The sequence below is a fragment of the Winogradskyella sp. PG-2 genome, assembly GCF_000828715.1.
Lineage (GTDB): Bacteria > Bacteroidota > Bacteroidia > Flavobacteriales > Flavobacteriaceae > Winogradskyella.
On sequence record NZ_AP014583.1, the window covers coordinates 3,448,230 to 3,811,479 of the forward strand.

Genomic DNA, 363,250 nt, shown 5'->3' on the forward strand with positions numbered 1-363,250 from the left:
ATTGTGCTTTACAGTAAAATCATATAAGCCAGAATCTATTCCACTTAAATCTACTGTATAATTACCATTGTTTAACAATAAAGGAACTTCTCTTAGATTATTATCGTCTTTACGTTTAAGAATAACACTTAATGATGCAGAATTATCAAATTCGAAATTCTTATTGAAATATTGGGCGGAAATAATAACATCATCGTTACCATTATAAAATGATTTATAATCAATATTAATACGGTTACGTTTTCTATTAGAACTCAAATATTGAACTAACTTATTAATAAAATTGTCGAAATCTACAAAGCTTTCAGAATCTAGATATGCTTGTGCTCTCCATCTCCATATACCTTCACCATTTAATAAGGCATGTTTTGTATTGTCAATTTCATATGTAGCAAGCATTGGTTGTTTTGCATCAATTCCGTTTACAGTTTTGAAAAAAATAATATCATTTGGTACAAGAAAATCCATATTACCAAACTCAGATTTAAGAGGTGGATAATTATCAAAATCTAAATTATCTATAATAAAGGTATTATAGTTTCTATTAAGAGCTGGTTGAAAATCTTCGGTTTGATTAGTGATTGTATACTTAAATACTTCTTGGATACTATTTAGATATGCATAATCTGTTGTTTCCCCAGTAATTATAAATGCATTAAATTTTTGTGAGTCAATTTCAAAAAGAACATTCCTAAAGTTACTATTCGGCTGGTATAATATAACCAGTTGAAAATCATTAATTCTAGAAATATATTCCTCAGGTTTCAATAACGCAACACTGCGTTGCTCATTACTTTCTATAGATTTCTTTAACGTACCTAAATCCGGATGCAAACGTTCATATACTATGGCGATGTTTGTCTTTTGACCAATAACTTCTACTCCAAAATTCTTCGAGTTATTAACTTTATTTTTTTCGTTTGTTAGTGGAGTTAATTCTACACGATACGTTTTAACACCTACACTATTGGCAACTAAAGCAGTAGAAATAATCTCTGAAGACCTAGTCTCATCAAATTGTAGTGTTTTTCTAAATACTAATGAATTACCAGACCAAATTTTTAGTTCGGTTGATATTGATTCGTTTCCACTATAGTTTGCAATAATTTCAATAGGGAATTTATTTTTTAAATACACATAGCGATTGACATTAAGTTGTTTAATACTTAAATCTGAATACACTGTAGAATCACCAAGTATAACAGGATAAATCGGTTGTTTTACACCTTTCGCTGTATAACTATAATCTGAACCATAGGTTTGGTTCCCATCACTCAGAATTACAATTGGTGCTGTTTGGTTAGTATAAACTTCTCCAAACTGTTTTAAGGCTAATGATAGGTCAGAATGTCGTTCATTATAATTTAAACTATCTATACTCTTTACTGATTTTCCAAAACTATAATTTTGAAGATTGAACCGTTCATTCAATTCCGAATTACCTTTTAGATCATTTATAATTTTAGTTGCGCTTTCTTCTTGTTTTAAATAAGATATAGATTCAGAGTTATCCACAGCTATGACTAAGGTTGGTTTTTCATCATAGTAGCTTTTGGACTCAAACTTTGGGTTAATAATTAATAATAGGATTCCGAATACAGAAATTGCTCTAATTACCGTTAGTATATATCTTAAATTGGACTTTATTTTAGATTTGTACACATACTGAAACAGCGCTAGTAAAAGCGCTGTAATTGCAGCAATTGTAATATATATTATTGTTTCTGTTTGCATTAATATTTTAAGTCAACATGCCACCATCTACATTTAAGGTCTGACCTGTAACATAAGCACTTAAATCACTTGCTAAGAATACACATGCATTTGCAATATCCTCTGGAGAACCACCTCTTTTCAGTGGAATTGCAGCTCTCCATCCTTTAACAGTATCTTCATCTAATTTTGCTGTCATCTCAGTTTCTATAAAACCAGGCGCAATGACATTACTTCTAATATTACGAGATCCTAATTCTAAAGCGACAGATTTAGAAAAACCAATAATTCCAGCCTTTGATGCTGCATAATTTGTTTGACCCGCATTACCCTTTACACCAACAACAGAACTCATATTAACAATAGACCCTTTGCGTTGTTTTAGCATAGTACGCTGTACAGCTTTTGTCATGTTAAAGACAGATTTTAAGTTCACTTCGATCACTTTGTCAAAATCTTCTTCTGCCATTCGCATTAAAAGGTTGTCTTTTGTAATTCCAGCATTATTAATAAGAACATCTATAGAACCAAATTCGGCTAATACGTCTTCAGCTAATTTTTGCGCTTCGTCATAACTAGCAGCATTACTTTGGTAGCCAACTGCTTTTACTCCTAGAGAATTCAAATCCTCTTCTAATGCTTTTGCGGCATCTACAGAAGAGCTATAAGTAAACGCTACATTAGCTCCGTGTTGAGCAAAAACTTCTGCGATTCCCTTTCCAATACCACGACTTGCGCCAGTAATGATTGCTGTTTTTCCTTCTAATAATTTCATATTATATAATCGGTTGGTTAGTTTTAATTTTAAAGCTTTAATTACCTATTCAAATATACTATTTACAAGTTGCATCAAATAAAAAAACCTCACAAGATTTTGTAAGGTTTTTAACAGTTATGCTGAAGTTATATCAGCGTTTTATTTATGAATTTAGCCTAAAACTTCGGCTACTTTCTTTCCTATTTCCGCAGGAGAATCAACAACATGGATTCCACATGCTCTCATAATTTTCTTTTTAGCTTGTGCAGTATCATCACTACCACCAACTATAGCACCAGCATGCCCCATTGTACGTCCTGCAGGAGCAGTTTCACCAGCGATAAAACCAACAACAGGCTTTTTACTTCCACTTGCTTTGTACCAATTTGCAGCATCAGCTTCTAACTGACCGCCAATTTCACCTATCATAACTACTGCTTCAGTTTCTGGGTCGTTAATTAATAATTCAACAGCTTCTTTAGTTGTTGTACCAATAATTGGATCACCCCCAATACCAATTGCAGTAGTAATTCCTAAACCTCGTTTTACAACTTGATCAGCAGCTTCGTAAGTTAAAGTTCCTGATTTTGAAACGATACCTACTTTACCAGATTTAAAAACAAAGCCTGGCATAATACCAACTTTAGCTTCACCTGGAGTAATTACACCTGGACAGTTAGGTCCAACTAATCTACAATCTCTATCTTTAATATAATTCGCAGCTTTAATCATATCACCTACAGGAATTCCTTCTGTAATAGTAATAATCACTTTAATACCTGCATCTGCAGCTTCCATGATTGCATCTGCAGCGAAAGCGGGTGGCACAAAAATGATAGTAGTATCAGCTCCTACTTTTTCAACAGCTTCAGAAACTGTATTAAAAACTGGTCTATCTAGATGTGTCTGACCACCTTTACCAGGAGTTACACCACCTACAACATTTGTTCCATATTCAATCATTTGACCAGCATGGAAAGTTCCTTCACTACCTGTAAAACCTTGCACAATGATATTAGAATTCTTATTAACTAAAACGCTCATTTGATATTATTGTTTTTAAGTTGTCTTTAATTTTATGAATGCAAAAATAAGAGTTTTGAAACGTATTTAAGACACCTTTTTATAATTTTCTTTCAGCATAAGAATCCTTAGCTTTAGTATGCGTCTCATCAGCAAATTGACTAATTTCATAACCTCGAAAAAGCTTATTGTCTTTTACTTCCCAAATGGTAGAAAAACGAGCTAACACTATTTCAGAATCAGGGTTTTCAATTGTATTTACAAATAATGTATGTCGCGTAATAACGGAGTCATCAACTTCTATAAGATGCGTAAACTCAAATCGAAGATTGTCATAAGATTTTCGAGTCCCTTCGAAAAAACTTACGATATCATCATATTTTAATAGAGAAAATCCATTACTACTACTCCAATGTAATTCACAATCTTGGTGAAAAAAAGTTGGAACTACAAAAGAGTCATTCGCTAAATCTGAATCGTAGAAAGCTTTGACTAATTCTTTTGCTGACATTATAGTTTTTTTAATTTTTGAAGTATTTCAGGAATCTTTTTAACATAAGCACGTTCTTTAAAGAATGTTCTTGCTTCAATAGCAGGTGAACCAAAATAAGTTTTCCCCTCTTCAGTAGTATGACCTAGTCCAGATTGCGCATAAAGTACTGTTCCTTCTGATATCGTAATTCCACTTTTAACACCAACTTGTCCCCAAATGGTAACATTGTCTTCAACAACGACACAACCAGCTATTCCTGTTTGAGATGCTATTAAGCATTTTTTTCCTATTACTGTATCGTGACCAATTTGTATTTGATTATCTAATTTAGAACCTTCACCAATAGTCGTATCACCTGTAACTCCTCTATCAATTGTACAGAGCGCTCCAATATCTACATTATTTTCAATAATTACACGACCCCCAGACTTTAATTGATCATAACCTTCAGGTCTATTTTTATAATAAAATGCACTGGCGCCTAAAATGGTTCCTGCATGAATAGTCACATTATCACCTATAATAGCGTCATCGTAAATGCCAACATTAGAATGTATAATGCAGTTTATACCTATAGTAACATTGTTACCAATAAAGCAATTAGGCTGAATAATTGTTCCTTCACCAATTATTGCATCTGCTGCAATCGAAGAACTTGAAGCATTAAATGGTTTAAAATGTTCTGTAAGCTTATTGAAATCTCTAAATGGATCGTCTGAAATCAATAAAGCTTTACCCTCAGGACAATCTACTTCCTTATTTATTAAAACAATAGTTGCAGCAGATCCTAAAGCTTTGTCATAATATTTTGGATGATCTACAAATACGATATCACCTGGTTCAACAACGTGAATTTCGTTCATTCCCAATATTTCAAAATCATCTGAACCTACAAATTTACAATCTATGAGACCTGCAATTTGCTTTAGAGTATGTGGCTTTGGAAATTTCAAAAATGATTATTCTTTGATACGTTCTTTATATGTACCCTTTTCAGTTTCAACTTTAATTTTATCGCCTTCATTAATAAACAAAGGTACATTAACTGTTGCACCAGTTTCAACGGTCGCTGGTTTAGTTGCATTAGTAGCTGTATTACCTTTAACACCTGGCTCTGTAGCTGTTACTTCTAAAATTACAGTTGCTGGCATGTCTACAGAAAGCGGCATATCGTCTTCTGTATTTATTAAAATAGTTACAACTTGCCCTTCCTTCATTAAACCAGGATTATCTAAAGCTGCTTCTAATAAACGAATTTGAGAGTAGTCTTCAGTATTCATAAAGTGGTAAAACTCACCATCATGATATAAAAACTGGAACTTGTGAGTCTCTACACGTACATCCTCAATTTTATGACCGGCAGAAAACGTATTATCAATTACTTTTCCTGTAGTTACACTTTTTAATTTTGTTCTAACAAATGCAGGTCCTTTACCAGGCTTAACATGAAGAAATTCTATTATTTTATATATATCATGATTAAACTTAATGCATAATCCGTTTCTTATATCTGATGTACTTGCCATATTTTATTATTAGTTTTATCGTCCTTTCAACTGTAAGGACAAAGATTAATTTGATTTAAAGTAGCCTTTCATTATTCCTCGATGAGAATTCTTAATAAACTGTAGAATTTCATCACGTTCTGGAGTAGCTTCCATTTCTGCTTCAATTAAATCTGAAGCTTGAGTGTTATTATAATTCTTTTGATACAGTATTCTATAAATTCCTTGAATCTCTCTAATTTTTTCAGAAGTATATCCTCTTCTTCTTAAGCCAACTGAATTAATTCCTACATAAGATAAAGGTTCACGTGCTGCTTTTACAAAAGGTGGTACATCTTTACGAACCAAAGAACCACCAGTTACAAAAGCATGGTTCCCAATAGAACAAAACTGATGAACTGCAGTCATACCTGCTAAAACCACATAATCACCAACTGTGATATGACCAGCTAATGTACTATTATTTGAAAAAATACAATTATTACCAACTATACAATCGTGTGCGATATGACAATAAGCCATAATTAAGCAATTATCACCAATTACAGTTTTCATTTTATCTGTAGTTCCACGATTTATAGTTACACATTCCCTTATCGTTACATTGTTACCAATCACTACAGTTGTATCTTCATCATTATATTTTAAATCTTGTGGAACAGCGGAAATTACTGCGCCTGGAAAAATATTACAATTCTTCCCAATGCGCGCACCTTCCATAATAGTAACATTACTTCCAATCCAAGTCCCTTCTCCAATCTTCACATTATTATGAATCGTTGTAAAAGGTTCAATAACTACATTCTTAGCAATTTTTGCTCCAGGATGTACGTAAGCTAAAGGTTGATTCATTTTTCTAATATTTATTTTAAGCTCTAAAAATGTGTTCGCTTATTAAACCATAATACTTCATCTAATATTTTGAAGTTCGCTCGGTTCATTTCTTAATTATTTTACTTTTGAAATTTGTGCCATTAATTCAGCTTCTGCACATAACTTTCCATTTGCATAGGCATAACCTTGCATATGACATATACCACGTCTAATAGGAGTTATTAAAGAACACTTAAAAATTAGAGTATCCCCAGGAACTACCTTTTGCTTAAACTTCACATTATCCATTTTCATGAAAAATGTTAAATAGTTTTCAGGATCTGGAACTGTACTCAATACAAGTATTCCACCAGTTTGAGCCATGGCTTCAACTATTAGCACACCAGGCATTACAGGTTGACCAGGAAAATGACCTCTAAAGAACTCTTCATTCATAGTCACATTTTTCATGCCTATAACATGATTTTCAGTCAATTCATAAACCTTATCTAACAATAAGAACGGTTGTCTATGAGGTAACATGTCCATGATTTGATTAACATCCATAAGAGGAGTTGAATTTAAATCAATTTGTGGGACATTATTTCGTCTCTCGTTCTTTATAAGTTTCGACATTTTTTTTGCAAACTGTGTATTTACAAAATGGCCTGGCTTATTAGCAATAACTTTACCTCTTATACGAGTTCTTATCAAAGCTAAATCACCAACAACATCTAATAGCTTATGTCTTGCAGCTTCATTTGGGTAGTGTAAAGTTAGATTATCTAAAATACCATTTGGCTTAACCTTAATTTTCTCCTTATTAAAAGCTATTCTAAGCTTTTCCATAGTTTCAGGTGATAATTCCTTATCAACATAAACAATTGCATTATTTAAATCTCCACCTTTAATAAGTCCATTATTAAGAAGCATTTCTATTTCGTGCAGAAAACTAAATGTTCTTGCATTTGCAATGTCAGTTTTAAATTCTGACACTGAATTCATCGTAGCATTTTGAGTTCCTAAAACTTTAGTACCAAAATCTACCATTGTAGTCACTTGATAAGATTTTGAAGGCATTAGGATAATTTCACTACCAGTTTCTTCATCTGAATAGGATACAACTTCAGTAACAACATACTCTTCTCTATATGCATCCTGTTCTGCAACACCAGCTTTCTCTATAGCTTCAACAAAGAACTTTGAAGATCCATCCATGATAGGCGGTTCTGATGCATCTAACTCAATAATTGCATTGTCAACATCTAATCCAACCAGAGCTGCTAGTACATGCTCACATGTTTGAATTGTTACTCCATTTCGCTCTAAGCAAGTTCCACGTTGTGTGCTAGTTACATAATTCGCATCTGCTTCTATTTTTGGGCTTCCTTCTAAATCTACACGTTCAAATAAAAACCCTGAATTTTCTGCTCCAGGTTTAAATTTTAATTTTACGTTTGCACCAGTATGTAGACCTACACCTTCTAATGTAACTTCTTTAGCAATGGTTTTTTGTTTGGTTTCTGTCTTAATTATTGCCATCTACCTTTTTTTCTAATTCGTTTATAGTTTTTGCAAGCTTTGGTAAATTTTTAAAATAGACATACGATTTGTTCCAGTCTGTATAACCAAAAGAAGGTGATCCTTGTAAAATTTCACCATCTTTAACATTTCTTCCTATACCAGATTGCGCTTGCACTCTAACATTATTTCCTATAACCAAATGACCAGCTATACCAACTTGTCCTCCGATTAAACAACTTTCTCCAATTTTTGTTGAACCAGCAACACCAGTTTGCGCAGCAATTACTGTGTTTTTTCCTATTTCAACATTATGAGCTATTTGTATCTGATTATCTAATTTCACACCAGATCTAATTATTGTAGAGCCCATAGTAGCTCTATCTATTGTTGTACCAGCACCAACATCTACATTGTCTTCTAATATAACATTCCCGATTTGTGGAATTTTAGAATAGTCACCATTTTTACTTGGCGCAAATCCAAATCCATCAGCACCAATTATTGCTCCAGAATTTATAACACAATTTTTACCAAGAATACAATCCGCATAGACTTTTCCACCAGCAAAGATTATAGTATTATCACCAAGCTTAACATTATCACCAACATATGCATTTGGAAAAATCTTTACACTTTCACCAATTTGAACATTATTACCTATATATGCAAAAGCACCAACATATATAGTATCTGGTACTTTAGTTGTCTCTGAAATAAAGCTAGGTTGTTCTATTCCGGATTTATTCAACTTTATTTGATTATAGTATTCTAATAGTTTAGAAAAACCTTCATATGCATCTTCTACCTTTATTAGCGTAGTAGAGATTGGTTTTTCGGGTTCAAAATCTGAATTAACAATAGTTATAGAAGCTTCTGTAGTATATATATAAGGTGTGTATTTATCATTCGACAAAAAAGATAGTGATCCTTTAGAACCTTCTTCAATTTTAGATAGTTTAAAAACTTCAGTATTTGAATCTCCTACTACTATTCCTTCTAAAATACCTGCGATTTGTTCTGCTGTAAATTTCAAGTGCTTATTTATATTGTTTTTTCAAAGGTCACATGGAACATTCTTAATAATCCAACTTTAATTATCTAAGCTTTTAGCCATGAATGTTTCAATTATTTAATTTGTTCTTTACCAGTTTGAGCAAAAATAGAAAAAAAGGATTACATTTTGTTTTTAGGACAGCACTTATAATATTTAGTTACGGGTTTACTAAGTGCTTTTAAGTTTAATTGGTCAGATGCCTTAACAATATCCTTTATTTTGCCTGATTTTAAGAGGATATTTATATGTTGCTTTTTGTTCTCATAGGCTTGATTAGTTATTTCACCTTGAAACACAAAATAATCTGCTTCAGTTTTAGAAATATTATACTTGTCCATAAGCAAATTTGAATACGCAATTAGCTCTGATGACTTAATCGGTTTATTCTTCAACTTTATTTTTAGTAAATCTCTATTAATAATCATTTCACAAAGATTACTAAGTACAAAATCCTCGTGATATTGCCAATCTTTCATTGCTGCAACTATATCATAATCATCTAGCTTTGCAAAAATTTCCAAATTACCAGTGTTAAAGCTCTTTTCATTTATTTCAGAATTAAGAAAATGCAATAAAGGAGCACTACAATTTAGCTTTGTATCTTGGTGTACTAACTCTTTTGCGCGTTTTAATATTCGGGTTAGAAGCTGTTCTGCTACAAGGCTAGTTTTATGTAAATAGACTTGCCAATACATAAAGCGACGCGCTACTAAAAATTTTTCTACACTATATATACCTTTTTCTTCAACTACCAATTGATCGTCAACAACATTAAGCATAGTTATTAAACGCTCACTATTAATATTACCTTCTGCAACTCCTGTGTAAAAACTATCTCGCTTTAAATAGTCGGCTCTGTCCATATCTAATTGACTAGATATGAGCTCACACATAAATTTTCTTGGATATTCACCTTTAAAAATAGAAATGGCTAACGTTAAACTTCCGTTAAACTCTTCATTCAATTCTTCCATAAAACGCAATGAGATTTCTTCGTGAGAAATATCATTTACAATGCTATGCTCCATGGCGTGTGAGAATGGCCCATGCCCAATATCATGTAACAAAATAGCAATGAGTAATCCATTTTCTTCATCATCAGCGATTACAACTCCCTTAAAACGAAGTACATTGATTGCTTTTTGCATTAAATGCATACAACCTAAAGCGTGATGAAAACGTGTATGATGAGCTCCAGGATACACTAAATAAGACAATCCCATTTGACTTATTCGACGTAGTCTTTGAAAATATTTATGCTGAATAATGTCGAAAATTAAAGAATTGGGAATAGTAATAAATCCGTAAATTGGATCGTTAAATATTTTAAGCTTATTATTTGTAGGCAAAACGTTAAATTTCACAATTAGAAAACAAATATACACCAACATGATAAATATTCTCTGGGTTGACGATGAAATCGATTTATTAAAACCACATATTATCTTTTTAGAGCAAAAGCAATATACTGTTACGACTTGCCAAAGTGGTACTGAGGCTTTAGAGATAATTAATGACACTAATTTTGATATTGTCTTCTTAGATGAGAATATGCCAGGACTTACTGGCCTGGAAACTTTAAATGAAATTAAAGAACGTAGAGCCAATCTTCCGATAGTTATGATTACCAAAAGTGAAGAGGAATATATTATGGAAGAAGCTATTGGTAACAAAATCGCTGATTACTTGATTAAGCCTGTGAATCCGAATCAGATTTTATTGAGTTTAAAGAAAAATTTAGATCATTCACGCTTGGTGTCTGAGAAAACCACATCAAACTATCAACAAGAATTCAGAAAGATTTCAATGGATTTATCCATGGTAAACTCTTATGGAGAATGGGTTGAACTCTACCAAAAATTAGTCTATTGGGAATTACAATTAGAAGGCATCGAAGATGCTGGTATGACTGATATTCTTGAATCTCAAAAAACTGAAGCTAATATGCAATTTGGTAAGTTTATTGAAAAAAATTATGAGGATTGGTTTGAACCGAATACAGACGCTCCTGTGATGTCTCACACTTTATTTAAAGATAAAGTTGTTCCTGAGCTTAGTGATAAACAATCTACTTTATTAATTGTTATTGATAATCTAAGGTATGATCAGTGGAAAGCTTTTGAGCCTATAGTTAACAATCATTACAAAAAGGCTTCAGAATTATCTTTTTATAGCATTTTGCCAACAGCAACACAATATGCTCGTAATGCAATATTTTCTGGCTTAATGCCAGCAGATATGGAAAAATTATTTCCTCAATATTGGAAAAACGATACTGACGAAGGTGGTAAAAACATGCATGAAGGTGATTTTTTAAAAGCACAATTAAAGCGATTAGGATTATCTCATGTAAAACATGAGTACCATAAGATTACGAATCTAAAAGCTGGCAAAAAGCTGGTTGAAAATTTTCGATCTTTAAAGGATAATGATTTAAATGTTGTGGTCTACAACTTTGTAGATATGCTTTCTCACTCAAAAACGGAGATGGAAGTTGTAAAAGAATTGGCATCTAACGATAAAGCTTATAGATCGTTAACATTAAGTTGGTTTAAGAATTCTCCTTTACTAGAAATGATTCAATTATCTCAACAATTAGGTTTTAAATTAATTTTAACGACAGACCATGGTACTATTAATGTAAATGCTCCTTCTAAGGTTATTGGAGATAGAGATACAAGTCTTAATCTTCGTTATAAAACTGGTCGAAGCCTTACTTACCAAGACAAAGATGTATTTGCTGTTAAAAACCCAAAGTCAGTGCATTTACCATCGCTTTCCATGAGTAGTTCATTTATATTCGCTAAAGGCGATATGTTTTTAGCTTATCCAAATAATTTTAATCATTATGTAAGTTACTATAGAAACACCTATCAACATGGTGGAGTTTCCTTAGAGGAGATGATCATTCCTTTTGTAGTTCTTGATCCTAAATAGTCAATAATTCTCAATTATCTGGATTAAAAAAATCCATAAAAAGCATAAAAACCCGTTGAAATACACTTTTTTCTAGGATATCCCAGTTTTTATTATTAACTTTGTATTCTAATTTACAGATGATTATAGTGAAAGCTATTGAGTTTACATATAATTTGGAAAACATTGATTATATCGCAAGTAGTGTTTTAGAACATTTAAACTCTAAAATCATTTTGTTTTATGGAGAGATGGGAGCTGGCAAAACAACTTTTATTAATGCGTTATTAAAGGAAATGCATAGTGAAGATACAGCGACTAGCCCAACATTTTCTATTGTAAATGAATATAAGCTCTTAAATGATAAAGTTTATCATTTTGATTTCTATCGAATAGAATCTATAGATGAAGCTTATAACCTTGGTATAGAAGATTATTTTAATACTAATAATTGGATGTTTATAGAATGGCCTGAGCGAGTTAAAGAATTATTACCAGAAAATGCTCAAACTATTACTATAGAAGACTTAAACGTAAATAAAAGATCCCTCAAATTAACCATAGAAACAGAAAATTTAACCAAAACTATTGCTATGACAGAACCGAAATTTTAAACAAAATTTCATTAACATTCTCTTTAGGTAGTAAGCTAGTTACGGGAAAACCGTAATAGAAACCTCAAAAATTCTTGGATTTTAACACAAGTTGATTTTTACACACGCTTTATGCGCTATACATTTGTAATAATTAATTAATTAAATCCCTTGAATTATGAAAGCAAAAAAAATAATCCTAGCTGTAGCGATCTTCGGAGGAATGTTATTTACTGTACAAGCAACTAACATTATTGACTTAAATGGAGAAGTTACAACACAAGTTGACAAAAGAAAACTTAAAGTTCCACCAGCAGGATAAAAAATCTTATAATAAAAAGATATTTTTAGGGAGTATAGTTGCAACATTTGTTGCAGCTACTCCCTTTTTATTTTACCTATACGAATTCGCTCCAGACACTCAAGAATGGGACACTATCTTTGGTCAATATAGAAGTCTTCAATATGGCAGCGCTAATGTAGCAATGTGGGTTTTTGCTATGAAAGTCATTCCACTTTTATTATCTTTCGTATGGTTTTTTACATGTAAACATTGGTGGTATCACGCTCTTTTAGTTCCAATCACTATGTTTTCATACCAATGCATTGTGTCTTTAAATTTTGATGCTAGATATTTAGATGTAGCTGATATAGTATGGTTTGTACCAATCATGGCAATTGTATTCCCTTCAATTTATTTAATAAGAGCAAAAATGTTTAATAAAATAAATGATGCTGATAAAACTATGGAAGAGCTCGAAGAGGAGTTTATGATTAAACCTAAAACTATTTGGGGAAAGGTTAGTCAGTATTTTTAGAACGTCTTTTTACTTATTTAGAATATTATTCGTAATTTGAAGTTAGATTAATTTTGGTTTTAATTTATAACGTTTTGTTATATTGCAATTACTTACTAATTAACTAACATACATGAGTAAATCTTTATCACCATTTACCAAAGCTCAATTATTACCTCAAGAAGAAACTTTAGAAATTCTTAAGCAAAAAGGTGAACTTTTTATAGGTATACCAAAAGAAACTCATTTTCAAGAAAAACGTGTTTGTCTAACACCAGATGCAGTTTCGGCATTAACAGCCAATGGTCATCGTGTTTTATTAGAGTCTAGTGCAGGTGAAGGTGCAAACTTTAAAGATAAAGATTATAGCGAGGCTGGTGCAGAAGTTACCAAGGATACAGCAAAAGTATACTCCTGCCCTATTATACTTAAAGTAGAACCACCTTCAATTGATGAAATTTCTCTCATCAATCCGCAAACTATATTAATATCTGCTTTACAGATTAAAACACAAAGTAAAGCCTATTTTGAAGCTTTAGCTAAAAAAAGAATTACTGCTTTAGCCTTTGAATATATTAAAGATGAAGATGGTGCTTATCCTGCTGTACGCTCACTAAGCGAAATTGCAGGTACAGCCTCTATATTAATTGCATCTGAATTACTCTCTAATGTCAATGGTGGCAACGGTTTAATGATGGGCAATATTAATGGAGTTCCACCAACAGAAGTCTTAATTCTTGGTGCAGGTACAGTTGGTGAATTTGCTGCACGTTCTGCTATTGGATTAGGAGCAAATGTAAAAGTATTTGATAGTTCTATTACCAAGTTGCGCTGTATTCAGAATAATTTAGGACGCACCATCTATACATCTACTATGCAACCAAAGAATCTTTTAAAAGCCTTGAAACGTTGCGACATTGCTATTGGTGCAGTGAGAGGAACTAACCGATCACCAGTTATAGTCACTGAAGCTATGGTTGATAATATGAAAAGAGGTTCCGTAATTATAGATGTAAGTATTGATATGGGAGGCTGTTTTGAAACTAGTGAAGTTACCACACACGACCATCCAACTTTTGAGCACAATGGAGTGATTCATTATTGTGTTCCCAATATACCTGCACGCTATTCTAGAACTGCCTCAGTTTCAATTAGTAATATATTCACCCCTTACTTATTAGAAATCGGTGAATATGGTGGTCTAGAAAATGCACTTCGTTTTGATCGGGGATTGAAAAATGGGTTGTATTTTTACCACGGCATTTTAACCAATAAATCTGTAGCCGAATGGTTTGGTCTAGATTATAATGATGCTAATCTATTAATTTTCTAATTATTTTAAATGAAATTTACCCAGCGTTTAGGTTATTATCTTGGAGGTTTTGCTATTGGTCTAATTATTTTAATGTTTTTTCTTAATGGAAAGGATGCATCTTGCGATTATAGTCCTAATGCAAGAACAGTAAAAAACATTAGCTCTAAGCCCATTGCTTATTCTAAGGAGGCTTCAAATTTTATAAACAATCATGATCTCGACTCTATAACAATTATAAATTTAGTCAAATTTGGAAATGTTGATTTTTCTGAAAGCATTACAAATTTAGATTCCTGTAACGTATATATTATTGAAAATAGTTACAAAGAACAAGAGATGGAACTTACAGTAAAAAATTGTGATTCTCTAGCTACACTATTAAAAATCAATTATTCTAAGAATTAATTTTAATTAATTGATGCAAAAATTTAGACATTTCAATCTAAATCTTCATCTTTGAGGTCAATATTAAAATTGTAAATACTATAGTATGAAAGTATTAGTAACAGGTGCTGCAGGTTTTATTGGATTTTATGTGTCTCAAGTACTATCATCAAAGGGACATACGGTTGTTGGACTAGATAATATTAATGATTATTATGATGTTAACTTAAAGTTTTCTAGATTAAAAGAACTCGGAGTCAACAGAAATGACGCTGAAGTATTTAATACAATTTGTAAAAGCGAGAATGATCAATTTTCGTTTATAAGAATGAATCTAGAAAACAGAGAGGAACTTCCCAAATTATTTAAAAGTGAAAACTTTGATATTGTATGTAATCTAGCTGCTCAAGCTGGTGTTCGCTATAGCTTAGAAAACCCTGAAACTTATGTAGATTCAAACTTGGTAGGTTTCCTTAATATTTTAGAATGCTGTAGACATAATAATATTGAGCATTTAGTTTATGCAAGTAGCTCAAGTGTTTATGGTCTTAATGAAAAAATACCATTTTCTACAGATGATAATGTAGATCACCCTATAAGTTTATACGCTGCCACGAAAAAGAGTAACGAGTTAATGGCACACACCTATAGTCATTTGTTTAAAAATCCTACAACAGGTTTAAGATTTTTTACCGTTTATGGGCCTTGGGGAAGACCAGATATGGCCATGTTCTTGTTTACAGATGCTATTATAAATGATAGACCAATAAAAGTGTTTAATCATGGTAAAATGGAGCGTGATTTTACATATATAGATGATATCGTTGAAGGTGTTGTTAGAATTATTGAAAAGTCTACAAAAACTAGAATCGATAATAATGACTATTATAAAGTTTATAATATAGGCAACAATAATTCTGTAAAACTATTAGATTTTATTAAGGAAATAGAATTTAATTTAGACAAAGAAGCAACTAAAAAAATGCTACCAATACAACCAGGAGATGTAGAACGTACTTGGGCAGATGTAGATGAATTGATTAAGGATTATGATTATCGCCCTAATACTTCTATAAAAGATGGTGTTAAATCTTTTATAGATTGGTTTAAAGCATATTACAATTAATATTACAGTATTTTACCGATAGTTTATGTTTCTTTTTGATAGTGCATGAAGTTTATCGTAAAAACATGTCGTTAGTATAATAATTTATGATAAATTAGATTTTTTCGCACAAATTTGCGTCGTTTAAAATAATAAACCCAAATCAAATAAACTTAAAACTATGACTATTACAAAGATTTGTTGTATTGGAGCGGGATATGTTGGAGGACCAACTATGGCCGTGATTGCAAAAAAGAATCCAAATATAAAAGTTACTATTGTAGACATTAACCAAGAACGTATAGATGCTTGGAATGATGCTGATGTCTCTAAATTACCTATCTACGAACCTGGTTTAGCAGAAATAGTTGAAGAAACTAGAGGTAAAAACCTATTTTTCTCAACAGAAATAGATAAAGCTATTGATGAATCTGAAATGATTTTTATTTCAGTAAATACCCCAACCAAAACTTATGGAAAGGGTAAAGGAATGGCTGCAGATTTAAAATATGTTGAGCTTTGTGCACGTAACATCGCAGAAGTAGCTACCACAGATAAGATTGTAGTAGAAAAATCAACATTACCTGTAAGAACGGCTCAAGCTATAAAGAGTATATTACATAATACTGGTAGTAATGTTAATTTTGAAATCTTATCCAACCCAGAATTTTTAGCAGAAGGTACAGCAATACAAGATTTATTAAATCCCGATCGTGTTTTAATTGGTGGTGAATCTGAATCTGCTATAGAGAGTTTAGCTAATATTTACGGAAGTTGGGTTTCACAAGATCGCATTTTACGAACTAATGTTTGGTCTTCTGAATTATCAAAGCTTACAGCTAATGCGTTTTTAGCACAGAGAATTTCTTCTATTAATGCAATTTCAGAGCTATGTGAACATACAGAAGCAGATGTTAGTGAAGTAGCTAGAGCAATTGGAATGGACTCAAGAATTGGTTCTAAATTTTTAAATGCTTCAATTGGTTTTGGTGGTTCTTGTTTTCAAAAAGATATTTTAAACCTTGTGTATATAGCGAGAAGCTATGGACTAAATGCCGTTGCAGATTATTGGGAACAGGTAATTATTTTAAATGATCATCAAAAAAGACGTTTCTCAGACAATTTAATAAGCACTTTATATAATACTGTTTCGGGTAAAAAAATTGCTATGTTAGGTTGGGCATTTAAGAAAGATACTAATGACACTAGAGAGTCAGCAGCTATATATGTTGCAGATCATTTATTAAGTGAACAAGCACAAATAGCAGTATACGACCCCAAAGTTTCTGAAAAGAAAACTCAAGCAGATCTTAATTATCTAAACACAAGATCGGAAGAAGAAAACAAATCACTTATGACCTCATTTGAAGATCCATATGAAGCTACAAAAGATGCTCATGCTATTGCTATTATGACAGAATGGGATGAATTTAAATCTTACGATTGGAAGAAGATTTATAGCCAAATGAAAAAGCCTGCATTTATTTTTGATGGTAGAAATATACTTAATAAAGATGCAATGGAATCTATTGGATTTGAATATTCATCTATAGGTAAGTAAAATAACATTCATAAAATAGGACCTTAAGGTCTTTATACAGCACTAGCATATTTCAATCCATTTTTAATTGGTAATTTTAATCCTAAGTCATTTGGATTGAAATATACTCGTGTTTTATTCTCTCAAATAAAATACTTCTAAACACTAACAAAATAGAGAACAATTAGTATGTCAAATAAAAATTTAAATCATATGAATTTGCTTAGAGCTGTTGGTATCTCTTTAGTGGTTCTTAGACATTCTTTTTCTCCTTTTAGAAATAGTTGGGATGTCAGTAAATATTATGAATATAATGTTATTGCTGACTGTTTAGGAAGATATATTTCTACTATTTCAATGCCTCTTTTTGTTTTTATCTCTGGCTATATTTATTATTTTTTACGAAATAATTATGGTAAGTATGGAGATTATAAAACAATGTTTAAGAAAAAATCTCGACGTCTTATTATACCCTATTTAATATTAGCACCAATATATATTTATTTTTTATTAGACTATGATTCCATACTTTCTTTTTTGTCATATTTATGGAAAGGAACAGGGCATTTATGGTTTCTCTTAATGATGTTTGTAATGTTTCTCTTATACTATAACTTTGAGAAATTTTTACAAAAGCATTATATCTTTAGCCTTCTTTTAGGAGTGGCTTTATACTTTATAGTCTTACCAGTAAATTATATTAATCTACAGCCACTAGGACTTGTTTGTAAATATTTTATTTTCTTCCAAATGGGTAACCTATTTAATAAATATTCTAGCGAAATATTAAATTATTTAAAAGGTAAAGTACTCATTATATTCCTTACACATCTTGTGATTTTTAGTGTATATTTTTATGCCTTAAAATCGTTTGAAAACAAATATGTTTTATTCGGAATTAATCAAGTTTTAGTAGTTCTAAGTGTATTATCCTTATGCTTTATTTATGGTTTTTTAAATGTTATAACTACAAAGTATAAAGGGTTTGTGAATAAAATTAATCCTACCGTTTCATTTATTAATCACAATAGTTATTATTTGTATTTAATACATGAGCCTTTATTGAAAGTGTTTTTCACATTTGTTCTTGTACAGCAATTACCAATAATTTGGGCAATTTCTTTAGCCTTTATTTTATCAATGGGGATTTCACTCTTTTTAGGACATCTTTTAATGAAGTTAAAGATTGGTAGAGCACTTATTGGTTCTTAATTATTTATTGTATAATTAACTTCTCTGATATCTCTTTATAGATATCTACCATTTTAATGTAATATATACCAGGAAGTAGTTTACTTACATCAATTTCTGTTGTTGAAGACATGCCTAGATTTTCATTAGAAACTCTAGACTTATAGATTAGCTTTCCTGTGATATCGTATAGATAAATTTTAGTTAAGTTAATTGATCCAGAAAGCTTAACGTTTACTATATCTGAAGCTGGATTCGGGAATATTTTAAAATCAAAATCCAATGGATCATCAGTATTTGGAACTTCCTCCTCATCATCTTCTTCGTCATCTTCATCATCTTCACAATCAGTATCTACTTCTACAATTATGCTATCTTCATCAAAATCCAAGGCATTAAATACTGTAACCGTATATTGTGTTGTAACGGTTGGAGATACTTGTATAGTTTGAGTTGTCTCACCAGTACTCCATTCGTATTCATCACCACCAGTTGCTGTTAAAGTCGCTACTTCATCTAAGCAAATTACTACATCTTCTCCAGCATCCGCTTCTACACTTGGAATGACATTTACAGTTACTTGTTTTTCATCATAACAATCACCTACATAACCTTTCACTTCATATGTAGTAGTAGTTGATGGGCTAACTGCAATATTTGGTTGTGTAGCTCCATTATTCCATTCGTATGTATTTGCACCAATTGCAGATAATGTAATAAAATCACCATTCATTATATCTACACTATCACCATTAATAATAACTACTTCAGGATTAGGATCTACATACACAGTGACATCATCAGTGTCTTCTTGAGCACCTTGTGTTACTGTAACAATATAAGTTGTTGTAGATAGAGGACTGACAACTATAGTTTGAGTTGTTTCTCCTGTACTCCACAAATAACTATCACCTTGAGTTGCTGTTAAAGTAACTTCATAAATATCATCACTACAAACTCGTTCATCTTGACCAGCTGAAGCAAAGAATGGTTCTTCTACTGTTACTGTAACTTGAGCTTCTGCTGTACATGAATTTGCAGAAGTACCAATTACCATATATGTTGTGGTTTGTGTTGGACTAACAACAATGGTGCTAAACGTAGACCCATTATTCCATATATATGTTTCTGCTCCATTAGCAACTAAACTTGTACTTTCACCCTCTGTAATTGTAATATTCTGACTTACTGTAACGTTAGGAGTTTCATTTACTGTAATAGTTACATCATCAGTATCTGTATATCCTAATGCATTCTCTACAGTAATTGTATATGTCGTTGTTATTATTGGACTTACTTCTATTTGAGATGTTGTTTCACCAGTATTCCAAAGATAAGTTTCACCTCCAGTTGCGTTCAAAATAACGCTATCACCCCTACATATTGTCACATCATCACCTGCATTAGCAATTAATTCTGGTATAACTGTTACTGTAACTTGATCTGTATCTTCACAACCACCTACTCCAATTGTACTTACAGTATATATTGTTGTTGCACTTGGGCTAACTGTTATTGAGGCGCTTGTTTCACCTGTATCCCATTGATAATTGTTACCACCAATAGCACTAATTGTTGTGGATTCTCCATCCATAATAATAATATCATCACTTGCTGTAACGTTTGGCACTTCATTTACAGTGATTTTAACACTATCAGTATCTGAATTTCCAAAACCATCCTCAGCGACAACTATATAAGTTGTAGTTACAGTTGGACTTACTAATATTTGTTGACTGGTTTCGCCAGTATTCCAAGTATATATAATTCCTCCTGAAGCACTTAAAGTAATACTTTCACCATTACAGATTTCTTGATCAGCACCTGCATTAGCAATCAATTCTGGAACCACAGTTACAGTTACTTCTTCTAAATCATTACAACCACCTTCACCAAGAGATAATACAGTATAAGTTGTAGTATCTGTTGGACTAACAACTATAGTTTCGGTTGTTTCTCCTGTACTCCACTCGTAATTATCACTTCCGCTGACATTAAGTGTAGCAGATTGGCCATTCATTATAGTAACATCATCATTAACAGTTATACTTGGAGTTTGGTTAACTGTAATTGTTACACTATCAGTGTCCGTATTTCCATAATCATCTTCAACGGTTATTATATATGTTGTTGTAGTTAATGGTGTAACTTCAATTTGCGATGTTGTATCTCCTGAATTCCAGAGATAAGTTCCTCCACCTGTCGCATTTAAAGTCACTATTTCACCACTACAAATAGTGATGTCCTCACCTGCATAAGCAATAACTTCTGGTATTACAGTTACTGTGATCTGTTCTGTGTCATTACAGCCACTTGCACCTAGAGATGTTACTGAATATGTTGTTGTTATTGTTGGACTTACAATTATTGACGCTGTTGTCTCACTTGTACTCCATTGATAATTATCACCTCCAGAAGCTACAAGAGTTGTAGATTCTCCATCTATTATCATAATATCATTACTAACTGTAATATCTAGGGTTTGATTTACCGTAATGGTAATACTATCAGTATCTGTATATCCATAGTCATCTTCAACAGTTACATCATAAGTAGTTGTAATTAACGGAACAACATCAAACTGAGATACAGTTTCACCAGTATTCCAAAGGTAAGTTCCTCCACCAGTAGCAGTTAAAGTCACTATTTCACCGCTACATATTGTAATATCCTCACCTGCATATGCTATAACTTCTGGTATTACTGTTACTGTGACCTGTTCTATATCTGCACATCCACCATCTGCAACTGAGATAACTGAATATGTAGTTGTTACCATTGGACTTACTATCAAACTTGCAGTTGAATCACCTGTGTTCCATAAGTAATTATCGCCTCCAGAAGCTATAAGAGTTGTAGATTCCCCCTCTACAATAACAACATCGTTACTTACTGTAATATCTGGAGTTTCATTTACTGTAATCGTTACACTATCTGTATCCGCATATCCATAATCATCTTCAACAGTTACAGTATAAGTCGTAGTTACTAAAGGACTAACCACTAATTCTGCAGTTGTTTCACCTGTGTTCCATAAATATGTACCACCACCACTTGCAGCTAGAGTCACGATTTCATCTCTACATATTGTAGTATCTGAACCAGCATCTGCAATGACTTCTGGGATTACAATTACCGTAACTTCTAATATGGTTGTACACCCTGTTGCTCCTAGAGAACTAACTGTATATGTAGTAGTATCTGTGGGATTTACATTTATAAAAGCTGTAGTCTCACCTGTGCTCCATAGGTAATTATCACTCCCATTTACAGCAAGTGTTGTTGAATCACCAATAACGATTACAATATCATCACTGACAGTAATATTAGGAGCTTCGTTTACAAAAACAGTAATACTATCTGTACTTGAGCAACCATTTGAAATTACTTCTACATCATAAGTTGTCTCAACAATTGGACTAACTTCTATAGAATCTGTAATTTCTCCAGTACTCCATAAATAGGAGGTTCCACCATCAGCAGTTAATGTTATGGTTTCACCTTGGCAAATTGTTTGATCAATACCAAGATCAGCTATAGGATTAGGATTTACTATTACTGTAACACTATCTTCATCAAAATTTCCTAAATCATCATATACAGAAACTGTATACATTGTTGTGACTAATGGTGTAACTTCTATAGTAGCAGTAGTTTCTCCATTATTCCATAAATAGTTAGGGCCATCAGTAGCAGTTAAAGTTGCAGATTCATTTTCGCATATAACTTGATCTGCACCTGCATCAGCTGTAGGTAATATGTTAAAAAAAAACCTAAAGAGAATCTATCTATGGCAACAACATCACCAGAAGCTCCATTATCACTATAATAAGTAATTGTAAATGTATAAGTTCCTTCTACAACAGTATAAGGTTCAAAATCTAAATCAACATGTCCACCTGGAAGACCAGCATACAAAGGGAAGCTTTCAATCCATGTTCCATTTTCAGGACCAGTCCATGTAATTTTAACGCTTTCCACATCTGGGTTATCATCACCACCTTCTGGAATACTTCTAAAATTAATTTGATCTCCTTCATCAGTTAAATTGATTGATGCATCACCTTCTATATTTTGAATTAAAATATCTGTATCTGCATTGTAAAGAAAATATGTACCGTAGAAATTATCAATCACATTAACTGTAACACTTTGAGTAATACCTCCATCATTTACTATAAAAGAAATATCTGCTTGTCCCTCATTAACTGAACTTATTAAACCACTTTCACTAACTGTAACAATAAACTCATCACTACTCGTCCATGTCCCAGACACATCAGATGTATTAGCAGGAAAAAACTCTGTAGTTAATTGTAAATGCTCACCTAAATCTAAAATAGGTGCACTAGGTGTAATAGTTACTGATTCTAATGGGATTATAATATTTGTAACTGTGATAATAGCTTCATCTGTAAAACCTCCATCATTTGTAGTAAATGTAATAGTCGCTTCACCTTCAGAAATTGAACTAACTGTTCCATCAGAACTTACAGTTGCAACAGCCTCATTATTTGATGACCATACTCCATTAGTATTTGTTGCATCTTCCGGGAAAAATGTTCTATTAAGAGTTTGTATCTCAGGAACATTTAAAGTTGCTGTTTCTGGTGAAATTTCCACAGATTCTACAGCTATACTAACTATACTATTTGAATCAACCTGATTAAGATATTCTTCTAACCATGTGTAACCGCTAGGCGCAATACTATTATGATCCTCACCATTGGGAACATTTGCATTATACCATGCCTCAGGAATATGTAAGTTGTTTATATAAAAATTTGAAGGTCTTGATCGGGATACTATTGCAGGAACTACATATTGAGATATAGGTAGTTTGGTTAAAAAATTCCCTGCATTAACCTGGCTAATCCAATTTGCATCTAATATATCTCTGTTATCACTTACATTACCATCCTCATTCAATCTGGCATTACATCCTGCATTATCAGGTATCAAAATTCGAGATTCATCTCCTGTAAGTAATGGCACTGACCTACCTAATAATTGGTGTTGATCGTCTGTAAAGTAATTATATGGTAATTGGTCTCCATAGTTGTATCCTCCACCGTCTAAAAAGAATTTCCAAGTTAATTTATTATTGGCATTGATATTAGAAACAGTATTGGATAAGTTATTGTTACTAATATTTGCAGCTACTATGAGATTATCTGATGTGAAAATTTGAGGTATTGTTCCAAATCTAAATACATTCAAACTCTTATCTTGTAACAGTGTATTTCCGTAATTATAATAATTGCCGATATGATTTAAATCGAAACTACCATTACCTCTAATTAATCTTCCATCTGAATTCCATACAACATTATTAATTATATCAATTCTAGCATTATCACCAGATATATTAGGAAATCTATATCCAGAATTGTAAAATAAATTAGAAATAAAAGATATTGTAGGTGGTGTTCCTGATGTACCAGATTGCTTACCAATTATAGAGCCTTTAATACTTTCCGCAAAAAAACAATTCTGTATTGTAACATTATTTACTTCATCCCCATTTCCAGTACTATACCAACTCGCACATTCATCAGCACCAAATGCAAAACTACAATGATCAAATATCTGGTTTGTAATACTTGAAACAGCTGAGAAAGAATCGTTACCCAAATTATCATTAGCATTTGGATTGGTATCTGCTGTTACGCCACCCTTAAATCTAATATGCCTTACAATAATGTTGCTAGCATTATGCAAGTAAAATCTATCACCTGCAATCGTTATACCTCCTTCTGGGGCCGTTTGACCAGCAATGGTTAGATCATTATTTGTATTATTAATATAAAGTAGCGATGATAAATTGATAACACCACTTACATCAAATACAATGGTTCTAGGTACTGTCATAGTAACAGCCTCTCTAAAACTACCTGGTCCGCTATTATTTAAATTAGTTACATGAACAACTACACCACCTCTACCACCTGAAGCATAAGCGCCAGCTCCATAAGCACTAGGAAATGCTAACTGTTGAGCTAAAATAACCTGGCAGGAGAAAATTATAATAAAAATGCATAATACTTTTTTCAAAGCATTAGTAGGTTTGCTGTAGGTTGTCATAAGGGCTAAAAAAGTTATGAGTGACTTGGGTTACTCATTTTTTATTTCAGGTGTCTAAACTAGAGAATAATTTCATAAATAAAAGACTAAAACCATAATTATTCGATTAAAAGATTTAATTTGTAAGAAATTTACCATTTATACAAACTAGATGTCTCTATTTCTATTTATATACGATAATAAGGCATATGTTGGATGCTGAGTCTTGAAATTATTTAGTTAAATTCTCAATTAAATATAACCATGACTTTTGGATTATTTAAAAATCAATGTATTAACTAAATAATAATTATAAAGAAATATTAGGAAAACAACGGTAATTTTATCTTATTAACTTAAAAATATACTTTTATTGAGTTCTTTTGTACATATTTGCTCTCAAATTATTTAACCCAAATCATTATTTTGTCAGTTTAATTATATCTGACAAAATATAAATATGTACTAAACCTTTATTGGTTTATTAAAAACGTCAATAATCTACAATGCCATTCTTTGATATAAAAGCTATCATAAGTAAGATTAAAGTTGCCTTAAGTAATCCATTAATAAAAAGTATGGTTACGGTTGCAGCCATTACCTTTTTTGTTAAGGCACTTGCTTTTTATAAAGAAACAATTATTGCAAGTACTTTTGGATTATCTGAAGTATTGGATACATTTTTGGTAGCTATACTGGTACCTACATTTGTTCAAAGTGTATTTTTAAATTCTTTAAAGCATTTATTTATTCCCAACTATATTACTGAACTCAAGAATAATGGTAATAGGTCAAGTTTCCAATCTGTAATTTTTTTAATGACATTGGGAGTTTCAATTCTTTCAATTATTCTTGCTTTTTTGTTTATCGATCTTTTCTTAGACAGTGTATATCCAGGTCATTCAGAAAGCTATTATCAACTTGTAAAAAAACAATTATACATTATTCTACCTTGTCTTGTTTTTTGGGGATTTTCTTCTGTTATAGCAGGTCTAATGGAAATTGAAGACCGATTTTTTATAGCCAACATATCACAACTATTCCCTTTAGTAACAATGCTACTCTTTTTATTCTTTTTAAAAGAAGAATTAGGAAATTTAGTCTTAGCATATGGAACCTTAGCCGGCAGTATTATTGGATTCACTTTCCTAGTAGTAATTTCTATAAATAATAGAGATTTATCTTTAAGCAGACCATCTATGAATACAAATTCTAAGATGATGTTAAAACAACTCCCGCCAAAAATTACATCTAGCTTTTTATCTAGCATGAATAGTTTTATAGATCAATTTTTTGCTGGACAATTAATCGTTGGTTCTATTGCTGCATTAAATTATGGCAATAGAATTCCTGCATTTGGAGTAACCATAGTTATTATGGCAATAGGTAGTGTTTTGTTACCGCACTTTTCTAGACTTGTTAATGAGGATTTAAAATCTGCTTATCATTATCTTTTTAAAGTCTTAAAATTAGTTGTGACTATTGGTATAATTGTTATAATCATTGGAATTTTCTTTTCGGATTGGATTGTTCAAATGTGGTTAGAACGAAATGAGTTTACTCATCAAGATACTATTAAAGTTTCTACAATACAGAAAATTTTACTTGCTAATGTGCCTTTTTATTTATGCACATTAATTATTGTAAAGTTCTTAACTAGTATTAATAAAAATAGATTTATGGCAAAAATTTCTTTTGTAAACCTTGTCGTAAATATTATATTGAATATTATTCTTATTAAAGAATATGGAGTTTTTGGTTTAGCCTTAAGTACAACTTTAGTCTTAATAATTAGTAGTTGTTTTTACTTTGGTTTCACTTATAGACAGTATAAAAAATTGAGTACATGAAGGTAGATTTTATAATTTCAACTTTAGGAGGTGGTGGAGCTGAACGTGTTCTTACACTTATGGTAAATAGCTTAGCTAAAAATCCTAATAATCAGATATCTGTTATTACACTTTTTGAAGGTAAAGAAAAGTATGAGCTAAATCCTGCCATAAATAAAGTAAAACTAAAGCGTGTTCAACATTTGCCAAGCCATACACTAAGGAGTGTTATTAATTTATCAAGATATTATAAAACTAAGTCTAACAGACCAGATGTAATTGTATCCTTTATAACCTTAACAAACCTTATCACTATTATAGTAGCTAAGCTTTTTTCTATAAAAATTATTGCGCAAGAACATAATTCTCACTTAAGATTTATGAAAGGTCGCAAACGCATTACTAATTTCACTAAAAAATATATCTATAAAAAGGCAGATGTCATTACTGTCTTAACATCATTTGACATAGATTATTATGAAAATTATGGTGCTAATGTATATGTAATGCCAAATCCTTGCAGTTTTACACCAATTGCGGATAACTCTCACTATAGAAAAAAGACCATATTGGCCGTAGGCAATTTAGATCGATATAATCATAAAGGACTTGATAATTTAATTGAGCTAATGGTACCCATATTTAATGAGCATCCTAATTGGGAATTGAAAATTGCTGGTGCTGGTGAAAAAGGTTTAAAACACTTAACTAAGTTAGCTGAAGAGAATAATATTTTGGATAAAATTGTATTTACGGGTTTTATTACGAATGTTTCTGAAGTTATGAATCAATCCTCTATTTTTATACTTTCATCTAGATTTGAAGGTTTGCCTATGGTATTATTAGAAGCTATGTCCCAAGGTATGGCATGTATTGCTTATGATTGTAAAACTGGTCCTTCTGATATTATTGAAAACAATAAAAATGGCTTACTCATTGAAGATCAAAATATGTTAAAAATGCAAAATGGTTTGAGAGAACTTTTAAGCAGTAAGGGGTTACGAAAAGAATTATCTGAAGAAGGTATAAAATCACTTGACAAATATAATATTGACAACGTAACTAAACGTTATGAAGCTCTATTTAATAAAATAGCGAATATCTAATGAACAAGCTAATTGTTTCAATATGCTTTTATTTCCCAGTTGTAAGTAGTTGCTTAAACTTACAAGGTACTGTATCTAAATTTGTCTCACCTGTGTATGCACAAATAATAGCTTATTTTAACCTTTTATTGATTTTCTTAGGTATATTTTTATTTCGAAACCAAGTAAAACACTTATCTAGAACTAACAAATTATGGTTTATATTCTACATGTTATACTATGGTTTTGGATTACTTGGAATAGGAGTTTCTGGGTTTAGCACATCAATAATAGCAACCTTAGTTCCTGTTGTTTATTTTGTTGGGTTTTATTTCTTTTTTAGTGATAGAAATCAGTTCAGAACCTACTTTAAGATCATTACAATCTGTTTTGTTATATCCTCTTTCCTAACCATCATTTTGATTAAGCTAAACATTAATGTATATACAGGTGAAGAACATGGTTGGGCGATGGATCGTGCTGGTGGAATTACTGGAGATGCAAATGCCGCTGCACATACCAGTATTTTTGCATTTATATTTTTAAATCAACTATTTAAACCATCAAAATTCATATTTAAATTACTCAAAATTGCAATGTTACTTACTATTTTTTATAGTCTAATTTTAACATTTTCTACAACTGGTTTATTTGTTTTTACAATTGTATTCACTTTAATGAATTACAAATTATTTACAGGTATTAAGCTATTTATTTTTGCAAGTATTATCCCATTATTCTATATAGGAATTTTTGCAATCAAATCAAAAATTCATGAATTAGGTTTATCTGTGGCACAAACTGATAAGGTTTCAAATATTATTAATTTACTGACTTTAAATTTTGATGAAGTTGACAGTTCTGGTAGAGGAAATTTAATAGAAAAATCTCTTCACTACATTTTTGAGAAGCCTTTTATAGGAAATGGTGTAGATTTTTCAGTGTCTAAGTTGGTGCACAACACTTACGTAGGAATATGGGTCGACGCAGGCATTTTTACATTTTTGTTCTTTATTTTTATGCTATTCTGCTATATGTTCAGATCATTTACTTTACATCCTAACATACGCTTTTTTACAATTTCAATATTGTTTGTTCTTTTTATTTTTATGATTAGCCTTCAGAGTGTTATAAATCAACCATACTTGATTGTTTTATTTGTTTTTGCTGGCTATTTAATAGATCATAATAGAGTTGATAAAGGTTATTCCAATATTTTTCAAGAATCAGAAGATTAGCTAATCTCCATTAGAGTCTGATATTTGTTTACTAATTTTAAATAATTACTTGAGTTAAATATAATTTCACATATTTGCATTAATAGATTGTATCAAAAAAAAATGAATATCAATGATTAATACACTTTCAGAATACAAACATTATTTAGAAAGAGATAAAATAGCTCTTGGAATCGGTGAAGTGTCTTTTTTAGGAAATATTATTGGATTCTTATCACCAAACTTAATTTGGAAATTTCAAAAGACATTAAGGAAACTTGAGTATTATACTAATTGTAAAAATAAAGGCTTTTACAAAATCTATATTATGTATTTAAAGCTTAAGTTTAAGAAAATATCTTTAAAGCTGGGGTTTTCAATACCAATTAATGTATTTGGTCCAGGTTTAGCAATTGTTCATTATGGTACTATAGTAGTTAATAGTGCAACTCGTGTAGGCGAAAATTGTAGAATGCATGCATGTGTAAATATTGGAGCTTCAGGTGGAGAAAAAGAAGCTCCTCAATTAGGTGATAATATTTATATTGCTCCAGGCGCAAAAATTTATGGTAATATCAGTGTAGCAAATAATACCGCTATTGGTGCAAATGCTGTTGTTCACAAAACATCTGAAGAAAAAGGCGTTCTTTTAGCTGGAAACCCTGCAATAAAGATAAAAGAAATAGATATAAAGAGAATTATCAAGCATCTGTGATAGTTTATAGAAAAACTGAAGATTGTATCTACATGATAATCAGTTTAATCTTACTGTTTTAAATCATTTTAGATGTTATTTATACTTATTATTATACATTTTATAGAAAAATTTTGATTTTTCGGATAAGTTAACACATATTTACGCTCGAAATCATACCAAATCATGATTTCAACCCAAATTAAATTGAATTATGCTCATCAACCTACTAATCCTATTTGGACTAATTACGTCTATTTTTTATTTATATTGGTATTCATTTAAAGCCATTAAAAATGAGTATTTGATAAACTCTATGTTTATCTGTAATTCTTCTAATTGGCAGAAGATTAATTGCATTTAAGTTAATTCAAATGAATTATTATTCATCATGTTATTAAGCAATAATGTAAACTTTAACTGAAGTCCCAATGAAAACTCATAGTAAAATAAAGATTATCTTTCTACTTCCTTCACTTGTTGCTGGTGGTGCTGAGCGTGTCATTTCTTTTGTAGCTCAAAGCATAGATAAGGACAAGTTTGATACTATTTTATTAGTTGCAGGTTTCGAAAAAGACTCAGCTTATGACGTGAGTAATGTTAATGTAGTTTACTTAAACAAACCAAGAATATTAACAGCTTTACCTTCAATAATTAAATATATCATAAAGCAAAAACCTGAAGTTGTTGTAAGCTCTATTTCTCACGTAAATACTGCGATGTCAATGATTTCACCTCTTTTTAAAAATACAAAATTTATAGGTCGAGAAGCTACAGTTTTAAGCAAACGTAAAAACGAAGAGAAATCAAGAAAATGGTCTCCTGCTTATTTTTTACCGAATGGGTTTAAAAATTTAGACATGCTTATTTGTCAATCTCAAGACATGGCTGAAGATATGGTTTCAAATTTTGAAGTCCCAAAAGACAAGGTGTGTGTAATAAACAATCCTATTTCTAAATTACCCCCAGTTAAACAGAAAACTGATTTTGGTGAAATTAAAAAGTATATAACTGTAGGAAGACTTACAGAAGTAAAAGGCCATATTAGAATTCTAGAAATGCTTTCCATGCTAAAAACGCCATTTGAATATACTATTATTGGTGATGGCAGTTTAAAAGATAAAATCTTTGAAAAGGCAAAGGAATTAAAGCTAGATAGCAGTATAACACACATCCCTTTTACGAATAAAGTAAATGATTATATTGCCAAAAATGATATGTTCTTGCAAGGTTCTTATGTAGAGGGTTTTCCAAATGCACTTCTTGAAAGTTGTGTGGTTGGCACACCAGTAATAGCCTTTAACGCACCTGGTGGAACTAAAGAAATTGTAGAAAATGGTATTAATGGTTTTTTAGTAGATAATAAGGATGAATTTTTGAAAAGACTCAACGAGAATAGAACATGGAACCCTAAAAAGGTTAGTGACTCAGTATATCAAAAATTTAATAAAGAAAGGATTTTACAACAGTATGAGACTTTATTCTTTAATGTTTTAAATAAAAGTGCTTAAGTGAATAATACTAAACAAAATATTACCATACTTTGTATTTCCCTTGGAAGCGGCGGAGCTGAAAAGGTTGTAAGCCTCTTATTAAAGTCACTCAAAAGCGATTATAATGTTAATTTAGTACTGTTCTACAACGCTATACATTTTCCAATACCAAAAGAAGTTAATATCGTTTTTCTATCAGATAAGGGTCCTGATAGACCATTTTATTTAAAAGCCATCGATACTATAAGGTTTATCTTTAAATATAAACGCTTTGTAAAACGAGAAAAGATTAGTATTTCTATCTCTTTCTTAGCTTTTCCTAACCTAATAAACGGAATTATTGCAACATTTAATAGATCTATCAAGACTATAATTAGTGAGCGTGGTTTTCCGTCAGATAACGTTTCAAGTAAATTGTCACTTTATATATCAAAACTATTTTATCCTATTTTTTATAATAGATGTGATAAATTGTTTTCTAACTCAGTACATATAAATAGAGATTTAAAGGACAATTTCGGGATTAAAATTCCGATGGAAGTTATTTACAATCCTATTGAACTACCAGAAAATATAATAGTTTCAAAAGATTTAAATACAAGAGTAAAATCCCTCAATATAATTACAGCTGGAACATTAAACGTTCGAAAAAATCAGATTATGATTATTAGAGCTTTAAATGAAGCCAAAACTGATGATAAGCTTACGATTTTAGGTGGTGGAAATTTGCATGACTATTTATTTGAAGAAACCAAAAAATTTAAGCTTGAAGAGAACGTAAACCTGGCAGGAAAAGTTAAAAACGTAAATGAGTATTTACTTAATAACAATTGTTTTGTTTTATCATCTTTTACTGAAGGGTTTCCAAATGCTTTATTAGAAGCTATGGCAATTGGCTTACCTTGTGTATCAACAAATTGTTTATCCGGACCATTAGAGTTACTAAACGAAAATGAAACTGTAAATATTAAAAATGGTGAATTCTATATTGGTAAATATGGGCTCCTAGTAAATAATGATGATCATATAGGATTAAGCAAAGCTTTTGAGTTTTATAGAAATAATCCAGAAAATAGAGAAAAATATAGTGCATTGAGTTTAGCTAGAGCTAAGGAATATCATTTAGATAGTATATATTCTAATTTCAATACATTTATACAGAATTAATAAGATAAGCAGACATGTGTGGAATTAATGGCATTATAGCCAAGACCAACCGAGATAAGACTGAAGTAAGCTCCATTCTTAATACAATGAATGATCTTATCATTCACAGAGGACCAGATGAAGATGGATTATTTTCTGAAGAAAATGATGCCTTTTCTGTCGGTATGGGAATGAGAAGATTATCAATTATTGATTTATCTTCTGGTAAGCAACCTATATTCTCTGATGATAAGCAGATTGTTATTGTCTTTAATGGTGAAATTTACAACTATAGAATTCTTAAAGCGAAATTAGAAGCCGAAGGTGTAAATTTCAACACTTCTAGTGATACTGAAGTAATTCTTAAAGCCTACGAAAAATATGGTGTTGAATCTTTTCAGTGGTTAGATGGTATGTATGGTTTTAGCATATATGATAAAAACATAAATAAACTCTTTATTGCAAGAGACTTTTTTGGTGAAAAACCATTGTATTATTCGCATACTGACAAGGAATTTATTTGGGCATCAGAATTAAAATCAATTATAAATACTATTGATTTTACTCCCAACATTTCAAAAAAAGGTTTAAATCTTTATTTCAGATTAACTTACATTCCTGCTCCACATACCATATATGACAACATTTTTAAACTAGAAGCTAATCATTACATAGAATATGATTTAGCATCGCATAATACTAAAATTCATAAAATTAATGCTGAGCCAAAGCCAAAGGCTATTAATATATCATTTGAAGATGCTAAAGCAAAAACAAAAGATTTAGTCTATAATAGTGTTGATAGTAGATCTATCGCAGATGTTGGTTTAGGTACTTTTTTATCTGGAGGTGTAGACTCGTCAATTATTTCATTGTGTTTAGCTCAATCTACAGACAAAAAGATTGATACATTCTCTATAGGTTTTAAAAAAGCGTCCTATGATGAGACAGATAAATCTAGAGTTGTTGCGGAAATGGTAAATAGTAATCATCACGAATTTATTATAGATGAAGATGATTTAAAAAATAATATTCACGAGATTTTAGTCAATTTTGATGAGCCGTTTTCAGATACTGCAGCTCTTCCTACTCACCTATTATCAGAAAAAACTAGAGAGCACGTTACCGTTGCACTTACTGGAGATGGTGGAGATGAGGTTTTTGGTGGTTACAACAAGTATTATATTGGTAAAATGAATAAAAGGTACACAAGTATAGTACCTAAAGGACTTCATAAAGCTATTGCTAATTTAAGTAACAAGTATTTGATTGATAAAGATGATAAGCGTGGTAGAAAATTTCAAATTAATAAGTTATTAAATGCCATTAATTATAATGGAGATTTCTATTGGGATATTATATCACTAGCCAATACTAGTAATCAGATATCAGAAATTATATCACCAGACTATTATGAAGCTAATTTGTTTAAGGATTATAAAGATGTTCTAGGCAATAATAAAATTGAAAGCTTAACAGATTTTAGGCTTGTAGATAAAATTTTAAGTTTAGAAGGAGGAATGCTTGCAAAAGTTGATAGAACCAGTATGATGACATCTTTAGAATGTAGAGCTCCATTTCTTAATAGAGACTTATGGGAGTTTACCAATACATTGCCAGAGAAATACTTAATGAAAGGTTGGAACAAAAAACATATTTTAAAAGAAGCCTTTAGAGATCAGTTTCCTGATGAGTTTTTAGAAAAAGGCAAAAGTGGATTTGGTTCACCAACAGGAGATTGGTTAAGACAAAGTTTGCGAAAAGAATTAGAAAGCTATATAGAACCAGATATGCTTAAATCACAGGGCATATTTAATGTAGATTTTGTCACCAAATTGGTTAAAGATCATTTGGATAGTAAAAAAGATAGCACATTTAGAGTGTGGTCTTACTATTGTTTCCAAAAGTGGTATAAATATAATTTCTTAAAGCAAAACTAAAAGCGAGATGGATAATAAAAGAGTATTATTAATAGCATCTTTTGCTGGATCTCTAATTAGATTTAGAGGGGATTTCATAAAAAGTTTAATCGCAGACGGATTTGATGTATTTACAGCTGCTCCCACCTATACAGATTCATATCGTCAACAAATTAGTGATATGGGAGCGACACCTATTGAATTTAATTTGCAACGTACCGGTCTAAATCCTATAAAGGATCTTAAATCAATTCTAGAGTTAAAATCTATTATAAAAGAAAATAAAATTGACTTAGTTTTTCCATATACTGTAAAGCCAGTTATTTATGGCTCTATAGCAGCAAATATGACAAAAACACCTGTTATTTCCTTAATCACAGGGTTAGGATATACTTTTACTGGATTAACCGCGAAGGCAAGAAACTTACAACGTTTTAACGAGACACTTTATAAACTAGCAATTAGAAAAAATAAGGTTATCGTATTTCAAAATAGAGATGATTATCAATTATTCTTAGATAGAAAAGTTATCTCTGAAAATCAACGCGTAGATTTTGTAAGTGGATCTGGTATTAATCTTAATCAATTTAAATTTAAAGAGAAGAATGCCACAGAGAAAGTTAGCTTTCTTCTTGTTGCTAGATTGATTAAAGAAAAAGGAATTGCTTTATATATGGAAGCTGCAAAAATACTGAAAGCTAAATATCCAAAAGCAGAATTTCACTTAATAGGAGCGCCAGAAACATCACCTTCTGCTATTAGTGAAGATGAGCTCAAAGAATTACATAGTGAGGGAGTTATTGTATTTCATGGTAAACAAAGAAATATTGAAGAGCACCTTCATAATAGAGATATTTTTGTTTTACCAAGCTACTATAGAGAAGGTTTACCGAGAACTACTCTTGAAGCTTGCGCATGCGGAAACCCAATAATAACAACAGATTCTGTTGGTTGTAGAGAATCTGTAAAAGATGGCATCAATGGCTTCTTAATAGAACCTCAAAATCTTGAAGCTTTAGTAAAGCCTATGAAGTACTTTATTACTAACCCAAATAAAATTAAAGAAATGGGAATAAACAGTAGAAAGTATGCCGAAGAACGATTTGATGTCGATATTATAAATAAAGACTTGATTAATTTAATCAATAGTGTCCTAAATTAATTTTAAAAAAACCTATAACAATTAATATTATGAAATTTTATTCAACATTTATAAAACGTCTATTTGACTTTTTAGCAGCTTTAGTGGGGTTGATAATTGTTTCACCTCTATTGTTAACTTTAATTATCATTTTAACCATATCTAATAACGGTAAGCCTTTCTTTTATCAAACAAGAACAGGTAAAAACAGAAAACTGTTTACTATTATTAAGTTTAAAACTATGAATGATAAAACTGATGAAAACGGTGAACTTTTACCAGTTAAATATCGTATTACTAAAACTGGAGATTTTTGTAGAAAATATTCACTAGATGAAATTCCTCAACTAATAAATATCTTAAAAGGTGATATGAGTTTAGTAGGTCCTCGCCCACTCTTACCAAAATACTTAGACCTTTACAGCGAAAGACAAAATAGAAGACATGAAGTAACACCTGGTATTTCAGGTTGGGCTCAGGTTAATGGTAGAAATGCCATAAGTTGGGAGCAAAAATTTGAATACGATGTCTATTATGTAGATAATCAATCATTTATGCTAGACTTAAAAATCATTTTCATGACTATAGATAAAGTTATAAGCAGAAAAGATGTTTATTATTCTGATACTGACGATATGCCAGTATTTACAGGCTCTAATGACTAAATCAAGTTAATTAAATTAGAGAAAAATTATATTATAAGATGTGCATCTCTTTGTAGGATTCTATAAAGAACTGAGGCATGTGTTCTCTATTTGGATATAAATAGGCATTACTATGAATATTTAAGCCATTGTCAATTAATCCTACAGTCTTCCAACCTAATGCATTAGGTGAGATAAAATCTTTCTTAATATTATCTGCAATATAATAATAGACTTTACCAGATAAAGTGCTTTCAATAGTCTTATAATTGACTTCGTTTGGTTTTTCAGAGCCTAAAGCTTCAGAAATTACGATGTGATCAAAAAGATGCTCTATTCCTAAAGATTTGAGTTTAGCAGATTGGGTTTTTACTCGTCCATCTGTAATAATTCCTAGTTTACCTTGCTTAGCTTTTATGGAATTCATAATATCTAACACACCATCAAATAACTGAATATCAGGATTATGATTCCTATACATTTCTACAAGTGAAGTAACTTCAGTATTATATTTTGTTGCTAAATATTTGAAAACATTTTCATTAGATCTGTACAATGAAAACATAATCGAGTACAAAGTTTTCCAGTTATTTTGTTCTAAATTTTTTGCGATAAAACGGTAAGCAGATTTAAGATAATCTAATTCATTGTAAAGAGTATCATCTAAATCAAAAACTATAACTGTGTGGCGATTAATCTTTATATCCATGTACTAAAACTTCATCGTCATATCTAATCATTAATAAATCACTCTCCCAAATATCAAATTTATAATCAATAGTTTTATTAAGCATATATTCTTCGATGATCCATTTAGGAAAATTACCTTTTGCTAAATAAGTTAAAGGGAAGCCACCACCAAATCTTGGATTTATTTCTATACCAATAATTTTAGTAATGTCTTCTTTGTGCATAAAAAACTGAACTGTAAGGCAACCTGCAGCTCCATCAATATTATTTAAATGCTTTCTTATATATTTTACTAGAGCATTATTTTTTGTAACGGCCTTATATACCTCACCATCTCTAACTTCTATACGTTTTCGAGGAACAGCACACAATAATTCATTAGATTTTGAAAAATACAAATCACAGGTAAATTCATCAAATTCATTTTGATTGATGTACTCTAAAAACATTAATTTTTCATTACTTCTGTGATAATTAGAAATCTCATTTTCATTAGTAATTATATAAGTGTCTATACTTCTACTACCATCAATAGGCTTAATGAAAATTGGGAGTTGATAATTATCTTTAGAATATTCCATTGCTACATTAACACCTTTAGATTCAAAAAATTTATGAATTTCTCTCTTATCTCTGCACTTTTTAATAAACTCTAATGAAGATACTAAAATAGTTATACCACTTTCTTCAAAGCGAGATTTATGACTAGCAAGTTGGTAAAGTTCTGTATCTATTGTAGGAATAATTAAAGATATATCATTTTGTTTACATATTTCTATAAGAGAATTCATGTATACAGACTCGTCTAATCTAGGTACTTCAAAAAAATTGTCAGCTATTTGGCAAGCAGCGGAAAGCATAGGATTAGAATCCGAAGCAAACACTTTTGCATTTGGATATACTTTTTTCAACTCTCTTTGGAAAGATCTAATCAGAGAGACTCTCCTACCAGCTGAAGTAATTAGTATGTTCATTTTTTAGTTAAGGGCTTAACGTTGTTAGCAATAATTTGACAAATATAACACCTCAAGATAACAAGATAGGATTATGCCTTTAAACGGTAAATTAATCAGGTCAAGATATATAATGGACATTGCAAATAACTAGCTTTTATTTTTAGAAAACAAATTACTTGATTTATCAATACAATTTCATACATTATTTTCTTTAGCTTTAATATAATGAAATATGACATAATTAACAAAATGACCTAGGAATAACAAAAGCCCACTAAAACAATTACTACAATTTTTTTATCAATATTTAATTGTTTAAATCTCTATATAACTATGAGTTAACAACGTAAATATATGCTTTTTATCGTCTTTCTTTGGGCAGTTTCATTTTATTGGTGCATATTTAACCGATTTTTAAATCGTGTCCCAAATCCCTCTACGACATGAAATTGAAAAAGTAATGTAATATTACTTAACAATTTATGCCTATGAATCCTAAAATATGGTTGTCATCACCTCATATGAGTGGGGTTGAACAAACTTACATTAAAGAAGCCTTCGATACTAATTGGATTGCCCCATTAGGACCTAATGTTAATGGTTTCGAATCTGATTTACAATCTTATCTAAACGAAGATAGACATGTTGGTGCATTAGCATCTGGTACTTCGGCATTACACTTAAGCCTTATTATTCTTGGTGTTAGTAATGGTGATGAAGTCATTTGTCAAAGTAAAACATTTTCTGCATCTGCAAATCCAATAATGTATCAAGGAGCTACACCTGTTTTTGTAGATAGTGAAAAAGATACTTGGAATATGTGTCCAATACAATTAGAAATTGCGATTAAAGATAGGATTTCGAAAGGTAAAACACCAAAAGCCATTATTCCAGTTCATTTATACGGAATGCCATACAAGGTTGATGAAATTCATAAAATTGCTAAATCTTATAATATTCCTATTGTTGAAGACAGTGCTGAATCATTAGGAAGTGTTTACAAAGGCCAAAATTGTGGAACATTCGGTGATTTATCAATACTATCTTTTAATGGTAATAAAATAATAACAACATCAGGTGGTGGCGCAATAGTCACTAAAACTAAAGAACATAAAGAGCAAGCTATTTTCTTAGCGACTCAAGCTAGAGATAATGCACCGCATTACCAGCATTCTAGTATTGGGTACAATTATAGAATGTCCAACATCGTAGCAGGAATTGGTCGTGGACAGATGACAATTCTTGATAGTCATGTTGCAAAGCGTCGATCTAACCATGAATTATACAGAAAGACATTTCGCAACATAGATAAGATTTCTTTTTTACTAGAACCAGAAGGTAGTTTTTCTAATCGTTGGTTATCTTGCATACTGCTAGATTCAAAAGAAACAAGAGAGGGCTTAAGGTTAGCATTAGAAAAAGAGAATATTGAATCTAGACCTTTATGGAAACCAATGCATCAACAACCAATATTTAAGTCCGCACCAAGTTATCTTAATGGCGTTTCTGATGATTTATTTAATAGAGGTCTTTGTTTACCTAGTGGATCTAATTTATCTGATATGGAATTAAGTAGAGTAACTTATGCTATAAATACGTATTTTGCATTATGATAGTAAAATTTCTAAATAGAATATCTCAGAAATATGCCTCAAAATGGCTTGTATTACTATTTGATGTCGCCATAATAGTAGCTACATTTTTTTTAGCATACATCATTAGGTTTAATTTCAAAATAGACTTTGAATTTTCAGTTCTATTCAGACAAATCCCTTATGTAATGGTAGCAGCTGCCATTAGTTTAATAGCAGTAGGCTCTTATAAAGGTGTTGTTCGATTTACAGGATTTAAAGATATTATGAATATAGTTATTGGTGCTAATATATTAGCCACCTTACTAATTTGCTGTACTTTTATTAGTAGAAAGATAATAAATGAAGATACTATTTTTGATATCTCCGGATCTATTATATATATACATCTATTACTAAATATTCTATTTTTAATTGGTGCAAAGTTATTTATCAAGTCGGTTTACAATTACATAACTCAAGATTTTAATAGCATTTCTAATGTTTTAATCTTTGGAGCTGGTAATTCTGGAATGTTAACTTATGATGCTATTAAAAACGATACAAAAAATGGATTTGAAGTTGTAGGTTTTGTAGATGATGACGAAAGAAAGATTGGTAAAAAAATAAATCTCTTAAAAGTTTATAATATCACCTCTATTGATGAGAATTTTATAAAAAAGAATGATGTTGAAGATGTTATCATATCAATTCAAAATATTGACCCAACCCGATTATTACAAATCACAGGAAATCTTTTTTCGCTTGGTCTAAAAGTAAAAATTGTCCCTCCAGTTCAAAGTTGGATTGATGGAGATTTAAGTGTTGGTCAAATAAAAGAGGTAAAGATTGAAGACCTTTTAGGTAGAGACCCTATAAACATTAAGAATCCTGACTTAGAAGATCAATATGATAATAAAGTAATTTTAATTACTGGAGCTGCTGGTTCTATTGGTAGTGAAATTTGTAGAAAAGTTAGTCTTTACAACTACAAAAAATTAATTCTAGTTGATAATGCGGAATCTGCGCTTTATGACATCCAACAAGAGTTTAGACAACTAGGTTTAGACAATGTCGATGCTATAGTTGCAGATGTACGTAACAAAACTAGAATCGATCAAATATTTAACCAATATAAACCGAAAATAGTTTTTCATGCCGCAGCATATAAGCATGTACCTTTAATGGAGAACAATCCATACGAAGCAGTTAGTGTAAACATTGGTGGCACGAAGAATGTAGCAGATATATCTGTAAAGCATAGCGTAGACAAGTTTGTATTAATTTCTACAGACAAAGCAGTAAACCCAACTAATGTAATGGGCGCTACCAAACGAATAGCTGAACTTTATGTAACCTGTCTTAAAGGAAAAGGACATACCAAATTCATTACAACTAGATTTGGTAATGTATTAGGTTCTAATGGATCTGTAATTCCATTATTTAAAAAGCAAATTGAAAAAGGCGGTCCATTAACCGTAACACATAAAGAAATTACGCGTTATTTTATGACTATTCCTGAAGCTTGTCAGCTCGTTGTAGAAGCTGCAGCTATGGGTAATGGCGGTGAGATATTTGTATTCGATATGGGTGAGCCGATTAAGATTTTTAACCTTGCAACGAACATGATTATACTTTCAGGTTTAAGATATCCTGAAGATATAGATATAAAAATTTCTGGTTTAAGGCCAGGTGAAAAAATATATGAGGAGCTTTTAGCAGATGGTGAAAACACAAAGAAAACTTATCACGAAAAGATTATGATTGCAAAATCTAGACGCGTAGATATTGAAAGTGTAGAAAGACAGATCAATAAGTTAACTGCTATTAATTCCTTAACTCAACCATTAGAGATTGTATCCTCAATTAAATCATTAATACCGGAGTATATTTCTAATAACTCAACTTACGAAGTTTTAGATAATAAAAAATAACCCAAATTGTATATAAACTTATTAAAATCAACTAAAATGAAAACTGGAATTCTTTTAATTTCAATATTAGCGATTGTAATGTCTACATCATGTGCATCTAGAAAAAACATAGTATATTTTCAAGATGAACCTTTAGAAGAAGGTGTTTTAATGTCTGAGCCCAAACAACTTTTATATAAGCCAGATGATATTTTAACTATTAATGTATCTGCATTAGACCCAGATACTGTAAAACCTTTTAATTTACCTGTTATAACAAATAATACAACTAGTCTAACTAGTGCTCAAGGGCAACTGCAAATTCAAACTTATTTAGTTGATTACGATGGCAATATAGAGTTTCCCGTTTTAGGTACAATTAAAGTAGAAGGATTAACAAGAACAGAGCTTACATCTTTTCTGGTAGAAAAAATCAGTACTATGGTAAATGACCCTATCGTAAATGTGCGTTTAGCAAACTTTACAATAACTATAATTGGTGAAGTTTCTAACCCAGGAACATTTACTATACAAGATGAAAGAATTACATTGTTAGAAGCTTTAGGACTTGCCAATGATTTAACCATTTATGGTCAACGCAAAAATGTAAAGTTAATTAGAGAGGTTAATGGTGAAAAGAAATTTGCTTATGTCGATTTAACATCAGTAAACGTTGTAAATTCACCAGTTTATTATTTACAGCAGAATGATGTAATTTATGTAGAGCCAAACAATGCAAAAGTGCGTTCATCTACTTACAATCAAAACAACGGTGTCTTAATTTCAGCCGTAGGTACTTTAACTACAATTTTAGCTGTGTTTTTAATCAAATAAAAAGTTATATCAATAATTATCTTTTATGGAACCTAAGTCCAAATCAACTTCTAATGAAATACGACAACATGTAGAGTTAATACTTTCACATTGGAAATCATTATTATTATGCCTCTTAGTTGCTGTTCTTCTCGGATTTACCTATTTACGCTATGCAACAAATATTTATAGTGCTAGCACAACAATAAAAATTCAAGATGAAAAACAATCGCAGAAATTGCCTAGTATTCAAGAAATTTCTAGTGATGGACTTTTCTCTGATGGTACTAATAAAATAAAAGATGAAATTGAAATTATAAAGTCGAGAACTTTAATTGAAAATGTTGTAAAAAACTTAAAATTAAATATCAGATGTTTTGCGGTAGGAAGCATCAAAGAAAATGAAATTTATCGAAACCCGCCTATAAAAGTAAGTTTTTTTAATAGTGATTCCGTTATTAATAAAATAGACACCACATTACATATTAAAGTAAAATCTACAACCGAATTCTTAGCTTTTAAAGACGAAGGTAAATCTCTAATTGATCGAAATGATTCTGAAGGTAAATCTTATGATTTTGGGGCTAAAATTGAAACTAGCTTTGGAGGTATTACTTTAACTCCAGGTACAGGTAAACATGCACCAGTTGTTGGTAGCAATTTGAAAATAGTGATCTCTTCAGTAAGTAGTATGGTTAATTCTTATCAAAGAAGTATTGCTTTATCTACCGAAACAGGCTCTAGTATAGTTAAATTAGAATTAAAAGAGACAAACTCTCATAAAGCAGTAGATATTTTAAATGAGTTAGTTAATGAATATAACAAAGATGTTTTGTTTGACAAGGAAGCTGTTATTAAAGTAACATCAGATTTTATAACAAAAAGATTAGAAGCTGTTTCGCAAGAATTAGAAAAAGTTGAAGGTACTGCTGAGCAATTACAAAAAAGTAGAAATATCACATCATTAGGAACCCAAACAGACCTTAATCTTCAAAGTGAAAAGAATTTACAAAATGAAATTTTAAAGACTTCTAACAACATACAGTTAATTTCTTACCTCCAAGAAGAGTTAGACGCAGATGAAAGGATGAGTGATATGTTACCTTCAGATCTTGGTATAGGAGATTCTAACACTGCTCAGGTGATAACTAGTCATAACGAACTTGTTGCTCAGCGCGATAGAATCTTAAGAAATTCTAGTGAATCAAATCCTGTTGTAATACAACTTAACAATCAAATAAATTCTTTAAAATCTAATCTTAGAGCATCATTAATTAACATAAAGCAAACGTCTAATTTAACGCTAAACAGTCTAAATAAAGAAAATGCCCGTGTGAGAGGACGTCTTTATACAGCACCCACAAAAGCAAGAGAAATTAGAGGTATAGAAAGACAACAAGGAATTAAAGAATCACTTTTTCTATACTTATTAGAAAAAAGAGAAGAGTCTGCCATTAGTTTAGGAATGTATTCCCCAAGCGCAAAAATAATTGATCGTGCCTATTCATCTCATAAACCTATTGCGCCTACTGGGATGATTATTTATCTAGCATCAATATTGTTTGGTTTGGGTTTACCAATTGGCCTAATATATGTTTCAGACATGTTAGACACTAAACTCTATAGAAAAGAGGATTTAGTAAATATTTTAGATATACCTTATCTTGGTGATATTCCTAAAACATCAAAAAAACAAAAATTAGTTAAAAAGGTAGATTACTCGCCAATGGCAGAGGCCTATAGAATCATAAGGTCTAATATAGATTTTATGATGAAAGGTGTAAAGGGTAAACCTAAAAAATTATTTATTACCTCTACAAAAGCACAAGAAGGCAAATCTCATACGAGTACTAATTTAGCCTCTTCTATTTCTTTCTCAGAGAAATCTGTTTTATTGATAGAAATGGATATTAGGGTTCCGAAAATAATGAAATATCTTGGACTTAAGGATAAAACTGAAAAAGGTTTAACTGATTATATTATAGATGATTCTATAAAACCGGAAGATGTAGTTGTTAAACATCCAGACAATGAGTTTCTAGACATTATACCTTCGGGTACAATTCCTCCTAATCCTTCTGAATTATTGATGAGTGATCGTGTTGAGCAACTCTTTAATTATTTTAACAATAAGTACGACTACATTATAGCAGATACATCTGCAGTAGGTTTAGTTAGTGATACGCTTCTGATATCAAAATATGCAGATATGTTTATTTATGTTGTAAGTGCAGATGGTGTAGATGGAAGGCAATTAGGACATGTAGCGCAGACTTTATTTGATGAAAAACGCTTACCAAACATGACTATGTTACTCAACGGTGTAAAAGTAGGAAAGAAAGGTTATGGTTATGGTTATGGTTATGGTTATGGTGAAAACCCAGGAAAGAAAAAGAAATGGTATAATTTCTTTTCTTAAAAAACACTAACAGAAATAATAGATTTATAAATGCCTTATCAATTGATCAGGCATTTATAATTTACGACGTTTTTTTTCAGTCTTTAATAACGATAACTCTCTGTTTGTTTGTCCAGCTACAGAGGTGTTTTCTTCCGCTCGCCTTATTAAATATGGCATCACGTCTTTTACAGGACCAAAAGGAATATACTTTGCTACATTATAACCTTCTTCGGCTAAATTAAAGCTTATATGATCACTCATACCATATAGTTGACCAAACCATACATTATTATCTTGTTTGGCAATTTTATATTCTTCCATAAGCTCCATTGCTAAATAACAACTTGCTTCATTATGTGTACCAATAAAAATAGATATGTCATTTAAATTTTTTAGAATATAACTTAGAGCAGCATCAAAATTTTCATCTGTTGCCTTTTTATTTTCGCAAATAGGGGATTTGTATCTCTTCTCCTCTGCTCTATTTCGTTCTTTCTCCATATAGGCTCCTCTCACGATCTTCATCCCAATCTTAAAACCATCTTCTTTTGCACGTTTATGCAATTCTTTTAAATAAGTAAGGCGATCCCATCTGTAAGTTTGCAACGTATTATATACAATTGTTTTATCTGTATTGTAAACTCGCATCATATCTTCTACCAATTCATCAGCTGCTGTCTGCATCCAGCTTTCTTCACCATCAATCAAGACTTCAACATCTTTTTCTTTAGCAAGTTTACAAACAGCATCAAATCTTCCTACTATTCTGTCCCACTCTTGCTGCTCATCTTCGGTAAAATCCACTCCTTCTGTCTTTTTTTGATATAAATAAAAGCGTCCGAAGCCAGTTGGTTTAAATACAACTATTGGCATAGCTTCCTTCTCATCACAAAAACGGATAATTTTTAATATTTTCTCTAAAGCACTATCAAACTGATCTTTTGTCTCCTTCCCTTCTACAGAATAATCTAAAACCGAACTCACTTTTTCTGTGTACAAATTATCAATAACAGATAGGCAATCATCTTCACTAACTCCACCACAGAAATGATCAAAAACTGTTGAGCGAATTAGCCCCTCTACTGGTAAATTAGCTTTGAGTGCAAAATTAGTTGCAGCAGTCCCTATGCGCACTAAAGGCTGAGATGATATCATTTTAAACAAAAAATAGGCACGTTCTAATTCAGAATCTGATTTTAAAGTAAATGCAGTGGCTGTATTTTCAAAAAGTGAGTGATCTATCATGAAATAAAGATTTGATTGCAAATATATTTATTATGTAGGTTATTTTTTTCTAAAAAAAGGAAGTATTTTCACACCATTAAATTAGATACTTCTGAGATGAACTCTATTTCTACTAAAAATTCGGTGGTTTACTTTAATTCTGATGTCTACACCGAACTCAATAATTATATAAAAACGGCTAACCCGTCTAAGATTTTTGTTTTAGTTGATACCAATACTCATGATGATTGTTTACCACAATTTTTAGAACGCCTAGAATCTAATGAAATCATTGTTGAAGTTATGGAAATGCCAAATGGCGAAGACCATAAGACTATTGATATTTGTATGGGAGTTTGGGAAGCTTTATCAGAATATCATGCTGATCGGAAAAGTTTATTGATAAACTTAGGTGGTGGAGTTGTTACAGATTTGGGCGGATTTGTAGCTAGTACTTACATGAGAGGCATTGCTTATATCAATATGCCAACCACCTTATTAGCAATGGTTGATGCTTCTGTAGGAGGAAAAACCGGTGTAGATTTAGGAGCATTAAAAAATCAAGTTGGGGTTATTAATGAAGGTGTTATGGTAGGTGTTGATACATCTTTTCTAGGAACATTACCACAGAACGAAATGGTATCTGGCTTTGCAGAAATGCTAAAACATGGGCTAATATATGATAAAAACTATTGGCACACACTTACACATCTTGAAAACTTAGATGTTTCAGATTTAGATCGTTTAATTTATGATTCGGTAGTAATTAAGAACAAAGTAGTAACTGAAGATCCAAGAGAACAAGGTTTAAGAAAGATTCTAAATTTCGGACATACATTAGGACATGCAATTGAAAGTTATTTCTTAGAGCATGCGGGAAAAACAACATTATTGCATGGTGAAGCTATTGCTATCGGAATGATCTTAGAGGCCTATTTGTCTACAAAAATTTGTGGATTGAATTCTGGAGAATTAGAAGAAATAACCGAAGGTATTTTAAAAACCTTTTCTAAAATACCAATAGAAAAATCAGATCAAGACATCATTATTAAATTATTAATACATGATAAAAAGAACAGTCATGGAGTAGTTAAGTTTGTACTTCTTGAAGCAATTGGTACTCCAAAAATAGACTGTGTTGTTAGTAATGAGTTTATTTTAGAAGCCTTTGAATATTATTCTAAAGATATCGCTCTTTAATTAATTGATTATGATGATTTTCATGACCTGTTATAATATAACCTAAAGCTCTAACAGAAATTGGAAAGCCGCTTGCCTCACCCAAATACTCTAAAGTTTCTGAATTAAAACTCTTATAGAGTGAAATTGTTGCCTGTCTTACTGTTATATACTCCTCTAATAGACTATCTAAAGTTCTATATTTAGTATTTCCATTAATGACATAATCATCTTGTTCAAATCCAGTTAAAGGTGTTTTATCGTATCTTCCTATCCGCAATGCTCTATAAGCGAAAATACGTTCAGTATCTATAACATGAAGCAAAACATCTTTTACCGTCCACTTTCCCTCAGCATACGCATAATCGTGCTTATCACTACGTATGCTAGAGTAAAATTCTACTACGGTTTCTAAATTTTTCTCTAATCCCTCAACAATATCATCATTGGTAGCATTATCTATATAAGCCTTATAATAAGAATTGTATTCGGTGTGGTTTAAGTTATGTGAAATCATATAATCGAAATTAAACAAAAAACCCTTAGAACAAACTAAGGGTTTAAATATGATATAAATTATTGAATTTATAATTCATTAAAAATTGTATGCATTAAACGTTTTTTATCGTTAATACTTTCTTCCAAAGAAATCATTGTCTCTGTTCTATATACACCTTCAATATCATCTAGCATAAAAATTATTTCTTTTGCATGCATTGTGTCTTGGGCTCTAATCTTACAGAAGATATTAAACTTACCTGTTGTGATATGTGCTACTGTAACATAAGGTATATCATTAATACGCTCTAAAACAAATTTAGTTTGAGATGTATTTTGAAGAAAAACACCTACATAAGCAATAAATGAATAACCAAGTTTTTTATAATCTAAAGTTAAAGACGAACCTCTAATGATACCTGCTTCTTCCATTTTCTTTACTCGTACATGAACTGTACCTGCAGAAATCAATAATTTTTTTGCAATATCTGTAAAAGGAATACGCGTATTATCGATAAGCATATCTAGAATTTGATGATCTACTTCGTCTAATTTGAATTTTGCCATAATTGAATAATCTTTATTATATACGCAAAAATAGAAGATTTTTATTGACAATTACGCATTTTGATTGAATTATTTTAAGGAAATAGCAACATTTTCTTATTATTCACTAATACGAAATCGATTTCGTTACCGACCTCTAACTCAAAATTACCCTCAGATTCAACTAAAAACCCTTTTGCATCAATTTCATTATGTCCATAAAATTTATCTAATTTTGAAATTGACTCAATAACAGGTAGAAACTGCAATCTATTATCTTTTAGAATTTCTTTATATTGAATTGCAATGGCTTTAAGGTTTGAATCGTTTTCAGAAATTTTTGAATTTCTTATTATAATGTCATAAAAAGATTTAGTGTTTTCAGGAATTTTGAAATAATCTTCATAATTAGACATATTTAATCCTTTAGAAATGGTATCTAATCCTTTAATGAGTGCCAAAAAGATAAAGCGCCTCACATCTTCTCTATTATAATCATTAGGATAATGGCCAGCTTCAAACAATATAGTTGGGACACCAAAATTTTGAAATGTATCACCAACACAATTCAAATTAAACCCGTCATCATAACGGCCAATTCCTTTAGGTAACTCTGATTGTAACAACTCATTAATCTCAGTAATAACAGTCATTGCTTCTTTTCTATTTGGTGTTACAGTTCGTTTTTCGTCCTGAGCAGGCGATAAAAACGACAAGGTTGCAGAAATACCAGAATTACCAGCACCAAAAATAGTACGCTGACCATGTAGATTAAAACAATAATCAGGCAAAAAATTGTTATAAACTTCTCGTAGTACTTTGCTTTCTGGCTGAGATAAGTCTTGTGCATCTCTGTTTAAATCAATAGTATTTGAATTAACACGTGTATATCGCTCAGCTCCGTCTGGGTTTAAAATTGGAATTATATATAATGTACACGCTTCTAAAATTGAATTTGGAATGGTATTATTAGTCAGAAATAAATTAAAACAATCAAAAAGTGCTTTTGTTGTTGTCGATTCATTACCATGCATTTGTGACCATAATAATATTTTAATTGGACCATGCCCAAATTCAAAACTATAAATTGGTCGGTTCTCTACAGAATAACCTATAGTAGAAATCAATGATTTCGGAATTTTTTTTAAGCACTTTTCAATGTGTGAATTGGTAATATAACGACCAAATAATTGTGGTGTTTTAACTAAAGAATAAATACTATTTAAATGCTCTAAATTCATTTTAACTTTTATAGTGCTACAAATGTAATCATTTGATAATTTACATTTGTAAACATAATTTAAACACTGTTTCGTTACAATGTTATACAAACAACCACATATCTATCATACTTAAAATTCTAATAACTGAAAAATATGTAATGCAACTAAATTAATGAATTTAAATAATTATATTTCAGATATTTAACTACACTAATCTAACTATAACTTTATATATTTTTTATTTATTACCAACCAAATAGCTATAATGTTTATACGATTGTTTACTTTTGTAACGTTATTTAATCAAAATAGCAGTTTACAATGATAAACTCGAGTGAATTTACTATACGTCTGCAAAAAGTCATAGATTTTTACAGTGAAACGGCTTCAAGTTTTGCTGAAAAAATTGGTGTGCAGCGTTCTAGTATTTCTCATATTTTAAGCGGTAGAAATAAACCGAGTTTAGACTTTGTAATGAAGGTACTTCACTCCTATCCAGAAGTTGAGTTGTATTGGCTAATGAATGGCAAAGGGACTTTTCCAAGTGAAGTAAAACTATCTAAATCTCCAAATTCCAATTTCACAAAGCCAACTATAGATGAAAAAATCAATTTATCTGAATCAAATTCAGGAATTGAAAAGATTGTTATCTTTTATAAAGATGGAACTTTTAAGGATTATAAACCTTAAATATTATCTCGCTATTCTTATTTTTGTACAAAGAATTACAATGAAGGTCTATTTTTCTGTTTTTGTTTTGTTGTTACTAACAAGTTGCTATGAAGTTGAACGGGATTGTTCAGATTATAAAACTGGTACGTTTCAATTTAATTATACCATTGATGGTGTTGATAAAACAGGCAAATTTGTTAGAACAGAATCATTAAACATTGATTATTACGAAGGAAAAGTAGATTCGTCTTCAGTACGCTGGATTAATGATTGTGAGTTTATCCTAAAAAAACTCAATCCAAAACGTATGGCAGAGAAAGATGCTATACATATGAAAATCTTATCCACCGCAAGTAATTCTTACACCTTTGAGTACAAACTCGCAGTTAAAAAAGACAATAAGCCTATACACATAGAAAAAGGCATTGCGACAAAGATTGATTAATTTTTATGTTAGATTTTTTATTGACATCAGATGCTATTATGGCATTGATTACATTGACTTTCTTAGAGATTATTCTCGGTATAGATAATATTGTGTTTATATCTATTGCGGCTAATAAACTTCCCGAACATCAACGTAGTAAGGCTACAAACATAGGATTATTACTTGCCATGATACAACGGATTGTTTTACTCTTTTTTGTGTCGTTTTTAGTTAGCCTTAGTGAGCCTTTTTATTCATTTGAATCTAGCTGGTTAAATTTAGCTATAAGTTGGCAAGCCATTATTTTATTTGCAGGTGGTTTATTCTTGATTTATAAAAGCACATCCGAAATAAGAGAAAAGGTAGAAAGCCCTTCTCATGATGAAGAAGGAGTTAAATCAAAGGTCATAAAATCTTTATCGCAGGCTATTACTCAAATCTTAATCATTGACTTTATTTTCTCAGTAGATTCAATCCTTACTGCTGTTGGTATGACTAATGGTTTGCATCCAAATAATAATTACACACTTATACTTATGATAATTGCTGTTATTATTTCTATCGCTGTAATGATAGGGTTTGCAAATAAAATCAGAAAGTTTATAGACCAAAATCCAAGTATGCAAATTCTAGGATTGGCTTTTTTAATATTAATTGGTTTTATGCTAATTACTGAAGCTGCTCATCTTGCAGAAACAGAACTATTCAATAAAACCATAGGAGCTATTCCTAAAGGTTATCTCTATTTCGCTATCGCGTTTTCATTATTTGTTGAGTTTTTAAATTCTTCAACTAGAAAGAAGAAAAAATAATTCTTCTAGTTATAATATTTCACGAATCAAAGCCCAACTAATAAAGGTTTAAATTTCTTAATATTCTATTGTGAGTTTATGATTTAGAGATTAGCTGTATAACGTTGTTTTTTACCCACTTAACTAAAAACATAAGACTTTTTAGGAATTGCGAAATTGGTTTTGCTATCTTTCGCCAGATTGAAATGTTTTAATTAGAACCCAAATCTTTAAAATATAAGTAATGCTATTTAATTCAATAGACTTTGCAGTTTTCCTACCTGTAGTTTTTATATTCTATTGGTTTTGCTGCCAAAAGAATTTAAAACTTCAGAATTTACTAATCGTTGCCGCTAGTTATTTATTCTATGGCTGGTGGGATTGGCGTTTTTTATCCCTAATTATATTTAGTACCATTGTAGATTATTCAATTGGTGTTGCGCTCTCTAAAGAAGACAGTCAAAAGAAAAGAAAACTCTTTCTGTGGCTAAGTATCCTGGTAAACTTAGGATTTCTAGGCTTTTTTAAATATTATAACTTCTTTTTAGATAACCTAATTACTGCATTTACATTCTTTGGTACCGAATTACAGGCAAGTTCTTTAAAAGTTATATTACCCGTTGGTATTAGCTTCTACACGTTTCAAACCTTAAGCTACACAATTGATGTGTACAGAAAAAAACTAACTCCAACAAAGGATTTTATAGCATTTTCTGCTTTCGTTAGTTTCTTTCCACAATTAGTTGCTGGGCCTATTGAACGTGCTACAAATTTATTGCCTCAGTTTTATACGAAGCGTAAATTTGAGTACAATAAGGCTGTCGATGGACTTCGTCAAATACTTTGGGGACTGTTTAAGAAAGTTGTGATTGCAGACAACTGTGCAGAATTTGCAAATGAATTTTTTAATAACCATACCGAATATGGTGGTAGTGGTTTGCTACTTGGTGCTTTGTTTTTTACATTTCAAATTTATGGTGATTTCTCTGGCTATTCTGATATTGCAATTGGTACATCTCGTCTATTTGGTTTTAATCTAAAACAAAATTTCGCTTTCCCATATTTCTCAAGAGATATTGCGGAATTTTGGAGACGATGGCACATGTCATTATCTACATGGTTTAGAGATTACTTATATATCCCATTAGGAGGAAGTAAAGGTGGAACATCAATGAAGATTAGAAATACCTTTATAATCTTTATTGTCAGTGGTTTTTGGCACGGCTCTAATTGGACATTTATTGTTTGGGGAGCACTAAACGCCATTTATTTTTTACCATTATTATTAGCAAATAGAAATAGATCTAACATAGGTGTTGTTGCTGAAGGCCGATTACTACCCTCTATTAAAGACTTTTTAAATATTATTTCAACCTTTCTACTTACTGTATTAGCTTGGGTGTTTTTTAGAGCAGATTCCGTAGGCCATGCAATAGATTATTTAATTGGTATTTTTTCTAAAAGCTTATTCTCTATTCCAGAATTTAATAATAGAACACACGCTGTTGAAGTTTTACTACTGATAGGTTTTTTAATGTTTATTGAATGGCTCGGAAGAGATTCGCAATACGGTATTGAAAAATTAGGCCTTAAATGGAATAGAAATTTAAGAATGGTTTTTTATATAGGTATTATCTGTTTAATCTTCTTATTCATTGGCAAAGAACAAGAATTCATTTATTTCCAGTTTTAATATGAAGGGGTTTATTAAAAAAATTATCGCATTTCTAGCCTTAGCTATAATCGCTTTAGTGGCTATAGTATTGAGTTCTAATTATATTGTAAAGTCTAAGTCAACTTTTAATATTGATAAAGACATAACTAATTTATTTATTGGTCATTCACATTCTGTATGCTCAGTGAATGACTCTATTTTTAAAAATAGCATCAATCTATCTGCTTCTGGAGAAGCTTATTTCTACAATTATCAAAAACTAAAGTTAGTGTTAGACGCTAATAAACAAATCGAAACTTTGTTTATAGAATTTGCAAATAATCAAGTAGATAGTGTAATGGACGACTGGACTTGGGGTTATGAAAAAATGTCATATTACTTACCATTTTACAGCCCTTTTATGGAGTCTGATGACTTTAATTTATTACTAGATCACAATTCTACAGATTTATTTGCTAGCTACTCTATTGCAACCAGAAAACACTTATATCGCATACTTAGTGGCGACTATGATTTGGTAAATGATGTTGGTAGCTTTGAACCTTCTATGCTCAGTAAAGTAGATGAATTAATCGCAAAAAAGGATTTTAATCCTACACTATCTAAGAACCTATCACTTTCAAAAACTAATCTTAGTTATCTGAGAAAAATGATAGATCTCTGTAAAGCAAATAATATAAAAGTTTTTCTTATTAGAAGTCCACAACATCCACTCTATGCAGATTTAAAAAATGAAAGTGTTTATAAAGATGTATTAAAAACACAATTCAATGATGTTGAATTATTTGATTTTGATGCTATGGAATTTCCCAATAGTCATTATTTAGATTTACATCATCTTAATTATAATGGTGCTAATGAATTTAGCACACTTTTCAATAACTTATTAGAAAACAATCTACTAAACTCACCTAGAAAACAACGAATTATTGATTCAAGTATTAAGGCATTTAACGAAAATTAAACTTAGCCTTTAGTTAATATTATTGTCAATAAAATGTTTGAGATTTAATGCGAAAATTAGAAAAGACTAGCTTGGCCTTTATCGTCTACACCTGAATCATCATCTTCATTAGATTTTGAATCAGCTGAAGTCTTAGTATCGTCTTTACTTGAGGTGTTTTCAGTAGTAATATCTGCTTCAACAGTTTGTTCATCAACAACTTCTAAATCATCAGCATGTACTTCCTCAGGTGCTTCATAAGGCAATGAATCCAATAAACTAACTTGATTAATTTTATCTTTAGTTAATTGATTTCCAAGAGCATTAATCCCTTTAACTGCAATAAACTCTTCAAGATTAACTTCCATGTTTGGCTTACGATCTTTGCCTCGTTCTTTTTTAAATTCAACATCAGCCATAGGCCTCCAATCTGTAGAAACAATTTCTAATTGTGAATTAGAGTGACCAGAAATAAAAGATTCTTCTTTGCCTTCTTGTTCAATTAAAAAACGTTTTACATAGTAGCGTTCCTTTTCACCATCATAATAAATTGCAGAAATTGGCTTTTTAGGAATCCACTTTTCTAGCACAATCATATCACTATCAAAATGAGTAGTCATTTCTGGTATTATAGTTTTTACTATACCAGACTGTGTTATTATTAATAATCGATCTTCACCTCTGAACTCACCTATCAATTCACCGCGATCATCAACATTAAGACGTTGCACAGTATCATCAAACCATATTTTGCGTGGTTTTAATGTCGATACTCCTTTTTCTTTTAATTCTATACGCTTTATCGAATGCTTAGTAACTAGGTTACCTTTTGAAGCTCTTCCTTTGATAAGGATATCCGCAAAGTCTAAATCCCATTTTAATTTTTTAACACTACCAACCTGTCGCAACATTATAGATACCACCTCAGCTTCACCATTTGGATTTGCAGAAAAATACCATAACACTGAACTCTTACTTCCGTTAGTTAAATCGTATTCACGATCTCTAGTCATACTAGTAACCGCAAAACGTTTCACATAAGAAGGTCCTCCTCTACCATCACGGTAAATCATATTGTAAACTGTACGCTTATCCTTTTTCTTAAATACAGCCACGTGAATAATATTTTTGCCAATAAAGGTTTTAGAACCCACTTTGGTGACCATCATTTTACCTTCTTTGGTAAAGACAATAATATCATCAATATCACTACAGTCACAAACATACTCATCTCTACGTAATGATGTTCCTATAAAGCCTTCTTCTCTATTAACATAGAGTTTGGTGTTTCTAATCACCACTTTTGTAGCATCCACATCCTCGAAAACTCTAATTTCTGTTTTACGCTCTTTACCTTCACCATAATCCTTTTTCAATCTTTCAAAATATGCAATCGCATAATCAATAAGATTTGCTAAGTGATGTTTCACCTCAGCGATTTGATCTTCTAAAGCATCAATTTTTTGTTGAGCTTTATCAATATCGAATTTAGAAATACGCTTAATTCTAATTTCTGTTAAACGTGTAATATCTTCAACTGTAATAGCACGTTTTAAATGCTTCACATGTGGCTTAAGTCCTTTATCTATAGCATTAATAACGCCTTCCCATGTTTCTTCTTCTTCAATATCACGATAGATTCTATTTTCAATAAAGATACGTTCAAGTGAAGCAAAATGCCACTGCTCTTCGTACTCTCCAAGTTTTATTTCTAGCTCACTTTTTAAGAGTTGAACTGTATTGTCAGTAGAACGACGTAACATCTCAGTAACACCAACAAAGAAAGGTTTGTTATCTTCAATAACACAACCTAATGGAGAAATAGATGTTTCGCAATTTGTAAATGCATAAAGTGCATCAATAGTTTTATCTGGTGATAAGCCAGAAGGCAAATGAATCAATATCTCCACCTTAGCAGCTGTATTGTCTTCAATCTTCTTAATCTTAATTTTACCTTTATCATTAGCCTTTAAGATAGAATCTATTAAAGACGAGGTTGTAGTTGCGAATGGTATTTCTGTAATAACTAAACTGTTTTTATCGCGTTGGGATATTTTAGCCCTAACACGCACTTTTCCACCTCGTAAACCGTCATTGTAATTGGTGAAATCTGCAATACCTGCTGTTGGAAAATCTGGTAATATAGTAAAACGTTTTCCTTTTAAATGCTTAACAGAAGCATCTATTAGTTCTATAAAGTTATGTGGTAAAATCTTTGTAGACAATCCTACTGCAATACCCTCCCCACCTTGGGCTAACAATAACGGAAACATCACAGGAAGATTTATTGGTTCTTTACGTCGACCATCATAAGACGCTTGCCATTCTGTAATCTTTGGATTGTAAACCACATCCAAAGCAAACTTAGATAATCGTGCTTCAATATATCTCGATGCTGCTGCTCTATCACCTGTTAAAATATTTCCCCAATTCCCTTGGGTATCAATCAGTAAATCTTTCTGACCAATTTGCACCATAGCGTCAGCAATACTTGCGTCACCATGCGGATGGTATTGCATAGTATGACCGACGATATTCGCTACTTTATTGTAACGTCCATCATCTAAATCTTTCATAGAATGCATAATACGACGCTGAACAGGTTTAAAGCCATCTTCTATCGCAGGTACAGCACGTTCTAAGATAACGTAAGAAGCGTAATCTAAAAACCAATCTTTATACATTCCGGTAACCTTAGTAATTGTTTCTTGGTTACCTGAATCTTCATTTAACAACTCTTCATGTTCTTCTGACATCTACTTTGCTTGTTTACGCTTTCTATTTTCTTTAATTGTCTTACTCAACGATTGTTTTACATATTTCAACTTCTTTGGTTTTAGAAGTGTAACATTAAAACGTTCTTTATGTTTTTTTCCATCATAACTCTTAACTAATACAACCAAGGATTTATAAAGTATATAGTTATTGATTTTAAACCCAGTGAGTTGATGACGAGAGAATTCTATTTTATTCTCTCTGTAATTGATATATTCCGTGAGTATCAATCCCTTATTAAGAATAATTATTTTAGCTCCATCACTATCATACTCAAAATAACCAGCGATTGAGTGTACAATTACAAGTAATATAAAAAGCCCTAAAAACACAAAGAAAGTACTATCAACAAACATTTCTAGTGATTTAAAAACTGTTGCTAATAAAATAGCAAAGACTATCAATATAAAATAGATAGAAACAACCGTGTTCTTTACTTTTCTATTATCTGTTCTCATACAGCATCCTCAACAATATCAAGTTCAACTTTAAGATTTTCGATAATGAATTCTTGACGGGTTGGAGTGTTTTTCCCCATGTAAAAAGATAACAACTCTTCAATAGACATATCCTTATCTAGCATTACTGGATCTAAACGAATATCATCTCCTATAAAATGCACAAATTCATCTGGTGAAATTTCACCTAATCCTTTAAATCTTGTAATTTCTGGTTTTGGCTTTAAAGTTTCAATTGCGTTTCGTCGTTCTTCTTCAGAATAACAGTAAATCGTTTCCTTTTTGTTTCTTACTCTAAATAAAGGAGTTTGTAAAATATATAAATGACCTTCTTTTATAACTTCAGGGAAGAATTGTAAAAAGAAAGTGATTAATAATAGTCTAATATGCATACCATCCACATCAGCATCAGTAGCAATAACAACATTGTTATATCGTAAATCTTCTAATGATTCTTCTATATTCAAAGCCGCTTGTAATAAGTTAAACTCTTCATTCTCGTATACAATCTTTTTACTTAAACCATAACAGTTTAAAGGCTTTCCTTTTAAGCTAAAAACCGCTTGAGTATTCACATTACGAGATTTTGTAATACTACCAGATGCTGAATCCCCTTCAGTAATAAATAAAGTCGTATCTAAATAACCATCCTTTTTAGTATCACCAAAGTGTACACGACAATCTCTTAATTTCTTATTATGAAGACTTGCTTTTTTAGCTCTGTCTTTAGCTAACTTTCTAATACCAGATAATTCTTTACGCTCACGTTCGGCTTGAAGAATTTTGCGCTGAATTTTTTCAGCAGAGTCTGGATTTTTATGTAAAAAATTATCTAGATAAGTTTTAATAAAATCATTAATATAGGTTCTTACCGTTGGTAAATCACCTCCCATATCTGTAGAACCCAATTTTGTCTTTGTCTGACTCTCAAAAACAGGTTCCATAACCTTTATAGCTATTGCTGACACTACAGATTTCCTAATATCTGAAGCATCATAAGTCTTTCCGAAAAATTCTCTAACCGTTCTCACTAAAGACTCCCTAAATGCCGCTAAATGCGTTCCACCTTGTGTAGTGTTTTGCCCATTAACAAATGAATGGTATTCTTCACTATACTGAGTTTTACTGTGTGTTATTGCAATTTCTATGTCATTCCCTTTTAGATGAATAATAGGATAAAGCATATCTGACTCTTTTATGTTTTCAGATAGTAGATCCTTTAAACCATTTTCACTAAAATATTTTTCACCATTAAAAACTATTGTTAAACCAGGATTTAGATACACATAGTTTTTGAGCATCTTAACGATATACTCATTTCTATATTTATATTTTTTGAAGATAATTTCATCTGGAATAAAACTAACCTTGGTTCCTTTTCTTCTAGAAGTATCATCCAATAATTCTTGGTTAGTAAGATTTCCTTGTTCAAATTCTGCAGAAGCCGATCGTCCATCTCTTGTAGACTCTACTCTAAAATAAGATGATAATGCATTTACTGCTTTTGTGCCAACACCATTTAAACCTACTGACTTCTTAAAAGCTTTAGAATCGTACTTACCACCAGTATTCATCTTAGACACAACATCTACAACCTTTCCTAACGGAATACCACGACCATAATCTCTAACAATAATACGTTCACCTTGTACTGAGATTTCAATGGTTTTACCAGCTCCCATAACGTACTCATCAATTGAGTTATCTAAAACTTCTTTGAGTAAGATATAAATACCATCATCTGGAGACGAACCATCTCCTAACTTTCCGATATACATACCAGGGCGCATTCGGATGTGTTCTTTCCAATCGAGTGAGCGTATATTATCTTCAGTATAGTTAGACTGTGCTGCCATGCGTTTTTAGGACAAAATTTTTGATAGAACGCTAATATAAGACTATACCTTAAAAAATGAAATATTGAATTAGTAAAGTAATTAACAATAATAGACCGAAAATGTTGAGAACATTGACTGTCAATATATTTAGCATTCAAAAAGATATATATGCTTACGTTTTCTTACTTTTTGAAACCAATAATATTCCTAAAATCACCACAATGGTTCCAATCATTTGTAACAGCGTTAAACTTTCATTCAAAAATACAACAGCAAGGATAATTGTTGAAATCGGTCCAATACCAGCAACAACAGCAAAGTTAGATGAACTAATTATCTTAATAGATATTGATACTAAAAATGAAGGAATAACAGTTGCAAAAACAGCGATACCAAGACCAAGTGCATAGACTTGCCAAGGAAAATTAAAAATATCTACTCTAGAAAAAATCCCGTAATGTATAAATACACAGATACAAGAGACCAGCATAGCATAAGCTGTAAATCGCATCACTCCAAACTTAGGAATTAACCAACCGCTACCTACTAAATAAGACGCGTAAGTAATAGCACTTAACAATACAAAAAATCCACCTAAATAGGCGTTACTCCCAGAAACAGAAACTTCACTTCCAAAGGTTATTACAGTACCTATATATGTAATGAAAATAGCCAGTTTTTGCATATTAGTAATTGCCTTTTTCAGAAACAACTTATTAAATAGCAATACAATAGTTGGATAAATAAAAAGAATAATACGCTCTAAACTTGCTTTGATATAAGTTAAACCTACAAAGTCAAAATAACTCGCTAAATAATAACCAACAAAACCAAAAAAGAACAACCAAAGGTAATCTTGTTGCTTTGTAACTTCTTTCTTTTCGTTTCTATAGAAATAGGCAATTACAATATAAAACGGAAAAGCAAATAACATTCTTAACAGCAACATACTCAACGCATCTATGTTATAGCAATATGCTAGCTTTACCATTACGGCTTTAGAGGAAAATAGAACGATGCCTAAAATACCGATTAAAACCCCATAAATGAAAGTGTGCTTAGATTTCATATCACGAAATTAAAACGGATTGTTTTTATCTGAAAATTGTGAGTTCAAGAATTACGATGTTCAAGCTTGGTTATTTGTTCTGCTTTAATTCTTAGATACTCATTTCTAGTCTCTAATAAGTTAGTCATGTATCTTTTTAGAAAAAGAACATTTGCTAATTTCCCTAAGACACCAAAAGGAGATTGAAAATGAAATTTATCAATCATTAAAGTTGAATCATTTTTAACTTGAAAAATATGCTCGTGCTTAAAGAATTTAAAAGCACCTGAAACTATTCGTCCACAAAATAATTTGGACTTTCAAATACAGCAATCTTTGAAGTTAATTTTTGAGTAATCCCAAAGTGTTTAGCTTCCCACGTGACCCACTCATCTAATTCTATTAAGCCCGAAGTCTTGCCTGCAATAGCTTTTTCGTTTAAATGTACTAAAGACTCTTGGTGGAAATCAATATTACGAGATAAATCGAAACAGGTTTTTAAATCTGCTTTAATTAGGGTTTTGATTTCAATGGTTGGCATATCCCATTTTTTTAGGATTAAAAACTTTTAAGTGTAAAACCAAAAGTCAAAAACTGATCTTGCTCTTTTTGATTTTCAATGACAATACTTTCGTACATACGAAGATAATTAATCTTAAAGCTGAGAAATTTCCATAACGGAAATTCTGCACTTAAGTCTGTTCGCCAGCGATAATTACTACTCTGCGACAATGAAGGTTGAAAATAACTTTCGTGCTTTAAAATCACTTTTTTACCGAATAGCTCATATTTACCGTTAATCCAAAGCGTCCCTCGGAGCGTATTAATAGTTTTACTACCATTAAAATCGGTATTATTAAATACACTACGTTTAAAATCGGTTTCCTCATATTCAAAAGTTAATGAAACTTTAAGCCAATGTTCTTTTTGCTTAATGATTTGATAAGTTGCACCAGCACCCAATAAATAGCGAAAATCAATTTCTCTACGAAAATTTGTGCTTATAAAACCTAATATTTGCGTATAAAATCTACGTTCTGGATTGAAGTATAAAAAATTAAGACTTAAAAAATCTGAATCCGCCTTTTCTTTACCAAATTCTTGATAGACATAAGAATTCGTGTTTTTAAACACCCATTTTTCCCAAGGTTTAACACTAAAATCAGTTCGTCCTCTTAGTATTAAAGTTTCAACATTGCCATCTTGCCACAAACCAGTTAAGGATAAATTGGCTTTAATCGCTAAAGAATCACTTTCATTGATTTGTGCTGAAACAAAAATCGGAAAAATTAAAAAGTAATAGATTGCTTTTTTCATTCTACCCCATTTTACAGTTAAAAAGTATTACTGTAAGAATCAATTACACATTAAACAAAAAATGCATCACATCGCCATCTTTAACCACGTAATTCTTCCCTTCTACGCGCATTTTACCAGCTTCTTTCACTTTAGCTTCACTTCCGTATTCAACATAATCATCGTAAGCTATAACCTCAGCTCTAATAAACCCTTTTTCGAAATCGGTATGGATGACTCCTGCAGCTTGTGGTCCTGTGGCACCAACATTAACTGTCCAAGCTCTTACTTCTTTCACACCAGCAGTGAAATAGGTTTGTTGATTAAGTAATTTATATGCAGAACGAATTAATTTCGCTGAACCTGGTTCTTCTAAACCTATATCTTGCAAGAACATTTGTCGTTCTTCGTAATCGTCTAGCTCATTAATATCTGCCTCTGTACCAACCGCTAAAACTAAAACTTCAGCGTTTTCGTCTTTTACTGTCTCACGTACTTTTTCTACGTAGTCATTACCAGTTGTAGCCGCACCTTCATCTACATTACACACATACATCACTGGCTTATCAGTAATAAACTGAGAAGGTTTTATATAATCTGCATAATCTTCATCAGAGAATTCTATTGCTCTTACTGAAACTCCAGCTTCTAGACTTTCCTTTATTTTATTAAGAACTGCTGCTTCTTTCTGTGCTTCTTTATTTCCTGTTTTTGCAGCACGCTTTACTTTGTCTAACTTCTTCTCTGCTGTTTCTAAATCTTTAAGTTGCAGCTCCATATCAATAGTTTCCTTATCTCTAATAGGATCTACAGAACCATCTACATGGACTATATTCTCATTATCAAAACAACGTAACACATGTAATATTGCATCAGTTTCTCTAATATTAGCTAAGAACTGGTTTCCTAATCCTTCACCTTTAGAGGCACCTTTTACTAAACCAGCAATATCCACGATTTCTACCGTTGCTGGTAATACTTTTTCTGGGTTGACTAATGCTTCTAACTTCTGTAATCTTGGATCTGGTACGTTTACCACACCAATATTAGGTTCTATGGTACAAAACGGAAAGTTAGCACTTTGCGCTTTGGCATTAGATAAACAGTTAAATAAGGTTGATTTTCCTACGTTTGGTAATCCTACAATTCCGGCTTTCATGTAAAGTTATTTTTGCGAGTGCAAATGTAATTAATTAGTAGAAATGTTTAGTTTAAAGTTTTTAAAAAAATGAAACGTGATTTATAATTGCGCTTAACACTTTAGATTATGTCAGTTAGTATTCACTATATCATTTGTTAAGGGAAGTTAGTTCTTATAAGATAAAAAGTCAAAATCGAGATCTGCATAATTTAGTCGTCCTTAAGATACTTCCTCAAATAATCATCAGAATAATCAGTTTCTAGTTCTACCCAAATTGGCAAATGGTCAGACATTTCATGAGTAGTCCAACCTCTGTAGGATTTAGAAAAGTTTTTATAAGGATCTTTATCATATTTTGCTCTAACTTCTGTGACTATGTCCTCGTAATGGTCCAGTTGGGCTTGTAAATCTAATCTAGTCATACCCAGTTTTTTTTCACTATCTGTAAAAGGTACAGCTTCATCTATAGGGTGTGGCCCAAAAACAGAATACCGCCAATCAAATTTATTATGACGCAGTAATCTTGTCTTTCTGGTAGCCTTACCTTTTACTGTAAATGCAATTTGATCAAACCACATATCACCTTTCATATTAGTAGGTCCAAACTCAGGTACTGTTAGGCCCGAATCTTTTAATGCTTTCATTATAATACCGTCTTTGCTTTCAATATTCATATCACCTTGAAAGATATGAACCTGATCTTCTTTTTTAGAACGTCCTACCAGAGCTTTTGAAATTGCTTTTATCTCTTTAGCTCTCAAATTAAGGTCATTTCCAAAAATGATATGAGCGGAGCATAAGGAGAACTTAAACCAACCTGCTTGAAATGATGCAAAAAACGGTGATCTAGCTACCTGTTTACCAGCTACAAGATCTTCTTTTGATAGTACAATTTCGCCAATTAAGTTTCTAAAAAAACTTTGTTTTTATTGTATAAAAAAGCCATTCGCTCTGTATTTCCACCCTCGTGTGTTGATACATCTGAGACAAAATAATCCCAATTTGGCCCTAAAAGTTTTACTAAACGCCTTAATGGCCAAAGATCAGATTTTATTTCTTGTATATCACAAATATCAAAATGATCAATAATTTCTGCTATTTAATGGTAACTCTCATCTAATCTCGGCATTCCACCATCAAAAGCTCTAATATTCCATGATCCAATAATTAGTGAATTAGATTTGCGTCCATCACCAATTTTTTCTTTTAGATCGTGTCTTAATGTTAATAATCTTGAAGATATCCAATTTTGCTTATTTACATAAATTGGATCGTTCACATAGTCCTTTAAATCTCTATAAAATGCCTTAATAATTTTTTGATTAGTTATTTAAAATATTCAGTAACTAGTATCTAAGTAATTGTCTTCCACAAGGTATATTATTAGAGTACATGATACAATACGTAGAACTACGTATATTTCTAAAATACAGCATATTAATTATTTCAAATAAGCGTTATTTGTATCACAAATTTTTTTAAGATAATTTTAAGATTAATGCATTTATCATAAAAATCTAGAATAATAAAGTTCACATTATCAATTTTTTTTGCATTTAAACAATTTTTTAGACTGTTATTAATGGTTTAATCTTAAATTTGCTTTAGAAATACAAAAGTATGTTATGGACAAAAGTTTTAGTTAAACTACTCTTTTTAAATTGCATACTTCTTTTTTCTAAAAACCCCAAAGACGATATAATTTATATCACAAAAAAACTTAACAGTTATGCATAAGACATCTTCTTTAAAAGCTACAAGTGCCTTGCCTACAGATATAGCAAAAGACCTTTACAAAGTAGCAATAGCAAATAGAAACGAAACAGAGAATTTACGAAGACTAGCACCAGTAGTAGTTGAAGAACTCAAAAAATCTCAATTGTTTCGACAAGGATTACCTAAATTTCTAGGTGGATGGGAAGACAATCCAGTAGAAGTATTGAAAACCTACGAAATACTAGCAAGTGCAGAAGCTTCTGTAGCTTGGAGTGTATGGAATAATCATTTAGCTTGTACGTTCGGTCGCTTTTTAGACGAAGAAAGCATGAGAGAAATCTTTAAAGATCCTTCTCACATATATGCCAACTCAGCAAGACCAGAGGGTTTTGCAGAAATTGTTCCCGGTGGATACAATATAAATGGACGTTGGACTTTAGTATCTGGATGCGAATTATCTGATTGGTTTGCTTTAAGATGTCTTGTTACAGGTGGTGACCTTCCTAAAACTTTAGGTCCAGGTGCTAAACTAAAATTATTCTTCATTCCTAAATCAGAGATCAATATCATTGATACTTGGAGTGTTGGAGGTTTAAGGGGTACAGGAAGTCATGACATAGAAATAAAAGATACGTTTGTAAATGAAAAATACGCTATAGATTTTCAAAGCCCAGTAGCTATTGATAATGCATACAGTCGTTTACCAATAGGATGCTTAAATTCTGCCGGAAATGCCGCCATTGCATTAGGTATACTAAAATCTGCAACTGATGATTTAGTGAAAATATGTTTTGAACGTATTACACCAGGTAAAAGTCCAGATTTAAGAGATAGGTTGACTGTACAAACCGCTGTAGCAAAAAGCAAATCATTATTAAATGCTTCACGAAAAGAACTACATGGGGCAGTTGATACTATCTGGAATGCATCAGTTAATGGAGAAACATACACTGATGAGCAATTAGCTGATGTTTGGGCAGCTTCAGTGCAATCTGCTGCTTCTGCTAGAGCAATGTTAACTGAAATATATGCAGCAGCAGGTACAGTATCATTGTACACAAAATCTCATATTGAAAGAGCACATAGAGATATTCATGCAGTATTACAACATGGGATTATTCAACCACATTGGTTAAATCAAGCTGGAATGGCTTATTTAGGAATTAAGCCTACTGGTGCAATGTTTAGAATATAATTGATTCATTTTTAGCAAAGTAAGTCGTAAAACAAAAAGTAATTGTTACGCTGAGGTTTGCAATACAATAAAAACAATAAAATAGGTATAAAACTATTTTGTTAAATAATAAAATCTTTTATTTAGATTTATATAATAATTAGCTATTAAAGTTACAATAAATGATTGAGGTTATTAAAGATAAAAAAGATTGGAATGAGCAATTAGCATTAGTTGAGCATTTTGATTTTTATCATACTTATGATTACCATCATCTTTCAAAAACAGATGACGAAAGTCCTGTTCTTGTAAAATATACTGACAACGGCACAAGTTTAATGATTCCATTATTAATACGTTCTATTGAAAATTCAGATTACAAGGATGCGACATCAGTTTATGGATATGCCGGTGTTTTAGCTTTAAATATAGATGAAGCTTTTGAAAAAGAGAATTTTCATAAAGAGCTGAATACTTTTTTTAAAACAGAAAAAATTATTTCGGTCTTCTCTAGACTTCATCCTTATTTTGAAGAAGAAGAAGGATTTCTTGAAGGACTAGGATCAATTACAACATTAGGAAAGGTAGTCTACGTAGATTTAAGTGAACCTATTGACATTCAAAGACAAAAGTATAGTCGAAGACTTAAGACTTATGTCAATAAAGCTAATAAGTCTTGTACTGTAATAAAAGGGAATATAGAAGATCATCTTGAAACTTTTATAGAGCTTTATCATGAAAACATGAAGCGTGTAAATGCAGATGAAAATTACTTTTTCAGTAATGATTATTATAAACGGATTCTTTCGAGTAGTGATTTAAATTCAGAATTATTACTTTGTAAGCATAATGAAACTGAAGAGATCATTGCTGCAGCTATCTTTATAAAAACTGGTAATATTGTGCAATATCATTTATCTGGTCTTAGTGAAAATTATATGGATTTAAATCCTATTAAGCTTATTATCGACAAAGAACGTATTAAATCTACTGAAGAAGGTTATGAATTTTTTAATCTAGGAGGTGGAAGAGGTAGTGAAGAAGATTCACTTTTTAAATTCAAAAGCAGTTTCTCAAAAAGTGTGAAAGAGTTTAAAATTTGGAAGCACATAGTAAGCGAAGATATATACAAAACCCTTTCAGAGAAGCACTTAAAAGCTGGTATAGAAACTAATTTTTTCCCTGCATATCGAGCAAAACAAACCGTATAAGTACACATAATAATGAAATATGTATAAACTAAAAGATCCTGAGCTTTCACTCAGGATCTTTTAGTTTATCTGTTTCTAATATCTAATCTAGCCTTCAGGATGCATAAAACGTTGTTTCCCTAATAACTGTTCCTCTGTTTCAACAATATCTTCATCTGGTATACAGCAATCTACAGGACACACAGCAGCACATTGTGGTTCTTCATGAAAGCCCATACATTCTGTACATTTATCTGGAGCTATATAATAAACTTCGTCATCTATAGGTTCTTGTGTTTCGTCAGCATCAACTTCTTTACCATTAGGTAATACTATTTTCCCAGAAAGGCTTGTACCATCGGAATATCTCCAATCGTCAGCACCTTCGTAAATAGCAGTATTAGGGCATTCTGGCTCACAAGCACCACAATTAATACATTCGTCTGTGATTATAATTGCCATAGTAATTTATTCTTTTTCTTTTTTACTTAATTTTGCAAATGCAAAAATAGAGCCAAAACATCGCATAACCAAACCTTATATGGATTTACAACAAAGAATTAACGCATTTGCAAAATTAGGTGCCTTTTTATGTCAATTTAAAACCAATGGCATTGAAAAAGATGATTCTGTTGTTGCCAATGATTTATTCTTTGATGGTTTTAAACATCAACTAAAACTAGCAAAAGAACATAATGGTTGGTTTACTGAAAAAAATATATTATTTAGTATTAAATATTGGTGTAATGCATTGACTGAAAGCAATATTAAGTATTGGATTAATAAGTATAACTTTAACAATATAAATTCAAAAAATATTGCCATAATTATGGCAGGAAACATTCCTTTAGTTGGATTTCATGACTTTTTATCTGTGCTTATTTCTGGCCATAATGTATTAGTTAAACAATCCTCAAATGATAAGCACCTTCTCCCCTTTATTGCTAAGTATTTAGAGATTGTTGAACCAGAATTTAAAGGCAAAATAAAATTCACAGAGCAAAAGCTTCAAGATTTTGATGCTGTGGTCGCAACCGGAAGTGATAATACTGCTCGATACTTTGAATATTATTTTAAGAACAAACCTTCTATAATCAGAAAAAATAGAAATTCTGTCGCAGTTTTAACTGGTAAAGAGACTATAGCACAGTTAGATAGTCTTTCAAATGATATATTTAGGTATTATGGTTTAGGCTGCAGAAACGTATCTAAGCTTTTTGTACCAGAAGATTATAATTTCGATGCTTTTTTTAACGCAGTATACAAATGGCATCCTATTATTAATGAAGCCAAATATGCTAATAACTACGATTATAATAAGGCTGTTTATCTAATGAGTGAATTCGATATGTTAGAAAACGGGTTCTTAATGATTAAAGAAGATAAAAGCTATTCATCACCTATTGCAACACTTTTTTATGAGCATTATGATTCTTTAGAAGGATTAAGTAATAAACTAACTCAAGAAAAAGATAAAATTCAATGCGTTGTTGCTAATGAATTTTGGAACAATGAAGTGCCCTTTGGTGAAACTCAAAATCCTCAACTTTGGGATTATGCTGATAATGTAGATACTGTTGAATTCTTGTTAACAATATAGCCTAAAAATTATCATTTTCGTAACAATTAATACCCAAATAAGTAGCACCTTTGTATCTGTTTAAATTTTAAAGATAATCATGAAAAAACATAATTTTAGTGCAGGTCCATGTGTATTACCAAAATCAGTAATGCAAGCAGCTTCAGAAGCTGTTTTAAACTTTGATGATGGTTTATCTCTTTTAGAGATTTCTCACCGAAGCAAACCGTTTGTAGATGTTATGGAAAACGCTAGATCTCTAGCCTTAGAATTATTAGGTTTAGAAGGTAAAGGCTACAAAGCGTTGTTTTTACAAGGTGGTGCAAGCTCACAATTTTTAATGGTGGCTTTAAATCTTTTAGAAAAAAGAGCTGGTTATTTAAATACAGGTACTTGGTCTGATAAAGCCATAAATGAAGCTAAGATTTATGATGACATCTACGAAGTAGGTTCGTCTAAAGCAGCTAACTTTAACTATGTACCAAAAGGGTATGATATTCCTGAAGATTATGATTATTTTCACTGTACATCTAATAACACCATTTTTGGAACTCAAATGAAAAGTTTTCCAAACTCACCTATTCCAATGGTATGTGATATGAGTAGTGATATTTTTTCACGTCAATTAGATTTCACACAATTTGATTTAATTTATGCTGGTGCCCAAAAGAATATGGGACCTGCAGGAACAACTTTAGTTATTGTAAAAGAAGATATTTTAGGAAAAGTGTCTCGTAAGATTCCTTCAATGATGGATTACAAAGTGCATATTGGTAAAGGAAGTATGTTTAACACACCACCTGTGTTTCCGGTATATGTATCTATGCTAACATTACAATGGTTAAAAGACTTAGGTGGTATTAAAGCCATAGAAGAAGAAAACGATAAGAAAGCACGATTAATTTATTCTGAAATTGACTTAAACCCACTTTTTAAAGGGTACTCAGTAAAAGAAGATCGCTCTAATATGAATGCAACTTTCACTTTAGAAAATGAAAATTTAAAGGAAACATTTGATGCTATGGTTAAAGAAGTTGGCATTAATGGTTTAAATGGACATAGAAGTGTTGGTGGTTACAGAGCGTCAATGTACAATGCTTTAACTCTAGACAGTGTAAAAGCTCTTGTAGAGGTTATGAGTGAATTAGAAAGTAAAGCATAATATTTCTTACAATAAAGAAAAGCTTTTTAAACAAAAAAACTATAAACAAAGAATTTTCGCTTATGCGAAAACGAAAACTAAAATTATAAATGAAGGTATTAGCAAACGATGGAGTTTCACAAAGCGGAATTAATGCTTTAGAAGCTGCTGGATACGAAGTTATAACAACAACAGTTGCACAAGAACAATTACAAAACTATATAAACGATAACGAAGTTTCTGTATTACTTGTGCGTAGTGCAACTACAGTACGAAAAGATTTAATAGATAACTGTCCTAGCCTTAAAATTATAGGTCGTGGTGGTGTAGGTATGGATAATATTGACGTAGAGTATGCACGCAGTAAAGGTTTAAACGTAATCAATACACCTGCTGCATCTTCTCACTCTGTGGCAGAATTAGTATTCGGTCATTTTTACGGACTAGCACGTTTTTTACATAACTCAAATAGAGATATGCCATTAGAAGGTGATGCAAAGTTTAAAGTACTTAAAAAGGCATATGCGAAAGGCACAGAATTAAAAGGTAAAACGCTTGGTGTTTTAGGCTTTGGACGTATAGGACAGGCTACCGCTAAGGTTGCTATTGGAGCAGGAATGAAAGTTGTTGCCTTCGATCCATTTATGGAAAAGGCGAATTTAGAATTAGATTTCTTTGATGGTCAAAAAGTTAATTTTGAAATTAAAACAATTTCTAAGGAAGATGTTTTAAAACAAGCAGATTTCTTAACGCTTCATGTACCTGCACAAAAAGATTATGTTATTGATGAGAAGGAATTCAACCAAATGAAAGATGGCGTAATTTTAGCTAATGCGGCACGTGGTGGTGTTGTTAATGAAGTGGCTTTAGTTAAGGCTATTCAAAGCGGTAAGGTGTCTAGAGCTGCTTTAGATGTATTTGAAAAAGAACCAAAACCAGAAATTCAATTATTAATGAATCCTGCATTATCATTAACACCTCATACAGGTGCGGCAACTAATGAAGCACAAGATAGAATTGGCACTGAACTAGCTGAACAAATTATTAATATTCTTGGTTAATAAAAAAATTGTGACCAAAGCTTAAAATATGAGTCCTACTATTGTGGGACTTTTTTTTGTACCTTCAAATGCTTAATTTTATTAACCTTAAGTATATATAACAAAAATAGCAGGAATTTTAGATTTATTAAACAGTGACTTAGGAAAAACTATTGTCAGTGGTGTTTCTGGCTCTACAGGAACAGATCAAAATAAAACAAGTAGCGTATTAACTATGGCGTTACCAGTACTGATGAAAGCAATGGAACGTAATGCTTCTACTCCAGAAGGAGCAGAAGGTCTTATGGGAGCTTTAAAAGGTAAACATGATGGAAGCATTCTAGATAACCTTGGTGGTTTATTTGGTGGTGGTGTTAATGAAGAAGTTAAAACAGATGGTTCTAAAATTCTTGGACACATACTTGGAAATAGACAACAAGGAGTTGAGAAAGTTATTGGTGAAAAATCTGGTTTAGATATGGGATCTGTAGCTAACATCCTTAAAGTAGCAGCACCAATCTTAATGGGTGTTTTAGGAAAACAGTCACGCCAAAACAACGTAAGTTCTGCAGGAGTTTTATCTGGTCTTTTAGGAGGTTTATTAGGTGGTGCAAGCAATAGTGGTGCTGTAACAAAAGAACAAACTTTCCTTGAAAAAATATTAGATTCAGATGGTGATGGCAGTGTAATTGATGATGTTGCTGGTATGGTATTAGGAGGAAACAAGAGCAAAGGTGGTCTTGGTGGTCTATTAGGAGGTTTATTTGGAAAATAAGTGCCAAACTCTAATTATATTTAAAAGCAGTTCTTTCGAACTGCTTTTTTTTATTTTCATATTCTCTATAGACTAGCCAAAGAATAATGTTTACTCATTCACAAGGGTATTTTGCCTATTAGTGATATGAATTCGTTTAATTATTGTATTGATTTGTAGTGTTAAATCAAATGAATAAAATAAAACACTCATAAATTTTTAATATATTTAATACTTATGAAACATTCAAAACTAACTTTAAATCATATATCTAATAAGTTTAGATATATTAAAATGATTATGCCCTTTGTTATAGCACTCGTACTTATTGCAAGTTGTAAGTCTTACAATAACAATCAAACTATTAATAATGAAGATGAAAATAGCTTAGTGAAAAGCGACACTGTTCATATCAGCAGTGATGAGTCAGATTACGAAATTATAATCATAGAACCAGGTTTTAATGCTTGGTTAATAGGTAGAGCACGCCCTGAAGGTTTCCACTCGCAACAATGGTTAGAAAGTAGAAATGCAATTTTAGTACAAGCCTGGAACCAGAGAGCTTTGCAACCAATGGTTTATGATCCTAATCTATATGAATTGCGCATAGATTACGATATTAGAACAGATTATGGTTATGAAGTGAACTATAAATTATATAATTACTTTTTATTTTTTCAGTTAAAATATAAACAACAATTAAGTTCATTCTATCCAAGAATTTAAATTAAATTTGCAGCACTTTTTTAGCGCTATGGAAAAATTCAAAAAAAAATGGGAAATTCAACATAATTGGCAGTTGTTGTTTCCTTTTTTTGGTCTAATTATTTTAATCTATTCTGCTTTTAAAATTTCTTATGCTTTTTTGAAGGATAGTCATATTCTATTTATCATTATCGCTTCAATCATTACCTGCATATTATTACTCAAATTTACCTTATGGATTTTTAAAAGGTTAGAAAATAAATGGGTACTTGATTATAAGTGGGAAATGATAAGAGTGTTTATGGTTTTTGCCGTTACTGGCTCGTCATCACTGTACATTGGACGGCCTATCATTAAACTACTTGGCATTACTAAAGAAAACTTAGATCCCACCATTTACTGGATATTATTTATTACCGTTGGATTAGTTTTTTATCAAATTCTTTTAGTTACCTTTGGCTGGTTATTTGGACAGTTTAAATTTTTCTGGGAATTCGAAAAGAAAATGCTTAATCGATTTGGATTATTTAAAGAGAAAAATTAAGATTTCATTAACATCTTTAGTTTCGGAATATCAATAGGTTTGTTGTGGATTGCATGAAAAACGGATTTTTAAAGATAATAGCCTTTTTTTTCTTAATAATATTACTGACTAGTAATGTTCTTAACATGCACAGCTACCTCCATCATAAAGAGGTACAAAATCACTTAACAGACTCTTGTGGTGACGACAATGATGAAGATCAAGAACTACCTTGCAACCTTTGTCTTTTAGCTATAAATCTCAATAGCTTAGATTACAATAATAGTATAGAGTTTTCTTATGAAAACGATTTACAAATATTTAAATTAATTAAAACTTATAATGTTTCTGGTAATGACTATTTAACAGATCAACAGTTTTATAACCGCAATAGAAATAAAGCACCACCTGCCTTAATTTAATAAGTGAACAATTAGTAAAAAGATCAGTTAATAAGATATTATAAATAAATAATGAAGAATATCTTTCTAATCTTATTTATACTAATAACTAGTTTTAGCTTCTCTCAAGAATGTAATAGCGTCTTAACAGGTAAAATCTCTGATTTTCATGACAATACTACATTAGAAAATACTACGATTAAAATTATTGGTACAAATAAGATCACAATTTCAGATGAAAAAGGAAATTTTGAGTTCAACAATCTATGTAAACAAACATATAATATTGAAGTGTCTCACATTGCCTGTAAGACAAAAATCATTAGCATTGAAGTTGATGGAAACACACATAAATTAATCAGTCTAGAACATCATTTCGAAGAACTGAGTGAAGTAACGGTTAAGGCTAATGAGCAAACCACAACAAAAACTGCTCAAGAAACAGTTATAAAAGTAGACATACTCGAAAAATACAGTAGTTCTAGTTTAGGAGATGCCCTAAGAGAAGTCCCAGGCGTTTCATCTATAAATACTGGTAACAACATAGTCAAGCCCATGATACATGGTTTACATAGTAGCAGAATATTAATTATGAATAATGGTGTGCGTTTGCAAGATCAAGAATGGGGTATAGAACATGCTCCAAATATTGATATTAATAGTGCCAACCAGATTTCTGTAATTAAAGGCTCTGGAGCGTTAGCCTATGGTGGAGATGCTGTGGGTGGCGTAGTTGTCCTCAAACCCACTAGAACATATCGTATTGATACGCTTTACGGAAGAGCAATTATTGGCGGGCAATCTAATGGCAAAGGGTACAATGCTACAACTACTCTAAACAAAAATTATAGTTCTGGTTGGTTTGCCCAAGTTCAAGGTTCACTAAGACAAGTCGGTGATTTAAAAGCGCCAGATTATTATTTAACCAACTCAGGCTTTAAGTCTACAGCATTTTCATTAAGTGGTGGTAAAAAAATGTTTGAATCTGGTTTTGAGGTATATTATAGCTTCATAGATAGTGAAGTAGGAATTCTAAGATCTGCTCATATTGGAAACATTAAAAACTTAGCTACGGCAATTAATGCACCAGAACCACTTTTTACAGATGATTCTGGCTATGACATCACACAACCTAAGCAAGAAGTTACACATCATTTGTTTAAGGCATCTTACTACAAACGTTTTAGGAATTTTGGTAAAGTAGATGTACAATACGATTATCAAAACAATCAACGATTTGAATTTGATATCCGCAGAGGTGGCAGAAGTGATATACCAGCTGTAGATTTAGTGCTTCAAACACATACCATCTCAGCCAATGCAAAAGTGGACAATAATGCAGAACTAAAATATAACTTTGGCTTACTTGGTAGATATCAAAATAATGTAGCAAGCCCAGATACTGGCGTAAGACGTTTAATACCAGATTATGACAGAAATGATTTTGGTATTTATACCACAGGAGAATGGAAAGTTAGTGATGATATTATTGTTGACGCAGGTTTGCGATATGATTTCAGCAGAATGGATGCAACTAAATTTTATAGAAGGTCAGATTGGGAAGATCGAGGATATGACGAAGACTTTAGAGATATCATAGAGGGTTCTGTAGTCAGTGGTGGCGAAATTGTTGATGGAGTTGATCCTAATGCTTCTCAGTACAAGACAAACCCCCTATTTGACTATCATAATGTTTCAGGAGCTCTAGGATTCAAATACCAATTCAATGATAATCACCAATTAAGTTTTGGTTATAATTTAGCAAGTCGAGCACCAAATGCATCCGAATTATTTAGTGATGGATTACATCATTCTGCAGCAAGAATAGAAATTGGCGATATTAGGATTGAGAGCGAACAATCGCATCGCTTATCAGCTACTTATGGCTATAGAAACTCTGGTGTAGATTTAAAAGTCGAACCTTATTTTAATCGAATCAACGATTTTATTTATCTAATTCCTGGACCTGAAGGTATTATTCCGCTAATTAGAGGACCTTTTCCTGTTTGGGAGTATATACAAACAGATGCCACCATGTTTGGTGCAGATATAACAGTAAATTATGAGTTTAGCACTCAGTGGAATTTTAATCACAAATCATCTTTTATAAAAGGATACGATACAAAAGCAGATTTGCCATTGCTTGATATTCCGGCATTTACCACAACAAATAGTATTACGTATACCAATGCAAAATGGAAAAATTTTAGTACAAGCCTAATTTCAGAATGGGCTTTTGAACAAAATGAGTTTCCTACCGAGTACAATTATACAATACCTATTGCAGACGAGGACGATATTGACGTGGACCTTAGTCCACCTCCTGGCTATCATTTAATGCATTTACAAAGTGAAATAACATTACCTGTATTTAAGCAATCTAGCATGAATATTAGGCTAAGTATAGATAATATATTTAATACTAACTATAGAAATTATTTAAACCGTCTTCGATTTTTTGCCGATGAAATGGGAAGAAACGTTAGACTACAATTACAATTGAATTTTTAATTATTTACTTAAAATACAATAACTATGAAAATTAATTTTTAAATTTTAAAACAATGAAAACTACTAAATTTTTTATGAGTGCTTTTTTAGGCTTAGCACTTTTAGCCTCATGTTCAAGTGACGATGACGGAGGCGCAGTTGATGAAGAAGAAGCAATTACTCAGTTAATTTTAACTTTCGTAAATCAAACCAATGCTACTGATACTGTTGTATTACGTTGGATTGATACTAACTTAGACGAAGTTGTAGATGACACTGAGAAAACAGTTACTGGTGAGTTCGACGCTAACGAAGTGTATGACGCTACACTCGAATTATTTAACATGGACGAAGACTTCCTAGAAGAAGATATTACGTCATCACAGGCAGGTATCGACGCACACTTCTTTGTTTATGGAACTAACTTAAATTTCACTATGGCAAGGGCTGCAAACGATTTTGTAAGATCAGACAACAACAGACTTGGTGCAAATACAACGTGGACAGCTGGTGCAGCTAGTGATGGAACTATTTCTGTTGCACTTTACCATGAGTCACCTAGTGTAGATGATAGTACAGGATTTGGTTCTGCAACAGGGATTGATACAGATATTGATATTACATTCGATACTGAAATAGATTAATTACTTCTATGTATTAAATAAAAAAGGCTACTGAAAACAGTAGCCTTTTTTATTTAGTGGTTATAGTCTCACTCTTTTCTGATTTAAAAACAAAAGTATATAACCACATCAAAGTAAATGTAGGCACAACATCTGTAAAAGGCAATGCTTCTTCAATAAATGTTACTACTGCTGCTATTTTCCCTGTTTTTCCTTTATATAATTTTGTCATTAACCACGCAGAAACAGGTGCCCATATAATGTCAGAGAACTCTCCTACTCCAGGTATAATAAAAGACAAATAGCCTAGTACATCAAAAAGAAGGCTAAGTAAAAGTATTTGGTATTTTTTCATTTATAAATTTAATATTAATCCATAACAAATAAAGCAATAAGTATTCCAAAACTCCCAACTGACAAAGCATTGACAGGTTCTGTTAACATACCAAAATACTTTTTAACGTTTAATTAAGAGCAATGCAAGTTGTGAGAATGTAGATTTGTAAGATAATTGTAACAATCTCTAAAAAATTATATCTCTAGTAAAAACTAAACTATCATCAATCAATCAATCTATTATGAACTTACGTTCAATTTTACTTCTACTATCCATTTTTTTTATCAACCTTGTTATAGCCCAGGAAAACACCGTTTTAACAAAAGATAAAAAAACGCTTAATATTACTAGAGCTACTATAGCACCAAAAATTGACGGTATTTTAGATGATTCTGTTTGGGATACTGCAGATATTGCTACTGACTTTATTCAATTTAGACCAGATATTGGGAATACACTTCCTTCTGAGCAACGTACAGAAGTGAAAATGACTTATGATGATAAAGCCATTTATGTAGCAGCATATCTTTACGATGATTTATCAAAAATAATGAAGCAGTTGACGAGTAGAGATAATTTTGGTCAGAATGATTTCTTTGCTGTAGTATTAAACCCAAATAATGATGCTCAAAACGATACACAATTCTTTGTATTTAGTTCAGGACAACAAGCAGATGCTATCGCTAACCCAAGTATTGGTGAAGATTTTGGTTGGAATGCTGTTTGGCAAAGCGCCGTAAAAATTATGGATGATGGTTGGATTGTAGAGATTGAAATTCCATACAGAACCTTACGTTTTCCTGATCAAGAAGAACCAACTTGGGGTTTACAGTTTCATAGACATTTTAGAAGAGATCGTTCACAATTTACTTGGAATGAATTCGATCCTACCCAAGGTAATATTGGCTTATATCATGGTGAACTAAAAGGATTAAAAAACTTAAAACCACCTGTTAGGCTTAACCTCTATCCTTTCTCAACCGGAATTGTAAATAGTTTTGATGGAGATACAGATATTGATATAACTTTTGGCATGGATGTTAAATATGGTTTAACAGATAACTTTACGCTCGATGCTACTTTAGTTCCAGATTTTAGCCAAGCAGGATTTGACAATGTTGTATTAAATCTTGGACCTTTTGAACAAACCTTTTCTGAACAACGCCAGTTTTTTACGGAAGGAGTAGACTTATTCTCTAAAGGTGACCTCTTTTTTTCAAGACGTGTTGGCAGTGCACCAACTGGTGAGTTAACACTTAATGATAACGAAGAAGCTAATGTACCTAATGAGGTTAAAGTTTTAAATGCTATTAAAGTGTCTGGTAGGACAATAAAAGGTTTAGGTATTGGTGTTTTTAATGCAATTACAGAAAAAACTGAAGCGACAATTACAAATACTGATACAGGTGAAAAACGTCGCGAAGTCGTAGAACCTTTTACCAATTACAATATTTTAGTCGTTGATCAGCAATTTAATGGCAACTCGTCCATTAGTTTAATTAACACTAATGTAATGCGAGAAGGTGAGTTTAGAGATGGTAATGCAACGGCATTAGTTACAAATTTACAGAACAAAAGAAACACCTATCGCATTAATGCCGAAGCAAAAATGAGTAATGTAAACTACCAGAACACAGATAGTGAAACGGGCTTTAGTTCATTTTTCATTATTAGAAAAACTCATGGTAATTTACGTTATAGTGTAGATCATAGATTTGCTGATACTAAATACGAAATAAATGATTTAGGGCTTAACTTTAGAAATAACTTCAATAATTTTGGTGCAGACGTTTGGTATCAAACTTTTGAACCAAAAGGAAACTTAAATAACTACAGATTTAACGCTTGGTTGAATTACAGAAACCTTGCTAATCCAAACACATTTACGGGTTTAAACTTTGGAGGACGCTACTCTGCACAAACGAAAAACTTAAATGGTTTTGGCTTTAGATTTAATGTAGAACCTGGCAAACAATACGATTTTTTTGAATCTAGAGATGGGAAACCATTTATATTTGAAGATATAGTTAGTACAGGTGGTTTTTACTCTTCAAATTACAATAAGAAATTTGCTTTTGACACCGATGTAAACTTCTTTAAAATCTTTGAAGATGGTAGAGATTTATTTGGGTATAATTTTAGTTTTAGCCCAAGAGTTAGGCCTAACGATAAATTATTAATGGTCTATAGATTTAATTTAAGAATGGCAAATGGTCAAAGAGGTTATGCAACATACCAAGACGACCAACCTATATTTGGCGAGCGTAATCGCAAAACAATTACAAATACTATTTCTGCTAACTACACCTTTAACCCATTTAATACTGTGGCTTTAAGTTTTAGGCATTATTGGGATACTGTAAATTATGATGATGAGTTATTTACGTTATTAGATAATGGTCGTTTAACAACAGATTCTGGCTATACTGTAGATAATATTGATAGCAGTCCAAATATAAATTTCAGTACCTGGAATATAGATTTAAGCTACTCTTGGCAATTTGCTCCAGGCAGTTTTTTAACAGCATTATATAGAAATCAGTTATTTAATTTCGATACCATGGCAGAAGATAGTTACTCAGAAAGCCTTGATACTTTATTTGAGCAACCAATACAACACACCTTCTCAGTAAGACTGCAGTATTTCTTAGATTTCAACGGTATTAAATCTATCTTTAAGAAAAAAGATAATACAGCTCCTATTCAGCAAGCAAATAACTTTAGTTATCCTTCTTCTTTTAATACGTTACCATAATTAATTATGCTATAATCTTATAAAGTAGTATTTTCGCTTTTGTATGATTAAAGCTAGTAACATCCATAAATCGTATAGTGATTTACACGTTTTAAAAGGTGTAGATATAACTATTTCTGAAAGTGAAATTATATCAATAGTCGGAGCTTCTGGAGCTGGTAAAACCACTTTATTGCAGATATTAGGCACTTTAGACAAACCCGATTACAAAACGGATTCTGAGCTTATCATTAATGGAGAATCTATTAAGTCTCTAAATGATAAAGCGCTGGCTAAATTTAGAAACAAGCATATTGGTTTTATTTTTCAGTTTCATCAGTTATTACCAGAGTTTACAGCTTTAGAAAACGTCTGTATACCTGCATTTATTAATAATACTCCGAAAGTAGAAGCAGAAAAACGCGCCATAGAATTATTAGATTATTTAGGGCTTAAAGACCGCATACACCATAAGCCTAACAGCATGTCTGGTGGCGAACAACAACGTGTTGCAGTAGCAAGAGCTTTAATAAATCAGCCCAATATCATTTTTGCAGATGAACCCTCAGGAAACCTAGATAGTGAATCTGCAGAGCAATTGCACAACCTCTTCTTTAAATTAAGAGATGAGTTTAAACAAACTTTTGTGATTGTAACTCACAACCAAGACCTAGCAGATATGGCAGACCGAAAACTGACTATGGTTGATGGAAAAATTGTAAACTAAATTTTTATTACGCTTAACGGTTCCGTATAACAGTCAGAGACGGGTTAATATGTGTTAATTTTCGGTTTAGCACAACCTTTAGCAATTCCGAGTGGATTCGGACGCAGTCGAATCCGCCGTACTTATGGTTATACATTGTTGGCAACCGTTATTTTATTTTAATCAAGCTTTTGGTCGTCACAATACTCATTATATAACTTGACTAGCTTAATGATTTGTAATCGTGATATTTTTTTATGAGGATTCATAAATTCTTTTGCTTTCATACAATCGTCAAAATACTCTATTTTTTTAGTTTTAATGAATTCTCTCGGTTCACCTTTAAATAGTGTACTTTTTTGTTCTCCTTTACGTTGAACATAGTAATAATAACGTGGTGTATCAGGGTTGCTATAGTTTCCAAATTTTAAATCAATAGTTAGATTACATACTCCTTCGACTAAAAGTGGTAAAAGTTTTAATTTTCCATCAGGTAGTATTACCGTTTTTCTTTGCGAACGGGAATGAACCCACACCTTTTTCTTATCGTTATTTTTTTTCGACTCCCAAATAACATCATTTTCATTTAAAAATTTACGTTTTTTTTGATATATGCCATTACTAATAACTTTGTCTATTTCCTTAAGAGGTATGGCAATCTTTTTTAAGTCCTCCTCATTAATACTCTCTATTCTTTCTATACTTATCTCATATGCACTAGTAATTAAATAATCCTTATGGACAGTTATAGTTTTAAAATTCTCAATAATTTTAGTTCCGTCTTTTTTGACGATAGTGTCGTTGGGTATATTTTGAGAAAAAGAATTTAGGTACGTTAATAATAAAATTGTAAATATTACATTTTTTTTTGACATTATTTGTTCATTTAATGGTTGCATAACACTTAGATATGGTCAGTTGCTATTGACTATATCGTTTGTTAAGCTAAGTTAGCTTTTCTAAGTTAAAAAGTCAATACGTAGAACTACGTAATTTTTGTTTTTATAGTCTTAAACTTATCAACGTTTTAGCTTTAAAACTCTTCAAATAAAAGCATAAATTCAATTCCTAAAGACTTACAAAATGAGTAATTTTGCAATGCTTTTAAAACTATAGAATTATGAGTTACAGAATAGAAAAAGATACCATGGGTGAAGTTAAAGTCCCAGCAGATAAACTTTGGGGCGCACAAACAGAACGCTCTCGTAATAATTTTAAAATTGGTGCTGCTGCATCAATGCCTTTGGAGGTTGTTTATGGCTTTGCCTATCTAAAAAAAGCTGCTGCTTATACCAACTGCGATCTTGGTGTTTTAGCTAAAGAAAAACGAGATTTAATAGCACAGGTTTGTAATGAAATATTAGAAAGCAAACACGATGATCAGTTTCCATTAGTGATTTGGCAAACTGGTTCTGGTACTCAGAGTAATATGAACGTTAATGAAGTGGTAGCCAATAGAGCACATCAAATTGCTGGTAAGGTGATTGGTAAAGGTGAGAAAACGATTCAACCAAATGATGACGTTAACAAATCGCAATCATCTAACGACACCTTCCCTACTGGTATGCATATTGCTGCGTATAAGAAAGTGGTTGAGACGACGATTCCTGGAGTTATAAAATTAAGAAACACGCTACATAATAAATCTATAGCATTTAAGGATTGTGTAAAGATTGGTCGTACGCACTTAATGGATGCAACTCCCCTAACTTTAGGGCAAGAATTTTCGGGTTATGTATCACAGTTAGATCATGGTTTAAAAGCATTAGAAGCTACATTAGCGCACTTAAGTCAATTAGCTTTAGGTGGAACAGCAGTAGGAACAGGTCTTAATACACCAGAAGGCTACGACGTACTAGTTGCAAAATATATTGCCGAGTTTACAGATTTACCATTTGTAACTGCAGAAAACAAATTCGAAGCATTAGCAGCTCATGATGCTATTGTAGAAACACATGGTGCTTTAAAGCAATTGGCTGTATCACTTAATAAAATTGCAAATGATATAAGAATGATGGCTTCTGGTCCACGTTCTGGTATTGGTGAGATTATTATTCCTGCAAATGAACCAGGAAGTTCTATTATGCCAGGAAAAGTAAACCCTACGCAATGTGAAGCCTTAACGATGGTTTGTGCACAAGTTATGGGTAATGATGTTGCCGTTACAGTTGGTGGCACACAAGGTCATTACGAGCTTAATGTCTTTAAACCAATGATGGCTGCTAATATTTTGCAATCAGCTCAATTGATTGGTGATGCCTGTACGAGTTTTGAGGAAAATTGCGCTAGTGGTATTGAGCCTAACCATGAAGTGATAAAAGAGTTACTAAATAATTCTTTAATGCTTGTTACAGCTCTAAACACTAAAATTGGATACTACAAAGCTGCAGAAATTGCCAATACAGCACACAAAAATGGTACGACTTTAAAGGAAGAGGCTATTAATTTAGGTTATGTTTCTGCAGAAGATTATGACGAATGGGTAAAACCAGAACATATGGTTGGTAGTTTAAAATAACGTTTAAATGTGTTTTATTGTCGATAAAATGCATAAAATAGCAATTAATTGATATATTCGTGGAAACAAACAAAATATTATGAAAAGAACTTTACTTACTTTATTATCAATCTTTTGCATTGCTACAACTGTATATTCTCAAACTGTTTGGGAAGATAAAGTAGCTATTGATACAGATACAGGAAATAATCCTTACACCATAGCCAATGGCTTAATTGATGGAGATAGTAATCTAGATATTTTAGTTGGTACTGATGAAGATAATGTTATTGTATGGTATAAAGGTAATGGTGATGGTACATTTGTAGAACAAGCGGCAATTACAAATACACTTATAAATATTGGAGGAATCAAGCTAGTTGATTTAAATAGTGATGGTGATGTTGATATTTTAGCTGGTGGTTTTGGTAGTTATGCAGGAGGCACATATGGTGTAGGCTCTAAATTAGTTTGGTTTGCTGGTGATGGTACTGGTGGTTTTGGAACTGAGCAACTCATAACAGATGCTTATGATGGCCTAAGTGGATTATTTGTTGGTACAATTGATACAGGTGCTACTCCAGATATTTCTATCACTTCAAGTGTAGATAATGAAGTTTTATGGTTTTCAAATGATGGTACAGGAAGTTTCACACTAGAGACTTCAATAGATAATACCTTATCATCTCCAGGTGTTATAAATATGAAAGATATTGATGGTGATGGTGATTTAGATGCTTTAGTTGCTACTGCTGTATATGCTGGTGATGTTATAGAAATATTTAGAAATGACCTAATACCTGGCGGAAGTGTCGCTTTTGCAAAAGATGCAACATCAGTTGCTACTGGCAAATTAGGAATTTTTAATGCAAATTTCGAAGACTTAGATGGTGATACGAATTTAGATATTCTAGCGACTGAAATCTCTTATGGTGGCGCACCTTCTTCAGGTAACCTTTTATGGTACGAAGAAGATGGTGTAGGTGGATATACAGAAACTGTATTTACAACTGCAACAGACAATCCGGCTGTAGCACAGGCAAAAGATTTAGACAATGATGGTTTACTAGATATCATATTAAGTAGTGGTGCTTTAGCAGACGTTACAGATTTATCTTGGTTTAAAAATAATGGTGATGGTACTTTTGGTGCTGAACAGGTTATTAATGATACACAATCTCAGGTTTATGTATATAATGTCGCAGATTTTGATGGTGATTTAGATATGGATATTGCTAGTGCTGCTTATGGTGCAGATAATTTAAATTATATTGAAAACTTATTTGAAACCTTAAGTAGTGAAGACTTTGAGATTTCTTCTGTGAAGATTTATCCTAATCCTACAAAAGCTATATTAAATTTCGAAGGACTAAATACTTCTACAATTGATATTTCAGTTTTTAATATATTAGGTAAAAAAGTCCTTTCTACAACATTAGGTCTCAATAAAAGTTTAGATGTATCACAGCTTAAAAGTGGTGTTTATTTGATTACAATCAATAATCAGGTTAACAAGAAGTTTATCAAAGAATAAATAATTTAAGACTTAAAAAATTAAAAGAAAAACGTTAGTTTAAAAGCTAGCGTTTTTTTTTATTCAAAAAAATAACAATCTTTACAAAGAACTAATGCCAACCACATGTCAATACTGATTACCAACATAAAGCAATTACTTCAAGTTCACGAATCTAACATCACAATTGTTAAAGGTGATGATATGAAGAAACTTCCTGTACTAGAGAATGCCTATGTTTATATAGAGCACGATACTATTATTGAATATGGCGATATGAAAGATTGTGAAGGTATTGATGCAGAAACTACTATTGATGCTAGTGGTAAACTCGTATTACCGTCTTGGTGCGACTCCCATACTCATGTGGTATATGCTGGTGATAGAACTTCAGAGTTTGTAGATCGTATAAATGGCTTGAGTTATGCCGAAATTGCCAATAATGGTGGAGGTATTTTAAACTCGGCTAAATTACTACAAAACACTTCTGAAGAGGATTTATATAATCAATCCATAAAACGTTTAGATGAGCTGATTAAAATGGGTACTGGTGCTGTAGAAATTAAAACAGGTTATGGATTAACTGTTGAAGCTGAATTAAAAATGCTTCGTGTTATTAAACGTATTAAGCAAGATAGCTTGGCTAAGATCATCCCAACCTTATTAGCAGCACATGCAATTCCGGAAGAGTTTAGATTAAAAAAACAAGATTATATCAAACTCATTACTGAAGAACTCATACCCAAAGCTGTAGAATTGAATATAGCGCATTATATAGATGTATTTTGTGAAGAAGGTTACTTTGACATTAAGGATACTGAATCTATACTTAAAGCTGGTGCTCAATATAATTTAAGACCGAAAATTCATGTCAATCAATTTAATATTCTTGGTGGAGTTGCTTTAGGTGCAAAGCATAATGCATTATCCGTTGATCATTTAGAAGAATTAAATGAAGATGATGTAGAAGCTTTAAAGCATAGTGAAACCATTCCTGTAGCTTTACCAGGTTGTTCTTACTTTTTAAACATTCCTTATACACCTGCAAGACAGCTTATAGATGCTGGATTGCCCTTAGCAATTGCAACAGATTATAATCCTGGTTCTGCTCCTAGTGGAAATATGAATTTTGTAGTTAGTGCTGCTTGTGTAAAGTTGAAGATGACTCCAGAAGAAGCTATTAATGCGGCAACTATAAATGGTGCTTATGCCATGGGTATTAGTAATATGTACGGAAGTATTACTAGAGGAAAAAAGGCGAATTTAATTATTACAAAACCACTCAATCATTATAGTGAAATCCCTTATGCGTTTGCGCATAACCCAGTAGAGCAAGTCATTATAAATGGTCAATTATTATAACTAAAAAATCCGGAAGACAACTCCGGATTTTTATTATCAATCAAATAATTAATTCTTATTTAAGACTAAACTCTGATGAAGAGATTAATTCCTTGGCGCTAAATACATTTATTTTATAACGCCCTTTTTCAAATTTCGCATCTTCTGGTGGCGAAACATATTCACAGATATTTAAGTTTCTATTCTCATAGTTAAATCTACTGATTAAACTATAGTTTAAAACCTGATCATCAAACTGCACTTGGTCATTAGCACCTAACACATTGTTTTTAGGATCTATAACTTGTACATATAACTCTTTATCACCTGCCTCAGTTAATGTATTCTTAGCAACTGTAAAGCAAACCTTTATCTTATCACTTCGTCTTGCACGTTCCATAGGTACTTGCTTACCACTGCTTCTTTCTAAAACACCCATTCCTATTAATCCAACAGTCTGTAAAGCAGCTGCATCATTCACAACTGTTGCTAATTCTGTGTTTTGCACTAATAGAGAATCTGTAAACATAGTACGCTCAGCTAACTGTACTTGTGTACTATCTAATGATGTCGCAAGTAATTCATTCTCAACTTTTAAACGATCATTTTCAGTTAATAAAACATCCATTTCGTCTTGAAGCGCTAAAAACTTCTTTTTATATCTCCATAAGCTGTTTACACTGTTTTGCGATACTTTTAATGAATCCATTAAGCCTGTAATACGATCTCTAGCAGCAATTAAATCTTGGTTTTTAATTTCGCTCTCTGCAATAGCAGCATCGTATTCTTGTGCCATATTGTTAAGATCATTCATTACTTGTTGCTTTTCACTAACTAAAGTCTTTTCAGTCTCTTGTTTGTCACTGTATAGTTTAGAAGCATAAAATGCAGTTCCTAAAAATAAAACCAATAGTATGCCTAATCCAACTTTTAGTCCTGTACTTGTTTTCTGCGAACCTTCCATAAAATATTTGTTTTTAAGTTATTGTTAATTCTTATTTTTTAATTTATTCTAGAGATTAAAGTAATTAAATAAAGCTGTATTTTTATTTTATCTTTAATTAAACGTCCAAATGCAAAATCTCGTATTATTTACTTCAAAAGATCGCGATACCATTTTAAAAGCGCGTAAAGGAGAATCAAAATTTGGAGAACATATTCAGTTAATACCTAACCTCACTAACATATACGACGACATTGCTAATTTAGACGTTGACTTTGTTTTATTTGGCATTTCTGAAGATATTGGTGTTTTCGCAAATTACGGAAAAACAGGGACTTACAAAGCATGGGAAGCCACAATAAAAATTTTGTTAAATATTCAAAGTAATAGTAAAACCAAAGCAAAACGCGTTTTAGTACTTGGCCATTTGGATTATTCTGAAAAACGAACATTAACTGAGTTAAAATCAACTAAAAAAAATGTTTCTAAAGCAAGAACTATAGTAGAATCTATTGATAAAGATGTTACTCATATAATCTCATCAATTATCAAAGCAGGTAAAACACCAATTATAATTGGAGGAGGTCATAACAATGCTTACGGAAATATAAAAGGTACTTCATTAGCTTATAAAGAAAAGATCAATGTTGTAAATTTTGATGCGCATACAGATTTTAGAGCAGAAGAAGGACGACATAGCGGCAATGGATTTAGTTATGCTTATGCCGAAGGTTTTCTTAAAAATTATTTCATTTTTGGGCTTCATGAAAATTATACCTCAGAAAGAATTTATAAAACACTAAAAAAGATTAAGTCTATAAATTATAATACATACGAAGCTATTGAAGTTAGAAATGAGTTAAACTTCAATACCGAATTAGAAAACACACTTAATTTTATTTCAGAAAAAAACTTTGGAATAGAAATAGACTGTGATGCTATTGAAAATATACCAAGTAGTGCAATGTCGCCAAGTGGGTTTAGCGTAAAGCAAGCTAGACAGTTCATTAATTACTTTGGTCAACATAAGAATGTAAGCTACTTGCATATCTGTGAAGCAGCACCTACAAAGAAGACAGCAACTAAAGTTGGTAAACTCATCACCTATCTAATTACAGATTTTATTAGAGCTTATGGCAATTAAGATTATAGATTTTGACAATAAATATTCAAAACACTTCTACGATTTAAATATTGAATGGCTAAAAACCTTTTTTTATGTCGAACCTTTCGATGAAGAAGTTTTAAGTAAACCTGAAAACTATATTATTGATAAAGGTGGTTTTATTTTCTTCGCCATTAAAGATGATAAGATAGTTGGTACTGTTGCATTAATGCCAACAGATACAAATGGTATTTTAGAACTCACTAAAATGGCTGTATTACCAGAAGAACGCGGACAAAAGATTGGGCAACTCTTATTACAACATTGTATTGATTTTGGAAAAACACAACATTTAAAAGCACTACTTCTCTACTCTAATACTAAACTAGAAAATGCCATTTATCTCTATCGCAAATATGGGTTTATAGAATTAGAACTTGAGAAAAATAGTCCTTATGTACGCTCAGATATTAAGATGTTGTTAGAGTATTAGATTTTCTAACTCGTTACAATAATTTTCATTCTCTTCGCAGAGCATACTTATTGTTTCAAGTAATAACTGATTTACTTCTTCATTAACAGGCTTGATAGCTACTGCTAATTTGAATTCTGAATAAGCGTCATAGATATTTCCACTTCTCAACCGTTTCTTTCCAGAATTCATTAAGAAATCAAATGCCTGATTATCTTTTGATATCTTTAAGGCAATTACTTCTATATTATGTATTCTTGCTTGAGTTAACCAATTTGGTATTGCAAAGCTTGTTACAATTATGATTACTAAAAGCAATAGAATTCCAAAATTGTAGTTTCCTTTATTTTTAGAGGGTTGAAGTTTAAATTTCCTGGTAAGTAAGGATTTTTGTAAATGAGCCTTTTCCTTGCATAGAAAATGGCTTACGAGCTCGCATCGTATAGATCCATTTCTGCATACCAAATCCCATGAAACCCATAATACATTATTTATATTATAAGTCTATATAATTAGCTAAAAGTTACAGGCCAAATATCTAATTCCCAACAGCTTTCAAAGAATCAATCTGACGCTGAAGTCTATCAATCTCTACAGATTTGTCTTCAACTTTTGGAATACGCATTAAAGAATCCATTTGTTGTTCGATGATATCTTCGTCTTTTGGCTCTTCTTTGTAGTAGTAGCCAATTCCTTCGCTAGATCTCCAAGCTTCATTTAACTGATTATAAACTTCTTCATCCCAAGTACTTGGATGCTTTACGTCTATCCAAATAACATCACGATATTCACTATCAATTAAAACCAAATCTGGTGTAGCAGAACCATCAAATTGTTGCGCATCGGTATCACTAATAGAAGATATGGTACCTAAGAAGAACATACGCTTTCTACCAGCTATGTCTTTGACATATGGTCTAAACTCAACAGGTGTACTAGCATTCCAATCATATTCTTTACGAGATTCCTTTACTTTTAAAGGCATTGCTGAAACGCCTGCATAACCTTGTTTCTTTGTTGCATGATCATAATAATACATATTATCTCTGCCATCTGCAGGTATAAAAACACTATAACTTAAGCTTGTACGCTCATCACCTACAGGTTCTAATCCAAACCAATGGTACAGTCCGCTGTATGCATCAGAATTACTACCAGCAAAATCAAAATCGGTAACATAAGGTTGTTGGTTTTGATCCTTTGGCATTAATGGGATTTTAACTGCAGTTTCCATATTCCAAGGTAATGGATCACTAAAGCCACCCAAGAATTTAAGAGATTCAGCTTGTAGTTGAGACACTTCTTCCGCCAAAGTATTTTGCTTATTTAAAAATGGATAGTCTTTAATATTATCTGGATGTACAAAAGTGCCTTTACCAATAGTTATGCGCTCTATATAATCATTAAAATCATGTTCACCATTATCAATAATCATAACACCACCAAATGTTGGATAAGGAAAAAAGAAGCCTTTCCATTTAATTAAACTAACGACTTGTACCCATACACCACCATCGTTTTTCATATAAAATGTATCACTAGGCTCATAATTAAACAACATCCAAGGATTAAAACGTTGTACTACAGCATTATATGTATTTCTACTAAATTTTAAAGATTCACCAATAGAAAAGGTCACATCGATACGATTCTCATTAGAAAACCTAGGAAATGGTGTTGTACTACTCACAGCAAAAACCTCTTCTGTATTATCAGTAACTTGTTGCATTACATATTTTTCACTTGGCTGAATTGCCATTGTCCACTTATTCTCAGTTCCGATTCTTACTAAATGTGGTAGTGACACATCTTTTGTTTCTCCTACGCTTTCGTTAGCCATAGAAAAAATGTTTCGTAAAGGTTGAATACGCTCATTCTGCGTTAGTGGCAATTCATTTATTTCAACTTTATTAAGACTATTAAAAACATTATACGTTTTCATATAATCGTAGAGTTGAAAATGCCAGCCAGCTGAATACAATAGACCGAAAAACAAAATTAATAACCCAAGAATTCCTAGTCGTCCACCAGTACTTGCTGTTTTTCTGAATTTTCTTAGTCCGAAAATCAAAACCAATAAACTTACTATAATAACAAAAATGTACTTTCTTAAAAATAATAGCACTGGTTGATAATCGTCCCTAAAAAAGAATAATAGAATGAGTAACAGTATTGCTACAAAAATTGTGATTCGTTTTTGTTTTGCTCCTTTATTCCAGTATGATTTTATCATTGTTTCTATTTTGTCATTCTGAATTTAGTTCAGAATTTTAAACTATATTAATTATTGATGACATCCTGAAATAGGTTTCAGGCTAACACTTTATATTACATAAGACCCTTATCTTTTAATCGGTCACGTGCAGATTGTTTTTCAACATCAGCTTCTGACTTTATCTCTTCTTTAACTTCTTCTACAATCTTATTTTCCTTTGGTTTTAAATCTTCAATAAAATCCTTTCCCTTTTCAACAGCATCATCTACCATATCACCAATAGAATCACTCTTCTCTTCTACTACTTCTGTTGTTTTAATAACAAAATTTGCTAAATAGGTTCCTATTAATGTTCCAATGGTGAAAGAAGAAAAAGCTGAAACACCATAATAGCTCGCGAATATAGAAATTGGTGTTAAAAACTCAACGATTAAAGCCGCTACTAACAATATAGAAACAACAAATATAAGTCGAGGTAAAAATGGCTGCTTATAAACAAATCCCTTAGGATTATTAGCACTCATTTGTAGTTCTTTACTGTTTAAAACCTTATTAAAAAAACGATATATCCCATTACTTTTAGATTCTGCCCAATACAGAAAAATTCCAAATAAAATGGCTGCGATAAATATTACGAGTTCTATTCCCATGGTATTACGTTTACGGTTCTTATAAAATTAGTCTAAAATCATTATATATTGTTACTAATACGTTCAATTACCCAATCTCTAAACGAGTCATCCCAAGTATCATAGCTATTATAAAACTGCTCTTTATCATACCAATACAAAAACAAAACATCCTTAGGAGCTATATTAATAAGTAGTTTATGGATTAAATCGCGGTGCTCAGCCGATAACGATGAATGTGGTTGATGTAAAGCAAAATATAGTGATTGCTCTACCATATCTTCGACTTTATGGGCATTACTACGTTCAAGCTTTTCGAGATACAATTCCACTCCCATAACTTGCTTACGCTCTTTTATATTGATTTTATTTAAATAGCTTTTAAACAAAACCTTATCATTTAAAATATCTTTTACTGGGTGTTGCGTCTTTTTTAAGAACTGATTGAGTTCAAATTTTTTAATTCTATCATAATTTGGTGTTCTTACAATAGATTCTAAATTACACTCTATAATAATATGATCTTTGAGTTTGTCTACTAATTCAGGCTGTGAAATATGATATAATAACACATCGTGAATTGTATCTTTTATAGCTTCTTTATAAACGTCTTTACTTTCAAAAACAACAATTGGCTTAATAAAATCTCTCAAAACATATACACCATCAAAAGCTCGTGAGAAAAACGAACCTGTAGTAAAATGCAATGGATGTAAACTTAAATCTCTATCTCGTAAGTCACCACAAGTATTAGCAGATTCTAATAATTCTTGATGTATACTTTCATCTATAAAATTATTACCTGTTTTAAACTTATCAATCAGTTTTAATTGCTTTTTTTGAATATCCTCTAAATTATCAATCAAACGAAATGTAATACTTACATCATCATATTTAAGAATATCTAAAGGCTCATAAAACACATCTATATCTTGATCAAAATCTATACATATTGCTGAATCCCTGGTAATATCATTAATCTTTTGACCATGAGTTCTAAAGACATGTTGCATCATTTCTCTATCAAAAGAATGAAACGGTAAATATACAGGCTTTCCTTTCTGCAATGGCGATATTATGATACCATGCGGATTTGCATCTCCATGATTAAGGTATTGCATATCTTTTTTCTCTTCAGCAACTTCAGGACTCCAACCCACTCCATCTATATAAAACGACTTAAGTTTTGTCTGGGTGAATCCTAGAGTTTTAAGACATTTATTATAACGCTCTACTAGCTTTCCACTGACTGGAATGAGTTCACTTCTATATAAGTTGGCGTCTTTTAATTTTTGCATTCTAATAAGCTATTAATTTGAGCGTATTGTAATAAACAAATCGTCTTCATGTCTTTTATTTGTCCATCATTGACCATATTCAATGCATCTTCAAATGAAATTTCTAAAACTTCAATATCCTCAGTTTCACTTGCTAAACCTCCGCCTTCACTTACCTTCATCTCATCTGAATATTCAGCTGTAAAAGAATAGAGAATTTCGGTAACAGATCCAGGAGACGAATAGGCTTCCATAACTTTAGTAACATTTTCTATTCTAAAACCAGTTTCTTCCTCTGTTTCTTTTTTAATGCAATCTTCTGCGTTATCATTATCTAATAAACCAGCACAAGCTTCAATCATAAAACCATCTTCATTCCCATTTATGTATGTTGGCATACGAAACTGTTTTGTTAAAACTACTGTGCCTTTTTCTTTGTTGTACAATAAAATCACAGCACCATTACCTCTATCATAACACTCGCGTTGCTGCTCTATCCATTTTCCATTTTTTGATTTAAATTCAAAAGTGAACTTATTAAGCGTATACCAATTATCTGATAACAGTTTTTTTTCTATATTTTTAATTTTATCACTCGTCATAGCTTAAAGATTTGAAATCATTAATCTTATTTACCAAACTGTTCTCTTGCCTCAGTTTCAATATTTAATTGATTTACTCTCACATCCACTTTACGTTTAAAGTCTGTATCCGCAATAGTCGCCACATTATCTAAATAACGAACTACTTCTTGTCGTCTAATATCACTAAAATCAAGCCCTTTCATATTCGCTCTCATTAGTTCTTGTAGCATTCCAAACTTGGTGTCATAATCTTTTTTAAAGTAATTTTCAGGGTTTTCGAACCAATCTTTTTCTAAATCGAAATCTGTTAGTCGTAAAGAGACTGCTTTTTGAATATTCCTAACATCTCTAGAAGAGAAGAATGGAAATATCTTCTGAATCTCAGTATATAAATGCGCATAGAACATGTGCTCATTATCTTTATATGCCTTTTCAACTCTATCGAACGTATCTAAAACACGTTCTTCTGTTGGCTTGTCTACTTTATCTAAAATTTCTCCCAAATTCTTTGCCAATTGCTGTGCGTCTAAATACTTATAATCTTTGGGATTACTCATATTTATAAAATTTGGCATAGTATCTTCCAGCTTTCTCCACCAAAGGTAATCTTGGTCTACAAAATCCTTTTCATTACGAGCACCATCTATTTTAAAACGTCCTTGTACACGAGAGATTACTGCTTTATCTAGCATTTCTGGTAAATTGGTAAATAATCCAATTGAACTATTACCATAGTTAACAGCATAAGCTCCTTCTGTATATCTTAAGAAGACTCCAATCACCTCTTTTACACCAGCAGAAACTCCTTGTGCAGTTCTTTCTTGTAAGTTATTCTCTGCATCGTCAATTGGTGCAAAAATTAGTTTTGTAGGATCTTGTAAAGGTTTCATCCATTCTACCATCTTTTCAGCAGAACCACCTTGAAACGTACTAATCAAGGTATCTGGCATTGGATGAAACAAAAACGGAATGTCTAAATTTTCACTATGTTCTTTTAATCGGGTAGCAATCGCCGCAATCAACATACTCTTCCCTGTTCCTGGTATTCCATAACCCATAAACACAGGCATAAAACCTCCTAGCTCTTGAAAAGGGTTTTTCTTAGCATCAAAATCATAACTTAATATGCGCTCAGTTAAACGCCTAGCAAAGTGTTTAGCGTCTTTATTACCAACAATTTGCTCAAATTGAATCTTATTAAACTCAACACTTACTGCAGTACCAGCAAAGACATTATCCCATCCAGAAACTGCAAAATCTGATTTTTCGAGTTTATAAGTTCGGTCTGTAATCGTTTCTGTGTATTCTAAAGCACTCTTTCTAAGCTGAATTTCATCAATCAATGCTTCAAAATAAACAACAGTAAAGTCAATGACATCCTTGTCTGTTTTTATAATATCTGGATGCCCTAAATACTTATCATAATAAAACAGTTGGCAAGAAATCCCTTTTAAAGGAGATAAAAAGGATACTTCTGGAATCCCTGCAAATTTCTGCCTCATAACAGATAAATCGTCTGAAGCATTTGGTTTTAAATCATGTAGAATTTTATATGCAGTTGCAAACAACATAAAAGCTGTAGATGTGTGCATCTTACTTTCGTACTCGCGTTTACCAGAACTATCTAATGCTGATTTATTTTCACTTAGCGTCGATAAACCAGAAGCATCATAAAAACTATCCTTAATCCAAATACCTAGCGTTAATGCTTCTTGTACAGCATATAAGGTTTGGTTTAAATAAACAGGAAGTGCTACAGACTCTGGCAATAATCGTTTCTTTAGTGCTAAAATTGTTTTAGATACTGAAGTTACAGCTACATTACTTCCATTATTTGCTCTGGACAAATACAAAAGAATAGATTCATCTTTACCATCATTATCTTTATTCTTAGCACGTTGACTTTGCTCCCATTGAATAGATTTTAAATAAGACGTAGCCTCATCTCGAAGCATATCGAGCTCATTTTGTTTTATAGGGAATGTTGAGTTGTGTTCCATATTATTAGTTTATAGCCTAAGTGTAAAGTCAAAATACTAAGACTGTTAATGACTACTATTTATTTTGTTTTCAATTCAGAAACCTGAATTGGAGCTTGCGCTAACTTATTCATTATTTCTGGTGTTTTGTTATATAGTAATTGTATGATGCGATGCGGAGCAAAGACATAACGTTGTCTATACATTGCGTCCCAACGCTGAAAGGTTTGCTTACTAAAAAAACTGCCTTCTTTAAATTCACTACTAGATTTTAATTCATCTATTTTAAACGAGATCGCATAAGACTCTAAAGGAATTTCTTTCTGAGTAATCCCTTGCAAAATAGCATGCGTCACTTTATTCTCGTCTTTTGCGAATACATTATGTATAGGACCTAAATCAATACGCTTAATAAGTTTTGGTAATACCTTTGGTAAACGTTTATCAATTGCATAGGCCATTGTATCTAATGGCATTTCACGGTCAGATGTGTTTTTTAAAACCGTATAGATTTCGTCTTTATAATCATTGACGTTTCTACCTTCATAATCAAAATACATATAACAAACAAAAGGTCTGTTATGGGTAACATCGTAGAAACTCCAACTTACTAAATATTCAGTTTCAGATTCTTCTGGTGTATTAATGATTTTGCCTTGTACGAAACGATTAAAAATATATTCCTTTTTTGCAGACGTATAATATACTATTGATGATGCTTGAAATAGCTTACGCTTAGCAATCGGTTCTTTTTTACGCATCAAAGTATCTAAAAACTCATCCTTCAGTGTATCTATATCTGTTAATTTACCAAGATATTCTTCGCGTAACTCTAAATCATTGAATAAATATCGGAATTCAAGATAATTTGGAAAACCAGAATCGGTTAAATCTACTTTCATGTTTTCCTCGTCATCATACATGTATTTAACACGCATGGCTTCAATAGAATACAATAACAAATCACTGTATTGTTTAAAGAGTTTAACCTCTTGCTTATTTAGAATTTGTTTGTTTTGTACCGCGACAATAAGCTCTTTTAGTGTGAAATCTATCATCTTGTGATAAAATACATACTGCTCTTTAGAGTCTAATTCAGCTGAATCTAATGGAGTTACAATCATTTGGTTGAATCTTCTTTAGCTTCTCGAAAAAAAGAATGAATTGTAAATAATGAAATACCAAGAATAAAACCAAATAATATTGAACCTGTAAAGTCATTATTACAATGAACAAAAAAAATTACAACACTAAAAATCAAGGAATAGCCTAAAAATAATTTTAAACTGTTAATTGTAAAGTACTTTTTCAAAACTTATCCAAGTAAATCATCATCATTAGCCTCAGGTTTTAGTTCGCCTTCTGGCTCACCTCCATCAGATGGTGCGTTAGGATCAGCCTTATAATATTCATCAAAAATCTCTTTCATATCAATACCATAACGGTCTGCGAAGTTTTTCTGAATTTCTTCATCCTTAGTTCTGATTTCTTTTAAAGCTTCGGCATAACTTCCATAAACACCTTGCATAACCTTTTCGTGAACTGGAATATTATCCATCATTTCCTGACGTGCTTTAGCACTAGCTGTATGCATCGCTGCTAAAGTTTCACCAATATGCTCATCAGTTTTAACACCTAAGTGTTCTAAGATTGCAGCAAATTCTTGGTCAGTTCTAGCCTTTAATGCCACGACATATCCATCGTAATACTTAAGACGTTCATCAGTATCTGATTTTAATTTAGCTCTATGTGTTTGTAAATTACTTCTTAAAGATGTTAGTACTTTAATTGTTAAGTTATGTTTGTGTACAAAACTATCTTTTGAAGCAGCAAGCGTTGTGTAGGCATTTTTAAGACCTTCAAGCTCTTCTACTTTTTGCTCAAGCTGAGTTACTTTTTCTAAAGCTTCAGAATATTCTGTCGATTGTTTGTCAGCAACTTCTTCTAAGGCTTGACGTGCTTGTTTCAATAATGCATATTGCTCTTCGAGTTTAGCCTCTACTTCTTTTTTCTTTTGTAATGCCTTAGTATGATTATTACTTGCCTCTACAATTGCAGTTTTAAGGCTTTCCTCTACTTCTTTAATCTCTAGCTCTCTATCTTTTAAACGTTTAATTGCTGCTTGGCTCTTAAATGATAGCTCATTTAGTAGCGTTTGAACATCTGCCGTTTCAATACGTTGCTGAAACATTGCTTTTGCTTTATTATCTGAAGCATCACGCTCCTTTTGGGCTGCTTGTAATTCTTGTTCAGCATCTCTAATCTTTCCTTTTCTTCCCCAAAGATTATTCCACCATGTATCTGGCTTGTTTTTAGCATCTTCAAGTTCAACTTTAGCGCGTTCTAGACGTTTTATCGCATCATCGATGATTTTCTGCTCAGCTGCATTTAATGCAGAAAAACCTTCGAACATAATACCTACTTCATCTTGATAGTCTGTTAAATCTTTAATCGCATCAAGCAAAGTAGTTCTATCTTTCTCTGCCATATCAACCACATTGTCTAATGTGGCATTCAATATTTTCTGACGACTTTCAGGATCATCCTCTTGCGCCAATTTTGACTTCATTTGGTCTATGGCTTTTCCCCAGTTGACATCTACTTTTTCAGTTCTTTCTTGAGAGTTAGTCTCTAATAAATCAAAATCATCAGACATATTATAAAATGTGTTTTAGTTGAACAATTTTTGGATAAGCAATTTCGGGAATTTTTTATGACTATAAAAACTTTACTTGCTAAATATATGTAGCATTTGTAATAAAAATGTTACAAAATTTCAATAATGAATCAGTCTTGAATATCTTTAAAGAAAAATCTGAAAAATGAAAGCTTTAAAATCCACATTAGTATTAATACTTATTATAGCGTTATTTAATTGTAAAAGTGAAAAAGAGAATTCAGAAATTGCAATAAATAATGATAGTATAACCAAAGAAGAGAATGTTAAGGTAATTCCCATAACGCATGGCACTTTAGTTTTAGAAACAGAGTCCGAAGTTATTTATATTGACCCAACTGGTGGTGCTGAAGCTTTTAAAGGACAAAAAAATTCAACTTTAGTCTTAATTACTGATATACATGGTGACCATCTAAGAAAAAGTACACTTGAAGCATTAAAGCTTAATGATGTTACTATTATTGGTCCAAAAGCTGTTACAGACAAAATTCCAAGTACCACAAGTAAAACTATAGTTACTATTAATAATGGTGACAGCTATAATCATAATACTATAAATATTGAGGCTATACCAATGTATAATTTACGGGAAGAAGCCTTAAAATATCATAGTAAAGGAAGAGGAAATGGTTATGTTTTAACAGTAAATAATGAACGCATCTATATTTCAGGTGATACTGAGGATATCCCAGAAATGCGAAATTTGGAAAACATAGATAAAGCATTTATATGCATGAATCTTCCATGGACAATGACTGTAAAAAATGCTGCAAATGCCGTTTTAGAGTTTAAGCCAAAATCTGTGTATCCTTATCATTACAGAGGTTCAGAAAGCATGAATGATGTGGAATTATTTAAGAAATTGGTAAATGAAGGGAACTCTGCTATCGAAGTTTTACTTTTAGACTGGTATTAGATAAATAATTATGTTAAAATTTTGAGTTGTTAACAACTTCAAAGATTGTGCTCTTTAGCCTAAAATAGTGCGTTTTGTCGTGTTTTTAGATCCTTTAAACGATAAAATTGTTAACATTAAAACGGTAAATTATTAAATATTAAGTATTTACATTCAGTTTTTTTTATATATTAGTACCACAGAACCCAAATCTAAATATTATAAACATGCTTAACAAACTACTTTCTAAGCCTTTAGTCGTGACTACTACTCAACTTACGATGATTCTAATTGCAGTAGCTTCCATATTTCTCATTTTTATAATTATTGCCATCATTAAGATGTATAAATTAAAAGCTGAGAATAAAAAATTAATGGAAACTAATGCTTTTAAAGAAGTTGATGAATCCTATAAAGATTTCACAAGTGGTCACCTTTATGGTGACAATTAATTATTATATTTTATGAAATCAATGTCCCTAATCTTTATGGATCTATTGCGTGACGATTCTTCTGAAAGAATAATTATCATTTTATCAATTGCAATAGTTACAATAATAAGTTTATTGATTTTATCACTATTTAAAGCTCGTAAATTAAAAGCGAGAATTAAAGATTTAGAAGAAAGTAAAAAATAACTACTAATAAATAACGTTTGCAAATTCTAATCTTAATAATTCTTTTTAACACTATTGTTCTTTTTATCGCTTTTAAAACTAAGCGATTTTTATATACTATTCCTCCTGAGGAACAATGGAAAGATGAACTAGATAAATTTGATTCCAACTATAAAAAACTAGAAGAGTTAAATATTATAGATACTTATAAATTAAGTTCTGAACATATATACTAAAATATAAAAGCCAGCAAATGCTGGCTTTTATATTTTAGTATAATTCTCGTTGTTACTACCTAACTAATTTTCTATACTTAATACGTTTTGGCATTAAATCTCCGCCCAAACGTTTCTTCTTATTTTCTTCGTAATCACTAAATCCACCTTCAAAGAAATAGACTTGAGAATCTCCTTCAAAAGCTAAGATGTGTGTGCATATTCTATCTAAGAACCATCTATCATGACTAATCACAACTGCACAACCAGCAAAATTTTCCAAGCCTTCTTCAAGCGCTCTTAATGTATTGACATCTAAGTCATTAGTTGGCTCGTCTAAAAGCAATACATTACCTTCTTCTTTTAGTGTCATTGCTAAATGTAAGCGGTTACGTTCACCACCAGAAAGCAATTTAACTTTCTTATTCTGTTCACTTCCAGAGAAATTAAATCGACTCAAGTATGCTCTAGAATTTACCTGTTTCCCACCCATCATAACCAACTCTTGCTCATCACTGAAGTTTTGCCATATTGATTTTTCAGGATCTATATTAGAATGCTTCTGATCTACATACGCGATTTGAGCCGTTTCACCAACTTTAAATTCGCCTTTATCTGGTGTTTCCTCACCCATTATCATTCTAAAAATAGTTGTTTTACCAGCACCATTAGGTCCAATAACACCAACAATGCCTGCTTGAGGAAGGTTAAAATTTAAATCGTCATATAATAATTTATCATCGTAACCTTTAGCAACACCTGATGCTTCGATGACGTTAGTTCCTAAACGTTTACCATTTGGTATGTATATTTCAAGTTTTTCATCAAGTTGTTTTTGATCTTGACTCATTAACTTATCATAATTCTTTAAACGCGCTTTTTGCTTAGTTTGGCGTCCTTTCGCACCTTGTCTTACCCATTCTAGCTCTCGCTCTAAAGTTTTTTGACGTTTAGAGGCTGTTTTACTTTCTTGAGCCATACGCTTAGACTTTTGATCTAGCCAAGATGAGTAATTCCCTTTCCAAGGAATGCCTTCTCCTCTATCGAGTTCTAAAATCCAACCAGCAACATTATCTAAAAAGTATCTATCGTGCGTCACTGCGATTACAGTACCTTTATATTGTGCTAAATGATGTTCTAACCAATGAACTGATTCCGCATCTAAATGGTTAGTTGGCTCATCTAATAATAAAACATCTGGTTCTTTTAATAATAAACGACATAAAGCAACGCGACGACGTTCACCACCTGAAAGTACACCAATCTTCTTATCACCATCTGGAGTACGTAATGCATCCATAGCAATTTCAAGCTTTGTATCTAGTTCCCAAGCACCTGCTGCATCAATCTGGTCTTGTAGTTCGGCCTGTCTGTTCATTAGCTTTTCCATTTTATCTGCATCGCTATAAACCTCCTCTAAACCAAACTGTTCATTAATACTATTGTATTCGTCTAATATTGCAACAGTTTCTGCAGCACCTTCACGAACTACTTCCATTACTGTTTTCTCATCATCTAATTGTGGCTCTTGTTCCAAATAACCAACTGTATAGCCAGGTTGAAAAATAACGTCTCCTTGATAGTTTTTATCAACACCTGCGATAATCTTTAATAACGTGGACTTACCAGAACCATTAAGACCTAAGATTCCTATTTTAGCTCCATAGAAAAAGCTTAAATAAATATTTTTTAAAACTGGCGTATTAGCACCTTGAAAGGTCTTTGTAAGACCAGACATTGCAAATATTACTTTTTTATCATCACTCATTATACGCGTCCTTTTAAAGCATTAAACACCCATGCAATAGCAAAAAAGCCAATTCCTACTGCTGCAAATCCCCAACCCGCAACGTCATCATACCTAAATGCTCCTAAAGCAATCAGTCCTAATCCAACAATAACCATAATTGTAGTAGCCCAAGCCAACACTGTATTTTTATTCATTGCCATAATTTAGTTCTATTTAATTTTGATAGTTAGTCGAAACACAAATATCGTAAATAAATGTGTAACTCATTACCAACATAAAAGGCTATATTTAAATAATATAAATTTTGTTAAGTAATGATTTTTAGAAGCATAAAAAATATTTACTCAATAGTTGTATTTGTATTAGCATTTACGGCTTGCGCACAAGAAAAGTATAGAAACACTAGCTTAAAGCCTATAAACCATTCTGAATATAATTTAGATAGTCTAAAATCTGTACTTAATAGTTATGTGGATCGTAAACAATTAGCAGGTTTACAAACTGCTATACATCACAAAGGAGAACTCATACATTACGATTCTTATGGTTATGCTAATATTGAAAGAAAGAAACCTTTGAATGAACAAAGTATCTTTCGCATTTTCTCTATGACCAAACCTATTACGTCAGTTGGATTAATGCAATTATACGAACAAGGTGAATTTAAACTTGATGATCCTTTACACCTTTATATACCAGAGTTTGAAAACATGACCGTATTTAATGAAGATAATGAAATTGTACCTACTAAGAATGCTATAAAAGTTATTGATTTACTTAGACATAGTTCTGCATTAGTTATGGCAGAAGTCCAAACTCAGACTTAAATAATTTGTATGCAACAGCTAACTTAGGAAACTCACAAGGTTTAAAAATTTTATTGATAAAATAAGTAAGCTCCCTCTTCTCTTTGAACCAGGAACTGCTTATGAATATGGGCACTCAACTGAAATTTGTGGTTATTTGATTGAGGTCTTAAGTGGACAGCCTGTAGAAAATTATCTTCAAGAGCACATTTTAAATCCCTTAAACATGAAAGACATACGCTTTCAACTTCCTAAAGAGAAAATAAAACATTTTACAACAGGTTATCGGGCCGGTAACAATGGAAGTCTGGAAATTGCAGAATTACCAGAAGAAAGTATGTTTATAAACCAACCTAACTTTATTAGAGCTGGTGGCGGCTTGGTTTCTACAACTAATGACTATATTAATTTTTGTAAAATGCTTCTTAACAAAGGCTCTCTATATGGTCATCAATTTTTGAAACCTGAGACCATTGATTTAATGACTAAAAATCATTTAGCTTCAGTTAGAGAGCATACACCAAGATTACGAATTTTACCAAATGAGACTGGTTTTGGTTTGGGGTTTTCTATTGCAGAGCAAGATAATGGATCTGTTGTTTATGGTTGGGGAGGTGCCGTTGGAACTTATTTTAGAGTAGATCCAGAGAAAGACTTAGCTTATATTATGATGATTCAGATATCACCTTATAGACAATTGTTTTTACGAGAAACGTTTCAAACTTTGGTGAACGATGTTATTAAAAATAAAAAAAACATCCATAATTAGGATGCTTTTCCGCTATTAACCGATTATAGATTTAGTCCATAGGAACTTCAACAATAACTAGTTCTGAATTTCCATTAGATTTTATTTGAATATTTTCTGTGTCAGAAATACCAATAGCGTCTCTTTTATTCAGTAAGTTTCCATCTACTTCAATATTACCATCAACAACAAAAATGTATAAGCCATTATTACTAGATTTTATATTTAAATCTATGGATTTACCCGAATCTAAATTCGACCTATAAATATACGCTTGCTGACTAATTGGTAGAGCATCTCCTTCTAATTTGTCTTTTGGTGCAATAACCGTTTGAAGTTTATTTATTCTATCTTCAACAGGAAATTCCCGTTGCTCATAATTGGGTTTTACACTCATTTCTTCTGGAATAATCCATAATTGAAGAAAGTTAACTTCGTCCATTTTACTATCATTAAATTCAGAATGTGTTAAACCGGTCCCTGCACTCATTACTTGTACTTCGCCAACTTCAATAGCACGTTTGTTTCCCATACTGTCTTTATGTGAGAGTGCTCCTTTTAACGGGATTGAAATAATCTCCATATTCTGATGTGGATGTGTTCCAAATCCCATTTTTGGTTGAACTAAATCGTCATTTAATACGCGTAGCATTCCAAAATTATTACGCTCTGGATTTTGATAGCTTGAGAAACTAAATGTGTGATGTGACTTTAACCAGCCATGATCTGCATAACCTCGAGTGTCTGCTTTGTGAATTATTGTTTGCATAGTTTTATTTTTTAAGGTTAGATTTCTGCCTTTGCAGAAAAAACTAGTTTGTTGGAAGAAATCCCATTTTACCCATTTGGTAATCTCTCATGGCTTCCATAATTTCAGTTTGATTATTCATTACATATGGCCCATAAGTAGCTACTGGTTCATTAAAAGGTTCACCAGATAAAAATAGCAACAGACTATTGTCCTCTGCTTCAATTGAAAATCCATCACCATCTTGATTAAACTGAATAATTTGATTTTTATTCAATTCTAAAGTAGTTGCACTATTGACTTTAGTCTGTCCTTTTAATAAGTACAACATACCTTGTTGTGAATTATCGAAATTGATAGTCTGTTTTCCTCCAGCCTTTGCTTCAATCATAAAAGCATTAATTGCAGTTTGTGTCCCAATTCTTCCAAAAGTCTGGTTGAGTTTTCCAGCAATGATTCTAGTTTCAATTTTTCCATCATCTGATGTTACGATTCTAAAATCCTCGTGTTTTACATGCTGGTAATTTGCTTCCATCATCTTTTTCTCAGCTGGAAGATTTAACCATAATTGAATGCCTTCAATAGTTCCTCCTTTTTTAACAAAAGCTTTTGATGGTCCTTCTGCATGGATAATACCTCTACCAGCAGTTGTCCATTGTACATCCCCAGCTTTTACAACACTTTCGTTTCCTAAAGAATCACGATGTAATTGTTCGCCTTGAATTAAAAAGGTTACAGGTTCAAAACCTCTATGTGGATGAGGACCTAAATCAAAGGGATTACTTTTTTCATGAATTTCATAAGGTCCATAATGATGTAATAGAATAAATGGGTCAACCATTTCTATTTGTTGTGTAGGTAACGGTTGACGTAATCGTATTGGCCCCATATTAACGAAATCGCTTCGTCCTACTCTATGTATTGTATTTAGTTTCATGTGTTATTACTTATTTTTTATTATTGTCATATGGAATATCCCTTTAAACTATATTGAATGTTTTAATATGTTCAATAGGATATTTCATATTAACTTTGTTATTATATTTTCCATGGAAAATATTTAGCTAAAAAAAATACGCTAGTCTGTATTCTTTTTAGATTCTTACTACGCAGGAAATTTATTAGCGCATTTTATCTAGCAGATTACTCAATTGCCCTGCCTCTTCTTCATTTAAGTTTTTCAATAAATCATAATTCAAATTTCTTGGAATAGATTTTAATAAGTCTCTTCCCTCATTGGTAATAATAATCTTAACTACACGTCTATCATGTTCTGATGGTAAACGTTCTATATAAGATTTAGCACAAAGTTTATCCATTAATCGTGTGGCATTAGGAGAACGTTCTAACATTCTATCCTTTATAGTTTGAACCTTTAAAGGTTCAGCTGCTCCATTCAATATTCTTAATATATTATACTGCTGTGGAGAAATACCATAGTCTTTAAAGAATTCGTTCTGACAACTTGTTATCCAATTGGCTGTATATATAATATTGAGTAATGCTTTTACTCTATTATTTGGAAATTTTGAATTGATATCTTTTGCTAAATCACCCATTTAAAGACTTTCTGAAAATTGCTCTACTTCTTCTAGTAATTGACTATTTAATTCTTGATTCGTAATCTTTCCATCAGAAAAATTATCTCCAAAAGATGGTAAACTAAAACTGCCAACTATATTTCCTCCCATATATCCAAATCGTCCTTGAGCAATTTCTAAAGCCGTGGCTCCACCTCTTCCACCTGGTGATGTTGCCATAAGTAGCATTGGTTTATCGCTCCACAATTTTCCATCAATTCTAGACATCCAATCAAATAAGTTTTTAAATACTGTTGCATAAGCACCATTGTGTTCTGCCAATGAAAGAACTATGCCATCAGTAGATTTTATTATATCCAAAAAATTCTTAGCGTTATCTGGAATACCATTTGCTAATTCATGATCCATTCCATATAACGGTAATTCAAAGTCATTTAAATCTAACACCTTTACTTCTACTCCATCAACTAATGATGCAGCATAAGTCGCTAATTGTTTGTTTATTGATGTACTACTGTTACTACCCGCAAATGCTATTATATGTTTCATATCTTATGTTTTAATTATTAATAGTACAAATGTAAGATAAAAATATTTATACTCCAAGGAATATACTTCCATGTAATATATTTTTAACATTTCATTTTGAAATTAGTCATTACATCTATGGTTATTCTTTTGTAAATTCGTGCAAAAGAATTGTACTTAATGGATATAAAATTCAATAAAAACGAAGATCATAATAAACTCCTACTCTCAGATTTAAAAAAGCGATTTGCTAAAATAAAACTTGGTGGTGGTCAAAAAAGTATTGATAAGCACCATAGCAAAGGTAAAATGACTGCTCGTGAGCGTATAGATTATTTACTAGACTCAAAAGCTAAATGTATTGAGATTGGTGCTTTTGCTGGTGAAGGCATGTACGAAGACTATGGTGGCTGTCCTTCTGGTGGTGTTGTTATTAAAATTGGTTATATAAAAGGGAAACAATGTATAGTTGTAGCCAATGACGCTACTGTAAAAGCTGGTGCATGGTTTCCAATTACTGGAAAAAAGAACCTTAGAGCTCAAGAAATTGCTATTGAAAACAGATTACCTATTATATATCTTGTAGATAGTGCTGGTGTATTTTTGCCTATGCAAGATGAAATATTTCCTGATAAAGAGCACTTCGGGCGCATCTTTAGAAATAATGCTGTGATGAGTAGTATGGGAATTACCCAAATTGCTGCTGTTATGGGAAGTTGTGTTGCTGGTGGAGCTTATTTACCAATAATGAGTGATGAAGCTTTAATAGTTGATAAAACTGGCAGTATCTTCTTAGCAGGAAGCTATTTAGTAAAAGCTGCTATTGGCGAATCTATTGACAATGAAACCTTAGGTGGAGCTACAACGCATTGTGAAATCTCTGGAGTTACCGATTATAAAGCCAAAGATGATAAAGATGCTTTAGATCGCATTAAAAACATAGTAGATAAAATCGGTGATTTTGATAAAGCCGGTTATAACAGAACTAAAGCTGCAAAACCAAAAGAGAATCCTGAAGATATTTATGGTATTCTACCAAAAAGTAGAGCTGACCAATATGATATGAAGGAAATTATTAAACGTTTGGTTGATAATTCTGAATTTGATGAATATAAAGAAGGTTATGGCCAAACTATAATTACTGCTTACGCTCGTATTGATGGTTGGGCAGTTGGTATTATAGCTAATCAACGCCAATTAGTAAAAACTAAGAAAGGTGAAATGCAATTTGGTGGTGTAATTTATAATGACTCAGCTGATAAGGCTACACGTTTTATAGCCAATTGTAATCAGAAAAAAATTCCTTTGGTGTTTTTACAAGATGTGACAGGGTTTATGGTTGGTAGTAAATCCGAACATTCTGGTATTATAAAAGATGGTGCCAAAATGGTAAATGCAGTAAGTAACTCCGTCGTTCCAAAATTCACAATAGTTTTAGGAAATAGCTATGGAGCTGGAAATTATGCCATGTGCGGAAAAGCTTATGACCCAAGGTTAATTGCTGCATGGCCAAGTGCTGAACTCGCAGTTATGAGCGGAAATTCCGCTGCAAAAGTATTACTCCAAATTGAAAAAGCTTCGCTTAAAAAGAAAGGTGAAACAATAACAAAAGAGAAAGAAGATGAATTATTCAATGAGATAAAATCGAGATACGACAACCAAGTATCTCCTTATTATGCTGCTGCAAGAATATGGACAGATGGTGTTATAAACCCATTAGATACACGAACATGGATTAGTATGGGAATAGAAGCTGCAAATCATGCACCTATTGAAAAACCTTTTAATATGGGAGTATTACAAGTATAAATTTGAATAAAGAAGCAACTCAAAAACAGCCGCTCTATTTAATATTACTACTAATATTAGCAGCAGAGGCTGTTTTTATTTTGCCTTTTGTATTACCTCGTATTTTTAGAACCACGTATTTAGAATCCTTTTCTATTACCCAAATGGAAATAGGAAGTTGCGGCTCAGTTTATGGCATTGTTGCTTTAATATCCTATTTATTTGGTGGTCCACTTGCCGATAGATTTAGACCAAATATTTTAATGTCAGTCGCTCTCATAATTACAGGTTTGGGTGGCATATATTTAGCCACATATCCAAGTTTATATAATCTTCACGTTCTATATGGTTTTTGGGGGTTTACTACTATTTTCTTGTTTTGGGCAGCAATGATAAAAGCTACTCGTATTTGGGGAGGAACAAATAAACAAGGCATCGCTTTTGGTTTTTTAGATGGAGGTCGTGGATTAGTTGCTGCATTATTTGGTTCCGCAGGAGTTCTTATTTTTTCGTTCTTCATAACTAAAGACATTGAATTGACTTCTATTGCAGAACGACGTATTGCTTTCAAAGAAGTTATCACATACACCTCATATGCTGTAATTGCGGTTGGGATTATTGTATTTTTCTTTTTAAAATTAAATATCGAAAAGACTGAATCATCAGAAAAAGCCGCTAAACTCATCACTATTGAAAATTTCAAACTAGTTATGAAGTTTAAAGCAGTTTGGCTTCTAATGATTATTATTCTTTGTGCATATTATGGCTATAAAATGACTAACCTATTTAGTCAATATGCAGAACAGGTCGTACTTTACAACAAAATTGAAGCTGCAAAAGTCGGAACTTACCTATTATATATGAGACCAGTTATAGGTGTAATTATAGGTCTATTAGCCGATAGAACTAAAGCTAGTCTTTGGATTATTATTGGATTCCTTTTAATGGCTCTAACGAGTTTAATTTTTGCACTTGGCATTATAAGTGATTCCACTCCGCTATTGTTTATTATGTCCATAGGCACTATGGCTATTGGAGTTTATTCAGCAAGAGTCTTATATTTTGCTACTTTAGAAGAGGCTAAAATTCCATTGGCTGTTACTGGTACAGCAGTTGGATTTATTTCTGTTGTAGGTTATACACCAGATATATTCACAGGTCTAGTCAATGGTTATTTTTTAGATAAATACAATGAAGTTACTGGACATCAAATTACCTTCGGAATTATGTTTGTTTTTGCTTTAATTGGATTTATAGCGTCATACAAATTATACAAACATTCTAAATCTAGTAGTATTTAATTCCCTTGATGATCTTTAATTCTAGGTATTGTCAATAATTTAGTTTGGCGACCGTTTACATATCTAAATCCATTTTCTCCCCAAAAACCTGCTTCCTCTAACATAATTCTTATGTCTCTTTTCCATTCAGGAATAGTAACGGTTGTATTTAACTCTATAGCATAAACTGTATTTTCGTGCAAAGGATAATCGCCTGTAACTGGAACACCACCTTGAGAATCCCACATACCTAATGTTGTACCAGATGAGTGGCCATAATTTCCTAAAGGGTGTGTGTAAATTGCTGGTCTGAAACCTTCAGCTTTACCTTCTTCTAAAGATTCGCTTAGAACTTGATTACCCGTTTTATCTGTTTTGAAATTAGAAGTGAATATATCTTGAACACGATTCCCATCCTTTAAAGCATCCACTAAATATTTTGGTGGCTCTGTTTCATCTGGTTTTAATACATAAGCTAATTCTTGGCAGTCTGTATTTAGTCTTAAGTATGTAATGCCAAAATCACAATGCACTAAATCACCAGGAAGAATTACCATATCCTCAGGTCGATTTGAAAAAGCATATAAGTGATTTCCTAATTCTTCAGCTGTTCGCTGTACATCTACAGTTGGATGAAACCAAGTTTCTAAACCCAACGAAGTTACTTTATCTCGCATCCACCATTCAACATCAGTAGTAGTTGTAATTCCTGGAGTAATTACTTTTTCAGAAAATGCTTCAGAAATTATATCATGAGTTATATCAATTAATTGATTATAAATCACAATCTCCGTTCCAGTGCGCGTTTCTATCCAGCTTATTGCCAATTGTTCGGCAGATTTTACTTTTGATTTATAAGACTTAGAAAGGTTATTCATAAATGCTTCATAATCAGTTTTGACAATACCATCACATATATTAAAACTATCAGAATAGTTTAAACCTATGGTTTTGGGTTTGCGCTCATCAATTATTTGCATTAAGCGCTTCCATTGATTTGGTTCTTTTTCTTTATCCCATGCCGAAATAATATTTTTACCAAAATTATAACGTGCTACAGCAAGTTTTTCTATTGTATTTTCTTCTTTATTTCTATAAAACACAATGATTGTTCTGCGTCTGGCATTAAGCCAAGTTGCTGGCAACATTGTTTTTAAAACTGGATCTTCATTGTATTCGCGAGAAATTAAAATCCACATATCAAAACCTGTATCGTCCATAAGCTTGGGTAATAGATTATCAAATCTATCTTTTAAAATAGTATCTACTACTTCAGCACGTTGCCGCTCAGGTAGTATTTGTTGACTGTATATTGATATAGAAGCTAAGCAAAATAAAACTCTAAGAAAATTCATTTATTTAAGAATTATAATTGAATAAAGTTATGAAAAATAGGTGTCATTATAAACATTTAGACATACGGTTAAAACACCATTTACAACAATAAAATACACTAATTTGTAGGAATACACCTAAACAAATTGTGTGATTCATCGAAAAGTGGCAAATATTTCATATTATTTTTAGTAACCTTTATATGTTGACATCTACTTAACCTACAAATGATTATGAAAAAAGCTTCATTAACCCAAGCAGGACTTTTTGTATTATTTACATTTTGTTTTTTATTTATGAGTTTTGGCTCTAATAATAATAACATTTTGTATACTATAACTAATACAATTAAAAAGCCAAATCATAAGACTATAGTTTATGATGCATCAAAGGGTATAAATACAAAAAGTCTTTCAAAAGATTTGAAGCAATTAGATATTTTCGACAGAAATGGACGAAAAGTATTGTCAACAAATAAATTTGATGACACTATTTACTTAAATATATTAAGAACTGGTGCTTACTCAATTAAAATTGAAACAAATACTGGTTACAAACAATATAGAAAAGTATAAATAAAAGAAAAGGGGCACATCAGTGCCCCTTCTCTTTTATTTATATATAGCTAAATCTATCTTATGCTCGTTTAGCTTTCTTTTCTTCTCTAATTTCTTTAAAACGCTCTATAGCCGAACCAAATACCCAATAAGGGATTACAAATGTTAGAAGGAAAATCATTAACCAAAATCCAATAGTTAATATGGTTAAAAAAGCTAAAAATCCTAAATATTGATCAAATTCAAACATAATTGAGTTTCGTTTTTATTTCTATTGCAAAGATATAACCAAATTATAAGTTTTACAATAGTCTAATTGACATTTATTAACAGCTTATTAAAAACTAAATCATTTATACTTTTTATCGTCGTATGCAATAATTACAATTTCTAAATTACTAGGTTCTTAACATGATAACCTACTAAACCTTCAATCGGTCGTCTCACAAAATTACCTACTTTAAATCCAAACTCTTGAGCAACTTCTTTAATCTCATTCTGAGCAAAATAAGCTATAGATCCTGCAAAATGCACAGGGACTCCTTTATCTAATTCGTCTTTAAATTGTAGAATCATATTTTCCGCAAATAGACTAATACCTTTACGCATTACCCCTTTTACATAATCAGAATCTTTATTAATAAACATAAATTCTGCATGATCTGCTAAATATGCACTAGGATTAGGTTGCTTATATACGTTATACTTAATAAAATCAGCATCTAAATTATGCTTATGAGCAAATGCTACCTTTATAGTATCTGGCATTTTATTAAAATAATAGTCTCTTATTAATTGCTTACCGAAATAGTTTCCACTTGCATCATCCATTAATATAAAACCTAAACTATCTACACGTTGATGCAAATCTTTACCGTCAAAATAACTACAATTAGATCCTGTACCTAAAATACAAACCACAGCAGCTTCGTCATTTTTATTAATTGATGCTCTTACAGCTGCATAGGTATCTTCTCTAACTTCAACTTTGGCATTTGGGAAGTATTCTTCAATAATAGATTTTAACGACAATCTTGGCTTCTCAGTTCCACAACCAGCACCATAAAAGAAAACATGAGTAACCTCATTGGAAAGAGCCATTAATTCTTCACTTTTTCTAATAATTTTCTTTAGCTTTTTTTCCGCAATGATAGCAGGATTTAAACCTTTGGTTCTTATTTTGTCTACAGCTTGATTACCTTGATTATCAATAGCAATCCAGTCACACTTTGTCGAACCTCCATCTGTAATTAAAATCATAAAACAATAAATTGAAAATTCCGTAGGTATGAAAATTCACAACACTACGGAATTTGGAATTACTTTTATTTCTTATAAATCGTTCACTTTTTGTGCTAAATCAACTAATTTGTTAGAATATCCGAATTCATTATCGTACCAAGATACTAATTTAAAGAATTTTGAGTTTAATTCTATTGCAGAATCTGCATCAAAGACACTTGTTTTAACTTCACTTACAAAATCTTGAGATACTACAGCATCTTCAGTATAGCCCATTACACCTTTCATAGATCCAGCAGCAGCTTTCTTAACAGCAGTTTTAATTGCTTCTAAAGATGTAGCATCTTTTGTCTTTACAGTTAAATCTACAACAGAAACGTCTACAGTTGGTACTCTGAATGCCATACCTGTTAATTTCCCATCTAATTTAGGAATTACTTTTCCTACTGCCTTAGCAGCTCCAGTAGACGTTGGTATAATATTATTAATTGCACTACGTCCTAATCTATAATTTTTACGAGATGGTGCATCTACAGTAAATTGCGTAGATGTTGCTGCATGAATTGTAGTCATCAAAGCTTCTTCGATACCAAAATTATCTTCAATAACTTTAGCTAAAGGTGCTAAACAGTTCGTTGTACATGATGCATTAGAAACAATTGTATTACTCGCCGTTAAATTGTCATCATTTACACCCATTACAAACATTGGAGCGTCTTTACTTGGTGCAGAAATCACTACTTTCTTAGCTCCACCATCTATATGATATTGTGCAGTCTCTAAAGTTGTGAAAATACCTGTACACTCTGCAACTACATCAGCTCCAGCTTCATCCCATTTTAAGTTCTTTGGATCTCTTTCTGCAGTAACTCTGATTGTTTTTCCATCAACTACTAAGTTTCCGTCTTTAACATCAACTGTACCATCAAATCTTCCGTGAACAGAATCGTACTTTAATAAGTAAGCTAAATGGTTCACATCTAATAAATCATTAATCGCTACAACATCTACGTCACTGCGCTTTACTGTTGCTCTAAAAACAATTCTTCCAATTCTACCGAATCCATTGATTCCTAATTTTAAATCTGACATATTTACTATTAATTAATTTTCGTTATTATTAAATTGACATTATATCCGAAACTCTTAAGAGTTCCATATTAATTTTTGATTTTCCTTTTACAGCTTGATCAAATGGTGTTAAATCAATAACATCATTTTTAAGACCAACCATATAATTACTTTTCCCTTCTTTTAACCCCTCAACAGCCTTCACACCCATTCTACTCGCTAATACACGATCAAAACAAGATGGTGAGCCTCCACGCTGTAAATGCCCAAGTACCGAAACTCTTACATCATATCCTTCCATATTCTGGTCAACATAATCTTTCAGCTCAAACACGCTTTTTCCTATTTTATCACCTTCTGCAACTACAACTATACTCGATGATTTTCCAGACTTTTTACTTCGTCGTAAAGATTCAACTAACCTATCTAGACCTAAATCTTCTTCAGGAATTAAAATTTCTTCTGCACCACCAGCAATACCAACATTAAGAGCTATATGTCCTACATCACGTCCCATTACTTCAACAAAAAACAAACGATTGTGTGAACTTGCAGTATCTCTAATTTTATCGATAACCTCTACAACAGTATTTAAAGCTGTATCGTAGCCTAAAGTATGTGTAGTACCAAAAATATCGTTATCTATAGTTCCAGGAATTCCCATAACTGGGAAGCCATATTCTTGATTAAAAATCATTGCACCTGTAAAACTTCCATCACCACCAATAACAACTAAAGCGTCAATACCTTCTTTTATTAATTGTTGATGTGCTTTCTTTCTTCCTTCTTTTGTTCTAAACTCTTTAGAACGTGCAGATTTTAGAATTGTACCACCTTTATTAATAATACCTTTTACACTACGAGCATTCATAGTAATAAAGTCGCCATCAATCATCCCTTCATAGCCTCTATAAATACCAACACATTCTATATTGTGAAAAGCACATGCTCTAACTACAGATCTAACAGCAGCATTCATACCCGGAGAATCTCCTCCAGAAGTAAAAACGCCTATTTTTTTGATTGTATCTGCCATTTAAATAAACAATTTTGAGTAAAATTACTAAACAATACATTTAAAAAAGTCACTATTTTAATAAAATAATGACCTAAAAAACAATTCAAACGTTTTCGTTAATAAGTATTTTGATAAAAAAGAAAAAACGGTACTTCTAAGACTTGGTTTTTATCTTCTTTTTCTTCATTGACATATAATCTGGCATCATTTCATCATCTTCATTTCTTTTCTTTTCTGGTGTGTTTTTTACCTTTTTATCTTTCCTGTTTTTGCCTGAAAAGATAATTTGAAGTAACTCTTTAAACGTATCAAATTCCACACTGTATGACAAACCAATTCCTTGGGTGTAACCTATTTCTTCACCAAAGTTTCTAATTGTATTTTCTCTATTAAATACTTTTGCACGAAATGTCCCATCTTCATTAAGAAGCCAATCTACTTGAACATTACCTGTTATTGTGGTTTGTTGGGCACTTCCAAATGGTACACCAAACTTTCCGTTAACTAAAATCTTTTCACTAATCTTTGTTTGAAGAGTTAATCCAACTCTATTATCCGTTTGGACATCTGGTGTATCTTGTCCTAGTTCTAAATCTACCCCAACTTGTAAACCTCCATTATCTCCGCCCAATAAATTATTTACTATGCCTGTTAAACGCTCAGAAATGGTACCTGTGAAATTAACTCCTCTAATACCATTAGAAAAACTTCCTGTACCTAATAATGTTAAGGCCTGATTATTACGTTCATCTTTTGATGACAAACGATAATCGAGCTCTGATTTTAAGGTAGATGTTACATTTGGAAACCTTAAATTAAAATCTGGCTCTGGTTGCTCTAATTGACCTGTCAATGCTATATCTACTTCTACTGGTATTCTTTGGCTAATTGGATTATCTAACAATACTGAAGGGTTAGCTGTAGTTTTATAAACTGCATTAAGATTAATTAGTGCTGTCATAGGGTCACCTTCCCAAACTATGCTTCCACCCTTTTCAACTTCGAATTTCTTTTCTACAAAACCTCCGTATTTAAAATTATAAGTACCTTCACTTACAATAAAATCTCCCCACATATTGAATGTACCATTAGTGTTAATTAAAAAATTTAATCCGCCATTACCTTTTCCTTTTATTGTACTACCGGCTTCCTTATCAATTACTATTTCAATAACTGCATTTTCATTAACATCTAAATCGAAATCTAAAACCAAACCTTTAACTTCAATTTGTTCTGTTACTTCCCCATTTATTCTAGCCAATTTCTCTGTTGGACTTAAAAAATGTATAAACGAGTTGTCGCCAAAACTTTCAGAATCGTTTAGAGGAATATAAAACTCTGTCCCAGACTCTGTTCTACCATTATTTACTTCTATAATTAACTGATCTGTAGGCCCTCTGATTTCCGCAGTCCCCGAAATAAAACCTGTACCGTAATACAATTCGTTCTCAGACTCTTCGGTATTTAACACCAATAATCTATCTGTATCTAGCTTTAGTCCAAGCTTCCAGTCCGAAAAATTATCATGTTCAATATAGCCATTTAAACTTCCATTAGAGAAGTATTTAGAATCTGTCATAGCTACATTATTAAATATAAATTGTTGTTCTCTTAGAGACACTTTAGAATCAAAATCAAAACCATAATCTACATTTAAATATGGTATAGATAAACCTGCCCTATCTAACAACAATTCACCATCAATACTTGGTTTCTTTAAGCTTCCCGTAACTTTAGCATTTCCAGAAACTAAACCTCTAATATTGTTAATTACTCCTTCACCCAAAGGATTCAAAGGGTCTAGCAAAAATTCTTCAAAATCAACATTTAAATTTATTGTTGGGTTTCGTTGGGCAACATCAATAGTTCCATTTGCAGCAAATGATGTAAGATTATCATTGGTTAGAGAGACATCAACTGTATAGTTTGTAATAGAATTATTTCCTTCAATTTTAGCTGTTAGGTTTCCTAAATCATAATCATTAACAAAAAGATTACTAACCTCTACATCAGATTTTGGCAAGTACACTCCATTGTTTTGTACCATATCTACTTTACCGTTTACGATACCTTTTAATGCTAAACTATCTATACGAGGAGTAATCTTAACTAATTGTACATCCTTAAAATCAACATTTAAATTTTTGTTTTCGTCATTTTTAATATTGCCAGAGAGTAAAATCTCTTCATTACCTTGATTTATTTTAATTGGGAAAATATCAAAGACTTTAAACTTTCTATCAAAACGGATTTTGTTTAAAGTATCTTTTTCTGAATTAACTAACCAATCGTAACCTTTAAACTCAATATCAGATTTTCTGAAACCAATAACAGACTTATTAGTATCATCTATAGTATAGAATAGATTTAAGTTAAAATTATCCTTATTATTTTTGCCTCCTTTAAATTCAGATTTAATTAAAAGTGTATCACGTTTTGTTACATTAATTAAGCTAAACTGAGATGCATTATACACGCCAGTATTAAGGCTATCTATTTCTATAAATGTGTTAAAAAGCGGATTACTATTATCTACACTTATATTAATATTCTTAGCAAAGTACTCCTGGAATTTAATCTCAGGTGAGTTAAAAGTAAAATCAAACCCCTTTTCATCGGTTTCCTTTCTACCTTCAATAAAGGTGTTTTTTCCCAGCGTTAAATCTTTATAAAGTACAGCAGCAATTTTTGAGTAAATATTAAACTTAAAATCTATGTATTGACCTTCTTCAACCTCATTAGGAATATAATTGGTATAAATACTACCGACTGAATTCTCTACTAATTTTAATAAGTCCTTAGTCTTAAATTGACCCGTTATTTTACCATTTATAATATCTGGCGAATTAATAGCAATAGTACGTTCAGTATCTTTAAATGATGACACAATATCAAAATCTTGGAACTTATATCTACTATCTTGGTTTTTATATGTTGTATTCTTTATCTTAATCGCACCACTTGCATTGTCATAAGTTGAACCCGTAGCTGTCATATTAACCATGCCTCTAAACTCTGAGATACTATCTCGCGTCACAAAGTTTAATACTTTTAGATTAGCATAACCAACATTAGCTTTAAAATCAAACTTCTTTTCTTCTTGAGAAAAATCAGCTAAGCCATTAAAATTTAACTGTAAATTAGGATCATCTGCTTTTAATAAACCGTTAAAAATCTTATTACCTAAATCTCCTGAGACATTTATATTTTCATAAACATACCCATTGTAATCTAATGAAAAGACATCCCCTTTTACATCAGTTCGAAGATTATCAATTGTAAATCCTTTTCCATCCAAATCGAGATTTAATGAAGTGTTTTTAACCAAAGAATCATTGATTAATTCACCTATATTAAATTCATCTAAAACAACATTCCCAATATAATTTGCATTATCAATATCATCAATATTTGTTAATTCTAAATCAGATTTTATAAAACCTAATTCAGTATTGATTTCAATATCTGCATCAACACGTTTTGCAGTAATATATGATGTTCCATTAATTCTGAAATTTCCAACTTTAGATAAAATTGTTGGTATAGACTTACCCAATATTTTAGGTAATAAAGCTGTTAAATCATTATAATTTGAAGCCAAATTATTAAAGCGTCCATCTAATGCAAAACTGTCATCTTCTCTGCTGAATAAGTTTTTGAAAGTGATACCACCAATAATTCTAGTATTTCTAGTTGTACTTACATTAAGGTTAGTTGCTACTAAATCATTAAGTGTTCCTGATAAGTCTGCATTTAATTTAGCACGTTGGTTAATACCGAACTCATCAAAAAACACATTAAGCTCAGTTAAAGAAATCTCAGAGTCCTTAAAACTGGCATCTACATTAACCTTATCTGTAAAATACTTTAAATCTTCTCGCTTGTAATTAAATCTTAAATCCCCTTTTAGTTCAGATTGTTCCGTTTTAATATTCAAATCACCAAAGGTCATATGATCTAGAGCATAATCGAAATTTGCCATTAAGTTCTTAACCTTAATACCTCTACTATCTCTAAAACTAAAGGTATTAATTCGAGAACTTACATTAGGTCCATTAATTAAAAAGTTTGTGGTATTGGCATTTAATTCTGAAAATTCAAAAACTTTTGGTGTTTCTAGATTCTCATCTACTAATCTAAATATACCATCCTCTATAGAAACATCACTCGAGGAAAACAAAAATTCACTTGGACCAACTCTTGGATTATCATCATCAAATTTATCAACAAAAACATCTAAATTAGTGTCTACTTCTCCTTTATACGTTTTGAGGTTGAACACCAAATCTTGTATATCTATATCTCCAAAATTTAGTTTGCTATTATAGAGGTTTTTAAAACTAATAATTGAGCTATTAAGCTCCCCAATACTAATAAGTGTGTCCTTTTTATAATCTCTAATTAAAATCTCTTTAAATTCAATATCTCCATTAAGTTGAAGACCAACTTTACCAATATTAATATCTGTTTTGAAATCTTTATTTAATCTTTCGGTAGCATATTTACCTAGTTTAGTTTGTACAGCCTGAATACCAAGTATTAGAAAGACAATAAGAAATAGCAGCAAAATGATGCCTACTAATTTACCTATTATTTTGAGTACTCTTTTGATAGAATTTACACTTATGAATTGATGAAATCTTCATTACCTTTGCCTAGTATAATACGTGGGAAAACCTCATATTAGACTATATCTGGTAAAATTAACAATTATAGTGCCATCATCAACTATGGGAAAAGAAAATATTTATATACTCGGTATTGAATCCTCATGTGATGATACATCGGCAGCTATACTCTGTAACGACTGTATTTTGAGTAATGTTGTTGCGGATCAAAAAATACATGCAGAATATGGTGGTGTTGTGCCCGAATTAGCATCGAGAGCACATCAACAAAATATAGTTCCTGTGGTACACCAAGCGATTGAAAAGGCTGGTATTACTAAAGACCAATTACATGCTGTAGCTTTTACACGTGGACCAGGTTTAATGGGTTCTTTATTAGTAGGTACGTCGTTTGCAAAATCTTTAGCTTATGGTTTAGATATTCCGTTAATTGATGTTAACCACATGCAAGCTCATATTTTAGCTCATTTTATTACTGAGGAAGGACACTCAAAACCTCCATTTCCATTTTTGGCGATGACCATTTCTGGTGGACACACACAGGTTGTAAAAGTAACCAGTCATTTTGAAATGGAAATTCTTGGTGAAACCATTGATGATGCTGTAGGTGAAGCTTATGATAAAAGTGGAAAAGTATTAGGTTTAGGTTATCCTGCTGGACCAGAAATTGATAGACGCGCACAACTTGGTAATCCTAAAACCTATCAGTTCACTAAACCAAGAGTGGATGGGCTTAACTTTAGTTTTTCAGGTTTAAAGACTAACATTCTCTATTTTGTTCAGCGCGAAGTTAAAGCCAATCCAAATTTTGTTGAAGAGAACTTAAATGACATTTGTGCATCCATTCAATATACAATTATTGGCATTTTAATGAATAAATTAAAGCTTGCTGTAAAGCAAACTGGTATCAATCATATTGCAATTGGTGGTGGTGTTTCGGCCAACTCCGGCGTTAGAAAAGCACTCAAAGACGCTAAACAAAAACACGGTTGGACAAGCTACATTCCAAAATTTGAATACACTACAGATAATGCCGCAATGATTGCTATTGTTGGCTATTTAAAATATTTAGAAAAGGATTTTTCTGATTTTGATGTGATGGCAAGCGCTCGGTTGAAGATTTAATATGAATAAACTTAAAATATATTTTTATTATTGGATCGTTGCAATATTTTTTATGCTACTAGGAATTTATTGGTTAAATAGTGAAGATGCTATTATCGATATAAATGTTCATGACACTTATTATGTAATTCACAACTCTCATGTTTGTATTTTAATAGCAATCATTTATATCATGTTTGGAATTATTTATTTTTTCACAAAAAGACATCTCATAAATAGCCTTACTAAAATTCATTCGATTATAACTTTGGCAATTATACCAGTATTTTTTATTGGGTATTTTAATATAGGAATAAAAAAGCATTCAAAATTTCCTTTGTTTGATGATACATCAAGTTTAACTGGCTTCTCAATAATTATATGTTTTGTTTTTATATTCGCACAACTAATTTTGTTTTTTAACTTAACTATTAGTTTAGTGAAATTTCTAATTAAAAGAGAATAATGTAGGCTTTAAAATTGTTAAAACATCTGTTGATAAGCTAAAGCACTTTGTTTCTATTGCGCTTTAAAATTTAGTTGTTTTGTAATAACCCAAATCAAACTAAATTAAATTATCATGAAAACATTTTTAACACTTTTACTATTAGTTCCTTTTCTATGTTTTTCTCAAGAATCTTTGGAGCAAGAATTGGACTTAATTTCATCATCAGAAGATGCTAAATTATTTGCCAAGTCTCACAAAAAAGTAAATAAGAGTAAAGTATTCACTTTTAATAAAGAAAAACATAAAACGCGATTAGCTGATGACCTTTTTAAACTCTCAAAAGGCGGAAAAAAGGTTGTTAAAACAGATTTTAAGACCACATATTATAAGATCATAAATAAAGAAGAAGTTGACTATTACAGATTCAATATCATTGTTTTCAATGAAGCTAATAAAGCTAAGGGTAATGAAGTTTTAGCTAAGTACAATGAAGGCTATAAATTTAAAGACTTAGCAAAATATTATTCCTCTGGTCCCACTGCAAAAATGGGAGGTGATACAGGTTGGATAAAACCAGGTGACCTAACTACTGCTTTTGACCAATCTGCTTTTAGCAGCTCAGTGAATACTTTGGTCACCATTGACGACGTAGAACTAAAAAAGTATTACATTGTCATTAAAACCCAGAATAGTACTCCTATTGAAGAAATAACGGTTTTAAAATTTACAGAAGCCACCAAATAATGCAATTATTTTACAACCCAAATATTTCTGAAAACGACTCTAACTTTAATTTCGATAAAGATGAAAGTCGTCATATTGAAAAAGTCCTCCGTAAAAAATCAGGAGATACATTATATATTACCAATGGAAATGGTTGGTTGTTTGAAGCAGAATTAACTTTAGCAGAACCAAAGCATTGTTCTGTAAATATTATCTCAAAACTGTTACAGACTAAACGTTCATATAATTTACATTTAGCAGTTGCACCAACAAAAATAAATGATCGTTACGAATGGTTTTTAGAAAAAGCTACTGAAATAGGGATTGAAACCATTACACCAATTATCTGTGATCATAGTGAGCGTAAGGTAGTAAAGACGGAACGTTTTGAAAAAATTATTCAGTCAGCTATGAAACAATCCTTGCAATGTTATTTGCCCAAACTTAATGCTCCAATTGCATATAAAGATTTTATTAATCAGGATTTTTCTGGCCAAAAATTTATTGCACATTGCGAAGATACTGATAGAAAATCTTTAAAATTATTACTTAAAACTGATGAAGACTGTATTATTTTAATTGGACCTGAAGGTGATTTTAGCGTTAAAGAAATCGAAATAGCTTTGCAACATAATTTTATTCCTATAACTTTGGGTGAAACACGTTTACGAACTGAAACTGCTGCCATTGCTGCTTGTCATTCTATCGCATTCTCAAATGAATAATGTTTTATGAAGCTAATTTATTCTCTATTCTTTTCTCTTTTCTCTATGCTTTTATTTTCTCAAGACGTAGGGATTCTAAAATATAAAGGTGGCGGGGATTGGTATAGTAATCCAACAGCATTACCAAATTTGGTTAAATACTGTAACGACAATATAGATACTAATATCAATGAGAATATTCAAACCGTTGAAGCTGGTAGCACAGATATTTTTCAGTTTCCGTTGTTACACATGACAGGTCATGGCAATGTATTCTTTAGTGATGATGATGCAGAGAACTTGAGAAACTATTTAATTTCGGGAGGCTTTCTTCATATTGATGATAACTACGGAATGGAACCATATGTCACCAAAGAATTAAAGAAAGTATTCCCTAATAATGAATTGATTGAAATCCCAAAAGATCACGGAATTTTTAGCTCGGCATATACTTTTGCAAATGGCTTACCAAAAATCCATGAGCATGACGGCAAAGCACCAAAAGCTCTTGGGATTTTTCATGAAAGTAGATTAGTTTTACTTTTTACGTTTGAAAGTGATTTAGGTGATGGTTGGGAAGATCAGGAAGTGCATAATGATCCTGAGGATGTTCGAGAGAAAGCCCTACAAATGGGAGCAAATATTGTTAAGCATGCTTTTGAGAATTAATTTATATTTAGAAAATATGGATATTGAATCATTTGATCTTTTTAACTTTAAAATTCCAGAAAAAAAGCCAAATTCTATTTGGACTAAAATACTATTGGTTTCTCTAATCGGAATCTTTGTCTCAATTCCCCTTGCAAAAATTGATAGTAGCAATTTTAATTATAATGAAGTTTATATTTTTTATGGACATCAAGATTGTTCACATTTAAAATATAATTTAATTTCTTGTCAATAATTTTTAAGCTTGCAACTCACTCACCACAATTCTAACTTCAAAAAACAAAAACATCCAATCACATTAGTTTGTGATAATATTACTAATACTCCAAATATTGGAAGTTTATTTCGTATAGCTGACGCCTTTGGAGTAGAAGAAATCATCTTTTGTGGTGAAAATGTTTCATTTGGTAAACGGATAACTAAAACATCGCGTTCTACTGAAAAATATGTTAATCATAAAATTGAAATAGAAATTGCTAATGTTATAGAGAATTTAAAAAATGACAACTATTATTTAATTGCATTAGAGATTACTGAGTCTAGCACAGAACTTAATGATTTTAAACTCAAAAGAACGAATCAACCTACTGCTTTGATTCTTGGTCATGAAAGTTTTGGTGTTTCAGAATCTATTTTAAATCAAGTGGATGCTGTCGTTCACATAAACATGTTTGGCAATAATAGTAGTATGAATGTAGTACAAGCGACTAGTATTACGCTTTACGAACTTACAAAACAACTTAATTCCTAAATTTGTCATGCTGAGTTTATTTCAGCATCTTTGAATAAATACAACCAATGAATTCTAAAACAATAGCAAACGGTATTTTAAGAGCAATAGCCATTTTACTTGCAGTTGCGCTAGTATTGTTCTTTTTATATAAGATTCAGTCTGTTATAGTTTATATAGCAGTCGCGGCAGTAATATCATTAATTGGCAGACCTATTGTTTTGTTTCTAAGACGAAAACTAAAGTTTAGTAATACAATTGCTGTTGTATCAACTATGGCATTGCTAATTGGATTATTGGTCGGTTTGGTTGGTATGTTTATCCCATTAGTAGCTGAACAAGGACACAACCTGGCTTTATTAAATATAGACCAGTTACAAACCAATGTTGAGGATTTATACAATCAAATTGTTACGTATTTTGAATTTCAGAATATTGATGTAGAACAATCGATTAAAGAATCTAACTTACTTTCCAAACTAGATTTTGCTGTGATTCCAAACTTCCTCAATAGTTTTATAAGTGGATTAGGTAGTTTTAGTATTGGATTGTTTTCTGTATTATTTATTTCATTCTTCTTTTTAAAAGACAGCAAATTGTTTGAAGATGGGATAATGACTTTAGTCCCTAAAGGAAACGAAATGCGTTCTAAGCGTTCATTTACAAAGATAAAAGACTTGCTGTCTCGTTATTTTGTTGGTCTTATTTTTCAGATATTAATTCTATTTATTATCTATACTATAGTTTTACTGATTTTTGGTATTGATAATGCGGTTGTTATAGCTTTTTTATGTGCATTATTAAATCTTGTACCTTATGTTGGTCCACTTGTGAGCGGCTTCTTAATGCTACTTTTAAGCATGTCGAGCAATTTAGGTGAAAGCTTTAGTGAGATCATTTTACCAAAAACAACTTATGTAATGATAGGTTTTGTTATTGCTCAATTAGTTGATAATTTTTTTAGTCAACCCTATATCTTTTCTAAAAGTGTAAAATCACATCCACTAGAAATTTTCTTAATTATAATAATTGCTGGAATTTTATTCGGTATCGTTGGTATGATAGTCGCTGTACCAGCATACACAGCAATAAAAGTAATCCTGAAAGAGTTTTTATCTGAATATAAATTGGTAAGTAAACTCACAAAAGGTTTATAATTTTAGTTTGAACACTAATCTTCTCAATATTGAAATTCAAAGGTTCATCAATTCAAACTTAGAATCTGATATTACTAGATTGTTATTAAAAGGCATTGATTTTGAAAGTATTGAAACCAAAGCATTAATTGAACAGATTGAGTCCAAAAGAAGATCTAAAAAGAAATTACCAACCTGGTATAATTCTGAAAACATATATTATCCCAATAAACTTAATATAGAACAAACCTCTTCTGAAGTAACAGCAAATTACAAAGCAAGTTTAGTTGAAGGGAATTCTCTTATTGATCTAACAGGTGGTTTTGGTATAGATTCTTATTCCTTTTCTAAAAATATAGAACAAATTACCCATTGCGAAATCAGCTCTAACCTCTCTAACATTGTAAAACATAACTACAAAGTACTCAATACTTCTAATATTGAATGTATTTCTGAAAATGGAATAGACGTTCTTAAACGCCTAGACAAAAAGTTTGATTGGATTTATATCGATCCTTCTCGACGTGATAGTACAAAGGAGAAAGTATTTTTACTTTCAGATTGCACTCCAAATATCAAGATTTTTCAAAATTTATTTTTAAAATATTCAGAACATGTGATGATAAAAACATCACCAATTTTAGATTTATCTGCCACACTTTCAGATTTAAAGTCTGTTAAAGAGATTCATATTGTGGCTGTAAACAATGAAGTCAAAGAATTACTTTGGATTTTAGAACGTAATTATGAAGATAATGTCATTATAAAAACTGTGAATTTACAAAAAGACAGTAATCAACATTTTGAATTTAATTTTTTTAAAGAGTCTAATTCAAAAGCCGAATATAGTCAACCACTCACCTATTTGTATGAACCAAATTCAGCTATATTAAAATCTGGAGCATTTAATTCAGTTAGTAATATTCTTAATATACCTAAGCTTCAAAAGCATTCACATCTTTACACGTCTAAAGATTTAATTGTGTTTCCTGGAAGGTGCTTTAAGATTGAAAATCAATTGCCTTTTAACAAAAAAGTCTTTGCAAAAGAGAAAATTTCTAAAGCCAATGTAACCACTCGAAATTTTCCGCTTTCAGTTTCAGAAATTCGTAAAAAATTAAAAATTAAAGATGGTGGTAATCATTATCTGTTCTTTACTACAAACTTAAATGAAGAAAAAATTGTTTTAGTTTGCTCAAAAATCAATATTTAATTAAAGAAATCCTTTTTGAGTAATCACCATATCATTTCCCCACAATTGCACCAAATAAGAAATATCAATAGGAAAAAATGATGAAGAACCATCACTATTGTATTTTATAGGGCACTCAATGCGACTTCCATCAATTATTCTGCATTTGTTTTTACCATTATCTGAAATTATAATTGACTTATCATCTAATTTTTCATATACCATATTTAGGTCAATTATGGCATACTTAATAAAATCTTTTGCAATAGCTCTATCTTGTTTTGAGCTATCTATGATTCCATAAGTAAAGTAATGCGCCTTAATTTTAAAATATTCAGATTTATGCCGTTCTTTTACTTTATTATCATCGCGTCTATATCTAATCGTAAAGTCTGAAAAGTCTTTATATTGAACTTCTCTGAACCGTTCTTGCACGCTCATAATTGCATCACCATTTCTAAATACATAGTCAATACCATCCATCATATCTATATATTCTGCGTAGTCTTTTCGCAATTGTACTTCTTTCCAATCTAAAAGATTATAGATTAAAGGAATTGCTAAATGCTTGTGAATATAATCAGAAAATGCTCTATCCTTTTGATATTTTGACATTTACTTAAATTTCTTAACAGTATTGATTTGCATCTTTTAAAAGTAATTAAAAAGAAGTTATTCCAAAAAATGAGTGCTAAAATTTGAAAAAGCAATTATGTATTTGTCTTAGATTAAATTAGTAGCATTTTAATTATAAAAAACTCAAAAAAAATGTTGCGTTCTTTAATATGAAAAGTTACATTTGCATCCGCATTTTTATTGAAATACGTTCATTTTTTACTGGAGAGGTGCCTGAGTGGCCGAAAGGAGCGGTTTGCTAAATCGTCGTACCTAGAAATAGGTACCCAGGGTTCGAATCCCTGTCTCTCCGCAAAATTTTACTGTAATTTATTTGTTAGTGATATTTAGATAATCATTTTCGGGGTGTAGCGTAGCCCGGTTATCGCGCCACGTTTGGGACGTGGAGGCCGCAGGTTCGAATCCTGCCACCCCGACTTTATTGAATTATGGAGTTACGGGCTCGTAGCTCAGCTGGATAGAGCACCTCCCTTCTAAGGAGGCGGTCATAGGTTCGAATCCTATCGGGCTCACAAAAAGTCTTACTATTTTTAGTAAGGCTTTTTTGTTTTATTCAGGATACTCAATTCTTAAATGATATATATTTGCAAGCTTATGCTTCAACACTTTCTTTATAGATTGAATTTCCTTGAACGTGATATCTGCATTAAGAAATTGACCATTTTCCATTTGCTTATTAATAATATTCTCTACAAATTCATTAATCTTAGTAGTTGTAGGCTCTTTTAAACTCTTTGATGCTGCCTCTACACTATCACACATCATTAAAATTGCTGTTTCTTTACTAAATGGTTTTGGACCAGGATAAGAAAAATCATTAATATCAACGTTTTCGTTTGCTGCTTTTTCTTTAATGTAGAAGTAATACACAATACTTGTACCATGATGCGTCCTGATAAAATCAATAACTCTGTCTGGTAAATTGTTCTTTTTTGCAATTTCTATTCCATTAATTGCATGATCTATAATAATCCTAGCACTTTCTCTACTGGATAATTCATCATGAGGATTAATCCCGGTACTTTGGTTTTCTGTAAAATAAGTAGGGTTTTTCATTTTACCAATATCGTGATACAACGCTCCTACTCTAATTAACATGGCATTAGCACCAATTTCATTTGCAGAAGCCTCGGCTAAATTGGCTACATTTAGAGAATGGTGAAAAGTTCCAGGAGCCTTATTAGATAATTCTTTTAGAAGTTTTGTGTTTGTATCCGAAAGCTCTAATAATGACACATCAGATACTAAACCAAAGATTTTTTCATAAATGTAAATCAAGGGCTGTACAAATAATGTTGCCAAACCACATAAAATGAATAGCCCAAAAGTTTCCCATTTCAATCCAGTTAATTGACCTTCATGGATTACAAAAAAAGCAAAATAAGCGATAATGTATATAAAGGTAATTTGTCCGACCGATATAAAAAGATTGGCTCTTTTATATAATTCCGAAACTGTTAGTATGGTTACAATACCAGCAATAATTTGAAGAAACATATACTCATAGCTATTTGGCACTATAAACCCTAATAATAAAACAGTAAGTACATGAGCAAATAAACCAAGTCTAGCATCAAAGAAAGCTTTTAAAACTAGTGGAAGAATACACAATGGAACAACATAAATGTATTGCGAATTATAATTTATTATTAAAGTCGTTAACAAAACCATTAACGCTATATTGAAAAAGATAAAAGTTACCTTGGTATTATTAAGAAACACATCCATTCTATATTTTCTTAAAAACAACAATAACATTAAGAGCGCTAACGCAACCAATAATGCATATGCAACTACAACCCAATTATAATTTGCAGTATTCCATACTTGAGACTCATACTCTGACTTCAACGAATTAAGAATTGTATACTGTTCGTCTTCAACCACTTGTCCTTTAGAAATTATAAGTTGATCTTGCTCTACACTTCCTCTTGTTGAGGATATCTTAGATAATTCTTCTTCTAATGCCTTTTGTGTTAAACTTTCATTAAGCTGAATGTTAGATTTTATGACATCAAAGAATATTGATATCATTTCATTACGCTGTTCTGAAGAAATATTACTACCCAAATGAGTTTCTATAAGTTGTCGCAATTCACTTAACTCGTAGAGACTTCCATATAGCAATTCCTTTTCAATAGTATTTGCTGTAGCTATAACTACTGGTCTATTATCAGAATAGTTATAATCCTGATCTAAAACACCTTTAGTATATAGTTTATCTATAAAAGACTTCCCTTTATTATATAAACTAGAATTTTGAAGATTTAAGTAGCTAGAATCTTTAAATGATTGATTAAATAGCTCTATATAATTAGATAATACTTTAGATTCAATTGTTTTATCTGCTCCGAAATAAACAGAACTATTAGTTTCAATTTCAAGTTTTTCTGCATTTAATTCACTTTGAGACTTTTTTATTGCAAAATTGAATGGGGCATATAAATTTTCGGATTGCCACGGCTTCTCTTTTTCAAAAGAATATCTAAATTTTCCTGTTTTAGGAAATAGATATACTATAAAGAGTGTAGTTACTACGAATAGTAAAATCTTATAGACTAAAGCATGGTTTTTATACCATTTATTGAGAAATGCATTCATGTGGTTACGTTCATCATTTTTTAACTGTCACATGGAACATCCATAAAATTATATCCGTTATCAAGTGAAATATTAGTAACTGATGTTTCATATACAATCAAATGTAATAAATATTAGAATTTTAGACGGCTAATATCATTAATACATTCTCAAATCTCTCAAAAATTGATTAATTTCGCAGCTATAAATTTAAAGACAATTATAATGAACAAGGACGTCGTCATCGTATCTGCGGTTAGAACTCCAATAGGAAGTTTTTTAGGAAGTCTCTCTTCTGTACCAGCCCCTAGACTTGGAGCTGCTGCTATAAAAGGTGCTTTGGATAAAATTAATTTAAACCCAGAAATGGTTGAAGAGGTTTTAATGGGTAACGTCGTTCAAGCTGGTACTGGACAAGCACCAGCTAGACAAGCTGCAATTTACGCTGGTATTCCAGACACTGTTCCTTGTACTACAATTAATAAAGTTTGTGCATCAGGTATGAAAGCTATCATGCAAGCCGCTCAAGCTATTCAACTAGGTGATGCAAATATTATTGTTGCTGGAGGTATGGAGAATATGAGTTCAATTCCTCATTATTACCATGCCAGAAGTGCAAAGAAATTTGGACCAGCAACGTTAGAAGACGGTATGCAAAAAGATGGTTTAGTAGATGCTTACGATAAAAATGCGATGGGTGTTTGTGCTGATGCTTGTGCCACTGAGTATGAATTTAGTCGAGAAGATCAAGATGCTTTTGCAATTCAATCCTATGAACGCTCAAAGGCAGCATGGGAAGCCGGAAAATTTAAAGAAGAAGTAATTGCTGTTGAAGTCCCTCAACGACGAGGTGAACCTGTTATTGTAGATAAAGATGAAGAATACTCAAACGTGAAAATGGAAAAAATTCCAGCTTTACGCCCAGCATTTACAAAAGAAGGAACAGTAACTGCTGCAAATGCATCTACAATAAATGATGGAGCAGCTGCAATGATTTTAATGAGTAGAGAAAAGGCGAATGAATTAGGTTTATCGCCAATAGCTACTATTAAAAGTTATGCTGATGCAGCACAAGAACCTAAATGGTTTACCACTGCTCCTGCTAAAGCTTTACCTAAAGCACTAGCAAAAGCAAATATTGATATAAATGATGTAGATTATTTTGAGTTTAACGAAGCATTTTCAGTTGTTGGTTTAGCTAATATGAAAATTTTAGGATTAAACGATAGTAATGTGAATATAAATGGTGGTGCGGTTTCTTTAGGACATCCACTTGGTTGTTCTGGAGCAAGAATTTTAATTACTCTAATAAACGTACTTCATCAAAACAACGCTAAAATCGGTGCTGCTGCAATTTGTAATGGTGGTGGTGGTGCTTCTGCAATGGTATTAGAGCGCGCTTAAAATTTATATATGCAATACGGCATTTGTAATCTTGGAATTGTACCAATACGATTAGAACCTACCGATACCAGTGAAATGGTAACGCAGGCCCTGTATGGTGATTTTTTTAAGGTTTTAGAATGTCGAAAAAAATGGAGTCGTATCCGTTTTGCTTTTGATAAATACGAAGGTTGGATAGATAATAAACAGTATACAGAAATTGAAGAATTGGATTATAAAAATTTATATAATTCTGATTTTAAACTTTCTAAAGATTTAATTGAATATGTTTCTGATACTAAAAATAACTTATACCCTATTCCAATTGGCTCAGATTTAAATGGATTAGAATTACTTAATCATAATTTTGATGGATCAATTATTTCTTCAAAGAGTGATAAATCTGAAATAATAAAAACTACATTCTTATATTTAAATTCTCCTTATTTATGGGGAGGTAAAACACCTTTTGGAATTGACTGTTCTGGTTTTACACAAATGGTATATAAACTCAATGGTTACAAATTGTTTAGAGATGCATCAGAACAAGCAGCACAGGGGGAAGCACTAAGTTTTATAGAAGAAAGTGAGCCTGGTGATTTGGCTTTTTTTGATAATGCTGAAGGTAACATTATACATGTAGGAATTATAATGAAAGATAATTACATTATACATGCACATGGTAAAGTAAGAATAGACCGTTTAGATCATAGTGGTATATATAATATTGAGAAAAATACTCATACTCACAAACTGAGAGTTATTAAAAAAATTATATAAAAAAAGTGACTTTTAAAAAGTCACTTTTTTTTATATAATTTATCAAATATAATTCTAATTACCTCCAGCTGCAGCTTCCATTTCTTCAATTTTAGCTCGCATAGCTTTAAACTTATCTGTTTCTCCTAAAGCACTGTATATATTCATGAGGGTTCTTGCTGCATCAACATTAGTTCCTCTAAGCTCTATAGCTTTTTTTAGATAAGGAATTGCTTGGCCATATAACTCAGAACGCTTTGCTTTTAACTCATCGTATTTTCTGTTATCAGCAGAACTAGTTCCTAAACTGTTCATTTCTTCTACAATTTCAGCTTCACCTTCTAATATAACAACAGCTAAATTGTTATAAGCATCTACATAAGCAGGATCTATTGCTATAGCTCTTTCATAAAAACTAACAGACTCTTCTCTATTTCCTCCTTCAGCAGCTAAAACACCTAAATTATATAGTAATTCAGCATTATTTGGATCCTTTTTGGTTGCATCCTCCATTAATTCCTTAAACTTTACTCTATTACCCATTTTAAGGTAAACGTTAGCTTCTGATAATAACAAACCTAAATCGTCTGGATTTTGAGATCTAGCGTCAGCCATTGCACCTAAAGCTTTTTCATTTTTTCCTTGAGACACATATATTAAAGCAATATTCTTAACAATTTCAGCAGTCTTTGATTCGCTCTTTACATCTCTTGGCTTATTATGAAGTTTAGCTTTTACAGAGAAATCTCTATTAGCCTTGTTAGGAAAAGCTTCTTCTACACCAGTCTCTTTATTTGTTGCAAAATAATTCATTTGAATACCAGAATATCCCATATTTTTTAATTGCACGTAATAATCTAAAGCAGTATCATAATCTTGAGAGGTAACTGCAGATGATGCTGCATAGTATAAATATAAAGTATCTTTAGGTGACATTTTATATACTTTCTCAAAACGCTTAGCTGCGGATGCGTAATCTTTGTTATTAAATGCATTATTCGCTTTAGTTAAAAACGAATTTACCATTCCAGATTTCATCTCATTAGCCTCGTTAGTGTATTTAAGTTTACCCATTTTAGTCTCAAGGTCCGTTAATAAACCTAAAGTCTCAATAGCGGTATCAACATTTGCATCTGAACCTTTTCCGTCAGCAAAAAGTGCTTTGGCTTTTAGAAAATAAAACTTTGCTTTAGTCTTATCATCCATATTACCTACAAGGGCATCTGCAGCAGTAACAGCGGAAGCTGCATCTGCAAAATTTGAATTCTTAAGTGCTTTTTCTAAAGCCTTTATCTCGCTTTTTTGCGCAAAAGACATAGACGTTATAGCTAAAAGCAGCACTAATGTCATTAATTTTTTCATCTCTTAATAAATAATTTTTGTTATTAATTTTTAATTTTCAGTTTCATTATCATTATTATCAATAGCCATGCCATCTTCACTAGAATCCTGACTATCAGCTGCTTCTGATTCAATATCCTCAGTTTCCCCTTCTTCATCTTTCATCACTTTAGCAACTGCTGCAATAGAATCACTGCCTTTCAAGTTAATTAGTTTTACTCCTTGCGTAGCTCTTCCCATAACTCTTAAATCAGCTACTGCCATTCGAATAGCAATACCAGATTTATTAATAATCATTAAATCATCTTCATCGGTTACATTCTTAATCGATACTAAATTACCTGTTTTTTCTGTTATGGAAATAGTTTTCACCCCTTTTCCTCCACGATTAGTAATCCTATAGTCTTCTAGACTTGAACGCTTACCATATCCATTTTCAGATACAACTAGGATATTGCTTTCCATATCATCGACAGCAATCATTCCTATAACTTCATCCGTTTTTTCATCTTGAAGTCTAATTCCACGAACACCAGATGCGTTTCTACCCATAGGTCTTGTCTTGGCTTCTTCAAATCTAATTGCTTTACCAGATTTTAATGCTAGCATCACTTGGCTTTCACCTGTAGTTAACTTTGCCTCTAGTAAAACATCATCTTCTTTAATAGTTATGGCATTAATACCGTTGGATCTAGGTCTAGAATACTGCTCTAAAGAAGTTTTCTTTACCTGTCCTTTCTTAGTTGCCATTATTACATAGTGACTATTGATATAATCTTCATCTTTTAAATCTTGCGTGCAGATAAAAGCCATAACCTTATCATCTTGTTCAATATTTATAAGATTCTGAATTGCTCTACCTTTTGAAGTCTTTGCGCCTTCAGGAATTTCATACACACGCATCCAGAAACATTTCCCTTTCTGTGTAAAGAACAACATGTATTGGTGGTTAGTACCAACAAATAAGTGTTCTAAGAAATCTTCGTTACGTGTTGTTGTTGCTTTTTGACCAACACCTCCTCTATTCTGTGTTTTATATTCGGTAAGAGATGTACGTTTAATATAACCTGCATGAGAAATTGTAATTACAACTTTTTCATTCGGAATCATATCCTCAATACTTAAATCACCGCCTGCATATTCTATTACAGAACGTCTGTCATCTCCATACTTATCTCTAACAACTTCCAACTCTTCTTTAATGATATTCATTCGACGCTCTTTTTTGTCTAAGATATCTTTTAAGTCCTCAATTGTTTTCATTATTTCCTCATACTCATTACGCAGCTTATCTTGCTCTAAACCAGTAAGCTGACGCAAACGCATTTCAACAATCGCTTTAGCTTGTATTTCCGAAAGCTTAAAACGTTCAATTAAGTTACTTCGAGCTTCATCTGCATTAGATGATGCACGAATTATTTTAATGACTTCATCAATGTTATCTGAAGCTATAATTAAACCTTCCAAGATGTGAGCACGTTCTTCTGCTTTACGTAATTCATAGGTTGTACGTCTTACAACAACTTCATGTCTATGCTCAACAAAATAATGAATCAGTTCTTTTAAATTTAATAATTGCGGGCGACCATTCACCAATGCAATATTATTAACACTAAAAGACGATTGTAATGCTGTGTATTTGTATAATTTATTTAGAACGATATTTGGTATTGCATCTCGTTTTAAAACATAAACAATTCGCATCCCGTTTCTATCAGATTCATCTCTTATAGTAGAAATACCTTCAAGCTTTTTATCATTAATCAAATCAGCAGTCTTTTTAATCATGTCTGCCTTATTAACTTGATATGGAATTTCAGTGACTATCACACATTCTCTACCTTGAACTTCTTCTATAATAGCATTACCACGCATCACTATTCGTCCACGACCCGTATGAAATGCTTCCTTTACACCATCGTAACCATAAATAGTACCACCTGTAGGAAAATCTGGAGCTTTGATGTGTTGCATCAACTCATCAATCTCTATATCATTATTATCTATGTAAGCTATAGTTCCATTCACAACTTCAGTTAAGTTATGTGGTGGCATATTAGTTGCCATTCCTACTGCAATACCAGAAGCACCATTAACTAACAATCCAGGAATACGTGTTGGTAATACTGTTGGCTCCTCTAAAGTATCATCAAAATTCAGTTTATGATCTACAGTCTCTTTATCAATATCTGCCAACATGTCTTCAGATATCTTACGCATACGTGCTTCCGTATAACGCATTGCTGCAGGACTGTCACCATCTACAGAACCAAAGTTACCTTGACCATCCACTAGCATGTAACGCAAACTCCATTCTTGAGCCATACGTACCATTGCATCATAAACCGAAGTATCACCATGTGGATGATATTTACCTAAAACTTCACCGACTATTCTTGCTGATTTCTTGTGTGCGCTATTTGCTCTAACACCTAATTCATGCATACCATAAAGTACACGTCTGTGAACTGGCTTTAAACCATCCCTTACATCTGGTAAAGCACGTGACACAATGACCGACATTGAGTAGTCAATGTAAGCCGATTTCATTTCATCTTCAATGTTAATTGGAATGAGTTTTTCTCCTTCTGCCATATATAAAATTAATTAGTTTTTTTTGTAGGTTTTCATAACGTGCTAATATAGCTAATTTAGGAGTGTTTAAAGAGAAATATAAAGTCGTTTTTAAGAGTTTTTATTAACAATTTTTGATATCTTTTTAGTTAATAAGTATATCTAAATTTGCTTTGATATAAAATGCTTTTTTAGTCTCTTCGTTTAAGACATTTAATTAAGGTATGATTTTTGACTTATACTAATATGTTTTTATTATTTTTAATGTAGAAAGCAATTTATTATGGATGATAATTTTTCCCCAAGAGTTAAAGATGTTATAGCTTACAGTAAAGAGGAGGCCTTACGTTTAGGTCATGACTTTATTGGTACTGAACATCTTATGCTAGGTCTTTTAAGAGACGGTAATGGCAAAGCAATTGACATACTAAGTTCCTTGGACGTTGATCTCAATCACTTAAGACGGAAAGTAGAGATACTAAGTCCTGCAAATCCTAATATAGTAACGACATCTAACGAAAAGAAGAACCTGCATTTAACAAGGCAGGCCGAACGTGCTCTAAAGACTACATTTTTAGAAGCAAAACTATTTCAAAGCACGTCCATAAATACTGCACATTTATTATTGTGTATTTTAAGAAATGAAAATGATCCTACGACCAAGCTCTTAAATAAGCTTAAAGTAGATTATGATAACGTAAAAGAAGAATTTAAATCTATGATTACTAGCGAAGATGATTTTTTAGACACTCCAAAAGCTGAGTCGTTTTCTGATGATGATATAAATGAACAAGATGATGATGCAAAACAAAACCCTTTTGGTGGTCAGTCTAGCAAAACAAATAAGAAGTCTAAGACACCTGTTTTAGATAATTTCGGAAGAGACTTAACTGTACTTGCCGAAGAAGGAAAATTAGATCCTGTAGTAGGAAGAGAAAAAGAAATACAACGTGTTTCTCAAATTTTAAGTAGAAGAAAGAAAAACAACCCTTTGTTAATAGGAGAACCTGGTGTTGGTAAATCTGCAATAGCTGAAGGCCTTGCCTTACGTATTGTAAAACGAAAAGTTTCTCGTACACTTTTTAATAAACGTGTGGTAACCTTAGATTTAGCAAGCTTAGTTGCAGGAACTAAATATAGAGGTCAGTTTGAAGAACGCATGAAAGCTGTAATGAATGAGCTTGAAAAGAATGACGATATTATTCTTTTTATAGATGAGATTCATACCATTGTTGGTGCTGGTGGAGCAACCGGAAGTTTAGACGCTTCAAACATGTTTAAACCAGCTCTAGCAAGAGGCGAAATACAATGTATAGGTGCTACAACTTTAGATGAATACAGACAGTATATAGAAAAAGATGGTGCCTTAGAACGTCGTTTTCAAAAAGTAATTGTTGAACCAACTTCTGTTGAAGAGACTATTGAAATCCTTAACAACATTAAAAGTAAATACGAAGAGCATCATAATGTTGATTATACAGACGAAGCTATTGAAGCTTGTGTGAAATTAACTAATCGTTATATGACAGAGCGATTCCTTCCAGATAAAGCTATTGATGCTTTAGACGAAGCTGGATCACGTGTCCATATTACTAATATTGATGTACCAAAGCAAATTCTTGAATTAGAAAAGAACCTTGAAGAGGTTAAAGAAACTAAAAATAGTGTCGTTAAAAAACAAAAATATGAAGAGGCTGCAAAGCTTAGAGATGATGAAAAACGACTTGAAAAAGAATTAGCTAGTGCTCAAGAGAAATGGGAAGAAGAAACCAAACAACATCGTGAGGTCGTTTCAGAAGATAATGTAGCAGATGTTGTTTCTATGATGACTGGTATTCCTGTGAACAAAATTGCCCAGACCGAAATTAATAAGTTATCTCAGTTACCAGATTTAATAAAAGGCAAAGTAATAGGTCAAGATCAAGCTGTTGCAAAGGTTGTCAAAGCTATTCAGAGAAACAGAGCTGGACTTAAAGACCCTAACAAGCCAATTGGCTCATTTATATTTTTAGGACAAACTGGTGTTGGTAAAACGCAGTTAGCTAAAGTTTTAGCTCGTGAGTTATTTGACAGCGATGATGCCTTAGTAAGAATTGACATGAGTGAATACATGGAAAAATTTGCTATATCTCGTTTAATTGGTGCACCTCCTGGATATGTGGGTTACGAAGAAGGTGGTCAACTTACAGAAAAGATAAGACGAAAGCCTTATGCTGTTGTGCTTTTAGATGAAATTGAAAAAGCGCATCCAGATGTATTTAACATGTTACTGCAAGTTCTAGATGACGGATATCTAACAGATAGTCTAGGTCGTAAAATTGATTTTAGAAATACAATCATAATTATGACATCAAATATCGGAGCCCGTAAACTAAAAGATTTTGGAACTGGTGTTGGTTTTGGGACTTCTGCAAAAGAAGCACAAGAAACAGATTATGCAAAAGCTGTGATTGAAAACGCTCTTAAAAAAGCATTTGCACCAGAATTCTTAAACAGAATTGATGACGTTATTGTATTCAATGCTTTAGAGAAGGAGGATATTAATAAAATTATAGATATTGAATTAGTTAAGCTTATTGACAGAATAAAAGATTTAGGATATACACTTAAACTTACGGATAAAGCTAAAGACTATATCGCTGAAAAAGGTTTCGATAAACAATATGGAGCAAGACCTTTAAATAGGGCTATTCAAAAATATGTTGAAGATGCCTTAGCTGAAGAAATCATTAATTCAAAAATTCATGAAGGTGATAACATAACTATGGATTTAGATTCGAAAACTGATGAATTAAAAATTAAGATTAAATCATCTAGTAAAACAACAGAATCTTAAGTCACTTCAACTATTAAAACTAAAACTCCTTCAAAATGAAGGAGTTTTTTTTATCTTCATAAGGATTATGATTAGCTAAATGATGAAAACCTTACTCAAATTCGACTTTTGCGAAATGTCAGTTCATAACAATTACCTTGTAGTTGTTATGAAAGAAGGTGTAAATATCACACCAGAACATAATAAGTTTTTACTTGAAGTAACTAATAATCATTTTTCTAATAAACCTTTCGTATATATAACGCACAGAGTAAACTCATATTCTGTAGATCCTAAAATCTATTTTGAAACTTCAAAAATTGAAAACTTAAGAGGTTTTGCTGTAGTCTCTAGTAATTATAAAGCAAAGATAAATGCTCAAATAGAACAAATGTTCTTTAACAAACCTTTTGAAATATTCGCAACCTTAGATGAAGCATTTATTTGGGCTAATGAATTAGTAAAGTAAAATTACTTTAGACCATAGTCATTCAAAAACAATTCCTCAATTTCAATATCTACATCTTTCAAAAATTGAATTGAAGCTTCAATATCATCATGCAAAACTTCATCAACTTTTATAAAAGGAACGACCTTTCTATATTGCTCTAAAAACGATTCTAAAAACGGAGAAGTCTTTAAAGGTTTTCTAAATTCTATCGCTTGCGAAGCATTCATTAATTCTATTGCGATAATACGTTCTACATTTCTAATTAAATCAAAAGCTTGTGTTGCAGCATTAGCTCCCATGCTCACATGATCTTCTTGACCATTACTTGAAACAATGCTATCAATACTTGCAGGAGTTGCCATTTGCTTATTGGCACTAACAATGCTAGCTGCAGTATATTGCGGAATCATAAACCCAGAATTCAGTCCTGGATTATCTACTAAAAAAGCTGGAAGACCTCTCAATCCTGACACTAACTGAAACACACGTCTTTCAGAAATATTACCAATCTCTGCCATTGCTATTTTTAAATAATCCAAAGCTAACGCTAAAGGTTGTCCATGAAAATTTCCGCCAGAAATAATCATATCTTCTTCAGGAAAAATATTAGGATTATCAGTAACTGAATTAATTTCTGTTAAAATCACTTTTTCAACAAAATCGAGCGTATCCTTTGTTGCTCCATGTACTTGAGGAATACAACGAAAAGAATAAGGGTCTTGCACATGTTCTTTAGCACGCCCAATCAATTCACTACCATTGAGAAATTCATTAAAACGTCTCGCTACTTTTCTTTGTCCAGGATGTGGTCTCACAGCATGGACTAAATCATGAAAAGGATCTATACGACCATCGAAAGCATCTAAGGAAACACAAGCTATAATGTCAGCTAAATAGGACGTTTTATGAGACATTAATAATAAATAGACACCATAAGCACTCATAAATTGTGTACCATTTAAAAGTGCTAGCCCTTCTTTAGCTTCTAACTGAATAGGCTTCCAATTAAACTCTTTTAAAATATCAGATGCTTCATACTCTTTGTCTTTATGTACAACTTTTCCTTTTCCTAATAAAGGTAAAGCCAAATGTGCTAATGGAGCTAAGTCGCCAGAAGCTCCAAGGGAACCTTGTGTGTATACAAATGGAAAAATATCATTATTAAAAAAGTCAATAAGTCTATTTATAGTACTCAATTGTACACCACTATGTCCAAAACTTAGGGATTGGATTTTTAAAAGTAGCATCACCTTAACAACAGATTCCGGAACACGATCCCCAGTACCACAAGCATGTGACATTACTAAATTCTCTTGAAGTTGAGTTAAATCCTTATCTGATATCTTCACATTATATAATGAACCAAAACCAGTATTAATTCCATACATAGGCTTCTTGTTATTAGCCAACTTAGTATCTAAATATGTCTTACAAGTGATTACTTTAGCTTTTAACTCATCTGAGAGTTTTAACTTCTTATTGTCATTAAAAACATTGTAAATCGTTACAATATCTAAAGGCTCTGAGGATATAATATGATACTTACTCATTTTTGATTATTTATAGGCTTTCAAATTTGAGAATAATTTTGCACTCTACAAGGCATTGTTAATAATTCATTTCATTTAAATTCTTAATTATAGAATGGTTATTTTTGACAGCATCAAAAATTCTATTCATGAAAAGATTATTAGCACTATGTATTCTACTTTCAGTATTTCACTGCAAAAAAGAAGAGCCAAAAGATTATGCCACTATTTCTGGTAAAATTGAAAACCCTCACGAAAGTAAAACCCTAAAGATTTTTAAAGGTAGAGCATATGAAAAAGTTATCACATTAGCAGATCATGGTACTTTTAAAGACACTCTAAAAATTACTGAAGGAGATTACAGCATGCAGCATGGAGACCAATATGGTGTGTTATTTTTGAAAAATGATAATGAATCAACTATCAATACTGATTTTAAAGACTTTACAAAATCTATGGTGTTTGGTGGTGATGCTTCAGATATAAACAACTTTTCACTACAATCTTACTTAATTTCTAGTGAGTATTTTACGCAAGAGCTTATTTCTAATGGAAACCAAGAAAATTTAGATACAGCTATTAAAAATTATAATTTAGCATATGAAAATTTAAAGAAAAAGTATGTAGATGTAGATTCAACACATACAGCACAAATGGACAATAATATTGAAATGCAAGCTAAGCAATTGAAAAAGTTTATGGCGTCAAAAATTGCTATGCGTGCTCAATTTCCGAAAGGTCAAGCTTCACCTTCATTTGTTAATTACGAAAACTTTGCTGGTGGTAATACATCCTTATCAGATCTAAAGGGTAAATACGTTTATATGGATATTTGGGCAACTTGGTGTGGTCCATGTATAAGAGAAATTCCATCTCTTAAAAAAATTGAAGACCAGTTTAAAGATAGAAATATAGAGTTTGTTAGTATCTCTGTTGACGAAGGTCGTGGTTATAAAGGAGATGCAGCTGCAGCCTACCAAGGTTGGAAAAAAATGGTAGCAGAAAAAGAATTAGGTGGTATGCAACTCTTAGCAGATAATGGCTTTAGATCGGAATTTATACAAAAATATAAAATCAATGGAATTCCAAGATTCATTTTGATTGATCCAGAAGGAAACATTGTGAACGCAGATGCACCAAGACCTTCAAACCCTCAACTGGTTGAGTTATTTAATGAGCTAAAACTCTAAAAAGAAATTTTCTGATAAAAAAAAGCCTTCAATAGTGAAGGCTTTTTTTATTATTTATTTTGTGCTTCTTCTTGTTGGGCTGGTTGCTCTGGCTTTTTAAATAAATCTATATAAGCTTCACCAATAGTAACAATAATATGACTAGCTACAAGGCCTTGATAGCCATAATCTTCTACTGATATATCTGCAGATTTCCCATGTAAATAAACTCCAAAAATTGTAGCACTCAAAGGCTCATATTTTTGAGCTATTAAACCAGATATTATTCCTGTTAAAACATCACCGCTACCTGCAGTTGCCAAACCTGGGTTTCCAGTAGTATTTATATATAATTTATCTTGATAAACCGTAATAGAGTTTGCACCTTTGATAAGTACAATAACATTATACTTTTTTGAGAACGCTTTTACTTTTTTTAGCTTTTCAAAATCATCAGACCACTTACCTACTAATCGCTCTAACTCTTTAGGATGTGGAGTTAAAACAGTAAGTTCTGGTAATGACTTTAATAAAGCTTTCTTTTTAGATAATAGGTTTATGCCATCAGCATCAATAACTAAAGGTGTTTTATATTCCTTTAAAAATGACTCGAATGCTTTAGCAGTTTCAATTGATGTTCCTAGTCCTACTCCAACACCAATCACGGAAGGTTCTATATCGTAATTAATATGAGATACTGTTTTTTCATTTTCATCAGTAATCACCATAACTTCAGGCAATGCAGCTTGCATACTATGATAACCACATTTAGGAATATACGCTGTTACTAATCCGGCACCAGAACTTAATGCAGCGCTACTCGCTAAATTTACAGCACCAATCTTCCCATAACTTCCACCTAAAATCATTACATGTCCAAAATCACCTTTATGAGAAAACTTTTCTCTTGGTTTATAAAATGGTAAAACTTCGAACTTAGAAATCAATTCAACTTCAGTATCTGTTTGCATTAAGTAATCACGATCAATTCCTATGTCCAATACTTCCCATTGTACTGTATATTTTGCAGTTTCAGGTAAAAAGAAAATCAGCTTAGGAGATTGAAAACTCAATGTGTAGTTCGCATGTACAACTGCATTCTCGTCTTCTACAGCTTTGTCAGTATACACACCAGATGGAATATCAATAGCTAAAGTAAATGCTTTTGACGCTCTAAACCTTTGAAACAATTCTGTAACCCAATCATTTGGTGGTCGATTTAATCCTATTCCAAATACTGCATCTACAATAATATCATCAGGATGAAACTCTGGGAAATCAGCCTGACATGTTAACATTTTTGGCCAATCTTTGGTTACATTCTTTATACGATCGTAATTAATCAGAAAATCCTTAGAGCGCTTATCACTACAGTTTACAATATATGTAATAACGTTATATCCGTGAGTAATTAAATGCCTTGCTAATACTAATCCATCACCACCATTATTACCAATACCACAAAAGACATGAATTGGCACTTGTACACCTTGCATGCGCATGTGTATCCAATTAAAAATTTGGGTTCCAGCACGTTCCATTAAGTCGGTGGAAGATATGTTTTGGCGCTCTGTTGTTAGTTTGTCTCCTTCGTAAATTTGTTCTTTAGAAAATAGCTTCATGTGAATAATTTAAAACCTGATGCAAATCTCTAGTTATATTTCATTTTTAATACAAAGACTTGCCCTTTATTACCAATTCCCTAAAAGTGAGATATTAGTTTTTTTATTGTCGTAAAAATAATACTTTTGACGAGGAATGTCTAAAAAAACAAACATAACAGCAAATACAATCTTACATACAATTCGTATGACTATTTCTATGTTTTTCATTTCAACTATTATTACCCTTTGGGGTAATTTCTAATATGCTATCCGTCCCTATTTGTCTATACAGACATTTTTTTCTATTAAATAATATAAACACATGAAAGTTCTCAAATTTGGTGGAACATCAGTAGGTTCAGCCGAAAATATAAATAAAGTCATTTCAATTTTAGATCAACAATCTAATAATTCTAAAATAACAGTTGTAGTTTCTGCTGTTGGTGGCATTACAGATAAATTACTAGAAGCCGCTAATTTGGCTTGCAATAAAAATAAAGACTATAAATATGTATACAATGATATTTGGTCTAGACACAACAAAGTAATTGAAGGGCTATTTGAAAATTCTGAAAACGATAAAAGTCTTCAAAAAGATCATGAAGAATTACATGATTTAATTTCAGAAAAACTTAAAGATCTCAGAAGTCTATTAGATGGCATTTATTTGATTAATGAATTATCACCAAAAACTAAAGACAAACTTTTAAGTTATGGTGAAGCGTTATCTTCAACAATCATTTACCATACACTCGAATCTCGTAAATTAAACTCAGTTTTAAAAAACTCGCAAGAGCTTATTATAACTGACTCTAATTTCAATAACGCGGTTGTGAATTTTGAGGTAACTAATGCTAATATTCAGTCATTTTTTAAATCAAATTCTAAATCAATAGTATTGTTGCCAGGTTTTGTTTCAAAATCTGCAAATGGAGAAATCACCACTTTAGGTCGTGGTGGCTCTGATTATACAGCTGCTATTATTGCTGCCGCTTTAGATGCTAACGAATTACAAATTTGGACGGATGTCAGTGGTATGTTTACTACTAACCCTAAATTAGTAAAGCAAGCTGCACCTATTGTGGAGTTATCTTATCAAGAAGCAGTAGAATTATCGCACTTTGGAGCTAAGGTATTATATCCACCTACGGTTATGCCAGTACTAAAAAAACAGATTCCAATTGTGATAAAAAATACAATGGATCATGATGCTATTGGTACAACAATTACTCACGATGTTGCACCTAATGGTTCTCCAGTTAAAGGGCTAAGTAATATAGATAACATTGCACTATTAACCTTGCAAGGTAATGGTATGGTTGGTGTTCCTGGTTTTAGTAAGCGTTTGTTCGAAACCTTAGCGCAAGAGAAAATCAATATCATTTTAATTACACAATCTTCTTCAGAACATTCTATTTGTTTCGGAATTTCTGCTAATGATGCCCAACGCGCTAAAGAAACTATAGATGATGTTTTTGAATATGAGATTGCACTCCAGAAAATAGACCCAATAGTCATTGAAAATGATTTATCAATTATTGCAGTTGTTGGTGACAAAATGAAAAGTCATCAAGGTATAAGTGGGAAAATGTTTAGCACACTTGGTAAGAATAATGTTAATATAAGAGCGATTGCTCAAGGTGCTTCAGAACGTAATATCTCCGCTGTGATTCATAAAAACGATGTTAAAAAAGCACTGAATAGTTTACACGAGCAATTTTTTGAAATTAAAACCAAACAGATTAATCTTTTTATCACTGGAGTCGGAAATGTTGGTGAGCGTCTTATTGAGCAAATTAAACAACAAAAGGCCTACATTAAAGAAAACTTTAAAATTAGCTTACGAGTTGCAGGTTTATCTAATTCTCGTACAATGGTTGTAAACGATGAAGGCATTAACTTAAAAAACTGGAAACAAGAATTAGAAGCTGGTGAAAAAGCAAGCTTAGAGGGTTTCTTTGAGAATGCAAAAAACTTAAACCTAAGAAACTCTGTCTTTGTAGATATCACAGCTAATGAAGCAGTATCTAATAAATATGGTGATTATTTAAAACAAAGTATATCAGTTGTTGCATGTAATAAGATTGCTTGTTCTGGCAACATTGAATATTACAATGAATTAAAGCAACTTTCAAGAAAGTATAATGCATCATTCTTGTTTGAGACCAATGTAGGGGCTGGTTTACCTGTAATTGACACATTAAGTCATTTAATTGCATCTGGTGACAAAGTGAACACAATACAAGCCGTTTTATCTGGCAGTCTAAACTTTATATTCAACAACTTTAATGCTAATAAAACATTTTATGACGTTGTAAAACAAGCACAAGATGAAGGATATACAGAACCTGACCCTCGCATTGATTTAAGCGGAATTGATGTCGCTCGTAAAGTATTAATCTTGGCAAGAGAAAGTGGTCATCAGATTGAATTGTCTGATTTAGAAAGTGATAATTTCTTAACAGAAAAAGCTATGAATTCTGATACTGTTGATGATTTTTACAAAACACTATCTGAAGATGAAGCCTATTATCAAAGTTTATTTAAATCAGCAGAGGAAAAAAATTCTCAATTAAAATTTGTTGCAGAGTTTAAAAATGGAAAAGCAAAAGTTGGACTTCAAGAAATTCCTGAAGGTCATCCGTTTTACAATTTAAAAGGAAAAGATAATATCGTAATGTTTTATACGCAACGTTATCCTGAGCAACCAATGATTATTAAAGGTGCTGGTGCTGGTGCAGAAGTTACAGCTTCAGGTTTATTCGCTGATATTATAAGAATCGCTAATAATTAAAAAATGAGCAAGGAAATTAAAATATTTTCACCTGCTACAGTAGCCAATGTGGCTTGCGGATTTGACGTTCTTGGTTTTTGCTTAGATACCATTGGAGATAACATGGTAATTAGAAAAACTGAAGAAAAAGGCATACGCATAACTAAAATTGTAGGTCACGATTTGCCTTACGAAGTAGAGAAAAATGTAGCTGGTGTTTCTGCTTTAGCGATGTCTGAAGACTTAAAACCAGATTGTGGTTTTGAGATTGAAATCTATAAGAATATAAAACCTGGAAGCGGAATTGGAAGTAGCTCTGCAAGTGCAGCTGGCAGTGTCTATGGCATGAACGAGTTACTAGGAAAACCTTTAGATAAAATAAAGCTCACTTATTACGCCATGAAAGGTGAGGCTGTAGCAAGTCAATGTGAACATGCGGATAATTTGGCTCCAGCTATTTTTGGTGGCTTTACACTCGTAAAAAGCGCATGTCCATTACATGTTTTAGAGCTTCCTACTCCATCAAATTTATATGCAACTTTAATTCACCCTCAAATTGAAATCAAAACCTCCGAGTCTCGAGCAATTTTGCCAAAAGATATTCCATTGCAAAATGCAATAACACAATGGGCAAATGTTGGAAGTTTGGTGCATGCATTACATACATCAGATTATGATTTGATAAAGAATGCGCTAAATGATGTTGTTATTGAACCTTTCCGTAAACAATTGATACCAAATTTTGACAACATAAAAAGCGCAGCTATAGATACTGGTGCATTAGGTTGTGCAATTTCTGGTTCTGGTCCATCAATTTTTGCTTTGAGTCATGGAGAAGTTACCGCTAAGAAGGTAGAAGAAGCCATGCAGAATGTATATTCTAAAACAAATATAGAATTCGAAACTTATGTTTCTAAAATTAATACCGAAGGTATAAAGACATTATAATGAACTATTACTCACTAAATAGAAAAGCGCCAAACACCACCTTCGCAGATGCTGTAGTCAGAGGGCTTGCACCAGACAAAGGATTATATTTTCCAGAATCTATAACACCTTTAGATACATATTTCTTTGAGACGATTGAAAACAAAACGAACGCAGAAATTGCCTTTGAAGCAATTAAACAATTCATTGTTCCCGAGATTCCTGAGATTATTTTAAAAACTATAGTTGAAGACACTTTAAATTTTGATTTCCCTGTTGTAAATATTAATAAAAATATTTCTACTTTAGAATTGTTTCATGGACCAACAATGGCTTTTAAGGATGTTGGAGCTCGATTTATGGCGAGATGTTTAGGGTATTTCAATAAATCTAATACTCATGAAGTTACTGTTTTAGTAGCAACATCTGGAGATACAGGTGGTGCTGTAGCTAATGGGTTTTTAGGTGTTAAAGGTGTAAATGTTGTAATACTTTATCCAAGCGGAAAAGTAAGTGATATTCAAGAAAAGCAACTCACTACTTTAGGTCAAAATATTACAGCATTAGAAGTTGATGGTGTTTTTGATGATTGTCAAGACATGGTAAAGCGTGCCTTTATGGACGAGGAGTTAACAAGCCAAATGCAACTTACTTCTGCAAACTCTATAAATATTGCTCGTTGGTTACCACAACTCTTCTACTACTTATTTGCATACAAACAATTAAAATCTAAATACAAAGACATAGCTTTCTCTATTCCTAGTGGAAACTTTGGCAACATTTGTGCTGGTATGGTAGCTCAAAAATTAGGATTACCTGTAAAGCATTTTATTGCTGCTAATAATGCCAATGATACGGTTGTTAACTATATGACTACCCAATCTTATGAACCAAAACCATCTGTGCAAACCATCAGTAATGCCATGGATGTTGGCAATCCAAGTAATTTTATACGTATTCAAGAGTTACATGATAATGATTTTGAAACTTTAAAAGCAAATCTTTCCTCATATAGCTACACAGACGAAGAAACTAAAACTGCACTTTTAGAATTATACGCATCACATAATTATGTCGCAGATCCTCATGGAGCAGTTGGTTATTTAGGAGCTAAAGCTTATTTAGAAAATAATGAAGCTCATGTGATATTTTTAGAAACAGCGCATCCCACTAAATTCTTAGATGTGGTTGAAGACGTTATTAAAAAAACCGTTCCTTTACCTTCTCAAATTGAAGCGGTTATGGATAAAGAAAAAGTTGCTGTTGCTGTTAGTTCTTATGAAGAATTAAAGCAATTTCTTTTAAAATAATCTTCCTTAAATTCAATTTTTGCGTAATTTATGTCAAATGGAAGGAGATAATACTTTACAAACCAAAAGACTAAACATCAGGCCAGTTGATGTTGAAGATGCTCCATTCATTTTAGAATTAATGAATACTCCAAAATGGATTAAAAATATTGGAGATAGAAATGTGAGAACAGTTGAAGCTGCTGCAGATTATATTAAAGAAAAAGCATTTCCGCAATTAAAGACTCATGGTTATGGTAACAATGTCATCATCAGAAAAGATGATAACATAAAACCCGGTACTTGCGGACTATATCACAGAGAAGATAGAGACGATGCAGATATTGGTTTTGCTTTTTTACCAGAATACATAGGGAAGGGTTATGCATTTGAGGCTTCAAATGAAATCATGATTGCTGCAAAAAAAGACTATGATTTAAAAGAATTAAGTGGTTATACACTTAAGGAAAATTTAGCATCTAGAAAACTATTAGAACGTTTAGGATTCAAATTAAAAGGAATTGGAAAACTGCCAAGCAGTGATGAAGAATTATTGCATTATTATCGCTTATTAGACTTTTAGACAAGTCTTTTACAATTAAACTTAAATAAGCGTAGATTTAAATACTTTTTAGTATTCAAATAAATAGAATAACTACATTTATACTTGTTTAAGACCTGTTAACTATGAAGTCTATTTATTATACTTTTATTTTATTGTTTTCATTTATAAGTAGTTCTGCTCAGCAATTGAATTTAGAAACAGCTCTAGATGCTAGTATCAATGAAACTTCTGGTCTACTCTATCTCAACAATACACTGATTACTCATAATGATTCATCTAATGCCAATGAATTATATGATGTAGATACATCGACAGGAGCAGTTACAAGAACTGTTATCGTAAATAATGCTGCAAATGGTGATTGGGAAGATCTTACACATGATGGTACTTATATATACATAGGTGATTTTGGAAATTACGATGCCTCAAGGACAAACCTAAGGGTCTATCGCATATTAATTACTGATTATTTTGCAAATACGAGTGTAACTGCAGATGTTATAAATTTTAGCTATAGTAACCAGACTGATTTTACACCAAGTCCAACAGCTACAAATTTTGATGCTGAAGGACTCATACACTTTAATAACAAACTATATGTCTTTTCTAAAAATTGGCTAAATGGAAATACTGACATTTATGAACTTTCTAAAACGCCAGGAACTTATAGTATTACTAGTATAGATACGATTGCTGCTCAAGGTTTAATATCTGGAGCAACTTATAATGCCTTAGATAACAGTGTTATACTAAGTGGTTATGATTTTAATGGAGCATTTCTTATCCAGTTGAGTGATTTTAGTTCAGGTTTATTTTCAAATGGTTCTGTAATTAAAACAACTGTCTCTGTACCTACAAATTATTCGCCTCAGATTGAAGGCATAACTCCTATTAGTGCAAATGAATATTATGTATCAGCAGAGGAAAATACTCCTGATGCTTCAGGACTTTATAGTTTCAATGTTTCCACATTAAGTCTTAGGTCATCTGATATAAAATCTTTTTCTTTTTATCCTAATCCAGCTAAAGACTATATTACATTAAGTCATAAGGGTTGCATTACAAAAATTTATAGTATTACAGGACGTTTGGTTAAGACCACAAATAAGAAAAGAGTTAATATTTCTGAGTTAACAACTGGAATTTACTTGATAAACATTGAAGTAAATGATAGTGGATTTTCTGTAACAAAACGCTTAATCATCAACTAAATTGAATTACAACAGAAAAATATTTAAACTGATACAAACAACTAGTAATAGTGAAACTTCTGGTGATACGTTTTTTTAATATAAGCAAAATGGTAATATACTTACTTCTCATTATTCAAGAGGAAACATAAAATATGGACACCTTATTGGTATTGTAGATAAAGATGGAACTATAAATATGCGTTACCATCAAGTAAGTTTAGATGGAATTTTAATGACAGGAGTTTGTATTTCAAAACCTGAAATACTTGCTAATGGAAAAATTAGATTGCACGAAAAATGGAAATGGACTTCTGGAGATTATTCTGAAGGTGAATCCATAATTGAAGAGCAATAATACATTAGCCTAAAATCCTTACTAACAATTCTTTAAGCAAGTCACCTTGAGCCACAGCGTTAGATCCTACTCCTTTACTTTTTACATCAAATTCGCGTAATAAACTAATCACTGAACTTACTTTCTTCATAGGATAATTTCGCGCAGCAGTTAGGTATTCATTCACAAAATAAGGGTTAACCCTTAGTGCTGAAGCTACACTTCGTGGATTCTTGTCAGACATCCCATGAAGATGCAATAATTGAGAAAAGAAATTGAACAATAATGACACCGTGACCACCATTGGATTATCCTTTGGATTATCAGCAAAATACTTCGCAATTTTATGTGCTTTTATGACATTCCGTTCACCAACAGCTTTACGTAACTCAAAATTATTATAGTCTTTACTAATACCTATATTTTCTTCAATATGTTCTGGTGTAATCTGAGTGCCTTTTGGTAAAACGATTTTTAATTTATTGAGTTCATTATCTATTTTCCCTAAATCAGTTCCTAAAAATTCAACCAACATTTGAGATGCTTTAGGTGAAATATTATAACTCTGACCAGAAAGTACACGTCTTATCCAATCAGCAACTTGGTTTTCATAAAGCTTCTTACTTTCATATACAACACCAACTTTATTAATTGCTTTATACAAAGCTTTACGCTTATCTATTTTTTTGTATTTGTAATTAACCACCAGAACAGTCGATGGTTGTGGATTTTCAGCATATTTAGCTAACTTTTCAATTGTTCTGCTTAAATCTTGTGCTTCTTTTACTATAACAACTTGGCGTTCTGCCATCATTGGATAACGCTTAGCATTGCTTACAATATCATCAATTGATACATCGCGGCCGTATAATACCATTTGGTTAAATCCCTTTTCAGCTTCTTCTAAAACATTGTCCTCAATAAAATCCGAAATCTTATCAATATAATAAGCCTCCTCACCCATTAAAAAATAGATAGGTTTAATATCGCCTTTCTTTATTGCAGAAACTAATTGTTTTACGTCGTCCAATCTCTTAAATTGTTTGTCTGAGTGACTTTATAGCATTAATTTTGTGTAGTGCAAGAACTCAACTTTCCTAAGTTTGAATACCGATTCAAAAGTACAGAAAATAAAGTTTCTATTTTTGATGTCATTCGGAAAAAATTCATCATTCTTCAACCTGAAGAATGGGTGCGTCAACACTGTATAAACTATTTAATTAATGACAAGAAATTTCCTAAGTCTTTAATCAACGTTGAAAAAGAATTAACTATTAATGGTCTGAAGAAACGTTATGATATTGTTGTTTTTAATCCTGATGGCAGTATTCAGCTCATCGTAGAGTGTAAATCACATAAAGTTAAAATCAACCAAACGACTTTCGATCAAATAGCACGTTACAATTTAGTCTTAAATGCTTCATATTTAATGGTTACTAATGGTTTAAATCATTATTATTGTGAAATGGATATGCTAGCAAAACGTTATACGTTTTTAAAAGACATTCCTAATTACACTTTAGAATAGATGCATAAAACAAAGGATATAGCAGTTGTGATTTTAAACTGGAATGGGCAAAAATTGCTTCAACAGTTTTTACCTTCTGTAATTAAATATTCTGATGATGCAAATATCTATGTTGCAGATAACGCATCAACTGATGACTCTGTTACTTTTATTTCCGAGCATTTTCCGACAGTAAAAATTATTCAAAATACTGAAAACGGTGGTTATGCAAAAGGATATAATGATGCACTTAAAACTGTTGAAGAACCTCTGCTCTGCTTATTGAATAGCGATATTGAAGTAACCGCACATTGGTTACGACCAGTTTTAGACACATTCAATTCTGATGTTGACACTGCTATTATTCAGCCTAAAATTCTCGATTACAAAAACAAATCTCTTTTTGAATATGCTGGCGCAGCTGGTGGATATATAGACAAGTATGGCTATCCATATTGTCGTGGACGCATTTTTAATACCATTGAGGAAGATAAAGCACAATACAATGATACTGAAGTAATTTTTTGGGTTTCTGGTGCTTGTTTTTTTATTAGAAACTCAGTTTTTAAGAATCTCAATGGTTTTGATGAATCTTACTTTGCACACATGGAAGAAATTGATTTGTGTTGGCGTGCGTTTAATACTAATCTCAAAGCAAAATATGTTGGTTTATCTACCGTGTTTCATGTTGGTGGTGCAACATTAAGTAATACCAATCCAAAGAAAACGTATTTAAATTTTAGGAATAGTCTTTTTACATTAGTAAAAAACACAGACTCAAATGTCTTTATTAGAACTATAACCCGAATGTCATTAGATGGTATTGCTGGAATTAGATTTTTATTACAATTAAAACCACAATATTTTTTCGCTATTATAAAAGCACATGGCTCATTTTACATAAATTTAGGTAGAATTTTAAAACAGCGTAGACTATTACCAAAACAATCCAACTACTTTGAATCTAAATCTATTGTTTGGTCCTACTTCATTAAAAAACGAACAAAATTTTAATTGTTTATAAAACTGTTAAAAGATTTGTTAATCGTTGTTGAGTCATGTTTTCTTTTCTATAATTTTGAGTTATTATAATGAAAAATTAAAACTAAGATTCAATTATGAAGAAACTAATGTTATTGAGTGTATGTGGAATGTTCTTGTTATCATCTTGTGTAGCAAAGAAAGAACATGTTGCACTTCAAGAAAAATATGAAAAATCTCAGGATTTACTAAACACAGCAACAGTAAAATTAAATGCATGTCTTTCTGATGCAGCAGCAGCAAATGCAAGAGTCGAAACGATGAAAGATCAATTAGCTGATTTACGTAAATCTAATCAAGACTTAATTGATACTAAAGGTAACTTAACGACATTGACTAAAAAGGGTGCAGAAAATCTTGAAAAATCGTTAGAAAGCTTAAAAGAGAAAGATTTAAAAATATCACGTCTACAAGATGCCCTGACTAAAAAAGATAGTGTGACTCTAGCTGTTGTGACTAGTCTTAAAAAAGCAGTTGGTATAAGCGATCCAGACATAGAGGTTAATGTAGAGAAAGGTGTTGTATTTATTTCTATTGCTGACAAATTACTATTTAAAAGCGGTAGTTATGACGTAACTGATAGAGCAAATGAAATTCTTGGCAAAGTTGCACAAGTTATTAATAGCAAACCTGATTTTGAAGCTATGGTAGAATCACATACAGATAACAAATCATATAGCAAACCACCTTTATTAGATAATTGGGATTTAAGCGTAAAACGTGCAACTTCTGTTGTAAGAGTTTTAGAAAGTTTAGATGTAAATCCACAACAATTAATTGCTGCAGGAAGAAGTTCTTATGTACCATTAGTTGAAAATGATACAGCAGAAAATAGAGCTAAAAATAGACGTACACGTATTGTTGTATTACCAAAGATTGATCAGTTCTACGAAATGATTGAAGAAGAAATGAAAAATTTATCTGCTGAAAATTAATTATAGCGGATTTAGATATAAAAAAAGCCAATGCAAATGCATTGGCTTTTTTGTTTGGTGATAATAAATCCTAATTTAAATTATCATAAGACTTCACAAGTCTAATAAACTCGGCTCTATAACCTTCCTTATCTTCGCTTCTACCATGTTCTGCTAATTCAATGACTTTAGATACAGAAGCTTTATTAAAATATTTAGATTGTCTAAGTTGCATACTGAATAATGCTACTGCTGATACAAAATTCATACTCTTTGATGCTTCAGAAATGTCAGTGCTTTGAATATGAACCATTTCTATACTTTTAGTTCCGTCTGGTTTCTTATATCTAAATTTCACAGTAAATAATTCATCATCATAATTTAAGTTAACTTCAGATTTAGTGTATTTTAAATTGGGGATTTTCTTTAGGTAATCACTTTCTAAACCAGTCGGAATAACTTCATATAAAGCCGTAACTGTATGTCCGCTTCCTAATTCGCCTGCATCCTTTGTGTCATCTACAAAATCTTCGTCAGCTAATAATCTGTTTTCATAACCAATTAAACGAAAGGCTTGTACTTTCTTTGGATTAAACTCTACCTGAATCTTAACATCTTTAGCAATAGTAAAAAGTGTGCCGCCAAATTCTTTTCCAAAGACTTTCTGAGCTTCTTGCATGTTATCAATGTAAGCATGATTACCATTTCCTTTATCTGCTAAGGTTTCTAATTTTGAATCTTTATAGTTTCCATACCCGAAGCCTAAAACGGATAAGAATACTCCAGACTTGCGCTTCTCTTCAATTAAAGTTTGCATTTCACTATCACTAGATGCACCAACATTAAAATCTCCATCAGTAGCTAATATTACTCTGTTATTTCCATTTTTCTTAAAATGCTTTTCTGCAAGTTTATATGCTAATTCAATTCCTGCACCACCTGCTGTAGAACCTCCAGCTTGTAGATTATTTAACGCATCCAAAATCTTTTCTTTATGATCACCAGAGGTTGGTTCTAAAACCACTCCAGCAGCTCCTGCATATACAACAATAGATACTTTATCTTTTGCTCTTAGTTGCTTAACGAGTAATTTAAAAGCTGGCTTTAATAAGTCTAGTTTATTATAAGAACTCATAGAACCTGAAACATCTATTAGAAAAGTTAAGTTAGATGCTGGTAATTCTTCATTTTTATACGTTTTACCTTGAAGTCCAATTCTAACTAACTGCGTTTTATCATGCCAAGGAGTTGTAACCACTTCTGAATTAATAGAAAAAGGATGTTCATCTTTTGGTTGTGGATAATTATAATTAAAATAGTTAACCATTTCTTCAACCTTAACTGCATCTGGTCTTACACGCTCACCATTATTAATCATTCGTCTAACATTACTATAAGATGCTTTATCTACATCAATTGAAAAGGTTGATAATGGTGTTTGACTAGCACGTTTAAATGGATTCTCTACAATTTTTGCATACTCATCATTATTATCAATTTTATGATTACCATTATGAGTTTTAATTAAAATAACACCATTTACTCCACGAGAACCATAAATTGACGTTGCAGCACTATCTTTTAAAACCGTTGTGCTCTTAATTTCATTTGGATTAATCTTACTTAGGTCACCATTGTATGGAACTCCATCGATAACATATAACGGTTGTCTATTACCATTTACTGAACCATAACCTCTAATTCTTACTGTAGACTTAGTTCCTGGCTGACCAGAAGTATTAATAACTGTAACTCCTGCAGCTTTACCCGCTAGAGATTGAGATACATTGGTAAAGCGTTTACTTTTAATTTGCTCTGATCTTACTACACTTGCTGTGCCTGCATAAGCCTTTTTAGTCGTAGTGCCATAACCAACAACTACAACTTCTTCTAAAGTATTATCATCTACTAATAATGCGACATTTATTTCTAGAGCGTTTTTAACTTTTTTGCTTACAGATTTATAACCTATATAGCTAAATACAAGTACATCTTCTGGTTTTGCTTTAATAATATATTTACCATCCATATTAGTTTGAGTACCTCTAGTTGTACCTTTAACAATAACATTTACACCTTGTATAGGTATGGCGTCAAAGTCTGCTGTTACAGTTCCTGAAATGGTTTTTTCTTGTGCACTAATCTTTAGAGCTGTCAGCACAAATAATAAAATGAGTCCTAAATTTTTCATAATGTTTGAGTTATAAGTTTATGTAAACCTAAAAACAAACATCATTTTTTTAAACTTATAATGAGTGAAGTAAGTCTCTGAGTGAGTTAACTATCCAAGAACTGCTTTTATGGTTTTATTACGCTGAATTTTACCGCTTGCAGTTTCAATTAGCTTATCTGCTTTATAAATCTTCTTAGGGATTTCATATTTTGTTAAGCCTTTTAACTGCTTAATTCTGTCTTCTATAACTTCAATAGAGCCTGTTGGATTTTCAACTATTAAGATGAGTTTTTCGCCAAGATCGACATCAGATTCTCCTGCTACTATATAACGTTCATCTATTACAGATTGTAATTTGTCTTCTATTTGCTCAGGAAATAATTTTATTCCACCAGAATTAATAACATTGTCAAAACGTCCTAATAAATTAAAACTAGTTTCAGATTTTAAATCGACAATATCGTTAGTAACTAAAGCTCCTTCTACTAATTTAGGAGCATTAATAATTAAACATTGTCTTTCATCTTGTTCAAAATTTACATTAGCTAACGCGCTAAAATAAGTTTCTCCATTAGTCGTTTTAGATTGTAATGAACGCACAGCAACATGAGTCACAGTTTCCGTCATACCATAAGTTTCATAAAACTTTGACCTACTTACTTTAATCTTTTCTAATAATGGTTTGGTTATTTTTGATCCACCAATGATTATGGTTTTGATATTCTTTGTAGAATCAATTGTGTGCTTTAATTGTAAAGGAATCATAGCACAAAAATCATAGCGCTTATTATAGTCGAAAATCGGATCTGCACTTGGCTCTACAAAATCAATTTCTAGTCCAAGTACTAAGGCACGCACAAACATCATTTTACCAGCTATATAATGACTTGGCAGGCAATGTAACGCTTTATATCCAGGCTTTAATCCAAAAAAATCACCTGTTGCAATAGCAGAATTCACCATAGCCTGTTTAGATAATTTAATTCGTTTTGGTTGGCCTGTAGAACCTGAAGAATTCATATGCAAATAATTCTTCTCGTTTAACCAATCAATTAAAAAATTACCTGTAACTTTTTCATATTGTTCACCTTCTTTAATAAGGCTATAAGCAACCTCTTTTAACTCTTCATGATTAAAATGAAGTCCATTAAACTTAAAGCGATTATGAACTTTATTGAACTTAGGTGTCATTATTCTATTATTTTGTAATCTTCTTTTGGTGGTGCTGTAACTTTTCCGAATAAACGATCTTGCCAATTTTTCCAGTCATATTTTTTTGACAATATTAGTAGCATAATTGGATAAATAATTAGCACAGGGAATATAATTTCAGAAATCATACTCATCGAAGGATCTGCTGTACTTTTAAAAACTGCATCTGTCTGCAAAGCTGTCCAATCTGCTGTGACTAATAAAGATGCTAATAAATTATTACCTAAATGCCATCCCAAAGCAAGTTCTAATCCATCATCCATCAAAGTCATTATACCCAATAACAAGCCTGTACCTATATAGAAAATCATCATTTTCCAGAATCCGATAGCTCCAATTTCTGGATTAGCTGAGTGTGCGATTCCAAATAATACAGAAGTTAATATTAAAGGAAACCATTTATTCTTAACCAAAACACCAACATGTTGCATTAAATACCCTCTAAAAAGGTATTCTTCTAAACCAATTTGCAATGGAAAAAGTAGAATGCTTATCAAAAATAGTATGGCAAATTTACCTGCATTAAATTGAAAAACAATCTCAGAAGAATCCATATAATAACCTATTCCAAAAGCGACTAATGTAAATGTACAAACCATTAAAAATGAGAATAGAATCCTCTTAAAATCTACTTTTGACCGTGCTGTAGTCAACGATAAAATACTACGTTGGTGTATAAATTTCACCAATACAAATAAGAGTCCAAGCAAAAATGCAAACGGTAATAAATTAATGATTAAAAATATACTGGATGGCCAATCCTTAAATAGTTCCATTGCAGCATCTAATTCACCTGGATCAGAAGTTAAATAAACTACAAAATTAGCAAGAAAAATACCAGCAACTAAAATTGTTGTTAGTATAAACATCCATAATTCACGTTGCCCTTTATATGCTTGTTGTATATAATTCATAATTATAAATTAAATTTCCAATTCTTTTTTAAATCGTAGTGCAAAGTACCATTTTTTATAGTTAATGGCGAATCAAAGTTGTTTGTAAATAAACTCCCTGTACCTAATCCTTGGGGCATACTGTTCTTTAGTGTATACGTCCATTGTGCTATGGCATTTAGACCAATATTACTCTCTAATGCACTTGTAATCCACCATTTAATATTTAAATTCTCAGCAAAATCAATCCACTGTTGACTTCCCTTAAAACCACCAACTAAACTAGGTTTTAAAATAATATATTGAGGACTTATGGTTTTGAGTATCTTTTGCTTTTCATTTTCTGAAAAAACACCTATCAATTCTTCATCTAAGGCTATTGGTAATGGTGTGACTTCGCAAAGCTTAGCCATACTTTCAAATTGCTTGGGCATAATTGGCTGTTCTATGGAATGTAATTGATATTCAGAAAGTCGCTTTAGTTTCTCTAAAGCGTTATTTTCTGAAAATGCTCCATTAGCATCAACACGCAATTGTATATCAGAAACTGAGAATTCTTTTCTAATAGATTTTAAAATATCTAATTCTGTTTGAAAATCTATAGCACCAATTTTTAGTTTTATACAATCAAAACCAGCATTAATCTTATCCTTAATCTGTTCTCGCATAAAATCCTCGCTTCCCATCCAAACTAAACCGTTTATAGGAATACTATCAAATCCTTTTGTAAATGCAGAAGGAAACAATTGAAATTTATCAACACTATCTAAGGATTTAAATGCAGCTTCTAGTCCAAACTGAATACTTGGGAACTCCGTAAGTTCATTTAATAGCGTTTCTAAACCTAAATTGATGTTACTACAAGTCCATATCAATTTATCCTCATAATCTGATCTATCATCTATTGATAAACCTCTTAAGATTCCGCATTCTCCAACTCCAGCAATACCATCTCTTTGTAACGTAATAAACCAAGTTTCTTTAATTTTTATGACACCTCGCGATGTGCCACTTGGTCTTTTAAAATTTAAAATGTATCTATGATAGCTTGCTTTTATCATCTTAAATTTTGTGATGCATACTAAACTGTAGCTGTCCTTTTCCCCAACTCACCGTTTTTTGATTCATCCAACCAAACTGAAAGCGGATTTTTGGGTTCAGCACATAACCAAATCCTAAATAGGTTCTATTTCTATCAAATATTTGAACAGTTCTACCATCACCAATATCAGTACCTCCATTTATAAATACCTCATTATATAAAGCGGCATATATTGCTTTTGGTGCTATTTCTTTTTTGTTTAGCGGTACGTTTAAAAATAAGTTGTAACGATAGCGTGTTCTAAATTCTTGATCTTCAACAAAGCGTTGCTCGTAACGGAATCTGTGTGTTACATAAAAACGACTCCCTAATTTTTGTGGAATTAATGCTTCTTGATAAATTCTACTTTCAGCAGATGTGTCATCACTGTCACCAAATTGTCCGGTAGTAACATTTCCATAACCTAATGTAAACTTTACACCAGCATTTTTTGGTGAAAATGTAATTCCCGAACGTAATAATAATTGCTCTTTATCTCCTAAACCTTGCCAATCTCTATATTGAAAATCACCTTGAATTCCCCATTGGCTTTCTTTAAATTGATGATTAAAAAAATACATATACCATGCACCAGTTTGAGATTGATCTATTTGTGAAAAGGCATTATTTAATCCAAAAAATAATAGAAGTCCGAAAAGCTTCAATTTCATAATTATAGTTTTCAATTTTAAAATATAAAAATACGCATCTGCAGATTTTTAACCGAGTATTTATCTAAAAAAAGTATATTTTTAAAGAAAAATAAATGCCAGATTTTCCTAATATAATTTTATATGCCATTCCTTTCTTTGTTTTGGCAATGTTATTAGAGTTATATGTTACTGCAAAGCAGCATATAAAGACTTATGAAACCAAAGATGCTTTTTCATCTATTGCTATGGGATTAGGAAATGTAATACTAGGATTTGCGAGCAAGGCATTGGTCTTGTTTGTATTCTTTTGGGTTTATGACAATTTTAGACTATTCACAATTCCTGTAATTTGGTGGTCTTTTGTATTACTTTTTTTCGCAGACGATTTTGCTTACTATTGGTTTCATCGCATATCGCACGAGTGTCGTTTATTTTGGGCATCTCATGTAGTTCATCATTCATCGCAACACTATAACTTAAGCACAGCGTTAAGACAAACTTGGTCTGGTGGCTTTTACACCTTTATTTTTTTGGTTATGGTTGCCATTATTAGGCTTTCATCCTGCTATGATTTTGTTGCAGATGTCTATTAGTTTATTGTATCAATTTTGGATTCATACTGAAGCCATTAATAAAATGCCAAAATGGTTTGAGGCTATTTTTAATACACCATCTCACCATAGAGTTCATCATGGGAGCAATCCTATATACTTAGATCGAAATCATGCAGGTATTTTAATTATTTGGGATCGATTTTTTGGGACATTTCAACCAGAACTGGGAGATGAAAAAGTGACTTATGGCTTAGTAAAGAATATCGAGACATACAATCCTGTTAAAATTGCATTTATTGAGTGGTGGAGAATGTTTAAAGATACTTTTACTGGTGAAAAATCATTAAAAAATAGAATTCTATATCTAATAAAACCACCCGGTTGGAAACACGATGGTACAGGAAAAATTTCTGATGATTTAAGGAAAGAGTGGCTCAATTCAAAAACAATAAAATGACATTTAATAATAAAGTAGTATGGATTACTGGAGCGTCTAGTGGTATTGGTAAAGCTTTAGCAATAGAGCTTTCTAAACAAAACTGTAAACTCATTTTATCTTCGCGAAGAAAAACTGAGCTATTGGAGGTAAAAAATCAATGCTCGTCTCCAGAACAAGTAAAGGTTCTAACTTTAGACTTAGCAGACTATCTCAATATGAAACCTATTGCAGAAAGTGCTATTGCTTTATTTGGCAAAGTTGATATTCTTATTAATAATGGTGGAATCAGTCAACGCTCTCCTATTATTGAAACATCTATTGAAGTTGATAAAAAATTAATGGAAATTGACTACTTAGGAACGATTGCTTTATCTAAAGCTATCTTACCACATTTTGTTGCTCATTCATCCGGACATTACGTCGTTGTATCAAGTCTTATGGGTAAATTCAGTTCGCATTATAGATCAGCGTATTGCGGAGCAAAGCATGCTTTACATGGCTTTTTTGATGCACTACGTTTAGAGCATGATAAAGACAATATTAAGGTTACTATGATATGTCCAGGTTTTGTAAATACTAATGTAGCTCGTAATGCCTTAACGGCAGATGGTAGTAAACAAGTGCATCAAGATGAAATGACCGAAAATGGATTAGAAGTCAATGCCTTTGTAAAGAAAATGATTAAAGCCATTCGCAAAGAAAAGTTTGAGGCCTATATTGGTAAGTTTGAAAAGTTTGGTGTTTTTGTTAAACGTTTATCACCAAGACTTATTCATAATTTAGTTATGCGAAGTAAAGTACGGTAATATATTGTGTCGCTTAACGTCTCGGCTATGGTTAGTACGGGAATTGAAAGTAGTGAACTTTCGATTAAGCACTTAGCCAAAACTTTTTATTTTGTTTTATCTTTTTTATTCTAAAGCCAAATCAAAAGATTTGGCGGTCTTGGTTAAAAGCTCTTAACATTGGGTTAAGCTCCAAAACCCGTATTAATTATAGCCATTGTTATAAACAGTTGATTCCAGTTTTTTTAATAATTCAGGATTAGATGGTCTTATTTCTTCAGGACTAATAACTCTACCTTCTTTATCTAAAAATATGAATCTAGGTAGAGCACCAATATCATAAAACTTTACAAAATCTGATTTTGCTCCAGAATAAAGTTGTATTCCTTCAATTGAACTTTTAGTAATATACTTCTCCCATTTATCAAATTCTCTATCCGTGCTAATGGAGATAATTTGAAGTTCATCATTATTATTAGAAAAGTGTTCCTCTAGTTGTTTTAGAAAAACATATTCTACTTTACAGGGTTTACACCAAGTAGCCCAAACATCGATGTAAAGGTATTTGCCTTGAAAGTCTTTTAAAGATATATTATTGTTATCAATATCTATGAAAGAAAAGTTGTTCCCTATTGTACTTACTAAAGATTCTTTATACAAGTATTTTGTATTCTTCTGTTTAAGAATATCAGAGAATTCCCTAAATTTCAATTTCACATAAGTCCTTAAGCTATCAACTATGTTTAGTGAAATCCCTTTTTCATTAATTAAGACACCTTTTTCATCAATGAGTATTTCAAGCTCCTCTTGTTCTATTCCATTGCGAACCGTTTCAGATAATTGGTGTTGATGTTTTTTAGAATAGGCTAAGAAATTATTAGCCAAGTTAAAGTTGCCAGAATATTCTTTAGACTCGAAAAGTTTCTTCTCATCTAAAGTTAGAGCTATTTTGCTATTTTTGGAAATTACTAATTCACCCAATTCACCCTGTTTCCCGTCTATAAATGAATAAATTTGATAAAGTTTATTTTCTAGAATATTCATTGTATCTATAACTATATTTGATTCTTTAAATCGAAGAACAGACTTTATCTCCCATGACATATCTTTGTCATAAATAATTAAGCTGTCCAGTAATTGATGATTAGTGACATTAACTTCGATTACAGAAAAAGGATCTTTTCTTTCTTCTTTGCAACCCAAAATTAAAGTAGATACCAGAAATATAATTATAGATGGCTTTATCATTTTATTTAACATTGTTTATAACGTGTTTGTGTATGGCTGGCAACGATTTTCGGTTCGAGTGAGTTACACAAAATTTAAATAATTTAAAGATAAATAAATTTTAGTGTATTCAGAGGTATGTGCTATACAAGTTTTTGTAAAACGTTTTTTTAATTCAATTTTCTTTTAAGATATAGCGTGTAATAAAAGTACCATTTCCGTCATTTTTACCTGCATCACTTTCTACAGCACTTGTTACGAATACCAAATCCCAACCTTCAGAAATCATTGTAGTTAATTTTAATTTTCTCATTTAATTTATTTTTATGTTATTGTAGATATCCGTATCAAATGTTTTATAACGCTGCGCTATGTGCAGTTGTCTATTTTTTTGTGAAGATAATTAAAAAATCGTGTTGATGCTTGGCAATATTCATCTTAAGTTATGAATTTTAATTGGCAATTATCAACTTTAAGCTAGCTTGCGCAGCAAGGGTTTGCTTTGATTTTTGATTTATTGGGAACAAAAAAAGAGCAACCAATTGCATTTAGCGATCTGATATGTTGAGTAAATGCGCCGAAGCGGGTAATCTAGCTGATAGTTATATCATGTATATTATAATGCAATTGGTATAGCGCAGCGATGATGTCGAACTGCTTTTGGATATCGAGTCTGCGCAGCAGCATAGACAAAAGTGCGCCGCAGGCGTATTCGACATCATCGTTCCGGCTATGAAGCGCAGGAACGGTTTGGTTGGTTAGGCCTATGCTTTATAGCCATTGTTGTAACCAGTTATTTTATTCATGAGCATAAATATTAATTGATTCACTATCTTCCTTTTGAAACAATAAATAGGTGCAATAAATACTAACGATAAGCTTTGTTAATATACTAAAATAACTAAAGTATTGTATTAGAGATTCTGTAATAGGTACATTGGGTGTACTTAACCTCACATAAAGACGTATAAAGAAAAAAGCCCACCCAATGATTACCAAAAAAACAATTAAGAACTTTCGCATAAGTCGTCCTTTATTCCTTTAATTTAAATTTAGCCAGTGTCGCCATACAGTTTTTATTGATATTGAGCATACCATCCAGTAGAGAATAATTATTTCCGGATTCTATAACTCCAATAAACTTTGTAGAGCGTTCCATATACTTACAGGCCATAAGTGTATTTGCAAAAGGGCCTGATTTGTAACTATTACCATTCATCAAGTCATATCCTCCTGAAAATAGATTGCAACCATTATGTCCAGGAAGTGTTCCTTTGTCACTATTAAAAGTTAACTGAATCGTTTATCACTATCTGCTTGCTCTATGGCTTCACCCATTAATTCTATCAATACCCATGTTTTATTTTCTAAATTAGAATTGGCTGTGTTTTTCATAAGTTTATAATTTTCGGCTAATTCACCTGTTATTCTATGACCTTCTTTGTCTAAATAGAACAATACATTTTAACCAACCTGATAGGACTGTGTATATCCATCAGCAGAAGAGAGTTTGATTTTACCACCTTCGGGATTCCAAGTATACGTTCCAGAATCAGTCATTGGTACTTCCGACTTACCTAAATACTCTAGTGAGCGTGAAAATTCACCGCTCTTAAATAATGAGATTTTTGTTTTTATACCTTCGCAATCGGCATAGGGTACAACACCTTGGTAAATACCATACCAATCTAAAGAGTTCTTATTATTATCCGCTGTAGCTGGGCTAATTGCAGTTTTAGATTCTGTTTTTTCTTCGGTACTGTTTTCTATTTTGGGAGCATTCCTTTGTCTTTTCGCCACATGGTACTATTAATAATGCGCTCAACATTAAATATTCAATAAAAATTTGTTTGTTTTCATCGTAATTAAGATATCATTAGTTTATGTTTATTCAATTTTTTTTAAACTTAAGTAAAGGTATTTCATCTTTGTATAGTGTAAGTTGAAGTTGTTCATAGGTATAGCGATTAACTTGTCCGAGATTTTCAATATAAGCTTTAGTAAGTTCAGGATTTGGACACATCATATCTGTGCTGGTCACTGGTCCAAAAGTTATTTTTCCCAACGCTATTATCAATACTTCTCCTATTATGTTATTACAACCCTCGTGACCCAAAAAGGACATATTCCTGATGTTTATTTCTAGAACGGGATTGCCTTTTTCAAAGGTGTATTGTGCAATTTCAACTTCTTCTCCATTAATCCAAACGGACTCCAATAACCAAATGTCGTTAAGTCTAATAGGATCATTTGGTGTGATGTTATTAATGTGCTCTTCCATAGCGGTTATTTCTTTTAATGTCATCCCTTCTCGTATAGAATCCTTTAGCATATTTAAGCGAAAGAGGTCCTCGTCTGTATAATCGGGATCTTCAGCATCCACAGCTTTAAGGTCTTTTGTTTTCTTGCCGAGTTTGATTTTAAAATCATCACTAGGCCCTTTTACCGTTACTGGAATACCAATAATACCAAAAGGAGGTAACCCTATGCGCATCTTAAGACTAAGCTCGCCATCTAGTGCAATTTGACCTTCTGTTCTTAAGCGGAAAGGCCGCACTTTAAATTTGAATCGTTCTAACTCCAATACATTACTCTCGATAGTAGATTTAATTTTAATTTCTGAGACTTTAGGATCATTAAGCGCATTAAATCCTGATTTTTTAGATAATCGTCCCATCAACTTATAATCCTCAAACTGAATATTACTTCCTGTAAGTTCACCTCCTCCCTTTAATGACCGTAATTCGGGGATCATTTCTTTATTTAAAGTTCCTGATAATTCATAATTTGTAGATATACTTCCGGAAGCCTTCTCCGCAGCAGGCAAAAGTTCCTCAAATAAAACCATGGAATTATAAGCCTTTTTTATATTAAGGTTTTGCGCTTTAATTTTCATAGAAAACAAGGCCTTTTCAGGTGATAATGCATTATAAGCACCTTCTAGCTTAGCTGAGCCATCTACCATATTCAACTGTCCTTTTTTAAGGATTAGAGCTCTATTATTTATACCCAGATTTCCTGTGAGTTTAGAAATTTCTAGTGAATTGTATTGTAAGCTATCGATGTTTAATCCAAGAGAAATATCTAAATTAGATGGCACTTGTAAAACACCGTTGGTCACTCCGGCTTTAGTGTAGGCGGTTGTTAAACTATCCGAGTTTGTTTGTATTACCTCTACTTTTGGAAAGAACTCAGTGATATCAATTTTTTTAGAGTATAAGTCTAAATCGCCTCGCAGAACATCTTTTTTGTAAAGGAAATATTTTAAATAATCTTTAAAGTGACCATTTAAAGTTGCATTAGACCTACCGTAATGTACTTTTAAGTCTGTAAAGCCTACTCTGTCATTTAAAAATATAAAGTTACCTTCATCAATATACAATGGTTGTTGAAGCGCATCTGATTCTAAATTAATATTCTGCAACTTTAATGTTCCGCTATGTTTTTTTTCTTGGGATGTATCATTGAGCTGTCCTACCATACTTATATTCGAATCCATCTTTCCTTCAGAAAATAAGAAAGGTAGAGCTATAGCTTTATTAAGTGTGGTAAAGTCAATTTTACCTTTGGCTTGTATATTATATTTTAGATTGTCAAAATCCTGAAACTTTCCCTTGGCTTTAAATGGATTATTTAGGAAGCTAAAACTCAAAGTATCAATATCTAAAGTAGACGATGCATAACTATCACCATCATTTTTAATCTTTGCACTAATATTAATATTTTTTAAAGGTTCTGGATGACGTGCTGTTAATAGCGTTCCATCCTTCAACGTAAAATACCCTTTAGATTTTGGAAACTTTGACGTTTTGGGTTGATACACACCTTCGGTCATCCAATCGGATTCTAAAACACCTGAAAACTTCACATTAGGTAGTGTAAGGGCTTTGTTAAGCTTATCTAAATTTACTTTTGAGGTTATACTATATTTAATGAATAGCGAATCTGAGCTTCCGTCAAGGTAAAGGTTACCATAGGATTTTTCGTCGTCGATTGTAAAACTCAAAGTATCAACCTTAACATTAAAACAATTAGGTTTAAACCTTCCTTGTATTTTTATGAGAAGATTTTCTAAGTTATACTCGGAAGTGTTATGAGTAATGGCACCTTCTGTAATTTCTAGGTCTAGGATGGCTTCTTCTTTTCTATATTCGGAAGGCACATTTCCAACAGAACTAATTAGATGCAAATCAGCATTTAAATTTCCTTTTAAAACTTTTAAATCTTTAGACCATTCTACATATTTTGGGGGTAATGCGCTCGCCAACTTTTTGAAGTCACCATTGTTGGTTTTAAAATTTAAATCATAGGCAATACCGTCTTCAAATATATTTAACAATCCTTCAAAATCAAGGTCTAAGCCATTAATCCATATCGAATTCTTATCCAGTTCTACCGATAAATTTTTGGTATCGTATACGGTGAATGATTTTGCCCTTAATTTCTTCCCTTTAAGATACTCTATTTTATCAAAGACTAAATCAATATTGTCTATAGTTAGTTTAGACCCAAGCTCTAACTTTCTCTCAAGAAGCTTAAGGTCACCATCATAATTAACCCCTTTGGAATATACAGTTACGCCGTTTTCTAGGTTTCTGTAAATGATACTGGTATTTGTCAGCACCAGACCTTCAAAACTTAAGTCTATGTTAGAATTAGCCTCTATTTCTTCTTCAATGTTATCTGCAGTTTTAGCAATATTATAATTAACACGACTAAACTGATCCTTAATTATTTCTATTTCAGAGTCAGTGACATAAGTTTTATTGACCTCGATTGCCCGTGAGAAAATGAGTCTAAAAATATTAACACCAAAACTCAATTCTTTAGCTTTAATTAGTGATGTTTCTGAAAATGGTGCATTACCTTGAATAGTTACATTTTCAAAGGAAAGTGTGAGGTCCGGAAAATGGGTGAAGAAAGAAATATTAGAGTCATCAAAACTAAATTGAGAATTGATATTGTCGTTCACAGCAGTTTTTATCTTTGTTGAAATATTATCTTCAAAAATTGAAGGAATGATTAACATTCCCATAAAAACTAATGCTATAAATATTATAACTGATGTTATAAGTTTTCGTAAGATGTTGTTTTTATTAATTACCATTATCTTAAAAAAATAGTTTGAGTAAAAATAAGAATATTGTGTATACAATACTTTAATTCAAGGACTATTCAAATGTGTCTATTCTGTTATTTTAAGGTAAGCTTTAGACGCACAATTATTTGGAATATTTATTTGTTACTAGTTTCAATTTTGATTTATATTTTACTTTCGGCCGTTGATCAATTAATGAAGCACAACGCAGGGCTATGTGAAGCCTCGTTTTGGATTTTAAATATAGCGAATTTATTGCTAATATTTAGAAATACAGATTAAACGTGTACAAATCAATATTATTGAGATTCATTAGCACTTAAACGTTTTAGTTAAGCTGCGTTTTAATGCAGTTTAGGTGTTGTTGTGGTGTCGTTTTTTATTTTTCTTCAAGCCAAACATTTCCCTTTTTGAATGAATATGATTCTGTGGCTTTTACAATAGGGTCTTTAAATTTCGTTGTCCTGTGTGGTTTTTTAGCATTTTTTCATACCGCCTTTTTATCTTCTTCATAGTCTGCTGATTTTGCGTATACTTCTGGGGCGCCTGGTTCACTATTGTCAAAGTTGTCTTGGTCAAGTCTATACTCTCAATTAAAATTTTCAATTTCACTTTTAGCTGGCCATAATTTACGGGGTTCAATTTCTTAAACTTATCAGGTTTGTAAAATGTGTTTTCATAAAAGTCCAAATAGTTTCCAAGAGCACAAACAACTTGAGAACTCGCAAACCTTGGTTCAAACAGCCATATTTTCAAATAATAGTTTTCTCCAAGTTTGTTTAATTCATTTTTCCAAGAATCATTAATTGCAATTAGTCCACTTAAAATTTTGGACTTTGTTTGTCTTGTTGGTTCAGGTTTTTGGCTGCTGGTTAAAGAAATTCCGCTCCAAGGGTGGACTCGAATCTTTGCATAATCTATTTGGTATTCTTTTAAATTGTCCAAGTTGAAATTCTTATGCGTTTCAACCCAATGGTCAATGTCATTATATCTTCTTTTATGTCCGCGAATCTTCTTTGTTTTCAATGTTTCTTTTTAATGCACCATAACGGTTTTGTATAACGTTTGTGACGGTCTGGCGGCTGTGATTCGGCAGAACCAAATTTGCGGTAGCAAATGTTGGGAAGCTGGCGTGAGCCAGCGTGCGATTCAGCAGCACGACAAAGCCGCATCTACGTGTATTCCCGAAATATTAATCTACAAATAATACGGGGATGTTCATCAGGATCGATACTCTTTTGTCTGCTTGATCCATAAAATTGCTTAGTAAAACAATAAAGATTATCTAAGAATAAAACTTCTTTTAATGACCTGTAAAATTGGGTGTAGGCACTCAATCACCGAATCGAAAATTATTGAATAATTTTTCCTGATATTCCTTCTTTCCTTGCAGAACTAATGATACGCTTTTATTCGATGTCTTAGACTTTTGCATCAAGCAAAATGGCTACAATACATTGTAGCAGAGAGCTAAAAAGTTTAATCTATAAATCAAACTGATGGTTTATTCCTAAAATTGCTGGAAGTTTTATTATCTCCTTTTTGGACAAGAAAAGCAAGCTTAAAAATATCCCCCAAGATATAGAAGGTTGATTTTTAAAGTATATGAATGGTATTAGAAATGTTTTTATTGCTACTGAAATCTACAAACGAACAGCTATTTCTATACACAATGAAATTTCAAAAATTCTGAATATTGACGATGATATAACGAACTTCCCTAGTTTCGAATCTTATCTAGACTTAGCAGACAAAAAAAATATTCTTGGAATTTACAAATTAAAGGAATCAACTAGTCCTAAAGCTCCAGAAATCATAGAACTTCGTGTGAATGGCAACATATTGACTGCTTTTTCAGAAAAATATCCTGAATTTAAATATTATTGGCATAATAAAAATACTTTTTTAGGTATGTTAGGTGCTAACATAGTAATGTCTAATATCAAGTTTACTAAATCAAAAAATATAGAGTTTTACTTCTCAGGAGGTAAGAGTGATTTTGCTTATTATACCAAAGTAAAGGACTAATAAAATTATCGAAAATCAATAGTGACCTAAACGTTTAATAAAGAGGAATAAATATTTGTGTGGATATGCAATAAAATTTTAGACTTTAAGTTGAATGACTATGCTGCTTGATTGTTGTTATACATATTTACTTCAAATTCATTTATACCTTATGTAAGAGTGTCTTTTTCTCTTGTTATATTAAGTTTCTATCGAAATAAAAGTAGACAGCTCTGCTTGATTCTTTTGGTCATAATTATGTTTATATGTCCATTCTATCTTCAGGCTTTTAAAGAAGCTTTTAGCTATTGCATTATCCCAACAATTACCCTTTCTACTCATACTTTGTTTTACCAATCCATTATAGTTTTTTAGAATGTTGGTGAATTTACAGCTAGCATATTGAGTTACTCTGTCTGAATGAAAAATCAGTTCTTTAGTAATTTACATAAAAGTTTTAGGCAAGTGATTCTGTCGAGACTTTGATGTGTTGTGATAGGATTTGCAAAGGACTATTTGAGCTATAATTAATTAGGTCAACCATTTATAATTTATTAGATAATAAAATCTTATCTTTTGGATTATCTAGCTTATAATTTCAACAAAATTATTTTTTTGTGATTGGTGTCTTTTTGCTTGAAGTTCCGTTATACCAATTCACAAAAATTATTATTGTAACATAAAATTGTAAAAAAGTCTTAACGTTATTTGTTACAAAATCTAAATTTAGTATTATCATTTTTAACGCTAAATACTAAAGAAACTAGATATCTCAAATTTGAGAGATTTTGTATTAAAATTATTAGGAGTGTTTGTTCAGTTTTTTGCATACTTTTTTAAAAATAATAGCGCTAATATTTTTCTTTTTCGTTAAGAATTAATTAAATTGCAGAATGATTAGTTAATTTATTTTAGCTAACTTTCCCTAGTCTTTTAAAAAATTCTTAATTAGATTACAATTAAAACCAGTTATATTAATGAAGAATATTAAATTAATACAAGACGCAGTAGATACATGGTATATACCCTTAATTTTTGGCCTTATTTTTGTTTTTTTAGGAGTATATTGCACTTTTTTTTCAGAGGACACGTTTTTAACTCTTTCGAAGATCATTGGATACGCTGTTTTGGTTTCAAGTCTTATAGAATTGTACGTAATTCTAGCTCATAAAAAAAAGAAAGTTACTTCTCAAGGAAGCTTAATGTTTGCATTTATTGATTTAGCTATTGCTCTAATTCTAATTTCGAGACCTCAGATTAGCTTTATTGTGCTTTCCATTCTAATAGCTATGGTTGTGTTTGTGCGCTCTATATACACCATATTTCGTTCCTTCGACCTAAAAGCTGTTGGCGTAAATGACTGGTGGCTTGCACTTCTTATGGGGCTTATCGGTATTGCGCTTTCTTACATTTTAATTAATAACCCTAAACTTGCTGGTAAAACAGTTGCATTTTGGATTGGGATCGCTTTTGTAGCGACAGGAGTGTTAAGTGTTTTTATATCTTTTAAATTGAGGAAATTAAGAGCTGTTTCTGATAAAATTGGTTCAGAACTTAGGATTAAATGGGATGCAATTAATGAAGAAATAAATGAGAAATTGAATAATTAATTTGATCTTAAAATTAAATATGATGTATAGTAAATTAGCCAAAAAAAATAAGCTATATACCACAAGGTTTATATTAAGCCTTGTTTTATTGTTTTTTTATAGTATGAGTTTTTCCCAAACATTTACTATGGGAAAAAAGTGTAGAGCCTCCCTAGAGACGGCTCATTCAGCCTTAAAGTCAGAAATGTATAATGAAGCACTGGAATTATTTGGTGCATTTTCCTCAAAATGTAAAACAAAAGATGCTAAAGAAGCTGCTGCCATAGGTAAAGCAGAGGCTTTTAATGGTTTAGAACAATACTCGGATGCAATTGTAGAAGCAGATAAAGCCCTAAAGATTACAAAAGATAAAAGTTTAAATGGTCATTTTCAAAAAGCATTAGCACAGAATAAATCAGGAGATATCGAGGGGTCTAAAACTTCCTTAGAGCGTGTTATGGCACTGACAGAAAATAATCAAAATATATCAGAAAGAGCATCAAACTATGCGCTCATAGCAGCATTATACGAACGTCAGTTAAATGATATTGGTACTGCCCAAGAATATTTGAATAAAGCGAAGCAGCTAGATCCAAAGAATATTAATGTATTAATACAAGAAGGCACAATGTATTCTACTATTAAAGATTTTAATCGGGCTTTTCAAATCTATGATTCAGCTCAGGTCCTAGATCCGAATAATTTAGAATTGGCTACTGCTCGTGTAAATTCTCGACTCCGCATGTTAGAATTTAAGTATGGAACGACAAAAGCACAAGAATTACGTAATAAAATGACAGTAGACGAGAAATCTCTTATTTGTGCAGATTTAAACACTTCTAAAGCACTCGGACTTAATGATATGAACAAGGATTTATTTTTAGCCTTAATATGTAATCAATAAAAATCATATATTATGAAAAAATTAATAGTTTTAAGTTTATCCATGTCTTTGTTTTTTGGATGTGGAGCAATACAAAATATGAAGAAGCAACAAAAAGGGACCCTTGCGGGAACAGCTGGAGGTGCCTTACTAGGAGCTGCGGTTTCTAAAGGTAGTGTTTGGGGTATTTTAGCAGGTGCAGCCGTAGGCGGAGTTGCGGGTAATTTAATAGGGAAGAAGATGGATACGCAAGCGAGAGAATTAACACAAGCAGTTCCAACTGCAGAGGTTAATAGAGTTGGTGAGGGCATCAACATGACATTTGATTCGAGTTTAGCATTTAAAATAAACTCGGCCGAGCTTAGTAGTAGCTATTTACAGGACTTATCAGCGGCAGCACAAGTTTTTAAGAGTTATCCTGACACGAATATACTTATCGAAGGTCATACTGATGATTCAGGGGCTGCAGAGTACAACTACGCCTTATCAGAAAGGCGAGCGAAATCAGTGTCAAACTATTTTATTTCACAGGGCATAAGTGCCTCAAGGTTGACAACAAAATGGTTTGGAGAGACACAGCCAAAGTATCCAAATGATGATGCTAGTAGAGAAAAGAATAGACGTGTTGAACTCGCTATTTATGCAAATGACGCCATGGTTGGCGAAGCAAAAAGCGGTAAACTAGACTAGTTTATGAAAAGTATAAGGGTATTGATCCTATTATCTTTACTTTTTTTTTTCAAAAAATAATGTTTGGAGTCAACATAATTATGAAGAAATAGAATATCATAATGGATTAAAAGGGACGAGTAGGTTGACCATCGGTATTGGCCATACGCACGTATCTGAGGGGAAGATTGATGGGAAAACTGAATGGTTAACACTACCATCATGGGTATTAAATTATGATTATTGGCTCTCCAATAATTGGGCGATAGGTTTACAAAACGATATCGTTCTAGAATCCTTTTTTATCGAAACTGGAGAGGATGAAATTTTAGAACGTTCTTATCCTGTGACTTCGGTTCCAGTTTTATTATACAAGCCAGCTAAACGGCTTATGATTATAGCAGGTGTTGGTGCAGAATTTACACATGAGAAAACCTTGACATTAACTCGATTAGGTCTTGAATATGGTTTTCATTTACCAAATAAATGGGAGGTTGGAGCCGCCCTTGTTTGGGATAATAAGTGGAATTATTACAATTCTTGGGGACTTGCCATTACTATCAGTAGACTATGGCTTAAAGACAAACATTAATTTAACAAATACTTTTATAATGAAATTACTATTATTACTCTTTTTTAGCGCAAATTTGTTCGCGAGTCCTGTATCAAAAGACATCGCAAAAGCCTCAAAACAGGAGACTGCTAAAATTACAACTGAATCGAAGTCAGCAGGAATCTGGCATGACTTAATTACGCCAGATCTCGAAGCATCAAAAGCCTTTTATGGTGATCTTTTAGGATGGACCTTTTCAGACACTAACTTTAAAGGATTGCGTTATACTATTATTTATAACGGAGGAAATGTCATTGGAGGTATGATTGAAATTAAATCCGCTAAAAATGCGACGTGGATCAGTGCTCTACCGCTTGATAATACTACTCTAAGTACAAGAATAAAAGCAGTTATCGCCTCTGGCGCTAAAGCCATACTCCCTCCTATAAAACTTCCTGGGCGAGGTAAGCAAGTAGTTTTCGAAGGACCTTCGGGTGAAGAATTTTCTTTAATTTCTGAGAACGAGTTTACAGTACAATTAGACGATTCTTCTAAAAATGGAAATTGGATTGGGATGGAATTATGGGCAGATAATCCTGCACAAGCCTCTACATTTTATGACAATGCCTTTGGTGTTTCAACAACAAAGAGTACTTACGACAACAAACCGTACTGGACGTTTAATGCAGATGATAAAATTGTCGCAGGAATGTTACAGAACCCTATAACCAATCAAGGGTCACAGTGGGTACCGTATATTCAGCAAAACGACATTAGCGCTATGCTGCCTGCATTAAAGAAGTCAGGAGCTAATATCCTAATGAACCCTAATAAAAACATCAGAGATGGAAAAATTGGTATCTTTCAAGATCCTCAAGGTGCCATATTCGCTGTACAAACACTTTAATACTTATTCAAATCACTCAATTAAAAATAGTTAATACATCATGAAAATAGTAAAAAAATGCCTTCTCGTATGTCTTATAATCTTAGGGTCTGAAATGTTATCTAGCTGTGGTAACGCAAGATGGGGAACCAATGCTGGTGTCAGTATGACTTGGGGTCCTAATGGTCCTCGTGTACGACCACACGTGGATGTTGATCTCTTTAACGGTGGTAGAATACGATAAGTAGAACTCGCGAAAAGTTAATAATTTATTAAATCAAATATTATGAATTTTAAAAAGTAAAAAAAGTAGTAGCTATAGCCTTTGCACTACAAATGATTTTTATGCCAACGTCTTTTGGCTGTACAGGAATTGTTGTTAAAACACAAAACGGAGTCACAATCCCAGCAAGAACAATGGAGTTTGGATTTGACGTTCGCTCTAAATTATTAGTCATTTCAAAAGGAACGACGATAAAATTTCTGAGTTCGATTGATGGTAAAGATGGGTATACTATGAAAACCAAATATGGTTTTGCGGGTATGAATGCTGTAGAAAAGAATATTGTAGTTGATGGTGTAAATGAAGCAGGACTTTACTTAGGCTGTTTTTATTTTGCTGGATTTGCGAACTATGAAAAACTAACTCCGAAAAACCAGTCTACAGCAGTGTCTATCGAAGAATTAGGAAATTATGTGCTTGGAAGTTTCGCAACTGTAGATGAAGTTATAGAAGGACTTCAAGATATAACGCTTGTAGGGTCATTCATCGAAGATATTCAAGGTGAAGCGCCATTTCATTATGCAGTTACTGATAAAACGGGTCGTTCTGTGGTTATTGAATATACGAAAGATGGACTACAAGTATACGAAAACACGGTAAATGTAGTCTGCAACAACCCAACTTATGATTGGCATTTAACCAATTTAAGAAACTACGTGAATTTAGCGCCAAATAACGCTAAAGGATTTACTTTGAATGGAGAAAACTATACCCCGCTTGGTGAAGGCACAGGTATGCTTGGCTTACCAGGAGACTACACCTCTCCTTCTCGATTTGTAAGAGCAACTGCTTTTATTAATACAACACTTCCAAGCAAGAATATAGAAGAAGGCATATTTCGTGCTTTCCATACATTAAACGCTTTCGATATTCCAAAAGGCGCAGTAAGGCAACCTACCCCAACTGGCGTCCATACAGATTACACCGTTTGGACATCGGCTGTGGATACCAAAAATTCAGTGTACTATTATAAAACGTATAAAAACCAAAATGTAAAGAAATTGGTGTTAAAAGATATCTTAGATCAAGCTAATGGCCAAATGTTAGTGATAGAGTCAGAGACACCAAGAATCTACGAAAACGTTGTTAAAGGCTAATAAATAATGAATAAGTTTTTAGTTATAATCATTCTAATTTTGTCTATAGTCTTGGGATGTAAGGAAAACACAAAGAGTTCTGAACCTGATGAATCCCAAACTAAAACAAAATTGTCAACACAACAAACGATTTATTTTGGTGGGGATATCATAACCATGGATGGTAAAGTATTGGAACTTGCAGAAGCTGTAGTGGCGCAAAATGATGAAATTGTATATGTGGGATCCCTCGCTGAGGCTAAAACAGAATTTCCAAAGGCAACAGAACACAATCTCAAGGGCAACACCCTAATGCCTGGTTTGGTAGAGCCTCACGTACATCCTTCATTAGCAGCTACGATGCTACCTAATGAGATTATAGCGCCATATGACTGGGTACTGCCAAACGGAACCAAAAAAGGGGTCACAGGACATGATGCCTACATGGAACGTATTACAAACTCCATTAATGAGAATGCAAAAGAAGGTGAAATGTATTTTATTTGGGGATATCATCAGTTATGGCATGGCGAATTATCACGAGATATGATCAATACCATAACTAAAGACAAGCCGGTTGGGATTATCCACCGCTCGTTTCATGAAATTTATCTTAATGATGCCGCAATTGCCTTGTTAGGTATTACAGAAGCCGACTTTAAGGGGAATCCTCAAGTAGAATGGGAAAAAGGTCATTTTTACGAAGGTGGCTGGTTAGCATTGGTTCCCAAAATGGCCACAATCATGCTTGAGCCTACACGTTACATGAAAGGTCTAGGCATGATGACCCAATTAATCCAACAAAATGGAATTACTACTGTCGCTGAACCTGGTTTCCCAAGTTCTGATTTCGATGGTGAGTTAACGCTTCTCAAAAAGGAAATGTCAAAAGAACCACCATATGACGTGTATCTCATTCCAAGTGGTACGCAATTATTTGGAATGAAAGGCGGTAATAAAGAGGCTATGGCTTTTATGGAAACTTTAGAAAGTGCCTACAGCACAGACAATATCCATTTTTTACCCAAACAAGTGAAATTGTTTTCTGATGGAGCAATTTATAGCCAAGCCATGCAAATGAAAGAGAATTATGACGATGGACATAATGGTGAATGGATGACCCCATTAGATTTGTTCCAAGAACAAATAAGCATGTACTGGAACAATGGTTATAAAATTCACGTACATTCTAACGGTGATAAAGGCATTCAACAGGTCTTAGACTATTTAGTTGAAGATCAAAAAAGAAAACCGAGAAAGAATCATCGGTTTACCCTACACCACATGGGTTACTTTACAGACGATATGGCCGCACAAATTGCAGAAATGGGCATTGAAGGTTCTGTAAACCCCTATTACTTATGGGCTTTAGCCGATAAGTACAGTGAAGTGGGCTTAGGAAAAGACCGAGGAGAGAACTTAGTACGCATAAATAGTTTAGTGAAGCGTGATGTGCCAGTATCATTTCACTCTGACTTTTCTATGGCGCCTATGGAGCCATTAACACTTGCTTGGACCGCTGTAAACCGAGTAACCTCTCAAAACAATGCGTTTTCTCAAGACCAACGTATTTCAGTCTATGATGCAATGCGTGCCATAACTATAGATGCGGCACGTACGCTTAATTTAGAAAAGCAAATCGGTTCTATAGCTGAAGGGAAACGCGCTAATTTTGTGATTTTAGATAAAAGTCCTTTTACAATAGACCCTATGGAAATTAAAGATATAAAAGTGTTAGCAACAATTTTTGAAGGTCGCTTTAATATCATTAAATCGAATAACCTTAGAGCGAGATAAATAATTTAACAAGTGCAAATAATAAAACTTATTTGTTGATGTAAAAACCATTAAAAATTCAACCTAACAATATTAAATTTTATATAAATACAGATAAAAATGAAAAAAATGAAAGACTTATCCACATTAGTACTGCTGTTGGCTGTGCTATTTATAGGCTGTAAGGACAACTCAAAAACATCTTCAGAAGATGGAACATCTGCCGTTGCCGAACCCTACAAATTACAACAAACTGTCTACTATGGTGGTGATATTGTCACTATGGCTGGAGAGACGCCAAACTATGTAGAAGCAGTTGTACAACGCGAAGGCCAAATTATTTTTACGGGGTCTAAAGCCGATGCTATGGCGCGTTTCGAGGGTAAAGCAGACTTAGTCGATTTAGAAGGCAAAACGATGCTTCCTGGATTTATAGATGGCCATGGTCACGTTTTTAATGTAGGCTTACAGGCTGTTTCTGCCAACCTTTTACCGGCGCCAGATGGTGACGCAAACAGTGTTGAAGCCTTACAAAAAATTCTCAAAAAATGGATTTCTGAAAATGAAAACTTTATTAAGACTACCGGTTGGGTTATTGGATTTGGATATGACGATTCACAACTGGACCGCTACCCTACCAAAGAAGATTTAGATGCTATTTCTACGGAAGTCCCAATCATTATTATACACCAATCGGGTCACCTTTCCGTTGTAAATTCAAAAGGACTTGAAATGGTAAAATATAATGCTGAGACTAAAGATCCCAAAGGCGGTAAAATAAGACGTGTTGATGGAAGTAATGAGCCTAATGGTGTCTTAGAAGAAGTTGCTCACTTTATGGTATTACTTACTGGTGTGCTACCTAATATGACCCCAGAATTGCAAGACGATATGCTTGTTAAAGGTCAAAATCTCTATGCTTCATTTGGATATACTACTGCTCAAGAAGGTCGTAGTACACCAGATGGTTCCGCTACTATGGAACGTGCGGCAGAAAAAGACGCCTTAATACTAGATGTTGTCTCGTACGTAGATATACTAAGTAATAGAAAGGGTGCAGATTCTAAATACAAAGGAAAAACGTATACCAATAAATACAGAGTGGGTGGTGTTAAATTGAACCTTGATGGCTCACCACAAGGAAAAACCGCCTGGTTATCTCACCCTTACCACATTGTACCTAGTGGAGAACCAAAAGATTACCACGGGTATGAAAGTATGACCGATGAGGAAGCCTACAAACATGTTGCTGACGCTTATGAGAACAACTTGCAAATTATGTCACATTGCAACGGGGACTCCGCTATTGACCAATACATTAAAGCCGTTAAAAAAGCAAATGCCGAATTTGGTAATGATGATCGTAGAACTATAATCATACACGCACAAACCGCTAGAGAAGACCAATTAGATAGTTTTGTAGAAGAAAAAATATGGCCTTCATTTTTCCCGATGCATACCTTTTACTGGGGTGATTATCACGTAAATTCAGTATTAGGAAAAGAACGTGCTTACAAAATATCGCCTACAAATACGGCATTGAAAAAAGGACTTAAATTTACAAGTCATCACGATGCACCTGTTGCTTTACCAAGTTCTATTCGCGTACTATCTGCAACAGTAACAAGAATGTCTCGTAGTGGCGCCGTTATAGGTCCAGAAGAGCGCGTTACCACATATCAAGGGCTTAAGGCACTTACAGATTGGGCAGCTTACCAACATTTTGAAGAAGCTACCAAAGGCACCATAGAGAAAGGGAAAGTTGCTGATTTTGTGATTTTAGACAAAAATCCGCTAAAAATTGATCCTTTAGAATTAGAAAACCTTAACGTTGTTGCTACCTATAAAGGGGGTAAAGCCATTTACAATAAATAATAAAACGAGGCTTACTTTTTAAATAAAAAAGTAAGCCTCTACAATACCATGTCAGAGAACATTCAACAATTAAGTAAACAAAAAGTATCCTATCCCAGTGCTCAAGCGGACATTATGGTTGATGACGTCTTTATTGACGATTTATCTCTACAACACACGTTAAAAACAAATTATACCGACTTGTTTGCTCAAGGGCGTTTTAAAGAATTTTTCATGCTCTACTTAGGGAGAACACTTAAAGATCTCTATCATAGTAAAAACGAATACTTAAATTCAGCATTGCCCAACGACGGCGAAACACATATTGCCCCATTATATGGTTGTTCAGACTCCTGCTGCGTTTACCTCTATGTTAAGGTCGCAAGACAACAATCACTAATTCACTGGGAGCAGATTGGACGTAATGCGGCATTTTTAAGCCCATCAAAAGCAACAAATATTGAATGGATTCCAGATTTCCAACCCATCACATTTGATTTCGATAACTATCAACAAATCTCAAACATTTTAAATCATGATTAAAAATATTATTAAAGTATCACTTCTAGCAACTGCCGTATTAGTGTTTGTTAAATGTAAAGAGGATCAAAAAGTAACACCAACAGAGAATACAGAAAAAATAGTGGAACAAAAACAACATCGCGTGGGTGGATGGCAGTCAATAGACGTCAACGACACCGTAAAAGACTTAGCAAATTTTGTAATAGCTGACAAACAAATCACAAGTCCATTAAAAAAATTGTCAAATGCCTCAACTCAAATAGTTAGCGGTAAAAACTATAAATTCGATATGTTACTCGAAAACGGAGAACTTTGGACTGCTCAAGTCTATGTGAATATACAGAAAGAAAAAAGCGTCACTAAGCTAGAAAAAAAATAGAGGACTAACTAAAAAAGATATTGTCAAATGAAAACTAAACTAACTCTCTTATTTACCCTATGTTTGTCGCTTCAAATGATTGCTCAAAATAGTGATTGGAAAGTATTAGGAAAAAAAGATGTTACCTACAAACATGAAGAAGATGTTGTCAACCTTCGCGGTTCAGAGAAAGATATCAAAAAATTCAAAATTCGATGCACCCAAGGTACCTTGAAATTAAAAAAAGTCGTTGTAATTTATAAAGATAAGTCAAGAGACGAAAAAAAACCAAAAGGAACAGGTATTATTAATAAAAATATGAGTTCCTTTACCTTTTCAATTGATAAAAATAAAACACCAGATAAAATTGAGTTATCCTATGAAGCCATTGGCAATATGGTACTCACAAAACGAGCGAAAATTGAACTTTTAGGACGTTAATGTCCTACACAAAATCTTAAACTATGTTAAATAAAACAATTTTATCAAACACTCTATTATTAGTGTGTTTTTTTATGAGCATGACTATGTCTGCTCAAGATACTGATGCGAGTACGGTAGATGCCTCGAAACCAACCAATTTATATACGCAAGTCAACGCTGCTTTTGAATATCAAGCCCACAAAAATGCATCAGATTTGTACGGTACACGTATAAATGTGCAATACGCCTTTGACCCTGATAATCTATTATTAGTTGAGGTCCCATTTCTGTACAATGAGGCTACCAAAAATTTTGGAATTTCTGATACGCGAGTACGTTATTTTCATGCGCTAAAAAGAAATATTACTGAGCGTTTAATAGCTATTGCTCCATATGCTGATATAACTATACCAACAGGATCATTTTCTAACGGTCTTGGAGCTGATGTTTGGTCACTCTCGGCAGGTGTTGTTGCTGGTTATGTAGTATCGCCTAAAATTGCCATGTTTCCAGGAATAGGATACGTACATGTCACTAAACCAAATGATTACCCTGGGAATTCTCAAAATGGTATTAATTTACAAACGAATATGAGTGTTAGTTTTACCCAGAGAGCTTTTCTTTTTATTAATCCTATTGTTACTTTTTTATCAGATACAATATGGAGTGGTGAGTTCAATTTCAATTACATGATTACTCCTAATAAATTTAAAGTAAACGCGGGGTATTTTCCTAATTTCACCAACGATATCAATACATTTAGAGTTGGTGCAACACTATTTTTATGAAAGAAAAAACAATTAAAAGTCGGTTAATAACTATTTTATTTCGTTTTCTAATAATTAGCGGTATTGTATTTTGTGTCGTACTTTGGATCTGCTCATGGACTTATTCTGAAGGTACTCGTTCTGGAAATCTGATTAAAGTCTCTAAAAAAGGCGTTGTATTTAAAACTATTGAAGGAGAGTTAAACCTTGGTGGAGTTAGTATCGCCGAAGGCTTAGAAGGAAATATTTGGTCTTTTACAGTTTTAGATGACGAATTGACTAATGTCTTTAAGCCCTATGAAGGCAAAAAAGTTAAAGTGCACTATAAGGAGCGATATAAGACAATGCCATGGTTAGGAGATACCAATTATATCGTTACTGAAATTGAAGAACTCAAGCCATAAATGAATACTTAAAGGATTCCATTATACTATGAAAACTAATATTTATCTTATTTTAACTCTTGTAAGTCTTATGTCATGCAAATCAGCAGTAAATAAAAAAACGCTCTGGATAAACAGTTCAAAAGTAGACTGCGTAGGCGTTGGGCCCATGAAATGTTTACAAGTTAAATTTAATGCTAGTGAAAACTGGAGCAACTTTTATGATGCTATTGAAGGTTTTGAATATCAACCAGGTTTCGTATATGAATTAGAAGTTCAAGTTGACACCTTAGACAAAGCCAATTTACCGGCAGACAAATCAATATATGTTTACAAATTACTTAATGTTGTTTCAAAAAAACAAGATGCTAAATTACGCCTGAATGATATTTGGGTCGCTACACATATTGAAAACAAAGAACTATCACGCGTAGAACCAATGCCTCAAATAGAATTATCATTAAAAACAATGCAATTAATGGGTACAGATGGCTGTAATAATATTCGTGGATCTATAAAAACACTTACAGATGATGCGATCTCTTTTGGCCCTTTATTAGGTACAAAAAAGTTATGTCCTAATATGACGACGCCTAATGCATTTAATACAGCTTTTGAAGGTGTTACATCCTATAAACTAGACCAATTAGAACTTATGTTTTTTGATAACGCTAACAAAGAGGTGATACGATTTAAAAAAGTAGACTAAAAGGACACTTTTAGTAAGTTGCGTATATTTTATAAAACCATTATTTTTGAATAAACTACATCATTATGAAAAGAATATTTATTATTGTATTAGTATTTATGTCTTACGGAATGCACTCCCAAGGTATAGATTTTGGAATAAAAGCAGGGGTGAATTTTTCTACATTGAGCGATGCTGCTGCTTTTGATAATAAAGCTGGTTTTGTGGGAGGAATTTTTGCTGGTATAAATTTTAATGATAAATGGGGTATTAGAGCAGACGCCTTATATTCAAAACAAGGTGCCAAAATAACTGATGGAGACTTTGATTTAAGTTACCTCAATATCCCCGTTGTTATAAAACGTAGATTGTTTAGTAAACTACATCTTCAAGTGGGACCTCAATTTGGCTTTCAACTTGATAAAAAAACCGTAATACCTGATGTCGATAGCATCGATACTAAAAAGTTTGATTTATCAGGAGTTGTTGGATTAGGCCTTGATGTGCCCCTGGGTTTACGATTAGAAGCGCGCTACGTATTTGGACTTTCTGATGTTTCAGATATTGTAGATTTTGACAATGGTAAAAACAGAGTATTTACAATACTTCTAGGGTATTCGTTCTTATAGTTAAATATATTACATACTGTACGCACTAACCTTTAAATAAACACCTAATCTTAGTTTCTAAACTAAGATTAGGTGTTTTTTTAAATTACAAATGATAGCACTAGTAAATATGTATTCCATATTTTTTTACTTTAAGCTATTCTCGGCTTTTACCAAGCCTCCAAACTTATTCCACAATTGTATTACATTACAGATTCTAAAATGTCATAGACATGACTTTAAAGATTCAAGACAAACGCATCGGTTTTCTAAAGTTATCAATAGTCTAATCGAAGGTTATAATTTGCTAATGTTTCAAAAAAACGGCCTCGTATAACCGTCAGTTACGGTTTTAAAGTTACTGTTTTTCGATTAACCACTGACGCTCGTAATTCCGCGTGGATTTGGACGTAGTCGTATCCGCTGTAATTGCGGTTATACATTGTTGTAAGTAGTGTTTTCTAGTTAAAAGAAAAACCAAATAATCCATGATTAAGTAGGAACACTTGACACCGTATTATTATTATTATTATTGAATTATAAATATGGATGAATGGATCAAATTATAGTTAATACTTAATCATTATTTAGAGGGGTTACTAACTCTATTTCTTGTTGTTTCCCTTTTAGAGTAATATTACCAGCAGACTTAAATTCTGTATCTAGAAATTTTTGATCAATTTGTTTCATTAAATTATTAGATATTAATATATCAGTGTTCATTTCGTTACAAAGTGATTGTATCCTAGAAGCCGTGTTTAAAACATCCCCAGAATACACAATTTCTCTTTTTACAATTCCCATTTCACCAGTAATAACATAACCAAAATGCAAGCCAGCTTTAAACTGAGGTTGTGCGTTATATTTTTCATCGAAATAATTAGATTTATCTTTTAGTAGCGCTGTCATTTTATAAAAACAACTAATACAATGTGCTCTATTAATACCGTTCTGTGTCAACCAAGTAATCACAATTTCATCACCAACGTATTGATAAATTTCTCCCTGAGCAGCTAATATTCCTGGAGTCGCTATACTAAAGGTGTCATTCAGAAAATTGAAGTAGCGCTCCTCACCAAGTTGTTCAGCAATAGTAGTAGACGACTTCAAATCCATAAACATGAAAATACGTTCTTCGCGTTTTGGTCTTAAGTATTTTCCTTTTAGAAAATTGACGAAGGTAATAGGGCCAAACTTATCTCTGATAAATAAGAATAAAATGGTCATAAAAGTAATAACAAGCCAATAGATATAGTTAGTCAAAAAAACCAGATTAAATCCTTCTTTAAATTTAAGCGCAAGGACCTCTACATCCATGGTTTGATTTGTGTTACTCAGCTTAATCATTCCTTGTTCTAAAGTGAATAAAATAAAAAACATCAAGGAGTAAAATACCATAATTAAAAACATGGCTTTGAAGTAAGCCATTCTTCTCAGCCAACGCTCCCAAAGAAATACTAAACTGACTCCAACAAATAAACCTGCAACAATTATAATAAGAATACTCGATACTATCCCTTCATTAAATTCTATAGAATCCTTATTGCTGGCATAGGTTTCAAAAAATCTAAATAATCGTATTAAAGTCCAGATTAAGGTTATCCATAAAACGGTTATTATTTTTCCTTTAATGCTATAATGAGAAATTTTTTGTCTTAGGCTTGCGAATATATTCATGGATGATTTTTATTGATTTGTTATGTCCATTTATTACATTAATGAAAGTCAATGTTATTTTAATTACTAGTTTTCTGCGAAAACAAATACCTAAAACAAATAATAAGATGATTAAATACCTGTAAATTAATTCACATTACTTACAACACTTAGATATGGTCAGTTGATATTGACTATATTGTTTGTTAAGCGAAGTTAGCTTTTCAAAAATTAATATTCAACTAACAATTTGAAATTAAATAAGTTATTTATTAAAAATAGTTGACAAGCTATAATTCTATACTTTCGCCAATTTCTAATAACATCAAATCCTTGTCCTTTTCAAAGAATTTGTGCTTGGCTTCTTTATGGTCAATTTCTATATAACCAAACGTATCAAAATGATAACCTAAGATCTTATCACACACTACAAAATCACTAGCCAAGATGGCATCATTGATTCCCATTGTAAAGTTATCTCCTATTGGTAAAATTGCTAAATCAAGTTTGGTTTGTAATGGGATGAGTTTCATATCCATTGTTAATGCTGTATCCCCAGCTATGTAGATATTTTTATGTTCACCTTCAATAATAAAACCACCTGGTTGTCCACCATACTTGCCATCCGGGAAGGACGAAGTATGTATAGCATTAACGTATTTGAGTTTACCAAAATCAAAATCCCAAGAGCCACCATGATTCATAGGATGACCTTCTAATCCTAAAGTTTGATAATGCACAACGATTTCGTAATTTGATACAATTACAGCTCCTGTGCGTTTCGCAATAGTTTCCACATCTAATGTATGATCTTGATGTGCATGAGTTACGAGAATATAATCTGCTTTTATATTTTCTATATTTATAGCTGATGCTTTTTCGTTTCCAGAAATAAAAGGATCAACAAGGATATGAATGTCTTTTATTTGAATACCTAAACAGGCATGACCGTAGAATGTAATTTTCATCTATTATATTAAAATTAAGGAATGAAATTCTCCTTAAATTTAATGTAAAATATATCCAACTCCTAAAAGCAAAGCGAATAAGAAAGTTGATAACGCTAAAACTTTTAGCTGATTATCAAAATCACTAGGCTCTTTTGCTGCCTTTATTTTCTTAACATGTATTATAAGAGGTATAAAAGCGATTGCATATAAGAAATTATAAGGCTCCACATAGTATAGAAGAGAGAATAAGACGATCATTGTCATGGCACCAATAATTAAAAAATAATGATACTTTTTAGCACGATCTAATCCTAATTTTACGACTAAAGTTATTTTTCCTGCATTAGAATCTGAATTAATATCTCTCATATTATTGAGGTTTAATACTCCTACACTTAAAAAGCCTAAGGCTATTGCAGGTAATACAACTATATGATCTATTCTGTGCATGTAAAGTAAGTAACTACCAATAGTACTTACTAATCCAAAAAATATAAAAACAAAAACGTCACCTAAAGCTCTATAGCCATAAGGCGAGTCACCCATTGTATAATTTAGAGCAGCATAAACCGACAAGCCACCAAGAAAAACAAAGAGTAATAGAAATAGAAAATTAGTTGGTCCAAAGGCAGCCCATATAAGAGCTAAGGTTAATAAAATAACCACGATTATATTAAACTTTATAGCGTCAAGCATTTCTGTTGGTGAAATCTCACCGCTTTGAATAGCTCGCTCTGGTCCCACACGTTCTTCATTATCAGTTCCTCTAACACCATCTCCATAGTCATTAGCAAGGTTAGAAAGTACTTGCAAACTCATCGTAGTTAATATAGCAAGTATTAAAACCCACCAACTAAATTGACCATTAAAATAAGAGAAACAAGTTCCTAGAATAATTCCAGAAACTGAAAGTGGCAATGTTCTTAAGCGCATGGCTGAAAGCCATGGTTTAATTTTTTTCATTCAAAAGTAGTTTAGATTAAGGTATCCATTTCTTCGGAAAGTTAGGTTTCCTCTTTTCTAAAAAGGCATCTCTACCTTCTTTTGCTTCATCTGTCATATATGCTAATCGTGTAGCTTCACCAGCAAAAACTTGCTGACCAACCATACCATCATCGGTAAGATTCATGGCAAATTTCAACATTTTTATTGATGTTGGTGATTTTGCTAATATTTCTTGAGCCCATTCATAAGCTTTATCTTCCAATTCAGCATGAGGAATTACGGCATTAACCATTCCCATATCATAAGCTTCTTGAGCAGAATAGTTTCTCCCTAAAAAGAAGATCTCTCTAGCTTTCTTTTGACCGACCATTTTTGCTAAGTAAGCAGAACCATAACCTCCATCAAAACTTGTGACATCTGCATCAGTTTGCTTAAAAATAGCATGTTCTTTACTGGCCAAGGTTAAATCACAAACCACATGCAAACTATGACCACCTCCAACTGCCCATCCTGGAACTACAGCAATAACAGCTTTAGGCATAAAACGAATTAAACGTTGAACTTCTAATATATTTAAGCGATGGTAACCATCTTCACCAACGTAACCTTGATGTCCTCTTGCTTTTTGGTCTCCACCTGAACAAAAACTCCAAATACCATCTTTAGAAGATGGACCTTCAGCGCTTAATAGTACAACTCCAATGTTTACATCCTCATTTGCATCATAAAATGCATCATAAAGCTCCGAAGTGGTTTTTGGGCGAAAGGCGTTTCGTACATCTGGTCGATTAAAGGCTATTCTTGCAACGCCATTGCATTTAGAATATGTTATATCTTCATAAGATTTGGCAACAATCCAATCTATATGGTTCATTTTTTTCAATATTTAGAAGGCAAAAATAAGGAATTAATAATAATGTACTATGATCATTTTTTTATTAGTTTTTATTATGCATACATAATATATTTGCATCCGTTTTTATAATTAAAATGATTAATAGCTCTTATCTTAATAGCAGAGACTATACACTCCTTAATGTAAAATTAGGGAGTGTATATCTTTTTGAAAATTACATTGTTACTGAATTTAAAGAAGGGGTAGATATAAATTTTGAAAACTTTAAAGAAGTCGCTGAAATTATAAATAGACAATTCTCAAATAGACCATTTGGCTTTATTGCAAACCGGCTAAACTCATATTCTATTGATCTTACAGATGCAAAAAAATTTAATACACATTTCCCAAATTTAAAAGCGTATGCAATTGTTGTTTATAATGCTTTAACACAGCGTGTTTTTGAAATAGAAAACCACTTTTTCGAATTTAATAGAGCAGCTTTTAAAGATATAGAAAATGCAACAGAATGGGTTGAAGAAACTCTTCTAACTAGTTCTTAGAAGATATAACAATACACACTTAAATTTTACTCAATATTTAAAAAAGTAAAAGTAAACAATACAACATCATTGAACTAAACTAATACCCTTATTAGCTTCAATTGTAATTTGTCGCTCTTTATAAAGTGAACCAATAGCTTTTTTGAAACTCTTCTTACTCATTTGAAGCATATCTTTTATCTCTTCTGGATTAGATTTGTCATGTAATGGTAAAAAGCCCCCATTATCATGTAGCTCATTTAATATATGCTCTGCATTAGGTTCTATGTTTCTATAACCAATTTGATTTAAAGAAATATCTAGTTTGTTATCGTGACGGACTTTTTTAACAAGGCCTTTTAGTCGGTCACCTACACTAATATCTTTGTATATATCATCTTTAAAAACTAGGCCTAAATGTGTTTTGTTAACAATAACATTCATTCCTAATTCTGATGGATGTGACACAATTAAATCAACCTCATCAAATTGCGCAACAGTCAATTCTTTATTATCTAAAAAACGATTCGTTTTACTAGAAGCCACTAAACGTTCAGATTCGTCATCTAAGTAACAATGTACTAAATACCAACCTCCAGATTTCATCTTAAAAGCTTGTTCCTTAAAAGGGCAAAACAATTCCTTTACCAAACCCCAATCTAAAAAAGCACCAAAGTTGGTAACTTGATTACAGCGTAATAAAGCAAACTCCCCATTTTTAATATAAGGTTTATCTGTAGTTGCGACTGGTCGTTCTTCATTATCTAAATAGACAAATACTTCAATCTTTTCACCTATCTCAAATACTTCAGGTACATAACGATTGGGTAATAAAACTTCATTATCATTTCCATCACCTAAAAATAGACCTGGTTCTGTATCTCTTAAAATTTCGAGTATATTGTATTCACCTATATGTATCATGCTGCAAAGGTATTCATATTAGTACAAAGAAAAAGCGCTATAATTATTTAATTATAACGCCTTAATATTTTTAAAAGAGTCTATTTACTAGTAAACAGATGCTTTGTTAAAATGTGTACATAATAAGTAATATACAACAGCTCTATACTTATTTCTGTTAGATTGTCCATAAGTATCCATTACTGAAGCAATAGCACTATCTAATTCAGGACCATCTTTTAATCCTAATTTTTTGATTAAGTAATTGTTCTTTACCGTAGCTAATTCTTTATCATCAGAACCAGAAACTGTAGATGAATCTGCATTATAAATTGAAGGACCTAAGCCAACTGTTACTTTAGTTAATAAATCCATATCAGCATTTACGCCGCACTTGTCTTTTAAATCAGCCGCATACTTTGCGATTAAGTCATCTCTTTTACTCATTTTGTTATTTGTTTTAGGTTAAATAAAATTAGTCTTACTAAAGGTAAGTATTTTTTAGACACACAAAAAGTGGAGAAGTCACTTCTAATAATTTTTAACGCTAATTTTACTTCACATATTTAAAATAGTCTAATAATATCTCGTCGTTACTTTGTGATGGAGTAAATATTTCTAACAATTTTGGTTGCTCAGAAGTATTATAAAATGATGTTAGATGAGTTTCTAAAGTATTAGAATCATCTGCCTTTCCATATTCAAAGCCATACATTTCACATAATTGCTTTGCTGTTAAATGATGCTTCGTTTCAAAATAGGTGTTAAAGTTATCCGTATTCTTATGTCCTGGCAAAATTCTAAAAATACCACCACCTTGATTATTTATAACTATAATTCTAAAGTTATTAGGAATATAATTGTTCCATAGCGCATTGCTATCATAGAAGAAACTTAAATCACCAGTAATGAATGTAGTTCGTTTCTGACGAACTACAGAGGCTCCAATAGCTGTGCTTGTACTTCCATCAATTCCACTTGTACCTCTATTACAGAACACTTCAATATCTTTTCTAATTTGAAATAACTGCATGTATCTAATTGCAGAACTATTGCCAACTTGCAATATACTTTGCTTCGGAATTTCCATTAGAACCGTATTGAAAACCGAAAAGTCTGAAAACGGTATTGTTTTTAAATAAGCTTCATGAAGTTTTCGTCGTTTCTCTCTAATGGCTAGCCAATTTCCTTTATAATCACTTTTAGTGTAGTGTTTTACTTGTGGTAAAAACTCACTAAGCAATGTATTTGGTGAAACTACTATATGCTTACTTAAACAGAAAAACGTATCATTAGCTCTAAAAGGACTCACATGCCAATGATGCTTTGGTTTATATGTTCTTAAAAATGCTTTTATCTTTTTAGAGACTACCAAACCTCCAAAAGTTAATATTATTTCTGGCTGAAGCATTTTAAAGTCTTCATGCTCTAATGGTGCTATTATTTTATCTATACCTGGAAAAAAATCTGGGTGATGTAAATTTGAAGTCGTTTCTGTAAACACCAAAATACTATCATCATCTGCTAGTTCTTCCAACCATCGTTCTTCAATAGAATTCGGTTGTAATACACCAACTAAAATCATTTTCCGGTTAGCATTTTGCCAAATATCTAGCAAGCTTTGAATTTCAAAATTATCAATCTTTTCTGTTCTATTTTCAAGCTTAGAAGGCTTAGGGTTTATAGAAAGTGTATCAACAGTTTCATATAAAGGCTCATCAAACGGAATATTAATATGAATTGGGCCAGATTTTAGCATTGCTATTGAAAATGCATCATGAATTTCTGATTCATTATATTCTTGAATACTTTTTTGCAATCCCAAAAATTGTTCAAGCTTATTTTCTATGCTTTTAAAAATCGGAAGTTCATCTTCTTCATTTTCATTCTCTTTATTTTTTAAATCTAATTTTAGATTGGCATTGTATAATACATGTTCTCCGTAAACATTCTTTTGTTTTATGGTTTGCCCATCACCAATATCTACTAAATGTTTTGGTCTATCTGCGGATAAAACTACTAAAGGTATGTTACTGTAATAAGCTTCTGAAATTGCAGGATAGTAATTTAACAAAGCACTTCCTGAAGTACACACAACTGCAACTGGTTCTTGCAACTGCTGTGCAATTCCCAAAGCAAAAAAGGCAGCACAACGTTCGTCTACAATACTGTAGCAGTTAAAGTAATCATCATAAGTAAAACCAATGGTTAAAGGAGCATTTCTACTACCTGGAGATATAACAATGTGTTTAATATTATGCGTTTTGCATAAAGTAACTACCGTTTGAGATAAGGGAATTTTAGAATGCTTCATGTACCTACAAATATATGGAAATCTATAGGTTCTTAATAAAGTACATTGCCAATTGTTTTGGTTTTATTAACCGTCTCTTCCCATTCTTTTTCAGGTTTAGAATCTTTGGTTATTCCACCACCAACATAAATAAAAGCTGTACTATCTTTTAATTGCATACAACGTAAATTTACATAGAAATTAGACTGTGTTTTTACAGCAGCATAAGCGTTGTTCTCTACATTACGTCTATTGGTATTTCTTGTTTTGTATTGGGTTAAATTAAGCTCGCCTAAAAATCCTGTGTAGTATTCGCGATTATAATTTTCATTGCTAAGAATAAATTTTTTTGCTTTCTGCTTAGGAAAGCCACAAACAGCTGGTGTTGGGTGTAAAGCTTCAATAACAGATTTTAAATTCACGGAATCTTTAATCTGGCTTCTTATATATGTTTTTAGATGCAATAGATTTCCTGCTTTTGCTGTTCCAACTTCAGAAATATTAATCTGATTGGAATATGGTTCCACTTGAGTTACGATATAATCAGTAACTATTTTCTGTTCTTCGTACTCTTTATTGGTCCAAGAAACATCTTTATTCTCAGCATAAGGCTGAGTTCCTGCTAATGAAATTGTAGTGAGCTGCTTCCCTTCTACTTTGAATAGTAACTCTGGAGTAGCACCTAACCATAAGCCAACTTTTGGATGATACCAGCAATATACCATCGCATTTTTATAAGTATTAAACAATCTTTTAAAAACCTTTAGTGGGTTTTCAGAGTCTGAAGGTTTTAAAACTTGTCTTGACAATACAACTTTTTCTAAATCACCATTTTTTATAGTCTCTATACCTTTAGAAACAAGAGCTAAATGATCTTCTTTGCCTATATTATTGATTGATAAGCAACTCTTATCATCTTCTAAATTGAGCTCAGAAACTTCCAAAGTATTATGTTGACAATGGTTTTTTGGCAACAAAATACTTTCCTCTTTTAAGTCAAAAGGTGCAAATACAAATCCGCTTTCAGAAAATGATTCTGTTGTATACAAAGAGTCATCTTCTTGCAACCAACATTTAATTATTGAATTAATTGGTCTGCTATATACCACAAAAGGTAATTGACTGGCATACTGAGTTTCTAAAGCCTCAAAAAATGAATCTAGATTCATTCTATTTCGTTTTGGGAAGTGAAATTGTAGATAGACGACAAATAGAAATTAAATTATCTGCATCGTCAGTGACTCTGATATCTAAAAGTTGAGTTGTACGTCCTTTATGTAAAAAAGTGGCTTTTGCATAGACATGACCATCTTTTACACTTTTAAGATGATTAGCAGTAATTTCTAATCCTCTAACGAAATACTTCTCAATATCTGTAAAAATATGAGATGCAAAACTACCAACACTTTCAGCTAAAGCTGCAGTAGCTCCACCATGCAAAACGCCATCTGGTTGATGAACTTTTGGTGTCACTGGCATTCTTGCAACCAAGAAATTATCACCATAATCTACCATCTCAATTTCTAAGGTTTCCATTAATGTGCCTTTACTCACAGCATTAACTTTAGCCAAGAATTCTTCTTTAGATTGTTGCATAGAAAATCAGTAGTTTTATTGTCGATTACAAAAATACTGAAACTACTAAGAATAATGAATTCAGAAGAAAAAGAAATCACATATAAAACGAGTAACTCCTACTCTACTTTAAACACACATACATCTCAAACCAAAACGGTTTGGTTTGTTTGTCATGGTATGGGTTATTTAAGTCGTTATTTTCTTAGATATTTTAAAGACTTAAATCCTGAAGAGAACTATATCATCGCTCCCCAAGCTCCTAGTAAATATTATATTCAGCCAAAAATGCATGTTGGTGCTAATTGGTTAACACGAGATGAAACTAAATCTGGAATGGAAAATATTATGAGTTATTTTGATAGTGTCTTTGAAGCAGAACAAATTCAAAATGATGTTAACCTAATCATTTTAGGTTATTCTCAAGGTGTTAGTGTAGCAATGCGCTATATGGCTAAACGTCAATTACAATGTAATCAGTTAGTCTTACATTCAGGTGGTATTCCTAAAGAGTTAAAGGCCAATGATTTTGACTATTTATCTAAAGAAACTAAAGTAAAATTGATATATGGCACTGCAGATGAATATTTAGATGAAGCCAGAATTAAATTAGAATCTAAAAGAGCAAAAGAATTATTTGGCAACAGAGTTACTATACTTCCCTTTGAAGGAAAACATGTGGTTAATGTAGATTATATTAATAGACTAGTAAAATAAAACCGTCATGAAAAGACAATGACGATTTTTTATGCATACACTTAACTTGTTTGTTGAAGCGTTTTATTCTTTTCTTTAAGAATAGCTAATTGCTTTTCTAAAAAAGTAATTGCTTGTTCTGTTTTATAGCTTGTCTTAGAAGCAAAGTTTTTTAAATCTTCTTTGAATTTATCTTTACCAGACTCAGCGGCTTTAGACAAATCGTCTTTAACTTCTGTAAAATCATCAACTAATTGATCCTTTATGTCTTTGCCTTCTTTTTTAAGTTTGTCTCTTGTAACACTTCCTTTTTCTGGTGCTAATAATACACCTGCTGCTGCTCCTATTAATGCGCCTAAAACGAGTGCTCCTTTATACTGAATCATCTTTTTCTTTTTTAATTAAACTAGTTTTACTTATATGTAGTAAAACTTACTGTTTTGTTACAAACAAGTTTAATGCCAGATAATTATAGTTAAAACAACAATGCTTTATCTATTGAAACTTGAATAGGCTTTCCGTTATTCTTAATAGTAAATTTTATTGGTACATCTTCATTTCTAGATAAATTTACATAATCAAAAATTCACTAAGAGACATAATTAAAGTATTAACATTAATAGAAGTACAACAACGTTTAATACGAAAAGGCTAATTCTTGATTATCTTAAAAGTCTTTTTATTACCAGAAATAACTTCACTAATGGATAAAAAGTATACTCCGCTATCGTAAGAGCTAAAATCCATATTATTTTCTGAAATAACTTTTTCGAAAATTAATTTACCATCTTGAGAGTACAATTGCAAACTATAAGTTTCATTTCCTCTTTTGGTCCATTTAACAGAATTCACAAAAGGATTAGGATATAGACGCATCTGACTTAAGCTATTATTGTCTATTTCTTCAACACCTAAAGATTCAGAAGTATTTTCATACACTGATATTAAAGCTTGAAAACTTGAATAATTATTAATAAACAAATCATCCTTACCATCATTATTATAATCATACATGAATAAATCTCCTCTGGTATAATCATCCAAATTATCGTATGATGCAGAATAAGAATCGATCGGAATTTTTGTGAAATTTATATAATCAGTCGTATCGTAATAAAAAATATGATTGGCAAATGATTCATAATTCCAAGCGTAAATCTCATTATATCCATCTCCGTCTCCATCATAAAACTCAATATCCTCAATATCAATATTATCTATAGTTGTAGATATAAAATTATTTGACCCATCATTTTTAAAAAATAGAAGTGGTTGATCCAGTCTAGTACTATGAACAAAAAAATCTAGATCATTATCTTGATCAAAATCGTCTATTTTTAAATGACTTCTACCATAATTTCCATTAAAATCTGCGATAATATTACCAGTAAATTCGCCATTATCGTTCTCCAATAGATTGACTTCAGTGTGAAATTGACCAGACTCATAAAAATATCTTAATACGAGTATATCTATTTCATCATCATCATTAAAGTCCTCATACATTATTGATAATGGATCATCATTATCAACATTATTTACAACCAATTGCTGAAGACTTTGAAAGCTAAGACCATTATTGTTTTTTGCCCAATAAAAATTAGGTTGGTCGAATATAACTAAGTCCTTAAAGTCATCTCCATCAATATCTGCAAAAGATAAATGAGTACCATTAAAAATACCTGTCATAGATACAGATTGAACAAATTCAAAGTTATCATCTCCTAAATTCTTAAATATCTTTGCTTCATTATCAAATCCTGTGTAATCAATAACATCACCTAAGCCATCATTATTTATGTCCGTAATATTAATGTGCGTATATGCAGATGCGTTAGGATTTGTACTTACACCAATTAAACTTCTAAGACCGCTTAATTCGTTACTAGCAGTTTTTTCAAAATACCCTAAACCATTTTGAGTGCCCACACAAATATCATTTTCTCCATCACCATTCATATCAATAACATAAAAATCGTTTGGCTTAACGGCTTGTTGAATGCAAATTGTCTTATCTGGTGTATCATTTATATTATTATTAATGAAAATAAATTTGTTTTGGTTAAAGTTTGACACAAATGAAAAATCTAAATTATCATCATTATTTAAATCAAGGAAACTAAATTCATCAACACCAAATACATTAACCTGAAAATCTGATAAAACAATTTGTGCATTACTAAAAACATTATTTTGAATGTTGAATTTGTGCATATCAAGTTGATTTTCTATTGTAGCCAATGTAACATATACATCATGACTTCCATTATCTTGATCTTCAATATGAATTGAACGTGCATTTACATAGTTAGAAAACTTTGGAATATTATTTACCACCATTACATCATTAATAACTATAAATCTTGTGGTAGTAGCATTGTAACCATAATATTTTGCCCAAATCGCATCATTCTTCCAATATAATACGTCTTTATAGCCATTGCCATCTATATCTAATATTTCAAATGATCTAAGGGAAGATTGTGTTTGTTGTGACCCAGGTTGGTCAAAAACACCGCTACCATTAATATTAATAATTAATTTATCACCATCCCTTATATAAAAATCAAAATCACCATCATTATCAAAATCATCAAGGTCATACAAAAAATCAAAAGTGCCAACTGATACCAAAAACTGAGGAGGTTCTAAACCTCCCATTTGATTATTAATTAACACATAAGCATCTTCGGAATCATCTATAGCAATTAAATCCATAAAACCATCATTATTATAATCAAATTTCATTGGATGTATATCATAAGAACCATTAAAGGTTTGTACCGTTACTTCTTCACTAAAGGTATTATCTTGTTGATTATATAAAACACCTATTGTAGTGAACGAATGATATGTTAATAAATCCAAAAAACCATCATTATCTAAATCTAAAGACACTATTGGTCTTACTCCAGAGCTCACTAATATTGGCTGATTTAAATTAAAGTCACCATTGTTATTTTTTTGCAGTAAAACATTAAATGAGTCCGTTCCACTAAACTTCATAATATCTAAATCCCCATCGTTATCAAAATCGTCATAAATAATATTTACACTTAATGAATCAAAGTCATAAATATTGACCCTGTCATCTAAACTTATCTGTCCAAAAACATTATTGATAACAAAACAAAGTACATTAAAAAGTAAAATTTTTCTCATTTATTAATTCTAAAATTTATTACATTAAAAGATGCATAACTTATAAGCTCCTAAACATCAGCAGCATTTGTTTTAACAACTTTGGACCTATAGGGCTTATAACATGTAGAAAATAAAAGTAGTATTAAAATCATTAAAAGGATATACGTATATATACGTATTTTTAAAAAAATTAAGTTTAATATTTATTGAAGTTGTGAGCTAAAGATATTGTAGCCTTTTATTATAAATTTCAGATAAAATGATAAGACTCACACTATTCTAATAAATTGAGCATCTCACAAGTACATCGCTAACTTCATTTTTGGATCGTCATAGTTTTGTAAATAATCAGTAAAACTTTGTTGTTTGTTACAAACAAATTCAGTGCCAGATAATTATAGTTAAAACAACAATGCTTTGTCTATTGAAAATTGAATAGGTTTTCCATTTCGCACAACAATTAGCACAATGGTTTTATCTTCTTGTAGAAGAGTGTTTATATTGTCATAAAACTCACAGTATGTCGTTTCATTAAATGTTTTTCCATTAATAGTCTTAACAACATCGTTTAGTTTTATAGCATTGTCTAAATGATTAAGCTTAGAAATATTATCAGTTAAAATCATTCTTTGGTCTTGTGAATTAACCTGCCATTTGTATAACAAGTAATTTGAGGTGATTGGTCAAAGTCAAAATTAATTGCTCATATATCTTTAAAATCAATACTAACAATAGTTAATGAAGGTATTTTTGTTAGTGCTATAGTAGATTTATTGGTTAGAACTACCTACATTAACCTCCATTAAACTTGAAAGTTTATTTTTTTTCATAATCTCAGAAATCAAGGTGTTATAGCCACCAGTATCAAAAATATAGTCATAGGTCTTATCACCTATTTTTACTGGTATAATGAAGTGCCCAAATTTATTCTGAAAAGGAATTTCTTCATAGAAATCAGTAGCCTTAAGTGTTACCGAATTTATAATACTTAATTGTTCTATGGCTAATTGACAGTAAGACTCAAAAAATAAAAGGAAGGCAATACTGAGCATGGTAATTTTACGCTTTAGTTCTATCGTTTTATTATAAAGACGAAAGTTTATGCATTTGGTTGCCTAAACCTATTAAATAGTTTTAATTATAACCATCTAGCTTTTCTTGAATCCATTCCGATACGTTTTTGTAGTAGTTATCACTAACTTCAGATTTTTGGCTCTCTAAAAGTTTTTGAGTCTGGGTAAATAGTTCTTTAGCTTTTATCTTATCACCCATTTTATCGTAAAGATCACAGATGTTTACATAAACTCTAACATTATTAGGCTTTTTATCTAAAGCCAAATTGTATACCTCTATTGCTCCTTTATAATTTTCTAAATCTCTTATGTCATTGGCTACGAAATTAAGGTAGCCAGCACTAGCCTCATGTGCATAACCAAATATGGCTTTCTTTTCAGCATAAAAATCTGAAATACGTTGCTTTAGATTGCCATTAGATGTTTTTATCATATCCTCAATAACCTTTTGGTCTGCAAAATAGTTACGACTCATACTTATTAAACCATCACAAATCGAAGGGCCTACAATTTGCCAATGTCCTACACGCTCTATTCGTCTTGGTTGCCAAGCTATGGTCTTGTTTGGATATTTTTTTAATAACGAATCTATAGTGTTTACATAACCTTTAAATTCTACTTCGCGCCTACCAACATCTCCATGAGATAAATATAAATATTTGCCGAAATTGGTATTTAACTTTAATAGGGAATCTGCATGTTTTACAATCACATTGTCTGTATCACCAAACGATGGACTAATACCAATATAGGCATCAAACATATCGCGTTTGTCACTAAATAAAGTATTACCAACAAAAGCTCCTCCCCAAGAATGTCCTATTACAGACCTAAAACCATCGGTTCTGTAATTGGCTTGTATTAATGGAAATACTTCTTTTTGTAAATGCTCTTGTAATTCTTTGTTTTCTGGGTTAAACTCAGAACCTCTGTTGTCTGAGACAACACCAACTACAATCATTGGCATAATAGAATAGTTATAGGACAAATAACCAATATTACCTTTTACACTATCCCAAAACACCTTGTGCTGTCCATCTAAGACATAAGTAACAGGATAAGTAGCTGTAGAATCAGTCGCATACGAATTTGGCAAAAACACTTTAACTATACGCTCTTTCCAAAAGATTTTAGAATCTATAGTGTGCTCTATTTCTGATTGCTCTTGGGCAAATACTAATGAAATACTTGATATTAATACAAAAAGGCTAATGGTTTTTAAAACTCTCATGATGGCTAGGTTTTTAATAAAAACGTAAAAGCTTGGTTTTTAATTGTTTTACAGGTTAAACTTAACCTAGAAACAACTTTTAATGAGAATTGTTACAGTTACACTTATTGTGTTTGTTTGTAGAGTAGTTACTTAAGTGCAGATTAAAGAAAAACTGCTTATCTGGGGTTTTTATATTTTTATACTACTTGTCTAATTAAACAATCTCATTTAATAACGTAGACAATTCTTTACCATAATCTATAAATGCTATGGTTTCATCTGTCCTTGCTAATTTTATTTTATCATAAATGACCAACGCCTCACCATTACTTTCTAAATGATAAATCTGATGGTTTTCAAAAAAGCGAATAATTTCATCCGTAAAGAATGATCTAATTTCGGCTTCCTTATTTCCTAAAATGAGAAATTTTTTAGAAAAATCTGGATACATTTCAAAATCAATATCTTTATAACCAGAATATGCTCTCACACGGTCAATTATTTTATCAACCACACCTTCTTTTTCCATAGTAAAAACGGGTATTTTTTTAGGCAATTTCAAGATCATAAGTGTCGTATTAAAAGTCTCAGCAGTAAAAGCTGCACCTTCACTAAAAGTAACATCCGCAATTTCCCAAGACACATCTAAACCTTTAAATGTTCCTTTAAGACAATTTGATTTCCGCTCAATAGGTCTAATTTCAAAAAAGTGAAATTTCTTTAAATATGTCGTATTCCAATCTACTTGATTTGCATATTGATAATCATTTTCATTAGCTAAATTTTGTAATCTCGTTTGTCTTGATGATAATTTTACAACTTGATTATTCAATGCGATTTTTAAAGCTCTATTATAAGTTGAGGATGACACATGAGATTCTAGTCCTTTAATTATCACTTTACCTCCTGTGGTCTTCTGTATCTTAAGATAATCTACTATGTAATCCATATAGGTAATACCGACTAATCTTGTTTCAGATAAATCAATATTAACATCTGCTCCAGAGGGAATTTGGGTCACCATTTTATCGATTTTTAAAATGCCTAAAAAGTTTGCAATTCCTTTTACTTTTATATCATAACTTCCGTCAGGTTTCTTAACTAAATTTGAACCTGAACGATAAATCATTTTAAAAAATTGAGGTATGGACACTTTTGCCAATAGCATATGACTAACCATTGCTAATAATAATCCACCAATTAATCCAATTAATAAATTAGTATAAAGCGTCAAAACCATAGTGCCAACAAAAAATATTAATTGCTCTATTCCTTGATTATAAATTTGTTTAAAAACGGCAGGTGAAGCTAATTTAAAACCTGTATAAACCAGTAAAATTGCAAAAGCACATAATGGCACTTGCCTCATTATTGGACTTAATACCACAATAAAAAGTAATAATAAAAGTCCTTGATACATATTTGACCATTTTGTTTTCGCACCATTATGAATATTGACTGTACTTCTAATAATGACTGCAATAATTGGCAAACCACCAATCATACCAGCGACCATGGTACTTAATCCAATACCTGTCAAATCCTTATTCAAATCTGTCTTTCGCTTATAAGGATCAATTTTGTCTACGGCTTTGGCAATAGCTAATGATTCAATACTTGTTATGATTAAAATAGATACAACAGTTGTCCAGAATTCAATAGTACCAATTTTACCAAAATTAGGATGCATTATTGAATCCATAACATTATCTGGAATATCCAATAGTAGATGAGGACCTACTTCGTAAGACTTTCCAAAGAATGAAAGCGTATGTTGGTCAAAGAAATTGAAAAAATAAACAAACGGAATGGAAAGCGCAATAACCCACATTGGTGTAGGTAAAATATGAAAAAACTTATAGCTAATTTTGGAATGAAATAATAATAAAAGTAAGCCTACTAAAGCAATAATAACAACAAAAGGATTCGCTTGAGGCAGGTATTTAAATGCATCTACAAGGTTTTGTATAATACTGGGACTATCTGAATGCGTACCTAAGGCAACATGGATTTGTTTTGCAAAGATGATAATTCCAATGGCTGCCAAAATACCATGAATTACAGAAGAATGGAATATATCTGCTAATCGACCCAATTTCAATAATCCTAATAGAACTTGAATTGCACCAGAAACAACCACAGCTGCCAAAACATAGTTAAATGCTTGACCCGAACCATCATCCATCAATACAATACCCAAGAGTATGACTGCAATAACGCCTTTAGCAGGTCCATTAACCGATATATGACCACCTCTGTACAGTGTTGTTACAACACCACCTACAATTGCTGAAATGATACCTGCCATTGCAGGTGCACCAGCAGCCAAAGCAATACCTAATGAAAGTGGCAAAGCAATAAGTGAGACACTAACTGCTGCAATTAAATCACTTTTCCAATTTTCAATTAAACCCCTAAAGCCTTTTTTTGGTATAATTTCCATGTATTTAACTATCTGTATTTATAAAATATATAGACTTTATTTGTTAGTGACACCTAACATTTTTGTGTATAAATTAGTTGCTTGGTTGAGCACGTAATTTAGCAAATAAAAACCGAATAGAAAATATGCGAGGTTTTTTGTATGAAGGCTAGAATTAACAATGTAATATACTTTATTAATTTCTGTTGAAAATTTTTCGACTTTAATACACCTAATAAAATAAGGGGACAATTTTCAAAAATTATTTTTCTTATGCTTAAATACATGAACTTTTAGCTTTAGGAATAAGATTAAAAATACTTTTAATCTTACACCTTATCGTATAAATATAAATCCAAACGATAAATAGACGTAGGTTAACTTTAAATACTATACTTTTCGGATAATCAACTTAACCTATTATGAAATATTTACTTCTAGTATTCTCATTACTCATTTTTAATTTTAGCTTTTCTCAAAAAACATCTAGTGACGATGGTCTACATTTTGGTGCTGGAGCTCTTATCTCTGGAACTACTTACGCCTTAGTATATGGTAAAACAAAAAATAAAAAGAAAGCATTTTGGTATAGCTTAGGTGTATCTACTATTGCTGGTTTAGCAAAAGAAGTCTATGATGGTTATATTATTAATGGCAGATTTGACACTAGTGAGTTTCTTGCTACTGGAGCCGGTGGACTTACTGCTAGTTATGCATTTAACATATTTACAGGTAAACGTAAGAAGAAAAAAGAAGAAGCAAAACTTGCTTCGCTTAATTTGTAAGTTTAGTTATAATGTCTTTTACTGGTAGAATTTCTTTAGTGTGCTCTATACTAGGGCCAGCAACCCAAACCGTCTTATAAGTTGCTTTTTTAGCAGCCTTTTCAGTTGCTTTCATACCAATAGAAAAGCGTACCATTTTTACCCATTTTTTTAATTTACGGTTTTTGTTTAGTAAGTTTTCAATCCAAGTAGATTTTGTTCCAATTTTTTGAACATATGGAGTATTTATAACTGTACATGGTGTGCCAGAAATACGTTCTGTCATTATAATATCTTCAGCGCCGTAATCTACACAAGCTTGTTTGTATTCTTCTGTAACTCCGGCTTCTAAAGACGCAATAAAAGGACTTCCAACACTAACACCAGACGCACCATAACTTATCATATCATCTATATCAGCTTTGCAACCTACTCCACCTGCAGAAATCACAGGAATAGATAACTCTTTGCTTAATATGCCTGTTAAATCTTCTGGTGATAATTTTCCTCTGTGACCACCAGCTTCATTATTAACAGCAATGGCGGCATCTGCTCCTAAGTTTTCAACTTTTTTAGCAAATTTTAAATCAGTAACATCACAAAATACTTTGATACCAACTGCATGTGCTTGTCTAATTGTTTCTTCAGGACTTCCAAGGGAAGTAATTATAAAATCACAGCCTTCTTCACAAATAACTTCTAATTGTCCTTTGTATTTTATGTTAGACTTATTTACGATGAGATTAAATCCAAATGAACCACCATCAACTTTATTAGCTTTCAATTCTTTAAGAGCTACTCTAAGTTCGTCAAATGTTCTATAATTTAATGCTGGAATACAACCAGCTATACCAGCGTTCATGGCTTCAGTTACCATAGCAACATTCGACACTAAAAACATTGGTGCCTGTATAATTGGATATTTAATATTTAGAAGTTGAGTGAGCTTGGTTGTCATTTGTAATAGTTTAGAATTACAAATATACTAAAATATATTATGCACGCATAATAGTTTTATTCTAGCAAACGATAATAACCACATTTTAGATATGCGCCTTCTGGAAATGATATGGGATGATCCGAATCATGATTTGTTTTTAATAGTGTTTCATAAAGTTTTGGCTGAGAATTAAGTACTCTTGTATTTAAATCAAAAAAAGACTGAGACATGACTCTCGATGAACATGATGCCAAAACTAATAAACCATTTTTTGCGGTAAGTTGCACTCCTAAATCAGCCAGTTGAGCATACTTCTTTTTTGCTAATTCAATGTCCGCTTGCTGCTTAGCAAAACTTGGAGGGTCAATAACTACAACATCAAAACGTTTTCCTTTTTTTATAAGATTTTTAAGTTCAACAAAAGCATCACCCGATATAGTTTTATGAATTCCTGAATAGGAATTTAGTTTTCCATTTTCTCTAGCTAAATCTAATGCCTGCTTACTAATATCTAAACTAGTAACTTCTTTAGCTCCATTAGCTAATGCATGTACCGAAAATCCACCAGCATAAGAAAACACATCTAAAACTGACTTACCTTTACTTAACTCACCTACTCTTCGTCTATTATCTCTGTGATCTAAAAAATAACCTGTTTTATGTCCTTTAATAACATTAGCAGTAAATCTTACACCATGTTCTATAAATTCTACAACTTCATTATTTAGTGTTCCGTAAATGACTTCACCATCTTTTAAAGTATGATTTTTACTATTTTGTAAGTTTCTACTTAAACGCATTATAGCAGTGTCTACTTTAGAAATTTGTTGTAAACTAAGAAGTATAGATTCTAGATAAGGCAACCAAATTTCGGAATACAACTTAACTACCAAGACTGAATTGTATACATCTGCTATTAAACCTGGAAAACCATCATTTTCACCAAATATTAAGCGATAACTATTTGTATTAGTATCTAACAATTCTGAACGCTTCTCAAAAGCTAATTCTATTTTATAGTGAAAGAATTCTGAATTAATTTTTGCTTTAGTCTCGGCATTATGAATAATTTTAATACGAATTGGTGAGTTAGCATCATATAAACCAATACCTATTACCCTATTTTTATTCTTACTAAAAATAATAGCTAAATCACCTGTACTTGGATTATCGTTAATCTTCTCAATACTATTTGAAAATACCCAAGGATGTCCTTTAACCACAAATTGTTCTCCTTTTGCATTTAGTTTAACCGCTAAATTTTTTGGGTTTGGAGATGAATTAAATTCAATGTGAAATGACATAGTTACTTTTAAACTTCTAAACTTTCATTTATATTAAATGAGCTGCAAATTTATCTTAAAAAAGCAATGATATGTCATTTTATAGCTTAAAATTGCTGTTTTATCTACTTAAATGGTTAATGATGATAAATAATATTACATTTGATTATTAGATCCCAATTCTATCATTGATATGTATTTATTACATAAAGTATTAAATCCTTGTCATAACCTATTTTAAAAAGAAATGAAAAATATTTTAATTTATGGTGCTTCTGGTCATGCCAAGATGATTGTAGATATTATTCATAAGAATAATAGATACAAAATAATAGGGTTTTTAGATTCTTTTAAACCCAATAACGAAGATATTTACGGTTATAAGATTATAGGAAATCTAGATGATCTCACAGCCCTTATAAAATTACATAATATTGAAGGAATTATTATAGCTATAGGTGATAACTTCACAAGGCAAAATGCCTTCAATAAAATTTCTAAAATTGCTCCTCAGATAGAATTTGTAGCAGTAATACATCCTACTGCTGTATTAGCTAATGATATTATTATACCAAAAGGTACTGTAATTATGCCTAATGCTGTGGTAAATGCTAATGCAAAAATTGGAGAATTCTGTATTTTAAATACTAAGTCGTCTTTAGGGCATGATTCTAAAATGGCAAATTTTTCTAGTTTAGCCTCTGGCGCTATCATAAGTGGCAATGTAAAAATTGGTGTATGTTCTGCAATTTGTATTAGTGCTTCTATCATACAAAATATAACCATAGGAGATCATACAGTTATAGGTGCTGCTTCGCTAGTACTAAAATCTATTGGTGATTATAAACTTGCTTTTGGTGTTCCTATTAATATTATAAAAGAAAGAAATGCTGATTCTAAATATTTAGGCTAAATAATTATATATGCTTCTTAACAAAATTAGAAATAAATCATTTTGGACCATAGATGGTATAAAAGGTGGAAACGTAAAAACTCATTTTGAGGAAATCAAATTCAGTATTAATAATGCAAATTCTAGCAAGGCGAAGCAAATTAAAGATTTACATATAAAGCGCTTATTAGAACACTCTGTTAAAACCACGCCATTCTACAGTAAATTGAATGATGCTAATAAAATTTCTGACTTTCCCGTTATAAGAAAGACAACAATTCAAAATGACTTTGAAGCTTTTCAATCATATGAATTTAAAGATAAGAACAATTTTAAAGTATCAACTAGCGGATCCACAGGAGTCCCTTTTTTCTTGTTTCAAAATAAGGCTAAACGTTATAGAAATCATGCCGATAATATTTTCTTTTTTAATCAATCTGGTTTTCATATAGGAAATAGATTATACGAACTAGAAGTATGGAGAGGCCATAATGAAAAAGGGAAATTAAAATCTTGGCTACAAAACGCCGTTCAATTTGATATCTCGAGATTAACTGATAAGAGAATTGAAGCTTTTTTAGATTTATTAAAAGCTGATAAACAACTAAATAAAAATATGCTTGGTTTTGCTTCTTCTTACGAGATGATTGCTCAGTATTTAGAGAAAACCAATAAAATTCTTAAGAATTTGAATATAAATTCTGCCATTGCAAATTCAGAATACCTTAATCCTTACACTAAAGCTACATTAGGAAAATATTTAGATACTACTATACTTTCTAGATATTCTAGTGAAGAAATTGGAATTATAGCTCAACAAACTTTAAAATCACCAAATAGCTTTGTTATTAACCATGCTAGTTATTATGTAGAAATTTTAGGGCTTGATAATAATACTCCCGTGAAACCTGGTGAGTTTGGAAGAATCGTTGTAACTGATTTATTTAATTATGCCATGCCAATAATTAGATATGATACGGGCGATATTGCAAAGCTAGGATTAAGTAAAGATGGTGCAATGGAATTAGAACAGATTGAGGGTCGAAAGATGGATGTCATCTACGATTCCCAAGGTAACCTAGTCTCTTCTTTTGTTGTATATACAAAATTCTACAAGTATTATAGCCTATTAAAACAATATCAGTTTATTCAACAAGGAGAAAAAGAATACGAAATAAAATTAAATCTTCAGGGTGAAAGTTTTGAGTTTGAGAAAGATTTAATAGATGACATTAAATCTGATTTTGGAAAAGACTCAAAAGTAATAATTACTTATGTTGATGAAATTCCCCCCTTATCTTCAGGAAAAAGAAGGAAAGTAATGAATAATTATAAAAAGTCTTAATATGGCTTTAAGCCAAGAGCCAAAATTTCATCGGCAAATTCACCAAAAAATGGACCATTAGGAATTTGGATTTCTATTCCTTGATAACGCGTGTTATACTAAATAAGCATTGGCATATCACTTTTATCAATACCAATATCCCAAGATACTATTTTAAAATACGGGATTTTAATATGCATATCACAAACCATCTTAAGGACTTTATCATAATTTGGTATTTCACAACCCTTTAACAGAGTGCCTGCAAGTGTTTTTTCTTTGATTTCCCCACTTTTGGTGTGCCCTATGCTTTTAAGATTCCCTAAATCATTAATACCGCAAAACATGCCACCTCCACTAAAATTATCAGTTCTATTTCCTGGCTCACCTATTCTAACTGCAGATGACAATATATGGACTCCATCATTATTCAAATAAGAGATTATTCTTAATGTATTTAATGATGATGGATTAAGAATCTTTAATGAATTACTTTGTTCAACTAGCTCTTGGATAATAAAGTCTTTATGATACAAATCAAATAGTTCGAAAATATTTAGGTTTTTTATGGTTGTTATATTATTAACTACAGTAAAAACTTCAACCATTTTACCTTTTCCAGATTCTAAAGTAGGCTTAATAATGTATTGTTTATTTTTATCATTACAAGCTTCAGCTGCAATCTTAATATCTACTATTTTTTCATTAACATAATAAAACCCATTTATATTCTGAACAATTCTAGTCGGTTGCTTAAATTCTTTAAACAGTTTGTAAGTTAAATTCTTATCTAGTAATGATGGCCATTGTCTTTTTTGATTTAATCTAAAAGAAATGATTGAACGAAAAATATCTAATGGTATATAATCTTCATGAAAAACTCCAGTTATACCAGTATAATATCGATGCCAATATGTGTTTTGCAACTTCTATCCTCTGGCTTTATAATAATCTTTAGCAGCCCTAACTTGATTGCGCGTTAATTTAGGAATCTCAACTTTACTAAGCGATTTTTTTACATATTTTCGTGAGTTCATCCTTGAATTGAACTCTATTAAACGTTCTTGGAAACTCAAAACACGCTTAGTAATTAATTTCTTAATAAAATGATAAACTAACATCTAATAAGCCTTTAGAATTAAATTCATTGTCCATCTTATAAAAAATATAATACGATTTTTATTTTTTTCCACTTTAGCAACAAAACGATTAATAGATTTCTAAAACTAATAGAACTCTTTAATAAGTCAACCTTATTTAAGACTTAAAGCTAAGATTTCTTCAGTAAAGTCACCTAAAAAAGGACCATCAGCTATTTGCAAATCAATACCTTGCCTATGTGTATTATATTCAATTAAGACAGGTAATTCATCCTTATCTATTCCTATATCCCAAGAAATAATTTTAAAATAAGGTACAAGATAATGCATTGACTTTACCATATCTAATACTTTTATATAATGAGGTATTTTGCAATCTTTTAAAACTACACCTGTAGAAGTTTCTGTTAGTACATCACCATTAGGATTATAGCCTTTACCCTTTAAATTTCCATTTTTAGAAACACCACAAAACAATCCACCCGTTGAGAAGTTATCTGTATCGCTTCCTAGCTTTCCAATTCTCAAAACAGAAGAAACGATATGGACTCCATCTTCATTTAAATATGATACTATACGCAGTGTATTTAAGCTTGATGGATTAAGGGATTTCATTATTTTGCTTTGTTCAATAAACTCTTGAATTATAAAATCTTTATTGTATATTTTGAATAATTTTTCTAAACTATAATTCTTATATGTTGTTTTATTATTAACTATTATAAAAGCATTAACCATTTTTCCTGCACCAGAGCCAACAGTTGGTTTAATAATCATCTTATCCTTCAATATCTTACAAGCATCAATTGCTTTCTGTAAATCAACAATTTTATTATCTATATAATAAAACCCATTTATATTTTGAACAACACGCTTTGGTTGGCTAAAGTCTTTGAATAAATTATAAGTTAAATTCTTATCTAATAATGCCGGCCAATGTCTTTTTTGATTTAATCTAGGGTTTATAATAGAACTAAATAAATCGTAAGGCATATAGTTCTTATGAAATTCACCATTAATACCTTTATAGTATCTGTGCCAATATGTATTTCTTAATTTATAGCCGTTAGATTTATAGAATGATTTTAACTCTTTTATCTCTTCTGAGCTTAATTTGGGAAGATTCATTTTATACATAAGAGATTTCATATATCTCCTTGTTTTTATAGTAATACGGAGCTCATCAAAACGTCTTTGAAAATAAATTATACGTTTGGTAAATACTGATTTTAAAAAATAATAAAACTTCATTTAATTTTTTTAAAATGTGAAATAATCGGTTCCTTATTTCCCCACTTTACCCAAAGCAAAAATTTCATCTGTAAATTTACCAAAAAACGGACCTGTAAACATTTGCATGTCAATGTTTTGATAAAATGTGTTATACTCTATTAAAACAGGCATGTCATTTTTATCTATACCAATATCCCATGAAATAAACTTAAACATAGGAATTACAGGATGCATCTGTTTAACCATTTCAGTTACACCAGCATAATTTGGAATTTGGTAATCTTTTAATAAAATTCCAGATGGGGCTTTATGTAAATTAGATTTTCCTCCCTCATTTCTATGAATAAATCCTTTACTATGTAATGATCCATCTTCTTTAACAGCGCATGCCATACCACCAATAGAAATATTATCTGTATCACTACCAGGCTTTCCTATTCTTAAGTATGAAGTCAAAACATTAGCTACACCATTTTTATCTAAATAAGACACAACTCTAAGTGTGTTTAGTGTTGTTGAATTTAAAGTGGCTAGTTTTGCGCTCTGTTCAACTACTTTTTGAATTATAAAATCTTTATGATATAATTTTAATAAATCAATAATATCTAAATTATTTATAGACGTTTTTCCATTATCTACTGTAAATTTTTTAACCATTTTTCCTTGGCCAGATTCTACAGTTGGCTTTATTATAAATTCAGTTTTAATTTTATCAAATACCTCAATAGCTATAATCTCAGGGACTATAGTATGATTGACATAATAAAACCCATTAATATTACTTAGAACAGTTTCGGGTTGATTAAACCCTACAAATAAATTAGACGTTAAATTTTTATCTACTAAAGCTGGCCAATATAATTTTCTATTTAAGTTAGGCTCCATTATTGGCCTAAAGATATCTAAGGGAAGATAGTCTTTATAAAATTTACCATTAGCAAATTTATAGAATCTGTGCCAATATGTGTTATTAAGTTTATATCCTTTCGACTTATAAAAAGATTTAGCTTCCTTTATTTCGTGTGGCTCTAATTTTGGTATGTTACTATTTCGTAGGACTTCTTTTATCATCTTACGGGAATTCATCTTAGCATTAAATTCTACCAAACGCTTTTGATAGTTTAAAACCTGACCCGTAAATAAACCCTTAATTGAATGGTATATAGCCATTAGTACTTTTTTATCGTGAAGTTCATTGTCCATCTTTTAAAAAGTACTAGACTAAGATAGAGTTTCACTGGTTTAGAATTAAGCTTCTTTTTAAACTTAATAGTAGATTTATTAAAATATTCACTTACACTTAAATAGGTTGTTACTCCTTTTTCTTCTAAAAGTTTGTAACTATGATAACGTAAATATGGAGCCAAATTTTTACCTCTAAAAGCTTCAAAAGTATACATGCTATGCAAATAACTTTCTGTTGGCTGTAAATCAAAATAACGTTTTTTAAATGTAAAAGGCTTACATTTAATAAACATATAAGCTGCTATTTCACCTTTATTTTTCAGACCAATACATATTTCACCATTGTTTAAATCTGCTAATAAATCTTTTTGCTCAATTCCTATTATTGTGCTCTTGATGTGATTGATTTCTGACTCTCCGAATAAAGAAATTTCAAAATCCTCATCCTCACCCCTAATTACTGGAGGTATAATTGCAGATGTAGCTTCCTTCACCCAATAGTATGGCATAAAATCTAATCCAATCTTAGCAAGATTATTTCGTACTCCATGCAAAAACAAACCATGTTTAATAATATTTGATATCCATTTTATACGATAGGATATACCTCTTTTATCTCCTTCCATAACTGATATTATTTATAAACACGACCATAACTGCCATTACCTGGTTCCATTTTCATCTGCTTTCTAAATTCAGCTGGAGTCATTACTTCTCTATTATTGGCTTTTGCAATAGTATGGACTCTTTCTATAAGTGAAGTATTTGTAGCTAATCGAGTTCTTTCGGCATCAAACCAAATATTATCTTCTAAGCCTACGCGTACACCTTTTCCAATTGCAATAGCCAAAGAATTCATCATCAATTGTTTGTTACCAATACCAGCAATACTAACTAAAGCATCTTCAGGAATATCGTTTAACATTACACCTGTATGCAACAAATTAGTCTGTGCGCAGGCTATGTTTCCAAATAAAAGATTGTAATATAGAGGTGGTTTTATGTAACCTTTTTTGACTAGGTATTTTCCGAAATTTATCATACCAACATCAAAGACTTCCAATTCTGGGACAATACCCTTTGCTTTCATGGTATTTGCTAAATCTTCAATCATGCTTGGTGCATTCATACTAGCTACTTTATTAAAATTTAAAGAACTCAGCGTTAAACTTCCCATATCTGGCTTGAGATCACCTTCTAGCGACAATACATCTGCTCTTTTATCTAGTGTATTAAAATTTCTACCGCTTAATGAGGTGCAAATAACAAGATCTGGAGCGTATTTACGAATACCAGCAATCATTTCTGCATAAACCTCTTTCTTGTAAGTAGGAACACCTGTTTTTTCATCTCTGGCATGTATATGAGCCATCGTAATACCTAATTCATAAGCAAGATGCACATCTTCAACAATTTCATTAATAGTTACAGGTACATGAGGTGTCATGTCCTTAGTAGGTATCATTCCTGTAGGAGTGAAGTTAATTATTAACTTGTTCATTAGATTTGGGTTTTAATGAGCCGAAACATAGTTTAAATATTAGTAAATCCATAAATATTTCGACGAAAAGAGTTTCTATTAGTATAAATTGAACATTATCAAACTTTTAAGAATAAAATACCAAACAAATTAATTAATGGTTTTCATATTATAAATTACTAAATTACTGCAAATTTGACCATTTGTACAAATCGAAATAATTGGATGAATACAGCAGTAAACTTTCTGCAGGCACTTTTGGTTCTACAAAGGGACTATATGGTCCAGGATACAATCTAATCTTTCCTTTTTTCTGGCGTAGAATTAAAATATTGTCGTATTTATCCATTGTAGCCTTATCGATAAGTATCTGTGGTTGAGACATTTTTACATGTAATTGCCATATCATCCACCAATCTAAACCATGCCTTACTATAATTAATGTTTTATCAGAATTTTCTATTTTACTAGAAATATTTGCCAAATCATTGTATGCGGCTTCATTAATTACTGAATTTTTAGGTCGCACAATATTATAAAGCAAAGCTATAAAAGATATCGAAATTATAACTAATGGGATTTTACGCTTAATGATATCTTTTAGATAAGGAAAAACTAAGACTAATACTACAGCTTGAGGTACAAATAACATAAAACTAAATCGTCTCCATAATTCAAATCTTAAAATTGGTAAGGCTAATAAAACAGTAAAAACCAATAGAATTATTAATATCTGCCTTTGAGGTTTTTTAATTGTGTTATTCTTTAAACTAAAAAATAAAAGAATAACTATCAATAGATTCACAATAGAATTAACAATACCAGCAGGGTAATAAACAATCCTCCATGGTAGTCCAAACCATTTTTCAAAAATATTAATTGCATTATAGGCTCGAAATGAATCAAATATACAAACCATCAAAAACCCAATTGCCACAACAGATACCACAGGCAAAAAGGCATGTTTTTTATAAATACATATCAAAGAAATTATTAGAAAAATAATAGATATCGAAAAAACACCAAAATGAGTGACTGCAATCAATACAAGCGTTAAGCCCATCATTAGGGTATATTTCTTTGAATTTTGTTTAACAAATTGAAAAAAGAAATAAATAAAAAACATAAAACCTACCAATCCATAGGCATTTTTCATCATTTCTGCTCCTAAGTACAGTGATGAAAATGAAAATAAACAAAAGATTAATATAGAGTACTCATAAATCTTAGGAAGCTTAAAATCTATTAGCTTATGATTCATTTTATATAGTGGAAATAAAATTAGAGGTATACTAATCGCTCCTGTAATTTTAACCACAATTAATACTATGAATTCAATAGAATGGTTAGGGAATAGAAAAACTCCTGTTTTCACTAATAACGCATTAATATAAAAGACTAATGGCATATCATTGACAGCTAAATGTCCATGCTCATATATTTTCATGATTTGAACAGATATATAACCACCATTAATACCAGTAATAATATTAGATTGCGATTCAAAAAAGAATCTTATACAGAATGAAAGCACTCCAAAAATAAAATAGACTAATCTTGTACTCATATAATTACTAATTATAAGCTCTATATGTCTTCATAATGCTAAATGATTATACATAGTACTCATTAACAACCTCACGTCTTTTTCCAGAGTCTAATAAAGGAATATCATCAATATAATTAATTTTAATATTAGCATCATTCCCAAAATAACTCTTGTACTCTTTTAGCACTTCAACTTCATTAACCTTTTTATCTGTATTGAGGTTTATTTCATAATCTCTCATACTTTTTTGAACTAATTGAAACTGTTTATAGTCTCCATATTTACATAGTTTTGCAGATAAATGGGAAGGCACTAAATTCCCTTGCGTATCATAAAGTAAATCTAATCGTCTTCCAGATATTTCAGAAAAAAATGGTCTTTCATTTATATCTAATTCTATAATTCCTACATCACCTGTATCATATCTTATCAAAGGTGTAGCTAGATTGTATAAATCTGTAACAACTATTCTACCGCGTTTACCATAATCTAATTTTTTATCAGATTTGAGATCGAAAATTTCAACAATATAACTTGAGTCATTTATCTTAAAACGCAAATCATCATTACCAATTTGTTGAGCTATAATTCCATTTTCATTGTTTGAATATCTCGAAAGTGGAGTTATATCAAAATATCTTTTAACAGCATTTCGAGTATAGTCATTTAAAGCTTCAGAAATTGTTATAATAGATTTAGTCTTAAATTTAATTGGGTTTTCGTCAAGCTTATCAAGGTACTTACATATTTTTTCGAAAGAAGAGGCATATCCAATAAAACTAACGTTTGAAGATTGAACATTTAATTTAGTTATAAATGCATCTATTTCGTAGTCTGTTAAATGAAAAACACTCAAAGGAAGCATGTTTTTCATTTTAAAACTCATTTTATTCTGCAAACTAAACTTGTCTGACCATATTTTTATGTAGACTAAAAAATCGCCAATATTATAATTTGATTGAGATGAAAAGTAAATATTATCTGCAACATTCTTTAAAACTTTGCTTTTATTTTGGTAGGTACTAAAAGGTGAACCAGTAGAACCACTTGTTGATACTTTTCTGCATTTTTTAACATCAAACTTTGAAGACACAAATGCATTTAGATTATCTCTAATGATATTTTTATTAATAATAGGAAAATTGTCTAATCCATTATTATTTGATGCTTCCTTATAAAATTCAGTAGTAGATATAGCATGTTGTATTAAGTGATCTAATGAAGCATTCAATGATTTTTTTTGACTTTCCGAACTATCTAATAACCTCTGAGTATTATTGAGTTGGTTTTTAATACGATTTTTATTTACCGCATCATTAATCCAAAAAATCTTTCGTCTAAGATTTAATCCTCTTTTCATTTAAAATAATTAATAGCCTACTAAACCTCAAATAGTTAAGGTTTTAGCCAAAATTATAACAAAAAGTTTAACATTTCATAATTTTACCTGTTAAACGGAACAAAAAACGCAATCAAATTAATGATTGCGCTTTTTTGCTTTAAAAAAGTAATTAGAGTACTTTATTATTAACTAATAACATTTTGCTTTTTTACAGCTAAAGCATAAATCACTAATCCAAAGCCAATTTTATTAATGGCATCTGCTATATTATATACCACATCAATTCCACTCTGTGGCAAAATTGAATTATACCAACCTTCAGTGCCCATCATATATCCTAATGGATAGATTGCCCATCCCACTAAAACAAACCAGCACAATATTTTGTGAGCTTGAAGTACGTCACCTCCTGCTTCAACTGCTAACTTTTTGGCACTTCCAAACCAAATTTCGTACACAATATAGAAATAAGCCGCGCCTGAAATTGCTCCCCAAACTGCAGGTCCACTGCCAGTATTAAATACAGCTTCACCAAAATATCCTGTAATTAACATCACTACTGAAAAGAATATCATTTTCCACATTAATGATTGTTTTGCTCCTGCTACTTTGAGTATTAGGTAAAATTCTACGCACATTAAAGGAACCGTTAATATCCAATCTACATATCTAAAAAATGTGGGTGATTCCATGTTTGCAGCCCAATAATCCCTCATATAGAAGTAATGCACTGCGGCAATAAAGGTGATTAGTCCAGAGACTAATACGGAGGTTCTCCATTTTTTATCAAATTGATTTAGTGATAAAAAGAAAAATGCTGATGCAGCCATCATAGCCATACAACCAACAAAAAAAGTAAATCCAACATAATCAGTTGGGTCCATTTTAGACGTAATGTCCGAAAATAATAAAATAGATTTCATAAAACTTATATTTAGTTAATTAGTTATGTTTAAACAAATTTACAATTTGGTAAACAAAAAAATTATTTTTTTAACAATATTTTTAGTTTTTATTTAATAATCTTATATTTTTTTATGAGAAATATCTACAATATATTAATTCCACTAAGTTTTGTGGGGCTATGGATTACTTCTATGGTTTCAAAAGAAGTAGAGGTACTTTTTGGATTTATTTTAATATTTACGTTTGGGATACTACATGGATCTAACGATATATTACTAATAGATACTGTATCAAATGAAAAGAAAACCCACCCCTTTATACGTGTTTTAATTACGTATTTACTAACTGTTTTTATAGCTGTAGCTGTATTTTACTTTTTTCCCCTGATAGCCCTTGTATTATTTGTTGTTTTTAGTGCATTTCACTTTGGACAACAGCATTGGGAATACAAAGAATTAGAAATCTCCATGACTGTTAAAAACATCTATTATTTTCTTTATGGCATGGTAGTCCTTGAGCTATTATTTGTATATAATACAACAGAAGTTATTGAAGTGGTATCTTCTATTACAAACTATGAATTAGGTAGTAAAACGATTAATTGGTCTTTGATTGTATTTGGAATTATGCTTTTTTTAATTGCTTTATTTATTGCTAACAAATCAAAAACATTTAAATCTTATATACTTATTGAGTTATTTTATTTAATAGTTTTTGCTATCATATTTAACGTTTCTAGTCTTATTTGGGGCTTTACAATATATTTTATTTTGTGGCATAGTATACCTTCTCTATATGAGCAAGTATCATTTATTTATGGTAATTTCAACAAAAGAAATCTTCTTAGATATTGCAAGACCGCCTTTCCTTATTGGTTAATATCTATCATAGGTATGTTAATAGTATATTTTATTTTTAAAGATGAGAAGTTATTTTACGCTATATTTTTCTCATTTATAGCAGCAGTAACTTTTCCACATACGCTTGTAATTAACAAATTGTTTTCGAATAAAAAAACGCAATCAAATTAATGATTGCGTTTTCAATATTCTGGGTTCTGAAACAGGTTCAGAATAATAATTTATTATTTATTTAACTTCTTCGAAATCTACATCTTCTACATTATCCCCTTCTTCTTCTGTTTGGCCTTGAGCTCCTGCATCAGGACCTGCGGCTCCACCTTGAGCTTCCGCTTGTGCTTTGTACATCTCTTCACTAACTACTTTCCATGCCTCATTGATTTTCTCTAAAGCAGGATCGATAACTGCGATATCCTTAGTTTCATAAGCTTTCTTTAACTCTTCTAGTGCTTCTTCAATTGGTTGCTTCTTATCATCTGATAATTTATCACCAAATTCTTTCAATTGACTTTCTGTTTGGAAAATCATAGCGTCTGCACTATTCAATTTATCAGCAGTTTCTTTTGCTTTAGCATCTGCATCTGCATTTGCTTCTGCTTCCGCTTTCATCTTTTGAATCTCTTCTTCTGTTAATCCAGATGATGCTTCAATTCTGATATCTTGCTTTTTACCAGTTGCTTTATCTTCTGCAGAAACCTTAATGATACCATTTGCATCGATATCAAAAGTTACTTCAATCTGAGGTGTTCCTCGTCTTGCTGGTGGGATACCATCTAAATGAAAACGACCAATTGTTTTATTATCTGCTGCCATAGGACGTTCACCCTGTAACACATGAATTTCTACTGATGGTTGGTTATCTGCTGCAGTTGAGAATACTTGAGATTTCTTAGTCGGAATCGTAGTATTTGCTTCAATTAACTTAGTCATTACATTACCCATAGTTTCAATACCAAGAGATAACGGTGTAACGTCTAATAAAAGAACATCTTTCACATCACCTGTTAATACTCCACCTTGAATTCCTGCCCCTAAAGACACAACTTCATCAGGGTTTACACCTTTACTTGGTGCCTTACCGAAAAACTTCTCTACAGCTTCTTGCACTGCTGGAATTCTTGTAGAACCACCTACTAAGATAACTTCATCAATATCAGATTTAGATAAACCTGCAGCTTTTAAAGCTGTTTGACAAGGCTCAATTGTACGCTTAATTAAATCGTCAATTAATTGTTCAAATTTAGAACGTGTTAAAGTACGTACTAAGTGTTTTGGTCCACTAGCAGTAGCCGTCACATAAGGTAAATTGATTTCTGTTTGTGCAGAAGATGATAATTCAATCTTAGCTTTTTCAGAAGCCTCTTTAAGACGTTGTAAAGCCATTGGGTCTTTACGTAAGTCCATATCTTCATCAGCAATAAACTCTTCTGCTAACCAATCAATAATTCTTTCATCAACATCGTCACCACCTAAGTGCGTATCACCATCTGTAGATAATACTTCGAATACACCATCTCCTAATTCTAGAATTGATACATCATGTGTACCACCACCAAAATCGAATACCACAATTTTTTGGTCAGTACCTTTTTTATCCATTCCATAAGCCAATGCTGCTGCAGTTGGTTCGTTGATAATTCTACGAACTTTTAAACCAGCAATCTCACCAGCTTCTTTTGTAGCTTGTCTTTGAGCATCGTTAAAATATGCTGGTACTGTAATTACAGCTTCAGCTACATCTTGTCCTAAATAATCTTCAGCGGTTTTCTTCATTTTTTGAAGAATCATAGCCGATAATTCTTGTGGTGTGTATAAGCGACCATCGATATCTACTCTTGGTGTATCATTGTCACCTTTTACTACTGTATATGGTACGCGCTCTGCCTCTTTTTTAGATTCAGAATATTTATTACCCATAAAACGTTTAATAGAATAAACCGTTTTTGTTGGGTTAGTTACTGCTTGTCTTTTTGCTGGATCTCCAACTTTAATTTCACCACCTTCTACAAAAGCGATAACCGAAGGTGTTGTTCTCTTACCTTCAGCGTTTGGGATTACAACTGGCTCATTACCTTCCATCACGGAAACACAAGAGTTTGTTGTACCTAAATCAATTCCAATAATCTTACTCATAATTTATATGTATGTTTTGTTGCGTTTTAATTTTAACTCACAATTTACAAGTCAATGATTATGCCATGACAATAAATGTGACATGATGTCAGATGAAATAATTTTAAATTTATTTACTATACCTAATACTTTGGTACATGCTTTGATGTATTAACAGAAACAATTAGTTATTATGAAAAAAATAGTATCCTTTCTTACAGTATTCGCCTTATTATTAACCGCTTGTGAAGGACCACAAGGGCCACCAGGATTTGATGGTTTTGATGGTTTAGATGGTGAAATCATCGCCTCATCTGCTTTTGAAATTGAACTCGACTTTATCGAAGCAGACAATTATGAATTTATTGAAGCTTATGGCTTTGACGTATTACCTACTGATGTTACTTTAGTTTACATTTTGTGGGAAACTTTAAATGGACAAGATGTATGGAGACTTGTGCCACAAACCGTTCAGTTTAATGATGGCAACTTAGTTTACAATTATGATTTTACTCAGACAGATGTCCGTTTCTTTTTAGATGGCACAACAGATTTCACAACTTTAGATGATGCTTTTACGCTTGCTCAAGTTTTTAGAGTAGTTGTAGTACCAGCAGACAATGTTGGGCGTACTGACATAACAGATATCAATAATGTGATTTCTAAATATAATATTGAAAGCTTTCCTAAGCGATAACATAGCTTAACTAAAGAAATAAATAGAGCAGTTTTGAATAGATATCAAAGCTGCTTTTTTTGTATTCAATCTGAAACAAAATGTATATTTGATGTCTCTAACTAAATCAAATATTGAATGGAGTGTATTTCTATATTCGACATGCTTAAAATTGGTGTTGGTCCTTCTAGTTCTCACACTTTAGGGCCATGGAGAGCAGCCGAACGTTGGATAAAGGAACTTAAAAACAAAAATCGATTTAATAAGGTTGAAAAAATTACGATCGATTTATATGGGTCACTATCTCTAACCGGAAAAGGTCATGCTACAGATTATGCAGTTTTATTAGGACTCAGTGGAGAAGACCCTGAATATGTGCCAGTGGATAGTATCAATGAAACTATTGCAAAAATAAAAGAGACTAATACACTTTATTTAAATAAAGAAAGGGAGCTTCCTTTTAACATTAAAGAACAGATAGTTTTCAACCGTAAATTCTTACCTTTTCATTCAAATGGAATGTCATTTAGCGCTTTAATTAATGGCAGAAACTACAAATCTACCTACTACTCTATTGGAGGAGGGTTTGTAGTGCAAGAAGAGCGTAAAATTTCTAAGGCAAATAAGATCATCTTTTACTGTACATTTCCTTATCCCATATCCTATGGTGATGAGCTTTTAAAGTTTTGTAATCAGTTAGATCTTCCTATTTCTGGTGTCGTTTTAGAAAATGAAAAATCGATTAGAGAAGAAGCATCAATAGATTTTGAATTAAATCGAATTTGGAATACAATGCTAGAATGTATGTATACAGGCTGTCATGCAGAAGGTAATTTACCTGGTGGACTTAATGTAAGGCGTCGTGCTTTTGACATGCATAAGAATTTGATTGGTGAACACCAATATAATAGTCCTCAAAATTGGCTAGAAACAATTAGAAAAACTGAAGTAAAATTTCGTCAGATTTTAAAATGGGTCAGTTGTTTTGCTTTGGCTGTAAATGAGGTTAACGCTTCTCTAGGACGTGTTGTTACTGCACCAACAAATGGAAGTGCTGGTGTTATCCCTTCTGTTTTGATGTATTATTTAGTGATTGAAAATCACGATGCAGGTTTTAATCATATCAAGAAATTCTTATTAGTTGCTGGTGAAATTGGCAGTATCTTTAAGAAAGGAGCTACTATTAGTGCTGCGATGGGTGGATGTCAAGCAGAGATCGGAGTGTCTTCAGCTATGGCAGCAGGAGCTTTATGTGAATTACTTGGAGGAACGCCAGAACAGGTTTTAGTTGCTGCTGAAATAGCTATGGAGCATCACTTAGGGTTAACATGCGATCCCATAGGAGGCCTTGTACAGATTCCATGTATTGAGCGCAATTCTATGGGAGCGGTAAAAGCAATTAATGCTGCAGAGTTAGCTTTAGATACAGATCCAAATAATGTAAAAGTCCCTTTAGATAAAGTGGTTAATACCATGTGGGAAACTGCAAAAGATATGAACACTAAATATAAAGAAACTTCGGAAGGAGGCTTAGCAATTGGAGTTAATATGGCAGACTGTTAATCTTGACAGCCTTTTCTTCGTCTTGTATCTACTAAATAAATAATCTTCCATTCTCCATCGGTTTTAATAAGCTGAAAAGAATTGACACCACAATGACTAAATTGACCTTGATACCAAAATTCATAGGGTGTCCAAGCATTAGCCATATTACCATCGACCTGAAGACTAAAATCTAAGAGTTTTTCTTCAAATTTTCTGTCTTTTGGAATACTAGCAATAGATTTTATAAATTTATTAAAATCGTCTTCCTTTAATACTGTCTTACCGTCTTTATTAGTTGATATTGATGTAATATAATATTATCCATAACCATAGATTCTAAAGCCGTAGAATCTTGTTTATGGAATGCATCGAAGAACTCAATAATCTTTGCTTTTACATTTTCTGATTCAGACTTTTGATCGTTAACATTTATACCTAAGCATAAGATGAACATAAGTAATAGGTATTTCATGATTATTATAATTTTATTTCAAAATAGGAATTCAACAGTATTTATCTGTTAAATAAACAAAAGTTTAACAAAACTCATTATTTTTACGAATACTAAAATAAAGATAATGTCTGTAGCAAAAAATGAATACAAAAGAATTACAGTAAAATCATTAGTAGACATGAAGTCTAGAGGTGAAAAGATATCTATGCTTACTGCTTATGATTATACCATGGCAAAAATCGTTGATGGTGCTGGTATAGATGTAATTTTAGTTGGTGATTCTGCAAGTAACGTAATGGCTGGTCATGAAACCACATTACCAATTACATTAGATCAAATGATATATCATGCTTCTTCTGTCGTTAGAGCCATAGATCGCTGTTTAGTTGTTGTAGACTTACCTTTTGGTAGTTATCAAAGTGATCCTAAAGAAGCCTTACGATCTGCTATTAGAATTATGAAAGAATCTGGTGGACATGCAGTTAAAATGGAAGGAGGAAAAGAAGTCAAAGAATCTATTAAACGTATTCTAAATGCTGGAATTCCTGTAATGGGACATTTAGGATTAACACCGCAATCCATTTATAAATTTGGTACCTACACTGTAAGAGCCAAAGAAGAACAAGAAGCCAAACAATTAAAAGAAGACGCACTAATGTTAGAAAAAGCCGGCTGTTTTGGTATTGTATTAGAAAAAATTCCAGCCACTTTAGCAAAAGAGGTTGCAGAAAGTGTTTCTATACCTGTGATTGGTATTGGTGCAGGTAATGGAGTTGATGGACAAGTTTTAGTAACACATGATATGGTTGGTATGACTCATGAATTTAATCCACGTTTTTTGCGTCGTTACATGAATTTATATGAAGAAATGACGAATGCTTTTTCTCAATATGGTGAAGATGTTAAGCGTGGTGATTTTCCTAATGATAAGGAACAATACTAGAATAATAAATACATTAAAGCATATTCAAAAATAAATTGTGATTTATAAAAATTGGTCCTACAGACTATTCATCTATTCTCTAATTTTAATAATTTTATCCTTTATTATTGATAACAGCCTGATAACATTTTTATATCATTTCACAATTTTATTGGGTGTAATTTTTGGAATAGTCTCCTTTATCAAGAAAGAGCAAAATGATTATAAAAAGTCTATCGGTTTAGTGGGGAATCTCATCATTTTTGCAATTTTTGCTTTCCTAAATTTATTTGTATTAAAATTTTTCGGGTATGTCTAAAATTTTATCCAACAAATATAATCTTCAAGTCATACATGAAGACAATCATATCATTGTTGTAAATAAACGTGCTGGTGATATTGTACAAGGAGACAAAACTGGTGATAAGCCTTTAAGTGAAGTTGTAAAAGAATATATTGCTGAAAAATATAACAAACCTGGTAATGTATATTTAGGTGTTGTACATCGTTTAGATCGCCCTACAACTGGTATTGTACTTTTTTCAAAGACTAGCAAGGCTTTACCTCGACTAAACAAACTTTTTGCCGAAAAGAAAGCTAAAAAAACCTATTGGGCTTTGGTAAAGAAGACACCACCTAAAACAAAAGATACACTCATTCATTGGTTAAAAAAGAATTCAAAAAACAACAAATCAAAAGCGTACGATAAAGAAGTGGAAGGAAGTAAAAAGGCTATACTCCATTATCAAATCATTAAAAAACTTGAAAATTTCTATTTGTTAGAGATTGACTTAGAAACAGGAAGGCATCATCAAATACGTGCGCAATTAAGTTCTATTGGATGTCCTATTAAAGGAGATTTGAAATATGGTTTTGATCGCAGTAATAAAGACGCAAGTATTAGTTTACATGCCAGAACCTTACGATTTATTCACCCAGTAAAAAAAGAGGATATTAATATAGTGGCACCTCTACCCAGAGATCCACTTTGGAATGCTTGTAATAATTAAAGTGTTCTGTATGGATAAACTAAGTGCAGGATTGTGCCCTTATTTAGTTGAGACTCTAATTGAAAATTAGTATTAATAAGCTCAGCTCTTTTTTCCATATTAATTAAACCTGAACCTTTTTCTACAGTATTCAAGTCAAATCCAGAACCATCATCTTCAATACTAATTTCAAGTTTGTCCTCAAAATAATTTATGCTAATGTTTAAATGCTCTGCTTCAGCGTATTTGAGTGTATTAGACGAAAATTCTTGAAGAATACGGAATAAAATGGTTTCATCCTTTTCGTTCTCAAAATTTACCTTATTCCCAGTAATAGCTATACTAGATTGTATTAAACCTGTTTTATTTAAACGTTCTATTTCATTTTTAACTACAGCTTCAAAACCTAAATTAAATATCACATCACTATTTAGAGACTTAGATAAAGTCCTTACTTCAGTTAAGGTCTCTTTTAAAGCTTCAGATGCATTATCAACCTTAGTCTTAACCTCATCATCAACAATCCTTGAAACTGCTTTCATTTGCATTGAAGCCAAAGCGAGCATTTGCCCTACATTATCATGTAACTCTCTACCTACGTGTTTTAAGGTTTCTTCTTGTATTTCTTGCTGAGTTCTAACTAGTTCTTCCTCGAACTTTTTTTCTTGCTCGATTCGATCTATAATTAGTTGGTTTTTTCGTTTTTGGAAAATTGTAAAAAAAAGTACAAATACGACTATTAAAACTAAAACAAAAAACGCCACGTAAGCTATTAGGGCTATTAGCTCTTGGCTAATTTCATCTTGAACCGCAGCGAATATAAAAATGCAAATGTGTACCATGAATACAAAATTATATTAGATATATCTAAGAACAAACTTCTAAAAAAAATAAATTCTTTATTAACCTTTAAATAAAAAGCATTAAAAATAAATAATGGTGTTAAACAAATATACCATAACAATAATGCTATACTAACGTAAAAAACTGGAGATTTATAAAAATTCAATATGTCATTACTTTGCATTAATTCTCTTAAATAGAGCATAACCATAGTAAAAATAATAAAGGTATAGATAACGCTATCGTATGGAAGTCCCATTTTAAAAAAATTGTCTCCAACTAAGAAAAAGCCAACGCAAAATAGAGTATAACAAAAGACTAAATATTTAATAATTTTATGAGAAAAAGCTGTATTTGTATTTTTAATCATAAACTTTCCAATAAGAAATATAGTTACAGGATTGTATAAATTATAGAGCCAAGAATTTCGATAAAATTTAGAATTTTTGACACTTGCAATAAATGAATTGTCAGTAATATCATATAAATATGGATACATAGCTAAAGTCTCAACAAAAACAATAAACCATAAATACCAAACAAAAGGCCTTATAGTATCATCTTTTGTTTTCAACCAATAAAGAGATGAAGTTAAAGCAGCAACCAATTCCAATAAATGAAAAAGGAAATCGAAATTCGTCATTCTAAATTAGTTGATACAATTAAGTTAGTTAGGATAGTTAGCTCCAGGAGGGTTTCCATTTTCACCTTTATTCAGTCCATATCCTCCTGGGATATCAGTTGCGCCTCCCTGAAAAAACGGTACTATACTTCCTTTTGATATATTCTTTTTACCAGTAGGTATAAAAACAACGTAGTTAATCCTGTTTCTCCTTTTGAATTTGGATAGGACCCCAAATAAATCCTAAGACCATCCATCGTATAACCAAGTTCACCTGCTTGATTCTCTGCATAATTAATATAATTCTGTATATCCTCAATCGACCACCAAGATGATCTATTATCACCACGAGTGGTGGACTTACGAAATAATGAATCATTAATTATTTTATGTTTCAAATTATAGGCCTGATCTAAAGTCTTGGCTTCTTTTGGTGTTATAATACCTTAAGGAATAGATACTTCTTCCATAATCATTTCTTCATTTTCTTGAGAACAATAGAAATACATGACTAATGCACCAAAAATAACACCAACAATTAGCAGTACTGAATTTTTTATAATTAAATTAATTTACTTTAATTAGGCTATAATATTTTCATATCATAGCCATTAAAAAAACAAGTTATACCTACTGTGGATAATTAGCTCCTGGTGGTCTCCCTTCAGATCCAATATTTAAGCCATTTGCACCTTGTATGTCATGACTATTATCCCCTTCAGCATCCCCGATCTTATTACTTGAAGTAGGGACTAAAAAAGAAGTAGAATAACCAGCTTGACCATTTTGTGTTGGATAAGCACCACAATATATTCTAACACCATCCATTTCGTAACCTAGATCTTTAGCCTGTGCTTCGGCTAAATCCAGAAAAGTTCTTAAATCATCCAAAGAATACCATGACGACCTATTATCTGGTCTATTAGTAATCTTACTGCTGATAAGTTCACATCTTTCAGTAAATGCATTGTTTAGTTCTTTCGCCTGATCTGGCGAAATTAAGCCTTTAGGATTGCTCATTTTTAGTTAATTTAATAATTAGTATTTAGTTTACTAATTAAGGGTTATAAGAATAATATTTAAAATTAGAAAATTTTATTGCCGATTACAAATTTTATTACAAATTTTCTTACGAAACTAAACTTTTAGTCTGATTTTTAAGTTACTTCCTGTCGTTTTCTGACTTAAGATATTTATTGATTTCTCAGTTAATTGCAATACTCTAGGATAACCACCTGTAGTTTGACAATCTCTCATTAATACAATTAATTGCCCTGAAGGAGTTAACTGTAAAGTTCCTGGTAAAACTGGAGCCGTTAAAATTTGTTCCAAGTTATTTTCAATAATCGGTTCTAATTGATAAGCCATTCTACTATTAAGTTTAGAGACCTTAAAAGTTATTTCTAAAAGTTGTTTTTGTTTATCATCTGCCAATTTATTGAATTCAGGGCCTTTATATACTTCTAATGTAGAAAGCTCAATTATTTCGTTAATACATTTAATGGTAGCATTGGCACTTTGATTATTAACATCATAACTCTCATATTCTATGATATCACCGCCTTGAATTCTATTATCAATAGTAATCGCTTTATACATACTTCTACTTCCTAAAACTAATGGACTTTGAAAACCATCTTTAACGGCTAAATAGGCTCTAAAACCTGTCTTTAATCTTCCAAAGCTTAATATGTCATTAGCTTTTATTGAAATGCATAAATTCATTTCTACATCAACGTTGTTAAGTTGCGGTTGAATGTTCGCGCCAGAGATCGCAATTATTGTTGGTTTCAAAAATTGCAAGCTAGGACCAGTCATTGTAATCTCTATAACAGCTGCCTCTTTAGAGTTACCAATGATCGCATTAGCAAACTGACTAGAATATGAATCCATTACACCAGAAACCGGAACACCATAATTACGCTGTCCAAAACGGCCTTTATCTTGAATACTTGTATAAAATCCAGATTTTAAAACCTTAAGCATCTATTTTTATTGACTTTAATTGATATTCTGATTGCATGATATCTAATTGGATATGCTTATACCCCGTGTTTGAAATGGGTACAAACTTAACTTTATCGCCTGCTTTAATATTGCAAGGTGGATTTTGATTTGAATTAAATAATTTTATTGGGGAATTTCCAATAATATGCCAGCCACCAGGACTATCTTGTGGATAGATCCCAGTTTGCTGTCCACCTATAGCAACTGAACCTTCCTTCACATTAAGTTTTGGTGCAGTTTTACGGTCTAAAAATAGATTAGAATTTAATCCACCTAAGTATAAAAAGCCAGGTAAAAAACCAATAAAATAAACAGTATAAATTGCTTCTGAATGCAATTGTATAATTTCTGAAATAGACAGTTTTTTAAGATTAGAAAAATGCTCTAAATCTACTCCGAATTCATCGTCATAACAAACAGGTACTTCCCAAATATGAGGTTTTGATTCAGAGTAGTTAGTTTTATCTAAAAATAGGCTTTTTAACATTTCAAACTCACTAGTGGCATCATTAATATTGAAATCATAAATAATTAATATTGAATTATATGTGTTAATTACTTCAACTTTTTGTTTAGAGTATTTTTTATGAATAGCATTTTTAAAATTTAAAATGTTTTTTAGCATTTTTTCATCAATAATCACTGGCCATTCTATTAAAATAGAGTACTCATTTAATTGCGAATATTGAAGTTTAAACTCCATAATTTATTATTGAATTTTAATTCTATTTTTCGGTAATTCTAGGTTCAAATACTTTAAAATATCTACTGCGCTTTTTGCGTCTCCATGCACACATAAAGTTTCTATTTTTAGAGGCACTTCTACTCCACTTATAGCTTTGACTTTTTGATATCTTATTATTCTTAAAACATGATTCAAAATCACTTCATTATCATTTAGTACTGCATTGCGATTTTTTCGAGACACTAAGGATAAGTCTTCATTATAATTTCTATCAGCAAAACCTTCATAAACAACCTCTATATTTTCAGCAATTGCCAATTTGGTGATTACAGAATTAAATGGCGCATAAAGTTTAATAGGAAAAGACAAACTTTTTATAAGCTCAATCACAACTTTTGCAATTCTTTCGTCTTTACTAGCAAGGTTATAGAGTGCACCATGTGGTTTAATATGGTGCAATTGCACAGTTTCGTTATGCAATACTCTTTGCAAGCTGCTAACTTGTTGTTTTAGACTGCTATATAAATCTTCTGCAGAGATATCGATTTCCAATCTTCCGAAATTAGCTTTATCAGGAAATGAAGGATGTGCACCAACTTTCACATTGTGTTTCTTAGCAAGTTTAACCACTTCCATAATTGTTAATTCATCACCAGCATGACCACCACAAGCTATGTTACATGAAGACAAATAAGGCATAAGCTTAGATTCGTTACCAATACCCTCACCAACATCTGCATTAATATCTATTTGTAATGTATCAGTCATTTATATTAATTTAAAGACACTAAGAATGCCTTTTACTCCCAAGAATATATTGATTACTTGTATCACTACACCTAATATATTTTGAAGCTTTGAGTTTTTATAAGATCCTAACACTGAAGATTTATTCATTACCCAAAGTAAAAAACCAGCTATTATTGGTAATAACAAGCCATTAGCAACTTGAGCAAACTTTATAATTTCAATAGATTTAAAACCAATTGTAGAGAATACAACTCCTAAACCTAATATAAACATCCAAACCGCTCTAAACTTTCTTGACTTTAAATTAGCAGACCACCCCAAACAACCACAAGCGACAAAAGCCGCAGCTAAAGGTGCAGTTATGGCACTTGTAATACCAGCAGCAAATAATCCAATAGAAAGAAAATATTTAGCATTAACACCAAACAAAGGTTCTAAACCTTTAGCCAAGTCTGATGCATTAGAAATCTCTTGATTTGTAATTGACGAAGCTGATATCATAATACACATAGACACAATTCCACCTAAAACAACAGCCATAATCGTGTCTTTTCTTGCAAAACTTAAATCACTCTTATTTTTCCATTTTGTTTTTGCAAGCGAAGCATGCAAGAATAAATTATATGGCACTACAGTAGTACCTATCAAACCAATTATTGTTAAAATACTTCCCTCTGGAAATTTTGGAACAATTATACTTTTAGCAATTTCTAATAAATTCGGTTTTGTAATAATGGCTGTTGTTAAAAATGCTAGGCTCATCAATAAAACAAGAAAAACTAATACCTTTTCCAATACTTTATAATTACCTATAAAAAGCAATACAAAAGCAAAAAAGCCAATAGTTAAGCTCATTATATTAAGTTTTAAACTTCCTAATTCCAAAATAGGATTACCAAATAATGTTTGCATTCCTAATGCTCCACCACTTATGTTTCCCGCTTCGTATGCAGCATTACCAATAACGATAGCACTCAATATTAAAATAATAGCGAAACCACGTATTGCAGGATTCTTAATTTCAGCTCTTATAATTTCTGACAACCCTTTTTGAGACACAATACCTAAGCGTGCAGCCATCTCTTGAAGCACAACAGTAGCAAATATTGACAACACCATTGCCCACAACAATGCATAACCAAAATTAACACCTGCAAGTGTACAAACTGTAACAGTTCCTGGCCCAATAAAAGCTGCAGCAACTAAAGGCCCAGGGCCAATATTCTTAAAAAACTTTTTCATTAGTCATTTATAGAATTGAGCGCATAAATAGCAAAACTACCTAACCAATGACCACCTTCATAGCTATCACCAACTATACTTGGTAAGGAATAATTGATATGTTGGTTAGCCACATTACCAAGATGTTTATATTCTGGTAAATCTTTAGCAATATAATTTAAACTCCAAGCTCTGGAGAAATTGACACCATCGAGATGAACTAGCTTTCCATCGGTTCTATCTGATACTTCACCTACACCTAATTGAAATGATTCATCTTTTAGTTGAGGCATAAAATCGTTAACCCAAACTTTAAAATCGTTTAACTCTAAGACACGTTTCATTAAAGCTGCTTCTTCTAAACAAGGTGATAGAAAATCAAAACCACTAGGTTCCCAACTTATTGGACAATCACTATCATTACTATAAAACTCTTTTGCTCGATTTTCAATTAAAGTCGCCAATTCTTCGTTATCTAATGTAGCTGCATAGTCATAAGCAAAGCTTAATCCAAAAGCTGTATTTGGATGTTCTCCCACCCTAATCGGGTAATTAAGCTTTGGCAAAAACTCAATATATTTGTGGACTATTAAATCTGTCAATGGTTGAAGGTTAGCCTCTAATTCTCTAGCTACTTCGCTATCCCACGTGTGTAATTCTTCAGCAAGTTTTAGTAACCATGCCCAACCATAAGTGCGTTCAAAAGATTTATTATACTGTCCTTCAAAATACAAAAGCTCGTGTTTTATATTCCCTTTAGATATATTTTGAAGTAGTTTTTGCTCAATGATGGCTCTATTATCTAATTTAGGAAAATTCTTTAGCAAACTCACCAAACTCCAATGACCATGAACGGCCGAGTGCCAATCAAAACAACCATAAAAAGTTGGATGTAACTCTTTAGGTGTTTTTAAGTCAGAATCTCCTCCTATAGTTTGATTAAGTTTATTCGGATATTCAGTATTCATACAATGCAGTGGTAGTTGAGTAAGTCTATCTGCCTCCTCTAAATTGAGGATAGGTATCTTAACAATATCAACTTCAACATTAGACTCTGTTATCTCTTTCTTTACTTCATTACAACTAAGAATTAAAATTCCAAAAAATAATAGGTAATAGTTTTTCATCTGGTTAATCATTTTCGTATATCTCAAAAATACGATATTTACATTTCATTTTTTTCGACTCTACACTTCTAATTCCTCAATATTATTTATCTTTCAGAATAAATTCAATCGTTATTATCTCAAATAGAAGATGACAGAAAAAAAAGCAGCAAAAAAAATGGTTAAATACACTTAAGTTTTTAGCAGCATATTTAGTAGCTGCCTGGACATTTCTTCAATTTGTAGATTGGATTCTTAACCGTTATAATATTTCACCTCATTGGGTGGACATTTTATTATGGTTATTCTTAGGAATTACTCCATCGCTTCTAATTTACTTTTATCATCAAGAGCGTTTGAGTAAACGCATATTAAAACTTAGAGAAAAGATTATTATCCCTCTTAATATCATCATTCTCATTATTGCATTATACTTTGGGTTTGGGAATAGTGACCTTGGCGCTACTACAAAAGAAATTCAATATACAGATGAGCAAGGTCTAGCAAAAAGTGAAACAATTACTAAAGAAGAATTTAGGATTGGTGTACCTATTTATGGTTTTAAAAATTTAGATAAAGACAAGTCTTTAGATTGGTTAAGATATGGAATAGGACGGTTATTAGAAGAAGATTTACATCAGAATAAGAGCTTAAGTCCTGATTTTGGTTTTTATACAAATACATCAACTAAAATTGAGGAGTCTTCTCTATTTAATGACTTTTACATCGATGGTAGTTATAAAAAAGATGGAGATAATTATCATATTACTGCTTATAAACGAAAATCTACAAATGGAAAAATACTCAAAGAACAATTGTTTTCAGGCTCAGATTTATTACCGTTAATTGATGAAATAACCGTTTTTATTACCGAAAACTCAGGCTTTACTGAAACGAAACAATTACGTTACTTAGATTACCCAATTAATGAGTTTATGAGTGACTCTATAGACGCTATTAAAGAATATCTCAATGGAAATTATAGCAAGGCAGTTACTATTGATAAAAATTTTGCTTTAGCCTACCTAGAATATGCAAAACGATCTCTCAGAGTTAGCCGTGGCAAATTAGAGGTTCAAGACTTAGCAGATAAAGCATTTGATAACAGAAGCAGATTGCCACTTCAAAAACAGTTAGAAGTACATATACAACATAATTTAGCTTATGAAAATTTTGATGATGCAGCAGAGCAAGTAAAACTTCAATTAGAAGTCGACCCGCACAATTCATTCTATAATCAAGTTTTATTCAGCATTTACGGTGAAACCAAACAAACAGATAAATTCTTTGAGTCTTCTGGGAAATTATTTGACATGGATCAGAATCCTGATACAGGAACAAATCTTGCCATAGCAGCAATGGTGAGTGGTAATGATGATATGTTAATCAATGAAATTAAAAAATATGAAATAATCAGTCCTAACTTAAAGATTTTTAGGCTTCAGCCACTATTATTTAAAGGAGAATTCAAAAAAGCTGAAACACTCTTAGAAGATATAAATTCTCCTTACCCAAATTATAAAAACAGAACTAAAGTCTATGATTCTGCTACTCAATATTTAAAAAAGAATGGTTATGATATTTCGAAATTTAAAAAGTTTGAAGGTTCCTATCGCGCTAGTTTTAATGAACAAGTAAACACCTATTGGATTGAAAATAATAGACTCATACAATATATAAAAAATCAAAGAATGCATGCGCTTCTGCCTGCTGGTGAAAATTGTCTTGTTTCTGGATTTATAAATAATGAAACATATAAACATAATTTGGTGTTAAATGAATCTGGAAAACCAATAGGGATTAATTTTCAAGAAATCAATAATCGTGATAATATTAACTCTTATTGGTATTGGAAAGAAGATGATACTATATTAAAAGCTCATAAGGCCTTTGACAATGGAAATTCCGAAGAAGCCTTAAGGTTATATGAAATTGCTCTTAATAAAAACCCAAAGCATGCCTATTTATCTAATGCTCTTGGATATTTGAGCTATATAAAAAGTAAAGATTCTATACAAATGCAAAATATAACATTTTCGGGTGATTATGGTCCAAGAAAATTTTGGGTAGAAGACGAAAAGTTTTACTATCAACGTAAAGACAATAATACTGAATTGGCAAAGGTTGAATTATTACCAATCTCAGAAAATCGCTATATGGATTTAACCAGATTAGGTACGATTATGGCTTTTGAAAAAGATCCATCTGGTAAAATAGCCTCAAAAAGTTATAGCTATATTATTGGAAAAGAATTAGCTTTTGAATGGAGACATAACATTGGTAACGAAAACGTTTCTAATTACTTTTTAAAAGACGATTAACCCAACCAACCCTCACGATCTAAACTACGATACTGAATCGCTTCACTAATATGAGCTCCCAACACATCATGAGACCCTCCTAAATCTGCAATAGTTCTAGATACTTTTAATATTCTGTCATAAGCTCTAGCAGATAAATTTAAGCGTTCCATGGCCGATTTTAATAGTTGTAATGATGCTTCATCTAATTTGCAATATTCACGGATCTGTTTAGTATTCATTTGTGCGTTGTAGTGAATATTCTCTAAATCCTTAAAGCGCTCAGTTTGATTTTCTCTTGCTTTAGTCACACGCCTTCTAATATCTACTGAAGATTCCCCCTTTCTATCATCTGAAAGCTTCTCAAAAGGTACAGGAGTCACTTCAATGTGTATATCTATTCGGTCTAAAAGTGGTCCAGAAATCTTTCCCATATAACGCTGCATTTCTGCTGGTGAAGATGTAATTGGAGAATCTGGATCGTTAAAATAACCACTAGGACTCGGATTCATACTTGCCACCAACATAAATGAAGACGGATAAGTCACAGTAAACTTTGCTCTAGAGATCGTAACTTCTCTATCTTCAAGCGGCTGACGCATTACTTCTAAAACTTCGCGCTTGAATTCTGGTAATTCATCTAAAAACAAAACTCCATTATGAGATAATGAGATTTCGCCTGGCTGAGGGTAGCTTCCTCCGCCTACTAATGCTACATTGCTAATTGTATGATGTGGACTTCTAAACGGTCTCTGAGCCATTAATCCTGCATGTGCTTTTACTCTGCCAACTACTGAATGTATTTTTGTAGTTTCCAAAGCCTCATGAAGTGTCATTGGCGGAAGAATAGAAGGTAATCGTTTTGCTAACATGGTTTTACCTGAACCTGGTGGCCCAATAAGAATGATGTTATGGCCTCCTGCTGCTGCAATTTCCATACAGCGTTTAATACTTTCTTGTCCTTTTACATCCGCAAAATCAAATTCTGGGAAGTCGAGATTCTTATAAAATTCTTCTCGTGTATTTATTATAGTTTGCTCTAGAGTTTCCCCTTTATCAAAATGGTTTATGACTTGTGTTATATTATCAATACCATAGACTTTTAAATCATCCACTATTGCAGCTTCTTTTGCATTTTGCATTGGCAATATAAACCCTTTAAAACCTTCTTCTCTAGCCTTAATAGCAATTGGTAAAGCACCCTTTATAGGTTGTAAGCTTCCATCTAAGGACAACTCACCCATAATTAGGTAATCATCGAGGTCTTCAGCTTTTATTTGTCCAGAAGCCGCTAGAATACCAATAGCTAAAGTTAAATCATAGGCAGAACCTTCTTTTCGTAAATCAGCTGGCGCCATATTGATTGTAATCTTTTTACCCGGAATTCTATAATCGTTATTCTGAAGTGCAGCTGCGATACGATAATTACTTTCTTTTATAGCATTATCAGGTAATCCTACTAAGTGATACCCAACACCTTTATCTATGTTAACCTCCACTGTTATTGTTGAAGCTTCTACACCAAAAACGGCACTAGCAAAAACTTTTTTGAGCATAAAAAGATTGATTTTCTTTAAATGTATGGAAAAGGATTGTAATAAAAAACTGACTTAAAATCAATTCGTTTGGCATAAACAAAGAATGCATTTCATCGAATAATTGATACGCTTTGTGGATTATATTAAAATTAATTCTATGTTTACCATCCCAAATTTACTCAATATGAAAAAACAACTACCCCTAATGTTAGTGTTGGCACTTATCTTTAGTGTAACCTTTTTCGGTTGTTCGCCAGAATCTGAAGCCCTAGAAGAAAGTGCTTGTGATTGCGACAAAGTCACTTATGTTGAATCTAAATACCAAGAAGAGACAACTAATGAGTGGCTACTTGAACATTTAGAAACTAATCGTGAAGATGTTCAATGTCAACCTGAAACGGATTATTCAATTCCTCCTGTTGGAAGTTTGACTAGAGAAGTCCATAGAATTGAGTGTAACTAACGCTTGTATTACAAAACACATAATAGCTTTGGATTAATTGATTCAAGGCTATTGATTGTTTTTAATTTACAAACTCCAAAGCTCTTAGTTCGTTATAATAAATATTCTTCTTAGATATAAATCCAACGTGCCCACCATATTTTGGCATTTCTAAGAATAGGTTTGGATTCTCTTTTGCTTCCTTTATAGGAAAACAATCAGGAGATAAAAAAGAATCGTTTAGTGCATTGATGATTAAAGATGGTACTTTAATATTTGGCAGAAATTGCAATGAACTTGCCTTGTCATAATAATCATAAGCATCTGTAAATCCATGTGCTTTTGATGTGTATATATGATCAAAATCTATTAAAGTTTTAATTGTGTTTAAATCTGCAGCAGATATGTTGTTAGGAAATTGTAATATTTTAGGTTTTAATTTATCTTTTAAATGTTGTAAAAACCTAATTGCGTAATGTTTATTTTTAAAACTTAGCAATTCATCACAAGAACCTTTTAAATCACAAGGTACAGAAACTGCAATTACAGCTTTAACTTCCTTAGGCAGCTCATTGCCTTCGCCTACATATTTTAAAACCATATTTGCTCCAAGACTTATACCTTTTATATAAATTTCATTGTACTGATTTTTAGTCAATACATGTTTTACAACAGAGTCTAAATCTTCTGTAGCACCAGAGTGATAACTACGATATAATACATTAGGTTCACCACTACAGCCTCTAAAATTAACACCAATAGCATCAATACCATTATCATTAAACAGCTTTGCAGTACCAGTAATATATGGGCGTTGTGCATGTCCCTCTAGTCCGTGTAAAAGAATAATGATTTTATTAGATTTCTTCTCTGCATAACTCCAATCTAAATCTAAAAAATCATTATCGGGTAAGGTGATACGTTCCCTTGTTTGTTCCACTCCACTAACCTTCCTTACCAAACCAGAAAATACTGTAGACACAAAGCTTTTTTTAGCCCAAAATGGTGGTTTATAAGTTGGTTCTAGAATTGGCATGTGTTAATTAATTTCTAATGATGTGAATTTAAAACCACTTCCATTAAATAACCCTTTGTCACTCAACTTTATAGCCGGAATAACAAGTAATGCCATAAAAGATAGACTCATATATGGTGCATGTAGTTGACTGCCTAATACTTTTGCCATTTTATCTAATTCAGAATATTGTTTTCCAATCGTTTCTGCATTTTGGTCACTCATAATACCTGCTACGGGAAGTGCAATCACTTTCTCTTCAGAATTACTTAAAGCACAAATACCACCTTCATTTTCAATTAAGAGATTTACAGCTTTACAAATTGCTTCATCAGACACTCCAATAGCAATAATATTGTGAGAATCGTGCCCAACAGAAGATGCAATCGCGCCTTCTTTAAGTCCGAAGTTTTTGATAAATGCAATAGCTGGTTTATCATTTTGATAGCGATTAACTACCACCATTTTTAAAATATCAGTTTTTGTGTTAGAAACCAGATTACCTTCTTCAATAGTACTATTCGCTATAATTTCATTTGTCACTAACTGACCATCTAAACATTCAATAACTCGAATTTGTCTTGTACTAGATTCAAATCTAAAATCAGAAACTTGCTTCTTATATGTATTGAAGTTGTTTAGATTTTCAAATTCTACAGGTACAATTTTTGAAATACCATTATTAAAAACTAATTCACCATTAATATAGGTTTGTAATGTCTTAAAGTCTTTTAAATCCTTTACTATAATAAAATCAGCAACATCTCCTTTATTTAATAAACCAATATCTAGATTATAATGCTTTACAGGATTTATACAAGCTGCTTTAAGAACTTTGAATACATCTATACCTTTTGCAACTGATCTAGCACAAAGTTGATTAATATGACCTAGCAATAAATCATCAGGATGCTTATCATCACTGCAGAACATCATATTTTCATAATGTACATTTAATAAATCTATTAAAGCTTCAAAATTTTTAGCTGCACTACCCTCTCGAATAATCACTTTCATCCCTTTTTGAAGTTTCTCTAAAGCTTCATCATAAGTAAAACATTCATGATCCGTTGAAATACCTGCAGAAATATATTTTGTTAAATCATCACCTCCTAGTCCTGGTGCGTGACCATCAATAGGCTTATTATAATATTTTGCCCATTCTATTTTTTTCAAAACTTCTGCATCATCATAAATAACTCCAGGATAATTCATCATTTCAGCTAAGTATTTAATTTCTGTATTAGCCATTAATGATTTAATATCATCAGAATCTATTACTGCTCCGGCAGATTCAAAATTTGTAGCTGGCACACATGAAGGTGCACCAAAATTGAATTTAAATGGTGTCTGCTTACCGTTTTCAATCATAAACTCTACACCTTTTACACCAAGTACGTTGGCAATTTCGTGAGGATCTGAAACTGTAGCTACAGTACCATGCTTAACAGCTATTTTCGCAAACTCGGAAGGTACAAGCATTGAGCTTTCTATATGAATATGTGCATCAATAAAACCTGGCAAAATAAAGTGGTTTTCTTCGCAGTCTTTTTTTTCAACACTTTTAATAATACCGCTTGCAATGGTAATTTCTCCCTTGAATATTTTGCGATTAGTTATGTCTACTATATTTCCTTTTAAGATCAACTTAATTCAATTTTTAAAATATCAATGGTTTTATCTTTAACTCTAAACCTATTATCTGCACGCTTTCCTATGACCCAAACAATATTACCTTCTGATGTTAAAACCCAAACACTCTCTTTTTCAACTAAGGATAATTTTTCGTCTTTTAGGTATTTACTAATTTTCTTTTTCCCTTTCATTCCAAGCGGATGAAAGTAATCTCCTTTTTTCCAAAGTCTCAACTCTAAAGGAAACTTAAGTTTGTCTTTATCTATGTAAATTTCGTATTTAGATGCAGTAGTAATGGTTTTAACTAGTTCGAATTTTAATCGGCCAATCGGAATATTTATTGATTCATTTATTTCTTTCACCAAAAGAGATTCTTCACTATGTACCGAAGAAGATAATTCAGTTAAAATTAAATGTTCACGATGTTTCACTAATCGATGCGTATTAGATAACACATGCTTACCCGATTGTGCATTCAACAAGCCTACTAGATCATTCCACTCGGTAAAACCAAAACCCTTGAATATCTCAAACATATATGCCTTAGGATTATTCATCTTTTTGAATTTTGATATCTTATAAGTTATAGCATTTTTATCATGACTTATAGTTGCCTTTTTCTCTAACAATTTGATGCTATCCTCAACAATAGAAAATGTATCACCTAAGTTATCAACCGTTTTTCTAAAGTTATTTAATAGGTTTGGATTTACTTCTTTTAGAATCGGAATTACCTCGTGTCTTAATTTATTTCTTAAATATTTTCTTGAAGAATTACTACTATCTTCTCTCCAATTAATTTCTTCATGTATAGCATAAAGCATTAATTCATCTCTAGAAAATGGCAGCAATGGTCTAACAATATTTTGATTAATTATTGGAATGCCAGTTAATCCATTAAGGCCTGTGCCTCGCATAAAATTGATTAAAAACGTTTCAATATTATCATCTGCTTGATGTGCAGTGAGTATATAATCGAATTGTAATTGTATTGCCAACTCTGCAAACCAGTTATACCGTAATTCTCGTGCAGCCATTTGGATTGACAACTTGTTCTCGTCTGCATAAGTCTGCGTATCAAAACTCTGTATAAATACTTCTACTTCTAATTGTTCTGCTAAATCAATAACAAATTCTTCGTCTCCATTACTTTCCTCACCTCTTAAGTTAAAGTTGCAATGTGCTAAAGCAAAATTAATATTAGAAGTTTTACATAAATATGTCAAAACTACACTGTCAATTCCACCAGAAATAGCAATAACAAGCCTATTTTCTTTTAGAAAAGGTAATTTATTTTTAATATGATGATTAAACGCTTCTCGCACAAACCAAAGTTATTGAAATTAAGGTTTATGCTACAATTAAAGTCTAATTAAATACGAGAATTATTGAACTCTAAAAAAATAGTGACCTTCTGTGCCTGTTCTGGTATAAACATCACCACAACGATTAAACTTTATTTCATTATCTAAAGTATTGTAAGTATTGTAGACTTGTGCATTATTTTCAACCTCAATATTAAAATTAAAATTATTTGTATTGACTATGCAGTAATCACCAGGATTACTAACCGAAAGCCCAAGCCTATAATTATAAGTTAAATTGTCATCTGACAATACTGGCAACGACCTTATAGATTTTAAACAATTGCCAACTAAAAATGGCTCACCTAAACTATACTCAACTGAATAATCTTCTACTAACTGAGCATTTAGACCTGAAAGCTCATTATTTAACTTTAGTAAAAAGAAGCCTCCATTAAACTCTGTAGCATCATCTATAACCATCAATTCTTCCGTCTCATCACATTCATCAAAAAGCATTGATGATGTTTGTGCGTTTAAAAATATAGTTTCATTCTCAGTATAAATTTCTGAAGTATTTTCTATATCAATCGTATAAATTTCTGGATCAGAATAACCACAAGCAATTTCATCATCAAATGGGTCGCATATAACTGACAAAAGACAGGGAGCAAGTAACAGGAATTTGAGGTATTTTTTCATTTCTTTTATTTTAGAGTAGATGCCAAAAATGTAAAATGGTTGCGTTAAATAATTATAAATTTTAATTTTCTAAAACTTCACGCATCGCCTTGGCTTTAATTAAGCATTCTTCATACTCTTTCAAAGGATCACTCTTTGCTGTAATAGCACTACCTACAGAATAAGAGATGTATTTAAGGGTTTGATTATAGAGAATACTGCGAATAATAACGTTAAAATCGAAATCACCACTCGGATTAAAATAACCAACACTGCCAGAATATAAGCCTCTTTTCGTTTCCTCCAAATCTTCAATAATTTTCATGGCAGAAATTTTTGGAGCACCAGTCATACTTCCCATTGGAAAGGTCGTTTTTAAAATATCAACTGGTTTAGTGCCTTCAGATATTTTTGAAGAAACTGTAGAAATCATTTGATGAACTTGTAAAAACGAATATACCTTGCATAATTCTTCAACTTTTACACTTCCTTTTGTTGCAGTATGTGATAAATCATTTCGTACCAAATCTACAATCATAATGTTCTCGCTACGTTCTTTTTTGTCTTTAGATAAAGCTTCAGCTAGTTTAATGTCTTCTTCTTTATTTGATGATCGCTTCGCAGTTCCTTTTATGGGTTGTGAAATGACCATATTCCTTTCTTTTTTAATATAGCGTTCTGGGCTAGCTGACATCAAAAATTTATCTTCTACCTTAAAAAAAGTTGCAAAAGGTGGCTTAGAAATTTTATTTAACTTATTAAACGTCTCTAATGGGTTAATTTCACTATCCTCAGCATAAAACTCTTGACAAAAATTAGCTTCATAAATATCGCCTCTTTGTATATGAGCTAACATAGCATTAGCTTTTTCGAAATATTTATCCTTATGAATCCTAAGTTTTATTTTAATTTCATTTTTTTCTTTTTCGACTGGCTCAAACTGGCAATTTTCTATAACTTTTAAGTCATCTTCAATTTCATCATCTACCATTTTCAAATATTGCACCTCAACTTTATTACCTTTTATTAAAAAGAGCTTTTTTGGCTGAAAAAAATATAGATCTGGAAACTCTATTCCATCAAAATTTTTGGACTCTAATCGTTCTGTAGTATTCTTTAAATCATAAGTAAGGTAGCCGAAAATCCAATCTTTTGTAGATGACTGGTATTCCTCTAAACGGTTAAAAGCATCAAAATAATCTGTTCTTAATATTGTAAAAGCATCTACAGCCAATATTGCATCATAACTACTATAATTGTCTTTGTGATCATTAGAATCTAACCAAACTACATCATAATATTGTTGGCTCCAACATAAGAGTTGTTGTTTAAATTTGTCTAAACTTTTAAATTGGTGATGAATAGTTGTTCTCAATAGCAAAATATAATAGTTGTAAAAATAAAGAGAATACTTTTTAATAATATCAAATTTGTATATTTCATGTGGTTATATTTATTTTTAATGTCACATGCTATTCGCAAAATATTTATTATTTAGTGATTAAGCAAAATTACATTCTCGTTTCTAAAAACAAATTTTAATATGCACATTTTAAAGAATGATTCACTAGAAATTAAGATAAAGCCACGTGGTGCGGAATTATCTGCTATAAATTCAATTAAAAATAACAAGGGTTTTATGTGGCATGCAGACCCAGATGTATGGGGAGGCCATGCACCTAACCTATTCCCTGTAATAGGCTGCATGAAAGATGATAGTTATACCTATGATGGTAAAACTTACCCAATGACTAAACATGGATTTGTTAGAAGGAATGATGATTTTAAAGTGATCTCAAAAAGTGAAACTGAAATTATATTTCGTATTTCTTCTAACGATGATCTATACAAAATGTTTCCGTTTCAATTTGAACTTGATATCTATTACAAACTCAACGATAATATACTAACCATAAATCATATGGTCAGAAATATAGACACTAAAACTATTTATTTTTCCTTAGGAGGACATCCTGCGTTCACTTGTCCTTTATATGAAAATGAAAGTTATGAAGATTATATACTTGAATTCGAAAAAGCTGAAAACAGCCAGTCCTATTTGTTAAATATGGAAAACGGCTTAGTAACCGATAAAACAAAACCTGCTTTTACGACCGATAATACTATACAACTTCGTGGTGATTTATTTAATGAAGATGCTCTTATTTTTAAAGATTTAAAATCTAGAACTGTTACTTTAAAACACAAAACTAAAGGCAATATATTAACTGTAAAATTCAAGGACTTCCCATATCTAGGTATTTGGGCAAAGCCAAATGCTCCATATGTTTGTATTGAACCTTGGATAGGCATTGCAGATTCTGAAACAACAAACCAAAAAATTGAAGATAAAGAAGGTATTATTGCTCTTGATGCAGCTTCAGTTTTTAATGCTAGCTATAGTATAGAAATTGACAAAAGGCATTTAGTGTAAGTAGATTATAAATGGTAGCTTTGCAGCTAAATTAAACATCTTGACTTTTAACGACTTAAATTTAAATACGCCATTATATAACGCTTTAGACGATTTGGGCTTCACAACTCCAACTCCAATACAAGAAGAATCGTTTAATGTAGTTGCATCTGGTAAAGATGTCGTTGGTATTGCACAAACAGGGACAGGCAAAACACTTGCTTACATGTTACCCATACTAAGAAATCTTAAATATTCTAGGCAAGATAATCCTAGGGTTTTGGTTTTGGTGCCAACAAGAGAGCTTGTAGTGCAAGTAGTTAGTGAAATTGAAAAATTCTCAAAGTACATAAACAATCGTGTTTTAGGAGTTTATGGTGGCACTAATATTAATACACAAAAGCAAGCCGTTGCTCAAGGTCAAGATATTATTGTAGCGACTCCTGGTCGGTTATATGATTTAGCAGTAAGTAGAGTTTTACAGCTAAAATCTATTCAAAAATTAGTGATTGATGAAGTTGATGTGATGTTAGATTTAGGTTTTAGACATCAATTGATGAATATCTTTGATATCTTACCAGAACGTCGTCAAAACATTATGTTTTCAGCTACCATGACAAAGGATGTTGATGAGTTGATTACAGATTTCTTTATTAATCCTAAAAAGATTTCAATTGCAGTTTCTGGCACTCCATTAGAGAATATAAAACAAGAACGTTACAACGTTCCAAATTTTTACACTAAAGTAAATTTATTAGAATACTTGCTTCATGATAAAAATGAATTTTCAAGGGTATTGATTTTTGTAGCCTATAAGAGAATGGCAGATCGGCTTTTTGAAAAGCTTGAAGAGTTATACCCAAATCAAACATGTGTGATTCATTCTAATAAAACGCAGAATTACAGATTAAGAAGTATCGAACAATTTAGAGCTGGTGAACATCGTCTTTTAGTAGCAACTGATGTTATGGCTAGAGGCTTGGATATTAATGATGTATCTCACGTTATTAATTTTGACACACCTGATTATCCCGAAAATTATATGCATAGAATCGGTAGAACAGGTCGTGCAGAAAAAGAAGGTCGTACCATACTGTTGTCTACAGAAAAAGAGCAAGAAGGCAGAGAACGTCTTGAAGAATTAATGCAAATCAAAATAGATACTTTGGATATTCCTTCTAATGTTAAAATTTCTACTGAACTTATAGAAGAAGAACGTCCTCAAATTAGAGAACGACATAATCCTACAAAACGAAGAGATGTAGATGCTCCTGGACCAGCATTCCATGAAAAAAAAGAAAAAACCAGAAAGAAAATTTGGGCGGTTCTTACAGGCGTGAGATTGCTAAGAAATATAAGAAGCCTAAAACTAGAGGCGATAAAAATTATAATAGACGTAATAAAAAACGTAAATAAAAAAACCTCTTCTATGAAGAGGTTTTTTAAGGTCAAGTACTCGCAGGATCACATTTTATTATAACAAATAAAATCTATAACCCTAACCTTATAGTTGATCCTGCACTTGTACTTGATTTTCTGTTAAATCTTCTATTGGAACTATTAATCTTCCTTTTGAGTTTTTTAATATTACTGATATACTCTTCACTTCGTCTATGACATAATCCTGATCATTAAAAGTTATATTTTGTCCAGCTTCATATGTTTTACGAGCATAAAATGTCTTTAGCAATTTACTCACTACTTCTCTAGCACCAAATCCAAAAGCAATAGCAAATGCTAAAAGAAAAGCTGCAATAATCATATTAATATTATTAGTAATTATCTCAGTATTAATACCTGCTTGGTTTAAAGCCGTTACAGATATAAAAGTTAGCATTAAGAAAAACACCACTTGACTAATCATTTTACCACCAGATAAATCCATAGATTCAAAAAGAGACTTAAGTCCTTTCTTAACAAAATTGGTAAATAATAACCCAACTATAAATATGACTAAAGCTGCAAATAATTGAGGCAAATAAGATATTAAATCACTAATCTGATCAGTGATTATATCTAAACCCATTATATCAGAAGCTGTGACTAATAGTACAATATACATTAGGTATTTTACAAATTTTGAAACTACTTTTATCGTATCAAAATTGAGTTGTTTACCTTCTATAATCTCAATTTCATTAAGCTTATCGTCAAGTTTATTTGCATGTGCTAATTTTAAGACCTTCTTTATAATTCTTACTACCAATTTTGTAATTAACCATCCTATAATAAGTACTACTAATGCACCTATTATATTTGGAAATATTTTTGTTATTTCTAACCAAATATTAGTTAAAGATTTCATGGCAACATCTGAGAATTCGCTCACTTTTTCCATACTTATTTATTTTATTGTTAGGGTTTTAAGTATTATTATTTCTTTTACTAGTTACACTATCAATGATATGACCTATGTTATACGAAAACAACTCTGCTAATTCCATAAATAACTTGGCCATAGCAATATCGTGCATGACTTTCCCTTTAAGTTCCGGCGGAACCTCCTTTAAAGGCTGATTTATTTGCTTAAATGGATTTTCCATCTTTAGTATAATTTTCGTACTTACGTACTAGTTTTTCTTTTGCTCTTTTTAAGCGCATTTTTACTGCACTTTCTCCTATATCTAAAGCCTCTGATAATTCCTTAATTGATAAATTATCTTGATACTTTAATAATAATATCATTTTCTCGTCTGGCGAAATCAACTCTATTACTTTCTTCAGCTTTTCTACACGCATGTTATCAAACTCGCGAGTAGAATCTATATTTTTACCAATATTCTCTATACTATCTGAACTTACCGACTTTTTTTCAACCTTTTTTGCCGTATTTCGGGTAACATAATTTACACAATGATTATAAGTAAATGCATATAACCATGTAGAAAATTTAGACTTCCCTTTAAAACTGGCTAGTTTAACAAAGACTCTTAAAAATACATCTTGCGTTAAATCTTTGGCTTCATCAACACCACTAGCAAACCCATAACATTTGTTATATACCATAGTCGCATATCTATCGTACAGCACCTCAAACAACATTGTGTCGTTGGTTTTTACGATTGCTTCGACTAGCATTTCATCGGTTAGGTTATGAACAGCCTCTAGTGTCAATTTATTTATTAGTTCGTTTTAACTTTGTTAGTTATTAGTATTAAGACACCAAACATTTTATGAAGTCACAATTAATTTGAAAAAAATTCTTACTTTTTTAAATCACCTTCAATATCAACTAAATGATGCTGTAAAGCCTTAGCTGATATTTGAATTTCCCAAATCAGAAACAATAATGAAAGAATCAACAATAACAGTCCAATGCCAAATGCCCAAATTGCAATGATATTTTCACCTATATAGATTAAAAACATAGTGAGCACACACAACAGTAAACTACTAATACCTGAGATTTGCATATATCTTGTGAGTTTAACTCGTAATCTCAGGTTACTTATTTGACGTAAAATAGTCTGATCTTGGCTCTCTAAATACTTGTCTTTTAGATTTCTTATAATAGCAGCATAAGCTAAAAAACGATTCGTATAAGCTAGCATAATTAAAGAAATAGCTGAAAATAAAAGTGCTGGAGTGGTTAGTGTCAGTGCTTCCATAAAACAGTTTTAACAAAATTACTGAATTAAAGCTCCGAATAAAAAAAGCGAACTTGAAAAGTTCGCTTTTAATTGATCTACTATTATTTATAATTAAAATCTATATTCTTACTTTATTAAAACTATTCTTTAGAGAAAAATAACTATTCCTTTAATTTACTTAACTTAGCTTGGGCTGCTAGATTACCATCAATCTCAATTGCTTTTTTGTAATATTCAATGGCTATAGCTTTCTCTTTTTGTAAGGCATAATAATTCCCTAATGTCACATAGCTTTTTGATTGCTCAGGATAGAAATCTAAATTCATTTCAAAAAAAGCTAATGCTTTTTCATGTAGCTTATGTCCTTCTAATAAATACGATCCAACATCATTTATCAGTTGCCAGTCTGGTTTTACCTTACGTTTTAAACGTTTACTCAATTTTCCGTAATGCTTGTAATAAGGCTCAGTCAGTTGTTTAGCTGAATACTTCTTAGGTATATTAAATCTCCACATTTCATGAAATGGAAACCATGAAAAAACTGATCTTAGCCCATTATACTGCGCTGGTACAACAATGCTACCATGATCTTCATTTTCATAATACTCCCAGATGAAATTGAGTTTTTCATCATAGTCTACCAGTATATCATGAAATTTTAGATTAGCTCTAATCTGCTCTGTAGACACACTTCTATCCTTTCTCACTTTTACTGTATCCATAGCTTTACCTAAACTATTGGCTACAGCTATATACAATGACTTCTCTTTTCGATTTCCCTTTCGAATTTGATCTGAAGCCATTTTAACCAATTGTTCTTTATCCCACCAAAGGCTTGGATCTATTGCTAAATAGTTATCAAAAACATTTTCGTGATTTAAAAAAGCATAAAGCACCAATAGACCACCTGAAGAATGACCAATGATTGTGTTATTATTTTCTGTTGGATATTTACTATTAATAAAAGGTTTTAATTCGTTATCTAAAAACTTTACAAAATTATTAGCACCTCCTGAGGTTTCAGAATTACGACCACGTTGAAATTTCACATTGGTAGGTGTAAAATCTCTTGTTCTATCAGTGTTTGTTATACCGACTATAATTGATTCTGGAATGTTAAATGGTGCTAAATGTTTCATCATCCCAACTATAGTTGAGAAGTTTTTAGAACCATCTAAGACATATATTACAGGATATTTTTTAGTAGCATCGAAGTTATTGGGTTTGAGCATCCAAACATGCCTATACTCTTTTAGTATATCTGAGTATAAACTATCTATCTCACCAATAATTATTTTTTTACCAATACCTTCTTTAGACTGAGCTATTCCTTTAAAGCAAAGACTTAATACAAGCATTGTCATAATGAATTTATATGCCTTCATTTAATCATAAATTTTTAATCAACTTTCTTAAACATTAAAGGTTTATCTTTCCCTTTTGTAAATTTCACAGCTTCAATTCCAGGATAAAAATCTAACACGACACCCAATGTATCAAATGTAAATTGATGTTGTTTAGTTGGTGCTAATTCTTTTAAAGTACTTTGTTCTGGTGCGCCCATTAAAATAGTTCCATTAGCTTTAAATATTAACTTATAAGGCACTTCCTCACAAGTATACTCACCTTCATATAATTTTACTTGTTCTTCTGTTAATTCAAGTTTTGAGAAAACTGGCATTGTAATCGGTTGACCACTTAATAATCCAAAAGCAGATAGCATAATCTGCATTTTACTATAATCTAATGCGTTAGCTGTTAAGGCTATTGTTGTTTTAAACTGAGGCACATGCACTAACATAGACTGAAATCCATCTATACCTCCTTCACTTGCATAAATATCCAAACCATTTATGTTTGCATAAAAAATACCATGACAGGTTTCACCATCATTGGTTTTTTTCATGGTTTCAAAACTATTTAGAGATATTAGTTTTCCTGAAAAAAGTGCATTCATAAACTTAGTTAAATCTGCTGATGTTGATACTATAGCGCCTGCTCCACCTGGGTTAGACATATCTGTCTCTAATTGTTTACTCCATTTAGTATTAGCAATAGCATAAGAATGGCTTTCATTATCATTTGAATTAATCTTATTACCCACATAAGTATCTTTTAAATCTATTTTATCTGCAATTCGTTTTTTTAATGATTGAGAATATAGATTTTTATCTAAAGCTTCAATAATATATCCTAAGAGTATATAATTAGTATTACTATAAGCAGTTTTTTCGCCAGGATTAAAGTCTAAATCATAAGCTTTTATTCTTTTTAACATACCACCTCTAGATGATGGTTTTAGCATCCACTCACCAAACTTTAGATCATTTGTAATATTATATAACCCAGAACTATGATTTAAAAGATGAGCTATGGTAATTTTTGATGCATTAGGAATTTCATTGAAAAATAAAGTTAGTGGTGTCTCTAAAGTTATTCTACCTTCATCAATTAATTGAAAAATCATTACAGCTGTAAACGCCTTGGTAATAGAGCCAATCCTATACTTTGTTTCAGCAGTATTATTAATTTTGTCTTCTACATTGGCATATCCAACCGCTTTATTATAAACTTCTACTCCATCTTTAGTAATGGTCATGGTAGCCATAAGTTTATCATTTGCTTCTAGAATAGTTAAGAATTCATCTAGTTGGTTTAAATTTTGAGCGGTTAAATTTAGAGCGTTGACGAGTAATACGACAACAAAAATTATTTGTTTCATAATAGAATTAAGTTTATATGTTATTGAAATTATTTTGTATTATTTAACACCTTATGAGGTATATCTATATGTGCATATGATAAACACTAGCTTTTATTTTGAGAATCAGACTACTTAAAATAATTCAACTTTTAATTGTTAGGCCTTTCAGGAATATAAACAACATCAACTTCGATTTTATTTCCATATTTTATTAGTACAGAACATAATACAGAAACGTCCTCTCCATTGTGGCGAGCAGGTTTCATCACTGGCATTTTTCGAAGCACTCTTAATATTTCTGCCTGAATGGTTACTTCTGAATCTCTAACCTTCATACCAGTTCTATTTCCAGTTTGATCAATTATAAAAAAAGCATCGACCTGCTTTGGTTCAGAAAGGTTTAAATCTTTAGATAAACTGACGTTAAACTCTCTTTTAATAAATGCTCTTATTTTATTCTTAAAACATTCTTTTGTTTCTTCTTTAGAAAGTCCCTCACAACCTTCATAGATGGGCACTATTTCCACATCTTTTAATATCATTCTATTTTCAGGACTAAAATTTGCTAAACCATCATCATGTGATATAATTGCGCATAAGCTCAACATGGCTTGCTCCTCTTCTTTAGTTATATTTCCTTGTACCATAATCTGTTCTTGAACAGCATTGACTTTTATTATTAATTCACTATCAGAATTTTGCTGTGAAGAATTTTCGTTGCATGAGGCACAAAACATTAATATACCTAAGCAAATAATTAATTTAAAGTGTTTCATAATGGAGAATCATTTGATTATAATTTTTTATTATTAATTTATTTAAGCTTTTAAACTCCATTTATAAACTAAAATCCCTAATCGCCCAATTATAAATGAAAACACACCAAAAGTTATAGTTAACAAAGAGACTTTTAATCCTGCCGAAAAAAGGTCTGGCCTTGTTTCACCTAGTGCTTCGACCATATCAAATAGCTCAATAATTCCTAATAAGGACCCTAAACAACCAATGACAAGTGATAATAAACTTGAATCTACTGCAAGGCTAATCATTTTCTTAGAATGTGTTTCGTCTTTAGTTTTACTTATAAAAGCTTTGATAATAAAAAATAATGATAGTATAAATAGCACTAAAATAATGTACATAACTGGTCCGCCATCGTTTAATAATCTCATAATTAAATATCTTAAAATTGTTAGAATTGATCAAATTTAAGATGAAACTAAACTTCAAAAAATTGTTTTGCGACCAACAACCAATTTTAAGTCGGATTTAACTACAAAAGTTAAAACGCTTACAAAACCTGTCATTCGTCTACAAAACCATATATGACTATAAAAAATAAGCTATCATTGTAATATTATTTTATAGAAGTGAAGGAAAATCCGAAAATAACAACACATCTAAAACGTGCTCTTCTGCATATTCTATTTTGGATTTTTATTTTACTATTCTTCACTTCTATCTTCGGTGTCGGTAACACCATTGACATGAATGTTCTTTACTTTTCGCTCTTTTTAATGCCCGTAACTATTGGTGCCACATATGTTTCTATATACAAACTACTCCCTGATTATTTAATTACAAAACGTTACTTTTTATTTGGACTATATAGTATTTACACATTAATCATTTTAATATTTGGTGCTGTCTTTTCAATATTTTTTGCTTTAGCATTTCTTACTGATTTTAAGTTTGAAAAAATGACTGTTTTAGGCAAAAGCAGTGTTTTTATCATTACCAGTATTTGTTTGGTTACTTTGGTAGTTAGTGCATTTAAATTGTTGAAATTAAATTTAAAACAGTCTAAAAATAACGCTGAATTAGAAGCTAAAATATTAGAAGCACAACTCAAATTAAAAGAGCAAGAGTTAAAATACTTAAAAATGCAGATTCATCCGCATTTTTTGTTCAACACTCTAAACACAATCTATGGTTTTGCATTAAAAAAGTCTGAGCAAACTCCAGATATGATATTGAAACTATCTAATCTGCTCGATTATTTACTTTATCAAGTTGATAAGCCTTCAGTAGCTTTAATAGATGAAATCAATCATATTAAAGACTATATTAGTCTAGAAGAAATACGGTTTAATGACACCTTGAGCATCAGTTTTAAGGATTCTAATTGTGCTGAAACACTTTCTGTTGCACCTATGTTATTTTTACCATTTATTGAAAATAGCTTTAAACACGGTAAAATTATTGAAGGAAAATTATCAATATCAGTTACGTTTGAATGTACGGAAGAGCGTATTGACTTTACAATTAATAACTCGCACGAAAAACAACTATCCAAACCGCATGGAATTGGTTTGGAAAATATAAAAAAACGATTAGAATTACTCTATAGAAATAAGTATAATTTAAATATCGTTGAAAACGATACTTTTTTTGAAGTACATCTAAAACTTTTATTACCTAATGTCTAAATCTATTTCTTGTATTATCGTTGATGATGAAGCTATCGCAAGAGATATTGTAGCTACACATTTATCAAAGATTGATACTATTAAAGTAGCTGCCCAATGCAAAAATGCTATAGAAGCATTTAACTTTATAAGTAATAATAAAGTCGATTTGGTATTCTTAGATATTAATATGCCTGAAATTTCAGGAATCGCTTTCGCAAAATCTATAAACAAAAACATTAAGATTATATTCACTACAGCTTATAGAGACTACGCTGTTGAAGGGTTTGATTTACAGGCAGTAGATTACATACTAAAACCTATATCTTTTGAGCGTTTATTAAAAGCTGTCAACCGTTATTTTGAAGTCAACCCAAATTCAAAAGCACAAGAGATAAAAAGCACAGATAATAATAATTTTATTTTTGTACGCTCTAATCGCAGAATGCTAAAAGTAGATTTTGATGCAATTCTCTATATTGAAAGTTTTAGTGATTATATTAAAATCCATACTCATAAAGAGACAATTGTAACAAGAGAAACCATTAGTGCAATTGAAGCCAAACTTCCGATAAATCAATTTATAAGAATTCATCGTTCATATATTGTCTGTTTAATGAAAATTCAATCCTTTACTAATGAGGATATTACAGTTAATCGAATAGCTTTACCCATTAGTCGAAGTTATAAGAAAGAAGTTTTGAAACGTCTAGAAAAATTTTAACTTTATATAATTAAAAGCCTAAATCTAACGTTATAATAGCCCTTACTATTATTATAAAACTGCTTAATGACTGATTACCTACGTAATACTATTCCTAATCTTAAACCTTTTGATTTTGAGCGTCATCACGACACTTTATTCATTAATCAACAATGGGTTTTAGTAAATGGAATTTCTAAGAAAAAGTCCATTTATACTTTTAAAGAAGATAATATTCTAGAAATTACTAGAAAAGATAATGTCATTAAAACATCATGGAATCTAAGTATACAGAATATTTTTTCCATTGAGACTGAAGATGGTTTAATAACAGTTAAAGCCTATTTTAAAGATGATGATATCTTGGTACTTAATCACCAAGATAAGCAAGAGTTTGCACTATATATAAACACTACTAATTACGATGACGAGTTAAACTCTGTTGAAGATATTCAGTCCTTTTTAAAAGACAAGTACAAAAAGAAAGTAAGTAATATTATCTACGAGCATGAGTTTTATTATATCTCAGAATCAGAAGAGTATGGACCTTTTACTGTTGAAGAACTTTCAGAAAAGGTCAAAAACGAAGAGATTAGTCCTTACTGTTTTGTAAGAGATATTAATGAATATGATTATAGTAAACGAATGCGCATTGAGGATTTAATGCAAGAGTTATAAATTATAGGTATAAAAAAGCGAACCAAATAGTTCGCTTTTTTGTTTTATATTCTGAATAAATACACCTATTCTTTCAACTTATGACCAACCGTATCTCTTCCATTTTGATGTAATGTCATACTTTCTATAACACCATTAGCGTCTCTATTAAAAGTGACTTTTGCTTTAACTTCTTCTACAAAGAACCTATCTTCAGACATCGGAATAATGGTAACAGGTGTTTGTCCTGTTGGCTGAGCAATTAATTTATTCTCTTTTAGCAAAATGGTAACTATAAACTCTGGAGCAAGTTGGTACTTACCTAGGTAGTCATTCAATTTTTCGGCGTCAATTTCAAATGTTTTTGGCAAGCCATCTACATCAACATTTAAAGATTTTAAAATATTAATAGCATTGGTATTAGCAGGATTAAGTACTACTGATTTTTTATAGTTTATAATAGCTTGTTCTTTTTTTGAGTTTTCTAGTAGTGCCTCGGCATAACTATCATATACATTAGATGATTTAGGGAATTGATCTACATTTAACTTAAAAACGGCCTCTGCCTTAGCAATCTCTTTTCTTCTCATATAATAATATCCAAAATTATTTAATATACTTTCAGAAAAACTATAGTCTTCTGGCTTATTTACTTTCAACTCCTCATAAGCTGAAACTATATTAATTATCCCTTCAGAATCAATAATAGTTTTAAGTTTTACAGCTACAGAAGGTTTAACCTCACATCTGTTTCCCATAGACTCACCAGTTTTCCATTGAATCCAATCACAAAATACTTGAGTGTAAATGTTTTGGCCAGCACCACCATTGGTAATCATAATAAATCCATCATTAGTATCTGGGTTTACCCTAAAAAATGCGTGCCAACCGGAATTTGCACCACCATGACCTTTTAAGCTATATGATGTATTATGAATAGTATGCATTTGATAACCTAAACCATAACTATCATTTGAAGCTGCAGCCGGTTTCATCATTTTTTTAACAGTACTTTCTTTTAAAACCTTGTTATATGTTTTGTTATCCTTGTGAGCAAAAAGACTTGCATAAGCAAATCTTGTAAAATCTTCAATTGTGGTATGCAATCCTGCAGCTGCTTGTGCAGTAAACAATTCAAAATCTATTTGTTCTCCAAAACCATCATGTTCTAAAGATGAATTTTTAAGAATAGTTTCGTCAATTTTATAACTGCTATTCTTCATACCAATAGGATTTAAAACTGCTGTTTGTATATAATCTTCAAATTTTTGTCCTGTTACTTCCTCTATTATTAATTGTAAGATTGTATAACCTCCACCAGAATATTTCCATTTTGTTCCTGGCTCCATTATCATTTCTACTCTACCAGGTCCATTATTACGACCATTTAACGACTCTTCGATTGTAGATAAGCGATCTTTAGGAGTCCAACCAGGATAGCCGTGAAGCGATAGTCCTGCTGTGTGACTTAGCAATCTTCTTATAGTCACTTTTTTAGAATCAAAATCCGATTCTGGCAATTCCCATCTTGTCAAATAATTTTCAGCTGGTGCGTCTAAGTCTATTTTGTCTTCTTCAACCAGTTTCATAATTCCCCATGCAGCAATGGTCTTAGAAATAGAACCAATATTAAATCCTGTTTTAGTTGTTACTTTCTCACCTTTAACAAGATCTGAATAACCATAAGCCTTTTGTAATACCAACTCACCATTTTCAATAATTGCAATTGCTGTACCTGGCACCATAAAATCTTGCAGTAATTTTGGAATTTTTTGATCCAATTCTTTAGTAAAACTATCAACATCTTGGGATTTAGTTTGTCCATAAAATACAAAAGACATTAAAAGGAAGACAAGTGTGATTTTTTTGAACATAACAAATGGATTTAATGAATAGTAAAATGAGTTGTATGCTTTTATGACGACTACCTCATACTTTCGTTACAGTAAGTACCTACTATTTTAATTTATTAAAATTGTGTGTCGAGCAATTAAATTTAGCTTAAAAATATCTTCCAAACTTATTTATTAAAGACAATAAGCTAAAAAAAGCGAACCAAACGGTTCGCTTTTAATATATTAAATATGATATAATTTAAGCCTGTAATCCAGGAATATCAATCATTTCATTGGCATCTTTATCATAATCTACTCCAGCAACTTCAAAACCAAAAAGATTAAAAAAATCCGTTTTATAACCATCTAAGTCACCTATCTGTGGCAAAGTTTCTGTTTTTGCCTCTTTCCAAAGCTCTAATACTTTGGCTTGTACATCGTCTCTCATTTCCCAATCGTCAATACGGATTCTTCCTGCATCATCTAGAGGTATGTTTGCAGCATTCAAGCGTTCGCTAAACAAACGTTCTATTTGCTCTATACAACCTTCATGTATACCTTCTTCTTTCATTACTTTATACAGTAATGAAATATACAGTGGTATCACAGGAATTGCAGAACTCGCCTGAGTTACTAATGCTTTGTTTACAGAGACATATGCCTTGCCACCTATATTTTTTAAGGTATCTGTAATTTTGAAAGCTGTTGCTTCTAAATCATCTTTAGCTGCTCCTATAGTTCCTTTTCTATAAACTGCTTCGGTTAATGATGGACCAATATATGAATAGGCAACGGTTTTAAAATCTTTAGACAAAACGCCAGCCGCATTTAGTTGATCAATCCACATTTTCCAATCTTCTCCTCCCATTACAGCAACAGTGTTTTTTATATCATCTCCAGAACTTGGTTCTATAGAAATTTCTTTCACCTCACCTGTATGAAAATCGACAGTGTTATCTGTAAATGTGCCACCAATAGGCTTTAAAACCGACTTAAAACGCTCACCAGAATCTGGGTGCGTTCTGACTGGAGATGCTAAACTATAAATCAATACATCTATTTGACCTAAATCATCTTTAATCAGTTGTAGTGTTTGTGCTTTAACTTCATTAGAAAATGCATCGCCATTTATACTCTTAGCATATAAACCGTCTTTATGCGCTTGCTTTTCAAATGCCGCACTATTATACCAACCCGGTGAAGCTGTTCTCCCCTCTTTAGGTGGTTTCTCAAAAAACAAACCTATAGTAGCAGCATAAGATTTATATGCACTTGCAATTCTAGATGCTAATCCAAAGCCTGTTGAAGCGCCAATGACTAAGACCTTTTTTGGCCCATCGGTTTTTGACTTTGATTTAATATAATCTATCTGATTAAGAACATTTTGCTCACAACCAACTGGATGCGCTGTTAAACAAATGAATCCTCTGGTTCTTGGTTCAATTATCATAGTTTAAGTTTTCTAAACGTGTAATGGTCTATTATCTGTTGCCGCTAGAGCTGCTTCTTTTACTGCTTCAGCAAATGTTGGATGTGCATGTGAGTATCGTGAGATATCCTCAGCTGAAGCTCTAAATTCCATTGCTGTAACTGCTTCTGCAATTAAATCTGCACAACGCGCACCAATCATGTGTACTCCTAAAACTTCATCAGTTGTTTTATCAGCTAAAATTTTTACGAAGCCATCTATATCACCACTAGCTCTAGCTCTTCCTAAAGCTCTAAATGGAAACTGACCAACTTTATATTCTACTTTATCTACTTTTAATTCTTCTTCTGTTTTACCTACTGCAGCTACTTCTGGCCATGTATAAACCACTCCAGGAATTAGGTTGTAATCTATATGTGGCTTTTGCCCAGCTAATGTTTCAGCAACAAATACACCTTCTTCCTCAGCTTTATGTGCTAACATAGCTCCTTTAATCACATCTCCAATAGCATAAATATTAGAAGTAGATGTTTGCAAATGATCATTGACTTCTACTTGTCCTCTATCATTAATCTTTACGCCTACTGCTTCAACGTTTAAACCATCAGTATAAGGGCGACGACCAACAGAAACTAAACAATAGTCACCTTTAAATTCTACAATCTCTCCTTTTTTGTTTTCTGCTTTTACAATAACTTCATCACCTTTACGCTCTACAGATTGAACTTTGTGAGACATCATCATTTTGCATTTAGCTTTCTTAAAGACTTTGTTCAACTCTTTTGATAAGCCTGCATCCATAGTTGGTAAGATTCTGTCCATATATTCAATAACTGTAACTTCAGCACCTAGACGACGATATACTTGCCCTAACTCTAATCCAATTACTCCACCTCCTATGATAATCATATGCTTTGGAATTTCCTTCAATTTTAAAGCCTCAGTAGATGTAATAACTCGCTCTTTATCTAAAGAAATAAAAGGTAAATTCGATGGTTTAGAACCTGTTGCAATAATGATGTTTTTCGCTTCAATTTCACCAGCATCTTTTCCTTCAATCTTTATATGAGTAGAATCTATAAAAGATCCTAAACCTTCATATACATCGATTTTGTTTTTCTTCATTAAAAAATCAATTCCACCTGTAGTCTGATCTACAACAGCCTGCTTACGTGCAATCATTTTTTCGAGATTAACTTTGATATCACCAGGAATCTCAATGCCATGCTCTTCAAAATGTTTTGTAGCTTCTTCATAATGGTGAGAAGAACTCAACAAAGCTTTACTTGGTATACATCCTACATTTAAACATGTTCCTCCAAGGGTTGAATATTTTTCAATAATCGCAGTTTTCATGCCTAATTGCGCACAACGAATTGCTGCTACATATCCTCCAGGACCTGATCCGATTACTGCTACGTCGTATGAATTCATATTTTTAATTTATTTTATATTGAAATGCTAATTGAAATGCTCTATTAAAATTTTTATTTTTTATTATCGTTACATCAGTTAAACCAACATAGTATCTAAATGATGCCATTATTTTCTCTGAAATACCATAACTCATACCCAAATTAACACCAAAATCTCTATTATAAAAATCTGATTTTAAATTTGAAATATAACCCTCTTTATCTTTAGCTGAAACTAGTAGAGATACTTGTGGGCCAGCATCTAAACTAAACTTTTCAAACAAGAATATTTTAGAAGAAACCGATAAGGCAATATAATTTAATATAATATCTGATGTTTCACCAGTATTTTCTATTTTAAAACCATATCCTGTATATAAAAGTTCTGCTAAAAATATAGCCTTTTCACTGGCAGGTAGTTCCATATAAAAACCTGCTTGAAGATTAACAGTTAAATCTATATTTTGAGTTCCATCTCCTACTAAATTAGACACATTACTACCAATTTTAATACCAACAGGGCGATCCTGAGCATTAAGATTTAAGCTTGCTAAAAAAAGAAGAATAAAGAGTATTCTCATATAAGCTAAATGAAAAGCAAAAATACAAATGTTTTATGGGAAGACCATAAAAAAATGAAGCTTAGTAAAGCGGAATAATATCTTCTTTTAAACCTTTAGAATCAAGATAATCTTTAACATTTAACGCATCATCTCCTCCCTTTTTTGCATGATGTAATAAAGTGTAAACATGAGGTCCTTTTGCATTTAAAAGTTTAGGGTTGAAATCTAACATAGACTTTAAAATATCTAACTGTCCAAACAATGCCATCGTAAAAATATTTGCCTGCGCACCATGATTTAAAAAATAAGTCACTAATTCCTTATGACCTACAAGACTAGCCGCTCCTATACCTGTTTCAAAATCACCTGCGCGCCAATCGTGTGCGGCATTTATTAGTGTTGGATGTTCTTTATGTAATTCCTTTACAATATCCATTTTACCATGAGCTGCACCAACAAACTTTTTAACCAATGCTTTATCTAATTGTGGTGGCTCTTTTTGCTCTTTGTCTTGAGCAAAAATTAATGAAGTCCCGGAAATTGCAATGAGTCCTATGCTAGCCGATTTTATAAACTGATCTCTTTTCATTATTCATGATTTCCGAAAAGGTATTTATAAATTAATCATATAACATCATCTTTAACATCAATTTATAAAGGAAAGCCTAGCATTTCTCCCATACCAACGGTAAATAACCAACAACCATAAAACGCATGCTCAATAGAAACTAAAAGTGTAGATTTCGTCTTCATAAAAGTTAATGCAAAAAGGAGTCCTCCAACAAAAGTTAGAATCATAACAAGTGTATTTTTAAAAAATAGATGTGCTAATGAAAACAACGCTGCATTCACTAAAATAAAAAGGTTATCGTTTTTAAATAAGTTTTGATAACGCTGAAAGAAAAACGTTCTATAAATTAACTCCTGAGGATAAACTGACAAAAAAGTATAAACACAACAGAATATTAACCAAACACGATAATCTTTAACTATTGGATTAAATAAAATCTCACGCTGAAAAGCAAACATATATAGTGCAGTTATAATTGCAATACCTGTAAACTTTATAAATGTGAGTTTCCAAAAGCGTTTCCAGTCAATATGCTGTGCTATATGTATTTTTACCCGTTCTACACCAACTATTACAAAAAGCACATACAAAAAACCAATTACAGCTATTGTCATTTTTAATCTTACTGAAATGTTTAACACCATACTTATTGGTGCTAAAACGAATACTAGAAACATCTCAATACCTCTATACCTAATACTCTTCATAATTATAACGTAATTGCAGTAGTATGTTTAACTTCATTAATCATAAACATACTATGCGTGCTCCCTATATGATCTATTTTAGTCAGCTTTTTAACCATAAACTCTCTGAAAGCCTTCATGTCTTTGACTAAAACTTTGAGTAAATAATCGTAATCACCACTAATATGGTAACATTCTAGAACCTCTTCTAGTTGATTAACCTCCTTTTCAAACTTCATAACATAATCTTGAGAATGCTGTACTAACTTAATATGGCAAAAAGTTACGAAATTCTTCTCTACTTCTTCCTTGTCTAATAGTGCAACATAATTACTAATCACACCATTATTTTCAAGTTTTTTTATGCGTTCGTAAATGGCAGTAACTGATAAATTGAGCTTAAGAGATAAAGCTTTATTTGTTTGCTTACTATCTTCTTGGAGTAGCTGCAGTAGTTTTCTGTCAATTTCGTCGAAAATCATAATTATCATTTTTCAGTTAAAAGTCAATAATAATTAAAAATAAAGAAAATATATCTATTTATTTACCATAAAATAGATTTAAAATCTAAAATACCACAATTATATTGACTATTAATCATATATTATTAATCTTTGAGGTAACAAATTATATCAATAGTTATGAAATTTAAACCTGCAAACAATATTCAAGATTTACAATACTTCGGAGAATTCGGAGGTGTTAATCCATCAATTTCAGATTCTTCAACCTATACATTCCTTTCAGCTAAAACGATGTTTGATACGTTTGAGGGTAATGCAGATGGCTGTTATTTATACTCACGTCATTCATCTCCATCGAATTTATATTTAGGTGAAGCACTAGCTGCCATGGAAGGTACAGAAACCGCAACAGTAACCGCTTCTGGAATGGGAGCCATTACACCAGTTCTACTTCAACTTTGTGATGCTGAAGATCATATAGTAAGTAGTAGAACTATTTATGGTGGCACATATGCATTCTTAAAAAATTTTACTCCGCGTTTAGGTATTGATACTACTTTTGTAGACATTACAAAACTAGATGTTGTAGAAGCTGCCATTACATCAAAAACTAAAGTGTTGTATTGTGAATCGGTTAGTAATCCCTTGCTCGAGGTTGCAGACTTAAGAGGCTTAGCCCAATTAGCAAAAAAGCACAATTTAAAATTAGTTGTAGACAACACCTTTTCGCCATTATCTATTTCACCGATTAAACTGGGTGCTGATATTGTGATTCATAGCTTAACAAAGTTTATCAATGGGTCTTCGGATACTGTCGGTGGCGTAGTTTGCGGTACTCAAGAATTCATCGACCAATTGCGCAATGTCAACGATGGTGCTGCCATGTTATTGGGCTCTACAATGGACAGCTTACGTTCTGCTTCCGTTTTAAAAAACTTAAGAACGCTACATATCAGAATGCAGCAACATAGTTATAATGCTAGTTATTTGGCTGAAAAGTTTGAAAAAGATGGCTTAAAAACTGTATATCCTGGTTTAGCGTCTCACCCATCGCATGAGTTATTCAAATCTATGATGAATGAAAAATATGGTTATGGAGGCATGCTAACAATAGATGTTGGCTCTTTAGAAAAAGCCAATGCTTTAATGGAGCTAATGCAAGAACGTAACCTTGGATACTTAGCTGTAAGTTTAGGGTTCTATAAAACTTTATTTAGTGCTCCAGGAAGTTCTACCTCATCAGAAATACCCGAAGATGAACAAATTGAAATGGGTTTAAGTGATGGGCTAATCAGATTTTCAATTGGTCTGGATGCAGATATTGAACGTACCTACGACATGATGAAAGCATGTATGATCGAATTAAATATTCTTGAAGCAGAAATGGTTTTATAAAACTTTTTAGATTAATCAATTACCTTTTAAGCGAATCCAAAGCGCATTCATAGCAAAACCAAAATCGTCCATCTCTGGAGTGAATGGCTTCATGTTTAATCGGTTTCCATCTTGAAACAACTCAAGATTGAAAATAGCTTTATAACCACTCTTGGTTTTTACCAAAGGATAACGTAAATCTTTATATAAATAATCTCCATCTTCTAGAGCTTCTACATTAAAATAATCATTGCTAAACCAAGCTAAGTATTTAATATCGCTATAATCGTTTTTAGTTAGATCTCTAATCTTTGGAATAGTTTGCCAATCGGAAAATTGACTAGAACTATCAAGCAGAGAATAAAATCCAATATAATAGTTCTCATTAGTTTCTGCAATACCATACCAAAGGATATTATTTAAAATTGCAGGTTGTGTACTAAAACGTTCTTCTGTAATTCCTTTACTTTCAATTGATGATTTAAAAACAGTATCGATATAAAATTTATTAAAAACAGTGAATAATAGATATACAGAACTGATGCCTATTCCTAACTTCAACCAAAATGTACGCCTATTTGTATTCCGCTTGTAAAACATCAAAATAATCACACAAAGTAAAAATGGCACTGTGTATAGTGGGTCTGCAACTGCAATATTATTAAAGGCTACACGATAATTAGAAAATGGTGCAAAAAGTTGTGTACCATAAGGTGTAAAACAATCTAATAATGGATGTGTAAATAAAGACCAAAAAAATAATTTAGTCCAATCATTTTTAGAAGTCGTATGTAAACGTTTACCAGTATTATATAATTTGTGAGCTAGCCAACCAAATAAGAAAGCACCTAAAACTGAAAATAAAATAGAATGCATAAAGCCACGATGAAAGAGCATAGCATCAATTTCATTTCCATGTAACCAGCTACCAACAAAGACATCTAAATCTGGTATTGTACCGCCAATAGCGCCAAACAATAACGCTTTGTTTCCTGTTTTTTTACCAAGGATAGCTTCACCACAAGCAGCACCTAAAACGATTTGAGTTAATGAATCCATAATTACAAGCGCAAAAGTACACATTTAATCCATTTGCAAATGGTTTCACAAAATTGTAACATTACAGAACTAAACTATACAAAATGCAAGACGACGACTTATCAGAAATCAAAATTGAAGATCAGAAAATCATAGATAACAAGGAGCTCAATATCTTTGAGGCAATGGTTCCTGTAGTTATTTTAATGGGACTCCTTGCATATAATATCTTTTTTGCAAATGGAGAGATGTTTGGTGGTTATTCTAATCAATATATATTATTAATAGGTGGTTTTGTAGGATTTATTGGTGGTTTACTCAATAAAGTAACACCAATAATTATGATTAAAGAAGTTTGGGAAAATCTTAAAAGTGTATTTATACCAATTATGATTTTGTTCTTAGTTGGTGCACTTGCAGGAACTTGGCTAATAAGTGGTGTGATTCCAGCAATGGTTTATTATGGATTACAAGTATTGAGTCCTGAAATATTTTTACCAGCTTCAGTTATAATTGCTGCAGTTATTTCTATTGCTACTGGAAGTTCTTGGACAACATCAGCAACCGTTGGTATCGCATTAGTTGGCATAGGCACAGCTCTAGGAATTAATCCAGGAATGATTGCTGGTGCTGTAATTTCGGGTGCGTATTTTGGTGATAAGATGTCTCCTTTAAGTGATACTACAAACCTTGCTCCTGCAATGGCTGGAACAGATTTATTCACACATATAAAATATATGGCATATACTACTGTGCCAACGATTATAGTAACACTAATTGTATTCGGAATTATAAGTGCCTCTATTGAGCCTACAGGAAGTTCTGATACAGATTTTATACTAAGTAGAATTGACACTTATTTCAATATTACACCTTGGTTATTCTTAGTTCCTGTTGCTGTTGTAGCTCTGATATTACTTAAAACAAAACCTCTAGTTGCTTTAGCATCTGGTGTAGTTTTAGCTATAATTTTTGCTTTTATGTTTCAACCTAACCTAATTGGTACTATCTCAGATTCTTCATCTAGGACAGTAGTTAATTCTATTTTAATTGATACCAACATTGAAATTGCAGACGAAGAATACTTAGCCGTTCTATCGGAATCAGACATAGAAAAAATTAATAATGATAAGGATGGTCTAGAAAAGCTGTTTTCTGATGATGATTTAAAAGGTGTCTATACATTAGAAAGCTTAAAAACATTCTTTTCTTCAGATTATAATGACGCAACTATATTACGAAATAAAGCTAAAAATCTAGAAAAGCTCATAACTATTAAAAGATTAAAAAAGTTATTTAGTTCTGGTGGAATGAAAGGCATGCTTTGGACCATATTCCTAATTTGTTGTGCGATGGTTTTTGGTGGTATCATGGATGGTATTGGTGCTTTAGCTAGAATTACAAAAGCATTATTGTCAATAGCATCAACTGTATTTGGTTTATTTGGAGCTACTGTTGCAAGTTGTTTAGGTCTTAATATCATAGCATCGGATCAATACCTTGCACTAGTTATTCCTGGTAAAATGTTTAAACAAGCCTATGAAGATAAAGGCTTAGCACCTGAGAATTTAAGTCGTACACTAGAAGATTCTGGTACAGTAACTTCAGTTTTAATTCCTTGGAACACATGTGGAGCTTATCAAAGTGGTGTTTTAGGAGTAGGTGTTGGAGAGTATTTCTTCTATGCGATTTTTAATTGGTTGAGCCCTTTTACAACATTACTATTTGCTGCATTTAGAATAAAAATCAGGCAATTATCGAGTAAAATGTCTTAAGCAATATTATATCTCATAAATTAAACATAAGTATTCTAGACTTTTGAGTTTAATCTTATAACTAAATTTCATTTCCAATGACCATATTTTGTGTTTGAAATCTTCAATAATTTTGGTTCAATTCATAATTTTTCTCTTAAATTTCTTTATAATTTACTCGTATATTCATTTTTTTTGGTTAAAAAATTGATTTTATAATTTATATTATCATATTAATTGAAGCCTTAACTATTTTCAACCTAATATCCTAACTTATTGACCTCAAAAACAGTTAGTTAAATAATTCAAAAAGCAAATAACATTTGTTAAAAAACACGCAATAGATGTTTGATTAATAAGCATTATTAAATCGTTTAAATGCAAATAAATACGATTATGTGTGTTTTTTGAAAGAATTTTTATATATTAGCATAAAATTTAACCCTTAATCGATAACTATGAAATCCCAAACAAATATTCAGCACTATTTCTAAGGTATATTAATTCTATATACCCAAGATTTCCTTTTATAAGTTTATAAAAACAGCAAAATTGATTTTTTTGACTGATCATATTCATGTGATATATGCATTTATATACAATAGCACATAAGTATTATGATTAGTGTAAAAGAAATAGTATTGGATATTACATAATTAAAAAATTATGAAGCCAGACACTTAAATAATAAGAACTAACCAGACCATACATTAATTCATGTGACTATTTTTTAATGAATGTGTCTTAATAGTAATTAACCCTTAATTAATAACTATGAAGTCCCCTAAAATATGCGATACGAATTCTATTGTATATTAATTCTAACATTAGCCAGAATTCCTTTTCAAAGTTATTAAACAACAGTAAAATTATTTTTTTACTGAACCGCATTCTTATGGTATTCTATGAATACTATAGATAGGTTCATACAAGAAATTAATGGAGTTGTTGTAAAAATATTTTAGCAAACTGATTGTTGAATTAAAATAATTTTAATAACAATGAAAAAGACATTCTTATTTTTACTCTTAGGAATTATATCTCTATATAGTTTTGGGCAAACTGTCATTTATTCAGAAAGTTTCGATGGGCAAACAGGACAAGGTGCTACGGGCTCAACTCCAACAATCGATTTATCAGCTGTAGATTGGGATATTGATGTGTCGGGAGCAAGCTCGAATTCTAATTATAGATTCCATGTAAGAACCGTTGGAGGAAATCCAATATTCGAATCTAGAAGGGTTGGTACTTCTATTTGGTTATCCCCATCTATAGATATTTCCGCACATACAGATATTTCATTTACAATAGATGCTACACAAGGCCGTAATAATTTAGATGATACAGATACATTAACGACGCAATATAGAATTGACAGTGGCTCTTGGACTAATGCAAGTATTAATGGTGCTTTAAGCAATGATTATGGCAGCGTAGTAATAAGTGAAAGTGCTCTTAACGGAAGTACATCTTTAGAAATTAGAATAATTTCAGTAAATAATGCTAACAATGAACGTCATCGCATAGATAATATCGAAGTTACTGGGACTATTGAGTGCTATATTCCTGTAAATCCAATTACTTTTAATGCTACAAATTCTTCAACAACAAGCATCGATTTAGACTGGGATTTAAATGATTGCAATGATGAATATTTAATTATTGCCAAAGAAGCTAGTGCAGTTACAGCTCTACCTACAGGAAACGGAGGTTTATATACTGCCGACTCCAATTTTGGCAATGGTACCGAAATTGTTACAAATGAATTCGTGGTTTACAAAGGTGACTTAACAATCGAAACTATTTCAAATTTAATATTTGGTAACACCTATCATTTTACAATTTTTTCCAGAAAAGGAACAACTTGGAGCTCAGGTACACAAATTAACTTCACTATAAGTTACTGTACTTCAGTAGGTACAAGAACTGATTATGATACAAATACGACATTAGTTAGTTTTGGAGAAATTAATAATAATACCGTTGGAGATGATGGAGCACCTTACCACGACTATACGGCATTTTCAAATAATATTGAATTAGGTGCTACAGAAGATTTAACTGTAAACATAGATACTGATGGTAATTTCTCTGTTTACTGTTATGTATGGATTGATTGGAATAGAGATGGAGATTTTGAAGACGCTGGTGAAATATACGATTTAGGTAGCGCAGCAAACACAGAGAATGGACCTACATCAAATAGTGCATTGAGTATTACAGCACCTACAGATGCAGAACTAGGTGATACACGCATGCGTGTAGTTTCAGAATATTATTATGAAACCATACCAACAAACGGTCCATGTGATGGTGCCGCAGATGGTGAAGTAGAAGATTATACGGTAACCATATTACCTGCGATAGAATATACTTATGATAATGGTTGGTTGCCTTCAGACCCGAACGGTGTAGCAACGTTCGTAAATGATATTACTATTATGGAAGGTACAGCCAATTTTAATACAACTACAAATTGTCATAATATAACTGTAAATCCTGAAGGAAGTCTTATGGTAGCTAGTGGTGTAACACTTTCAATTGATGGTGAAATGACATTGAAATCAAGTTCAACACGCTATTCAAGCCTTATTTCTGACGGAACAATTACAGGTGATGTCGTTTACAAAAGACATGTTAATAATGCTGCTGGTAATGGTACAACAACTACAGCAAACGATTTATTGAGTGCACCTTTAACAGATCAGACATTTGGTGCATTTAGAGCTGCTAATCCTAATATATTATCAGGAACCATTGGTGGAGGAAGTACTTTATTTTTATTTGGCCCTTTTAATCCAGCTACTGAATCTTATGTCAATTATTCATCTTCAGATGATACAAGTACACTATCTCCAGGGAGCGGTTACAGAACAGGTTCTACAGATGGTGCTACATATACATTTACTGGAACCATAGAAACTGGTAATGTGGATACACCTGTAGTTTCTGGAGGATCTAGTAACTGGAATTTAATTGGCAACCCATATCCTAGCTATTTAAAGGTTCAAGACTTTTTAAATAATTCTTCTAATGCAGCATTATTAGATGAAAATGCCGTTGGAATGTATGGCTATGACGGAACAGCAACAGATGGTTGGGTCGTATACAATTTAGCTACAACAACGGCTTCTACAGTTATCACTCCTGGACAAGGCTTCTTTGTTGATGCAGAATCTTCAGGAAATATTCAATTTACACCAGGTATGCGATCAACTGGTACTGATGATGACTTTATCGCAGGAAGAAACTCAAATCCATTAGTGTTTGTAAAACTTAATGTTTCTAATGCTACAAAAAATTATAACACAGATTTTTATTTTAACGATAATGCAACGCTATCATTAGATGTTGGTTATGATGCCAAAATTTGGAATAATACACCTCCGAGTTTTTCAGTGTATTCACATTTAGTTGAGAATAACACAGGTGACGCTATGGCTATACAAGCACTTCATAGTGATGATCTATTGAATGTAACCATTCCTTTAGGTGTAAATGCAAATAATGATTCAGACATTGTATTCACAATTTCAGAATCAACGCTTCCTGAATCTATTAATGTATATATAGAAGATACAGTTGAAGATACATTAACTTTACTCACAGAAGAGGATTATATAATGACTCCTAATGCTTCAATAAGTGGAACAGGAAGGTTCTACTTAAGGTTAGTTGCAAATCAATTAAATGTAAAAGAGCAAGAACTTGAAATGCTTAATATTTTCACTGATAATAATCGGAAGTCAGTTGAAATAGCTGGTTTAATACAAGAGCATACAAGTTTTCAACTTTTTGATGTGCAAGGACGTGAAGTTGTGAGTAAAGGCTTGCAACTGCAAACTAATAGACAATCTATTGGTATATCTCATTTAGCGTCTGGAATATATGTAGTTAAGTTACATAGTGAAGCGAGCACAAAAACCCAAAAAATTATCCTTAGATAACTTTGTCTAATGTTTATAAATTAAAAAAGGAATGTTCAGTAGTTAGAACATTCCTTTTTTTATTGATTTGCTATTAATCAACTATTACTTTAAATCAAAACGATCTAAATTCATAACCTTAGTCCAAGCTGCTACAAAATCATTCATAAAACGCGATTCACCATCATTAGCTCCATATACCTCAGCTACTGCTCTAAGTTCTGTATTAGATCCAAATATTAAATCCGCTCTAGTTCCAGAAAACTTCATCGCATTTGTTCTTCTATCACGACCAATAAACTCTTTATCTTCTGCTGTAGCTGCTTTCCATGTTAACGAAAAGTCTAAAACATTCGTAAAGAAATCATTAGTTAAGTGTCCAACATTATCTGTAAATACACCATGTTTAGAACCATCATAATTCGTTCCTAAAACTCTTAATCCACCGACTAAGGCAGTCATCTCTGGAATAGAAAGTGTTAATAAATTAGCACGATCTACTAACAAGTCTTCATCAGCTACATTTAACTTTGAATTCATGTAATTTCTAAATCCGTCTGCAATTGGTTCTAAATATCCAAACGATTCTAAATCCGTTTGTTCTTGTGTTGCATCACCTCTACCTTGTGTAAAAGGAACATTCACATTATGTCCTGCATTACTGGCAGCTTCTTCAACACCAGCCGAACCAGCCAAGACAATTAAATCTGCCATAGAAACTGTTCCGCTAAATTCGCTTTGTATACCTTCTAATACATTTAATACTTTATTTAACTGTTCAGGATTATTGACTTCCCAACTACGTTGTGGCTCTAGTCTAATACGACCTCCATTTGCTCCACCACGCATATCAGAACCTCTATATGTTGAAGCAGAAGCCCAAGCCGTAGATACCAATTCTGACACTGATAAACCAGAAGCTAAAACCATTTTCTTTAAAGATTCTATATCAGAATCACTTAAAGTATAATCTACTGCAGGAATTGGATCTTGCCAGATTAATTCTTCTTTTGGTACTTCAGGACCTAGGTAACGGTGAATTGGTCCCATATCTCTATGCGTTAACTTATACCAAGCACGAGCAAAAGCATCTTCGAATGCTTTATGATCTTTATGGAAACGCTCAGAGATTTCTCTATATGCTGGGTCCATTTTTAGAGCCATATCTGCAGTAGTCATCATAATAGCGCGTGTTCCGTTTCCTCCTGCCGCAGGAGCTTGACGTGCATTTGAAGCTGCTGTAGGTGTCCATTGATGTGCACCTGCAGGACTCTTAGTCAATTCCCAATCATAGTTCAATAGAACATCAAAATAATCTGCATCCCATTGTGTTGGGTTTGGTGTCCAAGATCCTTCTATTCCACTTGTAATTGTATCATCTAAAACTCCAGACTGAAATGTATTCCTCCAACCTGTACTCATTTCTTCCATTGAAGCTCCATGAGGTTCTGCTCCAACATACTTATCTGGGTCAGCAGCACCATGTGCTTTACCGAAAGTATGACCTCCAGCAACTAAAGCTACGGTTTCTTCATCATTCATTGCCATACGACCAAAAGTTATTCTGATATCATGACCCGATTTTAATGGATCAGGTTCTCCATTAGGCCCTTCAGGATTCACATAAATTAATCCCATATGCACAGCACCTAAATGACCTTCTAAATCGCCATCACTTGTTTCGTAACGATCATCATTATCTAGCCAACCCGTTTCACTTCCCCAATATATATCTTGTTCTGGCTCCCATATATCTTCACGACCTCCTGCAAAACCAAACGTAGGAAAGCCCATTGATTCTAATGCACAGTTACCTGCAAGTATCATTAAGTCTGCCCAAGAAATTTTATTCCCATATTTCTTTTTTACTGGCCATAATAATAAACGTGCTTTATCTAAGTTACCATTATCTGGCCAACTGTTTAATGGTGCAAAACGCTGCGTACCAGAACCTGCACCACCACGACCATCACCTACTCTATACGTACCTGCACTATGCCAAGCCATACGAATCATAAATCCTCCGTAGTGTCCATAATCTGCTGGCCACCAATCTTGAGAATCTGTCATTAAATCAATCACATCTTGCTTTAAAGCTGCAAAATCAACACTGCTAAATGCTTCGGCATAATCAAAATCTTCACCCATTGGGTTATTCTTTGTTGCATTTTGCCTCAAAATATTGAGTTTTAATTCATTTGGCCACCAATCTCTATTACTGGTACCACGACCTGCTGTTTGTTTTTGATCTCCACTTAAAAATGGGCATTTACTAGCATCGCCTCCATTGTTATGATTCATTATATTTTAGTTTTTTTGATTTACTAATTTGACATGGATAAAATTATGAAATAATGAGCGTTAAATAAAGCCTCTATATTTTTTTAAATTATCTTTTTATAGCTAAAACTTATAGTATAGATTATTTGAATAGTATTATTTGATATTACTGTAATCTCAGTCTAGGAAATCTTGCCAAAATTTCGTAACTTTTAGTTATAATCTAATACCTATAGATATGAGCAGTACAGAATATACAAAAGTTTATTTCGGCAATTTTATTTTAGTAACTCGTGTTAAAAATGAGTTAGAACGCATTGGAATTATACCAATAATTAAAGATGAAGGTGAATCACAACGTTTGGCAGGTTACGCATCAATGAATCAAGGTTTTCAAGAGGTTTTTGTTCATAATGATGAATTGGATAAAGCGGTTTCAATTGTTGAACAGGTTAAGGCTGAGATGGAAGCGCAATGACAAAAAAAGTCAAAATTCAAAGACTATTTAAAATAACTATGCCGTCACAGCATACATCTTCTCGCGCTGGTCTTTAATCTTTTTATCACTCATATACTCATCAAAAGTCATGTAACGATCTATAACTCCATTTGGAGTTAACTCAATGATTCTGTTACCAACCGTTTGAGCAAACTCATGATCGTGCGTAGTTAACAGTATTGTCCCTTTAAAGTTCTTTAATGAATTGTTAAAGGCTGTAATACTTTCTAAATCTAAGTGATTTGTTGGTTCATCTAATTGTAAAACGTTAGCTCTTATCATCATCATACGACTTAGCATACAACGTACCTTTTCACCTCCAGATAAAACATTAGATGTTTTTAAAGCCTCTTCACCACTAAAAATCATCTTTCCAAGGAAACCTCTAATATGTACTTCTTCACGTTCTTCTTCTGTTGTTGCCCATTGACGTAACCAATCCACTAATGATAATTTATTATTAAAGAATTCACTATTATCTAATGGTAAATACGATTGTGTTGTAGTTACTCCCCAAGCAAATTTACCAGAATCTGCTTTTTCATTTCCATTCACAATCTGATAAAAAGCAGTAGTTGCTCTAGAATCTTTAGAATACACAACTACCTTATCTCCTTTTGCTAAATTGATATCAATACCTTTAAACAAAACTTCTCCATCTAAACTTGCAGAAAGCCCTTCAATATTTAAAATCTGATCGCCAGCTTCACGATCGCGTTCAAAAATAATCGCAGGATAACGACGACTAGAACGCTTAATATCTGCTATATTTAATTTTTCTATCATCTTCTTTCTACTAGTTGCTTGTTTAGATTTTGCAACGTTAGCTGAGAAACGACGAATAAATTCTTCTAATTCTTTTTTCTTCTCTTCGGCCTTTTTGTTTTGCTGTGCATGTTGCTTAGCTGCTAGCTGAGAAGACTCGTACCAAAAGGTATAGTTTCCAGAGAAGTGATTGATTTTACCGAAATCAATATCAGAAATATGTGTGCAAACTGCATCTAAAAAGTGTCTGTCGTGAGAAACAACAATCACACAGTTATCATAATTTGCTAAGAAATTTTCTAACCAAGAAATAGTTTCGTAATCTAAATCATTGGTAGGCTCATCCATTATTAATAAATCTGGCTTTCCAAATAAAGCTTGTGCTAATAACACACGGACTTTTTGTTTACCATCTAAATCTTTCATTAACATATAATGCAAATCTTCCTTAATCCCTAGGTTAGATAACATTGCAGCCGCATCACTATCTGCATTCCAGCCATTCATTTCTTCAAACTGAACTTGTAGCTCTCCAATTTTCTCAGCATTTTCATCAGTATAGTCTGCATATAAAGCATCAATTTCAGATTTTAACTTATATAACGGCTTGTTACCTTTTAAAATAGTTTCTAAAACCGTGTCTTCATCGTGCTTATTATGATTCTGTTCTAGAACAGACATACGTTTTCCAGATTCTAAATGGATATGTCCAGAAGTTGGATCCATTTTTCCTGCGATAATCTTTAAAAATGTAGATTTCCCAGAACCATTTGCACCAATAATTCCGTAGCAATTACCATTATTAAATGTGGTATTTACCTCGTCAAAAAGTACGCGTTTTCCGAATTGAACTGAAAGATTAGAAACTGATAACATTGTTTTATATTTTTGAGATTGCAAAAGTAGAAAATTAAACACAAAATCCATTACTGAATAGCGTTATGAATTTAAAAAGTAAATAATAATGTGTATCTGTTCTAACAAATATGCATTATACATGGTTTTTCTGTGATTTAACGGGATTTATAACCTACACAACAAGTTTTAACGAGGTGTTAACAATACATGAAGTTTCCAAAACATATTTTTGTTTTGTTGATTATGATGAAAATTTCCCTAATATCTAAGCATATAGCTTTAATATGTCTTTTAACAAGCCTTACTATAGGTTGCAAGCCAAATAGTAACGACAAGGGAGACTACGCCTATATTGGAGGTGAAATTATAAATCCTAAAAACCAAAATATCATTCTTTACGATACTAAAGGTAAAGTTGTAGACTCCTTAACTTTAGATTTCAACAATAGATTTGTACATAAAATAGAAGATTTACAGTCAGGTCTATATATGATTACTCACGGTGGTGAATATCAAAAGATTTTACTAGAGCCTAATGACAGTATTATGTTTAGATTAAACACTTATGATTTTGATGAGTCTTTAGTATTTACAGGTGATGGTGCGAAGAAGAACAATTATCTAATTAAGACCTATTTGTTCAATGAAAAACAAGAAAAGAAATTAGTTAAGTATTCGAAAATGGAACCCGAAGCATTTCATGATTTCACTGAAGAAAGACGGAATAATCAATTAAAAGAATTAAGTTCTTTTTTAGAATACAATAAAGAGTCTGAATTATTTAAAACTATTATAGAGGCAAACATCAATTACAATTCCTATGCAGATAAAGAGATTTATCCTTTCGCCTATTTTGGAAACAATAAGTTGATACACATTAAAGATTTACCTGAAGAGTTTTTTGCACATAGAAAGGATATAAATTACAACTCTAAAATTTTAACTCGTATCTATGCTTACAATCGATTTTTATCTTCTCACATAGAAAATTTAGCGACACACAAATATTACGACGATAATGCTTACCATAGTAAATTTAATAGACATGACATGAGCTATAATAAGTCTAAGCTTGATTTGGTGGACAGTATTATCTCTGATGAAACTATAAAAAATAATCTTTTAAAATATAAAACTAGAGATTATGTAAGTCACAATCATACTGTTGTTGAAGCAAATGAAATGTTAGAGTATTATTTATCTAAGAGTAGTAATGAAGAAGATAAAAAAGCTATGAAAGAGCTTGTATCATCATTGAAATTATTACGTCAAGGAAATCAAATACCAAACTTAGCTGTAATAAATTATGATAATAGTGAATATAATCTAAATTCCATAATAAATAAACCAACAATCATATATTTTTGGTCGTCTAATTCTAAGATGCAATACAGGAATAGCCATTACAAAGTAAAAGGGTTGAAATCTAAATTTCCTGAGGTAAATTTTATTTCTATTAATTTAAATAGTAATGATGATAAGACTTGGAAAGAAATTATTAATAATTATGATTTCCCGACAACAAATGAATATCGTTTTAAATACCCAAAAAAGTCAAGGAAAATATTAGCTGTTAATTATTTAAATAAAGCTATCATAGTTAATGAAAATGCTATGATATTGCACCCAAATATTAATATTTTCAAATCAGATTTCTCTAAATCACTTGGCAAATTATTACAAAAAAAGCACCTTATTGTTGCTAAATAAGATGCTTGTTTTATAATTATTGTATTAGCTTAATTTCCTTTTTTATAATCTGCTAAAAATTTCTCTAAACCAATATCTGTTAAAGGATGTTTTAATAATCCTACAATTGATTTCAACGGACCTGTCATAACATCTGCACCTAACTTAGCACAATCTATAACGTGCATAGTATGGCGAACAGAAGCTGCTAATATTTCTGTTTCAAAAGCATAATTATCATATATATGACGAATCTCCGCAATAAGGTTTAAACCATCAGTAGAAATATCATCTAAACGTCCTATGAATGGAGATACATACGTTGCGCCAGCTTTTGCTGCAAGTAAAGCTTGACCTGCCGAGAATACTAAAGTGACATTAGTTTTAATTCCCTTATCAGAAAAATATTTACAAGCTTTAATACCATCTTTAATCATCGGTAATTTTATTACAATTTGATCATGTAAATCAGCTAAAGCTTCACCTTCTCTAACCATACCCTCAAAATCAGTAGAAATAACTTCAGCAGACACATCGCCATCTACAATATTGCAGATATCTACATAATGCTTTAAAATATTATTTGTACCAGTTATGCCCTCTTTAGCCATTAATGATGGATTTGTAGTTACGCCATCTAAAATACCCATGTCTTGAGCTTCTTTAATCTGATCTAGGTTTGCTGTATCGATAAAAAATTTCATCTAATTAAAATTTGAATTGTTGTGTTTTTTGTTGTCGCGAATTTACAACTATTCGTTAGGTAGATATATATTAAACTATTAAAATATATTAACAAGTTTCTAATTAGAGCAAATAAAGACCTATTCTATAATTAATTTATAACTTCTAGACGTACTGTATTCACATAATAAATCAGGATCATCATCAAAATTATTTCTAAAAGGACCTTCAACATCTAAGAATACTTTAATACGGAATGTACCTGTCTCTTCTGGTTTTCCTTCAAAGCTTATAGTTCTATGGCTTACATAATAATCCATACCCAAAGGCAAACCTTCAGCATAAAAAAAGTAATCATAGTCATTATCTCTAGGTTCATTATTAATTTCAGCGTCAAATTCTGTATAATAGAAACTTTCTGTTGAGCCAATTGGAAATTCCTTATTAGGTAATTCTGGCTCTCGTGGAATAATGCAACTCAATACATCTTCACAACTAAAGGCTAAAAAAAGGCAAATAAAAAGGGGAATAATTTTGTAAGTTTTCATAATAGCTAAATTTGAAAAAGATACTTCAAATAGCATACCAAATTAACTATAACTTATAATGATTCATTAATAATTTCTCATAAACCTTATCTGGAAGAATTCGCTTTAAGACAATTGAAAATTTTTGCATGAATACACCAACCTTATAATGCACTTTCGGCTTTCTAGTTTCAATAATTTTTAGAATGGCATCTGCCATTTGTTGAGGATCACTACCATCATCTACATGAGCATCCATTAATTTTAAACTCTTACCATAATTTACTTTATAAGGAGAACCTTCCAAAACTGGTGCATGATAACGACCAGCTGCAATATTAGTAGCAAAATCACCTGGAGCAACATTAGTCATTTGTATACCAAATTCCTTTAACTCCATTCTAAAGGCTTCTGTAATTAACTCTAAAGCTCCCTTACTTGCACTATAAATACCTCTATAAGGCAAACCCATATAACCAGCAATTGAGGTCACATTAATAATCAAACCCGATTTTTGAGAACGCATAGTCGGAAGCACAGCTTTTATAACATTGATAGGACCAAAAAGATTTGTTTCAAAATTGCGTTTAATTTCAGCATCTGGAATTTCTTCAATTGGCCCAGTAATTCCGGCACCAGCATTATTTACTAATACATCAATTTTAGATTCTAACTTTAATACCTGATTAATACATGTAGCAATCGTCTCTGATTTTGTAACGTCTAGAGCAACTATTGGGAATACACTCTGAGGATAGTTCTGTGGATTACGACTAGTACCATATACTTTAAAGCCCTTAGCTTGGAGGTACTCACCTACCGACTTTCCTATTCCTGAAGAACCACCTGTTATTAAAACAACTTTAGACATCTACTTTGAAATTTAAGTAAGCAAAATACAAATTTATAGGAGAATTTAGGGCACAAAAAAAGGCAAGCTACCTACATCACACCGCTACGACCATCTACCTTTGCTGCGTTCCCGCCCTGGAGGATTCAACAGGAGCTGGTTGTGTAGGACTTGCCAGCCGCAAAGATACAACCTTTTAATACTTTTACAATCATTATTTAATGATTTTTAAACTGAATTTTATTTAATAACTTGCTAAAAAATAAGAGACACTTTATGCACTTATCTAAATATATCATAGTCATTTGTTTAAGCTTAATATTTATTAATTGCGGCAAAACAAATAGTTCCAAACAAACCGGATTAACAATTAATACGGCCGTTAAATCGTTAATGCTTGGCGATACTTTAAAATTATCAATAAACAATCCTAAAAATTTAGATATCACCAATGTGAGTTATCAACTTAATGGGAAATCAGTTGATAATACTACTATTTTAAATACGACAACTTTAGGTAAAAAAGTAATTACAGCGGTAGTAAAATACGATGACCAAACTGAGACTATAACCAAATCTATTAAAATCTTTAATAATGTTATTCCTTCATACTACAAATATGAAGTCGTCAATACTTATCCTCACGATATTACATCCTATACTCAAGGCTTAGAATTTTATAATGGTGAATTGTACGAAAGTACAGGACAGCGTGGAGAATCGAAATTGAGAAAAGTGAATTTTGAAACAGGAGAGGTTTTAAAAAACATCAATTTAGAAAACCAATATTTTGGTGAAGGTCTTACCATTATGAATGATAAAATCTATCAATTAACATGGCAAAAAGAAAGAGGCTTTGTTTATGATGTCAATACTTTTGAAAAAATAAGCTCTTTTAATTATGGATCAAGTAAAGAAGGTTGGGGAATTTGTAATGATGATAAAACACTCTATAAGTCTGATGGAACTGAGAAAATATGGTTATTAAACCCTGATAACCTTACAGAACAAAGTCATATACAAGTGTATACGGAAAAAGGTAAAATTCCCAGCTTAAATGAGCTCGAATGGATTGATGGTAAAATCTTTGCAAATATTTATCAGAAAAATGGTGTCGTAATCATTAATCCAAATAATGGTGGTGTTGAAGGCGTTATCAACTTTAAACCACTTAGAGAATTAGTAACTCAACATGATGAATTAGATGTTCTCAATGGCATTGCTTACCATCCTGAGCGTAAAACAATTTTCGTTACAGGAAAAAATTGGGACAAACTTTTTGAAGTTAAAATAAAGAAACAATAAACTTCACTCACCGAAAAGGTCACTTTACTCATTCTGCATTTTATTTACCGATTTACTTATGATTCTTTGATATATAAATCAAACGATCATGAGAAAATCTATAACTATTAATATTCCTGAACCTTGCCATGAGGATTGGAATAAAATGACACCAAAAGAAAAAGGTCTACATTGCCATTCATGTCATAAAACAGTTTTCGACTTTACGACCAAAACTGATGAACAAATTATCAAAACCTTTGAAACAGAAGGAAAAGTTTGCGGACGATTTAAGACCCAACAACTCAACAGAGAGATTGTTTTAACCAGAAAAGACAAAAATAATTATTTGTCTTGGGCAGCTTCTGGTCTATTTGCATTCTTAGCTTTAGGAAATCAAGAAGTGAATGCACAAGGCAAACCAAAAATTGTACAAACAGATTCTGTCAAAGTTCCTCAGATAAAAGGTAAAGTAGCAACATCTATATTAAATAAGAAAGTATACTCTGGTACATTGACCACAACTAGTGATGGATTACCGCTTCCTGGTGCATCAGTAATTATTAAAGGTACCAGTGTAGGAACTCAAACTGATTTTGATGGTAAATATAAAATACAAGCAAACATTGGCAACATATTAGTATTTAGTTATATGGGAATGGATCCAATAGAGATTGTATTAAGCAATAGTTATACAATTGATGTTGCCCTTGTAGAAAATATCATGGGAGAAATTGTTACCGTAGGTTTGATTACTTATTCATCAAATTATACGCATGATTGCAACCTAAGTGAAGATAATGATCCTGAGCTTTACGCTACAGAAGCAGAACAACAAAAATCTAGAGAAATTAGAGCACATAATCAGAAATGGAGAGAAAGAAACAAGGCAAGACGAACAAAATGGAGAAATGAGCGTTTATTGAAACGAGAAGCCATAAAAAGTGGTAACCAAGAACGAACCGTTTTAGGCAAATTATTCCATAGAATTAAAAGTGCTTTCGCAAAGAAATAATACCTTTGAGCATCAAAATATAATTGATGCAAATATTCGAAAAAACCATTACAGTTTCAAAAGACGATCTAGATGACCTTAACCATGTAAACAATGTACGTTATGTACAATGGGTTCAAGATATTGCTAAAGAACATTGGTTAGCCTATGTTTCAGATAAGGTTTTAAGCAAATATTCATGGTTCTTAGTTAATCATTTTATAGAATATAAAAGTCAGGCATTACTTGGCGATCAACTATTACTCAAAACTTTTGTTCCAAAAACTGAAGGCGTAAGTACTACAAGACACGTAGAAATAACTAATAAAAAAACAAATCAACTTATTGTCAGTTCTAAAGCAAAATGGTGTTTGATTGACTCAAAAACACAGCGTCCTACAAGAATAACAAATGAGATAGCTAGTCTCTTTAATTAACAATACTTTAGGTTAAAGTTTTTTTAATGCATAAATGGTTTTATTCTTAAAGTCTTTTCTTTATTGCACCAATCAACTTTTATGCGTCAATTAATAGTAATACTCTCTTTAATCTGTTTGCCTTTTACTTTTAACGCTCAAACATTACAAGGAAAAGTATATGATGCTTCAGGTACCGTTAAAAACATAAAAGTTCTTAATGATACTCAAAACCGATTTACTGTAACTAATAAAGATGGTGATTTTAGTATCATTGCTAAAGTCAATGACACACTTCTATTTGAGTCCTTATTTTATCACCCAAAAGCGGTAGTTCTTAAAGCTTTTCATTTTAATGATATTGCTGTTTTTGAGCTCAAAAAAATAATTAGTGAGCTTGATGAGGTAGAAATAATTGCAGAACCAGAACAACCTGTATTTGAAGAGCAAACCTATAACATCGAACTCCAAAATTTAATAAAAGAGGATATTAAAAATAATCCTGAGCTTTATCAACCAAGCGGAGCAAGTTATGGTGTAGACTTTGTCTACCTCATAGGTCAGTTAGCTAAACTCTTTAAAAAAAACAAATATCAACCACCTGTTTACGAACCTATTTCCTACAAGCAAATGGATTCTTTGTTTTCCAAAAGCGCCTTCTTTAACAAGCAACTCATCACAGAGAATTTAAAAATACCCGAAGATAAAATATATCTATTTTATGATTTTTGTGAAGCAAAATACATGAGTTCTAAATTACTTAAAGAGGAAAAAAAGATGCAATTTCTTGAGCAATTGGTACTGAATAGCCAGCTCTTTTTAATTCTTATAGAGCAATATGGCGAGAAAAAAGAAGTTAAAGATTAAATTCTTACCCATAATTCCTCAACTTCATAATAATTCATAACTTCAAAAGTTATATTTTTAAGCATTAAATATATTTATCTCTTATGAAGCGATTGCTGTCATTCTTTATTTGTTTCGGAATCTTATTATTCTGGAGTTCTTGTCGTAACGATTTTGAATTCTCACCAAGTACAGGAAATTTAGAATTTGTAAAGGATACGGTTTATTTAGATACGGTTTTCACCAATATTGGTTCTAGCACATATAACTTAAAGGTCTATAATCGTAGTGATGATGATATTGTGATCCCAACCATTCAATTAGAAAACGGAATTAGCTCATTTTATAGAATGAATGTAGATGGTGGTACTGGTCTTGAAGGCGCACAAGAAGGAAAATTCTTTGAAGATGTTGAGCTATTAGCAAATGATAGCTTATTCATTTTTATTGAAACTACAATAGATATTGAAACACTATCAAACTCTGACACCCAGTTTCTATATACAGATCGTATTCTATTTGATATTGGTAGTAACCAACAAGATGTGGATTTAGTAACACTTGTTAAAGACGCTATTTTTATTTATCCAAATAGAAATGAAACCACTGGCATTGTAGAGACCTTAACCTTTGATGTTGATGGTGATGGCAATTCGGATGAAACCACATTACAAGGTAGATTCTTAGAGGATACAGAACTAACTTTTACTAACGAAAAACCCTATGTGATTTATGGTTATGCTGGCGTCGACTCAGGTAAGACCTTGACTATGGATGCTGGTGCTCGTGTTCATTTTCATGCTAACTCTGGTATTATTGTAACCGATAATGGTACATTAAATATTAATGGAGCGTTAAGCACTGATCAAGAAATTTTGGAAAACGAAGTTATTTTAGAAGGTGATCGTTTAGAACCGCTTTATACAGACATACCAGGACAATGGGGAACTATTTGGCTGTTTAATGGTAGTGCCAATAATACTATTGAGTATGCAACTATAAAAAATGCGACTATTGGTATTTTATCAGAAGGTAATCAAGCAGCAACAAACGATAAATTAACGATTACTAATTCCCAAATTTATAATACAAGTAGTTTTGGAATTTTAGGCAGAGCTACATCAATAACTGCAGAAAATACTGTAATTAATAATTGTGGTCAATCCTCATTTGCTGGCACTGTAGGAGGTAAATATAATTTTACGCATTGTACAATTGCAAACTATTGGAATAATAGTTTTAGACAATTCCCTGCAGTACTCCTTAATGATTATGTAGAAGATGCAGAAGGAATTACAACACTTAATGATTTAACTGAAGCTAGCTTTAACAATTGTATTATATATGGAAACGATAATCCTGAAATATTTCTAGATGATAGAGGACCTGTTTTTAGTTATAAATTCACCAATTGTTTAATACGATTTGATGATGAAAATCTTGAAGGCACAGGAAACTACGTTTTTGATAATACGATGTTTTACGATGGAAATTCTTTCAATGTAGATCCAGATTTTGAAGATGGCTTCGAAAATCTCATGCGTATTGGAGAAGACTCTGGTGCTAATAGACTCGCATTCTCATTGATACCTTCTGGTAGTGATATTCTTGGCGTAAATAGAGATTCTGCTGAACCTGATTGTGGTGCTTATGAAAGCATAACATTTGAAGATTAAGTTTTGAAAAAGCGATTCAATTATTCAAAATTTATTGTTGAGATAATACATTACTTGTGGTTGTTTTTTAATATTTCATTAGTCCTAATGTTTGTCATAGCACTATTCAACAAAATATTTAGACCAAATTTCAAAAATTTATCTACAACAAACTTCATTATAATTGGAATCATTTTATTGATTTCAATAGTTCTTAATATAATATGGTTTACTAACCAAAGAAAAAAAAGTGTTACAAAATAAGTTGAAATGCTTTATAATTTAAAGCGAATTATTGAATTTCAAAATATATTAAGTCTTAGTCATAAATAAGTGTACCCTCTACTTCTACTTTTGGGATTACAATTAAATCATAGCGCTCTACCAATTTAGCCAACTGCTCATTGAGGTTAAATCGTATTGGGTAATAATGATAGCCTTTAATCAAAGGTCTTAAATCTATAACGACCCACTGGTTTTCTTTACCCATTTCTATTATTGGTTTGTGATTTTTATAATATATATTCTCTGAAATACTGTTATCCTGTAATTGACCATCTTCCATATGAAATCGAGTCTTAAAACCAATATTTAAAGTTGTATTTCCATAAAATTCTGCAAGCTCATTGAGTGTATTACCCACTTCATAGACACCTAAAGGAGAAAATCCTTTAGACAAATGATAACCACCCATTTTTATAAGAAGTTTATCCTTTTCAATATTAAAATCTAAATTATCTAAGCCTTTCTTAAGTTGACTTTTCATGTATTTAATGCGTGTTGCATTATTCTCATACCATTGTCTTTTATTATATAACATATAGATAGCACTACTTTTTTTTAAAGCATCAATAACTTCAATATTGTTAGCTTCAGAACCCATTTCCTTTAAAAATTCTTTAAAAAGCTTTGATTTAGATAGAGCTCTATGTAAATTCTCTTTATCCGATTGATCATTTTTATAGAATTGTTTTAGTTCTGATCGCATCCTACTATACAGATCTTTATGTTGCTTTTTTAGATCTTCTGATAAATTGTTAAACATAATATCGACAAGCATTATGTAACTGTCATAATATTCTTGATCAATCCCAAAAATATTCCAAGAATTGTCTTTTGCATTCTTTAAAAATCGTACATCTTCTTTACTATCAAAGAATGGAAAAGGTATATTGATATAACCATCTGAATCCCTTGTAAGATATTTTTCATGTATATGCTTAATCTCATTTTCAATATCACCTTCTAATCTGTTAAGTACTTTTCCAATAGTGGGTCCAACCTCCAAAGCCATTGCCTTATAATTTAGACTATCTAGTATTGGAATGATAGCATTTGTAAATTCTGAAATACGTTTAGAGCCATGATATTCGCCTAACATAGTATATTGAGCTTTTGCCATTTGCTGCTTTAAAAAGGCTTCACCTTCACCACTTAACTTTCCATCTATAACATTAAATGTGTAAGTAAAAGGCTTCAAGTGTTTCGTAGATAAACTATCTTGAGCATAACTTATGTAAAACAATAAACAAGCTACTGTAGTAATTATAATCTGTCTCATTTTGGATATGTTTTAAGGTTGTGATACATAATGACTTTTACATTAGAATCTAATCGTTTTAATTCTTCACTTACGGCTTTAGCATGACCAGCACCAACAATTAAGACACTGCGTTTAACTTTGGGATTATTCTCAAGAACTTCTAAAATATTTTTAGCCATATTGACATTTCTATCGTCCCATTTTTTTATCTGCATATCATAATCTTCGCCACTAAAACCTTTAAATCGTAAAGAGTTAATTCTATAATAGGCATCTAACGTTTCTGGCTTATTAATATATCTTCCTAGTGACCAAGATGCACCTGCAAAGATGTTTCCCCAAGTATCTTTTCGCATCACTTTTTTAAAAGTTTTTCTTCCCTCTTTAGTACCTGCCTTAAGAGCGCGTTGCCACGCAGGCCAATACCCTTTATAACCAGCATGACTATCAACACCATACACTTCTTTCAGTTCTAGTTTGCGCATTAACTGAAAGGTTAAATCTGTGTTTTGATTACCATAAGGTTTAAACTTCTTGGTCGCTCCAAACCTAGAAAAATAGCCATATATTCTATGATTTCCTTGATCACCAATACTCAAATAATAGGATTGTAATTTTCTAAATTCCACACTATCTATCTCTTTATTAGACATCTTTTTTAAACGCTCAATATCACCATAATTAACTGTATCGTTAGCTTTTTTCTTGAGGTACGCTTCTTTAAACTTAGAATTCCATTCACCCATAGCTGCTGTATCACCAGTTTTAGAATACTCTGCCATTATTAATTCTGGCTGATATTTGAGTATCTTCTTAACCATTGGTATATAGGCACGTTTCACAATTCCTGGTATTTGGTGCATATCACCAACAATTAGAATTTCTTGCTGTTCTTGAGCAGACAAACTACTATGAAGCAATAAAAGAATTCCGAAAAAAAGTTGAGATAAATATTTCATGAGGTTTTGCTTTTTAGTTATGATTCAAAATTCAGATACTTTTTACTCATATAAAAGTAGAATCGGTAAACTAAGAGTATATCTCTGCAAAAATAGAAGACAAATACTTGAATGAAAATTATGCTAAGTTCACAGATAAATTTTTCAAGTTTACCGATCCTATTTAAACATAACCGCACATTTTATTAGTTTAGCATTTATGAAATATGATATTAAAAAATTAAGTTTCTGGTTTCTGGTTTATTACTTAGTTACCGATGTAATTGGTGAAATTATAGAAGCAGATTCTATTTCAAAAGCTATTGACTATCATTTACAAACACATATAGTTATTTTGACAATTTCTGTTGGATTCATCTTTTTTTTATATGCCTTATCATCTTACTCTATCTTCTACAAATGGCATCATAAAAAGCCATTTTGGAATAATTTAGTACTCATCCTAGTAAGCACAATATTCATTATTGGTTTACGCTATCTTATTGAAGAAATCATCTTTAGAACTTTTCTTGGGTTTGGGAATTACAAAAAAGGAGTCTCTCTATTCTATTATTTACTAGACAATTTCTATTATGTGTTTCAATACTGTGCATTAGGTATTATTTTCTATTTTTGGCAATACTCAAAATATAAGGACGAGCGTAATAATCAATTATTGTTAGAGAATCAGCAAATGGAGCTTGATCTATTACGATCTCAAACCAATCCACATTTTTTATTTAACACACTCAACAACATTTATGCTTTAGTAAACACGAATTCAGAAAAAGCTTTAGGTGCCATCGAAAAACTATCTCTATTATTGCGTTACTCGCTCTATAAAACAAAGACAGTTGTGCCTTTAGAAGATGAAATTTCGCAGATTAGAAACTTTATAGACTTAGAAAGTATAAGACATAAAGAACCACCACATATAGAGTTTAATATTGAAGGGATTACCAAAAATATTAAAGTTCCTCAATTTTTATTATTGCCTTTTGTTGAAAACGCGTTTAAACATGGTAGCTTACACAGTATATCGCAGCCTATTATAATTGATATTACTGTGGATGGAACTTGTTTAAATTATAAAGTCATCAATGAAATTGAAAAAAAGAAAAAGGACAAAGTTGGTGGTTTAGGGTTAGACAATCTTAAAAAACGCTTAGAACTTCTATTTCTAAAACAATATTCCTTTTCTTGTAAAACAGAAAATTCAACGTTTACAGCACAACTTAAAATACCTATACAATGACCTGTATTATAATTGATGATGAACCTTTGGCTGTTGACTTATTAGAATCCCATGCATCTAAGATTGAAGACTTAAAAGTTATTGGTGCTTTCAATAATCCATTAGAAGCTTTAAAAATTTTACGCGAAAAGTCTGTAGATCTATTGTTTTTGGATATACAGATGCCAGAAATTACAGGTGTTGAGTTTAAAAAAATTATTAATCCAGATATAAAAGTGATTTTTACGACGGCCTATTCGGATTATGCCCTAGAGAGTTACGACTTAGATGTCGTCGATTATTTATTAAAGCCTATCTCTTTTCAACGCTTTTTACAAGCCGTAGAAAAAGTACAAAATAGGAACCCAAAACCTATTACAGAAGAAGAAAGTGATTATTGCTTTGTAAAAACTGAATATCGTCATCAAAAGCTATTCTTTTCGGATATTTTATATTTAAAAGGTTTGAGCGATTATGTTTCTATTCAAACTAAAGAAGGCAAGGTACTTACATTACAGAAAATGAAAGAATTTGAACAAAGTCTTCCTAAGAGTAAGTTCATTCGCGTCCATAAATCTTATATTATTGCTCTAGAGCATATTGAATTTATTGAACGTAATCGCATTATCATAGAAGGAGAATACATTTCTATTGGTGCGACCTATAAAGATACTTTTTGGAAAAAAGTGGAAAACAAATAAAAAGCCTTTCAATTATTTTGATAGGCTTTTTATTTGTAAATGAAGTTTCTATGCAGTAAATAAAGGTCGTCCACCCATAAGTTCATTTACTTTTTTAGCAACACCTTCTAAAACGGTTTCATTATCATGATTAGTTAATACTTCATCAATTAAATCAACAACGTAAGACATATCATTTTCTTTTAAACCTCTTGTTGTAATTGCTGGAGTACCTACCCTAATACCAGAAGTTACAAATGGAGATTCAGTATCAAATGGTACCATATTTTTATTTACAGTGATATCAGCTTTCACTAAAGCGTTTTCAGCATCCTTACCTGTAATGTTCTTACTTCTTAAATCAATCAGCATCATATGGTTGTCAGTTCCACCAGAAATTAAGTTATAATCTTTTGCAACAAAAGCTTTCGCCATAGCATCTGCATTATGTTTTACACGCAACATATAATGCATAAACTCATCCGTTAATGCTTCACCGAATGCAATTGCCTTAGCCGCAATCACATGCTCTAAAGGTCCACCTTGATTTCCTGGGAATACACCAGAATCTAGTAATCCAGACATCTTACGAAGTTTACCACTCTTAAACGTCAGACCAAATGGGTTATCAATATTTTCACCCATCATAATCATACCACCTCTTGGACCTCTTAATGTTTTATGCGTCGTTGTAGTAACCACATGGCAATGTGGCATTGGATCATTTAAAATACCTTTAGCAATCAATCCAGCAGGATGTGATATATCTGCTAACAAAATAGCACCAACACTATCGGCAACCTCTCTAAATTTCGCAAAATCAATATCACGAGAATATGCAGAAGCACCCGCTATAATTAATTTAGGTTGTTCTTTTTGAGCTTGGTCAGCTAACATATCATAATCTATAAGACCTGTATCTTTTTTTACACCATAAAAAGTTGGACGATATAGTCTTCCTGAAAAATTCACAGGTGAACCATGTGTTAAATGACCTCCATGTGATAAGTCGAACCCAAGAATAGTATCGCCTGGCTTTATACATGCATGGAAAACAGCTGTATTGGCCTGACTACCAGAGTGAGGTTGTACATTTACATAAGCAGCACCGAATAGCGTTTTAGCACGATCAATAGCAATATTCTCAACTTCATCTACAACTTCACAACCACCATAATAGCGCTTACCTGGATAACCTTCAGCATATTTATTAGTTAATACAGAACCTGCAGCTTCCATCACTTGGTCACTTACAAAATTCTCTGAAGCAATTAATTCTACACCATCTACCTGGCGTTCTTTTTCAGCTTGTATAAGTTCAAAAATTTGTTCGTCGCGTTCCATAAATAAAGTCTTATGTTAAATGAGCATCAAAAATACGAATTACATTAGTTTTAATATCAAAAATTTATTAGGTTTGATTAGAAATTAATGAACATTTAATCAACAATTAAAATATGCCATTATCAGCCAATAATCCAGATCGTTCATCTTGGTTACATGTTAACAAAGATTCAGATTTCCCTATACAAAATATTCCTTTTGGTGTTTTCTTAACAAGAGATGATATCATTACCATTGGAACTAGAATTGGTGATACTGCAATTGACCTTGGAGCACTGCACCAATTAGGTTATTTTGAAGGTATTCCTCTAACTGACGACATCTTCTTACAAGATACTCTAAATGATTTCATTGCAGATGGAAGAAAAACATGGCGATTGGTTAGAAATAGAATTGCCGAAATTTTTGATGCTGAAAATGATACATTAAAAAATAACAATCCACATAAAGAAACCATTCTATTTCGCTTAGATGAAATTGAGATGCAGTTACCAATTCAAGTTGGTGATTATACAGACTTCTATGCAAGTAAGGAACACGCTACGAATGTAGGTACTATGTTTAGAGATCCTGATAATGCACTATTACCAAATTGGGTGCATATGCCAGTTGGATATCATGGGCGCAGTTCTTCAATAATTCCATCAGGTATTCCTGTGCATCGTCCACAAGGACAAACTATGCCTATTGATTCTAAAAGCCCAGTTTTTGGACCTTCAAAATTAGTGGACTTTGAATTAGAAATGGCATTTATTACTACAGATGCAAATGACTTAGGCGAACCTATTCCAATTGTTGAAGCTGAAGAATATATCTTTGGTTTAGTCCTGTTTAATGACTGGTCTGCGAGAGATATTCAGAAATGGGAATATGTTCCATTAGGACCTTTCTTAGGTAAAAACTTTGCATCATCTATGTCTCCTTGGATTGTAACTTTAGATGCTTTAGAACCTTTTAGAACTGAAAGCCCAAAGCAAGACCCTAAACCTTTAGGTTACTTACAATATAAAGGAAAAAAGAGTTTTGATATTAATTTAGAAGTTGGTATTCAACCAAAGGGTGCTAAAGAAACCACAGTTTGTAAATCTAACTTTAAATATATGTACTGGAACATGGCACAGCAATTAGCACATCATACTGTTAATGGTTGTCCTATTAATTCTGGAGATATGATGGGAAGTGGAACCATTTCTGGTCCAACAGAAGATTCCTATGGTTCTATGTTAGAATTATCATGGAAAGGCACAAAACCAGTAAAGATGAAGGATGGCAGTGAGCGTAAATTTATAAACGATCATGATACTGTTATTATGAGAGGTTATTGCGAAAATGATGGCACTCGTATTGGATTTGGTTCTGTGAAAACAAAATTATTGCCTGTGTTTGATTCTAAGAAAAAGAAATAGATTTTATCTTAAATAAATTTAAGGCTCGTAATTAATAATTACGAGCCTTTTGTTTAAAAAGGAGCTTCACAATAAAAACTAACCCACTCACGTTTTACAGGATGCTCAAAACTTAAAGATTCTGCGTGGAGATGTAAGCGGTTAGAAACGGCTCCATACAAATCATCACCAATAATAGGAGTATTTAATCCTAAATGATGAGCAGAATGAACACGCAACTGATGTGTTCTACCAGTTATTGGATAAAAATGTACCCTTGTTTTATTATTCTTAACCTCAACGATTTCAAAATTAGTAGTTGCAGATTTCCCATGCTCATAACATACCAATTGCCTTGGTCTATTATTTAAATCTACTCGAAGTGGTAAATCTATAGTACCTTCTTTAGAATCTATGACACCATTTAACAAAGCAACATATTGCTTTTTAATAGTACGATTTACAAATTGTTTTTGAAGATTTTTATGAGTCTTCTCATTCTTTGCAACCAACATTAATCCTGAAGTTGACATGTCTAAACGATGTAATAATAAAGGGCCTGTAGCATTGGGTAAATATTTTTGCATTCTTGCTAGGACAGAATCAGTTATGGTTTTCCCTGGTACAGATAAAAACTCGTTTGGTTTATTTAGTATTAATAAATAATCATCTTCATAGATTATTTCTAATTCACCTGAAAACTTACCAGCTGTTTCAATAGGGTTTGGTTCTACATCTAAACCTTGCATCATATGTCCAAGAATAGGTTCGCACCTGCCACGACAAGACGGATAGAACTGACCATGTTTTCTAACTTCAGCTGTAGGAGAAATTCCCCAATAGAACTCTGCCATTGCAATTGGCTTCAATTTATTTTTATAAGCATATTGAAACAGCTTTGGAGCTGCACATTCACCTGCAGCAACTGGAGGTTGACTCGATTTTGTACTTGTAAAAATATCTATTAGATATTTAGTTTCACCATTACCATTCAAAAAACAATACTGTTCATGTATTTGTTTTTGCAAACTTGTAGAAAGTGTTTTACGTTCTTGTTTTAATACTTCAATAGGTCTAATCATATCTATAAAAGCTTTTTTAGCTTTTTCAATAGACTTTTCAAGATTTAGTTTTAAGTATTTTAAATCAATATTACTCTGAATACTTTGCTGTTCAAGTTCTTTAAACAGTACTTCATTGACTGTAGCCGAAAATCTTAGCTTTAACTCTGCTCTAATCTGTTTACGTTTTTGTTTTTCTTCTTTTGCATTTTTTTTAAAATCACTAAGCTTTCGAATAGCTTCAAGTTTTGTTTGCTTTAGATTAATTTCAGCTTTTTTAAGTTCTGGGGTTTGCTCTAAAGTTTCAATTTTACTATTTAAGTTGTTTAAATAGGCTTCATTTTGCTTATAAAACCCATCTTCATTTAATGTATCGAAAATTGGTGGTACAAAACCTTCTATATGATTACTTTCTGCTAGTTTTCCAGAAAATCCCGCAATATATCCTAATTGATCGTCAGTGGTTTCAACAATCATTACACCAAACATTTTCCCAATTTTAAGACCAACCTTAGCTTCATCTAAGCCAAAGTTATGTTCAAAATCTGTTTGTGCTTTTAAATACGCTTTTACTTCTTCTGAAGCCTTAACACAAAGCGAATGAGGTTCGTAATAAAATGGGTATGTAAATTGTTTTGGTAATTCTACCGGAATATCTAATTCTAAAGGATGAAAAAGGAAATTATCAGTTTTAAACATTACATTTTATTGTATTGCAAATAAACAAAATTATAAATCATAATTACACTTTTAAAGTTTGGCATCAAAATTGAAATTACATAATATATAACCCATAAAACACAAGATTATGAAACGATTATTACTTTTATCAGTCCTAGTTTCGGTACTCGTATCTTGTAGTGCCAAAAAACAAATGGAAAACGCAATTAGCAATGGTAATTACGACCAGGCTATTTCTGAAGCGTTACGAAAACTTGAAAACAACAAAGACAAAAAACGTAAGCAAGATTACATTGTAATGTTAGAGGATGCTTACTACAAAGTTTTGGAAAAAGATTTGCAAAAAATCACACATTTAAAGAAAGATGGCAATCCTGAGCAATACAAAACAATTTATAGTATTTATATAGATTTAGAAGAAAGACAAAATGCTATAAAGCGTGTATTACCTTTAAAAATGAATGGGAAAACATTACATCTAAAATTTAACGATTATACTTCTGAAATTGTCGATTATAGATATAAAACGTCAGAATATATGATAGACGAGGGAATTACTCTATTAGATTCTGATGATAAATACAATGCAAGAAAAGCGCATGATATCTTCAGTTATATAGAACATATTAATCCTAATTTCGAGGAAAATAGAAGCCTAATTACTGAAGCACATAAAAAAGGAACTGACTTTGTACATGTTTCTATTGCTAATAATACGCAGCAATTTATACCTCAACGTTTAGAAACAGAATTATTAGATTTTAATACTTATGGATTAAATCAATTCTGGACTGAATATCACGCAGTTGTAAACGAAACTATTGAATATGATTATGCAATGGAGCTTCAATTAAAGCGTATTAATATTTCACCAGAACGTGTTAATGAACGTCAGATACTACGAGAGAAACGTATTGTTGATGGTTGGAAATATTTATTAGATAATAACGGTAATGTTGTTAAAGATAGCTTAGGTAATGATATTAAAGTTGACAAGATTATAAATGTAAGAGCTCGGTTTTTTGAAGTTATACAAACTAAATCTGCACAAGTTATTGCGGATGTTGTTTACACAGACTTAAAGCAAAAACAAATTGTTGATAATTTTACAATAGATAGTGGATTCGTTTTTGAAAATGTATTCGGAAGATTTAGAGGAGACCGAAGAGCTTTAAACAGAAATGATCACGATTTAATGAATATACGACAAGTTCGTTTTCCCTCTGATGAACAAATGGTATACGACAGAGGCGAAGATTTAAAATTTAAGCTAAAAGAGATAATTCAATCTTACAGCATTACAAAAGGTTGAGAACTCAAAATATTATAACCTCTTGATTAATTAACATCAAGAGGTTATCTATTTACTCAATTATTATTCTTAGAAACTCTCAAATATCACCTTAGCAAGATTATAATGTATCTGAATTTTAAGTATTAACAAGTATGTGAAATTAATCTTACAAAACTATTTACAAAGCCAATAATAACCTACAATAGAGATTAAAAGTTTTTATATGCAGTTCAACGATTTTATTTCTTTTGATGCGCATTTAACATCTAAATTCGTTTTCCCTCAGAGTTAAAATTATTTCAATAACCCCAAATTCTTACCTGGAAAACACTAGGATTGAAAAAATATTTTAAACCTAATGAAACATTTCTCGACTAAACTTGTAATAAAAATTGTTACACTATTATTTGTTACAAATTTTTATGGACAATCAGATATTGTTGAAAGTTATGCAATTCTAAATATTAATAGTTTAGGAAACACATATTATGACCTAAATTTTGAAACTGCGAATCCAAATTTTAATGGGGCAGATTTGGGAACATTCAGTCCAGGTGAAAGTCTTATCCTAAATGGTGCAGAAAACCAAACCTATAAATGTGGTACTCATAATATTATGAATGGCTTCATAGATTATAGAATCTATTTAACAACAGATACACCTGGTTCATTTATTCCTTCTCAAATATTATTTAATGTGGATGATGGTACTAACAATTTTTGTGGAGGTACTAGTATTGATCAAACTTGGGAATCTTCTGGAGCTAACATTGACGTACTAAATGGATTGACTTCTGGTGATTACTTTTTAGAAGTTTATACAAGAGCTGATGCGGATCATAATAATGACAATATAGCTGACAACATTCTTTACAATAGCAACAGTGGTTTAAATTTTCGCGCAAGTTTTAGAGTAGATAATCCACCTGTAGCAAACTGTCAAGCCATAACTGTACAACTTAATGCTTCTGGTAATACAACTATTACCGCATCTGATATAAATAATAATTCAACTGATGATTTTGATACATCTACTTTAGTTTTAAGTATAGATAACGATTCTTTTGATTGTTCAAATATAGGAACACCAGTAAGTGTGACTTTAACAGTAGAAGATTCAATTGGGCAAACAGATACATGTACAGCTTTAGTAACTGTTGTAGATAATATAAGTCCTATTGCTATTTGTCAAAATGTATCTATTCAACTTGATGATAGTGGAAATGCATCCATTGTCGCTGCCGTTATTGATAATGGATCTTCGGACAATTGTGGTTCAATAACACTTAATGCTTCTCAAACAGCATTTACATGTGCAGATTTGGGTACAAATAGTGTAACACTTACAGTTGATGATGGTAATGGACAGACAGCTACATGTAATGCAACTGTTACTGTTTTAGATCCCGGAGCAAGCTCTAGTTTAACAATTGTATCAAATGATATTGATAACGAAATATGTTTAGGTGAAAACTTAACGTTTACGGCAACTCCAGTAAATGGTGGTACCACTCAAAGTTATGAATGGTTTATCAATGGGCTAAGTCAAGGTAGTACCAATGTGCCATCATTTACACCTAGTACTATTCCTTCTTCAAATTATTCCGTTTTTGCAAGAATGACTACAGATATTTCAGCTTGTGATCCTAAACAAAGTAATACCTTAAATATTATTGTAAACGCGCTACCAAATATCAAAGTGAGTTCTAATATAATTTGTATTGATGACACTTCGCAATTTGCAAGTCCATCTTCTGGTGGTTCTTGGGTAAGTAATAATACTAGTGTTGCTTCAATATCAACAACAGGTGTTATAACACCTAACAATACAGGTAATGTTACATTCACATTTACTGACGCAACAACAGGATGTAGCAATACAACTAATACAGTTTCGATTAATGGATTACCAACAATTGGAAGCTTTCCATTCGATTATAAGTTATGCGCTGGAGATATTGAAGTATTAACACCAACTTCTGGTGGAACATGGATTAGTAATAATCCTTCGGCAGCAAGTATTACAAATTCTGGTGTCATAACAGGTTTATCTGGAGGTAATGCAACGTTTACATTTACCAATAGTACTACTGGTTGTAGTGCAACTTCTAATGTAATCGAAATTATAGATCTACCTAATATAACGTCATTAACAGCATCAGATAATCCAATCTGTTCGGGTAATGCAATTATTCTTACATCAAATGTTCAAACCTCTGCTATAAATACTAAAAGTACTTTAGTTAACTACAATTTTAATTCTGGTTCAGATTATAGTCAGTTAGTAGATATCAGTACAACTCCAAATATTAACTCAACTTTTTACTCAGCAAGCGGATCTGATAATATTCCTTTTAATACAGGTCAAGGTTCATTAGGTGGAGGTTTTACCTATAACACACCACGAGGAAATGCCCTTGTCCAGGTTGACGATTGGAGTGATGGTGGAACATATCCTGGTTCTGATGATTCTGGTATGTGGCAACTAGATGTTGATGGTGCTGATTTAGTAAACTATTCAAATCTAAAGTTTTCGTTTCAATATCGTAGATCTAATAAATTTGGTGATGTAAAAACTATAACTGTAGATTATCGCGTTGGTAATTCTGGTGCTTGGACGACAACTTATATCACAGTACCAAGAAATAATGCTTTTTATACAACTTGGAGAGATGCAATTATTGTATTGCCTGTATCATTTGATAATGCTGCATTAGTACAATTTAGATTAGGTGTTGACGATGGTTCTAGATTTAATGTGTGTTCGGCTTCAGACTATGTTAATGGGACTTGTGATGATAATGTAAACGGAGTAAAAGATATTGCCAGTGCAGATATATATATAGATAATGTACAAATGGAAGGAGATACATCCTCTACTACTCTTGAGTATGTATGGTCTGCAGATTCTGGAACTGATGCAGGATTACCTGCTAGTGCAACAGTACCTTCAGTCACTAATAGTCAAATAACAGTTAATCCAGAGGTTTCTACTGAATACACTGTAACTGTTACTAATTCAGCTAATTGTGTATCTACAGAAACCATTAATGTCATAGTATACCCTACTCCAGTCGTTAGTCTTTTTGCAGACTATTGTCCAACTGATATACCCTCTACACCTCAAGATGAAAGTAATATGATACAACTTGTTGCATCAGCAGATATTCCTATTTCAACATGGGAATGGAATACTGGTGAAACAGGAAATACTATTTACTTGGATACTGCTGGCTCTTATGAAGTTATAGGCACAAATTCAGATGGTTGTAGTGATGGAAGAAGTATTGATGTTGCACAGGAGTTAGCTGTTAACGGTGATTTTTCTTTAGGTAACACAGGTTTTGGTACAGATTACACTTACTATGCTGATGTAGCGGGTAATAATGAGTTAGTTAATGATGATATTGGTCCTGGAAGTCCACCAGCTTATGTTAATGGATATTCTATTACCACCGATGGAAATAATGTAAATCCAAACTTTTCTGGTCAAGATCATACTAGTGGTAGCGGAAATTTCATGGCGATCAATGGGCATGGAAGTCAATATGTATTATGGTCACAAACAATGGATGTAGAAAGTGGTGCTGAATATAATTTTGCTGCATGGGCAAGAAGTTTAAATGCCACAGGTCCTTTTGGTCAACTACAATTTAGAATTAATGGATCTTTAGAAGGATCGCAATTAAGTTTATCAGGTTATCCTGCGACAGACTGGGGCAGATTTTTTGGAACTTGGACATCTACTATAGATGGCCCAGTTTTAGTAGAAATAGTAAATAACCAAAATTCGTCTAGTGGTAATGATTTTGGAATTGATGACATCACATTTACTACATTATCAACATTTATTAATCTTACATCTAATATTGGTACTGATAACCAAACAGCATGTCAATATAGCCCTATAGTTGATATAACGTATGATGTAGGTGGAGGACTTTCTGGTCCAACAATTACAGGTTTACCTGCTGGTTTAACGACATCATTTGATGGTCTTGAGTTTGCTATAACCGGAACTCCAACAGCAACAGGTACATTTAATTATACAATAGATTCTAATGCAAGTTGTGGAAGTAAAACAGCTACTGGTACAATAATTGTTAATACCGCACCAATAGCCACCATTACAACATCATCAGGTACAGTTTGTCAGTCTGACGGTACTATAACTTTAAATGCTACATTAAGTGGAAGTGCTACTAATGGTGCGTGGAGCATTTCTGGAACACCTATTCCAACAACTTTATTAGGTAATGTTGCATCTGGAAACTATAATATTTCTACTACTGGTTCAGTTACTTTTACATTTACATCAAATGACCCAACAGGTCCTTGCGAAAGTGCTTTAGAGACCGTAGATTTCAATATTATTCCATTCGTACAAGCCAATGCTAATCCTAATAATATCAATTACACTTTAGCAGATTGTTCGTCAACTATAGTGTCTTTAAATGCAAATAATAATACTGGCCAATGGACAGCGCTACCTAATACTGGATACTTTTCTGACGCTAGTGCGTATAATTCAGATTTTACAGGAGAAAGTGGTACAGATTATACACTAACTTGGACTACAACTAATAGTTCACCATGTGCTTCTTCATATGACACTTTACTGATTTCTATTCCAGATTGTGGATCTAATATAGTCTTTGATGGTACAGAAGATTATATAAGCTTTAATGATAATTACAATTTTAACTCAGCTTTTACTATAGAATCATGGATAAAATATAATAATGATTCAAGCTTAAAAACAGTAATTTCAAAGAGAGATGGATTAACATTAAATACTGGGTACGACCTAACAGTTATTGGTAATAGGTTGTTTTTTAGATACAATACTAGTCAGGTATTGGCAACTGTAGATATGAGTACTAACAAATGGTATCATATTGCAATTTCATTTGATGGATCTAACTATAACATGTACATTAATGGATTTAGTGTTTTGACATCAACGAATGGATCATTACCAACTACAAATTCCAATAAAGCATTAATTGGAGCGATGGATAGAACTAATGCCTCTCCAATAAATTATTTTGACGGTGCAATAGACGAAGTTCGTATTTGGAATACAGCATTAACGCAAAGCCAAATTAGAGTTATGATGAATCAAGAGATTGAGGCAAATGGATCTAATGTATTGGGCTCTGTACTGCAACAAAATATACATAGTGGCTTGCAATGGAATAGTCTTATTGGATACTATCAAATGATTGATGGGAATCAATCTGTGGTTGCTAATGGTAATATTCAAGATATTTCAACAGCGTCACCAGTTGATGGTGTACTAAATAAAATGAGTACAACACAGTCTGAAACTGCACCACTTCCATATGTTTCATTAAATAATGGCACTTGGGATTCTGCAAGTACGTGGTTAAATAGTGCAACACAACAAATGCCAAACTCAACTGTTAATAGTATTACTGGTTTAGCACAAACATGGAATATTATAGTTGCTCAGCATAATATCTCAATAGACAGATCAACTCAAGTGTTAGGTTTATTGTTAGAAAACAATAAATTATCTGTTACCAATGATCAACCATTGATAGTAGACAATTATCTAAAGATTAATGGGGTTTTAGATCTAGTTGACCAATCTCAACTCATACAACCTACTGGAAGTGTTGTTGATTATACAGGAACTGGAAATTTAGAACGCGACCAGCAAGGAACTGCCAATTTATTTAATTATAATTATTGGTCATCACCTGTAAGCGATAATGGCTCAACTTATACATTAGCAAGTACTCTGAATGATGGTACAACATCTTCAAACCCTCAACCACTTAATTGGACGAGTTCTTATGATGCTAATCCTTTAACAAATCCAATAACAATAAGTCGTAGATGGTTAAACCTTTATGAAAACTATCCTGAGAATGCTTATGCTGACTGGAATGCAATTGATGAAAATGATCCTATTCAAATAGGGCTTGGATACTCAATGAAAGGTAGTGGCACTTCAAATAGCAGTCAAAATTATACATTTATTGGTCAGCCAAATAATGGAACAATCACAACGCCTATTTCAGGTGATTATCAAGCTTTAGTCGGTAATCCATATCCTTCAGCAATAGACGCTAATACATTTATAAATGATAATAGTAGTGTTTTAGAAGATGGTACACTTTATTTCTGGGAACATTCCACTACTAATGGCTCACATTTTCTATCTGATTATCAAGGCGGTTATGCCGCACGTAATTTAACTACTGGTATCGCTGCTGTATCACCACCAGAAGTCAATGGTGAAGGTAGTGCCAATAAAGTACCAGGTCGTTATGTGCCAGTTGCTCAAGGCTTCTTTGTCACAGGAAACTCTACAGGCGGACAAATTACATTCAACAATAGTCAACGTATATTTATAACAGAGCAAGGGAGTAATTCACTTTTCTTAAGAGGTAATGCAAGTGATAATTCAACTCCAAACGATAACCAAGGTGATGACGAAACAACTCGACTTATTAGATTAGATTTTATAACACCAGAAAATGCAATACGACATGTAGTCATTGGATTTGTAGACAATGAAAATGCTACTGATGGTATTGATTATGGCTATGATGCCATTAACCAAGACAACTTCCCTAATGATATGTCTTTTAATATTGAAGGTGAAAAATTTGTTATACAAGGCGTTGGTGAATTTGATGAGACTAAATCTTATCCTTTAGACATCAACTTAACAAATGGTGGATCTATTGAAATAGCACTTAATGATTTGGAAAATTTTGATGATGCTATCGATGTTTTCATTTTCGATGCGTTAAATGATATCTACAAAAGAATCAATGATACAAGTTATCAACTTAACTTAGATTCTGGAGATTATAGTAATAGATTCTATCTTGTGTTCCAAGAAAACACTTCATTATCAACGACAGAGCAGCAAACTGAAAGTATACTTGTAAATTTCTTGCAGAATACAGACGAAATTTTTGTTAAGACACCTTCTAGTATAAATGTAAATCAATTATACCTAATAAACATTGCTGGTCAAACTGTAGCATCATGGAACGCAACTAATTTACCAATGTCTGATACAATTAAGATCCCAGTAAAAAATGTTTCTGAAGATAGCTATATCTTAAAGGTTGAAACTAATATTAGCACAGTTAATAAGAAGCTTTTGATTAAGTATTAATAGTTGCTAAACATTATTAGTTTTTAATAAGTTTGGTCATTTTAATACCGACCGCAGAATTTATTTTAACAAAATACATTGCTGAATCTAATTGACTGATATTGATTTCTGAAAAGTTAGAATTTATTACGTTAACGCGTTGACCATTTACAGCAAAAATTTCAATGGAATATATTAAAACATTACCTTCATTTTTGACTTTAATAATCCTTGCACTTGGATTAGGGTAAATTAATAGACCACCTAATTGCTCATCATTAGAAATGCTATTTACTTCGGTAACTTCTATAATTGCGGAGGCTTCACCACAATCACCATTGTTGTGTGTATAAGTATAAATTCCACCACCAAGTAATTCAGGTGACCAAACTCCACCTAAATCAGGAGTTCCTTCTAAAGCGTTAAATAACTGTTCTTCTATAACTATCGTACCTTCCTCTATTTGTAATTCACCATCTTCACCTGGAGATAATGCTTCATTAACTTCAACAGTTACAGTTGCTGACTCTAAAGGGTAACAAGACGATGGTTCATGACTGTAAACATAAACACCAATTGCTGTTTCTTCCCAAGTCCCTCCAGTATCTACTACACCTCCTAGAGCTGCAAATAATTCATCTTCTGTTGGTGTCTCATCAGAACATAATAAGATACTTCCGTCTTCTCCTGCTGATTTTTGTTCTTCTGGTATTAAAGTAACAAATGCAGACACAAAAGCATTACAGGATGTAGCGATGTGCCTATACTCATAAACTCCCGGAGATGCTAATATCCATATACCTCCATAATCTGGGTTACCACCAAGTGCATTGAATAATTCTGTGAATGAAGGGTTTGTATTAGGACAAATTTCTAATTCACCATCTTCACCTGCTGATTTTGGCAATTCCTCAGTTATTGTAACTGTAGCCGATACAAATGGACTACATGGTGTTGCTGCATGACTGTATTCATAAACTCCTGTGGATACTTCTAACCATGTTCCTCCTGTATCTGCATCTCCGGATAAAGCCGTAAACAATTCTGCTTCTGTTGGTGTCTCCCCTTCACATATCTCTAACTCAGCATTATTCCCTGCTGATTTTGCCGTTTCTTCTATTAATGTAACTGTAGCTGATACAAATGGACTGCATAATGTTGCTGCATGACTGTATTCATAAACTCCTGTGGATACTTCTAACCATGTACCTCCTGTGTCTGCATCTCCGGATAAAGCCGTAAACAACTCTGCTTCTGTTGGTGTCTCCCCTTCACATATCTCTAACTCAGCATTATTCCCTGCTGATTTTGCCGTTTCTTCTATTAATGTAACTGTAGCTGATACAAATGGACTACATGGTGTTGCTGCATGACTGTATTCATAAACTCCTGTGGATACTTCTAACCATGTTCCTCCTGTATCTGCATCTCCGGATAAAGCCGTAAACAATTCTGCTTCTGTTGGTGTCTCCCCTTCACATATCTCTAACTCAGCATTATTCCCTGCTGATTTTGCCGTTTCTTCTATTAATGTAACTGTAGCTGATACAAATGGACTGCATAATGTTGCTGCATGACTGTATTCATAAACTCCTGTGGATACTTCTAACCATGTACCTCCTGTATCTGCATCTCCGGATAAAGCCGTAAACAATTCTGCTTCTGTTGGTGTCTCCCCTTCACATATCTCTAACTCAGCATTATTCCCTGCTGATTTTGCCGTTTCTTCTATTAATGTAATTGTAGCCGATACAAATGGACTGCATAATGTTGCTGCATGACTGTATTCATAAACTCCTGTGGATACTTCTAACCATGTACCTCCTGTGTCTGCATCTCCAGATAAAGCCGTAAACAACTCTGCTTCTGTTGGTGTCTCCCCTTCACATATCTCTAACTCAGCATTATTCCCTGCTGATTTTGCCGTTTCTTCTATTAATGTAACTGTAGCCGATACAAATGGACTACATGGTGTTGCTGCATGACTGTATTCATAAACTCCTGTGGATACTTCTAACCATGTTCCTCCTGTATCTGCATCTCCGGATAAAGCCGTAAACAATTCTGCTTCTGTTGGTGTCTCCCCTTCACATATCTCTAACTCAGCATTATTCCCTGCTGATTTTGCCGTTTCTTCTATTAATGTAATTGTAGCCGATACAAATGGACTGCATAATGTTGCTGCATGACTGTATTCATAAACTCCTGTGGATACTTCTAACCATGTACCTCCTGTATCTGCATCTCCGGATAAAGCCGTAAACAATTCTGCTTCTGTTGGTGTCTCCCCTTCACATATCTCTAACTCTGCATTATTCCCAGCTGATAATTCCGCTTCTTCAACTAAAGTAACATAGACAGGCACACCTGCACAATCTTGTAAAAACTTCTTTGCGTTAAATTGATATACTCCAGGCTCTGTTATTTCAGTTAATGGCTCTAAATCTGGATTTGCTTCTAAGTCATCCGTTTCATTGTACCATGAATTTTCTGGTTCGAAGACATTACCGAATAGTTCAGCTTCGTTGTATACAGTATTATCAACGTCTACTTGTATTTCTAATTCACTATACAATGCTGATAAATCTACATTATTGAAATCACAAACTTCAACAGTAATATTTGGCCCAGGGTCAAAAGGTATGGTAACCTCATTTACAGTAAAAGATGCTATAGATTCTATTTCCAAATTGACTGAACCCCCTATATTTAAGATTGTTGTTACTTCAACATCAAAATTATAAGTAAACTGACCTGCACCCGATTCTGGAAAACGTACTTCAGTACCTATTGAAGTTGCTCCAGGATATCCATCAGTTTGATTTATAACTATGGTCGATGATTCAAACTTACCACTATTATAATCATCACTTGATAATAAATTGAGATCATATGATGTCGTTTCACACAACACCCCTCCATTACCTATACTTAGACCTGCTGATGGAAATCCAAAAAATGTGAGTAAAGCTGTACTTTGTAATTCATCATCAGTTGAATCAGACGCTGTGAATTGTATTGTACACACTAAATTTGTGTCATCAGGATTAATATCTGTGGTTAAAACAGAATCTAATACTTCCCACTCCCATGTTATATCTCCACAACTAGAAGCAGTAGCTCCACCATTATTAAGAATCCAAGTGTTCACCTGAGTTTCATAAGTTAACGGATCATATATAATTGTTAAATCTTCACTCGGGTTTATTAAAGATAAATCCAATGTTTCTGACACAATTATACTAGCTTCAATAGCACCACATTGAGGTAAAAACTGACCAGCGTTAAAGATATATTCACCTGGTCCATTATAAGTAGTAATTGGATTCCCATTAGAATCAAACCAATAATCATCTGTGTTAAATTCTGAATCGTTAGTACCATCAATAATATCAAATTGGGCGTATAAATCACCAAGGGTAATATCATCATTAGAACATACTGTCATTTCTTTATCTTCTCCAGGATTAAATGGAACTGTATACCAATGCCAAACATCTGCTTCATCCGTTAAGGTTATCGGATTAGGCATACCAAAATATTGAACTTGTTTAGAAACATTTATAGTATAATGATATGTAAATTGGCCAGCACCAGATTCAGGAAAACGTACTTCTGTATCTTCAATTGAAGTAACAGCATCTCCTGTACCCTCTGCCAAGTCTTGCTGATAAATAATTAATGCATTTTCATAAACATTACTACCAAAATCAATTTGTTCATCAAATTCGTTCCTATTAAAAATACTAAGATCAAAAGTGCCTGATTCATCAGCACACAATGCTCCGTCTGCTTCTATTCCACCAGCTACATCCTCATTAACAGGAACAAAGTCTACTCCTGCAGTAAAATCAGAGGTATATAAAATAAATTGTCCTGAGGTGGATTGATTACCTAAAACTGAAGATGCAGTAAATGTTGTTTCATAAATTATATTATTGAACGCATTTACTGAGATACTAAAATTATAATTCCATGTAATATTTTCTTGATAAAAATAAACTTGAGCATTTCCGTTGTTATCTAACCAACTTTCAACTTCCATATTCACATTGGCGTCAAAAGCATCTATACCGCTATTTATAGGTGGTGCTATACATAGAACATCCGTGTAAACTGAATTTGTAATTTGCCATGAGGCATTGTTTTCAGCATACTCCACATCATCAACAAGCAAACAGGCATTATTAAATCCTGGATTTATATTAAGATTTGTGATTTCAGTATTAAAACCATTCTGCAAGTTTACTGCTCGAATGTTTGATGCACTTATATTAACATCTGTTAGCTGAGATTGGTTTGAAAAATCGAGGTTTGTAAGTCCGTCTAAATTTGAAATATTTACACCTTCTAGTTCACTTAAGTTTAAAAAATTAAGGCTTGTAATATTATTTAAAAATGATAAGTTTAAAATTCTAAGCTCATTTAAATTAGAAATATCAAGAACTGAAAATTGATTAAACTCTATAAGCTCTAATTCTTCCAATTGGCTTAAATTAGAAAGGTCAAGGTTTGATACTCCATACAACTGTCTAAAATACAGGCTTTTAAGCTGGTTAAGATTAGACAAATCAATCATTTGCAAGCCATACAATGTATTTAAGGATAACGTATGAAGATTGATATTTTGACTCAAATCCAGGCTTGATAAATTACTAGTAGCTGTATCTATTATTAACTCTTCAAGTAGTGTATTGTTACTTAATATTAATTCATTAAAACCAGATGAAGCTGGTGCACCGACATAAGCATCAATTTCGATTACACGTAAATTAAAGTTATTATTAAAATCAACAGATAAGTTGAGTGCGTAACCATTAGTATATCTAAATACTTCTAAATTCACAAAGCTTTGAATACCTTCAAAATTAGATATTGAATACCCATTAATATTAAGAGTTTCAACACTTGATATTCCACAAACCTCAATTTGACCATTTAGATTCTGATCCAAATCAATATTTAAATCTATTAAAGCTTGTTCAAACTGTTGGTCAGGAATAAGGATTGTTTCAGCTGTACTAGAAACAAGAGTTACATAAATAGGCTCGCCTGCGCAGTCTTCCAAAAAGTTCTTAGCATTAAATTGATAAACTCCTGGTTCAGTAATTTCGTTCAGTGACGATGGATTGGAGCCATCTTCTAAATTATCATTTTGGTTATACCAGAAACTTGCTGGATTAAAACCACTTAAATCTGCATTATTAAAACTTGTATTATTAATAGCTTCTGAGTCAATTTCTAATTGATCATACAACCACAAAAGATCTAAATTATTAAAATCGCAAACCTGCACTGTAGTAACAGGATCAATAGGGTCAAAGGCTACTGTAACATCATTAGCGGTATAAAAAGTTGATGTTTCATAAGTTTTTTCTTCGCTTCCTATATTAAAAGAAGTACTAACCTTAAACTCAAAAAAGTAAGTAAACTGACCAGCACCAGATTCAGGAAACCTGATATCAGTACCTTCTAATTCAAGTCCAGACAAACCACTTATTTCATCAATACTAAAAGTAGAAGAACTAAATTTACTATCATTATACTCAGCACCTCCATTTGGTTCTGTATACAGAGAGTCATCAAATTTACTAACATCATAAAAATTATCACATATAACACCTCCATTACCATTACTCTCACCTGCAGTAGCAAAATTATTAAATATTATATCAGCGACTATAGTTATGGATTCTCCTATTTCATCTGTTGCTGTAAACTCAACAGAAACGGCAAGACGATCTAAAACACCATCAAAATCTGAATCACCTAAAAAATCATCAATTACATTATAAGTCCATATTACTTCACCAATGCAACTATTAACCTCTGCTCCTCCATTAATGTCTAGCCATTCATTTACTTCAGTTTGATTTCCATTACCATCATAATCAACAATTAAATCATTAGGATTTTCAGTTATTCTTGGATTCAAATTAGCAACATAAACACCAGAAGGTTCAAACCAATTAGATTGGGACTGTGCTGCAGACGTATTCCAAACAGCTACACAATTTAAATTAGAGTTATTCCTGACATCAAGAAAGCTTATTGGTGAGAATAGGCCCTCTTGATTTCTTAGATCTATAAATTGTAAAAATGGATTGTTTGTTACGGTAACATTCTCAAGATTAATATTATTTGTTAAATCCAAAGATTGAATTGCCGTAAACCTAAGTGTTAAATCATCGAGGTATACATTTTGATCAAATGAAATTTGGTTAAGGTTTTCAGCAGCAAGGATATTGACAGTTTCCAAATACATATTTCCATAAAAATCCAATGGCTGTATGATAGCTGCATTGTTATTAATTAATTCAAAGTTTTGAAGGCATTTAAAGAATTGTAACCCTTCAAAATTCATAATATTGTAATCCAATATATCTAACTGAGAATTAAAATAAATATCATTAAGATTAACCAATGAATTCAATATCCCATCAGAATCTATGTTACTATCTATTAAAGCCTGTTCAAACTGTTCATCTGGTATAGAAACAGCCTCATTACCTATATCTATTATACTAAAGTCATCAAATGCAATTCCTGGGTTTTCACCGCTTAAATTTGATGAAAAAGCAATTCTAAAAAAGACACTACTTTCCCCTGATAAATTTTGAATTGACTGAATAGTTGTAAACCAATAGGATCCAAAACCAGATTCATATGGATTCCCAGACCAACCAACTTCTTGCCCACCTGGAAGACTTGAAACTGAATCATCATTATAACCATTAAGACCTGTCTCTAAAGCACCAATATTTTGCCAGGTGAGACCATTATCAATAGAAGATTGAAGAACTGCACCATCACATACACCATTAAAACAATAAGTTTGCCAAATTAAACTGAAATTTACAACTGGATTTATAAGTGACGATAAATCGAATTCAGGACTTACCAAAGCTGAATTTTCATCAGAATTATAAAAACCCGTTAAATTGGTCACCCAAGCGTTTAAACCTGAAGCTGCTGAGTTAAAAGATCCAAATGAAGGTGTTCCAAGTTGCCATGAACTATTGACACCTTCTGAAGTCCATCCCCCAGCACCTGTTTCAAAATCTTCAATATAAGGATATGAGGTTATCTGCGCATTTAAGCCATAAGAAATAGTTAAAGCTATTAATAGAAATTTTATGTTTAATACTTTTTTCATATTAAAATTTACTCTAATAGTACAAACGCGGCCCATTTAAAGGGGTCATCTTTATACTTTCTAGACAAGTTGCGTTGTGTCTCTATAAATGCTGCTCTAATAGTGTTATTTTTAGTCCAGTTTTTATAAAGTGTTTCCATAAAAATGGCCGTTTCTTTGTCTGGTACCTGCCACAAACTCATAATAAGTGTATCTACCCCAGCCATTTTAAACGCACGTTGCAAACCATATACTCCTTCACTCCCATTAATATCACCTAAACCAGTTTCACAAGCACTTAGAACAACAATACTGGTATTTGATAAATCTAAATTGGCTATTTCCATAGCTGTTAAAATACCATCTTCATTATCACTATAAAAATTATTGTTTCCCCATGCCTGATTCGCTCCAGAGAGAATTAAACCAGATCTTAATAATGGGTCTTTTGAGGACCTATAAATATTTGAAACCTCATCATCAATACTAGTTTTTGACTTTTCAGAATTCTCAAAAAAGAAACCATGAGTAGCAATATGAATAAGATTCGGGCTTTGACCGCTTAAATTCTTGAATTGTTTTTCTGATGCATTATCAGACTCCCATACAGAAACTACTTTACCCTTTTTTTGATAAAATGTTTTCAATAGACATAACTTCCTTTAAGGTTCCAGGAAGTTCATTCCACTTTGAAGCCCTCGACTCAGCTTCGTTAGACTTAATATCATAATTTACACCACCTATAAGAAGAATATTACCATTATCCTTTTTATTTATTTCGTTAATTAAATTATGAGTGCTACCCATTTGATACAAATCGTATTGATAAGAAAGTATTGGTTTATCTTTAGTCCCAAGAGCAGACATTGGTATTTGATTTAGTATACCACTTAGCGCAAAATACACTTTCTTTTTTGGGCTTAGGTTTTTTAAATAGGCCTCAATAGGAAGCCATATCAGATTGTATAAACCCTTTGTTGATTTCATAGATTTTCCCTTGGATCCTCTAACGGCATATAATGAATTTGGAGAGCCTTTATCTAATAATGCTATAAGTTCTTTCTCTCTAAATAATGGAATAACTGCTGGTTGAAGTTCATCTTTAGTATATAAATAAGCGATATAGTTCGTTTCGCCAGTTGACTTGTTGTTTTTGTAGGTGCCAAAATGAGCAAACTCAATGGCTACTTCATCTTGTTTTAACTGCTTCCTTACATCTTCCCAATTTCGTGTAAGAGAAATTCCTCCTTCAAAATTTGTAGAATAATATTTTACTAGTTCGGCTTCCCTCTGATTAACTACACTTTTTAAACTATCAATTTCTTTTTCGTTTGTAGTTCTATACTGTGTTAACAATTTTGACAATCTTTTTTTATCATTTTTATAGAGTTCAATTTTGAATGTTAAACTATCATTCTCAATCTTACTAAGCTTTGTTAAAATATCCTTAGAATTATTCAATAGCAAGCCTTTTAACATTAATTGATTATTCAAATTTGCAATATCTAAGCTCGAATCTTTAAATGTATCACTTTGCGATAAAGATTGCATTTGATTGAACGTATTAGTTATCATCTTCATAAAAGCCGCCTTTTCTTGCTCACTGCTAAACTGAAAAATCTTGTTGATTTGATTTACAAATACACTATTAGATTCTAATAATGATGAAATACCTTCATCTTTCATACCCAAGCCAAAGTAAGTGTTACTAAGTGTTTTTAGAAAATCACCATAATCCACATGGTCTGTCCCTAATATGTCACCAAGATTAGAAGTAGATTCTTTAATTAAAGGTAAAGCGCTTTTAAAATCCCCTGTTAAATTATATGCATTTGCTAAGCTATATTTTCTATTATAGAATTCTTCATTTTTAGGCTTACCCTTATTAATAAAGTAATTCAAATTCTTTTCCATAAGTCTAATCGCCTGCTCGTTATCACCTAATTCAAGCAAAGTTTTGGCATAATCGTTAAGCATATAGCTGTAATCGTTGTGCCATTCTTCTCCTTCTGGTTTTTCATTTATCTCTAAAGCATTTTTAAAATACTCTAAAGCTTCATCAAACCTATTTTCTTCAAAATAAAGTTTACCTCTATTATTTAAGAGCTTCGCATACTTTTCGCTATCCACTCCATGAGAGATTTTCATGGATTCAATTGACTCATTATAGAATTGATTCGCTAAATTATATTGTCCCATATTTTGATAACAATACCCTTTATCCATAAGCCTTAAACTTATGGTTCTCTTGGATATTTCAGTAACCTCTAACGCTTGGTTACAATAATAAATCGCTTTTTCATAGTTGCCAATACGGTCATAGATTAGTCCAATCACTCCAAGTAACTGGGCATAAGAATCAGTATTGTTGTCATTTTGACTAATCATAGTTTTTTGCACCTTCTTAAAAGCGTCTATTGCCTTTAAATAGTTATTATTATCTCTTTCTATTAGTCCTAAAACATAACTAGCGTATATATAACCACTACTATTTGAATCTTCAAGATTTTCAAATATTTGCAATGCCCTATTTTCATATGCTGCTGCCTTTTCTAAAAATCCTGCTCTCCAAAAAACGACTCCAAATTCATTAAGTGAATTTGTGTAAGATTCACTTGTACTTCCTTCTTTTTTTTCTACGATATTTAGAGCCTCTTCTGCGACTATTTGCGCATTTAATGTATCCCCTAGGTTTATATAAACGAGCAATAGACTCTTTAAAATACCTTCTTCTTTTAATGTATTCATAGGAATTGAATGCACTAGATTTAGAGCTTGTTCAAGATGTTGCTTTGCTTTTAAGTTATTTTGCTTTGTGCCTTTATAAATCTTGCCTAATCCATACAGGGTTTTAGCATAATCACCTGTATTGGAAAGATCATTTTTACTTAAAACAGATTTACGCTCCTCATAGAGCTTTATAGCATCTTTGTATTGTCTATACTTAGACAAAGAATCCGCAAATTGCTCTAGTCTAGAAGAATAGTCTAAAAGTTTAGCCTTATTAAGACCATCCGAGCTTTTTAATAACATATCTGTTAACTCTAAAGAATCAATAAGGGCAAACTTCTTAAGAGCAATGTTTGCACTATAATACTCTAGTAATGCTTGCCGAAGTTTTTTCTTAGAATTTATACTATCTCTTGCGATAGTATATGCTGTATTTAAGTATGGTAAGGCTTCTTTGTAGGAACTATCTTTTACCAGAACCATTCCTTTAGAATAATTATCCTTCAACTGCAAGTAGTTCTTAGAACCATTACAGGAAGAAAAACAGACACCTATTAACAAAAAGGCGAAACAAAATCGAAAAAAAGCAGTCAACATTTATTAAGATTGAGTAATAACAATTACACAATAACAAAATGTAAACTTAAGATAGTAGTATTAGGGTCATGTTATTTAAAGCCAATGGCTATAATTATATGAATATATAGGATAGATGAATTTTTGTCAAAAAAAGCGTACAAAAAACTAATTATATCGATTAAGAACTCATTCTTGGTTATATATATACGTTTTAAGACTTAATTTAAACTATTCCTAGTTTCTTTATCTGCTAATTTTAATTGCTTGTTGTAGGCATCAATTCTGTTATGTGCTGTACCATCTATCAACAAAATAACGACCATCATAGCAATTGTAGTGATTGCAGATGCTCGCCAAGTTGGCTTATTAACAAAAATAATTAACAACGCCGCTACTATAATAATATCTGGTATGGCTTTAAAAACTATAGTTCTATATTAGTTTAAAGCTTTTTCGATACCTACAAATTCTGAAGCCACAAAAGCTGATGAATCCTCATTATAAGCTGTTTCAAATTGTTTGATTCAAGATTTATTGGTGTAAAATAATCCAAGTCCTATGGTCATAAGTAATAGACCAGCTATTAAGGTAGGAATGATGTAAGCTCTTGCCGTTTCTGTTTTTCCCAGCTGCCAAAAGCCTATGCTTGCAATTAAAAATAAAATCGCAAATAAGATGAAGAATCTGGTAGAAAAAACTTCAGCTTTGGTCCATTCAGTAGCTAATTTTAATATATCCATGGTTTGTTTTATCTCTAATTACACTAACGTATTGGTGTTTGTTTAGTTGCATTGGCTAGACTAAGTTAGTAAAAGAAAGCGTATCTGAAGGAAATCTGTAGGATTTTCCGAATACACAAAAAACAAGTTATTTTACTGCAGAATTTGTTAAACAATATTACTGTTTTATGTTAGGCAATTTCAGAACCATTCCATTACCCAAAGTTAGGTCATCTAAATGTCCTGCTAATTTATTGTCCGTTGTTTTTACATATAAGTGCATATTAGTGGAATGATGCGTAAAAATTGCATGATGAGAATCAGAGTAGAATCCCAAAATTTCAACTTTCTTATTCTTTAATCTTCCATTTAGTCCAGAACTTATATGTTTGTGATGAGAGTGATCCATATCTCCCTCATTCCAGTTAATTACGTGCCAATCAACTGATTTGCATATACCTTCTAGTAAAAATAGAAATGGTTCATCAATTTTAATTTGATTTTCTTTAGCGGTTTGTGCTATGTAATTCTCTAAGTCTTTATATGATAAAATATCATTAGGAATATGTATTGAGTTCCATTTTTCAACTTGCGCATAAACAAGTAGTGTTGCCTTTTTATTAAATGAATTATCGAACTTCAAAGTACTATCAATAACCATAGTATTAAAAGGCTTACCATCAAATATTTGAATTTCACCTTTTAGATTTTCAATCGCACCAAGTGCATAGAAATGTTTACTGTTTTCAAACGTTTTTAAATCAACTTTAGTAGAAATATCGCTTTTGTGCATCATATTTTTTAATGCGCCATTATACTCTACTTTAAATTTATTTGACTCTTCCTTTTCTGTTTTAAATGATACGATTAAGAATAAAACTAAAAGAATTAAAAAGTACTTCGTCATTTTTTAATGTTGCCCAACGTTAGTATATATAAAATTAGTCTTTTTTATAACTACATGCAGCTCAATAGCATAAAGTCAATACATAGAACTACGTAATTTTAAATAAACTTATCTAAATCCATCTCATTAATACCACCATGAGAGGCGTGCGCCACCACTACTCCATTCCGCAATACCAGTAATTGCGGAGATTGGTGCATTACTTGGAATTTATAACCGGTTTCATTTGAAACTTCTCTATAACTTAATAAATCTAAATAATATAAATCTGCGTTTGCATCTAGGTTGTAAGACGATACAAATTGGTTCATTACCATTCGGCTAATACCACAGCGTGTAGAATGCTTAAAAATAAGCTGTGTTTTAGTTTTAGATTTATCTTCAATAGCATGTAATTGTTCTATACTATTTAAAGCAATCCAAGGCAATACTTTTTCTTCTTTAGGTTCTGATGAACCACCAAACATTTTATTAAAAATCCCCATAACTTGTATACGATTATAACTAGTAAGTCGTTAACACTTTTTAATCTTACAAACTGACGAAACGTCACGCTACTACTAGAAGAATACGTCATTTTGTCTTCTTAGTTGTATTGGTAAGATTATTGACTAAAGGTAAACAAAACATAATACTAATTGTAGATTTCTACCTGTGTAGAAAATACAAAAAAAATAAAAGATGAATTTTAATAATTATACCATTAAATCACAAGAAGCCTTACAGCAAGCACAGCAGCTTGCGCAAGGTTTTGGTCATCAGCATATAGAAAATGACCATATTTTTAAAGCCCTTTTTGAGGTTGATGAAAACGTTTTACCATTCCTGCTAAAGAAGATGAATGTTAATGTATCAATATTTCAACAAATATTAGATAAGGAACTAGAAAGTTTTCCAAAAGTTTCTGGTGGAGATATTATGATTTCTCGCAATGCTAGTAAAGCTTTAAACGAGGCTTCTATCATTGCCAAAAAGATGAATGACGACTTTGTATCTATAGAGCATTTGGTATTAGCCATTTTTAAATCTAAAAGCAAGATTGCACAGATTCTAAAAGATCAAGGTGTTACAGAAAAGGTACTAAGCGCGAGTATAGATGAGTTACGCAAAGGAGATCGTGTCACCTCACAAAGTCAAGAGGAAACCTATAACGCACTTAGTAAGTATGCTAAAAACTTAAATCAGTTAGCTAGCGATGGCAAATTAGATCCTGTTATTGGAAGAGATGAAGAGATTCGTAGAATACTTCAAATTTTATCACGTCGTACTAAAAACAATCCAATTTTAGTTGGTGAACCAGGAACTGGTAAAACGGCTATTGCAGAGGGTTTAGCACACAGAATTATAGATGGTGATATTCCAGAAAATCTAAAAGACAAACAAATATTTGCTTTAGATATGGGTTCACTTATTGCTGGTGCAAAATTTAAAGGCGAGTTTGAAGAGCGCTTAAAAGCCGTTATAAAGGAAGTAACAACTAGTGATGGAGATATAGTTCTCTTTATTGATGAGATTCACACTTTAGTTGGTGCAGGTGGTGGACAAGGTGCCATGGATGCTGCTAATATTTTAAAGCCAGCTTTAGCACGTGGTGAATTAAGAGCCATTGGTGCAACTACATTAGATGAATATCAAAAATATTTTGAGCAAGATAAAGCCTTAGAACGGCGTTTTCAGAAAGTTATAGTGAACGAACCAGATACTGAGAGCGCTATTTCTATTCTTAGAGGTATTAAGGAGAAATACGAAACGCATCACAAGGTTAGAATTAAAGACGAAGCCATTATTGGTGCTGTAGAATTATCTGAGCGCTACATTACAAACCGATTCCTACCAGATAAAGCTATTGACTTAATGGATGAGGCTGCGTCTAAATTACGTATGGAAATTAACTCTAAGCCAGAAGAATTAGATGTTCTCGATCGTAAAATAATGCAATTAGAAATTGAACATGAAGCCATTAAGCGCGAAAAAGATGAAACCAAATTAAAAAGTTTAAAAGTTGATTTAGCAAATCTTAAAGAAGAACGCAATGAGATTAATGCCAAATGGAAATCTGAAAAAGAGGTTGTAGAAAACGTACAAACTATTAAACAAGATATTGAAAACTATAAACTAGAAGCGGAACGTGCAGAGCGTGAAGGCGATTATGGTAAAGTAGCAGAAATACGATACGGTAAAATTAAAGAGGCCACAGAATCATTGGAAGCCTTTCAAAAACAATTAACAGAACAACAAGAAACGGCCTTAATTAAAGAGGAAGTGACTTACGAGGATATTGCAGATGTTGTTGCCAAATGGACCGGAATTCCAGTAACCAAAATGATTCAAAGCGAACGTGAAAAGCTTCTTAAATTAGAAGATGAGTTGCATAAACGTGTTGTAGGGCAAGAAGAAGCCATAGAAGCTGTTAGTGATGCTGTAAGACGCTCTAGAGCAGGCTTACAAAATCCGCAAAAGCCAATAGGAACCTTTTTGTTCTTGGGTACAACTGGTGTTGGTAAAACAGAATTAGCTAAGGCCTTAGCCGAATATCTGTTTGATGATGAAAATGCGATGACACGTATTGATATGAGTGAATATCAAGAACGACATGCTGTAAGCCGATTAGTTGGAGCACCTCCTGGTTACGTGGGCTATGATGAAGGTGGTCAATTAACAGAAGCTGTAAGACGTAAACCATATTCAGTGGTGTTATTAGATGAAATTGAAAAAGCGCATCCAGATACTTTCAATATTTTATTACAAGTGTTAGATGAAGGGCGATTAACAGATAACAAAGGTCGTATTGCTGACTTTAAGAACACTATTATCATTATGACCTCAAATATGGGAAGTCATATTATACAAGAACGTTTTGAAGCTACAAAAGATATTGCTTCAGCCATTGAATCGGCTAAAGTGGATGTTTTAGGCTTATTGAAACAAAGTGTAAGACCAGAGTTCTTAAATCGAATTGATGATACCATACTCCTTACACCTTTATCTAAAGAAAACATTGTAGATATTGTTGGCTTACAACTAAATAGTGTTACTAAGATGATTGCTAAGCAAGGAATTACTTTTGACGCGACACCAGAAGCCATTAGTTATTTGGCAGAGAAAGGTTATAATCCAGAATACGGAGCTAGACCTGTAAAACGTGTTATACAAAAAGAGGTATTAAATCAATTAAGTAAAGAGATTCTAGCAGGATCTGTAACTACTGATAGCGTTATTCTTTTAGATGAGTTTGATGATAAACTCGTTTTTAGAAATCAGGGAGATTTAGTTGTTGAAGAATTCTAATACCACTGTAACATAATAGCTTAAAAATAGTCTATATAATGATTGGTTGGTTAAAGCAACACGGAATTTAAACGAAAAGCTATCGGTTAAAAGATGTGTTGCTTTCCTTTTGTAACAAAAAGTATTAATTTGCTACTTATACTTCAAAATTAAAACTTCATATGAAACATAAATTATCCCTTTTATTATTAGCGTTATTCTCAATTATTGGATTGCAGGCACAAAAATTAGAAAATTCTACACTTTGGAAAATCGAAGGCAATGGCCTAGATAAAGCATCTTATTTATTCGGAACCATACATCTTACATGCGACGCAACCATAGAAAATGATGTTAAAAAAGCATTAGATGACACCTCACAAGTTGTTTTAGAAATAGATATGGATGATCCTGAGTTACAAACTAAGATGATTAAGGGTATGTATATGAAAGATGGTAAAACGCTTAAAGATTTTGTTTCTGAAGAGGATTACCAAGCTATTGACTCTTTATTTATAAAAAATATTGGTGTTTCGGTGAAAACATCTGAAAACGTAAAACCTTTCTTCTTAGCAGCATCATTATATCCTCATATCTTAGATTGTCCACTGCAATCTTTTGAAGTTGAATTAATAAAAATTGCTCAAATACAAGGTGAAGATGTTCATGGTCTAGAAACAATAGAAGATCAGATACAAGTTTTTGAAGACATTCCGTACCAAGATCAAATCGACGATTTATTAGAAATGGCAAAGGATAATTTGGCTTCAGACAAAAAAGATTTTGCTAAAATGTTGTCTGTTTATAATGACGAAAACATTACAGACTTATTAGATATGATGGATGATGACGAAAACTCTTCAGTAGCTAAACATCAAGATAAATTATTAGTTACAAGAAATAAAAATTGGATTTCGAAAATTAAAACCTATGCTAATGAACAAGCTACCTTCTTTGGTGTTGGTGCTGGTCATTTAGCAGGTGAAAATGGTGTAATTAATTTATTACGAGCAGAAGGTTATACTGTGACTGCTGTTCGCTCAGAATAGTAATTAGCCGTAAAAAATAAAATAAGTCGTTAAAAATATACCAAACGGTATATTTTTAACGACTTTTGTTTTATATGCTTACTAAATCAGAACATACTACTCAATATATATTAGAAACTGTGGCGCCAATATTTAATAAAAATGGTTATGCAGCAACGAGTTTAAGTGATTTAACTTCTGCAACGGGTTTAACCAAAGGCGCTATTTACGGTAACTTTAAAAATAAAGAAGACTTGGCTATAGCAGCATTTAAGTATACAGTAAAAAAACTAATGTCATTAATTTCTGAATATATTTCTAAAAGCGACTATCCTATTGAAAAGCTGTACTTAATCTCTGATTTTTATCGCGACTATTATAAGTTGAGTAAAACTTATGGTGGTTGCCCAGTTTTAAATATTGGTGTAGATGCTAATAATCAAAACTCTGAATTATTAGATAATGTAAGAGTTGTTATAGAACGTATCCAAGATAAAGTCGCTACTATAATAGAGGATGGTATTGAAATTGGTGAAATTTCATCAGAAATAAATGCTATGCAGTATGCGAAACGATTAGACTCCATGATCCAAGGCGCTATTTTTATGACTTATACTATGGATGACGAATTTTATATGAAAGATAGCATGAATCAAATTGATGATATGATTACAAATGAACTAAGAGCATAATATTTTTTTAACCAATAATATACCGATTGGTATATTTTAAAATCAAATAAAGAGATGAATTTACCAAAGATTGTAGAAAGCCAAACGAAAATTAGATTTTAGGATTGCGATCCATTTAATCACTTAAATAACGGAAAGTACTCAGATTACTTTATGAATCATCGTGAAGATTAACTCGTAAGAAATTATGACATAGATATTTACAAAATGGCAAGAAAGACAGGGAGAAATTGGGTGTCTAGTAGTAATCAGATTGTATATTTAAAACCTGCTTTATTAATGGAAACTGTAACCATACAATCTCAGCTTATCTATTTTGACAAAAGCAATTTAAAAGCAGAAATGCGAATGTACAATCATGATAAGAGTGAATTAAAATCATTCATTTGGTGCAGTTTTGTTCACTATGATTTATTGAATCTAAAACGTGCTAACCATGCAGATGACATGATGCAATTGTTTAATGATATTTTAAATCCAATAAACGCAATAACTTTTGAAGAGCGATTAAAACAATTTAAACCTCAAAAAGAGGTAAAATAAATTCAACTTTAAGGTCGACTTTTCATATTAATAATCAAGCCATTAGCAAAAGTGAAATAAACTTTTCGATAAACGGCACAATAAAATTTAGGTTTTTACATACGTTTTAACCGATAAAACATTAACTTTATCGAGCTATTTAATTCCAACATAACTTAAGACATTATTAAACTTGTCCTGTAATCCCTCTACTTGTAGAGAATTACTATAGCTAACATTTTGTCTAAATCCTACTTAAAAAAATAAATGGAATTAAATAGATACATCGACCATACCCTACTAAGTGCATCCGCTACTGAAGCAGATATACTAAATCTTTGTGAAGAGGCCTTAAAATACAATTTCTATTCAGTTTGTGTTAATAGTAGCTATGTACCAATTGCTAAACAAATCCTTGGTAGGTCTGTCATTAAGATATGTACAGTCGTTGGCTTTCCTTTAGGTGCCATGTCAACAGAGTCTAAAATTTTTGAAGCAAAAAAGGCTATTGAACAAGGTGCTACAGAGATAGATATGGTAATGAATATTGGCAGATTAAAAAGCAAAAATTATGTCGCTGTATTAAAAGATATAAGCAATGTAAAACGTGCTATTGGTTTAGTGCCTTTGAAAGTCATTTTAGAGATTAGTGAGCTTTCAAAAAACGAAATCGTAAAAGCCTGTGAAATTTGCATAGATGCAAGAGCTGATTATATAAAAACATCAACAGGCTTTTCTAAGAGTGGTGCGACTCTAACTGCTGTTAAAATCATGAAAAAATCTGTAAAAAACCAGTTAAAAATTAAAGCTTCAGGTGGCATAAGAGATGTAGAAACTGCTCGAAAGTATATTGAAGTTGGTGTGGATAGAATAGGTGCCTCTTTAGGTGTTTTAATGATGAATGAACCTGAACAAGTTATATCTACTGATCCAACGATTTAACAACTTTTTAAAGGAATTACTCAGTTTCTAGATTATATTTGATGGTATTAATTAATCAATCTCGTCATGAAATCCTTTCTAGTTACACTCCTCTTCTTATGCTCATTTTCTATTTTTTCCCAAGAAACTTCGGATAAAGCTCAAATTGAAATAACGCTAAATAATTATATAGACGGTTTCTATAAAGGAGATACACTTAAATTGAAAGCTGCTCTAAAACCAAGACTATATAAATTTGGCTATTGGAAAAATAAAGATACTGGGAAGTACGAATATTATGATCAATTGACGTACAAGAACGCCCTGAAAATGGCGCAAAACACTAAAGAGAAAGGTAGAATACGCACTGAAACTAAAATGCGAAGTGTCAAAGTTCTTGAGATAAGTAATCACATAGCCTCTGCAAAAGTCACTGGATATTGGGGATTAGACTATATGTTACTTTCTAAAGACGATGGCAAATGGATGATAGAACAGGTGATTTGGGAAGGGCCTTTTGAAGAAGACTTTAAAAAAGAAGAAAAAACAACTACATTTTACTTAATTAGACATGCAGAAAAAGATCGCTCAGATAAAACGAATAGAAACCCGCATTTAACAGAAGCAGGTTTAAAACGCGCAAATAACTGGGCTAATGTTCTAAAAGAGGTAAAGTTTGATATGGTTTACTCTACTGATTACAATAGAACAAAAGAAACTGCAGCTCCTACTGCAAAAGCAAATAATGTTGAAGTATCATTCTACGATCCTAGAAAAATGAATTCAAAAGAATTTATGGAAACCACTAAGGGCAAAACCATATTAGTTGTTGGTCATAGTAACACTACTCCAATGTTTACAAATGGACTCTTAGGTGAGAAAAAATATGATATGATAGATGATAATAACAATGCAAATCTTTACATTGTTACAGTAACTAAAGACTCTAAAACCTCAACAGTTTTAAAGGTCGATTAAATCAACAGTTACATTTTCGAGTTCTATTTTAGACAGTAATTTTAACTGATTATTTTCAAATGCTTTTCCTAATTTGAAGAGTTGTATTGAATCATTTTCAGGTTTAAAATTGTTATAATCTACAAAGCGTAAACCATTAACATAGCGCTCATTATCAGCTTCTCTAAAGCGCATACCTTTACCATCGTCTTCATTATATGAATACGCAAGATAGTCTACTTTAAATATCTCTTTGTCAATCCAATACATAAAAACATCTTCATAATCTTCTCCTCCACCTTCTTGGTTAAAATTTACTTTTATTTTGTAGTAACCCTTATCCTTAATTTGTTCTTCACCAAGTAAAATTTTATTAACTGCGTTATCATTTAAACCCAATGGTAAAGTCGAAAAATAATGCACTGAGTTTACCGAAGCGCTATATTTTACAGCCATTGAGTCTTCAAGTTTAATCGGTTTTTTATTGATGTAACGTTGAAAGGTATTGCCATTTAAAAAATCTATAATTATATCATCCTTAATCATACGTCGCGACAAGACTTTCGTTTCTGATGTGTAAGACGATTTATAATGAATATCTCTAAAATCAAATTTTATTATAACAGCATTCCGATCAAAAATTTTACCGCCAAAATCTTCTATAGATTTGTTTACAATTTCATTAGCGGAAAGTACTTCTTCTTTTGTTTCATTCTTGCAGCCAAAGAGGCTAAATGTTATTAAAACAAGAGATAAATATTTCATATAATAATTTAAAAATTGATAGTCGTAAAACTATGAATAAGATTACGCAGTTTACTTTAGTCTAATAAACTTTTAACTATTAATTTTTAAGATTACCTTTGCTATCCATGCAAAAAACGGTTAACATACTTAACAAAAAGGCCAAATTTCAGTACGAGATATTAGATAAATTTACGGCAGGAATTGTGCTTACCGGAACTGAAATTAAATCCATCAGATCAGGTAAGGCCTCTATTGCGGAAAGTTTTTGCGAGTTTAATGACAAAGAAGAACTTTTTGTTATTAATATGACTGTCGAGGAATATGCATTTGGTAATTATTACAACCATAAACCTAAAGCAGTACGTAAGCTATTACTGAATAGAAAAGAGCTTAAAAAGCTAAAAAAAGAAATGGATGTAAAAGGTAATGCCATTATACCTCTTAAGTTATTTATTAATGAAAAAGGTTTTGCAAAACTTATCATTGGATTAGGTAAAGGTAAAAAGCTTTACGACAAGCGCGAGACCATTAAAGATCGTGATAACAAGCGCGACTTAGCTCGTATTAAGAAAAATTTCCGATAAATTTAAGAGCGCTATAACTTTTAACTGATTTATTTTAGTATATGTTTGAGTTCGTGTAGGCAACCATTTCAATTTTATTGACGTCTTTATAAATAAAGTCACAAAATTTGTAACACATCCTAAAATAATTAGCTAAAACATTAATCATCAATCTTACCCTCATGACAAAAAAATTACTCAATCTATTCTTTATTCTTTTTAGTACTCTTATAACAGCTCAAGTTGTTGGTAAAGTCACAAATACAAAAAACGAACCTCTACCCTTTGTAAACATACTTATAGATAATACTTATAAAGGTACCACTAGCAATGACGACGGTTATTACGAGCTCAATATCACTAAACCTAGAGTATATACAATAGTTTACACTTATTTAGGCTATAAAACGGTAAAGAAGAAAGTAGAAATTGATAAATTTCCATATACCATAAATGTAACATTAGAGGACGAATCTGTTTCACTTGGTGAAGTTGTAGTCAACTCAGAAGATAATCCAGCAAATGCTATCATACGACAAGCCATTGCTAAACGAAAAGAAAATTTAGATAAAATAAACACATTTAAAGCCGACTTTTATTCCAGAGGATTAATTAGAATTAAAGATGCACCTGAGAAATTTATGGGTCAAGAGATAGAAATTGACGGCTTAGATTCTACACGTACAGGAATTATTTATTTATCAGAAACCATATCTAAGCTTCAGTTTTTAAATCCAGACAAGCTCAAAGAAAAAATTACGGCCTCAAAAGTAAGTGGAGATAGTAATGGCTTTAGCTTTAATAATGCGAGTGATGTAGATTATAATTTCTATAACAATACCATTGAGTTTGGAAATGAAATCGTTTCACCTATTGCTAATAATGCGTTTAGTTATTATCGTTATAAACTAGAAGGTGTATTTTACGATGATAGAGGAAATCTAATTAACAAAGTTAGCGTAACTCCAAAACGCGAAAATGACCCTGTTTTCTCAGGTATCATTTATATTGTTGAGGATCAATGGACTATTTATGCTGTAGAACTAGATATTACAGGTGTTCAGGCTCGTATTCCTGCCGCAGATATTTTATCAATAAAACAAACATTTTCTTATTCAGAAGATAATAGTATTTGGGCTTTAATATCTCAAAGCCTCGATTTTAAATACAAATTCTTGGGCTTTAAAGGAGACGGTCGTTTTACTGCTGTATATAGTAACTACGAATTTAATTTACCTTTGACGAGAAAAGATTTTGGTAGAGAAATTGTTGCGTTTGAAAACGAAGCAAATAAGAAAGACTCCATCTTCTGGAATACTATTAGACCAGTACCTTTAACAAGCGAAGAGCAAATTGATTATATAAAAAAGGATAGTATTCAATTGGTAAAAGAATCAAAACCTTATCTAGATTCTATAGATCGTAAAAACAATAAATTTAAATTAGGAAGTATTTTAGGTTACACCTATCAAAACTCTCATAAAGATATTCGGTTAGGTTATGATATACCTTTAACTGGCATACAATTTAATACAGTACAAGGTTATACTGCAAAAGCAAATTTATTTTTTACTAAAGATTATGCTGACTTTAAAAGATTCTTTAGTGCTAATGCAAGTTTGCAATATGGGTTTTCAGATCAACGTTTAAGAGGTGTAGGTTCATTAACTTATAAGTTTAATAATACGTCGCGTTCATTTTTAACTCTCTCAGGAGGAGTAAGAACGGAACAATTTAATCCGTCAGTACCAATAACACCATTTATTAATACTGTAAGTACGTTATTCTTTGAGGATAACTACATGAAGATATATGACCGAAGTTTTATTCAGCTAAATCATTCTGAAGAACTGTTTAATGGTTTTAGATTGTATTCTGGTTTAAGTTACGAAAGACGAAAAGCATTATTTAATACGACTGACCAAGTTTTTAGAAATGAAGATAATGATGTTTATACCAGTAATAATCCATTAGACGAAACGGCTTATGGTGTTGCACCTTTTGAAACACACAATATTTTTAAAGCAAACATTACTGCTCAAATTAATTTTGGACAAGAATACTTAAGTTATCCAGATAGCAAATTTAATGTCAGAAATTATAAATATCCTACACTATTGCTGAGTTATGAAAAAGGTTTTGGTGCAACTAACAATGATTATAATTTTGACCAAGTGAAAGCAAGACTGTACCAAACTTTCAATATTGCAGATAAAGGGCGTTTTAGATACAACTTAAGAGCTGGTAAATTTTTTAATGCAGATGATATTGCTTTTATGGACTACCAACATTTTAATGGTAACCAAACTCATGTAAGCACAGAAGGCAATTATACTAATGTATTTAATAATTTACCATATTATGCAGGTAGTACTAATGATGCCTATTTAGAAGCACATGCAGAACACGATTTTAATGGTTTTATTTTAGGAAAAGTACCTTTATTAAATAAACTGAATTTTAATTTGGTTGTTGGAGCACATCTTTTAACTACACCAGATTTTAAACCTTACCAAGAGTATAGTATTGGTATAGATAACATTGGTTGGGGAAAATGGCGATTTTTACGTTTAGACTATGTAAGATCTTACCAAAGCGGATTTCAAAGTGATGCGATTTTGTTTGGCTTGAAATTCTTTTAACTTTATAGAATGAAAAAACTATACTTTATTCTGTTTCTAATAACTTTGGGCCTTAATGCGCAAGAAACAAAAGACTACTCAAAACAAGTAGTTACGATAGACAGCATTATTGAAACACTCTATTCTGTAATTTCAGGCGATGCTGGTGTAGAACGCGATTGGGATTTATTTAAACATCTGTTTCATAAAGATGCAAAATTGATTCCTAGTGGTAAATCTAAAGACGGAAAACATGTAGCACGATATATCACACCAGAAGAATATATTAAGTCTTCAGGAAAATGGTTATTAGAAAATGGGTTTCATGAAGTTGAATTAAATAGACAAACTCAAACCTTTGGTAATATAACACAAGTCTTCAGCACCTATGAATCTTTTAAAAGCAAAAGTGATGCAGAACCATTTATGAGAGGGATTAATAGCATCCAACTTATGTATGATGGAGAACGTTGGTGGATTATTAATATCTATTGGATGCAAGAGTCTGAGAAAAACCCTATCCCAAAAGTGTATTTGCCAAACTAATCTTAAATAGTATTTGACTTGTTAGTTTAACTCCTTATTTTTATCAGACTATTTTATGAAACAATTCTGATATGATATCCTCATTAAAATCAAATTCAATACTCACACTAGCATTAGTATTTTCTATTTTAAGCTGTGCCCAAAACACCACAGAAAAAGCCACTCCAATTTTTAAAGATGGAGAAGCACAAATTGTCGAAGCCTTTAAAGATTCTAGTAAATGGCTTCGTCACGATTTATGGGTAGAAACTGAGTTTGATACTGATGGTGATGGAGAACCAGATCGTATGCACGTGTCTGTAACACGACCAGAGCAAACAGAAACTGAGGGTTTAAAACTTCCTGTTATTTATGTATCTAGTCCATATTTTGCTGGTGTCGCTGGAGATGCTCCAGGAACCATGTGGAATGTAAAACACGAGCTTGGAGGCATAGGAGAAGAACGTTTTCATCCTGAAGTAACACGTCGTGGACAACGACCAATTATTTCAAACTCACATATAAGAAAATGGGTGCCTAGAGGTTACATTGTGGTACATTCATCATCTCCTGGAACAGGCTTATCAGATGGAGCTCCTACTATTGGTGGACCAAATGAATCCTTAGCTCCAAAAACAGTTATAGATTGGTTATGTGGAAGAGCAACAGGTTACACAGAACGTGCTGGAAAAGAAAAAGTAAAAGCAAGCTGGTCAACAGGAAAAGTAGGTATGACTGGTACGTCTTACAATGGAACTATCCCATTGGCAGCAGCAACAACAGGAGTTCAGGGTTTAGAGGCTATTATTCCAATAGCACCAAATACGTCTTATTATCATTATTACCGTTCTAACGGTTTAGTACGTTCTCCAGGTGGTTATTTAGGAGAAGATATCGATGTACTTTACGATTTTGTACATAGTGGTGCTGAAGATAAAAGAGCATACAACAACAAAACCGTTAGAGATACTGAAATGATGAATGGTATGGATAGACAAACTGGAGATTATAATGACTTTTGGGCTGGACGCGATTACCTCAATCAAATGGATAATATGAAAGCAGCTCTACTTATGTCCCATGGATTTAACGACTGGAATGTAATGCCAGAGCACAGTTACAGAATCTACAAAGCAGCTAAAGAAAAAGGATTGCCAACTCAGATTTACTACCATCAAGTAGGCCATGGAGGTCCACCTCCTACATCTATGATGAATCGTTGGTTTACAAAATACCTTCATGGAATTGATAATGGTGTAGAAAAAGAAGAAAACAAAGCTTATATCGTAAGAGAGTATGACGATAGACAACTGCCAACAGCTTATAAAGATTACCCTAATCCTGATGCTGAAGATGTAACATTACATCCTATTAAATCTGGTGCATTAGAACTTATTCAACCAAAAAGTTTAGCATTACAATCACTTACTGATAACGTAGAATTTAGCGGATCTGATTTAGCAAAATCAGAAGATTCAAATCATCGCCTATTATATAAAACCATAACCTTAAAAGAAGATTTACATATTTCTGGAGTTGCTAAAGCTAGAATCACCTTGGCAAGCAATAAACCAGCTGCCAATCTTTCAGTATGGTTGGTATCTTTACCTTGGCAAGATGGAAAAGAATTTAAAATTACTGATAACATTATAACTCGTGGTTGGGCTGACCCAAAAAATTACAAGTCTTTAACAAATGAAGAAGATTTAGTACCAGGTAATTTTTATACTGTGAATTTTGATTTACAACCAGATGATCAAATTATAAAAGCTGGGCAACAAATTGGTTTTATGATATTTTCTAGTGATAAAGAATTTACACTACATCCAAAATCGGGAACGGAATTAACTATACAATTACATAAAACGAGTTTAATACTTCCTATAGTTGGTGGTTCAAAAGCCTTTAAAAAGGCAACGAACTAGTTTTTATCCTCAAGTAAAGGGACAAAACGGAATTTACCAAACTCTTGTTTTTCGAATTCCTTTGGTCCTTTTCTAATAAATAAAGTCATTGTTTGTACATCATCACCAACAGGAATCACTAATCTGCCTCCAACTTTTAATTGACTTAATAATGGATTAGGTACAAAAGGTGCACCAGCAGTAACAATAATACTATCAAAAGGAGCTTCTTCTGGTAAACCTTTATACCCATCACCAAAAATTAACTTCTTGGCTCTATAACCAATCTTGGGTAAAAACTTTGAGGTTTTTTTAAAAAGCTCTTGTTGTCGCTCAATACTATAAACTTTAGCACCAAGCTCAATTAAAACAGCACATTGGTAGCCGCTGCCTGTACCAATTTCAAGAACTTTGTCACCTGCTTTTATTTGTAATAATTCAGATTGAAAAGCAACAGTATAGGGCTGAGAAATAGTTTGATCTGCACCAATTGGAAATGCTTTGTCTTGATAAGCATGGTCCAAAAAGCCAGAATCCATAAACAAATGCCTAGGTATTTTGCCAATAGCCTTTATAACATCTTCAGCTTTTATTCCTTTACCAATTAGTACTTCAACTAATTTTTGGCGCATACCTTGGTGCTTAAATGTATCTTTCAAAAAGTGTAGTTTAGTTTATGCTAAATTAATTTAAAGTCTTTCAAGTTCAAAGTAAGAAGTTAAACTTTATTTAGTTATTGATTTCTCAGGAATTTATATTTTCTTTTTCAAATTTCTGATTCAAAACGACTATTTTTGTTAAAAACTGAAAATATGCTAAAAGCTGGTGTTCTTGGTGCTGGTCACCTTGGTAAAATTCATCTTAGACTCTTAAATCAATCAGAAAAATATGAGCTCGTAGGATTCTATGATGCTGATGCTGAAAATGCAAAACTCGTAGTCGCAGAATTTGGTTATACCTATTTTGATTCTATTGAAGCTTTGATAGATGCAGTTGATGTTGTTGATATTGTAACTCCAACGCTTTCGCATTACGATTGTGCAAAACAAGCTATCAAAAAAGGGAAGCATATCTTCATAGAAAAACCAATTACAAATACAGTAGAAGAAGCAGAAACCATTAGAACTTTAGTTGCTGAACATGGTGTTAAAGGGCAAGTTGGGCATGTAGAACGTTTTAATCCTGCTTTCATTGGAGTGAAAGAACAAATCGAAAATCCAATGTTTATTGAATGTCATAGGCTCGCAGAATTTAATCCTCGTGGTACAGATGTTCCTGTGGTATTAGATTTAATGATTCATGATATAGATATTATCCTCAGCGTTGTAAATTCACCTGTAAAGCATATATCAGCTAGTGGTGTTTCTGTTGTTAGTGAAACACCAGATATTGCAAATGCACGTATAGAATTTAAAAATGGTTGTGTAGCTAATCTTACTGCAAGTCGTATTTCTCTTAAAAACATGCGTAAAACACGTTTCTTTCAAAAAGATGCCTATATCTCTGTTGATTTTTTAGAAAAGAAATGTGAAGTTGTAAAAATGAAAGACGCACCAGAAAATCCAGGTGATTTTGATATGATTCTTCAAAATGCTGAAGGTGTTAAAAAACAGATCTATTTTGATAACCCTCAAATAGAGAATAACAATGCCATTTTAGACGAATTAGAAACTTTTGCTGATGCTATAAACAATAACACCAAGCCTATTGTAACTCTGCATGATGGTACTGAGGCATTACGAGTAGCAACTATGATTATTAACCAGTTCTAGTTGTCTCTAAATTGAGCATCTCTTAATAAGAGTAAAACAAAATATTCCTGCTTTCGCAGGAACTGAAAATATAATTTTTTAATGAAAAATATAGCAGTTATAGGAGCAGGAACCATGGGAAATGGTATCGCCCACACATTTGCGCAATCTGGATTTAAAGTTCAGCTTATAGATATTAGTGAAGTATCTCTAGAACGCGGATTGGCAACAATCTCTAAGAACTTAGACCGCATGGTTGCTAAAGAAAGAATTACTGAAGCTGATAAGTCAGAAACTCTAGGAAATATCAAAACATTTACTAATACTGCAGATGGTGTTAAAAATGTTGATTTAGTAGTTGAAGCAGCCACTGAGAATATAGATTTAAAACTAAAAATCTTTAAACAACTAGATGAGGTCTGTGATAAAAATACTATACTGGCTACGAACACATCATCAATATCTATTACACACATAGCAGCCACAACGTCTCGACCAGAAAAAGTAATTGGAATGCATTTTATGAATCCCGTGCCAATTATGAAATTGGTAGAGATTATTCGTGGTTATAACACGAGTGATGAAGTGACTAGCACTATTATGGAATTATCTAAAACTTTAGGTAAAGTTCCAACAGAAGTAAATGATTATCCAGGTTTTGTGGCAAACAGAATCTTAATGCCAATGATAAACGAATCTATTGAAACACTTTATAATAATGTTGCTGGTGTAGAAGAAATCGACACGGTAATGAAGTTAGGAATGGCACATCCAATGGGACCATTGCAACTTGCTGATTTTATTGGTTTAGATGTATGCTTATCTATTCTTAATGTGATGTACGATGGATTTAAAAATCCAAAATATGCACCTTGTCCATTATTAGTAAACATGGTAAGAGCTGGTAAACTTGGATTGAAATCTGGTGAAGGTTTTTATGATTATTCTGAGAGTAGAAAAGCAGAAAAGGTTTCTAGTCAATTTTCTAAATAAAAACAGTCGCTGTTTTCAGTTGTGTGTTCTATTTATATGAAATATCTTGTTATTTATAGTTTTATCTTATTTGGATTAATATCTTGTGAACAACAAGTAAGTAAAACTCACAACGTAACTGAGGAACTAACTGATAATTCAGTGATTGAAAAAGAAGAACAAAAAGACTACAAAACACTAATTAAGGAAGACTCTATACACATATCTAAAGCTTTTGACTTTCCTGTAGGAAAACCAAATGCTAATGGTTACTACAACGCACAAAAATTCCAAGAAAATAATCATTTAGGTGAAGATTGGAATGGTGTTGGGGGTGGAAATTCTGATTTGGGAGATCCAATTTATGCGATTGCAAATGGTTATATTAGTGAAACCAAAGATTATGAAGGTGGTTGGGGAAATGTAATTAGAATCGTTCATTTATATAATAACAAACTTTATGAATCCCTTTATGCCCATTGCGATTCTATTTTGGTTGAGTCTAACCGATTTATAAAGAAAGGAGAACAAATAGCAACAATTGGAAATTGTAATGGTGCTTATTATGCTCATTTACATCTCGAAATAAGAGATGATATTGATTTAGATATTGGTGGTGGTTATTCTAATGAGACAACAGGATATTTAAATCCAATAGAATTTATAACTAAAAACAGAAATTGAATTGGCTAAGATAATTCCATTTAAAGCAGTTAAGCCAACAAGAGCTATTGTAGGTCTTGTTGCGGCACGTCCTTATCAAAGTTATACAGTAGATGAGCGCGAATCGAGAATGGACTACAATCCATTTAGCTTTCTTCATATTGTAAATCCTGGTTATAAATATGACAAGGTAATTACTGGTAAAGAGCGTTATAAATTGGTTAAAAATCGCTATTCTGAATTTAAGGAAGATGGTGTGTTTGTAACTGATAAAACACCATCATTATATGTTTATAAAATTGTAAATAGACATGGTCAGGAATTTAGCGGAATTATAGCTGCAACAAGTGCCGAGGATTATGAAAATGATGTTATTAAAAAGCATGAAGACACAATTGCAAAGCGCGAGCAAACGTTTAAAACCTATATACAAACTGTAGGTTTTAATGCAGAGCCTGTGCTTCTTACCTATCCAGATAACGATACCATATCTAATATTATAAAAGAGACTCAAAAGGAACATGCTGAATTTGAGTTTACCATGACCTACAGAGACACTCACTATTTGTGGAAAATAGATAATGAAGCGATTATTGAAACAATTCAATATGAGTTTAAACAAATGGAGACCATTTATATCGCAGATGGTCATCACCGAAGTTCTTCATCTTATCTGTTATATAAGGATGAGAAAGAGAAAAATCTAAATCATAATGGTGATGAATCTTATAATTTCTTTATGTCGTATTTAATTCCAGAATCTGATTTGGTAATTCATGAATTTAATAGGTTGATTAAAGATTTAAACGGTTTAACTAAAGAAGAATTTTTAATAAAACTAGATACGGCTTTCAGAATAGAAAATAGAGGATCGTTACCTTACAACCCATCAAAGCCACATCATTTTAGTATGTATTTAGATGGTGAATTCTATTCGTTGTATTTGAGAAAAGCAAATTATGAGTTTAAAACAGCTCTTGATGAATTAGATGCACAGTTATTATACAAAACTATCCTCCAGCCTATTCTAGGAATTAATGATTTACGACAGGATTCTCGAATTGAATATGTTAACGGAAGACACGAAATGATTACAATTAAAACTAGTGTAGATAGTGGAGACTTTGTTGTTGGTTTTGGTATGTGCCCTTCTAATGTAGAGCAAATGAAACAAATTGCTAACGAAGGTTTAAAAATGCCACCTAAGAGTACGTATATATTACCAAAACTAAGAAGCGGAATCACAATTTATGAGTATTAGTATAAACCTACAAGAGATAAAGTCTTCAATACCAGAGAGCATCACATTGGTTGCCGTTTCTAAAACTAAACCTGTTAGTGATTTAATGGAAGCATATGATGCTGGTCAGCGAATTTTTGGCGAAAACAAGATTCAAGAAATGGCTGAGAAGTATGAAGAAACGCCAAAAGATATTCAATGGCATATGATTGGCCATGTTCAGCGAAACAAGGTGAAATATATGGCCAAATTTGTTAGCCTAATACATGGAGTAGATAGTCTTAAACTATTGAAAGAGATAAATAAGCAAGCAAAAAAACATAATCGTGTGATTGATTGTTTACTTCAAATTAAAATAGCTAAAGAAGATAGTAAGTTTGGAATGTCTTTTAATGATGCCTCCGCTCTACTGCAATCTAATGAGTTTTCAGAATTAAAACATGTTAGCATTGTTGGCTTAATGGGAATGGCAACATTTACTGATAATTTATCTCAAGTTGAGACGGAATTTAAATTGCTAAAATCTACGTTTAAAATACTTAAAATACTAAACCCCAAACTCTTAACTATTTCTATGGGTATGAGCGGTGATTACAAATTAGCAATTGACTGCGGAAGTACAATGATTAGAGTTGGTAGCAGTATTTTTGGATCAAGAAATTATCAATAGATTTCTTAAATTATACCTTATACTTTTTTTAATTTAGTACTTTTAAATTAAACATTTAATTCAGAGTTATATACGCAATACTAGACATAGAAACCACAGGTGGTAAGTATAATGAAGAAGGCATAACAGAGATTGCTATTTATCAGTTTGATGGGCATAAAGTCACAGATCAGTTTATATCTTTAGTTAATCCAGAGCGTGAGATTCAACCTTTTGTTGTCAACCTTACAGGCATTAACTCTAATATGCTTAAAAATGCGCCAAAGTTTTATGAAGTTGCGAAACGTATTGTAGAAATTACCGAGGATTGCATTATCGTTGCTCACAATTCATCTTTTGATTATAGAATTCTTAAAACTGAGTTTAAACGCTTAGGATTTCCTTTTAAACGTAAAACATTATGTACTGTTGAGCTTTCAAAACAGTTAATACCAGACATGGAATCTTATAGTTTAGGAAAATTAGCTCGTGCACTTGGTATTCCTGTTAGTGATAGACATCGCGCTAATGGTGATGCTATGGCAACTGTGAAATTATTTAAGATGCTATTGCATAAAGATTTAGAGAAAGTCATTATCAAAGATGCTGTTAAAGTTGAACAGAAGTCTAACATTGCGCCTAACCTTAAACAAATCATTGAAGAACTACCTTCGGATACTGGCGTTTATTACATTCATAATGAAAAAGGAGAAATAATATATATAGGAAAAAGCAAAAATATAAAGAAAAGAATAACGCAACATTTTACAAATAAGAGTTCAAAATCTAAAAAGATTCAAACTTTAGTAAGTGCAGTTACTTATGAAAAAACAGGTAGTGAACTTGCCGCACTATTAAAAGAAAGTGAAGAAATTAAAAAGAATAAACCCATTTTTAATCGTGCATTAAGACGAACCATATTTACACATGCTTTATATAGCTATGTAGATGAAAATGGTTACATCAATCTAAAAATTGATAAAGCGAATGGTAAAGAAATACCAATAACGACTTTTAGCACCAGATCTAGCGGAAAACATTTTATGTTTAAAGTTGTTGAGAATTATAACCTATGTCAAAAATTGACTGGATTATACACTACAAAAACTAGTTGCTTTAATTATGATGTTAAAGAATGTCTTGGTGCTTGCATTACTGAAGAGTCTTCGGAAGAATATAATAAGCGTATAAATTCCCTTATACATAAATATAGTTACGATAATAAGAATATACTCATTATAGATCGTGGTCGTGATATAGAAGAAAAATCTGTTTATTTAATAGAGAATGGGATTTTTAAAGGCATGGGGTTTTTCGATTTAAATCATCAGATTAATAACAGAGATGTATTGCAGTCTTTAATTACTCCAATGGAAAACAACAGGGATAATCAACATATTATTCAGAGTTATATGCGACGTAATAAAAGACTTAAAATTATTGAATTACAAGACCAATGAAACTAAGAATATTACTATTTATCTTCTTATTATCTTCCTTTGTATTTGCACAAAATTTTAACTCTGCTATGCCAGTTTCAAAAAGTGATGTAGAGACTAATTATTATGCAAAAGATTCTACAGCTAATGCTCTAGTAATTTATGACTACGGAAACAGTTTTGTAGATAAAGAAACATTTTGGCTTAGAGTACAAATAAAACATAAGACAAAAATTCTAACTGCAGAAGGAAGAGATCGCGGTGAAATCGAAGTAAGACTCTATAAAGGTAAGTCCTCTGAAGAGAAGATTAAAGATATTAGAGGTGCTACTTATAATCTGGTTAATGGAGAGATAGTTAAAACAGAATTATCATCTAATGCAATTTTTAGAGAAGAAAACGAAAAATATACGCTTGTTAAATTTGTTCTACCTAATGTTAAAGTCGGCAGTGTTATAACTTATAGTTACGAAACACAGTCTCGTTATATGAGTAAGTACCAACCTTGGTATTTCCAAGGTCAGGACCCTGTTTTGTATAGTGAATACAATACAAGCATTCCTGGTAATTATGAATATAATATAAAGTTAGTTGGTGGGATAAAACTAGATTTACAAGACACAGGTCTTAAAAAAAATTGTATAAAAATTAATGGCAGTGTTGGTGCTGATTGCGCTACTGCAAAATATATAATGAAAAACATACCAGCATATAAACCTGAAGGTTATACTACAACCTCATTAAATTATATAGCAAGAATTGAATATGAACTAAAAGTAGTAAAGCATTTTGATAGCCGTGTTGACAAACTCACTAAGACATGGGCAAACGTAGATAAAGAACTAAAAATAGATAAGGATTTTGGAAAGCAAATAAGTAAAAAAAATATAATAAAGAAAGTTTTACCATCAGGAATATCTTCAATTAATAATGAATTAGATAAAGCTATTGCTATATATAAATTTGTCTTAGATAGTTATAAATGGAATGGTAAATCAGAGCGATATGATGTTTCCATAAAAAACTTAATTAAGGAAAAAGTTGGTAGCTCTTTTGAAATTAATCTACTATTAGAAAACCTTTTAACAAGTCAAGGTTTTAAGGTATACCCTATCCTAATTTCTACTCGTGGTAATGGGCTGGCAACAAAAGTTTACCCAGTTCTTACAGATTTTAACGATGTGATTTTAAAGACAATAATTGATGGTAAAGATTATTTTTTAAATGCAACAGATCCATATTTATCTTTTGGAGAATTGCCATTTAAATGTTTAAATCAATACGGAAGATTAATAGGCTTTGAAGATGGTAGCTATTGGGAAAATATAGAAGTAAATGAGTTTTCATCTAGACAACATAGAGTAAACTTACATTCTTTTAAAGATGATATTTTTCAAGGTACAATTGAAAGCAAATTTACAGGTTACCATGCTCATAATGTAAAAAAGAAATTTGATGAAGGTCAAAAAGATTATAAAGCAAAAAAGGCTGATAATTATTCTGATATTATTGTAGAAGAGCATAATGTCATAGATTTTGATAAAACCAAAGTTGATTTTAATGAAAAGATTAACTTCACTTTAGAGCCAGAACTGATAGGTAACAAAATCTATTTAAACCCCTTTTTAATTAAATTTTTTGAAGAGAACCCATTTAAATTACAAGAACGTACCTACCCTATTGACTTCGGTTACAAAGACGTCTACAATTATATCATGAAAATAGATTTAGGTGAGCATTTAAAAGCGTTAGAAATACCTGGTAACATAACATATGCCTTACCAAATAAATCTGGTTCCTTTATTTTTAATGTGGAATCTAAAGATAATGAGCTTATTATATATTTTAAAGTGAAATTTAACTTCGCTATTTATGCTTCAGAATTTTATAGCTACTTGAAGAATTTTATGAATAAAATTGTTGTAACGCAAAAGAACACAATCATAGTGTTAGAAAAACAGTAGTTTTACTTTTTGTACTTTTAAGTCATGGAATCTCAGAACAAACATACTTGGAAAACCAAACTTCATGAAATTATTTATGAAGCTGACACTCCTGCTGGAAAGTTATTCGACGTCATTCTATTAATAGTAATTATAGCTAGTATTGTTTTAGTAATGCTTGAGAGTGTTGATAGTATAGATAAGAATTACCATAACATTTTAATAAGTTCAGAATGGATTATTACTATCCTCTTTTCTCTAGAATATATTGCACGTGTAATTACCGTTAAAAAGCCTATAAAGTACATTACAAGCTTTTATGGTATTATTGATTTACTATCTACAATACCTATGTATCTATCATTCTTTTTTGTCAGTTCAGGTTCGTTTGTAGCATTTAGAGCATTACGCCTATTACGTGTATTTAGAATTTTAAAACTTACAAGATATATTGGTGCTTCAACACAATTTGTAAGAGCGCTAAAAACAAGTCGAGCAAAAATAGCAGTGTTTTTATCTTTTGTAATTATTCTGTGTATTATTCTTGGTACTGTAATGTATTTGGTAGAAAGTGAAAAAGGAAGTGGATTTACAAGCATTCCAAGGAGTGTATATTGGGCCATAGTTACACTAACAACTGTTGGATATGGTGATATAGCGCCTGCAACACCTCTTGGTCAGTTTATTGCTTCTATAATTATGATTATGGGTTATGGTATAATAGCTGTGCCAACTGGGATTGTTTCTTCTGAAATGACAAAAGCAAATAGGGATAATGTTCCTACTAATACACAGTCTTGCTTAAATTGTCTTGCGAGTAACCATCGTGATGATTCACAATTTTGTCATAAATGTGGACACGAATTACACCATGACTAATACACTCATTTCTATAGTTGGACCAACTGCTATCGGTAAAACTGCCTTGAGTATTAAACTGGCTCAGCGTTTCAATGCTGAAATTATTTCTGCAGATTCACGTCAGTTCTATAAAGAAATGAATATTGGTACAGCTGTGCCATCATTGGAAGAGCTTAATTATGTAAAGCATCATTTTATTCAACATAAATCTATAGAAAGTAACTATAACGTTGGGGATTTTGAACGCGATGCAATTATAAAGATTGAGGAGTTACATCAAAAAAATCCTTTTGCAATAATGGTTGGTGGATCGGGATTATACGTAAAAGCTGTAACAAAAGGTTTAGATTATTTCCCAGAAGTAGATGATAAAGTTAGAACTAAACTTAATTTAAAATTTGAAACAGAAGGTATAGAATCACTACAAGAACAACTAAAGTTACTCGATCTTAAAGCATACAATACAATAGCTATTGATAATCCTCAGCGTCTTATAAGAGCTTTAGAAATTTGTATTGGCACAAATAAACCTTATTCATCTTATTTAACCAATTCAAGTAAGAATCGTGCATTTAAATCTATTAGTATAGGGTTAAATGCTGAACGCTCTGTTATCTACGAAAGAATTAACCAACGTGTAGATCTAATGATTGAAAATGGTTTGCTGAAAGAAGTTGAAGCACTCTTACCTTATAAACATTTAAATGCCTTAAATACCGTTGGATATAAAGAACTCTTTCAGTATTTTGAAGGACACTGTACATTAGAATTTGCCATTTCAGAAATAAAAAAGAATACAAGGCATTTTGCCAAACGTCAGTTAACTTGGTTTAGAAAAGATGATGCTATTATATGGTTTGATTATAAAACTGAGTTAGAAGATATTCTAAAACGATTAGATTTTTATTCTAAGAAATAGAAAAACCTTATTCTAGTTTTATAAACTCAGTGATTTATTTTCAATTAAGAAATAACCTATAAAGGTAAAAATTAAAATTCCTAATCCATCAGCAATAAGATCTGCAATATCTAGAGTACCATTAGGAAAAAATGCCTGACTTAGTTCTTCTAGTAAAACAAAAACCGAAACTAAAACAGTACCTAGAGGTAATTTTTGTCAGAATCTGATAACTCTAAACTTTAATACAAAGTTTAGTAATAAAGTTAAAGTTCCGAATAGAAAAAAATGGCCTAATTTGTCTCCATTAGGCAATATACTTACAAATTCAAAGAATATATTCTGTTTTCCTGTATTGGCTGAAAATACAATTCACAATATAAAAACGAAGAATACAATAGTTATAGTTTGTAAAGATTTATGCATTAACTTCAGGATTAATTAAACAAAAACCCAGACAACGTCTGGGTTTTTAATACTATATAAATTTATGAAGTTATGCTTTAACATTAACCACTAACCTAAAGCCTTCACCATGAATATTTAATATTTCTACATTTGGGTCTGGTTTTAAATATTTACGCAACTTCGCAATATAAACATCCATACTACGAGATGTAAAGTAATTATCATCTCTCCAAATTTTTGTTAATGCTAATTCTCTCGGCATTAAATCATTTTCGTGCAACGCCAATAAACGAAGTAATTCATTTTCTTTCGGCGATAATTTAGAAGGTTCACCTCCATCAAACTTTAAGAAACGTAATTTTGAGTTTAAATCGAAACGTCCTATTTTAAATTCAAATTGTTTGCTATCAGCAACCGTATCAGTAGCTTTACGCTGAATAATAGCTTTAATTTTCATTAATAAAACTTCACTATCAAAAGGCTTATTTAGATAATCGTCTGCTCCAACTTTGTAGCCTTTAAGAACATCTTCTTTCATAGCTTTAGCTGTTAAGAAAATAATTGGCACATCCGTATTTTTTTCGCGAATCTCTTTTGCTAAAGTAAATCCGTCTTTATAAGGCATCATTACATCCAAGATGCAAAGATCGTAATCGTCCTTTTTGAATTTCTCGAAACCTTCCATCCCATTTTTAGCATGGACGACATCGTAATCATTCATCATTAAATAATCTTTTAAAACAGTTCCAAAATTTGGATCGTCTTCTACCAAAAGTATTTTTTTGTTTTGCTCTTCCATAGTTCGTTTTTATGATATTAACGGCAACTTTATAATAAAAGTGCTGCCTTTGCCTTTTTCACTTTCTACTGATATATGACCATGATGGTCATCTATTATACGTTTTACATAAGCTAAACCTAACCCATGCCCTTTAACATTGTGTACATTACCTGAGTGTTCTCTATAAAATTTATCGAACACTTTTTTCGCAACTTGCTTTGACATTCCGTTGCCTTGATCTGTTATTTTCAATATTATATTAGTTCCTATATTTTCAGTATACACGTCTATTTTTGGTGCATTGTGTGAATATTTAATAGCATTATCTAATATATTAACGATCACATTTGTAAAATGTGTTTCGTTTGCTAAAACTGATGACTTAACAGCACCTAAATGTGTGTTTATGTAACCTTGCCTATCTTCTACAATTAACTCAACGTGAGTCATTGCATCTTCAATTATGTCGTGTAACTTTAAACGTTCCTTACTAATATTAAGCTCGTTTTTTTCGAGCTTAGAAATACGTAATACATTTTCTACTTGAGCATGCATACGTTTATTTTCATCTTTTATCATTCCTAAATACCGCTTAACCTTCTCTTGGTCATTTATTATTTTAGGGTTTTTTATTGAGTCTAACGCCAAATTTATGGTTGCTATTGGTGTTTTGAACTCATGCGTCATGTTATTAATAAAATCTGTCTTTATCTGAGATATTTGACGTTGTTTAATTAATTGGTAAATCGCACTAGAATAGGCTACAATTATTACACTTGTAAAAACTACTGATAATATTATCATCTTAATAATTGAGGATAATAAATACTTCTTTCTATCCGGAAAATCTAACCAAAGTGTATAACTACTTTCATTGTTATTATCTAAAAAAATAGGAATACCATGAAAAGCATTTTTTTTGTCAAAATTTTGAGTTTGCACCTTGGTAGCTAAATCGTCATCATACACTGAGAATTCGAAATCTAGATCTATACCTTCCCCAGATAATTCCCTCTCTAATAAAATTCTAACTTCAATTGGTGTTATTCGTTTATATATTGGAATATCTTTTAGTAATGTTTTAAATGAATTTTCAAACATCTGTTTACGCAACTCTGGCATATTACTGTACTCAGTCAAAGTCTGTTGTGGTGCAATTCTACGACTACCATCTAAATTAGCATTGTCGTAAATCTTAGTGACACGATCATTAGACAACGTACTAATAGTAATACTGTCTGCATCAATTTCAAAGAACATGGATGGTACTTTAAAGCGTTCTTCTAAAACAGTATTACGATGAATTATCGTTCTATCGTTTATATCATCATCACTCTCTATGTAAAGTTGCTGTAATAAAGTAGAATCTGGTGTCTTATTTTGAGCAATAAGAGGTTGAATTTTCAAAAAATAGTCTCTCAACTCAAACTCTTCTATATCTCTCGACACAAAACTCAAAGCTCTTTTTACACTTAGTGTGAAATTTTTATTCTCATTTTCTAAACTATTGTTAATAAAAAATGATTGAACGAAAATTATACCAATGAGTGATAGACTCATTAATACCACTAATAAGATGAATAGCTTTTTGCCCATCGATCAAATTTAACATTTTAACATTTAGTACAAATTAGCTTTAACCTTACATTAACAAAAGAAATCGATAATATTATTGATCAGAAATTTTTAAAAGCTGATGATGAATTTTTTCTACCTGACGTTTGGCAATATCCAAATCGTTATTTACAATCACAAAGTTCGATTTTTTAATCTTTTCCTCATCAGAGAGTTGATTACTAATAATAGACTCTACTTTTTCTTTAGAAGTATCGTCTCTTTTCATTACTCGTTCTATGCGCAAATTTTCATCTGCCACAACTGTTATTATATAATTATATTGATTCTCAAGATGATTCTCAAAAATTACTGCAGCTTCTTTAATTACATAAGGAGCTTTCTGTTTTTTGAGCCATCTTTTAAAATGTGATGCTACTTTTGGGTGTACAATAGCATTCATTTTTTCAAGCAGCGCTTTATCATCAAATATTTTTGAAGCTAAATATGGTCTATTTAATGCTTCATCCTTATAAGCAGATTTGCCAAATAGTTTTATAAGTTTTCTTTTAATGACTTTAGAGCGATTCATTAAAGCTTTAGCTTCTTTATCCGCAATATATACAGGAATACCAAAAGATTCTAAGTGTTTTGATATTGTGGTTTTTCCACTACCTATTCCACCAGTGAGTCCAACTATTATCATCTTATAATTTTATAAAATCTACTCTTTTTTGTTTTATACCTATACGCTTTATAAACTCTGGCTTTTTAGAGATTTTAGGAACAAAAAATGTTTGATTGTCTTCTATACCCAAATAGTCACACACTACACTAAAATCTGTTGACCTAATACTATTGTAATTATCTAAATCTACATAATAGGAAAGTGAGACTGTTTTAGGGAAATAATTAATATCTAGGCCATTTGGTTTATTAATTAGAGTTACAGGAACCTCCACAGTACCTTCTGTAAAACGCGCAATTTCGCCCTTAATACTCACAAATTTGGGGAATATTTCTATAGCATCATATTCTGACGTATTCAGTTTAATAGTTTCACTAATATCTGTATTAACCTCTTTTAGTTCTAACAATTCAGTATCTATTGAACTAATTTCGTCTATCTGATCTTTTGCTCCAACAATCTTTACACTATCACAGTTAAATTCAAAATTGCCTTTTAAATCATAACCTATTGCGTAACTAATTTCACTGTTTAAAGTTATGGGCACTAATTTGGATTCGCTTTTAGAGTACGATAATAAAAGTGTATCTGGTTTTACTGAGAGTAACTTATACGATTCACCTAACTGCCCTTCAATGAGAAATTGATGCTTTTGTACGTCGAAAACAAACTGATTAGGTATTGAAGTAACGTCAGTTTTTACATCTAATATAATGTCTTTATAATCTTTAAACATTAAAGGAAGTAATGAAAACCCTTTAGTTTCTATATAAGCACTAATAGTATTAAGTGAATCATTTTGTAATATTATTTCATCTTCTAGGTTCACCAATTTTACCTTTAATTTTATGGTTTGCTTATACTCAGTAGATAGTTTTGAAAAAATTAGAAATACAGTTGCAATAACAAAAAAGATACTAAAACGTTTTACATTTTTCCTTTTTAAATAATCTGATATGTTAAATTTTTTCTTAGTATTCATTATTACATTAAAAAAATAATTCTGGAAATGCTTCCTTAGGATTTTTACCTAAAATAACTAAATTATATGTTGATTTTATAAAACCATAACCGTACCCAAAGAATTGTACAACTATTGCAAAAATTGCTTGAAAAGCCACCAATACATTTATACTTGAAAATAAAGCTAAAATAAATGCCAATAAAAAATATAATCCATAAAAATATAGTGGTAATAAGACATTGAATAGTGACAAAAAAATAGAAGTAACCAAACCTATACTAAATACTGTAGGAAACCAGTACACTAAACTTTTAGATTTCGGATGCCATTGATTTAAAATTGGTCTTACTAATCCAAATTTATGAACTTGCTTATAAAACCTAGACCAAGATATTCTTCGTTTATGATATACATAAGCTTTTTGAATCAAAGTTGTTTTAAATCCTAATTGGTTAAGACGTAGAGATAGATCTGGATCTTCACCAGGATGAATTTTACCAAAACCACCTGAGGCCAAAAATGCTTTTTTGGATAAACCCATATTAAAGCTTCTTGGCTGAAAACCCTCTAATTGTTGATTACCGCCTCTTATTCCTCCAGTTGTAATGAATGACGTCATCGCAAAATTAATTGCTTTTTGAAGGTTTGTAAAAGATGGATGTGCTGCATCAGGGCCACCAAAACAATCATAATAAGAATAATCTAAAAAGGATTTTACGGCAGTTAAATAATTATTTGGAAGAATGACATCTGAATCTAGAATGATGAAATAATTCCCTTTTGCTTTTTGCATTCCATAGTTTCTTGAATCACCTGGACCAGAATTAGATTTATAGTAATACGCTATATCTAATTGATTCTTAAATTCATTAACAATACTCTTAGAAGTTTCGGAAGAACCATCTTCAATTATCACAATTTCAAAAACATGCTTTTCATCAAAATTTAAAAAACTTTCTAAAAGCTCTTTAACCTCATCTGGTCTGTTATATACAGGAATAATAAAAGATAACATTATATTGTTCATACCTCACAAAGGTAAATACATAATTTGACACCAACTTGAGAATTACAATAGAAATTCTATCGTTTAATAAGCTCTATTATTTCTGTAGATATATCTGTTTGTGTCTCTAAAAAATACACCCCTTTTTCTAGCATTTTTAAATTAATACTAGCTTCTTGTAGATTTACTTTATACTCTAATATTATTTGACCCAACATGTTATACAAAATAATCTTTTTGATAAGATTTATGCTTTTTACATAGAGCATATCACTAACAGGATTAGGATATACTTTTAAACTATTTAATTCATTATCGGATAAAGATAAAGTTGACGAACCTTCAGTAATATTCAATAATTGATTTGCATTTACATTATAAAGTATATCTTCAACACCACTTAACCATTTTACTTTTATATAATCTATTTGTGTTCTTGTTCCTATACCAAAAAATTCTGTTGCTGAATTTTGAGATAAATAACCTTCACCACACAATGTATAACGGTATTGTTTTTCACCGTTTATAGAAATTTCGATTAAAGAACCTATTCCATTTCTATTACTTTGAGTACCTTCTAGTTTTACTTTTAACCAATTATTTGATGTAGCGGTCGTATTCTTCCAAAGAAAAATATTGTTATGATTTATATTATTGACTGCTATTTCTGGATAACCATCATTATCTATATCGCCAATAGCATTAGAATAACTTATGGCTAAATCATCTGGTACAGCAGCATTATTAAGGTTAAAAGTCTCGTCATTATTATTTTCATAGAAAGCAGATGATAAATAACCTGGAATTGTACCATCATGCTCTGCACTAACATACAAATCCAAATCACTATCATTATCAGCATCTAAAAAGACGGCTCCCCAAGATACTGTATTAGCTGTAGTTTGAGAGGACTCTGCAATATCAGTAAAAGTCCCATCACCATTATTCTTTAATAAAGCATTACCAGGTACATCATTACTAACATAGATATCCATCCATCCATCTGCATTAAAGTCGCTAATAGTCACAGACATAGCATCTATTGCAATATCTGTTCCTGAGATTTCACTTACATCTGTGAAGGTACCATTACCATTGTTTTTGTACAATGTGTTGGTATATTCGACCTTATCATTGGCAACATATATATCTTGATAACCATCATTATTATAATCGAAAAAGGCAGAGCAGAAAGATAGCATTCCTGTGTTAATTATTCCGGCTTCACTATTTACCAAAGTAAAAGTGTTATTTCCATTATTCTTATACAACACATTAGGTATTGTTGTATCTCTATTACTTAAAAAAACGTCTATAAACCCATCATTGTTATAATCTCCCCAAGACGCACCATAAGTGACTAAAACTTCTGTTAACATACCAGAAGTTCCCGTAATCTCTTCTAGTATCATATTTCCTAAATTTTTAAATAACCTATTTATACTTGTATCACTTGTAATAAACAAATCGTTATCCCCATCATTATCTATATCTACCCAGTTGATTTGTTTGTTTTTCCAATTATTATCATTAATGTTTAAATTCTGATTAACAAAATTGCCATTAATATTTTTTAGAAAACGAATAGGATCTCCCTCTGCAGAAGCAATAGTTATATCATCCCAACCATCATTGTCATAATCATAAAATGTAATTCCATTACCAAAAAGTGTATTACCACAAACTACGTTAATACCAGAATCTGAAGCCAGATTTTCAAAGCTAATTTGTGAAAACGAATCAGTGATAATAAAAAGCATTAAGCATGCAGTTAATATGCGAGACATTATTTAAGGATTGGTGTTTTATAAATTATCAATATAATAAAAAGCCGCTAAAATTTAGCGGCTTTAAAGTATTAATAATAAGGGTTATGGTTATTGTTTAATAACTCTAACAGTTTTAGTACTATTAGCTATAGTAACTTGTACAAAATAAGTACCGGCTTCTAAATTAGACATATCTACTTCACTACTAATAGCATTCGGTATAGCTCTTAATACTACTTGACCTAGCATGTTATACATCGTCACATTCTCAATAGTATTTTGAGCGTTTAATGTTAATGTATTTTTAACTGGGTTAGGAAAATATGTAAATGCAATTTGATTTTCAAACTCATTAGTAGATAAAACTGCAGCACTAACTTCAAAAGCACCTAAATGAAAATCATAATCTTCACTATCGTCTACAGCACCATCAGACGCAAATATTGCAAACTGCACAGTCCCTGTCATTCCCGTCATATCAAGAATAAAGTTGGTACCTGTAACAGCTGGTTGATTACCAACATTCCAAGTCGTTACATTTGTCCAGCTCGCACCACCATCTGCAGTCATTAATAACTGTACTTCATCATCAGAGCCCATAGTATCAATATCAGTTGCATCACTAGTTCCTGAAAAAGAATAATCAGTAACAGCTACATTAACCAATAAGCCTACATTACCTAATACATCTAAATCAAAAGATGGAGACACCATCCATTCTCTATCTACACTTTGCCATAAATTAATGACATTACTACTTATTACATTACTGTCTAAGTCAGTATAAGCTCTACCTGCTTTCCAGTCAGATGAACCAATACCCATAGGGCCATCAACTACCTCGCCACTTCCAGCTTCATACCAACAAGAATCTGGCACATTTACGGACATGTCTGCTATATAATCAGTAGATATAGGAGCACAAGGTGTTGTAAAGCTAATAGGCCCTGTCCAAGAACTCGTACTGCCCCCACAATTAGCTCTAACATATACTTCATAATCATTTTGCTCTGTTAAACCTAATATAGAAAATGGATTATCTGTAGTTCCCAAAGTTGTTGGAGTTCCAGTAGCAGTACCCATTGCTGTTATGTCTACTAACTCTATATCCCAAGTTGTTGCAGTTCCGTTTTCTGTCCAAGCTAAATCCGCTACAGAATCCGTAACGTTGCTAACCATTAAGGCAGATGGTTCTGAACATGAAGGAATTGCACGTACCTCAAATCTACCTACGTGAAAATCGTAGTCTTCAGAATCATCAACTGCACCATCTGTTGCGTATATAGCAAATTGGACATTACCAGTTATAGCAGTTAAATCTTCTGTGTATGCAATACCTTCAACTGGAGGTTCATTTCCAGCATTCCAAGTCGTTAAATTAGACCAAGTTGTGCCACCATCCGTACTCATTAATAATTGTACCTCATCATCACTTCCCATAGTATCATCAACAGTACCAGCATTCCAATTGGTAACCGCTACATTCATATCTAATTGGTAAGGACCACCAGTAGATAAATCAAAAGTAGGTGATAACAACCATTCTTGATCATTATTAAAAAACAAGTTTATTGCATTACTAGAGCCATAGGCATACGATGTACCTTGTCTCCAGTCTGAACTACCTACATCCATTGGACCTGTTGTTGTATCCCCTGAACCTGCTTCTTTCCAACACGAGTCTGGAACATTTATAGACATGTCAGCGTTATAATCTGGAGTAATTGACGAACACTCTGTGGTAAAAGAAAATGGTCCAGCCCATTCACTAGTATCACCACCACCACAATCTGCACGTACATAAAACTCATAGTCATTATCTGCTGTTAAACTCATTTGAGTATATGGATTTGTAACACCAGATGTTGTAGGCGTACCAGTTACAGTACCCATAGCCGTAACATCTACTAATTCAATATCCCATAAGGTTTCAGAGTCACCAGCTGTCCAAGATAAATCTGCTGATGAAGTCGTAACATTCATTACGCTCAATGCGCTAGGTACAACACATGTAGCAGGTGTAGAAAAAGCAATAGGTCCAGCCCATGTACTTAAGTCTCCACCACCACAATCAGCTTGAACATAATATTCATAATCATTTGACGGAGTTAGTCCCATTAAAGTATAAGGATTTGTTACTCCCGAATTAGTCGCTGTCCCAGTTACTACACCCATCGCAGTAACATCAACCAATTCAATATTCCATAACGTTTCAGAATCACCTGCGGTCCAAGATAAATCTGCTTCAGTTGCACTTGTCACTAAAGCTGCAGCCGCAGTTGGCTGTACACAGCTTGGTGGACTAGGTACTATAATTTCGAATGATGCTTCTAACTCTAAAGCGGGATCTTCCCAAGCTGAAGTTGCATCTGTATCTGTTCCGTCACTAGGAGAAGTACCTCCATTGTCACCAATAACACTACCATAAGCCGTAACTGATATAAGTGTACCATCCCATCCGTCAGCATATCTATCATAGCAATTAACATAATACGTGCCTGGCGCAAGTGTTATGTCTTCGCTAATAAGTCCTTGAGCATTACCATAAGAACCATCACCCTGACCCCAAACCTGAGTCCCAGCTCCATCAACTTCTGTAGTAACACTTACCCATTTTTCAGTTGTCCAACTTCCACCTGAAGTTGTAATATTAATTGTACTCTGGGCAAACATGCATAGAGAAAACATCAATGTAAACATTGATAAAGTAATTTTTTTCATAAAAATGAAGATTTAAGTTAGTAATTCCTTAAAAATATGTTAATTATCTAAATGATTAAAAGGTATAAGTAGCAAATCGTTGAAAGGTAAAAAATAGCGTTAAAGAACAATGAATACCATATTTTTATTTATAACTACAGCCCTAAACATAACCACTTGTAGTATCTAATTATGAAAAACAAAAAAAACCGCTACAAAATAATGCAGCGGTTTTTTATATAAGTTAGAAACTTTATTGATTATCCACAAATGTATCCATGACAGCATCACTTACTCCCATATTACTAAAACCACCATCATTATACAAATTTTGTAAAGTAACACGCTTAGTTAAATCACTAAATAATGATACCGTATAATTTGCACAATCCATTGCTGTGGCATTACCTAATGGTGACATTTTCTCAGCATAGGCAATAAATCCATCAAAACCTTTTACACCACTACCTGCAGTGGTTGGTGTTGGTGATTGAGAAATAGTATTAACTCGGACTTTCTTATCTCTACCAAAGAAATAACCAAAGCTACGTGCTATACTTTCTAAATAGGCTTTATTATCTGCCATATCATTATAATCTGGGAAGACGCGTTGCGCTGCCATATAAGTTAAAGCAACTATACTTCCCCATTCATTCATGGCATCTGCTTTATAAAGTGTTTGCATTGTTTTATGAAAAGACATAGCAGAGACATCAGTCCCTTTTTGAGTCCAGGCGTAATTTTGATCTGTATAGTGCTTTCCTTTTCTAACATTAATTGACATGCCAATAGAATGTAAAACGAAGTCTAATTTCCCCCCTAAAATTTCCATAGATTGACTTACTAAATTTTGCAAGTCTTCTATCGAAGTTGCATCTGCAGGAATAATCTGTGAACCTGTTTTTTCTGCTAACTCACTAATTTGCCCCATACGCATAGCAACTGGTGCGTTAGTTAATACAAATGTTCCTCCTTCCTCATGAACCCTCATAGCAGTTTTCCATGCAATTGAGTTTTCGTCTAATGCTCCAAATATGATTCCTCTTTTGCCTTTCAATAAGTTATACATCTTAATTATAATTTAAATTAATTAGTTATTATTCGTTCTATAAATATAAAGTCAATTTAGTAATTGCTTGGCGTGTGCCATAGCAGACTCTGTAATATTAAAGCCACCTAACATTTGTGCTATTTCTACGATCCGCTCTTCTTCATTTAATCTTTTTAGTTGAGTTTGTGTAATATTGTCGATATCTGTCTTAAATACCTTAAAATGCGAGTCTCCTTTAGCTGCTATTTGCGGTAAATGTGTAATGGAAAACACCTGCATTCTATGACTCATCTGCCTCATAATTTCTCCCATTTTGTTAGAAATTTCTCCCGAAACACCAGTATCTATCTCATCAAACATTATTGTTGGTAGTTGGACATACTCAGCTAAAACAGACTTAATAGCTAACATAATACGTGATAATTCACCACCTGAAGCTGCTTTTTTAAGTAAATTAAAACTAGATCCTTTATTAGCCATAAATAAAAACTGCAAGCTATCTTTACCATTAGCTGTAAAATAATCTAATTGGTTGAGTTCAACTTTAAATTTAGCATTAGGCATACCTAAATCTATGAGTATGTTTTCTAATTGTAGTACAAAATTTGGTATTACTTTTGTTCTGTTTTGATATATCTTTTTTGAAATTTGATTTAATTTTTCTTCTATTTTAGGAATCTCTCGCTCATTTTTAGCAATAGTATCGTCTAAACTCTCTGTGTTGTTTATTTTCGATTTGAGCTCGTTTTTTATTCTAACTAAACCACCTATTTCTATAACGGAATGCTTTTGAAATAAGTTATTTAAACTTTTTAGCTTACCATTAACTTGTTCCAATTCTTGAGGATCTGATGATAAACTTTCTTCAAGATCAACTAACTCAACTAAAATATCATTTAACTCTATACCAACACTAGTGATGCGCTCATTAATAGCCTCATAAGCTTTTCCATAACTAGATATTTTAGATAACTCTTGCTTTACGATATTTAATTGATCTATCGTTCCTAAGTCTTCAGCATTTAGTATTGCTTTAGCTTTACTCAACTTCTCACCTATAACTTCTATATTATTTAACTCTTCATATTGAGACTCCAGGTCTTCTAAATTAATAGACTCTAATTCTATCTCATTCAACTCTTTCATAAGAAATAGATTGTAATCGTATTCCTTAATCATTTCTGCTTTTGAATTTTTTAATTCATCTAAAGATTTCTGAAGAAATTTATAAGATATTAAAAGCTCAGAAAATACTTTTAAATGATCTTTGTTTTGCGCTAATGCATCTATAACCTGAAACTGGTAATCATCTTTAGTAAGTCGCTGCGTTTGGTATTGCGAATGTATATCAATAAGATGTTGACTTAGTTTTACCAAGCTTTCTAAGGTTACTGGTGTGTCATTTATAAAAGCCCTAGATTTACCTGATGGCAGAATTTCTCTTCTAATAATAGTTTGCACATCATAATCTAAATCTAATGATTTAAATAATGGCTTCAAATTATAATTTGCAACATCAAACACACCTTCTATAATACATTTTTCTTCAGTACGCTTTACCTGACTTAAATCTGCGCGTTTTCCGAGAATCAATGTTAGTCCACCAAGTAAAATAGATTTACCAGCACCTGTTTCACCTGTAATAATAGAAAGGCCATTGTTAAACTCTACTGTGAGTTCATCAATAAGCGCATAATTTTTTATGTAAAGTGATATTAACAATTTCTGTGTAATTGATTAAACAAAAATAAAGATTCTCAATGAAGTTAAAATAACAAAAACTAAAAATTATAGCTTAATTAGTTTTTCAGTATAAAGCGTATTACTATTGTATAGATTTATAATATAAAACCCTTTCTGAAGGTTTGTAATATCAATGTCAAATTCTAATTGCTCTATCTTTTGCGATAAAATTTTCTTACCACTTAAATCAAAAATAGTAATTGTCTCAAATTCCTTCTGGGTTTTAATTTTTAATAAGTCCTTTGCTGGATTTGGCCATATTGAATTATTGAAATCGACATTTGCTTCAGATAGCGTGTTACCTTCAACAATTGTTATTGATTGATTTACTGAAACGTCATAAAGAATATCTTCAATTCCACTAAGCCATTTAACCTTCACATAGTCTATTACAGTTTCTTGTCCTAGTCCAAAAAACTCTTTGAATGAATTTTGCGATAAATAACTTTCACCATTCATTACATATCTATATTGCTTTTCACCATTGGCTTCAATTTCAATAACAGCTCCCACTCCATCTCTATTACTAACAGTACCTTCTAAGGATACAACTAAATAGTTATTACTAATATTTGTTTTATTTTTCCAAATGCTTGGATTATTATCAAAATTATTAATAGCTATTATATCTACTTTACCGTCATTGTTTATATCTCCAATCGCATTGCCATAACTTCGGTATTCATTATTAAAAAAACCTGCATTTGTAACATTGAGATATGAATTCATTCCTTGATTTTCAAAAAATCCATATGAAGGAAATCCGTCAGAACTATTATATGAACAGCTCACATAAATATCTAAATCACCATCATTTTCCGCATCCATAAAATTAGCTCCCCAACACCAACTGTTTAATTCGCAACCACCAGAAACAGCTATATTAGTAAACGTCTCATCCCCATTATTTTTTAGTAAAACACTTCCATCAGTGGTAGTAGTCGCTGTATTTGATGGTGTGTTTGTAATGTATATATCAAAAAAACCATCAGCATTATAATCCTCAATAGTAACCGACATCGCATCAATAATTATATCAGCTCCTGAAGAAGCACTTACATCAGAAAATGTTCCATCTCCGTTGTTTTTGTATAAATAATTTGGAAATGCTTTATCATTAGATACAAATAAATCTTGCCAGCCATCATTATTAAAATCTAAGAAACCTGAACAATATGTCAATGCTGCTGTACTTAATACACCACAAGTAGCAGTTACATTTGTGAAAGTACCATCGCAATTATTTTTAAATAAGAAATTTGTTATTGGTGAGCTCTCTATCCGATTAGACATATATAAGTCTAAGCAACCGTCATTATCAATATCTCCCCAAGCTACGCTATGTGTAAACAAGTTATCAGTAGGTATACCAGAAGCTACTGTAACATTAGCAAAGTTATTTCCAACTCTATTATATAATTTATTACCATTAGAAGTATCACTAACAACAAACAAGTCTTTATCACCATCATTATCATAATCTACCCAAGATACACTTCTTACCTGATAAGTTATATCCTCAATAACAAAGGTTTCTTCCACAAAGAAGCCACCAAAATTTTTATAAAATCTAAGTGGTACTCCTAAACCTGATGTTAAAGTTATATCATCCCATCCGTCACCATCAAAATCTGCGAAACTTAATCCATTTCCATCACCTATTGTACCTGTATGGTCAATCAAACCTAGTATTGAAGCATCATCTTCAAATAATGTCTGACTCCATAAGAGAGTTGAGCAAAAAAAGAACATTATATACAGAATGTAAAGGTGCTTCATCACAATTAAATCTTTTACCGAAATTATACTAAGGCCTTCAATATGGTAAAATAGCAAAAAAAAATAAAATCAAATGGCAAATCAATTATTAACTAGAACATAAGCAGCATATTACTCAAATTTAGAGTTCAAAAACATGCCAAAGTTGAAAAGAAGATAATTTTCTATAGGTATGTATGGATAAAAGAGACTAAAACTTAATATTTCTCCACTTTTGAGAATGCATTGGAGCTATTTTATTCAAAATATCAAGAGCCTGTGTAATATTTACACTTGGACCACCAGATAGTACATCCATAATCTCATCCGACTTTGCGTCAAAAAATACACGCATTAAATAAGAGTTTGGTCGCCTTCTATGTACCTTATCCAATTCAGATAATGCAGAAATCACTTTAGATTTTCCTTTTTTAGAATTACCGCTCATAACATCCAAACCACCAATATGATAATTGTACATCGCTGACCTCATCTCTTTAAATGTTGGTGACATTAAATTATCGATAAGCGCAAAACGCGATTGTAACCCATCTTCTAATTTCCAACCTTGACCATTAAGCTGTTGAGAATAATTAGCAATTGTTTGGGCTTGCTTAAAATATTGACCACCTCCATTAAGTAAAAAGGAATCACCATCCATACCTAATATCATGTAAATATGAAAAGAAAGAACAGATATTAAGTTAGATTCAAATTGAATTGGATTATATACCAAATTCTGAAATTCTAAATATTGAAAATTAAAGTCTTTATCGTTATAATTATATACAGGAGAACTATATGTGGAATTAAAAATAGGACGGGATGAAGATATTTGGAGAGATGCAGAAAATAAATCATCATTATACTCCCTTACATTAATCACCATACTACAATTAATACGCTCTTCAAGTCTAAATGATTTATCTGTCCACTGTGTATTATTTATAAATTCTGTCAACTGTTTTTCTAAAGTTTTAAATACAACATTATTGTCATTACCAGTTTGTTGAGCAATAACATTAACTGTACAATTTAATTCTTGCGAAAAAATAACTGTAGTAAATAAAAAGGTCAATAAAACTAATATGTTACGCATCTAATTGTTTTAGTATTTGTTGCATTAAATCTTTAGCTACCTCAGCCTTAGATTTGAGTTCATTTTCTATAACATCTCCTGCTGATGTTATAAATGTCACTTTATTTGTGGACACTCCAAAACCAGCTCCTTTATCTTGTAATGAATTTAGAACAATTAAATCTAAATTCTTAGATTTCAATTTTCCTTTAGCATGTTTCAATTCATTGTTAGTTTCAAGGGCAAAACCAACTAAAAATTGATTGCTTTTAATCTCGCCAAGTGATTTTAATATATCCTTAGTTTTTTCTAACTCTATACTAAACGTTGAATCTTTCTTTTTTATTTTCTGATTAGCAACTGTTTTTGGTCTGTAATCTGCTACTGCAGCAGAAAGTATTGCTATATCTGAAGATTTAAAATGCTTATGCACTTCAATATACATATCCTCTGCACTTGTAACTGGTTTTACATCAATATGGCTATGTGTTGTCTTTTGGTGTGTAGGACCAGTAACTAGAATAACTTGAGCTCCAAGATTTGCTGCAGCATTGGCAATTTCAAATCCCATTTTACCACTAGAATGATTTCCTATAAAACGCACAGGATCTAAAGCTTCATAAGTTGGACCAGCAGTAATTAAAATTGGTTTATCCTTTAATGGCAATTGGTTGAGAATATCTTTTTCAATAAAGCTTACAATATCCTCTGGCTCTGCCAGACGACCTTCACCAACTAGTCCGCTTGCTAATTCACCTGTCCCAGCTGGAATTAACTTATTCCCATAAGATGTTAGCTTATCGAATGATGCTTTGGTAGATGCATGTTTATACATATCTAAATCCATTGCAGGTGCAAAATATACAGGGCATTTTGCAGATAGATATGTTGCTAAAAGGATGTTGTCACAAACACCATTAGCCATCTTTGCCATTGTATTAGCTGTAGCAGGAGCGATAATAAATATATCTGCCCAAAGCCCTAAATCAACATGGTTATTCCAAACTTCATTATCATCTTCTTCATCTACAAAAGACGAATACACTGGGTTTTTAGATAATGTTGAAAGTGTAAGTGGAGTAATAAAATCTTTAGACGCAGGCGTCATAACAACTTTTACGTTAGCGCCTGATTTAATAAATAATCGGACAAGACTGGCCGACTTATATGCAGCAATACCAGCAGTAATGCCTAATAAAATATTTTTGTCCTTTAGAATAGACATCTAAGGGTTTAATTTTTATACCTGAGGATCCTCAGTGTTTCTGTGATATATCTTATCATCTAACCACTCTTTAACTGCTAAAGCATGTGGTTTTGGTAATTTTTCGTAAAACTTAGAAACTTCAATTTGCTCTTTGTTTTCGAATATCTCTTCAAGACTATCATTATAAGTAGCAAACTCTTCAAGTTTGTCAATTAACTCACGTCTTATATCTGTATTAATTTGTTCTGCACGTTTAGCAATAACAGAGATTGCTTCATAAATATTATCAGTTGGAGCATCAATCTCATTTCTGTTGTAAGTAACTGAACTTACTGGTGCATCAGTCTTTTTTAAATCCATCTTTATAATGATTAACTTTTAGTACTAAAGGTATTTAACTCTTGTTGTAATTCTTCTTTCATTTTATTCCCATCTTCTAAAAACTCAGAATTTGGAAATGCTTTTTTTAACGACTCATAAAAGCCTAAAGCATCTTTTAAACGCTTCTCTTTCAAATAATCTACACTTAAAATCGCCAAATTATAAGCTGAATCGAATCTGTAAAATAAAGCTTCATTTCTTAATGATGTTCCTGGAAACTCAAGTAAAAAATTATTAAAAGTATTTATAGATGCTTTGTAGTCTCTAATCAAATTATATTGTTTAGCTACTTCATAAGCTTTCTTCTCTAATTTAAAATCTAAATCTTTAACCAACTTGTTTGCTGCTTCAAGATATTCAGAATTAGGATATGCATTAACAAACAACTGCAACTTCTCAATAGCTTCAACCGTTTCTTTTTGCTCTTTCGAATACACTGGCGAATTGTGATAGTAACCCTTTGCTGCTAAAAATGCAGCTTCTTCTACTTTTTCACTGTTAGGATATATATCTACAAATTTTTCAAAATGATAACTAGAAATATAATAGTCTCTCATTTCGTAGGAGCACATTGCATGCATGTAAGTCAGTTTTTCAGCCTGTGGCTTACCTCTGTAATTCTGCAATACTTGATCAAATAATCGTTTAGCTTTATTGTACTTCTCTGCCTCAAACAACTCAGTCCCCATATTAAACTTTGCAGCTATGTCTTCAGACCTTAACGTCTTTTGAAAGTCATTGCAAGAAACAAATATTAAACCAATTAGTAGTATGTAGACTAATTTCTTCATAAATTTTAAACAGGATGCAAAAGTATGCATTATTAACGGATTTTAAAAACAAAAATTATATGCTAAAATAGCAGTTGTTTTAAGGGTTAACTCTAATTTAGTTTAAGTTTAACTTTTACCTAGAGTCTTTAACTCGCTTTTTATGATATTCTTCAGTTTATCAGTCGCCTCTACAAGTGGTAAACGAACGTGAGGTTTAGAAATATTTAAGCTTTCTAAAACAGCTTTAATACCTGAAGGATTATTTTCAGAAAATATCATTCCAGTTATAGGCATTAATTTAAAGTGAATATCATAAGCTTCCTTTGCTTTACCTGCAATACCTAAGCGAATCATTTCTGAAAACTCTTTAGGCAATGCTTGGCCAATTACAGATACAACTCCTGAGCCACCAGCTAATGTGACACCCAAAACTAAATCATCATCACCAGATAATACTAAGAAATCATCTGGTTTTGTTCTCAATAATTCTAAATATTGATGCACATTGTTTCCTGCTTCTTTAACCGCAATAATATTAGCAAAATCATTTGCTAACCGTAATGTTGTCTCTGGAGACATATTAGAAGAAGTTCTTCCAGGAACGTTGTATAAAATTATTGGTTTAGGAGCGACTTCAGCAACCGCTTTAAAATGCTGATAAATACCTTCTTGCGTAGGTTTACTATAATATGGTGATACAGACAATATACCATCTATATCAGAAAAATCTGTTACTCTAATTTCATTAACAACATTCGCTGTATTATTACCTCCAATACCTAGAACTAATGGTAATCTACCATTATTAACTTTCGAAATAAATTTGATTAACTGTTTCTTTTCATCAGCAGTTACTGTAACACTTTCTCCAGTAGTACCACTTATCACCAAGTAATCCGTACCATTTTCAATGTTATATTCAACCAATCGCTCTAATGCATCAAAATCGATGCTTAAATCTGCATTAAAAGGTGTAATTAAAGCTACACCTGTACCTATAAATTTGGTCATTATAATTTATTTAGAATGTTTAAATATTTCTTAAATTCTCTTTTAAATGTTTCTATCTCTTTAGGTAGGACATCTATTATCAAATCGTATAAACGCTCATCATTTCGTGATATACCCACTTTTAAATTAGCCATAGATGTAGCAGTTATTAATTTTAACGGTAAAACTTCATCTTTGTAATAACTAATTAAAACATCATAAGTTTCTTCTGTAAATAAAAGTAAATCTTTATGCTTTATAATTCCGTTCCAACCAAAATCTTTTGGAGAAACATAAGACTCCCATTGGCTACTGACAAACTTATCATCGTTTGTAAACGCAATAATTTTATGTTTTGGAGATGTTAAATTAAGGTCCTTAAAATATTGTCTAAATGCCTCAAAATCATTAAATTCATTTGCATTTAATAGTACCGCAATTGTCTTTACTTTATTACTATTAACAACCGCTTTGCGTGTAGTCAACAATTTGTTGACATATTTTTGATTTGATTTTTCTTTAAATGCCTTTAAAATCATTTACCTTTAGACTTTGTGCAAATTTAATAAAAGCACTCACATTTTATAGAAAACTATATATAAGTTATTCAATGATTACTAAACATATTTTAAAACTTCTTTTTTTATTTGTAATTTTTTCTTGTAGTACAACAAAAATTGTAAAAATTGAAGGTAAGCGATTAAATATTGATGAAGAGCTAACGACAAATCAGGATATTGAAAATTTTATAAAACCATACAGAGAAAAGGTGAATAGAGATTTAGATAGTGTCATTTCCTACGCACCAGAAACCTATTCAAAATCCGATGGAGAACTTAATACTGCAATAGGAAATTTAATGGCCGATGCTGTTTATAGTGAAGGCAATCCTTTATTTAAAAAACAAACAGATAATACCATTGATTTTGTATTATTAAACCATGGTGGAATTCGAGCTATAATTTCAAAAGGAGATGTTACATCAAGAACTGCATATGAGGTCATGCCATTTGAAAATTCAGTGGTGGTTGTAGCATTAAAGGGTATTCAAATTAATAAATTGTTCAAATATTTATCAAAAGCCAAGCGAGCTCACCCTTTGTCGAGCCAAGTTCAGTTATCATTAGATAGTGAATTTAAGATTATATCCGCTACTGTTAATGGACAACCCATAAATGAAGAGAAAATATATTATATAGCTACAAATGATTATCTATATAATGGTGGTGATCGAATGACCTTTTTTCATCCTAATGAAGGTATGCACGTTTTAAATTATAAAATAAGAAACGTACTCATTGATTATTTTAAAAAGACAGACACATTAAATCCAAAAATTGATAACCGTTTCACTAAACTTAATGATTAAGACTATGAAGAGAAGACAGTTTTTACAACAATCAACTTCAGCTGCAGCAATGGTAGGCTTAGGTGGCCTAAGTTTGCAGTCGTTTACCTCACCACAGACTAAAAAAATAACCATTCTACATACTAATGATGTACATAGTCATATAGATCCATTTGGACCAGATGATGGTAGAAATGCAAATAAAGGAGGTGTTGCAAGACGTGCAAGTTTAGTTGAATCTATTAGAAAGGAAAATCCAAATACCTTATTGTTAGATGCAGGTGATATTTTTCAAGGAACACCTTATTTTAATTATTATGGGGGTGAGATTGAGTTTAAGCTTATGAGCATGTTAAAATATGATTTGGCCACAATTGGTAATCACGATTTCGATAATGGTATAGATGGGCTTTATGCTCAGATACCTCATGCCAAATTCGATTTTGTTTCGGCCAATTACGATTTCTCTAAAACAGTAATGGATACGCATGTTGAGCCGTATAAAATATTTATAAAAGATGGTATTAAAATAGGCATATTCGGACTTGGTGTGCAGTTAGAAGGGCTAGTAGACAAAAACATGTACAAAGAAACCGTTTATAATAATCCTATCGAGATTGCTCAAGACATGTCGCGCGTATTAAAGGAAGAGAAGTCATGTGATTTAGTCATATGTTTATCACATATTGGATACTATTACAGGAAAAGTCCCGATCGTGTAAGTGATATAAATCTTGCTAAGGCTACAAAAGATATAGACCTTATTATTGGAGGTCATACACATACTTTTTTACCTAAACCCACAATAGAAAAAAATAGTGCTGGTAAAAATGTACTTATCAATCAGGTTGGTGCTTATGGGCTCTACCTCGGAAAGATTGACTTTTATTTTGAACCAGGAAAAAGTGTAAAAGCAGAAGGTGCATCTATCATTGTTTAGCTAATTATTGTTAGTAACTAAAATTGATACGTCTAAGATTTAAACTCAACTATAATTATTATAAAATCTAATAAAATTATTTTAGTCTTGCGTATTGCAGTTGCAATTATATTGATTCAGACACTTCGTTTTAAATTTACGGCTCATCCAGATAGTGTTTTTATTTTTGAAACCGTTGGTTTAGAACCATTTGGTAGAATTGGAATTGGCATCTTAGAACTTATAGCAGGTGTTTTACTTTTGATACCTAGAACTGTTTGGGCTGGCGCTTTGCTGACATTAGGGTTAATTGGTGGAGCAATAATGATGCATTTAACCCAGTTAGGAATTGAAGTAAAAGAAGATGGAGGTGTATTATTTTATACGGCAGTTGTAACTTTTATGTTAAGTGTCATAATTTTATATTCAAAAAGAAAAGATATTCCTATTATTGGCAATAAGCTAAACTTCTAATTGCTCATCTAAATAAGCGGGTTCTGGTCCAGAAAACTCTAATTGAGATTGTAAATAGAAGAATAAAAATGCAATAACCAAAAAGAAAGAGTAGATAAATCCTAAGTCATTGCTCTTTAATATGTAATAATATGCCAATTGAATTATTTCAGAAAATACTATACAAATAGAACCAACCAAAAATAACATTGATTTGTTATCATTTCTATACATGTAGTTTATTAATGCAAATGATAATAATGCCATTATAACAGCATTATATGCAAACTCTAATGCATATTCATAAATTGAAAGAACATTCTCAGCCGTAGCAGTTACTATAGTAACGCAGAATATATCTAGCAGTATTAATATTAATATTGGAATTGAAAGTTCAGAAAATACAGCTTTAATATTTAGAGGTTTGATTATTTTTAGTATAAGTAATATGTATGCACTTATATACAACAAATTAGCTCCATAATAGTAATAATCTATTTCCCCTTTTTGTATTTCAGGTCCATTGTAAGCAACATAACTTAATAAATGAGCAATTGTAAAAGTAACCAAAAACCAAAAGAAATATTTTGATTTGACTGTGGTCCATCTACAATATAAAACTGTGAGTAGAACAAGCATTAACGCACTTACAGCGGCCCCTTCAACTTCAAAGGCTAAACCTTGAAGTATAATGAAGACACCACCTAAAAGTAATAATACTACTTTTAAGATTTTATTTACTAACATTAATTAATCCCTTATTATTGAAACAAACATAAAATAATTTTACAATTAAACGATAAAAAAACATATTTAATCGATGAAATGTAATTTTTTGTAAGTTTTTTACATCAATAATTGTAAAAACGCTTGTTCAGTTAGGATAGATATTTCCAGATTTTCAGCTTTTGTTCGCTTACTGGGCCCCATTTTATCACCTGCAACTACATAACTAGTTTTAGATGAGATAGATGAAGAAACTTTCCCTCCATTATCTTCTATCATTTTTTTTAAATCATTACGAGATAAAGTTTCAAACACTCCTGAGACTACAAAAATTTGCCCTTTTAGCTTTTCGGTTTGATTTGCTAATTTGTCTGCAGAAATTTCTAATTGCACACCAAACCTCTTCAAGCGTTCAACTATATTTCGATTCTCTTCGGATGAGAAAAACTCAACAACGCTCTCAGCTATACGTTCACCTATTTCGTCAACAGTAACTAAATCTAAAATTGAAGCAAACATTAAAGCATCAATAGATTTATAATGCTTTGCAAGTTTCTTTGCAACAGTTTCCCCAACATAACGAATACCTAAAGCAAATAATACGCGTTCTAACGGAATCTCTTTAGAGGCCTCTACCCCATTAATTAAGTTTTCAGCGCTCTTCTCTGCCATACGCTCTAATGGAGTGACTTGATCAACAGTTAATTCATACAAATCAGAATAATCGTTTATTAAATCCTCTTTAACCAATAGCGCAACTGTTTCACCACCCAAACCTTCAATATCCATTGCTTTTCTAGATATATAATGCTGAATTCTTCCAATAACTTGAGGAGGGCATCCATTATAATTAGGACAATAATGTTTGGCTTCACCTTCAATACGTTTTAACTGTGTATTGCATTCTGGGCAATTATTAATATAAAGAGTTGGTTTAGAATATTCTGGTCGTTTTGTTAAATCAACTGCAATAATCTTTGGGATAATTTCACCTCCTTTTTCTACAAACACCTCATCACCTTCTCTAATATCTAATTTCTCTATCTGATCTGCATTATGCAAAGATGCTCGCTTCACAATAGTACCAGCCAATTGTACAGGCTCTAAATTAGCCACAGGCGTTATAGCTCCAGTACGACCTACTTGGTAAGTAATCTCATTAAGTTGAGTAGAAACTTGTTCTGCTTTAAATTTATAAGCCATAGCCCAACGTGGTGCTTTAGCAGTAAACCCTAATTCATCTTGTTGATATAGACTATTTACCTTCACTACGACACCATCAATTTCATAAGGCAAATTATGACGTTCTTTATCCCAATACTCTACAAACTTTAAAACTTCATCAATAGAACTTACCAATTTTGCCTCTTTTGGTACTTTAAATCCCCAAGCTCTAGCTTTTTCTAAACCTTCAAATTGAGTTGATATATTTAAATTATTACCTTTAATACTATATAGTAAACATTCTAAAGGTCGTTTAGCTACTTCAGCACTATCTTGCAATTTTAAACTTCCAGAAGCTGTGTTTCTTGGGTTTCTATAAGGCTCTTCATCATTTGCTATACGTTCTTCGTTCATTTTCAAGAAACCTTCAATTGGTAAAATGATTTCGCCTCTAATATCAAAACGCTCGGGATAATACCCTTTTAATTGTAATGGAACTGTATTAATAGTCTTTACATTCGCCGTAACCTGATCACCCTGAACTCCATCTCCTCTCGTGACAGCTCTTAACAATTTCCCGTTTTCATACGTAAGATTCATTGAGGCACCATCATACTTTAATTCGCAAGTATATTGAATCTCACCATCCACCATTTTTTTGATTCTAGTTTCCCAATCCAACAAGTCTTCTTTAGAATAAGAATTATCTAAAGAATACATTCTAAAGTCGTGAACAGTTGTTTTAAAATTCTTTGTTATTGCTCCTCCAACACGCTGTGTTGGTGAATTGACATCTAGAAACTCTGGATTTGCATCTTCTAAAGCTTGAAGTTCTTTTAATTTAATATCGAACTCATAATCACTAATTGTTGCATTATCTAAAATATAATAATTGTGATTATGTTGACGGAGTTCGTCTCTAAGAGAATTTATTTTTTCTTCAATACTCATATTTATAATCCTTCTTTATTCAACCATTTTGGTGCTGGCAATGGTTTATAGTTACTCATCTGCTCTAAAAGTCCTTCAATAGTTTGATCTATAACAACAGCATCTAAATTCTCTTGTTTCAAAAAACCGCGCTCAACCATCAATTTACATTGTGCGATTAAGGCATCATAATATCCATTAATATTTAAAATTCCGATTGGCTTAGTATGTAATCCCAATTGTCCCCAAGTTGTGATTTCGAAAAACTCATCCATAGTACCAAAACCTCCAGGAATGATTATAAAACCATTACTTTTTTCATACATTAAAATCTTACGATCATGCATGTTTTGTGTAATAATTAATTCTGTAAGTTCTTTATGTACAATCTCTTTTGTTTTTAAGAATACCGGAATAACACCAATAACATCTCCACCATCATCAATTGCACCTTCAGCAACCTTGCCCATAATTCCGATTTTAGCTGCTCCATATACTAATGTAATATTTCGTTTTGCAAATGTTTGTCCTAATTTATAAGCTTCGGAAATAATTTTCGCATCATTACCTTCACTACTTCCACAAAAAACAGATATACTTTTCATTTATTCTTTTTTCCTTTTAGCATTCTATCGTTGCCATTTAAATCTTTAAACAATTCTATATCAGCAAAATCTGCATCAACTAATAGTTGCTTGGTTTCTTCACCAAGATACTGGTTAATTTCAAAATATAACTCACCATTTTGTTTCAAATTGTTAACAGAAAAATTGGTTATAGTTTTATAAAATAATAATGGGTTTTTATTATCTACAAACAATGCTAAATGTGGCTCATTATCTAAGACATTAGGTTGTATTTCTACTTTTTCTAGATGCCTAACATATGGTGGATTGGACACTATAATGTCAAAATTCATATCCCAAGTAAATTCAACTAATATATCTGCTTCAATGAAAGTTAGTTCTACGTTATTTAGTTCTGCATTCATTTTAGCTACTTCTAATGCTTCTTTGCTTACATCTAAAGCATAAACTTCAGCATTAATTAGATTTTTGGCTAAACTAATGGCTATACAACCAGAACCTGTCCCTATATCTATAACTTTAATCTTTTTAGAATTTAGTTTTTGGTTTTTGATATTTTGAAGAACAAGAGCAACAAGTTCTTCTGTTTCTGGTCTTGGAATAAGTACGTTTTCATTCACCTTAAATGATAATCCGTAAAATTCTGTTTCGCCTAAAATATATTGTATAGGTATTTGTTTATTTAAATCTTCTAATGCATTAAAAAACGCGTCAGTTTCTGAGTTTGATAATGTGAATTCAGGCTCTAGAGTTAGTTGAAATCTTGGAACGTCTAAATAATGTTGTATACACAAGTAGAAGAAACTATCAACTTCATCTTTACCATAAATTGCATCTAATTCTTTGTGAAAAATATGTTTTAGGTCTAGCGCTTTCAATATTATAAATCTTTAAGCATCCATACGGTACAAGAGTAATGACCTGTATTTCCCATAGGTTTATCTATAAAATCAAAACCCACTTTCTTGTATATTTTCCTTGCATCATCCATATATGGCATTGTTTCTAAATAACACTTATCAAAACCAACTTGCTTTGCAAAGTCTAAACATTTAGTCATCATTTCGGTACCTAGGCCTATTCCTCTTGCTACTGGTAAAAAATACATTTTCTGTAATTCGCAAATATTACCTTCGTAATTATCTAATGGAGAAATTCCTGCTCCTCCAAGAATCTCATTTTCTGCTTCAACAACAAAATAAGACATATTAGAAGGTTTGTAAGTTTCAGTCATACAATCTAAAGCCTCATCTTCATAGGCTGTCCCAACTTTTGGTACTCCCATTTCTATTAAAACTGAGCGAATTACTTTCGCAATTTTAGGATTATCCTTAAGTTCAATTTCTCGAATAACAATAGTATCTTTACGCACTTTAATTATAATTTATTTATCGAATTTATTCGGTATGAAGATAACTATAATTCCTTTTTTATGCTTAAAAGAATAGTACTCATTTCGTTATTTTTTACACCAGTTTTCAACTGTACATTTACAGAGGAACCAAAATTCGTTGGACTTGAAAACATTAAAGTAGTTAATTCAACACTTCAATCGATAACACTTAGCGCTGATGCATTATTTATTAATCCAAATGATGTTGGTGGCACTCTTAAAACAGACGATTTAAAGGTATATATTAATGAGACTGAATTTGCTACTGTCGTTTCTGATATGTTTGATGTTCCTTCCAAAAAGAATTTTAAAATCCCACTTATTGTAGCTGTTCCAACTGACAGTATTATTGACAAAAAAAGTCTTGGCGGATTATTAGGTAGTTTAATCTCGCAAAAATTGAAAGTTCAATACAAAGGAGAAATTAAGTATAAAGTTATGAGTTATTCTTCTACTTATTCAGTTGACGAAACTCAAGAACTAAAAATTAAACTTTAATTGAGAAGCCATAAAACCTATATAAGACGGTGTATCCAAATTGCAAAAAAAGGCTTAGGAACCACCAGACCAAATCCTATGGTTGGTGCAGTTATAGTTTGCGATGATAAAATTATTGGAGAGGGTTTTACCAGTGCTTATGGAGGAAACCATGCAGAAGTTAACGCTATTAAATCTGTTGAAGACAAAACATTGCTATCTAAAAGCACTTTGTATGTGACGTTGGAACCTTGCAGTCATTTCGGGAAGACTCCACCATGCAGTGACCTCATTATTAAACACGAAATTCCTGAGGTAATCATTGGTTGTATAGATGATAATCCTGAAGTTGCTGGTAAAGGAGTTGCTAAGCTAAAAAGTTCAGGTTGTAAAGTGATTGTTGGAGTTCTTGAAGACGAATGTAAAGCACTCCACAAACGCTTTTTTACATTTCACAATAAAAAACGCCCCTATATTATTTTAAAATGGGCCGAAACTAACGATTCATTTATTGCACCCAAACATAAAGACGAGCAAAAACCTTTTTGGATTACAAATAAGCATTCTCGTCAATTAGCACACAAATGGCGTGCAGAAGAGCAAGCTATTTTAGTTGGTACTAATACAGTATTGGAGGATAACCCAAGCTTAACAGTTAGAGATTGGACAGGCAGTAATCCTATTAGAATTGTTTTAGATAAAGATTCAAAATTAAATTTAGGGTTTGATGTCTTTAATGATGCTGCTGAAACCATAAAAATTACAAAAAATGATATTGACTTTCAACAACCAATAGCACATCAGATTTGCACACTACTTTTTAATAGAAATATTAACTCAATAATCATAGAAGGTGGTTCTATAACACTTCAAACATTTATAGATGAAAATCTTTGGGATGAAGCTAGAATCTTTATTGGAAATACAAAATTTAAAGATGGCGTAAAGGCCCCAGACTTAAAAGGCGTACTAATTTTAGAAACTAAAATTGAAACTGATATTCTAAAAATTTACAAGCGTGATTAAAACATTAATATTCGATTTTGGAGATGTATTTATCAATTTAGATAAACAAGGCGCGATGAAAAATGCCTTAAATCTATTTGATATAGACACTTTTGAAGATGATATGATTTCTACTAATATTCAATATGAAATAGGTAGAATTTCGACTTCAGAATTTATCAACTTTTATAAGTCAAAATTTCCAAGCTTAAGTAAAACCGATATTATTGAAGCTTGGAATTTTATCATCAAAAATTTCCCTAAATATAGATTTGAGTTTATCAAAGACCTAGTAATTAAAGGAGACTATAAACTAATACTTCTCAGCAATACTAATGATATGCACATTGAATTTATAAAACAAAATGTGCCATTCTACGAGCAATTTAAAGATTGTTTTGATGTATTCTATCTATCTCAAGAAATTCATTTAAGAAAACCAAATAAAGATATTTTTGAATTTGTGTTAAAAGAAAACAATCTAACTGCTCAAGAATGCCTTTTTATTGATGATACAAAAGACAACACTGATACAGCATCAGAACTAGGCTTTAAGGTTTGGAATATAGATGAAACTAAAGATGATGTTGTTAACCTATTTAAAATTAAAAAAGAACTCTTTTGATTTATTTGTTACTTAGCGTACTTTCTTCAACTTGCATTTTTATACTTTTTAAATTTTTCGATAAATATAAGATTGACACTTTACAGGCTATTGTCATCAATTACTTTACAGCATTTACTTGTGGATTAATATTATATGATGGAAAAATTAGAGTTGAAATTATTTATGCAAATTGGTTTATTGCTGCCATAGGTTTAGGGTTTTTATTTATAACAATATTTAATATCATGGCACTTACAGCTCAAAAGAATGGACTTTCTGTGGTTTCTGTTGCTAGTAAGATGAGTGTTATTATTCCTATTCTATTTGGAATTTATATTTATAATGAAAGTGCTGGTTTTCAAAAAATCATAGGAATTGTATTAGCATTAGTCGCTGTATATCTTACCTCTGTAAAGCAAAAAGATGGTAGCTCATTATCAAAATCAATTTATTTACCTATTATTTTATTTATTGGTTCTGGTATAATCGATACTTCTGTAAACCATTTTGCTCCACAAAACCATATGCAATTATTTCTTGCCGTTATTTTTGGTATGGCCGGTTTTATTGGTATTGTCATTTTAAGTTATAAATCTATAATACTAAAGCATCACTTAAAATTAAAGAGTATTCCTTTTGGCCTTGCACTAGGTGTTGTTAATTACTGCTCAATGTATTTTCTATTAAAAGCATTACGTATAGAAGGGTTTGAAAGCTCTTCAATATTTACTCTCAATAATGTGTCTATAGTAGCAGTATCGTCGCTAATAGGACTATTCTTATTTAAAGAACAGATTTCTAAAAAAAATTGGGCAGGAATATTAATGGCCATTATTTCTATCATATTAGTAACACTTACATGACAGAAATAATGACTATTTATGCTTTAGTTTTTTACGATTTTTATCATTTCAGAATTCCCCTCAGTAGAAATTCTTATAAGATATAATCCGTTTTCTAAGTTTTCTAAATTAATAGATTGAGCATCTATTTTACTCAATACAATCTTTCCTGCAAGATCATAAACCTGTATGTGATCAATTTGATTATTGAAATTAAAGTTCACAATACCATCTGTTGGATTTGGGTAAACTTTTAAGTCATTAAAAAAAGCATCATCAACTGACAGTAAATTTGCACAATTTTGTGAAATAGAATTTACGTTTTCAATAATACCTGTGTTATTAAAAGTCACACCATTAAAGCCAACATAATCTTCAGGATATCTATGAGCTCTAAAAGATCCTGTACCTGTAGGTGTTTCGAATTGATTAAAAGTTGAATTAGCAGCTGTAGGTGCTATATAAACCCAAACCACATTACCAGATTCATCGACCTCAGTATATCTACCTCTACCTGTTTCGTTAATTAAAGCATTTCCATTAGCCATGATTTGAAGTCCGCATCTAGAGCTTCCCTCCATTACCTCACCTAGAATAGTGCCGTCATAAGACCAAAAATAATTTTCCGGTAAAAATTTACCCGAGCTTAAGCTATAAACTCCATTAGTATCATTTTGATCTATAATATGAATTGAGGATGCTGTTAAATCAGTACCATACCCATCGTTATTAAATACAGACATTTTACCTTGATTTGGACCATCTGTAATCCATTTTATATCGTGTTGTCTGCCCAGTTTTCTATCAGCTATAGTTCCTTGATCGTACACTTCAGGATTTCCCCATCTCCAAAGAAAATCACCTCCTTTTCCATAAATTCCACCAGAATGTGAAGCTGCTTGTGCAGTAGTAGTGCTATGATCTAAAACAAATACCTCTTTTAAATGTCTAGCTGATATAGCAATTTGATCTAAGTCTTCGTTATAGTCTATTGCGTTTGCGTGTATAGGATTAGTACCATGACCATCTTCATAATTCATATTTAATAATTGAGGATTGTCTGCAACAGTTCCGAAATTAGGTTTAGAACTATCGAAATCTTGTACTAAATGGTCAAATAATTTCCACTCCCATACTATATTAGCTGAGTTTGTACCAACTGGTTCAATTTCAACAAGTCGTTCTAGGACTAAATTATCTTCAGGATAAGAAGTATCCATACCTTCAGCAAACATTTCTACATCAGTATAAGGGTCTCTAACCAAAACTAAAAAATTGCCATTAGGTAAAGGCTCTATATCGTGGTGTATTCTAAAACCAAAGAATGCCATATAATCAAGACTCCACAATACATTATTGTCCCAATCTCTTATATCTACATTTAATCCACTACTTTGTAACAAGTTCCCATTTTCTAAGATATAAACTTGCCTGCCTATAAGACCTGAGAAATCCCATTGATTTATAACCTCACCACAGTTATTCATTAGAAAAACCCTATCATCATTTAAAGACGTAAATAGTGTATAACCTTCGGATTTGCTTGCATTAACATCATCGAAAACCAAACCAACTGTCTCTTGAGCCTTGGTAAGGTTAAACAATAATAGTAATACTAAAATTGTAATTTTTTTCATCGCTTTTTTTAACAAATATAATTAATAATGTTCTTTTTTTATGCCTTTAATAAATTTATTCAATGCATTGATTTATTAAATAAATGATTTTCAGGTTATGCCAAATTTATATTTTTGTCGAGATTTTTCCAATTACCTTTCCTTTTCGATTATGACTGAAAACGATTTATACAAAACTATTTTAAAACCAGCTCACGGAGACTTATTTAAAGACAAGAATAGTAAGTTTTATGGCTTTGCATTCCCTGTCATAAATGAAAGTGAAATTAAATCTCATTTAGAAGCCATAAAAAAAGAACATTATTCTGCCAGACATTGGTGTTATGCCTACCAAATTGGCACAGAAAAAATAAAGTATAGAGTGAATGATGATGGCGAGCCCAACAATTCTGCAGGCATGCCTATTTATGGTCAGATTCAATCTTATGATGTCACAAATATTCTTTTAGTTGTTATTCGATATTATGGAGGAGTAAAACTTGGTGTAGGTGGCTTAATTAATGCATACAGAACTGGAGCACAATTAGCCTTAGAATCAGCAGAAATAATAGAAAAAACAATAAACAAAGAATTCCAACTCAAATTTGAATATAAAAATATGAGCAAAGTGATGCGAATATTGAAAGAAAATCAGATAGAAATCATAAATCAGACGTTAGAACTTAATTGTTTGTTGGAAATATCTGTCAGAAAAGGTATCAGTTCTCATATCTCGAAGCTCTTCAATCAATTTTTCGGAGTTGAAATTCGTGAATTATAACGAATAATTTTGCAGTTTATCTAAAAGATATTTTGGACAACGTGTTGGGCGATTTCGTTTCATGTCTATAAATGCAAGAATAGTATTACCAGTTGCTAATAAAATATCAGATTCATTACGTAATTCATAACTAAATTCTATAGATGCTGTTGGCATCTTTTTTAGTGTAGTTTTTACTTTAAGCACATCGTCATAACGTGCTGAATTTTTGTAATTTATAGATAGTGAAATTACAGGTAACATAATCCCTTCTGCTTCCATACCGCTATAACTTAGCCCAAACTCCCGTAACCACTCAGTTCTACCAACTTCAAAATACACAGCGTAGTTGGCATGGTACACAACGCCCATCTGATCTGTCTCACCATAGCGCACTCTTATTTTTGTTTCATTAAAATTCATTTAATTGGGATTGTTTAGGAAAAAATTCGTAATTTTCACATGTTTTAAACATGAGGAAAAAATTCTAAATATTCAATATTAATAGATTTTTTTTAAAAAAATTTGTTCACAT

Annotated in this window: 319 protein-coding genes, 3 tRNA genes, 1 other RNA gene and 3 pseudogenes (1 of these 326 running past the window's edge); 156 read left to right on the forward strand and 170 right to left on the reverse strand. The window is 31.8% G+C overall.

Annotation, left to right across the window (positions count from 1 at the left end; all coding sequences use genetic code 11):
• The 10 genes from WPG_RS15490 to WPG_RS15535 all read right to left on the reverse strand — a co-directional run.
• Positions 1–1,734, reverse strand: the 5' portion of a protein-coding gene (locus WPG_RS15490; protein WP_045474321.1) for a hypothetical protein. 300 nt of this gene lie to the left of the window's left edge; the window shows 1,734 of its 2,034 coding nt (coding positions 1–1,734); it begins with the start codon at positions 1,732–1,734; the stop codon falls past the left edge of the window.
• Positions 1,735–1,741: 7 nt separating this feature from the next.
• On the reverse strand, positions 1,742–2,488 hold the full coding sequence (gene fabG / locus WPG_RS15495; RefSeq protein ID WP_045474323.1) for a 3-oxoacyl-[acyl-carrier-protein] reductase: 747 nt from the start codon (positions 2,486–2,488) through the stop codon (positions 1,742–1,744).
• A gap of 153 nt (positions 2,489–2,641) precedes the next feature.
• Positions 2,642–3,514 (reverse strand): succinate--CoA ligase subunit alpha, encoded by an 873-nt coding sequence (sucD, locus tag WPG_RS15500; protein WP_045474325.1) that lies wholly within the window; start codon positions 3,512–3,514, stop codon positions 2,642–2,644.
• A 79-nt stretch (positions 3,515–3,593) separates the two neighbouring features.
• Positions 3,594–4,004, reverse strand: a complete 411-nt coding sequence (locus WPG_RS15505; protein ID WP_045474328.1) for a nuclear transport factor 2 family protein — start codon at positions 4,002–4,004, stop codon at positions 3,594–3,596.
• Positions 4,004–4,939: a UDP-3-O-(3-hydroxymyristoyl)glucosamine N-acyltransferase gene (locus WPG_RS15510; protein ID WP_045474330.1), complete on the reverse strand. Its 936-nt coding sequence runs from the start codon at positions 4,937–4,939 to the stop codon at positions 4,004–4,006. The genes WPG_RS15505 and WPG_RS15510 overlap by 1 nt, the downstream gene beginning before the upstream one ends.
• A gap of 6 nt (positions 4,940–4,945) precedes the next feature.
• Positions 4,946–5,512, reverse strand: coding sequence for an elongation factor P (gene efp / locus WPG_RS15515; protein ID WP_045474332.1), 567 nt, complete (start codon positions 5,510–5,512; stop codon positions 4,946–4,948).
• Positions 5,513–5,557: 45 nt separating this feature from the next.
• Positions 5,558–6,343, reverse strand: a complete 786-nt coding sequence (gene lpxA, locus WPG_RS15520; RefSeq protein WP_045474334.1) for an acyl-ACP--UDP-N-acetylglucosamine O-acyltransferase — start codon at positions 6,341–6,343, stop codon at positions 5,558–5,560.
• 96 nt (positions 6,344–6,439) lie between these two features.
• Positions 6,440–7,846: a bifunctional UDP-3-O-[3-hydroxymyristoyl] N-acetylglucosamine deacetylase/3-hydroxyacyl-ACP dehydratase gene (locus WPG_RS15525; protein WP_045474336.1), complete on the reverse strand. Its 1,407-nt coding sequence runs from the start codon at positions 7,844–7,846 to the stop codon at positions 6,440–6,442.
• Positions 7,833–8,861 carry a UDP-3-O-(3-hydroxymyristoyl)glucosamine N-acyltransferase gene (lpxD, locus tag WPG_RS15530; RefSeq protein ID WP_045474337.1) on the reverse strand — a complete coding sequence of 343 codons (1,029 nt, stop codon included), beginning with the start codon at positions 8,859–8,861 and terminating at the stop codon, positions 7,833–7,835. The genes WPG_RS15525 and lpxD overlap by 14 nt, the downstream gene beginning before the upstream one ends.
• A gap of 140 nt (positions 8,862–9,001) precedes the next feature.
• Positions 9,002–10,231: an HD domain-containing protein gene (locus WPG_RS15535; protein ID WP_045474339.1), complete on the reverse strand. Its 1,230-nt coding sequence runs from the start codon at positions 10,229–10,231 to the stop codon at positions 9,002–9,004.
• A 40-nt stretch (positions 10,232–10,271) separates the two neighbouring features.
• On the opposite strand from WPG_RS15535, the gene WPG_RS15540 reads away from it, so the two are divergent.
• The 9 genes from WPG_RS15540 to WPG_RS15575 all read left to right on the forward strand — a co-directional run bounded on the left by WPG_RS15540 (position 10,272) and on the right by WPG_RS15575 (position 18,744).
• Complete coding sequence (locus WPG_RS15540; protein WP_045474341.1) at positions 10,272–11,819, forward strand: bifunctional response regulator/alkaline phosphatase family protein; 1,548 nt, start codon at positions 10,272–10,274, stop codon at positions 11,817–11,819.
• Positions 11,820–11,938: 119 nt separating this feature from the next.
• Positions 11,939–12,412 (forward strand): tRNA (adenosine(37)-N6)-threonylcarbamoyltransferase complex ATPase subunit type 1 TsaE, encoded by a 474-nt coding sequence (tsaE, locus tag WPG_RS15545; protein WP_231850210.1) that lies wholly within the window; start codon positions 11,939–11,941, stop codon positions 12,410–12,412.
• A 157-nt stretch (positions 12,413–12,569) separates the two neighbouring features.
• Positions 12,570–12,713 (forward strand): hypothetical protein, encoded by a 144-nt coding sequence (locus tag WPG_RS18275; protein ID WP_171817197.1) that lies wholly within the window; start codon positions 12,570–12,572, stop codon positions 12,711–12,713.
• Positions 12,676–13,209, forward strand: a complete 534-nt coding sequence (locus WPG_RS15550) for a hypothetical protein (protein ID WP_231850211.1) — start codon at positions 12,676–12,678, stop codon at positions 13,207–13,209. Before WPG_RS18275 ends, WPG_RS15550 begins: the two co-directional genes overlap by 38 nt.
• Before the next feature lie 112 nt (positions 13,210–13,321).
• Positions 13,322–14,521, forward strand: a complete 1,200-nt coding sequence (locus WPG_RS15555; RefSeq protein WP_045474346.1) for an alanine dehydrogenase — start codon at positions 13,322–13,324, stop codon at positions 14,519–14,521.
• A 9-nt stretch (positions 14,522–14,530) separates the two neighbouring features.
• Positions 14,531–14,908, forward strand: coding sequence for a hypothetical protein (locus WPG_RS15560; protein ID WP_045474349.1), 378 nt, complete (start codon positions 14,531–14,533; stop codon positions 14,906–14,908).
• An 85-nt stretch (positions 14,909–14,993) separates the two neighbouring features.
• Positions 14,994–16,013 carry an NAD-dependent epimerase gene (locus WPG_RS15565; protein ID WP_045474351.1) on the forward strand — a complete coding sequence of 340 codons (1,020 nt, stop codon included), beginning with the start codon at positions 14,994–14,996 and terminating at the stop codon, positions 16,011–16,013.
• Positions 16,014–16,173: 160 nt separating this feature from the next.
• Complete coding sequence (locus WPG_RS15570; RefSeq protein WP_045474353.1) at positions 16,174–17,553, forward strand: nucleotide sugar dehydrogenase; 1,380 nt, start codon at positions 16,174–16,176, stop codon at positions 17,551–17,553.
• Between the two features lie 168 nt (positions 17,554–17,721).
• A complete protein-coding gene (locus WPG_RS15575; RefSeq protein ID WP_045474356.1) occupies positions 17,722–18,744 on the forward strand; it encodes an acyltransferase family protein in 1,023 nt (340 codons plus the stop codon).
• A gap of 4 nt (positions 18,745–18,748) precedes the next feature.
• Here WPG_RS15575 and WPG_RS15580 read toward each other — a convergent pair whose 3' ends face one another.
• Complete coding sequence (locus WPG_RS15580; protein ID WP_045474358.1) at positions 18,749–22,339, reverse strand: T9SS type A sorting domain-containing protein; 3,591 nt, start codon at positions 22,337–22,339, stop codon at positions 18,749–18,751.
• An 80-nt stretch (positions 22,340–22,419) separates the two neighbouring features.
• Positions 22,420–24,777, reverse strand: a complete 2,358-nt coding sequence (locus WPG_RS17630; protein ID WP_171817198.1) for an Ig-like domain-containing protein — start codon at positions 24,775–24,777, stop codon at positions 22,420–22,422.
• Between the two features lie 515 nt (positions 24,778–25,292).
• On the opposite strand from WPG_RS17630, the gene murJ reads away from it, so the two are divergent.
• The 9 genes from murJ (at position 25,293) to WPG_RS15635 (ending at position 35,975) form a co-directional block, all read left to right on the forward strand.
• Positions 25,293–26,636 carry a murein biosynthesis integral membrane protein MurJ gene (gene murJ / locus WPG_RS15595; protein WP_045474360.1) on the forward strand — a complete coding sequence of 448 codons (1,344 nt, stop codon included), beginning with the start codon at positions 25,293–25,295 and terminating at the stop codon, positions 26,634–26,636.
• On the forward strand, positions 26,633–27,721 hold the full coding sequence (locus WPG_RS15600) for a glycosyltransferase family 4 protein (protein WP_045474362.1): 1,089 nt from the start codon (positions 26,633–26,635) through the stop codon (positions 27,719–27,721). The genes murJ and WPG_RS15600 overlap by 4 nt, the downstream gene beginning before the upstream one ends.
• Positions 27,721–28,938, forward strand: a complete 1,218-nt coding sequence (locus WPG_RS15605; RefSeq protein WP_045474366.1) for an O-antigen ligase family protein — start codon at positions 27,721–27,723, stop codon at positions 28,936–28,938. Before WPG_RS15600 ends, WPG_RS15605 begins: the two co-directional genes overlap by 1 nt.
• A 112-nt stretch (positions 28,939–29,050) precedes the next feature.
• Positions 29,051–29,632 (forward strand): serine O-acetyltransferase, encoded by a 582-nt coding sequence (locus WPG_RS15610; RefSeq protein WP_045474368.1) that lies wholly within the window; start codon positions 29,051–29,053, stop codon positions 29,630–29,632.
• A 410-nt stretch (positions 29,633–30,042) separates the two neighbouring features.
• A complete protein-coding gene (locus WPG_RS15615) occupies positions 30,043–31,122 on the forward strand; it encodes a glycosyltransferase (protein WP_045474370.1) in 1,080 nt (359 codons plus the stop codon).
• Entirely contained in the window at positions 31,123–32,271 is a 1,149-nt protein-coding gene (locus tag WPG_RS15620; protein ID WP_045474372.1) for a glycosyltransferase, read from the forward strand.
• A gap of 14 nt (positions 32,272–32,285) precedes the next feature.
• Positions 32,286–34,190: an asparagine synthase (glutamine-hydrolyzing) gene (asnB, locus tag WPG_RS15625; protein WP_045474374.1), complete on the forward strand. Its 1,905-nt coding sequence runs from the start codon at positions 32,286–32,288 to the stop codon at positions 34,188–34,190.
• A gap of 7 nt (positions 34,191–34,197) precedes the next feature.
• On the forward strand, positions 34,198–35,331 hold the full coding sequence (locus tag WPG_RS15630; protein WP_045474376.1) for a glycosyltransferase family 4 protein: 1,134 nt from the start codon (positions 34,198–34,200) through the stop codon (positions 35,329–35,331).
• 29 nt (positions 35,332–35,360) lie between these two features.
• On the forward strand, positions 35,361–35,975 hold the full coding sequence (locus WPG_RS15635) for a sugar transferase (RefSeq protein ID WP_045474378.1): 615 nt from the start codon (positions 35,361–35,363) through the stop codon (positions 35,973–35,975).
• Positions 35,976–36,006: 31 nt separating this feature from the next.
• Here the strand turns inward: WPG_RS15635 and WPG_RS15640 are convergent, their stop codons facing one another.
• On the reverse strand, positions 36,007–36,663 hold the full coding sequence (locus WPG_RS15640) for an HAD family hydrolase (RefSeq protein WP_045474381.1): 657 nt from the start codon (positions 36,661–36,663) through the stop codon (positions 36,007–36,009).
• Positions 36,647–37,618, reverse strand: coding sequence for an ATP-grasp domain-containing protein (locus WPG_RS15645; RefSeq protein WP_045474384.1), 972 nt, complete (start codon positions 37,616–37,618; stop codon positions 36,647–36,649). The genes WPG_RS15640 and WPG_RS15645 overlap by 17 nt, the downstream gene beginning before the upstream one ends.
• A 470-nt stretch (positions 37,619–38,088) precedes the next feature.
• On the opposite strand from WPG_RS15645, the gene WPG_RS15650 reads away from it, so the two are divergent.
• Genes WPG_RS15650 through WPG_RS15665 form a run of 4 tightly spaced genes read left to right on the forward strand, consistent with a single transcriptional unit; the run spans position 38,089 to position 44,316 of the window.
• Positions 38,089–39,213: a DegT/DnrJ/EryC1/StrS family aminotransferase gene (locus tag WPG_RS15650; RefSeq protein WP_045475703.1), complete on the forward strand. Its 1,125-nt coding sequence runs from the start codon at positions 38,089–38,091 to the stop codon at positions 39,211–39,213.
• Positions 39,210–41,105, forward strand: a complete 1,896-nt coding sequence (locus WPG_RS15655) for a polysaccharide biosynthesis protein (RefSeq protein WP_045474386.1) — start codon at positions 39,210–39,212, stop codon at positions 41,103–41,105. Before WPG_RS15650 ends, WPG_RS15655 begins: the two co-directional genes overlap by 4 nt.
• Positions 41,106–41,141: 36 nt before the next feature.
• Positions 41,142–41,918 (forward strand): polysaccharide biosynthesis/export family protein, encoded by a 777-nt coding sequence (locus tag WPG_RS15660; protein ID WP_045474388.1) that lies wholly within the window; start codon positions 41,142–41,144, stop codon positions 41,916–41,918.
• Positions 41,919–41,943: 25 nt separating this feature from the next.
• Positions 41,944–44,316 carry a GumC family protein gene (locus tag WPG_RS15665; protein WP_045474391.1) on the forward strand — a complete coding sequence of 791 codons (2,373 nt, stop codon included), beginning with the start codon at positions 41,944–41,946 and terminating at the stop codon, positions 44,314–44,316.
• Positions 44,317–44,370: 54 nt separating this feature from the next.
• On the opposite strand, the gene WPG_RS15670 is transcribed toward WPG_RS15665, so the two are convergent.
• Positions 44,371–45,543 (reverse strand): proline dehydrogenase family protein, encoded by a 1,173-nt coding sequence (locus tag WPG_RS15670; protein WP_045474394.1) that lies wholly within the window; start codon positions 45,541–45,543, stop codon positions 44,371–44,373.
• A gap of 96 nt (positions 45,544–45,639) precedes the next feature.
• Between WPG_RS15670 and aroB the strand changes: the two genes are divergently transcribed.
• The gene (gene aroB / locus WPG_RS15675) at positions 45,640–46,722 is read left to right on the forward strand and encodes a 3-dehydroquinate synthase (RefSeq protein WP_045474396.1); all 1,083 of its coding nucleotides are present in this window, start codon (positions 45,640–45,642) and stop codon (positions 46,720–46,722) included.
• Here aroB and WPG_RS15680 read toward each other — a convergent pair.
• From WPG_RS15680 to WPG_RS15690, 3 genes are all read right to left on the reverse strand, one after another.
• Positions 46,703–47,218 carry a DinB family protein gene (locus WPG_RS15680; protein WP_045474398.1) on the reverse strand — a complete coding sequence of 172 codons (516 nt, stop codon included), beginning with the start codon at positions 47,216–47,218 and terminating at the stop codon, positions 46,703–46,705. The genes aroB and WPG_RS15680 overlap by 20 nt on opposite strands.
• A 68-nt stretch (positions 47,219–47,286) precedes the next feature.
• A complete protein-coding gene (locus WPG_RS15685) occupies positions 47,287–47,766 on the reverse strand; it encodes an Lrp/AsnC family transcriptional regulator (protein ID WP_045474400.1) in 480 nt (159 codons plus the stop codon).
• A 74-nt stretch (positions 47,767–47,840) separates the two neighbouring features.
• Positions 47,841–48,986 carry a M14 metallopeptidase family protein gene (locus tag WPG_RS15690; RefSeq protein ID WP_045474402.1) on the reverse strand — a complete coding sequence of 382 codons (1,146 nt, stop codon included), beginning with the start codon at positions 48,984–48,986 and terminating at the stop codon, positions 47,841–47,843.
• A 303-nt stretch (positions 48,987–49,289) separates the two neighbouring features.
• Between WPG_RS15690 and WPG_RS15695 the strand changes: the two genes are divergently transcribed.
• The 5 genes from WPG_RS15695 (at position 49,290) to WPG_RS15715 (ending at position 53,497) form a co-directional block, all read left to right on the forward strand.
• Positions 49,290–49,658, forward strand: a complete 369-nt coding sequence (locus WPG_RS15695) for a helix-turn-helix domain-containing protein (protein WP_045474404.1) — start codon at positions 49,290–49,292, stop codon at positions 49,656–49,658.
• Positions 49,659–49,698: 40 nt separating this feature from the next.
• The gene (locus WPG_RS15700; protein WP_045475705.1) at positions 49,699–50,085 is read left to right on the forward strand and encodes a hypothetical protein; all 387 of its coding nucleotides are present in this window, start codon (positions 49,699–49,701) and stop codon (positions 50,083–50,085) included.
• A gap of 5 nt (positions 50,086–50,090) precedes the next feature.
• A complete protein-coding gene (locus tag WPG_RS15705; protein WP_045474406.1) occupies positions 50,091–50,879 on the forward strand; it encodes a TerC family protein in 789 nt (262 codons plus the stop codon).
• 223 nt (positions 50,880–51,102) lie between these two features.
• Positions 51,103–52,551 (forward strand): MBOAT family O-acyltransferase, encoded by a 1,449-nt coding sequence (locus WPG_RS15710; protein ID WP_045474408.1) that lies wholly within the window; start codon positions 51,103–51,105, stop codon positions 52,549–52,551.
• A gap of 1 nt (position 52,552) precedes the next feature.
• A complete protein-coding gene (locus WPG_RS15715; RefSeq protein WP_045474410.1) occupies positions 52,553–53,497 on the forward strand; it encodes a hypothetical protein in 945 nt (314 codons plus the stop codon).
• Between the two features lie 56 nt (positions 53,498–53,553).
• Here the strand turns inward: WPG_RS15715 and WPG_RS15720 are convergent, their stop codons facing one another.
• From WPG_RS15720 to WPG_RS15760, 9 genes are all read right to left on the reverse strand, one after another.
• Positions 53,554–56,232 (reverse strand): DNA gyrase/topoisomerase IV subunit A, encoded by a 2,679-nt coding sequence (locus WPG_RS15720; protein WP_045474412.1) that lies wholly within the window; start codon positions 56,230–56,232, stop codon positions 53,554–53,556.
• Positions 56,233–56,709, reverse strand: a complete 477-nt coding sequence (locus WPG_RS15725) for a hypothetical protein (protein WP_045474414.1) — start codon at positions 56,707–56,709, stop codon at positions 56,233–56,235.
• The gene (locus tag WPG_RS15730; RefSeq protein ID WP_045474416.1) at positions 56,706–58,565 is read right to left on the reverse strand and encodes a DNA topoisomerase IV subunit B; all 1,860 of its coding nucleotides are present in this window, start codon (positions 58,563–58,565) and stop codon (positions 56,706–56,708) included. Before WPG_RS15730 ends, WPG_RS15725 begins: the two co-directional genes overlap by 4 nt.
• Positions 58,566–58,719: 154 nt before the next feature.
• Entirely contained in the window at positions 58,720–59,616 is an 897-nt protein-coding gene (locus tag WPG_RS15735; RefSeq protein ID WP_045474417.1) for a DMT family transporter, read from the reverse strand.
• Between the two features lie 271 nt (positions 59,617–59,887).
• Positions 59,888–60,136, reverse strand: coding sequence for an SRPBCC family protein (locus tag WPG_RS18905; RefSeq protein ID WP_316929955.1), 249 nt, complete (start codon positions 60,134–60,136; stop codon positions 59,888–59,890).
• A gap of 17 nt (positions 60,137–60,153) precedes the next feature.
• Positions 60,154–60,912, reverse strand: a complete 759-nt coding sequence (locus WPG_RS15745; protein ID WP_045474419.1) for a DUF481 domain-containing protein — start codon at positions 60,910–60,912, stop codon at positions 60,154–60,156.
• Between the two features lie 43 nt (positions 60,913–60,955).
• Complete coding sequence (gene ychF, locus WPG_RS15750; protein ID WP_045474422.1) at positions 60,956–62,050, reverse strand: redox-regulated ATPase YchF; 1,095 nt, start codon at positions 62,048–62,050, stop codon at positions 60,956–60,958.
• Between the two features lie 191 nt (positions 62,051–62,241).
• Complete coding sequence (locus WPG_RS15755; RefSeq protein WP_045474425.1) at positions 62,242–62,793, reverse strand: hypothetical protein; 552 nt, start codon at positions 62,791–62,793, stop codon at positions 62,242–62,244.
• A gap of 338 nt (positions 62,794–63,131) precedes the next feature.
• Positions 63,132–63,311 carry a hypothetical protein gene (locus WPG_RS15760; RefSeq protein ID WP_045474427.1) on the reverse strand — a complete coding sequence of 60 codons (180 nt, stop codon included), beginning with the start codon at positions 63,309–63,311 and terminating at the stop codon, positions 63,132–63,134.
• A 450-nt stretch (positions 63,312–63,761) separates the two neighbouring features.
• Here WPG_RS15760 and WPG_RS15765 point away from each other — a divergent pair, with 450 nt between their 5' ends.
• Both WPG_RS15765 and WPG_RS15770 read left to right on the forward strand, forming a co-directional pair.
• On the forward strand, positions 63,762–64,943 hold the full coding sequence (locus WPG_RS15765; RefSeq protein WP_045474429.1) for a hypothetical protein: 1,182 nt from the start codon (positions 63,762–63,764) through the stop codon (positions 64,941–64,943).
• A 161-nt stretch (positions 64,944–65,104) separates the two neighbouring features.
• Positions 65,105–66,133, forward strand: a complete 1,029-nt coding sequence (locus WPG_RS15770; RefSeq protein WP_045474431.1) for a peptidoglycan bridge formation glycyltransferase FemA/FemB family protein — start codon at positions 65,105–65,107, stop codon at positions 66,131–66,133.
• Positions 66,134–66,220: 87 nt separating this feature from the next.
• Here WPG_RS15770 and WPG_RS15775 read toward each other — a convergent pair whose 3' ends face one another.
• Complete coding sequence (locus WPG_RS15775; RefSeq protein ID WP_045474433.1) at positions 66,221–66,574, reverse strand: 4Fe-4S dicluster domain-containing protein; 354 nt, start codon at positions 66,572–66,574, stop codon at positions 66,221–66,223.
• 79 nt (positions 66,575–66,653) lie between these two features.
• Between WPG_RS15775 and WPG_RS15780 the strand changes: the two genes are divergently transcribed.
• The 9 genes from WPG_RS15780 to WPG_RS15820 all read left to right on the forward strand — a co-directional run bounded on the left by WPG_RS15780 (position 66,654) and on the right by WPG_RS15820 (position 75,389).
• On the forward strand, positions 66,654–67,712 hold the full coding sequence (locus WPG_RS15780; protein WP_045475707.1) for an acyl-CoA reductase: 1,059 nt from the start codon (positions 66,654–66,656) through the stop codon (positions 67,710–67,712).
• A gap of 79 nt (positions 67,713–67,791) precedes the next feature.
• Complete coding sequence (serC, locus tag WPG_RS15785; RefSeq protein WP_045474435.1) at positions 67,792–68,853, forward strand: 3-phosphoserine/phosphohydroxythreonine transaminase; 1,062 nt, start codon at positions 67,792–67,794, stop codon at positions 68,851–68,853.
• 89 nt (positions 68,854–68,942) lie between these two features.
• Positions 68,943–69,893, forward strand: coding sequence for a D-2-hydroxyacid dehydrogenase (locus WPG_RS15790; RefSeq protein WP_045474438.1), 951 nt, complete (start codon positions 68,943–68,945; stop codon positions 69,891–69,893).
• A 106-nt stretch (positions 69,894–69,999) separates the two neighbouring features.
• Entirely contained in the window at positions 70,000–70,647 is a 648-nt protein-coding gene (locus tag WPG_RS15795) for a DUF937 domain-containing protein (protein WP_045474440.1), read from the forward strand.
• A gap of 216 nt (positions 70,648–70,863) precedes the next feature.
• Complete coding sequence (locus WPG_RS15800; protein ID WP_231850212.1) at positions 70,864–71,352, forward strand: DUF6146 family protein; 489 nt, start codon at positions 70,864–70,866, stop codon at positions 71,350–71,352.
• A gap of 28 nt (positions 71,353–71,380) precedes the next feature.
• Entirely contained in the window at positions 71,381–71,875 is a 495-nt protein-coding gene (locus WPG_RS15805) for a DUF6787 family protein (protein WP_045474444.1), read from the forward strand.
• A gap of 125 nt (positions 71,876–72,000) precedes the next feature.
• Entirely contained in the window at positions 72,001–72,276 is a 276-nt protein-coding gene (locus WPG_RS15810; RefSeq protein ID WP_144374496.1) for a hypothetical protein, read from the forward strand.
• A gap of 51 nt (positions 72,277–72,327) precedes the next feature.
• On the forward strand, positions 72,328–74,766 hold the full coding sequence (locus tag WPG_RS15815; protein ID WP_052471306.1) for a TonB-dependent receptor: 2,439 nt from the start codon (positions 72,328–72,330) through the stop codon (positions 74,764–74,766).
• 53 nt (positions 74,767–74,819) lie between these two features.
• On the forward strand, positions 74,820–75,389 hold the full coding sequence (locus tag WPG_RS15820; RefSeq protein WP_045474451.1) for a hypothetical protein: 570 nt from the start codon (positions 74,820–74,822) through the stop codon (positions 75,387–75,389).
• Between the two features lie 49 nt (positions 75,390–75,438).
• Here WPG_RS15820 and WPG_RS15825 read toward each other — a convergent pair whose 3' ends face one another.
• Positions 75,439–75,723 (reverse strand): hypothetical protein, encoded by a 285-nt coding sequence (locus WPG_RS15825; RefSeq protein ID WP_045474453.1) that lies wholly within the window; start codon positions 75,721–75,723, stop codon positions 75,439–75,441.
• A 223-nt stretch (positions 75,724–75,946) separates the two neighbouring features.
• Between WPG_RS15825 and WPG_RS15830 the strand changes: the two genes are divergently transcribed.
• Positions 75,947–78,460: a DUF5916 domain-containing protein gene (locus WPG_RS15830; protein ID WP_045474455.1), complete on the forward strand. Its 2,514-nt coding sequence runs from the start codon at positions 75,947–75,949 to the stop codon at positions 78,458–78,460.
• Between the two features lie 43 nt (positions 78,461–78,503).
• The gene (locus tag WPG_RS15835) at positions 78,504–79,166 is read left to right on the forward strand and encodes an ABC transporter ATP-binding protein (RefSeq protein WP_045474458.1); all 663 of its coding nucleotides are present in this window, start codon (positions 78,504–78,506) and stop codon (positions 79,164–79,166) included.
• A gap of 158 nt (positions 79,167–79,324) precedes the next feature.
• On the opposite strand, the gene WPG_RS15840 is transcribed toward WPG_RS15835, so the two are convergent.
• The gene (locus tag WPG_RS15840; RefSeq protein ID WP_045474460.1) at positions 79,325–80,044 is read right to left on the reverse strand and encodes a hypothetical protein; all 720 of its coding nucleotides are present in this window, start codon (positions 80,042–80,044) and stop codon (positions 79,325–79,327) included.
• A 221-nt stretch (positions 80,045–80,265) separates the two neighbouring features.
• Here WPG_RS15840 and fumC point away from each other — a divergent pair, with 221 nt between their 5' ends.
• The 3 genes from fumC to hutI all read left to right on the forward strand — a co-directional run bounded on the left by fumC (position 80,266) and on the right by hutI (position 84,517).
• Positions 80,266–81,663, forward strand: coding sequence for a class II fumarate hydratase (fumC, locus tag WPG_RS15845; RefSeq protein ID WP_045474462.1), 1,398 nt, complete (start codon positions 80,266–80,268; stop codon positions 81,661–81,663).
• A 79-nt stretch (positions 81,664–81,742) separates the two neighbouring features.
• Complete coding sequence (locus WPG_RS15850; RefSeq protein WP_045474464.1) at positions 81,743–83,176, forward strand: T9SS type A sorting domain-containing protein; 1,434 nt, start codon at positions 81,743–81,745, stop codon at positions 83,174–83,176.
• Between the two features lie 105 nt (positions 83,177–83,281).
• Positions 83,282–84,517, forward strand: a complete 1,236-nt coding sequence (hutI, locus tag WPG_RS15855) for an imidazolonepropionase (RefSeq protein ID WP_045474466.1) — start codon at positions 83,282–83,284, stop codon at positions 84,515–84,517.
• 55 nt (positions 84,518–84,572) lie between these two features.
• On the opposite strand, the gene WPG_RS15860 is transcribed toward hutI, so the two are convergent.
• Entirely contained in the window at positions 84,573–85,460 is an 888-nt protein-coding gene (locus WPG_RS15860) for a hypothetical protein (RefSeq protein WP_045474468.1), read from the reverse strand.
• Positions 85,461–85,569: 109 nt separating this feature from the next.
• Between WPG_RS15860 and WPG_RS15865 the strand changes: the two genes are divergently transcribed.
• Both WPG_RS15865 and WPG_RS15870 read left to right on the forward strand, forming a co-directional pair.
• Positions 85,570–86,583: a formimidoylglutamase gene (locus WPG_RS15865; protein WP_045474470.1), complete on the forward strand. Its 1,014-nt coding sequence runs from the start codon at positions 85,570–85,572 to the stop codon at positions 86,581–86,583.
• Positions 86,573–87,037 carry a GNAT family N-acetyltransferase gene (locus WPG_RS15870; protein ID WP_045474472.1) on the forward strand — a complete coding sequence of 155 codons (465 nt, stop codon included), beginning with the start codon at positions 86,573–86,575 and terminating at the stop codon, positions 87,035–87,037. Before WPG_RS15865 ends, WPG_RS15870 begins: the two co-directional genes overlap by 11 nt.
• Here WPG_RS15870 and WPG_RS15875 read toward each other — a convergent pair.
• From WPG_RS15875 to WPG_RS15915, 8 genes are all read right to left on the reverse strand, one after another.
• On the reverse strand, positions 87,026–87,334 hold the full coding sequence (locus WPG_RS15875; protein ID WP_045474474.1) for a hypothetical protein: 309 nt from the start codon (positions 87,332–87,334) through the stop codon (positions 87,026–87,028). The genes WPG_RS15870 and WPG_RS15875 overlap by 12 nt on opposite strands.
• Positions 87,335–87,554: 220 nt before the next feature.
• Positions 87,555–89,249, reverse strand: coding sequence for a hypothetical protein (locus tag WPG_RS15880; RefSeq protein WP_045474476.1), 1,695 nt, complete (start codon positions 89,247–89,249; stop codon positions 87,555–87,557).
• A gap of 95 nt (positions 89,250–89,344) precedes the next feature.
• Positions 89,345–89,881 (reverse strand): hypothetical protein, encoded by a 537-nt coding sequence (locus WPG_RS15885; protein WP_045474478.1) that lies wholly within the window; start codon positions 89,879–89,881, stop codon positions 89,345–89,347.
• A gap of 41 nt (positions 89,882–89,922) precedes the next feature.
• The gene (locus WPG_RS15890; protein WP_045474479.1) at positions 89,923–91,158 is read right to left on the reverse strand and encodes a DUF6638 family protein; all 1,236 of its coding nucleotides are present in this window, start codon (positions 91,156–91,158) and stop codon (positions 89,923–89,925) included.
• A complete protein-coding gene (gene nudK, locus WPG_RS15895; protein ID WP_045474481.1) occupies positions 91,146–91,739 on the reverse strand; it encodes a GDP-mannose pyrophosphatase NudK in 594 nt (197 codons plus the stop codon). Before nudK ends, WPG_RS15890 begins: the two co-directional genes overlap by 13 nt.
• A 26-nt stretch (positions 91,740–91,765) precedes the next feature.
• On the reverse strand, positions 91,766–93,721 hold the full coding sequence (locus WPG_RS15900) for an AAA family ATPase (RefSeq protein WP_045474483.1): 1,956 nt from the start codon (positions 93,719–93,721) through the stop codon (positions 91,766–91,768).
• A 59-nt stretch (positions 93,722–93,780) separates the two neighbouring features.
• Positions 93,781–94,824: a hypothetical protein gene (locus tag WPG_RS15905; protein ID WP_045474485.1), complete on the reverse strand. Its 1,044-nt coding sequence runs from the start codon at positions 94,822–94,824 to the stop codon at positions 93,781–93,783.
• A gap of 191 nt (positions 94,825–95,015) precedes the next feature.
• Positions 95,016–96,356, reverse strand: a complete 1,341-nt coding sequence (locus WPG_RS15915; RefSeq protein ID WP_045474490.1) for a hypothetical protein — start codon at positions 96,354–96,356, stop codon at positions 95,016–95,018.
• Between the two features lie 166 nt (positions 96,357–96,522).
• Here WPG_RS15915 and WPG_RS15920 point away from each other — a divergent pair, with 166 nt between their 5' ends.
• The 3 genes from WPG_RS15920 (at position 96,523) to WPG_RS15930 (ending at position 98,125) form a co-directional block, all read left to right on the forward strand.
• A complete protein-coding gene (locus tag WPG_RS15920) occupies positions 96,523–97,293 on the forward strand; it encodes an MBL fold metallo-hydrolase (RefSeq protein ID WP_045474492.1) in 771 nt (256 codons plus the stop codon).
• A 206-nt stretch (positions 97,294–97,499) separates the two neighbouring features.
• The gene (locus WPG_RS15925; protein WP_045474494.1) at positions 97,500–97,724 is read left to right on the forward strand and encodes a hypothetical protein; all 225 of its coding nucleotides are present in this window, start codon (positions 97,500–97,502) and stop codon (positions 97,722–97,724) included.
• A 203-nt stretch (positions 97,725–97,927) separates the two neighbouring features.
• Entirely contained in the window at positions 97,928–98,125 is a 198-nt protein-coding gene (locus tag WPG_RS15930; protein WP_045474496.1) for a hypothetical protein, read from the forward strand.
• Between the two features lie 55 nt (positions 98,126–98,180).
• Here WPG_RS15930 and ettA read toward each other — a convergent pair whose 3' ends face one another.
• The gene (ettA, locus tag WPG_RS15935; RefSeq protein ID WP_045474499.1) at positions 98,181–99,872 is read right to left on the reverse strand and encodes an energy-dependent translational throttle protein EttA; all 1,692 of its coding nucleotides are present in this window, start codon (positions 99,870–99,872) and stop codon (positions 98,181–98,183) included.
• Positions 99,872–100,054 (reverse strand): CAL67264 family membrane protein, encoded by a 183-nt coding sequence (locus WPG_RS15940; RefSeq protein WP_045474501.1) that lies wholly within the window; start codon positions 100,052–100,054, stop codon positions 99,872–99,874. The genes ettA and WPG_RS15940 overlap by 1 nt, the downstream gene beginning before the upstream one ends.
• A gap of 114 nt (positions 100,055–100,168) precedes the next feature.
• Here WPG_RS15940 and WPG_RS18800 point away from each other — a divergent pair, with 114 nt between their 5' ends.
• Together WPG_RS18800 and WPG_RS18805 are read left to right on the forward strand one after the other, a co-directional pair.
• A complete protein-coding gene (locus tag WPG_RS18800; protein WP_045474503.1) occupies positions 100,169–100,681 on the forward strand; it encodes a serine hydrolase domain-containing protein in 513 nt (170 codons plus the stop codon).
• A gap of 52 nt (positions 100,682–100,733) precedes the next feature.
• A complete protein-coding gene (locus WPG_RS18805; protein ID WP_084221608.1) occupies positions 100,734–101,429 on the forward strand; it encodes a serine hydrolase domain-containing protein in 696 nt (231 codons plus the stop codon).
• A gap of 31 nt (positions 101,430–101,460) precedes the next feature.
• On the opposite strand, the gene WPG_RS15955 is transcribed toward WPG_RS18805, so the two are convergent.
• From WPG_RS15955 to WPG_RS15970, 4 genes are all read right to left on the reverse strand, one after another.
• On the reverse strand, positions 101,461–102,177 hold the full coding sequence (locus WPG_RS15955) for a pirin family protein (RefSeq protein ID WP_045474506.1): 717 nt from the start codon (positions 102,175–102,177) through the stop codon (positions 101,461–101,463).
• A gap of 43 nt (positions 102,178–102,220) precedes the next feature.
• Entirely contained in the window at positions 102,221–103,093 is an 873-nt protein-coding gene (locus tag WPG_RS15960) for a pirin family protein (RefSeq protein ID WP_045474508.1), read from the reverse strand.
• Between the two features lie 184 nt (positions 103,094–103,277).
• Positions 103,278–103,715, reverse strand: coding sequence for a MarR family winged helix-turn-helix transcriptional regulator (locus WPG_RS15965; RefSeq protein ID WP_045474510.1), 438 nt, complete (start codon positions 103,713–103,715; stop codon positions 103,278–103,280).
• Positions 103,716–104,246, reverse strand: coding sequence for an NADPH-dependent FMN reductase (locus tag WPG_RS15970; protein ID WP_045474511.1), 531 nt, complete (start codon positions 104,244–104,246; stop codon positions 103,716–103,718).
• A 159-nt stretch (positions 104,247–104,405) separates the two neighbouring features.
• On the opposite strand from WPG_RS15970, the gene WPG_RS15975 reads away from it, so the two are divergent.
• Complete coding sequence (locus WPG_RS15975; RefSeq protein WP_045474513.1) at positions 104,406–106,034, forward strand: acyl-CoA carboxylase subunit beta; 1,629 nt, start codon at positions 104,406–104,408, stop codon at positions 106,032–106,034.
• A 2-nt stretch (positions 106,035–106,036) separates the two neighbouring features.
• On the forward strand, positions 106,037–107,314 hold the full coding sequence (locus WPG_RS15980; protein WP_045474515.1) for an MFS transporter: 1,278 nt from the start codon (positions 106,037–106,039) through the stop codon (positions 107,312–107,314).
• Here the strand turns inward: WPG_RS15980 and WPG_RS15985 are convergent.
• Positions 107,311–108,648: a M24 family metallopeptidase gene (locus tag WPG_RS15985; protein ID WP_045474518.1), complete on the reverse strand. Its 1,338-nt coding sequence runs from the start codon at positions 108,646–108,648 to the stop codon at positions 107,311–107,313. The genes WPG_RS15980 and WPG_RS15985 overlap by 4 nt on opposite strands.
• 213 nt (positions 108,649–108,861) lie before the next feature.
• Between WPG_RS15985 and WPG_RS15990 the strand changes: the two genes are divergently transcribed.
• Positions 108,862–109,203 carry a hypothetical protein gene (locus WPG_RS15990; protein WP_045474521.1) on the forward strand — a complete coding sequence of 114 codons (342 nt, stop codon included), beginning with the start codon at positions 108,862–108,864 and terminating at the stop codon, positions 109,201–109,203.
• 61 nt (positions 109,204–109,264) lie between these two features.
• Here WPG_RS15990 and WPG_RS18280 read toward each other — a convergent pair whose 3' ends face one another.
• From WPG_RS18280 to WPG_RS16015, 5 genes are all read right to left on the reverse strand, one after another.
• Positions 109,265–109,435, reverse strand: a complete 171-nt coding sequence (locus WPG_RS18280; RefSeq protein ID WP_045474523.1) for a hypothetical protein — start codon at positions 109,433–109,435, stop codon at positions 109,265–109,267.
• A gap of 140 nt (positions 109,436–109,575) precedes the next feature.
• Positions 109,576–110,445 carry an N-acetylglucosamine kinase gene (locus WPG_RS16000; RefSeq protein ID WP_045474525.1) on the reverse strand — a complete coding sequence of 290 codons (870 nt, stop codon included), beginning with the start codon at positions 110,443–110,445 and terminating at the stop codon, positions 109,576–109,578.
• 72 nt (positions 110,446–110,517) lie between these two features.
• Positions 110,518–111,519, reverse strand: a complete 1,002-nt coding sequence (gene gap, locus WPG_RS16005; RefSeq protein ID WP_045474527.1) for a type I glyceraldehyde-3-phosphate dehydrogenase — start codon at positions 111,517–111,519, stop codon at positions 110,518–110,520.
• Positions 111,520–111,547: 28 nt separating this feature from the next.
• On the reverse strand, positions 111,548–112,534 hold the full coding sequence (gene pfkA / locus WPG_RS16010) for a 6-phosphofructokinase (RefSeq protein WP_045474529.1): 987 nt from the start codon (positions 112,532–112,534) through the stop codon (positions 111,548–111,550).
• A 136-nt stretch (positions 112,535–112,670) separates the two neighbouring features.
• Positions 112,671–117,083: a translocation/assembly module TamB domain-containing protein gene (locus tag WPG_RS16015; protein ID WP_231850213.1), complete on the reverse strand. Its 4,413-nt coding sequence runs from the start codon at positions 117,081–117,083 to the stop codon at positions 112,671–112,673.
• A gap of 163 nt (positions 117,084–117,246) precedes the next feature.
• On the opposite strand from WPG_RS16015, the gene tsaD reads away from it, so the two are divergent.
• The 7 genes from tsaD to WPG_RS16060 all read left to right on the forward strand — a co-directional run bounded on the left by tsaD (position 117,247) and on the right by WPG_RS16060 (position 123,871).
• On the forward strand, positions 117,247–118,269 hold the full coding sequence (tsaD, locus tag WPG_RS16020; protein ID WP_045475713.1) for a tRNA (adenosine(37)-N6)-threonylcarbamoyltransferase complex transferase subunit TsaD: 1,023 nt from the start codon (positions 117,247–117,249) through the stop codon (positions 118,267–118,269).
• Positions 118,270–118,828: 559 nt separating this feature from the next.
• Entirely contained in the window at positions 118,829–119,440 is a 612-nt protein-coding gene (locus tag WPG_RS16030; protein WP_045474534.1) for a peptidylprolyl isomerase, read from the forward strand.
• Entirely contained in the window at positions 119,440–120,144 is a 705-nt protein-coding gene (locus WPG_RS16035; RefSeq protein WP_045474536.1) for a 16S rRNA (uracil(1498)-N(3))-methyltransferase, read from the forward strand. Before WPG_RS16030 ends, WPG_RS16035 begins: the two co-directional genes overlap by 1 nt.
• Positions 120,145–120,150: 6 nt before the next feature.
• Positions 120,151–120,792, forward strand: a complete 642-nt coding sequence (locus WPG_RS16040; RefSeq protein WP_045474538.1) for a DUF4159 domain-containing protein — start codon at positions 120,151–120,153, stop codon at positions 120,790–120,792.
• A gap of 244 nt (positions 120,793–121,036) precedes the next feature.
• The gene (locus tag WPG_RS16050) at positions 121,037–121,543 is read left to right on the forward strand and encodes a TrmH family RNA methyltransferase (RefSeq protein WP_045474543.1); all 507 of its coding nucleotides are present in this window, start codon (positions 121,037–121,039) and stop codon (positions 121,541–121,543) included.
• 47 nt (positions 121,544–121,590) lie between these two features.
• Entirely contained in the window at positions 121,591–122,679 is a 1,089-nt protein-coding gene (locus tag WPG_RS16055; protein WP_045474544.1) for an AI-2E family transporter, read from the forward strand.
• Positions 122,680–122,686: 7 nt separating this feature from the next.
• Complete coding sequence (locus WPG_RS16060; RefSeq protein ID WP_045474546.1) at positions 122,687–123,871, forward strand: THUMP-like domain-containing protein; 1,185 nt, start codon at positions 122,687–122,689, stop codon at positions 123,869–123,871.
• Here the strand turns inward: WPG_RS16060 and WPG_RS16065 are convergent, their stop codons facing one another.
• Complete coding sequence (locus WPG_RS16065) at positions 123,872–124,465, reverse strand: hypothetical protein (protein ID WP_045474548.1); 594 nt, start codon at positions 124,463–124,465, stop codon at positions 123,872–123,874.
• Positions 124,466–124,689: 224 nt separating this feature from the next.
• Between WPG_RS16065 and WPG_RS16070 the strand changes: the two genes are divergently transcribed.
• The 3 genes from WPG_RS16070 to WPG_RS16080 all read left to right on the forward strand — a co-directional run bounded on the left by WPG_RS16070 (position 124,690) and on the right by WPG_RS16080 (position 124,998).
• Positions 124,690–124,778, forward strand: a tRNA-Ser gene (locus tag WPG_RS16070).
• 49 nt (positions 124,779–124,827) lie between these two features.
• Positions 124,828–124,902: transfer RNA gene (locus tag WPG_RS16075), tRNA-Pro, on the forward strand.
• Between the two features lie 22 nt (positions 124,903–124,924).
• A tRNA-Arg gene (locus WPG_RS16080) sits at positions 124,925–124,998 on the forward strand.
• Between the two features lie 37 nt (positions 124,999–125,035).
• Here the strand turns inward: WPG_RS16080 and WPG_RS16085 are convergent.
• The gene (locus tag WPG_RS16085) at positions 125,036–127,087 is read right to left on the reverse strand and encodes an HD family phosphohydrolase (protein ID WP_045474550.1); all 2,052 of its coding nucleotides are present in this window, start codon (positions 127,085–127,087) and stop codon (positions 125,036–125,038) included.
• Positions 127,088–127,291: 204 nt separating this feature from the next.
• Between WPG_RS16085 and WPG_RS16090 the strand changes: the two genes are divergently transcribed.
• Together WPG_RS16090 and WPG_RS16095 are read left to right on the forward strand one after the other, a co-directional pair.
• The gene (locus tag WPG_RS16090) at positions 127,292–128,470 is read left to right on the forward strand and encodes an acetyl-CoA C-acyltransferase (protein ID WP_045474553.1); all 1,179 of its coding nucleotides are present in this window, start codon (positions 127,292–127,294) and stop codon (positions 128,468–128,470) included.
• Between the two features lie 9 nt (positions 128,471–128,479).
• The gene (locus WPG_RS16095) at positions 128,480–129,229 is read left to right on the forward strand and encodes a C40 family peptidase (RefSeq protein WP_045474555.1); all 750 of its coding nucleotides are present in this window, start codon (positions 128,480–128,482) and stop codon (positions 129,227–129,229) included.
• Positions 129,230–129,283: 54 nt separating this feature from the next.
• Here the strand turns inward: WPG_RS16095 and WPG_RS16100 are convergent, their stop codons facing one another.
• On the reverse strand, positions 129,284–130,570 hold the full coding sequence (locus WPG_RS16100; protein WP_045474557.1) for a tetratricopeptide repeat protein: 1,287 nt from the start codon (positions 130,568–130,570) through the stop codon (positions 129,284–129,286).
• A gap of 30 nt (positions 130,571–130,600) precedes the next feature.
• Positions 130,601–133,144, reverse strand: a complete 2,544-nt coding sequence (gene gyrA, locus WPG_RS16105) for a DNA gyrase subunit A (protein ID WP_045474559.1) — start codon at positions 133,142–133,144, stop codon at positions 130,601–130,603.
• Between the two features lie 262 nt (positions 133,145–133,406).
• Here gyrA and WPG_RS16110 point away from each other — a divergent pair, with 262 nt between their 5' ends.
• Both WPG_RS16110 and WPG_RS16115 read left to right on the forward strand, forming a co-directional pair.
• Entirely contained in the window at positions 133,407–135,959 is a 2,553-nt protein-coding gene (locus WPG_RS16110) for an ATP-dependent Clp protease ATP-binding subunit (protein WP_045474561.1), read from the forward strand.
• 115 nt (positions 135,960–136,074) lie between these two features.
• Complete coding sequence (locus tag WPG_RS16115) at positions 136,075–136,407, forward strand: hypothetical protein (RefSeq protein ID WP_231850214.1); 333 nt, start codon at positions 136,075–136,077, stop codon at positions 136,405–136,407.
• Between the two features lie 2 nt (positions 136,408–136,409).
• Here the strand turns inward: WPG_RS16115 and hutH are convergent, their stop codons facing one another.
• Positions 136,410–137,939, reverse strand: coding sequence for a histidine ammonia-lyase (gene hutH / locus WPG_RS16120; RefSeq protein WP_045474567.1), 1,530 nt, complete (start codon positions 137,937–137,939; stop codon positions 136,410–136,412).
• A gap of 128 nt (positions 137,940–138,067) precedes the next feature.
• On the opposite strand from hutH, the gene WPG_RS16125 reads away from it, so the two are divergent.
• Positions 138,068–139,108, forward strand: a complete 1,041-nt coding sequence (locus WPG_RS16125; RefSeq protein WP_045474569.1) for a TlpA family protein disulfide reductase — start codon at positions 138,068–138,070, stop codon at positions 139,106–139,108.
• 50 nt (positions 139,109–139,158) lie between these two features.
• Here WPG_RS16125 and WPG_RS16130 read toward each other — a convergent pair whose 3' ends face one another.
• Positions 139,159–140,709 carry a bifunctional ADP-dependent NAD(P)H-hydrate dehydratase/NAD(P)H-hydrate epimerase gene (locus WPG_RS16130; protein ID WP_045474571.1) on the reverse strand — a complete coding sequence of 517 codons (1,551 nt, stop codon included), beginning with the start codon at positions 140,707–140,709 and terminating at the stop codon, positions 139,159–139,161.
• Between the two features lie 304 nt (positions 140,710–141,013).
• Between WPG_RS16130 and thrA the strand changes: the two genes are divergently transcribed.
• The 6 genes from thrA to WPG_RS18715 all read left to right on the forward strand — a co-directional run bounded on the left by thrA (position 141,014) and on the right by WPG_RS18715 (position 147,793).
• Positions 141,014–143,485, forward strand: coding sequence for a bifunctional aspartate kinase/homoserine dehydrogenase I (gene thrA, locus WPG_RS16135; protein WP_045474574.1), 2,472 nt, complete (start codon positions 141,014–141,016; stop codon positions 143,483–143,485).
• A 3-nt stretch (positions 143,486–143,488) separates the two neighbouring features.
• Positions 143,489–144,412, forward strand: a complete 924-nt coding sequence (locus tag WPG_RS16140) for a homoserine kinase (protein WP_045474576.1) — start codon at positions 143,489–143,491, stop codon at positions 144,410–144,412.
• Positions 144,412–145,701 (forward strand): threonine synthase, encoded by a 1,290-nt coding sequence (gene thrC, locus WPG_RS16145; RefSeq protein ID WP_045474578.1) that lies wholly within the window; start codon positions 144,412–144,414, stop codon positions 145,699–145,701. The genes WPG_RS16140 and thrC overlap by 1 nt, the downstream gene beginning before the upstream one ends.
• Positions 145,702–145,720: 19 nt before the next feature.
• Positions 145,721–146,263, forward strand: a complete 543-nt coding sequence (locus tag WPG_RS16150; protein WP_231850215.1) for a GNAT family N-acetyltransferase — start codon at positions 145,721–145,723, stop codon at positions 146,261–146,263.
• Positions 146,264–146,367: 104 nt separating this feature from the next.
• On the forward strand, positions 146,368–147,456 hold the full coding sequence (locus WPG_RS16155) for a T9SS type A sorting domain-containing protein (RefSeq protein ID WP_045474589.1): 1,089 nt from the start codon (positions 146,368–146,370) through the stop codon (positions 147,454–147,456).
• Positions 147,457–147,634: 178 nt separating this feature from the next.
• Positions 147,635–147,793: a hypothetical protein gene (locus WPG_RS18715; protein WP_231850216.1), complete on the forward strand. Its 159-nt coding sequence runs from the start codon at positions 147,635–147,637 to the stop codon at positions 147,791–147,793.
• 4 nt (positions 147,794–147,797) lie between these two features.
• Here the strand turns inward: WPG_RS18715 and holA are convergent, their stop codons facing one another.
• The gene (holA, locus tag WPG_RS16165) at positions 147,798–148,802 is read right to left on the reverse strand and encodes a DNA polymerase III subunit delta (protein ID WP_045474592.1); all 1,005 of its coding nucleotides are present in this window, start codon (positions 148,800–148,802) and stop codon (positions 147,798–147,800) included.
• A gap of 48 nt (positions 148,803–148,850) precedes the next feature.
• On the opposite strand from holA, the gene WPG_RS16170 reads away from it, so the two are divergent.
• The 3 genes from WPG_RS16170 (at position 148,851) to WPG_RS16180 (ending at position 151,255) form a co-directional block, all read left to right on the forward strand.
• The gene (locus WPG_RS16170; protein ID WP_045474594.1) at positions 148,851–149,300 is read left to right on the forward strand and encodes a type I restriction enzyme HsdR N-terminal domain-containing protein; all 450 of its coding nucleotides are present in this window, start codon (positions 148,851–148,853) and stop codon (positions 149,298–149,300) included.
• Complete coding sequence (locus tag WPG_RS16175; protein WP_045474596.1) at positions 149,301–150,293, forward strand: glycosyltransferase family 2 protein; 993 nt, start codon at positions 149,301–149,303, stop codon at positions 150,291–150,293. It abuts the gene before it with no gap.
• 104 nt (positions 150,294–150,397) lie between these two features.
• On the forward strand, positions 150,398–151,255 hold the full coding sequence (locus WPG_RS16180) for a flagellar motor protein MotB (RefSeq protein WP_045474598.1): 858 nt from the start codon (positions 150,398–150,400) through the stop codon (positions 151,253–151,255).
• Between the two features lie 70 nt (positions 151,256–151,325).
• Here the strand turns inward: WPG_RS16180 and WPG_RS16185 are convergent, their stop codons facing one another.
• The 5 genes from WPG_RS16185 to WPG_RS16205 form a co-directional block, all read right to left on the reverse strand.
• Positions 151,326–153,425 (reverse strand): VWA domain-containing protein, encoded by a 2,100-nt coding sequence (locus WPG_RS16185; RefSeq protein WP_045474600.1) that lies wholly within the window; start codon positions 153,423–153,425, stop codon positions 151,326–151,328.
• A gap of 90 nt (positions 153,426–153,515) precedes the next feature.
• Positions 153,516–154,598 carry an AMP-binding protein gene (locus tag WPG_RS16190; protein WP_045474602.1) on the reverse strand — a complete coding sequence of 361 codons (1,083 nt, stop codon included), beginning with the start codon at positions 154,596–154,598 and terminating at the stop codon, positions 153,516–153,518.
• Positions 154,598–155,533 (reverse strand): CPBP family intramembrane glutamic endopeptidase, encoded by a 936-nt coding sequence (locus WPG_RS16195; protein ID WP_045474604.1) that lies wholly within the window; start codon positions 155,531–155,533, stop codon positions 154,598–154,600. Before WPG_RS16195 ends, WPG_RS16190 begins: the two co-directional genes overlap by 1 nt.
• Before the next feature lie 2 nt (positions 155,534–155,535).
• Complete coding sequence (locus tag WPG_RS16200; protein ID WP_045474606.1) at positions 155,536–156,573, reverse strand: o-succinylbenzoate synthase; 1,038 nt, start codon at positions 156,571–156,573, stop codon at positions 155,536–155,538.
• Position 156,574: 1 nt separating this feature from the next.
• Complete coding sequence (locus WPG_RS16205; protein ID WP_171817199.1) at positions 156,575–157,264, reverse strand: DUF2490 domain-containing protein; 690 nt, start codon at positions 157,262–157,264, stop codon at positions 156,575–156,577.
• A gap of 227 nt (positions 157,265–157,491) precedes the next feature.
• On the opposite strand from WPG_RS16205, the pseudogene WPG_RS16210 reads away from it, so the two are divergent.
• Together WPG_RS16210 and WPG_RS16215 are read left to right on the forward strand one after the other, a co-directional pair.
• Positions 157,492–158,257, forward strand: a pseudogene (locus tag WPG_RS16210) (sterol desaturase family protein).
• Positions 158,254–159,045: an SDR family oxidoreductase gene (locus WPG_RS16215; protein ID WP_045474608.1), complete on the forward strand. Its 792-nt coding sequence runs from the start codon at positions 158,254–158,256 to the stop codon at positions 159,043–159,045. The pseudogene WPG_RS16210 and the gene WPG_RS16215 overlap by 4 nt, the downstream one beginning before the upstream one ends.
• 183 nt (positions 159,046–159,228) lie before the next feature.
• Here the strand turns inward: WPG_RS16215 and WPG_RS17635 are convergent, their stop codons facing one another.
• The 6 genes from WPG_RS17635 to WPG_RS17640 form a co-directional block, all read right to left on the reverse strand.
• Complete coding sequence (locus tag WPG_RS17635) at positions 159,229–160,272, reverse strand: TlpA family protein disulfide reductase (protein WP_171817200.1); 1,044 nt, start codon at positions 160,270–160,272, stop codon at positions 159,229–159,231.
• Positions 160,273–160,426: 154 nt separating this feature from the next.
• Entirely contained in the window at positions 160,427–160,564 is a 138-nt protein-coding gene (locus WPG_RS18285) for a hypothetical protein (RefSeq protein ID WP_171817137.1), read from the reverse strand.
• Between the two features lie 720 nt (positions 160,565–161,284).
• Positions 161,285–161,551 (reverse strand): META domain-containing protein, encoded by a 267-nt coding sequence (locus WPG_RS19030; RefSeq protein ID WP_084221609.1) that lies wholly within the window; start codon positions 161,549–161,551, stop codon positions 161,285–161,287.
• A 164-nt stretch (positions 161,552–161,715) separates the two neighbouring features.
• Complete coding sequence (locus WPG_RS16230) at positions 161,716–162,051, reverse strand: copper resistance protein NlpE (RefSeq protein ID WP_052471308.1); 336 nt, start codon at positions 162,049–162,051, stop codon at positions 161,716–161,718.
• 91 nt (positions 162,052–162,142) lie between these two features.
• Entirely contained in the window at positions 162,143–165,358 is a 3,216-nt protein-coding gene (locus tag WPG_RS16235; protein ID WP_045474612.1) for an AsmA-like C-terminal region-containing protein, read from the reverse strand.
• A gap of 426 nt (positions 165,359–165,784) precedes the next feature.
• Complete coding sequence (locus tag WPG_RS17640; RefSeq protein WP_052471309.1) at positions 165,785–166,375, reverse strand: hypothetical protein; 591 nt, start codon at positions 166,373–166,375, stop codon at positions 165,785–165,787.
• A gap of 579 nt (positions 166,376–166,954) precedes the next feature.
• On the opposite strand from WPG_RS17640, the gene WPG_RS16245 reads away from it, so the two are divergent.
• On the forward strand, positions 166,955–167,377 hold the full coding sequence (locus tag WPG_RS16245; protein WP_045474614.1) for a hypothetical protein: 423 nt from the start codon (positions 166,955–166,957) through the stop codon (positions 167,375–167,377).
• Between the two features lie 98 nt (positions 167,378–167,475).
• Here WPG_RS16245 and WPG_RS17980 read toward each other — a convergent pair.
• Positions 167,476–167,800, reverse strand: a pseudogene (locus tag WPG_RS17980) (integrase core domain-containing protein); the annotation flags it as partial.
• A 533-nt stretch (positions 167,801–168,333) separates the two neighbouring features.
• Between WPG_RS17980 and WPG_RS16250 the strand changes: the two are divergent.
• The 16 genes from WPG_RS16250 to WPG_RS16330 all read left to right on the forward strand — a co-directional run bounded on the left by WPG_RS16250 (position 168,334) and on the right by WPG_RS16330 (position 180,695).
• Positions 168,334–168,966, forward strand: coding sequence for an HdeD family acid-resistance protein (locus tag WPG_RS16250; protein WP_045474617.1), 633 nt, complete (start codon positions 168,334–168,336; stop codon positions 168,964–168,966).
• Between the two features lie 127 nt (positions 168,967–169,093).
• On the forward strand, positions 169,094–169,849 hold the full coding sequence (locus WPG_RS16255) for a tetratricopeptide repeat protein (protein WP_052471310.1): 756 nt from the start codon (positions 169,094–169,096) through the stop codon (positions 169,847–169,849).
• A 12-nt stretch (positions 169,850–169,861) separates the two neighbouring features.
• Positions 169,862–170,518, forward strand: coding sequence for an OmpA family protein (locus WPG_RS18910; protein WP_045474619.1), 657 nt, complete (start codon positions 169,862–169,864; stop codon positions 170,516–170,518).
• 124 nt (positions 170,519–170,642) lie between these two features.
• The gene (locus WPG_RS16265) at positions 170,643–171,089 is read left to right on the forward strand and encodes a hypothetical protein (RefSeq protein WP_045474621.1); all 447 of its coding nucleotides are present in this window, start codon (positions 170,643–170,645) and stop codon (positions 171,087–171,089) included.
• A gap of 19 nt (positions 171,090–171,108) precedes the next feature.
• Complete coding sequence (locus WPG_RS16270) at positions 171,109–171,957, forward strand: VOC family protein (protein ID WP_045474623.1); 849 nt, start codon at positions 171,109–171,111, stop codon at positions 171,955–171,957.
• 94 nt (positions 171,958–172,051) lie between these two features.
• Positions 172,052–172,180, forward strand: coding sequence for a hypothetical protein (locus WPG_RS18810; RefSeq protein WP_262507857.1), 129 nt, complete (start codon positions 172,052–172,054; stop codon positions 172,178–172,180).
• Between the two features lie 101 nt (positions 172,181–172,281).
• Complete coding sequence (locus WPG_RS16280; protein ID WP_197539926.1) at positions 172,282–173,316, forward strand: linear amide C-N hydrolase; 1,035 nt, start codon at positions 172,282–172,284, stop codon at positions 173,314–173,316.
• Between the two features lie 6 nt (positions 173,317–173,322).
• Complete coding sequence (locus WPG_RS16285) at positions 173,323–175,092, forward strand: amidohydrolase (RefSeq protein ID WP_045474630.1); 1,770 nt, start codon at positions 173,323–173,325, stop codon at positions 175,090–175,092.
• Between the two features lie 108 nt (positions 175,093–175,200).
• Positions 175,201–176,946 carry an amidohydrolase gene (locus WPG_RS16290; protein WP_171817201.1) on the forward strand — a complete coding sequence of 582 codons (1,746 nt, stop codon included), beginning with the start codon at positions 175,201–175,203 and terminating at the stop codon, positions 176,944–176,946.
• 48 nt (positions 176,947–176,994) lie between these two features.
• Entirely contained in the window at positions 176,995–177,468 is a 474-nt protein-coding gene (locus WPG_RS16295) for a hypothetical protein (RefSeq protein ID WP_045474633.1), read from the forward strand.
• Positions 177,461–177,826: a hypothetical protein gene (locus WPG_RS16300; RefSeq protein WP_045474636.1), complete on the forward strand. Its 366-nt coding sequence runs from the start codon at positions 177,461–177,463 to the stop codon at positions 177,824–177,826. The genes WPG_RS16295 and WPG_RS16300 overlap by 8 nt, the downstream gene beginning before the upstream one ends.
• A 27-nt stretch (positions 177,827–177,853) precedes the next feature.
• A complete protein-coding gene (locus tag WPG_RS16305) occupies positions 177,854–178,246 on the forward strand; it encodes a hypothetical protein (protein WP_045474638.1) in 393 nt (130 codons plus the stop codon).
• A 23-nt stretch (positions 178,247–178,269) separates the two neighbouring features.
• On the forward strand, positions 178,270–179,016 hold the full coding sequence (locus tag WPG_RS16310) for a hypothetical protein (protein ID WP_144374498.1): 747 nt from the start codon (positions 178,270–178,272) through the stop codon (positions 179,014–179,016).
• On the forward strand, positions 179,013–179,399 hold the full coding sequence (locus WPG_RS16315; RefSeq protein WP_045474644.1) for a hypothetical protein: 387 nt from the start codon (positions 179,013–179,015) through the stop codon (positions 179,397–179,399). Before WPG_RS16310 ends, WPG_RS16315 begins: the two co-directional genes overlap by 4 nt.
• A 70-nt stretch (positions 179,400–179,469) precedes the next feature.
• Positions 179,470–180,087: a DUF4377 domain-containing protein gene (locus tag WPG_RS17645; protein ID WP_262507872.1), complete on the forward strand. Its 618-nt coding sequence runs from the start codon at positions 179,470–179,472 to the stop codon at positions 180,085–180,087.
• Between the two features lie 65 nt (positions 180,088–180,152).
• The gene (locus WPG_RS16330; protein ID WP_045474646.1) at positions 180,153–180,695 is read left to right on the forward strand and encodes a porin family protein; all 543 of its coding nucleotides are present in this window, start codon (positions 180,153–180,155) and stop codon (positions 180,693–180,695) included.
• Between the two features lie 555 nt (positions 180,696–181,250).
• On the opposite strand, the gene WPG_RS16335 is transcribed toward WPG_RS16330, so the two are convergent.
• The 4 genes from WPG_RS16335 to WPG_RS16350 form a co-directional block, all read right to left on the reverse strand.
• On the reverse strand, positions 181,251–182,351 hold the full coding sequence (locus WPG_RS16335; protein ID WP_045474648.1) for an adenylate/guanylate cyclase domain-containing protein: 1,101 nt from the start codon (positions 182,349–182,351) through the stop codon (positions 181,251–181,253).
• 269 nt (positions 182,352–182,620) lie between these two features.
• Positions 182,621–183,298: a metal-dependent hydrolase gene (locus WPG_RS16340; protein WP_045474650.1), complete on the reverse strand. Its 678-nt coding sequence runs from the start codon at positions 183,296–183,298 to the stop codon at positions 182,621–182,623.
• A 39-nt stretch (positions 183,299–183,337) separates the two neighbouring features.
• Positions 183,338–184,243 (reverse strand): 1,4-dihydroxy-2-naphthoate octaprenyltransferase, encoded by a 906-nt coding sequence (gene menA / locus WPG_RS16345; protein WP_045474653.1) that lies wholly within the window; start codon positions 184,241–184,243, stop codon positions 183,338–183,340.
• Between the two features lie 16 nt (positions 184,244–184,259).
• Positions 184,260–185,099 (reverse strand): 1,4-dihydroxy-2-naphthoyl-CoA synthase, encoded by an 840-nt coding sequence (locus WPG_RS16350; RefSeq protein WP_045474656.1) that lies wholly within the window; start codon positions 185,097–185,099, stop codon positions 184,260–184,262.
• 116 nt (positions 185,100–185,215) lie between these two features.
• Between WPG_RS16350 and WPG_RS16355 the strand changes: the two genes are divergently transcribed.
• Positions 185,216–185,623, forward strand: coding sequence for a hypothetical protein (locus tag WPG_RS16355; protein ID WP_045474658.1), 408 nt, complete (start codon positions 185,216–185,218; stop codon positions 185,621–185,623).
• Positions 185,624–185,689: 66 nt separating this feature from the next.
• Here the strand turns inward: WPG_RS16355 and WPG_RS16360 are convergent, their stop codons facing one another.
• The 5 genes from WPG_RS16360 to WPG_RS16380 all read right to left on the reverse strand — a co-directional run bounded on the left by WPG_RS16360 (position 185,690) and on the right by WPG_RS16380 (position 190,394).
• Positions 185,690–186,526 (reverse strand): S1 RNA-binding domain-containing protein, encoded by an 837-nt coding sequence (locus tag WPG_RS16360; protein WP_045474660.1) that lies wholly within the window; start codon positions 186,524–186,526, stop codon positions 185,690–185,692.
• 87 nt (positions 186,527–186,613) lie between these two features.
• Positions 186,614–186,952: a DUF2853 family protein gene (locus WPG_RS16365; RefSeq protein WP_045474663.1), complete on the reverse strand. Its 339-nt coding sequence runs from the start codon at positions 186,950–186,952 to the stop codon at positions 186,614–186,616.
• 106 nt (positions 186,953–187,058) lie between these two features.
• Positions 187,059–188,819: a 2-succinyl-5-enolpyruvyl-6-hydroxy-3-cyclohexene-1-carboxylic-acid synthase gene (menD, locus tag WPG_RS16370; RefSeq protein ID WP_045474665.1), complete on the reverse strand. Its 1,761-nt coding sequence runs from the start codon at positions 188,817–188,819 to the stop codon at positions 187,059–187,061.
• Positions 188,820–188,851: 32 nt separating this feature from the next.
• Positions 188,852–189,967 carry a chorismate-binding protein gene (locus WPG_RS16375; RefSeq protein WP_045474668.1) on the reverse strand — a complete coding sequence of 372 codons (1,116 nt, stop codon included), beginning with the start codon at positions 189,965–189,967 and terminating at the stop codon, positions 188,852–188,854.
• Position 189,968: 1 nt separating this feature from the next.
• Entirely contained in the window at positions 189,969–190,394 is a 426-nt protein-coding gene (locus WPG_RS16380; RefSeq protein ID WP_045474670.1) for a PaaI family thioesterase, read from the reverse strand.
• Between the two features lie 54 nt (positions 190,395–190,448).
• On the opposite strand from WPG_RS16380, the gene WPG_RS16385 reads away from it, so the two are divergent.
• The gene (locus tag WPG_RS16385) at positions 190,449–191,090 is read left to right on the forward strand and encodes an alpha/beta hydrolase (protein ID WP_045474672.1); all 642 of its coding nucleotides are present in this window, start codon (positions 190,449–190,451) and stop codon (positions 191,088–191,090) included.
• Positions 191,091–191,131: 41 nt separating this feature from the next.
• On the opposite strand, the gene WPG_RS16390 is transcribed toward WPG_RS16385, so the two are convergent.
• The 6 genes from WPG_RS16390 to WPG_RS16415 form a co-directional block, all read right to left on the reverse strand.
• On the reverse strand, positions 191,132–191,455 hold the full coding sequence (locus WPG_RS16390; RefSeq protein ID WP_045474674.1) for a YtxH domain-containing protein: 324 nt from the start codon (positions 191,453–191,455) through the stop codon (positions 191,132–191,134).
• A gap of 265 nt (positions 191,456–191,720) precedes the next feature.
• Positions 191,721–194,231: a T9SS type A sorting domain-containing protein gene (locus tag WPG_RS16395; protein WP_045474677.1), complete on the reverse strand. Its 2,511-nt coding sequence runs from the start codon at positions 194,229–194,231 to the stop codon at positions 191,721–191,723.
• 383 nt (positions 194,232–194,614) lie between these two features.
• Positions 194,615–194,839 (reverse strand): hypothetical protein, encoded by a 225-nt coding sequence (locus WPG_RS16400; protein ID WP_144374499.1) that lies wholly within the window; start codon positions 194,837–194,839, stop codon positions 194,615–194,617.
• Positions 194,840–194,983: 144 nt separating this feature from the next.
• Positions 194,984–195,265 (reverse strand): hypothetical protein, encoded by a 282-nt coding sequence (locus WPG_RS16405; protein WP_045474681.1) that lies wholly within the window; start codon positions 195,263–195,265, stop codon positions 194,984–194,986.
• Positions 195,266–195,347: 82 nt separating this feature from the next.
• Complete coding sequence (locus WPG_RS16410; RefSeq protein WP_045474683.1) at positions 195,348–196,517, reverse strand: alpha/beta hydrolase-fold protein; 1,170 nt, start codon at positions 196,515–196,517, stop codon at positions 195,348–195,350.
• 196 nt (positions 196,518–196,713) lie between these two features.
• Positions 196,714–198,942: a SulP family inorganic anion transporter gene (locus WPG_RS16415; RefSeq protein ID WP_045474685.1), complete on the reverse strand. Its 2,229-nt coding sequence runs from the start codon at positions 198,940–198,942 to the stop codon at positions 196,714–196,716.
• 401 nt (positions 198,943–199,343) lie between these two features.
• Between WPG_RS16415 and WPG_RS16420 the strand changes: the two genes are divergently transcribed.
• Positions 199,344–199,706 carry a hypothetical protein gene (locus tag WPG_RS16420; RefSeq protein ID WP_045474687.1) on the forward strand — a complete coding sequence of 121 codons (363 nt, stop codon included), beginning with the start codon at positions 199,344–199,346 and terminating at the stop codon, positions 199,704–199,706.
• Here WPG_RS16420 and WPG_RS16425 read toward each other — a convergent pair.
• Both WPG_RS16425 and WPG_RS16430 read right to left on the reverse strand, forming a co-directional pair.
• Positions 199,696–200,643: an NAD(P)H-dependent flavin oxidoreductase gene (locus WPG_RS16425; RefSeq protein ID WP_045474689.1), complete on the reverse strand. Its 948-nt coding sequence runs from the start codon at positions 200,641–200,643 to the stop codon at positions 199,696–199,698. The two genes, WPG_RS16420 and WPG_RS16425, sit on opposite strands and share 11 nt — an antisense overlap.
• Positions 200,644–200,699: 56 nt before the next feature.
• Positions 200,700–201,929, reverse strand: a complete 1,230-nt coding sequence (locus WPG_RS16430) for a class I SAM-dependent rRNA methyltransferase (protein ID WP_045474691.1) — start codon at positions 201,927–201,929, stop codon at positions 200,700–200,702.
• Positions 201,930–202,155: 226 nt separating this feature from the next.
• On the opposite strand from WPG_RS16430, the gene WPG_RS16435 reads away from it, so the two are divergent.
• Together WPG_RS16435 and WPG_RS16440 are read left to right on the forward strand one after the other, a co-directional pair.
• Positions 202,156–202,821, forward strand: coding sequence for an acetyltransferase (locus WPG_RS16435; RefSeq protein WP_045474694.1), 666 nt, complete (start codon positions 202,156–202,158; stop codon positions 202,819–202,821).
• A 10-nt stretch (positions 202,822–202,831) separates the two neighbouring features.
• Complete coding sequence (locus WPG_RS16440) at positions 202,832–204,145, forward strand: hypothetical protein (RefSeq protein WP_045474696.1); 1,314 nt, start codon at positions 202,832–202,834, stop codon at positions 204,143–204,145.
• Between the two features lie 98 nt (positions 204,146–204,243).
• Here the strand turns inward: WPG_RS16440 and WPG_RS16445 are convergent, their stop codons facing one another.
• From WPG_RS16445 to WPG_RS16485, 8 genes are all read right to left on the reverse strand, one after another.
• Entirely contained in the window at positions 204,244–205,050 is an 807-nt protein-coding gene (locus WPG_RS16445; RefSeq protein ID WP_045474698.1) for a sugar-transfer associated ATP-grasp domain-containing protein, read from the reverse strand.
• 327 nt (positions 205,051–205,377) lie between these two features.
• Positions 205,378–206,475, reverse strand: a complete 1,098-nt coding sequence (locus WPG_RS16455; protein WP_084221613.1) for a sugar-transfer associated ATP-grasp domain-containing protein — start codon at positions 206,473–206,475, stop codon at positions 205,378–205,380.
• A gap of 33 nt (positions 206,476–206,508) precedes the next feature.
• Positions 206,509–207,627, reverse strand: coding sequence for a sugar-transfer associated ATP-grasp domain-containing protein (locus tag WPG_RS16460; RefSeq protein ID WP_171817202.1), 1,119 nt, complete (start codon positions 207,625–207,627; stop codon positions 206,509–206,511).
• Positions 207,627–208,268, reverse strand: a complete 642-nt coding sequence (locus tag WPG_RS16465) for a GNAT family N-acetyltransferase (protein ID WP_045474707.1) — start codon at positions 208,266–208,268, stop codon at positions 207,627–207,629. The genes WPG_RS16460 and WPG_RS16465 overlap by 1 nt, the downstream gene beginning before the upstream one ends.
• Before the next feature lie 8 nt (positions 208,269–208,276).
• Positions 208,277–209,143 (reverse strand): 3-keto-5-aminohexanoate cleavage protein, encoded by an 867-nt coding sequence (locus WPG_RS16470; RefSeq protein ID WP_045474709.1) that lies wholly within the window; start codon positions 209,141–209,143, stop codon positions 208,277–208,279.
• A gap of 163 nt (positions 209,144–209,306) precedes the next feature.
• Entirely contained in the window at positions 209,307–210,689 is a 1,383-nt protein-coding gene (locus WPG_RS16475; protein WP_045474711.1) for a hypothetical protein, read from the reverse strand.
• A 46-nt stretch (positions 210,690–210,735) separates the two neighbouring features.
• Complete coding sequence (locus tag WPG_RS16480; protein ID WP_045474713.1) at positions 210,736–212,031, reverse strand: hypothetical protein; 1,296 nt, start codon at positions 212,029–212,031, stop codon at positions 210,736–210,738.
• A gap of 167 nt (positions 212,032–212,198) precedes the next feature.
• A complete protein-coding gene (locus WPG_RS16485; protein ID WP_045474715.1) occupies positions 212,199–212,936 on the reverse strand; it encodes a bacteriorhodopsin-like in 738 nt (245 codons plus the stop codon).
• A 114-nt stretch (positions 212,937–213,050) separates the two neighbouring features.
• Between WPG_RS16485 and WPG_RS16490 the strand changes: the two genes are divergently transcribed.
• Positions 213,051–213,950, forward strand: a complete 900-nt coding sequence (locus tag WPG_RS16490; protein ID WP_045474717.1) for a Brp/Blh family beta-carotene 15,15'-dioxygenase — start codon at positions 213,051–213,053, stop codon at positions 213,948–213,950.
• Positions 213,951–214,007: 57 nt separating this feature from the next.
• Here the strand turns inward: WPG_RS16490 and dnaK are convergent, their stop codons facing one another.
• Positions 214,008–215,912, reverse strand: a complete 1,905-nt coding sequence (dnaK, locus tag WPG_RS16495) for a molecular chaperone DnaK (protein ID WP_045474719.1) — start codon at positions 215,910–215,912, stop codon at positions 214,008–214,010.
• 172 nt (positions 215,913–216,084) lie between these two features.
• On the opposite strand from dnaK, the gene WPG_RS16500 reads away from it, so the two are divergent.
• Complete coding sequence (locus WPG_RS16500; RefSeq protein WP_045474721.1) at positions 216,085–216,588, forward strand: hypothetical protein; 504 nt, start codon at positions 216,085–216,087, stop codon at positions 216,586–216,588.
• Positions 216,589–216,705: 117 nt separating this feature from the next.
• Positions 216,706–218,130, forward strand: coding sequence for an L-serine ammonia-lyase (locus tag WPG_RS16505; RefSeq protein ID WP_045474723.1), 1,425 nt, complete (start codon positions 216,706–216,708; stop codon positions 218,128–218,130).
• Here the strand turns inward: WPG_RS16505 and WPG_RS18730 are convergent.
• Both WPG_RS18730 and WPG_RS18735 read right to left on the reverse strand, forming a co-directional pair.
• On the reverse strand, positions 218,127–218,276 hold the full coding sequence (locus WPG_RS18730) for a hypothetical protein (protein WP_231850217.1): 150 nt from the start codon (positions 218,274–218,276) through the stop codon (positions 218,127–218,129). The genes WPG_RS16505 and WPG_RS18730 overlap by 4 nt on opposite strands.
• A gap of 104 nt (positions 218,277–218,380) precedes the next feature.
• Positions 218,381–218,584: a hypothetical protein gene (locus WPG_RS18735; RefSeq protein ID WP_231850218.1), complete on the reverse strand. Its 204-nt coding sequence runs from the start codon at positions 218,582–218,584 to the stop codon at positions 218,381–218,383.
• A gap of 106 nt (positions 218,585–218,690) precedes the next feature.
• On the opposite strand from WPG_RS18735, the gene panB reads away from it, so the two are divergent.
• Positions 218,691–219,509, forward strand: coding sequence for a 3-methyl-2-oxobutanoate hydroxymethyltransferase (panB, locus tag WPG_RS16515; RefSeq protein WP_045474725.1), 819 nt, complete (start codon positions 218,691–218,693; stop codon positions 219,507–219,509).
• 290 nt (positions 219,510–219,799) lie between these two features.
• Positions 219,800–220,498 (forward strand): RluA family pseudouridine synthase, encoded by a 699-nt coding sequence (locus WPG_RS16520; RefSeq protein WP_045474728.1) that lies wholly within the window; start codon positions 219,800–219,802, stop codon positions 220,496–220,498.
• Here the strand turns inward: WPG_RS16520 and WPG_RS16525 are convergent.
• From WPG_RS16525 to WPG_RS16565, 8 genes are all read right to left on the reverse strand, one after another.
• Positions 220,495–221,319, reverse strand: a complete 825-nt coding sequence (locus WPG_RS16525; RefSeq protein ID WP_045474730.1) for a sensor histidine kinase — start codon at positions 221,317–221,319, stop codon at positions 220,495–220,497. The genes WPG_RS16520 and WPG_RS16525 overlap by 4 nt on opposite strands.
• 766 nt (positions 221,320–222,085) lie before the next feature.
• Positions 222,086–222,340, reverse strand: a complete 255-nt coding sequence (locus WPG_RS18740) for a hypothetical protein (RefSeq protein WP_231850219.1) — start codon at positions 222,338–222,340, stop codon at positions 222,086–222,088.
• 232 nt (positions 222,341–222,572) lie between these two features.
• Positions 222,573–222,962 carry a hypothetical protein gene (locus WPG_RS16540; protein WP_045474735.1) on the reverse strand — a complete coding sequence of 130 codons (390 nt, stop codon included), beginning with the start codon at positions 222,960–222,962 and terminating at the stop codon, positions 222,573–222,575.
• A 117-nt stretch (positions 222,963–223,079) separates the two neighbouring features.
• Complete coding sequence (locus WPG_RS16545; RefSeq protein ID WP_045474738.1) at positions 223,080–223,928, reverse strand: biotin-dependent carboxyltransferase family protein; 849 nt, start codon at positions 223,926–223,928, stop codon at positions 223,080–223,082.
• Entirely contained in the window at positions 223,921–224,652 is a 732-nt protein-coding gene (gene pxpB, locus WPG_RS16550) for a 5-oxoprolinase subunit PxpB (protein WP_045474740.1), read from the reverse strand. Before pxpB ends, WPG_RS16545 begins: the two co-directional genes overlap by 8 nt.
• Before the next feature lie 6 nt (positions 224,653–224,658).
• Entirely contained in the window at positions 224,659–225,402 is a 744-nt protein-coding gene (gene pxpA / locus WPG_RS16555) for a 5-oxoprolinase subunit PxpA (protein ID WP_045474743.1), read from the reverse strand.
• Positions 225,403–226,626: an Nramp family divalent metal transporter gene (locus WPG_RS16560; protein WP_045474745.1), complete on the reverse strand. Its 1,224-nt coding sequence runs from the start codon at positions 226,624–226,626 to the stop codon at positions 225,403–225,405.
• A complete protein-coding gene (locus WPG_RS16565; protein WP_045474747.1) occupies positions 226,626–227,732 on the reverse strand; it encodes a DUF2891 domain-containing protein in 1,107 nt (368 codons plus the stop codon). Before WPG_RS16565 ends, WPG_RS16560 begins: the two co-directional genes overlap by 1 nt.
• 263 nt (positions 227,733–227,995) lie before the next feature.
• Between WPG_RS16565 and WPG_RS16570 the strand changes: the two genes are divergently transcribed.
• Entirely contained in the window at positions 227,996–230,032 is a 2,037-nt protein-coding gene (locus WPG_RS16570; protein WP_045474749.1) for a hypothetical protein, read from the forward strand.
• Here WPG_RS16570 and WPG_RS16575 read toward each other — a convergent pair.
• Positions 230,029–231,567: a YifB family Mg chelatase-like AAA ATPase gene (locus tag WPG_RS16575; RefSeq protein WP_045474751.1), complete on the reverse strand. Its 1,539-nt coding sequence runs from the start codon at positions 231,565–231,567 to the stop codon at positions 230,029–230,031. The two genes, WPG_RS16570 and WPG_RS16575, sit on opposite strands and share 4 nt — an antisense overlap.
• Before the next feature lie 166 nt (positions 231,568–231,733).
• Between WPG_RS16575 and WPG_RS16580 the strand changes: the two genes are divergently transcribed.
• Positions 231,734–232,012: a hypothetical protein gene (locus WPG_RS16580; RefSeq protein WP_144374500.1), complete on the forward strand. Its 279-nt coding sequence runs from the start codon at positions 231,734–231,736 to the stop codon at positions 232,010–232,012.
• A gap of 61 nt (positions 232,013–232,073) precedes the next feature.
• Here WPG_RS16580 and WPG_RS16585 read toward each other — a convergent pair whose 3' ends face one another.
• The 5 genes from WPG_RS16585 to WPG_RS16605 form a co-directional block, all read right to left on the reverse strand.
• Positions 232,074–233,027 (reverse strand): YheT family hydrolase, encoded by a 954-nt coding sequence (locus tag WPG_RS16585; RefSeq protein ID WP_045474755.1) that lies wholly within the window; start codon positions 233,025–233,027, stop codon positions 232,074–232,076.
• A 3-nt stretch (positions 233,028–233,030) separates the two neighbouring features.
• Complete coding sequence (ade, locus tag WPG_RS16590; protein WP_045474757.1) at positions 233,031–234,653, reverse strand: adenine deaminase; 1,623 nt, start codon at positions 234,651–234,653, stop codon at positions 233,031–233,033.
• Positions 234,650–235,966, reverse strand: a complete 1,317-nt coding sequence (gene tilS / locus WPG_RS16595) for a tRNA lysidine(34) synthetase TilS (protein WP_045474759.1) — start codon at positions 235,964–235,966, stop codon at positions 234,650–234,652. Before tilS ends, ade begins: the two co-directional genes overlap by 4 nt.
• A gap of 60 nt (positions 235,967–236,026) precedes the next feature.
• Entirely contained in the window at positions 236,027–236,647 is a 621-nt protein-coding gene (locus tag WPG_RS16600; RefSeq protein ID WP_144374501.1) for a hypothetical protein, read from the reverse strand.
• Positions 236,648–236,708: 61 nt separating this feature from the next.
• Positions 236,709–238,001, reverse strand: coding sequence for an anthranilate synthase component I family protein (locus tag WPG_RS16605; protein ID WP_045474763.1), 1,293 nt, complete (start codon positions 237,999–238,001; stop codon positions 236,709–236,711).
• 168 nt (positions 238,002–238,169) lie between these two features.
• On the opposite strand from WPG_RS16605, the gene WPG_RS16610 reads away from it, so the two are divergent.
• Both WPG_RS16610 and WPG_RS16615 read left to right on the forward strand, forming a co-directional pair.
• Positions 238,170–239,060, forward strand: coding sequence for an aldose 1-epimerase family protein (locus WPG_RS16610; RefSeq protein WP_045474765.1), 891 nt, complete (start codon positions 238,170–238,172; stop codon positions 239,058–239,060).
• Between the two features lie 40 nt (positions 239,061–239,100).
• A pseudogene (locus WPG_RS16615) lies at positions 239,101–240,455 on the forward strand (DEAD/DEAH box helicase).
• Positions 240,456–240,543: 88 nt separating this feature from the next.
• Here WPG_RS16615 and WPG_RS16620 read toward each other — a convergent pair.
• The 8 genes from WPG_RS16620 to WPG_RS16655 all read right to left on the reverse strand — a co-directional run bounded on the left by WPG_RS16620 (position 240,544) and on the right by WPG_RS16655 (position 246,505).
• Positions 240,544–241,377 carry a mechanosensitive ion channel family protein gene (locus tag WPG_RS16620; RefSeq protein ID WP_045474767.1) on the reverse strand — a complete coding sequence of 278 codons (834 nt, stop codon included), beginning with the start codon at positions 241,375–241,377 and terminating at the stop codon, positions 240,544–240,546.
• 25 nt (positions 241,378–241,402) lie between these two features.
• The gene (locus WPG_RS16625) at positions 241,403–241,582 is read right to left on the reverse strand and encodes a hypothetical protein (protein ID WP_045474770.1); all 180 of its coding nucleotides are present in this window, start codon (positions 241,580–241,582) and stop codon (positions 241,403–241,405) included.
• Positions 241,566–242,117, reverse strand: a complete 552-nt coding sequence (locus WPG_RS16630) for an RNA polymerase sigma factor (RefSeq protein WP_045475740.1) — start codon at positions 242,115–242,117, stop codon at positions 241,566–241,568. The genes WPG_RS16625 and WPG_RS16630 overlap by 17 nt, the downstream gene beginning before the upstream one ends.
• A 125-nt stretch (positions 242,118–242,242) precedes the next feature.
• Positions 242,243–242,647 (reverse strand): DUF2721 domain-containing protein, encoded by a 405-nt coding sequence (locus WPG_RS16635; RefSeq protein ID WP_045474773.1) that lies wholly within the window; start codon positions 242,645–242,647, stop codon positions 242,243–242,245.
• 143 nt (positions 242,648–242,790) lie between these two features.
• Entirely contained in the window at positions 242,791–244,014 is a 1,224-nt protein-coding gene (locus WPG_RS16640; protein WP_045474775.1) for an alpha/beta hydrolase-fold protein, read from the reverse strand.
• Between the two features lie 14 nt (positions 244,015–244,028).
• Positions 244,029–245,351, reverse strand: a complete 1,323-nt coding sequence (locus WPG_RS16645) for a serine hydrolase domain-containing protein (RefSeq protein WP_045474776.1) — start codon at positions 245,349–245,351, stop codon at positions 244,029–244,031.
• Positions 245,352–245,482: 131 nt separating this feature from the next.
• Positions 245,483–246,109, reverse strand: a complete 627-nt coding sequence (locus WPG_RS16650; RefSeq protein ID WP_045474778.1) for a hypothetical protein — start codon at positions 246,107–246,109, stop codon at positions 245,483–245,485.
• A gap of 42 nt (positions 246,110–246,151) precedes the next feature.
• Complete coding sequence (locus WPG_RS16655) at positions 246,152–246,505, reverse strand: hypothetical protein (RefSeq protein ID WP_045474780.1); 354 nt, start codon at positions 246,503–246,505, stop codon at positions 246,152–246,154.
• A gap of 315 nt (positions 246,506–246,820) precedes the next feature.
• On the opposite strand from WPG_RS16655, the gene WPG_RS16660 reads away from it, so the two are divergent.
• The 3 genes from WPG_RS16660 (at position 246,821) to WPG_RS16670 (ending at position 249,122) form a co-directional block, all read left to right on the forward strand.
• Positions 246,821–247,762: a sensor histidine kinase gene (locus WPG_RS16660; protein WP_231850220.1), complete on the forward strand. Its 942-nt coding sequence runs from the start codon at positions 246,821–246,823 to the stop codon at positions 247,760–247,762.
• Positions 247,755–248,465 (forward strand): LytR/AlgR family response regulator transcription factor, encoded by a 711-nt coding sequence (locus WPG_RS16665; protein ID WP_045474786.1) that lies wholly within the window; start codon positions 247,755–247,757, stop codon positions 248,463–248,465. The genes WPG_RS16660 and WPG_RS16665 overlap by 8 nt, the downstream gene beginning before the upstream one ends.
• Before the next feature lie 66 nt (positions 248,466–248,531).
• On the forward strand, positions 248,532–249,122 hold the full coding sequence (locus WPG_RS16670; RefSeq protein WP_045474788.1) for a hypothetical protein: 591 nt from the start codon (positions 248,532–248,534) through the stop codon (positions 249,120–249,122).
• A gap of 65 nt (positions 249,123–249,187) precedes the next feature.
• On the opposite strand, the gene WPG_RS16675 is transcribed toward WPG_RS16670, so the two are convergent.
• From WPG_RS16675 to WPG_RS16705, 7 genes are all read right to left on the reverse strand, one after another.
• Positions 249,188–250,975: a serine hydrolase gene (locus tag WPG_RS16675; protein ID WP_045474790.1), complete on the reverse strand. Its 1,788-nt coding sequence runs from the start codon at positions 250,973–250,975 to the stop codon at positions 249,188–249,190.
• Positions 250,976–251,195: 220 nt separating this feature from the next.
• Entirely contained in the window at positions 251,196–252,386 is a 1,191-nt protein-coding gene (gene fabV, locus WPG_RS16680; protein WP_045474792.1) for an enoyl-ACP reductase FabV, read from the reverse strand.
• Positions 252,387–252,398: 12 nt separating this feature from the next.
• Positions 252,399–253,799, reverse strand: coding sequence for a dihydrolipoyl dehydrogenase (gene lpdA / locus WPG_RS16685; protein ID WP_045474794.1), 1,401 nt, complete (start codon positions 253,797–253,799; stop codon positions 252,399–252,401).
• Between the two features lie 4 nt (positions 253,800–253,803).
• The gene (locus tag WPG_RS16690) at positions 253,804–254,361 is read right to left on the reverse strand and encodes a porin family protein (protein ID WP_045474797.1); all 558 of its coding nucleotides are present in this window, start codon (positions 254,359–254,361) and stop codon (positions 253,804–253,806) included.
• 61 nt (positions 254,362–254,422) lie between these two features.
• The gene (locus tag WPG_RS16695) at positions 254,423–254,932 is read right to left on the reverse strand and encodes a hypothetical protein (RefSeq protein WP_052471317.1); all 510 of its coding nucleotides are present in this window, start codon (positions 254,930–254,932) and stop codon (positions 254,423–254,425) included.
• 62 nt (positions 254,933–254,994) lie between these two features.
• A complete protein-coding gene (locus WPG_RS16700) occupies positions 254,995–255,621 on the reverse strand; it encodes a CPBP family intramembrane glutamic endopeptidase (RefSeq protein WP_045474799.1) in 627 nt (208 codons plus the stop codon).
• Between the two features lie 2 nt (positions 255,622–255,623).
• Positions 255,624–256,082 carry an Lrp/AsnC family transcriptional regulator gene (locus WPG_RS16705; protein ID WP_045475745.1) on the reverse strand — a complete coding sequence of 153 codons (459 nt, stop codon included), beginning with the start codon at positions 256,080–256,082 and terminating at the stop codon, positions 255,624–255,626.
• Positions 256,083–256,241: 159 nt separating this feature from the next.
• On the opposite strand from WPG_RS16705, the gene WPG_RS16710 reads away from it, so the two are divergent.
• Positions 256,242–257,459, forward strand: coding sequence for an aminotransferase class I/II-fold pyridoxal phosphate-dependent enzyme (locus tag WPG_RS16710; RefSeq protein WP_045474802.1), 1,218 nt, complete (start codon positions 256,242–256,244; stop codon positions 257,457–257,459).
• A 15-nt stretch (positions 257,460–257,474) separates the two neighbouring features.
• Here WPG_RS16710 and WPG_RS16715 read toward each other — a convergent pair whose 3' ends face one another.
• Entirely contained in the window at positions 257,475–258,497 is a 1,023-nt protein-coding gene (locus tag WPG_RS16715; RefSeq protein WP_045474804.1) for a metal-dependent hydrolase, read from the reverse strand.
• 83 nt (positions 258,498–258,580) lie between these two features.
• On the opposite strand from WPG_RS16715, the gene WPG_RS16720 reads away from it, so the two are divergent.
• Both WPG_RS16720 and WPG_RS16725 read left to right on the forward strand, forming a co-directional pair.
• Positions 258,581–260,251, forward strand: a complete 1,671-nt coding sequence (locus tag WPG_RS16720) for a Na+/H+ antiporter NhaC family protein (protein ID WP_045474806.1) — start codon at positions 258,581–258,583, stop codon at positions 260,249–260,251.
• A 980-nt stretch (positions 260,252–261,231) separates the two neighbouring features.
• Positions 261,232–264,177 (forward strand): GEVED domain-containing protein, encoded by a 2,946-nt coding sequence (locus WPG_RS16725; protein ID WP_045474808.1) that lies wholly within the window; start codon positions 261,232–261,234, stop codon positions 264,175–264,177.
• A gap of 84 nt (positions 264,178–264,261) precedes the next feature.
• Here WPG_RS16725 and katG read toward each other — a convergent pair whose 3' ends face one another.
• The gene (gene katG, locus WPG_RS16730) at positions 264,262–266,457 is read right to left on the reverse strand and encodes a catalase/peroxidase HPI (protein WP_045474810.1); all 2,196 of its coding nucleotides are present in this window, start codon (positions 266,455–266,457) and stop codon (positions 264,262–264,264) included.
• A gap of 217 nt (positions 266,458–266,674) precedes the next feature.
• Here katG and WPG_RS16735 point away from each other — a divergent pair, with 217 nt between their 5' ends.
• A complete protein-coding gene (locus WPG_RS16735; protein WP_045474812.1) occupies positions 266,675–266,914 on the forward strand; it encodes a putative signal transducing protein in 240 nt (79 codons plus the stop codon).
• A gap of 36 nt (positions 266,915–266,950) precedes the next feature.
• Here WPG_RS16735 and WPG_RS16740 read toward each other — a convergent pair whose 3' ends face one another.
• Positions 266,951–268,576 (reverse strand): ABC-F family ATP-binding cassette domain-containing protein, encoded by a 1,626-nt coding sequence (locus WPG_RS16740; RefSeq protein ID WP_045475748.1) that lies wholly within the window; start codon positions 268,574–268,576, stop codon positions 266,951–266,953.
• A gap of 225 nt (positions 268,577–268,801) precedes the next feature.
• Here WPG_RS16740 and WPG_RS16745 point away from each other — a divergent pair, with 225 nt between their 5' ends.
• Complete coding sequence (locus tag WPG_RS16745; protein WP_144374502.1) at positions 268,802–270,268, forward strand: hypothetical protein; 1,467 nt, start codon at positions 268,802–268,804, stop codon at positions 270,266–270,268.
• 29 nt (positions 270,269–270,297) lie between these two features.
• Here WPG_RS16745 and fsa read toward each other — a convergent pair whose 3' ends face one another.
• The 4 genes from fsa to ffs form a co-directional block, all read right to left on the reverse strand.
• Positions 270,298–270,951 carry a fructose-6-phosphate aldolase gene (fsa, locus tag WPG_RS16750; RefSeq protein WP_045474817.1) on the reverse strand — a complete coding sequence of 218 codons (654 nt, stop codon included), beginning with the start codon at positions 270,949–270,951 and terminating at the stop codon, positions 270,298–270,300.
• A 120-nt stretch (positions 270,952–271,071) separates the two neighbouring features.
• A complete protein-coding gene (locus tag WPG_RS16755) occupies positions 271,072–271,479 on the reverse strand; it encodes a hypothetical protein (RefSeq protein WP_045475751.1) in 408 nt (135 codons plus the stop codon).
• 46 nt (positions 271,480–271,525) lie between these two features.
• Positions 271,526–272,329 (reverse strand): SDR family oxidoreductase, encoded by an 804-nt coding sequence (locus WPG_RS16760; RefSeq protein WP_045474820.1) that lies wholly within the window; start codon positions 272,327–272,329, stop codon positions 271,526–271,528.
• A 57-nt stretch (positions 272,330–272,386) separates the two neighbouring features.
• Positions 272,387–272,485: signal recognition particle sRNA small type (gene ffs / locus WPG_RS17985), an RNA gene on the reverse strand.
• Positions 272,486–272,584: 99 nt separating this feature from the next.
• Here ffs and WPG_RS16765 point away from each other — a divergent pair.
• The 5 genes from WPG_RS16765 to WPG_RS16785 all read left to right on the forward strand — a co-directional run bounded on the left by WPG_RS16765 (position 272,585) and on the right by WPG_RS16785 (position 277,524).
• A complete protein-coding gene (locus WPG_RS16765) occupies positions 272,585–273,613 on the forward strand; it encodes a glutaminyl-peptide cyclotransferase (protein WP_045474822.1) in 1,029 nt (342 codons plus the stop codon).
• Between the two features lie 88 nt (positions 273,614–273,701).
• The gene (locus tag WPG_RS16770) at positions 273,702–274,607 is read left to right on the forward strand and encodes a carboxypeptidase-like regulatory domain-containing protein (RefSeq protein WP_045474824.1); all 906 of its coding nucleotides are present in this window, start codon (positions 273,702–273,704) and stop codon (positions 274,605–274,607) included.
• A gap of 26 nt (positions 274,608–274,633) precedes the next feature.
• The gene (locus WPG_RS16775; RefSeq protein WP_045474827.1) at positions 274,634–275,023 is read left to right on the forward strand and encodes an acyl-CoA thioesterase; all 390 of its coding nucleotides are present in this window, start codon (positions 274,634–274,636) and stop codon (positions 275,021–275,023) included.
• A gap of 81 nt (positions 275,024–275,104) precedes the next feature.
• Entirely contained in the window at positions 275,105–275,869 is a 765-nt protein-coding gene (locus WPG_RS16780) for a hypothetical protein (protein ID WP_144374503.1), read from the forward strand.
• An 83-nt stretch (positions 275,870–275,952) separates the two neighbouring features.
• Positions 275,953–277,524 (forward strand): right-handed parallel beta-helix repeat-containing protein, encoded by a 1,572-nt coding sequence (locus tag WPG_RS16785; RefSeq protein ID WP_045474831.1) that lies wholly within the window; start codon positions 275,953–275,955, stop codon positions 277,522–277,524.
• A gap of 298 nt (positions 277,525–277,822) precedes the next feature.
• Here WPG_RS16785 and WPG_RS16790 read toward each other — a convergent pair whose 3' ends face one another.
• Positions 277,823–279,064: a hypothetical protein gene (locus tag WPG_RS16790; protein ID WP_045474833.1), complete on the reverse strand. Its 1,242-nt coding sequence runs from the start codon at positions 279,062–279,064 to the stop codon at positions 277,823–277,825.
• Entirely contained in the window at positions 279,061–280,005 is a 945-nt protein-coding gene (locus WPG_RS16795; protein ID WP_045474835.1) for a DUF5694 domain-containing protein, read from the reverse strand. Before WPG_RS16795 ends, WPG_RS16790 begins: the two co-directional genes overlap by 4 nt.
• A gap of 199 nt (positions 280,006–280,204) precedes the next feature.
• On the opposite strand from WPG_RS16795, the gene WPG_RS16800 reads away from it, so the two are divergent.
• On the forward strand, positions 280,205–281,239 hold the full coding sequence (locus WPG_RS16800; protein WP_052471319.1) for a sensor histidine kinase: 1,035 nt from the start codon (positions 280,205–280,207) through the stop codon (positions 281,237–281,239).
• Positions 281,236–281,919: a LytR/AlgR family response regulator transcription factor gene (locus WPG_RS16805; RefSeq protein ID WP_045474837.1), complete on the forward strand. Its 684-nt coding sequence runs from the start codon at positions 281,236–281,238 to the stop codon at positions 281,917–281,919. Before WPG_RS16800 ends, WPG_RS16805 begins: the two co-directional genes overlap by 4 nt.
• Positions 281,920–281,967: 48 nt before the next feature.
• On the opposite strand, the gene glyA is transcribed toward WPG_RS16805, so the two are convergent.
• On the reverse strand, positions 281,968–283,242 hold the full coding sequence (gene glyA / locus WPG_RS16810; RefSeq protein ID WP_045474840.1) for a serine hydroxymethyltransferase: 1,275 nt from the start codon (positions 283,240–283,242) through the stop codon (positions 281,968–281,970).
• Positions 283,243–283,355: 113 nt separating this feature from the next.
• Between glyA and fahA the strand changes: the two genes are divergently transcribed.
• The gene (gene fahA, locus WPG_RS16815; RefSeq protein ID WP_045474842.1) at positions 283,356–284,648 is read left to right on the forward strand and encodes a fumarylacetoacetase; all 1,293 of its coding nucleotides are present in this window, start codon (positions 283,356–283,358) and stop codon (positions 284,646–284,648) included.
• Between the two features lie 53 nt (positions 284,649–284,701).
• On the opposite strand, the gene WPG_RS16820 is transcribed toward fahA, so the two are convergent.
• Complete coding sequence (locus tag WPG_RS16820; RefSeq protein ID WP_045474844.1) at positions 284,702–286,387, reverse strand: RluA family pseudouridine synthase; 1,686 nt, start codon at positions 286,385–286,387, stop codon at positions 284,702–284,704.
• Positions 286,388–286,496: 109 nt separating this feature from the next.
• On the opposite strand from WPG_RS16820, the gene WPG_RS16825 reads away from it, so the two are divergent.
• Both WPG_RS16825 and WPG_RS16830 read left to right on the forward strand, forming a co-directional pair.
• The gene (locus tag WPG_RS16825; RefSeq protein ID WP_045474846.1) at positions 286,497–287,681 is read left to right on the forward strand and encodes a hypothetical protein; all 1,185 of its coding nucleotides are present in this window, start codon (positions 286,497–286,499) and stop codon (positions 287,679–287,681) included.
• Positions 287,682–288,021: 340 nt separating this feature from the next.
• Positions 288,022–294,825 carry a LamG domain-containing protein gene (locus WPG_RS16830; protein ID WP_045474848.1) on the forward strand — a complete coding sequence of 2,268 codons (6,804 nt, stop codon included), beginning with the start codon at positions 288,022–288,024 and terminating at the stop codon, positions 294,823–294,825.
• A 16-nt stretch (positions 294,826–294,841) separates the two neighbouring features.
• Here WPG_RS16830 and WPG_RS16835 read toward each other — a convergent pair whose 3' ends face one another.
• From WPG_RS16835 to ytxJ, 7 genes are all read right to left on the reverse strand, one after another.
• Entirely contained in the window at positions 294,842–301,960 is a 7,119-nt protein-coding gene (locus WPG_RS16835) for a T9SS type A sorting domain-containing protein (RefSeq protein ID WP_045474850.1), read from the reverse strand.
• A gap of 8 nt (positions 301,961–301,968) precedes the next feature.
• Positions 301,969–302,586, reverse strand: coding sequence for a CHAT domain-containing protein (locus WPG_RS18815; RefSeq protein WP_052471321.1), 618 nt, complete (start codon positions 302,584–302,586; stop codon positions 301,969–301,971).
• Positions 302,558–305,176 carry a tetratricopeptide repeat protein gene (locus WPG_RS16845; protein WP_171817203.1) on the reverse strand — a complete coding sequence of 873 codons (2,619 nt, stop codon included), beginning with the start codon at positions 305,174–305,176 and terminating at the stop codon, positions 302,558–302,560. Before WPG_RS16845 ends, WPG_RS18815 begins: the two co-directional genes overlap by 29 nt.
• Before the next feature lie 290 nt (positions 305,177–305,466).
• Positions 305,467–305,634, reverse strand: a complete 168-nt coding sequence (locus WPG_RS18915) for a hypothetical protein (RefSeq protein ID WP_316929959.1) — start codon at positions 305,632–305,634, stop codon at positions 305,467–305,469.
• Positions 305,635–305,772: 138 nt separating this feature from the next.
• Positions 305,773–305,988, reverse strand: coding sequence for a hypothetical protein (locus WPG_RS18920; RefSeq protein ID WP_316929960.1), 216 nt, complete (start codon positions 305,986–305,988; stop codon positions 305,773–305,775).
• A 157-nt stretch (positions 305,989–306,145) separates the two neighbouring features.
• Positions 306,146–306,874 carry an acetolactate decarboxylase gene (locus tag WPG_RS16855; protein WP_045474855.1) on the reverse strand — a complete coding sequence of 243 codons (729 nt, stop codon included), beginning with the start codon at positions 306,872–306,874 and terminating at the stop codon, positions 306,146–306,148.
• Between the two features lie 98 nt (positions 306,875–306,972).
• On the reverse strand, positions 306,973–307,359 hold the full coding sequence (gene ytxJ / locus WPG_RS16860; protein ID WP_045474857.1) for a bacillithiol system redox-active protein YtxJ: 387 nt from the start codon (positions 307,357–307,359) through the stop codon (positions 306,973–306,975).
• Between the two features lie 196 nt (positions 307,360–307,555).
• Here ytxJ and clpB point away from each other — a divergent pair, with 196 nt between their 5' ends.
• From clpB to WPG_RS17990, 6 genes are all read left to right on the forward strand, one after another.
• Complete coding sequence (clpB, locus tag WPG_RS16865) at positions 307,556–310,162, forward strand: ATP-dependent chaperone ClpB (protein ID WP_045474859.1); 2,607 nt, start codon at positions 307,556–307,558, stop codon at positions 310,160–310,162.
• A gap of 161 nt (positions 310,163–310,323) precedes the next feature.
• On the forward strand, positions 310,324–311,190 hold the full coding sequence (locus tag WPG_RS16870; RefSeq protein WP_045474860.1) for a TraB/GumN family protein: 867 nt from the start codon (positions 310,324–310,326) through the stop codon (positions 311,188–311,190).
• Between the two features lie 74 nt (positions 311,191–311,264).
• Positions 311,265–311,861, forward strand: a complete 597-nt coding sequence (locus tag WPG_RS16875) for a TetR/AcrR family transcriptional regulator (RefSeq protein ID WP_045474862.1) — start codon at positions 311,265–311,267, stop codon at positions 311,859–311,861.
• 207 nt (positions 311,862–312,068) lie between these two features.
• The gene (locus WPG_RS16880) at positions 312,069–312,404 is read left to right on the forward strand and encodes a thioesterase family protein (RefSeq protein ID WP_231850221.1); all 336 of its coding nucleotides are present in this window, start codon (positions 312,069–312,071) and stop codon (positions 312,402–312,404) included.
• A 246-nt stretch (positions 312,405–312,650) separates the two neighbouring features.
• Entirely contained in the window at positions 312,651–313,325 is a 675-nt protein-coding gene (deoC, locus tag WPG_RS16885; RefSeq protein ID WP_045474864.1) for a deoxyribose-phosphate aldolase, read from the forward strand.
• A 66-nt stretch (positions 313,326–313,391) separates the two neighbouring features.
• Positions 313,392–314,282, forward strand: coding sequence for a histidine phosphatase family protein (locus tag WPG_RS17990; protein WP_084221615.1), 891 nt, complete (start codon positions 313,392–313,394; stop codon positions 314,280–314,282).
• Here the strand turns inward: WPG_RS17990 and WPG_RS16895 are convergent.
• Positions 314,268–315,026, reverse strand: a complete 759-nt coding sequence (locus tag WPG_RS16895; RefSeq protein WP_045474867.1) for a DUF6503 family protein — start codon at positions 315,024–315,026, stop codon at positions 314,268–314,270. The two genes, WPG_RS17990 and WPG_RS16895, sit on opposite strands and share 15 nt — an antisense overlap.
• 107 nt (positions 315,027–315,133) lie before the next feature.
• On the opposite strand from WPG_RS16895, the gene smpB reads away from it, so the two are divergent.
• From smpB to WPG_RS16915, 4 genes are all read left to right on the forward strand, one after another.
• A complete protein-coding gene (gene smpB, locus WPG_RS16900; protein ID WP_045474869.1) occupies positions 315,134–315,592 on the forward strand; it encodes an SsrA-binding protein SmpB in 459 nt (152 codons plus the stop codon).
• A 161-nt stretch (positions 315,593–315,753) separates the two neighbouring features.
• Positions 315,754–318,213, forward strand: a complete 2,460-nt coding sequence (locus WPG_RS16905; RefSeq protein ID WP_045474872.1) for a DUF5686 and carboxypeptidase regulatory-like domain-containing protein — start codon at positions 315,754–315,756, stop codon at positions 318,211–318,213.
• A 9-nt stretch (positions 318,214–318,222) separates the two neighbouring features.
• Entirely contained in the window at positions 318,223–318,738 is a 516-nt protein-coding gene (locus tag WPG_RS16910) for a hypothetical protein (RefSeq protein ID WP_045474874.1), read from the forward strand.
• A gap of 71 nt (positions 318,739–318,809) precedes the next feature.
• Positions 318,810–320,642 (forward strand): Xaa-Pro dipeptidyl-peptidase, encoded by a 1,833-nt coding sequence (locus WPG_RS16915; RefSeq protein ID WP_045474876.1) that lies wholly within the window; start codon positions 318,810–318,812, stop codon positions 320,640–320,642.
• On the opposite strand, the gene WPG_RS16920 is transcribed toward WPG_RS16915, so the two are convergent.
• Positions 320,639–321,280: a protein-L-isoaspartate(D-aspartate) O-methyltransferase gene (locus tag WPG_RS16920; RefSeq protein WP_045474878.1), complete on the reverse strand. Its 642-nt coding sequence runs from the start codon at positions 321,278–321,280 to the stop codon at positions 320,639–320,641. The two genes, WPG_RS16915 and WPG_RS16920, sit on opposite strands and share 4 nt — an antisense overlap.
• A 153-nt stretch (positions 321,281–321,433) precedes the next feature.
• Between WPG_RS16920 and WPG_RS16925 the strand changes: the two genes are divergently transcribed.
• The 9 genes from WPG_RS16925 (at position 321,434) to miaA (ending at position 331,058) form a co-directional block, all read left to right on the forward strand.
• Positions 321,434–322,393 carry a Gfo/Idh/MocA family protein gene (locus WPG_RS16925; RefSeq protein WP_045474880.1) on the forward strand — a complete coding sequence of 320 codons (960 nt, stop codon included), beginning with the start codon at positions 321,434–321,436 and terminating at the stop codon, positions 322,391–322,393.
• Between the two features lie 81 nt (positions 322,394–322,474).
• Positions 322,475–323,365, forward strand: a complete 891-nt coding sequence (locus WPG_RS16930; protein WP_045474882.1) for a 3-hydroxybutyryl-CoA dehydrogenase — start codon at positions 322,475–322,477, stop codon at positions 323,363–323,365.
• 36 nt (positions 323,366–323,401) lie between these two features.
• The gene (locus tag WPG_RS16935) at positions 323,402–324,028 is read left to right on the forward strand and encodes a M23 family metallopeptidase (protein WP_045474884.1); all 627 of its coding nucleotides are present in this window, start codon (positions 323,402–323,404) and stop codon (positions 324,026–324,028) included.
• Position 324,029: 1 nt separating this feature from the next.
• Positions 324,030–325,268: a DUF1015 domain-containing protein gene (locus tag WPG_RS16940; RefSeq protein ID WP_045474886.1), complete on the forward strand. Its 1,239-nt coding sequence runs from the start codon at positions 324,030–324,032 to the stop codon at positions 325,266–325,268.
• Positions 325,258–325,917, forward strand: a complete 660-nt coding sequence (locus WPG_RS16945; protein WP_045474888.1) for a YggS family pyridoxal phosphate-dependent enzyme — start codon at positions 325,258–325,260, stop codon at positions 325,915–325,917. The genes WPG_RS16940 and WPG_RS16945 overlap by 11 nt, the downstream gene beginning before the upstream one ends.
• Before the next feature lie 68 nt (positions 325,918–325,985).
• Complete coding sequence (locus tag WPG_RS16950; RefSeq protein ID WP_045474890.1) at positions 325,986–327,356, forward strand: exonuclease domain-containing protein; 1,371 nt, start codon at positions 325,986–325,988, stop codon at positions 327,354–327,356.
• The gene (locus tag WPG_RS16955) at positions 327,353–329,299 is read left to right on the forward strand and encodes a DUF3857 domain-containing protein (RefSeq protein WP_045474892.1); all 1,947 of its coding nucleotides are present in this window, start codon (positions 327,353–327,355) and stop codon (positions 329,297–329,299) included. The genes WPG_RS16950 and WPG_RS16955 overlap by 4 nt, the downstream gene beginning before the upstream one ends.
• Positions 329,300–329,323: 24 nt before the next feature.
• Positions 329,324–330,157, forward strand: coding sequence for an ion transporter (locus WPG_RS16960; RefSeq protein WP_045474894.1), 834 nt, complete (start codon positions 329,324–329,326; stop codon positions 330,155–330,157).
• Complete coding sequence (miaA, locus tag WPG_RS16965; RefSeq protein ID WP_045474897.1) at positions 330,150–331,058, forward strand: tRNA (adenosine(37)-N6)-dimethylallyltransferase MiaA; 909 nt, start codon at positions 330,150–330,152, stop codon at positions 331,056–331,058. Before WPG_RS16960 ends, miaA begins: the two co-directional genes overlap by 8 nt.
• Positions 331,059–331,533: 475 nt before the next feature.
• On the opposite strand, the gene WPG_RS16970 is transcribed toward miaA, so the two are convergent.
• The 16 genes from WPG_RS16970 to WPG_RS17045 form a co-directional block, all read right to left on the reverse strand.
• Positions 331,534–332,244, reverse strand: a complete 711-nt coding sequence (locus WPG_RS16970) for a response regulator transcription factor (RefSeq protein ID WP_045474900.1) — start codon at positions 332,242–332,244, stop codon at positions 331,534–331,536.
• A gap of 9 nt (positions 332,245–332,253) precedes the next feature.
• The gene (locus WPG_RS16975; protein ID WP_084221653.1) at positions 332,254–333,786 is read right to left on the reverse strand and encodes a sensor histidine kinase; all 1,533 of its coding nucleotides are present in this window, start codon (positions 333,784–333,786) and stop codon (positions 332,254–332,256) included.
• Between the two features lie 109 nt (positions 333,787–333,895).
• Entirely contained in the window at positions 333,896–334,486 is a 591-nt protein-coding gene (coaE, locus tag WPG_RS16980; protein WP_045474904.1) for a dephospho-CoA kinase, read from the reverse strand.
• 1 nt (position 334,487) lies between these two features.
• Positions 334,488–335,450, reverse strand: coding sequence for a CdaR family protein (locus tag WPG_RS16985; protein WP_045474906.1), 963 nt, complete (start codon positions 335,448–335,450; stop codon positions 334,488–334,490).
• A gap of 7 nt (positions 335,451–335,457) precedes the next feature.
• A complete protein-coding gene (locus WPG_RS16990; protein ID WP_045474908.1) occupies positions 335,458–336,459 on the reverse strand; it encodes a glycosyltransferase in 1,002 nt (333 codons plus the stop codon).
• A gap of 56 nt (positions 336,460–336,515) precedes the next feature.
• The gene (locus WPG_RS16995) at positions 336,516–338,225 is read right to left on the reverse strand and encodes an FG-GAP-like repeat-containing protein (protein WP_045474910.1); all 1,710 of its coding nucleotides are present in this window, start codon (positions 338,223–338,225) and stop codon (positions 336,516–336,518) included.
• Between the two features lie 90 nt (positions 338,226–338,315).
• The gene (locus WPG_RS17000) at positions 338,316–340,928 is read right to left on the reverse strand and encodes a fibronectin type III domain-containing protein (protein ID WP_084221616.1); all 2,613 of its coding nucleotides are present in this window, start codon (positions 340,926–340,928) and stop codon (positions 338,316–338,318) included.
• Between the two features lie 232 nt (positions 340,929–341,160).
• The gene (locus WPG_RS17005; RefSeq protein WP_045474914.1) at positions 341,161–341,976 is read right to left on the reverse strand and encodes an enoyl-ACP reductase; all 816 of its coding nucleotides are present in this window, start codon (positions 341,974–341,976) and stop codon (positions 341,161–341,163) included.
• Between the two features lie 51 nt (positions 341,977–342,027).
• Positions 342,028–343,680 carry a DNA repair protein RecN gene (gene recN, locus WPG_RS17010; protein WP_045474917.1) on the reverse strand — a complete coding sequence of 551 codons (1,653 nt, stop codon included), beginning with the start codon at positions 343,678–343,680 and terminating at the stop codon, positions 342,028–342,030.
• A gap of 66 nt (positions 343,681–343,746) precedes the next feature.
• Positions 343,747–345,480, reverse strand: a complete 1,734-nt coding sequence (locus WPG_RS17015) for an FG-GAP-like repeat-containing protein (protein ID WP_144374504.1) — start codon at positions 345,478–345,480, stop codon at positions 343,747–343,749.
• Between the two features lie 190 nt (positions 345,481–345,670).
• Positions 345,671–346,558 carry a DUF4835 family protein gene (locus WPG_RS17020; protein ID WP_045474921.1) on the reverse strand — a complete coding sequence of 296 codons (888 nt, stop codon included), beginning with the start codon at positions 346,556–346,558 and terminating at the stop codon, positions 345,671–345,673.
• A complete protein-coding gene (coaBC, locus tag WPG_RS17025) occupies positions 346,551–347,762 on the reverse strand; it encodes a bifunctional phosphopantothenoylcysteine decarboxylase/phosphopantothenate--cysteine ligase CoaBC (RefSeq protein WP_045474922.1) in 1,212 nt (403 codons plus the stop codon). The genes WPG_RS17020 and coaBC overlap by 8 nt, the downstream gene beginning before the upstream one ends.
• 15 nt (positions 347,763–347,777) lie before the next feature.
• Positions 347,778–348,104 carry a DNA-directed RNA polymerase subunit omega gene (locus WPG_RS17030; protein WP_045474924.1) on the reverse strand — a complete coding sequence of 109 codons (327 nt, stop codon included), beginning with the start codon at positions 348,102–348,104 and terminating at the stop codon, positions 347,778–347,780.
• 11 nt (positions 348,105–348,115) lie between these two features.
• A complete protein-coding gene (locus tag WPG_RS17035) occupies positions 348,116–348,916 on the reverse strand; it encodes an outer membrane protein assembly factor BamD (protein WP_045474926.1) in 801 nt (266 codons plus the stop codon).
• Positions 348,917–349,024: 108 nt separating this feature from the next.
• Positions 349,025–349,909, reverse strand: coding sequence for a 4-hydroxy-tetrahydrodipicolinate synthase (gene dapA, locus WPG_RS17040; RefSeq protein WP_045474928.1), 885 nt, complete (start codon positions 349,907–349,909; stop codon positions 349,025–349,027).
• Complete coding sequence (locus WPG_RS17045; RefSeq protein WP_045474930.1) at positions 349,909–350,427, reverse strand: DUF6913 domain-containing protein; 519 nt, start codon at positions 350,425–350,427, stop codon at positions 349,909–349,911. Before WPG_RS17045 ends, dapA begins: the two co-directional genes overlap by 1 nt.
• Positions 350,428–350,498: 71 nt before the next feature.
• Between WPG_RS17045 and WPG_RS17050 the strand changes: the two genes are divergently transcribed.
• The 3 genes from WPG_RS17050 (at position 350,499) to WPG_RS17060 (ending at position 352,629) form a co-directional block, all read left to right on the forward strand.
• Positions 350,499–351,257, forward strand: coding sequence for a 5'-nucleotidase C-terminal domain-containing protein (locus WPG_RS17050; protein WP_045475763.1), 759 nt, complete (start codon positions 350,499–350,501; stop codon positions 351,255–351,257).
• A 4-nt stretch (positions 351,258–351,261) separates the two neighbouring features.
• Positions 351,262–352,176 (forward strand): bifunctional metallophosphatase/5'-nucleotidase, encoded by a 915-nt coding sequence (locus WPG_RS17055; protein WP_045475767.1) that lies wholly within the window; start codon positions 351,262–351,264, stop codon positions 352,174–352,176.
• Positions 352,177–352,263: 87 nt separating this feature from the next.
• Positions 352,264–352,629, forward strand: a complete 366-nt coding sequence (locus WPG_RS17060; RefSeq protein WP_231850222.1) for a DoxX family protein — start codon at positions 352,264–352,266, stop codon at positions 352,627–352,629.
• Here WPG_RS17060 and WPG_RS17065 read toward each other — a convergent pair.
• The 5 genes from WPG_RS17065 to WPG_RS17085 form a co-directional block, all read right to left on the reverse strand.
• Positions 352,618–353,355, reverse strand: a complete 738-nt coding sequence (locus tag WPG_RS17065; RefSeq protein ID WP_045474935.1) for a hypothetical protein — start codon at positions 353,353–353,355, stop codon at positions 352,618–352,620. The genes WPG_RS17060 and WPG_RS17065 overlap by 12 nt on opposite strands.
• A 99-nt stretch (positions 353,356–353,454) precedes the next feature.
• Positions 353,455–355,449, reverse strand: a complete 1,995-nt coding sequence (gene ligA / locus WPG_RS17070; RefSeq protein ID WP_045474937.1) for an NAD-dependent DNA ligase LigA — start codon at positions 355,447–355,449, stop codon at positions 353,455–353,457.
• A gap of 2 nt (positions 355,450–355,451) precedes the next feature.
• Positions 355,452–356,033, reverse strand: a complete 582-nt coding sequence (locus WPG_RS18290) for a TIGR00730 family Rossman fold protein (RefSeq protein WP_045474939.1) — start codon at positions 356,031–356,033, stop codon at positions 355,452–355,454.
• Entirely contained in the window at positions 356,030–356,893 is an 864-nt protein-coding gene (gene prmC, locus WPG_RS18295) for a peptide chain release factor N(5)-glutamine methyltransferase (RefSeq protein ID WP_316929962.1), read from the reverse strand. Before prmC ends, WPG_RS18290 begins: the two co-directional genes overlap by 4 nt.
• Positions 356,894–356,895: 2 nt before the next feature.
• Complete coding sequence (locus tag WPG_RS17085; RefSeq protein WP_045474945.1) at positions 356,896–357,387, reverse strand: GNAT family N-acetyltransferase; 492 nt, start codon at positions 357,385–357,387, stop codon at positions 356,896–356,898.
• 60 nt (positions 357,388–357,447) lie between these two features.
• Between WPG_RS17085 and WPG_RS17090 the strand changes: the two genes are divergently transcribed.
• The 4 genes from WPG_RS17090 to WPG_RS17105 are packed head-to-tail and all read left to right on the forward strand — an operon-like array spanning position 357,448 to position 360,360.
• Positions 357,448–357,906 carry a hypothetical protein gene (locus WPG_RS17090; RefSeq protein ID WP_045474946.1) on the forward strand — a complete coding sequence of 153 codons (459 nt, stop codon included), beginning with the start codon at positions 357,448–357,450 and terminating at the stop codon, positions 357,904–357,906.
• Complete coding sequence (gene ribD, locus WPG_RS17095) at positions 357,907–358,911, forward strand: bifunctional diaminohydroxyphosphoribosylaminopyrimidine deaminase/5-amino-6-(5-phosphoribosylamino)uracil reductase RibD (protein WP_045474948.1); 1,005 nt, start codon at positions 357,907–357,909, stop codon at positions 358,909–358,911.
• The gene (locus tag WPG_RS17100; protein WP_045474950.1) at positions 358,904–359,515 is read left to right on the forward strand and encodes an HAD-IA family hydrolase; all 612 of its coding nucleotides are present in this window, start codon (positions 358,904–358,906) and stop codon (positions 359,513–359,515) included. Before ribD ends, WPG_RS17100 begins: the two co-directional genes overlap by 8 nt.
• Complete coding sequence (locus WPG_RS17105) at positions 359,512–360,360, forward strand: membrane protein (RefSeq protein WP_045474952.1); 849 nt, start codon at positions 359,512–359,514, stop codon at positions 360,358–360,360. Before WPG_RS17100 ends, WPG_RS17105 begins: the two co-directional genes overlap by 4 nt.
• 23 nt (positions 360,361–360,383) lie before the next feature.
• Here WPG_RS17105 and WPG_RS17110 read toward each other — a convergent pair whose 3' ends face one another.
• Positions 360,384–361,976: an aryl-sulfate sulfotransferase gene (locus WPG_RS17110; protein WP_045474955.1), complete on the reverse strand. Its 1,593-nt coding sequence runs from the start codon at positions 361,974–361,976 to the stop codon at positions 360,384–360,386.
• Positions 361,977–362,127: 151 nt separating this feature from the next.
• Between WPG_RS17110 and WPG_RS17115 the strand changes: the two genes are divergently transcribed.
• Complete coding sequence (locus WPG_RS17115; RefSeq protein ID WP_045474958.1) at positions 362,128–362,736, forward strand: IMPACT family protein; 609 nt, start codon at positions 362,128–362,130, stop codon at positions 362,734–362,736.
• Here the strand turns inward: WPG_RS17115 and WPG_RS17120 are convergent.
• On the reverse strand, positions 362,731–363,138 hold the full coding sequence (locus tag WPG_RS17120; protein ID WP_045474960.1) for an acyl-CoA thioesterase: 408 nt from the start codon (positions 363,136–363,138) through the stop codon (positions 362,731–362,733). The two genes, WPG_RS17115 and WPG_RS17120, sit on opposite strands and share 6 nt — an antisense overlap.
• Between the last annotated feature and the right edge of the window lie 112 nt (positions 363,139–363,250).

Coding starts and splice junctions, on each gene's coding strand:
- WPG_RS16305 (WP_045474638.1), top strand. CDS start 177,854: ATGAAAACTAAACTAACTCTCTTATTTACCCTATGTTTGTCGCTTCAA.
- WPG_RS16640 (WP_045474775.1), bottom strand. CDS start 244,014: ATGAAGGCATATAAATTCATTATGACAATGCTTGTATTAAGTCTTTGC.
- WPG_RS18280 (WP_045474523.1), bottom strand. CDS start 109,435: ATGTTTGAATTTGATCAATATTTAGGATTTTTAGCTTTTTTAACCATA.
- WPG_RS17065 (WP_045474935.1), bottom strand. CDS start 353,355: ATGTTAGTAAATAAAATCTTAAAAGTAGTATTATTACTTTTAGGTGGT.
- gyrA (WP_045474559.1), bottom strand. CDS start 133,144: ATGGCAGAAGGAGAAAAACTCATTCCAATTAACATTGAAGATGAAATG.
- WPG_RS15645 (WP_045474384.1), bottom strand. CDS start 37,618: ATGAACATACTAATTACTTCAGCTGGTAGGAGAGTCTCTCTGATTAGA.
- WPG_RS16655 (WP_045474780.1), bottom strand. CDS start 246,505: ATGAGATTATTAAACGATGGCGGACCAGTTATGTACATTATTTTAGTG.
- WPG_RS16185 (WP_045474600.1), bottom strand. CDS start 153,425: ATGAAAAATTTAGGACTCATTTTATTATTTGTGCTGACAGCTCTAAAG.
- WPG_RS16055 (WP_045474544.1), top strand. CDS start 121,591: ATGAATTCTAAAACAATAGCAAACGGTATTTTAAGAGCAATAGCCATT.
- WPG_RS16480 (WP_045474713.1), bottom strand. CDS start 212,031: ATGAAAAGAGGATTAAATCTTAGACGAAAGATTTTTTGGATTAATGAT.
- fabV (WP_045474792.1), bottom strand. CDS start 252,386: ATGATAATTGAACCAAGAACCAGAGGATTCATTTGTTTAACAGCGCAT.
- WPG_RS16310 (WP_144374498.1), top strand. CDS start 178,270: ATGTTAAATAAAACAATTTTATCAAACACTCTATTATTAGTGTGTTTT.
- WPG_RS16100 (WP_045474557.1), bottom strand. CDS start 130,570: ATGAAAAAATTAATGACATTAGTGCTGCTTTTAGCTATAACGTCTATG.
- WPG_RS15850 (WP_045474464.1), top strand. CDS start 81,743: ATGAAAAGAACTTTACTTACTTTATTATCAATCTTTTGCATTGCTACA.
- murJ (WP_045474360.1), top strand. CDS start 25,293: ATGCCATTCTTTGATATAAAAGCTATCATAAGTAAGATTAAAGTTGCC.
- WPG_RS15680 (WP_045474398.1), bottom strand. CDS start 47,218: ATGATTTCACATAACTTAAACCACACCGAATACAATTCTTATTATAAG.
- fahA (WP_045474842.1), top strand. CDS start 283,356: ATGCCATTATCAGCCAATAATCCAGATCGTTCATCTTGGTTACATGTT.
- deoC (WP_045474864.1), top strand. CDS start 312,651: ATGGAATTAAATAGATACATCGACCATACCCTACTAAGTGCATCCGCT.
- WPG_RS16820 (WP_045474844.1), bottom strand. CDS start 286,387: ATGTTTAAAACTGATAATTTCCTTTTTCATCCTTTAGAATTAGATATT.
- WPG_RS16270 (WP_045474623.1), top strand. CDS start 171,109: ATGAAATTACTATTATTACTCTTTTTTAGCGCAAATTTGTTCGCGAGT.
- WPG_RS17045 (WP_045474930.1), bottom strand. CDS start 350,427: ATGATTTTAAAGGCATTTAAAGAAAAATCAAATCAAAAATATGTCAAC.
- WPG_RS15580 (WP_045474358.1), bottom strand. CDS start 22,339: ATGTATACAGTTTCTGTATATGATGATTTAGGAAATTTTGATGAAGAT.
- WPG_RS16500 (WP_045474721.1), top strand. CDS start 216,085: ATGAAAAAAATAGTATCCTTTCTTACAGTATTCGCCTTATTATTAACC.
- WPG_RS16775 (WP_045474827.1), top strand. CDS start 274,634: ATGCAAATATTCGAAAAAACCATTACAGTTTCAAAAGACGATCTAGAT.
- WPG_RS15765 (WP_045474429.1), top strand. CDS start 63,762: ATGCATAAGACATCTTCTTTAAAAGCTACAAGTGCCTTGCCTACAGAT.
- WPG_RS16910 (WP_045474874.1), top strand. CDS start 318,223: ATGAAAAAACTATACTTTATTCTGTTTCTAATAACTTTGGGCCTTAAT.
- WPG_RS17635 (WP_171817200.1), bottom strand. CDS start 160,272: ATGATAAAGCCATCTATAATTATATTTCTGGTATCTACTTTAATTTTG.
- WPG_RS16735 (WP_045474812.1), top strand. CDS start 266,675: ATGAGCAGTACAGAATATACAAAAGTTTATTTCGGCAATTTTATTTTA.
- WPG_RS16610 (WP_045474765.1), top strand. CDS start 238,170: ATGCACATTTTAAAGAATGATTCACTAGAAATTAAGATAAAGCCACGT.
- WPG_RS16905 (WP_045474872.1), top strand. CDS start 315,754: ATGACAAAAAAATTACTCAATCTATTCTTTATTCTTTTTAGTACTCTT.
- menD (WP_045474665.1), bottom strand. CDS start 188,819: ATGAAGCATTCTAAAATTCCCTTATCTCAAACGGTAGTTACTTTATGC.
- WPG_RS15540 (WP_045474341.1), top strand. CDS start 10,272: ATGATAAATATTCTCTGGGTTGACGATGAAATCGATTTATTAAAACCA.
- WPG_RS16745 (WP_144374502.1), top strand. CDS start 268,802: ATGATGAAAATTTCCCTAATATCTAAGCATATAGCTTTAATATGTCTT.
- WPG_RS15915 (WP_045474490.1), bottom strand. CDS start 96,356: ATGTCTGATGATTTTGATTTATTAGAGACTAACTCTCAAGAAAGAACT.
- WPG_RS16670 (WP_045474788.1), top strand. CDS start 248,532: ATGACTGATTACCTACGTAATACTATTCCTAATCTTAAACCTTTTGAT.
- thrA (WP_045474574.1), top strand. CDS start 141,014: ATGAAAGTTCTCAAATTTGGTGGAACATCAGTAGGTTCAGCCGAAAAT.
- WPG_RS15555 (WP_045474346.1), top strand. CDS start 13,322: ATGAGTAAATCTTTATCACCATTTACCAAAGCTCAATTATTACCTCAA.
- WPG_RS16340 (WP_045474650.1), bottom strand. CDS start 183,298: ATGAAAATTACATTCTACGGTCATGCCTGTTTAGGTATTCAAATAAAA.
- WPG_RS16580 (WP_144374500.1), top strand. CDS start 231,734: ATGAAAAAACAACTACCCCTAATGTTAGTGTTGGCACTTATCTTTAGT.
- ychF (WP_045474422.1), bottom strand. CDS start 62,050: ATGAAAGCCGGAATTGTAGGATTACCAAACGTAGGAAAATCAACCTTA.
- WPG_RS16645 (WP_045474776.1), bottom strand. CDS start 245,351: ATGAAACAAATAATTTTTGTTGTCGTATTACTCGTCAACGCTCTAAAT.
- WPG_RS15780 (WP_045475707.1), top strand. CDS start 66,654: ATGGATTTACAACAAAGAATTAACGCATTTGCAAAATTAGGTGCCTTT.
- WPG_RS16110 (WP_045474561.1), top strand. CDS start 133,407: ATGGATGATAATTTTTCCCCAAGAGTTAAAGATGTTATAGCTTACAGT.
- coaE (WP_045474904.1), bottom strand. CDS start 334,486: ATGATAATAGTTGGACTCACTGGTGGAATAGGTAGTGGAAAAACCACA.
- WPG_RS15685 (WP_045474400.1), bottom strand. CDS start 47,766: ATGGCAAAATTCAAATTAGACGAAGTAGATCATCAAATTCTAGATATG.
- WPG_RS16600 (WP_144374501.1), bottom strand. CDS start 236,647: ATGAAAAAATACCTCAAATTCCTGTTACTTGCTCCCTGTCTTTTGTCA.
- WPG_RS16200 (WP_045474606.1), bottom strand. CDS start 156,573: ATGATAAAAGCAAGCTATCATAGATACATTTTAAATTTTAAAAGACCA.
- WPG_RS16660 (WP_231850220.1), top strand. CDS start 246,821: ATGAATGTTCTTTACTTTTCGCTCTTTTTAATGCCCGTAACTATTGGT.
- WPG_RS17645 (WP_262507872.1), top strand. CDS start 179,470: ATGTCATGCAAATCAGCAGTAAATAAAAAAACGCTCTGGATAAACAGT.
- WPG_RS16255 (WP_052471310.1), top strand. CDS start 169,094: ATGGGAAAAAAGTGTAGAGCCTCCCTAGAGACGGCTCATTCAGCCTTA.
- fumC (WP_045474462.1), top strand. CDS start 80,266: ATGAGTTACAGAATAGAAAAAGATACCATGGGTGAAGTTAAAGTCCCA.
- WPG_RS16035 (WP_045474536.1), top strand. CDS start 119,440: ATGCAATTATTTTACAACCCAAATATTTCTGAAAACGACTCTAACTTT.
- WPG_RS17990 (WP_084221615.1), top strand. CDS start 313,392: ATGAAATCCTTTCTAGTTACACTCCTCTTCTTATGCTCATTTTCTATT.
- WPG_RS15905 (WP_045474485.1), bottom strand. CDS start 94,824: ATGATTGTAACTCCATTAGATTCAGCTGAATTAGACTCTAAAGAGCAG.
- WPG_RS16390 (WP_045474674.1), bottom strand. CDS start 191,455: ATGATTCAGTATAAAGGAGCACTCGTTTTAGGCGCATTAATAGGAGCA.
- WPG_RS16705 (WP_045475745.1), bottom strand. CDS start 256,082: ATGATTTTCGACGAAATTGACAGAAAACTACTGCAGCTACTCCAAGAA.
- WPG_RS16565 (WP_045474747.1), bottom strand. CDS start 227,732: ATGAAAAACTATTACCTATTATTTTTTGGAATTTTAATTCTTAGTTGT.
- WPG_RS15630 (WP_045474376.1), top strand. CDS start 34,198: ATGGATAATAAAAGAGTATTATTAATAGCATCTTTTGCTGGATCTCTA.
- WPG_RS15710 (WP_045474408.1), top strand. CDS start 51,103: ATGCTATTTAATTCAATAGACTTTGCAGTTTTCCTACCTGTAGTTTTT.
- WPG_RS16095 (WP_045474555.1), top strand. CDS start 128,480: ATGCAATACGGCATTTGTAATCTTGGAATTGTACCAATACGATTAGAA.
- WPG_RS16085 (WP_045474550.1), bottom strand. CDS start 127,087: ATGAATGCATTTCTCAATAAATGGTATAAAAACCATGCTTTAGTCTAT.
- WPG_RS15650 (WP_045475703.1), top strand. CDS start 38,089: ATGAATCCTAAAATATGGTTGTCATCACCTCATATGAGTGGGGTTGAA.
- WPG_RS16525 (WP_045474730.1), bottom strand. CDS start 221,319: ATGGTACACATTTGCATTTTTATATTCGCTGCGGTTCAAGATGAAATT.
- WPG_RS16000 (WP_045474525.1), bottom strand. CDS start 110,445: ATGATTTTAATTACAGATGGAGGTTCGACAAAGTGTGACTGGATTGCT.
- WPG_RS17110 (WP_045474955.1), bottom strand. CDS start 361,976: ATGAAAAAAATTACAATTTTAGTATTACTATTATTGTTTAACCTTACC.
- katG (WP_045474810.1), bottom strand. CDS start 266,457: ATGAATCATAACAATGGAGGCGATGCTAGTAAATGCCCATTTTTAAGT.
- WPG_RS18910 (WP_045474619.1), top strand. CDS start 169,862: ATGAAAAAATTAATAGTTTTAAGTTTATCCATGTCTTTGTTTTTTGGA.
- WPG_RS16190 (WP_045474602.1), bottom strand. CDS start 154,598: ATGACACCTAAGTTCAATAAAGTTCATAATCGCTTTAAGTTTAATGGA.
- WPG_RS15640 (WP_045474381.1), bottom strand. CDS start 36,663: ATGGATATAAAGATTAATCGCCACACAGTTATAGTTTTTGATTTAGAT.
- WPG_RS16710 (WP_045474802.1), top strand. CDS start 256,242: ATGAAATTTAAACCTGCAAACAATATTCAAGATTTACAATACTTCGGA.
- WPG_RS16520 (WP_045474728.1), top strand. CDS start 219,800: ATGTCTAAAATTTTATCCAACAAATATAATCTTCAAGTCATACATGAA.
- WPG_RS15940 (WP_045474501.1), bottom strand. CDS start 100,054: ATGGCAATGAATAAAAATACAGTGTTGGCTTGGGCTACTACAATTATG.
- WPG_RS15720 (WP_045474412.1), bottom strand. CDS start 56,232: ATGTCAGAAGAACATGAAGAGTTGTTAAATGAAGATTCAGGTAACCAA.
- WPG_RS15665 (WP_045474391.1), top strand. CDS start 41,944: ATGGAACCTAAGTCCAAATCAACTTCTAATGAAATACGACAACATGTA.
- WPG_RS16925 (WP_045474880.1), top strand. CDS start 321,434: ATGCTAAAAGCTGGTGTTCTTGGTGCTGGTCACCTTGGTAAAATTCAT.
- WPG_RS16630 (WP_045475740.1), bottom strand. CDS start 242,117: ATGCTAGTCGAAGCAATCGTAAAAACCAACGACACAATGTTGTTTGAG.
- WPG_RS15985 (WP_045474518.1), bottom strand. CDS start 108,648: ATGAATTTTCTTAGAGTTTTATTTTGCTTAGCTTCTATATCAATATAC.
- WPG_RS16330 (WP_045474646.1), top strand. CDS start 180,153: ATGAAAAGAATATTTATTATTGTATTAGTATTTATGTCTTACGGAATG.
- WPG_RS15925 (WP_045474494.1), top strand. CDS start 97,500: ATGCTTAACAAACTACTTTCTAAGCCTTTAGTCGTGACTACTACTCAA.
- WPG_RS15730 (WP_045474416.1), bottom strand. CDS start 58,565: ATGGCAGCACAGTCTAACTATACTGAAGATAATATACGCTCACTCGAT.
- WPG_RS16425 (WP_045474689.1), bottom strand. CDS start 200,643: ATGACAACCAAGCTCACTCAACTTCTAAATATTAAATATCCAATTATA.
- WPG_RS16575 (WP_045474751.1), bottom strand. CDS start 231,567: ATGCTCAAAAAAGTTTTTGCTAGTGCCGTTTTTGGTGTAGAAGCTTCA.
- WPG_RS16295 (WP_045474633.1), top strand. CDS start 176,995: ATGTCAGAGAACATTCAACAATTAAGTAAACAAAAAGTATCCTATCCC.
- WPG_RS16835 (WP_045474850.1), bottom strand. CDS start 301,960: ATGAAAAAAGTATTAAACATAAAATTTCTATTAATAGCTTTAACTATT.
- WPG_RS16440 (WP_045474696.1), top strand. CDS start 202,832: ATGCTTCTTAACAAAATTAGAAATAAATCATTTTGGACCATAGATGGT.
- WPG_RS15805 (WP_045474444.1), top strand. CDS start 71,381: ATGGAAAAATTCAAAAAAAAATGGGAAATTCAACATAATTGGCAGTTG.
- clpB (WP_045474859.1), top strand. CDS start 307,556: ATGAATTTTAATAATTATACCATTAAATCACAAGAAGCCTTACAGCAA.
- WPG_RS15615 (WP_045474370.1), top strand. CDS start 30,043: ATGAAAACTCATAGTAAAATAAAGATTATCTTTCTACTTCCTTCACTT.
- WPG_RS16650 (WP_045474778.1), bottom strand. CDS start 246,109: ATGAAACACTTTAAATTAATTATTTGCTTAGGTATATTAATGTTTTGT.
- WPG_RS16140 (WP_045474576.1), top strand. CDS start 143,489: ATGAGCAAGGAAATTAAAATATTTTCACCTGCTACAGTAGCCAATGTG.
- WPG_RS16030 (WP_045474534.1), top strand. CDS start 118,829: ATGAAAACATTTTTAACACTTTTACTATTAGTTCCTTTTCTATGTTTT.
- WPG_RS16250 (WP_045474617.1), top strand. CDS start 168,334: ATGAAGAATATTAAATTAATACAAGACGCAGTAGATACATGGTATATA.
- WPG_RS16540 (WP_045474735.1), bottom strand. CDS start 222,962: ATGAGCAATCCTAAAGGCTTAATTTCGCCAGATCAGGCGAAAGAACTA.
- WPG_RS17035 (WP_045474926.1), bottom strand. CDS start 348,916: ATGAAGAAATTAGTCTACATACTACTAATTGGTTTAATATTTGTTTCT.
- WPG_RS15835 (WP_045474458.1), top strand. CDS start 78,504: ATGATTAAAGCTAGTAACATCCATAAATCGTATAGTGATTTACACGTT.
- smpB (WP_045474869.1), top strand. CDS start 315,134: ATGCAAAAAACGGTTAACATACTTAACAAAAAGGCCAAATTTCAGTAC.
- lpdA (WP_045474794.1), bottom strand. CDS start 253,799: ATGAATTCATACGACGTAGCAGTAATCGGATCAGGTCCTGGAGGATAT.
- WPG_RS15775 (WP_045474433.1), bottom strand. CDS start 66,574: ATGGCAATTATAATCACAGACGAATGTATTAATTGTGGTGCTTGTGAG.
- WPG_RS16620 (WP_045474767.1), bottom strand. CDS start 241,377: ATGGAAAAAGTGAGCGAATTCTCAGATGTTGCCATGAAATCTTTAACT.
- WPG_RS16365 (WP_045474663.1), bottom strand. CDS start 186,952: ATGAGTAAAAGAGATGACTTAATCGCAAAGTATGCGGCTGATTTAAAA.
- WPG_RS17015 (WP_144374504.1), bottom strand. CDS start 345,480: ATGAAGCACCTTTACATTCTGTATATAATGTTCTTTTTTTGCTCAACT.
- WPG_RS15695 (WP_045474404.1), top strand. CDS start 49,290: ATGATAAACTCGAGTGAATTTACTATACGTCTGCAAAAAGTCATAGAT.
- WPG_RS16715 (WP_045474804.1), bottom strand. CDS start 258,497: ATGGATTCATTAACTCAAATCGTTTTAGGTGCTGCTTGTGGTGAAGCT.
- WPG_RS16955 (WP_045474892.1), top strand. CDS start 327,353: ATGAAACTAAGAATATTACTATTTATCTTCTTATTATCTTCCTTTGTA.
- WPG_RS15900 (WP_045474483.1), bottom strand. CDS start 93,721: ATGGAACACAACTCAACATTCCCTATAAAACAAAATGAGCTCGATATG.
- WPG_RS18285 (WP_171817137.1), bottom strand. CDS start 160,564: ATGAGAAAATTAAAATTAACTACAATGATTTCTGAAGGTTGGGATTTG.
- WPG_RS15865 (WP_045474470.1), top strand. CDS start 85,570: ATGCAAAATCTCGTATTATTTACTTCAAAAGATCGCGATACCATTTTA.
- hutH (WP_045474567.1), bottom strand. CDS start 137,939: ATGAGTAAGTATCATATTATATCCTCAGAGCCTTTAGATATTGTAACG.
- menA (WP_045474653.1), bottom strand. CDS start 184,243: ATGAAAAAAATTAAACCATGGCTTTCAGCCATGCGCTTAAGAACATTG.
- WPG_RS16855 (WP_045474855.1), bottom strand. CDS start 306,874: ATGACGAAGTACTTTTTAATTCTTTTAGTTTTATTCTTAATCGTATCA.
- WPG_RS15770 (WP_045474431.1), top strand. CDS start 65,105: ATGATTGAGGTTATTAAAGATAAAAAAGATTGGAATGAGCAATTAGCA.
- WPG_RS16380 (WP_045474670.1), bottom strand. CDS start 190,394: ATGCAACAATCTAAAGAAGAATTCTTGGCTAAAGTTAATGCTGTGAGT.
- WPG_RS15955 (WP_045474506.1), bottom strand. CDS start 102,177: ATGCAAACAATAATTCACAAAGCAGACACTCGAGGTTATGCAGATCAT.
- WPG_RS15660 (WP_045474388.1), top strand. CDS start 41,142: ATGAAAACTGGAATTCTTTTAATTTCAATATTAGCGATTGTAATGTCT.
- tsaE (WP_231850210.1), top strand. CDS start 11,939: ATGATTATAGTGAAAGCTATTGAGTTTACATATAATTTGGAAAACATT.
- WPG_RS16805 (WP_045474837.1), top strand. CDS start 281,236: ATGACCTGTATTATAATTGATGATGAACCTTTGGCTGTTGACTTATTA.
- WPG_RS16435 (WP_045474694.1), top strand. CDS start 202,156: ATGAAAAATATTTTAATTTATGGTGCTTCTGGTCATGCCAAGATGATT.
- WPG_RS15605 (WP_045474366.1), top strand. CDS start 27,721: ATGAACAAGCTAATTGTTTCAATATGCTTTTATTTCCCAGTTGTAAGT.
- WPG_RS16985 (WP_045474906.1), bottom strand. CDS start 335,450: ATGAATACTAAGAAAAAATTTAACATATCAGATTATTTAAAAAGGAAA.
- WPG_RS16740 (WP_045475748.1), bottom strand. CDS start 268,576: ATGTTATCAGTTTCTAATCTTTCAGTTCAATTCGGAAAACGCGTACTT.
- WPG_RS15815 (WP_052471306.1), top strand. CDS start 72,328: ATGAAGAATATCTTTCTAATCTTATTTATACTAATAACTAGTTTTAGC.
- WPG_RS16975 (WP_084221653.1), bottom strand. CDS start 333,786: ATGAGTCTATCACTCATTGGTATAATTTTCGTTCAATCATTTTTTATT.
- WPG_RS16460 (WP_171817202.1), bottom strand. CDS start 207,627: ATGGCTATATACCATTCAATTAAGGGTTTATTTACGGGTCAGGTTTTA.
- WPG_RS16625 (WP_045474770.1), bottom strand. CDS start 241,582: ATGGAAAATCCATTTAAGCAAATAAATCAGCCTTTAAAGGAGGTTCCG.
- WPG_RS16415 (WP_045474685.1), bottom strand. CDS start 198,942: ATGGAAATTATACCAAAAAAAGGCTTTAGGGGTTTAATTGAAAATTGG.
- WPG_RS18290 (WP_045474939.1), bottom strand. CDS start 356,033: ATGAAAAGTATATCTGTTTTTTGTGGAAGTAGTGAAGGTAATGATGCG.
- WPG_RS15960 (WP_045474508.1), bottom strand. CDS start 103,093: ATGAAACTAAATACAATACATAGAGTAGGACGAAGCGATTTCGTTAAT.
- aroB (WP_045474396.1), top strand. CDS start 45,640: ATGAACTCTATTTCTACTAAAAATTCGGTGGTTTACTTTAATTCTGAT.
- WPG_RS15970 (WP_045474511.1), bottom strand. CDS start 104,246: ATGAAACATATAATAGCATTTGCGGGTAGTAACAGTAGTACATCAATA.
- WPG_RS15825 (WP_045474453.1), bottom strand. CDS start 75,723: ATGAAAAAATACCAAATACTTTTACTTAGCCTTCTTTTTGATGTACTA.
- WPG_RS15560 (WP_045474349.1), top strand. CDS start 14,531: ATGAAATTTACCCAGCGTTTAGGTTATTATCTTGGAGGTTTTGCTATT.
- ligA (WP_045474937.1), bottom strand. CDS start 355,449: ATGAGTATTGAAGAAAAAATAAATTCTCTTAGAGACGAACTCCGTCAA.
- WPG_RS16665 (WP_045474786.1), top strand. CDS start 247,755: ATGTCTAAATCTATTTCTTGTATTATCGTTGATGATGAAGCTATCGCA.
- WPG_RS15880 (WP_045474476.1), bottom strand. CDS start 89,249: ATGATAAAATCATACTGGAATAAAGGAGCAAAACAAAAACGAATCACA.
- WPG_RS15840 (WP_045474460.1), bottom strand. CDS start 80,044: ATGCAACCATTAAATGAACAAATAATGTCAAAAAAAAATGTAATATTT.
- WPG_RS15700 (WP_045475705.1), top strand. CDS start 49,699: ATGAAGGTCTATTTTTCTGTTTTTGTTTTGTTGTTACTAACAAGTTGC.
- WPG_RS16880 (WP_231850221.1), top strand. CDS start 312,069: ATGGCAAGAAAGACAGGGAGAAATTGGGTGTCTAGTAGTAATCAGATT.
- WPG_RS15575 (WP_045474356.1), top strand. CDS start 17,722: ATGTCAAATAAAAATTTAAATCATATGAATTTGCTTAGAGCTGTTGGT.
- WPG_RS17005 (WP_045474914.1), bottom strand. CDS start 341,976: ATGTATAACTTATTGAAAGGCAAAAGAGGAATCATATTTGGAGCATTA.
- WPG_RS15690 (WP_045474402.1), bottom strand. CDS start 48,986: ATGAATTTAGAGCATTTAAATAGTATTTATTCTTTAGTTAAAACACCA.
- WPG_RS15505 (WP_045474328.1), bottom strand. CDS start 4,004: ATGTCAGCAAAAGAATTAGTCAAAGCTTTCTACGATTCAGATTTAGCG.
- WPG_RS16970 (WP_045474900.1), bottom strand. CDS start 332,244: ATGGAAGAGCAAAACAAAAAAATACTTTTGGTAGAAGACGATCCAAAT.
- WPG_RS17090 (WP_045474946.1), top strand. CDS start 357,448: ATGCTTAAAAGAATAGTACTCATTTCGTTATTTTTTACACCAGTTTTC.
- WPG_RS16800 (WP_052471319.1), top strand. CDS start 280,205: ATGAAATATGATATTAAAAAATTAAGTTTCTGGTTTCTGGTTTATTAC.
- WPG_RS16195 (WP_045474604.1), bottom strand. CDS start 155,533: ATGAATTATATACAACAAGCATATAAAGGGCAACGTGAATTATGGATG.
- WPG_RS15890 (WP_045474479.1), bottom strand. CDS start 91,158: ATGCAAAAATTAAAAGACGCCAACTTATATAGAAGTGAACTCATTCCA.
- WPG_RS16780 (WP_144374503.1), top strand. CDS start 275,105: ATGCGTCAATTAATAGTAATACTCTCTTTAATCTGTTTGCCTTTTACT.
- WPG_RS16125 (WP_045474569.1), top strand. CDS start 138,068: ATGAAAAGATTATTAGCACTATGTATTCTACTTTCAGTATTTCACTGC.
- WPG_RS16790 (WP_045474833.1), bottom strand. CDS start 279,064: ATGAGACAGATTATAATTACTACAGTAGCTTGTTTATTGTTTTACATA.
- WPG_RS16290 (WP_171817201.1), top strand. CDS start 175,201: ATGAAAGACTTATCCACATTAGTACTGCTGTTGGCTGTGCTATTTATA.
- WPG_RS16720 (WP_045474806.1), top strand. CDS start 258,581: ATGCAAGACGACGACTTATCAGAAATCAAAATTGAAGATCAGAAAATC.
- WPG_RS18730 (WP_231850217.1), bottom strand. CDS start 218,276: ATGGCTAATGCTTGGACACCCTATGAATTTTGGTATCAAGGTCAATTT.
- WPG_RS15790 (WP_045474438.1), top strand. CDS start 68,943: ATGAAGGTATTAGCAAACGATGGAGTTTCACAAAGCGGAATTAATGCT.
- WPG_RS16430 (WP_045474691.1), bottom strand. CDS start 201,929: ATGTCATTTCACATTGAATTTAATTCATCTCCAAACCCAAAAAATTTA.
- WPG_RS16700 (WP_045474799.1), bottom strand. CDS start 255,621: ATGAAGAGTATTAGGTATAGAGGTATTGAGATGTTTCTAGTATTCGTT.
- WPG_RS15830 (WP_045474455.1), top strand. CDS start 75,947: ATGAACTTACGTTCAATTTTACTTCTACTATCCATTTTTTTTATCAAC.
- WPG_RS16355 (WP_045474658.1), top strand. CDS start 185,216: ATGATTAATAGCTCTTATCTTAATAGCAGAGACTATACACTCCTTAAT.
- WPG_RS16770 (WP_045474824.1), top strand. CDS start 273,702: ATGAGAAAATCTATAACTATTAATATTCCTGAACCTTGCCATGAGGAT.
- fabG (WP_045474323.1), bottom strand. CDS start 2,488: ATGAAATTATTAGAAGGAAAAACAGCAATCATTACTGGCGCAAGTCGT.
- WPG_RS16235 (WP_045474612.1), bottom strand. CDS start 165,358: ATGGTAATTAATAAAAACAACATCTTACGAAAACTTATAACATCAGTT.
- WPG_RS17000 (WP_084221616.1), bottom strand. CDS start 340,928: ATGAAAAAAATTACTTTATCAATGTTTACATTGATGTTTTCTCTATGC.
- WPG_RS18920 (WP_316929960.1), bottom strand. CDS start 305,988: ATGGATATATTAAAATTAGCTACTGAATGGACCAAAGCTGAAGTTTTT.
- WPG_RS15670 (WP_045474394.1), bottom strand. CDS start 45,543: ATGATAGATCACTCACTTTTTGAAAATACAGCCACTGCATTTACTTTA.
- WPG_RS15715 (WP_045474410.1), top strand. CDS start 52,553: ATGAAGGGGTTTATTAAAAAAATTATCGCATTTCTAGCCTTAGCTATA.
- WPG_RS16470 (WP_045474709.1), bottom strand. CDS start 209,143: ATGAACAAGTTAATAATTAACTTCACTCCTACAGGAATGATACCTACT.
- WPG_RS16215 (WP_045474608.1), top strand. CDS start 158,254: ATGACATTTAATAATAAAGTAGTATGGATTACTGGAGCGTCTAGTGGT.
- ettA (WP_045474499.1), bottom strand. CDS start 99,872: ATGAGTGATGATAAAAAAGTAATATTTGCAATGTCTGGTCTTACAAAG.
- WPG_RS16360 (WP_045474660.1), bottom strand. CDS start 186,526: ATGATACATATAGGTGAATACAATATACTCGAAATTTTAAGAGATACA.
- WPG_RS16410 (WP_045474683.1), bottom strand. CDS start 196,517: ATGAGAGTTTTAAAAACCATTAGCCTTTTTGTATTAATATCAAGTATT.
- WPG_RS16475 (WP_045474711.1), bottom strand. CDS start 210,689: ATGAGTACAAGATTAGTCTATTTTATTTTTGGAGTGCTTTCATTCTGT.
- panB (WP_045474725.1), top strand. CDS start 218,691: ATGTCTGTAGCAAAAAATGAATACAAAAGAATTACAGTAAAATCATTA.
- WPG_RS16090 (WP_045474553.1), top strand. CDS start 127,292: ATGAACAAGGACGTCGTCATCGTATCTGCGGTTAGAACTCCAATAGGA.
- WPG_RS15600 (WP_045474362.1), top strand. CDS start 26,633: ATGAAGGTAGATTTTATAATTTCAACTTTAGGAGGTGGTGGAGCTGAA.
- WPG_RS15610 (WP_045474368.1), top strand. CDS start 29,051: ATGATTAATACACTTTCAGAATACAAACATTATTTAGAAAGAGATAAA.
- WPG_RS16875 (WP_045474862.1), top strand. CDS start 311,265: ATGCTTACTAAATCAGAACATACTACTCAATATATATTAGAAACTGTG.
- WPG_RS16315 (WP_045474644.1), top strand. CDS start 179,013: ATGAAAGAAAAAACAATTAAAAGTCGGTTAATAACTATTTTATTTCGT.
- WPG_RS16765 (WP_045474822.1), top strand. CDS start 272,585: ATGCACTTATCTAAATATATCATAGTCATTTGTTTAAGCTTAATATTT.
- WPG_RS16830 (WP_045474848.1), top strand. CDS start 288,022: ATGAAACATTTCTCGACTAAACTTGTAATAAAAATTGTTACACTATTA.
- nudK (WP_045474481.1), bottom strand. CDS start 91,739: ATGACGAGTGATAAAATTAAAAATATAGAAAAAAAACTGTTATCAGAT.
- WPG_RS15655 (WP_045474386.1), top strand. CDS start 39,210: ATGATAGTAAAATTTCTAAATAGAATATCTCAGAAATATGCCTCAAAA.
- WPG_RS16485 (WP_045474715.1), bottom strand. CDS start 212,936: ATGAAATCTATTTTATTATTTTCGGACATTACGTCTAAAATGGACCCA.
- WPG_RS16935 (WP_045474884.1), top strand. CDS start 323,402: ATGAAATATCTTGTTATTTATAGTTTTATCTTATTTGGATTAATATCT.
- WPG_RS18810 (WP_262507857.1), top strand. CDS start 172,052: ATGTTATCTAGCTGTGGTAACGCAAGATGGGGAACCAATGCTGGTGTC.
- lpxA (WP_045474334.1), bottom strand. CDS start 6,343: ATGAATCAACCTTTAGCTTACGTACATCCTGGAGCAAAAATTGCTAAG.
- WPG_RS17055 (WP_045475767.1), top strand. CDS start 351,262: ATGAAGAGAAGACAGTTTTTACAACAATCAACTTCAGCTGCAGCAATG.
- WPG_RS16155 (WP_045474589.1), top strand. CDS start 146,368: ATGAAGTCTATTTATTATACTTTTATTTTATTGTTTTCATTTATAAGT.
- WPG_RS16725 (WP_045474808.1), top strand. CDS start 261,232: ATGAAAAAGACATTCTTATTTTTACTCTTAGGAATTATATCTCTATAT.
- WPG_RS17030 (WP_045474924.1), bottom strand. CDS start 348,104: ATGGATTTAAAAAAGACTGATGCACCAGTAAGTTCAGTTACTTACAAC.
- WPG_RS16795 (WP_045474835.1), bottom strand. CDS start 280,005: ATGAAATATTTATCTCAACTTTTTTTCGGAATTCTTTTATTGCTTCAT.
- WPG_RS16825 (WP_045474846.1), top strand. CDS start 286,497: ATGAAACGATTATTACTTTTATCAGTCCTAGTTTCGGTACTCGTATCT.
- WPG_RS16995 (WP_045474910.1), bottom strand. CDS start 338,225: ATGTCTCGCATATTAACTGCATGCTTAATGCTTTTTATTATCACTGAT.
- WPG_RS15920 (WP_045474492.1), top strand. CDS start 96,523: ATGAAAGCTTTAAAATCCACATTAGTATTAATACTTATTATAGCGTTA.
- gap (WP_045474527.1), bottom strand. CDS start 111,519: ATGTCAGATTTAAAATTAGGAATCAATGGATTCGGTAGAATTGGAAGA.
- WPG_RS16945 (WP_045474888.1), top strand. CDS start 325,258: ATGAGTATTAGTATAAACCTACAAGAGATAAAGTCTTCAATACCAGAG.
- glyA (WP_045474840.1), bottom strand. CDS start 283,242: ATGGAACGCGACGAACAAATTTTTGAACTTATACAAGCTGAAAAAGAA.
- WPG_RS16675 (WP_045474790.1), bottom strand. CDS start 250,975: ATGTTCAAAAAAATCACACTTGTCTTCCTTTTAATGTCTTTTGTATTT.
- dapA (WP_045474928.1), bottom strand. CDS start 349,909: ATGACCAAATTTATAGGTACAGGTGTAGCTTTAATTACACCTTTTAAT.
- WPG_RS15725 (WP_045474414.1), bottom strand. CDS start 56,709: ATGAGAACAGATAATAGAAAAGTAAAGAACACGGTTGTTTCTATCTAT.
- WPG_RS16560 (WP_045474745.1), bottom strand. CDS start 226,626: ATGAAAAAGTTTTTTAAGAATATTGGCCCTGGGCCTTTAGTTGCTGCA.
- WPG_RS17050 (WP_045475763.1), top strand. CDS start 350,499: ATGATTACTAAACATATTTTAAAACTTCTTTTTTTATTTGTAATTTTT.
- WPG_RS15570 (WP_045474353.1), top strand. CDS start 16,174: ATGACTATTACAAAGATTTGTTGTATTGGAGCGGGATATGTTGGAGGA.
- WPG_RS15745 (WP_045474419.1), bottom strand. CDS start 60,912: ATGAAAAAAGCAATCTATTACTTTTTAATTTTTCCGATTTTTGTTTCA.
- WPG_RS16350 (WP_045474656.1), bottom strand. CDS start 185,099: ATGAACCATATAGATTGGATTGTTGCCAAATCTTATGAAGATATAACA.
- WPG_RS16505 (WP_045474723.1), top strand. CDS start 216,706: ATGGAGTGTATTTCTATATTCGACATGCTTAAAATTGGTGTTGGTCCT.
- WPG_RS16990 (WP_045474908.1), bottom strand. CDS start 336,459: ATGAACAATATAATGTTATCTTTTATTATTCCTGTATATAACAGACCA.
- WPG_RS16205 (WP_171817199.1), bottom strand. CDS start 157,264: ATGAAATTGAAGCTTTTCGGACTTCTATTATTTTTTGGATTAAATAAT.
- WPG_RS15705 (WP_045474406.1), top strand. CDS start 50,091: ATGTTAGATTTTTTATTGACATCAGATGCTATTATGGCATTGATTACA.
- sucD (WP_045474325.1), bottom strand. CDS start 3,514: ATGAGCGTTTTAGTTAATAAGAATTCTAATATCATTGTGCAAGGTTTT.
- WPG_RS16395 (WP_045474677.1), bottom strand. CDS start 194,231: ATGAGAAAAATTTTACTTTTTAATGTACTTTGTTTTGTTATCAATAAT.
- WPG_RS16130 (WP_045474571.1), bottom strand. CDS start 140,709: ATGAAGCTATTTTCTAAAGAACAAATTTACGAAGGAGACAAACTAACA.
- WPG_RS15820 (WP_045474451.1), top strand. CDS start 74,820: ATGAAAACTACTAAATTTTTTATGAGTGCTTTTTTAGGCTTAGCACTT.
- WPG_RS15810 (WP_144374496.1), top strand. CDS start 72,001: ATGCACAGCTACCTCCATCATAAAGAGGTACAAAATCACTTAACAGAC.
- WPG_RS18735 (WP_231850218.1), bottom strand. CDS start 218,584: ATGAAATACCTATTACTTATGTTCATCTTATGCTTAGGTATAAATGTT.
- WPG_RS16375 (WP_045474668.1), bottom strand. CDS start 189,967: ATGAATCTAGATTCATTTTTTGAGGCTTTAGAAACTCAGTATGCCAGT.
- fsa (WP_045474817.1), bottom strand. CDS start 270,951: ATGAAATTTTTTATCGATACAGCAAACCTAGATCAGATTAAAGAAGCT.
- WPG_RS16180 (WP_045474598.1), top strand. CDS start 150,398: ATGAAGAAACTAATGTTATTGAGTGTATGTGGAATGTTCTTGTTATCA.
- WPG_RS16930 (WP_045474882.1), top strand. CDS start 322,475: ATGAAAAATATAGCAGTTATAGGAGCAGGAACCATGGGAAATGGTATC.
- WPG_RS16755 (WP_045475751.1), bottom strand. CDS start 271,479: ATGAAAACTTACAAAATTATTCCCCTTTTTATTTGCCTTTTTTTAGCC.
- WPG_RS15735 (WP_045474417.1), bottom strand. CDS start 59,616: ATGAAATCTAAGCACACTTTCATTTATGGGGTTTTAATCGGTATTTTA.
- WPG_RS15800 (WP_231850212.1), top strand. CDS start 70,864: ATGAAACATTCAAAACTAACTTTAAATCATATATCTAATAAGTTTAGA.
- WPG_RS16895 (WP_045474867.1), bottom strand. CDS start 315,026: ATGAAATATTTATCTCTTGTTTTAATAACATTTAGCCTCTTTGGCTGC.
- WPG_RS16335 (WP_045474648.1), bottom strand. CDS start 182,351: ATGAATATATTCGCAAGCCTAAGACAAAAAATTTCTCATTATAGCATT.
- pxpA (WP_045474743.1), bottom strand. CDS start 225,402: ATGACTGATACATTACAAATAGATATTAATGCAGATGTTGGTGAGGGT.
- WPG_RS18715 (WP_231850216.1), top strand. CDS start 147,635: ATGCGTTACCATCAAGTAAGTTTAGATGGAATTTTAATGACAGGAGTT.
- WPG_RS16545 (WP_045474738.1), bottom strand. CDS start 223,928: ATGCTTAAGGTTTTAAAATCTGGATTTTATACAAGTATTCAAGATAAA.
- WPG_RS15860 (WP_045474468.1), bottom strand. CDS start 85,460: ATGGAAGGTTCGCAGAAAACAAGTACAGGACTAAAAGTTGGATTAGGC.
- WPG_RS16455 (WP_084221613.1), bottom strand. CDS start 206,475: ATGAAGTTTTATTATTTTTTAAAATCAGTATTTACCAAACGTATAATT.
- pfkA (WP_045474529.1), bottom strand. CDS start 112,534: ATGGCAGATACAATCAAAAAAATAGGCGTTTTTACTTCTGGAGGAGAT.
- WPG_RS16400 (WP_144374499.1), bottom strand. CDS start 194,839: ATGATTTTAACTGATAATATTTCTAAGCTTAATCATTTAGACAATGCT.
- WPG_RS15525 (WP_045474336.1), bottom strand. CDS start 7,846: ATGGCAATAATTAAGACAGAAACCAAACAAAAAACCATTGCTAAAGAA.
- pxpB (WP_045474740.1), bottom strand. CDS start 224,652: ATGGAGTTTAAACTTCAATATTCGCAATTAAATGAGTACTCTATTTTA.
- WPG_RS16040 (WP_045474538.1), top strand. CDS start 120,151: ATGAAGCTAATTTATTCTCTATTCTTTTCTCTTTTCTCTATGCTTTTA.
- thrC (WP_045474578.1), top strand. CDS start 144,412: ATGAACTATTACTCACTAAATAGAAAAGCGCCAAACACCACCTTCGCA.
- WPG_RS16405 (WP_045474681.1), bottom strand. CDS start 195,265: ATGCTCAGTATTGCCTTCCTTTTATTTTTTGAGTCTTACTGTCAATTA.
- WPG_RS15975 (WP_045474513.1), top strand. CDS start 104,406: ATGGATATAAAATTCAATAAAAACGAAGATCATAATAAACTCCTACTC.
- WPG_RS15870 (WP_045474472.1), top strand. CDS start 86,573: ATGGCAATTAAGATTATAGATTTTGACAATAAATATTCAAAACACTTC.
- tsaD (WP_045475713.1), top strand. CDS start 117,247: ATGGGAAAAGAAAATATTTATATACTCGGTATTGAATCCTCATGTGAT.
- hutI (WP_045474466.1), top strand. CDS start 83,282: ATGTCAATACTGATTACCAACATAAAGCAATTACTTCAAGTTCACGAA.
- WPG_RS16285 (WP_045474630.1), top strand. CDS start 173,323: ATGAATAAGTTTTTAGTTATAATCATTCTAATTTTGTCTATAGTCTTG.
- WPG_RS16420 (WP_045474687.1), top strand. CDS start 199,344: ATGAAATATTTACTTCTAGTATTCTCATTACTCATTTTTAATTTTAGC.
- serC (WP_045474435.1), top strand. CDS start 67,792: ATGAAAAAACATAATTTTAGTGCAGGTCCATGTGTATTACCAAAATCA.
- WPG_RS15635 (WP_045474378.1), top strand. CDS start 35,361: ATGAAATTTTATTCAACATTTATAAAACGTCTATTTGACTTTTTAGCA.
- WPG_RS18905 (WP_316929955.1), bottom strand. CDS start 60,136: ATGCCAACCATTGAAATCAAAACCCTAATTAAAGCAGATTTAAAAACC.
- WPG_RS16635 (WP_045474773.1), bottom strand. CDS start 242,647: ATGGAAGCACTGACACTAACCACTCCAGCACTTTTATTTTCAGCTATT.
- WPG_RS16695 (WP_052471317.1), bottom strand. CDS start 254,932: ATGAAAAGAGATCAGTTTATAAAATCGGCTAGCATAGGACTCATTGCA.
- WPG_RS16300 (WP_045474636.1), top strand. CDS start 177,461: ATGATTAAAAATATTATTAAAGTATCACTTCTAGCAACTGCCGTATTA.
- WPG_RS16490 (WP_045474717.1), top strand. CDS start 213,051: ATGAGAAATATCTACAATATATTAATTCCACTAAGTTTTGTGGGGCTA.
- efp (WP_045474332.1), bottom strand. CDS start 5,512: ATGGCAAGTACATCAGATATAAGAAACGGATTATGCATTAAGTTTAAT.
- WPG_RS18275 (WP_171817197.1), top strand. CDS start 12,570: ATGAAAGCAAAAAAAATAATCCTAGCTGTAGCGATCTTCGGAGGAATG.
- WPG_RS16065 (WP_045474548.1), bottom strand. CDS start 124,465: ATGTCAAAATATCAAAAGGATAGAGCATTTTCTGATTATATTCACAAG.
- WPG_RS15990 (WP_045474521.1), top strand. CDS start 108,862: ATGAAAAAAGCTTCATTAACCCAAGCAGGACTTTTTGTATTATTTACA.
- WPG_RS18800 (WP_045474503.1), top strand. CDS start 100,169: ATGATTTTTAGAAGCATAAAAAATATTTACTCAATAGTTGTATTTGTA.
- coaBC (WP_045474922.1), bottom strand. CDS start 347,762: ATGTCTATTCTAAAGGACAAAAATATTTTATTAGGCATTACTGCTGGT.
- WPG_RS17115 (WP_045474958.1), top strand. CDS start 362,128: ATGACTGAAAACGATTTATACAAAACTATTTTAAAACCAGCTCACGGA.
- WPG_RS16690 (WP_045474797.1), bottom strand. CDS start 254,361: ATGAGAATACTCTTTATTCTTCTTTTTTTAGCAAGCTTAAATCTTAAT.
- WPG_RS16465 (WP_045474707.1), bottom strand. CDS start 208,268: ATGGAAGGAGATAAAAGAGGTATATCCTATCGTATAAAATGGATATCA.
- WPG_RS16115 (WP_231850214.1), top strand. CDS start 136,075: ATGTCAGTTCATAACAATTACCTTGTAGTTGTTATGAAAGAAGGTGTA.
- miaA (WP_045474897.1), top strand. CDS start 330,150: ATGACTAATACACTCATTTCTATAGTTGGACCAACTGCTATCGGTAAA.
- WPG_RS16585 (WP_045474755.1), bottom strand. CDS start 233,027: ATGCCAATTCTAGAACCAACTTATAAACCACCATTTTGGGCTAAAAAA.
- WPG_RS16760 (WP_045474820.1), bottom strand. CDS start 272,329: ATGTCTAAAGTTGTTTTAATAACAGGTGGTTCTTCAGGAATAGGAAAG.
- WPG_RS16175 (WP_045474596.1), top strand. CDS start 149,301: ATGCATAAAACAAAGGATATAGCAGTTGTGATTTTAAACTGGAATGGG.
- WPG_RS16245 (WP_045474614.1), top strand. CDS start 166,955: ATGAATGGTATTAGAAATGTTTTTATTGCTACTGAAATCTACAAACGA.
- WPG_RS17020 (WP_045474921.1), bottom strand. CDS start 346,558: ATGCGTAACATATTAGTTTTATTGACCTTTTTATTTACTACAGTTATT.
- WPG_RS15565 (WP_045474351.1), top strand. CDS start 14,994: ATGAAAGTATTAGTAACAGGTGCTGCAGGTTTTATTGGATTTTATGTG.
- WPG_RS16280 (WP_197539926.1), top strand. CDS start 172,282: ATGCCAACGTCTTTTGGCTGTACAGGAATTGTTGTTAAAACACAAAAC.
- WPG_RS16915 (WP_045474876.1), top strand. CDS start 318,810: ATGATATCCTCATTAAAATCAAATTCAATACTCACACTAGCATTAGTA.
- WPG_RS16870 (WP_045474860.1), top strand. CDS start 310,324: ATGAAACATAAATTATCCCTTTTATTATTAGCGTTATTCTCAATTATT.
- WPG_RS17120 (WP_045474960.1), bottom strand. CDS start 363,138: ATGAATTTTAATGAAACAAAAATAAGAGTGCGCTATGGTGAGACAGAT.
- WPG_RS15885 (WP_045474478.1), bottom strand. CDS start 89,881: ATGGGAATAGAACTCGTAATATTTATCGCAGCCATTTTATTTGGAATT.
- WPG_RS16385 (WP_045474672.1), top strand. CDS start 190,449: ATGAATTCAGAAGAAAAAGAAATCACATATAAAACGAGTAACTCCTAC.
- ytxJ (WP_045474857.1), bottom strand. CDS start 307,359: ATGGGGATTTTTAATAAAATGTTTGGTGGTTCATCAGAACCTAAAGAA.
- dnaK (WP_045474719.1), bottom strand. CDS start 215,912: ATGAGTAAGATTATTGGAATTGATTTAGGTACAACAAACTCTTGTGTT.
- asnB (WP_045474374.1), top strand. CDS start 32,286: ATGTGTGGAATTAATGGCATTATAGCCAAGACCAACCGAGATAAGACT.
- WPG_RS15965 (WP_045474510.1), bottom strand. CDS start 103,715: ATGGGTGATTTAGCAAAAGATATCAATTCAAAATTTCCAAATAATAGA.
- WPG_RS16785 (WP_045474831.1), top strand. CDS start 275,953: ATGAAGCGATTGCTGTCATTCTTTATTTGTTTCGGAATCTTATTATTC.
- WPG_RS16960 (WP_045474894.1), top strand. CDS start 329,324: ATGGAATCTCAGAACAAACATACTTGGAAAACCAAACTTCATGAAATT.